Annotated in this window: 390 protein-coding genes, 4 tRNA genes, 7 pseudogenes and 1 riboswitch (2 of these 402 cut by a window edge); of the genes and pseudogenes, 206 read left to right on the forward strand and 195 right to left on the reverse strand. The window is 61.7% G+C overall.

What is annotated here, in order from left to right; genetic code table 11:
- Nucleotides 1–54: the 3' end of a 3-hydroxyacyl-CoA dehydrogenase gene (locus tag QMK47_RS02485; protein ID WP_320389762.1), read on the forward strand. Its footprint begins 1173 nt before the window's first position; 54 of the gene's 1227 nt are visible here — the last part of the coding sequence; its start codon lies beyond the left edge, outside the window; it ends in the stop codon at nt 52–54.
- A 45-nt stretch (nt 55–99) separates the two neighbouring features.
- The gene (locus QMK47_RS02490; RefSeq protein WP_214510978.1) at nt 100–519 is read left to right on the forward strand and encodes an acyl-CoA thioesterase; all 420 of its coding nucleotides are present in this window, start codon (nt 100–102) and stop codon (nt 517–519) included.
- Nucleotides 520–597: 78 nt separating this feature from the next.
- Here the strand turns inward: QMK47_RS02490 and QMK47_RS02495 are convergent, their stop codons facing one another.
- The 4 genes from QMK47_RS02495 to QMK47_RS02510 form a co-directional block, all read right to left on the reverse strand.
- A complete protein-coding gene (locus QMK47_RS02495; RefSeq protein ID WP_212798541.1) occupies nt 598–1077 on the reverse strand; it encodes a glycine zipper domain-containing protein in 480 nt (159 codons plus the stop codon).
- A gap of 338 nt (nt 1078–1415) precedes the next feature.
- On the reverse strand, nt 1416–3764 hold the full coding sequence (locus QMK47_RS02500) for an FdhF/YdeP family oxidoreductase (RefSeq protein WP_253470940.1): 2349 nt from the start codon (nt 3762–3764) through the stop codon (nt 1416–1418).
- The gene (gene fdhD / locus QMK47_RS02505) at nt 3761–4600 is read right to left on the reverse strand and encodes a formate dehydrogenase accessory sulfurtransferase FdhD (protein ID WP_253470942.1); all 840 of its coding nucleotides are present in this window, start codon (nt 4598–4600) and stop codon (nt 3761–3763) included. The genes QMK47_RS02500 and fdhD overlap by 4 nt, the downstream gene beginning before the upstream one ends.
- A 93-nt stretch (nt 4601–4693) precedes the next feature.
- The gene (locus tag QMK47_RS02510; RefSeq protein ID WP_003196722.1) at nt 4694–5581 is read right to left on the reverse strand and encodes a LysR family transcriptional regulator; all 888 of its coding nucleotides are present in this window, start codon (nt 5579–5581) and stop codon (nt 4694–4696) included.
- Nucleotides 5582–5714: 133 nt separating this feature from the next.
- Between QMK47_RS02510 and lysM the strand changes: the two genes are divergently transcribed.
- Complete coding sequence (lysM, locus tag QMK47_RS02515) at nt 5715–6155, forward strand: peptidoglycan-binding protein LysM (protein ID WP_253470944.1); 441 nt, start codon at nt 5715–5717, stop codon at nt 6153–6155.
- A gap of 586 nt (nt 6156–6741) precedes the next feature.
- Here the strand turns inward: lysM and yrfG are convergent.
- On the reverse strand, nt 6742–7404 hold the full coding sequence (yrfG, locus tag QMK47_RS02520) for a GMP/IMP nucleotidase (protein WP_214510974.1): 663 nt from the start codon (nt 7402–7404) through the stop codon (nt 6742–6744).
- A gap of 88 nt (nt 7405–7492) precedes the next feature.
- Here yrfG and nudE point away from each other — a divergent pair, with 88 nt between their 5' ends.
- Both nudE and cysQ read left to right on the forward strand, forming a co-directional pair.
- On the forward strand, nt 7493–8059 hold the full coding sequence (gene nudE / locus QMK47_RS02525) for an ADP compounds hydrolase NudE (protein ID WP_003196729.1): 567 nt from the start codon (nt 7493–7495) through the stop codon (nt 8057–8059).
- On the forward strand, nt 8056–8883 hold the full coding sequence (gene cysQ / locus QMK47_RS02530) for a 3'(2'),5'-bisphosphate nucleotidase CysQ (RefSeq protein ID WP_214510972.1): 828 nt from the start codon (nt 8056–8058) through the stop codon (nt 8881–8883). The genes nudE and cysQ overlap by 4 nt, the downstream gene beginning before the upstream one ends.
- 150 nt (nt 8884–9033) lie before the next feature.
- On the opposite strand, the gene QMK47_RS02535 is transcribed toward cysQ, so the two are convergent.
- The 7 genes from QMK47_RS02535 to rfbB all read right to left on the reverse strand — a co-directional run bounded on the left by QMK47_RS02535 (nt 9034) and on the right by rfbB (nt 16169).
- On the reverse strand, nt 9034–9489 hold the full coding sequence (locus tag QMK47_RS02535) for a thioesterase domain-containing protein (RefSeq protein WP_258690183.1): 456 nt from the start codon (nt 9487–9489) through the stop codon (nt 9034–9036).
- Nucleotides 9490–9526: 37 nt separating this feature from the next.
- The gene (locus QMK47_RS02540; protein WP_258690184.1) at nt 9527–10918 is read right to left on the reverse strand and encodes a sigma-54-dependent transcriptional regulator; all 1392 of its coding nucleotides are present in this window, start codon (nt 10916–10918) and stop codon (nt 9527–9529) included.
- Nucleotides 10915–12723, reverse strand: a complete 1809-nt coding sequence (locus QMK47_RS02545; RefSeq protein ID WP_072342767.1) for a sensor histidine kinase — start codon at nt 12721–12723, stop codon at nt 10915–10917. The genes QMK47_RS02540 and QMK47_RS02545 overlap by 4 nt, the downstream gene beginning before the upstream one ends.
- Before the next feature lie 71 nt (nt 12724–12794).
- On the reverse strand, nt 12795–13676 hold the full coding sequence (gene rfbD, locus QMK47_RS02550; RefSeq protein ID WP_320389763.1) for a dTDP-4-dehydrorhamnose reductase: 882 nt from the start codon (nt 13674–13676) through the stop codon (nt 12795–12797).
- The gene (rfbC, locus tag QMK47_RS02555; protein ID WP_253470954.1) at nt 13673–14218 is read right to left on the reverse strand and encodes a dTDP-4-dehydrorhamnose 3,5-epimerase; all 546 of its coding nucleotides are present in this window, start codon (nt 14216–14218) and stop codon (nt 13673–13675) included. The genes rfbD and rfbC overlap by 4 nt, the downstream gene beginning before the upstream one ends.
- Nucleotides 14215–15090, reverse strand: coding sequence for a glucose-1-phosphate thymidylyltransferase RfbA (gene rfbA / locus QMK47_RS02560; RefSeq protein ID WP_253470956.1), 876 nt, complete (start codon nt 15088–15090; stop codon nt 14215–14217). The genes rfbC and rfbA overlap by 4 nt, the downstream gene beginning before the upstream one ends.
- On the reverse strand, nt 15087–16169 hold the full coding sequence (rfbB, locus tag QMK47_RS02565) for a dTDP-glucose 4,6-dehydratase (RefSeq protein ID WP_253470958.1): 1083 nt from the start codon (nt 16167–16169) through the stop codon (nt 15087–15089). Before rfbB ends, rfbA begins: the two co-directional genes overlap by 4 nt.
- Before the next feature lie 209 nt (nt 16170–16378).
- Here rfbB and QMK47_RS02570 point away from each other — a divergent pair, with 209 nt between their 5' ends.
- The 5 genes from QMK47_RS02570 (at nt 16379) to QMK47_RS02590 (ending at nt 23606) form a co-directional block, all read left to right on the forward strand.
- On the forward strand, nt 16379–19291 hold the full coding sequence (locus QMK47_RS02570; RefSeq protein ID WP_320389764.1) for an aminotransferase: 2913 nt from the start codon (nt 16379–16381) through the stop codon (nt 19289–19291).
- A 254-nt stretch (nt 19292–19545) separates the two neighbouring features.
- Complete coding sequence (gene aguA / locus QMK47_RS02575; protein ID WP_320389765.1) at nt 19546–20652, forward strand: agmatine deiminase; 1107 nt, start codon at nt 19546–19548, stop codon at nt 20650–20652.
- A gap of 242 nt (nt 20653–20894) precedes the next feature.
- Entirely contained in the window at nt 20895–21095 is a 201-nt protein-coding gene (locus QMK47_RS02580; protein ID WP_053177657.1) for a hypothetical protein, read from the forward strand.
- Nucleotides 21096–21398: 303 nt separating this feature from the next.
- Nucleotides 21399–22070 (forward strand): DsbA family protein, encoded by a 672-nt coding sequence (locus tag QMK47_RS02585; protein WP_320389766.1) that lies wholly within the window; start codon nt 21399–21401, stop codon nt 22068–22070.
- 249 nt (nt 22071–22319) lie between these two features.
- On the forward strand, nt 22320–23606 hold the full coding sequence (locus QMK47_RS02590) for an OprD family porin (protein WP_320389767.1): 1287 nt from the start codon (nt 22320–22322) through the stop codon (nt 23604–23606).
- A 624-nt stretch (nt 23607–24230) separates the two neighbouring features.
- Here QMK47_RS02590 and QMK47_RS02595 read toward each other — a convergent pair.
- Entirely contained in the window at nt 24231–28904 is a 4674-nt protein-coding gene (locus QMK47_RS02595; RefSeq protein ID WP_320389768.1) for an RHS repeat-associated core domain-containing protein, read from the reverse strand.
- Complete coding sequence (locus QMK47_RS02600; RefSeq protein ID WP_320389769.1) at nt 28904–29650, reverse strand: DUF4123 domain-containing protein; 747 nt, start codon at nt 29648–29650, stop codon at nt 28904–28906. Before QMK47_RS02600 ends, QMK47_RS02595 begins: the two co-directional genes overlap by 1 nt.
- 535 nt (nt 29651–30185) lie before the next feature.
- Here QMK47_RS02600 and QMK47_RS02605 point away from each other — a divergent pair.
- The 4 genes from QMK47_RS02605 to QMK47_RS02620 are packed head-to-tail and all read left to right on the forward strand — an operon-like array spanning nt 30186 to nt 32389.
- Nucleotides 30186–30932 (forward strand): 2OG-Fe dioxygenase family protein, encoded by a 747-nt coding sequence (locus QMK47_RS02605; RefSeq protein ID WP_320389770.1) that lies wholly within the window; start codon nt 30186–30188, stop codon nt 30930–30932.
- Between the two features lie 13 nt (nt 30933–30945).
- On the forward strand, nt 30946–31383 hold the full coding sequence (locus QMK47_RS02610) for a GNAT family N-acetyltransferase (protein ID WP_320389771.1): 438 nt from the start codon (nt 30946–30948) through the stop codon (nt 31381–31383).
- Nucleotides 31380–32093, forward strand: a complete 714-nt coding sequence (locus QMK47_RS02615) for an AzlC family ABC transporter permease (protein ID WP_253470970.1) — start codon at nt 31380–31382, stop codon at nt 32091–32093. Before QMK47_RS02610 ends, QMK47_RS02615 begins: the two co-directional genes overlap by 4 nt.
- A complete protein-coding gene (locus QMK47_RS02620) occupies nt 32072–32389 on the forward strand; it encodes an AzlD domain-containing protein (RefSeq protein WP_214510959.1) in 318 nt (105 codons plus the stop codon). The genes QMK47_RS02615 and QMK47_RS02620 overlap by 22 nt, the downstream gene beginning before the upstream one ends.
- On the opposite strand, the gene QMK47_RS02625 is transcribed toward QMK47_RS02620, so the two are convergent.
- Complete coding sequence (locus tag QMK47_RS02625) at nt 32306–33232, reverse strand: LysR family transcriptional regulator (protein WP_214510958.1); 927 nt, start codon at nt 33230–33232, stop codon at nt 32306–32308. The genes QMK47_RS02620 and QMK47_RS02625 overlap by 84 nt on opposite strands.
- Nucleotides 33233–33940: 708 nt before the next feature.
- On the opposite strand from QMK47_RS02625, the gene QMK47_RS02630 reads away from it, so the two are divergent.
- The 3 genes from QMK47_RS02630 (at nt 33941) to QMK47_RS02640 (ending at nt 35427) form a co-directional block, all read left to right on the forward strand.
- Nucleotides 33941–34168, forward strand: coding sequence for a hypothetical protein (locus QMK47_RS02630; RefSeq protein WP_258690189.1), 228 nt, complete (start codon nt 33941–33943; stop codon nt 34166–34168).
- A 171-nt stretch (nt 34169–34339) separates the two neighbouring features.
- Nucleotides 34340–34750, forward strand: coding sequence for an MbcA/ParS/Xre antitoxin family protein (locus QMK47_RS02635; protein WP_003196771.1), 411 nt, complete (start codon nt 34340–34342; stop codon nt 34748–34750).
- Nucleotides 34750–35427, forward strand: a complete 678-nt coding sequence (locus QMK47_RS02640; RefSeq protein ID WP_253470972.1) for an RES family NAD+ phosphorylase — start codon at nt 34750–34752, stop codon at nt 35425–35427. Before QMK47_RS02635 ends, QMK47_RS02640 begins: the two co-directional genes overlap by 1 nt.
- Nucleotides 35428–35567: 140 nt before the next feature.
- On the opposite strand, the gene QMK47_RS02645 is transcribed toward QMK47_RS02640, so the two are convergent.
- Entirely contained in the window at nt 35568–37175 is a 1608-nt protein-coding gene (locus QMK47_RS02645) for a methyl-accepting chemotaxis protein (RefSeq protein WP_320389772.1), read from the reverse strand.
- A 265-nt stretch (nt 37176–37440) separates the two neighbouring features.
- Nucleotides 37441–37713 (reverse strand): annotated as a pseudogene (locus QMK47_RS02650) (DUF3077 domain-containing protein); the annotation flags it as partial.
- A 370-nt stretch (nt 37714–38083) separates the two neighbouring features.
- Between QMK47_RS02650 and QMK47_RS02655 the strand changes: the two are divergent.
- The gene (locus QMK47_RS02655; RefSeq protein WP_253470976.1) at nt 38084–38293 is read left to right on the forward strand and encodes a hypothetical protein; all 210 of its coding nucleotides are present in this window, start codon (nt 38084–38086) and stop codon (nt 38291–38293) included.
- Between the two features lie 386 nt (nt 38294–38679).
- On the opposite strand, the gene QMK47_RS02660 is transcribed toward QMK47_RS02655, so the two are convergent.
- The 8 genes from QMK47_RS02660 to QMK47_RS02695 form a co-directional block, all read right to left on the reverse strand.
- A tRNA-Thr gene (locus tag QMK47_RS02660) sits at nt 38680–38755 on the reverse strand.
- A gap of 75 nt (nt 38756–38830) precedes the next feature.
- Nucleotides 38831–39655 (reverse strand): FkbM family methyltransferase, encoded by an 825-nt coding sequence (locus QMK47_RS02665; RefSeq protein ID WP_320389773.1) that lies wholly within the window; start codon nt 39653–39655, stop codon nt 38831–38833.
- Nucleotides 39656–39986: 331 nt separating this feature from the next.
- Nucleotides 39987–41219 (reverse strand): SAM-dependent methyltransferase, encoded by a 1233-nt coding sequence (locus QMK47_RS02670; protein ID WP_258690197.1) that lies wholly within the window; start codon nt 41217–41219, stop codon nt 39987–39989.
- Nucleotides 41200–41889 carry an ABC transporter permease gene (locus QMK47_RS02675; RefSeq protein ID WP_253470988.1) on the reverse strand — a complete coding sequence of 230 codons (690 nt, stop codon included), beginning with the start codon at nt 41887–41889 and terminating at the stop codon, nt 41200–41202. Before QMK47_RS02675 ends, QMK47_RS02670 begins: the two co-directional genes overlap by 20 nt.
- Nucleotides 41886–42581 carry an ABC transporter permease gene (locus QMK47_RS02680; protein WP_109751966.1) on the reverse strand — a complete coding sequence of 232 codons (696 nt, stop codon included), beginning with the start codon at nt 42579–42581 and terminating at the stop codon, nt 41886–41888. The genes QMK47_RS02675 and QMK47_RS02680 overlap by 4 nt, the downstream gene beginning before the upstream one ends.
- 78 nt (nt 42582–42659) lie before the next feature.
- Nucleotides 42660–43415, reverse strand: coding sequence for an ABC transporter substrate-binding protein (locus tag QMK47_RS02685; protein WP_214510951.1), 756 nt, complete (start codon nt 43413–43415; stop codon nt 42660–42662).
- 13 nt (nt 43416–43428) lie between these two features.
- Entirely contained in the window at nt 43429–44202 is a 774-nt protein-coding gene (locus tag QMK47_RS02690; protein ID WP_253470989.1) for an ABC transporter ATP-binding protein, read from the reverse strand.
- 301 nt (nt 44203–44503) lie between these two features.
- A complete protein-coding gene (locus tag QMK47_RS02695; protein ID WP_320389774.1) occupies nt 44504–45004 on the reverse strand; it encodes a hypothetical protein in 501 nt (166 codons plus the stop codon).
- Nucleotides 45005–45398: 394 nt separating this feature from the next.
- On the opposite strand from QMK47_RS02695, the gene QMK47_RS02700 reads away from it, so the two are divergent.
- Entirely contained in the window at nt 45399–45848 is a 450-nt protein-coding gene (locus tag QMK47_RS02700; protein WP_253470993.1) for a carboxypeptidase regulatory-like domain-containing protein, read from the forward strand.
- A gap of 9 nt (nt 45849–45857) precedes the next feature.
- Here the strand turns inward: QMK47_RS02700 and QMK47_RS02705 are convergent, their stop codons facing one another.
- The 10 genes and pseudogenes from QMK47_RS02705 to panM form a co-directional block, all read right to left on the reverse strand.
- Nucleotides 45858–46304 carry a hypothetical protein gene (locus tag QMK47_RS02705; RefSeq protein WP_253470995.1) on the reverse strand — a complete coding sequence of 149 codons (447 nt, stop codon included), beginning with the start codon at nt 46302–46304 and terminating at the stop codon, nt 45858–45860.
- A 40-nt stretch (nt 46305–46344) separates the two neighbouring features.
- Nucleotides 46345–46487 (reverse strand): annotated as a pseudogene (locus QMK47_RS02710) (ATP-binding protein); the annotation flags it as partial.
- A gap of 7 nt (nt 46488–46494) precedes the next feature.
- Nucleotides 46495–47544, reverse strand: coding sequence for a PDDEXK nuclease domain-containing protein (locus tag QMK47_RS02715; protein ID WP_253470997.1), 1050 nt, complete (start codon nt 47542–47544; stop codon nt 46495–46497).
- A gap of 221 nt (nt 47545–47765) precedes the next feature.
- Nucleotides 47766–48173: a hypothetical protein gene (locus tag QMK47_RS02720; protein ID WP_014336090.1), complete on the reverse strand. Its 408-nt coding sequence runs from the start codon at nt 48171–48173 to the stop codon at nt 47766–47768.
- Between the two features lie 61 nt (nt 48174–48234).
- The gene (locus QMK47_RS02725) at nt 48235–48564 is read right to left on the reverse strand and encodes a DHCW motif cupin fold protein (RefSeq protein ID WP_253471000.1); all 330 of its coding nucleotides are present in this window, start codon (nt 48562–48564) and stop codon (nt 48235–48237) included.
- 116 nt (nt 48565–48680) lie between these two features.
- A tRNA-Phe gene (locus QMK47_RS02730) sits at nt 48681–48756 on the reverse strand.
- 102 nt (nt 48757–48858) lie between these two features.
- Entirely contained in the window at nt 48859–49131 is a 273-nt protein-coding gene (locus tag QMK47_RS02735; RefSeq protein WP_003196814.1) for an oxidative damage protection protein, read from the reverse strand.
- Nucleotides 49128–50195 (reverse strand): A/G-specific adenine glycosylase, encoded by a 1068-nt coding sequence (gene mutY / locus QMK47_RS02740; protein WP_003196816.1) that lies wholly within the window; start codon nt 50193–50195, stop codon nt 49128–49130. The genes QMK47_RS02735 and mutY overlap by 4 nt, the downstream gene beginning before the upstream one ends.
- On the reverse strand, nt 50192–52423 hold the full coding sequence (locus QMK47_RS02745) for an AsmA family protein (RefSeq protein ID WP_320389775.1): 2232 nt from the start codon (nt 52421–52423) through the stop codon (nt 50192–50194). Before QMK47_RS02745 ends, mutY begins: the two co-directional genes overlap by 4 nt.
- 184 nt (nt 52424–52607) lie before the next feature.
- Nucleotides 52608–53006 (reverse strand): aspartate 1-decarboxylase autocleavage activator PanM, encoded by a 399-nt coding sequence (panM, locus tag QMK47_RS02750; protein WP_253471003.1) that lies wholly within the window; start codon nt 53004–53006, stop codon nt 52608–52610.
- A 262-nt stretch (nt 53007–53268) separates the two neighbouring features.
- On the opposite strand from panM, the gene QMK47_RS02755 reads away from it, so the two are divergent.
- The 7 genes from QMK47_RS02755 to QMK47_RS02785 all read left to right on the forward strand — a co-directional run bounded on the left by QMK47_RS02755 (nt 53269) and on the right by QMK47_RS02785 (nt 59065).
- Nucleotides 53269–54930 (forward strand): OFA family MFS transporter, encoded by a 1662-nt coding sequence (locus QMK47_RS02755; protein ID WP_214510943.1) that lies wholly within the window; start codon nt 53269–53271, stop codon nt 54928–54930.
- 279 nt (nt 54931–55209) lie between these two features.
- Nucleotides 55210–55803 carry an imidazoleglycerol-phosphate dehydratase HisB gene (gene hisB, locus QMK47_RS02760; RefSeq protein WP_003186751.1) on the forward strand — a complete coding sequence of 198 codons (594 nt, stop codon included), beginning with the start codon at nt 55210–55212 and terminating at the stop codon, nt 55801–55803.
- Complete coding sequence (hisH, locus tag QMK47_RS02765) at nt 55803–56441, forward strand: imidazole glycerol phosphate synthase subunit HisH (protein ID WP_253471006.1); 639 nt, start codon at nt 55803–55805, stop codon at nt 56439–56441. Before hisB ends, hisH begins: the two co-directional genes overlap by 1 nt.
- Nucleotides 56441–56695 carry a DUF2164 domain-containing protein gene (locus QMK47_RS02770; protein WP_018606317.1) on the forward strand — a complete coding sequence of 85 codons (255 nt, stop codon included), beginning with the start codon at nt 56441–56443 and terminating at the stop codon, nt 56693–56695. The genes hisH and QMK47_RS02770 overlap by 1 nt, the downstream gene beginning before the upstream one ends.
- Before the next feature lie 42 nt (nt 56696–56737).
- A complete protein-coding gene (hisA, locus tag QMK47_RS02775; protein WP_003196828.1) occupies nt 56738–57475 on the forward strand; it encodes a 1-(5-phosphoribosyl)-5-[(5-phosphoribosylamino)methylideneamino]imidazole-4-carboxamide isomerase in 738 nt (245 codons plus the stop codon).
- Between the two features lie 9 nt (nt 57476–57484).
- Nucleotides 57485–58255: an imidazole glycerol phosphate synthase subunit HisF gene (gene hisF, locus QMK47_RS02780; RefSeq protein ID WP_003196830.1), complete on the forward strand. Its 771-nt coding sequence runs from the start codon at nt 57485–57487 to the stop codon at nt 58253–58255.
- Nucleotides 58256–58318: 63 nt separating this feature from the next.
- Entirely contained in the window at nt 58319–59065 is a 747-nt protein-coding gene (locus QMK47_RS02785) for a substrate-binding periplasmic protein (protein WP_253471009.1), read from the forward strand.
- A gap of 281 nt (nt 59066–59346) precedes the next feature.
- Here QMK47_RS02785 and QMK47_RS02790 read toward each other — a convergent pair whose 3' ends face one another.
- The 4 genes from QMK47_RS02790 to gpmI form a co-directional block, all read right to left on the reverse strand.
- A complete protein-coding gene (locus tag QMK47_RS02790) occupies nt 59347–60126 on the reverse strand; it encodes a divergent polysaccharide deacetylase family protein (RefSeq protein WP_320389776.1) in 780 nt (259 codons plus the stop codon).
- Between the two features lies 1 nt (nt 60127).
- Complete coding sequence (locus QMK47_RS02795) at nt 60128–61444, reverse strand: S41 family peptidase (protein WP_214510940.1); 1317 nt, start codon at nt 61442–61444, stop codon at nt 60128–60130.
- 32 nt (nt 61445–61476) lie between these two features.
- On the reverse strand, nt 61477–62769 hold the full coding sequence (locus QMK47_RS02800) for a murein hydrolase activator EnvC family protein (RefSeq protein ID WP_214510939.1): 1293 nt from the start codon (nt 62767–62769) through the stop codon (nt 61477–61479).
- Between the two features lie 227 nt (nt 62770–62996).
- Nucleotides 62997–64526: a 2,3-bisphosphoglycerate-independent phosphoglycerate mutase gene (gene gpmI, locus QMK47_RS02805; RefSeq protein WP_320389777.1), complete on the reverse strand. Its 1530-nt coding sequence runs from the start codon at nt 64524–64526 to the stop codon at nt 62997–62999.
- Nucleotides 64527–64678: 152 nt separating this feature from the next.
- Here gpmI and QMK47_RS02810 point away from each other — a divergent pair, with 152 nt between their 5' ends.
- Genes QMK47_RS02810 through secB form a run of 3 tightly spaced genes read left to right on the forward strand, consistent with a single transcriptional unit; the run spans nt 64679 to nt 65871 of the window.
- Nucleotides 64679–65092 carry a rhodanese-like domain-containing protein gene (locus tag QMK47_RS02810; protein ID WP_212798599.1) on the forward strand — a complete coding sequence of 138 codons (414 nt, stop codon included), beginning with the start codon at nt 64679–64681 and terminating at the stop codon, nt 65090–65092.
- Between the two features lies 1 nt (nt 65093).
- Entirely contained in the window at nt 65094–65348 is a 255-nt protein-coding gene (grxC, locus tag QMK47_RS02815; RefSeq protein ID WP_214510937.1) for a glutaredoxin 3, read from the forward strand.
- Nucleotides 65349–65388: 40 nt separating this feature from the next.
- Entirely contained in the window at nt 65389–65871 is a 483-nt protein-coding gene (gene secB / locus QMK47_RS02820; RefSeq protein WP_024618249.1) for a protein-export chaperone SecB, read from the forward strand.
- Nucleotides 65872–66042: 171 nt separating this feature from the next.
- Here secB and trmL read toward each other — a convergent pair whose 3' ends face one another.
- Complete coding sequence (gene trmL, locus QMK47_RS02825; RefSeq protein WP_003196848.1) at nt 66043–66498, reverse strand: tRNA (uridine(34)/cytosine(34)/5-carboxymethylaminomethyluridine(34)-2'-O)-methyltransferase TrmL; 456 nt, start codon at nt 66496–66498, stop codon at nt 66043–66045.
- On the opposite strand from trmL, the gene QMK47_RS02830 reads away from it, so the two are divergent.
- Complete coding sequence (locus QMK47_RS02830) at nt 66497–66937, forward strand: hypothetical protein (RefSeq protein ID WP_253471017.1); 441 nt, start codon at nt 66497–66499, stop codon at nt 66935–66937. The two genes, trmL and QMK47_RS02830, sit on opposite strands and share 2 nt — an antisense overlap.
- Nucleotides 66938–67435: 498 nt before the next feature.
- On the opposite strand, the gene ntrC is transcribed toward QMK47_RS02830, so the two are convergent.
- The 6 genes from ntrC to glnA form a co-directional block, all read right to left on the reverse strand.
- Nucleotides 67436–68872: a nitrogen regulation protein NR(I) gene (ntrC, locus tag QMK47_RS02835; protein ID WP_013692071.1), complete on the reverse strand. Its 1437-nt coding sequence runs from the start codon at nt 68870–68872 to the stop codon at nt 67436–67438.
- Complete coding sequence (gene glnL / locus QMK47_RS02840; RefSeq protein WP_053117539.1) at nt 68869–69954, reverse strand: nitrogen regulation protein NR(II); 1086 nt, start codon at nt 69952–69954, stop codon at nt 68869–68871. Before glnL ends, ntrC begins: the two co-directional genes overlap by 4 nt.
- A gap of 253 nt (nt 69955–70207) precedes the next feature.
- Nucleotides 70208–70831, reverse strand: coding sequence for a DUF4124 domain-containing protein (locus QMK47_RS02845; protein ID WP_253471021.1), 624 nt, complete (start codon nt 70829–70831; stop codon nt 70208–70210).
- Nucleotides 70828–71346 (reverse strand): DUF4124 domain-containing protein, encoded by a 519-nt coding sequence (locus QMK47_RS02850; RefSeq protein WP_320389778.1) that lies wholly within the window; start codon nt 71344–71346, stop codon nt 70828–70830. The genes QMK47_RS02845 and QMK47_RS02850 overlap by 4 nt, the downstream gene beginning before the upstream one ends.
- Before the next feature lie 322 nt (nt 71347–71668).
- The gene (locus QMK47_RS02855; RefSeq protein ID WP_253471026.1) at nt 71669–72232 is read right to left on the reverse strand and encodes a chorismate mutase; all 564 of its coding nucleotides are present in this window, start codon (nt 72230–72232) and stop codon (nt 71669–71671) included.
- Nucleotides 72233–72354: 122 nt separating this feature from the next.
- The gene (gene glnA, locus QMK47_RS02860) at nt 72355–73761 is read right to left on the reverse strand and encodes a glutamate--ammonia ligase (RefSeq protein ID WP_003186728.1); all 1407 of its coding nucleotides are present in this window, start codon (nt 73759–73761) and stop codon (nt 72355–72357) included.
- Between the two features lie 328 nt (nt 73762–74089).
- Here glnA and thiI point away from each other — a divergent pair, with 328 nt between their 5' ends.
- From thiI to QMK47_RS02880, 4 genes are all read left to right on the forward strand, one after another.
- A complete protein-coding gene (gene thiI / locus QMK47_RS02865; protein WP_320389779.1) occupies nt 74090–75544 on the forward strand; it encodes a tRNA uracil 4-sulfurtransferase ThiI in 1455 nt (484 codons plus the stop codon).
- 138 nt (nt 75545–75682) lie between these two features.
- Complete coding sequence (gene typA / locus QMK47_RS02870) at nt 75683–77503, forward strand: translational GTPase TypA (protein WP_003186725.1); 1821 nt, start codon at nt 75683–75685, stop codon at nt 77501–77503.
- Between the two features lie 174 nt (nt 77504–77677).
- A complete protein-coding gene (locus tag QMK47_RS02875; RefSeq protein ID WP_038858942.1) occupies nt 77678–77983 on the forward strand; it encodes a transposase in 306 nt (101 codons plus the stop codon).
- Nucleotides 77980–78816, forward strand: coding sequence for an IS3 family transposase (locus QMK47_RS02880; RefSeq protein ID WP_253470111.1), 837 nt, complete (start codon nt 77980–77982; stop codon nt 78814–78816). Before QMK47_RS02875 ends, QMK47_RS02880 begins: the two co-directional genes overlap by 4 nt.
- Before the next feature lie 137 nt (nt 78817–78953).
- Here the strand turns inward: QMK47_RS02880 and QMK47_RS02885 are convergent, their stop codons facing one another.
- Both QMK47_RS02885 and QMK47_RS02890 read right to left on the reverse strand, forming a co-directional pair.
- The gene (locus tag QMK47_RS02885) at nt 78954–79391 is read right to left on the reverse strand and encodes a YkgJ family cysteine cluster protein (protein WP_003196865.1); all 438 of its coding nucleotides are present in this window, start codon (nt 79389–79391) and stop codon (nt 78954–78956) included.
- Nucleotides 79392–79397: 6 nt separating this feature from the next.
- Nucleotides 79398–79538, reverse strand: a complete 141-nt coding sequence (locus QMK47_RS02890; RefSeq protein ID WP_155767778.1) for a hypothetical protein — start codon at nt 79536–79538, stop codon at nt 79398–79400.
- A gap of 106 nt (nt 79539–79644) precedes the next feature.
- Here QMK47_RS02890 and QMK47_RS02895 point away from each other — a divergent pair, with 106 nt between their 5' ends.
- The 5 genes from QMK47_RS02895 (at nt 79645) to QMK47_RS02915 (ending at nt 89255) form a co-directional block, all read left to right on the forward strand.
- Nucleotides 79645–82095 (forward strand): glycogen/starch/alpha-glucan phosphorylase, encoded by a 2451-nt coding sequence (locus QMK47_RS02895; RefSeq protein WP_214510932.1) that lies wholly within the window; start codon nt 79645–79647, stop codon nt 82093–82095.
- 318 nt (nt 82096–82413) lie between these two features.
- Complete coding sequence (locus QMK47_RS02900) at nt 82414–86052, forward strand: DUF2339 domain-containing protein (RefSeq protein ID WP_320389781.1); 3639 nt, start codon at nt 82414–82416, stop codon at nt 86050–86052.
- Entirely contained in the window at nt 86049–87425 is a 1377-nt protein-coding gene (locus tag QMK47_RS02905) for a DUF3999 domain-containing protein (protein ID WP_258690209.1), read from the forward strand. Before QMK47_RS02900 ends, QMK47_RS02905 begins: the two co-directional genes overlap by 4 nt.
- A 219-nt stretch (nt 87426–87644) precedes the next feature.
- Nucleotides 87645–88655 (forward strand): class 1 fructose-bisphosphatase, encoded by a 1011-nt coding sequence (locus tag QMK47_RS02910; RefSeq protein WP_018607993.1) that lies wholly within the window; start codon nt 87645–87647, stop codon nt 88653–88655.
- A 3-nt stretch (nt 88656–88658) separates the two neighbouring features.
- Nucleotides 88659–89255, forward strand: a complete 597-nt coding sequence (locus QMK47_RS02915) for a DUF924 family protein (RefSeq protein WP_253471036.1) — start codon at nt 88659–88661, stop codon at nt 89253–89255.
- A 111-nt stretch (nt 89256–89366) separates the two neighbouring features.
- Here QMK47_RS02915 and QMK47_RS02920 read toward each other — a convergent pair whose 3' ends face one another.
- Nucleotides 89367–91259, reverse strand: a complete 1893-nt coding sequence (locus QMK47_RS02920; protein WP_320389782.1) for a methyl-accepting chemotaxis protein — start codon at nt 91257–91259, stop codon at nt 89367–89369.
- 283 nt (nt 91260–91542) lie between these two features.
- Here QMK47_RS02920 and QMK47_RS02925 point away from each other — a divergent pair, with 283 nt between their 5' ends.
- Both QMK47_RS02925 and QMK47_RS02930 read left to right on the forward strand, forming a co-directional pair.
- Nucleotides 91543–91797 (forward strand): hypothetical protein, encoded by a 255-nt coding sequence (locus QMK47_RS02925; RefSeq protein ID WP_003196877.1) that lies wholly within the window; start codon nt 91543–91545, stop codon nt 91795–91797.
- Between the two features lie 31 nt (nt 91798–91828).
- The gene (locus QMK47_RS02930) at nt 91829–92398 is read left to right on the forward strand and encodes a lipocalin family protein (RefSeq protein WP_253471040.1); all 570 of its coding nucleotides are present in this window, start codon (nt 91829–91831) and stop codon (nt 92396–92398) included.
- Between the two features lie 120 nt (nt 92399–92518).
- Here the strand turns inward: QMK47_RS02930 and QMK47_RS02935 are convergent, their stop codons facing one another.
- Nucleotides 92519–93883, reverse strand: coding sequence for a formimidoylglutamate deiminase (locus tag QMK47_RS02935; protein ID WP_320389783.1), 1365 nt, complete (start codon nt 93881–93883; stop codon nt 92519–92521).
- Between the two features lie 143 nt (nt 93884–94026).
- Here QMK47_RS02935 and hutC point away from each other — a divergent pair, with 143 nt between their 5' ends.
- The 17 genes from hutC (at nt 94027) to mdoH (ending at nt 115897) form a co-directional block, all read left to right on the forward strand.
- Complete coding sequence (gene hutC, locus QMK47_RS02940) at nt 94027–94737, forward strand: histidine utilization repressor (protein WP_214511053.1); 711 nt, start codon at nt 94027–94029, stop codon at nt 94735–94737.
- A complete protein-coding gene (locus tag QMK47_RS02945; protein WP_253471044.1) occupies nt 94734–95303 on the forward strand; it encodes a HutD family protein in 570 nt (189 codons plus the stop codon). Before hutC ends, QMK47_RS02945 begins: the two co-directional genes overlap by 4 nt.
- Nucleotides 95304–95829: 526 nt before the next feature.
- Nucleotides 95830–97518 carry a urocanate hydratase gene (hutU, locus tag QMK47_RS02950; protein WP_092222286.1) on the forward strand — a complete coding sequence of 563 codons (1689 nt, stop codon included), beginning with the start codon at nt 95830–95832 and terminating at the stop codon, nt 97516–97518.
- Between the two features lie 148 nt (nt 97519–97666).
- Nucleotides 97667–99133 carry a cytosine permease gene (locus tag QMK47_RS02955; protein WP_320389784.1) on the forward strand — a complete coding sequence of 489 codons (1467 nt, stop codon included), beginning with the start codon at nt 97667–97669 and terminating at the stop codon, nt 99131–99133.
- A 70-nt stretch (nt 99134–99203) separates the two neighbouring features.
- Nucleotides 99204–100172, forward strand: a complete 969-nt coding sequence (locus QMK47_RS02960; RefSeq protein ID WP_003196892.1) for an ABC transporter substrate-binding protein — start codon at nt 99204–99206, stop codon at nt 100170–100172.
- Nucleotides 100173–100243: 71 nt separating this feature from the next.
- Nucleotides 100244–101095: an ABC transporter permease gene (locus QMK47_RS02965; protein ID WP_003186705.1), complete on the forward strand. Its 852-nt coding sequence runs from the start codon at nt 100244–100246 to the stop codon at nt 101093–101095.
- Entirely contained in the window at nt 101092–101922 is an 831-nt protein-coding gene (locus tag QMK47_RS02970) for a quaternary amine ABC transporter ATP-binding protein (protein ID WP_003196894.1), read from the forward strand. Before QMK47_RS02965 ends, QMK47_RS02970 begins: the two co-directional genes overlap by 4 nt.
- Before the next feature lie 175 nt (nt 101923–102097).
- The gene (gene hutH, locus QMK47_RS02975) at nt 102098–103621 is read left to right on the forward strand and encodes a histidine ammonia-lyase (protein WP_320390504.1); all 1524 of its coding nucleotides are present in this window, start codon (nt 102098–102100) and stop codon (nt 103619–103621) included.
- Nucleotides 103622–103750: 129 nt separating this feature from the next.
- Complete coding sequence (hutH, locus tag QMK47_RS02980) at nt 103751–105283, forward strand: histidine ammonia-lyase (RefSeq protein ID WP_253471048.1); 1533 nt, start codon at nt 103751–103753, stop codon at nt 105281–105283.
- A gap of 110 nt (nt 105284–105393) precedes the next feature.
- Complete coding sequence (gene hutI, locus QMK47_RS02985) at nt 105394–106596, forward strand: imidazolonepropionase (RefSeq protein ID WP_253471050.1); 1203 nt, start codon at nt 105394–105396, stop codon at nt 106594–106596.
- Between the two features lie 11 nt (nt 106597–106607).
- On the forward strand, nt 106608–107411 hold the full coding sequence (hutG, locus tag QMK47_RS02990) for an N-formylglutamate deformylase (protein WP_258690214.1): 804 nt from the start codon (nt 106608–106610) through the stop codon (nt 107409–107411).
- Between the two features lie 298 nt (nt 107412–107709).
- Nucleotides 107710–108657 carry a choline ABC transporter substrate-binding protein gene (locus QMK47_RS02995; RefSeq protein ID WP_320389785.1) on the forward strand — a complete coding sequence of 316 codons (948 nt, stop codon included), beginning with the start codon at nt 107710–107712 and terminating at the stop codon, nt 108655–108657.
- A 161-nt stretch (nt 108658–108818) separates the two neighbouring features.
- Complete coding sequence (locus QMK47_RS03000) at nt 108819–109733, forward strand: alpha/beta hydrolase (protein WP_258690216.1); 915 nt, start codon at nt 108819–108821, stop codon at nt 109731–109733.
- A gap of 105 nt (nt 109734–109838) precedes the next feature.
- Nucleotides 109839–110810, forward strand: a complete 972-nt coding sequence (gene pip, locus QMK47_RS03005) for a prolyl aminopeptidase (protein ID WP_003196909.1) — start codon at nt 109839–109841, stop codon at nt 110808–110810.
- Nucleotides 110807–111244: a D-aminoacyl-tRNA deacylase gene (gene dtd / locus QMK47_RS03010; protein WP_253471056.1), complete on the forward strand. Its 438-nt coding sequence runs from the start codon at nt 110807–110809 to the stop codon at nt 111242–111244. Before pip ends, dtd begins: the two co-directional genes overlap by 4 nt.
- Before the next feature lie 350 nt (nt 111245–111594).
- On the forward strand, nt 111595–113334 hold the full coding sequence (locus tag QMK47_RS03015) for a glucan biosynthesis protein G (RefSeq protein ID WP_301300303.1): 1740 nt from the start codon (nt 111595–111597) through the stop codon (nt 113332–113334).
- Nucleotides 113327–115897 carry a glucans biosynthesis glucosyltransferase MdoH gene (gene mdoH, locus QMK47_RS03020; protein WP_253471058.1) on the forward strand — a complete coding sequence of 857 codons (2571 nt, stop codon included), beginning with the start codon at nt 113327–113329 and terminating at the stop codon, nt 115895–115897. The genes QMK47_RS03015 and mdoH overlap by 8 nt, the downstream gene beginning before the upstream one ends.
- 132 nt (nt 115898–116029) lie before the next feature.
- Here the strand turns inward: mdoH and QMK47_RS03025 are convergent, their stop codons facing one another.
- From QMK47_RS03025 to ubiE, 16 genes and pseudogenes are all read right to left on the reverse strand, one after another.
- Nucleotides 116030–116371 (reverse strand): DUF6124 family protein, encoded by a 342-nt coding sequence (locus QMK47_RS03025; RefSeq protein ID WP_214510918.1) that lies wholly within the window; start codon nt 116369–116371, stop codon nt 116030–116032.
- 1244 nt (nt 116372–117615) lie between these two features.
- A complete protein-coding gene (locus QMK47_RS03030; protein ID WP_320390567.1) occupies nt 117616–117759 on the reverse strand; it encodes a hypothetical protein in 144 nt (47 codons plus the stop codon).
- Nucleotides 117760–117953: 194 nt separating this feature from the next.
- Nucleotides 117954–118826 (reverse strand): methyl-accepting chemotaxis protein, encoded by an 873-nt coding sequence (locus tag QMK47_RS28640; protein ID WP_408980852.1) that lies wholly within the window; start codon nt 118824–118826, stop codon nt 117954–117956.
- Nucleotides 118812–119858: pseudogene (locus tag QMK47_RS28645) on the reverse strand (methyl-accepting chemotaxis protein); the annotation flags it as partial. The pseudogene QMK47_RS28645 and the gene QMK47_RS28640, both read right to left, overlap by 15 nt.
- A gap of 149 nt (nt 119859–120007) precedes the next feature.
- Nucleotides 120008–120901, reverse strand: a complete 894-nt coding sequence (locus tag QMK47_RS28650) for a methyl-accepting chemotaxis protein (RefSeq protein ID WP_371916714.1) — start codon at nt 120899–120901, stop codon at nt 120008–120010.
- A gap of 9 nt (nt 120902–120910) precedes the next feature.
- A pseudogene (locus QMK47_RS28655) lies at nt 120911–121921 on the reverse strand (methyl-accepting chemotaxis protein); the annotation flags it as partial.
- 310 nt (nt 121922–122231) lie between these two features.
- Nucleotides 122232–124136: a methyl-accepting chemotaxis protein gene (locus tag QMK47_RS03045; protein ID WP_320389788.1), complete on the reverse strand. Its 1905-nt coding sequence runs from the start codon at nt 124134–124136 to the stop codon at nt 122232–122234.
- A 117-nt stretch (nt 124137–124253) separates the two neighbouring features.
- Nucleotides 124254–124961, reverse strand: coding sequence for a 16S rRNA (uracil(1498)-N(3))-methyltransferase (locus QMK47_RS03050; RefSeq protein ID WP_320389789.1), 708 nt, complete (start codon nt 124959–124961; stop codon nt 124254–124256).
- Nucleotides 124958–125755: a twin-arginine translocase subunit TatC gene (gene tatC / locus QMK47_RS03055; protein ID WP_253471069.1), complete on the reverse strand. Its 798-nt coding sequence runs from the start codon at nt 125753–125755 to the stop codon at nt 124958–124960. The genes QMK47_RS03050 and tatC overlap by 4 nt, the downstream gene beginning before the upstream one ends.
- On the reverse strand, nt 125752–126174 hold the full coding sequence (gene tatB / locus QMK47_RS03060) for a Sec-independent protein translocase protein TatB (RefSeq protein WP_253471071.1): 423 nt from the start codon (nt 126172–126174) through the stop codon (nt 125752–125754). The genes tatC and tatB overlap by 4 nt, the downstream gene beginning before the upstream one ends.
- Before the next feature lie 10 nt (nt 126175–126184).
- Nucleotides 126185–126472, reverse strand: coding sequence for a twin-arginine translocase TatA/TatE family subunit (locus QMK47_RS03065; RefSeq protein WP_072344995.1), 288 nt, complete (start codon nt 126470–126472; stop codon nt 126185–126187).
- 24 nt (nt 126473–126496) lie between these two features.
- Complete coding sequence (locus tag QMK47_RS03070) at nt 126497–126829, reverse strand: phosphoribosyl-ATP diphosphatase (RefSeq protein ID WP_003186671.1); 333 nt, start codon at nt 126827–126829, stop codon at nt 126497–126499.
- On the reverse strand, nt 126822–127220 hold the full coding sequence (gene hisI / locus QMK47_RS03075) for a phosphoribosyl-AMP cyclohydrolase (RefSeq protein WP_003196931.1): 399 nt from the start codon (nt 127218–127220) through the stop codon (nt 126822–126824). The genes QMK47_RS03070 and hisI overlap by 8 nt, the downstream gene beginning before the upstream one ends.
- Nucleotides 127221–127301: 81 nt before the next feature.
- Entirely contained in the window at nt 127302–128906 is a 1605-nt protein-coding gene (gene ubiB, locus QMK47_RS03080) for a ubiquinone biosynthesis regulatory protein kinase UbiB (protein ID WP_320389790.1), read from the reverse strand.
- Nucleotides 128903–129527, reverse strand: a pseudogene (locus QMK47_RS03085) (SCP2 domain-containing protein). The gene ubiB and the pseudogene QMK47_RS03085 overlap by 4 nt, the downstream one beginning before the upstream one ends.
- On the reverse strand, nt 129527–130297 hold the full coding sequence (ubiE, locus tag QMK47_RS03090) for a bifunctional demethylmenaquinone methyltransferase/2-methoxy-6-polyprenyl-1,4-benzoquinol methylase UbiE (protein WP_003196937.1): 771 nt from the start codon (nt 130295–130297) through the stop codon (nt 129527–129529). Before ubiE ends, QMK47_RS03085 begins: the two are co-directional and overlap by 1 nt.
- Before the next feature lie 155 nt (nt 130298–130452).
- On the opposite strand from ubiE, the gene QMK47_RS03095 reads away from it, so the two are divergent.
- The 3 genes from QMK47_RS03095 to QMK47_RS03105 all read left to right on the forward strand — a co-directional run bounded on the left by QMK47_RS03095 (nt 130453) and on the right by QMK47_RS03105 (nt 132321).
- A complete protein-coding gene (locus QMK47_RS03095; RefSeq protein WP_072397964.1) occupies nt 130453–130728 on the forward strand; it encodes a polyhydroxyalkanoic acid system family protein in 276 nt (91 codons plus the stop codon).
- 263 nt (nt 130729–130991) lie between these two features.
- Nucleotides 130992–131414, forward strand: coding sequence for a phasin family protein (locus QMK47_RS03100; RefSeq protein WP_003196940.1), 423 nt, complete (start codon nt 130992–130994; stop codon nt 131412–131414).
- Between the two features lie 10 nt (nt 131415–131424).
- On the forward strand, nt 131425–132321 hold the full coding sequence (locus QMK47_RS03105) for a phasin family protein (protein WP_253478372.1): 897 nt from the start codon (nt 131425–131427) through the stop codon (nt 132319–132321).
- A 206-nt stretch (nt 132322–132527) separates the two neighbouring features.
- On the opposite strand, the gene QMK47_RS03110 is transcribed toward QMK47_RS03105, so the two are convergent.
- The 10 genes from QMK47_RS03110 to QMK47_RS03155 form a co-directional block, all read right to left on the reverse strand.
- Nucleotides 132528–133148: a TetR/AcrR family transcriptional regulator gene (locus tag QMK47_RS03110; RefSeq protein ID WP_092146795.1), complete on the reverse strand. Its 621-nt coding sequence runs from the start codon at nt 133146–133148 to the stop codon at nt 132528–132530.
- 60 nt (nt 133149–133208) lie between these two features.
- Nucleotides 133209–134891: a class II poly(R)-hydroxyalkanoic acid synthase gene (phaC, locus tag QMK47_RS03115; protein WP_258690220.1), complete on the reverse strand. Its 1683-nt coding sequence runs from the start codon at nt 134889–134891 to the stop codon at nt 133209–133211.
- 112 nt (nt 134892–135003) lie between these two features.
- Complete coding sequence (gene phaZ / locus QMK47_RS03120; RefSeq protein ID WP_253471075.1) at nt 135004–135861, reverse strand: poly(3-hydroxyalkanoate) depolymerase; 858 nt, start codon at nt 135859–135861, stop codon at nt 135004–135006.
- Nucleotides 135862–136136: 275 nt separating this feature from the next.
- A complete protein-coding gene (gene phaC, locus QMK47_RS03125) occupies nt 136137–137816 on the reverse strand; it encodes a class II poly(R)-hydroxyalkanoic acid synthase (protein WP_214510907.1) in 1680 nt (559 codons plus the stop codon).
- A gap of 279 nt (nt 137817–138095) precedes the next feature.
- Nucleotides 138096–138473, reverse strand: a complete 378-nt coding sequence (locus QMK47_RS03130) for a gamma-butyrobetaine hydroxylase-like domain-containing protein (RefSeq protein ID WP_253471080.1) — start codon at nt 138471–138473, stop codon at nt 138096–138098.
- Nucleotides 138474–138641: 168 nt separating this feature from the next.
- On the reverse strand, nt 138642–139979 hold the full coding sequence (gene hslU / locus QMK47_RS03135; RefSeq protein WP_214510906.1) for an ATP-dependent protease ATPase subunit HslU: 1338 nt from the start codon (nt 139977–139979) through the stop codon (nt 138642–138644).
- A gap of 56 nt (nt 139980–140035) precedes the next feature.
- Complete coding sequence (gene hslV / locus QMK47_RS03140; protein ID WP_003196958.1) at nt 140036–140566, reverse strand: ATP-dependent protease subunit HslV; 531 nt, start codon at nt 140564–140566, stop codon at nt 140036–140038.
- Nucleotides 140567–140845: 279 nt separating this feature from the next.
- The gene (locus QMK47_RS03145; protein WP_253471082.1) at nt 140846–141541 is read right to left on the reverse strand and encodes an SPOR domain-containing protein; all 696 of its coding nucleotides are present in this window, start codon (nt 141539–141541) and stop codon (nt 140846–140848) included.
- A gap of 1 nt (nt 141542) precedes the next feature.
- Entirely contained in the window at nt 141543–143279 is a 1737-nt protein-coding gene (argS, locus tag QMK47_RS03150) for an arginine--tRNA ligase (RefSeq protein ID WP_253471084.1), read from the reverse strand.
- 210 nt (nt 143280–143489) lie between these two features.
- Nucleotides 143490–145709: a primosomal protein N' gene (locus QMK47_RS03155; RefSeq protein ID WP_253471086.1), complete on the reverse strand. Its 2220-nt coding sequence runs from the start codon at nt 145707–145709 to the stop codon at nt 143490–143492.
- Between the two features lie 289 nt (nt 145710–145998).
- Here QMK47_RS03155 and rpmE point away from each other — a divergent pair, with 289 nt between their 5' ends.
- The 3 genes from rpmE to QMK47_RS03170 all read left to right on the forward strand — a co-directional run bounded on the left by rpmE (nt 145999) and on the right by QMK47_RS03170 (nt 148501).
- A complete protein-coding gene (gene rpmE / locus QMK47_RS03160; protein ID WP_003196965.1) occupies nt 145999–146223 on the forward strand; it encodes a 50S ribosomal protein L31 in 225 nt (74 codons plus the stop codon).
- A gap of 41 nt (nt 146224–146264) precedes the next feature.
- Nucleotides 146265–147047 (forward strand): thermonuclease family protein, encoded by a 783-nt coding sequence (locus QMK47_RS03165; protein ID WP_320389792.1) that lies wholly within the window; start codon nt 146265–146267, stop codon nt 147045–147047.
- A gap of 185 nt (nt 147048–147232) precedes the next feature.
- Nucleotides 147233–148501: a malic enzyme-like NAD(P)-binding protein gene (locus tag QMK47_RS03170; RefSeq protein ID WP_258690224.1), complete on the forward strand. Its 1269-nt coding sequence runs from the start codon at nt 147233–147235 to the stop codon at nt 148499–148501.
- 546 nt (nt 148502–149047) lie between these two features.
- Here the strand turns inward: QMK47_RS03170 and QMK47_RS03175 are convergent.
- A complete protein-coding gene (locus QMK47_RS03175) occupies nt 149048–151492 on the reverse strand; it encodes a penicillin-binding protein 1A (protein ID WP_413817777.1) in 2445 nt (814 codons plus the stop codon).
- A gap of 207 nt (nt 151493–151699) precedes the next feature.
- Between QMK47_RS03175 and QMK47_RS03180 the strand changes: the two genes are divergently transcribed.
- The 24 genes from QMK47_RS03180 to gspM all read left to right on the forward strand — a co-directional run bounded on the left by QMK47_RS03180 (nt 151700) and on the right by gspM (nt 179312).
- Complete coding sequence (locus QMK47_RS03180; protein WP_214510899.1) at nt 151700–152764, forward strand: pilus assembly protein PilM; 1065 nt, start codon at nt 151700–151702, stop codon at nt 152762–152764.
- A complete protein-coding gene (locus tag QMK47_RS03185) occupies nt 152764–153330 on the forward strand; it encodes a PilN domain-containing protein (RefSeq protein WP_258690225.1) in 567 nt (188 codons plus the stop codon). The genes QMK47_RS03180 and QMK47_RS03185 overlap by 1 nt, the downstream gene beginning before the upstream one ends.
- Entirely contained in the window at nt 153327–153950 is a 624-nt protein-coding gene (gene pilO, locus QMK47_RS03190; protein WP_214510897.1) for a type 4a pilus biogenesis protein PilO, read from the forward strand. The genes QMK47_RS03185 and pilO overlap by 4 nt, the downstream gene beginning before the upstream one ends.
- On the forward strand, nt 153947–154474 hold the full coding sequence (locus QMK47_RS03195; RefSeq protein ID WP_253471097.1) for a pilus assembly protein PilP: 528 nt from the start codon (nt 153947–153949) through the stop codon (nt 154472–154474). The genes pilO and QMK47_RS03195 overlap by 4 nt, the downstream gene beginning before the upstream one ends.
- A gap of 13 nt (nt 154475–154487) precedes the next feature.
- Nucleotides 154488–156578 carry a type IV pilus secretin PilQ gene (gene pilQ / locus QMK47_RS03200; RefSeq protein ID WP_253471099.1) on the forward strand — a complete coding sequence of 697 codons (2091 nt, stop codon included), beginning with the start codon at nt 154488–154490 and terminating at the stop codon, nt 156576–156578.
- A gap of 4 nt (nt 156579–156582) precedes the next feature.
- Nucleotides 156583–157101, forward strand: a complete 519-nt coding sequence (gene aroK / locus QMK47_RS03205) for a shikimate kinase AroK (protein WP_024616288.1) — start codon at nt 156583–156585, stop codon at nt 157099–157101.
- A gap of 148 nt (nt 157102–157249) precedes the next feature.
- Nucleotides 157250–158350, forward strand: coding sequence for a 3-dehydroquinate synthase (aroB, locus tag QMK47_RS03210; protein WP_320389794.1), 1101 nt, complete (start codon nt 157250–157252; stop codon nt 158348–158350).
- A 9-nt stretch (nt 158351–158359) separates the two neighbouring features.
- A complete protein-coding gene (locus QMK47_RS03215; protein WP_253471102.1) occupies nt 158360–159940 on the forward strand; it encodes an AAA family ATPase in 1581 nt (526 codons plus the stop codon).
- A gap of 349 nt (nt 159941–160289) precedes the next feature.
- Nucleotides 160290–164738 (forward strand): glutamate synthase large subunit, encoded by a 4449-nt coding sequence (gene gltB, locus QMK47_RS03220; RefSeq protein WP_253471104.1) that lies wholly within the window; start codon nt 160290–160292, stop codon nt 164736–164738.
- A 33-nt stretch (nt 164739–164771) separates the two neighbouring features.
- Complete coding sequence (locus QMK47_RS03225; RefSeq protein ID WP_003196992.1) at nt 164772–166190, forward strand: FAD-dependent oxidoreductase; 1419 nt, start codon at nt 164772–164774, stop codon at nt 166188–166190.
- Between the two features lie 267 nt (nt 166191–166457).
- Nucleotides 166458–167525: a uroporphyrinogen decarboxylase gene (gene hemE, locus QMK47_RS03230; protein ID WP_018603491.1), complete on the forward strand. Its 1068-nt coding sequence runs from the start codon at nt 166458–166460 to the stop codon at nt 167523–167525.
- A 342-nt stretch (nt 167526–167867) separates the two neighbouring features.
- A complete protein-coding gene (gbpA, locus tag QMK47_RS03235) occupies nt 167868–169334 on the forward strand; it encodes an N-acetylglucosamine-binding protein GbpA (RefSeq protein ID WP_258690227.1) in 1467 nt (488 codons plus the stop codon).
- Between the two features lie 67 nt (nt 169335–169401).
- Nucleotides 169402–169944 (forward strand): cytochrome b, encoded by a 543-nt coding sequence (locus QMK47_RS03240; RefSeq protein WP_258690228.1) that lies wholly within the window; start codon nt 169402–169404, stop codon nt 169942–169944.
- Complete coding sequence (locus QMK47_RS03245; protein WP_253471110.1) at nt 169941–170468, forward strand: type II secretion system protein N; 528 nt, start codon at nt 169941–169943, stop codon at nt 170466–170468. The genes QMK47_RS03240 and QMK47_RS03245 overlap by 4 nt, the downstream gene beginning before the upstream one ends.
- Before the next feature lie 8 nt (nt 170469–170476).
- Nucleotides 170477–172405: a type II secretion system secretin GspD gene (gene gspD / locus QMK47_RS03250; protein WP_320389795.1), complete on the forward strand. Its 1929-nt coding sequence runs from the start codon at nt 170477–170479 to the stop codon at nt 172403–172405.
- Nucleotides 172402–173865: a type II secretion system ATPase GspE gene (gene gspE, locus QMK47_RS03255; RefSeq protein ID WP_320389796.1), complete on the forward strand. Its 1464-nt coding sequence runs from the start codon at nt 172402–172404 to the stop codon at nt 173863–173865. The genes gspD and gspE overlap by 4 nt, the downstream gene beginning before the upstream one ends.
- A 4-nt stretch (nt 173866–173869) precedes the next feature.
- A complete protein-coding gene (gene gspF / locus QMK47_RS03260) occupies nt 173870–175078 on the forward strand; it encodes a type II secretion system inner membrane protein GspF (RefSeq protein ID WP_320389797.1) in 1209 nt (402 codons plus the stop codon).
- Between the two features lie 3 nt (nt 175079–175081).
- A complete protein-coding gene (gene gspG, locus QMK47_RS03265; RefSeq protein ID WP_320389798.1) occupies nt 175082–175537 on the forward strand; it encodes a type II secretion system major pseudopilin GspG in 456 nt (151 codons plus the stop codon).
- 2 nt (nt 175538–175539) lie between these two features.
- On the forward strand, nt 175540–176007 hold the full coding sequence (gene gspH / locus QMK47_RS03270; protein ID WP_253471120.1) for a type II secretion system minor pseudopilin GspH: 468 nt from the start codon (nt 175540–175542) through the stop codon (nt 176005–176007).
- Nucleotides 176000–176386 carry a type II secretion system minor pseudopilin GspI gene (gene gspI, locus QMK47_RS03275; protein WP_320389799.1) on the forward strand — a complete coding sequence of 129 codons (387 nt, stop codon included), beginning with the start codon at nt 176000–176002 and terminating at the stop codon, nt 176384–176386. The genes gspH and gspI overlap by 8 nt, the downstream gene beginning before the upstream one ends.
- On the forward strand, nt 176379–176912 hold the full coding sequence (locus tag QMK47_RS03280) for a type II secretion system protein GspJ (protein WP_018603471.1): 534 nt from the start codon (nt 176379–176381) through the stop codon (nt 176910–176912). The genes gspI and QMK47_RS03280 overlap by 8 nt, the downstream gene beginning before the upstream one ends.
- Nucleotides 176909–177754 carry a type II secretion system protein GspK gene (locus QMK47_RS03285; RefSeq protein ID WP_258690234.1) on the forward strand — a complete coding sequence of 282 codons (846 nt, stop codon included), beginning with the start codon at nt 176909–176911 and terminating at the stop codon, nt 177752–177754. The genes QMK47_RS03280 and QMK47_RS03285 overlap by 4 nt, the downstream gene beginning before the upstream one ends.
- Nucleotides 177754–178857, forward strand: a complete 1104-nt coding sequence (gspL, locus tag QMK47_RS03290) for a type II secretion system protein GspL (RefSeq protein ID WP_320389800.1) — start codon at nt 177754–177756, stop codon at nt 178855–178857. The genes QMK47_RS03285 and gspL overlap by 1 nt, the downstream gene beginning before the upstream one ends.
- Nucleotides 178857–179312 carry a type II secretion system protein GspM gene (gene gspM, locus QMK47_RS03295; protein WP_320389801.1) on the forward strand — a complete coding sequence of 152 codons (456 nt, stop codon included), beginning with the start codon at nt 178857–178859 and terminating at the stop codon, nt 179310–179312. Before gspL ends, gspM begins: the two co-directional genes overlap by 1 nt.
- A 218-nt stretch (nt 179313–179530) precedes the next feature.
- On the opposite strand, the gene QMK47_RS03300 is transcribed toward gspM, so the two are convergent.
- Nucleotides 179531–180787: an MFS transporter gene (locus QMK47_RS03300; RefSeq protein ID WP_413817778.1), complete on the reverse strand. Its 1257-nt coding sequence runs from the start codon at nt 180785–180787 to the stop codon at nt 179531–179533.
- Between the two features lie 140 nt (nt 180788–180927).
- Here QMK47_RS03300 and QMK47_RS03305 point away from each other — a divergent pair, with 140 nt between their 5' ends.
- A complete protein-coding gene (locus QMK47_RS03305) occupies nt 180928–181818 on the forward strand; it encodes a LysR family transcriptional regulator (RefSeq protein ID WP_186651213.1) in 891 nt (296 codons plus the stop codon).
- 73 nt (nt 181819–181891) lie between these two features.
- Here QMK47_RS03305 and QMK47_RS03310 read toward each other — a convergent pair whose 3' ends face one another.
- The 3 genes from QMK47_RS03310 to QMK47_RS03320 all read right to left on the reverse strand — a co-directional run bounded on the left by QMK47_RS03310 (nt 181892) and on the right by QMK47_RS03320 (nt 184145).
- A complete protein-coding gene (locus QMK47_RS03310) occupies nt 181892–182728 on the reverse strand; it encodes an IS3 family transposase (RefSeq protein ID WP_253470111.1) in 837 nt (278 codons plus the stop codon).
- Entirely contained in the window at nt 182725–183030 is a 306-nt protein-coding gene (locus QMK47_RS03315) for a transposase (RefSeq protein ID WP_038858942.1), read from the reverse strand. The genes QMK47_RS03310 and QMK47_RS03315 overlap by 4 nt, the downstream gene beginning before the upstream one ends.
- Before the next feature lie 137 nt (nt 183031–183167).
- Nucleotides 183168–184145, reverse strand: coding sequence for an alpha/beta fold hydrolase (locus QMK47_RS03320; protein ID WP_253471128.1), 978 nt, complete (start codon nt 184143–184145; stop codon nt 183168–183170).
- Nucleotides 184146–184547: 402 nt separating this feature from the next.
- Between QMK47_RS03320 and QMK47_RS03325 the strand changes: the two genes are divergently transcribed.
- Nucleotides 184548–185069: a hypothetical protein gene (locus QMK47_RS03325; RefSeq protein ID WP_258690237.1), complete on the forward strand. Its 522-nt coding sequence runs from the start codon at nt 184548–184550 to the stop codon at nt 185067–185069.
- Nucleotides 185070–186096: 1027 nt separating this feature from the next.
- On the opposite strand, the gene QMK47_RS03330 is transcribed toward QMK47_RS03325, so the two are convergent.
- The 21 genes from QMK47_RS03330 to QMK47_RS03430 all read right to left on the reverse strand — a co-directional run bounded on the left by QMK47_RS03330 (nt 186097) and on the right by QMK47_RS03430 (nt 204750).
- On the reverse strand, nt 186097–186543 hold the full coding sequence (locus QMK47_RS03330; RefSeq protein WP_258690238.1) for an excinuclease: 447 nt from the start codon (nt 186541–186543) through the stop codon (nt 186097–186099).
- A 42-nt stretch (nt 186544–186585) separates the two neighbouring features.
- Complete coding sequence (locus tag QMK47_RS03335) at nt 186586–187812, reverse strand: beta-ketoacyl-ACP synthase (protein ID WP_253471132.1); 1227 nt, start codon at nt 187810–187812, stop codon at nt 186586–186588.
- On the reverse strand, nt 187812–188540 hold the full coding sequence (gene fabG, locus QMK47_RS03340) for a 3-oxoacyl-ACP reductase FabG (RefSeq protein ID WP_003197011.1): 729 nt from the start codon (nt 188538–188540) through the stop codon (nt 187812–187814). The genes QMK47_RS03335 and fabG overlap by 1 nt, the downstream gene beginning before the upstream one ends.
- Entirely contained in the window at nt 188537–189004 is a 468-nt protein-coding gene (locus QMK47_RS03345; RefSeq protein WP_253471134.1) for a hotdog family protein, read from the reverse strand. Before QMK47_RS03345 ends, fabG begins: the two co-directional genes overlap by 4 nt.
- Nucleotides 189001–190197, reverse strand: coding sequence for a beta-ketoacyl-[acyl-carrier-protein] synthase family protein (locus tag QMK47_RS03350; RefSeq protein ID WP_320389802.1), 1197 nt, complete (start codon nt 190195–190197; stop codon nt 189001–189003). The genes QMK47_RS03345 and QMK47_RS03350 overlap by 4 nt, the downstream gene beginning before the upstream one ends.
- Entirely contained in the window at nt 190194–190676 is a 483-nt protein-coding gene (locus QMK47_RS03355) for a DUF3261 domain-containing protein (RefSeq protein ID WP_320389803.1), read from the reverse strand. Before QMK47_RS03355 ends, QMK47_RS03350 begins: the two co-directional genes overlap by 4 nt.
- Complete coding sequence (locus QMK47_RS03360; RefSeq protein ID WP_253471140.1) at nt 190673–191401, reverse strand: class I SAM-dependent methyltransferase; 729 nt, start codon at nt 191399–191401, stop codon at nt 190673–190675. Before QMK47_RS03360 ends, QMK47_RS03355 begins: the two co-directional genes overlap by 4 nt.
- 10 nt (nt 191402–191411) lie before the next feature.
- Nucleotides 191412–192659: an NAD(P)/FAD-dependent oxidoreductase gene (locus QMK47_RS03365; protein WP_253471142.1), complete on the reverse strand. Its 1248-nt coding sequence runs from the start codon at nt 192657–192659 to the stop codon at nt 191412–191414.
- Nucleotides 192646–193803, reverse strand: a complete 1158-nt coding sequence (locus QMK47_RS03370) for a sodium:proton antiporter (protein ID WP_320389804.1) — start codon at nt 193801–193803, stop codon at nt 192646–192648. The genes QMK47_RS03365 and QMK47_RS03370 overlap by 14 nt, the downstream gene beginning before the upstream one ends.
- Nucleotides 193800–196139: an MMPL family transporter gene (locus tag QMK47_RS03375; protein WP_258690241.1), complete on the reverse strand. Its 2340-nt coding sequence runs from the start codon at nt 196137–196139 to the stop codon at nt 193800–193802. The genes QMK47_RS03370 and QMK47_RS03375 overlap by 4 nt, the downstream gene beginning before the upstream one ends.
- Nucleotides 196123–196716, reverse strand: a complete 594-nt coding sequence (locus QMK47_RS03380; RefSeq protein WP_063323271.1) for an outer membrane lipoprotein carrier protein LolA — start codon at nt 196714–196716, stop codon at nt 196123–196125. The genes QMK47_RS03375 and QMK47_RS03380 overlap by 17 nt, the downstream gene beginning before the upstream one ends.
- Nucleotides 196713–197138 carry an acyl-CoA thioesterase gene (locus QMK47_RS03385; protein WP_176688744.1) on the reverse strand — a complete coding sequence of 142 codons (426 nt, stop codon included), beginning with the start codon at nt 197136–197138 and terminating at the stop codon, nt 196713–196715. Before QMK47_RS03385 ends, QMK47_RS03380 begins: the two co-directional genes overlap by 4 nt.
- Nucleotides 197131–198675, reverse strand: coding sequence for an HAL/PAL/TAL family ammonia-lyase (locus tag QMK47_RS03390; RefSeq protein ID WP_253471148.1), 1545 nt, complete (start codon nt 198673–198675; stop codon nt 197131–197133). The genes QMK47_RS03385 and QMK47_RS03390 overlap by 8 nt, the downstream gene beginning before the upstream one ends.
- On the reverse strand, nt 198656–199600 hold the full coding sequence (locus QMK47_RS03395; RefSeq protein ID WP_253471150.1) for a glycosyl transferase: 945 nt from the start codon (nt 199598–199600) through the stop codon (nt 198656–198658). The genes QMK47_RS03390 and QMK47_RS03395 overlap by 20 nt, the downstream gene beginning before the upstream one ends.
- Nucleotides 199597–200331, reverse strand: a complete 735-nt coding sequence (locus QMK47_RS03400) for a glycosyltransferase family 2 protein (protein ID WP_253471152.1) — start codon at nt 200329–200331, stop codon at nt 199597–199599. Before QMK47_RS03400 ends, QMK47_RS03395 begins: the two co-directional genes overlap by 4 nt.
- 194 nt (nt 200332–200525) lie before the next feature.
- Nucleotides 200526–202205 (reverse strand): AMP-binding protein, encoded by a 1680-nt coding sequence (locus tag QMK47_RS03405; protein ID WP_258690243.1) that lies wholly within the window; start codon nt 202203–202205, stop codon nt 200526–200528.
- Nucleotides 202202–202747 (reverse strand): hypothetical protein, encoded by a 546-nt coding sequence (locus tag QMK47_RS03410; protein WP_253471156.1) that lies wholly within the window; start codon nt 202745–202747, stop codon nt 202202–202204. Before QMK47_RS03410 ends, QMK47_RS03405 begins: the two co-directional genes overlap by 4 nt.
- A complete protein-coding gene (locus tag QMK47_RS03415; RefSeq protein ID WP_214511519.1) occupies nt 202744–202998 on the reverse strand; it encodes an acyl carrier protein in 255 nt (84 codons plus the stop codon). The genes QMK47_RS03410 and QMK47_RS03415 overlap by 4 nt, the downstream gene beginning before the upstream one ends.
- Before the next feature lie 9 nt (nt 202999–203007).
- Nucleotides 203008–203265, reverse strand: coding sequence for a phosphopantetheine-binding protein (locus QMK47_RS03420; protein ID WP_014336216.1), 258 nt, complete (start codon nt 203263–203265; stop codon nt 203008–203010).
- Nucleotides 203246–204055 (reverse strand): lysophospholipid acyltransferase family protein, encoded by an 810-nt coding sequence (locus QMK47_RS03425; RefSeq protein WP_253471158.1) that lies wholly within the window; start codon nt 204053–204055, stop codon nt 203246–203248. Before QMK47_RS03425 ends, QMK47_RS03420 begins: the two co-directional genes overlap by 20 nt.
- The gene (locus QMK47_RS03430; RefSeq protein WP_013692103.1) at nt 204031–204750 is read right to left on the reverse strand and encodes a beta-ketoacyl synthase chain length factor; all 720 of its coding nucleotides are present in this window, start codon (nt 204748–204750) and stop codon (nt 204031–204033) included. The genes QMK47_RS03425 and QMK47_RS03430 overlap by 25 nt, the downstream gene beginning before the upstream one ends.
- A 359-nt stretch (nt 204751–205109) precedes the next feature.
- On the opposite strand from QMK47_RS03430, the gene QMK47_RS03435 reads away from it, so the two are divergent.
- Entirely contained in the window at nt 205110–205880 is a 771-nt protein-coding gene (locus QMK47_RS03435) for a ParA family protein (RefSeq protein ID WP_003197050.1), read from the forward strand.
- A gap of 136 nt (nt 205881–206016) precedes the next feature.
- Here QMK47_RS03435 and trxC read toward each other — a convergent pair whose 3' ends face one another.
- Nucleotides 206017–206439, reverse strand: coding sequence for a thioredoxin TrxC (trxC, locus tag QMK47_RS03440; RefSeq protein WP_253471160.1), 423 nt, complete (start codon nt 206437–206439; stop codon nt 206017–206019).
- Nucleotides 206440–206610: 171 nt separating this feature from the next.
- Nucleotides 206611–207237 carry an isochorismate family cysteine hydrolase YcaC gene (ycaC, locus tag QMK47_RS03445; RefSeq protein ID WP_014336221.1) on the reverse strand — a complete coding sequence of 209 codons (627 nt, stop codon included), beginning with the start codon at nt 207235–207237 and terminating at the stop codon, nt 206611–206613.
- A 205-nt stretch (nt 207238–207442) separates the two neighbouring features.
- On the opposite strand from ycaC, the gene QMK47_RS03450 reads away from it, so the two are divergent.
- The 3 genes from QMK47_RS03450 to QMK47_RS03460 all read left to right on the forward strand — a co-directional run bounded on the left by QMK47_RS03450 (nt 207443) and on the right by QMK47_RS03460 (nt 209241).
- Nucleotides 207443–208348 (forward strand): LysR family transcriptional regulator, encoded by a 906-nt coding sequence (locus QMK47_RS03450; RefSeq protein WP_214511537.1) that lies wholly within the window; start codon nt 207443–207445, stop codon nt 208346–208348.
- Nucleotides 208349–208553: 205 nt separating this feature from the next.
- Nucleotides 208554–208739 carry a nucleoid-structuring protein H-NS gene (locus QMK47_RS03455; RefSeq protein ID WP_258691293.1) on the forward strand — a complete coding sequence of 62 codons (186 nt, stop codon included), beginning with the start codon at nt 208554–208556 and terminating at the stop codon, nt 208737–208739.
- A 223-nt stretch (nt 208740–208962) separates the two neighbouring features.
- Nucleotides 208963–209241 carry a hypothetical protein gene (locus QMK47_RS03460; RefSeq protein WP_320389805.1) on the forward strand — a complete coding sequence of 93 codons (279 nt, stop codon included), beginning with the start codon at nt 208963–208965 and terminating at the stop codon, nt 209239–209241.
- A 315-nt stretch (nt 209242–209556) separates the two neighbouring features.
- Here the strand turns inward: QMK47_RS03460 and QMK47_RS03465 are convergent.
- The 5 genes and pseudogenes from QMK47_RS03465 to QMK47_RS03485 form a co-directional block, all read right to left on the reverse strand.
- Nucleotides 209557–209907: pseudogene (locus QMK47_RS03465) on the reverse strand (DUF6124 family protein).
- Between the two features lie 541 nt (nt 209908–210448).
- Complete coding sequence (gene selO / locus QMK47_RS03470; protein ID WP_258690244.1) at nt 210449–211912, reverse strand: protein adenylyltransferase SelO; 1464 nt, start codon at nt 211910–211912, stop codon at nt 210449–210451.
- 36 nt (nt 211913–211948) lie between these two features.
- Entirely contained in the window at nt 211949–215311 is a 3363-nt protein-coding gene (mscK, locus tag QMK47_RS03475; RefSeq protein ID WP_258690245.1) for a mechanosensitive channel MscK, read from the reverse strand.
- A 34-nt stretch (nt 215312–215345) separates the two neighbouring features.
- Entirely contained in the window at nt 215346–217088 is a 1743-nt protein-coding gene (locus tag QMK47_RS03480) for a potassium/proton antiporter (protein WP_253471166.1), read from the reverse strand.
- 204 nt (nt 217089–217292) lie between these two features.
- Nucleotides 217293–218918, reverse strand: a complete 1626-nt coding sequence (locus QMK47_RS03485; RefSeq protein ID WP_253471168.1) for a methyl-accepting chemotaxis protein — start codon at nt 218916–218918, stop codon at nt 217293–217295.
- A 260-nt stretch (nt 218919–219178) separates the two neighbouring features.
- Here QMK47_RS03485 and QMK47_RS03490 point away from each other — a divergent pair, with 260 nt between their 5' ends.
- Entirely contained in the window at nt 219179–219409 is a 231-nt protein-coding gene (locus QMK47_RS03490; RefSeq protein ID WP_253471171.1) for a hypothetical protein, read from the forward strand.
- Nucleotides 219406–219708, forward strand: a complete 303-nt coding sequence (locus QMK47_RS03495; RefSeq protein WP_003197073.1) for a cell division protein ZapA — start codon at nt 219406–219408, stop codon at nt 219706–219708. Before QMK47_RS03490 ends, QMK47_RS03495 begins: the two co-directional genes overlap by 4 nt.
- Before the next feature lie 206 nt (nt 219709–219914).
- Here QMK47_RS03495 and QMK47_RS03500 read toward each other — a convergent pair whose 3' ends face one another.
- Both QMK47_RS03500 and putA read right to left on the reverse strand, forming a co-directional pair.
- The gene (locus QMK47_RS03500) at nt 219915–221717 is read right to left on the reverse strand and encodes an acyl-CoA dehydrogenase (protein WP_320389806.1); all 1803 of its coding nucleotides are present in this window, start codon (nt 221715–221717) and stop codon (nt 219915–219917) included.
- A 207-nt stretch (nt 221718–221924) separates the two neighbouring features.
- Nucleotides 221925–225878 (reverse strand): trifunctional transcriptional regulator/proline dehydrogenase/L-glutamate gamma-semialdehyde dehydrogenase, encoded by a 3954-nt coding sequence (gene putA / locus QMK47_RS03505; protein WP_253471175.1) that lies wholly within the window; start codon nt 225876–225878, stop codon nt 221925–221927.
- A 463-nt stretch (nt 225879–226341) separates the two neighbouring features.
- On the opposite strand from putA, the gene putP reads away from it, so the two are divergent.
- The gene (gene putP / locus QMK47_RS03510) at nt 226342–227826 is read left to right on the forward strand and encodes a sodium/proline symporter PutP (RefSeq protein WP_253471177.1); all 1485 of its coding nucleotides are present in this window, start codon (nt 226342–226344) and stop codon (nt 227824–227826) included.
- 88 nt (nt 227827–227914) lie between these two features.
- On the opposite strand, the gene QMK47_RS03515 is transcribed toward putP, so the two are convergent.
- Nucleotides 227915–228409: a DUF2165 family protein gene (locus QMK47_RS03515; RefSeq protein WP_043042997.1), complete on the reverse strand. Its 495-nt coding sequence runs from the start codon at nt 228407–228409 to the stop codon at nt 227915–227917.
- A gap of 268 nt (nt 228410–228677) precedes the next feature.
- Between QMK47_RS03515 and QMK47_RS03520 the strand changes: the two genes are divergently transcribed.
- The 3 genes from QMK47_RS03520 to QMK47_RS03530 all read left to right on the forward strand — a co-directional run bounded on the left by QMK47_RS03520 (nt 228678) and on the right by QMK47_RS03530 (nt 232381).
- Nucleotides 228678–230732 (forward strand): type VI secretion system tip protein VgrG, encoded by a 2055-nt coding sequence (locus QMK47_RS03520; RefSeq protein ID WP_320389807.1) that lies wholly within the window; start codon nt 228678–228680, stop codon nt 230730–230732.
- Entirely contained in the window at nt 230729–231460 is a 732-nt protein-coding gene (locus tag QMK47_RS03525) for a DUF4123 domain-containing protein (protein WP_320389808.1), read from the forward strand. The genes QMK47_RS03520 and QMK47_RS03525 overlap by 4 nt, the downstream gene beginning before the upstream one ends.
- Before the next feature lie 81 nt (nt 231461–231541).
- A complete protein-coding gene (locus QMK47_RS03530) occupies nt 231542–232381 on the forward strand; it encodes a 23S rRNA (adenine(2030)-N(6))-methyltransferase RlmJ (protein ID WP_003197086.1) in 840 nt (279 codons plus the stop codon).
- 218 nt (nt 232382–232599) lie between these two features.
- On the opposite strand, the gene msrA is transcribed toward QMK47_RS03530, so the two are convergent.
- The 5 genes from msrA to aceE form a co-directional block, all read right to left on the reverse strand.
- On the reverse strand, nt 232600–233247 hold the full coding sequence (msrA, locus tag QMK47_RS03535) for a peptide-methionine (S)-S-oxide reductase MsrA (RefSeq protein WP_214511502.1): 648 nt from the start codon (nt 233245–233247) through the stop codon (nt 232600–232602).
- Nucleotides 233248–233332: 85 nt separating this feature from the next.
- A complete protein-coding gene (locus tag QMK47_RS03540; protein ID WP_320389809.1) occupies nt 233333–236026 on the reverse strand; it encodes a putative bifunctional diguanylate cyclase/phosphodiesterase in 2694 nt (897 codons plus the stop codon).
- A gap of 182 nt (nt 236027–236208) precedes the next feature.
- On the reverse strand, nt 236209–237600 hold the full coding sequence (locus tag QMK47_RS03545; RefSeq protein WP_253471185.1) for an alkaline phosphatase D family protein: 1392 nt from the start codon (nt 237598–237600) through the stop codon (nt 236209–236211).
- Between the two features lie 392 nt (nt 237601–237992).
- Complete coding sequence (aceF, locus tag QMK47_RS03550) at nt 237993–239633, reverse strand: dihydrolipoyllysine-residue acetyltransferase (protein WP_253471187.1); 1641 nt, start codon at nt 239631–239633, stop codon at nt 237993–237995.
- An 11-nt stretch (nt 239634–239644) separates the two neighbouring features.
- A complete protein-coding gene (gene aceE / locus QMK47_RS03555; RefSeq protein ID WP_053177864.1) occupies nt 239645–242290 on the reverse strand; it encodes a pyruvate dehydrogenase (acetyl-transferring), homodimeric type in 2646 nt (881 codons plus the stop codon).
- Nucleotides 242291–242672: 382 nt separating this feature from the next.
- Here aceE and glnE point away from each other — a divergent pair, with 382 nt between their 5' ends.
- The 15 genes from glnE (at nt 242673) to QMK47_RS03630 (ending at nt 262041) form a co-directional block, all read left to right on the forward strand.
- Nucleotides 242673–245624 carry a bifunctional [glutamate--ammonia ligase]-adenylyl-L-tyrosine phosphorylase/[glutamate--ammonia-ligase] adenylyltransferase gene (gene glnE, locus QMK47_RS03560; protein ID WP_320389810.1) on the forward strand — a complete coding sequence of 984 codons (2952 nt, stop codon included), beginning with the start codon at nt 242673–242675 and terminating at the stop codon, nt 245622–245624.
- A 750-nt stretch (nt 245625–246374) separates the two neighbouring features.
- Complete coding sequence (gene waaF / locus QMK47_RS03565; protein WP_003197099.1) at nt 246375–247409, forward strand: lipopolysaccharide heptosyltransferase II; 1035 nt, start codon at nt 246375–246377, stop codon at nt 247407–247409.
- A 1-nt stretch (nt 247410) separates the two neighbouring features.
- Nucleotides 247411–248469: a lipopolysaccharide heptosyltransferase I gene (gene waaC / locus QMK47_RS03570; protein ID WP_258690250.1), complete on the forward strand. Its 1059-nt coding sequence runs from the start codon at nt 247411–247413 to the stop codon at nt 248467–248469.
- A complete protein-coding gene (locus QMK47_RS03575) occupies nt 248469–249593 on the forward strand; it encodes a glycosyltransferase family 4 protein (RefSeq protein WP_320389811.1) in 1125 nt (374 codons plus the stop codon). The genes waaC and QMK47_RS03575 overlap by 1 nt, the downstream gene beginning before the upstream one ends.
- Entirely contained in the window at nt 249590–250396 is an 807-nt protein-coding gene (gene rfaP / locus QMK47_RS03580; RefSeq protein ID WP_320389812.1) for a lipopolysaccharide core heptose(I) kinase RfaP, read from the forward strand. Before QMK47_RS03575 ends, rfaP begins: the two co-directional genes overlap by 4 nt.
- On the forward strand, nt 250396–251130 hold the full coding sequence (locus QMK47_RS03585) for a lipopolysaccharide kinase InaA family protein (RefSeq protein ID WP_214511492.1): 735 nt from the start codon (nt 250396–250398) through the stop codon (nt 251128–251130). Before rfaP ends, QMK47_RS03585 begins: the two co-directional genes overlap by 1 nt.
- Nucleotides 251127–251879: a lipopolysaccharide kinase InaA family protein gene (locus tag QMK47_RS03590; RefSeq protein WP_320389813.1), complete on the forward strand. Its 753-nt coding sequence runs from the start codon at nt 251127–251129 to the stop codon at nt 251877–251879. The genes QMK47_RS03585 and QMK47_RS03590 overlap by 4 nt, the downstream gene beginning before the upstream one ends.
- Nucleotides 251879–253339: a lipopolysaccharide kinase InaA family protein gene (locus QMK47_RS03595; protein WP_258690253.1), complete on the forward strand. Its 1461-nt coding sequence runs from the start codon at nt 251879–251881 to the stop codon at nt 253337–253339. Before QMK47_RS03590 ends, QMK47_RS03595 begins: the two co-directional genes overlap by 1 nt.
- A gap of 512 nt (nt 253340–253851) precedes the next feature.
- On the forward strand, nt 253852–255609 hold the full coding sequence (locus QMK47_RS03600) for a carbamoyltransferase (RefSeq protein ID WP_003197115.1): 1758 nt from the start codon (nt 253852–253854) through the stop codon (nt 255607–255609).
- Complete coding sequence (locus QMK47_RS03605) at nt 255593–256723, forward strand: glycosyltransferase (RefSeq protein WP_253471199.1); 1131 nt, start codon at nt 255593–255595, stop codon at nt 256721–256723. Before QMK47_RS03600 ends, QMK47_RS03605 begins: the two co-directional genes overlap by 17 nt.
- Nucleotides 256724–257620: an antimicrobial resistance protein Mig-14 gene (locus QMK47_RS03610; RefSeq protein ID WP_320389814.1), complete on the forward strand. Its 897-nt coding sequence runs from the start codon at nt 256724–256726 to the stop codon at nt 257618–257620. It begins immediately after the preceding gene.
- Nucleotides 257621–257628: 8 nt separating this feature from the next.
- On the forward strand, nt 257629–259029 hold the full coding sequence (locus QMK47_RS03615; RefSeq protein ID WP_320390506.1) for a PIG-L deacetylase family protein: 1401 nt from the start codon (nt 257629–257631) through the stop codon (nt 259027–259029).
- 84 nt (nt 259030–259113) lie between these two features.
- Nucleotides 259114–260070, forward strand: a complete 957-nt coding sequence (locus tag QMK47_RS03620) for a glycosyltransferase (protein WP_214511487.1) — start codon at nt 259114–259116, stop codon at nt 260068–260070.
- A 55-nt stretch (nt 260071–260125) separates the two neighbouring features.
- Nucleotides 260126–260890 carry a glycosyltransferase family 2 protein gene (locus QMK47_RS03625; RefSeq protein ID WP_253471202.1) on the forward strand — a complete coding sequence of 255 codons (765 nt, stop codon included), beginning with the start codon at nt 260126–260128 and terminating at the stop codon, nt 260888–260890.
- A 47-nt stretch (nt 260891–260937) separates the two neighbouring features.
- Nucleotides 260938–262041 (forward strand): glycosyltransferase, encoded by a 1104-nt coding sequence (locus QMK47_RS03630; RefSeq protein WP_253471204.1) that lies wholly within the window; start codon nt 260938–260940, stop codon nt 262039–262041.
- Here QMK47_RS03630 and QMK47_RS03635 read toward each other — a convergent pair.
- The gene (locus QMK47_RS03635; RefSeq protein ID WP_253471206.1) at nt 262027–262632 is read right to left on the reverse strand and encodes a toluene tolerance protein; all 606 of its coding nucleotides are present in this window, start codon (nt 262630–262632) and stop codon (nt 262027–262029) included. The two genes, QMK47_RS03630 and QMK47_RS03635, sit on opposite strands and share 15 nt — an antisense overlap.
- Nucleotides 262633–262739: 107 nt before the next feature.
- Here QMK47_RS03635 and QMK47_RS03640 point away from each other — a divergent pair, with 107 nt between their 5' ends.
- From QMK47_RS03640 to hldE, 5 genes are all read left to right on the forward strand, one after another.
- Entirely contained in the window at nt 262740–263912 is a 1173-nt protein-coding gene (locus QMK47_RS03640) for an O-antigen ligase family protein (RefSeq protein ID WP_253471208.1), read from the forward strand.
- Between the two features lie 15 nt (nt 263913–263927).
- The gene (msbA, locus tag QMK47_RS03645; protein WP_253471210.1) at nt 263928–265733 is read left to right on the forward strand and encodes a lipid A export permease/ATP-binding protein MsbA; all 1806 of its coding nucleotides are present in this window, start codon (nt 263928–263930) and stop codon (nt 265731–265733) included.
- Between the two features lie 423 nt (nt 265734–266156).
- The gene (locus QMK47_RS03650; RefSeq protein ID WP_253471212.1) at nt 266157–266861 is read left to right on the forward strand and encodes a sulfotransferase family 2 domain-containing protein; all 705 of its coding nucleotides are present in this window, start codon (nt 266157–266159) and stop codon (nt 266859–266861) included.
- Nucleotides 266854–267462 (forward strand): adenylyl-sulfate kinase, encoded by a 609-nt coding sequence (gene cysC, locus QMK47_RS03655; protein ID WP_253471213.1) that lies wholly within the window; start codon nt 266854–266856, stop codon nt 267460–267462. Before QMK47_RS03650 ends, cysC begins: the two co-directional genes overlap by 8 nt.
- Nucleotides 267463–267561: 99 nt before the next feature.
- Nucleotides 267562–268983 (forward strand): bifunctional D-glycero-beta-D-manno-heptose-7-phosphate kinase/D-glycero-beta-D-manno-heptose 1-phosphate adenylyltransferase HldE, encoded by a 1422-nt coding sequence (gene hldE, locus QMK47_RS03660; protein ID WP_214511479.1) that lies wholly within the window; start codon nt 267562–267564, stop codon nt 268981–268983.
- A gap of 67 nt (nt 268984–269050) precedes the next feature.
- Here hldE and QMK47_RS03665 read toward each other — a convergent pair whose 3' ends face one another.
- From QMK47_RS03665 to QMK47_RS03680, 4 genes are all read right to left on the reverse strand, one after another.
- Complete coding sequence (locus QMK47_RS03665) at nt 269051–270016, reverse strand: metal ABC transporter ATPase (RefSeq protein ID WP_214511478.1); 966 nt, start codon at nt 270014–270016, stop codon at nt 269051–269053.
- Between the two features lie 34 nt (nt 270017–270050).
- Complete coding sequence (locus tag QMK47_RS03670) at nt 270051–270863, reverse strand: aldo/keto reductase (RefSeq protein WP_253471214.1); 813 nt, start codon at nt 270861–270863, stop codon at nt 270051–270053.
- Nucleotides 270860–272035 carry an NAD(P)/FAD-dependent oxidoreductase gene (locus QMK47_RS03675; protein ID WP_320389815.1) on the reverse strand — a complete coding sequence of 392 codons (1176 nt, stop codon included), beginning with the start codon at nt 272033–272035 and terminating at the stop codon, nt 270860–270862. Before QMK47_RS03675 ends, QMK47_RS03670 begins: the two co-directional genes overlap by 4 nt.
- 208 nt (nt 272036–272243) lie before the next feature.
- The gene (locus QMK47_RS03680) at nt 272244–272576 is read right to left on the reverse strand and encodes a DMT family transporter (RefSeq protein WP_003197153.1); all 333 of its coding nucleotides are present in this window, start codon (nt 272574–272576) and stop codon (nt 272244–272246) included.
- Nucleotides 272577–272679: 103 nt separating this feature from the next.
- On the opposite strand from QMK47_RS03680, the gene QMK47_RS03685 reads away from it, so the two are divergent.
- Together QMK47_RS03685 and waaA are read left to right on the forward strand one after the other, a co-directional pair.
- On the forward strand, nt 272680–273570 hold the full coding sequence (locus QMK47_RS03685) for a LysR family transcriptional regulator (protein WP_253471216.1): 891 nt from the start codon (nt 272680–272682) through the stop codon (nt 273568–273570).
- A gap of 22 nt (nt 273571–273592) precedes the next feature.
- Entirely contained in the window at nt 273593–274873 is a 1281-nt protein-coding gene (gene waaA, locus QMK47_RS03690; RefSeq protein WP_258690256.1) for a lipid IV(A) 3-deoxy-D-manno-octulosonic acid transferase, read from the forward strand.
- Nucleotides 274874–274980: 107 nt separating this feature from the next.
- Here waaA and QMK47_RS03695 read toward each other — a convergent pair whose 3' ends face one another.
- Nucleotides 274981–276420: a TolC family outer membrane protein gene (locus tag QMK47_RS03695; RefSeq protein WP_253471218.1), complete on the reverse strand. Its 1440-nt coding sequence runs from the start codon at nt 276418–276420 to the stop codon at nt 274981–274983.
- A gap of 157 nt (nt 276421–276577) precedes the next feature.
- Nucleotides 276578–276683: riboswitch (TPP riboswitch) on the forward strand.
- A 175-nt stretch (nt 276684–276858) separates the two neighbouring features.
- On the opposite strand from QMK47_RS03695, the gene thiC reads away from it, so the two are divergent.
- Together thiC and cytX are read left to right on the forward strand one after the other, a co-directional pair.
- Nucleotides 276859–278748 (forward strand): phosphomethylpyrimidine synthase ThiC, encoded by a 1890-nt coding sequence (thiC, locus tag QMK47_RS03700; RefSeq protein ID WP_057448676.1) that lies wholly within the window; start codon nt 276859–276861, stop codon nt 278746–278748.
- 170 nt (nt 278749–278918) lie between these two features.
- Entirely contained in the window at nt 278919–280211 is a 1293-nt protein-coding gene (gene cytX / locus QMK47_RS03705; RefSeq protein WP_320389816.1) for a putative hydroxymethylpyrimidine transporter CytX, read from the forward strand.
- On the opposite strand, the gene QMK47_RS03710 is transcribed toward cytX, so the two are convergent.
- Nucleotides 280180–280926, reverse strand: coding sequence for a DUF3298 domain-containing protein (locus QMK47_RS03710; RefSeq protein WP_253471221.1), 747 nt, complete (start codon nt 280924–280926; stop codon nt 280180–280182). The genes cytX and QMK47_RS03710 overlap by 32 nt on opposite strands.
- 214 nt (nt 280927–281140) lie before the next feature.
- On the opposite strand from QMK47_RS03710, the gene QMK47_RS03715 reads away from it, so the two are divergent.
- The 11 genes from QMK47_RS03715 to QMK47_RS03765 all read left to right on the forward strand — a co-directional run bounded on the left by QMK47_RS03715 (nt 281141) and on the right by QMK47_RS03765 (nt 293443).
- A complete protein-coding gene (locus QMK47_RS03715) occupies nt 281141–281758 on the forward strand; it encodes an NUDIX domain-containing protein (RefSeq protein ID WP_253471222.1) in 618 nt (205 codons plus the stop codon).
- The gene (locus QMK47_RS03720) at nt 281749–282201 is read left to right on the forward strand and encodes a DUF1249 domain-containing protein (protein ID WP_003186471.1); all 453 of its coding nucleotides are present in this window, start codon (nt 281749–281751) and stop codon (nt 282199–282201) included. Before QMK47_RS03715 ends, QMK47_RS03720 begins: the two co-directional genes overlap by 10 nt.
- 99 nt (nt 282202–282300) lie before the next feature.
- Nucleotides 282301–283116 carry a 3',5'-cyclic-AMP phosphodiesterase gene (gene cpdA / locus QMK47_RS03725; protein ID WP_258690258.1) on the forward strand — a complete coding sequence of 272 codons (816 nt, stop codon included), beginning with the start codon at nt 282301–282303 and terminating at the stop codon, nt 283114–283116.
- Between the two features lie 1479 nt (nt 283117–284595).
- Nucleotides 284596–284928: a DUF6124 family protein gene (locus tag QMK47_RS03730; protein WP_003205177.1), complete on the forward strand. Its 333-nt coding sequence runs from the start codon at nt 284596–284598 to the stop codon at nt 284926–284928.
- 746 nt (nt 284929–285674) lie between these two features.
- Nucleotides 285675–286283, forward strand: coding sequence for a YqiA/YcfP family alpha/beta fold hydrolase (locus QMK47_RS03735; RefSeq protein WP_320389817.1), 609 nt, complete (start codon nt 285675–285677; stop codon nt 286281–286283).
- Between the two features lie 41 nt (nt 286284–286324).
- Nucleotides 286325–288229, forward strand: coding sequence for a DNA topoisomerase IV subunit B (gene parE, locus QMK47_RS03740; protein ID WP_003197177.1), 1905 nt, complete (start codon nt 286325–286327; stop codon nt 288227–288229).
- Entirely contained in the window at nt 288229–289215 is a 987-nt protein-coding gene (locus QMK47_RS03745; protein WP_253471226.1) for an esterase-like activity of phytase family protein, read from the forward strand. The genes parE and QMK47_RS03745 overlap by 1 nt, the downstream gene beginning before the upstream one ends.
- On the forward strand, nt 289212–289730 hold the full coding sequence (locus QMK47_RS03750; RefSeq protein WP_253471227.1) for a TIGR02281 family clan AA aspartic protease: 519 nt from the start codon (nt 289212–289214) through the stop codon (nt 289728–289730). The genes QMK47_RS03745 and QMK47_RS03750 overlap by 4 nt, the downstream gene beginning before the upstream one ends.
- A gap of 10 nt (nt 289731–289740) precedes the next feature.
- A complete protein-coding gene (gene parC, locus QMK47_RS03755) occupies nt 289741–292005 on the forward strand; it encodes a DNA topoisomerase IV subunit A (protein ID WP_320389818.1) in 2265 nt (754 codons plus the stop codon).
- Nucleotides 292006–292184: 179 nt separating this feature from the next.
- Nucleotides 292185–292889, forward strand: a complete 705-nt coding sequence (locus tag QMK47_RS03760) for a membrane integrity-associated transporter subunit PqiC (protein ID WP_253471229.1) — start codon at nt 292185–292187, stop codon at nt 292887–292889.
- A gap of 146 nt (nt 292890–293035) precedes the next feature.
- Nucleotides 293036–293443 carry a DUF3224 domain-containing protein gene (locus tag QMK47_RS03765; RefSeq protein ID WP_253471231.1) on the forward strand — a complete coding sequence of 136 codons (408 nt, stop codon included), beginning with the start codon at nt 293036–293038 and terminating at the stop codon, nt 293441–293443.
- A gap of 193 nt (nt 293444–293636) precedes the next feature.
- Here the strand turns inward: QMK47_RS03765 and QMK47_RS03770 are convergent, their stop codons facing one another.
- Complete coding sequence (locus QMK47_RS03770; RefSeq protein WP_253471233.1) at nt 293637–295154, reverse strand: AhpA/YtjB family protein; 1518 nt, start codon at nt 295152–295154, stop codon at nt 293637–293639.
- Between the two features lie 133 nt (nt 295155–295287).
- Here QMK47_RS03770 and serB point away from each other — a divergent pair, with 133 nt between their 5' ends.
- Nucleotides 295288–296502 carry a phosphoserine phosphatase SerB gene (gene serB, locus QMK47_RS03775; RefSeq protein ID WP_003197189.1) on the forward strand — a complete coding sequence of 405 codons (1215 nt, stop codon included), beginning with the start codon at nt 295288–295290 and terminating at the stop codon, nt 296500–296502.
- Between the two features lie 159 nt (nt 296503–296661).
- Here the strand turns inward: serB and QMK47_RS03780 are convergent, their stop codons facing one another.
- From QMK47_RS03780 to QMK47_RS03795, 4 genes are all read right to left on the reverse strand, one after another.
- Complete coding sequence (locus tag QMK47_RS03780) at nt 296662–298422, reverse strand: molecular chaperone (RefSeq protein ID WP_253471234.1); 1761 nt, start codon at nt 298420–298422, stop codon at nt 296662–296664.
- Between the two features lie 178 nt (nt 298423–298600).
- Entirely contained in the window at nt 298601–299461 is an 861-nt protein-coding gene (asd, locus tag QMK47_RS03785) for an archaetidylserine decarboxylase (RefSeq protein WP_258690260.1), read from the reverse strand.
- A 19-nt stretch (nt 299462–299480) separates the two neighbouring features.
- Nucleotides 299481–300296, reverse strand: a complete 816-nt coding sequence (locus QMK47_RS03790; protein ID WP_253471236.1) for a rhodanese-like domain-containing protein — start codon at nt 300294–300296, stop codon at nt 299481–299483.
- 42 nt (nt 300297–300338) lie between these two features.
- Nucleotides 300339–301877 (reverse strand): HDOD domain-containing protein, encoded by a 1539-nt coding sequence (locus QMK47_RS03795; protein WP_253471237.1) that lies wholly within the window; start codon nt 301875–301877, stop codon nt 300339–300341.
- Nucleotides 301878–302043: 166 nt separating this feature from the next.
- Between QMK47_RS03795 and motA the strand changes: the two genes are divergently transcribed.
- Together motA and motB are read left to right on the forward strand one after the other, a co-directional pair.
- Nucleotides 302044–302895, forward strand: coding sequence for a flagellar motor stator protein MotA (motA, locus tag QMK47_RS03800; RefSeq protein ID WP_214511456.1), 852 nt, complete (start codon nt 302044–302046; stop codon nt 302893–302895).
- Between the two features lie 164 nt (nt 302896–303059).
- Complete coding sequence (gene motB, locus QMK47_RS03805) at nt 303060–304097, forward strand: flagellar motor protein MotB (protein ID WP_253471238.1); 1038 nt, start codon at nt 303060–303062, stop codon at nt 304095–304097.
- 179 nt (nt 304098–304276) lie between these two features.
- Here motB and rsgA read toward each other — a convergent pair whose 3' ends face one another.
- Nucleotides 304277–305308 (reverse strand): small ribosomal subunit biogenesis GTPase RsgA, encoded by a 1032-nt coding sequence (gene rsgA / locus QMK47_RS03810; protein ID WP_014336294.1) that lies wholly within the window; start codon nt 305306–305308, stop codon nt 304277–304279.
- 109 nt (nt 305309–305417) lie between these two features.
- Here rsgA and orn point away from each other — a divergent pair, with 109 nt between their 5' ends.
- Complete coding sequence (gene orn / locus QMK47_RS03815) at nt 305418–305960, forward strand: oligoribonuclease (RefSeq protein WP_258690261.1); 543 nt, start codon at nt 305418–305420, stop codon at nt 305958–305960.
- Between the two features lie 158 nt (nt 305961–306118).
- On the forward strand, nt 306119–306733 hold the full coding sequence (locus QMK47_RS03820; protein ID WP_253478387.1) for a trimeric intracellular cation channel family protein: 615 nt from the start codon (nt 306119–306121) through the stop codon (nt 306731–306733).
- Here QMK47_RS03820 and queG read toward each other — a convergent pair.
- Complete coding sequence (gene queG / locus QMK47_RS03825) at nt 306715–307794, reverse strand: tRNA epoxyqueuosine(34) reductase QueG (protein ID WP_320389819.1); 1080 nt, start codon at nt 307792–307794, stop codon at nt 306715–306717. The genes QMK47_RS03820 and queG overlap by 19 nt on opposite strands.
- 63 nt (nt 307795–307857) lie before the next feature.
- On the opposite strand from queG, the gene QMK47_RS03830 reads away from it, so the two are divergent.
- The 13 genes from QMK47_RS03830 (at nt 307858) to QMK47_RS03890 (ending at nt 323213) form a co-directional block, all read left to right on the forward strand.
- A complete protein-coding gene (locus QMK47_RS03830) occupies nt 307858–309357 on the forward strand; it encodes an NAD(P)H-hydrate dehydratase (RefSeq protein ID WP_258690262.1) in 1500 nt (499 codons plus the stop codon).
- Complete coding sequence (tsaE, locus tag QMK47_RS03835) at nt 309345–309812, forward strand: tRNA (adenosine(37)-N6)-threonylcarbamoyltransferase complex ATPase subunit type 1 TsaE (RefSeq protein ID WP_320389820.1); 468 nt, start codon at nt 309345–309347, stop codon at nt 309810–309812. Before QMK47_RS03830 ends, tsaE begins: the two co-directional genes overlap by 13 nt.
- Before the next feature lie 3 nt (nt 309813–309815).
- Nucleotides 309816–311246, forward strand: coding sequence for an N-acetylmuramoyl-L-alanine amidase (locus QMK47_RS03840; RefSeq protein WP_013692130.1), 1431 nt, complete (start codon nt 309816–309818; stop codon nt 311244–311246).
- The gene (gene mutL / locus QMK47_RS03845) at nt 311243–313156 is read left to right on the forward strand and encodes a DNA mismatch repair endonuclease MutL (RefSeq protein WP_214511452.1); all 1914 of its coding nucleotides are present in this window, start codon (nt 311243–311245) and stop codon (nt 313154–313156) included. The genes QMK47_RS03840 and mutL overlap by 4 nt, the downstream gene beginning before the upstream one ends.
- Complete coding sequence (gene miaA, locus QMK47_RS03850; protein ID WP_214511451.1) at nt 313156–314127, forward strand: tRNA (adenosine(37)-N6)-dimethylallyltransferase MiaA; 972 nt, start codon at nt 313156–313158, stop codon at nt 314125–314127. The genes mutL and miaA overlap by 1 nt, the downstream gene beginning before the upstream one ends.
- 91 nt (nt 314128–314218) lie before the next feature.
- Entirely contained in the window at nt 314219–314479 is a 261-nt protein-coding gene (hfq, locus tag QMK47_RS03855) for an RNA chaperone Hfq (RefSeq protein ID WP_003186419.1), read from the forward strand.
- A gap of 12 nt (nt 314480–314491) precedes the next feature.
- On the forward strand, nt 314492–315793 hold the full coding sequence (gene hflX / locus QMK47_RS03860; RefSeq protein WP_003197227.1) for a ribosome rescue GTPase HflX: 1302 nt from the start codon (nt 314492–314494) through the stop codon (nt 315791–315793).
- Nucleotides 315794–315878: 85 nt separating this feature from the next.
- Nucleotides 315879–317051: an FtsH protease activity modulator HflK gene (gene hflK, locus QMK47_RS03865; RefSeq protein WP_214511450.1), complete on the forward strand. Its 1173-nt coding sequence runs from the start codon at nt 315879–315881 to the stop codon at nt 317049–317051.
- The gene (hflC, locus tag QMK47_RS03870; RefSeq protein ID WP_253471242.1) at nt 317051–317920 is read left to right on the forward strand and encodes a protease modulator HflC; all 870 of its coding nucleotides are present in this window, start codon (nt 317051–317053) and stop codon (nt 317918–317920) included. Before hflK ends, hflC begins: the two co-directional genes overlap by 1 nt.
- Nucleotides 317921–318245: 325 nt before the next feature.
- Complete coding sequence (locus QMK47_RS03875; protein WP_253471244.1) at nt 318246–319433, forward strand: ATP phosphoribosyltransferase regulatory subunit; 1188 nt, start codon at nt 318246–318248, stop codon at nt 319431–319433.
- 54 nt (nt 319434–319487) lie between these two features.
- Nucleotides 319488–320780: an adenylosuccinate synthase gene (locus QMK47_RS03880; RefSeq protein WP_003186407.1), complete on the forward strand. Its 1293-nt coding sequence runs from the start codon at nt 319488–319490 to the stop codon at nt 320778–320780.
- Between the two features lie 151 nt (nt 320781–320931).
- Nucleotides 320932–322866 carry a methyl-accepting chemotaxis protein gene (locus tag QMK47_RS03885; RefSeq protein ID WP_253471246.1) on the forward strand — a complete coding sequence of 645 codons (1935 nt, stop codon included), beginning with the start codon at nt 320932–320934 and terminating at the stop codon, nt 322864–322866.
- Nucleotides 322867–323012: 146 nt separating this feature from the next.
- Entirely contained in the window at nt 323013–323213 is a 201-nt protein-coding gene (locus tag QMK47_RS03890; protein ID WP_320390569.1) for a nucleoid-structuring protein H-NS, read from the forward strand.
- A 441-nt stretch (nt 323214–323654) separates the two neighbouring features.
- On the opposite strand, the pseudogene QMK47_RS03895 reads toward QMK47_RS03890, so the two are convergent.
- The 3 genes and pseudogenes from QMK47_RS03895 to QMK47_RS03905 all read right to left on the reverse strand — a co-directional run.
- A pseudogene (locus tag QMK47_RS03895) lies at nt 323655–323923 on the reverse strand (iron ABC transporter permease); the annotation flags it as partial.
- Between the two features lie 47 nt (nt 323924–323970).
- Nucleotides 323971–324057 (reverse strand) — tRNA-Leu (locus QMK47_RS03900).
- Between the two features lie 176 nt (nt 324058–324233).
- Nucleotides 324234–324320 (reverse strand) — tRNA-Leu (locus QMK47_RS03905).
- A 226-nt stretch (nt 324321–324546) separates the two neighbouring features.
- Between QMK47_RS03905 and rnr the strand changes: the two genes are divergently transcribed.
- From rnr to QMK47_RS03975, 14 genes are all read left to right on the forward strand, one after another.
- Nucleotides 324547–327183: a ribonuclease R gene (gene rnr / locus QMK47_RS03910; RefSeq protein ID WP_258690263.1), complete on the forward strand. Its 2637-nt coding sequence runs from the start codon at nt 324547–324549 to the stop codon at nt 327181–327183.
- On the forward strand, nt 327180–327938 hold the full coding sequence (rlmB, locus tag QMK47_RS03915; protein WP_253471250.1) for a 23S rRNA (guanosine(2251)-2'-O)-methyltransferase RlmB: 759 nt from the start codon (nt 327180–327182) through the stop codon (nt 327936–327938). The genes rnr and rlmB overlap by 4 nt, the downstream gene beginning before the upstream one ends.
- Nucleotides 327939–328230: 292 nt before the next feature.
- On the forward strand, nt 328231–328659 hold the full coding sequence (gene rpsF, locus QMK47_RS03920) for a 30S ribosomal protein S6 (protein ID WP_003186395.1): 429 nt from the start codon (nt 328231–328233) through the stop codon (nt 328657–328659).
- Nucleotides 328660–328687: 28 nt separating this feature from the next.
- Complete coding sequence (gene rpsR / locus QMK47_RS03925) at nt 328688–328918, forward strand: 30S ribosomal protein S18 (RefSeq protein ID WP_002551829.1); 231 nt, start codon at nt 328688–328690, stop codon at nt 328916–328918.
- A 36-nt stretch (nt 328919–328954) separates the two neighbouring features.
- On the forward strand, nt 328955–329845 hold the full coding sequence (locus QMK47_RS03930; RefSeq protein ID WP_223470947.1) for a hypothetical protein: 891 nt from the start codon (nt 328955–328957) through the stop codon (nt 329843–329845).
- 18 nt (nt 329846–329863) lie between these two features.
- A complete protein-coding gene (gene rplI / locus QMK47_RS03935; RefSeq protein WP_003197251.1) occupies nt 329864–330310 on the forward strand; it encodes a 50S ribosomal protein L9 in 447 nt (148 codons plus the stop codon).
- A 117-nt stretch (nt 330311–330427) separates the two neighbouring features.
- Entirely contained in the window at nt 330428–331825 is a 1398-nt protein-coding gene (dnaB, locus tag QMK47_RS03940) for a replicative DNA helicase (protein ID WP_014336312.1), read from the forward strand.
- A gap of 249 nt (nt 331826–332074) precedes the next feature.
- Nucleotides 332075–334375, forward strand: a complete 2301-nt coding sequence (locus tag QMK47_RS03945; protein WP_024618454.1) for a YgiQ family radical SAM protein — start codon at nt 332075–332077, stop codon at nt 334373–334375.
- A 314-nt stretch (nt 334376–334689) separates the two neighbouring features.
- Nucleotides 334690–335610 (forward strand): NAD synthetase, encoded by a 921-nt coding sequence (locus tag QMK47_RS03950; RefSeq protein ID WP_253471254.1) that lies wholly within the window; start codon nt 334690–334692, stop codon nt 335608–335610.
- The gene (locus tag QMK47_RS03955) at nt 335611–336084 is read left to right on the forward strand and encodes a hypothetical protein (RefSeq protein WP_320389821.1); all 474 of its coding nucleotides are present in this window, start codon (nt 335611–335613) and stop codon (nt 336082–336084) included. It abuts the gene before it with no gap.
- Nucleotides 336085–336258: 174 nt separating this feature from the next.
- The gene (locus QMK47_RS03960; RefSeq protein ID WP_320389822.1) at nt 336259–339549 is read left to right on the forward strand and encodes a transglutaminase family protein; all 3291 of its coding nucleotides are present in this window, start codon (nt 336259–336261) and stop codon (nt 339547–339549) included.
- A gap of 237 nt (nt 339550–339786) precedes the next feature.
- Complete coding sequence (locus tag QMK47_RS03965; protein ID WP_320389823.1) at nt 339787–342273, forward strand: circularly permuted type 2 ATP-grasp protein; 2487 nt, start codon at nt 339787–339789, stop codon at nt 342271–342273.
- On the forward strand, nt 342273–343166 hold the full coding sequence (locus QMK47_RS03970) for a transglutaminase family protein (protein ID WP_253471262.1): 894 nt from the start codon (nt 342273–342275) through the stop codon (nt 343164–343166). Before QMK47_RS03965 ends, QMK47_RS03970 begins: the two co-directional genes overlap by 1 nt.
- A 148-nt stretch (nt 343167–343314) precedes the next feature.
- Nucleotides 343315–343452, forward strand: a complete 138-nt coding sequence (locus tag QMK47_RS03975) for a hypothetical protein (protein WP_250886245.1) — start codon at nt 343315–343317, stop codon at nt 343450–343452.
- 73 nt (nt 343453–343525) lie between these two features.
- On the opposite strand, the gene QMK47_RS03980 is transcribed toward QMK47_RS03975, so the two are convergent.
- Nucleotides 343526–343714 (reverse strand): hypothetical protein, encoded by a 189-nt coding sequence (locus tag QMK47_RS03980; protein ID WP_253471264.1) that lies wholly within the window; start codon nt 343712–343714, stop codon nt 343526–343528.
- Nucleotides 343715–343782: 68 nt separating this feature from the next.
- Nucleotides 343783–344370: a TIGR00730 family Rossman fold protein gene (locus tag QMK47_RS03985; RefSeq protein ID WP_018604315.1), complete on the reverse strand. Its 588-nt coding sequence runs from the start codon at nt 344368–344370 to the stop codon at nt 343783–343785.
- 342 nt (nt 344371–344712) lie between these two features.
- Here QMK47_RS03985 and azu point away from each other — a divergent pair, with 342 nt between their 5' ends.
- The gene (gene azu, locus QMK47_RS03990; RefSeq protein ID WP_320389824.1) at nt 344713–345159 is read left to right on the forward strand and encodes an azurin; all 447 of its coding nucleotides are present in this window, start codon (nt 344713–344715) and stop codon (nt 345157–345159) included.
- Between the two features lie 666 nt (nt 345160–345825).
- Here the strand turns inward: azu and QMK47_RS03995 are convergent.
- The 4 genes from QMK47_RS03995 to QMK47_RS04010 all read right to left on the reverse strand — a co-directional run bounded on the left by QMK47_RS03995 (nt 345826) and on the right by QMK47_RS04010 (nt 349232).
- Nucleotides 345826–345954 (reverse strand): hypothetical protein, encoded by a 129-nt coding sequence (locus QMK47_RS03995; RefSeq protein WP_320389825.1) that lies wholly within the window; start codon nt 345952–345954, stop codon nt 345826–345828.
- A gap of 197 nt (nt 345955–346151) precedes the next feature.
- Nucleotides 346152–346979, reverse strand: coding sequence for an ammonia-dependent NAD(+) synthetase (gene nadE, locus QMK47_RS04000; protein WP_046064346.1), 828 nt, complete (start codon nt 346977–346979; stop codon nt 346152–346154).
- Nucleotides 346980–346983: 4 nt separating this feature from the next.
- On the reverse strand, nt 346984–348210 hold the full coding sequence (gene pncB, locus QMK47_RS04005) for a nicotinate phosphoribosyltransferase (RefSeq protein ID WP_320389826.1): 1227 nt from the start codon (nt 348208–348210) through the stop codon (nt 346984–346986).
- A gap of 113 nt (nt 348211–348323) precedes the next feature.
- Nucleotides 348324–349232, reverse strand: a complete 909-nt coding sequence (locus tag QMK47_RS04010) for a LysR family transcriptional regulator (protein WP_253471270.1) — start codon at nt 349230–349232, stop codon at nt 348324–348326.
- 176 nt (nt 349233–349408) lie between these two features.
- On the opposite strand from QMK47_RS04010, the gene QMK47_RS04015 reads away from it, so the two are divergent.
- From QMK47_RS04015 to QMK47_RS04055, 8 genes are all read left to right on the forward strand, one after another.
- The gene (locus QMK47_RS04015; protein ID WP_253471272.1) at nt 349409–350899 is read left to right on the forward strand and encodes an aldehyde dehydrogenase family protein; all 1491 of its coding nucleotides are present in this window, start codon (nt 349409–349411) and stop codon (nt 350897–350899) included.
- Between the two features lie 156 nt (nt 350900–351055).
- Nucleotides 351056–352339 carry an NAD(P)/FAD-dependent oxidoreductase gene (locus QMK47_RS04020; RefSeq protein ID WP_253471274.1) on the forward strand — a complete coding sequence of 428 codons (1284 nt, stop codon included), beginning with the start codon at nt 351056–351058 and terminating at the stop codon, nt 352337–352339.
- Nucleotides 352340–352709: 370 nt separating this feature from the next.
- Nucleotides 352710–353846, forward strand: coding sequence for an ABC transporter substrate-binding protein (locus tag QMK47_RS04025; RefSeq protein WP_214511434.1), 1137 nt, complete (start codon nt 352710–352712; stop codon nt 353844–353846).
- Nucleotides 353847–354009: 163 nt separating this feature from the next.
- Nucleotides 354010–354924 carry an ABC transporter permease subunit gene (locus QMK47_RS04030; RefSeq protein WP_053181516.1) on the forward strand — a complete coding sequence of 305 codons (915 nt, stop codon included), beginning with the start codon at nt 354010–354012 and terminating at the stop codon, nt 354922–354924.
- A 2-nt stretch (nt 354925–354926) separates the two neighbouring features.
- Complete coding sequence (livM, locus tag QMK47_RS04035; protein ID WP_253471276.1) at nt 354927–356207, forward strand: high-affinity branched-chain amino acid ABC transporter permease LivM; 1281 nt, start codon at nt 354927–354929, stop codon at nt 356205–356207.
- Nucleotides 356204–357076 carry an ABC transporter ATP-binding protein gene (locus tag QMK47_RS04040; RefSeq protein ID WP_214511432.1) on the forward strand — a complete coding sequence of 291 codons (873 nt, stop codon included), beginning with the start codon at nt 356204–356206 and terminating at the stop codon, nt 357074–357076. Before livM ends, QMK47_RS04040 begins: the two co-directional genes overlap by 4 nt.
- On the forward strand, nt 357073–357789 hold the full coding sequence (locus QMK47_RS04045) for an ABC transporter ATP-binding protein (protein WP_053117959.1): 717 nt from the start codon (nt 357073–357075) through the stop codon (nt 357787–357789). The genes QMK47_RS04040 and QMK47_RS04045 overlap by 4 nt, the downstream gene beginning before the upstream one ends.
- A gap of 847 nt (nt 357790–358636) precedes the next feature.
- Nucleotides 358637–359401, forward strand: coding sequence for an SDR family oxidoreductase (locus QMK47_RS04055; RefSeq protein WP_014336332.1), 765 nt, complete (start codon nt 358637–358639; stop codon nt 359399–359401).
- A gap of 170 nt (nt 359402–359571) precedes the next feature.
- On the opposite strand, the gene QMK47_RS04060 is transcribed toward QMK47_RS04055, so the two are convergent.
- The 8 genes from QMK47_RS04060 to QMK47_RS04095 all read right to left on the reverse strand — a co-directional run bounded on the left by QMK47_RS04060 (nt 359572) and on the right by QMK47_RS04095 (nt 366170).
- Nucleotides 359572–360705 (reverse strand): AGE family epimerase/isomerase, encoded by a 1134-nt coding sequence (locus QMK47_RS04060; protein WP_258690270.1) that lies wholly within the window; start codon nt 360703–360705, stop codon nt 359572–359574.
- 421 nt (nt 360706–361126) lie between these two features.
- Complete coding sequence (locus QMK47_RS04065; RefSeq protein ID WP_253471282.1) at nt 361127–361699, reverse strand: HupE/UreJ family protein; 573 nt, start codon at nt 361697–361699, stop codon at nt 361127–361129.
- Nucleotides 361700–361730: 31 nt separating this feature from the next.
- On the reverse strand, nt 361731–362345 hold the full coding sequence (gene ureG / locus QMK47_RS04070) for an urease accessory protein UreG (RefSeq protein WP_003197309.1): 615 nt from the start codon (nt 362343–362345) through the stop codon (nt 361731–361733).
- A 9-nt stretch (nt 362346–362354) separates the two neighbouring features.
- Complete coding sequence (locus QMK47_RS04075) at nt 362355–363044, reverse strand: urease accessory protein UreF (RefSeq protein ID WP_258690271.1); 690 nt, start codon at nt 363042–363044, stop codon at nt 362355–362357.
- A complete protein-coding gene (gene ureE, locus QMK47_RS04080; RefSeq protein ID WP_320389827.1) occupies nt 363041–363541 on the reverse strand; it encodes an urease accessory protein UreE in 501 nt (166 codons plus the stop codon). Before ureE ends, QMK47_RS04075 begins: the two co-directional genes overlap by 4 nt.
- A 357-nt stretch (nt 363542–363898) precedes the next feature.
- Nucleotides 363899–364282, reverse strand: coding sequence for a DUF6124 family protein (locus tag QMK47_RS04085; RefSeq protein WP_320389828.1), 384 nt, complete (start codon nt 364280–364282; stop codon nt 363899–363901).
- 546 nt (nt 364283–364828) lie between these two features.
- Nucleotides 364829–365461 carry a TetR family transcriptional regulator gene (locus tag QMK47_RS04090; RefSeq protein WP_014336338.1) on the reverse strand — a complete coding sequence of 211 codons (633 nt, stop codon included), beginning with the start codon at nt 365459–365461 and terminating at the stop codon, nt 364829–364831.
- A gap of 157 nt (nt 365462–365618) precedes the next feature.
- Nucleotides 365619–366170 (reverse strand): hypothetical protein, encoded by a 552-nt coding sequence (locus QMK47_RS04095; RefSeq protein WP_258690272.1) that lies wholly within the window; start codon nt 366168–366170, stop codon nt 365619–365621.
- Nucleotides 366171–366547: 377 nt separating this feature from the next.
- Here QMK47_RS04095 and QMK47_RS04100 point away from each other — a divergent pair, with 377 nt between their 5' ends.
- Nucleotides 366548–368623: an AsmA family protein gene (locus QMK47_RS04100; protein ID WP_320389829.1), complete on the forward strand. Its 2076-nt coding sequence runs from the start codon at nt 366548–366550 to the stop codon at nt 368621–368623.
- Nucleotides 368624–368743: 120 nt separating this feature from the next.
- Here the strand turns inward: QMK47_RS04100 and QMK47_RS04105 are convergent, their stop codons facing one another.
- Together QMK47_RS04105 and QMK47_RS04110 are read right to left on the reverse strand one after the other, a co-directional pair.
- Nucleotides 368744–369274 carry a ferritin-like domain-containing protein gene (locus QMK47_RS04105; RefSeq protein ID WP_214511424.1) on the reverse strand — a complete coding sequence of 177 codons (531 nt, stop codon included), beginning with the start codon at nt 369272–369274 and terminating at the stop codon, nt 368744–368746.
- 228 nt (nt 369275–369502) lie between these two features.
- Nucleotides 369503–370423 (reverse strand): LysR substrate-binding domain-containing protein, encoded by a 921-nt coding sequence (locus tag QMK47_RS04110; protein ID WP_253471295.1) that lies wholly within the window; start codon nt 370421–370423, stop codon nt 369503–369505.
- A gap of 136 nt (nt 370424–370559) precedes the next feature.
- Here QMK47_RS04110 and QMK47_RS04115 point away from each other — a divergent pair, with 136 nt between their 5' ends.
- From QMK47_RS04115 to QMK47_RS04130, 4 genes are all read left to right on the forward strand, one after another.
- A complete protein-coding gene (locus QMK47_RS04115; RefSeq protein ID WP_253471296.1) occupies nt 370560–371198 on the forward strand; it encodes an FMN-dependent NADH-azoreductase in 639 nt (212 codons plus the stop codon).
- 116 nt (nt 371199–371314) lie between these two features.
- Complete coding sequence (locus QMK47_RS04120) at nt 371315–372205, forward strand: esterase/lipase family protein (RefSeq protein ID WP_258690274.1); 891 nt, start codon at nt 371315–371317, stop codon at nt 372203–372205.
- 203 nt (nt 372206–372408) lie between these two features.
- Nucleotides 372409–372696 (forward strand): PsiF family protein, encoded by a 288-nt coding sequence (locus QMK47_RS04125; protein WP_258690275.1) that lies wholly within the window; start codon nt 372409–372411, stop codon nt 372694–372696.
- 141 nt (nt 372697–372837) lie between these two features.
- Nucleotides 372838–373851, forward strand: coding sequence for an AI-2E family transporter (locus QMK47_RS04130; RefSeq protein WP_214511419.1), 1014 nt, complete (start codon nt 372838–372840; stop codon nt 373849–373851).
- Nucleotides 373852–373973: 122 nt separating this feature from the next.
- Here the strand turns inward: QMK47_RS04130 and QMK47_RS04135 are convergent, their stop codons facing one another.
- Entirely contained in the window at nt 373974–375248 is a 1275-nt protein-coding gene (locus QMK47_RS04135; RefSeq protein WP_253471302.1) for an Hsp70 family protein, read from the reverse strand.
- A 296-nt stretch (nt 375249–375544) separates the two neighbouring features.
- On the opposite strand from QMK47_RS04135, the gene QMK47_RS04140 reads away from it, so the two are divergent.
- The 3 genes from QMK47_RS04140 (at nt 375545) to QMK47_RS04150 (ending at nt 382102) form a co-directional block, all read left to right on the forward strand.
- Nucleotides 375545–376483, forward strand: coding sequence for a DnaJ C-terminal domain-containing protein (locus QMK47_RS04140; protein WP_320389830.1), 939 nt, complete (start codon nt 375545–375547; stop codon nt 376481–376483).
- A gap of 166 nt (nt 376484–376649) precedes the next feature.
- A complete protein-coding gene (locus QMK47_RS04145) occupies nt 376650–376949 on the forward strand; it encodes a chaperone modulator CbpM (protein WP_253471306.1) in 300 nt (99 codons plus the stop codon).
- Nucleotides 376950–377059: 110 nt separating this feature from the next.
- Complete coding sequence (locus QMK47_RS04150) at nt 377060–382102, forward strand: NEL-type E3 ubiquitin ligase domain-containing protein (RefSeq protein WP_320389831.1); 5043 nt, start codon at nt 377060–377062, stop codon at nt 382100–382102.
- Nucleotides 382103–382211: 109 nt separating this feature from the next.
- On the opposite strand, the gene ureC is transcribed toward QMK47_RS04150, so the two are convergent.
- The 24 genes from ureC to cbiE form a co-directional block, all read right to left on the reverse strand.
- Entirely contained in the window at nt 382212–383912 is a 1701-nt protein-coding gene (ureC, locus tag QMK47_RS04155; RefSeq protein ID WP_018611880.1) for an urease subunit alpha, read from the reverse strand.
- A gap of 123 nt (nt 383913–384035) precedes the next feature.
- The gene (locus QMK47_RS04160) at nt 384036–384344 is read right to left on the reverse strand and encodes an urease subunit beta (protein WP_046064368.1); all 309 of its coding nucleotides are present in this window, start codon (nt 384342–384344) and stop codon (nt 384036–384038) included.
- The gene (locus QMK47_RS04165) at nt 384341–384874 is read right to left on the reverse strand and encodes a GNAT family N-acetyltransferase (protein WP_018611882.1); all 534 of its coding nucleotides are present in this window, start codon (nt 384872–384874) and stop codon (nt 384341–384343) included. Before QMK47_RS04165 ends, QMK47_RS04160 begins: the two co-directional genes overlap by 4 nt.
- A 5-nt stretch (nt 384875–384879) precedes the next feature.
- Entirely contained in the window at nt 384880–385413 is a 534-nt protein-coding gene (locus QMK47_RS04170; protein ID WP_320389832.1) for an N-acetyltransferase family protein, read from the reverse strand.
- Nucleotides 385414–385422: 9 nt separating this feature from the next.
- Nucleotides 385423–385725 (reverse strand): urease subunit gamma, encoded by a 303-nt coding sequence (ureA, locus tag QMK47_RS04175; RefSeq protein WP_116834063.1) that lies wholly within the window; start codon nt 385723–385725, stop codon nt 385423–385425.
- A gap of 152 nt (nt 385726–385877) precedes the next feature.
- Nucleotides 385878–386720, reverse strand: a complete 843-nt coding sequence (locus tag QMK47_RS04180) for an urease accessory protein UreD (protein WP_253471312.1) — start codon at nt 386718–386720, stop codon at nt 385878–385880.
- Nucleotides 386721–386750: 30 nt separating this feature from the next.
- Complete coding sequence (gene urtE, locus QMK47_RS04185) at nt 386751–387449, reverse strand: urea ABC transporter ATP-binding subunit UrtE (RefSeq protein ID WP_253471314.1); 699 nt, start codon at nt 387447–387449, stop codon at nt 386751–386753.
- Nucleotides 387450–387635: 186 nt separating this feature from the next.
- Nucleotides 387636–388505, reverse strand: coding sequence for an urea ABC transporter ATP-binding protein UrtD (urtD, locus tag QMK47_RS04190; RefSeq protein ID WP_320389833.1), 870 nt, complete (start codon nt 388503–388505; stop codon nt 387636–387638).
- On the reverse strand, nt 388502–389581 hold the full coding sequence (gene urtC / locus QMK47_RS04195; protein ID WP_320389834.1) for an urea ABC transporter permease subunit UrtC: 1080 nt from the start codon (nt 389579–389581) through the stop codon (nt 388502–388504). The genes urtD and urtC overlap by 4 nt, the downstream gene beginning before the upstream one ends.
- Nucleotides 389581–391083: an urea ABC transporter permease subunit UrtB gene (gene urtB, locus QMK47_RS04200; RefSeq protein WP_320389835.1), complete on the reverse strand. Its 1503-nt coding sequence runs from the start codon at nt 391081–391083 to the stop codon at nt 389581–389583. The genes urtC and urtB overlap by 1 nt, the downstream gene beginning before the upstream one ends.
- Before the next feature lie 160 nt (nt 391084–391243).
- Nucleotides 391244–392509 (reverse strand): urea ABC transporter substrate-binding protein, encoded by a 1266-nt coding sequence (gene urtA / locus QMK47_RS04205; RefSeq protein WP_014336360.1) that lies wholly within the window; start codon nt 392507–392509, stop codon nt 391244–391246.
- Nucleotides 392510–392839: 330 nt separating this feature from the next.
- Nucleotides 392840–393850, reverse strand: coding sequence for a FecCD family ABC transporter permease (locus QMK47_RS04210; RefSeq protein ID WP_053161797.1), 1011 nt, complete (start codon nt 393848–393850; stop codon nt 392840–392842).
- The gene (locus QMK47_RS04215; RefSeq protein ID WP_320389836.1) at nt 393847–394794 is read right to left on the reverse strand and encodes an ABC transporter substrate-binding protein; all 948 of its coding nucleotides are present in this window, start codon (nt 394792–394794) and stop codon (nt 393847–393849) included. The genes QMK47_RS04210 and QMK47_RS04215 overlap by 4 nt, the downstream gene beginning before the upstream one ends.
- Complete coding sequence (locus QMK47_RS04220; protein ID WP_258690281.1) at nt 394791–395579, reverse strand: ABC transporter ATP-binding protein; 789 nt, start codon at nt 395577–395579, stop codon at nt 394791–394793. The genes QMK47_RS04215 and QMK47_RS04220 overlap by 4 nt, the downstream gene beginning before the upstream one ends.
- A 202-nt stretch (nt 395580–395781) precedes the next feature.
- Nucleotides 395782–397161, reverse strand: coding sequence for a PepSY-associated TM helix domain-containing protein (locus QMK47_RS04225; RefSeq protein ID WP_253471329.1), 1380 nt, complete (start codon nt 397159–397161; stop codon nt 395782–395784).
- A gap of 190 nt (nt 397162–397351) precedes the next feature.
- On the reverse strand, nt 397352–399478 hold the full coding sequence (locus QMK47_RS04230) for a TonB-dependent copper receptor (RefSeq protein ID WP_320389837.1): 2127 nt from the start codon (nt 399476–399478) through the stop codon (nt 397352–397354).
- A gap of 82 nt (nt 399479–399560) precedes the next feature.
- Nucleotides 399561–399950, reverse strand: a complete 390-nt coding sequence (locus QMK47_RS04235; protein ID WP_253478390.1) for a DUF2946 domain-containing protein — start codon at nt 399948–399950, stop codon at nt 399561–399563.
- Nucleotides 399951–400007: 57 nt separating this feature from the next.
- A complete protein-coding gene (locus QMK47_RS04240; RefSeq protein WP_018611909.1) occupies nt 400008–400487 on the reverse strand; it encodes a copper chaperone PCu(A)C in 480 nt (159 codons plus the stop codon).
- Nucleotides 400488–400534: 47 nt separating this feature from the next.
- The gene (locus tag QMK47_RS04245) at nt 400535–400933 is read right to left on the reverse strand and encodes a DUF2946 domain-containing protein (protein ID WP_253471333.1); all 399 of its coding nucleotides are present in this window, start codon (nt 400931–400933) and stop codon (nt 400535–400537) included.
- Between the two features lie 220 nt (nt 400934–401153).
- A complete protein-coding gene (locus tag QMK47_RS04250; protein ID WP_024617344.1) occupies nt 401154–401444 on the reverse strand; it encodes an addiction module antidote protein in 291 nt (96 codons plus the stop codon).
- A 3-nt stretch (nt 401445–401447) separates the two neighbouring features.
- Nucleotides 401448–401750 carry a type II toxin-antitoxin system RelE/ParE family toxin gene (locus QMK47_RS04255; protein WP_024617343.1) on the reverse strand — a complete coding sequence of 101 codons (303 nt, stop codon included), beginning with the start codon at nt 401748–401750 and terminating at the stop codon, nt 401448–401450.
- A gap of 192 nt (nt 401751–401942) precedes the next feature.
- Nucleotides 401943–402671 carry a cobalt-precorrin-6A reductase gene (locus tag QMK47_RS04260; RefSeq protein ID WP_258690284.1) on the reverse strand — a complete coding sequence of 243 codons (729 nt, stop codon included), beginning with the start codon at nt 402669–402671 and terminating at the stop codon, nt 401943–401945.
- Nucleotides 402668–403765: a cobalt-precorrin-5B (C(1))-methyltransferase gene (locus tag QMK47_RS04265; RefSeq protein ID WP_258690285.1), complete on the reverse strand. Its 1098-nt coding sequence runs from the start codon at nt 403763–403765 to the stop codon at nt 402668–402670. The genes QMK47_RS04260 and QMK47_RS04265 overlap by 4 nt, the downstream gene beginning before the upstream one ends.
- Complete coding sequence (gene cbiE / locus QMK47_RS04270) at nt 403758–404969, reverse strand: precorrin-6y C5,15-methyltransferase (decarboxylating) subunit CbiE (RefSeq protein ID WP_253471337.1); 1212 nt, start codon at nt 404967–404969, stop codon at nt 403758–403760. The genes QMK47_RS04265 and cbiE overlap by 8 nt, the downstream gene beginning before the upstream one ends.
- A 518-nt stretch (nt 404970–405487) precedes the next feature.
- On the opposite strand from cbiE, the gene cobG reads away from it, so the two are divergent.
- The 5 genes from cobG to QMK47_RS04295 all read left to right on the forward strand — a co-directional run bounded on the left by cobG (nt 405488) and on the right by QMK47_RS04295 (nt 417467).
- Nucleotides 405488–406837, forward strand: a complete 1350-nt coding sequence (cobG, locus tag QMK47_RS04275; RefSeq protein WP_320389838.1) for a precorrin-3B synthase — start codon at nt 405488–405490, stop codon at nt 406835–406837.
- Nucleotides 406830–407456, forward strand: a complete 627-nt coding sequence (locus QMK47_RS04280; protein ID WP_253471342.1) for a precorrin-8X methylmutase — start codon at nt 406830–406832, stop codon at nt 407454–407456. The genes cobG and QMK47_RS04280 overlap by 8 nt, the downstream gene beginning before the upstream one ends.
- Nucleotides 407456–408187: a precorrin-2 C(20)-methyltransferase gene (locus tag QMK47_RS04285; protein ID WP_053185496.1), complete on the forward strand. Its 732-nt coding sequence runs from the start codon at nt 407456–407458 to the stop codon at nt 408185–408187. Before QMK47_RS04280 ends, QMK47_RS04285 begins: the two co-directional genes overlap by 1 nt.
- A complete protein-coding gene (gene cobJ / locus QMK47_RS04290) occupies nt 408187–409887 on the forward strand; it encodes a precorrin-3B C(17)-methyltransferase (protein WP_258690286.1) in 1701 nt (566 codons plus the stop codon). Before QMK47_RS04285 ends, cobJ begins: the two co-directional genes overlap by 1 nt.
- 521 nt (nt 409888–410408) lie before the next feature.
- On the forward strand, nt 410409–417467 hold the full coding sequence (locus tag QMK47_RS04295; protein ID WP_320389839.1) for a TcdA/TcdB pore-forming domain-containing protein: 7059 nt from the start codon (nt 410409–410411) through the stop codon (nt 417465–417467).
- Nucleotides 417468–417479: 12 nt separating this feature from the next.
- Here the strand turns inward: QMK47_RS04295 and QMK47_RS04300 are convergent, their stop codons facing one another.
- Nucleotides 417480–418076 carry a MarC family protein gene (locus QMK47_RS04300; protein WP_003186248.1) on the reverse strand — a complete coding sequence of 199 codons (597 nt, stop codon included), beginning with the start codon at nt 418074–418076 and terminating at the stop codon, nt 417480–417482.
- A gap of 246 nt (nt 418077–418322) precedes the next feature.
- Here QMK47_RS04300 and QMK47_RS04305 point away from each other — a divergent pair, with 246 nt between their 5' ends.
- From QMK47_RS04305 to QMK47_RS04315, 3 genes are all read left to right on the forward strand, one after another.
- Nucleotides 418323–419099 carry a hypothetical protein gene (locus QMK47_RS04305; RefSeq protein ID WP_320389840.1) on the forward strand — a complete coding sequence of 259 codons (777 nt, stop codon included), beginning with the start codon at nt 418323–418325 and terminating at the stop codon, nt 419097–419099.
- A gap of 60 nt (nt 419100–419159) precedes the next feature.
- On the forward strand, nt 419160–419888 hold the full coding sequence (locus QMK47_RS04310) for a hypothetical protein (protein WP_320389841.1): 729 nt from the start codon (nt 419160–419162) through the stop codon (nt 419886–419888).
- Nucleotides 419889–419986: 98 nt separating this feature from the next.
- Complete coding sequence (locus QMK47_RS04315; protein WP_320390507.1) at nt 419987–420520, forward strand: hypothetical protein; 534 nt, start codon at nt 419987–419989, stop codon at nt 420518–420520.
- Nucleotides 420521–420549: 29 nt separating this feature from the next.
- Here QMK47_RS04315 and QMK47_RS04320 read toward each other — a convergent pair whose 3' ends face one another.
- The 7 genes from QMK47_RS04320 to prmA all read right to left on the reverse strand — a co-directional run bounded on the left by QMK47_RS04320 (nt 420550) and on the right by prmA (nt 430245).
- The gene (locus QMK47_RS04320) at nt 420550–423324 is read right to left on the reverse strand and encodes a hybrid sensor histidine kinase/response regulator (protein ID WP_253471352.1); all 2775 of its coding nucleotides are present in this window, start codon (nt 423322–423324) and stop codon (nt 420550–420552) included.
- Between the two features lie 99 nt (nt 423325–423423).
- Nucleotides 423424–424719, reverse strand: a complete 1296-nt coding sequence (gene purD / locus QMK47_RS04325) for a phosphoribosylamine--glycine ligase (RefSeq protein WP_253471354.1) — start codon at nt 424717–424719, stop codon at nt 423424–423426.
- A gap of 189 nt (nt 424720–424908) precedes the next feature.
- Nucleotides 424909–426516 (reverse strand): bifunctional phosphoribosylaminoimidazolecarboxamide formyltransferase/IMP cyclohydrolase, encoded by a 1608-nt coding sequence (gene purH / locus QMK47_RS04330; RefSeq protein ID WP_258690288.1) that lies wholly within the window; start codon nt 426514–426516, stop codon nt 424909–424911.
- 83 nt (nt 426517–426599) lie between these two features.
- Nucleotides 426600–426920, reverse strand: coding sequence for a DNA-binding transcriptional regulator Fis (fis, locus tag QMK47_RS04335; protein WP_003186237.1), 321 nt, complete (start codon nt 426918–426920; stop codon nt 426600–426602).
- A complete protein-coding gene (gene dusB, locus QMK47_RS04340) occupies nt 426917–427924 on the reverse strand; it encodes a tRNA dihydrouridine synthase DusB (protein ID WP_253471358.1) in 1008 nt (335 codons plus the stop codon). Before dusB ends, fis begins: the two co-directional genes overlap by 4 nt.
- Nucleotides 427925–428109: 185 nt before the next feature.
- Nucleotides 428110–429336: a DUF3426 domain-containing protein gene (locus QMK47_RS04345; protein WP_253471361.1), complete on the reverse strand. Its 1227-nt coding sequence runs from the start codon at nt 429334–429336 to the stop codon at nt 428110–428112.
- 30 nt (nt 429337–429366) lie between these two features.
- A complete protein-coding gene (gene prmA / locus QMK47_RS04350) occupies nt 429367–430245 on the reverse strand; it encodes a 50S ribosomal protein L11 methyltransferase (protein ID WP_013692161.1) in 879 nt (292 codons plus the stop codon).
- A 194-nt stretch (nt 430246–430439) separates the two neighbouring features.
- Between prmA and QMK47_RS04355 the strand changes: the two genes are divergently transcribed.
- Entirely contained in the window at nt 430440–434411 is a 3972-nt protein-coding gene (locus QMK47_RS04355) for a dermonecrotic toxin domain-containing protein (RefSeq protein ID WP_253471363.1), read from the forward strand.
- Between the two features lie 80 nt (nt 434412–434491).
- Here the strand turns inward: QMK47_RS04355 and accC are convergent, their stop codons facing one another.
- The 5 genes from accC to QMK47_RS04380 all read right to left on the reverse strand — a co-directional run bounded on the left by accC (nt 434492) and on the right by QMK47_RS04380 (nt 441034).
- Complete coding sequence (accC, locus tag QMK47_RS04360; protein WP_018605713.1) at nt 434492–435847, reverse strand: acetyl-CoA carboxylase biotin carboxylase subunit; 1356 nt, start codon at nt 435845–435847, stop codon at nt 434492–434494.
- A gap of 17 nt (nt 435848–435864) precedes the next feature.
- Nucleotides 435865–436329 (reverse strand): acetyl-CoA carboxylase biotin carboxyl carrier protein, encoded by a 465-nt coding sequence (accB, locus tag QMK47_RS04365; protein ID WP_018605714.1) that lies wholly within the window; start codon nt 436327–436329, stop codon nt 435865–435867.
- A gap of 47 nt (nt 436330–436376) precedes the next feature.
- Nucleotides 436377–436829 (reverse strand): type II 3-dehydroquinate dehydratase, encoded by a 453-nt coding sequence (aroQ, locus tag QMK47_RS04370; RefSeq protein ID WP_018605716.1) that lies wholly within the window; start codon nt 436827–436829, stop codon nt 436377–436379.
- A gap of 535 nt (nt 436830–437364) precedes the next feature.
- Nucleotides 437365–439311 carry a methyl-accepting chemotaxis protein gene (locus QMK47_RS04375; RefSeq protein ID WP_253471367.1) on the reverse strand — a complete coding sequence of 649 codons (1947 nt, stop codon included), beginning with the start codon at nt 439309–439311 and terminating at the stop codon, nt 437365–437367.
- Between the two features lie 52 nt (nt 439312–439363).
- The gene (locus tag QMK47_RS04380) at nt 439364–441034 is read right to left on the reverse strand and encodes a diguanylate cyclase (protein WP_253471369.1); all 1671 of its coding nucleotides are present in this window, start codon (nt 441032–441034) and stop codon (nt 439364–439366) included.
- 284 nt (nt 441035–441318) lie between these two features.
- Here QMK47_RS04380 and QMK47_RS04385 point away from each other — a divergent pair, with 284 nt between their 5' ends.
- From QMK47_RS04385 to QMK47_RS04410, 6 genes are all read left to right on the forward strand, one after another.
- Complete coding sequence (locus QMK47_RS04385) at nt 441319–442386, forward strand: DUF2333 family protein (RefSeq protein ID WP_003197431.1); 1068 nt, start codon at nt 441319–441321, stop codon at nt 442384–442386.
- A gap of 3 nt (nt 442387–442389) precedes the next feature.
- Nucleotides 442390–442947: an NUDIX hydrolase gene (locus QMK47_RS04390; RefSeq protein ID WP_024617882.1), complete on the forward strand. Its 558-nt coding sequence runs from the start codon at nt 442390–442392 to the stop codon at nt 442945–442947.
- Nucleotides 442948–443115: 168 nt separating this feature from the next.
- Nucleotides 443116–443487, forward strand: a complete 372-nt coding sequence (locus QMK47_RS04395; RefSeq protein ID WP_003197435.1) for a translation initiation factor Sui1 — start codon at nt 443116–443118, stop codon at nt 443485–443487.
- 211 nt (nt 443488–443698) lie between these two features.
- The gene (gene speA / locus QMK47_RS04400; protein WP_014336393.1) at nt 443699–445612 is read left to right on the forward strand and encodes an arginine decarboxylase; all 1914 of its coding nucleotides are present in this window, start codon (nt 443699–443701) and stop codon (nt 445610–445612) included.
- 398 nt (nt 445613–446010) lie between these two features.
- Nucleotides 446011–447318 (forward strand): type VI secretion system Vgr family protein, encoded by a 1308-nt coding sequence (locus tag QMK47_RS04405; protein ID WP_253471371.1) that lies wholly within the window; start codon nt 446011–446013, stop codon nt 447316–447318.
- Nucleotides 447315–448112 carry a DUF4123 domain-containing protein gene (locus QMK47_RS04410; protein WP_320389842.1) on the forward strand — a complete coding sequence of 266 codons (798 nt, stop codon included), beginning with the start codon at nt 447315–447317 and terminating at the stop codon, nt 448110–448112. Before QMK47_RS04405 ends, QMK47_RS04410 begins: the two co-directional genes overlap by 4 nt.
- Nucleotides 448113–448115: 3 nt before the next feature.
- Here QMK47_RS04410 and QMK47_RS04415 read toward each other — a convergent pair whose 3' ends face one another.
- Together QMK47_RS04415 and QMK47_RS04420 are read right to left on the reverse strand one after the other, a co-directional pair.
- The gene (locus QMK47_RS04415) at nt 448116–449465 is read right to left on the reverse strand and encodes an MATE family efflux transporter (RefSeq protein ID WP_320389843.1); all 1350 of its coding nucleotides are present in this window, start codon (nt 449463–449465) and stop codon (nt 448116–448118) included.
- 183 nt (nt 449466–449648) lie between these two features.
- The gene (locus QMK47_RS04420; RefSeq protein WP_018607618.1) at nt 449649–449942 is read right to left on the reverse strand and encodes a hypothetical protein; all 294 of its coding nucleotides are present in this window, start codon (nt 449940–449942) and stop codon (nt 449649–449651) included.
- A gap of 164 nt (nt 449943–450106) precedes the next feature.
- Between QMK47_RS04420 and QMK47_RS04425 the strand changes: the two genes are divergently transcribed.
- Genes QMK47_RS04425 through QMK47_RS04440 form a run of 4 tightly spaced genes read left to right on the forward strand, consistent with a single transcriptional unit; the run spans nt 450107 to nt 452366 of the window.
- Nucleotides 450107–450412: a MazG-like family protein gene (locus tag QMK47_RS04425; protein WP_003186192.1), complete on the forward strand. Its 306-nt coding sequence runs from the start codon at nt 450107–450109 to the stop codon at nt 450410–450412.
- A complete protein-coding gene (locus QMK47_RS04430) occupies nt 450409–451158 on the forward strand; it encodes a methyltransferase (RefSeq protein ID WP_253471379.1) in 750 nt (249 codons plus the stop codon). The genes QMK47_RS04425 and QMK47_RS04430 overlap by 4 nt, the downstream gene beginning before the upstream one ends.
- Nucleotides 451159–451170: 12 nt before the next feature.
- Nucleotides 451171–451788: a DUF4136 domain-containing protein gene (locus tag QMK47_RS04435; protein WP_320389844.1), complete on the forward strand. Its 618-nt coding sequence runs from the start codon at nt 451171–451173 to the stop codon at nt 451786–451788.
- A 20-nt stretch (nt 451789–451808) separates the two neighbouring features.
- The gene (locus QMK47_RS04440; protein ID WP_024617878.1) at nt 451809–452366 is read left to right on the forward strand and encodes a DUF4136 domain-containing protein; all 558 of its coding nucleotides are present in this window, start codon (nt 451809–451811) and stop codon (nt 452364–452366) included.
- 97 nt (nt 452367–452463) lie between these two features.
- Here QMK47_RS04440 and QMK47_RS04445 read toward each other — a convergent pair whose 3' ends face one another.
- Both QMK47_RS04445 and QMK47_RS04450 read right to left on the reverse strand, forming a co-directional pair.
- Nucleotides 452464–453318 carry a MaoC family dehydratase gene (locus QMK47_RS04445; protein WP_320389845.1) on the reverse strand — a complete coding sequence of 285 codons (855 nt, stop codon included), beginning with the start codon at nt 453316–453318 and terminating at the stop codon, nt 452464–452466.
- A gap of 2 nt (nt 453319–453320) precedes the next feature.
- Nucleotides 453321–454673, reverse strand: a complete 1353-nt coding sequence (locus tag QMK47_RS04450) for a 3-oxoacyl-ACP reductase (protein ID WP_320389846.1) — start codon at nt 454671–454673, stop codon at nt 453321–453323.
- A 266-nt stretch (nt 454674–454939) separates the two neighbouring features.
- Here QMK47_RS04450 and QMK47_RS04455 point away from each other — a divergent pair, with 266 nt between their 5' ends.
- Nucleotides 454940–456217 (forward strand): acetyl-CoA C-acetyltransferase, encoded by a 1278-nt coding sequence (locus QMK47_RS04455; protein WP_320389847.1) that lies wholly within the window; start codon nt 454940–454942, stop codon nt 456215–456217.
- Here the strand turns inward: QMK47_RS04455 and QMK47_RS04460 are convergent.
- Nucleotides 456204–457232 carry a bile acid:sodium symporter family protein gene (locus tag QMK47_RS04460; RefSeq protein ID WP_253471389.1) on the reverse strand — a complete coding sequence of 343 codons (1029 nt, stop codon included), beginning with the start codon at nt 457230–457232 and terminating at the stop codon, nt 456204–456206. The two genes, QMK47_RS04455 and QMK47_RS04460, sit on opposite strands and share 14 nt — an antisense overlap.
- Nucleotides 457233–457311: 79 nt before the next feature.
- Here QMK47_RS04460 and QMK47_RS04465 point away from each other — a divergent pair, with 79 nt between their 5' ends.
- The gene (locus QMK47_RS04465) at nt 457312–458103 is read left to right on the forward strand and encodes an AraC family transcriptional regulator (RefSeq protein WP_018607635.1); all 792 of its coding nucleotides are present in this window, start codon (nt 457312–457314) and stop codon (nt 458101–458103) included.
- A 239-nt stretch (nt 458104–458342) separates the two neighbouring features.
- Nucleotides 458343–459236, forward strand: coding sequence for a PA4780 family RIO1-like protein kinase (locus QMK47_RS04470; protein ID WP_018607638.1), 894 nt, complete (start codon nt 458343–458345; stop codon nt 459234–459236).
- A gap of 1097 nt (nt 459237–460333) precedes the next feature.
- Here the strand turns inward: QMK47_RS04470 and cueR are convergent.
- The gene (gene cueR / locus QMK47_RS04475) at nt 460334–460735 is read right to left on the reverse strand and encodes a Cu(I)-responsive transcriptional regulator (RefSeq protein WP_214512990.1); all 402 of its coding nucleotides are present in this window, start codon (nt 460733–460735) and stop codon (nt 460334–460336) included.
- A protein-coding gene (locus tag QMK47_RS04480; RefSeq protein ID WP_320389848.1) for a heavy metal translocating P-type ATPase crosses the window boundary here: on the reverse strand, nt 460732–461373 show its final stretch. Its footprint extends 1752 nt past the window's final position; 642 of the gene's 2394 nt are visible here — the last part of the coding sequence; its start codon lies off the right edge, out of view; it ends in the stop codon at nt 460732–460734. Before QMK47_RS04480 ends, cueR begins: the two co-directional genes overlap by 4 nt.

Raw genomic sequence — 461373 nt, forward strand, 5'->3', positions numbered from 1 at the left:
GCGCGCCTGATCGGCGATTTGGTCGCGCAGGGCAAGGGATTCGCGCAGGCCTGAGGCCGGGCCACGTCAATATCAGTGAACAACCGTAAAGGACACCTGATGCCCCAACGCAACGAATACCGACACTTGCAACCCATTACCACGCGCTGGCACGACAACGATGTCTACGGTCACATCAATAACGTCACCTATTACAGCTTTTTCGATAGCGCAGTGAATACCTACCTGATCGAAGTCGGTGGCCTGGATATCCATGACGGAGAGGTGGTGGGGTTCGTGGTGAGTTCAGCCTGTGACTACTTTGCCTCGATCGCCTTTCCTGACCGGATTGAAATCGGCCTGCGGGTCGGGAAGCTGGGCAGCAGTTCGGTGCAGTACGAGCTGGCGGTGTTCAAGGTTGGCGAGGAGGAGGCGTGCGCGGCGGGGCGTTTTGTTCACGTATTTGTGGACCGGGCGTCGAATCGACCGGTGGCGATTCCGGACCGCCTACGTGGGGCTTTGGAGCGGTTGGTGGTCTGAAACGAAAAATCGCAGCCTCCTGTCAGCGCTGGGCGCTGTCGGAGGCTGCGATCTTCAACGGCTAGTGACGATCAGCCGTTAGTCACGGTAGTAGCGATGATGTTTTTTGCGGTGCCCGTAGGCATGGCCGCGACCCGGGTGGCCATCACGGTAGTAGCGGCGATCACCACGGCGATCGTCATAGCGACGGTCATCGTCATCGTCCTTGCCCATGTAGTTACCCAGGGCACCGCCAGCGCCGCCGCCCGCTGCCGCACCGATCAGGCTGCCGGTGCTGCCGCCGACGCTACGGCCGACCACGTTGCCGCCGGCTGCGCCCAACGCGCCGCCGATCGCCGCTTCGCCGCGGCTGTGTTTGTCTGCGCCGACTGCACTACCGCCCGCACCGCCCAGCGCCGCGCCGATAGTGGAGCCGGTGTTGCCGCCCAGGGACTGGCCGACGACCGAACCCAAAACCCCGCCCAATGCGCCGCCCACACCTGCTTCGGCAGTACCACCGGCAGAAGCGATGCCACTGGCCAGGCTAAGGGACAACAAGAGAATGGAGGAGAACTTCATAGAGGAGCCTCAAAGGGATGACGGCGCGATCCTGAGGCTGGCTTCGCTTGGTTACAATAGAAATCCGACGAGTAACACGACTTGTGCACAGTTCTCTAAGTTATTGTTTTTCGGTGGGAACTTAAGGCAAATTGGTCGGTCTGTAGCTACTTCGGACAGGCCGTTTTCTATGGAAAACGGCCTTTTTTGTGGGCGTTCGAAAAATAGGATTGTGAGAGCAAAGCTGTGTGGGAGCAAAGCTTGCTCGCGACACAGGCGACTCTATTTCTGAAAGACCGCACTGCTTTCATCGCGGGCAAGCCTTGCTCCCACACAACCTAATCTACTCGCACGTTATATCAGGCCGACTTGGCCAGGATCAGTCCATTCTCGCTCGCCGCTTCCAGGCGGATCGCGACGAATTTCGACGTTGGGGTGTGGCTGCCATCGCCCGTGCTTTCCAGTGGCACCAGCGGGTTCACTTCAGGGTAATAGGCCGCAGCCTGCCCGGCAGGAATGTCGAATGCCAGCAGGGTAAAGCCCTTGACCCGCCGTTCGCGGCCGTCATCCCAGAGCGAGACGATGTCGGCTTTCTGCCCCGGCTTGAAGCCCAGGCGAATGATGTCCGCTTCGTTGGCAAACAACACGTCACGCTGACCCTTCACACCGCGATAGCGGTCATCGAGGCCATAGATGGTGGTGTTGTACTGATCGTGGGAGCGCATGGACTGCATGATCAGGTCGGGCAACTGGCCGGTGGCCCGGGTGCGTTCATGCACAAGATCGGTCGGCAACCGGTTGGGCTTGAAGTTGGCGCGACCCGACGGGGTGTTCCAGCGCCGTGAACCGGCGCTATTGCCGAGGTAGAACCCGCCAGGGTTCTTCAGCTTTTCGTTGAAGTCCTTGAAGCCAGGTACGGTGTCGGCGATCAGGTCGCGGATGCGACGGTAGTCGGCCACCAGCCAGTTCCAGTCCACCGGACGGCTACCCAGCGTGGCGGCGGCGATGCCGGCGATGATCCACGGTTCGGAGCGCATCTGGTTCGACAGCGGCTGCAGCTGGCCCATGGAGGCATGCACCATGCTGAAGGAGTCTTCCACGGTCACCGCTTGCGCACCTTCGGTTTGCAGATCGATGTCGGTGCGGCCCAGGCACGGCAGGATCAGCGCTTCCTTGCCGTGAGCCAGATGGCTGCGGTTGAGCTTGGTGCTGATCTGCACCGTCAGGTCGCAATTGGCCAAGGCCTGGAACGTTCGATGGCTGTCCGGTGTGGCTTGGGCGAAGTTGCCGCCCAGGGCAATGAACACCTTCGCCTGGCCGTCGGCCATGGCGTGGATCGCCTCGACCACGTTGTGGCCGTTTTCACGCGGTACCTTGAATTGGAAGCGCCGCTCCAGTGAATCGAGGAACGCCGCTGGCGGACGCTCGTTGATGCCCATGGTCCGGTCACCCTGGACGTTGCTGTGGCCGCGTACCGGGCACAGGCCTGCGCCTGGCCGGCCGATGTTGCCGCGCAGCATCATCACGTTGGCGATTTCCTGGATGGTCGCCACCGAATGGCGATGCTGGGTGATACCCATCGCCCAGCACATGATCACGTTCTCGCTTTTGGCGTACATGCGCGCCGCTTGCTCGATCTCGACCAGGGTCATGCCCGATTGCTCGACGATCTGTTCCCACGGCGTGTCGTCGACCGCCGCCAGGTAATCCAGCACGTTGGTGCTGTGCTCATTGAGGAAGGCGTGGTCGAACACCGCCGCAGCGCCGGTATTCTGCGCTTCGCGCTCCCACTGCAGCAGGAACTTCGCCATGCCGCGCAAGATCGCCATGTCGCCGCCCAGGGCTGGGCGGAAATAGGCGGTGTTGGTCGGCTTATTGCCGTTGGTGAGCATTTCGATCGGGTTCTGCGGATGCTGGAAGCGCTCCAGGCCACGCTCCTTGAGCGGGTTGATGCAGACCACTTGGGCGCCGCGTTTCACTGCCTCGCGCAGTGGTTCGAGCATCCGCGGATGGTTGGTACCGGGGTTCTGGCCCCAGACGAAAATCGCGTCGGCGTGTTCGAAATCGTCGAAGGTCACTGTGCCCTTGCCCACGCCCACGCTCTGGGACAACGCTACGCCGCTGGCCTCGTGGCACATGTTCGAGCAGTCGGGGAAGTTGTTGGTGCCATAGGCGCGCACGAATAGCTGATACAAGTAGGCCGCTTCGTTGCTGGCTCGGCCCGAGGTGTAGAACTCGGCCTGGTTCGGGCTGGACAGCCCTTGCAGGTGCTTGCCGATCAGGTCGAACGCCGCTTCCCAACTGACGGGTTTGTAGCGGTCGGTTTCGGCGTCGTAGCGCATGGGCTCGGTCAGGCGACCCTGGTACTCGAGCCAGTAGTCGCTCTGCTCCAGCAGCGAGCTCACGCTGTGCTTGGCGAAAAATGCACCATCGACGCGGCGCTTGGTGGCTTCCCAGTTCACGGCCTTGGCGCCGTTCTCGCAGAACTTGACCACGCCGCTTTCCGGCGAGTCACCCCAGGCACAGCCTGGGCAGTCAAAACCGCCATTCTGGTTGGTCTTGAGCATCATGCGGATGTTTTTCAGCGCATTGTCGCTGGTCAGCCAGGCCTGAGCGACGCTGATCAGCGCACCCCAGCCACCGGCTGGGCCCTTGTAGGGCTTGTAGCGCGGTACGGGTTTCTGGTCGGCTTGTTGATGATTGCTCACGCTTGTTTCTCCATCGCAGGGCTGTAGACCCGTGGCGCACTTTTTTGCGGCAGGTGGATGAGGTTGAGGTTGTGTTGGCGGGCCCACTGCACCGCCAGGCCCGTGGGCGACGACAGGCTGACCAGGGTCTGGATGCCGGCCCGCAGGACTTTCTGGATCAGTTCGAGGCTGCAACGGCTGGTGACGATCGCCACGCCGCCGGCCACCGGGATTTGCTGCCGGACCAGCGCGCCGATCAGTTTGTCGAGGGCGTTGTGCCGGCCAATGTCTTCGCGACCCAGCAGCAATTCGCCTTGGGCGTTCATGAACAACGCGGCGTGGACTGCGCCGCAGTATTGGCCCAGGGGCTGGAACTGGCTGATACGGTCACGCAGGCCATCGAGCCATTGGGCCGGTGGCAGCGCTGCGCCGGGCAGCACCTTGAGGTTGGGCAATGCCTGTTCCACTGCTTCCACGCCGCACAAGCCGCAGCCACTGGTGCCCGTCAATTGCCGGCGTTGCTGCTTGAGGTTCCAGAAGGCGCGGTTGGCGATGGTCACCTCGGCATGGTGCGCCGCACCGGTGCCGCTCAGTTGCAGGTCATAGATGTCCGATGCGTCTTCAATGATGCCGCTGCCGAGGCTGAAGCCGACGATGAAGTCTTCAAGGTCGGTGGGGGTGACCAGCATGACCGCCTGGCTGATGCCGTTATAGGCAATCGCCAGCGCCACTTCCTCGGCCAGCGCGGTGCTGTCCGATTGGGAGTGGTCCAGATTGCAGTAGCGATAGCTCTGGCTGGCGGCCGGCGCGGATGTTTCCATCGCTGGCGCTGGACTGACCGGAGGCTTGTCGTTCATAGGCATCACTGAAAGTAGGAATAGTGTTAAGACTAAATGCGGCAATCTGCCACGTCTAATCGCTATTACTGATCTCTCAATAGATGACGTCGATCAAGAAGTCGTCGATGATTTCTGGTAAAGGGCAAAACAGGCCTCTGCCAAGGCCGAACGTGGGGCGCCGCGCCGCATGATCAGGCCCAGCGGGACTAAGGTCTGCGCGCTTTCGATAGGCTGGATGCGCAAATCTTCGGTCAGCACATTCAGGCCGCTGTCCAAGGGCATCACCGCGCAACACAGTCCGCCGTGCACAGCTTGTAACAATTGGTGCACCGCGTCGGTTTGCAACAGCGGTTGAGGCGTGAGGCCCCGGCTGTGGAAGTTGTGGTCGATGGATTGGCGAAAATGCATGCCGCTGGTGAGCATGCCCAGGGGCAGTTCGATCAGCGCTTCCCAGCTCAGCGGTTGTTCGCCGAAAAAGAAAAAGCGCTGGTCGTAGAGCAGGCCCATGCGGGTGTGGCTGAAGGGCAGGGCTTCGAAGCGTTCGTTGTCCAGGCGTTCCAGGTAGGAAATACCCAGGTCGATACGGTTGTTCGCCAACTGTTCGAGGATGCGTTCGGAGCTCAGGGACGACAATTCGAAACGCAGGCTGGGGTGCTCGGCGTGCAAGCGCTGCATCATCGCCAGCGGGTCGAAGTCCGACAACGGCACCACGCCCAGGCGCAGCGTACCCACCAGGTTGCCACGACAGGCCGCCGCTTCGGCCTGCAGCCCGTCATAGGCCGCCAGCACCGTGCGCGCCCAGGCCAGTACCCGTTCCCCCGGCGCGGTAAAACCTTCAAAGCGCTGGCCGCGATTGACCAGTGGCAGGTCGAGTTCTTCTTCAAGGCTGCGCAGGCGCATCGACAGGGTCGGCTGGGTGATGTGGCAGCGTGCGGCGGCTTGGCCGAAGTGGCGGGTTTCGTCGAGCGCGATGAGAAATTTCAGCTGCTTGATGTCCATCTTCGCTCCAGGGCGCAGGAAGGTTCGGATTCTAGCGCTTGCGCGTGGCGGGGTCATTGGTCGGTTGGGAACCGGGTTCGTTTCGCCTGGTCTAGTCTTTGCGTCTGGACACTTAAATCAAGGAGCGTGTGCCATGAGTATCTTTAGCTTTGTGAAGGAAGCCGGTGAAAAGCTGATCGATCTGCTGACCCCCGGCAATGCCAATGCCGGCGAACAACTGAAAGCGCATATTGAAAAGGTCGGCCTGGGTAATCCGAATGTCCAGGCGACCATCGACGGCGACAAAGTCATCGTCACCGGTGAAGTCGCGAGCCAGGAAGAAAAGGAAAAGATCCTGTTGGCGGTGGGCAATATCGCCGGTGTCGGCAGTGTCGACGACCAGATCACGGTGACTGGCCCGGTAGCACAGGCGGCGCGTTTCGTGACCGTGAAGAAGGGCGACACACTCAGCGCCATCTCCAAGGCCGAGTACGGCGACGCGAACAAGTACAACAAGATCTTCGAGGCCAACAAGCCGATGCTGTCGCATCCGGACAAGATCTATCCGGGGCAGGTGTTGCGTATCCCCGAGTAACCTTCAGGCCTGTGGTGCCTTCATCGCGAGCAAGCTCGCTCCCACACTGGATCTGTGGCGAACAAAGATCCCCCTGTGGGAGCGAGCTTGCTCGCGATGGCGGCCTGATAGCTGGCTGGGATTTTGTTGATCGGGTACATATCCATTGCTGCGGTAACGGCCGCTTAGGGTTCCGCCCTTACGGCGGCTCACTTTTGAAGAGCGCAAAAGTAAGCAAAACGCTTTTGCCCCACCACTCGGTGCCTCGCTTAGGCTCGGCATGCCCTCACTCCGGCATTGCTCCGTGGGCCCGCCGCGAAGGGCCATCCATGGCCCAGCGCGGCTATCCCGGCATCCATGCCGGGATGCCCACTGCGCAATACCTGCGTTCGGCCAGCGTGGTTAACGGGGCGCCGAGATCAACGTCCACGCCGAGGCGGCCTAACAGCCGACCTGATTCTCCCGGTCGTACACCCATCAGCTCTGTTTGAGCAGGACCTGTGGGAGCGAGCTTGCTCGCGAGGCGGCCTGACAGCCGGCCTATTTCTCCGGCCGTGCCCCGATCCAACTGTGGGAGCGAGCTTGCTCGCGATGAATACCGCGCGGTTCAAAGCCCGGCAATCAAGTCCCGATAATCCCCCAACGCGTCAAACTCCCCTGTGTCCTTCGGCCCTTTGCGGCTATCCGGCTCGCTCACGGCCAGCAAGTGCGCCACGCCGAAGTCCCGGGCGCTGCGCAGCACCGGCAGGGTGTCGTCGATGAACAGGCTGCGGGCCGGGTCGAAATTCAAGTCGGCTTGCAGCGCGTCCCAGAATTGCGGGTTTTCCTTGGGGAAGCCGTAGTCGTGGGAGCTGATCAGGCGGTCGAAGTAAGGGGCCAGTTCGATGCGCTCCAGCTTCAGGGACAATGAATCGCGGTGGGCGTTGGTGATCATCACCACGCGCTTGCCGGCCCGCTGGATCGCTGCCAGGAAGGTATCGGCGTCCGGGCGCAAGGCGATCAGGTGCGCGGTTTCCAGCTTCAGTTCGCGTACCGGCAGTTTCAGCTCGGCGCTCCAGAAATCCAGGCAATACCATTGCAACTGGCCGGCGTTGCGCTCGAACAGCGGCTGCAGCTCCATCTCGGCCATCGCCCGGCTCACGCCATGCAGTTCGGCGTAGCGCTGGGGCAGGTGTTCGAGCCAGAAATGGTTGTCGTAATGCAGGTCCAGCAGGGTGCCGTCCATGTCCAGCAGAACCGTATCGATCTCATGCCAGGGCAGCAAAGCCATAAAACTTCTCCAGCGGTAATCGGATATCCGACACAAACAATCAGAATAGGCCGGGTATAGTAGCCCGCTATCGCCCAGGGAGCCGTTTATGCGCCAGAAACCCACCATACTCGATCGCCAGATCGTCGCTACCAGCCGCCTGTTTTGCGTGGAAGAACTGAAATTGCGGTTTTCCAACGGTGTTGAGCGCACCTATGAACGTCTGGCGAGCAAGGGGGCGGGCTATGGCGCGGTGATGATCGTGGCGATGCTCGATGCCGACCACGCTGTGTTGGTGGAAGAGTATTGCGGGGGTACCGACGCCTACGAACTGTCCCTGCCCAAGGGCTTGATCGAGCCAGGTGAAGATGTGCTGGCGGCGGCCGAACGGGAGCTCAAGGAAGAGGCCGGTTTCGGTGCGCGTCAGTTGGAACACCTGACCGAACTGTCGCTGTCCCCCGGCTACATGAGCCAGAAGATCCAGGTGGTGCTGGCAACCGATCTGTATGAAGAACGGCTGGAGGGTGACGAGCCCGAGCCGATGCGCGTGGACAAGGTCAACCTGCGTGAGCTGTCGGCCCTGGCACAGAACCCGCAGTTCACCGAGGGTCGGGCCTTGGCGGCGCTGTACCTGGCCCGTGACCTGCTGACCCAGCGTGGAGCGTTCCTGTCATGACTTTCCCTCATCCGTTGATGGCCCCTGTAGTCGAGCTGGCGCTCCAGGCCGGTGAAGCGATCCTGCCGTTCTGGCGCGCCAACGTGCAGGTCAACCACAAGGCCGACGAGTCGCCGGTGACCGCCGCAGACATGGCCGCTCATGATGTGATCGTGGCCGGGCTGATGGCGCTGGCCCCGGATATTCCGATCCTCTCCGAAGAAGACGCCGATATTGCCCAAAGCGTGCGCGCCGGCTGGCATCGCTGGTGGTTGGTAGACCCGCTGGATGGTACCAAGGAGTTCATTTCCGGCAGCGAGGAGTTCACCGTCAACATCGCGTTGGTGGAGCAGGGCCGTGTGGTGTTCGGCGTGGTATCGATGCCCACCAATGGACGCTTTTACGTCGGTGGCGCAGGGCTGGGTGCCTGGCGTGGCGACAAGGGCGGCGTACCTTTGCCTATCGCGGTTCGTGACGTCCTGGCCCCAGGTGAAGTTTTTACCGTGGTCGCCAGTCGTCGGCACACCAGCCCGGAGCAGGAACGCCTGCTGGATGGCTTGAGCGGGAGCCTGGGTGAGCTGCAACTGACCAGTATTGGCAGTTCGTTGAAGTTTTGCCTGGTGGCTGAAGGCGCGGCGGATTGTTATCCACGGCTGGCGCCGACCTCCCAGTGGGACACCGCTGCCGCCCAGGGTGTATTGGAAGGTGCGGGTGGCGAGGTGTTGGACTTGAGCGGCGAACCGTTCTGTTATCCACCGCGTGAGTCGCTGTTGAATACATCGTTCCTGGCGTTGCCGGCGAAAGCGGCGTGGCGTGCAAAACTGCTGGAGCTTGCTCGCTCTTAAGCTTGGCTCGATCCTTTGTGGCAAGGGGATTGTGGGAGCAAAGCTTGCTCGCGATACAGGCGCCTCGATCTCTGAAAGACCGCAGCGCATCCATCGCGGGCAAGCCTTGCTCCCACACAGCGATACCTCGCCACAGGGGTATGCAGTGTTTTAGCGGTGCAACACGTACTGCCCCTCGAACTGCACCGCCACGTCCTCGCTGCCGGTATTCATCACCCGCGTCTGCAACGCCAGCCGCGCCCGTCCGTAACGCCGGTAGGTGGCCAGGAAGCGCTTCCAGACCTTTTCCTCGGGGGCTTTGCAGACGACGGTCGCATCGCGGGTCACCGGCAGCGGATAACTGATTTGCCCTTCCTGAATCACGATATGCCCGTCTTCGATGCTTTCCTCGCGCAGGGCCAGGTGCAGCCAGCCCCAGCCGCCGAGCACCGCGCCGCAATACAGGCTGCCACCGAACATGGTGCTCTTGTGGTTGACGTTGGCTGCAAGCGGCAAGGACAGGCGCAGTTGTCGGGCCTGCCAATCGAGCACCTTGAGGCCCATGTCCCGGGTCAAGGGGATGTCGTGGTGCAGGATCGATTCCAGGTAACGACTGTCGCGGTTCATTGCGGGGCCTTTTGCTTGAACGGGAAATGACGATAACTCAATCGGACTCATCGGCCGAACCATGGCTGCTGTCGCCGAAGTGCAGCCCATGTTTGCGTAACTTGTCGTGCAAGGTCTTGCGTGGAATGCCCAAGGCTTCGGCCAGGCTGCGCACCGAGCTGTGGGGGCGGGCCAGTTCGGCGGCGATCAGGGTTTTCTCGAAGTTTTCCACCTGCTCGCTCAAGCCGCCACTGACCACTTCCACCGGTGCGCCGGGGCTGCCGTCGGGCGCGGCGTTATCCAGGGCCAGTTCCAGGCCCAGGGCAAAACGTTCGGCGGCGTTCTGCAGTTCCCGCACATTGCCCGGCCAACTGTGGCGCAGCAGCAGCGCCCGTTGTGCCGGTTGCAATTCATGGGACGGCAGCCCGTGGCGAGCGCTGGCTTCGTCGGCGAAATGCTGGAACAGCATCAGCGCATCTTCACCCCGTTCACGCAAGGGCGGTATGCGCAGCGGCGCGACGTTCAGGCGGTAATACAGGTCGGCGCGAAAACGCCCCTGGTCGGCGGCCTGGCGCAGGTCTTCCTTGGTGGCGGCGATCACGCGGATATCCAGCGGGATCTGTTGATTGCCCCCCAGCCGCTCCACTACGCGCTCTTGCAGCAGGCGCAGCAGCTTGACCTGGACATCCAGGCTCATGCTTTCGATTTCATCCAGGAACAGCGTACCGCCGTTGGCGAATTCGAATTTGCCGATACGACGCTTCTGCGCGCCGGTAAAAGCGCCGGGTTCGTGGCCGAACAGCTCGCTTTCCACCACCGACTCGGCCAGGGCCCCGGCGTTGATCGCCACGAAGGGGCCGTTGCGCCGGCCTGAAAGATCGTGCAATGCACGGGCGACCACTTCCTTGCCGGCTCCGGTTTCACCGAGGATCAGCACGTCGGCGCGGGTGGCGGCCAATGCACCGATCTGCTCGCGCAGGCGCAACATGGGTGTCGATTGGCCGACCAGGCGGGCGCTGAGTTCATGGCGATCGCTCAGGGCCAGGCGCAGGCTGCGGTTGTCCAGCACCAGCCGGCGCAAGGCCAGGGCGCGGCGTACGCTGTCGAGCAAATGATCGCTGGCGAAAGGTTTTTCCAGGAAGTCATAGGCTCCGGCGCGCATTGCCTGCACCGCCAGTGGCACGTCGCCGTGGCCGGTGATCAGCAGCACCGGCAGCTCTGAGTCCTGGGCGTGGAGTTCGCCCAGCAGTTCGAGACCATCCATGCCTGGCATGCGAATATCGCTGACCACCACGCCCGGCCAGTCACGGGGCAGTTGCGCGGCCACACCCTTGGCTTCGGCCAGCGGCAGGATTTTCAGGCCCGCCAGGTCGAGGGTCTGGCTCAGGGCCTGACGCAAATGGGGATCGTCGTCGATCAGCACCACCTCAATCCGGTTGTCGATGGTCATACACTTCGGTCCTCGGACGGTTGCAGGCTCACCCCGGGGGCTCCAGCGCGCAGTTTCAGGGTGATCAGGGCGCCGCCTTCCTTGTGGTTGGCGAACGACAGTTCGCCGCCAAAGGCGCGCATCAGGGTGTCGCAGATCGCCAGCCCCAGGCCAAGGCCCTGGGTGCGGGTCTTGGTGGTGTAGAAGGGTTCGCCGGCGCGGCCCAGGGCTTCCATGCAAAACCCCGGGCCGTTATCGCGGATGTACAGGTTGACGCCGGTTTCGGTGGCCTGGGCACTGAGCCAGAGTTTGCGCGGTGGGCCTTTCTCGGTGAGCGCATCGAGGGCGTTGGCCAGCAGGTTGCCGAGTACCTGGCGCAAGCGGGTTTCGCCGGCCTCCACCCACAGCGTGGCGGCCGGCAAGTCGCGGATCAGTTCCACTTCCATGCTGCGCCGGCGTTTGGCGAGCAGCGCCAGGGCGTCGTCCAGCGCCGGTTGCAGAGCGACGCTTTCCGGCGCATGTCGATCGCGGCGGGCGAAGGCGCGCAGGTGGGCGATGATCGAGGCCATGCGCCCGGTCAGTTCGCTGATCAGCTTGAGGTTGCCCCGGGCGTCTTCGGTGCGTTGGTGATCGAGCAAAATCTCGGCGTTTTCCGCGTAACTGCGAATCGCTGCCAGCGGTTGGTTGAGTTCGTGGCTGATACTCGCCGACATGGTGCCCAGGGCCGACAGCTTGCCGGCCTGTACCAGGTCATCCTGGGCACGGACCAACTCTTGCTGAGCCTGTTCGCGCTCCAGCACTTCCTGCTTCAACCGTCGGTTCAGTCCTTCCAGGTCGCTGGTGCGCTCGGCCACTCGGCCTTCCAATTCGTGACGGGCCTTGGCTTCGAAGGCGATTCGATCCAGGTAGTGGCGCCTGCGTTGCATCATCAGCCCGAGCAACAGCATCAAGACCAGCAAGGCCGCGCCACCGATGGCGACCACGGTGCGCACTGGACGATCAATCAACGTGCGCGGGGCGAGAATGCTTACGCTCCAGCCGGTTTCCTCGATGGACTGGGTCTGGGTCAGCCAGGCGTTGGCGTTCAGGTTCAGCGGCTTGGGCTCGCGGGTCGGATACGGCTGTACCGCGCTGATGGCCTCGCGCTCGGCGTCATTCAAAGGCCGGGTCGCGCGAAATCGCCATTCCTGTCGCGACGTGAGGATGACCACGCCGTTGTGGTCGGTCACCAGTAATTGTTCGGGAGTCTTGCCCCACAGGCTTTCGGTGTGGTCGAGGTCGACCTTGACCACCAGCACGCCGATGACTTTTTCGCGGTCGCGCACGGCGGCGGCAAAGAAATAACCGCGTTTGGCCGATGTCGTGCCGAGGCCGAAGAAGCGGCCCAGGTGTCCGGCCATGGCTTCGATGAAGTACGGCCGGAAGGCGAAATTGCGTCCGACGAAACTGTCGTGTTTGTCCCAGTTCGACGCGGCCAGGGTCTTGCCGGAAGGGTCCATCAGGTACATGACTTCGGCGCCGGTCTGGGCGCTGATGTTTTTCAGCAGCCGGTTGGCATTGCCTTGGGTCACGCCATCGTCCGGTGCCGACAAGGCGGCGCGCAAGGCCGGCAGGTCGCCGAGAATCTGTGGCAGCACCTCATAACGGTGCAGCGTGCCCAACAGGTTGGCGACGTAGAGGTCCAGGGTCTGGCGGTTCTGCCCGGCCAGCTCGCTGCGGTAATAACGTTCGGCCAGGTGTTCCAACGGCCACAGCAAGGGCGCCAGGCACAGCGCGAGCAAGGCCAGGCTGCGCCAACGGGGTCTGCGGGGAAGGGTGGAATTCATGAGCCTCGGACGCCTGTGGTGACAGGCGTATTATGCCTAGTTGCCTTGCAAATACTATTTGTAAGGCAGTACTAGGCTTGTCCGGCAAGGCACTGCTGCAACGCGCTTTGCCAGTCCGGTTGGCTCACTCCCCACTCCTTGAGCAGGCGCGTGCAATCCAGGCGGGAGTTAAGTGGCCGCGGGGCTGGAGTCGGATAGGCGCTGGATTCAATGGGCTCCAGCTGCGCACACGGTTTGTGCCGATCGAGCAGGTTTTCGCCGATGGCCTGGGCGAAACCGAACCAGGACGTCTCGCCCCGGGCTGTCAGGTGATAGGTGCCCCAGGCGCCGGGTTGGCCGGCCTGCCAGCGCTCGATCAATTTCGCGGTGCTGTCGGCAATGGTGCCGGCCCAGGTCGGTGCGCCGACCTGGTCGGCGACCACCCGCAGCTGCGGTTTTTCCTGTAACAGGCGTTGCATGGTCAACAGGAAGTTGCGGCCCTCGGTGGAGTACACCCAACTGGTGCGCAGAATCAGGTGCTGGCCACCAACCTGGCGGATGGCATTTTCGCCGGCCAGCTTGCTGCGTCCGTAGACACTCAGTGGGTTGGGCGTGTCGTCCTCGGTGTAGGGGGCAGGTTTGAGGCCATCGAAGACGTAGTCGGTGGAGTAATGAATCAGCGGGACGCCCAGCGCAACCGCTGCCTGGGCCAGGATGCCCGGCGCCGTGGCATTGATGGCGAACGCCCGCTCCGGTTCACTTTCGGCCTGATCGACGGCCGTGTGGGCGGCGGCATTGATGATCAGGCCGGGCTTGAGGGCTTCGATGGGGGCACGCAGGGAATCCGGTTGTGCCAGGTCGAGCTGGTCGCTGCCGCGTACAGTCAACTCGCCCAGGCCGCTCAGGCGCGATTGGAGCGCCCGGGAAACCTGGCCATTCTGGCCGATGATCAGGATACGCAAGGGGGCACTCATGGGAACAGGTCGGCCTCGTGCAGGGCTTTGCCATTCAGGTCCTTGGCCGAGAGGATCGGCGCGCCTTCGAACTCCCAATCGATGGCCAACTGCGGATCGTCCCAGCGAATGCAGCGCTCGGCCGAGGGTGCGTAGTAATCAGTGGTCTTGTAGAGGAAGTCCGCTGATTCGCTCAGTACGACGAAACCGTGGGCAAACCCTGGCGGAATCCATAGTTGTCGCGGAATCTGCGCCGAGAGACGCATGGCGGTCCATTGACCGAAGTTAGGAGAGCTGCGGCGGATATCTACTGCCACATCCAGCACCTCCCCCGCAGTGACCCGTACCAGTTTCCCTTGAGCTTGTTCGATTTGATAGTGCAGGCCACGCAGCACGCCCCTGGTCGAGCGTGAGTGGTTATCCTGGACGAACTGCAGGGTAGAGCCGGTCGCCTTGGCAAACGCTTGGGCATTGAAACTTTCGTAGAAAAATCCCCGGTCGTCGCCGAAGACCTTTGGTTCGATGATCAAGACTTCTGGCAAACGGGTGGGGATGACATTCATCGTGTTTCTCCGGCGATATTGAACAAGTACTGACCGTAGCCGGTCTTGCCAAAATACTGGGCGCGTTCAAGGACGTGTTCGCGGCTGACCCAACCTTGCTGGTAGGCAATTTCTTCCAGGCACGCCACTTTCAGGCCTTGGCGATGTTCGATGGTCTGCACGTATTGCGAGGCTTCCAGCAGGCTGTCGTGAGTGCCGGTGTCCAGCCAGGCGAAACCACGGCCGAAGCGCTCGACGTGCAGGTCGCCGCGTTGCAGGTAGACATTGTTTACGTCGGTGATTTCCAGTTCGCCGCGCTTGGACGGCTTGATGCCCTTGGCGATCTCGATCACGTCGTTATCGTAGAAATACAGGCCGGTCACCGCGTAGCTGGATTTGGGCGTGGTGGGTTTTTCTTCGATGGACATCGCCCGTCCTTCGGTATCGAAGTCGATCACGCCAAAACGCTCAGGGTCCTTGACCCAGTAGCCGAACACCGTCGCGCCACTCTGCCGGTTGACGGCGGTCTGCAATTGCTCGCCAAAATGCTGACCGTGGAAAATGTTGTCGCCCAGGATCAGGCACACCGAGTCGCTGCCAATGAATTGTTCGCCAATCAGGAACGCCTGGGCCAGGCCATCGGGGGTCGGCTGCTCGGCGTAGCTGAACTGCACGCCAAACTGATGACCGTCGCCCAAGAGGGCGCGGTATTGCGGCAGATCCTGCGGGGTGGAAATCACCAATATTTCCTTGATGCCGGCGAGCATCAGCACCGAGATCGGGTAATAAATCATCGGTTTGTCATAAACCGGCAAGAGTTGCTTGGAAACCCCAAGGGTGATCGGGTGCAAGCGTGTGCCGGAACCGCCGGCCAGAACAATGCCTTTCATCATGCCATTGCATCCTTGTTGTCGAGCGAGCCCAGGCGCTCGCCTTGATAGCTGCCGTCCTGGACACGTTGGCACCACAGCAGGTTTTCGAGGTACCACTGCACGGTCTTGCGCAGCCCGGTCTCAAAGGTTTCCCGTGGTGTCCAGCCCAGTTCCCGTTCGATCTTGCTGGCGTCGATGGCGTAGCGCAGGTCGTGGCCTGGGCGATCCTGGACGAAGCTGATCAGGTCGGCATAGTGCTCGACCCCTTCGGGCTTGCGTGGCGCCAGTTCTTCGAGCAGCGCGCAGATGCTGCGCACTACGTCGATGTTTTTCTGCTCGTTGTGCCCGCCAATGTTGTAAGTCTCGCCGACCATGCCTTCTGTGACGACCTTGAGCAGTGCACGGGCATGATCTTCGACAAACAGCCAGTCGCGCACTTGCTGGCCGTCGCCATAGACCGGCAACGGCTTGCCGGCCAGCGCGTTGAGAATCACCAGTGGTATGAGCTTCTCGGGGAAGTGAAACGGCCCGTAGTTATTGGAGCAGTTGGTCAACAGCACGGGCAAACCGTAGGTGCGCTGCCAGGCGCGGACCAGGTGGTCGGACGCTGCCTTGCTCGCCGAGTACGGTGAGCTTGGGGCATAGGCGGTGGTCTCGGTGAACAGGTCATCCACACCGTGCAGGTCGCCATACACTTCGTCGGTGGAAATGTGGTGGAATCGAAACGCGCTTTTCTGCGGCTCGGGCAGGGCCTGCCAATAGGCTCGAGTGGCTTCCAGCAGGCTGTAGGTGCCCACGATATTGGTCTGGATGAAGTCCGCCGGGCCATCAATGGAGCGGTCTACATGGGACTCGGCCGCCAGATGCATGATGGCGTCAGGCTTGAATCGCGCCAGCACTGCACTGACGGTAGATTGATCGACGATATCGGCCTGGACGAATTCGTAGCGGCTGTCGTGATCGATGCTGCTCAGCGATTCGAGATTGCCAGCATAGGTCAGCTTGTCGAGGTTCAGGACCTGGTGTCCGGTATCAAGAATCAAGTGCCGTATGAGCGCCGAGCCGATGAAGCCAGCACCGCCAGTGATGAGAATGCGCATCCAGTTAAGCCTTTTTCCATGGAACGACAAAGTATAGAAGCATAGCTTGTCGGCATGGCTGGGGCGGTGCAAGCGAATATCTCATGGATACATCCTCCCCACACAGCTTCCCAGGAGGGTTGTGCATATTTTTGAACAGGAGGGGTTGCTTATCCCCCGACTCAGTGGCGTGATAGTCATCCGAACAAAACCACCTCAGGGGTCGTTGTATGCCGCTCACTACGTTGGTTCACCGTGCCAGTTTGCCAAGCCCACAGATCAGCGCCGAGCAGGCGTTGGTGCTGTTGCGCTTGAATTACGGACTCAGCGGCGACCTGCGACCCCTTGGCAGCAACCAGGACCTCAATTACCGAGTCGACAGCGAGCGCGGGCGCTTTGTGTTGAAAATTTGCCACGGCGACTACGCTGTCCAGGAACTCCAGGCCCAACACGCTGCCCTCAAGCAGTTGGCCGGGCACGGCGCGGTGAAGGTGCCGCGGGTGATTACCGCCAGCAACGGCCAGGACCTGCTGACATTGGACGTCGACGGCCAAGCGGTCCATATGCGACTGCTGGAGTACATCGACGGCCAGTCCCTCACGCAGCTCAAACACCTGCCGCCTGAGTTGGTGACCGGCCTGGGCCGCCTGTGCGCGGAAATGGACCTGGCCCTGGCGACATTCGACCACCCAGGCCTGGATCGCACCCTGCAATGGGACGCGCGCCACGCTCCCGCCCTGGTCGATCATCTGTTGCCTGTCATCGACGACGATCAGCGGCGGCAACTGATCGCCGAGGTCGCGCAACAGGCCGAGCGGCGCTTGCAGCCGCTCAAGGCCAGCCTGCCGGTGCAGGCGATCCACATGGACATCACCGATGACAACGTGGTCTGGCAGCGCGATGCCCAGCGCCAATGGCAATTGCAGGGCGTCATCGATTTCGGCGACCTGATCCGCACCTGGCGCATCACCGACTTGTCGGTGACGTGTGCGGCCCTGCTGCACCACGCCGACGGCGATCCATTCTTCATCTTGCCGGCGATCAAGGCCTACCAGGCAGTCAACCCCTTGCAACGCGAAGAACTGTTGGCGCTGTGGCCACTGATCGTGGCACGCGCCGCGGTACTGGTGCTCAGCGGTGAGCAGCAGGTTTCCATTGACCCGGACAACCAATACAGCCGCGACAACCTGGCCCATGAGTGGGAGATTTTCCGGGTCGCGCACTCGGTGCCCTTCGAACTGATGGAAGCGGCGATTCTCACCGCCGTCGGCCACAGCCTGCCGCCCATCGCCAGCGAAGGCTTTGCGCCGCTGTTGCCGACCTTGGTGGGGCGTGAGTTCGCGCTGATTGACCTGGGTGTACTGAGCCCGCATTTCGAGGCCGGCAATTGGGAGCAACCGGGGATCGACCAGCGCTTGTTGAGCGAGGCCGCGGGCCTTCATGGCCTGGCCGCCAGCCGCTACGGGCAATACCGGTTATCCCGCACTCGGCCGGATAGCGCCGTCGAACCCGATACTTATCCACTGCACGTGGAGTTGAGCGTTCCTCGGGGGACGCCGCTCGAGTCCCCGTTCGCTGGGGTCGTGCACAAGACGGCCGACGGCCTGTTGCAGCTGGACAGCGCGCAGTTGAGCGTGCGGCTGTGGGGCGTGACGTCGCCGCTGCATTCCGGCGCGGCACTGGTCAAGGGGCAGGTGCTGGGCGAAGTGACGGGGTCGTTGCGGGTCCAGTTGTGTCGGGGCGCCCAGGTGGATCCACCACTGTTCTGCACACCTTCCAGGGCATTGGCCTGGCAGGCGCTATGCCCTTCGCCGGCGGTGCTGCTGGGGCTGGCTTGCGATGCCGAGTCGGAGATCGATCCCGAGGTGCTGCTGGCCCGTCGCGATGCGAGCTTTGCCCGTTCGCAGAAGCACTATTACGTGGATCCGCCGCGCATCGAGCGCGGCTGGCGCAATCACCTGATCGACATGCAGGGTCGCTCGTACCTGGACATGCTCAACAATGTCGCGGTGCTGGGCCATGGTCATCCACGCATGGCGGCAGTGGCTGCCCGGCAGTGGTCGCTGCTCAATACCAACTCGCGTTTCCACTATGCGGCGATCGCCGAATTTTCCGAACGCCTGCTGGCGTTGGCGCCGTCCAACATGGACCGGGTGTTCCTGGTCAACAGCGGCACCGAGGCCAACGACCTGGCGATCCGCCTGGCCTGGGCCTACAGCGGCGGGCGGGACATGCTCAGCGTATTGGAGGCCTATCACGGCTGGTCGGTGGCCGCCGATGCGGTCTCGACCTCCATCGCCGACAATCCCCAGGCGCTGAGCAGCCGCCCGGACTGGGTGCATCCGGTGACCGCACCGAACACCTATCGCGGCGAATTCCGTGGCCCCGACACTGCGCCGGACTACGTGCGCAGCGTCGAACACAACCTGGCGAAAATCGCTGAAAACAAGCGCCAGCTCGCTGGTTTCATCTGCGAACCGGTGTACGGCAACGCCGGTGGGATCGCGCTGCCGCCCGGTTACCTGAAGCAGGTCTACGCGATGGTGCGCGAGCGCGGTGGGGTCTGCATCGCCGACGAAGTACAGGTCGGTTACGGGCGCATGGGCGAGTTTTTCTGGGGCTTCGAAGAGCAAGGCGTGGTGCCGGACATCATCACCATGGCCAAGGGCATGGGCAACGGCCAGCCACTGGGTGCGGTCATTACCCGTCGAGAGATCGCCGAGGCGCTGGAAGCCGAGGGGTATTTCTTTTCGTCGGCCGGTGGCAGCCCGGTCAGCTGCCAGATCGGCATGGCGGTGCTGGATGTCATGGAAGAAGAGAACCTCTGGGAAAACGCCCGGGTGGTGGGTGGGCACTTCAAGGCCCGGCTGGTGGCCTTGATCGACCGCTATCCATTGGTCGGCGCGGTGCATGGCTCCGGGTTCTACCTGGGCGTGGAACTGATCCGCGACCGCGACACCCTGGAGCCGGCCACTGAAGAAACCACGGCGTTGTGCAACCGCCTGCGAGCGTTGGGGATCTTCATGCAACCGACCGGCGATTACCTGAACATCCTCAAGATCAAACCGCCGATGGTGACCACGCGCCAGAGCGTGGATTTCTTCGTCGATATGTTGGTGAAGGTCTTGGACGAGGGGCTGTAACTAATCTGGAACGCCAAGCTGTTCCCCGTGGGAGCGAGCTTGCTCGCGATGACGGTGTCCAAGCCAATATTGATTTGGCTGACCCACCGCTATCGTGAGCAAGCTCACTCCCACAGAGTTTCGCGCTAATTCTATAAAATCGATTTTTGTCGATGTTTGGCGCTATTTTTTGATGGGTGTTAGTTTTTCTGACTTTATTGGTCGATATTTATCGTTTATAAGGTTGCCACTGCCCATCGCCCAGGAGATGACCCATGACAACGTTGCACAGCACCCCCCGCGCGGATGGTTTCCACATGCCTGCCGAGTGGGCGACCCAGACCCAGGTCTGGATGATCTGGCCCGAGCGCCCGGACAACTGGCGCCTGGGCGGCAAGCCCGCGCAGGCCGCCCACGTAGCGGTCGCCAAGGCTATCGCCCGTTTTGAACCGGTGACCGTGGCGGTGTCTGCGGCCCAGTACGAAAATGCCCGGGCGCGTCTCGATGTGCCGAATATCCGCCTGGTGGAAATGTCCAGCGACGACGCCTGGGTTCGCGACACAGGGCCGACGTTCGTCATCAATGACAACGGCGAAGTGCGCGGTGTCGATTGGGATTTCAACGCCTGGGGCGGTTTCGACGGCGGCCTGTATGCACCGTGGAACCGTGATGCGCAAGTGGCCGACAAGATCCTTGAGATCGAGCGCAGCCCGCGTTATCGCACCGAAGGTTTTGTGCTCGAGGGCGGCTCGATCCATGTGGATGGTGAAGGCACCCTGATCACCACCGAAGAGTGCCTGCTCAACCGCAATCGCAACCCGCACTTGAGCCGTGAAGAGATCGAGGCAGTGCTCAGCGCGCAGTTGGCGGTGGACAAGATCATCTGGCTGCCGGACGGTCTGTTCAATGACGAAACCGACGGCCATGTGGATAACTTCTGCTGCTACGTGCGGCCAGGTGAAGTCCTGCTTGCCTGGACCGACGACCCGCAAGACCCGAACTACACCCGCTGCCATGCGGCGATGAAGGTGCTGCAAAACAGCACTGACGCCAAGGGACGCCCGTTCACAGTGCACAAAATGCCGATTCCGGGGCCGTTGTACGCCACCGAGGAAGAATGTGCCGGCGTCGATGCGGTGGAGGGGTCCCAAGAGCGCAACCCAACCGTGCGGCTGGCCGGTTCCTATGTGAATTTCCTGATCGTCAACGGTGGCATCATCGCCCCAAGTTTTGACGATCCGCTGGACGCGCCGGCCAGGGACATCCTGCAGAACCTGTTCCCGCAGCACGAAGTGGTTATGGTGCCAGGGCGCGAACTGTTACTGGGGGGCGGGAATATCCATTGCCTTACTCAACAGCAACCTGCACCGCGGGCAAAATGAGTGGCGATGTAACAGCTGGGTGATATCGACCGCGCCGGCTCTAGGTCGGCTGTTTTGGATCCATCCTTGCAAGCCCGCGGCCCGATTGGGTCGCGGGTTTTTTTGTGCCTGTTTATTGGCGTGGCGGATACATTGGCATAGCTCTTGTATCTGTGCTTTGGCAGTTCTGGGGAGAGAGCTGAGTTGTTTTGTCATGAACCTTGGATAAATTGGCCGCTCATCAACCAGGAGAGGGCGCTGGAATGAATATGATAAGCGAGCGCACATGCCATCCCTTGGCCGTTAATGGTGAGTCGCTTCAAGCCTTGGCGCAGTGGTTGAAATCCAACGGAACGCGTCAGATCAGAGAACCTGATCCGCGCCAGGTAATCGTTGAGCGTTACCCCGTTGGCCTGTTCAGCGAGGCGGAGCTGGAAGCGTTGTGGGATGTGATGCAAGGATAGAATTCGACGGATTGATAAAAAGCGCTGGCCGGGATGGCAGCGCTTTTTTTGTGTCCGCCGGACTTCAAATCCGCACAGAACCCTGTGGGAGCGAGCTTGCTCGCGATCGCGGTGGTTCAATAACACGGATGTCGACTGACACACTGCCATCGCGAGCAAGCTCGCTCCCACAGGGGGTAGTGTTCAAATTCAATGGGCATTCGACCGATCCACGAAACACACTGAAAACCGTTCCAGCGTTTTTCCGCAGCGCTCCAGAGACTACCCTGCTGCCATCCAATCCCCATGGTTAGCGGAGTCCCCATGACCACTCTTCATTATATCTACGACCCGCTGTGCGGCTGGTGCTACGGCGCCAAGCCGTTGGTGCAGGCCGCTCGAAGCGTATTGCCGGTGATTGCTCATGGCGGCGGCATGATGACCGGTGCCAATCGCCAGCAGGTTTCGCCGCAATTGCGCGATTACGTGATGCCCCACGACCGGCGCATCGCCGAATATTCCGGGCAACCGTTTGGCGAGGCCTATTTCGAAGGTTTGCTGCGTGACCACAGCGCCGTGTTCGATTCGGCGCCGCCGACCGCCGCCATCCTCGCTGCCGAACAGCTCGACGGCCACGGCCTGGAATTGCTCGGACGCCTGCAAACCGCACACTACGTCGAGGGCCGGCGTATCTCTGACGAAGCTGTCCTGCTGGAACTCGCTCAATCCATTGGCCTGCCAGCCCAGGCGTTCCTGGCGGCATTGCCTGCGGTTGACGTGCAGGGGCATATCAAGGCCAGTCGTACCTTGCTGGCTCAGGTCGGCGGCCAGGGTTTTCCGACCTTGGCCCTGGAGCAGGACGGCCAGTTCACGCTGATCGACATCGGCCCCTGGCTCGGCAAACCCGAGGCGTTCGCCCAATGGCTGATGCAAGCCTTGCCGGTTCAGGCCTCCACGTCATCAGCGGCCTGCGGTCTTGACGGTTGTTCGCGGTGAGCAGTTCGTAGACATTTTTTGCCTGATTACAGACGTTTCACGAAATTGACACACCGTTGAGGGCGCGACTAGGATTCGCCTACGCCTGTGGCTAACAACCATGACTCTTAAATAATAAAAAGGCCCGACACGATCACTCGTGGGCGGGCCTTTTCATTATTTCCAGGAGCAAGAGTTCGAAAAAGAGCGCAAAAGCGCCATTTCGGTTGCCCGCCACAGTGCGTATCAACCCGTACAAGGAAAATAAACATGTTGAACAAACGCATTAGTTTGATCGCACTGGGGATCTTGAGCACGACACACGCCATGGCCAACGACCAGGCGCAGTCCAAGGGGTTCGTTGAAGACAGCAGCTTGAAAGTGCTGTTGCGCAACGCTTATATCAACCGCGACTACAAAGATGGCAACGAAGACAAGGCCGAATGGGGCCAAGCGGCCATCGGTACCTTCTCGTCCGGCTTCACCCAGGGCACCGTGGGTGTCGGTGTGGATGCGTTCGGCCTGTACGCGCTGCGTCTGGACGGCGGCAAAGGCCGCAGCGGTGCGGGCGGCATCGACTTCTTCAAGCAAGGCGACAGCGGCAACGCGGCCGATGACCTGTCCAAGTTCGGGGCAGCGGTCAAGTTCCGCGTCTCCAACACCGTGCTGGCCTACGGCGACCAGATGCCGGCCCTGCCGGTGCTCAACTATGACAACTCGCGCCTGTTGCCGGAAAGCTACACCGGCACGTTGATCACCTCCAAGGAGATCAAGGGCCTGGAACTCAATGCCGGCCGCTTCACCGCTGAATCGCGCAAGAGCGCTGAAGGTCGTGACAGCGGTGGCCTGAAGTCGATCAACGTCTTGGGCGGCAGCTATCAGTTCACCGAGCAGTTCAAGGCTTCGCTCTACGCTTCGGATGTCGAAGACGTATTGAAGAAGCAATACGTGAACGCCAACTATGTGTTCCCGCTGGCCAAGGATCAGTCCCTGACCCTGGATTTCAACGGTTATCGCACCAAGCTGGACAACAGCTACGTTCGTGAAAACAACGTCACCGGCGATGACAACAAGATCTGGAGCCTGGCTGCCACCTTCGCCACGGGCCCGCACAGCTTCACGCTCGCCCATCAGCGCAGCACCGGCGACAGCAACCTGGGCTACGCCTACGGCGGCTATCAGCGCGGGCAGAATCGGGTGGGTGATGGCGGTAACACGATCTACCTGGCCAACTCCTACTGGTCCGACTTCAACGCTGAAGACGAACGCAGCTGGCAGTTGGGCTATGGCCTGGACTTCACCACCTTCGGCGTACCGGGCCTGACCTATAACGTCGCTTATGTGCGTGGCGATAACATCACCACGTCCACCAGCGAAGGCGGTACCGAGCGCGAGATCTTCAACCAGTTCAAGTACGTGGTCCAGAGCGGCCCGGCCAAGGACTTGAGCGTAAGGTTGCGCAGTTCCGTGCTGCGGGTGTCGCAGAAATCCAGCGAGTACAACGTCAGCGGTAATGAGCTGCGGGTGTTTGTGGATTATCCGATCAACGTCTTCTGATTGCTGAGTGGGTAAGTAACCCTTTAAAAAAACCTGAGCTTCGGCTCGGGTTTTTTACGGTTCAATACTTGCCCCCCCCCCCCACACACACCACCACCGAAAATAGTTGTTCGCTGTTTTGTTATTGGTGGGGTTTGTTGTGGTGAGCTGTATTTTACTGTATTTATTTTATGGGTTTTAGACTCTGGCGGGTGTCGCTTATTATTTGAGTTTATTTGGGTGGGGCTACTCTGAGTGATCATTGTGATAGGCATTTACGTTGGAAATAAATACGCTATTTGCGGTGCATTTTAATATGTTGTCTTTTAAGTTTTTTATACATATTTCGTGCTCTGTTGATTTTTTCTCAATCGTTATGCAGATAGGTCCGTAAAAACTAAACTTGCTAATTTCTATTGAGTTAATATGGTTTAGTAATAGGTCGAATTCAAATTCATTGCACCCATTTTTTATCCATTTTAGGGGGGCTTTGTCGTTTTCTAATGGGCTGTTTAATTTTAATGTTATTGAGTGGTCTTTTAAGATTGCATAAGAGATGTTGAGATTTTTCGGGGTGTAGTTATCCCCAAATATAGATGTCCATTTTTTGTTGTTTGCAATAAAGGCTGTCCACATGATTAGGCTTCACTCGAAAACGTAGTGCCCTGAGACACTTCTAAGGTGGAGTGTTTTGTTTCGATGTCCATTTCCTGTATCAGGATCATATTCTCTGACGTTAAAGTGTGGCTTGTGTGATGAGTGATCGCTTGGGTAGTCCTGATGACCCCAGGAATGCTCTTGGATTACGACCCGTTCATTGTCAATATTTTGGTAGTTATACTCTCGGGTGTAAACAATATTGCCCTCTGTATCCAACACGTTTTGCTTCCCTATGCCATTTTCACCAGCTTTGGTGAGTGGAACATGATTTACATCTATAGGGTCGGCTGTGGTAGGAATTTTTGCGTCGCGTTTTGCTTCTCGAAACGCAGCTCTCCGTGAGCCCATTACTTTATCGGTACGGGTCCATTTCTGCTGTCCTGGACACCCATTCAACCCCAACGGATCCACCCACCCCGTAGGGTTAGGCACATACTGGTAGGCGTTCAACCCACCCGCCAGCTTGATCGGATCCGGCGTCAAGTAGCGACCCGTTTCCGGATTGTAGTAGCGATGTCGGTTGTAGTGCAGTCCACTTTCAAGGTCATGGTATTGCCCCTGGAAACGCAGGGGTTGTTCCAGTTGCTCACCGCCGCCGTGCTCAAGCCCGGTGAGTTTGCCATAGCCGTTGTAGCGAGCTGACCAGACCACTTCGCCGCTGTAGTTGGTCAGGTCCTGCGGGGTGCCAAGGTGGTCGAGGTGGTAATAGAACGGCGTTGCCTTGAGGGGGCCTTCACCCTTGAGCAAGACGAGCGGGCGAAAGGTGCCGGGTTCGTAGAGGTAGCTGCGGTAGTGGTGGTCGCCGCTTTCGGCGACGACCCGGTCACCTTGCCAGATAAATTCAGTGGTTTGGCCGTCCACGGTTTTGCTGATGCGTCGGCCGAAGGCGTCGTAGCGGTAGGACGCTTCGCGCCCGTCCGGCGTGGTGACACCGATCAGGCGGTGCTGGCAGTCATAGCGGTATTCGCTGATGAGTTTTTGTCCGGTGCCGCGGCGTTCGCGGATCAGGTTGCCGAAGGCGTCGTAGTCGTAGTGACGATCACCCTCCATCAGCAGGCGATTGCCCTTGAGGGTGGTCGGGCCGGGGCGGTCCTGCATCATCAGGTTGCCGGCCGGGTCGTGACAGAAGTGTTCCGGTGGCTCGCTGTGGGAAAAGTCGATGCGAACCAGACGATCCAGCGGGTCGTACTGGTAATGGCGTCGGTTTCGGTTATCGGAAAGGGTTTTCAGGTTGCCGTTGGGGCTGTAGGCATAATCGCGCCAGAGCATTTGTTGCTGTTGGTTCTGCCACACCGTCTGGGCCTTGAGGCGGCCCTGTTCGTCGTACTCGTAGTCGCTGAGAAGTCGGCCTTGCCGGCGTTGCCGTTCGCGCCCACCGCGGAACCGATGCTCGGTCAGGCGTGTGCCGTTGAGGTCGATGGCTAACAACGCACCGCCCGCAGCGTGGTGATAGTCGAGCGTACTGCGGTCGGGAAGGCGACAGCGCTTCAACTGGCCGACAGCGTCGTACTCATAGCGCAGGGTGCCCCAGCCCTGGTGTTCAGTGGCGAGGCGATCCTGGTGGTCGTATTCGTAGGCCAGCGGCCAGTGGCCGTCATCGACGCTGACCAGGCGCCCGAGAGCGTCGTAGCGGTAATCAACCGTTTCGCCGTCCGGCAGTTTTTTGCGTAGCAAACGGCCGGCGGCATCGCGTTGATAGGCAGTGAGCCGCTGGCTGCCATCGGCGCCAAATTCGGTTTTTTCCAGTAGGTGCCCGTTGAGGTCGTAGGCGTAGGCGGTACGCTGGCCGTCGAAGCCGACTTCCTCGCGGACCAGGCCGTTGGGGTAGTAATCGAGGTGGTAGTGCTCGCCGCGTTCGTTTTCTATCTGGGTAAGCAGCAGGCGTGAGTTGTCGTAGTGGTAGCGCAACTGGCTACCATCGGGGTTGAGCCGTCGACTGACCAGGTGCAAGCCATTGGCGTATTCGTAGCGGGTTATACGCCCCAGTTCGTCCTGCTCGGCCGTGATCTTGCCGTAGGCGTTATAGCTCCAGGCGCGGGTCGCGCCGGTTGGCAAGGTGAGCTGGAGCAACCGGCCTACGGCATCCCATTGATATTGAGTGATGGCGCCGGTTTCGTCTTTGCGGCTGATCTGCCGGCCGAGCACGTCGTAGGTATATTGAAGACGGCTACCATCAGGCAGGCATTCTTCCAGCAACTGGCCCAGGCGATTCCAGCCCAATAAATGAAAACTTGCGTCGGGATAGGTTGTCCGCGTCAGACGACCTTGATCGCTGTAGTGGTAATAGGTGATGTTTCCATCGGGATCGATCTGCCGGGTGATATCGCCTTGTCGATTTCGGCGGTATTTCCAGCTGGCTTTGCCGCGATGGACATCGCTCACGAACCCGTTGATGTGCTCATAAGTCGTCGCTTCTTCTTCCGGCGGGATGACGGCTATCAGCAAGCCGTCTTCGTCGTAGCGGTATTGGGTCACGGCGCCCAGCGGGTCTTTTTCCGCGATCAACTGGCCTTTTTCGTTATAGGCCTTGCGATGTTTCGCACCGTCCGGATCGGTCTTGCTGACCAGCCGTGCTTTGTCGTCGTGGGTGTAGACCTCCTCGCTACCGTCAGCATTGATTACGGTGACGCTGCCCTTGTCGTCCCAGGCGTAACGGGCTTGCATTTGCGAGAAACTGGCCCAGTGATGAATGCAGCGCGCCAGTTTGCCTTCGTTCTCCCATTCCCAGAAAAAACTGGTGCCACCGGCTAGCTGTCGCTCCACGATGGCGTGCTGCTCGTTGTAGCGATAATGTTCGGTTTCCCCAGCGGCATTTTTAGCTTCAACCAGACGATGCTGGTCGTCATAGCCGTACGTAACCAGTGTCTGGACGGTGCTCCAGGCCTGTTCCAACGTGTCCGCCGGCCGGAACTGTTGGTAGTCGACGGCGATAATGTGTTTGCCGTGGTAGCGCAAAAGCAGGGCACGCCCCGCGCCGTTGTCCAAGCGCTTGATCTGCCCGAGGATGTCGCGGGCGATGTGCAGCCGATTACCGTAGCGGTCGCTGACGGTAGTCAACGTTGCGAATTCGCTGTTGAAGTGAAAGTGGTAGAAGGATGGACGCTCACCCGCCTGAGCCACAATCAGCTCGCAGGGGTCGTCACCTAGGTAAATGGCCGCCCGAGAGAGGCTGTTAGTGATTGTCGGGCGTTGCTGGCTGGGCAGCGGAAAGGGCGTCGAGCGATTTTCATGATCGGTCCAGATGACTTCATTGCCATTGATTTCGAGCCGATGGCTCAGCGCATGGCTCCAGCCGAAACCCAGTCCGCAGTCGATTTCTACCGCGCTGGTCCTGTATAAACGGGTCCACTCAAAGGGCAGCAGGCCATCAAGTTGGCCGTCGTTCAGCGTCAACAACTCTTCGCCGGTTACCATCGAGACCGGGCATTTGTCGGTGCAAGTACGTGCGGCGGGTTCCGTGCTCTTGCCGGTGGGTGTCGTCGCTTGCCTGGATGCGTCATCGCCAGTCTTGCCGCTGACCAGCCTGGCGTTCCTCTTGCCGTCGATACGTAACTCGACTTCACCCCTTTTCATAGGCGTTGCCGTTCCGCGCACCGCTACAGGGACGTATTTGGCGACATACGCCATGAAGCCATTGATGATGGCGAAAATGGATTCAACAAAACCAATCACGGCTTTGAGGATGATTTCGCCGTACTTCTTCAACCGTGCCGCGAGATAGATGATGCCGGTGCCTTCTGCGACAACCGTCAGGACGATCGCGATCACGATATCAATTGCAATCCCCATGATCGCGGCCGTGGTCATCTTCGCGGCGTCGCCGACCGTTTGCATCGGGGGCAAGCTCGCCAGCCAGATCAATGCACAACGCATCATCAGGAAGAGTGCGGCCTCGTCGCTGGCCAGCAGCATGGCCCTTTTCATGACGTCGGGCGTTTGCTTGGCCACATCGATGAGTCGATCTGCGCCTTCACCTAGCTGTTCGATGAATTTTCCCGGATCCTGCAGAATATCGAGCACCAGGCTGATGCCGTCCCACACGCCTTTGATGGCTTCCCAGCCGCCCTCAAGGATGCCGGTGCCGATCGCCAGGGCAGTGCCCGAAAGAGAAACGCTCGACCACTGCTGTCTATACCCCGTCGGGCCGTCCCACTTATTGCGCAGGAATTGCTCCAGCTCGCCTGTCAGCCCATCATAGGTGCTGAATAATTCGTCGATCTGATCCGGTGTCACCTCGCCGTGTACACGAATCTGGTAGTACTTGCCCGGAACACCCTCGGTCCAACTGGCCTTTCCGTGGGCATCCAGTTTGATAGTACTGATCTCACCGCTCTCTACGTCGACAATTTCGACGTCGATATCGCCGATCGGGATGTCATAGACCGACTCGAATTTGCTCTCGATCAGCAACGGCCCCTCCAGCGGACATCGAGCCACGTTCGAGAAAAAATCGCCGTCGGTTACGCTCACTGATTTTTGGCTATCACCGGCCTTGATGATGCGCTCCATGCCCATGAAGGAAGGCAGGTCGTTGTGTCGGCTGAAATCGTCGGCGCGCTGTGCGTACCAGGCATGGGTATGCTCCTGGTAGCGCCTCAAACTGTCTTTGAATTCCGTCAGCTCCTGGTCGATGAAGGCAATACGGTTTTTTGCGGACATCAACCTTGCTCCAGCATCAGGTCGTTCAGCAGCGTTTCATGAAGGTTGTCCGACGCGTTTGCGCGTCTTACGAAACGGGCGATCTTCAGCCTCAGGTTGCTCTCGGGCCAAGCGGTGTAGATGTCCAGCCGTTCTTCTTCCAGCCACTGCATCAGGCTGCCAATCAATGTGGACGGGTCTTGTTTCGCCAGACTATCGAGCAAGTCCTTCGGCACTTCCCACCACGGCCAATCCCTCACCGGCGACATTCTCCCAGGGCTGACTTCCAAGCACTGTCCGTTGATCAGGTACCGCTCGAACACCGGCAACATATTTCCAGCCGCGTCCCCAAGCCCTTCAAGGATCGGATGGATATGTCGTCCATCCCAAAATCGGAAAAATACGTTGCCTCCACCCGGCATCTTCACCTGGGTGAGGCTGCGCAGATGCTCCAGTACCTCGTTAGGTTCGCTGCGCGACACGGCCAGCCAGCCCCAGTCGAGGGCCTCGGTTTCAGCGATCCACGACAGGAACGCCGAGTTGGATTGAAGCTCGGTGACGTAAGGCATCACCGGCTGCCAAGTGGCGTAGGGGGTGTCGCTCCAGATCGGCATCAGCGAGTGGGTGGGGTCAGACATGCGAAGGCTTTTCAGCGCATCGGCATCGCTCGCCGCGCTGATGATCAAGTACAGGCGCTCGTGTTTCTGCAGCGGCTGTTGCGCCAGCCATACCTTGGGGCTGAGGGGAATGTGCGCCAGTGTTGCCATGGAGGCTCTCCTTGCCGAAAAAAGTGCGAGTGCCCGGGAGGTTGCCGTCCCGGTGAGTGCCGCACCTCTATCAAGGAGTGAGCCAGGTTTTTTGAACGTCCGTTACGGCGGGGTTTCTGAGCGGTTTTTGGACAACTTGGGACGGGCGCGTGGGACGTTTAGGCAAAAAAACGTGCAAGAAATACAACCATGCCGCACTAATTGTTGTGCACTTGACTGGAGGCTTCAAAGTTAGAGGCTTTCAGAGGGGGTGGTCGATAAGATTGCAATCAACCGCGTGCAAGTCTTGCCAGCTGATGTGTAGGAGGCACCGTGCCTGTTTGAAGTATCGTGATGCCCTCAGGGGAAAATGCCTTTTGGTTGTTAATGGCCAAAAAATCATCTTCAAAGGCCTGTTTCCCCGAGCAAAAGTCGTACTAATGCAACTTTGCCCGCCGTTTCAAGCTCCGCTTGAAATGCTTCAAATACTTTCTCATGGACGTAAATCCTGCACCTACTAGATTAGGCCGCTCAATGCAGCGGAGACCTATGAAAAATGATCGTTTTGAACAGGGAAGTGGGCGAAGCGCTAAGACGTGACAAATACGTCAACGTTCGCGGTGGGGACTTCAACCTCTACGGTCATTTCGGCGATTTTGTCCGGCTGACCAAAAGCTGGGAAAACATGGAGCCCGACAGTTACTACGGCCAGGCCGAGTCAGGCATGCGTTTTCGCCGCTACAGCGACTTCGAATACAACCCTACGACCCGCGCGCTCACGCAGCTCGAACACCGGGCCTACGTTCAGTCCAAGGCCAACAACAGTTATGTCGGCGGACTGGAGCGGCACTTTGAGGACTTCTCCAACGAAGTGATCAATTCGCCGGTGATGCGCAGCCTGATCGACACGGACTTCGAGGTCTACAAGAACGTCCTGCCACAGGAGCTGCACGATGAAATCTGGCAGTGCCAGATCCATCAGATCCGCATCGAGATCAAGCCGGGCAAACAGCTGGAAATCACCCCCGAAGGGATTCACTGCGACGGCTATCCGTTCAGCGGCGTGCACTTCTGGGGCCGTCAGAATGTGGCCGGTGCGGAAAGCCGCTTGTACAGCGCCCAGGAAGAACAGCTGGCGGCGACGACCTACGAGGACATCCTCGACACCACGTTCTTCCTTGATCGCGACATGCGCCATTACGTGACCCCGGCGCGCAACACCCATAGCCATGACATGGCGTATCGGCAGATCCTGGCCATTTCCTTCTCGCGGCCCGGGACCGCTTTCGACATTGTTCGCTGAACGGCTCGAACCCATGGACGACCCGACGCAGCAGGTCCTGTTGCGTCGGACCATGGTCCGGGACGCCGAGCGACTGGAGCGGTTCTTTCGCGCTTTCGACGAAGTGTCGTTCTGCGAATGGCAGGATGCCCGATTCTTGCGCGGTGTGTTGTTGCAGGACACCACCACCGCGTACCTGGCCATCGATGCGAGCGGTGACGTGGTGGGCGCGGTGATCGGCGGTATGCTCGGTACCCGTGGCACGATCAATCACTTGGCGGTCAACCCGCAGCATCGCACCAAAGGCCTGGGCCAGCGCCTGGTCGAAGCCGCGTCGGCTGACATGAAACGGGTCGGCGTGCTGCGCATGTTCCTTTTCGTCGACGATGCTAATCTGGCCGGCAAGCGCTTCTGGGCGGCCCAGGGCTTCTGTGAGCCCCGGGGTGAAACCACCTTCGAGAGGGATTTATGAACAAGACTTCCAGCCAGCCGCTGGCGGTCGAACCACAAGCCTCGCGTACCTTTGCTGAAGCCAGTCCGGTGGTAGCGGGTTATTTCACGGTTTCGTTTGTGTTCGGTCTGATGGCGGTCAACGCCGGGTTGCCCCTGTGGTTGCCGGTGGCGATGTGCCTGTTCGTTTATGCGGGCGCTGCGCAATTCGCCGCGCTGGCGTTGATTTCCAGCGGTGCGTCGCTGACCACCATCGTGCTTACCACGTTCCTGATCAATGCCCGGCACATGCTGATGTCGGTCTACATGGCCAAGGCCCTGCGTGCGCTGGGGCTCAGTCGTTTCGAGCGCTGGTGCTACGCGGCGGGGCTGACGGACGAGTCGTTTGCGTTCCACAGCGTCAAGCTCGGCAGCGGGGCGCCGGTGAGCGTGCGCTACCTGGTCGGCTTCAACCTGTTCTGCCACACATCCTGGGTGCTGGGTGGCTTGCTGGGCGCCATATGTGCGCAATACGCGGCGCACCTCATCAAATACCAGCTCGACTATGCCCTGACCGCGATGATGCTCTATGTGCTGGTTTCGTTGTGCAACACCCGCAACAAACTGATCGCAGCCCTGGCTGCTGTCGTCTGCATGGGCGGGCTGAGCCTGCTGGGCAGCTCGCCATTCAATGTCTTCATTGCCACGTTCGTTGGCTGCGGGGTGGGCGTATGCCTGACCAAACGTTCCTGATCCTGGTCGTGGTCCTGATGATGGCCGTGACCTTCCTGCCGCGCGCCCTGCCGTTGCAGATCAATACCGAACACTGGCCGCCCTTTATTGCCCGCGCCCTGGAATACCTGCCAGTGGCGATCGTCGCTGCCATCAGCCTGACGCCCTTGTTGATCAAGGATCAGCGGATACAACTCGACCGCCCTGAGTTTTATGCCGCGATTCCGACGCTGTTATGTGCGTATTTCAGCCGCAACCTGTTTCTCAGTGTGGCGGTGGGCACGGCGGCGTACATCGCGCTCGGTTCGTTCCTGTAGCGTCAGGTCCACCACATCGTGCAGTGCCTGGCCGGACAACTCCGGATTGTTCACCGCCAGGCGGACTTCAAGGAAGTCCTCGAAATCCGGGAAAATCGCCAGGCCGTTGCGCAACGCGGCTTCCCGGGACACCAGCCCCAAGCCATCGAGCTGTGTGATCAATGACAACGTCAGCGTCTCACTGCAGGAATACACCATGCGCTGGCTTGACCCGTATTCACCCAGACCGGCGTCGAGAAAGCGCAGGAAGCTGCGGGAGTACGGGCATTCTTCTGCCGGACGCACCTGAAACTTGTCACCGAGCAGGCCAAGGGAATCGTCAGCATCGCCACAATGGGCGCCGACGACCCGCACCTGCACATCGGGCATGGTGATGCTGGTAAAACCGCCCTGTTGCTGGCCGATCAGGATCGCCAGGTCAAAATCTTCATTCCTGAGTTTGCTCAGGTTCTCCATCGACTCGGCGTAGCTGAATTCCAGCTGATACTGGGGGAACACAGCGATCAACCGGTCGATCATTCGCCGGTTGAACTCCGCCGGCAGGGTGGTATTGAGCGCCACTCTGAGGGTGCGCTGTCGCGGGGTCTTGAGCGCCGCGACTTTCTCCTCCAACTGCCGGGTGGCAACCAGCACCTGATCCATGAAGGGGGTCAGTTCCGAGCCTTGGCTCGTCAACGTCAGGCCCTTGTTCGAGCGCCGGAACAACCGGAAACCGAACTGTTCCTCGACCTTGTTCAACTGCGCCGCCAACGCCTGCACCGTGAGGCACGAATGCTCGGCCGCTGCCGACAACGAGCCGGTCTGCACGATACGCATGAGGTTGCGTAGGGTTCTGCTATCCATGAGGTAATGCCCTCTGCTTAAGTGGGCTCGCTATTGTTGTGCACCTGGGCCGGGCCAGGCAGTGCATGCCGGCTATCATCATGCACCTTGCCACGATTGTCGCGATTTTGTGCCGAAAAACGCCGGGTGGCGATGGTTGGAGCTTATGCGGGATTTGGGGATTTTGCCGGTTTGGCGTGAATAGGCTTGTATCGTCCGTCTGGTTAACGCTTTGCCTGCAACCGTGTCAGAAATTTCCCAGGAAAGAAAAGACTCTGGCTGATATCCGTGTGTTGTTCGAACGGTTGAAATGTGGCGCTTACATTAGAGAAGCATCGCCACGTCTGGATCGGTTGGATAAAGGTAATTGCCGGCGTCTACGAAACATGCAAGTGGTTGCTGAAGGTCACTTGCATGAATCTTCCTGGGACGAAGGAGGTGTCTGGGCAAACAAGCTGGAAAGATCTTGGCTTGCCTGATATTCGAGATATTTCGGTTGCACCAACAGCCTCCCCAGTGCATGAGTTACCCGGTGCCGTTGACTTCGACAGTGCCCTGAAGCAGGTAGCCTTGGGTTTTGGGCTGCAGGAAGATATGGACGACCCATCAGAGTAGAAAACCCGCCAAATCTCCAAAGGGTTGCGCACCGTATCCACTGCAAATTCCGTGAAGGGTACGTACTCTGGAATTTCATGAATTGCGATAAGAAAGCACTCAACAAACACAGGCATGGCCATTTGGTTTATCAGCGATGCTTGGGCCCCCAAGAATGAAAAAAGCAGCCCAGGGGCTGCTTTTCTTGAAGAGTCGCTTGATATTGTGCTCCCTCAAGCAGGGGAGAAGAGGTCTCACCCGAGCGCTGATGTTCAGGTTATCAACGGGGTTCCTAACGCCGACTATCGCCACCTGAAGGCAGTCGGTTTCGCGCTCTTGAAGTCGATTTTCTGGTATGGCTAAGGTTTATGTCAATCCGTGCCGCGATCTTCTTCAAGTCAGAAATGTAACAGGGGAGAAGCCTGAAAAATTATCCACTCAGACTTGCTTGTTCGCTTGCGAATAAAAACTTAAAAATAATCCATATCTGTACTATCCTCTAAGCACCACCCCGCGACAAAGGAGCCCAAACCCATGGCGACTTCCTCCATCACGCTCAACGCACAGCAACAATTGGACTCCCCGGACGCGGGTCGAGTCGCGTTGAAGTTTTTCTTCAACCTCATGGCGCTCTGGGGCTGCAGCGTCGAGCAGCAGCGCACATTGCTGGGCAAGGTCGGAAACACGACCTTCTACAAATACAAACAATTGCCGGAAAACGTGAAGCTGCCTCGCGATACGCTCGAGCGCATTTCCTACCTCATGGGTATCCACAAGGCGCTGAGCATTATCTTCAGCAATAGCCGGGACCGTGCTTATCAATGGGTCAGCAGCCCGAACACCGCGGCACCGTTCAACGGCCAGTCGGCGCTGTCCTACATGCTGACCGGGCGGGTGGTGGACATCGCCGATGTGCGGCGATACCTCGACGGAGTGCGCGGTTAATGGTGCCACCACTGGCGGACCCGCAATGGAAACGGGCCTATCGGATCGTCAACAGCAGCTTCCCGCCGATTTCGCTGTTTGAAGACGTACTCGACCCCGAAGACCTGCCCACGGCCTACGCCCTGGAAGCGTTGACCAACGATCGGCTGATGGAACAAGCCGGCGTGCTCTCCCGGGTACGTCCCGAGGACCGCATTTCCGGGCCCGGCTCCTCACCGGTGATGGCGGCGTTTACCCACATCGGCAAAAGCAGCCGCTTCAGCGACGGCACATTCGGCGTCTACTACGCTGCCAGCAGCCAGGAAGCCGCCATTGCCGAGACCTGCTACCACCAGGCGCGATTTCTTGGCGCGACCAACGAGCCGGACCTGGAGTTGACCATGCGCACCTACGTCAACAAGGTCGTCAAACCTCTGCACGACATCCGCCACGACTACCCCCACCTCCACAACCCGGACCCTACCGCCTACGGCCCGTCCCAAGTGTTTGCCCGGCAGCTGCGTGAAACCCTGTCGTGGGGGCTGCTGTACAACAGCGTCCGCCTGCCCGGCCACGAATGCGTGGCCGCGTTTCGCCCACCGGCGGTTTCGATTCCGACGCAGGGCAAGCACATTCGGTATGTCTGGAATGCCCAGAAACGGGAGATTTCGTTTGTGTTTGAGGTGAGTCAGGTGTGAGCCAGGGCTTTTAGGGTGTTTTATGGCTGGGCAATAATTATTGCCCAGCCATAATGTTCAATAATTGGCGATTATTGAAAGCAGAGGCTGCTGTGCAGCCCAGCGGGAGCAAGCTCCCTCGCCACAAAAGCGCCGATTGATCAAATCTTGAACTGCTGCACCGAAGCCTGCATCGACCCCGCCGCATTGTTCAATTGATCCGCCGTTTGCGTCAGGGTGTGAATCGAACGGGTGTTCTCGCGGGACTGCTCGGCAATCGACTCCACCCGCTGGGCCATCTCATCGCTGGCCTTGGATTGCTCGGCAATGGTCTGGGAAATTTCCTCCACTACTTCGGCCGCATGCCGGGCGCCGGTGCGGATTTCGCTGATGGACACCCCGGCCTGCTGGGCCAGGTTGACGCCTTCGTCCACGCGGCTGACGCAAGCTTGCATGTTCGCCACCGCGTCCCGTGCGCTGGACTGGATGCGCTCGATCATCGCGGTGATTTCCTGAGTGGACTGCGTGGTGCGCGCCGCCAGGTTGCGCACCTCGTCGGCCACCACCGCAAAACCACGCCCCGCCTCACCGGCGCGGGCGGCTTCGATGGCGGCGTTGAGGGCCAGCAAGTTGGTCTGTTCGGCGATGCTCTTGATCACCTGGATGATCGAATGAATGTCTTCGGACGAAGCGTCCAGCGCGGTGATCTTGCTGGACGACTGGTTGACCACCTCGGCGATCCGGCTCATGCCCTCCACCACGCCGAGAATCACCTGGCCACCGCTGCTCGCCAAATGCTCGGACTGCGCGGAAATCGTCCGGGCGCTGTCGGCGTGCTGATGGATCTGGCTGATATTCGCCATCATCTGCTCCATGCTCGCCGCCATGCTGGTCGCGCTCTGGGCCTGCTGATCGGCGCTGGACACAATCTGCCGCGCCGTATCGCCCAGGTGCCGGGACGTGCCGTGCAACTCATCGCTCTGGCCGCGGATCGTGGCGATCATCTGCCGCAGATTGGTCTGCATCTGCTCGATCACACCTTGCAACTGACCCAGCTCATCCTTGCTCTTAGCCCCCATCGAGCGCTGCAGATCCCCTTCGGAAATCGCCTGGGTATTGAGGATGATCTTGTTCAGCGGCGTCAGCACTGCCTTGAGCAGGCTCCACGACAACAATGCCAGTGCCACACAAGTGGCCAACAAAGTAACGATCATCCAGTTTTGCGACGTTTGAATGCTGCTGTCCTGATGTTCGCGGGACGACTGCGCCTGGTTCTCGATCAACTCGCTCACTGCTTCGTTGCGTTCCTCCAGCGCTGAAAACGCCTTGTCGAACTCTGCGCGCAACGCATGGCCATCCTGGGAGCCACTCAGTGCCTTGCCGATTATTTGCTTGGCTTTGTCGATGTAGGTTTCGACCTGTGGTTTGAGCTCGCCAATCGCCTTGGCGACATCCCCTGGCAACTTGGCCTCGGCGTTTTCGGCGATAACCTTGCGCATCCGCTGCGTATGCTCATCGAACGCCTCCAGCACCTCCTTCGACCCCTGGGCATCCCCCGGCTTCACCAGCAGAGCGGCGAGCACATCGGCACGAATGGCGTCGTGCATCATGTCCGCTTCCATGTGCTTGCGCATGGCCGAAATACTGGTCTCGTTCTGCACCAGGGCCTCGGTCATGGAGTGATAACCCCACAACCCGATACCGCCGAGCAACAGCGCAAAAGAAAGACTGACCAACCCCGAGCCTATGATCTTGGTGCGGATCTTCATCGCTTACTGCTCCTGGAGCGGGGAATTCTGGGAAAGTGTAGTCGAGCGCCAGCCGAGCCTTGGGACAGGCCAGGCTCTTATTCGAGGCTATCGGCGGGGGAAATGATTAGATGAATATGCCGCAAATTGTTTGGGCCAGGGACAGGGTGAACCTGTGGCGAGGGAGCTTGCTCCCGCTGGGCTGCGAAGCAGCCCTTCTTTAACTGCCCCGGCAGACTAAACCCAATGCTGCCCCGCTCAGTGAGCAGCATTGCGCCAACGCCGGTTAAGCAGGATTACTCCCCGGCGCCTCCAGCACCTTCACCACATCATCGATGACGGCCTTGCTCATATCCTGTAGATAACACGACGCCCAGGCATATCGATCCGTGCTGCGAATCATCGCCGCGTCCTCGGCCAGGACCTTGGCGACGTGGAGCAGGTCGGAGGCGTGGGACAGGGCTTCGCCGATGGGGATGCCGCTGTTGACGCGGAATAGGGGGCGGTCGGAGTGGTAGCAGAAGGGGGTTAGGCCTGGGGTTTTGAGGTCTTTGGGTGAGAGCTGCCAAGTTCGTTCTCAGGCGAATGGGTGACAGCTGTGCGCAGGCTGAGAAACCGGAGATACAGGAACCCGGCAGACCCGAAGGTCTCCCACGCACAGCCGCCATTGCACGGAATGCGGACATAAAAAAACGCCGCAAAACGTGGTTCGGGCGCTGTAGCGCCTGCATCTTACTCGGGTTCTCAGGCCCGGTCGCTGAATTGGCAGCGACAGTTGGAGAGTAGCGGGCGATTGTGGAGGCTGCAATCGTGGCGCGATGCTGGCGGGTGAGGTTTAGGTAGTTTTATGGCTGGGCAATAATTCGCGTCGTGGCCAATGGCGTCGACTGTGCGACGCACGGGCACACAAGTGTTTGGAGGCGATTCCAATGGGTGATGAATACGAGCAGTTTCAACAGGATTTGCTCGAATCTGTGCTTCAAATGACAGCGGGAGAAAACATGCAGGTTGTGGTCAGTCAGAGCCAATTACCTTCCAAGGTGGTACTGATGAACGAGGATGATGTGGCCTTGATCCATAAGGCGCGAGAGCGGCTTGCTGCTCCACAGCGAGTTAAAGTTTCAATGGATGATCTATAGCCCCAGAGTTGGGTGGACGGGTAGAGATGGCGCAGCAGGAAGTAATCGTGAAACAGTGCTTGCTCATATCGTCACAAACGTTGAAAAGCAAGCAAGCCCGAAAACCTTCATCATTGAGGTTGTCATGACCAAAATATTTCTAAATCTGCCGCGAAGAAATGGGACGAATTTATTTTCCTGAGGCAAAGGATGCTGTTTGGTTGAGGTTGCTTCAGTCGTGGCGTTAAAAGAAAGGCTGCCCGTTGTCTGGGCTGAAAGATTGTCGGTGGGTTTGGCGGCCTCATCGCGAGCAAGCTCGCTCCCACAGGTTTTTCAGGGTGTGGAGGAAAAGTGAACACCCCAGAAACAACAAAGCCCTCGCATTTCTGCGAGGGCTTCGTTTTGTATGGTGCCGGCACCAGGAGTCGAACCCGGGACCTACTGATTACAAGTCAGTTGCTCTACCAACTGAGCTATACCGGCGTGTGGGCGACGATTATAGCGATTGGGTGCGTTCTGTAAACCCCTGAATTCTGACTATTTTTGCGCAGGTCCGGCTCAAGCGCGGTGCAGCAGGTTGCGCAGTTTGTTCAGGGCGCGCCAGGTGCGGCTGTTTTGCATGGCGTGGAGTTGGGCTTCGGCCTGTTCGGCGCGTTGCAGGGCGGCGCTGAGCTGTTGGTCTGCGTCGTCGATGGGGTGGCTGAATTTGTGGCCTTTGCAGAGTTGGAAGCCGTCGAGGTTGCACGGGGGGATGTCGAAGGCGGGTTTGAGGGCCAGGTGTTCTTCGGCGAGGTAGTAGGTGTTGATGCCGTCGAACAGGATGGATTGGTAGCCGGCATCAGTGATGAGGGTTTCCCAGGTTTGGTCGCGGGCCCACGGGGTTTCGACGAGGATGATCCAGGGGCGCCAGCGGCTTAAGTCCATGCCGCGCAGCACGGTTTCTTCGTGGCCTTCGACGTCGATTTTCAGGAAGTGGATGGGACGATCCTGGGCGTATTGCTCGCAGATGGAGGCCAGGGTGCGGGATTGGACGGTCTGGTTGCGCACGTCCATGCCGGCGTCGCGGTGTTGTTGGGCGACGCTGGCTTCCACCGTGGACAGGCCTGTGTCGGCGATGGTGTAGAAGGTCAGGCTCTCGGCGTTTTCGCCGGCCACGCATTGCAGGTTGGTGTCGTAGGGGCGTTGTTGGCAGAGGGCGTCGTAGTAGGCCGGCACCGGTTCGATGTTGATGCCGCGCCAGCCGCGGTCGTAAAAGGCGCGGGTGACCGAATCATCGGTCGGATGGTTGGCGCCGACGTCGAGGTAAAAGCCGTTTTCTACCGATTGAAGGGCGCGCCACAGGCGTATGTCTTCGAAGTTTTGTGCGTAGGAAATGAACGTCACGGCCAGTCCTTGAGTGTGTCGGCATTGTGTCAATCACGATACGTGGGGCTGTTGTATAGCACGGGCGCGGTGGACGCAATTACTGGCGCGGGGCAGCACTGAATTCGGCGGTTATGTCGTTTTGCTTAGACGCTTATGCACAACGGACAGGATGAGACGCAGGTTACTTCGCGATTTTGTGACCGCGGTCGCGTTTCGTCGCAAATGCCTGTTTTCATGGTTTTTTATCCATGTGAACAAAAAATGACCAATGCTCATTCGGTCAGGAAATCACGGTTTTCTTGAATTCGAGTTTATTTCATCAACAGAGTTATCCACAGGCTGTTTCGTCTCAGTAACGCTCTGCCAGCAACAGCAGATTGCGTGGCGTCAGTGGCGTTTCGCAGAAGGTGCCGAGGCGAACTTCGTAGCCCTTTTGCGTGAGGAAAAGCGCCCGATCCAGTACCAGCCAAAGCTCCAGCGGTCGCCGGAAAAGGCCTCGCAACAACTCCAGGTTGCGCACTTCGGCCAAGCGTTGATGGCCCGCTGCTTCCAAGGCAACCCAATCAGGCGTGCCGACTGTGGATAAGTCTTTCAGGGCCGCCAGATCGATGCAGTACTGGGCGAAGGATTTTTCCAACCAAACGGTAGGCAATGATGGCGTGGGCAAGTAGTCGTCGCACCCTCTGATTTGCCGTTGCAGCAAATCGAAGCCCAGGCGCCAGGCCATGGAGTGGTCCCGTTGTCTTCTGACGCGGGCGCCAGCAGTGACGGTTTCGGTCTGCGGCAGGCTGAGATCGTCGAGCGACAGCTGTAGGGCAGATCCCTTGGCGGCGTCGGACAGTGCCTGATAACGCTCGCTGCTGATGCGGTTGTAACAGCACGGCGCGATAGCCAGTTGTGCACAACCAACGGCGCTGGCGAGCTGCATCAAGCGTACATGCAGGTCGCCGCAGGCGTGCAAAGCTACGGGGGTGTGTTCGGGATGAAGTGCCTGGGTTGCGTCCGCCGCCAGCACGTCTTGTTGCAGGTGCGTGGCGGGCAGGTGATGGCGCAGGCTCAGTTGTTGGCCGCTGGCGACCAGTGCGGGGTCGTATTCCAGGCAGGTCAGTTGCTGCTCACCGTGCAGCAGGCGTCGACCGAGGTGGCCTTTGCCGGCGCACCAATCGAGCCAGTGAGTCGGCTGGGTGGTGAAGTGCAAGCGGCTGGCGAAGGCTTCGATCTGCTGCCATTTGCGTCCGGGCACGTCGACGTTGAGGCGATGGTTTGGTGCCTGGAGTGTGCTGGCCGGCAATTCTGCGATAACGCTCAATGCACGGGAGATAGCGACCAATTCCGGGAATGGCGCTGGCGCGTCTTCCATCAACCACGGCTGATGATGGTCGTTTTCCGCAGCTTCCAGCGAACGCTGGCGTAGCCATCGGGCCAATTCCGGGTGGGACGTTTCCCAAGGCAATTGCAGGTGGGTGAACGGACGCGGTTTCCACAGTGCCTGGTGCGCTGTGAGAAAAACGTCCAGCGCCGTGAAGCGGGCGAGCAGTGCCTCGCCCGTCAGAATGTCGCTGTCAGCGACCTTGGCAGGCATCGACGCGCAACCAGCGTTCCAGTTGCTTGAAACCTTGCACCAGGACGAAGGACATCAATAGGTAGAACATGCCGGCCGCGAAGAAGATCTCCACCGGCATATAGGTCCGGGCAATGATGGTGCGGGCCATGCCGGTGAGTTCCAGCAAGGTCACGGTACTCGCCAGGGCACTGGCCTTGAGCATCAGGATCACTTCGTTGCTGTAGGCCGGCAGGCCGATGCGTGCGGCGCGGGGCAGCATGATGTAGAGCAGCGCCTTGGGCCGCGACATGCCCAGGGCCCGTGCGGCTTCGATCTCGCCCTTTGGGATGGCCTGGATCGCGCCGCGCAGAATCTCGGCGATGTAGGCGGCGGTGTGCAGGGTCATGGTGGCCGTGGCGCACCAGAACGGATCCCGCAGGTACGGCCACATCGCGCTGCTGCGCACGGCATCGAATTGCGCCAGGCCGTAGTAGACCAAGAACAGTTGGACCAACAGCGGCGTGCCACGGAAAAAGAAGATGTAGGCATAGGGCAATGCCCGCACTTGCCACAGACGTGAAGAACGGGCGATGCCCAGCGGAATCGCCAGCAGCAGCCCGGCGATCACGGCGATGGCCACCAGCTCCAGGGTCAGTGTTGCGCCCTGGGCCAGCTTCGGCAGCCATTTGATGATGACGTCCCAGTTCATTGGGTGCTCCTGGTAAATCCACGGGCGGCGCGTCGTTCCAGCAGGTGCATGCCGATCATGGCGAACACCGTCAGCCCCAGGTACATGAAGGCTGCGACCATATAGAAGGTGAACGGTTGCTTGGACACGGTCACGCCGATTTGCGCATGGCGCATGATCTCTTCCAGGCCGATCACCGAGACCAGCGCGGTGTCCTTCATCAGGATCATGAACAGGTTGCCCAGGCCGGGCAGGGCAATGCGCCACATCTGCGGCATGATCAACCGGGTGAAGATCCGCCACTTCGACAGGCCCAGGGCGACGCCGGCCTCGCGATGGCCCTTGGGAATCGCCAGGATCGCGCCGCGAAACACTTCCGTGGCGTAGGCGCCAAAGCACAGGCCCAGGGCAATGACCCCGGCGGCGAAGGCGTTGAGGGCAAGGTCGGGATTGCCGAAGTACTCACCCAAGGCCCGCATCAGGTTAACGGTGCCGAAATAGATCAATAGCACCCAGAGCAATTCCGGGATGCCGCGAACCAGTGTTGAATAAGTGCCGCCCAGCCATTGCAGCGGCTTGTACGGCGAGGTCTTGGCCAAGGCGCCGAGCAGGCCGAGCACCAGTCCCAGGCAGAGGGCCGTGAGCGCCAGTTTGACGGTCATCAGCGCGCCGGCGGCAAGCGCCGGGCCGAATCCGTAGAGATCGATCATCATGGGTAAGAGTTCATATCGCGGCAGGCTTTGCTAAGGGCCGGCGCTGCCAGGGAACAGCGCCGGCCAGGCACGTCAGTATCAATAGATGCTGAACGGGAAGTACTTGTCGTTGATCTTTTTATAGGTGCCGTCGGCAATGATTTCCTTGAGGGCGGCGTTCAGCTTGTTGCGCAGTTCGTCGTTACCCTTGCGCACCGCCATGGCGATCTTGTCGCCTTCCACCACCGGGTCGCCCTTGAATTCGTAAGCACGGCCAGCGTCGGTTTTCAGCCAGTCGTAGTTCACGTATTTGTCCGCCAGGATCGCGTCGACGCGACCGGAGGTCAGGTCCAGGTAGGCGTTTTCCTGGGTGTCGTAGAGCTTGGCGGTGATATCGCTGCCCAGTTCGTCTTCCAGCCAGGTGCCGGCGAGGGTAGAGCGCTGTGCCCCGATGACCTTGCCCTTGAGAGACTCTTTATCGACTTTGAAATCGACGTTTTTCGGTGCGATGAATTGCAATTTGTTGGAGTAGTACGGGTCGGTGAAGTCCACGGCTTGCTTGCGCTCGTCATTGACCGACAGTGAAGAAATCAGGAAGTCGAACTTCTGGGCCAACAGGGCGGGAATGATGCCGTCCCAGTCTGAAGTGACCACTTCGCACTCGACTTTCATCTTGGCGCACAGGGCGTCGCCGATGTCTTTATCGAATCCTACGACCTGGCCGCTGGCGTCCTTGTTGTTGAACGGCGGATAGGCCGCTTCGATGCCCATCTTCAGCTTTTCCGCCGCCATGGCATTGGCCGAAAAGACCAGGCCGGCAACTGCGGCCAGGAGGAATTTCTTGTAGGTCTGCATCTGTACTGCTCCGTTAGCGGTTGCTGGACATGAATTGTTTGCAGCGCGCCGAAAGCGGGTTCTCGAAGACCTGCTGTGGCGATCCTTGCTCCTCGACCAGGCCTTGATGAAGAAACACGACTTCGCTGGAAACCTGACGGGCGAAGCCCATTTCATGGGTGACCAGCAGCATGGTGCGACCTTCTTCGGCCAGGGCGCGGATCACACTAAGTACTTCCTGAACCATTTCCGGGTCAAGGGCGGAGGTGGGTTCGTCGAACAAAATCACCTTGGGCTGCATCGCCAGTGTGCGGGCGATGGCGGCGCGTTGTTGCTGGCCGCCAGACAGTTCGGCCGGGTAGGCGTGGCGCTTGTCGGCGATACCGACCTTGGCCAGCAGGGCTTCGGCCACTTCGACGGCTTCGGCCTTGCTTTGGCCAAGCACCCGGCGCGGCGCTTCGATGATGTTATCGAGCACGCTCATGTGCGGCCAAAGGTTGAAGTTCTGGAAGACAAAACCGATCTCGCTGCGCAGGCGGTTGATCTGTTTGCCGTCGGCGGCCACCAGTTCACCGTTCTTTGCGGCCTTGAGCCTGAGCTCTTCGCCGGCCACCAGGATCTGTCCCTGGTTGGGGTTTTCCAGCAGGTTGATGCAGCGCAGGAATGTGGATTTGCCGGACCCGGAGGATCCGAGGATCGAGATCACATCGCCGTCGCGGGCGGTCAGCGAGACGCCTTTGAGCACCTCCAGCTGTCCGTAGCGTTTGTGCAGGTTGCGGATTTCAAGCGCGGGCGTGGCCTGGGCCATGTGCGGTCCTCATGGTATGTGCTCCCTTGCTGTTGGCTGCCTTCCTTGGCGAGGCGGCCAAGCTAGCATGCGTCCGAATGGCCGCCAACAGCGCTACGGGCGGTAAACCGGTGATGTGCGGCAGGTTGTCGCATCGGCACAGCAGTCTGTCGCGCCATCAACAACCGAACGGCCGTTTGAACCTGGTTTACCGGTAAAAAGTCCGGGGAGTCGCGTAAAAAAAGGCGCGATGGTGCCAGCTTTGGGCGGGGGTTGGAAGGGTTAACCGGATGAGCGTTGCGGCAATCAAAAGTCTGTTGGGTTATTCGGGAGCGTCCTCGAGATCCCACAGTATTTTGAGAACCTCTTTGAAGCTGGCTCGTGCAGTTTCGAAATCCGCCTGCACTTCAGGGCTGTGAAGCCAATGTTCCGCTGCTTCCTGATCGATATCGTCAGCCCATCTTCGGTAAGCGATCAGCGTATTTTCGGCTAGTCTTTGGGCTGCCATGGCTTCGCTTTCGGCATTTTCGCTATCCAGAAGCTCGGGCTGTTCATTCGTCATCGCAAGGAGTAATCCGAGCATCGTGACCATCATGTCGATGCGTCCCGTCTCTTCTTCGGCGTCTTGCATCTCATAAAACAGCGACAAGAAGTCTCTGGGAGGTTCTGCGAATTCGTCTTGCAAGGCATCCAGGAAGTACGGATCGTCGTACTCGGGAAGATCAAACGTGACGGCAGCAGGCTTTGTACGACTGACGCGCAGTTGCTTGGCTTTTGCTTTTGCACGCTTGGCGCGTTTTTGTTGCTTGTTCGCGGAGGCCATGGGTGTGGTTCCGTTATTCGTTGAAAAAAGTAGCCATGAAACCTGTGGGAGCGAGCTTGCTCGCGATAGCGGTAGAGAAGCCAACGCAGATGTGAAGTTGATGGCCTCATCGTGAGCAAGCTCACTCCCACAGGGGCTCGATGGAGCTTTTTTTAACTTCAAGCCACTGAAGTTACAACCCCGGCGTCGTCACAGTGGTCCAATCCTCGATGCGCAGTCCGGGGGTTGGCATCAAGGGTGAATTCGAGATGGAAGCATAGGATTAGTGAGAGATAGGTCCATAGATATACCGATCTCGTCCTATTCCTTAATTCCAATCGATCTAAACCACAATGCGCAACTGCGCTCTAAAAAGAACTCATGTGAGTTGTTTCCAGAACCTGGAGTCCTCGCCATGAAGCTCATTCATTACTTTGTATTGCCCTTCGTTGCCATCAGCGTCCTGCTGTTTCCCGTTGTGCTCAACGCCACCAACCTCGCGCCCATCGACAACACAGGTGTTCAGGTCCAGCCACTACAGCAGAACGGCATCACCTACCTGTCCGGCGGTATCGGCGAGGACGAAGCACGGGCCATTGGACAGGCCCAGGGTTACAACTTGCACATGACATTCTCGGTTGGTCCGGAAAACAAATACATCCCGGATGTGGAGGTCGTCATCCAGAAGGCGTCGGGGCAAACACTGCTGACGCTGACTGAGGCCGGGCCGCTGGTTTATGTGCAACTGCCGCCGGGCAAGTACAGCGTGGTGGCGACGCGCAATGGTGAGGCGCGGCGCGACACTGCTGAGGTAGGCAGTGGGGCCGCGCGCAACCTGGTGTTCCATTGGAACAGTGACGAATAGCCGACCGGTTTATTCGCTGGCGGGTTCTTCCAGGGTCTGGCGGTAACGGTCCAGCGCCTCGCTGAAGTCCTTGATGAACTCCGGTGTACTGAGCCAGCGCTGGGCGGTCTCGCGGTCCATTTCATCGACCCACATGCGGTAGTCCACCAGCATGTCGGCGGCCAGGTTGGTCGCCGCCATGCTTTCGTTTTCGGCGTTTTTCAGGTCGAGCAGGCCTGGGCGTTCGATGATCATCTCGCTCAGGGACGTGAGCAGCGTATCGAGCATTTCATTGCGGCTGACGGCCTCGGCGTCGCGCAGCTTGGCGAACAGTTCCAGCACGTAGACCGGCGGCTGGGCGGTGGCGTGGGCCGGGTCGCCATACATCGGGATCGATTTGCGCCCGGTCATGCGGATCTGCTTGGCTTTGTCTTTGGCGCGCTTGGCGCGTTTTTGCTGTTTGTTCAGTGAGGCCATTGGGCTTCGGTTTCCAATTCGTTAGGGGACGGTGCCCGGCTCAGTCGACTTTCGACACGGTAAAGCGGAATTCGCTGCCCGGCCTGGTTGGCTTTCGGCGTGCAGTTTACCGCCATGAGCCTGGACAATCCCCTTGAAAATGTACAACCCCAGCCCGGTGCCGTTCGGGTTGCGGTCGGCTTTCATTTCTTCAAGTCGCTGCGCCTGATCGCGCCTCCTCAAGTCGCGCCCGTTCGCGATCCAGCTCGTTGCGCAGCTCTTCCTCCGTGGGCAGCAGCAATTGGTATTGGCTGGCGAACAACTGTTCATTGCCCTGCAACACGGAATAACGCACCACCGAATCGTCTTTGCGCGCGCAGAGAATGATGCCGACGGTAGGTTTGTCATCGGGGCCGCGTTTCAGCTCGTCGTAGAGGCGCACATACATATCCATTTGCCCGATGTCCTGGTGGCTCAGTTCGCCGCGCTTGAGGTCGACGATCACAAAGCACTTGAGCAGGTAGTTGTAGAAGACCAGGTCGATGTAGAAGTCTTTGCTTTCGGTGCTGATGCGTTGTTGGCGCGCGACAAAGGCGAAACCTTTCCCCAGTTCCAGAAGGAAGCCTTGTAGCTGGTCGATCAAGGCCTGTTCAAGGTCGGTTTCCAGCAGCGTGCCGGTATTGGGCAGTCCTAGGAACTCAAGGACCACCGGATCCCTGACGATGTCCCTGGGACCGAAATCCAGCTTCTCAAGATTGGCGGCCGCTTCCTGCTCTACCGCAGGCTGGTCGCGGCTTGCCAGGAGACGTTCGTAATAGAACGTGCCGATCTGTCGTTCCAAGGCGCGGGTGGACCAGTTTTGAGTGACGGCTTCGTTCATGTACCAACGGCGTGCATTCGCATTTTCGACGCGTAGCAGCGTTCGATAGTGAGTCCAGCTCAATTCGTGACGCAGTGCGTCACAGATTGGAAACGCCTGATAAAAGAGACGCATGTAGCGCAAATTTGAAGCATCAAACCCTTTCCCAAACCGTGCCGTCAGCACTTTGGCCAGCGACGGCAGCAGCCGTGCCCCATAGGCCGCCCGCTCGGCGCCGCCCTGTTCGAACTCGATGATATGCCGGCCGATCTGCCAGCAGGTTTGTACCTGGAGCGTATCGACGGCACGCAGGACCTTCTGCCGTGCCTGGCGAATCAGCTCGCCGAGTTCGTTGATCAAGGGGGCGAGCTGTGGGTCGTCTTGAGGCAGCAGTGGCGTCATCGCAGTATCCAGCCATTGAGAGGGGGCAGACCGCAAGGATGCTTCAGGCGACGTTTCGATGATGCCGGACGGGGCTGATTGCTTGGGAGGAAAAATGGCTGATTGACGCAGGACGGGTATGACGCCGCCCCATGTTGGTTGACCTTGGCCTGTAGGAACTACTCCCGCAGCCTGTCAGTCACGGCGAAGCCCTTCGCCACAAAGCGCTTGGCGGGTGACAGTCAGACCTTACCTTGCGCCAGTGCCTGGGATGCAGCCACATAATCGGCCTGGAATTGCTTACTTTCTACCCAATCCAGCGCGGTCTGCTCATCCACACCGGTGGTCAAGCGGCGGTATTCGATCAATGCGGTAAAGATGAAGTCGGTCGCTTCTTCCTCACCTTCCTGCTCTAGCACCAACTCCAGCAGTGGATGCCCCAGGAAGGCGATGCACATGGCCTGCTGGCTGATCTTTTCGGCTGCGCCCATGAGTCGGAACATGTCCGATAGGTCCACGGTTTCCAGGTCGATGCGCTCGTCGTTCGGGTCGAGGAAATCGTTCGGCGCAGCAGCACGCTTAGTACGGTTCTGCTTGGCTTTCGCCTTGGCGCGCTGGCTGCGCTTCTGCTGTTTGTTCGCCGATGACATGGTCGGATTCCTGATGGATAAGGCCATCTATCCTACAGCTTCAACGCGCACGCTTCGAATCTCAATCCACTATGAAGAGCGTAGCCCCCGATGAAGTGGAGGAGCGATGGGGCTCTGCCTGGTCGGCGACCTGGTAGCTCATGCCGGGCTTGAGCAAGAATTGCCGGCCATCTTCGAGTTCAGTATTGAGCTCGCCCTTGAGGCAAAGCAGGATGTGGCCCTTGGTGCACCAATGGTCGGCCAGGTACCCCGGCGTATATTCCACCATCCGCACGCGAATGCTCCCAAACTGCTGGGTGCGCCAATACGCGGTTCCAGTGACACCTTTGTGTTCGGTGGGCTCGATGGTTGACCAATCGGTGGTGCCAAAAGGGATGCCGGTGATGTCCATGTCGACTCGTTTGCTGGAGGGGAGCGGACGAATGTAGCTGAGTCTCCAAGATGGAGGAAGGAAATCCCGGGCAATAAAAAACCCCGATCAATTTCTTGATCGGGGTTTTCGGTATTTGGTGCCCAGAGACGGAATCGAACCGCCGACACGGGGATTTTCAATCCCCTGCTCTACCGACTGAGCTATCTGGGCAACGGGGCGCATTAAACGGGTTTTTCAGGGGGGCGTCAAGCACGTTTTCAAAAAATATTTAATTATTACCGTCGCTTACGATCCGCCCCCACGCGGAACAGCTTATTCGGACGGCGGTACGTAGCCTTCGGCCTTGGCGTAATCCTCGCCGGAAAAGTACTTGTCCATCTCGCCCTGAAGGTATTTGCGATCTTCAGCGTTCATCATGTTCAGGCGTTTTTCATTGATCAGCAGGGTCTGGTGTTTCTGCCAGTCGGCCCAGGCCTTGGCCGAGACGTGATCGTAGATGTCCTGGCCCTTGGCACCCGGGAACGGTGCACGTTCCAGGCCTTCCAGTTCTTCTTTGTACTTGCGGCACATGATGGTGCGGGTCATTGCAACTCTCCTGCGTTCATTACGGCGGCCGCGCGTTCGAGCAAGGTTTTGACCGGGGCGGCAAGGCCCAGGCGCGGCGGGGTGGCGAGGTTATACCAGAGCCAGTCGGCCTCGGCCACGTGATGGCCGGTTTCCCGGACCCGGACCAGCCAGGGTTCGATCGCCAACTGGAAGTGGCTGAAGGTGTGCACCAGGCTTGGCATTTCTTGTTGGCTGCCCAATTCCAGCGAGTGTTGCAGGGCCAGATGCTGCAGATCGTCGAGGTCGTCGAGTTCCGGCAGGCTCCACAGACCGCCCCACAGCCCCGTGGAAGGGCGACGGTAAAGCAGGATCGCGCCCTCGTGGTTCGCCAGCATCGGCATCAAGGTGCGCTTCTTGGGCACTTCCTTGCGAGGCTTGGGAATCGGGTAGCGGGTTTCCAGGCCCAGCATGTGGGCCTCGCAGCCTTGCTTCAGCGGGCAGAGCAGGCAACTGGGCTTGCTGCGGGTACAGAGCGTGGCGCCCAGGTCCATCATCGCTTGGGTGTAGGCGTTGACGCGGTCCTGTGGCGTGAAGCGCTCGGCGGTGGCCCACAGCTGTTTCGCAACCTTGGGTTCGCCTGGGTAGCCTTCCTGGGCGGTGAAGCGCGCCAGTACCCGCTTGACGTTGCCATCGAGGATCGGCGCCCGCAGGCCCATGCTGATGCTGGCAATGGCGCCGGCGGTGGACAGGCCGATCCCCGGCAACTCGGTGAGTTTTTCCACGTCCCGGGGAAATTCGCCGCCGTACTGTTCTACGACGATTTTCGCGGTTTTCTGCAAGTTGCGCGCACGGGTGTAATAGCCCAGCCCGGTCCACAGATGCAGCACTTCGTCTTCCGGCGCGGCGGCCAGGGCTTGAACGGTGGGCAGCGAGGCCATGAACCGGTCGAAGTAGTTGAGCACGGTACTGACCTGGGTCTGCTGCAACATGATTTCCGAGACCCACACCCGATAGGGCGAGATGGCTTGTTGCCAGGGCAAATCGTGGCGCCCGTGGCGGTCGAACCAGTCCAGTACGGCGGTGGAAAACTGTTCGGCTCTCATCGCTTGAACAGCCCCTTGAGCGCATCTTTGAGTTCGGGGCTGACCTTGTCGCCCAGCTTCTCATCGATCTTGTCGCCGAGACGGTCGCCGGCCAGTTTCGCCGCGACCTTGCCCAGCCCATCGTTGTCCAGGCGGCAGGCCTTGGCGCCCAGTTCGAGCGGGCCGCGGCAGCGCAATGGCCATTCGATGTCGACGTAGCGCTCGTTGACCTGGCAGGCCGGGTCGGGCATATCGCTCTTGTCGCCTTCGACGATGATGCCGACGCGATAGTCCATGCCCAACACTCGCAGGTCGATGTCGCCGTTGCCGTTGGCGATCATGCCGGGGATGCGGACTTTCAGGTCCGGGTTGTTGGCGACGCCATTGTTGAAGGTCAGATTGCCGTTGAGTTGCTGGAACGGCGTGTCCTTGCCCCGGGGTTCGCCGCTGAGGGTCTTGCGATTGAGGGTGGCGATGCCTTTGCACAATTGCTGTTCGAGGTTGGCGTTGAGCAGCACGCCATCGTTGATGACGAACCCGGCGGTGCCGTTGAGGCTGTCGATCAGGGCTTTCTGGCTATTGCCGCTGGCGGTGATCGCGCTGTTGACGGTGACCAGGCCTGTGACCGGCGGATTCTTGCCTTGGCTTTCGATGATCTTCTCGGCAGGGACCCGATTGATGCGCGTTTGCAGGCTCAACTGTGGCGTGGGCTGGCGCACGTCCAGGGTGCCCTTGGTTTCGAAGTTGCCGCTGTACAGGTCGCCTCGCAGGTTCTCCAGGGTCAGCAGGCCGCCTCGGCCGGTGGCCTTGAGCGCAGCGTTCTGGATTGGCAGTTTATCGAGGGTCAGTTGCCCGAAGGTCAGGTCAGCATCGAGGTCCAGCTTGCTCAGGCGTTCCACTGGAAACAGTCGATCGTTACTCCAGGCGCCCTGGGTCGGGGCGCTTGGCAGCGGTGTACTGCCGGCACCGGCCATGGCGCTGGCTTCGGTGTTGCTGACTTCGGCCTCACGGGCCGCCTTGGAACTGTCGGCTTCGGCGGACTTTGGCGCCAGGTAGCGGTCGACGTTGAACGTGTCGGCCTTGAGCTGCGCGCGCAGGGATTGCTTGGCGAAGTCTTCCACGGCGATGCGACCGCTGAAGTTGCTGTCGTCCACTTTCAGGTTGATGTCGTTGAACTCGACACTCGTTGGCGTACCGGCAATGCGGCTGGACAGCTCGACCTTGCTCAGGCTGTCTTCGGCCATGGCGGGGAGTTTCTGGCCGACGCTGTCGACGAACTTCGCCAAGTCGAACTGGGCGATGGACACGCCGCCATTCAATTGCGGGGTCTTGTCGAGGTCGTTGACCTTCAGTTCACCCAGGGCTCGCAGTTGATTGAGCGACAGTTTGATGCCGGTCCATTCGGCGACGTTTGCGGCTTTGTCCAGGAACAATTGGCCTTGGGCGGCGAAGTTCAGGGTCTTGCCCTGCAAGGGGTCGCCAGTGGCTTCGCCGGACAGTTTCAGGTCTTCGAACTTGTAGCGCTTCAAGGCACGTTCGAAGCGCAGTTCCCCCGTCACTTCGGTGCGTACGCGTACGGCTGGCTGGTTACTGGACAGGAATGCGGTCAGGGTGACCGGAATGTTGGTGGAGTCGTGGACCGGGCCGGTGCTCAGTTGGATGCTCTCGGCCGTGAACAGCTTGCCGGTCTGCTCGTCGGTGTATTCGACCCGGGCGTTGTTCACGGTCAGGCTGTCGATATCCAGTCGGGTCGGCTGGGCAGGTTTTTCTGCCGGGGTGCTGACGGGCGGGGTCGGTTGTTCGGCCGGCACGGTGGCCGGCGCGTTCGCCGTCGACGCAGAGGCCGGCACCTTGCCGATGTCTTCCCAGTTGCCGTGCCCGTTCTTGTCACGATTGAGCCGCAGGTTCAGGCCTTCGACCCGCACATCGCTCATTTGTACTTCCCGGCGCAGCAGCGGTATCACCCGGACCGAAAGGCCGAGCATCTGCAGGTCAGCGAAAGGCTGGGTCGGACTGGCCAAGGTAGCGACGCTGGCGTCGTGCAACTCAAGGCCCAGCCACGGAAACAGGCTCCAGCCGATGTCGCCATTGAGGGTCAGCTCGATGTGGGCCTTGTCGCGGGCTATCTGGCGGATCTCTTCTTTGTAGTCGTTGGGATCGAACAGGTGGGTCAGGGCAAAGCCCAGGGCCACAATGATCAGCAACAGCCCGAGAAGTACCAGACCCAGGATTTTGCCGAACGCTTTCATGGGCGAATCCTTGTAGGTTGAGTTCAAAATTTAACCGGGAGTATAACGCTGTGGGTTGGTGGTGGTGCGTTGGGACCGCAAATCCACTGTGGGAGCGAGCTTGCTCGCGATAACGGTGTGACAGTCCATGAAGGTGTCGAGTGTGCGACCGCCATCGCGAGCAAGCTCGCTCCCACAGTGGTTTCTAATCCTGGACCAGCATCAGTCCCAGCTTGGCCGCCAGCGCCTGGGCTTGCAGATGCCCGGTCGGGGCCAACAAGTGCAGCTCGGCATCGTTTAGCGCGGCCATTCGTCGGGCTTCGCTCACCAGCCGTTCAGCCACGCCACGGCGACGGGTAACGTTTCGTACGCACAGGTGGGACAAGCGCCAGGCGTTCTGGTGCCGTTGCAGGCGTGCTGCACCGAGCAGTCGGTCATTGAAGCGTGCCGCGATCAGCGAGCCTTCCTCGAGGCATTGCTCGATCAGTTGCGTGGCATCGCTAAACGGTTCGAATAGCCAGGCCGGGGCATCCCGGTAGATTTTCTGCAGGTCCTGCTGGTCTTGGCAGGTGGCTTCGTTCAGGTGCTCGACGACGATGGGCATACAGATTCCTGAAAAATAAACGGTTCACGCCCTATAGAAAGTCAGCAATGGCGCGATAAGACAGATGAAACGAAAAAGGTGATATCACTTTGACTTTTCTGTAACGATCAAATGGTAACCTTTGCCCGTTCGCCCGTCTTTCTGCGGCGTAATGTCGCACTAATATGGAGCTTTACCAGAAAATACAGTCATGCCTGCGTGCAATGAAGGCTGACGGTGATGCGTGACTGGCGAACCATTCTAATAACTGGGGGATACACAAATGAGCACGAGCATCACGGCCGGCGGCGTCGCCGACCAGCCTGCGTTCCTCTCCAAGGAGCGCATCATCGCCAAGCCCGGTTTCAACCGGTGGCTGGTTCCGCCGGCCGCACTGGCTATTCACCTCTGCATCGGCATGGCCTACGGCTTCTCGGTGTTCTGGCTGCCACTGTCCAAAGCCTTGGGTATCACCAAGCCTGTGGCCTGTGCACCGGATATGAGCTTCATCTCGCAAGTCTTTTCGTCCCAATGCGACTGGCCGATCTCGATGCTCGGTTGGATCTACACCCTGTTCTTCATCTTCCTGGGTTGCTCGGCAGCCATCTGGGGCGGCTGGCTGGAACACGCCGGGCCACGCAAGGCCGGTGTTGTATCGGCGTTGTGCTGGTGCGGTGGCCTGGTGATTTCCGCGCTGGGTATCTATACCCACCAGATCTGGCTGATGTGGCTCGGTTCTGGCGTGATCGGCGGTATCGGCCTGGGGCTGGGCTATATCTCCCCGGTGTCGACCCTGATCAAGTGGTTCCCGGACAAGCGCGGCATGGCCACCGGCATGGCGATCATGGGGTTCGGCGGTGGTGCGATGGTCGGTGCTCCACTGGCTGCGGCGCTGATGAGCCATTTCGCTTCGCCAACCGGCGTGGGCGTATGGCAGAGCTTCCTGGTCATGGCCGCGATCTACTTCGTGTTCATGATCGGTGGCGCTCTGTCGTATCGCGTTCCGCCAACCGGCTGGAAGCCTGAAGGCTGGACCCCGGCACCGAAGAAAGCCGCGAACGCGATGATCACCCATCGCCACGTTCACGTGAACGTGGCCTGGAAAACCCCGCAGTTCCGTCTGGTATGGCTGGTGCTGTGCCTGAACGTATCCGCCGGTATCGGCATCCTGGGCATGGCTTCGCCACTGTTGCAGGAAGTGTTCGGCGGCAAGTTGCTCGGCAATGACCTGCCTTTCGGTCAACTGGATGCCGCGCAACTGGGCCAGATCGCAGCCATCGCGGCTGGTTTCACCGGTCTGCTGAGCCTGTTCAACATCGGCGGCCGGTTCTTCTGGGCATCCTTCTCGGATTACCTGGGTCGCAAAAACACCTATTTCGTGTTCTTCGCCCTGGGCTTTGCCCTGTACGCACTGATCCCGAACCTGGGTCACCTGGGCAGTGTCGCGCTGTTCGTGGCGGCGTTCTGCATCATCCTGTCGATGTACGGCGGCGGTTTCGCCACCGTGCCGGCCTACCTGGCGGACCTGTTCGGTACGCAAATGGTCGGCGCGATCCACGGTCGCCTGTTGACCGCATGGGCGGCGGCAGGCGTGCTGGGTCCGGTACTGGTGAACTACCTGCGTGAATATCAGCTGAGCATCGGCGTTGAACGTGCCGCGGCCTATGACATCACCTTGTATATCCTCGCCGGCCTGCTGGTGCTGGGCTTCCTGTGCAATCTGCTGGTCCGCCCGGTCGCCGACAAGTACTTCATGACCGACGCCGAACTGGCCGCCGAACAGGCGCTGGGCCATGACAAGGGCGCCGACAGCACCACTTCGCTGGAGTGGAAAGCCGCGCCGGGCACCAAGCCCCTGGCGATCGCCGCCTGGCTGGTGGTGGGCATTCCGTTGGCGTGGGGTGTGTGGGTGACCCTGCAGAAGACGGCGGTGTTGTTTCATTAAGACCGTTGCCCTGACCATCCGGTAGGGCAACCTTTGTGGGAGCGAGCTTGCTCGCGATGAGGGTGTGTCAGTCGACATCATGGTCGGCTGGCCCACCGCTATCGCGAGCGAGCTCGCTCCCACAGTCGTTTTGGGTGATGGCAAAGACTTGTATGGACATGTCTATCACCGACAGCCCGGGATTCAGCCCGTCAGTGATGTCACCTCTTGTGTTTCTGTTTGCCGCTCGCGCCCCTATAATGGCTGCCTTTTTCGCCCAATGATTTTGCGGAGCTGGTGATGGCCGAACGTAAGGCGTCTGTCGAGCGCGACACTCTGGAAACCCAGATCAAAGCCTCGATCAACCTGGATGGCACCGGAAAGGCCCGGTTTGATATCGGCGTGCCTTTTCTTGAGCACATGCTGGACCAGATCGCCCGTCACGGGCTGATCGACCTGGACATCGTCAGCAAGGGCGACCTGCATATCGACGACCACCACACGGTGGAAGACGTCGGTATCACCTTGGGCCAGGCCTTTACCAAAGCCATCGGCGACAAGAAGGGCATCCGTCGCTACGGCCATGCCTACGTGCCGCTCGATGAGGCGCTGTCGCGTGTGGTCATCGACTTCTCCGGCCGTCCGGGCCTGCAGATGCATGTGCCGTATACCCGTGCCACCGTCGGCGGCTTCGACGTTGACCTGTTCCAGGAATTCTTCCAGGGCTTCGTCAACCACGCCAACGTGACCTTGCACATCGACAACCTGCGCGGGCACAACACCCACCACCAGATCGAAACCGTGTTCAAGGCTTTCGGCCGTGCCCTGCGCATGGCTGTCGAGCTCGATGACCGCATGGCCGGCCAGATGCCTTCCACCAAGGGCGTCCTGTAATGCAGACGGTCGCGGTAATCGACTACGGCATGGGCAACCTGCACTCGGTGGCCAAGGCCCTCGAGCACGTGGGCGCTGGCAAGGTGCTGATCACCAGCGATGCCGACGTGATTCGCGAAGCTGACCGGGTGGTGTTCCCCGGCGTCGGTGCGATTCGCGATTGCATGGCCGAGATCCGTCGCCTGGGCTTCGACAAGCTGGTGCACGAAGTCAGCCAGGACCGTCCGTTCCTTGGCATCTGCGTGGGCATGCAAGCCTTGCTCGAGCGCAGCGAAGAGAACGACGGCGTCGATTGCATCTCCATGTTTCCAGGCCAGGTGAAGTTTTTCGGCAAGGGCCTGCATGAAGACGGCGAGCACCTGAAAGTCCCGCACATGGGCTGGAACGAAGTGAAGCAGACGGTGGATCACCCGCTGTGGCACAACATTCCGGACCTGGCGCGCTTCTACTTCGTGCACAGCTACTACATCGCCGCCGGCAATGCGCGGCAGGTGGTGGGTGGCGGTCACTATGGCGTCGATTTCGCCGCCGCCCTGGCCGATGGTTCGCGCTTCGCCGTGCAGTTCCACCCGGAGAAGAGCCATACCCATGGCCTGCAGCTGTTGCAGAACTTCGCCGCGTGGGACGGGCGCTGGTAATGGCCCGCAAGAAGCCGCCGATCCTCACCCTCACGCCCGAGCAGGAGAGTGAAGCGAACCGCAAGATCCAGCGGTTCATGGAGGACCGTTTCGAGCTGGACCTGGGTTCGTTCGAAGCGGCGGAAATTCTTGACCTGTTTACCCGCGAAATTGCTCCGCACTATTACAACAGGGCGATTTTCGATGTGCAGACGCACCTTAAAGAAAGGTTCGAAAGCATTGAAAGCGACTTGTGGGCGCTCGAGAAAAACTGATTTTCGAGCCAAGCTGAATATTCGTATTTGAAGGTTTGCCAGATGCTGATTATCCCCGCTATCGATCTCAAGGACGGCGCTTGCGTACGTCTGCGTCAGGGCCGCATGGAAGACTCCACGGTGTTTTCCGATGACCCGGTGAGCATGGCCGCCAAGTGGGTGGAGGGCGGCTGCCGTCGCCTGCATCTGGTCGATCTGAACGGCGCCTTCGAAGGGCAACCGGTCAATGGCGAAGTGGTCACGGCCATTGCCAAGCGCTACCCGAACCTGCCGATCCAGATCGGCGGCGGCATTCGCTCGCTGGAAACCATCGAACATTACGTCAAGGCCGGCGTGAGCTACGTGATCATCGGCACCAAGGCCGTGAAAGAGCCCGAGTTCGTTGCTGAAGCGTGCCGCGCCTTCCCGGGCAAGGTCATCGTTGGCCTGGACGCAAAAGACGGTTTCGTCGCCACCGACGGTTGGGCTGAAGTCAGTACCGTACAGGTGATCGACCTGGCCAAGCGTTTCGAAGCCGACGGCGTGTCTGCCATCGTCTACACCGACATCGCCAAAGACGGCATGATGCAGGGCTGCAATGTCCCGTTCACCGCCGCCCTGGCTGCCGCGACGAAGATCCCGGTCATTGCTTCCGGTGGCATCCACAACCTGGGTGACATCAAGGCACTGCTCGACGCCAAGGCGCCGGGCATCATCGGTGCGATCACCGGTCGCGCGATCTACGAAGGCACCCTGGATGTCGCCGAGGCCCAGGCCTTCTGCGATACCTATAAAGGCTGAGGACTCACCATGGCGCTGGCCAAACGCATCATCCCTTGCCTGGACGTGGACAACGGCCGGGTGGTCAAGGGTGTCAAGTTCGAGAACATCCGTGATGCCGGCGACCCGGTGGAAATCGCCCGTCGCTACGACGAACAGGGTGCGGACGAGATTACTTTCCTCGACATCACGGCCAGCGTCGATGGCCGCGATACCACGCTCCATACCGTCGAGCGCATGGCCAGCCAGGTGTTCATCCCGCTGACCGTGGGCGGTGGCGTGCGCACCGTGCAGGACATCCGCAACCTGCTCAATGCCGGTGCCGACAAGGTGTCGATCAACACCGCGGCGGTGTTCAACCCGGAGTTCGTCGGTGAGGCGGCCCAGCACTTCGGTTCGCAGTGCATCGTCGTGGCCATCGATGCGAAGAAGGTCTCCGGCCCGGGCGAAACCCCGCGCTGGGAAATCTTCACCCACGGTGGGCGCAAGCCTACGGGCCTGGACGCCGTCGAGTGGGCGAAGAAGATGGAAGGCCTGGGTGCCGGGGAAATCCTGCTGACCAGCATGGACCAGGACGGCATGAAGAATGGCTTCGACCTCGGCGTCACTCGCGCCATCAGCGATGCCCTGGGCATTCCGGTGATCGCTTCCGGCGGCGTCGGCAACCTGCAGCACCTGGCCGACGGCATCCTGGAAGGCCATGCCAGCGCGGTGCTGGCGGCGAGCATTTTCCACTTTGGCGAATACACCGTGCCGGAAGCCAAGGCCTACATGGCGCATCGCGGTATCTGCATTCGCTGATCGCTGGACACCATGGCGGGCCCAAGGCACTCTTGGGCACACCATGGATTGCGGTAGCCCGACATGCTCAAACGCCTCGTTCTTGCCTTTGCCGGTGCCACGCTGTTGCTCGCAGGCACCGTCCGCGCCGCTGATACATCGCTGGTGTTGCTGACGGAAAACTTCCCACCGTACAACATGGCCAAGAACGGCAAGAACTTCGCCCAGGACGAGAACATCCATGGCATTGCCGTGGACATCGTCCGCGAAGTCTTCAAGCGTGCCGATATCTCCTACAGCCTGACGCTGCGTTTCCCCTGGGAACGGATCTACAAACTCGCCCTGGAAAACCCTGGCTACGGTGTGTTTGTCATGGCGCGGTTGCCGGAGCGTGAAAAGCTTTTCAAATGGGTTGGCCCCATCGGTCCGGATGATTGGATCATGCTCGCCAAGGCCGACAGCAAGATCGCCCTAGGCTCGCTGGAGCAGGCGCGCCAATACAAGGTCGGAGCCTACAAGGGCGACGCGATTGCCGAGACATTGGCCAAGCAGGGGCTGAACCCGATTGTCGTGTTGCGCGATCAGGACAACGCCCGGAAATTGGTCAACGGTCAGATCGACCTGTGGGCCACTGGCGACCCTGCCGGGCGTTACCTGGCGCGTCAGGAAGGGGTGAACGATCTCAAGACCGTGCTGCGCTTCAACAGTGCCGAGCTGTACCTGGCCTTGAACAAAGACGTGCCTGACGACGTGGTTGCCCGGCTTCAAAAGGCCCTGGATGAACTGCGCAAGGAAGGCACGGTGGATGCGATTATGGCGCGGTATCTCTGAGCGCTGTGCAGGCTGTGCCGCCGCCATCGTCGGATCGCCGCCCGGAGCAAGCTCGCTCCCACAGGTATCCGGGCGTTCATGGATACTGCCCTCACCACAGATCAAAATGTGGGAGCGAGCCTGCTCGCGAATGCGGTGGATCAGCTTGCAGAGATGTTGAATGTGCAGCCTTCATCGCGAGCAGGCTCGCTCCCACAAGGGATCTGCTGTGAATACAAATCTTGTGCCCGATGCAGAACCACTGTGGGAGCGAGCTTGCTCGCGATGAAGGCGACGAGCCGCTACCGATAAACCCCATCCTTCCCATGCCCGCCCATCGCCCGATTGCTGCGCAGGCTGATCATCGACTTGATGTCGATCCAGTCGATGCCCTGGGCCTTGAGCTTGGGTAGCTCGCGTTCGAGCACTGCCAGGGTCTGTGGGTAGGGGTGGCCGATCATCACGGCCGAGCCTTGCCGGCGGGCCAGGTCAATGGCGGTCTGGAGCTGGTGGGCGATGGCCCCTTCGGTGCGCTCGTCGTCCAGGAACACGTCCCGCGACACGCTGGCGAGGCCGATCTTCTGCGCCTCGGCGGCGGCGACGGTCTGGGCGCTGGTGCGGCTGTCGACGAAGAACTTGTGTCGCTGCTGCAAGTTCGCCATCAGCCACGCCATGGCCTGGGGCTGGGCGGTCATGCGGCTGCCCATGTGGTTGTTGATCCCGCTGGTATAAGGCACGGCAGCGAACGCGGCGTCGAGGCGCTTGCCCAGTTCTTCGATGGGCAGCTCCGGATGCCAGGCGAACGGCCCGGTGGCCGGGTCCATGGGCATGTGCAGCATGACCAGTTTGCCGGCGCGATGGGCTTCGCGGGCGAATTCGGCGGCGTGGGGTGTGTCAGGCATGATCGCGGTGGTGACCGGGCCGGGGAGGGCCAGTACCCGGCGATCCCGGGGCAGGTTTTGCCCCAGGTCGTCGATGATCAGGCTCAGGTAGGCCTTGTGCGGCGAAGAGGGCGTGGCGGGCGCCGCGTTAACGGCTCCCGCCAGCAGGCACAGCAGGACGAAGGTGAAACGCAGGCCCATCTCAGCGGCCGGACGTGATGTTCAACCCTTTGAGCAGGCTCAGGGCCTGGGCCAACTGGTAGTCGTCATCCTGCGGCATTGGCTTGGCCTTGCCGCCTGAACCGGTCGGTTTGTCGGCGCCGCCGTTGCCATTGCCCAGGTGACCTTGCAGGTCGGCTTCCTTGAAGTATTCGCTGTCCTGCTCGTTGGTGATCTTGGCCTTGCGCACCTCGATGTCCGGGACGATGCCCTGGGCCTGGATCGAGCGACCATTGGGCGTGAAGTACAGCGCGGTGGTGATTTTCAGGGCGCGGTCGTTGTTCAGTGGCAAGACGGTCTGCACCGAGCCCTTGCCGAAACTGGTGGTGCCCATGACCACACCGCGCTTCTGGTCCTGCAGGGCGCCGGCGACGATCTCCGATGCCGAGGCGCTGCCGCCGTTGATCAGCACTACCAATGGCACGGCTTCGCTCAGGTCGTTGCCGGTGGCCGAGAAGCGCAGCTCGGAATTGGCGATGCGGCCCTTGGTGTAGACGATCAGGCCCTTGGTAATGAAGTGATCCACCACTTCCACTGCCGATTGCAGCACGCCACCGGGGTTGTTGCGCAGGTCCAGGACCAGGCCGTTGAGCTTCTTGCCGTTGTCCTTGCGCATCTTGGCCAGGGCCTTGGCGACTTCTTCGCCGGTCTTGACCTGGAATTGGGTGATGCGGATGTAACCGTAGCCTGACTCCAGCAGTTGGCTCTTCACACTCTTGACCTGGATGACCGCTCGCGTGAGGGTCACGTCGAACGGCGTGCCACCGTCGCGCACCAGGGTCAGGGTGATCTTCTGGCCGATCTTGCCGCGCATCTTGTCCACGGCTTCGGTCATGCTCTGGCCGCGCGTCGGCTGGCCATTGATCTTGACGATGAAGTCGCCGGCCTGGATGCCGGCCTTGGAAGCAGGGGTGTCGTCGATCGGCGAAACCACTTTGACGAAACCGTCTTCGCTGCCGACCTCGATGCCCAGGCCGCCGAATTCGCCGCTGGTGCTTTCCTGCAGTTCGGCAAAGTCGTCCGGCCCCAGGTAGGCCGAGTGTGGGTCTAGGTTGCTGAGCATGCCTTTGATGGCGTTCTCCAGCAGTACTTTGTCGTCTACCGGTTCGACATAGGCGGCCTTGATCCGGTCCATGACCTCGGCAAAGGTGCGCAGTTCGTCCAGCGGCAGCGGGGCCTTGGTGGTCGCGGCTGTGGCGGCGGGTGCCGACGGGGCCGGTTCGGCGGCGAAAGCCAGGGGCGCACCGATCACCAGGGCGATCGTCAGGGCCAGCGAGGTAAGGCGGGACAAATGCAGCATGTCGAACGAACTCCTTAATAGGATGGGCGCGCTTATCCTTGCGCACGGCACCATTGGGCCGGGTCACTGGGGCGACCCTGCTGACGAATAGCGAAATACAGCGCTGGCGTATCCTGTCCGCCACTGTTGCCGACCGTGGAGATGGACTCACCGGCCTTGACCACATCCCCCGCGGACTTGAGCAGGGTCTGGTTGTGGCCGTACAGGCTCAAATAACCGTTGCCGTGATCCAGGATCACCAGCAGGCCGGCGCCGCGCAACCAGTCGGCGAAGACCACGCGCCCGCCATGCACGGCATGCACCTGGCTGCCAGCGGAGGCGCTGATCATCACGCCGTCCCACTTGGTGCGGGTGTCGTCGCCGCGGGTTTCACCGAAGCGCGCAAGCAGTCGACCATTGACCGGCCATGGAAGTTTGCCCCGCGCCGAAGCAAAAGCACCGCCGAAGGTTTCGCCATCACTGGAAACCAGTGCACCGGGGCTTGATTTCACCGGCTTGCGCGGCGCGTCGCCGGCGTCCGCGTCGGCCTGGGCTTCACGCAAACGCTTTTTTTCGGCTTCCTGCTGGGCGATCAGCGCTTTCTGGCGCGCTTCTTCTGCCTCTCGGGCCTGGCGGGCGAGGGTTTCTTCGATGGTTTTCAACACATTGGCCAGTTCGGCCTGGTCCTGCTCGCGGGCCTTGAGCTTGCTGTCGCGAGCCTTCACATCGTCATTGAGCTTGGCCAGGGCCACCTGGCGCTCCTTGCGAACCTTATCGAGTTCTTCGCGCTGGGTGTCGAGGCTGCTTTTCTGCACCAGCAACTGGGCTTGCTGCAGTTCGATATCTTTTTCGACGTTGGCCAGTTGGCGCAGGGTTTCGTTGAAGCTCTTGAGCTGTTCCAGGCGTGCCTGGCTCAGGTAGTCGTAATAAGTCAGGGTGCGGGCGAATTTCTCGGGGTTCTGCTGGTTTAGCAGCAGCTTGAGGTATTCCTGGCGACCGTTCTGGTAGGCGGCCCGAGCCTGGATGGCGATCAGCTTTTGCTGTTCAGTGCGCGCGCTCTGGAGTTTTTTTTTCTCTCCATCGAGTCGTTGCAGCTCGGATTCGCTTTTCTTCAGCTCTTTTTGCAGCGCGTCGACCTGTTTCTCCAGATTGCCCATCTCGGTCTCGGTGCCGCGCAGGTCTTTCTGCACGCTGGATTTCTCTTCCTGCAACTTGCCCAGCAGCTTTTTCAGCTCGGCAATGTCCTGGCGCGTGGCTTCCAACTGTTGTTGGGTTTGCGCGCGCTCGTCGGCAAAGGCCGGTTGGAGCAGGCAGGTCAGAGCGAGGGCTATCAGGACGCGAAGCATAGAGGCGGGCGACACCAGGGAAAGGGACGGCCTAGTATGCCCGCCCCACGCTGCAAAAAAAACGCCCATTTGGGGCTGTGTGATAACTGGCCCAAAAAACACCCAAAACCAATGTGGGAGCGAGCTTGCTCGCGATGGCGGTGTATCAGTCAACATCAAGGGTGGCTGATCCGGCGCTATCGCGAGCAAGCTCGCTCCCACAGGGTTTGCGGTGATTGATGGATCAATCAGACCAGGATCGACGTCCCGGTCATCTCCGCCGGTTTCTCCATGCCCAGCAGCATCAGCATGGTCGGTGCCACGTCAGCCAGCACGCCACCGTCGCGGACCTTGAAATCACGCTTGCCGACATAGATGAACGGCACCGGCTCGGTGGTGTGGGCGGTGTGGGCCTGGCCGGTGGATTCGTCGGACATCTGCTCGACGTTGCCGTGGTCGGCCGTGATCAGTGCTTCGCCGTCGACCTTTTCCAGGGCTTCGACGATGCGGCCAACGCAGGTGTCCAGGCATTCCACGGCCTTGACCGCTGCGTCGAACACGCCGCTGTGGCCCACCATGTCGCCGTTGGCGTAGTTGACCACGATCACGTCGTAACGCTGGTTTTCAATAGCCTCGACGATGCGGTCGGTCACTTCCGGCGCGCTCATTTCCGGTTGCAGGTCGTAGGTGGCGACTTTTGGCGAGGGGATCAGGATGCGTTCTTCGCCCGGGAAGGGTTCTTCACGGCCGCCGGAGAAAAAGAACGTCACGTGGGCGTACTTTTCGGTCTCGGCGATGCGCAGTTGGGTCTTGCCGTTCTTCGCCAGGTAGTCGCCCAGCACGTTTTCCAGGCTGCCGGCGGCGAAGGCCGATGGCGCAGGAATGCTGGCGGCGTATTGGGTCAGCATCACGAAACCGGCCAGTTTTGGCTGGCGAGCGCGTTCGAACGCCTTGAAGTCGTCTTCGACAAACACGCGGGTCAGTTCGCGAGCGCGGTCGGCGCGGAAGTTCATGAACACCACGGCGTCGCCGTCTTCAACCTTGACCGGCTCGCCAATGGTGGTGGCCTTGACGAATTCGTCGCTTTCGCCGCGCTCGTAGGCGGCCTGCAGGCCTTCCTGGGCGGTGGCGGCGTTGAATTCGCCGTTGCCGTCGACGATCAGGTTGTAGGCCTGGGACACGCGGTCCCAACGGTTGTCACGGTCCATGGCGTAATAGCGGCCAATGAGGCTGGCGATGCGTCCCTTGCCGAGTGCCTGGAACGCTGCGTCCAGCAGTTCGATCGACGATGTGGCGCTTTTCGGCGGGGTGTCGCGGCCATCGAGGAACGCGTGCAGGTAGATCTGCTCGGCACCGCGCTTGAAGGCCAGTTCGGCCATGGCAATCAGGTGGTCCTGATGGCTGTGCACGCCACCGTCGGACAGCAGGCCCATGAAGTGCACGGCCTTGCCGGCGGCCACGGCTTTATCCACGGCGGCGCAGAGGGTCGGGTTTTCGAAGAACTCGCCGTCGCGGATCGATTTGGTTACGCGGGTGAAATCCTGATACACCACTCGGCCTGCGCCGAGGTTCATGTGGCCGACTTCGGAGTTGCCCATCTGCCCGTCGGGCAGGCCGACGTCCATGCCGCTGCCGGAGATCAGGCCGTTGGGCACGGTGGCCCACAAACGGTCCAGCACAGGCTTGTTGGCCGAATACACGGCGTTGGATTCGTGGCTGTCACTGTGACCGAAGCCGTCGAGAATCATCAGGACCAAAGGTTTAGGCGTGGTAGTCATGGAATCCACTCGTGGCAGGTTAAAAGAAGACGATGGAAAAGGGACGGGCAGTTTAAAGGTAAGTTCCGACGGCGTCACCGCCGGGCGGGGTTTGGCCGGCCTTGTGTGCTGTGTATACTGGCCGACATTTTAACGCCCTGGAACCTCCTTCGATGGTTGCTCACCTGATTGAATTTGCCACTACCCACTACATTCTCGTCGGTATCTTCGTCGTACTGCTGGCGTTGCTGGTAGCCCATACGATGCAGGGTGGCGGTCGCAGCCTCAGTACTGCCGAGCTGACGGCGCTGGTCAACAAGGATGCCGGCGTGGTGGTGGACATCCGCCCGAGCAAGGATTACGCCGCCGGCCACATTGTCGGGGCGGTGAATATTCCCCAGGACAAACTGATCGCCCGTATCGGCGAGCTGGAAAAACACAAGGCCAAGACACTGATCCTGGTAGATGCCCAAGGCCAGCACGCCGGCACCCACGCCCGCGAGCTGATGAAATCCGGTTTCACCGCCGCCAAGCTGTCCGGTGGTGTTGCGAGCTGGAAAGCCGACAATCTGCCCCTGGTGAAGTGAAATGTCCCACGTCGTTGTCTATTCCAGCGATTACTGCCCCTATTGTTCCCGAGCCAAGTTCCTGCTCCAGAACAAAGGTGTGGCCTTCGAAGAGATCAAGGTCGACGGCAAGCCGCAACTGCGCGCCCAAATGGCCCAGAAGGCCGGGCGCACGTCCGTGCCGCAGATCTGGATCGGCAGCACCCACGTAGGCGGTTGCGATGATCTGTTCGCCCTGGAGCGCGCCGGCAAGCTCGACGCACTGCTCAACGCCTGAATTTCCCACTGAAAGAACCTGAAAGTAAGAAGGATCTGCGATGACTGACCAACAGAACACAGCTGCCAGCGAAGAAGAAGCCGCACCGCAATTCTCCTTGCAGCGCATTTATGTACGTGACCTGTCCTTCGAAGCCCCGAAAAGCCCGGCGATCTTTCGCCAGCAGTGGGAGCCGAGCGTAGGCCTGGACCTGAACACTCGCCAGAAAGCCCTGGAAGACGACTTCCACGAAGTGGTGCTGACCCTGTCGGTTACCGTGAAGAATGGTGACGAAGTGGCGTTCATCGCCGAAGTGCAACAGGCCGGGATCTTCCTGATCAAGAACCTGGATGCCGCTTCGATGAGCCACACCCTCGGTGCATTCTGCCCGAACATCCTGTTCCCTTACGCCCGCGAAACCCTGGACAGCCTGGTGACCCGCGGTTCGTTCCCGGCCCTGATGCTGGCTCCGGTGAACTTCGATGCCCTGTATGCGCAAGAACTGCAGCGCATGCAGCAAGAAGGCGGCGCGACCGTTCAGTAAGCGGCGCTGCCAGTCCGGCACAAAACCTGTGGGAGCGAGCCCTGTGGGAGCCGAGCTTGCTCGCGATGAACGATGACGCGGTTTTGCAGTTGAACCGTGTCGACCTCATCGCGAGCAAGCTCGGCTCCCACAGGCTCGCTCCCACAGGTGTTTCTGGCTGACAGGCAAGGCTCAGGCGAAGCCGTTCTGCCGCCACGCCTCATAAACCGCCACCGCCACGGTATTGGACAGGTTCAGGCTGCGGCAGCCTTCGCGCATCGGCAGGCGCAGGCGCTGGTCGGCGGGCAGGGCGTCCAGCACCTCGGCCGGCAGGCCACGGCTTTCCGGACCGAACAGGAACGCATCACCGGCGACGAAGCTGGCGTCATGGAATGGCCGCGAACCCTTGGTGGTAAAAGCGAACAGGCGCGGATGCCCGAGGCTTTCCAGACAGCTGGCAAGGTCGGCGTGACGCTGCAAGGTGGCATACTCGTGGTAGTCGAGACCGGCACGGCGCAGGCGCTTGTCGTCCATGTCGAAGCCCAACGGTTCGATCAAATGCAGGTGGCAGCCGCTGTTGGCGCACAGCCTGATGACATTGCCGGTATTCGGCGGAATTTCCGGTTGAAAAAGGATGACGTGAAACATGCACGGCTCCGCAGATGAAGATGAGCAGCATTCTACGCTGCAAACCGACCGACGTTCGAAGCTAATGCCTCGGGTGATGGGCTCGTTGGCGATCTTCGGCATGATGGTCGGATTGATGATCGGACGCCTGACCACGCCCGAACCGAGCGTGCTGCAGCAGGTCGAGGTGATTGACGGTGGGGTGGTGGCCTGGTTCAACACCGAACCCAAGCTGCACGGGGAAGTCGTCGACGGCTCGGTGGCGCTGTTGTTCGAAGCAGAAGGGCGATCGCAGAACGGCCAGTTAAAGCTCAACGGCAAGGACGTGAACTGGCGGGTGCGGTTGAGTGACAAGGGGTTGCTACTGACGCTGGTGGCGGCGCGTCCGTTGCGCGGGGCGTGGACCGCCAGCGAGGTCGATGACCGCTGGCGGCTGGAGGTCCGTCTCCAGGAGCAATAAAAGAGGGAATCCCCGGCCTGCCTGTACCAAGGTCCCCAAAACGGGAGGGCTTACCGCGAAGGTCCAGCCCTGGTGTAAAGAAGGGAAACCTTGACCTGCCTGTATCAAGGCCCCCAAAACAGTGGGCTCGATGAGCCCGGTATAAAATGGGGAATCCCCGGCCTGCCTGTACCAAGGTCCCCGAAACTGGGTAGTGATCTAGCTATTGCAGGGGGCGTGCCAGTTTTAAATGGCTTGTCACAAAAAAACTGCTGGTGATGCGAAAAGCCCCGTATTCCGGGGCTTTTGTTTTTATTTGTGCGGTTTTTTTCGAACTGGGTCGATGGGTTTTGGCTCGTTGTGCATGCGCAATTGCGGTTCGCAGTGCATTGAAGCGGTGCACACAGTCCTTTAAAAAGCATCGCGAGCAAGCTCGCTCCCACAGAAGTTTGCGTTCCCCTGTGGGAGCGAGCTTGCTCGCGATTGGCCTTCAAATTCAGCGAAGGGGTTAAAGGCCGATCAGCCCTCATCCCCGTCATCATCATCCCCACCGTCGACCTTCATCCCCAATTCCTTGATCTTGCGGGTCAAGGTATTGCGGCCCCAACCCAGCAGCACGGCGGCGTCGCGGCGGCGGCCAGCGGTGTGCTTGAGGGCGGTCTCGATCATGATCCGCTCGAAACTCGGCACCGCGCTGTCCAGCAGGCTCGACTGGCCACGGGACAGGGCCTGGTCGGCCCACTGGCGCAGGGCTTGTTCCCAGTTGGTCACCGGAGCCGAATCCTGCGGCAGGCTCAACAGTTCCGGCGGCAGGTCGCTGATGTGCACTTCGCGACCCGAAGCCATCACCGTGATCCAGCGGCAGGTGTTCTCCAGCTGACGCACGTTGCCCGGCCACGGCAGGTTCTTGAGGTATTCCTCGGTTTCGCTCTTGAGCAGCTTAGGCTCGACCGCCAACTCCTGGGCCGCGCGGCTGAGGAAGTGCCGGGCCAGGGTCGGGATGTCTTCGCGACGATCCGCCAGGCGCGGGATATGAATGCGGATCACGTTCAGGCGGTGGAACAAGTCCTCACGGAATTTGCCGGCGTGAACCAGGGTTTCCAGGTTCTGGTGGGTCGCGGCGATGATGCGCACGTCCACCTTGACTGGCGTATGCCCGCCCACCCGATAGAACTCGCCATCGGCCAGTACGCGCAGCAAGCGGGTCTGGGTGTCCGCCGGCATGTCGCCGATTTCATCGAGGAACAACGTGCCGCCGTCGGCTTGCTCGAAACGCCCGCGCCGCAGGTTGGCCGCGCCGGTGAACGCACCTTTTTCGTGGCCGAACAACTCGGACTCCATCAAGTCCTTGGGAATCGCGGCCATGTTCAGCGCGATGAACGGCGATGCCGCCCGTGGACTGTGACGGTGCAGGGCGTGGGCCACCAGTTCTTTACCGGTGCCCGACTCGCCGTTGATCAGCACGGTGATGTTGGAGTGGCTCAGGCGCCCGATGGCGCGAAACACTTCCTGCATCGCCGGCGCTTCACCGATGATTTCCGGGGTGCGAGCCAGGGCCGGTACCTCTTCCATGCCCTGTTGTTCCTGGGCATGTTGATTGGCGCGCTTGACCAGCGACACGGCTTCATCGACGTCGAATGGCTTGGGCAGGTATTCGAAAGCGCCACCCTGGTAGGACGCCACGGCGCTGTCCAGGTCGGAATGGGCGGTCATGATGATCACCGGCAGCCGCGGATGCTGTTCGCGAATCCGCGCCAGCAGGTCCAGGCCGCTGGCGCCAGGCATGCGGATGTCGGAGATGATGACGTCCGGTTGCTGACGCGCCAGGCGACTCATCACCCCATCGGCGCTGTCGAAGCTCTGGGTGGTCATGCCTTCCTGTTGCAAGGCTTTTTCCAGGACCCAACGGATAGAACGGTCGTCATCGACGATCCACACGGTTTCACTACGGCTCATGTCGATGTGGCTCCTTGTTCCAGTGGCAGGAAGATCGAGAAGGTGGTGTGGCCGGGGTGGCTTTCACACTCGATCAAGCCCTGATGCTGACTGATGATGTTCTGGGTAATGGCCAGGCCCAGCCCGGTACCGTCCGGACGGCCGCTGACCATGGGAAAAAAGATGGTTTCCTGCAGCTCGGCAGGGATGCCCGGGCCGTTGTCGATGATTTCGATCTTGGTCACCAGGCGATGACGCACATGGCCGATAGTGAACTGGCGCATGGCGCGGGTACGCAGGCTGATGCGGCCCAGGCGCAGCTCGTTCTGGCTGCTGATGGCTTGCATCGCGTTGCGCACGATGTTCAACACGGCCTGGATCATCTGCTCGCGATCGATCAAGACATCGGGAATGCTCGGGTCATAGTCGCGCACCAACGTGATGCAACCCTGGCTTTCGGCTTCCACCAGGCTGCTGACCCGCTCCAGCACCTCATGCACGTTGCACATCGCCAGCGATGGCAGCTTGTTCGAGCCGAGCATGCGGTCCACCAGGTTCCGCAGGCGGTCGGCTTCCTCGATGATGACGTTGGTGTAGTCCTTGAGGCTTTCTTCCGGCAGTTCGCGGGCGAGCAATTGCGCCGCGCCACGAATCCCGCCGAGGGGGTTCTTGATCTCGTGGGCCAGGCCGCGCACCAGCATCTTGCTGGTTTCCTGCTTGGACAATTGCGCTTCTTCCTTGGTGATACGCAGCAAGCGATCACGCGGGTGGACTTCCAGCAACAGCAGGGTGGCGCCGTTGTTCAGGATCGGCGTAACCGCGTAGTCCACGGTCAGGGTCTGGCCGGTCAGCGCGGTGAGCATCGCTTCGCGCTTGGTGAACGGATGGGCCTGTTCCACCGCCTGGCGCAAGGAGTTGAGCGCTTCGGCGGATTCGGTGAACAACTCGCTGATGAACTGCCCGTGGCTGCGCTGGCCACTGACAGCCAGGAGCATCTCTGCCGCCGGGTTCATGTACTCGAGGCGCAGTTCGGCGTCGAGCAGGATGGTCGCGGTGGTGAGGTTGTCGAGCAGCAAGCGGTGTAGTGCGTCGCTAATGGTCATCAGGACCTCTTTTGGAGCGTAGCAACTCGGGACCGGTCCCAAATTGCGCGCGCGATTAATGCGCTGTTACAAGGAAAATGCAAAAACCAAACCAAGGCTCCGAAAAGAAGCGTTTAGAGCCTCAAAAAGGTGTTTTTCGCCCGGTTGCGTGGCATTCAGCCAGCTTTTACGGGTACTTTCGAACCAAAATGGGTTTGGGATCTGAGTAGTGGGCAATGGAGCGCACCAATATAGTGCGCAGCCCTGAGTGATGTTAGAAGAACGGCAGGATGCTGCTTTTTTCTTCTTCAGGCTTTTCGGCGAGGGGGCACTCGGGGCGTTGACCGTAATCGGCCGTGACGCAGGGTTTGATGCGGCGCTTTTGCGCCAGGGACATGCGTTGCATATGGAAGGGCTGGTTGGCGGTGCGTTCGACGATGCGGTCCTGCTCATCGAGGATTTCTACTGCCAGTTGATGGGTGCCTCGATCGATGTTGCTCAGGGCAAACACCGGGCTCGGCCCCGGCGCGCCTGTTGGCTGGCCGTCGAGCAGCAGGCGATAGCGGTGGCCTTTTTTCAGGCCGGGTTCGCTGGTGACGCTGACGATCAGTTCGCCTGCGGTGCTGCGTATCGTCGCCTCCGGCTCGGGTATCAACAGTCGGAGCATTTCGTAATGAAACAGGGGCTCGGGCCGGGCTTCGGCCGTGGGCGTCGAGGTTGTGCCCGGGGGCGGCGTCGGCATCCGGTTGCCGGGTGGCAGCTGGACTTTCTTCGCATTGCCGGGGCGCGGCTGATCGGTGAAGACGCGATTACCCTGGGCATCGATGTAGGTGTAGACCTGCGCCATCCCTGGCAGCGCCGCCAGCGCCAGGCTAAGCGCGAGCAGCCAGCGGATCATGGCTGGTGCACTCGTTGCACGGTGAACGTGACGGTTTCGCTTTGTTGCACGAGGGTGTCCCCGTCGATGACTTGAACCGCCAGGCTGTGCTCGCCCCGATCGATGTTCACCAATTGCAGGCGCGGCACATTGGACGGCTGGCCGTAGGGTTGGCCGTCCAGCAACAGCCGGAACAGATGCGGGCTCTGCAAGCGCGGTTGCGCCCGGACGCCAATGGTGAAGGTGCCATTGTTGGCGCGCAGGGCCTCGTCGGTGGGGATGTCCGTCAGTTCCAATATTTCGTAGGCATTGCGCGGCTCGTCGCTGTTGGCGGGGGCTGGCGGTGTGTCCGGGCTGGCCGGGGATTGGCGTTCGATGCTGTTGAGCGGCGGCAGCTCCACCGTCTGGGCCGGCACGCCTTGGGGCGGCTGGTTGCTATAGGCGGTGTTGCCGTCGGCGTCGGTGTACTTGTAGATCTGCGCGGCGGCAGGCAGTGCCAACAGCAACAACAGGAGGATTGAAAAACCACGACCCATGGAAAATCGACCGAAAACGAAAAGTGATGGGTTGCAGCATAGGTCAGGGAGGGTGATTGACCCAAGTTGTTGCACATAACCCCTGTGGGAGCGAGCTTGCTCGCGAAAGCGGTGTGTCAGTCGCTGAGATGTTGGCTGTGCCGGCCCCTTCGCGAGCAAGCCCGCTCCCACAGGGGATCGGCTGTGAACACAAATCTTGTGCCCGATGCAGAACGCTGTGGGAGCGAGCCTGCTCGCGATAGCGGGATGTCAGTCGCTGAGATGTTGGCTGTGCCGGCCTCATCGCGAGCAGGCTCGCTCCCACAGGGGAAGGGGTGTTGTCTCAGGATTTTGTGGGGATACACAGCTCTCCGGTCGCTCGGATCAGGGCGAGGCGGTGCACCGGGTGCTGCTTGTTGTGGTGGGTGGCTCGGGCCAGCCATTGCGGGCACTGCGGGTCGGTGCGGTAGGGGGCGAAGTCGGCCAGTTGTTGCAGCAGGCGTTTTTGCAGGCGGTCGAGTTGCGGGCGGATCTGTCCCACCAGGTCCGGGCGCGGGAGGTCCGGGGCCTTGCCTTCCAGGGCCCAGTCGGACAGGTTGATGTACTGCACCATTTTGTTGGCCTCTATCTGGGCGGCGAAAAACGCTTCCACGGTTTCGCCACTCAGCTTGTAGGCCGGTGCCTGGGCAACGGCGGCGGCAATGACTTCACGCTCGCGCTGACGGTCTTCTACCGGTTTATGGCTGTCCCATTTGCTCAACGCCACTTGATCGCCAAGGGCCAGGCGTTCGCCAATGGCGTTAAGCAGCGGGGTCAGGGCCTCGGGGGCGTGAGTCGAGGCGGCTTCGGCGGTTGTGGCCAGCAGCGCGGCAGACAGGGCAAGGCAGAGCTTGAAACGCAAAGTCATGGGCAGTCTCGTCTTCTAAGGGGGAACGACGAGGCATCATGCACGTAACCTGCGCCCATAAAAAAGGCCTCCCGAAGGAGGCCTTTCTTTATTGCACGCCGTGCGTGGCGGCGCTTACTGGATTAGCAGCTGTAGTACAGCTCATATTCCAGTGGGTGTACGAAGGTGCGAACCTTGATTTCTTCTTCGCTTTTCAGTGCGATGTAAGCGTCGATGAAGTCATCGCTGAATACGCCGCCCTTGGTCAGGAAGGCACGGCCCTTGTCCAGCTCTTCCAGGGCTTCTTTCAAGCTGCCACACACCTGTGGGATTTCCTTGGCCTCTTCAGGCGGCAGGTCATACAGGTTTTTGTCAGCGGCATCGCCAGGGTGGATCTTGTTCTGGATACCGTCCAGGCCGGCCATCATCAGTGCAGCGAAGGCCAGGTACGGGTTGGCAGCCGGATCCGGGAAGCGCGCTTCGATACGGCGGGCTTTAGGGCTGTTCACGTAAGGAATACGGATCGAGGCGGAACGGTTGCGAGCCGAGTAGGCCAGCATGACCGGGGCTTCGAAGCCAGGTACCAGACGCTTGTAGGAGTTGGTCGACGGGTTGGTGAAGCCGTTCAGGGCCTTACCGTGCTTGATGATGCCGCCGATGAAGTACAGGGCGGTGTCCGACAGGCCGGCATAGCCTTCGCCTGCGAAGGTGTTCTTGCCGTCTTTGGAGATCGACATGTGAACGTGCATGCCCGAACCGTTGTCGCCGTACAGTGGCTTCGGCATGAAGGTCGCGGTGCGGCCGTAGGCGTCGGCAACGTTGTGGACGCAGTACTTCAGGGTCTGGACTTCGTCAGCCTTCTTGACCAGCGTGTTGAACTTCACGCCGATTTCGTTCTGGCCGGCAGTTGCCACTTCGTGGTGGTGAACTTCGACGGTCTGGCCCATTTCTTCCAGTGCGTTGCACATGGAGGTACGGATTTCGTGGTCGTGGTCGAACGGTGGAACCGGGAAGTAGCCGCCTTTGACGCCTGGACGGTGGCCTTTGTTGCCGCCTTCCACGTCCTGGTCGGACATCCACGAACCTTGTTCGGAGAAGATCTTGAACATGGAGCCGGAGATATCGGACTTGAATTTGACTTCGTCGAAAATGAAGAACTCAGGCTCAGGGCCGAAGAAAGCGGTGTCGCCGATACCGGTGGACTTCAGGTATTCCTCGGCGCGGTGGGCGATGGCGCGTGGGTCGCGGTCATAGCCTTGCATGGTCGAAGGTTCGATGATGTCGCAGACCAGGATCAGGGTCGGCTCTTCGGTGAACGGGTCCAGGACGGCAGTTTCGTCGTCCGGCATCAGGATCATGTCGGAGGCTTCGATGCCTTTCCAGCCGGAGATGGAGGAACCGTCGAACATTTTGCCGATTTCAAAGAATTCGTCGTCCAGCGCATCACGGGCCGGCATGGTCACGTGATGTTGAGTACCTTTGGTGTCAGTGAAGCGCAGATCAATCCACTTGACGTCATGATCTTTGATGAGTTGAACCGACTTCGACATATGTCCTCCGGGTGGCTTCGGGCGGGTAGTGGAGTGCCCTTAGATATGGGTGATGCCGGCGCGAATACTCTGCCATGGCAACCTGCCTCACAAGGGAGCAAATTGCATGCCAGTGCCCCACCATGGGTTTTTTGCACCAAATCCACGCTTTTAATGGCGTAAATCAAAGATTGTCAGACAATAACGCACTGCAATGTGGCGCCGTCAATCAATAATGACCCGTTTTGGTGCGTGTAAAACCATCTGCACATAAACTGGTTAAACCTTGAGCAATTTCCGCTATAATCCGCGCCCCCCTTTTTCGGCTGGCCGTTCGCGCGCTGTTTTCATGAAACTAATCGTAAAAGTCTTTCCCGAGATCACCATCAAGAGCCGCCCGGTACGGATGCGTTTCATCCGCCAGTTGGCCAAGAACATCCGTGCCGTGCTCCGAGACCTGGACCCGGCCGCGGTGGTGAATGGCGTGTGGGACAACCTCGAGCTGGAAACCCGTGTCAGCGAACCCAAGGTCCTGAAGGAAATGACCGAGCGCCTGAGCTGCATGCCGGGCATCGCGCATTTCCTGCAAGTCGATGAATACCCACTGGGGGATTTCGACGACATCCTCGCCAAGTGCATGCTCCATTATGGTGATGCCCTGGCCGGCAAGATTTTTTCGGTGCGCTGCAAGCGTGCCGGCAAGCACCCGTTCAGTTCGATGGATGTGGAGAAGTACGTCGGCAGCCAGTTGCGCCGACAGTGCGGCGCGGCCGGTATTTCGCTGAAAGACCCGCAGATCGAAGTGCGCATCGAAATTCGCGACCAGCGGCTGTTCGTGATCCACAGCCAGCACAACAGCATCGGCGGTTACCCGCTGGGTTCGCTGGAGCAGACCCTGGTGCTGATGTCCGGCGGTTTCGACTCCACGGTGGCCGCCTACCAGATCATGCGTCGCGGGTTGATGAGCCATTTCTGCTTCTTCAACCTCGGCGGGCGTGCCCATGAACTGGGCGTGATGGAAGTGGCGCACTTCATCTGGAAGAAGTACGGCAGCTCCCAACGCGTGTTATTTGTGAGTGTGCCGTTCGAAGAAGTCTTGGGCGAGATTCTCGGCAAAGTCGATAACAGTCATATGGGCGTCATTTTGAAGCGTATGATGTTGCGCGCCGCTTCACGAATTGCCGACCGCCTGCAAATCGATGCGCTGGTGACCGGCGAGGCGATCTCCCAGGTGTCGAGCCAGACGCTGCCGAACCTGTCGGTGATCGACTGCGTGACCGAGAAGCTGGTCTTGCGGCCGCTGATTGCCAGCCACAAGCAGGACATCATCGACCAGGCCAATGAAATCGGCACCGCCGAGTTTGCCCGGCACATGCCGGAGTACTGCGGCGTCATCTCGGTCAATCCGAAGACGGCGGCCAAGCGCGGGCGGGTGGAACACGAAGAGAAAGAATTCGACATGGCGGTGCTCGAGCGTGCGCTCGAAAACGCCAGGCTGGTGCCAATCGATCGAGTCATCGATGAGTTGGGCCAGGACATTCAGATTGAAGAAGTCGGCGAAGCGCTGGCCGGTCAGATCATCATCGACATCCGTCACCCGGACGACGCTGAAGACGACCCGCTGAGCATCGCCGGCATCGAGGTAAAAACGATGCCGTTCTATGCAGTGAACGCGCGTTTCAAGGAACTGGACCCTACTCGCCAGTACCTGCTCTATTGCGACAAAGGCGTGATGAGTCGCCTGCATGCCCACCATTTGCTCAGTGAGGGGCATGCCAATGTGCGCGTTTATCGACCGAGCTAAGTGCCCGGGGCTGTTTGCCTGTGGCCTGCGTCACCGGCCCCCCGACGCCGCCGACAGGCTGTAACGGCCTTGTCGGACTCAACGTAAATCGCTGCCACGACCTGTCAGCACACCGAATCCTCTGATCGAGATACACAAGTGATCGAAAATCTACGCAACATCGCCATCATTGCTCACGTTGACCATGGTAAAACCACCCTGGTAGACAAACTCTTGCGTCAATCCGGCACCCTGGAGCGCAACGAGCTCAACGACGAGCGCGTGATGGACTCCAACGACCAGGAAAAAGAGCGCGGTATTACCATCCTGGCGAAAAACACCGCCATCAACTGGAATGGCTACCACATCAACATCGTGGACACCCCGGGCCACGCCGACTTCGGTGGTGAAGTAGAGCGCGTGATGTCGATGGTCGACTCCGTGCTGCTGCTGGTTGACGCTCAAGACGGTCCTATGCCGCAAACCCGTTTCGTGACCAAGAAGGCTTTCGAAGCCGGCCTGCGTCCGATCGTGGTCATCAACAAGGTTGACCGTCCAGGCGCGCGTCCGGACTGGGTCCTGGACCAGATCTTCGACCTGTTCGACAACCTGGGTGCCACCGAAGAACAGCTGGACTTCAAAGTCGTCTACGCCTCGGCCCTGAACGGCATTGCCGGTCTGGACCACACCGCCATGGCTGAAGACATGACCCCGCTGTACCAGTCGATCGTCGACGACGTACCAGCGCCGAAAGTCGACCGTGACGGTCCGTTCCAGATGCAGATCTCGGCACTGGACTACAACAGCTTCCTGGGTGTTATCGGTGTTGGCCGTATCGCCCGTGGTCGCATCAAGCCGAACACCCCGGTGGTTGCCATCGACGCCGACGGCAAGAAGCGCAACGGTCGTATCCTCAAGCTGATGGGTCACCACGGCCTGCACCGCATCGACGTTGAAGAAGCAGCTGCCGGCGACATCGTCTGCATCAGCGGCTTCGAGCAACTGTTCATCTCCGACACCCTGTGCGACCCACTGAATGTCGAAGCGATGAAGCCGTTGACCGTCGACGAGCCAACCGTTTCCATGACCTTCCAGGTCAACGACTCGCCATTCTGCGGTAAAGAAGGCAAGTTCGTGACCAGCCGTAACATCAAGGAACGCCTGGACAAAGAGCTGCTCTACAACGTGGCACTGCGCGTTGAAGAAGGCGACTCGGCCGACAAGTTCAAGGTCTCCGGCCGTGGTGAGCTGCACCTCTCGGTACTGATCGAAACCATGCGTCGCGAAGGCTTCGAAATGGGCGTGGGCCGTCCTGAAGTAATCATCCGCATGGTTGATGGCGTCAAGCACGAACCGTACGAAAACGTGACCATCGACCTGCCGGAAGAATCCCAGGGCGCGATCATGGAGCAAATGGGCCTGCGTAAAGGCGACCTGACCAACATGGTTCCGGATGGCAAGGGCCGTGTGCGCCTTGAGTACAACATCCCGGCTCGTGGCCTGATCGGTTTCCGTAACGAGTTCCTGACCCTGACCTCCGGTGGCGGCATCCTGACTTCGATCTTCGATCGTTACGACGTGATGAAGTCCGGCGACATGTCCGGCCGTCAGAACGGTGTCCTGGTATCGGTTGCGACCGGCAAGGCACTGACCTACTCGCTGGAAACCCTGCAAGCGCGCGGCAAGCTGTTCGTCGAGCACGGCCAGGATATCTACGAAGGTCAAATCGTCGGCCTGAACAGCCGCGACAACGACTTGGGCGTGAACCCAACCAAAGGCAAGAAGCTCGACAACATGCGTGCTTCGGGCAAGGACGAAACCATCGCCCTGGTTCCGCCGGTCAAGTTCACCCTGGAGCAAGCTCTGGAGTTCGTGCAGGAAGACGAGCTGTGTGAAGTCACTCCTAAGTCCATCCGTCTTCGCAAGAAGATCCTGGGCGAAAGCGAGCGTACCCGCGCTGCCAAGAAAAGCGGCAACTGAGTTTCGACTTAGTTAGCAGCTAAAAAAAACGCCCCTGATTGTGAAATCAGGGGCGTTTTTTTATGCCTGGAGTTTGTGTGGCGGCTGTCAGGCCCTATCGCGAGCAAGCTGAACTGGCCTAATAATTCCGGACACCTCTTAAGGGCGATATGATTTCGCCAATTTGGAGGTTCCATGAAAGAAAGAAGAGTCTTTTCCCGCGAGTTCAAACATCGTGCGGCCAGCATGGTGATTGATGACAACTGTTCAGTACAGGAAGTCTGCGCGTCGCTGGACATCAGTGCTACCGCGTTACGACGGTGGGTGGACCAGGTTCGCAAGGAACAAAAAGGTCAGCCAGTTCAAGGCACCAAGGCCATTACTGAGGATCAACGGCAGATTCAGGATCTGAAAGCCAAGATCAAACGCATGGAAATGGAAGCCGAAATCTTAAAAAAGGCTACCGCTCTCTTGATGTCGGATCCCGATCGTTTTCGATGATCGCGGAGCTAAGAGAGTCATTCCCGACCGCCATCCTGTGTCGCGTTTTCGATGTGAAGCGCAGCAGCTTTTACGAATGGCTACAGCGGCTCTCGCGGCCTAAGATCGAGCGCGAAGAACTCAAGGGGAAGGTGGTTGAACTGCACAGCGAAAGCCGGGAAGCCATGGGGTCCAGAACGATCAGCAAGCATCTGAAGGCCCAAAACATAGCGGTCGGCAGAAGCCTTGTTAGAACACTGATGAGGGAAGCCAACATTGTCAGTAAACAACGCCAGCCTCACCCATTCAGGTCCAAAGGAGTTGAAGCATTTGTCGCACCCAATCTGCTCAAGCGTAATTTCAAGCCGACCGTGGTCAATCAGGTCTGGTGTGGCGACGTTACAAGCTTGATGGTGGGTAAACGCTGGGTTCATCTGGCCATCGTTATCGACTTGTTTGCTCGCCGGGTCATTGGTTGGGCATTTTCGCTGGTCAATGACGCCAACCTGGTCAGCAAGGCGTTACGCATGGCGATAGAGCTTCGAACATGCCCACCTGGATTGATGTTTCATTCGGATCAGGGCTGTCAGTACACCAGCCGCAAGTTTCAAGAAGAGTTGATGCGCAATGGCATTTTGCAAAGCATGAGTCATCGCGGGCAGTGCTGGGACAATGCTCCAACAGAACGTTTTTTCGGCACCCTGAAGTCAGAATGGGTCCCTCGCAACGGTTACAGCACGAGCGAGGAAGCACAAACCGATATGGTGCGCTTCTTCATGTACTACAACCGCACCAGGCTCCACAGCTACAACGACTACCTATCGCCAATAGCCATGGAGCAAAAAGCAGCATAAACACCGTAACTGGTGTCCGGATTTACTTGACCAGTTCAAGCTCGCTCCCACAGTGGATCTTCAGTGGATACAGATTTGTGTGGGAGCGAGCTTGCTCGCGATAACGGAGGTTCAGACACAGCTGAACCATCAGTCGATCAAAATTTGTCCAACGTCCGCGGATTACGCTCGCGCTCCACTTCCTTGGGCTTGTAGGCACAATACCCCGGCCGTGGCCCGACCCGCGGATGGTTGCGGCAGGTGTCCGGGCGTTTCTCGTAAATGGTGCACAACCGGCTTTTGCGGTCCAGATAAAGGCAATCGTTGTTGCTCATGCGCTGGAGCGTGAAGATCTCGGACTTCTGGTTGTAACGCTCGACGATCCCTTCCTTTTGCAGGCGCTTGGCGATGTTCTTCGGCGGGTCGCCCAGTTCGAACTCGTCGACGATACCGATGCGGATCAGGTCCTTGATCTTGACCTCCACCGGCAGCGTGCAGCAGCTCGACACGCAGGAACCGCACATCGGGGCGGAGTACTTGGCCCAGGTATCGAGTCGGTCGATCTCCGCGGCGGCGATCAGGTTGGGCTTCATCATCACGGTTTACCAGCATGCATCAGGGCGCGCGATCATACCGGGACTGGTGAAATTTTGAACGACCATCCGCCAGTTTTTTTTCATCCCGGCCAAACCCGCCCGGATCGGCACGGCCCCTGCATTCATTCGACCATCCGGCAATTCCATGGCGACGATTCTCCGAGACTCGGGGAAATCCACCGAACCAAGAGCCTATGCCGTCTGTCAGACCGTCTAGGCTCAGACAATTCCATGCTCGTTCGAGGTCTTATCAATGACTCAAGAACCACTTGTTCGCGAAGCCGAAGTTGCCGCATTTCGCGACGCAGTGTTGACCAAACTCACTTATGCCGTTGGCAAGGACCCGGATCATGCGTTTGATCACGATTGGTTCGAAGCCATCGCCCTCGCCGCCCGCGACCACATGGTCGATCACTGGATGGACCACACGCGACAGATCTACCGCAAGGGCCAGAAGCGCGTCTATTACCTCTCCCTGGAATTCCTCATCGGTCGTTTGCTCTACGACAGCCTGAGCAACCTCGGTCTGCTGGACACGGCGCGCGAGGCGCTGACCGAGCTGGGCGTGGACCTGGAGCGCATTCGTCTGCTCGAGCCGGATGCGGCGTTGGGCAACGGTGGTCTTGGCCGCTTGGCCGCGTGTTTCATGGAAAGCATGTCGACCCTGGGTATTGCCGGCCATGGCTACGGCATCCGTTATGAACACGGCCTGTTTCGCCAGGCGATCGTCGACGGCTGGCAGCAGGAGCAGACCGAGCATTGGCTGGATTTCGGCAACCCTTGGGAGTTCGAGCGGCCGGAGGTGGTCTACCCGATCGGCTTTGGCGGTAGCGTCGAGACCGTAACCGATGAGGCGGGTAAAACCCGCCAAGTCTGGTCCCCGGCCGAAACCGTGCGGGCCATTGCCTATGACACGCCGGTAGTAGGCTGGCGCGGTGCCAGCGTCAATACCCTGCGCCTGTGGCGCGCCCGAGCCGTGGAAGACCTGCACCTGGAACGCTTCAACGCCGGCGACCACTTGGGCGCGGTAGCCGAAGTGGCCCGAGCCGAAAGTATTTCCCGCGTGCTGTACCCGGCCGACAGCACCGAGGCTGGCCAGGAACTGCGCCTGCGCCAGGAATACTTCTTCGTGGCCGCCTCGCTGCAAGACCTGCTGCGCCGTCATCGCAACATGCACACCTCGGTGCTGACCCTGGGCGACCACGCGGCGATCCAGCTCAACGACACTCACCCATCCATTGCCGTGGCCGAGCTGATGCGGCAACTGGTGGACGTCTACGACGTGGCGTGGGACGCGGCCTGGCAGATCACCCAGGACACACTGTCCTACACCAACCACACGTTGCTGCCCGAAGCCCTGGAAACCTGGCCGGTGGGGCTGATGGAGCGCATGTTGCCCCGGCACATGCAGATCATCTACCTGATCAACGCCCAGCACATCGATTCGCTGCGAGCCAAGGGCGTGCACGATTTCGATGTGCTGCGTTCGGTTTCGCTGATCGAAGAGGACAACGGTCGCCGGGTGCGCATGGGCAACCTGGCATTCCTCGGTTCCCACAGCGTCAACGGCGTGTCCGGGTTGCATACCCAACTGATGCGCAGCACGGTGTTTTCCGAGCTGCACAAGCTCTATCCGGATCGGATCAACAACAAGACCAACGGCATCACCTTCCGCCGCTGGTTGTTCCAGGCCAACGCCGAATTGACCTCGATGATGGTCGACGCCCTCGGCCCGAGCGTGCTCGACAACCCCGAGGAGCGCTTGATCGAATTGGAGCCGTTTGCCGACAAGCCAGCGTTTCGCAAACTGTTCGCCGAGCAGCGCTTGCACAGCAAGAAGGCCCTGGCTTATCTGATCCACGAGCGCCTGGGCATCGCCGTGAACCCGGCGGCGATGTTCGACGTGCAGGTCAAGCGGATCCACGAGTACAAGCGCCAGTTGCTCAACCTGATGCACACCGTGGCGCTGTACCAGGCGATCCGCGCCGAGCCGGAGGTGGACTGGGTACCGCGGGTGAAGATCTTCGCCGGCAAGGCCGCCGCCAGTTATCACCAGGCCAAGCTGATCATCAAGCTGACCAACGACATCGCCCGGGTGGTGAACAACGACCCGACCGTGCGTGGTTTGCTCAAAGTGGTGTTCCTGCCCAACTACAACGTCAGCCTGGCCGAAAGCATCATTCCGGCGGCGGACCTGTCGGAGCAGATCTCCACGGCCGGTTTCGAAGCGTCGGGCACCAGCAACATGAAGTTCGGCCTCAACGGCGCACTGACCATCGGCACCATGGACGGCGCCAACGTGGAGATGCATGAGCGCGTCGGCGGTGAGCACATGTTCATCTTCGGCCTGACCGCCGAGCAGGTGGAGGCCCGCAAGCAAAACGGCGAGTTCAGCGCCGCGCCGGACATCGCCGCGTCCCATCGGCTCAACGACGTGTTGCAGGCGATTCGCGGCGGCGTGTTCTCGCCGGATGATCCGATGCGCTACGCCGGGCTCGTGGACTCGTTGGTGGACTACGACCGCTTCCTGGTCTGCGCCGACTTCGACTCGTACTGGAACGCCCAGGCCAAGGTCGAAGAGCGTTGGCACGACTCCAAGCAATGGTGGCGTTCGGCGGTGCTCAACACCGCGCGCATGGGCTGGTTCTCTTCGGACCGGACCATCCGCGAGTATGCCACCGACATCTGGAAAGCCCTGGAGTAGCATTTGCTGTAAGAAATGTGAGCGAAGCCCAACGGCGGTTGGGCTTCGTCGATATACTAGGCGCCAGTTTCGCCGGGCTATGTGGCCGGGCTCAGCACTGGAAGTGCCAACAATCCAATGTGGGAGCGAGCTGTGTGGGAGCAAAGCTTGCCCGCGATGAAAACGCCGCGGTCTCTTGAGGACCGCAGCGCCTGGATCGCGAGCAAGCCTTGCTCCCACACAGCTCGCTCCCACAGGGTTTGGGGGTTTCCACTAGGCTGATCCAGGCACCGCATCACCCCGGTTACGCCCGCAACGGGCCGCTTAGGGATATCGACCATGCAATGGATCTTGACGCTGTTGGGCCTGGCACTCGGCTGGGTGGTGGACGAGTCGTTCGCCGATGCGCTGATAGGCGCCTTGGTGGGGCTTGGCATCGCCCAGTCGTTTCGATTGGGGCGCCTGGGTATCCAGGCGGCCAAGCAACAGATCTTGTTGCAGGAGGCCCAGCAGAGCTTACTCACGTTGGAGGCACGCCTGGCAGTGTTCGAGCGCGGGGCCGTTGCCGCGTCGAGTGAGCCTGCGCCAGCGCCCGAGGTTGTCGTGCCCCAGGCCGCGAAGCCCGAAGCGCGCACCGAGCCAGGGCTGGTCTGGGAGTTGCCGCCAGATCTCGAGCCCGTTCCCACGATGGCCTCCCAAGCCAGCCAGCCGTTGCCCGATGACGTTTGGAAAACCGCGCCGACCACGACCAGTCGGCATGCCGACCGCGACTTCGCGCCGCTGCCCCTGGAACCGATGCCCCTGGAACCGAGGGTTTCGAAACCCGCGGCCCCTCGCGGCCCGAATCTGTTCGACCGCGCCGTGATTGGCGCGCGCAACTGGCTGTTCGGTGGCAACACGGTGCTGCGGGTCGGCGTGGTGCTGTTGTTCCTCGGCCTGGCGTTTTTGCTGCGCTACGCCACTGAAGGCATGGTGGTGCCGATCGAGTTGCGTTACGCCGGCGTCGCGGCCAGTGCGTTGGGCCTGTTGGGCCTGGGCTGGTGGTTGCGCCAACGCAACAGCAACTATGCGCTTATGCTCCAGGGCACCGGGATCGCGGTGCTGTACCTGACGGTGTTCGCGGCCATGCGCCTGCATCCGTTGCTCGATTCCAAGGCGGCCTTGGGCTTGCTGGTCGCGGTGACGGTGTTCTCGGCAATCCTGGCGATTACCCAGAACGCCCTGGGCCTGGCTGCGGCTGCGGCGCTGGGCGGGTTTGCCGCGCCGATCCTGACCTCCACCGGCAGTGGCAACCACGTCGCGCTGTTCAGCTATTTCATCCTGCTCAACGCCGGCATCCTTGCGATTGCCTGGTTCAAGGCCTGGCGCCTGCTCAACCTGATCGGTTTTGTCGGCACCTTCGGCATCGGTTTCGCCTGGGGCATGCGTTCCTACACACCGGAACTGCTCTGGAGCACCGAACCTTTCCTGATTCTGTTCTTCCTCATCTACCTGGCGATTGGCTTGCTGTTCACCCGGCGCAAGTTGCTGGAAATGAGCGATGCTCCCGAAGACGCCAGCCGCGATGCGCTGTTGCACTGGTCGGCGCGCAAGGGCGATTACGTGGACGGCACCATGCTGTTCGGCCCGCCGCTGGTGGGCTTCGGCTTGCAGTTCGCATTGGTGCAGCATTTCGAGTTCGCCGCTGCGTTCAGCGCCCTGGCCCTGGGCATGATCTACATGGGCCTGGCGCGGGTATTGATGGGCGGTCGCGCCCTGCTGCTGGCGGAAACCTGCCTTGCCCTGGGGGTGATTTTTGCCAGCCTGGCGATCCCTTTGGGGCTCGACGCCCGCTGGACCGCAGCGGCGTGGGCCGTGGAGGGCGCGGGGATCTTCTGGCTGGGCCTGCGCCAGCAGCGCCCATTCGCCCGGGCTTTTGCCTTGTTGCTGCAGTTGGGCTCGGCACTGGCGTTCGTCAGCGAATTGCGTATCGGCGACGGCAGCCTGCTCGATGGGTCTGCGCTGGGCGCGTTGATGCTCGGCGGCGCCTTGCTGTTCACCTTCTACCAACTGCACAAGGCTGAGCCCGGACACAGCGCCAATTGGGAGCGCCAAGGCCTGCCGGTGCTGGCTGTGCTGGGGTTGAGTTTCCTCTATCTGCTGGCACCACTGTTCTTCTTCACCCACGGCACCGCCATCGCCTGGGCCCTGGCTGGATTGGCAACGCTGTTTGTTGGCCTGCGCCTGCAGTCGCGCAGCTTCCTGTTCAGCGCATTTGGGGTGCAATTGCTGGGCGGCGCGCTGTTCCTGCTGCGCTTGCAAGGCGCCGAGGGGGATTCGGCGGCGGTGTTCAGCGCGGGCTGGAGCGGTTTGCTCAGTGCCTCGCTGATCGGCCTGGCGTTGATTGGCGGCATGTTGCTGGCGGCACGTGACGACATGGTGCGCAACGATGTCCGGTTGCTGCGCGGCTTGTCGGTGGTGTTGCTGGCGGGGTTGGTGCTGATCAACCTTGCGGTGCTGTTCGTCCTGCCGTGGCAAACGGCGAGCGGTGTGTGGGCGGCCAGCGGCCTGTTGATCATCTGGCTGAGCCTGTACCTGAAACAGCGCGTGAGTTTTGTCTTCGGCCTGCTGCTGCAACTGCTGGGCGGTGCGGCGTTCCTGACCGCGGGGCCGGCGCTGTTGGGGCCGCTCAACGCCGAGGATCTGCGACCGCTGGCCCATAGCGGCTTCTGGACGCCGCTGGTGCTGGGGCTGGCAGCCCTGGTGGGCGCATGGCGCCTGCAACGGGCGCACGCGGCGCGGGAACTCGAGGCCTTGAGCTTGCAGCGCTTGTCCGAGTTGCTGCTGATCTGGGGCGCCGGTTGGTGGGCGCTGGCGTGGGTCAGCGAAGTCTTGCGCTTTGCCCCGGCGAACCTGCAAGGCAGCTGGCTGCTGCTGGTCGCGGCGATCAGCGTGGCGGTGTGGACGGTCTTGGCGCAGCGGCTGAAATGGCCGGCGCTGGGGCTGCTGTGCACCTTGCTGATTCCGGCGGCGGGCTGCGTGCTGGTGGCAACGGGGCACAGCCACTATCACCCGGCCGCGAATTTCGGCTGGCTGGCCTGGCTGGCGGTATTTGCCGTGCATTTCCTTTCTCTCAAGCGCCTGGCGCCGATGCTGCCGGCCCCGGCGCGCAGTACGGCCCACGTGCTCGGTTGCTGGTTGCTGATGGCGGTGTTGATGCTGGAGTTGCGTTACGGCCTGCTGTTGCTGTCCGAGCAGTACAACGCCTGGCGCTGGCTGGCCTGGGCGATCCTGCCAGGCCTGTACCTGGTGCTGATGGCCACGCCGCGTACCTTGCCGTGGCCGGTATCGGCCCAACCGCGCGAGTACCGTGTCTACGCAGCGGCGCCGATGGCGCTATTGATGCTCGGTTGGTTCTGGCTGACCAACACCTTCAGCGATGGCAACTCAGAGCCACTGCCTTATGTGCCGTTGCTCAATCCCTTGGAGCTGGGCCTGCTGTTCGCCTTGTTCGGCATCTATGTGTGGGCCCGTAACGCCGTGGAGCAATCGACGAACCGTTGGAATCGCGTCGGGCGCATCGCCCAGTTGATCGCCGGTGTGTCGTTGTTCGCGTTCTTCACCGCCCTGGTGATGCGCACTGCCCACCAGTGGATGGATGTCCCGTACGAGCTGGACGCGCTGCTCGAGTCGATGTTCGTGCAGGCCGGGTTGTCCATTGTCTGGACCCTGATCGCCCTGGGGCTGATGATCGGTGGGCATGTGCGCCACCGTCGTGAAGTGTGGCTGATCGGTGCGGCGTTGATCGCCGTGGTCGTGGCCAAGCTGTTCTTTGTCGAATTGAGTAACCGTGGCGGTCTGGCGCGGATTGTTTCGTTTATCGGTGTAGGCGTGTTGCTGCTGGTAGTGGGCTATTTTGCGCCGCTGCCGCCCAAGCGCCCGGAGACGGTCGCGCAGGATGAGCCGCCTATGCCTGTCAGTGAGGGAGTGTCATCTTGAGTCGCAAGTTGAGTCGAATCGGGCTGGGTGTGGTGGGGTTATGGACGGCATTGTCGGCCGTAGCCCAGGAGCAACCGGCGGATTTCTCCCATCAGGTGCCGTTGGCCTTGAGCGGCGAGGGGCCGTGGTATCGCCTGCCGTTGCCGCTGGACGTGCAGTTGCAGGCGCGCCAGACCGACCTGAGCGATCTGCGGGTCTTCAACGCGGCCGGCCAGGCCCAGGCCTATGCCCTGGTGCGTGAGTCGGCCCAGAGCCGGGAAAACCGCACCCTCACCGACGTGAAGTGGTTCCCGCTGTACAACGCCGCCGATGACGATGAGCGCGCGCCGAGTGTGCGGGTGCAATCGAACGCCAACGGTACCTTGGTGGAAGTCCAACCCTCCAGCCGGCTCGAAGCAGGGGAGGAGGAGTTGCGTGGCTGGTTGTTGGATGCCAGCGCGCTCAAGGCGCCGTTGCAGCAGTTGGTGCTCGACTGGACCAGTGAGCGCGACGGTTTCCAGCGGTTCACCATCGAAGCCAGTGACGACTTGCAACACTGGCAGTCGTGGGGCGAAGGCCAGGTGGCGCGCTTGACCTTTGCCGATGAGCGGGTCGAGCAGCATGAAGTGAGCTTGCCGGGGCAATCGGCGCGTTACCTGCGATTGTTGTGGGATTCGCCGTCCTCCGCGCCGATCCTGACTTCGGCCCAGCTGCAAAGCGCCAGTCGCGAAAGCCTGCCGTTGCCGTTGGCATGGTCGCAGCCATTGGCCGGCAGCACCACGAAGGCCGGTGAATACACCTGGCAGTTGCCCATGGGGCTGAACATCGAGCAGGTGCAGGTCGAGCTGAGCCAGGCCAACAGCCTGGCGCCGGTGACCCTGGCCGGTCGCCGTGAAAGCAGCCATCCGTGGCAACCGCTGGGCAGTGGCTTGCTCTATCGCCTGACCCAGAACGGCCAGGATGTGCTGCAAAACCAATTGCAACTGTCCGGCCAGACCGTGCAGCAATTGAAATTGACCGTGGACGAGCGTGGCGGCGGCCTGGGTAGCGAAGCCCCGGCCCTGCGCTTTGCCGTGCGTCCGACCCAGGTGGTGTTCCTGGCGCGCGGCGAAGGGCCCTACAGCCTGGCCCTGGGCAGCGCAACTGTGAAAGCGGCCAGCTTGCCCTTGACCACGCTGGTGCCCGATTACAAGCCGTCACGGCTGGCGACGCTGGGTACGGCGACCGTGAACGGCGCAGCCACGTCGACCCCGGCTGCGGCCACGGTAACCACGCCTGCGACGGTCGAGACCAACTGGAAGAAAATCGGCTTGTGGGCGGTGCTGCTGCTCAGCGTGCTGTTCCTCGCGGCGATGGCGTTCAGCCTGTTGCGCAAGCCGCCGGTCAAGAGTTGAGGTGATTCATCGCGAGCAAGCTCGCTCCCACAATAGAACAACTCGGTCAACTGTGGGAGCGAGCTTGCTCGCGATGGCGCCCTCTCAACCAACAGAATTACCCAAGCGAGCCCCACCCCGTGAACTCAATCCTCCATATCCCGTCTCATAGGAGGAATTAAGTCCCGACTCGCGCTAAACTGCGCTGGTTTTTCCGTCCCCTATTCTTCGGAGCCGTCCATGTCCCGCGTTACCTTGAGTCGCTATTTGATTGAGCAGACCCGCAGCAACAACACCCCTGCCGATCTGCGCTTTTTGATCGAAGTGGTGGCGCGTGCGTGCAAGGAAATCAGCCACGCCGTCTCCAAAGGCGCGCTGGGTGGTGTCCTGGGCAGCATGGGCACTGAAAACGTGCAGGGCGAAGTGCAGAAGAAGCTCGACGTGCTGTCCAACGAAATCCTGCTCGAAGCCAACGAATGGGGCGGTCACCTGGCCGGCATGGCGTCCGAGGAAATGGACAATGCCTACCAGATCCCGGGCAAATACCCCAAGGGTGCCTACCTGCTGGTGTTTGACCCACTGGACGGTTCGTCGAACATCGACATCAACGCGCCGGTTGGCACCATCTTCTCGGTACTGCGTTGCCCGAATGAATACCTGAGCCAGAACGAAGCCTTGAATGAAAAGGCCTTCCTGCAGCCAGGCACCGAGCAGGTCGCCGCCGGCTATGCCATCTACGGCCCTCAGACCATGCTGGTGCTGACCCTGGGCGACGGCGTCAAGGGCTTCACCCTGGACCGCGAAATGGGCAGCTTCGTACTGACCCACGAAGACATCACCATTCCTGAAACCACCCAGGAATTCGCCATCAACATGTCCAACCAGCGTCACTGGGAAGCCCCGGTAAAACGCTACGTTGAAGAGTTGCTGGCGGGCGAAGAAGGCCCGCTGAAAAAGAACTACAACATGCGCTGGGTCGCCGCGATGGTTGCCGATGTGCACCGTATCCTGACCCGTGGCGGTCTGTTCATGTACCCGCGCGACAGCCGTGAGCCGTCCAAGCCGGGCAAACTGCGCCTGATGTACGAAGCCAACCCGATGTCGTTCCTGGTGGAACAGGCGGGCGGCGCTTCCACCGACGGCCACCAGCGTATCCTCGATATCAAGCCTGAAGGCCTGCACCAGCGCGTGGCCGTGTTCCTTGGCTCGAAAGAAGAAGTGGCGCGCGCCACGGCCTACCACAAGGAATAAATCATGGCCGAGCCCTGGCAGCCGTTGCTCGATTGGTGGTTTGGTTCAGCCAAGACACCGGACGAGATATCGGCTGACAGAGGCAAGCTGTGGTTCGGCAAACGCCATGATCGCCAGGCCAACGAGCGCTTTGGCGATCAGGTCGAGCTGGCACTGGCCGGCGAATTGACCGACTGGGCGCAACGCCCGGAAGGCTGGCTGGCCCTGGTGCTGCTACTCGACCAACTCCCGCGAATGATCTTTCGCGACACCCCTAAGGCCTTCTCCGGTGACCTGCGTGCCCAAGCGCTGGTGGCCCAGGGCATGGCAGCGGATTTCGACCGGCAACTCAAACCGATCCAACGCGTATTCATCTACCTCGTGCTCGAACACTGCGAAAACCTCGCGGTGCAGAACGAGGCCGTGTCGCGGTTTATCGACCTGGTGCGAGACCAGCCGGAGGCGCAGCGGGCAGTGTTTGAAGACAACCTGGATTATGCTGAACGGCATCAGAAGATCATTGCCCGGTTTGGCCGCTTTCCCCATCGCAATGCGGTGTTGGGGCGCGAGTCCACGGCTGATGAACTGGAGTTTTTGAGCAGGCCTGGGTCCAGGTTCTGATTTTGCTGTGAGGCTGATGCCGCTATCGCGAGCAAGCTCGCTCCCACAGGACTTTCAGCGAATGGAAATCCAGTGTGGGAGCGAGCTTGCTCGCGATGGGGCCCTTCCGGACTAGATCCGGAAGCTACCCACCAACTGCTTCAACCGTGCCGCCTGCTGCTCCAGGTCGGCACAGGCCCGCAAGGTGGCTTGCAGGTTTTCCACGCCTTCCTGGTTCAGGGTGTTGATCTCGGTGATGTCGACGTTGATTGACTCCACCACGGCGGTCTGTTCTTCGGTGGCGGTCGCCACGGACTGGTTCATGCCGTCGATTTCACCAATACGCTGGGTCACGCTGCCCAGGCGTTCGCCGGCCTGGTTGGCGATGCCGACGCTGCTTTCGCTCTGGCGCTGGCTGTCGGTCATGGTCAGTACCGCTTCCCGGGCGCCAACTTGCAGTTCTTCGATCATCTTCTGCACTTGCTGCGCCGAATCCTGGGTGCGGTGGGCCAGGTTGCGCACTTCATCGGCCACCACGGCGAAGCCGCGTCCGGCTTCACCGGCACGGGCCGCTTCGATGGCGGCGTTGAGGGCGAGCAGGTTGGTCTGCTGGGAAATGCTGGTGATCACCTCAAGAATCTGGCCGATGTTCACGGTGTTGCTGTTCAAGGTTTCGATGTTGCCGCACGAATCGCTGATCTTGGCCGACAACTGCTGCATGGCCGCGATGGTTTTATCCACCACTTGTTGGCCATCTTCAGCCAGGCTGCGCGCATCGCTGGAATGTTGCGAGGCGAGGGCGGCGTTCTGGGCGATTTCCTGGGCGGCGGCACCGAGCTGGTTGATGGCCGCGGCCACGCTGCTGGTGCGCGAAGCCTGCTGGTCGGAGTTGAACATCGACGAGTTGGACGCGCTGACCACGCGCAGGGCGACTTCGTTGACCTGGCCGGTGGCCGAGGCCACTTCACGGATCGAGGTATGAATGCGCTCGACAAAGCGGTTGAACGAAGTCCCCAGCGCGCCGAATTCGTCCTGGCCGTGGATGACCAGGCGCCGGGTCAGGTCGCCTTCGCCTTCGGCGATGTCATGCATGGCGCGGCCCATGGTCAGCAGCGGTTGCATCAGCACGCGGATCAACATGCCGAGCAGGGCGATGATGAACACCACGGCGATGACCATGGCGATCAGCGCCGACGTACGGAACTCACTGAGCATCGCCAGCGCGGTGTCCTTGTCGAGCACCAGTGCCACGTACCAGTCGGCTCCTGGCACGCCGTTGACGTGGGTGAAGGAGATGAATTGGGTCTTGCCGTCGAGATCGACTTCTTTCACGCCCGGGCTGATTTGAGGCGCGCCGTTAGGGTAGGCCTCGGCCAGGGTCTTGAGCACGCGCTTGCTGTCCGGATGGATCAGGATCTTGCCGTCGGCACTGACGATGAACGCGTGGCCGTGGCCGCCGAAGTTCAGCGAGTTGATGATGGCACTGACGCTGGACAGGTCGATGTCCGCGCCGGCCACGCCGATCATCTGGTTCTGGTGCTGCACTGGGGTGGCGACGGTGATCACCAGCTTGCCCGACGAGGCGGCGATGTAGGGTTCGGTGACGATGGTTTGCTGTGCGCTGTTGGCGGCCTTGTACCAGCCGCGGGCGCGCGGGTCGTAATCGGCGGCGCGATTGCCGGCTGGTACCGAGAACATCACGCCGTCGGTGCCACCAAAATAACTGAGCTGGAAATTGCTGGTGTAGGCCGGCAGGCCCACGGTGCGCTTGAGGCTGTCGGCACTGCTGCCGTCCACGGCAATCTGCTGGGCCAGCGATTGCAGCAACTGGATGCGGCCGTCGACCCACGTCTGGATGTTGCGGCTGGTCAGGCTGCCGAGCTCCTGCATGGAGGTTTCGGTGCTGGCGTTCAAGCTCTGGCGTTGACGATAGTCGTTGAACAGGATGAAACAGGCGAATGCGACGGCCACCACGAGGGCGGCAGCCAACAGGATTTTATGGCTGAATTTCATGTTTCTGGTCATTAATAACACTACCGCGGAGGGACGGGTCAGGACTGGATGTCAATTTGCCATAACGCAGTAGTTTGCGCTGTTTCTTTTTATCGGCGCGCCAGACCATCCCATCAGCCGGTAGCGGTTCAATTCCGACGAAATGCACGACGCCGTCACAAAGTAGGTGTTTCATCGATGAAACACCTGCCCAGGCCCAATAAATACCGGGGGCGTCGGGGAACCAGATAGGGGTTTTCTCTTCTAAGCTTCTGGTTGGCACCTGCCAGCCCCCTTCCGTTCCAGGAGTTACACCATGTCGCTGCGATCTATCGCCTTGTTGTTTGTGTGTGTCGTATTGACTGCATGCAGCAAGGTCAACCAGGAAAACTACTCGAAGCTGTCGGCTGGCATGCCCAAGTCCGAAGTCGAAACGTTACTGGGGAAACCGACCGATTGTTCGGGCGCGCTCGGCATGTCCAGCTGTACCTGGGGCGACCAGAAAAGCTTTATCAGCGTGCAGTACGCCGGTGACAAAGTGTTGATGTTTTCCGGCCAAGGCCTGAAGTAAACCGGGGCCACGTGCCCGCGGGAGAAAAATAATGATGCGGTTAGTTTTTGTGCTTTTGGCTGGCCTGATTTTGGCTGGCTGTGCCACTTCTGGCGAAGATCCGCTGTCACCCAAGACGGTCAACAGCGTCAATCTCAAGCGCTACCAAGGGACCTGGTATGAGTTGGCCCGCCTGCCCATGTATTTCCAGCGCAATTGCGCGCAATCGGAAGCTCACTACACCCTCAAGCCAGACGGCAGTGTGGGAGTGCTCAATCGCTGCCTGACCTCGGACTGGCAGTGGGAAGAAGCCAGGGGCACCGCCACGCCGCAGGTGCCGGGCAAGACCGACAAGCTCTGGGTCGAGTTCGATAACTGGTTTTCGCGGATCGTGCCGGGCGTGGCGAAAGGGCAATACTGGGTGTTGTACGTCAGCGATGACTACAAGACCGCCATCGTCGGCGACCCAAGCCGTCGCTACATGTGGCTGCTGTCCCGTACGCCGACCGTCAATAGCGTCGTGCGCGAGGAGCTGCTGAGCAAGGCACGCCAGCAGGGTTACGACACCACACGCCTGATCTGGCGCGCGTCGGATCGACAGATGGCCAAAACCTCGGACTAACTGCCACCCGAAAGCCAATGTGGGAGCGAGCTTGCTCGCGATAGCGGACTTTCAGTCAACCTGTAGGTTGAAGGTAATGGCCCTATCGCGAGCAAGCTCGCTCCCACAGGGTTGATTGGGTCAGCCCAGAAGGTCGCGCAGGACCTGGGTAAACGCCCGGGCGCTTTGCTCTTCGCCCGCATGCCGCCCATCGCGCACCACCCACCGGCCGCCGACCATCACATCGCGTACCTGGCGATCGCCGCCGGCAAACAGCCAGCGATTGAGGATCCCGTCGCCCTGGGCCGTGGCCAGATATGGGTCGCTGCCATCGAGCACCAGCCAGTCGGCGCGCTTGCCGATTTCGAGGGCGCCGATCGGTTGCCCCAGGGCCTGGGCACCGCCTTCCAGCGCCGCATCGAACAAGGTGCGGCCGACCATCGGCTGATCCGTTCGATACAAGCGGTTGCGCCGTTGATCCCGCAGGCGCTGGCCATATTCCAGCCAACGCAATTCTTCGACCACGCTCAATGACACATGGCTGTCAGAGCCGATCCCCAGGCGCCCGCCCTCGGCGAGGAAATCCACGGCCGGGAAAATCCCGTCCCCCAGGTTGGCTTCGGTGGTCAGGCACAGGCCGGCAATCGCCCGGCTCCTGGCCATGAGGCTGATTTCCTGGGCGTTGGCGTGGGTAGCGTGGACCAGGCACCAGCGCTGGTCGACTTCGGTGTTTTCGTACAGCCATTGCAGCGGACGGGCGCCGCTCCAGCTCAGACAGTCGTCGACTTCCTTCTGCTGCTCGGCAATGTGAATGTGCACCGGGCACTCGCGGTCACTGGCGGCCAGCACATCCTGGATCTGCTCGGGCGTCACGGCACGCAGCGAGTGGAAGCACAGACCCACCGCCTGGGACGGCAGCCCGGCCAGGATCGGCTGCAAGCGCGACTGAAGCTTCAAGTAGTTTTCGGTGCTGTTGATGAACCGGCGTTGCCCGTCGTTGGGGGCCTGGCCGCCAAAACCGGAGTGGCTGTAAAGCACCGGCAGCAGCGTCAGGCCGATGCCAGCAGCGCTGGCGGCGTGGCTGATGCGCAGGGCCAGCTCCGCCGGGTCGGCGTAGGGCGCGCCATCGGTGTCGTGGTGCACATAGTGGAATTCGGCGACCGAGGTGTAGCCGGCCTTGAGCATTTCGATGTACAGCTGGCGGGCAATGATACCGAGTTGGTCGGGGCTGATTTTTCCGACGAGGCGGTACATCAAGTCGCGCCAGGTCCAGAAACTGTCGTTGGGATTGCCCGCCACTTCCGCCAGCCCGGCCATGGCCCGTTGGAAGGCATGGGAGTGCAGGTTCGGCATACCCGGCAACAGCGGACCGCCCAGCCGTTCGGCGCCGTCTGCGTGGGAGCCGGCCTGGATATGGGTCAGGACGCCTTCGGCATCGACCTCAAGACGTACGTCATGGGCCCATCCACTAGGCAGCAGCGCGCGTTCGGCAAAGAAGGCGGACATGGTTCAACCTCATCGTGCGTAATTTGTATATACATATACAGACGTTTGCCTGGCCGGTAAACTCCGGCAAGCTAGCATTCTTATCCGCAGAACAAGGAACCGCCGTGTCGACTCCGCCTGCCAAACCGCCGCTGGCCGCAAACATGGGTGACAGTCCAGCCCCCCTGTACGCCCGCGTCAAACAGATGATCACCCAGCAGATCGACAGTGGAAACTGGCCGCCGCATTACCGCGTGCCGTCGGAAAGCGAACTGGTCAGCCAACTGGGCTTCAGTCGCATGACCATCAACCGTGCGCTGCGGGAAATGACCGCCGACGGCCTGTTGGTGCGCATGCAGGGTGTCGGCACCTTCGTGGCCGAGCCCAAGAGCCAGTCCGCGTTGTTCGAAGTGCATAACATCGCCGACGAAATTGCCTCCCGTGGTCATCGGCACACTTGCAAGGTCATCACCCTGGAAGAAGAGGCGGCCGGTTCCGAGCGGGCCCTGGCCCTGGATATGCGCGAAGGCCAGAAAGTGTTCCATTCGCTGATCGTGCATTTCGAGAACGACATCCCCGTGCAAATCGAGGACCGCTTCGTCAACGCACTGGTGGCGCCTGAATACCTCAAGCAGGACTTCACCGTGCAAACGCCCTACGCCTATCTCAACCAGGTCGCGCCGCTGACCGAAGGCGAGCATGTGGTCGAGGCGATCCTGGCCGAGCCGAGCGAATGCAAGTTGCTGCAGATCGAAAAGGGCGAGCCGTGCCTGTTGATCCGCCGTCGTACCTGGTCCGGACGCCAGCCGGTGACCGCCGCACGCCTGATCCATCCGGGTTCCCGTCACAGTCTGGAAGGGCGCTTTCATAAATGAGCCATTTGAAGGTTTTACGTGCGGCAGACTACCCGCGCATGCCGTGGAAAAACGGTGGCGGCAGCACTGAGGAAATCACTCGCGATGCCGGCGCCGGCCTGGAAGGTTTCGGCTGGCGCCTGTCGATTGCCGACATCGGTGAGTCGGGCGGTTTCTCCACCTTCGCCGGTTACGAGCGGGTCATCAGTGTCTTGCAAGGGAGCGGCATGACACTGAACGTCGATGGCCAAGTCACGCGGGCTTTGCATCCGCTGGACCCTTTTACGTTCAGCGGCGAGAGCCATGTGTTTTGCACACTGCTGGGCGGACCGATTCGCGACTTCAACCTGATCTACGCGCCGCAACGTTACCGTGCGCGGTTGCAGTGGTTGGGCGGCCAGCAGCGGTTTTTCAGTGACGCGCAAACGGTGCTGGTGTTCAGTGCCGCTCCGGGACTGGCTATCAAGATCGGTGAGTCCGCTGTGGACCTGGGCCTCTACGACTGTTTGCAACTGAGCGGTAACAGCGGGTTGGTGGATGTCTCCACTCACGGTCAATGCTGCGTGATTGAGCTGACGGCCCACTAAGCCGCCCTGCAAAAGAGCTTTTGTGGCGAGGGAGCATGCTCCCGCTGGGCCTGTAGGAGCTGTGTAGGAGCTGTCGAGTGCAACGAGGCTGCGATCTTTCCAAAGACACTTGAATCCCAAGCGAAAGATCAAAAGATCGCAGGCTTCGCCAGCTCCTACAAAAGCCCAGCGGGAGCAAGCTCCCTCGCCACAAAAAGCGCGCTCATTGTTCCCTACCCGCGCACCAACTTGTTACCGAACGCCCCAACGTGGCGCAATACCACGCTTCTGTGCCCCTCCGATTTCCCCCTCGAAAACCCTCTTCAAAAATTTCATACAGCTCAGCAGCCCATAAATCACAAGGCTTTCAGCCAATTCCCCAACCGTTCCTGAACATCGCCTTCAACAAGTTGGCCGCTTGATTGCATATGCTTGTACATACAAGTAAAGACGTATGCGTATGAGTCACCGATATTCAACGCAACGTTCGCTAAATCGCTGCCCACTGCCCGGGCTGGTCTGGATTGATCGCTGAGGAGTTTTTGCTGTGACCGACGCTACCCGCAAACCTGAAAAATACCGTGACGTTGAAATCCGTGCCCCTCGCGGTAACACGCTGACCGCCAAGAGCTGGCTGACTGAAGCGCCGCTGCGCATGTTGATGAACAACCTCGACCCGGAAGTGGCCGAGAACCCCAAGGAACTGGTGGTCTACGGTGGCATTGGCCGCGCGGCGCGCAACTGGGAGTGCTACGACAAGATCGTCGAAAGCCTGACCAACCTGAATGACGACGAAACCCTGCTGGTGCAATCCGGCAAGCCGGTGGGCGTGTTCAAGACCCACAGCAACGCCCCTCGCGTACTGATCGCCAACTCCAACCTGGTGCCGCACTGGGCCAGTTGGGAGCACTTCAACGAACTCGACGCCAAGGGCCTGGCCATGTACGGCCAGATGACCGCCGGCAGCTGGATCTACATCGGCAGCCAGGGCATCGTGCAAGGCACTTATGAAACCTTCGTCGAGGCCGGTCGCCAGCACTACGACTCCAACCTCAAGGGCCGTTGGGTCCTGACCGCCGGCCTGGGCGGCATGGGCGGTGCGCAACCCTTGGCCGCGACCCTGGCCGGTGCGTGCTCGCTGAACATCGAGTGCCAGCAGGTGAGCATCGATTTCCGCCTGAAAACCCGCTATGTCGACGAGCAAGCCACCGACCTCGACGACGCCCTGGCGCGCATCGAGAAATACACCGCCGAAGGCAAGGCGATTTCCATCGCGCTGTGTGGGAACGCTGCCGAAATCCTGCCGGAAATGGTCCGTCGTGGTGTGCGCCCGGACATGGTCACCGACCAGACCAGCGCCCACGACCCACTCAATGGCTACCTGCCGGCCGGCTGGACCTGGGACGAGTACCGTGCCCGCGCCAAGACCGAACCCGCCGCTGTGGTGAAGGCCGCCAAGCAATCGATGGCCGTCCACGTCAAAGCCATGCTGGCCTTCCAGAAAATGGGCGTGCCGACCTTCGACTACGGCAACAACATCCGCCAGATGGCCCAGGAAGAGGGCGTCGAAAATGCCTTCGACTTCCCAGGCTTCGTACCGGCCTATATCCGTCCGCTGTTCTGCCGCGGTATCGGCCCGTTCCGCTGGGCCGCGCTGTCCGGTGATCCGCAGGACATCTACAAGACCGACGCCAAGGTCAAGGAACTGATTCCTGACGACGCTCACCTGCACAACTGGTTGGACATGGCCCGCGAGCGCATCAGCTTCCAGGGCTTGCCGGCACGTATCTGCTGGGTTGGCCTGGGCCAGCGCGCCAAGCTGGGCCTGGCCTTCAACGAGATGGTCCGTAGCGGCGAATTGTCGGCGCCGATCGTCATCGGTCGCGATCACCTCGACTCCGGTTCCGTGGCCAGCCCCAACCGTGAAACCGAATCCATGCAGGACGGTTCCGATGCGGTCTCCGACTGGCCGTTGCTCAACGCCTTGCTCAACACCGCCAGCGGCGCGACCTGGGTGTCGCTGCACCACGGTGGCGGCGTCGGCATGGGCTTCTCCCAGCACTCGGGCATGGTGATCGTCTGCGACGGCACCGACGAAGCGGCCGAGCGCATTGCCCGCGTGCTGCACAACGATCCGGCGACTGGCGTGATGCGTCATGCCGATGCCGGTTACCAGATCGCCATTGATTGCGCCAAGGAACAGGGGCTGAACCTGCCGATGATTACCGGCAAATAATCCCGGATCCCTTGTGGGAGCGAGCTTGCTCGCGATAGCGGTGGATCAGTACCGGTTCCGTCTACTGACACGCCCTCATCGCGAGCAAGCTCGCTCCCACAGGGGCGCGGCGCAATTGAATTGCAGAACAATCCACAGAGGTTGAACCATGGCTGTCACCAGCACACGTGCAAGCAGCAAGCCGTTGATCGAGAAACGTTCGATCGACTACATCCCGGAAACTGAGAGACACGGCCGATTGTTGAGCCAGTTCACCCTCTGGATGGGGGCCAACCTGCAAATCACTGCAATTGTCACCGGTGCATTGGCGGTGGTGCTTGGCGGTGATGTGTTCTGGTCGTTGATCGGTTTGCTGATCGGCCAACTGCTCGGCGGTGGCGTCATGGCGTTGCATGCCGCGCAAGGGCCCAAGCTGGGCCTGCCGCAGATGATCTCCAGCCGGGTGCAGTTTGGTGTGTATGGCGCGGCCATCCCGATCGTGCTGGTGTGCCTGATGTACCTGGGTTTCACCGCAACGGGAACAGTGCTTTCCGGCCAGGCGCTGGGCCAGTTGTTTGGCGTCAGCGACAGTGTCGGCATCCTCATTTTCGCCAGTGTCATCGTGCTGGTCACGGTGCTCGGTTATCGGGTGATTCACTTCATTGGCCGTGTCGCCAGCATCATTGGTGTGATCGCCTTTGTTTACCTGTTCGCTCGGCTGATGAGTCAGACGGACGTTGGCGCACTCCTGCAAATCCGCCATTTCAGCTGGAGCAGTTTCCTGCTTGCGGTGTCGCTCGCGGCATCCTGGCAGATCGCCTTCGGCCCCTACGTGGCGGACTATTCGCGTTACCTGCCGAGCAAGACCTCTTCGGTGAAAACCTTTTTTGCCGCAGGCGCCGGTTCAGTCATCGGCGCACAGGTGGCGATGATCCTCGGCGTGTTTGCCGCGGCCTCGGCCAATGGGCAGTTCGCGGGTCATGAAGTGGCCTACATCGTGGGCCTGGGGGGGACCGGCGCCACCGCTGCGCTGCTGTATTTCAGCATCGCATTCGGCAAGGTCACCATCTCCACGCTGAACTCCTACGGCAGCTTCATGTGCATCGCGACCATCATCAGCGGTTTTCGTGGTCACCTGAACGTAACGCGCCTGCAGCGCCTGGTCTTCGTGCTGGTCATCGTCGGCGCTGCGACGCTGATCGCGCTGCTCGGCCAGCACTCGTTCCTCGGTGCGTTCAAGTCTTTCATCCTGTTCTTGCTGGCGTTCTTTACGCCTTGGAGCGCGATCAACCTGGTGGACTACTACTGCATCACTCGCGAGCGCTATGACGTGCCGGCACTGGCCGACCCGAACGGTCGCTACGGTCGTTGGAACGCCCTCGGCCTCAGCGTGTATGTCTTCGGTGTCCTGGTTCAACTGCCGTTTATCGCTACCAAGTTCTATACCGGTCCGCTGGTGGCGGCCATGGGCGGTGTGGATATTTCCTGGATCATCGGTCTGGTGGTTCCGGCGGCGCTGTATTACGTCGTCGCCAAGAAGTGGCACAGCGCTGTACCCGATCAATTGATCCTGCCGCTCGAGCGGGACACGGTTGACGCACAACCGAGCAGGGCGGGCCGCATCCAAGCGGTCTGATGGGACGTTGACAGGGCTGGATGCCTCTTGACTGCCGTAAGCCAATCCAACTGATTAGGAGCGTCACATAATGAAGTCGAACAAGACCCTGCTGACCACATTGCTTTCCATGGGCCTGCTGGCCAGCGCCGGCGCCACACAAGCGGCGGGTTGGTGCGAGTCGGGCAAACCGGTGAAGTTCGCCGGCCTGAACTGGGAAAGCGCCATGCTGCTGACCGACGTCCTGCAAGTGGTGCTGGAAAAAGGCTACGACTGCAAGACCGACAGCCTGCCAGGCAACTCCATCACCATGGAGAATGCCCTGAGCAGCAACGACATCCAGGTGTTTGCCGAAGAGTGGGTCGGCCGCAGTGAAGTCTGGAACAAGGCCGAGAAGGCCGGCAAGGTAGTCGGCGTCGGTGCCCCGGTCGTGGGCGCCATCGAAGGCTGGTACGTGCCGCGCTACGTGGTTGAAGGCGACGCCAAGCGCAAACTCGAAGCCAAGGCGCCAGGCCTGAAGAACATCGCTGACCTGGGCCAGTACGCCGCCGTGTTCAAGGACCCGGAAGAGCCGTCCAAGGGCCGTTTCTACAACTGCCCGGCCGGTTGGACCTGCGAGCTGGACAACAGCGAAATGCTGAAAAGCTATGGCCTGGAAAAAACCTACACCAACTTCCGCCCAGGCACCGGCCCAGCGCTGGATGCCGCGGTGCTGTCGAGCTACAAGCGTGGCGAGCCGATCCTGTTCTACTACTGGTCGCCAACGCCGCTGATGGGCCAGGTGGACCTGGTGAAACTGGAAGAAAAACCGGGCGTGGATAAAAGCGTGAGCATCAAGGTCGGCCTGTCCAAGACCTTCCACGACGAGGCACCTGAATTGGTGACGGTGCTGGAAAAGGTCAACCTGCCGATCGATATCCTGAACCAGAACCTCGGGCGCATGGCCAAGGAACGAATCGAGTCGCCGAAACTGGCGAAGATCTTCCTGAAGGAACATCCTGAAGTCTGGCACGCCTGGGTAAGCGAAGACGCTGCCAAGAAAATCGACGCGGCTCTGTAGGTCGAATACTTCCCGGCCAACCGTAGGGCTGGCCGGGACGTTCACCGCATCCACTTGATCGAGAGTCTCTTATGTTTCCCGAAAGCTTTACCTTCTCCATCGCCGACTGGGTCAACGGTTGGGTCGACGCCCTGGTGACCAACTATGGCGATGTGTTCCGGCAGATCTCCGACACCCTGCTGTGGGCCATCGTCAACCTCGAAGGCCTGCTGCGCATGGCGCCCTGGTGGCTGATGCTTGCCATCGTCGGCGGCATTGCCTGGCACGCCACCCGCAAGGTCGTCGCCACGGCGGTGATCGTCGGCCTGTTGTTCCTGGTGGGTGCGGTGGGCCTGTGGGACAAACTGATGCAGACCCTCGCCCTGATGCTGGTGGCGACGCTGATCTCGGTGTTGATCGGCATTCCGCTGGGCATTCTCTCGGCACGCAGCAATCGCCTGCGTTCGGTGCTGATGCCGCTGCTGGACATCATGCAGACCATGCCGAGCTTCGTGTACCTGATTCCGGTGTTGATGCTGTTTGGCCTGGGCAAGGTCCCGGCGATTTTCGCCACGGTGATCTACGCCGCGCCGCCGCTGATTCGCCTGACCGACCTGGGCATCCGCCAGGTGGACGGCGAAGTGATGGAAGCCATCAACGCCTTTGGCGCCAACCGCTGGCAACAGCTGTTCGGCGTGCAACTGCCCCTGGCCCTGCCGAGCATCATGGCCGGGATCAACCAGACCACCATGATGGCCCTGTCGATGGTGGTCATCGCCTCGATGATCGGCGCCCGTGGCCTGGGTGAAGACGTGCTGGTGGGCATCCAGACCCTCAACGTCGGACGCGGCCTGGAAGCCGGGCTGGCGATCGTGATTCTCGCCGTGGTCATCGACCGCATTACCCAGGCCTATGGTCGTCCTCGGCACGAGGTGAGCAAATGAGCAACGCAGCCATCAGCAAGATCGAAGTCAAGAATGTCTTCAAGATTTTCGGCAATCGCTCCAAGGAAGCCCTGGAGCTGATCCGCCAGAACAAGACCAAGGACCAGGTGCTGGCCGAAACCGGTTGCGTGGTCGGCGTGAACGACCTGTCGCTGAGTATCGGCACTGGCGAGATCTTCGTGATCATGGGCCTGTCCGGTTCCGGCAAGTCCACGTTGGTGCGCCATTTCAACCGGCTGATCGACCCTACCAGCGGCGCGATCCTGGTGGACGGCGAAGACATCCTGCAACTGGACATGGACGCCCTGCGCGAATTTCGCCGGCACAAGATCAGCATGGTGTTCCAGAGCTTCGGCCTGCTGCCCCACAAGAGCGTGCTGGACAACGTCGCCTATGGCTTGAAAGTGCGCGGCGAGAGCAAGCAGGTGTGCGCCGAGCGGGCGTTGCACTGGATCGATACCGTGGGCCTGAAGGGCTATGAGAACAAATACCCGCACCAGCTCTCCGGCGGCATGCGCCAGCGCGTCGGCCTGGCCCGGGCCTTGGCGGCGGATACCGACATCATCCTGATGGACGAAGCCTTCAGCGCCCTCGACCCGCTGATCCGCGCGGAAATGCAGGACCAGTTGCTGGAGCTGCAAAAGACCCTGCACAAGACCATCGTCTTCATCACCCACGACCTCGACGAGGCCGTGCGCATTGGCAACCGCATCGCGATTCTCAAGGACGGCAAGCTGATCCAGGTCGGCACGCCGCGCGAGATCCTGCACTCGCCGGCGGATGAGTATGTCGATCGGTTTGTGCAACGGCGGGCGGCGGTGGTTTGAGGGATTTGTGGTGGTCGGCGCGCTTTTGTGGCGAGGGAGCTTGCTCCCGCTCGGGCGCGCAGCGGCCGCTTCTTTTGGGCCTGCTGCGCAGTCCAGCGGGAGCAAGCTCCCTCGCCACAAAGGCTATGCCTTAAGCCAGATGTGATGCTGAAATGAATTTTTCATGAGGTTGAAGATGTCCCAGGCTGAAAAAATTGTAATCACCGGCGCTCCGTTGCGTTGGCAGGACGTCGTCGCCGTCGCGCGCTTTGGTGCTGTGCTCGAGTTATCGACTGAGACGTGGGCGCGGATCGACAATGCCCAGGCCATCGTCCAGCGCATCGTCGCAACCGGCGAGCGCGCCTATGGCGTCAACACCGGCCTGGGGGCCTTGTGCAATGTTTCGCTCGAGGACGAACAACTCAGCCAACTGTCGCGCAACACCTTGCTCAGCCATGCCTGTGGCGTCGGTGCGCCGCTTTCCGATGAACAGACCCGGGCGATTATCTGCGCCGCCATTCACAACTACAGCCAGGGCAAGTCCGGCATCCATCGCCGGGTGGTCGAAGCGCTGCTGGCGCTGCTCAATCGCGGCATCACACCGCAAGTGCCGTCCCAGGGTTCGGTGGGTTACCTGACCCACATGGCCCACATCGGCATCGCGCTGCTGGGCGTCGGCCAGGTCAGCTATCACGGGCAAATAGTCCCGGCGCAACAGGCCCTGGCCGCAGAGGGTTTGCAACCGGTGCAACTGGGTGCCAAGGACGGCTTGTGCCTGGTCAACGGCACACCGTGCATGACCGGTCTGAGCTGCCTGGCCCTGGCCGATGCGACGCGGTTGGTGCAATGGGCCGACGTCATCGGCGCGATGAGTTTCGAGGCACTGCGCGGGCAGATTGCCGCGTTCGATGCCGACGTCATTGCACTCAAGCCGCACCCGGGCATGCAGAAGGTCGGGAGCAATTTGCGGGCGTTGCTCGACGGCAGCGAAGTCATCGCCGCGAGCCTGGGCATTCGCACCCAGGACGCCTTGAGTATCCGCTCGATTCCCCAGGTGCACGGCGCGGCTCGCGACCAGTTGGCCCACGCCCGGCAACAGATCGAAACCGAACTCAACGCAGTGACCGATAATCCGCTGCTGCTGGGGACGCCGGAGAACTTCCGGGTCATGTCCCAGGCCAATCCCCACGGCCAGTCAGTCGCCTTGGCGGCGGATCTGCTGGCGATTGCCATGGCTGAGATCGGCTCCATCGCCGAGCGTCGCCTCGACCGCTTGATCAACCCCCACGTCAGCGGTCTGCCGGCCTTCCTGGTGGCCAACCCCGGGGTGAACTCGGGGATGATGATCGTGCAATACGTCGCCGCGTCGTTGTGCGCGGAGAACAAGCAACTGGCGCAACCGGCGGTGCTCGATAATTTCGTCACCTCCGGGTTGCAGGAAGACCATTTGAGCATGGGCACCAACGCCGCCCTGAAGCTGCACCGGGCGCTGGAAAACTGCACGCAGATACTCGCCATCGAATACCTGCTGGCGGCCCAGGCCTTTGAGTTTCTCAAGGCTCAGCGCTTCGGCGCCGGCACCGACATCGCCTGGAAACTGTTGCGCGAGCGCGTGCCGGCCTACGACCAGGATCGCTGGCTGGCGCCGGACATCGCCAGTGCCGCCGGCCTGCTTAAAGACCCGAGCGTGCTGCACAGCGTATTACCGAATTTGAATTGATCAAAAAAGCGCCAGCGTGCCAAGGCACCTATTGCCCATAAAGCATCGCCCAAAAGGCGAAGGTGACGGATAACGGAACATTCCGGAGCGACTGGCGGGTAAAAACAAAACTCTCAAAAGGAGCAATACATGACTGCCTTAAACCTGATTCCCGGCCAATTGAGCCTGGCTCAATTGCGTGACATCTATCAGCAACCCGTGATCTTGAGCCTCGACGCCAGCGCGTCGGCGCAGATCGAGGCCAGTGTCGCCTGCGTTGAACAGATCCTTGCCGAGAACCGCACCGCCTACGGCATCAACACCGGTTTCGGCCTGCTGGCCTCGACCCGCATCGCCAGCGAAGACCTGGAAAACCTGCAGCGCTCCCTGGTGCTGTCCCATGCCGCCGGCGTGGGCGAGCCGATCAGCGATGCGCTGGTGCGGCTGGTCATGGTGCTCAAGGTCAACAGCCTGAGCCGCGGTTTTTCCGGCATCCGTCGGCAGGTGATCGATGCGCTGATTGCGCTGATCAATGCCGAGGTCTACCCGCACATTCCGCTCAAGGGTTCGGTCGGTGCGTCCGGTGACCTGGCGCCGCTGGCCCACATGTCCCTGGTGCTGCTGGGCGAAGGCAAGGCCCGCTACAAGGGCGAATGGCTGCCGGCCGTCGACGCGCTGAAAGTGGCTGGCCTCGCGCCGCTGACCCTGGCCGCCAAGGAAGGCCTGGCGCTGCTCAACGGCACCCAGGTGTCCACCGCGTTTGCCCTGCGTGGCCTGTTCGAAGGCGAAGACCTGTTTGCCGGTGCCCTGGCCCTGGGCGGCCTCACGGTGGAAGCGGTGCTCGGCTCGCGTTCGCCATTCGATGCACGCATCCATGCCGCCCGTGGCCAGAAAGGCCAGATCGACGCCGCCGCTGCCTACCGCGATCTGCTGGGCGAGCGCAGCGAAGTTTCCGATTCGCACCAGAACTGCGACAAGGTTCAGGACCCGTACTCCCTGCGCTGCCAACCGCAAGTGATGGGCGCCTGCCTGACCCAGTTCCGCCAGGCCGCCGAGGTGCTGGTGATCGAGGCCAACGCGGTGTCGGATAACCCGCTGGTGTTCGCCGCCGAGGGCGACGTCATTTCCGGTGGCAACTTCCACGCCGAACCGGTGGCGATGGCGGCCGACAACATGGCCTTGGCGATTGCCGAAATCGGCTCCCTGAGCGAGCGCCGCATTTCGTTGATGATGGACAAGCACATGTCGCAACTGCCGCCGTTCCTTGTCGCCAATGGCGGGGTGAACTCCGGCTTCATGATCGCCCAGGTCACCGCGGCGGCCCTGGCCAGTGAAAACAAGGCGCTGTCCCATCCCCATTCGGTGGACAGTCTGCCGACCTCGGCCAACCAGGAAGACCACGTCTCCATGGCCCCGGCCGCTGGCAAGCGTCTGTGGGAAATGGCCGAGAACACCCGTGGGATCCTCGCGGTGGAATGGCTCGCGGCTTGCCAGGGGCTGGACCTGCGCGGCGGTTTGAAGACCTCCACGAAGTTGGAACGGGCGCGGGGGCTGTTGCGTGCGCAAGTGCCGTTTTACGAGAAGGATCGCTTCTTTGCGCCGGACATCAATGCGGCCAGTGAATTGCTGGCGAGCCGGTGCCTGAACGAGCTGGTCACGGCGCAGTTGTTGCCGAGCCTGTAAGGGCCTCATCGCGAGCAAGCTCGTTCCCACAGGGGATTTTGGGTACACCTTGATCCCTGTGGGAGCGAGCTTGCTCGCGATTCGATTTTGAATGCGACGAGGAAACCGGGATGAAAACCCTCTGGCAAAACTGCCACGCCGCCACCATGGCCCAGGGCGTCTACTCGATCATCGAAGACGCCGCCATCGTTACCCAGGGCGAGCACATCCAATGGATCGGCCCGCGTGCCGAATTGCCGACGGGTGACTACCCGGCGGTCAACGACCTCAAGGGGGCCTGGGTCACGCCGGGGCTGATCGACTGTCACACCCACGCGGTATTTGGCGGCAACCGCAGCGGTGAGTTCGAGCAGCGCCTGCAAGGCGTCAGCTACGCCGAGATCGCCGCCGCCGGTGGCGGCATCGCCAGCACCGTGCGCGCCACCCGCGCCGCCAGTGAAGACGAGCTGTTCGCCAGCGCCGCCAAACGCCTGGCAAGCCTGATGCGCGACGGTGTGACCACGGTGGAAATCAAATCCGGCTACGGCCTGGACCTGGCCAGCGAGCGCAAGATCCTGCGGGTCATCCGCCGCCTTGGCGCCGAGTTGCCGGTCAGCGTGCGCAGCACCTGCCTGGCGGCCCACGCCTTGCCGCCGGAATACAAGGATCGCGCCGACGATTACATCGAGCACATCTGCACCGAGATGCTTCCGGCCCTGGCAGCCGAAGGACTGGTGGATGCGGTGGATGCCTTTTGCGAATACCTGGCGTTTTCCCCGGCGCAGGTCGAGCGGGTGTTTATCACCGCGCAACAACTGGGGCTGCCAGTGAAGCTGCACGCCGAGCAACTGTCATCCCTGCACGGTTCAAGCCTGGCGGCACGTTACCAGGCGCTGTCGGCCGATCACCTGGAATTCATGACCGAGGACGATGCCAAGGCCATGGCCGAATCCGGCACCGTGGCGGTGCTGTTGCCGGGCGCGTTTTATTTCCTGCGCGAAACCCAACTGCCGCCCATGGAGGCCCTGCGCAAGCACGGTGTGAAAATCGCCGTGGCCAGCGACCTCAACCCTGGCACCTCGCCGGCGCTGTCGCTGCGCCTGATGTTGAACATGGCCTGCACCTGTTTCCGGATGACCCCGGAAGAAGCCCTGGCGGGGGCGACGATTCATGCCGCCCAGGCCTTGGGCATGGCTGAGACCCACGGTTCGCTGGAAGTCGGTAAAGTCGCCGACTTTGTCGCCTGGCACATCGACCGCCCGGCCGACCTGGCGTACTGGCTCGGTGGCGATCTGGAAAAGTGCGTCGTGCGTCACGGCGTGGAAATCGATTGAGGAGAACGGTTGTGGAGAAGGTCCTGAATTTCAAGCAAGGGCGCGTGCCGCTGTTGATCAGCATGCCCCACGCCGGCCTGCGCCTGACCCCGGCGGTACAGGCCGGGTTGATCCCCGAGGCCCAAAGCCTGCCAGACACCGACTGGCACATCCCAAGGCTCTACGAATTTGCCGCCGAGCTGGGCGCCAGCACCCTGGCCGCCGAGTACTCGCGGTTCGTCGTCGACCTCAACCGTCCCTCCGATGACAAGCCGATGTACGTCGGCGCCACCACCGGTTTGTACCCGGCGACGCTGTTCGATGGCGTGCCGTTGTTTCGCGAAGGGCTGGAGCCATCGGCCGAGGAGCGGGCGACGTATCTGCAACAGGTCTGGATGCCTTACCACCAGGCGCTGCGGCAGGAACTGGCGCGGCTCAAGGCCGAGTTCGGCTATGCGTTGCTGTTCGATGCCCATTCGATCCGTTCGGTGATCCCACACCTGTTCGACGGCAAGTTGCCGGACTTCAACCTCGGCACCTTCAACGGTGCCAGTTGCGACCCGACCCTGGCCGGCCAGCTCGAAGCCATCTGCGCTCGCCACGGTGAATTCACCCACGTGCTCAACGGGCGGTTCAAGGGCGGACACATCACCCGGCACTACGGCAACCCGGCCGAAGACATCCACGCGGTGCAACTGGAACTGTGCCAGAGCACCTACATGGAAGAGTTCGAACCGTTCAACTACCGCGCTGACCTGGCGGCGCCGACTCAGGTGGTGCTCAAGGAACTGCTGGAAGGCTTCCTGGCGTGGGGGCAGCAGGCTTACAAGAAATAAACACCTACCAATACTCCTGTAGCGAGGGGACTTATCTGTGGGAGCAAAGCTTGCTCGCGATACAGGCGCCGCTGTTTCAGAGAGACCGCGTTGTTTTCATCGCGGGCAAGCCTTGCTCCCACAGAATCCCCTTGCCACAGGTTTGTTTTTGTCCTTGAGTCTCGGGAGCAACTGTCGCCACCGTGCAAAACCGAGTCGCCACAGTTCATCTTCAGCCCCTCGGCGCTGCGTAATGTTTTGGGCACGGTGCAGCAAGACACCGACCTACAATAATCCGCTGCCGCACGAGACCTTCCCGATGAAAAGACTGTTCAAGCGCTGTCTGTCGATCCTCTGCGGTACCACCCTCTTGAGCGCCGGGGCGATGGCCGCCGAGCCTGCGTCGTGCCAGACCGTGCGCATGGGCGTGGTCAACTGGACCGACGTGATCGCCACCAGCGGCATGGCCGATGTGTTGCTCACCGGGCTGGGCTACGACAGCAAGCAGACCAGCGCCGTGCAGCAGATCATCTTCGCCGGCATCCGCGACAAGCGTCTCGACATTTTCCTGGGCTACTGGAAGCCGGCGATGGACAAGAACATCGCGCCATTCCTGGCGGCCAACCAAGTGAAGGTATTGGACACGCCAAGTCTGGCCGACGCCCAGGCCACCCTGGCTGTTCCAGACTACGTGGCGGCGGCGGGGCTCAAGACCTTTGCCGACATCGCCCGGTTCAAGGACCAGCTCGGTGGCAAGATCTACGGGATCGAGCCGGGCAGCGGGGCCAACACCACCATCAAGACCCTGATTGAAACCAACCACTTTGGCCTGAAGGACTTCAAGCTGATCGAATCCGGTGAAGCGGGCATGCTGGCCGCGGTGCAGCGGGCGGTGAATCGCAAGGAGTTCGTGGTCTTCGTCGGCTGGACCCCGCACCCGATGAACATCAACATGAACATCACCTACCTGACCGGCAGTGAAGATGTCTATGGCCCGAACGAAGGCGCCGCAACGGTCTCCACCGTGACTGCGCCGGACTACGCCCAGCGCTGCCCGAACGTGAACCGGTTGTTGGAAAACCTCACCTTCACCGCCGCCCAGGAGAGTCAGTTGATGGTGCCGATCATGGAACGCAAGACGCCCCAGGACGTCGCCCGGCAATGGTTGCGCGATCATCCCGAGGATTTGCAGAAGTGGCTGGCCGCAGTCACGAGCTTCGACGGCAAGGATGGCGTGGCGACGGTGCAGGCCAGTCTCAAGAATTGACCTGCTTGGCTGTGGCGGGGTGATTTATCTGTGGTGGAGTGATTTATCTGTGGGAGCAAGGCTTGCCCGCGATAGCGATGTGTCAGTCGACATAACGATTGGATGTACCACTGCCATCGCGGGCAAGCCTTGCTCCCACATTTCAATAGGTGGTGTTCTTCATGGCCTCATATCCACTCTCAGAGCAGATGTCAGCCTTCATCGACAAAACCCTGAGCTTCACCAGCCCGGACGACAGCCTCGCCGGTTCGCGCCAGGCCTACAGCCAAATGTGCCGGGCGTTCACCCCGGCATGCCCGCCAACACTGGCCATCGAGGATTTCGAGCTGGCCGCTGTGGCTGTGCGCGCCTATCACCCACGGGGTGCCGCGCCACCCGTCGGCTGGCCGTGCATCCTCTATCTCCACGGTGGTGGCTGGGTGGTGGGGGACCTGGACTCCCATGATTTCATCTGCCTGGAGCTGGCGGCTGCCCTTGGTGCGCTGGTGGTGGCGGTGGATTATCGGCTGGCGCCAGAGCATCCGTTTCCAGCCGGGTTGGACGATTGCCTCGCCGTGTGGCGTCATCTGGCAGCCGCGCCCTTTGCCATCGACCCGCGTCGTCGGCTGGTGGTCGGTGACAGTGCCGGCGGTAATCTCGCCGCTGCGTTATGCCTGGCCTTGCGCGATGCCGGGCAAGCGTTGCCCCGGGCCCAGGTGCTGATCTATCCGGCGCTCGGTGGCCCGGCAACGCTACCCTCGCGCCACGAATGTGCCGATGCGCCGCTGTTGAGCAGCAACGATCTGGACAGTTATCACACCCTCTACCTGAACGGCGCTCAACCGTCCCCTCTCGCCATGCCGTTGCTCGCCGATCACCTGAGCGGCTTGCCGCCGGCGTTGATCGCCGTGGCGCAATGGGACCCTCTGCGCGACGATGGCATCCTTTATAGCGAGCGGCTGAACGCCGCAGGCGTAGCGTCTGTGTTGTACATGGGCGAAGGGTTGGTCCACGGTTGCCTGCGCGGTCGGGGGCAGGTGCCGGAGGTCGATCGGATGTATCGCACGCTGCTGGCGTACCTGGCTGACATGCTTTGACTGCGCAGGGGACATGCTCATTAAGGTAATTCGGGTTTATGATGCCGTACGGCAGACTAAATAGACGTCCCCACAGGGATGACTCGACCCCTTACGGAGCGCGCAATGCAGACTTTGTACCCGCAGATCAAACCCCATGCCCGGCACGATCTGGCTGTCGATGACACCCACACGCTCTATGTCGATGAAAGCGGTTCCCCGGAAGGCCTGCCGGTGGTGTTCATTCACGGCGGCCCGGGTGCTGGCTGCGATGCACAGAGCCGCCGCTACTTCGATCCGAACCTGTACCGCATCGTTACTTTCGACCAGCGCGGCTGCGGTCGGTCCACCCCCCATGCCAGCCTTGAGAACAACACCACCTGGGATCTGGTCGAAGACCTGGAGCGCATCCGCAAGCACCTGGGCATCGAGAAGTGGGTGCTGTTTGGCGGTTCCTGGGGCTCGACCCTGGCCCTGGCCTATGCCCAGACTCATCCCGAGCGCGTACACGGCCTGATCCTGCGTGGGATCTTTCTCTGCCGGCCGCAGGAAATCGAATGGTTCTACCAGGCCGGCGCCAGTCGCCTGTTCCCCGACTACTGGCAGGACTACATCGCACCGATCCCGTTGGACGAGCGCGACGACCTGCTCAGCGCTTTCCACAAGCGCCTGACCGGTAACGACCAGATCGCCCAGATGCACGCGGCCAAGGCCTGGTCCACCTGGGAAGGTCGCACCGCGACCCTGCGTCCGAACCCGCTGGTGGTCGATCGCTTCTCCGAGCCGCAGCGGGCGCTGTCGATCGCCCGGATCGAATGCCACTACTTCACCAACAACGCTTTCCTCGAACCCAACCAGTTGATTCGCGACATGGGCAAGATCGCCCATTTGCCGGGCGTCATCGTGCATGGCCGCTACGACGTCATCTGCCCGCTGGACAATGCCTGGGAGCTGCATCAGAACTGGCCCAACAGCGAACTGCAGGTGATTCGCGACGCGGGTCACGCCGCTTCGGAGCCGGGGATCACCGACGCACTGGTTCGCGCCGCTGCGCAAATGGCCCGGCGCCTGCTCGACCTGCCGCCTGAAGAAGCATGAAGGGGCTGTTGCAACGAGTTCGCGGAGCGCGGGTCGAAGTATCAGGCGAGATCGTCGGCGCCGTGGATCAGGGCTTGCTGGTGTTGGTGGCCGTCGAGCCCGGGGATACTCGGGCCAGCGCCGACAAACTCCTGCATAAGCTGCTTAACTATCGAGTATTCAGCGACGCCGACGGCAAGATGAACCTGTCCCTGGCGGACGTCGGTGGTGGGTTGCTGCTGGTGTCGCAGTTCACCTTGGCGGCCGACACCAAAAGTGGTTTGCGCCCGGGTTTTTCGACAGCCGCACCTCCGGCCCTGGGAGAAGAGTTGTTCAACTATTTGCTCACCCAGGCAAAACAGGTGCATGGCACTGTGGCATCAGGTAGATTCGGCGCCGACATGCAGGTGCATTTGGTCAATGATGGTCCGGTAACGTTCCTGTTACAGGTCTGAAAGCGTTTGAAACATCTTTTCGGGCCTGTTTCGAGGCAAAACTGGGAGTTTTCTCGATAAATACTTTGCTACCCCTGATGCGTTGTCACGCGGGCTACTAGATAATCGCGCGCTACGGGGGATCAGCGTTCGCTGGTCCATTTGACTTAGGTAGAGACTTGTCCTGGACCGTTTGGGGAATCATTTTGTCCCATCGGAGTCGGAACAATGCTCGCCAACTTGGCAAGAGTGGTCCGCAGGAACGGTTTTTCAATGCCGTTACCGTGCAGATACTTTATCTGGCCGTTGGTTTTTTGATCAGTTTTCGGCGAGGGTTGCTCGTGATTGTTAGTCCCTGTAATGCACCAAAAATGACTGCCAAACGGTTTAGAAACGCCCTGGTAGCGGGCTCGGCCCTGCTGTGCCTGTTCGGCGCGGGCCAACTGTGGGCATTCAGCCTGGATGATGTATCGGCGAAGGCTCAAGAACTGGCTGGGCAAAAATACGAAGCCCCGCGCAGTAATCTGCCGAACGAATTCCGCGAAATGAAATTCGCTGACTATCAAAAAATCCGTTTCCGTACCGAAAAAGCCGAATGGGCCGACCAGAAGACACCGTTCAGGCTGTCCTTCTATCACCAGGGTATGCATTTCGACACGCCGGTGAAGATCAACGAAATCACCGCGACCACCGTCGAAGAGATCAAGTACGACCCGTCGCGCTTTGACTTCGACGATGTGAAATTCGATCCCAAGGCCACCGAACAGCTGGGTTACGCGGGTTTTCGCGTGTTGTACCCGATCAACAAGGCTGACAAGCAGGACGAGATCATGACCATGCTGGGCGCGAGTTATTTCCGCGTCATCGGCAAGGGCCAGACCTACGGTCTGTCCGCCCGCGGCATGGCCATCGACACCGCGTTGCCATCGGGTGAAGAATTCCCGCGCTTTCGCGAGTTCTGGATCCAACGTCCGAAGCCGACCGACAAGCACCTGGTGATCTTTGCCCTGCTGGATTCGCCACGCGCCACTGGCGCTTATCGCCTGACCTTGCGTCCGGGCACCGACACCGTGGTCGACGTGAAGTCGCGCATGTTCCTGCGTGACCGCGTGACCAAGCTGGGCGTGGCCCCATTGACCAGCATGTACCTGTTCGGCGCCAACCAACCGTCCAAAGTGCTGAACTACCGTCGCGAACTGCACGATTCCAGTGGCCTGTCGATCCATGCCGGTAACGGCGAGTGGATCTGGCGCCCGCTGAACAACCCGAAACACCTGGCCGTGAGCAACTTCTCGGTAGAAAACCCGCGTGGTTTCGGCCTGTTGCAACGGGGGCGTGACTTCAGCCATTACGAAGACCTGGACGACCGCTACGACAAGCGTCCAAGTGCCTGGATCGAACCGAAAGGCGATTGGGGCAAGGGCTCCGTCGACCTGGTAGAAATTCCGACCGCCGATGAAACCAACGACAATATCGTTGCCTTCTGGAGCCCGGAAAAGCTGCCTGAGCCAGGCCAGCCGCTGGACTTCAGCTACCGCCTGCACTGGACTCTCGACGAATCCAGCCTGCACTCGCCGGACAGCGCCTGGGTCCAGCAGACCTTGCGCTCCACCGGTGACGTGAAACAGTCCAACCTGATTCGTCAGCCGGACGGCAGCGTGGCCTACCTGGTGGACTTCGAAGGTCCGTCCCTGCAAGCCCTGCCGGAAGACGCCGATGTGCGTAGCCAGGTGAGCGTCGGCGAAAACGGCGAGATCGTCGAGAATAGCGTGCGCTACAACCCTGAAACCAAGGGCTGGCGCTTGACCCTGCGGTTGAAGATCAAGGATTCGAAACAGGCCACCGAAATGCGTGCGGCGCTGGTCCGTCCATTGACGCCTGTAGAAGCCCCGGCCACCGCGCACTCCGTGACCACGACCCTGGCCAAGGCCGACAAAGTCGCTCGCCAGCAGACCGAAAAAGAACTCGCGAGCGAAAAAGCGAAAGACGAAGCCAAGGCCGTCAAGGCGGCAGACGCCGCTGTTGAACCGACCCCAACCCAGCAGGAATCGGAACCGACTGAACAAGTCTTGACCGAGACCTGGAGCAATCAGTTGCCAGCCGATGAGTAATACTTCAGTACAGCCAGAGACGCTCAGCGAGTACCTGGCCCATTTGCCCATGACCGACGAGCAGCGCGCCGAGCTGGCGGGCTGCAAGTCCTTCAGCGAATTGCACGAACGCCTGTCGTCATCGACCTTCGACGAGCCCGCCGAGGCGGCGCAAGCCTCGGTGGGCCGCCGGCTGACCCTGAACACTGCCGAGGAGCTCGAGGACGCCGAAATGCTGGGGCTCGACGCCAGCGGCCGGGTATGCCTGAAAGCCACGCCGCCGATTCGTCGGACCAAGGTCGTGCCGGAGCCGTGGCGCACCAATATCCTGGTGCGTGGCTGGCGGCGCCTGACCGGTCGTACCAACCCGCCGAAGCCGCCCAAGGATGAGCGCGTGCTGCCACATGCACGCTGGCGTACCGTGGGCTCGACCCGTCGCTACATCCTGCTGATCTTGATGCTCGGCCAGACTATCGTCGCCGGCTGGTACATGAAAGGCATCATGCCGTACCAGGGCTGGTCGTTCGTGGACCTGGAAGAAGTCCTGCACCAACCGCTGTTGCAGACCGCCACGCAAGTACTGCCGTATGCGCTGCAAACCAGCATCCTGATTCTGTTCGGGATCCTGTTCTGCTGGGTCTCGGCGGGTTTCTGGACGGCGCTGATGGGCTTTCTCGAATTGCTCACCGGTCACGACAAGTACCGCATCTCCGGTGCCAGCGCCGGCAACGAGCCGATTCCCAAGGACGCCCGCACCGCGCTGGTGATGCCGATCTGCAACGAAGATGTGCCGCGGGTATTCGCCGGTTTGCGCGCAACCTTCGAGTCGGTGGCCGCCACCGGTGACCTGGATCGTTTCGACTTCTTCGTGCTCAGCGACAGTAACGAAACCGATATCTGCGTGGCCGAACAACAGGCCTGGCTGGACGTCTGCCGTGAAGCCGGGGGCTTCGGCAAGATCTTCTATCGTCGCCGTCGCCGTCGCGTGAAGCGCAAGAGCGGCAACCTCGACGACTTCTGCCGTCGTTGGGGCAGCGACTACAAGTACATGGTCGTGCTCGACGCCGACAGCGTCATGAGCGGTACGTGCCTGACCAGCCTGGTGCGCCTGATGGAAGCCACGCCGGACGCCGGCATCATCCAGACCGCGCCACGTGCCTCGGGCATGGACACGCTGTATGCGCGCATGCAGCAGTTCGCCACCCGGGTGTACGGTCCGCTGTTCACCGCCGGCCTGCACTTCTGGCAGTTGGGTGAATCCCACTACTGGGGCCACAACGCGATCATTCGCATGAAGCCGTTCATCGAGCACTGCGCCTTGGCGCCGCTGCCCGGTAAAGGCGCGTTCGCCGGTGCCATCCTGTCCCACGACTTCGTCGAAGCGGCGCTGATGCGCCGTGCCGGCTGGGGCGTGTGGATTGCCTATGACCTGCCGGGCAGCTACGAAGAGCTGCCGCCGAACCTGCTGGACGAACTCAAGCGTGACCGTCGCTGGTGCCACGGCAACCTGATGAACTTCCGGCTGTTCCTGGTCAAGGGCATGCACCCGGTGCACCGTGCGGTGTTCCTGACCGGCGTGATGTCCTACCTGTCGGCGCCGCTGTGGTTCTTCTTCCTGGTGCTGTCCACTGCGTTGTTGGCGGTGAACACGCTGATGGAGCCGCAGTACTTCCTTGAACCGCGTCAGCTCTATCCGTTGTGGCCACAATGGCACCCGGAAAAAGCCATCGCCCTGTTCTCGACCACCATCGTGCTGCTGTTCCTGCCCAAGTTGCTGAGTATCGTGCTGATCTGGGCCAAGGGTGCGAAGGAGTTCGGTGGCAAGTTCAAGGTGACGCTGTCGATGCTCCTGGAGATGCTGTTCTCCATGCTGCTGGCGCCGGTGCGGATGATTTTCCACACCCGTTTCGTGCTCGCCGCATTCCTGGGCTGGGCTGCAACCTGGAACTCGCCACAACGTGACGACGACTCCACGCCATGGAGCGAAGCGGTCAAGCGCCACGGCCCGCAAACCTTGCTGGGCTTCTTCTGGGCCTTGCTGGTGATCTGGCTGAACCCGAGCTTCCTGTGGTGGCTGGTGCCGATTGTCGGTTCGTTGATGCTGTCGATTCCGGTATCGGTGATTTCCAGCCGCGTGGGCCTGGGCTTGAAGTCCCGTGATGAAAGCCTGTTCCTGATCCCTGAGGAATACGCGCCGCCACAGGAACTGCTGTCGACGGACCAGTACACCCATGAAAACCGTTGGCATGCGCTCAAAGACGGTTTCATCCGGGCGGTGGTCGATCCGCAACAGAACGCCTTGGCGTATGCGTTGGCAACCTCGCGTCACGGCAAGGCCGAGCCGATCGAATGGCTGCGGGTCGAACGTGTTCGTCACGCCTTGAAGGCCGGCCCGGCCGGTCTCAGCAACGCCGAGCGACTGGCTCTGCTGAGCGACCCGGTGGCCTTGTCCCGCCTGCATGAGCAGGTCTGGAGCGAGGGTCATCCCGAGTGGCTGGCGGCGTGGCGCGAATCGATCAACGCTGATCCTCATGCACCGTTGTTACCGCTTCAGCCGTTGAGCGCACAGCCTCAAGTGGCCTGATACGCAAAAAGCCCCGCTTCTGAAAGGAAGCGGGGCTTTTTGTTAAGCGTACTTTCTATCTGCGGATCGCCTTTGTGGCGAGGGAGCTTGCTCCCGCTGGATGGCGCAGCCGCCCCCGATTTTGTGGTGCGGTCAGTGTTGTGGATTGATGGTATCCAACATCCGGTTTGCCAATAACCTACTCAGTTCGATCAGTTGCTGAATGCCGAAGGCAACATGGCGTCGCGAGCCTTTCAGGTCGAACGCAAGGTCGCTGACCATGGCATCGGCTGAGGCCAGGTTTTCGCTGAGGTTGGCCAACAGGCTTTCAGTGTCGATACCGTCGACGACGGTGAAGAGCTGGCCCGGCGGCTGTTTTTCTTCGGGTTTGGGTTGTTTGGGCTTCAGGTAGTAATCGAGTGCGCGGTCGGTGGCTTCCTGGAGTTTCTTGGGGTCGGTTTCTGGTTCTGGTGGGTTGGGTGTGACCTTGTGCATGGTTGACGCTCCTAGGGTAATGGAGCCGCCAGATATCGCTGCTAAACGAGAAGGGTGGCGACTGTACGCGGGTTAGCAGACCGGGACCCTAGAACCCGGCAGACCCGAAGGTCTCCCACGCACAACCGCCATGACATAGATGTGCAGGCGCTGAAGCCTGCTCACGAATGTGGAGAGCGTACGTCTAGGATTGTCCAGGCTGCTAAACCCGATCGCTGAACTGACAGCGACCTGCAAACGTTAGAGCCCAGGGCCAAGGCGCACAAGCCGGCGGATTCTGGCGTAGTTGTAGGCAATGGCGCAAGGCTGTGTAGCCTTGGGATGACGGATTGTGGGAGGCAGGTATTTTTGTATGTATATCCGTTATTTAGGTGACGGCTGCTGACGGTTCCGCTCTTACAGCGGCTCACTTTTGAGAAGCCCGGGAGCCGGCCCAGTCAAAAGTAAGCAAAACGCTTTTGCCCCACCACTCGGTGCCTCGCTAGGGCTCGGCATGCCCTCACTCCGGCATTGCTCCGTGGGCCCGCCGCGAAGGGCCATCCATGGCCCAGCGCGGCTACCTCGGCATCCATGCCGAGGTGCCCACTGCGCAATACCTGCGTTCGGCCATCGTGGTTAACGGGGCGCCGAGATCAACGTCCTTTCCGAGGCGGCCTAGTAGCCGACCTGGTTCTGGGTGGAACCGCGTTTCCCCTGTGGGAGCGAGCCTGCTCGCGAAGGCGGCCTAGTAGCCGAGCTGGTTCTTGATGGGGACCGCGTTTCCTCTGTGGGAGCGAGCTTGCTCGCGAAGGGGCCAGCAAGCCCAGCATCCATGTGGCTGAAGCACCGCCATCGCGAGCAAGCTCGCTCCCACATTTCGATCTTCAGTGAACACAAAATTTATATCCAACACAGAACTCCTGTGGGAGCGAGCTTGCTCGCGAAGAGGCCGGCAATCCCAGCATCCATGTGGCTGAAGCGCCGCCATCGCGAGCAAGCTCGCTCCCACAGCATTTACCGTTGAACAATCTGTGGCGTGATGGCTGGGAAGCTTTTGTGGCGAGGGAGCTTGCTCCCGCTTGAGTGCGCAGCGCTCATCGCTTTTTTGGGGCCGCTGCGCGCCCCAGCGGGAGCAATCTCTGGCCACAGGACCGTGCCGTTCCCAAAACCCTTGTGGATATCCAACATCACCGCAAACTGACTGAGCTTTCGCGAGCAAGCCCGTTCCCACAGGAGAAACGCGGTCTCACCCAGAGCCAGGTCGGCTACCAGGCCGCCTCGTGGTGGACGTTGATCTCGGGCGCCCCGTTAACCACGATGGCCGAACGCAGGCATTGATCCGTGGGCACCTCGGCATGGATGCCGAGGTAGCCGCGCTGGGCCATGGATGGCCCTTCGCGGCGGCCCACGGAGCAATGCCTTCGTTCAGGCATGCCGAGCCTAAGCGAGGCACCGAGTGGTGGGGCAAAAGCGTTTTGCTTACTTTTGACTGGGCCGGCTCCCGGGCTTCTCAAAAGTGAGCCGCCGTCAGGGCGGAACCCTAAACAGCCATTACCAAAAAAACGGATATACACACAAATCTAAGTGAGCCAGCCGCAAGGCATCAAACCCGAAACCGCCCCACCAACGTCTGCAAATGCCCCCCCAACCGCGCCAACTCAGCGCTCGAAGCGGCAGTCTCCTCACTGGACGACGCCGTCTGCTCCGACACATCACGCACATTCAGCACACTACGATTAATCTCCTCGGCCACCGCACTCTGCTGTTCAGCCGCCGCGGCGATCTGCTGGTTCATCGCCTGGATCGCCGAGACGGTACGGGTGATGTTTTCCAGCGACCCACCGGCACGGCGGGTCAGCTCGACGCTGCTGTCGGTCAGGTTGCGGCTGTTGTCCAGGGTCGCCGCGACCTGCTCAGTGCCTGATTGCAGCCCAAGGATCAGCTCTTCGATTTCTTCGGTGGACTTCTGGGTACGCTGGGCCAGGCTGCGAACCTCGTCGGCGACCACCGCAAACCCACGCCCGGCTTCACCGGCCCGGGCTGCCTCGATGGCGGCGTTGAGGGCCAGCAGGTTGGTTTGCTGGGCGACGGACTTGATCACATCCAGCACGCTGCCGATCTTGTCGCTTTCTCGCTTCAGCTCGCCCATGGCGGTAGTGGAATTACCCACTTCGAGTGCCAGGCGCTCGATCTGGGCAATCGCTTCGCCGACGACTTTATCGCCTTCGCGTGCCTGGGCATCGGCGGCTGCGGCCGCTTCGGAGGCCTCTTCGGCATTGCTGGCCACTTCCTGCACTGTGGCGGTCATTTCGTGCATGGCGGTGGCGACCTGGTCGGTTTCCACTTTCTGGCTGTTGACTCCGGCGCTGGTCTGTTCGGTAACGGCCGACAGTTGTTCGGCGGCGCTGGCGATTTGCGTGACGCCTTCGCTGATGCCGCCGATCAATTGCCGCAGGCCCACGGTCATGTTCTGCATGGCGCGCTGTAACTGGCCCAGTTCGTCGCGGCGCTCGGAAGTGAGGTTGTGGGTCAGGTCGCCGGCAGCCACGCGTTCGGCGATCTTGAGGGTCTGGCCCAGAGGGCCGACGATCTGCCGGGTGATGACCAGGGCGGCGATGACACCGAACAACAGAGCCAGTACGGCAGCCGAGACCAGGAAGGTCTTGGCCTCGGCGGCATCATGGTCGCGCACGGCGGTCTGGGAGACGGTCAGCTTTTGGCTGGCGTCGATCAATACGTCACCTTGATCTGCCATGCGCTTGAGTGCCGCGGCGTTGTCGATCTGGGAGTCGCGGAACTGGCTGACGGCTGTGCGATAGGCATTGATCGAGTCGCTGGCCTGTTGCAGGTTGGCGGCATGTTCTTCGGGCAATTGCTCTGGCAAGCGTGCGAGCAGTTTGAGGACATTGTCGACGGCCTCGAGGGCTGGTTGCTGGGCCTCGCTCTTGCCGCTGTAGGTGTAGCCGCGAACTTGATAGCGCGCTTGCTGGACCGCCTTGCTCAGGGTCACAACACTGTTGAACTGGGCAACGCTGTCGTCTTGCAGCAATGACTTCTCTACTTCAGCGACGCGAGCCACGGCATTGTCTGCACTGGCACCGAGCTTGCTGCGGGCATCTTCTCGGCTGGCGGTAGCGCGGGTCATCTCGGCGAAGGCTTTTTTGTACTCGGCCACGGCGGCCAATTGTTTATCGATCAGTGCGACATCGGCCGGTTGCTCGATCAGTTGGCGGGCGGTTTTCAGCCCGGCGTCGAGTTTGCCAATCAGGTCGTTGACTTGCTGGGGGCCGTTCTCGCCCCGCGAGGTGTCGTAGTTCATGCGTGCCAGGCGCAAGTCCTTGGTCAAATCGTTCAGGCTGGCAATGAACCCCAGCTTGTCGCCACGGCTGATGACGTTACCCAGGCCGGTCCAGCCCGTGAAGGCGATTATCACGGTCAGGAACAGCACCAGGCCGAAGCCGAAACCGAGTTTGCGATTAACGCCTACATTACCTAGCCATCGGAACATGCTGTTACTCCCTGCAGCGCTGAGTTTATGTGCTGGGAGCTATATCGACCGGTTGGAAGGGATCTGTAGAGAATAGATGTCACAGTAGTGGCCGCTTCGCGCCCCAGCGCGAGCAATCCCTGGCCACGGGTTTTATACCTGCCCTCTGGTTAGACCTTGAAGCGACCTACCAGCGTCTGCAAATGAACCCCCAACCGTGCCAGTTCGGCGCTGGAGGCGGCGGTTTCTTCGCTGGAGGAAGCGGTTTGTTCGGAGACATCGCGAACGTTCACGACGCTGCGGTTGATCTCTTCGGCCACGGCGCTCTGCTGCTCTGCGGCGGCGGCGATCTGTTGGTTCATCGACTGGATCGCCGAGACCGTGCGGGTGATGTTTTCCAGTGAGCCACCGGCACGGCGGGTCAGTTCGACGCTGCTGTCGGTCAGGTTGCGGCTGTTGTCCAGGGTGGTCGCGACCTGTTCGGTGCCCGATTGCAGACCAAGGATCAGTTCTTCGATTTCTTCGGTGGACTTCTGGGTGCGCTGGGCCAGGCTGCGCACCTCGTCGGCCACCACCGCGAAACCACGTCCGGCTTCACCGGCCCGGGCCGCTTCGATGGCGGCGTTGAGGGCCAGCAGGTTGGTTTGCTGGGCGACAGACTTGATCACGTCCAGCACGCTGCCGATCTTGTCACTCTCGCGCTTGAGATGGCCCATGGCTTCGGTGGAATTGCCCACTTCCTTGGACAGGCGTTCGATCTGGGCGATGGCTTCGCCGACCACTTTTTCGCCTTCGCGAGCTTGCTGGTCAGCGGCTACTGCCGCTTCGGAGGCTTCCTCGGCATTGCGCGCCACTTCCTGCACGGTGGCGGTCATTTCATGCATGGCGGTGGCAACCTGGTCGGTTTCCACTTTCTGGCTGTTGACCCCGGCGCTGGTCTGCTCGGTAACGGCCGAGAGCTGTTCGGCGGCGCTGGCGATTTGCGTGACGCCGTCGCTGATACCCCCGATCAGTTGCCGCAGGCTGATGACCATTCGCTGCAGGCTGCCTTGTAGTTGACCCATGTCGTCGCGGCGAGTGACCACCAGGTTATGGCTCAAGTCGCCGGAGGCGACACGTTCGACGGCCACCAGGGTCTGTTGCAGTGGCGCGACGATCTGCCGGGTAATGATCCATGCGGCCAGCAGGCCAAACGCTAATGCCAGGATGGTGACGATGATCAGCGTTTCTTTCGCTTGAGCCGTTTCCTGGTCGCGTTTCTCGATCTGCGAAGTCGTCAATTGATTATCCAGGCCGTTCAAGCGGGTGTCTTGGTCGGCCATTTTCTTGAGGGCCGAGGCGCTGGCGACCTGTGAGTCGCGGAACTGGCTGACGGCAGCGCGATAAGCCTTCATCGATTCAGAGGCTTGTTGCAGGTTGGTGGCGTGTTCCGGCAGTTTGCCCGTCAGGCTTTCAAGGTTTTTCAACACGCTATCGATGGCATCCAGAGCCGGTTGCTCGGCATCGGCCTTGCCGCTGTAGGTGTAGCCGCGAACTTGGTAGCGGGCTTGCTGGAGCAGTCTGCTCAGCTCAACCACACTGTCGAATTGCGCCACACTGTCGCCTTGGCGCAAGGCATTTTCGACCTCTTTCACCTTGGCTACGGCATTGTCGGCGTTGGCGCCCAGCTTGGAGCGGGCCGATTCGCGGTTCTGCGTCGCCTGGGTCAGGTCGGCAAAGGCGCGTTTGTACTCATCGAGGATAGCCAGCTGCTGATTGAGCAACTCCTGGTCTGCCGGACGTACAAACCGTTTGAGGGCCGCTTGTATGTTTTCTTGAAGCTTGCCCACGAATTCATTGACCGCTGCTGGCCCTTGTTCGCCGCGCCGCATCTCATAGTCGAGACTGGCGACTCGCAAATCCTTGGCCAACTCATTGAGGCTGGCGATGGACGCCTGTTTATCTGCGCGGCTGATCACGCTGCTCAGGCTGTTCCAGCCCGCGAACGTGCTCAGGACGGTCATGAGCAGCACCAGGCCAAAACCGAAACCCAGTTTGCGATTGACACTTACGTTTCCCAGCTTTTCGGTTAGCCAACTGAACATGCTGATACTCCTGGAACCTTTTATTAGGTCTTATGAAAAGAGTATCGACCATGTGATGGGGATCTGTAGAAAATAGATGCGCTGGGATTTTTTGTGGCGAGGAAGCTTGCTCCCGCTGGGTGCGTCTTGTAGGAGCTGTGTAGGAGCTGTGTAGGAGCTGTCGAGTGCAACGAGGCTGCGATCTTTCCCCAGGCACTTGAATCTCGAGCGAAAGATCAAGATCAAAAGATCGTCCGAACGCGGCCCGAGCCTTCGCCAGCTCCTACAGGAGCAAGCTCCCTCGCCACAGGTTTTATGCCTGCCCTTTTGATCAGACTTTGAAGCGTCCCACCAGTGTCTGCAAATGCCCCCCCAGCCGGGCCAGTTCGGCGCTGGAGGCGGCGGTTTCCTCACTGGAGGAGGCGGTTTGTTCGGAGACATCGCGAACATTCACGACGCTGCGGTTGATCTCTTCGGCCACGGCGCTCTGCTGCTCGGCCGCAGCGGCGATCTGCTGGTTCATCGACTGGATCGCCGAGACCGTGCGGGTGATGTTTTCCAGTGAGCCACCGGCACGGCGGGTCAGTTCGACGCTGCTGTCGGTCAGGTTGCGGCTGTTGTCCAGGGTGGTCGCGACCTGTTCGGTGCCCGATTGCAGGTTGCCGATCAGTGCTTCGATTTCTTCGGTGGATTTCTGGGTACGCTGGGCCAGGCCACGAACCTCGTCGGCCACGACGGCGAAACCACGCCCGGCTTCACCGGCCCGGGCTGCCTCGATGGCCGCGTTGAGGGCCAGCAGGTTGGTTTGCTGGGCCACGGACTTGATCACGTCCAGCACGCTGCCGATCTTGTCACTCTCGCGCTTGAGATGGCCCATGGCTTCGGTGGAATTGCCCATTTCCTTGGACAGGCGTTCGATTTGGGCGATGGCTTCACCCACGACTTTTTCGCCTTCGCGAGCCTGCTGGTCGGCGGCGACCGTCGCTTCGCAGGCCTCCTCGGCATTACGTGCCACTTCCTGCACCGTGGCGGTCATTTCGTGCATGGCGGTGGCGACCTGGTCGGTTTCCTCTTTCTGTTTGTTGACCCCGGCGCTGGTCTGCTCGGTGACGGCCGAGAGCTGTTCAGCGGCACTGGCGATTTGCGTGACACTGTCGCTGATGCCGCCGATCAATTGCCGCAGGCCCACGGTCATGCTTTGCATGGCGCGCTGTAGCTGGCCCAATTCGTCGCGGCGCTCGGAGGTGAGGTTGTGGGTCAAGTCGCCAGCGGCCACGTATTCGGCAACCTTGAGAGTCTGGTCCAGCGGGTCGACGATCTGCCGGGTGATCGCCAGGGCCGCGATCAAACCGAGCAGAAGGGCCAGTGCGGCGGCCAATCCCAGGATAGTCTCGGCCTGGGCAGCTTCCTGATTGCGCACGGTCGTCTGGGACACTGTGAGATTTCTGCTGGCCTCGCGTAGCACGACCCCCAGGTCGGACATGCGCTTGATGGCGGCAGCGTTTGCGGTCTGGGCGTCACGGAACTGGCTGACGGTTGCACGATAGGTCTTGAACGATTCGCCGGCCTGGTGCAGCTTGGCGGCGTGTTCTTCTGGCAGTTGGGCCGCAATCCTGTCGAGAATTTTCAAAGCGTTATCGATGGCATCCTGCGCGGGTTGCTCGGCGTCGGCCTGGCCACTGTAGGTGTAGCCGCGAACCTGATAACGGGCCTGCTGGATGGCCTTGCCCAAGGTCACCACACTGTTGAATTGTGTCACGCTATCGCCTTGCAATAGGGCGCTTTCAATGTCGGAGACACGGGTCACGGCGTTATCGGCGCTGGCGCCCAATTTGCTGCGGGCATCCTCACGACTGGCGGTGGCGCGGATCAAATCGGCGACGGCAGTCCTGTACTCGGCGACGGCCGCCAGTTGCTTGTCGATGATCGCCACGTCGGCCGGTTGCTCGATCGATTGGCGCGCGGTCCGTAGCCCGGGCTCCAATTTACCGAGGAGATCGTTGAGGTCACCTGGGCCTTTTTCGCCGCGGGTCGCGTCGTAATCCATGCGCGCGGAACGCAGGTCCTTGGTCACGTCATTCAGGCTGGCGATGAGCCCCAGCGTGTCGCCGTGGGCAATCACCTTACGCAGGCCGGTCCAGCCGGTGAAGGCGATCATTACTGTCAAGAAGAGTACCAAGCCGAAACCAAAGCCGAGTTTGCGATTGACGCCTACGTTACCTAGCCATCGGAACATGCTGATACTCCCTTGAAGGGCGGAACTGCCTTTCATAGTAGCTGTATCGACAGATTGTGGGAGGAACTGGAGAAATGAGCTAAATGAGCTTGGAACGCGGTGGCAAGCGACAGAGGATCAGAACAGTCGTGCGAGCAGCGCTGTAACCGCGGTCTCGACCCGCAGGATCCGCTCGCCCAGTTGCACCGGTTGCAGGCCGGCCTTGGCCAACAGGTCGATCTCGTAGGGAATCCAGCCGCCTTCCGGGCCGATGGCCAGTGTCACCGGTTCTGTCAGCGCACGAGGGCAGGGCGGGTAGTTGCCGGGGTGACCGACCAGGCCCAAGGTGCCGTCGGTCATGGCCGGCAGGCGGTCTTCGACGAAGGGCTTGAAGCGTTTTTCGATGACGATTTCCGGCAGCACGCTGTCCCGGGCTTGTTCCAGGCCCAGGATCAGTTGCTCGCGGATGGCCTCGGGCTCGAGGAACGGCGTCTGCCAAAAGCTCTTTTCCACGCGATAACTGTTGACCAGCACCACGCGCGGCACGCCCATGGTGGCGACGGTCTGGAACACCCGCCGAAGCATTTTCGGCCGCGGCAGGGCCAGCACCAGCGTCAGCGGCAACTTGGCCGGTGGAGGCTGGTCGAGGGTCACTTGCAGTTCGGCCTCGCGGGCTTCCAGGCGCAGCACCTGGGCGGTGCCCATCAGCCCGCCGATGCGTCCGACGCGCAGGCTGTCACCGACGGCGCTGCGATGGACTTCCTGCATGTGGGTCAACCGGCGATCGCTCAGGATTACGCGGTCGGGCCCGATGAAGTCGGCCTCTTCGAGCAGCAGCAGGTTCACGCTTGGGTCGCTGGCGGCTGGTCGTTGTGGTCATCGACCGGTTGTTCCTCGGGCTCTTCTTCCCGACGCTTGCGCACCAGGCCACCGAACAGGATGCCGATCTCGAACAGCAGCCACATAGGCACCGCGAGCAGGGTCTGGGAGAAGATGTCCGGCGGGGTCAGGATCATGCCGACCACGAAGCAGCCGATGACCACGTAGGGGCGGATTTTCTTCAAATAGGCCACGTCGACCACGCCAATCCACACCAGCAGCACCACGGCCACCGGGATTTCGAACGCCACGCCGAAGGCGAAGAACAGCGTCATGACGAAATCCAGGTAGCTGCTGATGTCGGTCATCATTTCCACGCCCGCCGGGGTGGCGGCGGCGAAGAACTTGAAGATCAGCGGGAACACCAGGTAATAGGCGAAGGCCATGCCGGTGTAGAACAGCAGGATGCTGGACACCAGCAGCGGCACGGCGATGCGTTTTTCATGCTTGTACAGGCCCGGCGCAATGAAGCCCCAGATCTGGTGCAGGATCACCGGGATCGCCAGGAACAGCGAGACCATCATCGTCAGCTTCAGCGGCGTCAGGAACGGCGACGACACGTCGGTGGCGATCATTGTCGCCCCTACCGGCAGGTACTGGCGCAGCGGCGTGGAGACGAAGGTGTAGATCTGCTGGGTGAAGGAAAACAGCCCGGCGAAGATGATGAAAACCGCCGCGACGCAACGCAGCAGGCGGGTGCGCAACTCGGTGAGGTGCGATACCAGCGGCATCGGCTGGTCGTTTTCAGGGATATCGCTCATGGGGCTCGCGGCGGCAAAGTAGGGTCGTTAGGCGCAGGGACAGCAGGAGGTGCTGTATCCGCTGCCGTCGGTGTCACTGGCGCCGGTTCAGCCACCGGCCCCGCACCATCCACCGGCGCCTGGGGCGCAATCGTCGGTTCGGCCACGGGCTGAACCGGCGTCGGTTCCTGTTGGGTCGGCGTGAAGATTTTCCGCGCTTCCTGCTCCAGGGACAGAATATGTTCGTTGTGAAGTTGCCGACGGATGTCGTCGGCACCGATTTCACGTTCAACTTCCTGTTTGATCGCATTGAAGCTGCGCTTCAGGCGGCCGATCCACAGACCGGCGGTGCGCGCAGCACCCGGCAGGCGCTCGGGGCCCAGCACCAGCAGGGCGACGAGGCCGACGAGCAGCAGTTCAGTGAAGCTGATCCCAAACATTAGTCAGTGCTCACGAGTCTTTGCGGACGGGCTCTTCGACTTTCTGTGCCTGCACGTCGATGGTGTGCGGCGCATTTACAGGCTGGCTGGCCTGGGGGTGTACCGGTTGGGTCGGCTGCGCCGGTTGGCCAGCCGCCGCCGACGGGTCGGCCGGTTTTTCGTCGTCGTTCATGGCCTTGCGAAAGCCCTTGATCGACTCGCCGACATCGGTGCCGAGGTTTTTCAGTTTCTTGGTACCGAACACCAGCACCACGACGACCAGGATGACGATCCAGTGTTTCCAGTCAAAAATACCCATGGAGCTATTCCTCTCAAAAGTTGATCAGGCGGACGGGCGCGAGGCTTTCTCGACGTGCCCGGACAGACCGAAGCGACGGTCCAGTTCATCCAGTACGGCCTGCGGATGCTGCCCCAGTTGGGCCAGCATGACCAGGCTGTGGAACCACAGGTCGGCGGTCTCATAGATCACGTCGCTGCAATCGCCACTGATGGCGGCGTCCTTGGCGGCGATGATGGTCTCGACCGACTCTTCGCCGACTTTCTCCAGAATCTTGTTCAAGCCCTTGTGGTACAGGCTGGCGACATAGGAACTGTCGGCCGCGGCGCCCTTGCGCTCTTCCAGCACCTGGGCCAGGCGGGTCAGGGTGTCACTCATGGGTATGTCCTGAATAAATGGCGTGCGGGTCCTTGAGCACCGGGTCGACGGTTTTCCAGTCGCCGTTCTCGAAGACGCGATAGAAGCAGCTTTGACGGCCGGTGTGGCAGGCAATCTCACCGACTTGCTCGACCATCAGGATGATGACGTCGCCGTCGCAGTCCAGGCGCATCTCATGCAGGTGCTGCACGTGCCCGGACTCTTCACCTTTGCGCCACAGCTTGCCGCGGGAACGTGACCAATAGATGGCACGGTTCTCGGCGGCGGTCAGGGCCAGCGCTTCGCGGTTCATCCAGGCCATCATCAATACGCGCCCGGTCTTGTGGTCCTGGGCGATGGCCGGCACCAGGCCGTCAGCGTCCCATTTGATCTCGTCCTGCCAGTTTTTCATCTTTGACTCCGACCATGGACCACGCACCTGACGTCGGCGGGCCCAGCGTTGAAACAGTGTGCCAGCGCGAACCGGTGCTGGCTATCGGCGAACGACCAGATACAAACCAACGATCACCATGATTCCGGCGGGCCAATGGCCCAATTCGCTCAACGGTCCACCAGCCGCCAGCATTGCGCCACCTCCCAGGTGAGCCGCGCCCAGCAGGCGCAACAGCCAGTCGTCCTTGCGTCGGTGCCACGGGGGCGCCGGGTCGTGTGCGTGGGGCTGTGACATGCGTTCGAGCAGGTCGCGGGTCATGTTGGCCAGGTGCGGGAGCTGCTCGAACTGGCTTTGCACGTTGCCCAGCAAGGTCTTGGGGCTGACGCGCTCGCGCATCCAGCGTTCGAGGAACGGCTGGGCGGTGTTCCACAGGTCGAGGTCCGGGTACAACTGACGGCCGAGGCCTTCGATGTTCAGCAGGGTTTTCTGCAACAGCACCAACTGTGGCTGGACTTCCATGTTGAAGCGTCGCGCGGTCTGGAACAGGCGCATCAGTACCTGACCGAAGGAAATATCTTTTAACGGTTTTTCGAAGATCGGTTCGCACACGGTACGGATCGCCGCTTCGAATTCGTTGAGCTTGGTCTCGGCCGGCACCCAGCCCGAATCGATGTGCAGCTGGGCGACGCGACGGTAGTCACGCTTGAAGAAGGCAAACAGGTTGCGCGCCAGGTAGTCCTGGTCTTCCGGGGTCAGGCTGCCGACGATGCCGCAGTCGATGGCAATGTACTGCGGGCTCCACGGCTGCACCGTGCTGACGAAGATGTTGCCCGGGTGCATGTCGGCGTGGAAGAAGCTGTCGCGAAACACCTGTGTGAAGAAGATTTCCACGCCGCGTTCGGCGAGCATCTTCATGTCGGTGCGCTGGTCGGCCAGGGTCGCCAGGTCGGTGACCTGGATGCCGTAGATGCGCTCCATCACCAATACTTTCGGCCGGCACCAGTCCCAGTAGACTTGCGGCACATAGAGCAGCGGCGAGCCTTCGAAGTTGCGACGCAGCTGGCTGGCGTTGGCCGCCTCGCGCAGCAGGTCGAGTTCGTCGTAAATGGTTTTTTCGTAGTCCTGGACCACGTCCACCGGGTGCAGCAGGCGGGCATCGGCTGACAACCGCTCGGCGGCGCGGGCGAGGATGAACAGCCACGCGAGGTCCTGGGCAATGATCGGCTTGAGGCCCGGGCGGATGACCTTGACCACTACTTCTTCACCGCTCTTGAGTTGCGCGGCGTGAACCTGGGCCACGGAGGCCGAGGCCAGGGGCTCGACGTCGAAACGGCTGAAGACTTCGCTGATCTTCTTGCCCAGTTGTTCCTCGATCAGCGCCACCGACACCTTGGAGTCGAACGGCGGCACGCGGTCTTGCAGGCGCATCAGTTCATCGGCGATGTCTTCGGGCAACAGGTCGCGACGGGTCGAAAGTATCTGCCCGAACTTGATGAAAATCGGCCCCAGGTCCTGCAGCGCCAGGCGCAAGCGCGCACCGCGACTCAGGTCCAGCGTTCGCCGGGGAAACCAGCGCCACGGCAGCACGAAGCGCAGGGCCAGGAGAAACCAGGGCAGCGGCAGGGCGAACAGCAGGTCATCGAGGCGGTAGCGGATCACGACGCGCTGGATGCGCAACAAACGGCGGACGGCAAGCAGCTTCATGCGTTATCGCTTGGTTTCAAGGGATCGGGAAAGGCGCTCGAAACGCGCCTCGAGACGTTCCAGGTCAAGTTTGATCTGGTCCAGTTCATTAAAACGGGCTTGTGCTTCGCGTTGGCCTACGAGGGTACGCGATTCTTCGGCCAGGTATTCACTCAGATTCTGCCCCAGGCTGGCGAACCCCTGCCGATACCAGCGGCTGCGGCTGCGCAGATGGCCGCTGAGCAGTTGGGTCGCCACCGGACCGATCCAGCGAGACACTTCGTATTCCCAGTCCAGTTCCAGGTCCTGGAGAATCGCCGCCAGCTCCAGCAGTACGCCGCTGTCGCCGTCGAGCTCCACGTCGGGGCGGTGCAGCACCGCGGTCTTGTCCTTGCCCAGGGCCAGGTTCAGCAGGCTCGACGCCGGGGCGCGCAGCGTGCAGTCGGCTTCGGCCTCCCAGTGCGCAGCGAGCAGCAGGCCTTCGTCGCTGGGCAGGATGAACAACTGCAACGCCGGGCTGCGGCAGTCCACGGCGATCACCTTGCCGCTCAAGTGCGCCAGGCGCGCGAGCGCCGTGCTGTCCAGGCGCAGCACCCGGTTGAGGCCGAGTTCGACGCTGGCGAGCAGGCCGGTGAGCAGCATCAGGGCTTGATGCCGCGGTGCAGGGCGACGATGCCTGCGGTCATGTTGTGGTAGGTCACGCGGTCGAAACCGGCCTCGACCATCATCGACTTCAGGGTTTCCTGGTTCGGGTGCATGCGGATCGATTCGGCCAGGTAGCGATAGCTTTCCGAGTCGTTGGTGATCAGCTTGCCCATCAGCGGCATGAAGGCGAACGAGTAGGCGTCATAGGCCTTGGACATCAGCGCGTTGGTCGGCTTGGAGAACTCCAGCACCAGCAGGCGGCCACCGGGCTTGAGCACGCGCAGCATCGAGCGCAGGGCATCTTCCTTGTGGGTGACGTTGCGCAGGCCGAAGGCGATGGTCACGCAGTCGAAATGGTTGTCGGGGAACGGCAGCTTTTCAGCGTCGGCCTGGACGAACTCGACGTTGCCGGCCACACCCAGGTCCAGCAGGCGGTCGCGACCGACCTTGAGCATGGATTCGTTGATGTCGGCCAGGACCACCTGGCCGGTCGGCCCGACGATGTGGGAAAACTTCTTCGTCAGGTCGCCCGTGCCGCCGGCGATGTCCAGTACGCGATTGCCGCTGCGCACGCCCGACAGTTCGATCGCGAAACGCTTCCACAGGCGGTGCATGCCGCCCGAGAGCAGGTCGTTCATCAAGTCATACTTGGCGGCTACGGAGTGGAAAACCTCAGCGACTTTTTCCGCTTTCTGGCTTTCCGGCACGTTCTTGAAGCCGAAGTGAGTGGTGGGTTCGGCATCGCTGCCTTTGCGCTGATCAGTCATATCGCGGTCACCAAAAAAGAATGCGGGACATTCTAATCCCGGTGGAGGGCTTTGTCTTGGCAAGGCTGAAGGTAAGATGGGCTACCGCCGGGACGTTTTGACGCAGCCAGGGTCTGAAACGTTCAGGCAAGTCCCGATAAAACAGGAGTCACCCGATGGCCCGTATAACTGTTGAGCGTGCCCATGGCCTGGGCAAGGAAGCGGCGCGAGAGAAGGCCGACAAGCTGGCGCAGAAGTTGTCCGACAGCTATGGCCTGGAGCCGCAGTGGGAGGGCGACACCCTGAAACTCAAGCGTTCCGGGGTCAAGGGCGAAGTGCATGTGGGCGAGGACTCGATCCGCGTCGACGTGGAGCTGGGCATGTTGATGTCGGCCATGAGCGGCACGATCAAGAGCGAAATCGAAAAGGCACTGGATAAGGCGTTGGCCTGATTGATCGAAAGGAGGATGCAGCACTCAAGTTCACCACCAATCCTCCTGTGGGAGCGAGCTTGCTCGCGATGGCATTGGTTCAGTCACATCAAAGTTGGCTGACACTCCGCCATCGCGAGCAAGCTCGCTCCCACAGGGGAAGTCATCACCCTCAGGTTTTGTGTCAGTTGTTAGGGTGCCCTTTCTAATTATTGTCACTACTTTGTGCCTGAGCCCGACCGTGTGCGGGCAGTTCCTCAAACCATTTTCGAGTGAGGTGCACCATGGCCAAAGTTATTCTGAAGAAAAAAACCGACGTTGAATCTTCCACGCTCAGCGACGTGAAAACGTACGCGCGCAAGATCTGGCTGGCGGGCCTGGGCGCCTACACGAAGGTCGGCCAGGAAGGCAGCGAGTACTTTCAGGAGTTGGTAAAGGCTGGCGAAGTTATTGAAACCAAAGGCAAAAAGAAAATTGCCGGAAAACTTGAAGCGGCCAACAGTGAATTGATTGAAGCCAAGAGCGACGTCAATACTTTCAAGGCCCGGGTTGAAGTACAACTCGATAAAGTCGAGAAGGTATTTGATGCCCGTGTTGCAAGTGCCTTGAATCGTATCGGCATTCCGTCTAAACATGACGTTGAGACACTCTCTGCTAAGCTCGATGAGCTGACAGCATTGCTCGAACGTGTCGCGCGTAAACATTAAGGAGAACGGGATGGCTGGCAAAAAAATCACAGAAAAAGAGGGCAGCTCGTGGGCCGGGAAGATTGAAAAGTATTCCCGCAAAATCTGGCTTGCTGGTTTAGGCGTGTACTCGAAGATCGACACTGACGGCAGCAAGCTCTTCGAGTCCCTGGTTAAGGACGGCGAAAAGGCCGAAAAACTCACCAAGACGGCAGTCGGCAAACAAGTCGATGCCGCCAAGGACTCTGCCGAGTCCGCCAAGTCGCGAATCGGCGGCGTGAAGGATCGTGCACTGGGCAAATGGGACGAACTGGAAGGGGCTTTCGACAAGCGCCTGAACAGTGCGATCTCGCGCCTGGGTGTGCCGAGCCGTAATGAAGTCAAGGCACTGCACAGCAAGGTCGACACCCTGACCAAGCAGATCGAAAAACTCACCGGCGCCAAAGTCGCACCCGTGGCGACCAAGACTGCGGCGGCCAAGCCGGCCGCTAAAACGGCGGCCAAGCCATTGGTCAAGGCTGCGGCAAAACCCGCCGCCAAACCTGCGGCGAAAGCAGCGGCCAAACCTGCGGCTAAAACTGCTGCGGCCAAGCCTGCTGCCAAGGCGGCGGCCAAACCGGTAGCGGCCAAACCTGCGGCCAAAGCGGCAGCCAAGCCTGCGGCCAAACCCGCGGCTAAAACGGCAGCGGCCAAACCGGCAGCGAAACCCGCCGCCAAGCCTGCGGCAAAAGCGGCGGCCAAACCTGCTGCGGCGAAAAAACCGGCCGTGAAAAAACCGGCCGCGCCGAAAGCCGCTGCACCGAAGGCGCCGACCGCGGCCGCCAAACCAGCGACCCCAACGAGCACGGCGAACTCCGCCGCCGCTCCGACGCCGGTCGCGACGCCAACTCCAGCGCCGGCTCCATCGACGCCTACCACCCAGTCCTGATTCTGCGGGACATGCAAAAACGCCCGGCCTGTGAAGGTCGGGCGTTTTTGTTTGTATGCAGGTCAACCTGTGGGAGCGAGCTTTGTGGGAGCAAGGCTTGCCCGCGATGAAAACGCCGCGGTCTCTTGAGGACCGCAGCGCCTGGATCGCGAGCAAGCTTTGCTCCCACAAGCTCGCTCCCACAATGGATCTGCCACTGTCGGTGGTTAGTCGTGTTCTTCCAGGTAGCGCAACGCCAGTTGCTCAGTCGCCACCTTCGTCGCGGGCGGCAGGTGCGGGGCCACCAGCATCATGATCTGGTAGACCACCAGCCGAACCTCGCCTTCGCGGTCGAGGATCCGCTGGTAGTCCAGGGAGAACAGCAAGGTCATGGTGATCTGCTCCACCAGCTGCCCCAGGGCCTGGGTATCGCTGATCAGCAATCCCTGGGCCTTGAGCTGCGCCAGCAGTGAGGCAAGGGTGCGCTTCAGGGCATTGAGCAATTGGCGGATACCCTTGGCCAGCTTCGGCAGGCGCCCGGCCAGGTTCGACAGGTCTTGGAACAGAAACCGGTACTGGGCCAGGCGCTCGACGATCAAGTGCAGGAACAGCCAGTAGTCTTCCGGCGCCAACTGCACGTCCGCCGGAGGGTCCAGCAGCGGCGCCAGTTCGCCCTGGAATCGCTCGAACAGCCCGAGGATCAGCGGTTCCTTGCCATGAAAGTGGTAGTAGAGGTTGCCCGGGCTGATGCCCATTTCGTTGGCAACTTCCATGGTGGAGACGTTCGGTTCGCCCTTTTCGTTGAACAATTGCAGGGCACATTCAAGGATGCGGTCGCGGGTTTTCATCCGGTCTTCTTAATGATCAAGTCATGCCACGGCCAATCGCCTGGCCGTGGGGTAAGGCCTTCAGCGCACGCGAACATAGGTGCCGGGAGCCGCGTCCAGAGGCGGGTAGTTCGCATTGCCCAAGGTCATCTGGGTTTCGTGCTGGGCACCGGAACGCTCCTGGATCCAGCCCAGCCATTGGGTCCACCAACTGCCTTCGACGTGCTTGGCGTCGTAGTACCAGGCCCGTGGGTCGCTGCTCAATTTTGCGCTTTCGATGAAGTTGGCCTTGGGGTTGCCCGGCGGGTTGAGGATGCTCTGGACATGGCCGCTGTTGGAAAGCACGAAGCGTTTTTCGCCACCGAGCAACAGGGTCGAGCGATACACCGCGTCCCACGGCGTGATGTGGTCATTGATGCCGCCCACACTGAAGCTGTCCACCGTCACTTTCTGCAGGTCGATGGGCGTGCCGCACACTTCCAGGCCGCCGGGATGGGTCAGTGGGTTGTGCTTGAAGAAGTCCAGCAGGTCGCCGTGGTAAGCCGCCGGCAGGCGGGTGCAGTCGTTGTTCCAATAGAGGATGTCGAAGGCCGGTGGCTCCTTGCCCAGCAGGTAGTTGTTGATGAAGTAAGTCCAGATCAGATCGTTGGGGCGCATCCAGGCGAACACCCGGGCCAGGTCGCGGCCATCGAGGATGCCTTTCTGGTAGGAGCGACGCTTGGCGGCTTCGAGGGTCTGTTCGTCGATGAACAACGTGGCCTGGCTGTCGATCTGGCTGTCCAGCAGGCTCACCAGGTACGTGGCACTGGCGACCCGGCGTAGCTGGCGCTTGGCTTGCAGGTGGCCCTGCAGGGCGGCGATGGTCAGGCCCCCGGCGCAGGCGCCCATCAGGTTGACCTCGCGGGCGCCGGTGATCGCCCGGCAGACGTTCATGGCCTCTTCCACGGCCTCGACATAGCTGGACAGGCCCCATTCACGGTGGCGTACGTCGGGGTTGCGCCAACTGATGATGAAGACCTGCAAACCGTTTTTCAGGGCGTACTGGACGAAGCTGTTGGAAGGGCTCAGGTCGAAAATGTAGAACTTGTTGATCTGCGGCGGCACGATCAGCAACGGCTTGGCGTATTGCTTTTCGCTCATGGACCGGTACTGGATCAGCTCGAGCAATTCGTTGCGAAACACCACCGCGCCGGGAGTGGTCGCCAGGGTCTTGCCGACTTCAAAGGCATGGGGCGTGGTTTGTCGCGGCAACCCGTCGTTGTGCAGCAGGTCATCCACCAGATGGCTGAGGCCTCGAACCAGGCTGGTGCCGCCGGAGTTGAACAGCTCCTTGACCGCCAGCGGGTTGAGCAAGGTGTTGGACGGCGAAACGGCGTCGTTGAGCAGGGCGAAGGCGAAGTGGGCGCGGGCGCGGTCATCCTGGCTCATGGTGCTGTCGTCGATCCAGCTCGTCACCTGTTTCTGCCAACTCAGGTAGGCCTGCAGGCTGCGGCGGTAGAACGGATTGAGCTGCCAGGTGGGGTCGGCGAAACGCTGGTCGTTGGGGTTGGTGGGATGCAGGGTCTCGCCCAGCAGCACTCGGCCCAGTTGACCGCCCAGCTTCAACGCATGCCGGGCACTGTGCACCGGGTTGCGCAAGCCGTGTACGGCAACGCTACGCAAGGTGGACAGCAGGTCCCTGCCACGCAGGCCGGTGACCGCACTTTGTGCGTTGATGAAGCTGGCAGGGGCGGGCATGGAACCCTTCGCCGGTTTGTCGCGCATGAGTCAACTCCTTCGTCATCAGGCTAAAAACAAACACACCGAACCAGACAACATAGTCGCTGTTTCGGGTCGCTGCGCGGTCCGGCGTCCTGCCAGGCGCTAATGGGCGGTTTCAGCCGCCGCCCAGCGGCGAGGGATGCGGATGCATCACTGCACGCTGACGTTCTTCCTCGAGGAATTTCATGATGATCGGCGCCACCGCCTCGGCCCGGGTGATCAGGAATAGATGGCCATCATCGATGATGTGCAATTGGGCGTTGGGAATGCGCCAGGCCAGCATGCGCATGTTGATCAGCGGGATCAGCGGGTCGTCGTCGCCGGCCAGCACCAGGGTCGGCTGGTGGATCTTGTGCAGCCAGTGGATGCTGGTCCAGCCCAGGCCGGCGAACAGTTGCCAGTAATAACCGAGCTTGCCCGCCGAACGAACCTTGGCCGCATGGCTGGCTGCCAGGCTCGGGTCGCGGCGGAACGAACCGCCGTAGATCAGCGGGGCGATACGCATCACATGGGACGGTTGAATGTAGCGCCGGGGGCTGGCCATCATCCACAGCACCTTCGGTTTGCCCGGCACCATCACCGCCCCGGCCGCAGTGGCCGCCAGCACCAGCTTCTTGCAGCGCTCGGGGTAGTCATAGGCGAACTGCTGGGCCAGGGCGCCTCCCCAGGACACGCCGATCACATTGACCTGTCCGTAGTCCAGGTAATCGAGCATTCGCGCGGTGAGTTTGGCCAGGCCAGGAAAGCGATACGGCCGGTTGGGCGTCGATGAGCCGCCGACACCGGGTACGTCAAAGGCGATGACTTCCAGGTCCGGGTCCAGGGCCTGGATGAACGGGAACACCAGCTCGAGGTTGGCGCCGATGCCGTTGAAAATCAGCAGCGGCGTCAAGTGAGGCTTGCCGGGACGTACCGCGGTGCGCAAGGTCTGGCCATCCAGATCGACGGTACGGAAGATGTACGGTTGCGGCATGCTTCAAGCCCTGTGGGTTGGGTCGCTGTCTTTCATTTTTCCCCCGATCCCCTGTGGGAGCGAGCTTGCTCGTGATTGCGGTGTGTCAGCCTACATTGCTGTTGGATGTGCCGCCGTCATCGTCGGATCGCCGCCCGGAGCAAGCTCGCTCCCACATTGGATCCGCTGTGAACATGAGTTTCATGTTCGCCAGCGGTGTGGGCCTTGCATTCAGTGTCGGCTGGCGGGATGTATTCGTGAGCAAGCCCACTCCCGCGCCAGACGAGTTGCATCCATTACCGCTCATGCACATAAGTGCCGGGCGCCGCTTCACCGGCCGGGTGGGTCTTGTTGCCCAGCACGGTCGGGGCTTTTTTCAGTTTGCCCGAGCGCTCGGCCTGCCAGGCCTGCCAATGCAACCACCAGGAGTCGGTGTGCTTGGTTGAATTCTCCTGCCAGTCCTCGGCCTTGGCCGGCATGTCATCACTGGTCATGTAGCGCGACTTGGGGTTGCCTGGCGGGTTGAGGATGCTCTGGATATGGCCGCTGCTCGACAGCACGAACTCCACCTTGCCGCCAAACAGCTGTGCCGACTTGTAGCAGGATTTCCACGGCGTGATGTGGTCGTTGGTGCCGGCCAGGGAGAAGATGTCGGCGGTGACCTGCTTGAGGTCGATGGGCGTGCCGCACACTTCCAGTGCATTGGGACGGATCAGTGGATTGTTCTTGAACATTTCGATGAGGTCGCCGTGGAACGCCGCCGGCAGCCTCGTGGTGTCGTTGTTCCAGAACAGGATGTCGAACACGGGCGGCTCGTTGCCCAACAGGTAATTGTTGACCCAGTAGTTCCAGATCAAGTCGTTGGGGCGCATCCAGGCGAACACCTTGGCCATGTCGCGACCTTCGAGTACACCGGCCTGGTAGGAATGGCGCTTGGCCGCTTCCAGGGTCTGTTCGTCGACGAACAACGCCACGTCGGTGTCCAGGGTGGTGTCGAGCACGCTGACCAGCAGGGTCAGGGCATTGACCTTTTTCTCGCCGAGGGCGGCGTAATGGCCCAGCAGCGCGGTGCAGGTGATACCGCCCGAGCAGGCGCCGAGCATGTTCACGTCCTTGCTGCCGGTGATGGCCGTGACCACGTCCACCGCTTCCTTGAGCGCCTCGATGTAGGTCGACAGGCCCCACTCGCGCTGTTCCTTGGTGGGGTTGCGCCAACTGACGATGAAGGTCTGCACGTTGCTGCGCAGGCAGAAGCGCGCCAGGCTCTTGTCCGGGCTCAGGTCGAATACATAGAACTTGTTGATCTGTGGCGGTACCACCAGCAGCGGTCGCTCGTGGACCTGCTCGGTGATGGGCCGGTACTGGATCAGCTCCAGCACGTCGTTGCGAAATACCACGGCGCCTTCGGTCACGCCCAGGCTCTTGCCGACCTCGAACGCGCCCATGTTGACCTGGCTCGGCATCCCGCCGTTGTGCACCAGGTCCTTGGCCAGGTGGGACAGGCCATCGAGCAGGCTCTTGCCGCCGGTTTCGAAGAAGCGCTTGACTGCTGCCGGGTTGGCCGCCGAGTTGGTCGGGGCCATGGCTTCGGTCATCAGGTTGATCACGAAATGCCCGCGGCTGATGTCCGCGGGCGAGAGGTTGCTGTCGTCGATCCAGGCGTGCAGCTCCTTGCGCCACGCCAGGTAGGTTTGCAGGTAGCGTTTGTAGAGTGGGTTCTGGCTCCACGCCGGGTCAGCGAAGCGACGGTCGTCGCCGGCCGGTTGCAGTTCGGATTTGCCGAACAGGACATTCTTGAGTTCGACGCCGAAATGGGCGACGTGCTTGACGCTGTGCAGCGGTTGTTTGATGGCCTGGGTCAGCACCATGCGGGCAGAGGCCAGCAGATCTTTTCTGCGCAAGCCGACGACGGGATTCAACCCCAGGGTATTTTCCGAGGCTTGATACTTCAGGTCATCGTTGTTCTTGTTGCTCATCTACGACGCTCCATTGTCCTTCAGACGAGTACCCGGATCGTGTGCCGCAAGCTACACAGCCGATACCAGGTACGCTGCTCGGGTGACCGTTAATTCCGCATCGAGGGCCAATGAGGAAACGTATGCCAGGAACTCGTCGGTTCCTTTGCAGGGAACTTGCCAGCTCCATTGGTTACCCGAGTTTAATTTTTTTCGCAAGCAGGCCAGTCATTGACGTTGCCGCGCGGGCATTCAAGCAGATGAGTCTAGAAAATTCGCCCTAAAGCGCCAGCCCTTGAGTTAGAGCATCAGCTTGACGACGGATTCGTCCGGGTCGCGGGTTTTTCCGGCGGCCTTGAGTTCGCCAAGATAATCGTTCCACAAGTCTTCCTGACGCACCGCCAACTGATAGAGATAGTCCCACGTGAACAGTCCGCTGTCGTGGCCGTCGTCGAAGGTCAGTTTCAGTGCGTATTGGCCGGCCGGTTCGACCTTGGTCAGGGCAACGTTGAGCTTGCCGTATTGCAGGATGGGTTTGCCGTGGCCCTGGACCTCGGCGGAAGGCGAGTGCACCCGCAGGAATTCGGCGGGCAGGTGATACTCCTCGTCCGGCGCATATTTGAGCGTCAGGGTCCTGGAGGCTTTGTGCAGGTTGATGGCGGTGGGGAGTTTGGTCATGGCCTGTGATCCGTCTCTGAAGGGAGCCTTGATCTGCAAAAACGACACGGTCCATGTGGGAGCGAGCTTGCTCGCGATAGCGGTCCGACAGTCAGCACATGGGTTGAATGTTATGCCGCCATCGCGAGCAAGCTCGCTCCCACAGGTCCCGGGAAACCTGTCAGTGGGTTACAGGATATACCGCGACAGGTCTTCGTTCTGCGCCAGCTCACCCAGGTGGCTGTTGACGTACTCGGCGTCGATGAGGATCGGCGCTTCGTTGTGGGCGCTCGCCAGGTCGCCGGCGCTGAACGAAACTTCCTCGAGCAGGCGTTCGAGCAGCGTGTGCAGGCGACGGGCACCGATGTTCTCGGTCTTCTCGTTGACCTGCCAGGCGATCTGGGCCAGGCGCTTGATGCCTTCTGGCGTGAACTCGATGTTCAGGCCTTCGGTCTTGAGCAGCGCGCAATACTGTTCGGTCAGGGACGCGTGGGGCTCGCTGAGGATGCGTTCGAAGTCTTCCGGCGTCAGCGCCTTGAGCTCGACACGGATCGGCAGGCGACCCTGCAGCTCCGGCACCAGGTCGCTCGGCTTGCTCAGGTGGAACGCGCCGGAAGCGATGAACAGGATGTGGTCGGTCTTGACCATGCCCAGCTTGGTGTTGACCGTGCAGCCTTCGATCAGCGGCAGCAGGTCGCGTTGTACACCTTCGCGGGACACATCAGCACCGCCGACATTGCCGCGCTTGGCGACCTTGTCGATTTCGTCGATGAACACGATGCCATGCTGTTCGACCGCCTCCAGCGCCTTGGCCTTCAACTCTTCTTCGTTGACCAGGCGGCCGGCTTCCTCATCGCGCACCAGTTTCAGCGCTTCCTTGACCTTGAGCTTGCGGTTTTTCTTCTTGCCCTTGCCCATGTTGGCAAACAGGCTCTGCAACTGGTTGGTCATCTCTTCCATGCCGGGCGGCGCGGAAATATCGACGCCGGCCATTTCGGCGACTTCGATCTCGATTTCCTTGTCGTCCAGCTGGCCTTCGCGCAGGCGCTTGCGGAACAGTTGGCGGGTGTTGGAATCCTGGGTCGCGGCGGTGTCGGCGTTGAAGCCCATGCGCGCCGGTGGCAGCAGGGCGTCGAGGATGCGCTCTTCGGCGGCGTCTTCGGCGCGGTGGCGGACCTTGGTGATTTCCTGTTCGCGCAGCAGCTTGATGGCGGCATCGGCCAGGTCACGGATGATTGACTCGACGTCGCGACCGACATAGCCGACTTCGGTGAACTTGGTGGCTTCGACCTTGATGAACGGCGCGTTGGCGAGTTTGGCCAGGCGACGGGCGATTTCGGTTTTACCGACACCGGTCGGGCCGATCATCAGGATGTTCTTGGGGGTCACTTCGACGCGCAGTTCTTCGGGCAGTTGCATCCGGCGCCAGCGGTTACGCAGGGCGATGGCGACGGCGCGCTTGGCATCGTCCTGGCCGATGATATGGCGGTTGAGTTCGTGGACGATTTCGCGGGGAGTCATGGACATAATAATGGGTGGTCCTCAAGCAAGAATGGGCCGTGGCGTGGTTCGCCTGGACAGGCTTATTCCGCGAGGTCCTGCTCCTCAATGGTCTGGGTGTGGTTGGTGAAGACACAGATGTCGCCGGCAATGCCCAAGGCAGTCTCGACGATCTCACGAGCCGACAGGTCGGTTTTTTTCAGCAGGGCGCTGGCCGCAGCCTGGGCGTAGGCACCGCCGGAACCCATGGCGATCAGGCCGTCTTCGGGCTCAACGACGTCGCCGTTGCCGGTGATGATCAGGGAGGCATCCTTGTTGGCGACCGCGAGCATGGCTTCGAGGCGGCTCAGGGAACGGTCGGTGCGCCATTCCTTGGCCAGCTCCACGGCGGCACGGACCAAGTGGCCCTGGTGTTTCTCAAGCTGGCCTTCGAAACGTTCGAACAAGGTGAAGGCGTCGGCAGTGGCCCCGGCGAAACCGGCGATGACTTCGCCGTGATACAGGCGGCGGACTTTCTTCGCGTTGCCTTTCATCACGGTGTTGCCCAGTGAAACCTGGCCGTCGCCGCCCATGACGACTTTGCCATGACGGCGGACTGAAACGATGGTGGTCAAGGGAGAGTCTCCACGCAGCGGGGCGAAAATGCCCGGATGGAACTCATATGGGGGTGGCGCGGGGTTTTTCAACTGCGGGGGACGAGTGGTGCGAGTCACGTAGGAGCTGTCGAGTGCAACGAGGCTGCGATCTTTCCCCAGACCATTGAGTCTCAAGCGAAAGATCAAGATCAAGATCAAAAGATCGCAGCCTCGCTCCGCTCGACAGCTCCTACAGGCCCAGCGGGAGCAAGCTCCCTCGCCACGAAAGCCCCGCAGCCACAGATGCCTTCGTTAGAATCAGCGGCTCTGGCGTTGTTGTAACAACAGATTGCTGAAGCCGCTGCCAGCCAGTTGCTTCTGCGCCTTGGTCAGTTCTTCACGGTTGCTAAAAGGCCCGACCAATACCCGGTACCAGGTTTCGTCCTTCACGGTGCCGGACTCCACCGCCACGGACTGGCCCAGCAGAATGATCTGCGCCCGGACCTTGTCGGCGTCGGCTTCCTTGCGGAACGAACCGGCCTGGAGGAAGAACTTCGTCACCGGCGCGGCTTTCTGCACCGGTGGGGCCGGTGGCGGCGTGATGCCGGCCAGGGCCGCCTGGGCGCGAGCGGTGTCGATCTTCGCCGCTTCGGCTGGGGTCACCGGTGTGGTGGGCACTTGCGGCGTCGGCAGGGTTTTCTCCGGCACGGCATCGGGCGGCACGATGACTTCCGATTCCGGCAGCAAGGTGTAGAAGTCGTACTTCGGCTTCACCGGTTGCGTCGGGCTCGGCGGGGTCTTGTTGGCCTCGGCGATGCGCGTGGCTTTCTGCTGCTCTTGGCGGACGCGCTTGACGTCATCGCCCTGGCCCGGATCCAGCTTCATCAGAAACACAATGAAAGCGCCGACGGTCAGGCCGATGGCCATCCACAACCAGCCCGGAATCGGTTTTTTGGCCGGAGGCTGGTAACGACTGGCGCCGCGTTTGGGTGCAGGTTTTTTCTTGGCGGCCAACTTACATGCGCTCCAGGGTTTCCAGGCCCAGCAGTTCCAGGCCTTGCTTGAGCGTGCGCCCGGTCAGCGCGGCGAGGCGCAGGCGGCTCTGCATTTGCTCTGGGGTTTGCGCGTTGAGGATCGGGCAGTTCTCGTAGAAGCTGGAGAACAGGCCGGCGACATCGTACAGGTAGGCGCACAGGGTGTGCGGCGTGCCCTTGTCGGCGACGTTGTTCAACACTTCACCGAACTGCGCCAGCTTCGCCGCCAGCTCCTGTTCGTGAGGGGCCTGGAGCACAATCTGGCCGTCCACTTCATTGAAGTTTTTGCCGAGCTTGCGGAACACCCCCGCCACGCGGGTGTAGGCGTACAGCAGGTACGGCGCGGTGTTGCCTTCGAAGTTGAGCATCAGGTCGAAGTTGAAGCTGTAGTCGCTGGTGCGGTGCTTGGACAGGTCGGCGTATTTCACCGCGTCGATGCCCACGACCTTGGCGATCTTGCGCAGTTCGTCTTCGGCCAGCTCGGGGTTCTTGCCCTTGACCAGGGTGTAGGCGCGGTCCTGGGCTTCGGTCAGCAGGTCGATCAGCTTCACCGTGCCGCCGTCGCGAGTCTTGAACGGGCGGCCATCGGCGCCGTTCATGGTGCCGAAGCCCATGTGCTCCATCTCCATCGGATGGGTCACGAAACCGGCCAGGCGTGCGACTTCGAACACTTGCTGGAAGTGCAGGGCCTGGCGCTGGTCGACGAAGTACAGCACCCGATCGGCCTTGAGCACGCTGTTACGGTAGCGCACGGCTGCCAGGTCGGTGGTGGCGTAGAGGTAGCCACCGTCGGCCTTGACGATGATCACCGGCAGCGGCTCGCCATCGGCGGTCTTGAACTGGTCGAGGAACACGCACTGGGCGCCGTTGCTTTCCACCAGCATGCCCTTGGCCTTGAGGTCGTTGACCACGTTGATCAGGTCGTCGTTGTAGGCGCTTTCGCCCATCACGTCGGCCATGGTCAATTTGACGTTCAGCAACTCGTAGATTTTCTGGCAGTGGGACAGGGAGATGTCCTTGAACTTGCTCCACAGCGCCAGGCACTCGGCATCGCCGGCCTGCAGCTTGACCACCAGGCCCCGGGCACGGTCGGCGAACTCGGGCGACTCGTCGAAGCGTTGCTTGGCGGCGCGGTAGAAGTTCTCCAGGTCCGACAGTTCGTCGCTGGTAATGGGATTTTCCTGCAGGTAGGCCATCAGCATGCCGAACTGGGTGCCCCAGTCGCCCACGTGGTTCTGGCGGATCACGGTGTCGCCGAGAAACTCCAGGACCCGGGCCACGCCGTCGCCGATGATGGTCGAGCGCAGGTGGCCGACGTGCATTTCCTTGGCCAGGTTGGGGGCCGAGAGGTCGACCACGGTGCGCTGCAACGGGCCGGCCTTGCGCACGCCAATGCGCTCGTCAGCCAGGGCCGCGTCAAGGCGCGAAGCCAGGGCCTGGGTGTTCTGGAAGAAATTGATGAACCCGGGGCCGGCAATGTCGGCCTTGCTGACGTTCTCGTCGGCCGGCAGGGCATTGATGATTTTCTCCGCCAGGTCCCGTGGCTTCATGCCAGCCGGCTTGGCGAGCATCATCGCGATGTTGCTGGCGAAGTCGCCGTGGGTCTTGTCGCGGGTGTTTTCGACCTGAATCGCCGGCGACAGGCCTTCTGGCAGCACACCTTCAGTGACGAGTTGGGCGATGGCTTGCTGGATGAGCTGGCGAATGGTGTCTTTCATGGTCTTCTCTTTCAACCGCAGGCGCGGCGGCGCTTCGATGCGCTGGTGGAAAAACTGGGCATTATCCGTGGCGAAGGCGGGCTTGCCAACTGTAGCGGGTCGGTTGGGGATGTGTGGTGACTATTCGAGCGTCATCGCGAGCAGGCTCGCTCCCACATTGGAATGCGATTCCCTGTGGGAGCGAGCCTGCTCGCGATGACGATGTCTGAATCAATACAAATCCACCGGATCCACATCCAGCGACCAGCGCACCGCCCGCCCGCTAGGCATTTGTTCCAGCACCAGCAGCCAGGCGCTCAGCAGTCGATGCAGCGGTGCCCGGGCATTGGCCTGTAATAGAAGCTGCGCGCGATAGCGCCCGGCCCGCCGTTCCATCGGCGCCGGCACCGGCCCCAAGAGTTCGATGCCGGCGAGGTTCTGCTCCGCCAGCAAGCGTTCTGCCTCGCTGCAGGCCTCATCGAGAAAGCCTTCGGCCTGCCCCGGCTTGTGGGCTTCGGCCCGCAACAGCGCCAGGTGGGCAAAAGGCGGCAGGCCGGCGCTGCGGCGTTCGCTCAAGGCCTGTTCGGCGAAGGCGAAATAACCTTGCTCGGTCAGTTGGATCAACAGCGGATGATCGGCCAGGTGGGTCTGGATGATCACTTTACCCGGCTCCTCGGCCCGCCCGGCCCGGCCGGCGACCTGGACGATCAACTGCGCCATGCGCTCGCTGGCGCGGAAATCACCGGAAAACAGTCCGCCATCGGCGTCGAGGATCGATACCAGCGTGACCCGCGGAAAGTGGTGCCCCTTGGCGAGCATCTGCGTGCCCACCAGAATGCACGGCTGGCCCTTCTGGATCGTGGCGAACAACTGGTTCATCGCGTCTTTGCGCGAGGTGCTGTCGCGATCCACCCGCAGTACCGGGTAATCGGGGAACAGGATGCCCAGTCGTTCTTCGGCACGCTCGGTGCCGGCGCCGACCGGGCGCAAGTCCACTTTGCCGCACTGCGGGCAATGCCTTGGCACGCGCTCGACGTGGCCGCAGTGGTGGCAACGCAACTCGCCATGGCGTTGATGCACGGTCATCCGCGCATCGCAGCGCTCACAGCCAGACATCCAGCCGCAGTCGTGGCACAACAGCGTCGGGGCAAACCCGCGGCGATTGAGGAACACCAGGACCTGTTGCCCGGCAGCCAGGGTCTGGCCGATGGCTTGCTGCATCGGCCCGGAAATACCGCTGTCCAGCGGGCGACTTTTCACGTCCAGGCGCAGGAAGCGCGGTTGCTTGGCGCCGCCGGCCCGCTCGTTGAGGCGCAGCAGGCCGTAGCGGCCGGTGTAGGCGTTGTGCAGGCTTTCCAGCGATGGCGTGGCCGAGCCGAGGACGATCGGGATGTTTTCCTGGCGGGCGCGCACCAGCGCCAGGTCGCGGGCGTGGTAGCGCAGGCCTTCTTGCTGTTTATAAGAGCCGTCGTGTTCTTCGTCGATGATGATCAGGCCAGGGTTCTTCATCGGTGTGAACAGGGCCGAACGGGTGCCGATGATGATATCGGCCTCGCCGTCACGGGCGGCGAGCCAGGCCTCCAGGCGTTCGCGGTCGTTGACCGCCGAGTGCACCAGGGCGATCCGGGCGTTGAAGCGTTGTTCGAAGCGCGCCAGGGTTTGCGGGCCGAGGTTGATTTCCGGAATCAGTACCAGCGCCTGCTTGCCGGCCTCCAGGGTCTGGCGGATCAGTTGCAGGTAGACCTCGGTCTTGCCGCTGCCGGTGACACCTGCCAGTAGAAAGGCGTGATAACTGTCGAAACCTGCGCGAATCGCTTCGCAAGCGGCCCGCTGTTCGGCGTTGAGCGGCAGTTCCGGCTGGGCCAGCCAATGTTCATGGCGGGCGCCGGGGGCGTGCCTGCGTACTTCCACCTGGACCAGGTCCTTGGCCAGCAACAGGTCGAGGCTGTCCTTGCTGAGCATCAGTTTGCTCAACAATTGATGCGCCACGCCGTGGGGATGTTGGGCCAGGGTCGCCAAGGCCTCACGCTGGCGCGGGGCGCGGGCGATGCGTGGATCGCCCAGCGAGGCGCCGGGCGCCACCGACCAGAACCGCTCCTGGCGCGCCTCGGCCGGTTCGCCCTGGCGCAGCAGCACCGGCAGCGCCCAACTCAGGGTGTCGCCGAGGCTGTGCTGGTAATACTGGGACGTCCACAGGCACAACTTGAACAGCGCGGCGGGCAGTGGTGGCGTGGCATCGAGCAGGGCCAGGGCTGGTTTGAGCTTGTCGACCGGGACCTCGCTGTGGTCGGTGACCTCCACCAGGATGCCGATCATCTCCCGCCGGCCGAACGGCACCCGCAGGCGCATGCCCGGCTGCAACTGGGCGCGCAGGACCCCGGCCGGGGCGCGGTAGTCGAACAGGCGGCGCAGGGGCGAAGGCAAGGCGAGGCGCAGGATGGCGTCGGGCACGCGGGGGATCTCGATAGGCGGACAAGTTCGCAAGGCTGGGCACGATTCAATGTGGGAGCGAGCTTGCTCGCGATGGCTGCGGCACAGCCAGTATCACTGCAACTGACCCACCGCTTTCGCGAGCAAGCTCGCTCCCGCAGGGATTGTGCTTGAGGTCGCGAGCCTAGCAGACGGTTGGTACAAGTCATAGCTTGCGTGATTGATGTTGTCTGGTAGAATCCGCGGCCTAATTACGTGCGGTATTCAACAATAGTGTTGGATGGCGGCACGCTAGCCTGAGGAAAACAGCATGAAAACCGATATCCATCCGGAATACCCAGTAATTGCCGTAACCTGCAGCTGCGGCAACAAGTTCGAAACGCGTTCGACCTACGGCAAAGCCCTGGCGATCGACGTTTGCAACGAATGCCACCCGTTCTACACCGGCAAGCAAAAGACTCTGGATACCGGCGGCCGTGTTCAGAAGTTCGCCGATCGTTTCGGTGCTTTCGGCAAAGTTACTCCAAAAGCCTGAGGCTGATCATTTTGGATGGTCGTCTCGACCGCTCCAGACTGATGAAAAAGGCGCCCCTTGTGGGCGCCTTTTTTGTGTCTGCGATTTGGCTCGGTGGTGCCCAGGCGTCTTGTCCGTCGCCGGGCAACCTGCCCCAGGTGGCGGTGCAGCGGGTGGTGGATGGCGACACCTTGTACTTGGAGGATGGCCGACGCATTCGGATGATTGGGCTCAACAGTCCTGAGCTGGGCAAGCGAGGCCGCGCCGACGAACCGTTCGCCGTGGCGGCGCGTCAGCGACTCGAAGCCCTGGTAGCCGCCAGCGATGGACGGGTGGGCGTGTTGCCTGGCAAGGATGAGCGGGATGATTACGGCCGCACGCTGGCCCATGTCTACAACGCCCAGGGCGAGAACCTCGAGGAACGGTTGATTGCCGAGGGGCTGGGGTTTCTGGTGGCGGTCGCGCCGAACGTCGACCTGGTCAGTTGCCAGCAAATGGCCGAACGTCATGCGCGGCAAGCCGGATCCGGTCTCTGGAAAAAATCGCCCGTCGTGCGAGCGGAGCAAATCAATGCGCCCGGTTTTGTGCTGACGAGCGGACGTGTCGAAAACGTCCAGCGCAATCGCGGGGGCATCTGGATTGAATTGCAGGGGTCGGTTGTCTTGCACATTGCGCCCGGCGTGCAAAGACGCTTCGACGCCTCGGCCCTGAAGCGGCTAAAGGGCCGAAAAATCGAGGCCCGTGGCTGGGTCGTCGATCGCGCCCGACGCGGCGGCCACAAGGCTGGGCAGGCGCGATGGATGTTGCCGCTGACCGATCCTGCCATGCTGCAAGCGGTTTTGTAAGAAAAGAATTGTAGACATTTTACAGGACGATTGTATGCATATGGCCCTTGTGTTTCGCGGCTCTTGGTCCAAAGTCGTAGGGTAGGGCGCTTGACAGCAGTGACTGGTCAGTCTTGTGGGGACTTTGCGAGGCGCGTATCCTCGGCGGTCCGTCTGTCCAACACAGTAAAAAGCGGAATGCCCACATGTCTGATCTGAAAACTGCCGCTCTCGAATATCACGCTAATCCTCGTCCAGGGAAGCTGAGTGTCGAGCTCACCAAGGCCACCGCTACTGCTCGCGACTTGTCGCTGGCCTACAGCCCCGGCGTAGCCGAACCAGTCCGCGAAATCGCTCGCGACCCTGAACTGGCCTACAAATACACCGGTAAAGGCAACCTGGTTGCAGTCATTTCCGATGGCACCGCGATTCTCGGCCTGGGTAACCTCGGCCCATTGGCTTCCAAGCCAGTCATGGAAGGCAAGGGCGTGCTGTTCAAGCGCTTCGCCGGTATCGACGTATTCGACATCGAAGTCGACTCCGAGAGCCCGCAAGCCTTCATCGACACCGTCAAGCGCATCTCCATCACCTTCGGTGGCATCAACCTGGAAGACATCAAGGCACCTGAGTGCTTCGAGATCGAGCGCGCCCTGATCGAACAGTGCGACATTCCAGTATTCCACGATGACCAGCATGGCACCGCGATCGTTACTGCGGCTGGCATGATCAACGCCCTGGAAATCGCCGGCAAGACCCTGCCGCAAGCCAAGATCGTCTGCCTCGGCGCCGGCGCTGCGGCCATCTCCTGCATGAAGTTGCTGGTGAGCATGGGCGCCAATATCGAAAACATCTTCATGGTCGACCGTACCGGTGTGATCCACTCCGGCCGTGACGACCTGAACCAGTACAAGGCTGTGTTCGCCCACGCGACCGAGAAGCGCTCCCTGGCGGACGCGCTGGACGGTGCCGACGTGTTCGTTGGCCTGTCCGGTCCGAACCTGCTGAGCGCGGAAAACCTGCTGCGCATGGCGCCGAACCCAATCGTGTTCGCGTGCTCGAACCCGGACCCGGAAATCGCCCCGGAACTGGCTCACGCAACTCGTAACGACGTGATCATGGCCACCGGCCGTTCGGACTACCCGAACCAGGTCAACAACGTACTGGGCTTCCCGTTCATCTTCCGCGGTGCCCTGGACGTTCGCGCCAAGCGCATCAACGAAGAAATGAAAGTCGCGGCCGCCAATGCCCTGCGCGAACTGGCCAAGCTGCCAGTGCCTCAGGAAGTGTGCGACGCCTACGGCGGCATCAAGCTGGAATTCGGTCGTGAGTACATCATCCCGAAACCAATGGACGCCCGCCTGATCACCCTGATCTCCGACGCCGTGGCCAAGGCCGCCATCGAGACTGGCGTGGCCACCCTGCCGTATCCGAAGAACTACCCGCTCAAGAGCGTGGATGATGTGTTCAACGGCTAAGCCGTTGTAGCGCTTCAACAAAAAGCCCCGGCTCCTGTGAGTCGGGGCTTTTTGTTGCTTGCGGTTTCGTGTAGCCGCCGCAAGTCCCCTGTGGGAGCGAGCTTGCTCGCGATTGCAGTCTGGCATTCAACATCGATGCAGGCTGACCTGCCGCCATCGCGAGCAAGCTCGGCTCCCACATTTGGTCGGTGATGGACTTTGATTGTGGCCACCGCAAATCCCTGTGGGAGCGAGCTTGCTCGCGATTGCAGTCTGGCATTCAACATCGATGCAAGCTGACCCGCCGCCATCGCGAGCAAGCTCGGCTCCCACATTTGATCGGTGATGGACTTTGATTGTGGCCACCGCAAATCCCTGTGGGAGCGAGCTTGCTCGCGATTGCAGTCTGGCATTCAACATCGATGCTAGCTGACCTGCCGCCATCGCGAGCAAGCTCGGCTCCCACATTTGATCGGTGGTGGGCTTTGATTGTGGCTCCTACAGAATGTTGCGGCCCAAAAAAGCCCCGCGCTTCTTTCGAAGGCGGGGCTTTTGGGTGGTGCCCGGTCAGAACAGATCGATCGGCGCCGCTTCGTCCGCAGGCAATGGGCTGCCCGGTGCGACGCCGTTGCCCAGTTCGTTGGCTGACGGAGGGGTGTCTTCGCTCTTGAACAGTTCGAAGTACGCACCCGGGGTGCCCGGTGTGGCGGCGCGGCCACTGACTGGATCGACCCGCAGGCTGAGGATGCCTTCTGGCTCCGGCTGGATGTGAGGCGGTTTGTCCTTGAGGGCGGCGCCCATGTAGCTCATCCAGATCGGCAACGCCACGGTGCCGCCGAACTCACGGCGACCCAAGCTTTCGGGTTGGTCGAAACCGGTCCAGACGGTGGTCACGTAATCGGCGTTGTAGCCCGAGAACCAGGCGTCCTTGGATTCGTTGGTGGTACCGGTCTTGCCCGCCAGGTCGGTGCGGCCCAGGGCCAGGGCGCGACGGCCGGTGCCGAGCTTGATCACGTCCTGCAGCATGCTGTTGAGGATGTAGGTGGTACGGCCATCGACAATGCGTTCCGCGATGGCGGGCGCCTGGGGCAGGCCTGGGGCCGTGGTGGCTTCGCCCGGTGTCGCATTGACCGTAAACGTCTCGGTGGACGGTGCGGCGACGCCATTGCTGGCCTGCTCACCCGTTGGGACGCGTGGCGGGTTGGCGACGAACAGCGTATCGCCGTTGCGGCTTTCGATCTTGTCGATGATGTACGGGGTGATCTTGTACCCGCCGTTGGCGAATGTACTCCAGCCGGTGGCGATTTCCATCGGCGTCAAGGTCGCGGTGCCCAGGGCCAGGGACAGGTTGCGCGGCAGATCCTGCTTGTTGAAGCCGAACTTGCTGATGTAGTCGATGGTGCGGTCCACGCCCAATGCCTGCAGCAGGCGGATCGAGACCAGGTTGCGGGATTTGTACAGCGCCTCGCGCAAACGAATCGGGCCGAGGAACGTATTGGTGTCGTTCTTCGGTCGCCAGACCTTGTCCAGGTATTCATCGACGAACACGATCGGTGCGTCGTTCACCAGGCTGGCGGCGGTGTAGCCGTTATCCAGGGCGGCGCTGTAGACGAATGGCTTGAAGCTCGAGCCCGGCTGGCGCTTGGCCTGCAACGCGCGGTTGTAGTTGCTTTGCTCGAAGGCGAAGCCACCGACCAACGAACGGATGGCACCGTCCTGCGGGTCGAGGGACACCAGGGCGCCCTGGGCGGCCGGGATCTGGCTGAACTTGAGAGTGTTGTCCGCCTGGCGCTGGACGCGGATCAGGTCGCCGACCTGGGCAACGTCGGACGATTGCCGTGGGTTGGCGCCCATGCTGTTGGTGTTGAGGAACGGCCGGGCCCACTTCATGGTGTCCCAGGCCACGTGTTCTTCCTGCTCGCCGTTACGGGTCAGCACCTTGATGCCGTCCTTGTCCACCGACGTGACAATCGCCGGCTCCAGGCTGCTGATGGTGCGCTGCTTGGTCAGCTCCAGGGCCCAGGCTTCCTTGGTCTTGCCTGGCAGGCGCGATTCAGGGCCACGGTAGCCGTGGCGCTGGTCGTAGGTCATCAAGCCTTCGTGCAGCGCGGTGTTGGCCATTTCCTGCAAGTTGCTCGGCACCGTGGTGGTCACGCGGAAGCCTTCGGTGTAAGCGTCGCTGCCATAGCGCCCAACCATCTCGGCACGGGCCATCTCGGCGATATACGGGGCATTCACTTCCGGGGTCGGTACGTGATAGCTGGCGTTCAGCGGTTCATTGATCGCGGCGGTATAGTCGGCTTCGCTGATCTTGCCGAGCTTGTACATACGCCCCAGGATCCAGTCGCGACGTTCCTTGCTGCGTGCCGGGTTGGCCAGCGGGTTGAAGCGCGAGGGTGCCTTGGGCAGGCCGGCAATCATCGCCATCTGTGCCAGGCTCACGTCGCGGATCGACTTGCCGTAATACACCTGCGCCGCCGCCTCGATGCCGTAGGCGCGGTTGCCCAGGTAAATCTTGTTCACGTACAGCTCGAGGATTTCATCCTTGGTCAGTTGCCGCTCGATTTGCAGGGCCAGGAGGATCTCGGTGGTCTTGCGCGAGAAGCTGCGCTCGCTGGTCAGGAAGAAGTTCTTGGCCACCTGCATGGTGATGGTGCTGCCGCCGGACTGGATGTGCCCGCTCTTGACCAACTGGCTGGCGGCGCGCATCAGGCTGCCCGGGTCGACGCCGTAGTGATTGGCGAAGTTATCGTCTTCAGCACTTAGTAACGCATTGATGAAATTGGGGGGAATGTCGGCGAAACGGATCGGCGTGCGGCGCATTTCGCCAAATTCGGCGATCAACTTGTTGTCGCTGCTGTACACCCGCAAAGGAATCTGCAACTGAATACTTCTCAGCGCCTCCACGGACGGCAATCCCGGACTAAGGTAAAGAAAGGCACCGCTCAGGCCCAAGAGCAGTCCGCAGAAAACGGCGACGATGGACCATCCGAAAAATTTCAGCAGACGAATCAAGGCTTTTGGATATCCAGGCAAAGAATGAAAAAGGCGCCAGGTGCAGGGATGGACCCGTGCTTGCAACAAAGCGAAAAAAACGCTGGGCATTATAAGCATTTTTTTTCGTCGGGAATGCCATCCGGACGTCCGTCGGACCGGTGTAATTGAACGCAATGCATATTAGAGAGTCCGTAACTCACGGATAGTCATAGGGAATTGGTAGTGCTACGACTCTTCAATAAAAAAGCCCATGCGCTTCTGGGGATCGACATCAGTTCGACGTCGGTGAAGCTGCTGGAGTTGAGCCGCCAGGGTGATCGATACCGCGTCGAGTCCTACGCGGTCGAACCGTTGCCAGCCAACGCCGTGGTCGAGAAGAACATCGCCGAGCTCGAAGGGGTGGGGCAGGCGTTGTCGCGCCTGTTGGCCAAGGCCAGGACGCCCTTGCGTAGCGTGGCAGTGGCCGTGGCGGGTTCGGCGGTGATCACCAAGACCATCGAGATGGACGCCGGGCTGTCCGACGATGACATGGAAAACCAGCTCAAGATCGAGGCCGATCAATACATCCCCTATCCCCTGGATGAGGTGGCCATTGATTTCGAAGTGATAGGTGTTTCGCCACGCAGTGCCGAGCGCGTCGAAGTGCTGCTGGCGGCGTGCCGCAAGGAAAACGTCGAGGTCCGCGAGGCCGCGTTGGCGCTCGCCGGGCTGACGGCCCGGGTGGTCGATGTGGAGGCTTATGCGCTGGAGCGTGCTTTCGGCCTGCTCGCCACCCAACTGGCTGCCTCCCAGGAACGGCTGACTGTGGCGGTTGTAGACATCGGCGCCACCATGACCACCCTCAGCGTGCTGCACAACGGGCGCATCATCTATACCCGCGAACAATTGTTCGGCGGTCGCCAACTGACCGAGGAAATTCAGCGCCGCTATGGTCTGACACCCGAGCAGGCCGGCCTGGCAAAGAAGCAGGGTGGCCTGCCGGACGATTATCTCAGTGAGGTGCTGCAACCTTTTCGCGAGGCCCTGGTACAGCAGGTCTCGCGGTCCTTGCAGTTCTTCTTCGCCTCGGGCCAGTACAGTGCGGTGGATCACATTCTGCTGGCCGGGGGCTCGGCTTCTGTCGCCGGCCTGGATCGGCTGATCGAGCAGCGCCTGGGCACGCCGACCCAGGTGGCCAACCCGTTTACCAACATGGCCCTGAGCAGCAAGGTCAATGCCGGCGCCCTGGCCGGTGATGCGCCGGCACTGATGATTGCCTGTGGGCTGGCCCTCAGGAGTTTCGACTGATGGCGCGGATCAACCTGCTTCCCTGGCGCGAAGAGCTGCGTGAAGAACGGCGTAAACGCTTTTTGCTGGCCTTGGTGGGGGCGCTGGTCGGTGCGGTTGGCATGGTCCTGGTCGCGGCCCGGTACTTCGACAGCGCCATCGACCATCAGGTCGCTCGCAATAGCCATCTCTCCGAGCAGATCGCCGTGCTGGACGAACGCATCAAGCAGATCAGCGAATTGAAGGCCCGTCGCCAGCAATTGTTGGAGCGCATGCGCATCATCCAGGACTTGCAAGGCAACCGGCCGGTCAGCGGGCGCATCTTCGACCAATTGGTGCGAACCCTGCCGGACGGGGTGTATTTCACTGAGGTGAAGATGGAAGACGGGACGCTCTCGATCAAGGGGGCCGCGGAATCGAACAACCGGGTCTCGGACCTGATGCGCAACCTGGACTCGTCGGACCTGTTCGACACGCCCAGCCTGACGGAGGTCAAGGCCACCACCGCTGGGCAGCTCGACCAGGCCAACGTCTTCCAGCTGACGGTTCGCCAGACTCGCCCGGCCGATGCGGAGGACGCCCAATGAAGCCTGGGGAGTGGCTCGACGCACTGCGCAAGATCGATCTCAGTGACCTGGACACCAACAACATCGGTTCCTGGCCCGCGCCGATCAAGTGGCTGGCGGGTGTCCTGCTGGTGGTCCTGGTGCTGGGGCTGGGCTATAACTTTGCCTTGAGTGACCTGGAGAACCAGTTGCAGCAGGTGCGCGAGGAAGAAAACACCCTCAAGGCGCAATTCGCGGGCAAGGCCCACATGGCCGCGAACCTGGAGCGCTACACCGAGCAGATGAAGCAGATGGAAACGTCTTTTGGTGTGCTGTTGCGGCAATTGCCCAGCGATACCGAAGTGCCGGGCCTGCTGGAGGACATTACTCGCACCGGCCTGGGCAGCGGCCTGGAGTTCGAGGAAATCAAGCTGCTACCGGAGGTCACCCAGCCGTTCTACATCGAGTTGCCGATCCAGATCACCGTGACCGGCGGCTACCACGACCTGGCGACGTTCGTCAGTGGGGTGGCGGGGCTGCCCCGGATTGTCACGCTGCATGATTTCGAGATCGCACCGATGGAGCCCGAGGCCGGCGCGAAGCTGCGAATGAGCATCCAGGCCAAGACCTACCGGTACAACGAGCAGGAGGCGCAACCATGAGGCCGGTGTGGCGCATCTGCCTGCTGGCAGGCCTGGTCGCGCTGGCGGGCTGCGGTAACGACAATGGTTTCAGCGACCTGGACGCCTACATGAACGAAGTGCGCCTGCGGCCACCCGGCAAGATCGAGCCGACGCCGACGTTCAGGCCCTACGAAACCTTTACCTACAGTGCCGCCAACCTGCGCAGCCCGTTTTCCCGGCAGGTCCGCGTGGACCAGGCTGAACGGCAGCGGGGCTCGCGCAATGTCCGGCCCGACCCGAACCGGGTCAAACAGTACCTGGAAGGCTTCAACATCGAGCAGTTTGAAATGGTCGGTACGATCTCCAACGCCAGTGGCTCCTTCGCGCTCCTGCGGGGCGCGGGCGGGGTGCATCGGCTCAAGGTCGGTGACTATCTGGGGCGCAACGACGGGCGGATCGTCAACATCAGTGCCACCCAGGTCGATGTGGTCGAAATCGTTCCCGATGGCGAGGGTGCCTGGCTGGAGCGACCACGGACCATTCCTTTGAAAGAGCATTCATAGTGGAACTCGAACAATGAACAGGTTTTTTTCAGCCCTCGGTATTTCGCTATGGATAGCGCTGTTGTCGCCGATGGTTCTCGGGGCAAGCCTGAAGACGTTGGATGTGGCGGCGTTGCCGGGGGACCGTGTCGAGTTGAAGCTCTCCTTCGACGGGCCGCCGCCGCCGCCCCGGGGCTACACCACCGAACAACCGGCGCGGATTGCGCTGGACCTGCCGGGCGTGACCAATCAACTTTCCAGCAAGCGCCGCGACCTGGGCGGGGGCAATGCACGCAGCGCCACGGTGGTCGAGGCTGGGGATCGTACTCGGTTGATCATCGGCCTTACCCAGCTGGCGCCGTATGACACCCGGATCGAAGGTAACAACCTGTTCGTGGTGGTTGGCAAGGGCGTCGCCCCGAAGACCGTCGCCCCGAAGAACTCCACCACCCAGCCCCCGCGCCCGGCGGTTGCCAGCGCTGCGCCTGCGAGGGCCAGTGCGCCGGCGGGCAAGGCGATCCGAGGAGTGGATTTCCAGCGCGGGACCCAGGGCGAAGGCAACGTCGTGATCGACCTGTCTGATCCGTCCATCGCCCCGGATATCCAGGAGCGCGAAGGCAAGATCATCCTCAATTTCGCCAGGACCCAGTTGCCTGAGCCGCTGCGCGTGCGCCTGGACGTCAAGGACTTCGCCACCCCGGTGCAATTCGTCAATGCCAGCGCCGGCAGCGACCGGGCGACCATCAGCATCGAACCCAGCGGGACCTTCGACTACTCGACCTACCAGACCGATAACAAGCTCACTGTCAGCGTCCGGCCCATGACCGTCGACGACCTGCAAAAACGCAACGCCGACCGCGCGGCCTACAGTGGCGAGAAGCTCTCGCTCAACTTCCAGGACATCGAGGTGCGTTCGGTCCTGCAGCTGATTGCCGATTTTACCAACCTGAACCTCGTGGCCAGCGACACGGTGCAGGGTGGCATCACCTTGCGGTTGCAGAATGTGCCCTGGGACCAGGCGCTCGACCTGGTGCTCAAGACCAAGGGGTTGGACAAGCGCAAGGTCGGCAATGTGCTGTTGGTGGCTCCGGCCGATGAAATTGCCGCGCGTGAACGCCAGGAGCTGGAGTCGCAGAAGCAGATTGCCGACCTGGCGCCGCTGCGGCGTGAGCTGTTGCAGGTCAACTATGCGAAGGCGGCGGACATCGCCAAGTTGTTCCAGTCGGTGACCAGTGCCGAGGCCAAAGCCGATGAGCGCGGCTCGATCACGGTCGATGAGCGAACCAACAACATCATTGCCTACCAGACCCAGGACCGCCTCGACGAACTGCGCCGGATCGTGGCGCAACTGGATATTCCGGTGCGCCAGGTGATGATCGAAGCGCGGATTGTCGAAGCCAACGTCGACTACGACAAAAGCCTGGGCGTGCGCTGGGGTGGTTCGGTACAGAACCAGGGCAACTGGAATTCCTCCGGGGTCACCAACGGCACTTCCACCACCATCGGCACCCCGGGCAGTACCGGCACCAACCAACCGTTCGTCGACATGGGCACCTCGGGCAACACCTCGGGCATCGGCATCGCGTTCATCACCGACAACGTATTGTTGGACCTTGAGCTGACGGCCATGGAGAAAACCGGCAACGGCGAAATCGTCTCCCAGCCCAAGGTGGTGACGTCCGACAAGGAGACGGCAAAGATCCTCAAGGGCACGGAAATTCCTTATCAGGAAGCCAGCTCCAGTGGCGCCACCTCGGTGTCGTTCAAGGAGGCTTCGCTGTCGCTGGAGGTGACCCCGCAGATCACCCCGGACAACCGGATCATCATGGAGGTCAAGGTCACCAAGGATGAGCCGGACTACCTGAACAAGGTGAATGATGTGCCGCCGATCAAGAAAAACGAAGTCAATGCCAAGGTCCTGGTCAATGACGGCGAGACCATTGTGATTGGTGGGGTTTTCTCAAATACTCAGAGCAAGGTTGTAGATAAGGTGCCATTTCTTGGCGATGTGCCGTATCTTGGCCGCCTTTTCCGGCGTGATGTGGTTTCGGAGAAAAAATCCGAGCTGCTGGTGTTCCTCACTCCGCGTATCATGAATAACCAGGCGATTGCTGTGAGTCGTTGATTCTGTGCGAAATTTGATTCTTGTTGGGCCGATGGGTGCTGGAAAAAGCACCATCGGCCGTTTGCTGGCCAAAGAGCTGCGCCTGCCGTTCAAAGATTCCGACAAGGAAATTGAATTGCGCACGGGCGCCAATATCCCATGGATTTTCGACAAGGAAGGCGAACCGGGCTTTCGTGACCGTGAGCAGGCGATGATCGCCGAGCTGTGCGCGTTCGATGGCGTGGTGCTCGCCACCGGTGGCGGCGCGGTGATGCGCGAAGCCAATCGTCGGGCGCTGCATGCTGGGGGACGAGTGGTCTATCTGCATGCTTCTGTCGAGCAGCAGGTGGGGCGCACTGCTCGGGATCGCAACCGCCCGCTGTTGCGCACCGCCGACCCGGCCAAGACCCTGCGCGACCTCCTGGCGCTGCGTGATCCGCTGTATCGGGAGATCGCCGACCTGGTGGTGGAAACCGACGAGCGGCCGCCGCGGATGGTGGTGCTGGACATTCTCGATCGCCTTCAGCAACTGCCTCCCCGTTAATGCGCTTGGCGAAATGCGCTATCCTCGACGTCCCGTCATGGCCCGCCTGGGGCGTGGCGGATGGCCATTAACTGGCGTCAGAACAAGCTCCGTGGACTTTCGTTAATTGCAGGCAGGACGCCTGATTCCATCTTCACTGTGGGGACACATGCAGACACTTAAGGTCGACCTGGGCGAGCGCAGCTACCCGATTCATATTGGCGAAGGCTTGCTGGACCAGCCCGAACTGCTGGCGCCGCATATCGCCGGGCGGCAAGTGGCGATCATTTCCAATGAAACCGTTGCGCCCCTGTATCTGGAACGCCTGACCCGCAGCCTGTCGGCCTTCTCGGTCATTTCCGTGGTATTGCCCGACGGCGAAGCCTTCAAGACCTGGGAAACCCTGCAACTTATTTTCGACGGCCTGCTGACTGCGCGCCACGATCGTCGCACCACGGTGGTTGCCTTGGGTGGCGGTGTGATCGGCGACATGGCCGGTTTTGCTGCCGCCTGCTATCAACGCGGCGTCGATTTCATCCAGATCCCCACCACGCTGCTGTCGCAGGTCGACTCGTCGGTGGGCGGCAAGACCGGGATCAACCATCCGCTGGGCAAGAACATGGTCGGCGCGTTCTATCAGCCCAACGTGGTGCTGATCGACACCGCCACCCTCAATACCTTGCCGGCCCGCGAACTGTCTGCGGGGCTGGCGGAAGTCATCAAGTACGGGCTGATCTGCGACGAGCCGTTCCTGGGCTGGCTCGAGGATAACGTCGACCGCCTGCGCGCACTCGATCAAGCAGCCCTGACCTACGCCATCGAACGCTCCTGTGCCGCCAAGGCTGCCGTGGTCGGTGCCGATGAGCGTGAGTCGGGGGTGCGCGCCACCCTCAATCTGGGTCACACCTTTGGCCATGCCATCGAAACCCACATGGGCTATGGTGTCTGGCTGCACGGTGAAGCGGTTGCGGCCGGTACGGTCATGGCCCTGGAGATGTCTGCGCGCCTGGCCTGGATCAGCGAACAGGAGCGTGATCGCGGTATTCGTCTGTTCCAGCGCGCCGGGCTGCCGGTGGTTCCGCCCGAGGAAATGAGCGAGGCGGATTTTCTTGAACACATGGCAATCGACAAAAAAGTGATCGACGGTCGTCTGCGTCTGGTGCTGCTGCGCCACATGGGCGAAGCGGTGGTGACCGACGATTATCCGAAAGAAGTTCTACAGGCCACGCTGGGAGCGGACTACCGCGCCCTGGCTCAGCTTAAAGGTTAATAAGATCCGATGACTAGTTTGCATGCCGACGAGGCTTTCCTCGGCCATTTCCAATTGAGTCATGACCCTTTCGCACCGCGGGTCCCGGGCTTCAAGTTCTTTCCTGCACAGCGCAAGCCGGTGCTGGGCCAGTTGCATCACCTGGCGCGCTACAGTCAATTGCTGCTGGTGGTCACCGGTCCCCAGGGCAGCGGCAAGACCTTGCTGCGCCAGGCGCTGGTGGCCAGCACCAACAAGCAGTCCGTGCAAAGCGTGGTGGTGTCGGCCCGTGGCGCCGGCGATGCAGCCGGTATATTGCGTCAGGTGGCCCAGGCGCTGAACGTCGCGCAGGCCGAAGTCGGTGCAATTCTCGATCAGATCGTGCAACTGGCGCTGACCGGGCAGGAAGTCTATCTGCTGGTGGACGATGCCGAGCAACTCGACGAGTCGGCCCTCGAGGCCCTGCTGGCCTTGGCGGCCGGGGCGCCGGAGGGTCGCCCTCATGTGTTCCTGTTCGGTGAGTCGTCGCTGATCGCTGATCTGGACCAATTGAACCTTGAGGAAGAGCGCTTCCACGTCATCGAGCTGGCGCCCTACACCGAGGAAGAAACGCGCGAATACCTGGCCCAGCGTCTTGAGGGTGCGGGCCGGGGTATCGAACTTTTCACCGCCGATCAGATCTCTGAGATTCACGAAAGCGCCGACGGTTGGCCTGGCAACATCAACCAGGTCGCCCGCGATGCTCTGATCGAAGTCATGATTGCCAGCCGCTCAGCGGTGAAGCGTCCAAGTATGGGGTTCAACATGCCGAAGAAACACGTATTGGCTATTTCCGCCGTCGTCGTGGTCGCGGTTGCCGCCGCCTGGCTGATGCCGGGTCGCACCAAGGCACCCACCACGGGTGCCCCTGCCAACGAACAGGCGCAACTGCCTCTCGGCCAAGGGACGCCGCAACCCAACGGTGGTGCGCCGGCAGTGGAATTCGCCGGCAACACCCAGCCGATGCCACTGCCGCTGGTCGGCCAGTCGCAACCGGTCATGCGCGGTCCTCTGGCTGAAGCGGCCGGTGGCATCACCGAAGGCGACGACGGCGCTGCGCCACCGGTCGATGACAGCAGCGACGTGCCGCCGACCGTGACCACCACCGCACCGCCTGTGGGCGTGCCGGCCGGTCCTGCCCCGACACCTGCCCCGGCTGCCAAGCCGACTCCGGCGCCGACCCAGCTGGCCACTGCCAAGCCTGCCCCGGTTCCAGCGCCTGCCACCAAGCCGGCGGCGCCAGCACCCGCAGCCAAGCCTGCTGCTGCCCCGGCCAAGGCCACGGGCGGTAGCTGGTACGCTGGCCAGGCACCGGGCAACTACGTAGTGCAGATCCTCGGCACCAGCTCCGAAGCCGCGGCACAGAGCTTCGTCAAGGAGCAGGGCGGCGAGTACCGCTATTTCAAGAAAGTCCTCAACGGCAAGCCGCTGTATGTCATCACCTACGGCAGCTTTGCCAACCGTGATGCAGCCGTTTCCGCCATCAAGGCCTTGCCAGCGAAGGTTCAGGCTGGTAAACCTTGGCCTCGCACTGTCGCCAGCGTCCAACAGGAACTGGCAGCAACTCGCTGAAGATTCGGCGGCCTTACCCAGGCCGCCTCTCCCGGCAACCTCAAAATTTCCGCAGGGGCGGGCGACCTTTCAGGCCGCGCGCCTTGTGGTGTCTGCGTCACAGTAGTGTTTGAGTCGTAGCGGTCGAACCCAAAAAAGTTTTGACTAGCACAGCATATAGCTTTAAACCTTTCATAAATGCGACATGGATTTGCGACAGTTCGTCGTCAAATTTGTGAGCCTCTGTGTCGGTGTGTACAATGACCTCCCTTTTGCCCCCGCAAAGCTGGCGTACGTTCGGCGCGGTATGCAACTGGTTGAATTGAAAAGAATTTGCCTCGATTAGAGGCAGCCTGGTGAGAAAGTGTCTATGAAAGCAGGTCTGTACCAACCAGATGAATTCAAGGATAACTGCGGTTTCGGCCTGATAGCTCATATGCAGGGCGAGCCCAGCCACACCCTTTTGCAAACGGCCATTGAGGCCCTGACCTGCATGACCCACCGTGGTGGGATCAACGCCGACGGCAAGACCGGCGACGGTTGTGGCTTGCTGATTCAAAAACCCGACGAGTTCCTGCGTGCCATAGCCCAGGAAACGTTTGGCGTGACCCTGCCCAAGCAGTACGCCGTGGGCATGGTGTTCTTCAATCAGGACCCGGTGAAGGCGCAAGCGGCTCGCGAGAACATGAATCGCGAGATCCTGGCCGCTGGCCTGCAACTGGTCGGCTGGCGCAAAGTGCCGATCGACACCAGTGTCCTCGGCCGCCTGGCGCTCGAGCGCCTGCCGCAGATCGAACAGGTGTTCATCGCTGGCGAAGGCCTGAGCGACCAGGACATGTCGATCAAGCTGTTCAGCTCCCGTCGTCGTTCGTCCGTGGCCAATGCCGCCGACACCGATCACTACATCTGCAGCTTTTCCCACAAGACCATTATCTACAAAGGCCTGATGATGCCGGCGGACCTCACCGCCTTCTATCCGGACCTGAGCGACGAGCGCCTGAAAACCGCGATCTGCGTGTTCCACCAGCGCTTCTCCACCAACACCCTGCCGAAATGGCCGCTGGCCCAGCCATTCCGCTTCCTCGCCCACAACGGCGAGATCAACACCATCACCGGCAACCGCAACTGGGCCGTGGCCCGTCGCACCAAGTTCGCCAACGACCTGATGCCCGACCTCGAAGAACTCGGCCCGCTGGTCAACCGCGTGGGCTCGGACTCCTCGAGCATGGACAACATGCTGGAACTGATGGTGACCGGTGGTATCGACCTGTTCCGTGGCGTGCGCATGCTCGTGCCGCCGGCGTGGCAGAACGTCGAGACCATGGACCCGGACCTGCGCGCCTTCTACGAATACAACTCCATGCACATGGAGCCGTGGGATGGCCCGGCCGGCATCGTCATGACCGACGGTCGCTACGCCGTATGCCTGCTGGACCGTAACGGCCTGCGTCCGGCGCGTTGGGTCACCACCACCAACGGGTTCATCACCCTGGCGTCGGAAATCGGCGTCTGGAACTATCAGCCTGAAGACGTCATCGCCAAGGGCCGCGTAGGCCCGGGCCAGATCTTTGCCGTGGACACCGAGACCGGCCAGATCCTCGACACCGACGCCATCGACAACCGCCTCAAGTCCCGTCATCCGTACAAGCAATGGCTGCGCAAGAATGCCCTGCGCATCCAGGCGACCATGGAAGACAACGACCACGGCTCGGCGTTCTACGACGTCGACCAGCTCAAGCAGTACATGAAGATGTACCAGGTGACGTTCGAAGAGCGTGACCAGGTGCTGCGTCCGCTGGGCGAGCAAGGCTACGAAGCGGTCGGCTCCATGGGTGACGACACGCCGATGGCCGTGCTATCGCAGCGCGTGCGCACGCCGTACGACTATTTCCGCCAGCAGTTCGCCCAGGTGACCAACCCACCGATCGACCCGCTGCGCGAAGCGATCGTGATGTCCCTGGAAATCTGCCTCGGTGCCGAGCGCAACATTTTCCAGGAGTCGCCGGAACACGCCTCGCGGGTGATCCTCAGCTCGCCGGTCATTTCCCCGGCCAAGTGGCGCTCGTTGACCAACCTCGATCGCCCGGGCTTTGCGCGCCAGGTCATCGACCTGAACTACGACGAAAGCGTCGGCCTGGAAGCGGCGATCCGCAACGTTGCCGATCAGGCTGAAGAAGCCGCGCGCGCCGGTCGTACCCAGATCGTGCTGAGCGACCGTCATATCGCGCCGGGCAAGCTGCCGATCCACGCCTCGCTGGCCACCGGCGCGGTGCACCATCGCCTGACCGAAAAAGGCCTGCGCTGCGACTCCAACATCCTGGTAGAGACCGCCACCGCCCGCGATCCGCATCACTTCGCGGTGCTGATCGGTTTCGGTGCCTCGGCGGTGTATCCGTTCCTGGCCTATGAAGTGCTGGGCGACCTCATCCGTACCGGTGAAGTGCTGGGCGACCTCTATGAGGTGTTCAAGAACTACCGCAAGGGCATCACCAAGGGCCTGCTCAAGATCCTGTCGAAGATGGGTATCTCGACCATCGCCTCGTACCGTGGCGCGCAACTGTTCGAGGCCATCGGCCTGTCCGAAGAAGTCTGCGAGCTGAGCTTCCGTGGCGTGCCGAGCCGCATCAAAGGTGCGCGTTTCGTCGACATCGAAGCCGAACAGAAAGCCCTGGCGGCCGAAGCCTGGAGCCCGCGCAAGCCGATCCAGCAGGGCGGTTTGCTGAAGTTCGTCCATGGTGGCGAATACCACGCCTACAACCCGGACGTGGTCAGCACCTTGCAAGCCGCCGTGCAGCAGGGCGACTACAGCAAGTTCAAGGAATACACCTCGTTGGTGGACAACCGTCCGGTGTCGATGATCCGCGACCTGCTCAAGGTCAAGACCCTCGACACGCCGCTGGACATCAGTGAAATAGAGCCGCTGGAATCGGTGCTCAAGCGCTTCGATTCGGCGGGTATTTCCCTGGGCGCCTTGTCCCCGGAAGCCCACGAAGCCCTGGCCGAAGCCATGAACCGCCTCGGTGCGCGTTCCAACTCCGGTGAAGGCGGCGAAGACCCGGCGCGCTACGGCACCATCAAGAGCTCGAAAATCAAGCAGGTGGCGACCGGCCGCTTCGGTGTGACGCCGGAATACCTGGTCAACGCTGAAGTGCTGCAGATCAAGGTTGCCCAGGGCGCCAAGCCCGGCGAAGGCGGCCAGCTGCCCGGCGGCAAAGTCAACGGCCTGATCGCCAAGCTGCGCTACGCGGTACCCGGCGTGACCCTGATCTCGCCGCCACCGCACCACGACATCTACTCGATCGAAGACTTGTCGCAACTGATCTTCGACCTCAAGCAGGTGAACCCGAAGGCGCTGGTCTCGGTGAAACTGGTGGCGGAAGCCGGCGTTGGCACCATCGCGGCGGGCGTGGCCAAGGCCTATGCCGATCTGATCACCATCTCCGGCTACGACGGCGGCACCGGCGCATCGCCGCTGACCTCGATCAAGTACGCGGGTGCGCCGTGGGAACTGGGCCTGGCCGAAACCCACCAGACCCTGCGCGGCAACGATTTGCGCGGCAAGGTCCGGGTGCAGACCGACGGTGGCCTGAAAACCGGCCTGGACGTGATCAAGGCTGCCATCCTCGGCGCCGAGAGCTTCGGCTTCGGTACCGCGCCGATGATCGCCCTGGGCTGCAAATACCTGCGCATCTGCCACTTGAACAACTGCGCCACCGGCGTGGCGACCCAGAACGACAAGCTGCGCAAGGACCACTACATCGGTACCGTCGACATGGTGGTGAATTTCTTCACCTACGTGGCCGAAGAGACCCGTGAGTGGCTGGCGAAGCTGGGCGTACGCTCGCTTGAAGAGCTGATCGGCCGTACCGATCTGCTGGAAGTGATCGAAGGCCAGACCGCCAAGCAGCATCACCTGGACCTGACCCCATTGCTGGGCAGCGATTACATTCCGGCAGACAAGCCACAGTTCTGCCAGGTCGAGCGCAACCCGCCATTCGACAAGGGTGAGCTGGCCGAGAAGATGGTCGACATGGCCGCTGCGGCGATCAACGACCTGAGCGGTGCCGAGTTCGACCTGGATATCTGCAACTGCGACCGTTCCATCGGCGCACGGATCTCCGGCGAAATCGCGCGCAAGCACGGCAACCAGGGCATGGCCAAGGCGCCGGTCACCTTCCGCTTCAAGGGCACCGCAGGCCAGAGCTTCGGCGTCTGGAACGCCGGCGGCCTGAACATGTACCTGGAAGGCGATGCCAACGACTACGTGGGCAAGGGCATGACCGGCGGCAAGCTGGTCATCGTTCCGCCCAAGGGCAGCGTCTACAAGACCCAGGACAGTGCCATTATCGGCAACACCTGCCTCTACGGCGCCACGGGCGGCAAGCTGTTCGCCGCCGGCACCGCGGGCGAGCGTTTTGCCGTGCGTAACTCCGGGGCCCACACTGTGGTGGAAGGCACCGGCGATCACTGCTGTGAGTACATGACCGGTGGTTTTGTCTGCGTGCTGGGCAAGACCGGTTATAACTTCGGCTCAGGCATGACCGGCGGTTTCGCCTACGTGCTCGACCAGGACAACACCTTCGTTGACCGGGTCAACCACGAACTGGTGGAAATCCAGCGGATCAGCGGCGAGGCGATGGAAGCCTATCGCAGCCACCTGCAAAACGTGCTGAACGAGTACGTCGCGGAAACCGACAGCGAGTGGGGTCGTGAACTCGCCGAGAACCTCGATGACTACTTGCGCCGTTTCTGGCTGGTCAAGCCCAAGGCTGCCAACCTGAAATCGTTGCTTTCCAGCACTCGTGCCAACCCGCAGTGATATGCGCCTGAAGAGTTTGATGAGGTTTTAACAATGGCTGAACGTCTGAATAACGACTTCCAGTTCATCGATGTCGGGCGCAAGGATCCGAAGAAGAAACTGTTGCGTCAACGCAAGAAAGAGTTCGTGGAAATCTACGAGCCTTTCAAACCCCAGCAGTCGGCCGACCAGGCCCACCGCTGCCTGGGCTGCGGTAACCCGTATTGCGAATGGAAGTGCCCGGTGCACAACTTCATTCCCAACTGGCTGAAACTGGTGGCCGAGGGCAACATCCTCCAGGCCGCCGAGCTGTCCCACCAGACCAACACCCTGCCGGAAGTCTGTGGCCGGGTGTGCCCGCAGGATCGCCTGTGCGAAGGTGCGTGCACCCTCAACGACGGTTTTGGCGCGGTGACCATCGGTTCGGTGGAGAAGTACATCACCGACACCGCGTTCGCCATGGGCTGGCGTCCGGACATGTCCAAGGTCAAGCCGACCGGCAAGCGCGTGGCGATCATTGGTGCCGGCCCGGCGGGCCTGGGCTGTGCCGACGTGCTGGTGCGTGGTGGCGTGACCCCGGTGGTGTTCGACAAGAACCCGGAAATCGGCGGTCTGCTGACCTTCGGCATCCCCGAGTTCAAGCTGGAAAAGACGGTGCTGAGCAATCGTCGCGAAGTCTTCACCGGCATGGGCATCGAGTTCCGCCTGAACACCGAGGTAGGCAAGGACGTGACCATGGAGCAACTGCTCGAAGAATACGATGCGGTATTCATGGGCATGGGCACCTACACCTACATGAAGGGCGGCTTTGCCGGTGAGGACCTGCCAGGCGTCTACGACGCACTCGACTTCCTGATCGCCAACGTCAACCGCAACCTGGGCTTTGAAAAGTCGCCGGAAGATTTCGTCGACATGAAAGGCAAGAAGGTTGTGGTGCTCGGCGGTGGCGACACGGCGATGGACTGCAACCGTACATCGATTCGCCAGGGCGCCAAGTCGGTGACCTGTGCCTACCGTCGTGACGAAGCCAACATGCCCGGTTCGCGCAAAGAGGTGAAGAACGCCAAGGAAGAAGGCGTGAAGTTCCTCTACAACCGCCAGCCGATCGCCATTGTCGGTGAAGACAAGGTCGAGGGCGTGAAAGTGGTCGAGACCCGTCTCGGCGAACCGGACGCCCGCGGTCGTCGCAGCCCCGAGCCGATCCCCGGTTCCGAAGAGATCATCCCGGCCGACGCCGTGGTCATCGCCTTTGGCTTCCGCCCGAGCCCGGCGCCGTGGTTCGAGCAGTTCAGCATCCAGACCGACAGCCAGGGCCGCGTCGTGGCACCGGAACAGGGCCAGTACAAACACCAGACCAGCAACCCGAAGATCTTCGCCGGTGGCGACATGGTCCGCGGTTCCGACCTGGTGGTGACGGCGATCTTCGAAGGCCGCAATGCGGCGGAAGGGATCCTGGATTACCTGCAAGTCTGACCAGGCGACACAACCCCCTGTGGGAGCGAGCTTTGTGGGAGCAAAGCTTGCTCGCGATCCAGACGCCTCGGTCCTCAAGAGACCGCGGTGTTTTCATCGCGGGCAAGCCTTGCTCCCACAAAAAAAGCTCCCACAGGTGTTTTGTGGTGTTGCGAAAGTTGTGCTGCCCCGCGACAAATTGCCCCGATAGATAAAAGGCACGGCTCTTGCCGTGCCTTTTGCGTCGCGCTCTGAGAAAATGCCCGCACTTTTTTTCCGGATGCCGACATGACTGCCCTGAAGAACGACCGTTTCCTTCGCGCCCTGCTCAAGCAACCCGTGGACGTCACCCCCGTATGGATGATGCGCCAGGCCGGTCGCTACCTGCCGGAATACCGTGCCAGCCGCGCCAAGGCCGGTGACTTCATGAGCCTGTGCATGAACCCACAGTTCGCCTGCGAAGTGACGATGCAGCCGCTGGATCGGTATCCGCAGCTGGACGCGGCCATCCTGTTCTCCGACATCCTGACCATTCCCGATGCCATGGGCCAAGGCCTGTACTTCGAGACCGGCGAAGGCCCGCGCTTCAAGAAAGTCATCAGCACCCTGGCCGACATCGAGGCCCTGCCGATTCCCGATCCACAGAAAGACCTGGGCTACGTCATGGACGCGGTCAGCACCATTCGCCGCGAGCTCAATGGTCGTGTGCCGCTGATCGGTTTCTCTGGCAGCCCATGGACCCTGGCCACCTACATGGTCGAAGGCGGCTCGTCGAAGGACTTTCGCAAGACCAAGGCAATGCTCTACGACAACCCGCAGGCCATGCACCTGTTGCTGGACAAACTGGCCCAGTCGGTCACGTCCTACCTCAACGGCCAGATCCTGGCCGGTGCGCAAGCGGTACAGATCTTCGACACCTGGGGCGGCAACCTGTCGGCGGCGGCGTACCAGGAATTCTCCCTGGCCTACATGCGCAAGATCGTCAGCGGCCTGATCCGCGAGCACGAGGGACGCAAAGTCCCGGTGATCCTGTTCACCAAGAACGGCGGCCTGTGGCTGGAAAGCATCGCCGATGTCGGCGCCGACGCCCTGGGCCTGGATTGGACCTGCGACATCGGCAACGCTCGTGAGCGCGTCGGTCACAAGGTCGCCCTGCAAGGCAACATGGACCCGACCGTGCTCTACGCCAAGCCTGAAGCCATTCGTGCTGAAGTTGGGCGCATCCTGGCCAGCTACGGCAGTGGCAGCGGCCATGTGTTCAACCTCGGCCATGGCATCACCCCGGAAGTCGACCCAGAACACGCCGGCGCCTTCCTGCGGGCGGTGCATGAGTTGTCGGCGCAATATCACGTCTGATTGCGGCCCCTGTCACCCAGCCTGTCCGGACCTGTGCCGGACAGGCTTTTTTATGCGCGCTTGTTTAACGATCCGACCTAAAGCAGCCAATTGCTTCTTTTGGGTGTGTTTGTTTGTCTTTGGTTGATAGTTATTTCTGTTCGTAAGATGTTTCTCTAGTTATGTAGGGGAAATCGATTCAGAGATCATTCCTTCTATGTTGAGAGATTTATCCTACATAGGGAGTGTTCGACTTTCTATAAGGTTCCGGTCACTTGCAAGGGTGTGCGCTGAGCGTTCTGGCGCACCTTTCAAGAGGACGGTGATCCCGTCTTTCATTTTGATGACTAGTCTGGAACTTATATGAAGAATAACTTCAACAAGAGCAATCTATTAACGGGGTGTGCGTCCTCATTAGTTCTGCTGTCGGCCATGGCGGCATCCCAAGGCGCGCTTGCCCACGGTTTCGTCGAAGTACCGCCTTCCCGTGCGTTGTTGTGCCAGCAAGGCGTCAACCAAAACTGCGGCGGCGCGCAATACGAGCCACAGAGTACCGGTGAAACCTTCAAGGGTTTCCCTAATGGTGTAGGCGGTGCGCCGCTGCAGGGTCCTATCGACGGCAAAATCGCCAGCGGCGGCATTGCCCGGTTTTCTGCACTTGATGCGCAGTCGGCCACACGCTGGCACCTGACTGAAATCAGGGACCGCAACTTTGCCTTTCAATGGCAATACTCCGCCGCGCACCCTGCGACCAAACACGAATACTTCATTACCCGCGATGGGTGGAATCCAAACGAAGCGCTCAAGCGTGCCTCGTTCGATAGCGCGCCGTTCTGTACGGTGGACGGCGGTAATCAAGTCCCGGTCGGTGGTGCCAAGCACAACTGCGTCATTCCCGACAGCAAGTCGGGCCATCACGTCATCCTGGCGGTCTGGACGGTTGGTGATACCGACAATGCATTCTACGCCCCGGCGGATGTGAACATTCTCGCCGAAGCCGCATTGCCGGGCGGCTGGCAGTCGGTGGGCAGCATTGCGCCATCGACCCCATTGCTGGTGGGTGACAAGGTCAAGGCCCGGGCGTTCTCCGCGACCGGTGAAAGTGCCGAATACAGCGTAGAAATCAGCATCGACAACGCCGAGGAAGGCAAGCCTGAGAACTGGTCGTTCAAACTGGCCGAAGCCATCAACAAGGCCCATACATTGATTCGTGCAGGTGTTCGTGACGAGGAGGGCAATATCACGCCGGTCAATGGCGCCAACAGCCTGTACGCCCAGGACGAAAGCGGCGTGAAGCGCTATGAAGTGCAACTGGACATGAAGGAAGACGCTGGCGCCAGCATGGAGATTTCTTCCCTGCAGCCAGAATACGTACTCGACAAAGGTCGGGTCAGCATGGCCTTCACCGCGCAGACGAACCGCAGGATGAACCTCGAAGCCACGCTGTTCGATGAGAAGAACAAGCAGGTCGGTGTCGTTAGTCAGACCGTGGGTGAAGGCAGCACCGGCCTGAACCTGGACGTGCGCAGCGCCCCAGGCGCCCATACCCTGACGCTGGTGGGGACCACCGAAGACGGCCGCACCACGCGCCAGGACACCCAAGCGGTCACCCTGGCCGGTGAAGGCGCAGGCATCGAGTACGACTTCGTCTTCCCAGAAGGCATCACCGACTACACCGCCGGTACGAAAGTGCTGCAACCCAAGACTGACGAAGTCTTCGAGTGCAAGCCGTTCCCGGCGTCCGGCTTCTGCAAGCAGTACAGCCCGACAGCGAACGGTTTCGAGCCGGGAGTCGGTGCGTCCTGGCAGAGCGCCTGGGACAAGCTGTAAGTCCTGACAGGCATGGCCCCAGGCGATCCGCACGGGTTGCCTGGGGCCTTCATACGAGCGCGTAGTGATGTCTATCAATTACTCCAGGCGACGGGTGCTGCTGCACTGGGTGTCGGCGGCCATTATCTTATGGGCGTTGGTGTCCGGTTTTTATGTGGCGTTCAACCCGGTGTCAGCTTCAACCCAACAGTGGGTCGGCTCACTCAATGTGTCGCTGACCACGCTGTTCATTCCATTTTTCGTGTGGCGGGCCTGCCTGTTTTTCGGCGCGCTGGAAGCCCGTGGAACCGCGTCTTCATTTACACAGTGGCTAGCCCTGGCGGTACACACGCTGATCTACCTGGTCATTGGCATCGTGCTGGTGACTGGTGTGCTGATGATGAAAAACGCCATCAGTATCTTCGGCATTGTTCACATCCCCCAGCCACTGGGCGATCCGGCACTGATCGAACTCGCCAACACTCTCCACACCTTGTCTTGTGCGGGGCTTTCGGTGCTGGTCGCGCTGCATCTGTGCGCTGTGCTCTGGCATGAGTTTTCCGGACGCCGGGTGGTACGGCGAATGTCCTTCGCCAAGCCTGCGGGCACGATCCAGAGCGCACAACGGTGAGCCTGTCTTTTCGGGTCGGCAGCCGTCTGCCGAAGCTGCTGCTGGTGCTCCTGCCGCTGCTGTACGGGATCTTCCTGGCCGGGCAAGAGTGGCGCTTTCGCCAGGCATTGGGCCGTGATGTGCCCGTGCTGACCAACCCACCGGTGGCTCCTGTTCGCGACCTGCCCAACGTCCAAGCCGTGGCCACGGTGCTAGGCCTGGCACCTGAAGGTGCCCACGCCCCGAGCGCCGAACCGATTACGTTGCAAGCCAGCTTTGTCGCCGACCAAGGCTTGTCCCGGGCATTGCTCGCGGACGCTGCCGGCCCGCGCATTTATCAGGTGGGTGAGCGCTTGCCCGGTGGCAGCGTGCTGCGCCGGGTCGAGGCCAGCCATGTGACGTTGTGGCGCAACGGACGTGAAGAACGGTTGGCCCTGCAACACGCGGTCAAGCCCTTGCTACGCCGGTTGGAGCTCGAAGACGGGCGCCATGCCGCGCTGCATTCCTCGCAATACCTACGCCCGGTGGCCGGGCAATCAGAGTGATCGAATTCATGAACAGCTTTATCCGGGGCGGTGTTTCGCGCGTCCTGTTCTGCCTGGCCGTGTCCTGCCCAGTGGCGTTCTCCGGTTCGCTGCAGGCCGAGGAGACCCAATGGCAACTGGCGATGAACAATGCGGAACTGCGCGACGTGGTCGAGGAGTTCTCGGCGATCCTGGGCAAGACCGTGGTGCTTGATCCGCGGGTGTCCGGGCGCATTACGGTGATGTCCCGCCAGGCGCTGGACCGCGAAGGCGTGCGTCGGTTGTTTTATTCGGTACTCGATGCACACAACTTCACTGTGATCGACGAGGGCGAGCGGATCCTGATCACCCCGGTCAGCGAGGCCAAGACGCGCGCTGGAATCACTGATGCGAAGAGCACCACACCGTCGCAGTTCGTCACCCGGGTCATCGATCTGCAATCGAGCATTGCCGCCGACATCGCCGGGCTGGTCCGGCCCTTGGTATCGGCCAATGGTTACGTCGGCCCTTCGGTATCGTCCAACGCGCTGGTGGTCACCGACACGGCTGCCAATGCCCAGCGCATTGCCGACGTGGTTCGGCAGTTGGACTCAGGGCGCAACCGCAATCATGTGGTGGTGCGGTTGCGGCATGCCCAGGCCGGGGATATCGCACCGTTGATGGAAGCCTCCGGTGGCAAGCGCGAGGGCGATATGGCGGGCCTGGTGATCGCCGATGCCCGCAGCAATCGCCTGGTGGTCATCGGCGCACCGGCGGTGCGTCAGCGCTTGGTCGACCTGGCTCGGACCCTCGACGTCCCTGCCGTCGTATCCCAGGACAACGCCCGGGTCATCCGTCTGCGCCATAGCGATGCCAAGCAATTGGCCGAGGTGCTGGAAGGCGTCGGGCAGGATAAAAAAACCACGCCGACCCTGGCCGGCCAGCGGGACATTGCCGCCACCCGCCCGTTCATGATCAAGGCCGATGAAAGCCAGAATGCCCTGGTGCTGATCGCCGATCCGGCCCAGGTCCGCACCATCGAAAACATCGTCCGTGAACTCGATCAACCTCGGGCCCAGGTGCTTATCCACGCGGCCATCGTGGAGGTTTCCGGGGACATTACCGAAGCCTTGGGCGTGCAGTGGGGCCTCGACAGAGGCAGCGCGACCGGGTTCATCAACTTCCCGGGAACCGACATCCCGATCATCGGCAACCTGAACCTCAGCGAACTTGATAAAGGACCGGAAGGCGCGATCCTGCGGCTGGGCGGCGACCGCTTCAGTGCGCTGATCTCGGCGTTGGCGAGCAATACCCACAGCAACCTGCTGTCCACACCCAGCCTGCTGACCCTGGATAACCAGGAGGCGGAAATCATCGTGGGCCAGAACGTCCCGTTCAAGACCGGCTCCTACGCCACCAGCGGTAACGGTGCGGACAATCCGTTCACCACCGTCGAACGCAAGGACGTCGGCATCAGCCTCAAGGTCAAGCCGTACATCAACGATGGCTCGACCTTGCGCCTTGAGGTCGAGCAGGAAGTCTCGGACATCGCGCCGTCGGTCTCCGGTGTGGACTCCTCGGACCTGATCACCAACAAGCGGGCCTTGAAGAGCACGATCCTGGCGGACGATGGCGAGATCATCGTGATCGGCGGCCTGATCCGCGACAGTGTCCGTACCCAGCAAAGCGGTGTGCCGTTGCTGCGCAGTATTCCGTACCTGGGCGCGCTGTTTCGCTGGAACCGCGACACCCAGACCAAAAGCAACCTGATGGTATTCCTGCGCCCGACCATCGTGCGCAGCAACGAAGACCTCGCCGAGGTGAGCCGCCAGCGTTATGACGCGCTCCGGGACCTGAGCAAGCCGGGCTCGCGGAAAAACAATTCGCTGCTGCTGCCGCGGGACGCTCGCCAGTTGTTCGAATCCTCCCCGCAAGCGCCGTCTGCCGACCCGCGCCCACAGCGCTCCGGTGAACTGTGAGCGAGCCGTTGCCCTTTGGTTTCGCCAGGCGCCTGGGCGTGCTGCTGGAAGGCGAGGGGCCGACCTTGAGCCTGGTCATGCGCCGCGATACACCCTTGACCGCCGTGGCCGAAGTGCAACGTCTGTGCGGTCGGGATTTACCTATCCAGGTACTGGAGCCGGCGGCGTTCGCCGCGCGCCTGGCCTGCGTCTATCGCCAGGGCCAGAGCGCCGCCGAACAGGTCGCCCAAGGCCTGGACGAGGAACTGGACCTGCTCAGCCTCGCCGACCAGATGCCGCAGACCACCGACCTGCTGGAGCAGCAGGGCGATGCGCCGATCATCCGGCTGATCAATGCCTTGCTCAGCGAGGCCGTCCGCGAACACGCGTCGGACGTGCACCTGGAAACGTTCGAACAGTACCTGTCGGTGCGCATGCGCATCGACGGTCAGTTGCAGGAAATGCTCCGTCCGCGTCGGGAACTGGCGAGTCTGCTGGTGTCGCGAATCAAGGTCATGGCGCGCCTGGACATCGCCGAGAAACGCGTGCCCCAGGACGGCCGAATGGCCTTGCGCCTGGCCGGGCACGAAGTCGATGTGCGGGTCTCGACGCTGCCTTCGGCCCATGGCGAGCGCGTGGTGCTGCGCCTGCTCGACAAGCAGGCCGGGCGCTTGGAGCTACAGCGCCTGGGCCTGCCCGACGACACCCTGGCCGGCCTGCGCCAGTTGCTTGGCAAGCCCCACGGCATCGTGTTGGTCACCGGGCCCACGGGGTCGGGGAAAACCACCAGCCTGTACGCGGCGTTGAGCAGCATCAACGACCAGAGCCGCAACATCCTCACCGTCGAAGATCCGATCGAATATCACCTGCCGGGCATCGGCCAGATGCCGGTCAACCCGAAAGTCGACATGACCTTCGCCCGTGGTTTGCGGGCCATTTTGCGCCAGGACCCAGACGTGGTGATGGTCGGCGAAATACGTGATCGCGACACCGCCGAAATCGCCGTCCAGGCGTCGCTGACCGGGCACCTGGTGCTCTCGACCCTGCACACCAACACTGCCGTCGGCGCGGTCACGCGGCTGGTGGACATGGGCGTGGATGCCTATCTGCTGGCGTCGTCCCTGGCCGGCGTCGTCGCCCAGCGCTTATTGCGCAGCCTGTGCCCGTCCTGCAAGACGCCTTATGTGGCCGACGCCGCTACGTGTCGGCGTCTGGGCCTCGACGCCGATGCCGCGCCCCGATTGTTCAAGGCCCAGGGCTGCGAGCACTGCCAGAAGGGTTATCGCGGACGCTTCGGCATCTATGAGCTGGTGAATGTCAGCGCCGCCCTGTCGCAGTTGATTCATCAGGGCGCCACCGAGCAGGCGCTGGCCGCCGAGGCGCGCAAGACCTCCCGCAGCCTGTTTCAGGACGGCCGCCAGCGGGTGCTGCAAGGTCTGACCAGCGTCGACGAACTGCTGCGCATCACCCAGGAGGATTAGCACCGTGCCGACCTTCGACTATCGGGCCGAAGACGCCCAGGGCCGCCGCTGCAAGGGTCGTGTGGAAGCCGACAGCCCGCGCCATGCTCGCCAGTTGCTGCGCGAGCGCGGCTTGCTGCCCAGCGAACTGGCTGAAGCCAAGGAACCGCGAACCCTGGGCGGGCGGCATGCCGGAACGCGTTTGAGCCCGGCAGATCTGGCGTTGCTGACATTGCAGCTGTCCACCTTGATCCAGGCCGGCCTGCCCCTCGAAGAGTCCCTGGGAGCGGTGGCGCAACAGAGCCAGAAACGCCGCGTCGCCCACCTGCTGGCGGCGGTGCGCAGCCGGGTGATGGAAGGCCATGCGTTGGCGACGGCACTTAGGGCCTTTCCCCAGGCGTTCCCCGAGCTGTTCTGCGCCACGGTCGCGGCGGGCGAGCAATCCGGGCACCTGGGGCAAGTGTTGGAGCAGCTGGCGAGCTACACCCAGGCGCGCCAGGCCTCGCGCCAGCGTATTCAGCTGGCGTTGGTGTACCCGCTGATCCTGATGCTGGCCTGTGTCGCGATTGTTGGTTTCCTGTTGGGCTACGTGGTACCGGATGTGGTGAAGATTTTCATCGACAGCGGCCAGCCGTTGCCCTGGCTGACCCAGGCGTTGATCGCCGTGAGCGATGGCTTGCGCCGCTATGGCTTGCTGCTGCTCGGTGCGCTGGCCGGGCTGCTCGGGCTGTGGCGTTGGAGCCTGCGCCAACCGGCGTGGCGCCTGCGCTGGCACCGTGTGTTGCTGCGGCTGCCGGTGTTGAGCGAAGTGCTGCGGGCGATGGAGGCGGCCCGATTCGCCAGCACCCTGGCGATCCTGAGCAAAAGCGCCGTGCCTCTAGTGGATGCCTTGCACATCGCCGCGCAGGTGATCGGCAACCTGACGATCCGCGCCCGCATGGCCGACGTCGCCCGTTCGGTCCGCGAAGGCGGGACCCTGACCCGCGGCCTGGAGCAGGGCGGCGATATCCCGCCGCTGATGCTGCACATGATCGCCAGCGGCGAACGGGCCGGCGAGCTCGACAGCATGCTGGCCCGGGCCGCCGAACAACAGGAAGCCAGCCTCGCGGCGCGTATCGCGCTGGTGGTGAGCCTGTTCGAACCGGCCATGTTGGTGTTGATGGGCGGCGTCGTGCTGCTGATCGTCATGGCCATCCTCCTACCGATCCTGAGCCTCAACCAATTGGTGAATTAACCGATGAAATTTCAAAGCAAACGACCTGCACGCCCTCAACGCGGCTTCACCCTGATCGAAATCATGGTGGTGGTGGTCATCATTGGCGTGCTGGGCGCCATCGTGGTGCCGCAGTTCATGAGCCGACCCGATCAAGCCAAGGCTACGGCCGCCCGCACCGATATCCAGGCGATCGCCACGGCCCTGGAAATGTACCGCCTCGACAACTTCCAGTACCCATCGACCCAACAAGGCCTGGAGGCGTTGAGCAAACGCCCGTCCGGTACGCCCGCAGCCAGGAACTGGAACCCCCAGGGATATCTGAAAAGCCTGCCGGTCGATCCCTGGGGTACGCCCTACCAGTACCTCAATCCTGGGCATAAGTCCCTCAACGGTGGCTATGACCTTTATTCGCTGGGCGCCGATGGCGTGTCGGGCGGCGAAGGCATGGCGGCTGACATCGGCAATTGGGCCGAGTGAACATGGGTCGTCATTGCCGGGGCTTCACCTTGCTGGAACTGATGGTTGTCATCGTGCTGATCGGGGTACTGGCGGGCATGGTCAGCTTCGCCACGGGGTCGAGCCCGACACGTGAGGCTCGGCAGCAAGCCCAAGATTTCGTGCGTGTGGTCCAGCAGTTGCGCGAGCGGGCGGTATTGGATGGGCAGGAATACGGTGTGCGCGTGCAGCCTCTTGGTTACCAGGCCTTGCGCCTTGAGGCCCAGGGCTGGACGGCGGTGTCGGCGTTGCATCGATTGCCTGAGGGGCTGACGCTCGGGTTGGAGCAGGACGGTCATGTCCTCAGGCTCGATGATGTTCAAGGTCCACCGCAGTTGCTGATGCTCAGCAGCGACGAGATCAGCCCCTTCAGGCTGCTCATCAAAGTCGCCGGGCAGACGATTTCCCGGGTGTCGAGCGATGGCCTGGCGGAGCCGCTGATCGATGACTGACGCTCGCAGGCCGGCTGCCAGTTGCCGGGGCTTCACGCTGTTGGAAGTCGTGATCGCCCTGGCGATTTTCGCGACGCTGGCGGCGGCCGTGCTCTCGGCCAGTCAGTTCGTGCTCAAGCAAAGCGCCGGGCTCGAGGAGCGTCTGTTCGGCGCCTGGCTGGCGGACAATCAGTTGAACGAACTGCGCCTGCAAGCCGCTACGCCACCAGGGCAACAGCGGCTGAGCCGGCACCTGGATCGTCGCGACTGGCTCTTGCAACAACGTATCGCCCCGGCCGCTGATGGGCGCTTGCTGCAGGTCGAGATTCAGGTCAGCCGTGTCGACAGCGCGACGGTCGTGCACCGCACCACCGGATGGATCCGCAGCCGTGATGAATAAGCAGTCGGGGTTCACCTTGTTGGAGCTGGTCATCGCCATCGGCATTTTTGCCTTGCTCGGCCTGGCCAGTTGGCGGCTGTTCGACGGCGTCGTGCGCACCCAGCAGGGGACCGGTCAGCATGAGCGCGACATCCGGGCCTTGCAGCGTGCCGTCGGTGTGATCGAGCGGGATGTGTGGCAGGCGGTTGCCGGCTCGGTCGTGCTCGCGCCGGGGCGTTTGCAACTGCAGCGCAGCCATTGGCGCAATCCGCTGGACCAGCCGCGCAGCGAACGGCAGACGGTGAGCTATCGACTCGAGGGTGCCGCGTTGTGGCGCGACGGTGTCGGCGAAGGCACGTCCCTTGTGCAGCAGCAGAAGCTGCTCGACGACGTACACGGCCTGAGCTGGCGTGTGTTCGACCCGCAGCGGGGCTGGCACAGCGAAACCGCGGGCGACATTGCGCCGCTGGCGTTGGAGTTGATCGTGTCGGCGGGGCGTTTCGAACAGGTCCGTCGGGTGTTGCTGTTGCCGGGGGCGTTGCCATGAGCCGACAACGCGGTGTGGCGCTGATCAGCGTGCTGCTGGTGCTGAGCCTGGCCTTGCTGCTGGTCGGTGGCCTGTTGCGCAGTCATCGCCTGTTGTTGCACAGCAGTGCGCAGCAACTGCAACAGGTCCAGTTGCGGCAATTGGGATTGGCAGGGGAGGACTGGGCGCGGGTGGTGTTGGAAAACAGTGGGATAACGCCGTCCGGGCCTGTTGACCTGAGCCAGGATTGGGCCCGGCTCGGGCCCGTCTTGGAAGTTGACGGCGCCGAGCTGCACATCGATATCGAGGATTTGTCCGGGCGCCTGAATCTCAACGCGCTGCTGGCCTTGGGTCAAATCGATCAGGTCACCCTCGGCCGCTGGACTCGCTTGCTGGCCTTGCTGGATCTGCCGCCGCTGTCGTTGCCCCAAGTCGGGCCGGTGCAGGAGCTGAGTCAACTGCGTCTGTTGCCGGGCATCGATGGCCAGACACTGCGGCGCCTGGAACCGTGGGTGGTGTTGCTGCCCAAGGACGCGCGGCTGAATATCAATACCGCACCGCTGCTATTGCTGATGACCCTGGACGGCATGGAGGGCGGGCCGGCCAACGTGTTGGTCAACCAGCGTCGCCACGCGCCCTACGCCAGCGTGCAGGCGTTTACCAACGACCCGGTGTTGTCCGGGCTGGGCCTCAACAGCCACGGTCTGGGGGTGGGCAGTCGCTGGTTCCGGATCACCGTGAGTGTGACCCACGCCGACAGTCGTCTACGCCTGGCCTCGGATATCGAACGTGATTCCGTTAGCGGGCGCTGGACTGTTCGTCAGCGTCGTTTCCTACCCTTGAGCACCAGCGAGCTTCCCTGATGAAAACCTGGCTTTACCTGACGGCCGAAGGCCTGGGCGCGCCTTGCGCCAACTGGCCATGCTGCGTGTGGTCGTCCACCGGCGAGCGTCGTCGCCTGCCGTTGCACGAGGCGGCAGGCGACTTGAGCGGACGGCCCGTCGATGTGCTGTTGCCAATGGAAATGTGCAGCTGGTTGCGCAGCGATCCATGGCCCTCTCGACGCCAGCCCCGGCCTCAGGCCCTGGCATTCGCCATCGAAGAACAACTGAGTGAAAACCTGGAGGCGCTGCACATCAGCATCGGCCCGCGCGACCGTCAGCACCGCTATCCGATGATGGTGACGGAGCGGACCCGGTTCCGGGCGCTGCTGGCGTTGCTGGCGGCACAAGGCATTGAGGTGCGTGCGGTGCATGTCGATGCCGATCTGCTTGCCGATGAGCAGGCGTTTGGCGTGCGCTGGTTCGGGCGCTGGCTCTTGGGCGCAGGGCTGTCGGCGCGGATGTCGTTGTCGGCCCGAGGCTTGGCGACGCTCAAGCCTGGCCTGCCCGAAGACATCCACTGGCTGGACGAGGAACGTGATCGCCAGGGCATCGATGAGTGGTTGTTGAGCGCTGGCGGACAGCCCATCGACCTGTTGCAGGGCGAGTTTCGTCGGCGCCGCCAACCGCTGCCATGGCGCGGCGCTTCGGCGGCTGTGCTGGGCGCGTTGGTGCTCACCTGGGCCTTCAGTGAAGCCCGCCTACGTTTTCTTGAAAACGAAACCCGGCTTCTCTATGCCCAAAGCGAACAGCGATTCAGGTCGTTGTATCCCGGGCAGGAGCGGATCGTCGACCTGACGGCGCAGTTCCAGGCATTGCAGAGTCGTCGTGGACAACGTCAGGACACCCAGGTCGCGCGTCTGGCTCGTCTGACCGAGCAGGTCATTGGCGCCAGCAGCGTCGAGGTGCAGCGCATCGATTTTCGTGAAGGCGAGGGTTGGAAGATCCAACTGACGGCCAACAGCTTCGTCGAACTTGAGCAACTGCGTGAGCGCGGGCAGCAGAACGGATTGCCCGTCACCCTGGGCAGCGCGAGCAAACAGAACAATCGCGTGCAGGCCATTCTCACGCTGGAGAACAGTTGATGAACGTCAAGGGATGGCTGGCTTTGAAACAGGCCTGGGGGAGAACATCGCGCCGTGAGCAAGGACTGTTGCTGGGACTTGCCGGGTTGGTGCTGGTGGCGCTGGCCTATACCGCGATTTGGCAACCGACTCGGCAACGGCTGGAGGTTGCTGAACGACAGCATCGCCAACAGGCCGAACTGAGTGCCCGGATCCAGCGCGCCGAACCCACCCGGGAGGCGACTGCCGCCACGCGGCCCTTGTCGGTGCGCGTCAACGAGGATGCGACAGCGGCGGGGTTGGACATAGCGCAAATGGAGGTCGACGGCGATTCGTTGCGACTCGCCGTCAGTGGCGAGGCCAATTCGTTGCTTCGTTGGCTGGATCAACAAGAGCGGGAGGGTGCCGTGCTGCAATCGCTCACTCTGGAAGCTGAGAATGGCTTGCTGGGTGCGCGGGTGGTGTTGCGTCAATGACGGGTTGAAGACGTAGCAATTTTGACCAGGAGTATGAGGTTTTGTGGCGAGGGAGCTTGCTCCCGCTGGGTGGCGCAGCCGCCCCAAAACCAGACGCCGCGGTGCAACAGGTGAACCCCGCCAACCAGTTTGCGACTGCTGCGCAGCCGAGCGGGAGCAAGCTCCCTCGCCACAAAGTGTTCGCTCTGTCCCGGGGTTGGAGAGGGCTCTCGTGATGGCTAAACCTGCACATTCCCCGGCAGCAACGGCAATTTCGCCAGCTTCACCGCCACCCACAATGCGATCACCAGCAAACCACCGATGAACAGGCCGACACCATTCCACCCCCCCAGGTGCCAGGCCACGCCGCCCGCCGTACCCGCAACGCTGGATCCGGCGTAATAGCTGAACAGGTAAAGTGACGAAGCCTGGCCCTTGGCCTTGAGGGCGCGGCGGCCGATCCAGCTGCTGGCGACCGAGTGGGCGCCGAAGAAACCGAAGGTGAACACCAGCATGCCCAGCACGACTAGCCACAGCGGCGTGGTCATGGTCAACGCGAGGCCGGCCAGCATCAGCGCAATGGTTGCCCAGAGCATTTTGCGCCGGCCGAGTCTGTCCGCCAGTGCACCGACTTTTGCCGAGCTGTAGATGCCCGACAGGTACACCACCGACAGCAACCCGACAAAGGCCTGGTCCAAGTGATAAGGCTCGGCCAGCAGGCGGTAGCCGATGTAGTTGAACAGCGTCACGAATGCGCCCATCAACACGAAGGCTTCAAGAAACAGCAGCGGCAGGCCGGCGTCGCGAAAGTGCATGGTGAAGCCGTCCAGCAGGCTACGCGGGTGCAACGAACGGGGACGGAAGTTGCGTGACTCGGGCAGGATTCTCCAGAACACCGCCGCCGCGATCAGCGCCAGGCCGCCAATCACCAGCATAGCCGTGTGCCAGCTGACAAAATCGATCAAGACCCCGGTGATCAGGCGTCCGCACATGCCGCCGATGGCGTTGCCGGCGATGTACAGCCCCATCGCCAGGCCGATGTGCTTGGGATGGATTTCTTCGCTCAAATACGTCATCGCAACGGCTGCCAACCCGCTCAACGACAGCCCCACCAAGGCACGCAGCAGCAATACACCCTGCCAGGTCGGCATCATGGCGCTGGCAATCGTGCACACCGAGGCGGCGAACAGCGCCGCGACCATCACCGGCTTGCGCCCGATGCGGTCGGAAATCGGGCCGGTGATCAACAGGCCGATGGCGAGCAGGCCGGTCGCCACCGACAGGATCAGGCTGCTCTGCGCCGCGTTGATGGAAAACTCCCGGGACAACAGCGGCATCATCGGTTGCACGCAATACAGCAGGGCAAAGGTCGCAAAGCCACCACTGAACAGCGCCAGCACCGTGCGCATGAACATCGGCGTGCCCTTCTCGATGTAGATGTCCTTGAGTTCGGCGACGACATCATCCTGCACACGCGGTGGGATTTCATGGGCCAGTGGAGCGACAGCAGTTTTCACGGTGGACCTCGCAAGGGCACGATCAGGCAGGCAATGAAAAAAGCATATAGCCGGCTAATGTTTCTATCCAATATATTGTTCGACCTGTTTAAGACGTTTAACGACCTATTGGATGGCCCATGGAACTGCGTCACCTGCGTTACTTCATCGCCGTTGCCGAAGAACTGCATTTCGGCCGTGCCGCGCTGGCCTTGGGCATCTCCCAGCCGCCCTTGAGCCAGCAGATCCAGGCGCTGGAGCAGGAGATTGGCGCGCGGCTGTTCGAACGCACCAATCGTCGGGTCGAATTGAGCGAGGCCGGCCGGTTGTTCCTTGAAGAGGCGCGACGGGTATTGGTCCAGGTCGACAAAGCCGCCGACGTCGCCCGCCGTGCCCAACTGGGGGAATTGGGCGAACTGAAGATCGGCTTCACCTCCTCGGCGCCGTTCAATTCCACCATCCCCCAGGCGATTTTTTCATTCCGGCAACGCTTCCCGGCGGTGCACCTGAACCTGCGGGAAATGAGCAGTACCCAAGTGGCCGACGCACTGGTGGACGAAGAGATCGAGGTGGGCATCATGCGACCGTTGCCGTTGCCTGACTCCCTGGCGGAAATCGAGCTCAGCCGCGAACCGCTGGTAGCCGTGCTCAGTGCCAAGCACCCCCTGGCCCAAGGCAATGAAGACGGCCTGTTCCTCTCGGCCTTGGCCCAGGAGCCGTTCGTGTTCTTCCCCCGCAGCTACGGCAGCGGCCTCTACGCCCAACTCCTGAACCTGGCCCGCGACGCCGGCTTCAGCCCGCACTTCGCCCAGGAAGCCGGCGAAGCCATGACCATCATCGGCTTGGTGGCGGCGGGGCTGGGTGTCTCGGTATTGCCAGCGTCTTACCAGCGCATGCGTATCGATGGGGTGGTCTATCGACCGCTGCTCGATCCAGCGGCGGTGTCGGCGGTGTGGCTGGTACAGCGCAAGGACCAGCGTTCGCCGATGGCGAAGGCGTTTGTGGCGTTGTTGACTGGCAATACCGAGTAGCGGGTTAAGTGGGAAAACGCCTGTGGGAGCGAGCTTGAACTGGTCAAGTAAATCCGGACACCAGTTACGGTGTTTATGCTGCTTTTTGCTCCATGGCTATTGGCGATAGGTAGTCGTTGTAGCTGTGGAGCCTGGTGCGGTTGTAGTACATGAAGAAGCGCACCATATCGGTTTGTGCTTCCTCGCTCGTGCTGTAACCGTTGCGAGGGACCCATTCTGACTTCAGGGTGCCGAAAAAACGTTCTGTTGGAGCATTGTCCCAGCACTGCCCGCGATGACTCATGCTTTGCAAAATGCCATTGCGCATCAACTCTTCTTGAAACTTGCGGCTGGTGTACTGACAGCCCTGATCCGAATGAAACATCAATCCAGGTGGGCATGTTCGAAGCTCTATCGCCATGCGTAACGCCTTGCTGACCAGGTTGGCGTCATTGACCAGCGAAAATGCCCAACCAATGACCCGGCGAGCAAACAAGTCGATCACGATGGCCAGATGAACCCAGCGTTTACCCACCATCAAGCTTGTAACGTCGCCACACCAGACCTGATTGACCACGGTCGGCTTGAAATTACGCTTGAGCAGATTGGGTGCGACAAATGCTTCAACTCCTTTGGACCTGAATGGATGAGGCTGGCGTTGTTTACTGACAATGTTGGCTTCCCTCATCAGTGTTCTAACAAGGCTTCTGCCGACCGCTATGTTTTGGGCCTTCAGATGCTTGCTGATCGTTCTGGACCCCATGGCTTCCCGGCTTTCGCTGTGCAGTTCAACCACCTTCCCCTTGAGTTCTTCGCGCTCGATCTTAGGCCGCGAGAGCCGCTGTAGCCATTCGTAAAAGCTGCTGCGCTTCACATCGAAAACGCGACACAGGATGGCGGTCGGGAATGACTCTCTTAGCTCCGCGATCATCGAAAACGATCGGGATCCGACATCAAGAGAGCGGTAGCCTTTTTTAAGATTTCGGCTTCCATTTCCATGCGTTTGATCTTGGCTTTCAGATCCTGAATCTGCCGTTGATCCTCAGTAATGGCCTTGGTGCCTTGAACTGGCTGACCTTTTTGTTCCTTGCGAACCTGGTCCACCCACCGTCGTAACGCGGTAGCACTGATGTCCAGCGACGCGCAGACTTCCTGTACTGAACAGTTGTCATCAATCACCATGCTGGCCGCACGATGTTTGAACTCGCGGGAAAAGACTCTTCTTTCTTTCATGGAACCTCCAAATTGGCGAAATCATATCGCCCTTAAGAGGTGTCCGGAATTATTAGGCCAGTTCAGCTTGCTCCCTCGCCACAGGTTTTGGGTTGCCTGGGCTGCCGCCCACAGCGATTGCGCTTAACTGACTTGGGTCATTGAGTGATTGTTAAAAACGCCAAAATCGCTTCGCGAGTCGCCTGTGTTTGTTCCTCCAGCACCCAATGCCCGGTATCTACCAATATCAATGAGTGCGGTTGCGTCGCAATGTACAAGGCCTGTTCGGCCAAGGTCTTTCCTCTCGAGTGGTCCCCGCCGATGGTGAGCAGTGGAGCAGTCAATTTGTTTTTGGAAAATTCCAGGTTGTCATGCGCATCCTGTTCTACCCAGGTTGAATAGAGCTTGAAGGCCGCTTCCATGCGTCCAGGCCGGGAGTAGTCGTGCACCAGCGCCTGTCGCACCGTGTTACTGACTTTAGCGTTGCGCGCGAGTACGAAGTCATCGAAGAACATGTCCAGGTAGGTTTTCTCTTGTCCTTCAATCAGGGTGAGGGCCGCTTTACCAAAGAAGTGAAAATGCCATTTGCTGGTTATGCCGGTTGCAGCATTCCCGTTGTAGGCAGCTTCCCATCCGGGAATGCCCGGAATAAATCCGTCCATCAACACAATGCGCCCGGTTTCCGCCGGATAAAGCGCTCCGTAGGCGTAGGCAATGATCAAGCCGATGTCATGGCCAATGATATCGACCTGCTTGATGTTCAAGAGCGTGACCAGTTCGTGCAGATCATGGGCCATGCTTTTTTTGTCGTAGCCACCGACTGAAATATCCGTTTCGCCAGCGCCGCGGTAATCAGGAACGATGGGTGTATAACCGGCACGCACCAATGCGCCCATCAACGGCTCCCAGCTACGCCAACTGCCCGGAAACCCATGCACCAGCAAAATTGGGCGTTCACCATCACCGCCCATGAGGTAGTGAAGGCGAATACCGTTCACGCATGCATAGGCATGTGTAAATGTCGCGCCGTCGACAACGACGCTGTCTTGTTCCGTAGAAGGTGATGTGGCGGGGTGTTTGCGAGATATGGCTGTGCGGCCCGACCAGGCTATTGTGCTCATCAATTTTTTATCCATGTTTGGAGCCAAATTAATTTTATGGGCTGCGAATCACAGCTCATGAGGTCGAACGGTTTGATCGAACGTCGACGTCTGGAAGACTGAAGCTATCCCGAGCACTTTCGCTACTGTCAGAGTTGACAGTTCCGACAACAGGGAAAAAGTGCTGCTTCGATTGAGGACCGTAGAAGAAGGGCGGGTGGTGGGCGTTGCATCAGGCTCCTTTGGGCTGTAGGAAAACGCGCATTTCTGGTTACGACACTTCCTATTCGTTCCAGATACCACTCCGCTGGGGTTGCGACTCGCCAGCGCTGCAACGTCTTATTCATCATTCCGAATCGTCCGGCTCAGTGCTCCTTCCCAGCGGCAAGGGACGCAGCCTGAAGCCCATGAATAAGGCCCCTGGAAATGCACTCATCTTTGGATGCGCCCTACACCAACGAAATCTCCCATGAAGCTCTTCGTCATTTGGATGACTTGTACTTGGAGCCACGCCAACTGGAGGGTTACGGCGAAGAAGTCGCGGCATTCATGAGTCGACAAAAAGCCTTCGTCGAAGCTCATCCGCCAATTGCCATCTACCGAGTGGCCACCGAGGGCAGCCAGACGCGTGACGGCGGAACGATCCAGCAAGTGTCATCGTCGTTGACGTTCACCTTGGACAATGGCTGGAAAGTACGCGCCGCGCAGAAAGGCGATGAGGTGGTGTACGCCGATGGCAGCACGGCACGGATCATCACTGGCGCAGGGAAAAACAATAGCAACATTGCATTGGTGGGCAGTCGCCTGAGCAATGGCGATGAGATCATTAATACGCTTCAGAGGCGTTTCATGATTATCGTGCGGGAGGGGGTGCCGATGGCGGAGGATTTTTTGCCTGGGCTTAGGTTGGCGGAGGTTCATCGCCTGCACTCGAATGCGATGAAGGAGAACATCCAATGAACGAGGGTTACTTCATTGGTCAGGGCGACAAGACCACTTGCGGTGGGAAAGTGCTGGATGGCGACGGCAAGGTGAACATGTTTGACCTGTAGCATGCCCGCGAAGGTGACCGCGTCTCTTGTGGGCAGGACGGGAACACCTATCAGATCAGGGGCGGTATCGGGCACATGGTCAGCCATGGCAGGCATATGGCCGGCACCCTGGATAGCCGCAGTACCTGCCCCTGCAACGCGCGACTGATCCCCTCGGTATTCTGGGGCACCTACAAAAATGCCGACCCCGCACCGCAAGCCAGCCGAGCCGCTCAACTGGCTTAACGACCCTGTGGGAGCCGAGCTTGCTCGCGATGACGGCGGCACAGCCAGCATCATCGGCGCTGACCCACCGCTATCGCGAGCAGGCTCGCTCCCACAGTGGATCTTTGGTGTTTGCAATATCTGGGTACACCACCCAACCCTGTGGGAGCTGAGCTTGCTCGCGATGACGGCGGCACAGCCAACATCACCGGCACTGACCCACCGCTATCGCGAGCAAGCTCGCTCCCACAGTGGATCGTTGGTGTTTGTAATATCTGGGTACACCACCCAACCCTGTGGGAGCCGAGCTTGCTCGCGATGACGGCGGCACAGCCAACATCACCGGCGCTGACCCACCGCTATCGCGAGCAGGCTCGCTCCCACAATGGATCTTTGGTGTTTGCAATATCTGGGTACACCATCAAGCCCTGTGGGAGCTGAGCTTGCTCGCGATGACGGCGGCACAGCCAACATCATCGGCGCTGACCCACCGCTATCGCGAGCAAGCTCGCTCCCACAGTGGATCTTTGGTGTTTGCAATATCTGGGTACACCATCAAGCCCAGTGGGAGCTGAGCTTGCTCGCGATGGCATCGCCTGGGTCTATCCGCTAGACCGAGGTGTTTGCATCGCGGGCAAGCCTTGCTCCCACAAGCTCAGCTCCCACATGAGGGTGTTTGATGGCCTGGCATTAGTCGTCAGGCATCTCTAATGGCTCAACAGGCGCTTTTTTTATTGCACCTTCGCCAAATCCCCTTTCAACGCAACACCCGCCATGATCGCGCCGGCGTGGCATTCGTAGGTGGTGGAGTCCTTGCGTTCGTTGCTCTTGTAGAAGCTGACGATGTTGGTGACGGCGTTGGCGCCGGCGTTCTTGGCGGCCTGGTGCAGGCTGATCAGGGCTGATTGCAGGACCCATTCGCAGGCTACTTCATCGGATTTGTTGAAGGCGTTGGTTTTCTTGTTGGTCACCGCGCCAGGGCTGACCACGGTGACGTTGCCGGCTGGTTTGTTGCCGGCCAGGTAGAACTTCACGCTGCCGTCGATTTTGCCGGTGCGGATGGCTTCGGCGACGACTTTGTCGAACGGCAGGAACAGCGCGGTATCACGGGCCTGGCTGAGGCTTGGCAGGGTGCTGAGCAACAGGGCGGCGGTCACAGCGATTTTTTTCAACGACATCATGGTCTCCTTGACGAGGGGCAGCAGGGTTTTGAATCCGATTCAGTGCCAGCGGCGGAAAATCAGCGAGGTGTTGACCCCACCAAAGGCGAAGTTGTTGTTCATCACGTATTCGTTGCTCATCGACCTGAACTCGTTACGCAGGTAATCGAGCTTGCCACATTGGGGATCAACCTGATCGAGGTTGAAGGTGTGCACGTAGAGGTCGCGGTTCATCATTTCGATGCTGAACCAGGACTCCAGCGCCCCGCAGGCACCCAGGGTGTGGCCGAGGAAACTCTTCTGTGAGCTGATGGGCATGTGTTCGCCGAACAGGCTGCTGGTGGCCAGGGTTTCGGCAATGTCGCCCTGTTCGGTGGCGGTGCCGTGGCCGTTGACGTATCCGATGGCCGAAGGTTCGAGGCCGGCATCTTCCAGGGCCAGTTCCATGGCCCGGCGCATGGTGAGCAGTTCGGGGCGGGTGGCGTGCTGGCCGTCGGCGTTGCTGCCAAAGCCGACGATCTCGGCATGGATCCGTGCGCCACGGGCCAGGGCGTGTTCCAGTTCTTCAAGCACGAGCATGCCGGCGCCTTCACCGATCACCAAACCGTCGCGGTCCTTGTCGTAGGGGCGCGGGCTGGTTTGCGGTGCTTCGTTTTTCAGGCTGGTGGCGTAGAGCGCATCGAAGACCATCGCTTCGGTCGGGCACAGCTCTTCGGCGCCACCGGCGAGCATCAACGGCAGGCGCCCGAACTTGATGGCCTCGTAGGCATAGCCGATGCCATGGCTGCCGCTGGTGCAGGCACTGGAGGTGGGGATCAGGCGCCCGGTCAGGCCGAAGAAGATGCTGATATTGGCCGCCGTGGTGTGGGGCATCATCCGCACGTAGGAGTTGGCGTTCAGCCCTTCGGCCACGCTGTTGAGCAGCATGTTGCCAAAGGCCTTGATCTCGTCGGTGCTGCCGGTGGACGAACCGCAGGACACGCCCATGCGCCCGTCCTTGATCGACTCGTCGCCCAGCAGGCCGGCGTCGGTCAGGGCCCGTTCCGCCGACGCGACCGCCAGGCGCGAAACCCGGCCCATGCTGCGCAGTTGCTTGCGGGTCCAGTGGGCCGGGACCTGGAAGTCGTCGATGGGCCCGGCCAGGCGGGTGTTCAGTTCGGTGAAACGGTCCCACTCATCCATGCGCCGGATGCCGCTGCGGTTGGCGGCGAAGTTGGCGGCGATGGTCTCCCAGTCGCTGCCTATGGAGGTGATACCGGCCATGCCGGTGACGACGACGCGCTTCATCAGCACAAGCCTCCGTTGACGGCCAAGACCTGCCGGGTGATGTAGCCGGCTTCGGCGGACATCAGGAAATTCACCGCACCCGCCACTTCTTCCGGGGTGCCCATGCGCTGGGCGGGGATCATCTTCATCAGTTCTTCCACGGGTACGTTTTCATCGAGCATGGCGGTGTCGATCAGGCCTGGCGCGACGCAATTGACGGTGATCTTGCGCTTGCCCAGCTCGATTGCCAACGCCTTGGCCGCGCCGATCAAACCGGCCTTCGAGGCGCTGTAGTTGACCTGGCCGCGATTGCCGATCAGTCCGGAAACCGAGGTGATGCAGACGATCCGTCCAGCGGCGCGACGACGGATCATCGGCATCATCACCGGATGCAGCACGTTGTAGAAACCGTCGAGGTTGGTGCGCATCACCACATCCCAGTCGTCTTCGCTCAGGGCCGGGAAGGCACCGTCGCGGGTCAGGCCGGCGTTGAGCACCACGCCGTAATAGGCGCCGTGGGTTTCGACATCGGCTTCGAGAATGGCCTTGCACGCGGCACGGTCGGCCACGTCGAATTGCAGCACCCGGGCGTTGCGGCCCAGGGCCTGGATTTGCGCCTGGACCGTCTCGGCCTCGGCGCGGCCGCTGCGGCAGTGCAGCACGATGTCGTGCCCGGCCTGGGCCAGGCGCAGGGCGATGGCGCGGCCGATGCCACGGCTGGAGCCGGTGACCAGTACGGATTCAGTCATGACGGGTTTCCTGTTGCGGACGGTTCATGAAGGTAATGGGCGGCCTGGGGCGGACGGAATACGTTGAGCCGGGCCGTGGCATGGATGCCGGGGGCGTGGATGTGGCATTCGAACACGCCCATGCCGTTGTCGTCTTCCAGGGAGCGCACGCCATGGATGGTCAGTTCGGTGCCGGCGGGAAAACACTCGACGTTGCATTCGAACTTGCGGGTGCCGAGCAAAAAGCCCAGGGCCACGGCATCACCCCGTTGGCGTGCATGGCAACCGGCAAAGGCGGCGACGCTTTGGGCCATCAGCTCGATGCCGACCCAAGCCGGCAGCGCGCCATCGTCGCGGTTGAACAAACCGCCGGGCTTGACGGTGACATGGGTATGGATCTGTTCGTCATCGAACGACAGGATCCGGTCGATGAGGATCATGTCGCCGGCATGGGGCAGCAGTTCGGCGAGCGGCCAGTCAATCATGGGGCGTCTCCGATAATCAGGCTGGCGTTGTTGCCGCCGAAGGCAAATGAATTGCTCATCAGGCGGCGCGGGGTGGCCGGGTTCAGGCGGGTGGTGGCGGTGACCCAGTCCAGCGCCGGCAGCGCCGGATCGGCCTGGCCGTCCCAGACATGCGGCGGCAGGGCCAGGGCAGTGTTTTCTGCGCTCAGGGCCAGCCAGCAGAACGCCGCTTCCAGTGCCCCAGCCGCGCCGAGGGTATGGCCGGTCATGGGCTTGGTGGACGAGCAGGGCACGCCCGCCGGAAACAGCCCGGCCACCGCTTGGCTTTCCATGGCGTCATTGTGTTGCGTGGCGGTGCCGTGCAGGTTCAGGTAGTCGATCTGGCTGGCCTCGAGGCCGGCGCAACGCAGGGCCTTTTCCATGGCCTGGCGAGCGCCGCGACCACTGGGTTCAGGTGCGGAAATATGGTGGGCATCGGAACTGGCACCGTCGCCGAGCAAGGCAATCGGTGTCCCGTCGCCTGGCGTCTTGGTCATGAGGAACAGCACGGCTGCTTCGCCAATGTTGATGCCGCTGCGGTTCACCGAAAACGGATTGCAGCGTTCGTTCGACACCGCTTCCAGTGCGGAAAAACCGTTGAGGGTCAGTTTGCACAGGCTGTCCACGCCACCGCACAGCACGGCATCGCACAGGCCCAGGTCGAGCAGGCGCCGGGCGCTCATCAAGGCGCGGGCGCTGGAGGTGCAGGCCGTGGAAATCACGTAGGACGGGCCGCTCAGGCCGAGCCAGTCGGAAAGAAAGTTGGCCGGCGCGCTGAGTTCCTGTTGCTGGTAGTCGTAGCCGTCGGGGAAGTGTTGCTCGCGCAGGTAATGGGCAATGCCCTGGCTGGCCTCATCGATCCCCGAAGTGCTGGTGCCCAACACGATGCCGATGCGGGCGCGACCGTAGGTCTGGATGGCCTGGTCGATCTCGGCGCGAATCTGCAGCCCGGCTTCCAGCAGCAGTTGATTGTTGCGGCTGCGGTGCGCCAACAGGGTTGGGGGGATGGGAGCGAGTTCACCCGGCACCGCGGCAACCGGCAACGTACGTTCGGCGACCCAGCCGTCCTTGATACGCACGCCCGAGCAGTCGCCGGCAAACAGGTTGCGCGCGACGCTGTGCTTGTCGCGGCCCAGGGCACAGATCACCCCGAGGGCATTCAAATAGGCGGTCATGGGGCGTTCTCGGTCAACGGTGTGATGCGGTAGCGGGGGCCTTGGGGCAGGCTCATTTCAAAGTCCAGCGGCTGCGTATAGCGCACCTGCCAGCGACTATCGAGGGTCCGTTGCGACGCCTGTTGCCGGGCGGCCGGGTAGTTGTCGGGCAGTTCGGCTTCGGGGGTCAGGGCGAACAACAGCGCGGCGAACAATTCCCGGGCCTCGGCATTGGGCGGCAGCAGGCCGTCAGCCTGCCACTGGCCCGCGACCAGGCGCTGGCGGGCCACGGGAATGCCCAGCGGGTCCATCATCGACCAACGGATGCCGGCGTCTTCGCGCTGGATCACCAGCAGCCAGTCCTGGCGTTGGCCGGCCATTGTCCGCTCGATGTGCAGTTGCATCGGCAAGGCCAGGGTTGGCGTGCGCTCGGGCAGCGGCGCATGGCTGGCGCAGGCACTGAGCAGCAACAGGCCGCCGATAAGCAGGGCACGAATCATCCGATGGCCCCTTCGACGGGCTTGCGAGCCACCACATTGACCAGGGTTTCCTCTCGCTCGCCGAACGGTTTGGCACGGCGCAGGCCAAAACGCTCCAGCAAGCCGAAGTCCTTGGCGCGGCTCCACCACAGGTACGGGTAGGAGACGTTGCGGGCTTCGAACTGGAAACCCTGCCCACGGATCATCTCCAGATACTGCGCGGCACTTTTCTGCACGTGCATGGGATGACGGAACAGCCAGCGGATCACCCAGGTATCGATGTAGGCCTCGGTGGATTCGGCGAACATCAGGTAACCACCGGGCTTGAGGACGCGGTAGAACTCGGCGAGGGCTTTTTCCTGCTCCACCAGGTGATGGAAGGTCTGGTGGCAGAACAGCAGGTCGACGCTGGCATCGGGCACCGCCAAGGTCGCGCAGTCGCTGCCGATCAGTTCCACGGCCATGTCCTGGCGCGTGGCTTCCTCCCGGCTCAGGTCCAGGCTGTGGGGGTCGGCATCCACCCCGATCAGGCGTTGTGGCGCGAACACCTGGCGCAGGTACTGGAATGATTTGCCCTGGCCGCAGCCAGCGTCGAGCAGCACCGGGTTGGCCGGCGGCGCGGTGCTGAACAGACTGCGCAGGTCGTTGATCGCCACGCGCAACACATGGTGCTGCCAGGTGTGGCTGCGCAGGAACCAGAAACCGAAGCGGGTTTCTTCGACGTAGTCGTCGCTCAGGTAGCTCATGGTTGCTGACTCATGACGTCGGGCTCGCGCAGATTTCCGAGAGCATGCGCAGGCGCCGCTTGGGTTCGCTGACAAACGGGTTGCGCTGATCCCAGGCGTAGCCGGCCAGGATCGAGCTGATCATGCGGCGGATGTCGTCCGAGCCTTCGGTGTAGAAAATCACGTCCTGGAAGGTGCCGGCGTACCAGCCCTCGACATAGCAGCGGAAGGTGTCGACGCCGCGCTTGAGCGGCTCGGCAAACTCGCTTTGCCAATCCACGCTTTCACCTTGCAACTGACGGTGGAGCACGTCGGCGGCCATGCTCGCCGAACGCATGGCAATGGTCACGCCGGAAGAGAACACCGGGTCGAGGAATTCCGCGGCGTTGCCCAGCAGGGCGAAGCCTGGGCCGTGCAGGGTCTTGACGTTGGCCGAGTAGCCGCCGATGGTCCGCGCCGGGGTGTCCCACACGGCGTTCTGCAGCACGCCGGCCAGGCTTTGGGTTTCATCGATGAAACCGCGCAGGCAGGCATCGAGATCGTCGGTGCGGCCGGCGAAATGTTCCGCCGCCGCGACCACGCCCACCGAGCAGCGCCCGCCGCTGAACGGAATGGTCCAGAACCACACGTCGCGTTTGCTCGGGTGGGTGGTGATCAGAATCTTTTCTCGATCGAACGCCGGGGCGTCGATGCGATCCTCGATGTGCGTGAACACCGCCTGGCGCACCGGGAAATTCGACGGGGCTTCAAGGTCCAGCAGGCGCGGCAGGACTCGGCCATAGCCGCTGGCATCGAGCACGAAGTCGGCCTCGACACAGTACTCGCTGCCATCTTCGCGCTGCACGCCCAGTTGTGGTTTGGCGAGGCTGAAGTCGGCGCGGGTGATCGCCTGGCCGTAGCGGATTTCCACGCCTTGCAAGGCGGCCTGGTCGGCCAGCAACTTGTCGAAGTCGGCGCGTTGTACCTGGAAGGTCGTGGGCTTGCCGTTGCTGAAGGTATCGCCGAAATCGAAGGCGCTGTAGCGCTCGCCCCAGGCAAAGGCGGCGCCGTTCTTGCGCTGGAACCCGGCGGCATTCACCGCGTCGAGCATGCCGGCTTCTTCGACGAAATCCAGGCAATGGGACAACAGGCTCTCACCGATGGAGAACCGGGGGAAATGCTGGCGCTCGATGACCAGCACATCGTGGCCCTTGCGCTTGAGCAGCGCGGCGGCGATGGCGCCGGAAGGGCCTGCGCCGATGATGACGACCTGTCGATGTTCCATTTCAACTGTTGGCACTGGAGCTCCTGGCCGGGACGGCAATCGAGGGAATACGGTGGAAACCGGTCACGGCCGGCAGCAATGTGGCGATCAGCCCCATCAGCATCAGCGTGAAATACAACGCGGGGCTGATGAGCTGTTGTTGCAAGAGCAGATTGAGGAAGACGATTTCACTCAAGCCGCGAATGTTCAGCAGGATACTTTCGCGCCAGCGACTGGCGCCTGCGAATGACGCGGCGGCCCAACCCAGGCCCAGCCAGTTGCCCAGCAGTTTGCTGGCAATGGGCAACAGCAGCAACGCAGTCAATTGCACCCAGTCGAGGCTGCTCATGGCGCTGTGGACGTCGATCTGCACAATGCCGAACGTGAGGATCAGCGGGATCGCCAGGTACGTCTGCAAGCCCTGCATCCAGGCGATATTGAGCGGCAGCCGCAAGGGCACTTTGAGCGCGGCCATGCACAGCAGATAACCAATGCCGACGATCAGTGCATTGAGCCGATAGTGCTCGGCCACCACCAGCAGGGCAAAAAACACACCGCTGTACAGCAACGGTTGGCGCAGGCCAACCAGGCGCAACAGCAGCGGCACGCAGGCGCCGGCCAACGGCAACAGCAGGCTGCCCAGGTGGAGACTGCCCTGGGCCAGGCCGAACAGGCTCCAGCAGGCCAGGTCGATCAGGATCGCCGTTTGCACCAGTCGCCGAGTGGCGGCGGGTGGGTAATCGATGTGACGCAGGTACAGGTACAGCACCGGGATCGCCGTGATCGCAAACAGCAGTCCCACCGCCAGGGAGCTGATCCAGGGCTGGGGCGGCAGCAGCCAGAACGCTGTCGCCAGGCCGCAGGCGAACGGAACGGCGAAGCTTGGCAGGGCGATTTTCACGCTCTGGCGGTCCAGGCGCAGGTCGATCACGTCGCTGAGGATGTGCCCCAGCAACAGCGCGAACGCGAGGCTGTAGAGGTTCTTCAGCCACACCGGCGACACCAGTTGCGCGCCGCTGAGCTGCCAGCCCGGCTCGATCCAGAAATACATCAGCAGCGGCAGGCCGAAGGTCGCCAGCAACAACTGGCTGACAATCGGGATCAACCCGACGCGAGCACCCAGGCGTGTGGCGACTGCGAACAGCCCCAGGGCCATGAGCCAGAACAGCAGGGGCATCATTGGGCGGGCTCCGCGACCGTCGCCGCGTGGGCTTGATGTCCGGCCCACGGCGCCAACAGGAAGCTGAAGGCCAGCCCCAGGCTCACCGCCAGGCCGAAGTTACTCACCGCCGGTGTGCTGGACAGCGCCAGCAGGCCGAACGACAGCCAGGTGGTGACCGCCGCCAGGAACGTGCCCAGCAGGCTCACGGCCGCGCCGCCGATCTGCTCGCGCATCAGGATCGCGTAGTCGACGCCGATGGCCGTCACCAGCAACAGGCCGAACAGGCTGAACAAGGTCAGTGGCTGCCCCAGCCAGCCGAGACTCGCCAGGCTGCACAGTGCGGCCAGCAACGGCAATGCCACGATGCGCAAGGCGCCGCCGACGCCAAACGGCCAGATCAGCACCAGCACAATCAGCACGCAGGAGGCCAGTTTCAACTCGGCGGCGCTGACCTGCGTGGCGGCGAAGACTTGGTTGAGGTCGCCCAGGCGATCCACCAGTTGTACGCCTGGCAGATCCACCGCCTGTACCCGCAGCAGCGTCGCATCATTCAAACCTTGCAAGCTGACCACCGCTGCGACGCCTTGCGCTGTTGATCCGAGCCAGAGTGTGCGATACGGCTCGGACAACGGACCGACCAGCGCGGCGTCAATGTCGGTCACTGGCAGGGCCTGTAGTTGCGCCAGCTCTGCTTGCAGCGCAGCGACCGGGACGCCCAGGTCCAGCAGTGGTTGCCAGAAGGCTGGCAAGCGGGCCAGGGCCTCACGCACTTTCTGTTGTTCGGCGGGCGGGCTGACCAGTTGGTTCAGCGACAGGTAGCCCTGGAGCTTTTCCAGGCCGATCAACTGATCCAGCCGCTCGTTGAGGGCGGTCTGGCGCTCCAGCAGTTGGGACTGATCGTCGGCGCGGATCAGGAAGAACTGGCTGGTGGGCTGGAAACCGGTGATGCGCGCGATGTCGCGGGCTTCGTCGGTAAGGTGCTGGGGCGTGCCGATCCACTGGCGGATATCGTTTTTCGTGGTCAGGTGCCAGAGCCCACCCGCGCAGAACGTCAGCAACAACATCAGCAGGGCCGGCGTGCGTACCCGTTTCAGCAGGGCTTCGCGGGCGTTGAGCAGGTATTGGCAGACCTGGAGCGGCCATTGGGCGGGACGCAACTCTGCGCCCTTGAGCAGCGCCGGTAGCAGGCAGACGGCGCTCAGGTAGGCACCGACCAGCCCAGCGGCGGAAAATATCGCGATCTGGGTCAGGGCCGGGAAGGGCGTCCAGGCCAGCGCCAGGTAGCCGATGCAGGTGGTCACAAGGCTCAGGCTCAGCCCTGGCAGGGTCAGGCGCAAGGCCGGCCAGCTGCGCCATGGCTTCAGGCTCCAGCTCTTGGACAGGTAGTGCAACGGGTAATCCACGGCCACGCCAATCAGGCTGGAACCCAGGACGAGGGTCATGACATGCATGCGGCCAAACAAGGCCACGCAGGCCACCGCGCCAAACAGCACGCCCACCAGCACCGGCACGAACGCCAGCCATACGCGCAGGCGCCGGAAGGCCAGCAACAGCAGCAGCAAGATGCCGACGGTCGCGCCACCGCCGACCCAGGTAATTTCCCGCGACGCCTGTTGCTGGCCGCTGGCGGCGTACAGCAGGCCGCTGGCCGCCAGCAGTTGACCTTGGGCCTGGCTCGCCTGGTCGCGGCTGCGTTGCAGCAGCTCGGCCACTTGCAGCGGCAGGTTCATGTCGAAGGCGTTGCCCTGGGCGCGGGCCCGCAGCATCACCCAGCTTTTACCGTCGGCATCGGCGACCAGTGCACCGCTGCCGATGTCGAACTTTATCGCGCCGCGTTGTGGCTGGCTGTTCTGGATGCGCCCGGTCAGGCCCAGCCAGTCGTCCTGGTTCGGCACCAGGCTGAAGCCGCTGAACGGGTCGAACAGGGCCTGCACCCGTTGTTGGATGTACGCCTGGGGCTGCTCGATCAATTGCTGCCGGTCCGCCGCCGAGAGCATCGCCAGCCGCCCGTTGAGCAATTGCGCGCGCAGCGCCGGCAAGTCGGCCTGCAACGTCCACTGCACCTTGTCGAACAGACCGCTGGCCTGCCATTGCTCGCCGAGGGTTTGCGCCAGGGCGATGGCCTGCTGGCGATCGGTGTGACCGACCAGCACCAGCACCTCGCGATTGAGCGGCTCCTGCATGCGTTGTTCGGCGACGAGCTCCAGGGCATCGGGCGACGTGCCCGGCACCAGCTCCATGAGATTGGCCGACAGCGGCGCGCCATTGCGCCATTGCCAACCGGCGAGCGCGAGCACTGCCAGCAGCAGGATCAGGAACAGCCGGGGCAGCATCCGTTCACTCGGCAAAATCATGTTGCTCCGCTTCGCTCAAGGGTTGTGCGCTGTTGCTGTCCTGCATGCGCAGCACGGTACTGTCGCCTTGGGTTTCCAGCAGTTCGATGCGCTGCACCAGTTCGCCGCCGTCGATGTTGATCTGGTTGAAAACCTGTTTGAGCAGCACCGAGCGCGGGGTCAGGGTGAGCTTCCATTGTTGCGGCTCGCCCGACAGGCTCAGTTCGAAATCCCGTTGCAGGCCTGTGCTGTCGCCCTGCAATACCGCCAGGAACAAGCGGTTCTGTTCGGCGCCGGCGCTCTTGTTCGGCAGCATCTGCCAGGCGTTGCCATCCCGTCGGGCGATGCCCTGGGCGGTGATGCGGTAATCCTGTTGCAGCGGGGTTTGCAGCAGCCACAGCAGCCCGTGGTTTTTCGCCAGCACGAAGCGTCCCTTGCTGGTGAGGGGCTGGGGCAGGGCGCGCAGGTGTTTTTCCTGGATGAACTGCCCGTGGATCACCTCCGGGCGGGCCAGTTGGTCGCTCAACTGTTGCAAGTCGAACGCCTGGGCCAGGGGCGCCAGGCAGCACAGCAACAGCCAGACTGACAGGCGCTTCATGGCAGTTTCCTTTCCACGGCTTGAACAAAGACCCGGGGCGAGGCCAGCAGCATTTCGCGACTGGCGAGGTCCACGGCCACTTGCACCGAACTGGCACGGGTCAAGCGCTCGCCCGTGGTTGCGTCGCTGATCAGGTAATTGATCTTCAGCCGGTTTTCCCACTCCACCAGGCTCGCGCGCACGGTCAGGGCCTGGCCGAACACGGCGCTGCGCACGTAGCGCAGTTGCAGGTCGATGATCGGCCATGCGTGGCCGGATTCGAGCATGTCGTTGTAGTTGTGGCCGATCAGATCGAGCAAGGCGCAGCGGGCCACTTCCAGATATTTGACGTAGTGGCCGTGCCAGACCACGTTCATCGAATCGACATCGAAAAATGGCACCACGATCTGCGTGTCGACGTGCAAAACACCTTGGTTACGCATGCAGCCTCCAATGTTGGTCGGCGATGCGTTGCAGGCACAGGCGCAGTTCGCCTTCCAGGGCGCGGTCCTCGATCACCGGCGGGAAATCCTCGGCCAGTTGCTCGTGCATGGCGGCCAGGGCCGGCGGCAGTGGGCGGGCGTCTTCGGCACGGCTGCGCAGCCACACGCCCTGATTGGCGGCCAGCAAGGTGGCGGCGGCGACTTGTTCGGTCAGCTCCAGTACGCGGATCGCATCGCGGGCGGCGATGGTGCCCATGCTCACCTTGTCCTGGTTGTGGCACTCGGTGGAGCGCGAGAACACGCTGGCCGGCATGGTGTTTTTCAGGGCTTCGGCGGTCCAGGCACTGGTGCCGATCTGCACGGCCTTGAAACCATGGTTGAGCATCGCCCGCTCGGCGCTGGCGCCGGACAGGTTGCTTGGCAGGCCATGGTTGTAGCGCTCGTCCACCAGCAGCGCGAGCTGGCGATCCAGCAAGTCGGCGACGTTGGCCACCAGGTTCTTCAGGCTGTCCATGGCGAAGGCGATATGCCCGCCGTAGAAATGCCCACCGTGCAGCACGCGCTCGGCTTCGGCGTCGATGATCGGGTTGTCGTTGGCACTGTTGAGTTCGGTTTCGATGAACGCGCGCAGCCAGCCCAGGCTGTCGGCCAATACCCCAAGCACATGGGGCGCGCAGCGCAGGGAATAGCGATCCTGGAGGCGATGCAGCGGCGCGGTTGGGGCGTCGATCGCCAGGTCCTTGCGCAGCCACGCGGCGACTTGCATCTGCCCCGGGTGCGGCTTGGCGGCGAACAGGCGTTCGTCGAAGTGTTCCGGGTTGCCCTGCAGGGCGACGACGTTCAGCGCGGTGATGCGCGTCGCCAGTTGCAGCAGGTAGTCGGCGCGGGCGAAGGCCAGGCAGGCCAGGCCGGTCATCACGGCGGTGCCGTTCATCAGCGCCAGGGCCTCCTTGGGCCGCAGCACCAGCGGAGTCCAGCCCAGTTCGCGGTGCACATCAGCGGCCAATCGTTGTTCGCCGCGGAACATCACTTCCCGTTCGCCGGACAGCGTGGCGGCGACGTAGGACAGCGGCGTCAGGTCGCCACTGGCGCCCACCGAGCCTTCTTCCGGAATCAGCGGCAGGATGTCGTGTTCGAGAAAGGCCTGGAGGCGTTCCAGCAGTTCCACCCGCACCCCGGACACGCCGTGGCACAGCGACTGCAGACGCGCCGCCAGCACCGCACGGGTGGCCTGGGCGTCGAGCAGCTTGCCCAGGCCGCAGCCATGGAACGTGTACAGGTGACGCGGCAGGGCCTCGACGTGGTGCAACGGCACGGCCACCACGCAGGAGTCGCCGTAACCGGTGGTCACGCCGTAGATAACGCCTTCCTTGTCCAGCAAGGAATCGAGGAATTGCGCACCCTTGGCGATGCGCTGGCGGAACGCCGGGTCATCCTGCAACTGCGTCGGTGCCTGACGGTTGGCCAGGGCCAGCACATCTTCGATGCGCAAGGGGCGTTCGCCGAAGGTTACCGGCTCAAGAGTGGGCATCGTCATCGGTCTTCCAGAAAGGGTAAAAGTTGAACCACTGTTGGGGGCCCTGGAGGCAGTACTGCGCCAGGCGCTCGGCGTAGCGGCCAGCCCAGTGGGCGATCACTTGCTCGCGGTCGTTGCGTTTCCACACCACGGCATCGGCGAAGGGTTCGAGGGTGATGCGATAGCGCCCCTCGTGCTTGAGGCACATCAGCAGGTTGACTGGGCATTTCAGCAGGCCGGCCAGCAGCCAGGGGCCTTGGGGGAATGCGGCCGCAAGCCCCATGAAGTCCACGGTCACGCTGCGTCCGCCGTGCAGCGGTACGCGGTCGCCGGCAATCGCCAGCCACTCGCCGCGCTCCAGGCGCTCGCTCAACTGCAACATGATCACCGGGTTCAGCTCGCTGACCTGGATCAGCCGCAGGTGCGTGGCACCGGCTTCGCCCAGCAAGCGATTGAACTGCTCGGCGTGCTTGGTGTGCACCAGCACGTTCATGGTGACTTTCTCACCCAGCTCGGCCAGGGCCCGGCACATTTCCAGGTTGCCCAGGTGAGCGCCCACCAGCATTTGCCCGCGGGTGTCTCGCAAGTGATTGCGCAGCAGCGCCTTATCGACGATTTCGATCTGGTCGATGCTCAGCTTGCCGTTCCAGACGTCGAGTTTGTCCAGCAGGGAGTCGGCAAACGCCATGAATTGGCCGAACACCCGCCAGCGGGTTGGGCGCAGCTCGGGACGTGCGCTCCAGTCGGCCAGGCGTTGCTGATATTGCCAGGCCGCCTGGCGGGCACTGCGGCCGAAAATGAAGAAGTACAGGACGATGCCGTACAGCACCGGGGTCAGCAAGCGCCGGCCGAGCACCTTGGCGGCGACTGCGGTGAGTTTCATCAGCCAGAAACTGCCGCGCTCCTGGCGGTCGGCCCAATGTTGCTTGTCTTCCTGAAGGCTCATGCCCGCCACCGTCGCCAGAGAATCAGGGGGAAACGCACGAGCATGCCGAAGAATAGCCGGGTGTGCATGCTGGAAATCAGCACGTTGTCGTGGAACAGGCGAAAGTGCGAGACCCCGTCCAGGGGGTAATGCACCCGGGTGTGCAACCAGTGCATTGGCTGATTGCGCCAGGCCAGGCGCACGAGGATGTCCGAATCGAAATCCATGCGCTTGCCGATATTGGCCGAGTCGATCAGCGCCAGGGTCGGTGCCAGGGGATAGACCCGAAAGCCGCACATGGAATCGCGGATTTGCAGGGACAGGCTGTTGATCCAGACCATCACGTGGGTCAGGTAGCGCGCGTACAGACGACCTTTCGGCACACTGGCGTCGTAGCGCGGATAACCACAGATCACCGCGTCCGGGTGGGCACGGGATTGTTCGATGAAGGCTTTCACGTCGCCAAGATCGTGCTGCCCGTCGGCGTCCACCTGCAAGGCGTGGCTGAAACCCAGGCGCGAAGCCTCGCGCAGGCCAGTCATCACCGCGCCGCCCTTGCCCTGGTTGACCGCCAGCCTGACCAGATGAACCCGCTCGCCCTCGGCCAGTCGATCGAGCACGGCGGCACACGCCGGGTTGCTGGCGTCATCCACCAGCACGCAGGGCAGTCCGTTGGCGAGCAACGCCTGGACCACCGCCGAGATGGCGGTTTCGTGGTTGTAGACCGGAATGACGGCGCAGGGGTTATGCATGTTTTCTGCCCTCCACAAATCCATTGTGGCGAGGGAGCTTGCTCCCGCCGTAGGAGCTGCCGGAGGCTGCGATCTTTTGATCTTTCGCTTTGGACTCAATTGCTAGGGACAAGATCGCAGCCTCGTTGCACTCGACAGCTCCTATGCAGCCCAGCGGGAGCAAGCTCCCTCGCCACAGTGATCTGTGCAGATGTCTAGGCATTGTTTTCCCCCAACACAATCCGCCCACTGGAGCAGGCCGCCGTGTCATTGCGGTAGGCGAAGTACAGCTTGCCGCGCTCGCGGTCGAAGCGCAGGTGCAGTTGGATTTCATCGCCGGGGCGCACCAGTTGCTGGAACTTGAGCACTTCCATGCCGACGAACCGGGGCGGCAGGTCCAGCAATTGCCGGCCCAGGCTCAAGGCCCAATCGACCTGCACCACGCCCGGCAGTACCGGCGCGGTGGGGAAGTGGCCGCTGAAGTACACCAGGTCTGGCGGCACCACCAGTTGCAGGCTCCACTCACCGTCGGTTTCGACGTGTTCCAACACTTCGGGAGCCTTGGGCCGTGGCGCCATAAGTAGCGCCTCGACCTCGGCCTGGGGCAGCTTGCCCTGGGCGTTGAGCGGCAACTGCCGCAGCCAGCGCCAGCGCCGTGGCAGGGCGAGGGTTTCGCAATGTTCGCTCAGGTGCCGACGCAGGCCCTCGGTAACGGCGCGCCGGCCCTGGTTGCGCAAGGCACGCAGGCCCGCGTCGCTCAGCACCAGCAGCGCGCCGAGGGAGGCACGATTCTCCTGCACCACCCCCAGCCGCGCTTCGCTGACCCAGTCGTGGGCCACCAGCGCTTGTTCGAGCATCGGCAGGGAGATGCGTTTTTCTTCGAGCTTGACGATACGGTCCAGTCGCCCGAGGAGCTCAAAGCGCCCATCTTCGGCGATTCGTGCCGCGTCGGCGGTGTGTTCCACATGCCCGGCCGGCAGATAGGGCGAAGCGATCAGCAAGGCGCCGTCGCTGTCCTGGCTCAGCTCGACGTCGGCAAAGGGTTGCCACAATCCGCCATCCTGGCGCCAGGCAATGCCGCCGGTTTCCGAACTGCCGAAAATTTCCGTCGGCCATTGCCCCAGGCGCTGCTGCAAGCTTTGCGCAGCTTCGGGGGGCAAGGCGCCGCCAGAGGAGAACACCCGGCGCACGCAGCTCAAGGCCGGCCAATCGAGGTTATCGCCCATGCGCTTGAGCAGCGCCGGGCTGGCGACCCAGGCGAAGGCCGGTTGCTCGCGGCTGGCACGTTGCAGGTCTTCCGGGAAGGCCAATTGCCGACGCACGAACGCACGCCCTGCGCACAGCGGCCACAGCACCCGGAACAGCAACCCGTAGATGTGCTGGGTCGCAACGCTGCCGATCATGCAGGCCGGGCCCAGGTCGGCGCCCCACAGGTGTTCCAGGGCCTGGACCTCGTTGCTTAACTGGCGCAGGGTTTTCTCGATGCGTTTGGGCTCGCCGCTGGAGCCGGAGGTGCACAGGCTCAGCCAGCAGTGATCGAGGTCCAGTTCGGCGGCGTCCATCGGCGCTTGTTGCAGGTCGCCGGGATGCGTATCGCCGGGCTGATCGGTCAGCCACAGGTCCACGTCCGCCGCCCAGCGCTGGCGTGTCTGCGCTTGCAGGTCGGCGGGAAGCAGGACCCGGACTCCGGCGCGCCAGGCCCCGAGCAGGGCGACGGCCAGGTCGGCGGCATCTTCCAGGTGCACCGCCACATGCCGCACGCCCCGGGCTTGCAGGCCGGCCGCCAGGCGCAACGCCGCGTCCCGCAGTTGCGAGTGATTCAGCGCCGGATCGACCGCAACGGTGCGTTCCGGTTGAGTCTTGAGCAGCATCTGCTCAAGTGTTATCCAATTCATGGGCGGCCTCTTACCCGTTGTCGTATGAGCCATTCAATGGCAAACAGCAGCCCCATCAATCCGTAGGAAATCAGGCCGGTGTACAACATCCACCAGCTCAGCGGCGCCCAGAGGGTCAGGGCGGCGGCGAGCAAACCGTTACATAGGAAAAACACACTCCAGGCCACCGTGACCTGGCGCGTATACACCACCGCCTTGGCCGGCAACTGCGGTTCGCGCAGGCGGGCCAGGCGTTCGACCATCGGCGGGCCGTATTTCAGGCTCAGCACGAACAGCCCGAGCATGAACACGCTGATCAGCACCGGGTACCAGCGCAGCAGGAGCGGGCTGTCGAACAGCGCGAGCAATATGCAAAACACGATTGCCGTGGCCGCCATCCAGCGGCTGCCGGCCCCACCTTTGCCAAGCAACGCCCGGGCCAGCCACAGGCTGCCCAGCAGCAGCCCGAACTGCCACGGGGCAAAGTGCTCCATGCCGAAATACACCGCAAAGGGGTAGAGCAGGCCCGCCAGCAGCAGGCCGAGGCCAATCAGCCGGGTCATGCGGCCGGTTGGACCAGTCGATAAACCGCCTCGACCACGTCATTGACGGTGCGCACCGACTTGAATTCTTCGGCGGCGATTTTCTTGCCGGTCTGACGCTTGATATGGTCGATCAGGTCGACCGCATCGATGCTGTCGATTTCCAGGTCCTGGTACAGGTTCGATTCCAGCGTCACAGACTCAGGGTCCAGCTCGAAAAGCTCGACCAGAGCATCGCGCAGGGTGTGGAAAATATCGTCACGAGTTTGCATGATCCGGTCTCAGGGGCGTTTTGCAGTGACGAAGGCCGCAAGGCTTGCCACATTGCTGAAATGGTTACGGGTGTCCTTGGCGTCGGCATCTATCTTGATGCCGTACTCCTTCTGGATCGCCAGGCCTAGCTCCAGGGCATCCACCGAGTCCAGGCCCAGGCCTTCGCCGAACAGAGTCTGGTGGTCGCCAATGTCGTCGATGCCGATGTCTTCCAGGCCGAGGGCGTCGATGATCAGCTGTTTGATGTCACGGTGCAGATCGCTCATCTTCGGCGAGCTCCTTGATGTAATAGTGATGCAAAAAATCGTTGAGCCTGCGCGAAGCCTGGGGAGGCGGGCCGAGCGCGGCGAACGCCTGTGGGTCTATATCGGCCCCGACATGAAAACTGAAGTGCACACGGCGTTGGGGGATGCGATACCAGGGTTCAGCCTTGGTCAGGGTCGTGGGGCAGACCTTGATCGTGACGGGTGTGAGGATTTTCGCACCCCGCAGGGCGATGGCCGCCGCCCCCCGATGAAAGGCCGGCACCTGGCCTGGCTGGGTGCGCGTCCCTTCGGGGAAGACGATCAACGTCTGGCCCTCTTGCAAGGCGTCGCTGGCGGCATCGAGCATGTCCATGCTGCCGTCGTTGCTGATGTATTGGGTCGAATGCAGTGGGCCCCGGGTAAAGGGGTTGTCCCAGAGGCTTTGCTTGACCACGCAGTTGGCGTCGCGCACCAGCCCGATCAGGAACACCACGTCGATCAGCGACGGGTGGTTGGCAATGATCATCTGCCCGGGGCGGCCGAGTCGTTCGGCGCCATCGATCTGATAGGTGAGCACGCCGGTACGGGCCATGAACCGAATAAAGAACCAGAACAACCGCCCGACCGTGCGGCGCGCCCTTTGGCGGTGGGCCTGGGCATCGCCGGGCCACCAGGCCAGCAACGGGAACACCAGCAAACGCAGGCACAGCCCGCCCAGCCCGAACAGGACGAAGCTTGCGGCGGTCGCGATCAGGCGCCAGTAATAGGCGTCGCGATGTTTACCCGTCACCGGTTGCGTTGCCAGGTCCATACACGATTCTTCCAGGCATGTTGGCAGGTGGTTTTGTCGTCCAGCAGCGTACGCAATAGATCCAGGGCATGGGGCCAGTCGCTGCCAGGCGATTGGCCGGCCTGCGCGCACAGATCCAATTGCCAGTCATCGCCCGGGGTCAGCAGCAGGCCCATGGCATAGGGAAACGGCACGTCATCGACCCATGGTGCATAGACTTGCGGAGGTTGCTCTTCGGTGATCACCAGCAGCACCGCAGGCGATCCTTCGTTCAACAGCGCGACGGCCTCCAGCACGCCGTGTTCCAACCCGTCGCCGGTAGCGGCCAGGGCGGTCATTTCGCTGGTTTCGCCGCGCATGATCGACCACAGGCCAATCACCGCGTTGTGCACCGACAGGCTGAATTGGGTCGGCGACAAGGGCTGGTCGGCTGCCAGGTCCTTGAGAATCTCAAAAGTGCGCGGGGTTTCGCCGTGGCGGGAAATAAAGACCAACGGTAGGTCCGGCCGGCCCTCGGCCAACGGCCAGCCAACACTGAAGGCCATCCGCGCCAGGCGGCTGAGGCGCCGGCGCTGCATGGCCGGCAGGAACGAAACGTCAGGGGCGGCATCGCTGGCCGGCAATACGACCGGCTGTCGGCTCCATGCCTGCCAATCGTCCACGCTTTCGAGCCCAGGGGCCCATGCGCGCCATTGGGCGATATTGAAATTGATCACAAACTTCACCCCACCCCTGCGGGCTTTTATTGTCACGGTTCAGTGGTTTGACCCGCGTCCAACCCTGCATGGCCTTGCGACCCAAGTGGCGCGCATTATCCCGGTGCGATTGGCTTGTAGCAAATACTGGTTACATTTTGCCCAGCGAAATGTACGAGTTGGTCCGCTCAAGGCCAGGCTTTGACCATTGTCGCGATCATCATGAGCCTGTCTGTCGGTTGTTTCTGTCACGGTCTGGGCGAATTGACGCCTGAATCGTTGGAAAAGCCACTGTTGCTGTAGTCCATCTACGCAGAAGGTAGCTAAGCGGTGTCGCTGCCTACTACACTCGGGAATCTTTGATACACGGAGGTTTTGACATGCGGCGTGTGGTGTTCAATCAGAAAGGTGGCGTGGGCAAGTCCAGCATCGCCTGCAATCTGGCGGCAGTCAGCGCCAGCGAGGGCTATCGCACGCTGTTGGTAGACCTGGATGCCCAGGCCAACTCCACTCAATACCTGACTGGCTTGACCGGCGATGACATTCCCATGGGCATTGCCGATTTCTTCAAGCAAACCCTGTCGTCCGGGCCGTTCTCGAAAAAGAACAAGGTGGATATCTACGAAACGCCGTTCGACAACCTGCACGTAATCACCGCCACGGCGGAACTGACGGATCTGCAGCCCAAGCTTGAGGCCAAGCACAAGATCAACAAGCTGCGCAAACTGCTGGAAGAGCTGGAGGAAGATTACGACCGGATTTACCTGGACACCCCGCCAGCACTGAATTTCTATGCGGTTTCAGCATTGATCGCCGCCGATCGGGTGCTGATCCCCTTCGACTGCGACAGCTTCTCCAGACAGGCGTTGTATGGACTGCTGGCGGAAATCGAAGAGCTCAAGGACGACCATAACGAAGGCCTGGAAGTCGAAGGCATCGTGGTCAACCAGTTTCAGGCCCGGGCCAGCCTGCCACAGCAGATTCTCGACGAACTGATCGCCGAAGGGCTGCCGGTATTGCCGGTGTACCTGAGCAGTTCGGTGCGCATGCGCGAATCCCACCAGGCCAGCCTGCCGCTGATCCACCTCGACCCACGGCACAAGCTGACCCTGCAGTTCATGGAGCTGCATAGCCTGCTGGAAAGCGCCTGAATCTGACCTGTGCAAAACCAATGTGGGAGCAACTGTGTGGGAGCAGGGCTTGCCCGCGATGAAAACGCCGCGGTCTCTTGAGGACGGCGGCGTCTGTATCGCGAGCAAGCTTTGCTCCCACAGTTATCTCATGGCTTCAAATCCCCTCGCTGCGCAACCAAGCCATCAACTGCGGCAACGGCAGCGCCCCACTCTGGCGCGCCACTTCCCGGCCGTTCTTGAACAGGATCAGGCTAGGAATCGAGCGGATCCCCAACTGCGCCGATAATTGCTGGTTGGCCTCGCTGTCGAGCTTGGCCAACCGGCATTTGCCCGCCAGTTGCGCGGCGGCTTGTTCGAACACGGGCGCGAAGGACTTGCACGGCCCACACCAATCGGCCCATACATCCACCAGCAATGGCAGGTCGCCTTTGATCTGGCTGGCGTAGTCGCCTTGCTTGAGTTCGAACGGCTTGCTCAATAACACCTGGGCCTTGCAGCGCCCGCACTTGGGCTGGTCGCCCAGGCGTTCGGCGGGTATGCGATTGAGCCCGTTGCAATGGGGGCAGGGGATCAGCATCAGGTCAGTCTCCAGAAAATCATTGGCACAGATTGAACACTATATAGAAACCACCACAAAAACCTGTGGGAGCGAGCTTGCTCGCGATGGCGGTGGACCAGTCAATGCTGCATCGACTGTCATGTCGCTATCGCGAGCGAGCTCGCTCCCACAGGGGTTACGCGTTGCTGATTATTTGGCGTTGGTCAGCGTGTTGTAGCTGGTCATCAGGTTGCGGTAGTCCGGGATGTGGTTGGAGAACAAGGTCGCCAGCCCTTCCACGTCGTTGCGCCAGTCGCGGTGCAGTTCACAAGCCAGGCCGAACCAGGTCATCAGCTGCGCGCCGGAGGACGACATGCGGTCCCAGGCCGATTGACGGGTCAGCTCGTTGAACGTGCCGGACGCATCGGTGACTACGAACACTTCGAAGCCTTCGGCCAGGGCCGACAGTGCCGGGAAGGCCACGCAGACTTCAGTCACCACACCAGCGATGATCAGTTGCTTCTTGCCGGTGGCCTTGATCGCCTTGACGAAATCTTCGTTGTCCCAGGCATTGATCTGGCCAGGGCGAGCGATGTACGGCGCGTCCGGGAACAGGCTCTTGAGCTCGGGCATCAAGGGGCCGTTGGGGCCGGTTTCGAAGCTGGTTGTGAGGATGGTCGGCAGTTGGAAGTACTTCGCCAGGTCAGCCAGGGCCAGCACGTTGTTCTTGAAGCGGTCCGGGTCGATGTCGCGTACCAGGGACAGCAGGCCGGCTTGGTGGTCCACCAGCAGGACGGCGGCGTTATCTTTGTCGAGACGGTTGTAGGAAGTGGTCATGGCGTAGCCCTCATTAAGTTTTGGTTGCCGAAGGTTTCGGCGTGGTTAAGGTTTTTAATGTCGGTGTTGCGATTATTCGGTGACTCATCTGGCCGAAGCGCCGGTTTGAATCCGTGTTGCGTTTCGATGGGTGTAGATTAAAACTGGCACCTTTGATGCGCTAGACTGCAAAAATCCGCCTTAGCGTTCTATTTGGAGAACGATCATCGAAGACCTCAACACGCTTTACTACTTCACCCAGGTGGTCGAGCACCGCGGTTTCGCCGCTGCGGGCCGAGCGCTGGACATGCCAAAGTCCAAGCTCAGCCGGCGTATCGCCCAGTTGGAAGATCGGCTCGGGGTACGCTTGCTCCATCGCACCAGTCGCCACTGCACGTTGACGGAGATCGGCCAGGCCTATTACCAGCGTTGCCTGGCGATGCGGGTCGAGGCCGAGAGCGCGGCAGAGGTGATCGAGCGCAACCGTTCCGAGCCCCAGGGGCTGGTGCGCATCAGTTGCCCGACGGCGCTGCTCAACAGTTGGGTCGGGCCGATGCTGACCCGCTACATGCTCAAGTACCCGCGGGTGGAGTTGTTCATCGAGAGCACCAACCGCCGGGTGGACCTGATCCATGAAGGGTTCGATATCGCCTTGCGGGTACGCTTTCCGCCGCTGGAAAACACCGACATGGTCATGAAAGTGCTGAGCAACAGCACCCAGTGCCTGGTGGGCAGCCCGGCGTTCCTGGAGCGCTTGTCTTCCCCGGCTTCCCCGGCAGACCTCAACGGCTTGCCCAGCGTGCACTGGGGGGCGGCGCAGCGTGAATACCAGTGGGAGTTGTTCGGCCCGGACGGCACCCGCGCACTGATCCGCCATGAACCGCGCATGGTCACCGACGATCTGCTGGCCCTGCGTCACGCCGTGTTGGCCGGCATTGGCATCGCCCACCTGCCCACCGTGGTGGTGCGCGAAGACATAGCGGCCGGCCGGCTGGTGGAACTGGTGCCGGGCTGGACGCCCAAGTGCGGGATCGTCCATGCGATCTTTGCTTCACGACGCGGGTTGCTGCCGTCGGTGCGTACGCTGATTGACTTTCTGGCCGAGGAATTCAGCCAGAGTGATATGGCGTAGCGTGGAGGCCGCTATGCCAGCGTATTCCCTTGTGTGGGTTTGCTTGGGATGGTGGCCTGATAGTTGGTCGGGGTTTTTGACTGGGTACATATCCATTGTTGCGGTAACGGCGGCTTATGGTTCCGCTCTTACAGCGGGTCACTTTCGAAAAGCCCGGAAGCCGGCCCAGTCGAAAGTAACCAAAGCGCTTCTGCCCCACCACTCGGTGCCTCGCTTAGGCTCGGCATGCCCTCACTCCGGCATTGCTCCGTGGGCCCGCCGCGAAGGGCCATCCATGGCCCAGCGCGGCTATCCCGGCATCCATGCCGGGATGCCCACTGCGCAATGCCTGCGTTCGGCCATCGTGGTTAACGGGGCGCCCGAGATCAACGTCCACCGCGAGGCGGCCTAGTAGCCGACCTGGCTCTCCCGGTCGTACACCCGTCAGATCTGTTTGAGCTGGACCTGTGGGAGCAAAGCTTGCTCGCGAGGCGGCCTGATAGCCGGCCTGGCTCTCCCCCAATCCCATTGTGGGGCTTGCACTCAAGGCTGCCATTCATCAGGTGCATCGCACTGAAAAGGTGTCGCGACCTCATAAAAAAACCACGTACCTGTTTGCAATCCCAGGAGGTCCCATGAGCCATCCTCAAGACCCAGCCACTCCCCAGGCAGTGGACAACCCCAACGACGACGGCTTCGTCCTCGGCACCGCCGGCCGCGATGAAGACCCCAACGCCGCCCCGTCCTACGCCATCGACCGCCGTCACGACCGGGATGAACTGACCCCTGAAGACGCCCGCGGCATGCCCGGCTATCCCGAGAAAAAACCAGAGGCCAAACCCAAGGAGAAGGGGGGTGGAGAGGCAGAGCCGGGAATCGAGACGCCTGAGCAGGGGAACGATAAGGTTGGATGAGCAAGCGGCGATGAATTCAAGCTCGCCATCGCGAGCAAGCTCGCTCCCACATGGGGCTGTGTGATCGCGATATTTGCGACAACAGCCCGCCCCTGTGGGAGCTAGCTTGCTCGCGATGACTGTCGTTCAGGCAACCTGAATCCGTGGCGAGGGAGCTTGCTCCCGCTCGGTTCTGTAGGAGCTGCCGAAGGCTGCGATCTTTTGATCTTTCGCTTTAGACTCAAGTGTCTGGGGAAAGATCGCAGCCTCGTTGCACTCGACAGCTCCTACAACGCAGCCCAGCGGGAGCAAGCTCCCTCGCCACAGGGGGATGCGCTATGTCGACTGGCGGGGTTCGACGTTGTCCAGTGCCCGGTTCGCCAGTAAAACGCTTAGTTCGATCAATTACTGAATGCCCAGGGCGACTTGTCGCCTGGAGCCTTTCAGATCGAATGCCAGGTCACTGATCATGGCGTTGGCCGAGGCCAGGTTTTCGCTGAGGTTGGCGAGCAGGGTTTCGGTGTCGATGCCATTGACGACGCTGAACAGTTGGCCTGGATCGGCCTCGGGTTTGCTGGGTTTTGGGTTGAGGTAGTAGTCGAGGACGCGGTCAGCCGTTTCGTCGAATTCTTTTGAGTTTGGGTGGGCTGGATCGGTATCGGGTGGGTTGGGGGTTGCTTTGAACATGGTGAATCTCCGTGATTGGTTGAGCCACCACGACCTATCGCTAAACAAGTAAAGGTGACGGCTGTACGCAGGTTAGCGATCCGGGTCACAGAAACCCCGGGTAGACCAGAAGGTCTCCCACGCACAGCCACCATTAAGCGAGTTGCAGACATAAAAGACTGCAATCGAGACTGGGCATTGTTGCGTCTGTGTTGAGTCGGATCGCTAAACCCGATCGCTGATTTTCAGCGACGGGGAAACGATAAAACCCGACCCCAAGGCGCACAAGCCGGCGGATTCTGGCGTAGTTGTAGGCAATGGCGCAAGGCGGCGTAGCCTGCTCCTGAATGGTCCTACATCGAAATAAACGCGCTGATGCTCACGGGGCTTCAGCATTGGGCTCAGAGGCTGTGATGAGCTGAAGATCGCCATCGCGAGCAAGCTCGCTCCCACATTGGGAGCTGTGTGACTGCGATATGTGCGGCAACACCCAACCCCTGTGGGAGCGAGCTTGCTCGCGATGACTTTCGCCCAGACAACCCTGAACCCGTGGCGAAGGAGATTACGACGAGCAACTGATCTCCAGATGCTTGCCCCACTCCGGCGGACGTAGCGCGTAGCTGTCCATGCCCGGTTGTTCCTCGAACGGCTTGCTCAGCACCGTGTGCAGGCGGCGGACTTCTTCGTAGTCGCCGGATTCGGCGGCGTCGATGGCTTTCTGCGCCAGGTAGTTGCGCAGCACATACAGTGGGTTCACCGCGTGCATGCGGGCGCGGCGTTGGTCTTGATCGACAGCGCCGTCGCGGTTGACGCGGGCGATGTAAAGCTCGCCCCAGGCATCGAAACCCTTGAGGTCGACGAAGTCATCGCGCAGGGTGGCGACGGCCTGCTCGGGGGCTTGGTCGCCCAGGCGGCGGAAGAACAGGCTGTAGTCGACGCCGCTGTTCTGCATCAATTGCAGCAGGCGTTCCAGCAGCTTCTGGTCATCTTCCTCGGCGCTGGTCAGGCCGAGGCGGCGGCGCATCAGGTCCAGGTAGTGGGCCTGGTACAGCGGCAAGTACAAGCCGAGGGTCTCACGCAGGGCTTCGACACTGATGAACGGCGTCAGGGCCTGGGCCAGCGCGCTGAGGTTCCACTGGCCGATGGGCACCTGGTTGCTGAAGGAGTAACGGCCCTGGTCATCGGAGTGGTTGCAGATGAAGTTGGCGTCGAAGTCGTCGAGGAAGGCGAACGGCCCGAAGTCGAAGGTGATGCCCAGGATCGACATGTTGTCGGTGTTCATCACACCGTGGCAGAAACCGTAGGCCTGCCATTTGGCAATCAGCTCGGCGTTGCGCTCGACGATTTCGCGGAACATCGCCAGGTACGGTTCCGGCTGCTCACGGCACTCGGCAAAGTGCAGGTTCAACACGTGCTCGGCGAGGGCCGCATGCAGCTCGGGTTTCTTGGTGTAGTAGAAATATTCGAAATGCCCGAAGCGCACGTGGCTGGGCGCCAGGCGCAGCACCATGGCGGCGCGCTCCTGCTTTTCGCGCCACACCGGGGTGTCGGAGCCGATCACGCACAAGGCGCGGGTGGTGGGGATGCCCAGGGCGTGCAGGGCTTCGGAGGCGAGGAATTCGCGGATCGAGGAGCGCAGCACCGCGCGCCCGTCGCCCATCCGTGAGAACGGCGTCTGGCCGGCGCCCTTGAGATGCAGGTCCCAGTGCTCGCCGGCCTCGTTGTACACCTCGCCCAGCAGCAGCCCGCGGCCGTCGCCCAATTGCGGGTTGTAGTGACCGAACTGATGCCCGGAATACACCATCGCCCGGGGCTCGGTTTCGGCCCACAGCTTGTGGCCGCCAAAGATCTCGGCAAACAGCGGTGCCTGGGCTTGCGCCGGGTCCAGGTCCAGCAGCGCCATGGCGGCCGGGCTGGCGACGACCAGTCGCGGATTGTCGATGGGCTCGGGCAGCACGTGGGTCGATAAACCGTCGCCCAGGCGGGCGAAGCGGTTATCGAAGGTCAAGGTTTCCAGCGTTTTCATGGCCGTCTCCGGCGCGCCGCCTTCAGGCAGCACGCATCAGTCGAGTGTGTCTTGCGGCGGCTCTGGCACCGGTTTGATGCTGGCTACGGTCGAGGGTACGGGGCCGAGGGTTTTGTGCTCGGGCTCGGCGGGCACCAACTTGTACTCCTGGCCCTGAAGGTTCTTCAGATAGATTTCCATCTGCCGGAAGGAGATGTTGATGTGCTCCTTCTTGAACTCACGGTTGATGAACCGGTTGATCTCGTCCAGTACCGGGTTGCGGTCACCAAGGTCGCGTACGTGCATGCGCAGCTCATGGTCCAGGGTGCTTTCACCGAAGTTGAGGAAGTACACGATCGGTTCCGGTTCCTTCAGCACACGTGGATTCTCGCGGGCGGCCTTGAGCAGCAGTTCACGCACCCGGTCCAGGTCCGAACCGTAGTCCACGCCCAGCTTCAGGGTCACCCGGGTGACGGTGTCGGTCAGCGACCAGTTGATCAGTTGCCCGGTGATGAAGGTCTTGTTCGGGACGATGATGTCCTTGCGGTCGAAGTCGGTGATGGTGGTCGCCCGAATGCGGATCTTGCTGACCGTGCCCGACAGGTTGCCGATGGTGATGGTGTCGCCGATGCGCACCGGACGCTCGAACAGGATCATGATGCCGGAGATGAAGTTGGCGAAGATCTCCTGCATGCCGAAGCCCAGGCCCACCGACAGCGCGGCCACCAGCCATTGCAGTTTGTCCCAGCTCACGCCCAGGGTGGACAGGGTGGTGACGAAACCGACGCCGGCGATCACATAGGACAGCAGCGTGGTGGTGGCATAGGCACTGCCCTGGGCCAGGTTCAGTTTCGACAGCACGAACACTTCCAGCAGGCCCGGGAGGTTGCGCGCCAGGGCGAAGGTGATGCCGATGATGATCAGCGCCCCGAGCATGTCGCCAATGCTGATGGGCACCATGCTCATGTTGGCGCCAGTGCCGCTGGTGTATTCGTAGAGGGTGATGTTGTCCAGGTACGAGAACACGCTGATCAGGTCCGACCAGACCCAGTACAGCGCGGCGATGAAACCGCCCAGCAGCGCCAGGCGAATCAGGCGCAGGGACTGCTCGTTGACCTTCTCGATATCCAGGGTCGGTTCCTCGACCACCGCTTCGCCGTCGCCGGCTTCCTTGGCGGCCTGGCGCTTGGCCAGGGCACGCTGGTAGGCCAGGCGCCGCGCCGCGACCGACAGGCCGCGGACGAAGGTGGCTTCGATCACCAGCCAGAACATCAGCAGGTACAGGGTGTTGATCAACCGGTCGCTGAGCTTCAGCGCGGTGTAGTAGTAGCCGAAGCACACCGCGACGAACAGCGCGATCGGCAGGGCGGTGAACAGCACCCCGACCGCCTTGCGGAACAGCGAAGTGTTCTTGTGTGTCGGGCTGCTCAGCAGCAAGCGGCTGAGCAACCACGCCATCAACGCGTAGCAGGTCAGCACCACCGGCATGCCCAGCACGTCGTCGGCCAGGGCCGAGGGTTGCAGTTCGGCGACGGCCACCACGGCAACCAGCGCCAGCACCACCAGCCCGAGGCGACGGATCCAGCCCTGGAGGAATTCGACCTGGGGTTTCTCCCAGCGGAAATGCAATTCGGCCACGCCGCCGGGGGCCAGCACTCGATAGGCTGTGTAGAACACTAGCCAGGCTTGGCCGATCTGCAGCAGCGCCGCGCCGAGGTTGGCGTTCTGGCCGCGAGCGTCGATCTGCAGGGCGTAGCCGCACAGGGCCAGCGCCAACGCCAACGGCATCGCCAGGAGGATATTGATCAGGATCGCCTGGGGCGTGTGCCATTGGCTGTCGCGCTTGAAGTGGCCAACGTCCTGGTGAACCTTGTTCAGTCGGGCATAGAGACTCTTGCGCCGCCACAGCAGCGCGCCGATCAGCAGTGCCAGGGGCAGGAACAGCAACGGCCGTTGGGTCAGGCCATCAGCCAGCTCACTTAGGCTCGAAGCCCAGGGCAGTGAGTCGACCTGTTTCTCCAGGCGCATCGGCACGCCGCGCATCCAGTCGAAATCCAGCGGTTTGTTGCTGGGGATCCAGAACATCTGTTCTTCAAGGGTCGCCCGCAGGTTCTGGGCGGTGCTGAGCAGTTGTTTCTGGTTGAGTTGCAGGGTGATGGATTCGTTGAGCACTGCGCTCAATTCGCGGTTCAGGCGTTCCAGCAGGTCGACGCGGGTCAGTGCCAGTTCCAGCAAGGTCTTGCGCAGTTGCGGTGTGGCTTGCTCCGACGGCTGGGAGGCCAGCAGGCTGTCGACATAGGCGCTGGGATTGTTCAGCAGCTCGCGCTGTTGGCTGACTTCGAACTGGTACAGGCGGATGTCGGCGATCTGGTCGGCCAGGTTCTGGTCCATCTTCAGGCGCGGCAGGGTCTGGCGTTGCTTGTAGAGGATCTTGGAGAGCAGCAGGCTGCCCTTGAGCACGCTGATCTGCTCGTCCAGGGCGGCGTCGGTCTGGGTGACACTGTCCAACAATTGCTTGGTCTGCAGGTTCTGCTGGGTGACCTCATTGAGGCGGTCGGTGCTCTTGAGCAGGTAGTCGGAGAGCTTCAGGTTGGCCGTGCTTTCGGTCGCCAGCAGGCTGCTGCCACCGGCCTTCTGGGCTTCGATGGATTGCTGGGTCACCGTCTCCTGGGACTGGGCCAGGCGCTTCTGGTTGATCAGGTTTTGCAGGTCCTGGATTTCCTGCTCCATGCGGGCGATTTTTTCCATCAGCAAATCGTGCTGGCTGTTGCCCAGGTCCTGCAGTTGGCTGTTGCCGGCCAGCTCCTGGCGACGCAGTGGAATCAGCGCATTGAGCGCCGCCAGCTCGGCGTTGAGCTGGTCGCGCTGCTCGGCGCTCAGGGTTTTGCCAGCGTCCCTGCCGGCCTTGAGGGTGGCGTTGATCTGTTGGATGCGGCTCTGGCTGTTGGAAATTTCCGCCTGGGCCCGCTCGGGGCGGGTCTGGGCGGTAATGACCAGACTGTTGGCGTCGGCCAGGGCTTTTTGCAGGTCACCCTGCTGGGTGGAGCGATCCGTGAGCATTTGCTCGAGCTGGGGAATCGGCAGGTTGGCGTAGCGTTGCGCCACCGGCACCGCCGTGGTGCCCTTGAGCCGCGCCAGTTCGCGCTGGTTCTCGATGTTCTGCTTGGGCGCAGTGGCCAGTTGCTGTTTGAGCGCCTGCAGCTTCTGCTCGTAGTCGGCCTTGTTGCTGAGCAGGGTCAGCGTGTTCTGCAAGATCGCCTGCAGGGCTTTCTGCTCGGCTTCCGGCAGTTTGCGGTCGGCGATCTTGTCCAGGCTGGACTGCACTGAAGCGCTGGCGGGAAGGTCAGCGGCTTGCAGTGTGCAGACGGAGAGACTCAGGCCCAGCAGGGCGATGGCGAAAAAGGAGCGCAGGGTAGGCATAAAGACCGGTCGAGCAAGTGAGAGTGGGAGCAGTTTAGAGGAACAAGCCGGGACCCGGGCGACTTCCTTCGGGGAATCTGACGCCCACTTTGGCGATCTTGTTCCCGTCCATGACCGCGACGGTCCACAGGGTGTTGTTCCAATCCACCTGGTCGCCGACCACCGGCGCGCCACCGACTTTCTGGGCAATGAAGCGGCCCAGGGACATGTCGGGATCGATGCCGTCCAGTTTCAGTCCGTACAGCGCCGCAACCGCTGCCAGCTGGGCGTCTCCTTCGAGTACGAAGTCGCCGAAGAAACGCAGATCCAGGCCCCGTTGCGGCGCTTGGCTGAACAGTTTTCCAAGGGCCGGCAAGTCGTGTTCATGGCCGATAACACACAGCAAATCATTGACTTCCAGCACGGTACTACCCGACGGATGGAGCAGTTGCTGGCCACGAAACAGGGCGGCGATGCGTGTGCCTTCGGGCATTTTCAGGTCCCGCAGGGGCGAGCCGATGCACCATTTTTCCGCGCCCAGGCGATAGATGAACAACTCCCACTCGCTGGTGACGTGGACTTCCAGCGCCGCCCGGGAAATCGGCAGCGGCTCGGGCGGGACGGTCACGTGCAGCAACTTGGCGACCCACGGCAGGCTGGTGCCCTGCACCAACAGCGAGACCAGCACGATAAAGAACGCCAGGTTGAAATAGAGCTGGGCGTGAGGCAGGCCGGCCATCAACGGGAACACCGCGAGGATGATCGGCACCGCGCCGCGCAGGCCGACCCAGGAGATAAACGCTTTTTCACGACCGTGGAATGCCTTGAATGGCAGCAGGCCGACCACGACCGACAGCGGACGTGCAAACAGAATCATCCACAACGCCAGGCCCAGGGCGGGCAGGGCGATGGGCAGCAGGTCGTGGGGCGTGACCAGCAACCCCAACACCAGGAACATGCCGATCTGTGCCAGCCAGGCCATGCCATCGAGCATATGCAGGATGCCGTGGCGACTGCGCACCGGGCGGTTGCCGATCACCAGGCCGCACAGATACACCGCGAGGAAGCCGCTGCCGTGCAGGGCGTTGGTCAAGGCGAATACCGCCAGGCCGCCGCTGATGACCAGGATCGGGTAAAGGCCGTTGGCCAGGTTGATGCGATTGACCAGTTGCAACATCAGCCAGCCACCGCCCAGGCCAAGCACCGCGCCGATACCAAACTCGCGTATCAGATGCCCCAGCAGGCTCCAATGCAGGCCGGTTTCGCCACTGGCGAGCATGCCGATCAGGGTCACGGTCAGGAACACTGCCATGGGGTCGTTGCTGCCGGACTCGATCTCGAGGGTGGCGCTGACCCGTTCGTTCAGGCCCTTGCCGCCCAGCAGCGAGAACACCGCCGCGGCATCGGTGGAACCGACAATGGCGCCGATCAGCAGGCCCTGGATCAGGTTCAGGTTGAACAGCCACGCCGCCGCCAGGCCGGTCAGACCGGTGGTGATCAATACACCGACCGTGGCCAGCGACAACGCCGGCCACAGTGCGACGCGAAAGCTCGACACCCGCGTGCGCAAACCACCGTCCAACAGGATGACCGCCAATGCGAGGTTACCAACCAGATAAGCCGTGGCGTAGTTATCGAAAAGAATACCGGCGCCGTCGACACCGGCCACCATGCCCACGGCCAGGATGATCACCAGGATCGGGATGCCCAGGCGGGACGAAAGAGAACTCACCAGGATGCTCGCACCTACCAGCAACGCGCCGATCAAGAACAGGCTGTTGATGGTCGTCGCAGTCAAAGGCGTTACTCCGGGAAAACTGGGGGACGGGCGCAGATTGACCATGCAGTCTGCGTGCCAGCGATTCTAACCTGTTGAAATGTGATGCTGTCAAAAAAGGTTGGAATGGATGGAGCTGATCGTTCCCACGCTCCGCGTGGGGATGCCTCGACGGACGCTCCGCTCGTTCCCACGCAGAGCGTGGGAACGAGCGGCGGTGAGACGTTAAAGGCTGAACCGCCCAACCATGCTGTTGAGGTCCACGGCCAGGCGCGACAGTTCGGCACTGGCGGCGCTGGTCTGGTTGGCGCCGGTGGCCGATTGCACCGACAGGTCGCGGATGTTCACCAGGTTGCGGTCCACTTCACGGGCCACTTGGGCCTGCTCTTCGGCGGCGCTGGCGATCACCAGGTTGCGTTCGTTGATCTCGACGATGGCGGTGTTGATCGTGTCCAGGGACATGCCGGCGCCGCGGGCGATGTTCAGCGTCGACTCCGCGCGTTCGGTGCTGTTGCGCATCGAATCCACAGCGTGTTCGGTGCCGCTCTGGATGCTGCCGATCATGCGTTCGATCTCGCTGGTCGACTGTTGGGTGCGGTGGGCCAGGGCGCGGACTTCGTCGGCGACCACGGCAAAACCACGACCGGCCTCACCGGCACGGGCGGCTTCGATGGCGGCGTTCAACGCCAGCAGGTTGGTCTGGTCGGCCAGGCCGCGGATCACGTCCAGCACCTTGCCGATGTCGCGGGACTCATTGGCCAGGTTGCCGATCAACGTGGCAGTGCTTTGCACATCGGCGCTCATGCGTTCGATGGCGCTGACGGTTTCCTGTACCAGATCACGGCCGTCACCTGCGGAGGTGGTGGCGTTTTTCGACGCTTCGGAGGTGCTCACCGCATTGCGCGCGACCTCTTCCACGGCGCTGGTCATCTCGTTGACCGCGGTGGCGGCCTGCTCGATTTCGTTGTTCTGCTGGGTCAGGCCACGGGCACTTTCGTCGGTGACACTGTTGAGTTCTTCGGCCGCGGAGGCCAGTTGCGTGGCCGAGCCGGAGATCCGCTGCAAGGTGTCGCGCAGTTTGTCCTGCATGGTCGACATTGCCCGCAGCAGGCGACCGGCTTCGTCGCTGCCATCGACGGCAATCGGACGGGTCAGGTTGCCCTTGGCGATTTCCTCGGCGGCGTCCAGGGCGTTAGCAATCGGCTTGGTAATGCTGTTGGTCAGCAGCCAGGCGAACAGCAGGGTCAGGCCGGTGGCGATGACCAGCAGTGTGACAACCCAATTGAAGGCGGTTGAATATTGTTGCGCCGCGCCCTGGTTGAGGGTCTCGGCTTGCTGGTTGTTGATGTCTATCAGGCGGTCGAGCACAGCGTTGATCGCATCGGAGTTGCTTAACACCTTGGTGTTGATCAGCGTCCGCAGTTCATCAACCTGATTGTTGCGCGACAGGCTTTTCATCTGATCTTCGAGCTGGCGGTACTGCCCCAGCAATTGCCCATACTGGTCGTAGGCGGCCCGTTCTTCCGGGGCGCTGATAAGCTTTTCATAGGCGGCCTGGGCCGCGCGGATCTGCTGGTTGCGCTGCTCGAACAGGTCCAGTGTTTTCTGCTGGAGGTCCGATTCGCGGTTGACCAGCAAGCGATAGGACAGCACGCGCAGGCGCAGGGTCAGTTGGGTGAACTCGTTCAGGGCCTTGATGCTGGGTACGCTGTTCTGGGCGATGCTTTCGCCCGAATCACGGATTTTGCTCATCTGGGTCAGGGCAAACACCCCGAGGGCGAGCATCAGGGCGCCGATCAGGGCAAACCCAAGGAATGCTCGAGGCGCGATGTTCATATTACGTAGAGACATGGAAAGTACCGGAAGTAGCCGCGTCCGTGCGGGGCTGAAACTGCTGTGCCCTGACTTATCGGTCATACGACTAAAGTCTTGAGAGCGACGCGTGCTTTTGTTCGCAGGGCATCACGTGCGATGCGACGAAGGGTAGGAACCAGATTCCCGAATCGCAGTCTCTAAAACTCGCCGGAAACGCACCGCCGCCCCGTAAACCGTGGCATTGATGGTGACTTTTCTTTATCGTACGCGCCCCTTGAAAACGCCTGGAAATCAATATGTTGGAAACATCCCTCAGCCAGCTCGAGCAACTGGTCAACGACCTGGTGCAACAGAACCGTCACCTCACCGGCCTGAACGAAACCCTGGGCGCGGAACTTGCCAAGGCCAAGGATGAAAACGAAAGCCTGCAACTGAGCCTGATGGAGCAGGAAGAACTGCACGGCGCTACCGCCGCCCGCATCCAGGCCCTGATCGAGCGCGCCAGCGCCGGGCCTGTCAGCGCATGAAGCACGGCGCCGATGGGGTGACAGTCATCTCGATCCTGGGAGAAGACTATTCAATCAAAGCGCCGGCCGGGCAGGAACAGGCCCTGTTGGACGCCGCTTCGATGCTCAAGGCCGCACTGGCCGACACGAAAAGGAAATACCCGACGCTGATCGGTGATCGCCTGCTGGTGCTGGCGGCCATGAACCTGTGTTCGCAGCAGATGGAAATGCAGAAGCAACATCAAGCGGAACTCGACCGTTACCAAGAGCAAGTCAGCGCCACGGTCGATGTGATTGCCAAGACGATCCAGCAGGCCTGAAACCGCCAGCAAGGGTTGACTGTGGGAGCGAGCTTGCTCGCGAAGGCGTCAGCACAGTTACCCGTGTGTTGGCTGAAACACCGCTATCGCGAGCAAGCTCGCTCCCACAGTGGATTGGTGGTGAACGCAGATTTCGCGTCCACGTGGCCCCCCTGTGGGAGCGAGCTTGCTCGCGATTGGACGTCAGCCGCACCACAAACGCGGGCTCAGAACCACTCATCCCGCATCCCCAGGCACGTATCATCCCGCGCCTCGAGAATCGCCAGCTCATGATGACAACCCGGCACTTCCCAAGTCAGGAAGTAGCGCGCCGCTTGCAGCTTGCCTTTATAGAAATCGCTGTCTGCGGCATTGCCCTTGGCCAGGCCTTCTTCGGCACGAATCGCCTGTTCCAGCCAGCGCCAACCGATCACCATGTGCCCAAACACCTTCAGGTACAGCGCCGAGTTGGCGAGGCTGGTGTTGACCTTGCCTTGGCCCAGGTCCGTCAGCAGGCCGAGGGTGACTGTTTGCAGGCGCGCCACCAGCGCTTCCAGCGGCTGGCGCAACGGCGTCAGTGAAGCGTGCGCCTGGGCGCGTTCGGTGGTGTCGGCCACCAGCCGGATCAATTGCTTGAGCCCGGCACCGCCGTTCTGCGCCAGTTTGCGCCCCAGCAGGTCCAGGGACTGGATGCCGTGGGTGCCTTCATGGATCGGGTTCAGGCGGTTGTCGCGGTAATACTGCTCTACCGGGTATTCGCGGGTGTAGCCGTGGCCCCCCAGAATCTGGATCGCCAGCTCGTTGGCCTTCAGGCAGAACTCAGAGGGCCAGGATTTGACGATCGGGGTCAGCAGGTCCAGCAACTCATGGGCGCGCCGACGTTCGGCTTCGCTGTCCAGGGTGGTGGTGTCGTCGAACAAGCGCGCCGCGTACAGGCCCAGGTCAAACGACCCTTCGACGTAGGCCTTCTGGGTCAGCAGCATGCGGCGCACGTCGGCGTGCTGGATGATCGCCACGGGGGCGGTGGTCGGGTCCTTGCTGTCGGGCACCCGGCCCTGCGGGCGTTCGCGGGCGTATTCCAGGGAATACAGGTAGCCGGCGTAACCCAGCATCACCGCGCCCATGCCGACGCCGATCCGCGCCTCGTTCATCATCTGGAACATGTAGCTCAGGCCGTGGTGCGGTTTGCCTACGAGGTAACCGACACATTCGCCGTTGTCGCCGAAGTTCAGCGCGGTGGAGGTAGTGCCGCGCCAGCCCATCTTGTGGAATAGCCCGGCCAACAGCACGTCGTTACGCTGGCCGAGGCTGCCGTCGTCGTTGACCAGGAACTTGGGCACGATAAACAGCGAAATGCCTTTCACGCCCGGCGGCGCGTCCGGCAGTTTCGCCAGGACCATGTGCACGATGTTTTCCGACAACGGATGATCACCGCCGGAAATGAAGATCTTGTTGCCTTTGAGTCGATAGGTGCCGTCGGATGCAGGCTCCGCGCGCGTACGAATATCCGACAGCGAAGAGCCTGCATGGGGCTCGGTCAGGGCCATGGTGCCGAAGAAACGACCGTCGATCATCGGTTGCAGGAAGCGTTGCTTCTGCTCCTCGCTGCCGAAACTCTCGATCAGGTTCGCCGCACCCATGGTCAGGAACGGATAAGAGGTCGAAGCGGCGTTGGCCGACTGGAAGTGCGCGAAGCAGGCCTGGGACAGCAACGTCGGCAGTTGCATGCCGCCTGCCTCGAAGCTGCGTGCGGCGTTGAGAAACCCCGCCTCGAGGAAGGCGTCCACCGCCGGTTTTACCTCGGGAATCAGAATCGCCTCGCCGTTCTCGTAGCGCGGTTCGTTTTCATCATTCTTGCGGTTGTGGGGTGCGAAAAATTTCTCGGCGATGCTGCGGGCCGTACCGATGGCAGCGTCGAAGGTTTCGCGATTGTGCTCGGCAAACCGCTCGCGCTGGGTCAGACCCTCGGCATCGAGGACTTCATACAGCTCGAAAGCCAGATTGCGGGAACTGAGCAGCGTCTCGGACATGGCGGCTTACCTTTTTTTGGGATGGGCCGAGTCTAGGCGTGCTGATAAAGGCTGAACAGGATGATTGATGATAGTGATGCAGAGGTGAGGGCGACACTAATCCCAATGTGGGAGCGAGCTCTGTGGGATCAGGCTTTGTGGGAGCAAGGCTCTCACACAGGGATTGGATTGCCAGGCACCCGTTGCAGGTGCCTGGTCTACAGCGGTTTAGCCGATAGTCATCAAGCTGGCGTTACCACCCGCCGCCGCGGTGTTGACGCTCAAGGCCCGCTCGATCACCAGGCGCTCCAGCGCCACGCTGGTTTCGCCCTGGGACAGGCCATGGACCCCGACGATGGCGCCGGCGCGCTTGGCTACCTGTTGGCAAACGCCGCGCAGTTGATCCGAATCGCCGTGGTGCAGGACCGCGTCGAACAGCACCTCGTCCTTGGTCCAGTCGGCCACCCGCTGGATGCGTGCCTGCAGGTCTTTCGGCAAGCGTGCAAACAACGCCTTGCTGGTGTCGGTTTCCGGCCACACGGCCGAGCCGCCCACGGCCAGTACGGCCGCCAGTTGCGTCAGCAGGTCGCCCTCCACGTCGGCCAGGCACAACACGTGCTCGCGCGGCAGGATGGCGTAGCTGTTGCGCTCGCCGGTCGGGCCGGTCAGGGTCCGGGTAATACCGCTTTGCGACTGGGCTGCGAATTGCACGCACACGGCACTCAGTTCGGCGAGCTTCTGGCTGTCGGCCCAGGCTTGCAGCGCGGCCAGCGGTTTACCCATGGCCTCGCGCAAACGCAGGTCCGGCGCCACCAGGGCATCGCCACGGACGAAGGATTGCTGGATCGCATCGGTAGGACGTGTCGACAGCAGGCGGTACAGGTACAGCGGACCACCGGCCTTGGGACCGGTCCCCGACAGGCCTTCGCCGCCAAACGGCTGCACGCCGACCACAGCACCGACAATGTTGCGGTTCACGTAGACGTTGCCCGCATGCACGTTGTCGATGACCTTGGCGATGGTCTCGTCGATGCGCGTGTGCACGCCCAGGGTCAGGCCGTAGCCGGAAGCGTTGATCTGGTTGATCAACTGATCCAGTTCCTTGCGCTTGTAGCGGACCACGTGCAACACCGGGCCGAAGATCTCGCGCTGCAGTTCGTCGAAGCTTTCCAGTTCGATCAGGGTTGGCATGACAAAGGTGCCGCGCTTGCACTCGTCGCTGTCGGCGATTGCCATCTGGTACACGGTGCGACCTTTGTCGCGCATGGCCTGGATGTGTTTCTCGATGCCGGCCTTGGCTTCGGCGTCGATCACCGGGCCGATGTCCACGGACAGGCGCTCGGGGTTGCCGAGGCGCGATTCGGCCATGGCGCCCTTGAGCATTTCGATGACACGGTCGGCGGAATCTTCCTGCAGGCACAGGACCCGCAGGGCCGAGCAACGCTGGCCGGCACTGTCGAAGGCCGACGACACCACGTCGATGACTACTTGTTCGGTCAGCGCCGAGGAATCGACGATCATGGCGTTCTGGCCGCCGGTTTCGGCGATCAGCGGGATCGGCCGGCCCTGGTTGTCCAGGCGACCGGCGATGTTGCGTTGCAGCAGGCGAGCGACTTCGGTGGAGCCGGTGAACATCACGCCTTTGACCCGCTCGTCACCCACCAGGCGGGCGCCGACGGTTTCGCCGCGCCCCGGCAGCAGTTGCAGCACGCCTTCCGGAATGCCGGCTTCGAGCATCAGGCGCACAGCCTGGGCAGCCACCAATGGCGTCTGCTCGGCGGGCTTGGCCAATACCGGGTTGCCGGCGGCCAGGGCAGCGGCGACCTGGCCGCTGAAAATCGCCAGCGGGAAGTTCCACGGGCTGATGCAGACCACCGGACCCAGTGGGCGGTGGGCATCGTTGGTGAAATCGTTGCGCGCCTGTACCGCGTAGTAGCGCAGGAAGTCCACGGCCTCACGCACTTCAGCGATGGCGTTGGCGAAGGTCTTGCCGGCTTCGCGGGCCAACAGGCCCATCAGCGGCTGGATCTCGCCTTCCATCAGGTCGGCGGCACGTTCGAGGATCGCGGCGCGCTCGGCTGGCGGCGTGGCTTGCCAGATCGGTGCGGCGTTGAGGGCGCACTGGATGGCGTTGTCGACGTCGACGACCGTGGCTTCCTGTACATGACCAACCACGTCGCGGTGATCGGACGGGTTCAGTACCGGGGCCGGGGCTTCTTCGCTGGCGGCACAGCCGAGCATCGGCACGGCTGTCCAATCGTTATGGGCAGTGGCAAGCAGGGCGCAGGACAGCGACGCCAAACGATGTTCGTTGGCCAGGTCGATGCCGCTGGAGTTGGCGCGGTCGCTGCCATACAGGTCGCGCGGCAGTGGGATGCGCGGGTGCGGCAGGCCGAAACCGCCTTCCAGCGTCGCCATCTGCTCGATGCTGGCCACTGGATCGGCCACCAGCTCCTGAATCGAGATGGACTGGTCGGCGATACGGTTGACGAACGAAGTGTTCGCGCCGTTTTCCAGCAGGCGACGTACCAGGTACGCCAGCAGTGTCTCGTGGGTGCCGACCGGAGCGTACACACGGCACGGACGGTTCAGCTTGCCTTCGGAAACCTTGCCTACAACCTGTTCGTACAGCGGTTCACCCATGCCATGTAGGCACTGGAATTCGTACTGGCCCGGGTAATAATTCTGACCGGCGATGTGGTAGATGGCTGCCAGGGTATGGGCGTTGTGCGTGGCGAACTGCGGGTAGATGACTTCCGGCACCGACAGCAGCTTGCGGGCGCAAGCGATGTAGGACACGTCGGTGTACACCTTGCGGGTATAGACCGGATAGCCTTCCAGGCCTTCGACTTGGGCGCGCTTGATTTCGCTGTCCCAGTACGCGCCTTTTACCAGGCGAATCATCAACCGGTGGCGGCTACGGCGTGCCAGGTCGATGACGTAGTCGATCACGTACGGGCAACGCTTCTGGTAGGCCTGGATCACGAAGCCGATGCCGTTCCAGCCGGTCAGTTGCGGCTCGAAGCACAGGCGCTCCAGCAGATCCAGCGACAGTTCGAGGCGGTCGGCCTCTTCGGCGTCGATGTTCAGGCCGATGTCGTATTGCTTGGCCAGCAGGGTCAGCGACAGCAGGCGTGGGTACAGCTCGTCCATGACGCGCTCGTACTGGGCGCGACTGTAACGTGGGTGCAGGGCGGACAGCTTGATGGAAATGCCTGGGCCTTCATAAATCCCACGGCCATGGGACGCTTTGCCGATCGAATGAATGGCTTGTTCGTACGAGGCCAGGTACTTCTGCGCATCATGTTCGGTGAGTGCGGCTTCACCCAGCATGTCGTAGGAATAGCGGAAGCCTTTGGCTTCGAACTTGCTGGCGTTGGCCAGGGCCTCGGCGATGGTTTCGCCGGTGACGAACTGCTCGCCCATCAGGCGCATGGCCATGTCGACGCCCTTGCGGATCATCGGCTCGCCGCTCTTGCCGATGATGCGGCTCAGGGAAGAGGTCAGGCCCGCTTCGTTATGGGTAGCGACCAGCTTGCCGGTCAGCAGCAGGCCCCACGTGGCGGCGTTGACGAACAGCGACGGGCTGTTGCCCAAGTGTGGCTGCCAGTTGCCGGTGCTGATCTTGTCGCGGATCAGCGCGTCACGGGTGCCTTTGTCCGGGATGCGCAGCAGCGCCTCGGCCAGGCACATCAGTGCTACGCCTTCCTGGGACGACAGGGAAAATTCCTGCAGCAAACCCTGAACGATACCGGCACGGCCGCCGGCACTTTTCTGGTTGCGCAGTTTTTCAGCAATCGAAGCAGCCAGTTTGTTGGTGGCTTCGGCCATTTGTGCCGGCAGGCGGGCCTGCTCGATCAGCATCGGCACCACTTCCGGCTCTGGGCGACGGTAAGCGGCCGTGATGGAGGCGCGCAGGACCGATTGCGGCAGGATGCTCTCGGCAAATTCGAGGAAGCATTGGTGAGCATGGTCGACCTGCACATCGCCAGCATCGTCGCTGTCGGTGCGAGGTGAGCCGTTCAGCTCGGTCAGGGTTGCACCACCCTCGAGTTTTTCCAGGTAATTGAAAATTGCCTGCTTGATCAGCCAGTGCGGCGTGCGATCAATCGAGGTTGCGGCCGCCTTGAGGCGTTCGCGGGTCGGGTCGTCGAGTTTGACCCCAAGGGTGGTGGTAGCCATATTTTTATCCTCATGTTTACCACGTATCGCGTGGCATCAGCTGGCGGCAAGATTAGCTGCGCGATGATTGAGGTGCAACCGGGTGCAACCCTTTTTTTCTCGAAATGACAGGCAGCTCATCCGGAAGCAAATATTGCCCGGTTGATCCTGCACTGGCTTAGTGCTTTGGCTTCTAGCTGGGTGCTGGGAACTGCACTAAAAGGGAGCAAAAAACACAGATTTGGCGATAAAATCGATCAGGTGCAACTTATTCGAACGAAACTGGTTGCACCTTATTTGATTTGTTGAATAGCATTCGCGGCCAAGGTGCAACCGGTTCAAAAGCCGAGGGGCATCGGCTGATGGCTTTCCTGGGGAAACATCAGTCATAAATTCGCGGGACTGTAAATCGTCGCTACAACGTCTGTGTTGTCGACGCTTTAAACTGCCACCGCTACATAAAAACAAAGCCAGGGCGTAACTCATGAGTGTTAGTAATCCCACCTTGATCACTTTCGTGATCTATATCGCAGCCATGGTCCTGATCGGTCTGATGGCTTACCGCTCCACCAATAACCTTTCCGATTACATCCTGGGCGGTCGTAGCCTGGGCAGCGTCGTGACGGCACTGTCTGCCGGCGCTTCCGACATGAGCGGCTGGTTGTTGATGGGTTTGCCTGGTGCGATCTACATGTCCGGCCTGTCGGAAAGCTGGATCGCCATCGGCCTGATCGCCGGTGCCTACCTGAACTGGTTGTTCGTGGCCGGTCGCCTGCGGGTACAGACCGAGCACAACGGTGACGCACTGACGCTGCCGGACTACTTCTCCAGCCGTTTCGAAGACAAGAGCGGTGTGCTGCGGATCATCTCTGCGGTGGTGATCCTGGTGTTCTTCACCATCTATTGCGCTTCCGGCATCGTTGCCGGCGCCCGTCTGTTCGAAAGCACCTTCGGCATGTCCTACGAGACGGCGCTATGGGCCGGTGCTGCGGCGACCATCGCCTACACCTTCGTCGGTGGTTTCCTGGCCGTGAGCTGGACCGACACCGTACAAGCCACCCTGATGATCTTTGCGCTGATCCTCACGCCGATCATCGTGCTGCTGGCTACCGGTGGTGTGGACACCACGTTCCTGGCTATCGAAGCAAAAGATCCTACGTCGTTCGACATGCTGAAAAACACCACCTTCATCGGCATCATCTCGCTGATGGGCTGGGGCCTGGGCTACTTCGGCCAACCGCACATCCTGGCGCGCTTCATGGCGGCGGATTCGGTCAAGTCGATCGCCAAGGCTCGTCGCATTTCCATGACTTGGATGATCCTCTGCCTGGGCGGCACCGTGGCCGTGGGCTTCTTCGGTATCGCTTACTTCTCGGCGCACCCTGACGTGGCCGGTCCCGTGACCGAGAACCCTGAGCGGGTGTTCATCGAGCTGGCGAAAATACTGTTCAACCCATGGGTTGCCGGTGTGTTGCTGTCGGCCATCCTGGCGGCGGTGATGAGTACCCTGAGCTGCCAGTTGCTGGTGTGCTCCAGTGCCCTGACCGAAGACTTCTACAAAACCTTCCTGCGCAAGGGCGCTTCCCAGCTGGAACTGGTCTGGGTCGGCCGCGCCATGGTGCTGCTGGTGGCCTTGGTCGCCATCGCCCTGGCCGCCAACCCGGAAAACCGTGTACTGGGCCTGGTGAGCTACGCCTGGGCCGGTTTTGGTGCCGCCTTCGGCCCGGTTGTCCTGATCTCCGTGATCTGGAAGAACATGACCCGCAATGGCGCGCTCGCCGGCATCCTGGTGGGTGCGATCACCGTGATCGTCTGGAAGCATTTCGCGTTGCTGGGGCTGTACGAAATCATCCCAGGCTTCATCTTCGCCAGCCTGGCTATCTACCTGGTCAGCAAGGCGGGCTCGCCTACCGCCGGTATGCTGCAGCGCTTCGACGCGGCGGAAAAAGATTTTCGCCTGAACCAGTAAGGCCTTCGGCGGGGCCTTGATGGCTCGCAGGACGACTTGCATAAAAACGGCCCGTCTCCAATGGAGGCGGGCCGTTTTTTCATGGGGCTCAGTCCGGATTGGCGTCAGGTTGGTTGAGAAAGATCAACACCCCCAAAATCGCCATATAGAACCTGAACGCAGCGTCCTGGCCATTCCAGATTTCTGATTGCCACATCAGGAACCACTCGCCACCGACCACCATGAAACCAAAGAACCAGACGAAGAAACCCACCGTCAGGCCGGCAACGGCCCAGCGCTTGGCACGGGCGAAAACCGCGGCCTCGGCTTGGCGTGCCAGCCACAGTTCCAGTGCGCCGTAGCCCAGCAACCCTGCCGTCATCGCTTCGCCGAGAATAATCAGCCAATAGGCCCCGTGCCACATCCACGGTTGATCGATGGCCCGATACCGGGCGGCGTTGTCGGGAAAGGTGGTATCCATACTCAGTACGTGATGGACGAAATTGAAGTTGGAGCTGTAGTCCGTGATGTTATTGAACACCGTCAGGAAGGCGAATGCGGCGAGCGCCAGGGTCATTGCGATCTTTGCGTAACGTGTCGTCATGCCGTGCATCCTTTGCTTTTTTTGCGACCAGCACACGTTATCACGGCTGTTACGGCGCCGAGATCCGCCGTGTTGCAGGAAACGGCTGATTCATTCGTGGGATGGTTGCGGTTGGCCGCGATGCCACGAATGTCTATCGGAAAATGCATCACGTCTTGCCGCTTTTAGCTCATTGGCTGTAAGGCAAATCTGTTTTTCCTGACCTCCAATCCACTCCCCCTATCGCTCGTGCAGAATCGCCCGCCTCCACTCAGCAGAGGCACATTGGATGTTCCCGCCTGCCAACCAACCACGTTTCACGCTGACGCTCGACAGCGGGCCGAATGAACTCAAGGTGCTTGAGTTCAAGGGCAAGGAAGCCATCAGCCAGCCCTATCGCTTTGACCTGGAACTGGTCAGCGAGCGGTCTGACCTGGCGCTGGAAGAGCTCCTGCATCGCCAGGCATTTCTGGGGTTCGATGATTGGGACCGTGGCATACACGGTCAGGTCTATAGCGTGGCCCAGGGGGATTCGGGCAAACGCCTGACCCGTTATCAGATCAGCCTGGTGCCCCGCCTGGCCTACTTGCGCCATCGCATCAACCAGCGAGTTTTCCAGCACCTGAACGTGCCCGATATCGTTGCCCGGGTGTTGAAGGATCACGGGATCCTGGCGGATGCCTGCCAGTTCACGCTGGGCGGGCAATACCCCGAGCGCGAGTATTGTGTGCAGTATGGCGAAAGCGACCTGGCCTTCATCGAGCGGATCTGCGCCGAAGTCGGCATCCATTATCACTTCAGGCACCGCCCTGACGGTCATCTGCTGGTATTCGGTGACGACCAGACGGTGTTTCACCGCCTGCCTGAGTCGACGCTATACCTGCCGGACAGCGGCATGGCCGCCGACGAGCCGGCCATCAAGCGCCTGGCAGTGCGGCTCCAGACCCGTACCACTGCCGTGACGTTGCGCGACTACGACTTCCGCAGGCCCGGTTTGTTACTGCAAACCCAACTCGACAATCGACAGCGCCCTGTGCTCGAGGACTATCACTATCCCGGTGGTTTCTGCGCCCGTGACGACGGCAAGCATCTGACCCGACGCGCCCTTGAGCGCCACGGCGCCGACCACTGCGTGGCAGAAGGCGGCAGCAATGAAAGCGCCCTGGTCAGCGGACATTTCATGCGCATCAAGGAGCATCCCCGGGAACCGTGGAATGATCTCTGGCTCCTGACGCAGATCGACCATCATGGCCGTCAACCGCAGGTGCTGGAAGAAACAGCCGCCGGCCCGGATGAGTTCCAGGGCTACAAAAATACCTTTCTTGCCACGCCATGGGACGTGTTCTTTCGGCCACCTTTGGATCACGAAAAGCCCCGCGCCCATGGTTATCAGTCGGCGGTGGTGACCGGGCCGGTGGACAGCGAGATCCATTGCGATGAGTTCGGACGGGTCAAAGTGCAACTGGTCTGGGATCGCGACGGTCAATGCGACGAGCATTCCAGCTGCTGGCTGCGCGTGGCCTCTGGTTGGGCTCACGATCGCTATGGCGCAGTGATGATCCCCCGGGTCGGGATGGAAGTCCTGGTGGGGTTCATCGATGGCGACGTGGACAAGCCGTTGGTCGTCGGGTGTCTGCCCAACGGCGCCAACCCGGTGCCGCTGGACCTGCCTGCGGACAAGACCCGCAGCGTGTGGCGCAGCCAGAGCAGCCCCGGCGGGGCAGGCTACAACGAATTGCGCATCGAGGATCGCAAGGGCGCCGAGGAGATCTACCTGCGGGCCCAGCGCAACTGGACCCAGCATGTGCTGCATGACCAGCGGGTGCAGGTCGATCACGAGCGCAGCATCGTTGTCGCCGGTGCGGCACGGCACGAGCTCAAGGCCGATGAGCAGCGCCTTACCCACGGTCAACGCCGGACAGAAGTGCGGCAGGACGATCATCTGCTGGTGAGCGGCGAGCGGCATATTCGTGTCACCAGCCAGGTCCTGAATGCCAGCCAGCAGTTTCATGTCAGCGCCGGCCAGCAGGTAGTCTTGGACGGGGGCGCGAGCGTGACCCTTCAGGCCGGCGGCCATTGGATCAACATCGGTGCCGGGGGGATTTCCAGCAGCGTACCCCTCGAGGTCGGTGGGGCGCCGATGGCGGTCATGAGCGCGGCATCCGGCTCTCCAGGCAGCGCCGAGAAGCTGGTCGCTGCGGCGGCGCCCGCGCTTTCCCTTGCGCAGATCCTCAGTTTCCAAGGTTCGGCGCCGTTCTGCGAGGAGTGCGAGCGTTGCAGGAGTGGCGCTTGTGCAGTGCCGCCGGTCGTTCACAAATCTATCGATGTCCGGGGGCGTCCATGAACAGCGATCAATCTCCCCGCGCCTGGCTTGAGGACCACCCCTTGCAGGCCTCCGAGCAACTTTTCGCCATTTTCAGCAATGCCAGTAGCGCCGGGGCGTTGTCGGCCTGGAGGCGCTCGATGAACTCGGTCGCCAGCCCGATCTGGGCCGACACGCCGTACGCCGAGTGGGAAGCGGTCATGCCCTATGTAGGGCTGGTCAGCGCAGACAGTGGGTTTGTTGATTGGATAGCCGCCACCGACTCCCTCGATTGGGGTTGGCTGGCGGTTTCGTGCGTGAGCCAGGAAATCCTTGTCGAACACTTGCGCGGGCTCACGCAGGTGCTGTTGCCCGGTGGCAAGCCGGTCTTCCTGCGTTTTTGGGATGGGCGCTTCATGCGGCCGATCCTGCAATCGACGGCGGTGGAGGCCGGGCAAGTCTTGCCGGTCATCAAGCGCTGTCTGATCAATGGGCAATCCCTTGAGGTCGTGGGAAATGCCCAGCGGCCGGCCCAGGCTTTTCCCTGGTGGCAAGTGCCCGTCGCACTGTTGGACGCAATGACCGAGGGCCCGACGGACTGTCTGCTGGACAACGTGCTCACTTGGCTGGGTGAAGAGCATCCGCATGTGTTCGAGCGGGTCGACGGCAGCGTCCTGCGCTGCAAGATTGCCCACTTTCTTGAGCGATCGGAGCCGACTGAGGCGCAAAAGGCGCCATTGCAGGCGTATTTGCTGCGAGAGCTGGTCTGATGGTGGCCTGTCCGCCGGGCTGCGAACCCCTGACGTCCGACGCGCTTCGAGGTAAACTCGTCGCCCTTCGCAGGAGCCGCCATGAATTATCGCCACGCCTTCCACGCCGGCAATCACGCCGATGTATTCAAACACCTGACCTTGACCCGCCTCATTGCCTTGATGTCGCGCAAGGAGCAGCCCTTCGCCTACCTCGATACCCACGCGGGCATCGGGTTGTACGACTTGCAGGGTGACCAGGCCAACCGTACCGGTGAGTACCTGGAAGGCATTGCGCGGTTGTGGGGCGAGAGCGATCTGCCGCCGCTGACCGCCGATTACATGAAGGTGCTGCACGAGATGAACCCGGACGGGCAGTTGCGCTACTACCCGGGCTCGCCGGAGTTGGCGCGGCGCCTGACCCGTTCGCAGGACCGTGTGCTGCTCAATGAGAAACACCCTGAAGACGGCGTGTTGCTCAAGGACAACATGAAAGGCGACCGTCGCGTGGCGGTCCACCTGGGTGAGGGTTGGCATGTGCCGCGGGCGCTGCTGCCGGTGGCAGAGAAGCGTGCCCTGATGCTGATCGATCCGCCCTTCGAACAGCTGGACGAGATGCAGCGCTGCGCCGCCTCCCTCAAGGAAGCCATTGGCCGGATGCGCCAGACGGTGGCCGCGATCTGGTACCCGGTTAAGGACCAGCGGATGTTGCGCCGCTTCTACCAGGACCTGGCCGGCACGGGCGCGCCGAAGCTGTTGCGGGTGGAGCTGCTGGTGCATCCACTGGCGACGCCCAACAGCCTGAACGGCTCCGGCCTGGCGATTGCCAATCCGCCGTGGGGGCTGGAGGAAGAGTTGCGTGAACTGCTGCCGTGGCTGTCGAAAAAGCTGGGGCAGACCCAGGGTGGGTGGCAGATGGATTGGTTGATCGCTGAAAGCTGAGTTTTGCTGGCGTCTGGAAGGGCGCTATCGCGAGCAAGCTCGCTCCCACATGGGATGTGAGGTGTTCACAGAACTGCAATTGACACAAATCCCTGTGGGAGCTGAGCTTGCTCGCGATGACGGTGGTTCAGCTGCATCGACGCTGAATGTGCCGCCGCGTCGCGGGCAAGCCTTGCTCCCACAAGCTCAGCTTCCACACTGGGTCTGGGGTTTAAAAGTCAGATCGGGCAGGTCACGCCCGTACCGCCAATCCCGCAATAGCCTTCAGGATTTTTCGCCAGGTACTGCTGGTGGTAAGCCTCGGCGAAGTAGACCGTCGGTGCTTCTTCGATTTCGGTCGTGATGGTGCCTTTGCCTGCCTTGGTCAACTCGGCCTGGAATACTTGCTCGCTGTGTTTGGCCGCCGCCAGTTGAGCCGGGTTGGTGGCATAGATCACCGAGCGGTACTGGGTGCCGATGTCATTCCCCTGGCGCATGCCCTGGGTCGGGTTGTGCAGTTCCCAGAACATTTTCAGAAGCTGCTCGTAGCTGACTTTGGCCGGCTCATAGACCACCAGTACCACTTCACTGTGGCCGGTCAGACCCGAACAGACTTCTTCATACGTCGGGTTCGGCGTGAAGCCGCCGGCGTAACCCACCGCTGTACTGACCACGCCTTCGCGCTGCCAGAACTTGCGCTCCGCGCCCCAGAAGCAGCCGAGGCCGAAGATCGCGAAATCCACGTCCATGGCAAACGGGCCGAGCAGGGGCGCGTCGTGGACGAAGTGTTTTTCCGGCACGGTCATCGGCGTTTCACGGCCAGGCAGGGCTTGTTCTTGAGTAGGGAGCACGTTTTTGTTCACCAGGATTTCCGAGCGCAAGACCATTTATCAGTCCTCTCAGTCAGATTGAGTTGAGCGAAATAGACCGTCAGTGTGCCTCAGAAAAGCCGCAGCAAGCTATACGCAGCTGTCAGACCAGAGGCCCGCGCGGGTAGCGCTTGAGCTTTTCGACCAGCTCGGCGCCGGGGATTGGCCGGTCGAACAGGTAGCCCTGGCCGACGTCGCAGCGGTGGCGCCGCAGAAACGCCAGTTGCTGGGCGGTTTCGATGCCTTCGGCCACGACCTTGAGTTTCAGGTTGTGGGCCATGGCGATCACCGCCGAGGTGATTTCCATGTCGTCCTGGTTGTCCGGGATTTCGTGGATGAAGCTGCGATCGATCTTGATGATGTCGATCGGGAATTTCTTCAGGTAGCTCAAGGACGAATAACCGGTGCCGAAGTCGTCCATGGCCAGGGTCAGCCCCAGGCGCTTGAGCTGGTCGAGCTGCAAGTGGGTGTCTTCGGTGGCTTCCAGCAACAGGCCTTCGGTCAGCTCCAGTTCCAGCAGCCGGGCCGGCAGTTGTTCCTCCTTGAGGATGCTGGCGATGGAGGCGACCAGGTCCGGGTCGGAAAACTGCTTGGGTGACAGATTGATCGCCACTTGCAGGTTACCCAGGCCGGCTGCGGTCAGCTGTTTGCTCATGCGGCAAGCCTGGCGGGCGATCCATTTGCCGATGGGAATGATCAGGCCGGTTTCTTCGGCCACGCTGATGAACTGGTCCGGGCGGATCATGCCCTTTTCCGGATGGTTCCAGCGCAGCAGCGCTTCCATGCCCAGCAGGCGGCCGCTGCGCAGGCACAACTTGGGCTGGTAGAACACGTCCAGTTCGTTCTGGGTCAAGGCGCGACGCAGGTTGTTTTCCACGAACAGCTTGTAGCTGGCCTCGGCATTCAGTGCTTCGGTGAACACCTGGACCTGGTGCTTACCGTTGGCCTTGGCCTTGTGCAGGGCGAGGCCGGCGTTGCGCATCAGGGTCTGTGGATCGCGGCCGTGCAGCGGCGCGCAGGCCAGGCCCACGGAGCCGGTCACGCTGATCAACTGGTTATCGACGAACATGGGTTTGTCGAGGGTCATCAGCAACTGGCTGGCGATCTGTTGCCCGGCCTCCAGGCTCGTGTCGTCCAGCAGGACCGCGAATTCGTTACTGGCAAATCGCGCCAGGCTGCCGCTGGGGCTCAAGCTGTTGCGCAGGCGCCGGGCCAGGCTGATCAGCAGTTTGTCACCGGTCTGGTGGCCGAGGCTGTCGTTGATGCGCTTGAAGTTGTCGATGTCCACCAGCAGCAGGCTGATGGGCGAATCACTGTCTCGGGCGAAGCGTTCATCGAGGTTGCGAATGAACGCCGGACGGTTGCCCAGGTTAGTCAGGTTGTCGGTGTACGCCAGGCGCTCGATGCGCTGCTGGGCCAGCTTGGTCTGGGTGATGTCTTCGTAGATGCCGATGTAATGGGTCAGCTCACGGTTGTCGCCGTAGACCTTGGAAATCGACAACTGGCCCCAGTAGGGCTCCAGGTTCTTGCGCCGACTCTTGAACTCACCCTGCCAACTGTTGCTCTGGGCCAGCGCCGAGGGTGCGTCGAACAGCAGTTCGCTGAGGTTCTCCAGGGCCGGCAGTTCCGAGAGGCGTTGGCCGTGGACTTCTTCGGTGGTGTACTGGGTGATCGCGGTGAAGCTCGGGTTGACGTACTCCACCACGCCGTCGCAATTGACCAGCAGGAACGCGTTGGCGCTCTGCTCCACGGCGCGCTGGAACAAGTGCAGGGCGCTGGTGGCGATGCGTCGATTATGGTTGTTGATGACCTGGGCGAACTGGTCCGCGAGCTCGCCGGCAAAGGCGATTTCATCCGACTGCCAGGCGCGGGTGGCGCCTACTTGCTCCAGGCACAGCACGCCCACCACCTGGCCGTCGATACGCACGCTGGCGTCGAGAATGGCATTGACGTCACGGGCGCGCAGGCTCTCGGCCATTTCCCGGGTGCGCGGGTCGCGTATCGCATTGTGGGCGTCAATGGCGCGGCTGGTCTGCAGCGCTTCCATGTAGTCGGGAAAGTCGTTGGCGTCGATCACCGCCGGCAGGAAATAATCCTGGGACGCGCGGTTGTAGGCGGAAATCGGAACCAGTTTGCCATCGTCCAGATTCCAGAGGCTGGCGCAGTCGATCTGGTAGATGTCGCAGGCGCTGCGGGTGATCAGTTCGGCGGCTTCGAGCAGGGAGTTGTTGGCGCTGTAGCGTTGACGGGTCAGCAGCAGGATCAAGTCCTGTTGGGCGCGTACCCGGTCCAGGTGCTGGAGTTGCTCTTGCTGGGCGCGCTGGTTCAGTTCCAGGGCGATCTGCAGGCGTGAATTCTGGGTTTCCAGGTCCAGGGCCGGCACGGAGGGTTCGCCTTGCAGCAAATCGTCCACCGCCAGCAGGTAACCGCGCAGCAGATGACGATTGTGTTGCTTATAGGCCTCACCCGTCTCCAGCACATTCATCGGACCCTTGGCGGTGTGGAGCGTGTAGCGAATCTGGTAATGCGTGGCCTGGGCCAATTGTTGCTGGATGGCGTCGTGCAACTGGTAGCGTGCTTCGGGCTCCATCAAGCTGGCGTAAGGCGCACTGACCAGCGAGCACAGCTCTACCGCCGGCAGGCCGAAGTATCGCTCGCAGTTGGGATCGAGGAACAACAGCGCCCAGCTTGCTTCATTCAGCCGTTCGAAACGCAGCATACCGAGCCGCGAGGGCACCGGTAACTGCGTCACTACCTCGGCCGCCATACGGCTGGCGGCATCGGGTTGGCTTTTCATGGGGAAACTCGCTTCGAAAATGCTGATCGCGCCGGGCTGACGCCCTCGTTATTACGGATTGGCGCAAGGTTGCATCATTGCGGCACTGGCTGACAAGAGAGATGAAGGCCAAGTGCTATAAACCCTTTATCGGCCGACAAGAGGATTTCTCCAGTCGCCGACCGATCAGAGGGCAAGGAAGATCATTGCAGTGGGATATCGACCGCCTGCAAGGGGTTGCCGTCCCGGTCGTGGAAGGTGACTTGAAGGCTCTGGGCCGTGACATGCAGGCAGGCGAAGTTGTCCTGGCTCACCACTTTGCTGGTCAGTTCATAGTGGTACTGACCGCTTTTGGTGCGGGCCATGGGGCTGTGGAAAATAAAATCCGAGGCTTTTGCAAAAGGCAGCAATTTACTGTTGTAGAACGGTGAGGAAACGACGGTATTGACCTCGAAATCAGAATCCGCGCTGTGACGCAGGCGGCTGGTCATGGAGCCGTGGACATCGCCCGAGACGAAAATCACGTTTTTGATCCGATGGCGGCGTATGGTTTCCAGCAGGCGCAGGCGTTGTTCCGGGAAGGCCTGCCAGGCGTCGCCGTCATCGTGCCTGCTGTCAGGGAAGAACATGACGCTGGTCACGACGAGTTTGACCCGGGCGGGGCTGTCGATGAGCCATTGGAGCAGGGACTGTTCCTGTTCCTCGTCGAGAATGCGCCGATCGTGCGCCGACAGGTTGCGTTGCGTCCGACTGTCGGTGACGAACCATTGGATATCGCCGTGGGTGAAGGTGTACCAGTAGCGGGTTAACGACTTGTGTAATGTTCCGTCGCTCGACAGTTCATGGGCGGGCCCGTGGCTGGCCTGATAAAGCCCATAAGCGCCCATGGCATTGGCGTATAGAACATCGTCGTTGACGGTTTTCCTGGCGGGCCAGTTGTCTTCGATCTCATGGTCGTCAAGGATCATGTAGGTAGGGGTGCCAGACATCAGTTTGCGGATATGTGGCTGGCTAAATACCGATCGGTATCTGAAAAGGATGTTCTGATAGGTTCGGTCCGGTCCGATGACATTCAGGTCATCCAGATAAACCTGATCGCCGGTCATCAATACCGCGCTGATCGGTGGGTCGGCCTGCGCCACGATGCGGTTGATACCGGCAAAGGTGCGGTCCCCAAGCCCCGGTAGCAATGGGGTGCCGGCGGCGATTCGCAAGTAGCGACAAGAGCCCACGATGTAAGCGCGTGGCGCATCGGTTTTGCTGGCCGGCGTGCGTAGGCAGTAGGTGTTCCTGGGCCATTGCAGCGGCAGTTCCTGGACGGTTTCCACGGTATGGGTCGGGCTCAGGGGGCTGAACCAGCCGGCCTGGTACTCGTAGGCGGTGTCGGGTTGAAGGCCTTTCAACACGATGACATCGGACATGTCGCGGTAGGCCTTCAATTGGACAAAGTGCCCTTTCGACCAGCGTGTATCGCCTTGGCGCCGGTGGCGAATACCGGCGAATACCCGGTTGTTGCCGCGATCGCCCCGCAGGAATATCCGGGCGTGGTCCGTTGTCGTGTGGCCGACAATGGGGCCAACGGTAGGTTTGAACATATTCGAATCCATTCGAAGTTTCAGTAGTGGGGGCAAGCATCAAGTTGCCATGAGGCTCTGATGCTAAAGCTCGATGCGGGATAAATATTGATCGAGGAGAGGGCGCAAGTTGTGGGTAATGACTAACAGGGGGCGTAGTCATTTCAAACTTGCGGGGTAGGAAAGTTGCCGCGCCGCCTGACCTTCCGTCATCGCGAGCAAGCTCGCTCCCACAAAGGACTTGTGCTGCTCCTGTGGGAGCGAGCTTGCTCGCGATGAGGCCGGCACATCCAGCATCCAGGCTGGAATTCCAGGCAAAAAAAGCCCCGCCAAACGGGCGGGGTTGAGGTACGAGCGTGGCGCTCGGAAAACAGTGCTCCGAATGGCCCTCCGCAAGGGAGGGCCGCCCGGTGTTACAGCAGGATGGTGCGGATGTCGCCCAACAGGTCGCTCAGACGCTTGGTGAAGCGTGCAGCGGCGGCGCCGTTGATCACACGGTGATCGTAGGACAGCGACAGTGGCAGCATCAGCTTCGGCTGGAAGGCTTTACCGTCCCAGACAGGCTGGATGGTGGCCTTGGAAACACCCAGGATCGCCACTTCCGGCGCGTTGACGATCGGCGTGAAGCCGGTGCCGCCAATGTGGCCGAGACTGGAAATGGTGAAGCAGGCGCCTTGCATGTCGTCGGCGGTGAGCTTCTTGTTCCGGGCTTTTTCGGCCAGGGCAGCGGCTTCGGCAGCCAGTTGCAGCAGGCTCTTCTGGTCGACGTTGCGGATGACCGGTACCAGCAGGCCTTCCGGGGTGTCGACGGCAAAGCCGATGTGCACGTATTTCTTGCGGATCACAGCCTTGCCGCTTGGGGCCAGGGAGGCGTTGAAGTCCGGCAGTTCCTTGAGCAGGTGCGCACAGGCCTTGAGCAGCAGCGGCAGTACGGTCAGCTTCACGCCGGCCTTTTCCGCCACGGCTTTCTGCGCGACGCGGAAGGCTTCCAGCTCGGTGATATCAGCCTGGTCGAACTGAGTCACGTGCGGGATGTTCAGCCAGCTGCGGTGCAGGCTCGACGCGCCGATCTGCATCAGGCGAGTCATGGCCACTTCTTCGGTTTCGCCGAAGCGGCTGAAGTCCACCGCCGGAATCGGCGGGATACCCGCGCCGCCGGTGGCGCCTTCGGCCGGTGCGTTCTTGGCCTTCTGCATCATGGCCTTGACGTAGGCTTGCACGTCTTCTTTCAGCACACGACCGTGAGGGCCGCTTGGGCCGACGGCGGACAGCTCGACACCGAATTCACGAGCCAGCTGACGCACCGCAGGGCCGGCGTGCACCTTGGCACCGCTTGGCGCAGGCGCGGCGGCAACCGGAGCAGCCTCGGCCTTGGCGGCTGGCGCGGCAGCCGGAGCCGGAGCCGGAGCGGCTTCAGCTTTGGCGGCAGGCGCAGCGGCTTGGGCTGGCGCGGCAGGTGCGGCGGCACCGGCTACTTTCAGCTTGAGGATGAAATCGCCTGTGCCCACTTCATCTTCCAGCTTGACCGCGATGCTTTCCACCACGCCGGCAGCCGGCGATGGGATTTCCATGCTGGCCTTGTCGGATTCCAGGGTGATCAGCGACTGGTCGGCTTCGACGGTGTCGCCCACCTTGACCAGCACTTCGATGATCTTGGCCTTGCCCGACGAGCCGATGTCCGGGACATGAATGTCCTGGACCGTGGCAGCGGCAGGCGCTGCAGCCGGAGCTGGAGCTGCCGCAGCAGCCGGTGCAGCGGCAGGTTTTTCAGCCGCCGCCGGTGCAGCAGTCGGAGCAGCCGCTTCAGGTGCCGCAGCGGCGCCTTCGACTTCCAGCTCCAGCAGTTCGTCGCCTTCTTTCAGGCGGTCGCCCAGCTTCACTTTCAGGCTCTTGATGACACCGGCCTTCGGCGCAGGCACTTCCATGCTGGCCTTGTCCGATTCAAGCGTCAGGATGCTCTGGTCGGCTTCGATACGGTCGCCGACCTTCACAAACAGTTCAATTACTTCACCTTCACCGCTGCCGATGTCAGGTACGCGAATGAGTTCGCTCACGAAAATTCTCCTCAGCAGTCCAGTGGGTTGCGTTTTTCTGGATCGATGCCGAACTTGACGATGGCCTCGGCCACCACCTTGGGTTCGATATCGCCACGGTCAGCCAGGGCTTCCAGGGCTGCCAACACAACGAACTTACGGTCGACTTCGAAGAAGTGACGCAGTTTCTTGCGGCTGTCGCTACGGCCGAAACCGTCGGTGCCCAGCACTTTGAATTCCTTGGAAGGAACCCACTGGCGGATCTGCTCGGCGAACAGCTTCATGTAGTCGGTAGAGGCGATGACCGGACCTTTGCGGCCGTTCAGGCATTCTTCGACGTAGCTCAGCTTTGGCTTCTGGCCAGGGTGCAGGCGGTTGCTGCGTTCTACGGCCAGGCCGTCGCGACGCAGTTCGTTGAAGCTGGTGACACTCCAGACGTCGGCACCGACGTTGAATTCTTCACGCAGGATCTTCGCTGCCTCACGCACTTCGCGCAGGATGGTGCCGGAGCCCATCAACTGGACGTGGTGCGCCGCTTCGCGGGTGTCTTCTTCGAGCAGGTACATGCCCTTGATGATGCCTTCCGGGGCGCCGGCCGGCATGGCTGGCTGCTGGTAGGACTCGTTCATCACGGTGATGTAGTAGAAGACGTCCTGTTGCTCTTCGGTCATCTTCTTCATGCCGTCCTGGATGATCACCGCCAGCTCGTAGCCGTAGGTTGGATCAAAGGTGCGGCAGTTCGGGATGGTGGCAGCCAGGATGTGGCTGTGACCGTCTTCGTGTTGCAGGCCTTCGCCGTTCAGTGTGGTCCGGCCAGCGGTGCCGCCGATCAGGAAGCCACGGGTGCGGCTGTCGCCAGCGGCCCAGGCCAGGTCACCGATACGCTGGAAGCCGAACATCGAGTAGAAGATGTAGAACGGCAGCATCGGCTGGTTGTGGCTGGAGTACGAAGTGCCGGCAGCGATGAAGGAGCTCATGGCACCTGCTTCGTTGATGCCTTCTTCGAGGATCTGGCCCTTCTTGTCTTCCTTGTAGAACATCACCTGGTCTTTATCGACTGGCTCGTAGAGCTGGCCGACGGAGGAGTAGATGCCCAACTGACGGAACATGCCTTCCATACCGAAGGTACGGGCTTCGTCCGGAATGATCGGGACGATGCGCGGGCCGATTTCCTTGTCCTTGACCAGTTGCGCGAGGATCCGCACGAAGGCCATGGTGGTGGAGATTTCACGGTCGCCCGAGCCGTCGAGGATAGCCTTGAGGGTATCCAGCGATGGGGTCGGCACGCTGAAGCTTTGCGCGCGGCGCTGCGGCACGAAACCGCCCAGTGCAGTGCGGCGCTCGCTCAGGTAGCGGGCTTCGGCGCTGTTTGGCTCTGGCTTGAAGAACGGCAGGTTCTCCAGCTCGTCGTCTTTGACCGGAATGTCGAAGCGATCACGGAACAACTTCAAGCTGTCGACATCGACTTTCTTGGTGTTGTGCGCAGTGTTCTTCGCTTCGCCGGCACCGGTGCCATAACCCTTGATGGTCTTGGCCAGGATGACGGTAGGTTGTTCTTTGTGGTTGACCGCTTCGTGGTACGCCGCGTAGACCTTGTACGGGTCGTGGCCGCCACGGTTGAGTTTCCAGATCTCGTCGTCGGACAGGTCTGCAACCATTGCCTTGAGTTCAGGCGTGTTGAAGAAGTGTTCACGCACGAACGCGCCGTCTTTGGCTTTGTAGTTCTGGTACTCGCCGTCGATGACTTCGTCCATGCGACGTTGCAGGATACCGTCGACGTCCTTGGCCAGCAGTGGGTCCCAGAAACGGCCCCAGATGACTTTGGTCACGTTCCACTGGGCACCGCGGAATACGCCTTCGAGCTCCTGGATGATCTTGCCGTTGCCGCGAACCGGGCCGTCGAGGCGCTGCAGGTTGCAGTTGATGACGAAGATCAGGTTGTCGAGCTTCTCGCGGCCGGCCAGGGAGATCGCACCGAGGGATTCCGGCTCGTCGCACTCGCCATCGCCCAGGAAGCACCAGACTTTCTGCTTGCCTTCCGGGATGAAGCCACGGGCTTCCAGGTACTTCATGAAACGTGCCTGGTAGATCGCCTGGATCGGGCCCAGGCCCATGGATACAGTCGGGAACTGCCAGAAGTCGGGCATCAGCCAAGGGTGCGGGTAGGACGACAGGCCCTGACCGTCCACTTCCTGGCGGAAGTTGTTCATCTGCTCTTCGGTGATGCGGCCTTCCATGAACGCACGGGCGTAGACGCCTGGGGAGGTGTGGCCCTGGAAGTAGATCAGGTCACCGCCATGTTCGTCGGTCGGGGCCTGGAAGAAGTAGTTGAAGCCGATGTCGTACAGGGTTGCGCTGGAGGCGAAGCTGGAGATGTGACCGCCCAGGTCAGAATCTTTCAGGTTCGTACGCATCACCATGGCCATCGCGTTCCAGCGTACCAACGAGCGAATGCGGCGTTCCATGAACAGGTCGCCAGGCATGCGTGCTTCGTGGGTGACGGGGATTGTGTTGCGGTACGGCGTGGTGATGGCGTAAGGCAGTTGCGAACCGCTGCGGGTTGCGAGTTCGCCCATACGGGTCATCAGATAATGAGCACGGTCTTCGCCTTCTTTGTCGAGAACCGATTCCAGGGCGTCCAGCCATTCCTGGGTTTCGACGGGATCGAGGTCTTGCATGGCTTGCTCCAGGGCGGAAAGGCTACCAGAATCGGTTGCCTGAGTTTGCGACTGGCCTTGTGGGCAGACGATATAAATTCTTGGATTGCCGAAGGTTGTTTCGGCGGCGTGTAGTTTTACTACAAATCGTCGGCCGTTTCAGCCTTTCGAATGTATAGACGAGTAGTAAAACTACACATGAGCGGCTTATGGCCCCTCGTTTCGTTGTGAGAATAATCGTTACTGTTGGTCTTTAGCCAACTCGAACAGGTAAAAACTTGATGCCGGCTGCCAATAAAATCAGATTTTCAGCTATTTATCATCTTTGTTCGACAGTCGATCAGGTAGTGTCTTCTGAAAAAACACTACATCCAGCCTCTCCCGCGCCGATCAAGGATAGACCATGAGCCTGCCCTCGCTTGCCCCAATACCGCAAACGGTACCGGCCATTCTCCAGTCATTGGTCAGTCGTGCCGAGCAGTCGTTCCGTGCGGTGGTCGCCTTGTTCGACGACGACCACGGGCTGTCGGCCTGGACCCCGCAGCGTTGGGGGGCGTTCAACCGTATTGCCGCCGCCAGCGACTTTTTCATCGAGCAGAGTGTCCGCGACCCGGTGATGCTGCTGGAGCTGGTGCGCAGCGGCGAGCTGGACCGCAGCCTGGCGCCCGGTGAAATGTGCGCGCAGATCGGTGCCGCCGTGCAGGCCGCCGAGACTGAAGAAGAGCTGGGCCGCGTCCTGCGCCGCCAGCGCACCCGCCAGCAGGTACGGATCATCTGGCGCGACCTGACCCGCCAGGCCGACCTGGTCCAGACCTGCCGCGACCTCTCGGACATGGCCGACACCTGCATCGACCAGGCCTATCAATGGTTGTACCAGCGCCTCAGCCAGCAATTCGGCGTACCCACCGGACGACGCAGCGGCGAGCCGCAGCAGATGGTCATCCTGGGCATGGGCAAGCTGGGTGCCGTGGAGCTGAACCTGTCGTCGGACATCGACCTGATCTTCGCCTACCCCGAGGGTGGCGAAACCGTGGGCGTCAAGCGACCGCTGGATAACCAGGAATTTTTCATCCGTGTCGGCCAGCGCTTGATCAAGGCCCTGGATCCGATGACCGTCGACGGTTTTGTCTTCCGCGTTGACATGCGCCTGCGCCCCTACGGCTCGGCCGGGGCGCTGGTGCTGAGCTTCAATGCCCTGGAGCAGTATTACCAGGACCAGGGCCGCGACTGGGAACGCTACGCCATGATCAAGGCGCGCGTGGTGGCGGGCGACCAGGTGGCGGGCGCGCAATTGCTCGACATGCTGCGCCCGTTCGTCTATCGCCGTTACCTGGATTTTTCCGCCATCGAAGCGCTGCGCACCATGAAGCAGTTGATCCAGCAGGAGGTGCGGCGCAAGGGCATGGCCGACAACATCAAGCTGGGCTCGGGCGGCATTCGTGAGGTGGAGTTCATTGCCCAGGCGTTCCAACTGATCCACGGCGGTCGCGACCTGAGCTTGCAGCAGCGTCCGCTGCTCAAGGTGTTGGGGACCCTGGAAGGCCAGGGCTATCTGCCGGCCAAGGTGATCGACGAGCTGCGCCAAGGCTACGAATTCCTGCGTTATACCGAACATGCGATCCAGGCCATCGCTGACCGCCAGACCCAGATGTTGCCGGACAACCCGCAGGACCAGGCGCGCATTGCGTTCATGCTGGGTTTTGCCGACTGGTCGGCCTTTCACGAGCAATTGATGTACTGGCGCGGGCGTGTGGCCTGGCATTTCGGCCAGGTCATCGCCGACCCGGACGAAGAGGCGGGTGGCGAAAGCGAAGTGGTGGTGGGCGGCGAATGGTTGCCGTTGTGGGAAGACAGCCAGGATGAAGAGGCGGCGTGTCGTCAGTTGGAGGAGGGCGGCTTCGTCGACGCACCCAAAGCCCTCAAGGCCTTGGCCGCCCTGCGCGGCAGCCCGCAACTGCGCGCCATGCAGCGCCTGGGGCGCGAGCGTCTGGATGCCTTTATTCCACGCCTGCTGGCCCAGGCCGTGGAGCATGCCGATCCGGACCTGGTGCTGGAGCGGGTGCTGCCCTTGGTCGAGGCCGTGGCCCGCCGTTCGGCCTACCTGGTGCTGTTGACGGAAAACCCCGGCGCCCTGCGTCGTTTGCTGACGTTGTGCGCAGCGAGCCCGTGGATTGCTGAACAAATCACCCGTTTCCCCTTGCTGCTCGATGAGTTGCTCAATGAGGGCCGGCTGTTCAAGCCGCCCTTGGCGCCGGAGTTGGCGGCGGAGTTGCGTGAGCGCCTGACGCGCATCCCCGAGGATGACCTTGAGCAACAAATGGAGGCGCTGCGGCATTTCAAGCTGGCGCACCGCCTGCGGGTGGCCGCCTCGGAAATCTCCGGCAGCCTGCCGCTGATGAAAGTCAGCGATTACCTGACCTGGCTGGCCGAGGCGATTCTCGAACAAGTGCTGGCCCTGGCCTGGCGCCAGACGGCCGCCAAGCACGGCGTGCCATTGCGCACCGATGGCAGCCTGTGCGATCCGGGCTTCATTATTGTCGGTTATGGGAAAGTCGGCGGCCTGGAATTGGGGCATGGTTCCGACCTGGACCTGGTGTTCATCCACGATGGCGACCCGCACGCGGAAACCGACGGCCCCAAACCCATCGACGGTGCGCAGTTCTTCACCCGGCTGGGCCAGCGGATCATTCACCTGCTGACTGCCCAGACCAACTCCGGGCAGCTGTATGAAGTGGATATGCGCCTGCGGCCATCCGGGGCGTCGGGGTTGCTGGTCAGTTCACTCGGGGCTTTTGCCCGTTACCAGGAGAGCGAAGCCTGGACCTGGGAGCATCAGGCGTTGGTGCGGGCGCGGGTGCTGGTGGGCAGCCAGGACGTGGGCCAGGCGTTCGAGAAGGTCCGCGTCCAGGTGTTGGGACGCAAGCGTGACTTGCCGACGCTGCGCCAGGAGGTCAGCGAGATGCGCGCCAAGATGCGCGACAACCTTGGCAGCAAGGCCACTGCCGCCGGGACCGCGCCGAATGCCTTCGAGGCCACGGCGCCCTTCGACCTCAAGCAGGATGCCGGAGGTATCGTCGATATTGAATTTATGGTGCAATACGCGGCCCTGGCGTGGTCCGAGGAACATCCGTCGCTGGTGCGCTACACCGATAACATCCGCATTCTGGACGGGTTGCAGGAGGTCGGGCTGATGCCGGCCGAAGATGCCACGCTGTTGCGCGAAGCCTACAAAGCCTACCGCTCCGCCGCTCACCGCCAGGCCTTGCAGAAAGATGCCGGGGTGATCGCAGGCGACCAGTTCGTGGATGAACGCCAGCAGGTACTGCGGATCTGGCGGGAGCTGGGCCTGAGCTGAAGATTTAAATGTGGGAGCGAGCTTGCTCGCGATGACGGAGTGTCAGGCAGCATTGATGTTGGATGTGCCGGCCTCATCGCGAGCAAGCTCGCTCCCACAGTGGATTGGCGGTGCTGCACGGTAGTTGAAACCTATGCAGGACCCTTGTGGGAGCGAGCTTGCTCGCGATAGCGGAGTGTCAGGCGACATTGATGTTGGATGTGCCGGCCTCATCGCGAGCAAGCCCGCTCCCACAGTGAATTTGTGGTGTTGCACGGTACTTGAAACCTATGCAGAACCCCTGTGGGAGCGAGCTTGCTCGCGATGGCGGAGTGTCAGGCAACATTGATGTTGGATGTGCCGACCTCTTCGCGAGCAAGCCCGCTCCCACAGTGAATTTGTGGTGTTGCACGGTACTTGAAACCTATGCAGAACCCCTGTGGGAGCGAGCCTGCTCGCGATGGCGGAGTGTCAGGCAACATTGATGTTGGATGTGCCGACCTCTTCGCGAGCAAGCCTGCTCCCACAGTGGATTTGTGGTGTTGCACGGTACTTGAAACCTATGCAGAAACCCTGTGGGAGCGAGCTTGCTCGCGATGGCGGAGTGTCAGGCGACATTGATGTTGGATGTGCCGGCCTCTTCGCGAGCAAGCCCGCTCCCACAGGAGATGGGTGGTGTGTTGTAGATTAGGGCAACAGGCAACGACCTAAGCCACAGTGATTCTCGAGGCGGGGAGGCGTAGGCCTCCCCGTATCGTTTTTGGAAAGCACATGAATATTCTGATCGTTGGGCCCAGCTGGGTCGGTGACATGGTGATGGCGCAGACACTGTTCCAGTGTCTGAAGCAGCGTCATCCGCAGTGCGAAATCGACGTCCTGGCCCCAGAGTGGAGCCGGCCGATCCTTGAGCGCATGCCAGAGGTACGCAAGGCCTTGAGCTTCCCGCTCGGCCACGGCGTGCTGGAGTTGGCGACCCGTCGGCGCATTGGCAAATCCCTGGCCGGTCAGTACGACCAGGCGATCCTGTTGCCCAATTCGTTGAAATCGGCACTGGTGCCGTTCTTCGCCGGCATCCCCAAGCGCACCGGCTGGCGTGGCGAGTTTCGCTACGGCCTGCTCAACGACGTGCGCACGCTGGACAAAGAGCGTTATCCGCTGATGATCGAGCGCTTCATGGCCCTGGCCTACGAGCCTGGGACCGAGTTGCCCAAGCCGTATCCACGACCGAGCCTGCAGATCGACCCGGTCACCCGCGAAGCGGCGCTGGCCAAGTTCGGCCTGAGCCTGGACCGTCCGGTATTGGCCCTGTGTCCGGGGGCCGAGTTCGGTGAGTCCAAGCGCTGGCCGGCCGAGCATTACGCCCAGGTTGCCGAGGCGAAGATTCGCGAAGGCTGGCAGGTCTGGCTGTTCGGCTCGAAAAAAGATCATCCGGTGGGTGAAGACATCCGCTCGCGGTTGATCCCGGGGCTTCGGGAAGAGTCGGTGAACCTCAGTGGCGACACCTCTCTGGCCGAGGCCATCGACCTGCTGTCCTGCGCCGATTCGGTGGTCTCCAACGACTCCGGCCTGATGCACGTGGCTGCGGCCCTGAACCGCCCATTGGTGGCGGTCTACGGTTCCACCTCGCCGGGCTTTACGCCACCGCTGGCCGACAAGGTCGAAGTCGTGCGCCTGGGTATCGAATGCAGTCCGTGCTTCGACCGCACCTGTCGCTTCGGTCATTACAATTGCCTGCGCCAGCTCATGCCGTCGTCGGTGAACGAGGCCCTGGAGCGTCTGCAGGGCACACCCGTGGAGGTTCGGTAACTTGCGGGTATTGCTGATCAAGACCTCTTCGCTGGGGGATGTGGTCCACACCCTGCCGGCGCTGACCGACGCGGCGCGGGCGATTCCTGGCGTCAAGTTCGATTGGGTGGTGGAAGAAGGCTTCGCCGAAATCCCCACCTGGCACCCGGCCGTGGGCAAAGTCATTCCGGTAGCGATCCGTCGCTGGCGCAAGAACCTCTGGCAAACCATCAAGAGTGGCGAATGGCGACGCTTCAAGCAGAGCGTGCGCGCCGAAAAGTACGACCTGGTCATCGACGCCCAAGGCCTGCTGAAAAGCGCCTGGCTGACCCGCTACGTCAAGGCCCCGGTGGCCGGCCTGGATAAAAATTCGGCGCGAGAGCCCCTGGCGGCGCGCTTTTATTCCCGGCGCCTGGCGGTGGCTCGCGGTCAGCATGCGGTCGAGCGCGTACGACAGCTATTTGCCCTGGCGCTGGGTTATGACTTGCCGCAGACCCAGGGCAGCTATGGTCTCGACATCGACCGATTGGTGGAATTGCCACGCCCCTATCCCTATGTGGTGTTCCTGCACGGCACGACCTGGGAGTCCAAGCACTGGCCCGAACTCTACTGGCGCCAGCTCACCGAGCGCATGGGGCAGTTCGGCGTAGTGGTCAAATTGCCGTGGGGCAACCCGGCCGAGAAGGCCCGGGCCGAACGCATCGCCAGCGGGCTGCGCAACGCCTTGGTGCTGCCGAAGCTGAACCTCGGCGGGATGGGCAAGGTGCTTGCCGGTGCCCAGGCCTGTGTGGCCGTGGACACCGGTCTCGGTCATCTGGCCGCGGCCCTGGACGTACCGACCATTTCGCTGCTCGGCCCGACCAATCCGGTGCTGACCGGCGCCTACGGCAAGGGCCAGATTCACCTCGCCAGTGATTTCCCTTGCGCGCCGTGCATGCAGAAACACTGCACTTACCCGCCGACCGCCGAAGATGCCCGGCGGTTTGATCTGAAACGCGAGCAGCCCCTGTGCTTCACGCGTCTGAACCCCGAGCGTGTTGCCAGCCACCTGAGCACGTTATTGGCTGAGGAGCCGCGCTGATGCAATTGGCTTTTGTCCTTTATAAGTACTTCCCCTTCGGTGGCCTGCAGCGTGACTTCATGCGCATCGCCCTGGAGTGCCAGCGACGCGGTCACCAGATCCGCGTCTACACGCTGATCTGGGAGGGTGACGTGCCGCCCGGCTTCGAAGTGCTGGTAGCGCCGGTCAAGGCGCTGTTCAACCATCGCCGCAACGAGAAGCTCAGTGCCTGGATGGAGGCCGACCTGGCCAAGCGCCCGGTGGACCGTTTGATCGGCTTCAACAAAATGCCCGGCCTGGACGTGTACTACGCCGCCGACGGCTGCTTCGAAGACAAGGCGCAGAACCTGCGCAATTCGCTGTACCGGCGCTGGGGCCGCTACCGGCATTTCGCCGAGTACGAGCGGGCCGTGTTCGCCAAGGACGCCAAGACCGACGTGCTGATGATTTCCGAAGTCCAGCAGCCACTGTTCATCAAACACTACGGCACGCCGCTTGAGCGCTTTCACCTGCTGCCGCCGGGCATCGCCCAGGACCGCCGTCGGCCCGCCGATGCCGACGAGATCCGCGCGGCGTTCCGGGCCGAATTCGAACTGGCCGATGACGACCTGCTGCTGGTGCAGATCGGTTCCGGGTTCAAGACCAAGGGCGTGGATCGCAGCCTCAAGGCCCTGGCCGCGCTGCCCGCCGAACTGCGAAAACGCACCCGGCTGTTTGTAATCGGCCAGGACGACCCCAAGGTATTCCAACTGCAGAGCGCCGCACTGGGGCTCGGTGACAATGTGCGGTTCCTCAAGGGGCGCAGCGACATCCCGCGTTTCCTGCTGGGTGCCGACCTGTTGATCCATCCGGCGTACAACGAGAACACCGGCACCGTTCTGCTCGAGGCGCTGGTGGCCGGGTTGCCGGTGCTGGTCAGCGCGGTGTGTGGGTACGCCCATTACATCGCCGAGGCCGACAGTGGCCTGGTGCTGGACGAGCCGTTCGAGCAAGCACAGCTCACCGAGTACCTGGGTCGCATGTTGAACGATGCCGATGCCCGGGCGGCCTGGAGCCGCAACGGTCTGGCCTTCGCCGAGACGGCCGACCTCTACAGCATGCCGCAGCACGCGGCCGATGTGATTTTGGCGGAGCACGCACAATGAAGTTGATGCTGGCCGAACCGTTCAAGAGCCTTTGGGCCGGGCGCGATGCGTTCGCCGAAGTCGAGGCGCTCAAGGGCGAGGTCTATCGCGAACTGGAAGCCCGGCGCACCTTGCGCACGGAGGTGGACGGTCGTGGTTTTTTCGTGAAGATCCACCGCGGCATCGGTTGGGGCGAGATCTTCAAGAACCTGTTCACCGCCAAGTTGCCGGTACTCGGCGCAGGGCAGGAATGGAAAGCGATCCAGCGTTTGCAGGAAGTCGGCGTGCCGACCATGACCGCTGTCGCGTACGGCGAGAAGGGTAGCAACCCGGCAGACCAGCACTCGTTCATCGTCACCCAAGAGCTGGCGCCGACCGTCAGCCTCGAAGACTTCAGCATCGACTGGGTCAAGCAGCCGCCGCAACCGGCACTCAAGCGTGCCCTGATCGCCGAAGTGGCGCGCATGACCGGCATGATGCACCGCGCCGGGGTCAACCATCGCGACTGCTACATCTGCCACTTCCTGCTGCACACCGACAAGTCGGTGACACCTGCCGATTTCAAGCTTTCGGTGATCGACCTGCACCGTGCCCAGACCCGTCCAGCCATTACCACTCGCTGGCGCAACAAGGACCTGGCGGCGCTGTATTTCTCGGCGCTGGACATCGGCCTGACCCGGCGCGACAAACTGCGTTTCCTCAAGGGCTATTTCCAGCAGCCACTGCGCCGGATCCTCGTCGAAGAAGCGTCGTTGCTGGCCTGGCTCGAAGGCAAGGCCAACAAGCTGTATGCCCGCAAGCAGCGATACGGGGACGCGCTCTGATGTCAGGTTGGAAACTGGAACCGGCCTACGCCGATCTGGCGCAGGATTTCGGCAGCCTCGAGGCAGTGTTCGCGTTGCAAGGGGAGCGTTTGACCCGTGATCCGTTGTCAGAGGTGATCCGGGTGCAGCGCAACGGCGTGAATTACTACGTCAAGCGCTATGTCGGAGCCGGCAAAGGCTTGCGGCGTTACCTGGGCAAGCCGCGGGTCAAGTCCGAATGGCAGAACCTCAAGCGCTTCGCCAAATGGGGCATTCCCACCGCCGAAGTCGTGGGCTGGGGCTTGGAGCGAAGCGGTGCGACCTATGCCCGTGGCGCGATGATCACCCGCGAACTGCCGCAAACCGAAGACCTCTCGGCTCTGGCCGAGCGTCGCGATCCGAGGCTGGCCGACCGCGCCTGGGTCGAAGGCGTGAGCCGGCAACTGGCCGGTTACACACGGACCATGCACGAGCAGCGCTTCACCCATAATGATCTGAAATGGCGCAACCTGCTGGTCGATGACCAGGCGAAACTGTTCCTGATCGACTGCCCGAACGGCGACTTCTGGCGCGGTTTCTGGCTCAAGTACCGTATCACCAAGGATTTGGCATGCCTGGACAAAGTGGCCAAGTATCACTTGTCGGCCACGCAGCGCTTGCGGTTTTACCTGCAATACCGCCAGCGCGACCGGCTCGATGCGTGCGACAAGAAACGCATCCGTCACGTGGTGAGATTTTTCGAGGGGCGTGAATGACTGATTTTCTGGCCGCTGAAGACCGGGCGTTGTTGCAACGTCATGGCCTGGACAGCTTCGAGGCCTTGTGGGCACGGCAACTGGATGCGGTGGACGAACCCAATACCGCGGGTGACGGCTGGAGCAGTGTGTTCCGGCTGGACCTGGAGGGGCAGGGTTATTACCTCAAGCGCCAGAGCAATTACCTGACCCGGACCTTGTCCCACCCGTTTGGCGAGCCAAGTTTCTCCCGGGAGTTTCGCAACATCAGCCGTTATCGCCAGCTGGGCATTCCGGCCCTGCAAGCGGTGTTCTATGGTCAGCGCAAGGTGAACGGTGAGGTGCGGGCGATCCTGCTGACTCGTGCCCTGGACGGCTGGGATGACCTGGATTCACTGGTGCAGCGCTGGTCGAGCCTGACGGCGGCGCAGCGCACCACCATCCTCAATGCCTGTGGTTTGCTGGCGCGGCGCCTGCACGGCATGCATCAGGTGCACGGTTGCTTCTATCCAAAACACATCTTCCTGCAAGCCAGCGCCGACGGCTATCAGGCGCAATTGATCGACCTGGAAAAGACCCGGCCGCTATTGTTCGGCCTGCGTGATCGGGTCAAGGACCTGGAGCCTTTGCTGCGTCGCGCCTCTGTCTGGAGTGAGGCCGATGTGCGCCAGTTACTGTCCAGTTATCTGGACCAGCCGCTCGACAGTGGACTGGTCGACCGCTGGATGATCCGTCTGGACGCTCGGCGCAGCCACAAGGAAGCCCGTTGATGCATCTGTCCGAATTGAAAAATGCCGGCCGCAGCCCCAGCCTGCCCCTGAGCCTGGAACTGGCCGATGCCGCCGGCCCGGCTACGTTGCAACTGCTTTCGCTGTTGCGGGTGTTGCCGGGGCAACGTTACGTCGGCGCGGGCGTCTGGCGTGGCCGGCCGGTATTGGCCAAATTATTGGTGGGCAGCAAGGCCGCCCGGCATTTCCAGCGGGAACTGCAAGGCGTGCGCCTGCTGGCGGAGCAGGGGTTGACCACGCCGTTGTTGCTGGCCGATGGCCTGAAAGAGGGGGAAGGTGGTTGGCTGTTGTTCGAATTGCTCGAAGGCGCCGAGAGCCTGGGGGATGCCTGGAAACAGGTCGAACACCTGCCATTGCTGGCCGACGAACAGGCGGCGGTGCTGGCCGAAGCCCTGGGCGCTATCGCGCAATTGCACGGCAAAGGCCTGTGGCAGGAAGACCTGCACCTGGACAATCTGCTGCGTCACGACGGCAAGCTCTACTTGATCGACGGCGCCGGCATCCGCGCTGAAACTCCAGGCCAACCGTTGTCGCGGCAGAAAGTCCTGGAGAACCTGGGAGTGTTTTTCGCCCAGCTTCCCAAAGCCCTCCAGCCGTTCAATGAAGAGCTGTTGGTGCATTACCTGCTGGGCAACGCCGAACACGCGCTGCCCATGGAAGCGTTGCAAAAACAGATCGACAAGGTGCAAGCCTGGCGCCTGAAGGATTTCCTCGCGAAAGTCGGGCGCGAGTGCAGCCTGTTCAGCGTGCAACGCGGGGCGTTTGGCCTGCGGGCGATCCGCCGCGATGAAGAAGCGGCCATGACACCGGTGCTGGAGCAGGCCGATGCATTGCTCGACCAGGGCCACCTGTACAAGACCGGCGGCGCGGCCAGTGTCGGCAAAGTCGAGGTGAATGGTCGTACCTTGGTGATCAAGCGCTACAACATCAAGAACTTCGCCCATTGGCTCAAGCGCTTCTGGCGTCCGAGTCGCGCCTGGCATTCCTGGCGCGAAGGCCATCGCCTGGCCTTTCTCGGCATCGCCACGCCCAAGCCCCTGGCGCTGCTGGAAAAGCGTTTCCTGTGGCTGCGCCGCGGCGCTTACCTGGTCACCGAACACCTGGCGGGGCCGGACATCATCGAGCGCTTCGGCCCTTACGTGGAGAGCGGTGAAGCCCCCGAGACGGAATTGCTGGCGCTGGATCGTTTGTTCGCCGACCTCATCCGCGAGCGCATCAGCCATGGCGACTTCAAGGGCCACAACCTGTTCTGGCAGCACGACCGCTGGGCGCTGATCGACCTCGACTCCATGTGCCAACACCGCACCCACGCCAGCTTCGCCCCGGCCTACGCCCGGGATCGCGCGCGGTTCATGCGCAATTGGCCGCAGGACAGTGCGTTGTATCGGGTGATTGATCTGCGGGTGCCCAAGGGCGTCGATAGCGCGCCATCTGTCTTGTAACCGGTCACCGTGGCGAGGGAGCAAGCTCCCTCGCCACGGACCGTGTACACCCTTTAGACCGGACGTGAAACGCACCGCTGCTATCGCGAGCAAGCTCGCTCCCACAGGTTTTTGTATCGTCTGCAAACATTGTGAGCATCCGCAAAACCATGTGGGAGCGAGCTTGCTCGCGATAGCGGTGGTTCAGCTACAGGGATGCTGACCGCACTACGGGGAGGAAGGTTTGGGGGGGATCTGCGCTCCAGAAAGCGAAAAGCCCCGATGAAACTCACCGAGGCTTAGACGCCGACCGGGATCTCCCAGTCCATTTGCACGAAGCCTATGTTGGTGGCCATGGACTGTCAATGAACGCCCGAGCGGCAAAACCCACAAGCCCGCCACTCACCGCTAGAGGCTTAAGGCCGCTTTTAAGCTATAATCCCGCCCTTTAGCTGCCCCGTGCCCTGGGCGCGCGGCACATCAATTTTTCGAGGCGCTTGTCGCCCGTATGCAGACATAAGAGGCTAGACCCTGTGGCATTGACGATTCTTGGCCTGTCCGGCGCCCTTAGCCATGATCCTTCCGCTGCGCTGTACATTGACGGCAAGCTGATCGCGGCGGCCGAGGAAGAGCGCTTCGTACGCGATAAACATGCAAAGAACCGCATGCCCTACGAGTCGGCGAAGTTCTGCCTGGAGCAGGCCGGCATCAAGCCTTCCGACGTCGATGTAGTGGCGATCCCCTTCGCCCCGATCAGCCTGTTCGGCGAGGCGCGCTGGCACTACGCCAAGCGCTACTGGTACGCCCCGGACCGGGCCCTCGACGCGATCCTGATGGGCAACCGTCGCTACAAACGCTATCGCCGCAAGATCGTCTGGTGCCTGGAGCAACTGGGCTTCGATCCGAAAAAGATCAAGATCGAGCCGGTCGAGCATCACCTGGCCCACGCCTCAAGCGCTTACCACTGCTCGGGCTTCCAGGAGAAAACCGCAATCCTGGGCATCGACGGCAAGGGCGAATACGCCACGACCTTCTTTGGCTACGGCGAAAACGGCAAGATCCACAAGATCAAGGAATTCTTCGACCCGGACTCCCTGGGCGGCCTGTACGGCGCGATCACCGAGTTCCTGGGCTTTGAAATGCTCGACGGTGAGTTCAAGGTCATGGGCATGGCGCCCTACGGCGATGCCACCAAGTACGATTTCTCGCGCCTGGCTTCTTTTGAAAACGGCGAGCTGGTGATCAACACCGACTACGCCAACGTGATCGGCCTGCGTCGTTATAAAGAGAAGGGCAAGGGCTTCTACTTCTCGCCGAAGCTGATCGAATGGCTCGGCCCGAAACGTGAAGGCGACATCGCCGACGAGCCGTACATTCACTACGCGGCGAGCATGCAAGCGCTGTTCGAGAAGCTCGCGCTGCAAATGATCGACCACTACCTGGGCGACGTGCTCAAGGAAACCGGCAAGCTGGCCTTCGCTGGTGGCTGCGCGTTGAACGTCAAGCTGAACCAGAAAATCATCGCCCGTGACGACGTCAAGGAGCTGTTCGTGCAACCGGCTTCCGGCGACGCCGGTACGGCCGTGGGTGCGGCGGCTTATGTGTCCCACGCTCGTGGCGTGCCAGTAGAGAAGATGGAACACGTCTACCTCGGCCCGGCCTACAGCAACGAAGATGTGATCGCTGCATGCGCCCGTCATCCGAGCAAGCCTGCGTGGCGCAAGATCGACAACACCCCCGAGCGCATCGCCAAGATCATGGTCGACGGCAACCCGGTGGCCTGGTTCCAGGGGCGCATGGAGTTTGGTCCGCGTGCCTTGGGCGGTCGTTCGATCATCGGTTGCCCAAGCGCCAGCGGCGTGGCCGATCGCATCAACGAACAGATCAAGTTCCGCGAGCGCTGGAGGCCTTTCTGCCCGTCGATGCTCGACACCGTAGCGCCGCAGATGATCAAGGTTGACCACCCGGCGCCATTCATGACCTTCACCTTCGAAGTGGCCGAAGAATGGAAAACCCGCGTGCCGGAAGTCGTCCATGAAGACGGCACGTCCCGGGCCCAGGTGCTCAAGCGCGAATACAACCCGCGCTACTACGACATGATGAAGGCCCTGGAAGTCCTGACCGGCAATGGCGTGTCGCTGAATACCTCGCTCAACCGTCGTGGCGAACCGATGATCTGCTCGCCGACCGACGCGCTGAACATGTTCTTCGGTTCCGACCTGCAGTACCTGATCATGGAAGACATCCTGGTGGTCAAAGACGGCGTGGACGCTTATGACACGCTCGGCTGAGCGACATGTGCTGCAGTTCTGCCACGGTTATGACGGGCCGTTCCTGGACTGCGCCCGTCAGTACGCCAGCCTGTTCACGGGCACTGGCTATCGCGTGACCACGGTGTTTCTCACCGGGGCGGCGGATGCACAAGTCGCCGCCGCTTGTGCCTCGGACGAGGTGCTGTTCATGGAGTACAGCTCCAGTGCCATTCGTGGCCTGAAGCTGGGTGCCATCGGCGATCTGCGCAAGATTGCCGCCTCACGCAATTTCAGTTTCTGCATTGCCCATCGCTTCAAGCCGATCTACATCGCCCTGCTCGGTACCCGCTTGCCGGTGATCGGCGTGCATCATGCCTTCGGTGACTACCAACGGCGTACCCGCCGGCTGTTCGCCCAGGTTTTTCGTAAACGCCTGAGTCTGCTCGGGGTTTCCGATGCGGTGCGTGACGACATGCGCCGCTGCCTGCCGAAGTGGCCGGCCACGCGGATCCAGACGCTCTACAACCGTATCGACCTCAATGCCACGCAGGCCAGCCTGGTCTCCCGCGAGGAGGCACGACAGACCCTGGGGCTGGATGCGCAGGCCTGGATTGTCGGTAATGTCGGTCGCCTGCACCCGGACAAGGACCAGGCCACGCTGCTGCGCGGCTTTGCTGCGGCGCTGAAGTATTTGCCGGCCAACAGTCAGCTGGCGATTCTTGGCAAGGGCCGCCTGGAGCAGGACCTCCGGGCATTGGCGCTGGAATTGGGCATCGCCGATCGCGTGCTGTTGCTCGGCCAGGTGCCCGAGGCGCGCCGTTATTTCCGCGCGTTCGATGTGTTTGCCCTGAGTTCCGACCATGAGCCGTTCGGCATGGTGCTGCTCGAAGCCATGGCCGCCGGTGTACCGTTGCTGGCCACGGCCTGCGGGGGGGCCAAGGAAGTGGTCGAAGGTGTGGGCATCCTGTTTCCGCTGGGCGACGCCGAGCACATGGCCCAGGGGCTGCAACACCTGGCGGCCATGGACGATCTGCAGCGTCGCCAATGCGCCGAGCTGATGCTCGACCGCTTGCGCGAGCGCTTCTCGGATCGCGCCGTACGCGAGGCATTCTGGCGTTTGCCCCAAGTCACCGAACTGGCGCCGAGGGCCTGAATGTTCAATCGATTCCAAGGCTGGCGTGAGCGCGGCTGGACAGCCGTAGACGCGTCGATTTATGCCCAGGCCTGGCAGCGTTTTGGTGGCAGTGTGGCGACCCATCCCCTGGTGGTCGAGCGCCTGGCGGCCCTGGCCGGGATTCCCGTGCGTTATCTGGCGTTCGAGCAGAACGGTGAACTCAAGGCGGCCATACCCACTTGGGGCCGCGACCTGGCGTTGTCCAAGGACGTGCTCAAGCGCAGCGGCAAGAAGGGCTTGTTCGACCTGGGCAATGCCGAACTGATCCTGCCGGCGGCGCCCGATGCACAAGCGCCGTTGCGTCATCTCGGGCGTTACCTGTCGGCCCTCAACGAGGGGCGCTTCAGTGGCTTGAAGTTGCAGCAGGAGCAACTGGCCATGGCTCGCACGCCGGAAGAACTGTCCAAGAAGTTTCGCTACAACCAGCGCCGTGAGCTGCGCTTGCTGGAAGAGGCGGGCGGGGTGGTACGGCCGGTCGGCGAGTTTTCCAGCGCCGAGCTGGCCTCGATCTACTGCGACCTGTTCCTGCGGCGCTGGGGCTTTGCGGCCACCGGTGCCGAGCGCATGGGCGAGGTGATCGAGTTGCTGCGCGAATGGCTGATCGGTTCGGTGATCTTCCTCAACGATGCGCCGATTGCCATCCAATTGGTGTATCGCGTCGAAGCGCCCGAATGGATCAGCGTCGAGTACATCAACGGTGGTGTCGACCCACAGACTCGCGAATTCAGCCCCGGCAGCGTGTTGAGCTTTCTCAACACCCAAAGCGCCTGGGAACATGCCCGTGCCGCCGGCAAGCCGTTGCGTTTTTCGTTCGGCCGAGCGGACCGGGAATACAAGGACCGTTGGTGCAACCCCGTGCCGGTGTTTACCGTATGAACCCACCGATCAGTCGCAAGCAACAGTTGCTCAAGCGCCACCGTCGCAACAAGCGCGTGGGACTGCTGCTCGCCCTCATCGCGCTGGTCTTGCTGGGGGTGGCGGTGGCCTGGTGGTTGCCCCTGGTGCTGGCGGTGCTGGGTTGGATCGCCCATGAGGCGTGGTTCGCCGATCATCTGTTCTATTCGCCGAGGGATGATTACCAGTACAGCTTCCCGCCGTTCACCCAGCAACCCAAGGTGCACCTCAATGCCGGGCGGCTGCGGCTGGACGAAGGCGTGATTCTGGACGATGGCGCGACGCTGATTCTCGCGTTGCGGGTCAAGAGCACCTGGCTGGGGCGCTTCATCGACCCGGTTGTCGAATTGTTGGGCGGCGAACGGGACCTGCAAACTTTCGAGCGCGGGGTCAACGGCCTGCGCTATCTCAATCTCAGCGAGCAGGGCCCGGCATTGTCCCGAGGCGAGCTGCGCCTGCGCGGGCGCCATTGCCGTTTGCTGGGCGAGCCGACGCTATGGTCCTTCACGCCGCCGCAAGTGCAGCACCAGCGGGTGATGGTCATCGCTCCCCATGCCGACGATGCGGAGCTGGCCGCCTACGGCTTGTACAGCCAGGCTGACGAAGCCTGGATCGTCACGCTGACCGCCGGTGAAATCGAAGCCGAACATTATCGACAGATGGGCTTGGATCGCGTTGAAGCGGCGCGGCTCAAGGGCCGTTTGCGCGCCTGGGACAGCATCGCCGTACCGCGTTGGGCCGGGGTGCCTGAAGCGCATTGTGTGCAGTTGGGTTACTTCTGCCTGCAACTGGCGGCCATGCAAGCGGCGCCGAGCCACCCCCAAGGTTCTCGCGAGGCTGACCTGAGCGATACCCGGCTGTTCCGTCAGTTGAACCCGTTCCTGCTGCCTGGCGATGCCGACGGCGCGCCGACCTGGAACAACCTGTTGGCGGACCTGCGCGAACTGCTGCTCAAGGCGCGCCCCGAGGTCATTGTGTTGCCGCATCCGACCCTTGATCCGCACCCGGACCATCTCTGCGCCCATCATGCTGTCCTGCAAGCCCTCGAAGGCCTGGAGTGGCAGCCGACCACGCTGTTGGGCTACGCCAATCATTTGCACGACAACGACCGTTGGCCCATGGGGAATACGGGCACGGGCATTGCGTTGCCGCCGTATTTCGATCCGGCCCTGCCAATGCATCCTGTCAGCCTGCCGCTGGCAGTGCCTGGACAGCGTGACAAGGCCATGGCGCTGGGCATGATGCACGATCTGCAACCGCGCGCGCCGTTCAAGCGTCGCCTGCGCCGTGGCCTCCAGCGCCTGCTGGCCGGGCGCGCCGGCTCGGCGTATGGCGAGAACGAATTTTTTCGCAAGGCTGTACGTCGCCATGAATTGTTCTGGCGGCTGTAAAGGCCCAAGGCGGGGCGTCTTTGCGCTGCGGCGCAAAAAGGCCCCCGGTTATTTATCAAGTCGTTCGGTGCCGCAAGGAAGACGATGAAAGTTCTATTTCTGGTGCAGAAAGAACAGCGGGCCATTCTGGACCGGCTCTACGAAGGCGTGGCCGCTCATTGCGAGTGCGACTTGCGCTGGCTCGACAGCAAGGAACAACGCAACCTGCGGGGATATTTCCGCCGCCATGTGGACGTCTCGCGTTATGACCGGATCGTATTTTTCCTGCGCTTCAAGCAGGAGATCCGCCAGGCCGGCTTCATCCGCACGATCCCCAACCTGGTGATCCTCGAGCACGATGCCTACCAGAATTACATTCCGTGCAAATACACCGGCAAGTTCAGTGCGCATTACCGTCGCCTGCCGTGGGTGCGGGTGATCAGTTCCGGCTTCATGGTGACCGAACGTCTGCGTGGCGAAGGTTTCGATGCGGTTTTCGTGCCCAAGGGCTACGATCAGTCGTTATTGCAGGATCAGGGCCGTGAGCGGGACATCGAGTTGGCCTTCGTTGGTAGCACCAACAGTGTTGCCTACAGCGGTCGCAAGGCGCTGCTGGATGAGCTGGGACGCGTTGAGCCGCTGGTCGTGACCCGGACCAAGTCCGGCGAAGAGTATTGCGAGACCCTCAACCGTATCCGCTTTTTCGTCAGTGCCGACGTGGGCATGGGCGAATTCATGATCAAGAATTTCGAGGCCATGGCCTGCGGTTGTGTGCTGCTGGCGTTCGATCAGGGCGTCGACGAGGCGCGTGCGTTGGGGTTGCAGGACATGCACAACGTGGTGTTGTACCGTGACATTGCGCAGCTCCAGGAAAAGCTTTCCCGGTTGCGCGCCGACCCCGAGCTGGCGCGCAGTGTGGCGCGCAACGGCCAGGAGCTGGCGCTGGAGCAGTTCAGTTTCGCGCGCATCGGGCAGAAGATTGTTGAAGCACTGGAGCCGCCCTTGCGGCCTCGGGCTCCGCTGAGTTTGCTGGAGACATTGCGCCTGAGGCTGGGCGTTTGACACGAACCGTTCAGTCATCCGATTCAGGGGTGGCGTTTGACTAGATGGTATTGCAGTGCAGTTTTCCGACGAGAGTGATATTACCCTTGTGGTAACCAGTTGCGGCCGGTGCGATCTGCTCAAGCGGACCCTGGAGAGCTTCGACCGCTTCAATACCGCGCCGATTCGTGAAGTCTTCATTACCGAAGATGCCGGTGACGAAGGTGTACATGCCGCCATCCCCGCTCACTGGAAGGACCGCACGAGGGTCTTCGTCAATCGGCCGAAGCTGGGGCAACTGGCCTCGATCGATCTGGCGTACGAGCATGTCAAGACGCCTTATGTCTTTCACTGCGAGGATGACTGGGAGTTCTATCGCCCGGCCTTCGTCGAGGATTCGCGCACGATCCTGGAGCTGCGGCCGGATATTCTCCAAGTGTGGTTGCGCAACTATGTCTACGACTTGTGCGTACATAGCCCCTACATTCACTTGGGCGAACGTGAAGTCGTTGGTGGCGTGCCCTGTTATCCATTGATTTCAGACAAGCCCGAATGGCAAAGCTTCTCGCTCAACCCAGGCCTGCGACGGTTGAAGGAGTATGGCCTCTGCGCACCCTTTGCCAGTTTCGGTGGCGAAAAGGCTCTGTCTATGCGCTATGCCCAGCTGAACTTGACGGCGGTTACGCTCGAAGGAGATGCTATTTTGCACACCGGATTCGGGGTTCATGTGGAAGTGCCCGTGGAGCGCCGGCGCAAGGAGCGCCGCAAGCGCCGCGAGCACGTCAAGTTGTCCTTGGTTTTCTTGCTCGGAGTCTGCATCGGCTGGCTTATCAGCTATTAATCCCGCCAAGCACGGATCCTGGTCCGCGATAAAAGGTTTGCTGCTCGATGAGCGTTATCAATGTCATGTGGGCGGGCGGTTCGCCGTTCGCTTCGGTACACAAGGTCCATAATCAGATCCTCTCGCGGATGGAGCCTGCGATGCCTGTCAAGACGTGGCTCTTGCAGGGGGCGGCGGCTGCCTGTCGGGTGGATGTCGGGGCGGCGCTTGAGTGGAATATGACCTCGGCCCAGCTCAAGGGACGACATGTCTGGCGCCTGCTCAAGCCCTTGATGCACAGCCGTTTCCGCCAGGAATTTCTCGACAGCGATGCTCGTGTGGTGTTGCTTGATGGCGTTGGCGTGGCGCGTACCTTGTTGCCGGTCCTCAAGGATCTGCCGCAAATCCGCGTGGTGGTGATTTTCCATGGTGCGACACGGCTCAATCCCGCGGGCCGTGAACTGTTGCGTGGCTTCCCTGCCTCACGCCTGACCCTGGCCGCGGTCTCCGAAACCCTCGCGATGTCGCTCCAGGACGAGTTGGGCATCCAGGTGACTGCGCTGCGTAGCGCGTTCGATCCGGCGGCCTTCCAGTCTGCACTGCTGTCTCGCGAAGAGGCGCGTGCCCGGCTGGGGTTGCCTGGCGCAGGGGGGCGGGTATTTGGCGCCGTAGGACGGCTGGTGGACAACAAGGGGTTCGCCAGTCTGCTGGAGGCGTTTGGCCGGGCGGCGGCCAACCATCCCGATTGGCGCCTGGTGATTGTCGGTGAAGGGCCTCGGCGCGAGACGCTGCAAGCGCGAATCGCCCAGCCGGATCTGGTCGACAAGGTCTTGCTGACAGGGCATCTGGAAGATGTCGCGACGCTCTACAGGGCGTTTGATTGGGTGCTGATCCCGTCCTTGGACGAGGGCCTTGGGCTGATCCTCCAGGAGGCTGTCCTGGCTGGTGTCCCGGTGCTTGCCAGCGAACTTGCGGTCTTTCGTGAGCAGTTGGGCGACACCGGCTGGTACGCGCCGCTCAATGACGAAGAGGGCTGGAGCGAGGCGATCAGGCGGGCGGCACAGACTCCGGCCAGCGCGGTCGCGGCGGTCCAGTATCAGGCGCTGGCACCTGACGAGGCCTGGTCGAGTTTCAGCCAGACCGCCCGGCAGTTGATCTCAGGCAGCCAATAGGGCACTTTCCAATGCCTGCATTGGAAAGCTCCCGTTCAGGTTCTCCCGGGCAATATAACGAGCGAAATGTTGCAAGTTTCGGCGCGCCAGGTAGCGTGGCAGCGGCGAGCGCAGGAAGCGCATGTCTGCCACATCAATCAGTCCCAGTTTGTTTTCCGGCGTGACGACGATGTTGCCCAGGTGCAGCGAGCGGAAATAAATACCGCTGGCGTGCAGGCTGCGGATCAACTCGACCAGCGCAGGAAGGGTATGCTGCCAGCTGAAATTTTCCTGATTCGATAATTGACGCAGGGTTTTTCCCGGGAGAGGCCGATACAGTACCGCGGTCATGCCGGGTTTTTGCAATTTGTAGAAGGCCAGCACTTCGAGGGTCGGTACACCGAGCTTCTGCAGGCGGGCTGCATTATTGATGAATCGCGTTGAATAGGGCCTTAGAAGGGCCGAAGAAAAAAAACGCTTGCGGCGAAACAGCTTGAGGATATTGCCATCCTGTAGCAGATAGACTTTTGGGCCGTAGCTGTCGGCCTCCAGAATGCTGGCGCCTTCAATCAATTGATTCAAAGCGGCTTGGGGAAGCCGTGAGGATTGCATCGTAGGGAAACCTTGTTGAAAGAACCGGTGCCGTGGCGGGCCATGATGCCCAAAAGTTTTTGTTTTCACCATGCCGGCTTGGTTGGTAGACCGTTTAGGAGCGATAGATGCAGGCGACACGTTGGGCGCAGGGCTGGATGGCCTTTGGCTTGTTATGGTTTTTGCTGGCGATAGCCCTGGCACCGACCAACAAAATCTATCAGCAAGGGTTGGTTGCATTCGTCTGGTTGCCGGTAATCGTCTTCGCCTGGCCCGCCCGCCATCGGCTGGTGGAGTTGTGGCGCGCCCAAAGGGTGATCTACACGGCATTGCTGGCGTTGATGCTCTGGGCGTTGGTCACATTGTTGTGGGCCGAGGTGGCAGAGCCTGTCCGTGAAGCCAAGCGACTGCTCTACATCCTGGCGTTCCTGGTGTTTTTTCCGATTTTTGCCAACGGCCAGCCCGAGCGTGTGATTCGTATCATGCAATGGGGTGGCCTGGGGCTCGCGCTGACGGCCTTGATGGCCATCGTCCATTTCTACGGGTACACGAACCATCGCTGGGATGCTCGCCTGGAAGGGCTGGGGGAATTGTCCCATCCGATCCTCGGCGGCTACGTGATCGGATTGGCGGCTATCTGGTTGCTGCACTGGGTGCCACGTCATATCGGGCTGCAAGTGCTTTGGGCGGTAGCCCTGGGCGTGTTGGCCGTCTTCGTGGTCGCGAGCCAGAGCCGCGGCGCTGCACTGGCCTTGCTGCTTAGCGTACTGGCCATGCCAATTTACTGTCGGGACCAGCGTGCCCGGATTATCGCCGCTACGGCCCTGGTGCTGGCGATGCTGACCTTCTGGCTGCTCGAGCCATTGGTCATGGCGCGCGGTGCTTCCTATCGCCCCGAGATTTTCATGTCGAGCCTGCACATGATTGCCGAGCGCCCGTGGGGCGGTCTTGGCTTGGCGGCCGACTACCGGATTACCAGTCACGGCATCAAGTTTGATCATGCCCACAATCTGTTCAGCCACGTCACCATCCAACTCGGGCTGCCAGGGTTGTTGTTGTGGTGCATCGTCTGGTTCACCGTGTTGCGCGAAGCCTGGCGCGCCCGGGAAAGCCTGTTGGGGCGGGGTGTGCTTGGTATGTGGGTGTTTTCGTTCCTGGCGATGCAGTTCGACGCTGCGAGCCTGACCGGAACCCCCCGCGCCGAATGGTTCATTACCTGGTTGCCGATTGGCCTGGCCGGCGTTTTGACCTGGGCGCGGGCCAATTCCGGTGGCTGTGATAAAATTCCGCGTTCTTCCTAACCAGTGAGCCCGACGATGAGTGACGCACCGCCCAAAGCGGAACAGGATTCCAGCCTGAAGATCTATTTTCGGTTGCTGGGATACGTCAAACCCTACGCGGGCATTTTCCTGCTGAGTATCGTGGGTTTCGTGATATTTGCTTCGACCCAGCCCATGTTGGCCGGGATTCTCAAATATTTCGTCGACGGCTTGAGCAACCCCGATGCGGTGCTCTTTCCCAACGTGCCGTATCTCAAGGACTTGAAACTGCTGATGGCAGTGCCGCTGCTGATCGTCCTGATCGCGGCCTGGCAGGGCCTGGGGTCGTTCCTGGGCAACTATTACCTGGCCAAGGTTTCCCTGGGGCTGGTGCACGACCTGCGGGTCGAGTTGTTCAAGAAATTGCTGGTGCTGCCCAATCGCTATTTCGACACCCACAATTCCGGGCACCTGATCTCCCGGATCACCTTCAACGTGACCATGGTCACCGGTGCCGCGACCGATGCCATCAAGGTGGTGATCCGCGAAGGTCTCTCCGTGGTCTTCCTCTTTGCCTACCTTGTATGGATGAACTGGAAGCTGACCCTGGTGATGTTGGCGATCCTGCCGCTGATCGCGGTCATGGTCAGCAGCACCAGCAAGAAATTCCGCAAGCAGAGCAAAAAGATCCAGGTGGCCATGGGCGACGTGACCCACGTTGCTTCCGAGACCATCCAGGGTTACCGCGTGGTGCGCAGCTTCGGCGGCGAGGCCTACGAAGAGCAGCGCTTTACCAACGCCAGCCAGGGCAATACCGACAAGCAATTGCGCATGACTCGCACCGGCGCGGTCTATACGCCAATGCTGCAACTGGTGATCTACACCGCCATGGCGGCCCTGATGTTCCTGGTGCTGTTCCTGCGTGGCGACGCGACGGCGGGTGACCTGGTGGCCTACATCACGGCCGCGGGTTTGCTGCCCAAGCCGATTCGGCAGCTCTCGGAAGTCAGCTCCACCATCCAGAAAGGCGTGGCCGGTGCCGAGAGCATCTTCGAGCAACTGGATGTCGAGCCGGAGGTCGACAGGGGTACGGTCGAGCAGGAGCGGGTCAGCGGTCGTCTCGATGTGCGCAACCTGAGCTTTACCTACCCCGGCGCTGATCGCGAGGTGCTCAAGGACATCAGCTTCACCGCGGCACCCGGGCAGATGATTGCACTGGTGGGCCGTTCGGGCAGCGGCAAGTCGACCCTGGCGAGCCTTATTCCGCGCTTCTATCACCATGAGCTCGGCCAGATCCTGCTCGACGACGTGGAAATCGAAGACTACCGCCTGCGCAACCTGCGTCGTCATGTCGCCCAGGTGACCCAGCATGTCACGCTGTTCAATGACACGGTGGCCAACAATATCGCCTACGGCGACCTGGCCGGTGCGCCACGGGCGGATATTGAAAAGGCGGCCCGGGATGCCTATGCCATGGACTTCATTGAGCAGTTGCCCAATGGCCTGGACACCGAGGTGGGTGAAAACGGCGTGCTGCTGTCCGGCGGCCAGCGCCAGCGCCTGGCCATTGCAAGGGCGTTGTTGAAGAACGCGCCGCTGCTGATCCTCGACGAGGCCACTTCGGCGCTGGACACCGAGTCCGAACGGCATATCCAGGCCGCGCTGGACCAGGTCATGAAAGGCCGTACGACCCTGGTCATCGCGCATCGTCTGTCAACCATCGAAAAAGCCGACATGATCCTGGTAATGGACCAGGGCCGTATCGTCGAACGGGGTACCCATGGCGAGCTCCTGGCGCAGAATGGCTACTACTCGCGTCTTCATGCCATGGGACTGGACGCCCCTGCCCAGAATATCGCCTGAGTTCGGATCCCTGGCTGGGATAGCGGCTTCGATCAACTGTGGGGGCGAGCTTGCTCCGGGCGGCGTTCCGACGATAGCGGCGTGCCTGGGCCGGTGATCTTGAATGTGCCGGTGCCATCGCGAGCAAGCTCGCTCCCACAGGTCCGGCGTCGGACACAGATGTTGTGCGCGCCTCAGTGCCAATGTGGGAGCGAGCTTGCTCCGGGCGGCGTTCCGACGATAGCGGTGTGTCTGGGGCGGTGATGTTGAATGTGCCATGCCATCGCGAGCAGGCTTGCTCCCACAGGTTTGTATCGGAATCCTTACCTGCCTTGACCAACCCACAATAAATCTGCGACCCGTGACTGCTAAGGTCTGGCCACAGGATTTTCCTGGACCAACTTCAGTCATCGAGGGGGCCATCCCTCTCGCGCGTGGACGTGCATGCTGCAACGCTATCTGTGGAAGTTACTGCCCAAATCGCAGCGCTCCTTTCTGTTGGGGCGCCTGTCGGTTGTCGATCGGCAGGTCGTGAACAAATCGATGTCGGCCAATTGCCGTTTCCCCGAAGCTTTCGCCCAGCGCGGCTGCCTGTTCATCCATGTGCCCAAATGCGCCGGTAGCAGTATTTGCGTGGGGCTTTTCGATGGCTACACCCCGGGCCACCTGCCGTTGTATTGGTACGAAGAGCAGTTCGCGCAGCAGTACGCCGCCAGTTTCAAGTTTGCCTTTGTTCGTGATCCGCTGGAACGTGCATATTCGGCCTATGCTTTCCTGCGGGGCAACACGTTGGGGCCGCGCGATCATGCGGCTCAGAAACTGGTCGGCCAATACCGCGACTTCGATGATTTCGTCGCGCGCTGGCTGCACCCGGAGAACATCACCCGGCAATTGCATTTCGCTGCCCAGACAGATTTCCTCACCGATTCCCTCGGCCACCTGGCGATGGACTTCATCGGTTATCAGGAATACCTGGGCAGGGACTATCAGCGGGTGTGCGAGCATCTGGGACTGGCTGCGACGTTGCCCCATGTGAACCGCACCCGGCAGCGCGCTGCGGTGCCGGTAAGGGAAATTTGCTCGGTACGGACCCGTCGGCTGGTACGGCGGGTGTACCAACGTGACTACGAGATGCTTGGTTATGAATGAAACGTCAAAGGTATCGATGCAACAGGTGCAGATTCGTCCTTTTGCCCAGGCGCTCACGCCCGAGGATCGGGCCGCCATCAAAGCCCAGCGCCCCCGCTGCATCTGGCTGACAGGGCTGTCGGGGGCGGGCAAGTCGACGCTGGCCAATGCCCTGGAAGTGCAGCTCAACCAGATGGGCCTGCACACGGCCCTGCTCGATGGCGACAACCTGCGCCAGGGGTTGTGCCGGGGCCTGGGCATGGATGCCGAGGCCCGCAAGGAAAATATCCGCCGCATTGCCGAGGTGGCGCGCTTGATGGTCGATGCCGGCCTGATCGTCATCGTTGCGGCCATCTCACCGTTTCGCGCTGACCGGGAAGCGGCCCGACATCTGTTCCCCGAGGGCACCTTCGTGGAGGTTTATGTGAGTACCCCTTTTGACGTCTGTGCCCAGCGTGATCCAAAGGGGTTGTACCGCGAGGCCCGTGCCGGGCGGATCAAGAACTTCACCGGGCTCGACAGTCCCTACGAGGCGCCGCTTGCGCCGGACTGTGAGATCAACACCAGCGAGGTGGAGCTGGCCCAGGCTTGTGCGCGACTATCGGCGTTGCTGCAAATCTGATCGAGTCCCCATCCTGGCTTCGCGTTGCTGCCATGGACAAGCCTTCGCCAACCCTGTGCTAATATCGCGGCCCTGTTCATTTTGTATGTGGGATGCTCCATGAAGTTGTCCATGCCGCGATTCGATCAAGCCCCTGTATTGGTGGTCGGCGATGTCATGCTCGACCGCTATTGGCATGGCGGTACCTCACGGATTTCCCCTGAGGCGCCGGTACCGGTGGTCAAGGTCGAGCACATCGAGGATCGCCCCGGTGGTGCCGCCAACGTTGCCCTGAACATCGCCGCCCTCGGCGCGCCGGCTTCCCTGGTGGGCGTGACCGGCGACGACGAGGCTGCCGACAGCCTGACCAACAGCCTCAAGGGCGCGGGCGTACGTGCGATATTCCAACGCATTGCGCACCAGCCGACCATCGTCAAGCTGCGGGTCATGAGCCGTCACCAACAACTGCTGCGCATCGACTTCGAAGAACCTTTCGCCACCGATCCGCTGGCCCTCGGTGCCGAGGTCGACAACCTGCTCGAAGGCATCAAGGTCCTGGTGTTGTCGGACTACGGCAAAGGCGCGTTGAAAAACCACCAGGCGCTGATCCAGGCCGCGCGTGCCCGTGGCATTCCGGTCCTGGCCGATCCCAAGGGCAAGGATTTTTCCATTTACCGTGGCGCCAGCCTGATCACGCCGAACCTCAGCGAATTCGAAACCATCGTCGGCGGTTGCGTCGATGAACACGAACTGGTGAGCAAAGGCGCGCAGCTGATGCAAGACCTCGACCTTGGCGCCTTGCTGGTGACCCGTGGCGAGCATGGCATGACCCTGCTGCGCCCCGATCACCCGGCGTTGCACCTGCCGGCCCGTGCCCGGGAAGTGTTCGACGTGACGGGTGCCGGCGACACCGTGATTTCCACCCTGGCCGCGGCGATCGCTGCCGGCGAGGAATTGCCCCATGCGGTCGCCCTGGCGAACCTGGCGGCAGGCATTGTCGTCGGCAAGCTTGGCACGGCAGCCATCAGCGCCCCCGAGCTGCGCCGCGCCATTCAGCGCGAGGAAGGCTCCGAGAGAGGCGTTCTGGGCCTGGAGCAACTGCTGTTGGCCGTTGACGACGCCCGTGCCCACAACGAACGAATCGTCTTCACCAACGGCTGCTTCGACATTCTGCACGCGGGCCATGTGACCTACCTCGAGCAGGCCAGGGCGCAAGGTGACCGCCTGATCGTCGCGGTCAATGACGATGCGTCCGTGAGCCGTCTCAAAGGGCCTGGTCGTCCGATCAACAGCGTCGACCGGCGCATGGCGGTCCTGGCCGGCCTGGGTGCGGTGGACTGGGTGATCAGCTTCAGCGAGGGTACGCCGGAAAACCTGCTGCGCCAGGTCAAGCCGGATGTGCTGGTCAAGGGCGGGGACTACGGGATCGACCAGGTCGTGGGTGCGGACATCGTCACCGCCTACGGCGGCACCGTGAAGGTGTTGGGGCTGGTGGAAAACAGCTCGACGACGGCGATTGTGGAAAAAATTCGCAACAACTGATGTTGTGGGAGCGAGCAAGCTCGCTCCCACAGGGGGCCGTTGTCCAGCTAGAAAAGGGGCATCAGTCCTAACGAGCCGCCTTGCGCGGCACGATCTTCTTGAGCAATTGCCGGGCCTTGCCCTTGAGTCGGGTCAGGCCTGACTCCTTGCCCGGTGGCGTCAGCCCTTGTTGGCGCAGCCAGTCCTTCCAGCGAATCCGCTCGTCTCGCACCAGCCAGCCGTCCTGCTTGGCAAAGCTCTCCGCCAGGTACAGCCCACGGGTGCTGGCCGGGTACAGCTGGTCCTTTTTCAAGGTATACAGCTCGGGCATGGGTTGGCCGTCCTGTAGCGGCATCAGGTACAGGTCCGGCCGCTTGCGGTCCAGGCGCGCGACCAACTGGTCGCCTTCCAGACGCTCATCGACGTGAAACAGGCTCAGGGACTTGGCTTCCTTGGGCACATCCAAACGCAAGTCATAGATCAGTTGCAGCGATGCCGTCGGCAGGTGCACGTAGGCCCGTGGTCGCTCGATCAGTTGCAGGTTGGCGCTGCGCACCGGGCGGGCCGAGCCCGACAGGGGAGTCAGCCGAAACGGCAAGGCTTCGCGGTAATGCAGGGCGGTGGCGTAGGGGGCCGGCAGCCAGGTGTCGTTGAAACGCCCGCCAAGCCAGCCTTCCGGGGTTTCCAGCAGGCATTCTTCGGCAATTTCGCTGATGGCGGTAAGCAGTGGCAGGTTCAACTCGTGGGCCGGGACGTAGCCGGAAATCAGCTTGAGCACCACATCGCCGCGATCCTGCCGGCGCTGGCGCACCAGTACCCAATAGTCGCGGTTCTGCCAATGCAGGGTCAGGCGCACAGAAACGCCCAGGTTTGCCAACTCCAGGGAAAAGCGCTCGGCATCGGCCACGGCTACCGGGCGGCGGCGCTGCAAGGTCTGGGCGAAATTCAGCGGCATCCCGACGCTCTGGTAAGTCAGGCCTTCGGGTGTCGCTTCGACGAACAGGGGCAGGGTCTTGAAGTTGCTGGGATTCTTTCTGATGAGCGTACGCGGCATGTCGGCTCCTTCCTTAAGGCCGCGTAGGGCGGCGTCAGTTTTTACGCAGGACCTGGGCTACGGTCGCGACGTTATGGGCGAGGTGCAGCGGATTGATGGTGCCGACAATAGCACTGGCGACCCCAGGATGCTCAAACAACAGTTCGAAGCTGGCGCGAACCGGGTCTACCCCGGGGCTCAGGCAGACGTGGCCGCTGGCCAGGGCCTTTTTCACCAGGATCGCCTTGCCGTGTTCGTTGGCGTAGTCAATGACAGCCTTTTCGTTTCGTTCGTTCAGATTGTAGGTGACCATCGCACAATCGCCTTGTTCCAAGGCTTTCAAGCCACCGTCGACGGTCTTGCCGGAAAAACCGAAGCCGCCGATCTTGCCCTCGCGCTTGAGCGCCGCCAGGGTCGGGTAGACCTCGCTGTCGTTGAGGATCGCCAGGTCGTTGCCATCCGAATGTACCAGGACCAGGTCGATATAGTCGGTTTCCAGGCGCTTGAGGCTGCGTTCCACCGAGAACCGGGTATGGGCGGCGCTGAAGTCGTGGCGTGACTGGCCGTCGCTGAACTCTTCGCCGACCTTGCTGACAATCACCCAGTCCTGGCGTTGGCCGCGCAGCAGCGGGCCGAGGCGCTCTTCGCTGCGGCCATAGGCCGGCGCGGTGTCGATCAGGTTGATACCCAGGTCGCGCGCCAGTTTGAGCAACATGCGCGCTTCGTCGTCATCGGGGATCTGAAAGCCGTTGGGGTATTTGACGCCTTGGTCGCGACCGAGCTTGACGGTACCCAGGCCCAGGGGGGAGACCCGCGGGCCGTCATGGCCCAGGGGGCGATAGAGGTCATGCAGGGTCGGTTGGCTCATGGCAGCAATTGCTCCCAGGCAGGGACGCCCATCGGCGGCTTCGGCAGGTCCGGCAGTGGGGCCGGGTGGCTTGGCTGGATGCCATCGCGTTGCAGGGCGTTGACCACCCGATCGGCGAAGTCCGGGGCCAGGGCCAGTTTGGTCGGCCAGCCCACCAGCAAGCGATCCTGTTCGGCGAGGAAGGCGTTATCCGGGCGGGTCAGGCCCGACTGCAACGGTTCGGCGCGGTCAACCCGCAGCGTGGCCCATTGCGCGGTGCTCAGGTCAATCCAAGGCAACAATTGGCCGAGTTCTTTCTGGGCGGCGGCGATCTGCGCGGCAGGCTCGCGGGTCACGCCATCACCTTCGGCCAGATCGCCACCCACGTACCAGACCCATTGGCCATCGGCCGCCGGATGAGTGGTCACGGTGACGCGCGGCTTCGGTCCGCCGCCCAGGCAATGGGCGTAGAGCGGCTTGAGGCTGGGGCCCTTGACCAGGACCATGTGCAACGGTCGGCGCTGCATGGCTGGTTGGTCCAGGCCCAAGGCGTTGAGCAGGTCGGCGGTGCCGCCCCCGGCGCTGAGGACAATACGCTGGGCGCGAATCTCGCGGCCATCGACCTTGAGTCCGATCAGCTCGCCCCCTTCGCGCAGCGGTTCGATGTGCTGCCCGGCCAGCAAGCTGTCGCCGGCCAGTTCCGCCAGGCGCGCGATCACGCTCGGCACGTCCACCACCAGCTCGGCCAGGCGATAGACCTTGCCCTTGAAGCGCTTGTCTTGCAGGGCCGGCGGCAACTGGTCGCCCTTGACCTGGTCGACCCGCCCTCGCACGGCCTTGCTGGCAAAGAAACTGGTGAGGTTGCCGGCCAGGGTGCCGGGGGACCAGAGGTAATGGGCATCGGACAGCATGCGCACGCCGGACAGGTCCAGCTCACCTTCACCTTTCAGGGCTTCGCGCCAGCGACGCGGCATGTCGGCGATGGCTTCCGAGGCACCGCTCAGGGCGCCATGCAAGGCGTACTTGGCGCCGCCATGGATGATGCCCTGGGATTTGACGCTCTGCCCGCCGCCGAGGCTGGCGCTTTCCACCAGCACGGTCGAAAAACCCTGGCGACGCAGGCGTGCATTCAGCCAGAGGCCGGCGACGCCTGCGCCGACAATCAGAATGTCGGTGGAAATAACGGATGGCATGAGCGACCTCAGTGTTCAAGACGAGGGCGCAGTATACAGACTCAATGCAGAGGGAATTTGTTGGCGGTCAACCTGTGGGAGCAAAGCTTGCTCGCGATACGGGCGCCTCGGTTCCAGAGAGGCCGCGTCGTTTTCATCGCGGGCAAGCCTTGCTCCCACAGACTTCCCCTTGCCGAACATGTGTTTTCAGTCCTTTTAATCCGTGTTTTCAGTGGCCTGCAGTCTTGGAAAAGAGTTGGATCACGACAACCCCAAGCACAATCAACGCCATCCCCAGCATCGCCGGCACGTCCAGTTTCTGCCCATAAATGAACAACGCCGCGACACTGACCATGACGATCCCCAGCCCGGCCCAGACCGCATAAGCCACGCCCACCGGTACGGTGCGCACCACCAGCGTCAGCATCCAGAACGCGGTGCCGTAGCCGACGATGACCAGCAGCAAAGGCAGAGGCGTGCTCAGGCCCTTGATCGCTTTCATCGAAACGGTGGCGATGACTTCGGCACAGATGGCGATGGCCAGGTAGTAGTAGGCGTTCATGGGCGGTTCCTCTTCGACGGTTGCGTCTTTCGATGGGGCCATTCTAGAGATGGGTCAGATGCGGTAAAGTCATTACCTATCTGGAATCAAGATAGGTTGAGCCATGAACGTGCAGTGGAACCTGGAGCAACTGCGGCTGTTTGTCGGGGTCGCCGAGAAACGTTCGTTTTCGGCTGTGGCCCGGGATCAGCGCAAGGCCCAATCGGCCATCAGCAGTGCAATTGCGTTGTTGGAGACGGATTTGGGTGTGAGCTTGTTCGAGCGCAGCAGCGGCCGTCAGCCCAGGCTCACCGACGCGGGCGAAGCCCTGCTCGAAGAGGCCCGGGAAGTGCTGCGCCAGTGCGAGCGCCTCAATGGCCGGGCCCTGGCCCTGATGCGCGGGCAGGAAGCGTCGCTGCGCCTGGCCCAGGACGAAGCCATGCCCTATCAACCGGTCATCGACAGCCTGGCGGCCCTGGCCGAGCAATTTCCCACCCTCGAAGTGCAACTGGCCAGCGCCGCCCAAGGCGAGGTGGCGCGCAAACTGGTGGAGCGCCGCGCCGACCTCGGCTTGCTGTTCTATCACGACCAGATCCCCGAGGCGCTGGAGCGCCGGGTGCTGGGCAGCGTCGAGATGGTGACGGTGTGCGGCAGGGGCCATCCACTGGCGAACCATGATTATGTGACCTGCCGGGAAATGGCCCGGCACCGCCAGTTGTTGATGGCCACCCAGTCCAGTGTCTATCCCGGCAGTGAACAGGCCAGCCCGCAGGTCTGGCGGGCCGACAGTTTCTATGTGTTGGCCGAATGGCTGAGGAGTGGCCTGGGCTGGGCCTGGTTGCCTCGGCATGTGGTGCAGTACCCGGCCTACCTGGGCGACATGGTCGAGCTCAGCAGCGAATGGACCCCGCCGGCCCTGGTGGTGGAACTGGTCTGGCGCCGCGATGAACCCCTGGGCCCGGCCGCGCGTTGGCTGGCGGAACGTTTTGCCGTGCAGTTGCAGGCGATTGGCTGAAAAACCGATAAACTCCGCCGCCATGAACAGAACTCTCTATAGCGCGTTGTTTTACCTGGGGCTGCCACTGGTAGCGATTCGGCTGTGGTTACGGGCCCGCAAGGCGCCGGCTTATGCCCGGCGCATTGGCGAGCGGTTCTCCTGGGGGTTGCCGGTCATGGCGCCGGGGGGCATCTGGGTCCACGCGGTGTCGGTGGGCGAGAGCATCGCCGCCGCGCCAATGATCCGCGCCTTGCTGCAACGTTATCCACAGCTGCCGATCACCGTCACGTGCATGACGCCCACCGGTTCGGAGCGGATCCAGGCGTTGTTCGCCAACGAGCCGCGCATCCAGCATTGCTATTTGCCTTACGACTTGCCTTGCGCCGCCAAGCGTTTTCTCGACCGGGTCCGGCCGTCCCTGGCGGTGATCATGGAAACCGAGCTGTGGCCCAACCACATTCACCAATGCGCCAGGCGCGGCATTCCCGTGGCCCTGGCCAACGCACGGCTCTCGGAGCGTTCGGCGCGGGGCTATGGGCGTTTTCCCAAGCTCACCCGGCCGATGCTCGCCGAGATGAGCCTGTTCGCCGTGCAGACCGAAGCCGAAGCCGAGCGTTTTCGCCAGTTGGGCGCGCGGGCGGAAACCGTCGAAGTCACCGGCTCCATCAAGTTCGACCTGACCATCGCCCCGCAACTGCTCGAAGACGCCAGCGCCTTGCGTCGTCAGTGGCAGGCAACCGAGCGCCCGGTGTGGATCGCCGCCAGTACCCATGAAGGTGAGGACGAAGTGGTGCTGGCCGCCCACTGTCGCTTGCTAGACAGTTATCCCGATGCGTTGCTGATCCTGGTGCCGCGTCATCCTGAGCGTTTCGATTCAGTACACCAGTTGTGCGAAAGCGAAGGCTTTGCCACGGCCCGGCGCTCCAGCGCACAACCGGTCACCGCCCAGACGTCGGTGTTGCTCGGCGATACCATGGGTGAACTGCTGTTTCTCTACGCGTTGGCCGACAGCGCGTTCGTCGGTGGTAGCCTGGTGCCCAACGGTGGACACAACCTGCTCGAGCCGGCGGCGCTGGCGAAACCGGTGCTCAGCGGGCCGCATTTGTTCAACTTCCTCGAAATCGCCGCGCAACTGCGCGCTGCCGGTGCGCTGGCGGAAGTGGACGATGCCGAAAGCCTGGCCCTGGCAGTGCAGCGCCTGTTCGAACTGCCCCGCGATGCCCAGCGCATGGCCGAGGCGGGGCTTGCGGTGATGCGCACCAACCAGGGCGCGTTGCAGCGCTTGCTGGATGGGTTGGGGCGGTTGCTAGCCGGAGGCTAATCGCTGGCCTGGCCCGTAGGAGCTGCCGAAGGCTGCGATCTTTTGATCTTTCGCTTGGGATTCAAGTGTCTGGGAAAAGATCGCAGCCTCGTTGCACTCGACAGCTCCTACTGCGCCGGCCGTGAGCGCAATTGCGCCGCTGCCGCCTGGGCCAGGTCCGGCGGCAGGAAGTCGCGGTCCGGGTTGTAGTCGGGCTTGAGGTAGCGCGACAAGTCCTGCAGATCCGCCGGGCTCAACGTCCCGGCCGCCTGCTTGAGACGCAGGTTGTCGAGGATGTAGTCGTAGCGGGCGTTGTTGTAGTTGCGCACCGAGGTGTACAGCTGGCGCTGGGCGTCGAGCACATCGACGATGTTGCGGGTGCCCACCTGGTAACCGATTTCCGTGGCCTCCACCGCGCTCTGGTTGGAGATGATCGACTGACGCCGGGCCTGGACCTGCTCCACGTCGGTGTTCACTGCGCGGTGCAGGTTGCGGGTGTTTTCCACCACCTGCCGGCGCAGGGCTTCGCGTTGCTGCTCGGTCTGGGTGAGTTGCGAGTAGGATTCGCGCACCTGGGAGCTGGTCAGCCCGCCACTGAAAATCGGAATGTTCAGTTGCAAGGCCAGCGTGCGCTGATCGACGTCGCCGCTGTAGGTGCGACCAAAGGCGTTCGGATTGCTGAAACCCAGGGCGTCGTTGTCGCCTTTTTCGTATTTCGCCACGGCGTCCAGGGTCGGCGCGTGACCGGCCTTGCGTTGGCGTAAAGTGTCTTCGGCGGCATCGACGGCGTAGTTGCTGGCCAGCAGGTTGAGGTTCTGCTTGGCGGCGGTGTCGACCCAGGCCTTGGCGTCGTTCGGCGTCGGCGGCAGGATCGGCAGGGTGTGGACGATGCCCTGGAGCGAGTTGTACTGGCGGTTGGTCAGGGTGATCAACGCCTCGAAGGCATCGTCGACCTGGCGCTGGGCGAGGATCCGGTTGGCCCGTGCGGTGTCGTAGCTGGCCTGGGATTGCAGCACATCGGTCTTGTCCGACAAGCCTACGTCAAAACGTTCGTTGGACTGGTCGAGTTGGCGCTTGAACGCGGCTTCCTCGGCTTTGGTCGAGGCGAGGTTGTCCTGGCTGCGCAGCACGTTGAAGTAACTCTCGGCGCTTTGCAGGATCATGTTCTGCTCGGTAGCCGACAGTTGCAGCGAGGCCTGTTCATTCACCGACTTGGCGGCCTGGAACTGGAACCAGCGATCGGCACGGAACAAGGGCTGGGACAGCGTGGCCTGGTAGGAGCGGGCGCTGCGGTTGGCGACCGCGGAAGGCTGGTCGATGTCGGTGCGCACATTGGCGACTTCCGCACCGCCGGACAGGTTCGGCAACAACCCGGCGCGAGCCTGGGGCACCACTTCCTTCTGGGCGCCATACTGGGCGCGGGCAGCGGCCAGGTCGGCGTTGTTGTCCACCGCTTCCTGATACACGCTCACCAGATCGGTTTTGTTGGTCAAGGGCGCTTCGGCGGCCCATGCCATTGCGTTGGACGCACAAGACACGGCCAAGGCCAGTGAAAGTTTGCGCAGCATGAGGCTATCCCTAGTTCACAATGAGAGTGCGCTTAAGTGGCGCGCGGCGTAGCGAGTGTAGTTGCGCCTGGGCACGGCAACAATCCTGTATATGCGCCATTCATCACGCCTTTTGCCCTGGCGATGGCGTTCTCTCGTGGTTGTGTCTAGACTGGCCGGGTTCTTGTCGGGGTGCCTTGCTATGAGGCTGAGATCGAATAATTTCGGATCCCGTTGAACCTGATCAGGTTAGCGCCTGCGTAGGGAACAAGATTTCTCGTCACCCGGCGAGTCCTCTTGTGCTTCGTCCGGGATGTTGTTCGACCATCGATTTTCGATTTTCGAGCATGCTCGAGCAGCAAGCACAGCGTCCGCATTTTCGTGCAGGGACGCGTCCATTCGTTACAGGTTCGCTCCGACAAAAATCCACTGCCTGGATGTGTGTCTGGAGAGCCCGTGATGACGACAAAATCAAAAAACGCGACCAACCTAAGTGAATCGGCCCAGGTCGATCAGCAATCGGTTCAGCCCTTTACCCGCTCGCAAAAAATCTATGTCCAGGGCAGCCGCCCGGATATCCGCGTGCCCATGCGCGAAATCAGCCTCGACGTGACCCCCACCGACTTCGGCGGCGAAATCAACGCGCCGGTTGTGGTGTACGACACCTCGGGCCCCTACACCGACCCGAACGTGATCATCGACGTGCGCAAAGGCCTGGCCGACGTGCGCTCTTCGTGGATCGAAGCCCGTGGCGACACCGAGCGTCTTGCCGGCCTGAGCTCCAACTTCGGCCAGGAACGCCTGGCTGATCCCGAGCTGACCAAGCTGCGTTTCGCCCACGTGAACAACCCGCGTCGCGCCAAGCCGGGTGCCAACGTCAGCCAGATGCACTACGCGCGCAAAGGCATCATCACCGCCGAGATGGAATACGTCGCCATCCGCGAAAACATGAAGCTGGAAGTCGCCCGCGCCGCTGGCCTGCTGGACCAGCAGCACGCCGGCCACAGCTTCGGCGCCAGCGTGCCGAAAGTCATCACCCCGGAATTCGTGCGTGACGAAATCGCCCGTGGTCGCGCGATCATCCCGGCCAACATCAACCACACCGAACTGGAACCGATGATCATCGGCCGTAACTTCCTGGTGAAGATCAACGGCAACATCGGCAACAGTGCGCTGGGTTCGTCCATCGAAGAAGAAGTGGCGAAGCTGACCTGGGGCATCCGCTGGGGTTCGGACACGGTCATGGACCTGTCCACCGGCAAGCACATCCATGAAACCCGTGAGTGGATCATCCGCAACTCGCCAGTGCCGATTGGCACCGTGCCGATCTACCAGGCCCTGGAAAAAGTCGGCGGCGTGGCTGAAGACCTGACCTGGGAGCTGTTCCGCGACACGCTGATCGAACAGGCCGAGCAGGGCGTCGACTACTTCACCATCCACGCCGGCGTGTTGCTGCGCTATGTGCCGATGACCGCCAAGCGCGTCACCGGTATCGTCAGCCGTGGCGGTTCGATCATGGCCAAGTGGTGCCTGGCGCACCACAAAGAGAACTTCCTCTACACCCACTTCGAAGACATCTGCGAAATCATGAAGGCCTACGACGTCAGCTTCTCGCTGGGTGATGGCCTGCGTCCGGGCTCGATTGCCGACGCCAACGACGAAGCGCAGTTCGGTGAGCTGGAAACCCTCGGCGAGCTGACCAAGATCGCCTGGAAGCACGATGTGCAATGCATGATCGAAGGCCCCGGCCACGTGCCGATGCAACTGATCAAAGAGAACATGGACAAGCAGCTCGAGTGCTGCGACGAGGCGCCGTTCTACACCCTCGGCCCACTGACCACCGACATCGCGCCGGGCTACGACCACATCACCTCCGGCATCGGTGCGGCGATGATCGGCTGGTTCGGTTGCGCCATGCTCTGCTACGTCACGCCGAAGGAACACCTCGGCTTGCCGAACAAGGATGACGTGAAGACCGGGATCATCACCTACAAGATCGCCGCGCACGCAGCCGACCTTGCCAAGGGCCACCCGGGCGCGCAGATCCGCGACAACGCCTTGAGCAAGGCGCGTTTCGAGTTCCGCTGGGAAGACCAGTTCAACCTCGGCCTGGACCCGGATACCGCCCGCTCGTACCACGACGAAACCCTGCCGAAGGACTCGGCCAAGGTGGCGCATTTCTGCTCGATGTGCGGGCCGAAATTCTGCTCGATGAAAATCACCCAGGAAGTGCGCGAGTACGCGGCCAACCAACGCATCGAGGCGGTGGATGTCGATGTCGCCCAGGGCCTGGCGGAGCAGGCTGAGCGGTTCAAGAAGGAAGGTAGTCAGCTTTACAAGAAAGTCTGATTTGAGCTGAAGGGGGCGGTGTTTTCACTGCCCTCATCGCGAGCAAGCTCGCTCCCACAGTGGGTTTCTGTTGTTCACAAGATTTGTGTACGCAGCAGGCCCCCTGTGGGAGCGAGCTTGCTCGCGATAGCGGCCAAAAAAAAAACAAATATCCCTCTGAGATAACTCCCTTGAACATCCAACCCAGCACCTACTCCCCAGACACCGCCGTCCCCCTGGACAAACGCGTCTTCGGCGCTCGCGATCTGTTTTCCCTGTGGTTCTCCCTGGGCATCGGCCTGATGGTCTTGCAGGTCGGCGCCTTGCTCGCGCCGGGCCTGGGCTTGAGTGGCTCGTTGCTGGCGATTTTCCTCGGCACGCTGGTGGGCGTCCTGCTGCTGGCGGCCGTCGGGGTGATCGGCAGCGACACCGGCCTGTCGGCCATGGCCGCCCTCAAGCTCAGTCTCGGCGGCAAGGGCGCGAGCGTGCCGGCGGTGTTGAACCTGCTGCAGCTGATTGGCTGGGGCTCGTTCGAAATCATCGTCATGCGTGATGCCGCCAGCCTGCTCGGTGCCCGGGCCTTCAGCGAAGGCAGCCTGGGCGCCAACCCTCTGCTGTGGACGCTGTTCTTCGGTGCCCTGGCGACCCTGCTCGCGGTCAGCGGGCCGTTGACGTTCGTGCGCAAGGTCCTGCGCAAGTGGGGCATCTGGTTGCTGCTGGCGGCGTGTATCTGGCTGACCTGGAACCTGTTCGCCAAGGCTGATCTGGTTGCGCTGTGGGCCCAGGCGGGCGACGGCTCGATGCCGCTGGCGGTGGGCTTTGATATCGCCATTGCGATGCCGCTGTCGTGGTTGCCGCTGATCGCCGACTACTCGCGTTTCGGCAAACGCGCCAAGAATGTCTTCGGCGGTACTGCCGTGGGGTTCTTCATCGGTAACGTCTGGCTGATGAGCCTGGGCGTGGCCTACACCCTGGCGTTCGCGCCGAGCGGTGAAGTCAACGCGTTGCTGCTGGCCCTGGCTGGCGCCGGGTTGGGCATTCCGCTGCTGCTGATTCTGCTGGATGAGTCGGAAAACGCCTTCGCCGACATTCACTCGGCGGCGGTGTCGACGGGCATGCTGTCGGGGCTGAAGGTCGAGCACTTGGCCTTGGCGATTGGCGTCATCTGCACCTTGATCGCCTGCTTCGCGCCGTTGGCGCAATACCAGAACTTCCTGTTGCTGATCGGCTCGGTGTTCGCACCGCTGTTCGGCGTGGTGCTGGTGGACCACTTCATCCTGCGCAAACGCAGCAGCCAAGTGGTATCAGCCGCGTTGCGCTGGCCGGCCCTGTTGGCCTGGTTGGGCGGGGTGAGCACTTATCACTTGCTGGCCAACTTCTATCCGGACATCGGCGCAACCCTGCCGTCGCTGATTCTGGCAGGGTTGCTGCAACTGTTGCTGGGTCGGGCTTTCAGCTACGGCCGGGGAACAGCTCGGGCTTGAGGATGCCATTGAGGCGTGGGTAAGCGATCTTCAATTCGATGTGGCCCAAGGCGTATGGCGCGATGGTGCTTACTTCGTACTTGAGGATCACCCCGCCGTAGGTCAGCGCCACGTGTGGGGTTTTCTGGAAGGACCACTGTTTCAGGAACTCGGGTTCCTGATCCAGCTTGGTGCTGATCAGCCAACTGTTGTGGGCGACCTGGGCAGCTTTCCAGAATGCTTCTTCCTGGCCCGGTAGCAGCATGTCCGACAAGGTCAGCACCTTGTGTTCCTGGCGCGAATAGTTGATGAAGCCGCGGCCCGGCGTGCCGTGGGCGCCGCCGGTGTCCAGGTAGCTGGACAATTCGATGATCACCAGGCCGTCATGTTGCTCACGTACCTTGGCCTGCAAATAGCTGCTGTTGCGGGGCGCGGCGTTGCGCAGGAACTGCTCGCGATAGGCGGCAAGCGTCGGCGCCGCCGGGGCGTCCGGGGCGGTGCGGGTCATTTGCAGCAGGCGTTTTTCGACGATGCCGTCCAGGGCCGGCTCGGAGGGAAAGTGCAGGGTATCGATGTTCACCAACGGGCAGTCGGCACTGGCGCAACCTTGTTGCAGTTGTTCCGACGCGTCGCGGGTGGTTTCCAGCGGTGCGCGGTAATTGGGTTGGAACAGGCTTTGGCAAGCGCCCAGGGTCAGGGCAATGGCGGCCACGGAGGCAGTTTTGAAAAGCGACATGGGCGTCCTTCATGAAACAGGGAAAGGCGAAAAGTTACCCGCTTCGACTGCCAGCAGGACAATCAGTTCGCCACTAAGCTCATTAGAGTTCTTTCACCTTCTGCCGTCCATCCCGATGAGTGGAAAGGGGCTGCATCAAAGGGTACGGGCGCGTTAGGATGGCGCGAAGCCGAGGTTGGAACCTCGTATTGATCCATTGCACACGAGGATTGTCATGACCGATTTCGCCAACGCCGCACCGAGCACCGTGGACATCGTCAAGCGCGAGAGCTGCTTCCAGGGTTTCTACAAACTCGACCGTGTGCACTTGCGTCACGAATTGTTTGCCGGTGGCATGAGCCGCGAAATCAGCCGTGAATTGTTCGTGCGCCATGACGCGGTGTGCGTGTTGCCCTACGACCCGCAGCGCGATGAAGTGGTGTTGATCGAGCAGTTTCGCGTCGGTGCCATGGACAAGGGCGCCAACCCTTGGCTGGTGGAATTGGTGGCCGGCCTGATCGACAAGGACGAACAACCGGAAGAAGTTGCTCATCGTGAAGCGCAGGAGGAAGCTGGGCTTGCCTTCGCTGCGCTTTGGCCGATGACCAAATATTTTCCATCGCCGGGCGGCAGCGATGAATTCGTGCATTTGTACCTGGGGCGTTGCGACAGCGTGGGGGCCGGTGGCCTGCATGGCTTGGAGGAAGAAGCCGAAGACATTCGTGTGAAGGTCTGGGCTTTCGAAGATGCCTTGCAAGCCGTGCGCGACGGGCGTATCTGCAACGCGGCCAGCATCATTGCCTTGCAATGGCTGGCCTTGAATCGCGATGAAGTGAGGGGGCTATGGTCCTGAACAAGCTGCGCGATCGCTATCGCGTCGATCTGGTGGGGTTGCAGGCCGCCTGCGAGGCCAACTACGCTCGCCTGATGCGCTTGTTGCCGGACATGCGCAACGATCCGGCGCCGCGGCGTATCGCCGTGACCCACGGCGACCAGATGCTGGGTGTGTTGGCGCTGGAAGTGCTGCAGACCTGCCCCTACACCACCACGCTGCAAGTGCGCCAGGAGCACAGCCTGCCCTGGCTGCCGGTGCCGCAGCTGGAGGTCCAGGTCTATCACGATGCGCGCATGGCCGAAGTCGTCAGCGCCGAACATGCACGACGCTTTCGCGGCATCTATCCTTACCCCAATGCGTCAATGCACCAGCCGGATGAAAAAGCCCAGTTGAACCTGTTCCTGGGCGAGTGGCTGAGTCATTGCCTGGCGCTGGGCCATGAGTTCGAAGTCGTTCGGTAGTTGTGAACCGGTTCCGGTTCGCGGGTTTCCTCTTTCGATCATCCCCCAGCATAATTGCGGCTTCATGCAACGGCGTGACTGCGCCTGGGAGAGAGCGATTTGCCGAGCGTATCCAGCTTGACCACTGCCGATGCGGCGTTGCTGGTCCAACTGTCTGACAGCCATTTGTTCGCCGAGGCCGATGCCTCGTTGCTGGGCATGAATACCCGTGACAGTTTGCGGGCGGTCATTGACTTGGTGCTCAAGCAGCAGCCGGACATTGACCTGATGCTTGCCACGGGGGATTTGTCCCAGGACGGCACGTTGGAATCCTACGCGGCGTTTCGGCAATTGACTGCGCGAATCGATGCGCCGGCGCGGTGGATTCCGGGTAACCATGATGAGCCGCAGGTGATGCTCAAGGCGACGGTCAAGAGTGCGTTGCTCGATCCGGTGGTGGACATTGGCAACTGGCGCGTGACGATGCTGGACTCCGCGGTGCCTGGTTCGGTGCCGGGTTTTTTGGCCGAGGAGCAGTTGATTCTGTTGGCCAATGCCTTGAGCGAGGCGCCGGAGCGGCATCACTTGGTGTGCCTGCATCATCATCCGGTGTCGATTGGGTGTGCGTGGATGGAGCCGATTGGGTTGCGTAATCCTGAGGCGCTGTTTGCGGTGTTGGATCGGTTTCCTCAGGTTCGGGCGGTGTTGTGGGGGCATGTGCATCAGGAGGTTGACCGGGTGCGCGAGGGGGTTCGTTTATTGGCTTCGCCTTCGACCTGTATTCAGTTTGAGCCGGGGAGTGAGGATTTTGCGGTGGGCTCGCAGGCGCCGGGGTATCGGTGGTTGCGGCTTTTGCCGGATGGGCGGTTGGAGACGGGGGTCGAGCGGGTGGTTGGGTTTGCGTTTACCCCCGACTATGGCTCCAACGGGTACTGAGGACGAGGCGGCCTGACAGCCGGCCTGTCTCTCCCGGTTGTACATCTTTCAGATCTGTGGGAGCAAAGCTTGCTCGCGATGGCGGCCTGACTGAGTACATATCCATTGCTGCGGTAACGGCCGCTTAGGGTTCCGCCCTGACGGCGGGTCACTTTTGAAAAGCGCAAAAGTAACCAAAACGCTCCTGCCCCACCACTCGGCACCTCGCTAAGGCTCGGTGTGCCCTCACTCCGGCATTGCTCCGTGGGCCCGCCGCGAAGGGCCATCCATGGCCCAGCGCGGCTAACCCGGCATCCATGCCGGGATGCCCACTGCGCAATGCCTGCGTTCGGCCATCGTGGTTAACGGGGCGCCCGAGATCAACGTCCACGCCGAGGCGGCCTAGTAGCCGACCTGGCTCTTCCGGTCGTACACCCATCAGACTTGTTTGAGCAGGACCTGTGGGAGCAAAGCTTGCTCGCGAGGCGCGCCTGATAGCCGACCTAGCTCTTCCGGTCGTACTCCTATCCCATTGTGGGAGCGAGCCTGCTCGCGATGGCGGTCTGATTGAGTACATATCCATTGCTGCGGTAACGACGGCTTAGGGTTCCGCTCTTACAGCGGCTCACTTTTGAGAAGCGCAAAAGTAAGCAAAACGCTCAGTGCCCCACCACTGGGTGCCTGCTTTAGTCTCTCGGTTCTCCCCCTCCGGCGTGGGCCCGCCGCGAAGGGCCATCCATGGCCCAGCGCGGCTATCCCGGCATCCATGCCGGGATGCCCACTCCACAACGCCTGCGTTCGGCCATCGTGGTTAACGGGGCGTCCGAGATCAACGTCCACGCCGAGGCGGCCTAACAGCCGACCTGGCTCTCCCGGTCGTACACCCATCAGACTTGTTTGAGCAGGACCTGTGGGAGCAAAGCTTGCTCGCGAGGCGGCCTGATAGCCGACCTAGCTCTTCCGGTCGTACTCCTATCCCATTGTGGGAGCGAGCCTGCTCGCGAAGACGGCGGCACATTCAGCATTGATGCAAGCAGACCCACCGCTATCGCGAGCAAGCTCGGCTCCCACAGGGATCGGCGGTGGACACGGATCTTATAAACGACCCAAAACCTGTGTGGGAGCGAGCTTGCTCGCGATGGCGGCCTGACAGCCGACCAGGATTGTGGGAATGGTCGGACAATCCTCCGGGCTGCAGCAGATTTTTCCGACGAGCTCTGGCGGTTGCCGGGTGGGAAGGGCTGTCGCTAGTCTTTTCCCGTCGCTGCAAATTCAGCGGCCGGGCCTGGAAACCCGATGAGTACGAAGGCAGATCAGCGAGTCACGTGAGATACTGCGGCGCTTTGAGCGTTCAGTGCTGCGTTATGGCGGCTGTGCGCGGGAGACTTTCAAGTCTGCCGGGTTTCCTTCGACCTTGGTTTCCAGCCCGCGCATAGCTGCCACCCTCTCGCCTGGAAACGGGAGATGGCGGTTCCACTACGCAAACGAAGGATACGCATCATGTTCAAAGCCACACCCAATCCCCCCGAAACCGATCCCCAAGAACTCGATGAAGCCGCCAAGCGAGCCATCGACCATTATCTTGACCCCAAACCTCAAGCCAAAAAGAAAAAGCCCTCAGGTCAACTGTTCACCGTCGTGGACGGCGTCGACACCGAAAGCCTGCTGGCCAACCTCAGCGAAACCCTGGCCTCAGCCGATGCCATGGTCAGCGACCTTGCCTTCGACCTGAAAGGCTCGCGACGCCATGTTGCCCTTGGCATTCAGCAACTGATCGAGCTGGGCGCTTTATTGGCGAATCGGATGCTGGACAACGTCAATACACAACCCTGACCACACCGCGCGCAGAAGCGAGCAAGATCGCTCCCACAATGGGATCTGAGTGCGACCGGGAGAGCCAGGTCGGCTGTCAGGCCGCCTCGCGAGCAAGCTTTGCTCCCACAGGTCCTGCTCAAACAAGTCTGACGGGTGTACGACCGGGAGAGCCAGGTCGGCTACTAGGCCGCCTCGCGGTGGACGTTGATCTCGGACGCCCCGTTAACCACGCTGGCCGAACGCAGGCATTGTGGAGTGGGCAACCCGGCATGGATGCCGGGTTAGCCGCGCTGGGCCATGGATGGCCCTTCGCGGCGGGCCCACGGAGCAATGCCGGAGTGAGGGCATGCCGAGCCTAGGCGAGGCACCAAGTGGTGGGGCAGGAGCGTTTTGCTTACTTTTGCGCTTCTCAAAAGTGAGCCGCCGTCAGGGCGGAACCCTAAGCCGTCGTTACCGCAGAAATGGATATGTACTCAATCAGACCGCCATCGCGAGCAAGCTCGCTCCCACAATGGGATAGGAGTACGACTGGGAGAACCAGGCCGGCTGTCAGGCCGTCATCGCGAGCAGGCTCGCTCCCACAGTTTGATCGAAGTACAACCGGGAGAAACAGGTCGGCTACAAGGCCGCCTCGCGAGCAAGCTTTGCTCCCACAGGTGTTGTGAACGACGGGTCATAGGAGGCAACAACACGGTCAAATCCCCCCCAACCACCGCAATCTCCCTGTAAACTCCGGCTTTTGCCCAACACCCAGGGAGTCGGCAATGTCGGGTTCGATCCTTTATATCCATGGCCTCAACAGCGCCCCGGCGTCGACCAAGGCCAGCCAGTTGACGCAAGTGATGACGCGCCTGGGCCTGAGCGACCAGTTACAGGTGCCCGCCTTGCATCACCACCCCCGCCAGGCCATCGGTCAGTTGGAACAGGCGATTACAGAACTGGGGCGCCCGCTGCTGGTCGGCAGCTCGCTCGGCGGCTACTATGCGACTCACTTGGCCGAGCGCCACGGCCTCAAGGCCCTGTTGATCAACCCTGCCGTCAGCCCGCATCGGCTGTTCGACGGCTACCTGGGCACGCAGAAGAATTTGTACACCGACGAAACCTGGGAATTGACCCGCGACCACGTCACGGCCCTGGCCGAACTGCAAGTACCGGCGCCCCGGGATCCGCAGCGGTTTCAGGTATGGTTGCAAACCGGTGACGAAACGCTGGATTATCGCCACGCCCAGCAGTATTACCGCGCCTGTGCCTTGCGCATCCAGGCCGGCGGCGACCACAGTTTCCAAGGGTTTGCCCAGCAGTTGCCGGCGCTGTTGAGTTTTGCCGGCATTGGCGCCGATTTGTACCAGGCGATCGACTTCACGTCGCTGTGAGCCCATCGCCCCTTTTCATTGAACACTGACGACGAGACCCCATGGCCACTCCCAGCGCTAGCTCTTATAACGCAGACGCCATCGAAGTCCTCTCGGGCCTCGACCCGGTGCGCAAGCGCCCCGGCATGTACACCGACACCAGTCGGCCGAACCACCTCGCCCAGGAAGTCATCGACAACAGTGTCGACGAAGCCTTGGCCGGGCACGCTCGTTCGGTGCAGGTCATCCTGCACGCCGATCACTCGCTGGAAGTCAGCGATGATGGCCGCGGCATGCCGGTGGACATTCACCCCGAAGAGGGTGTGTCGGGCGTCGAGCTGATCCTCACCAAGCTCCACGCCGGCGGCAAGTTTTCCAACAAGAACTACCAGTTCTCCGGCGGTCTGCACGGGGTGGGTATTTCCGTGGTCAACGCCTTGTCGACCCAGGTGCGGGTGCGGGTCAAGCGTGACGGCAACGAATACCAGATGACCTTCGCCGACGGCTACAAGGCCACCGAGCTGGAAGTGGTCGGCACCGTCGGCAAGCGCAATACCGGGACCAGCGTGTATTTCGCCCCGGATCCGAAGTATTTCGATTCACCGAAGTTTTCCGTCAGCCGCCTCAAGCACGTGCTCAAGGCCAAGGCCGTGTTGTGCCCGGGGTTGCTGGTCAGTTTCGAGGACAAGGCCACCGGCGAGAAAGTCGAATGGCATTACGAAGACGGCCTGCGTTCTTACCTGGTGGACGCGGTCAACGATTTCGAGCGCCTGCCCAACGAGCCGTTCTGCGGCAGCCTGGCCGGTAACAAGGAAGCCGTGGACTGGGCGCTGTTGTGGCTGCCCGAAGGCGGCGAAAGCGTCCAGGAAAGCTACGTCAACCTGATCCCCACGGCCCAGGGCGGTACCCACGTCAACGGCTTGCGCCAGGGTTTGCTCGACGCGATGCGCGAATTCTGCGAGTTCCGCAACCTGTTGCCCCGTGGCGTGAAGCTGGCGCCGGAAGACGTCTGGGAACGCATCGCCTTCGTACTGTCGATGAAAATGCAGGAACCGCAATTCTCCGGCCAGACCAAGGAGCGCCTGTCGTCCCGCGAAGCGGCGGCGTTTGTCTCCGGGGTGGTCAAGGACGCGTTCAGCCTGTGGCTCAACGCCAACCCGGAAACCGGTTTGGCGCTGGCAGAGCTGGCGATCAACAACGCCGGCCGTCGTCTCAAGGCCAGCAAGAAAGTCGAGCGCAAGCGCATCACCCAGGGGCCGGCATTGCCGGGCAAGCTCGCCGATTGCGCCGGGCAGGACCCGATGCGTTCCGAGCTGTTCCTGGTGGAAGGTGACTCCGCCGGTGGCTCGGCCAAGCAGGCGCGGGACAAGGAGTTCCAGGCGATCCTGCCGCTGCGGGGCAAGATCCTCAACACCTGGGAAGTGGACGGCAGCGAAGTGCTGGCCAGCCAGGAAGTGCACAACATCGCCGTGGCCATCGGTGTCGATCCAGGCGCCGCCGACATGAGCCAGCTGCGCTACGGCAAGATCTGCATCCTCGCCGACGCCGACTCCGACGGCCTGCACATCGCCACGTTGCTCTGCGCCTTGTTCGTCCAGCATTTCCGCCCGCTGGTGGACGCCGGTCACGTCTATGTGGCGATGCCGCCCCTGTACCGCATCGACCTGGGCAAGGAAATCTACTACGCCCTGGACGAAGCCGAGCGCGACGGCATTCTGGATCGCCTGGTGGCCGAGAAGAAGCGCGGCAAGCCGCAGGTCACTCGATTCAAAGGCCTGGGCGAGATGAACCCGCCGCAACTGCGTGAAACCACCATGGACCCGAACACCCGCCGTCTGGTGCAGTTGACCCTGGATGATTTCGAAGCGACCTCGGAAATGATGGACATGCTGCTGGCGAAAAAACGTGCCGGCGATCGCAAGTCCTGGCTCGAATCCAAAGGGGACCTGGCCGAGGTGCTGGCCTGATGCGCAACGGTTTCGCCCTGGCGTTGTTGCTGTGGGCGGGGGTTGTGGTCGCAGGGCCTGCACCGGAACTGAAGTTGCTGTCCGAGCATGCTGTCGATGGCATGCGCGGCGGCAATCTGTCGGGGCTGGCGCTGTGCGGCAGCGAAATGTGGACGGTATCCGATCGCGACGATGACCGGATCTACCGCCTCAAGCCCGTCGATGCGCCGGTCTGGCAAGCCGAAGTGGTTGAAATCGAGGTGCCCGAGGTACCGGACAGTGGTTTGCCCTGGGGCTTGAAGTCCCGAACCTGGGCAGCGTCGTTCCTGCGCGGTGGCGAGCTGGATTTCGAAGGCATCAGCTGCGACAGCGCTGGCAATCGCTATGTGGTCAGCGAGTCCCAAGCCGCCGTGTTGCAGGTACCGCCTGCGGGGCCGGCGTCCTGGTTGAAAATCGCACCAACAATGATCCGCCAGGCCCGCGCCAGTGGCATGTTGCTGCATTTCAATGCGTTGTTCGAAGGCTTGGCGGTCAACCCGGCCGGTGACCAACTGTGGTTGGCGGCCGAGCGTGAGCGTCGCGGTCTTTTGTTGGTCAAGCGCCAGCAAACGGTGTGGGACTGCGAGGGTAATTGCGTGCTGCTGAGCGAAGCGGGGCTGGAGATGCAGCCGGCGCAGTTCCCCAAGGCCAAGGCGGTTTCGCGGGACTTCGCTGATCTGTCATTGTTCAATGGCAAGCTGTTTACCCTGGAACGCAACGCCTTTCAGATCTGTCGGCGTGACCCGCAGACCGCCCAAGTGGAGCGGTGCTGGTCGTTCGCCGCCGAGGCATTGCAGGACAGTCGACGTTATTCCCAGGATTATGGGCTGGCCGAAGCGCTGGTCGTGGACGCCGAGGGCGCCTGGATCGGCCTGGACAACAACGACGGTGCCCGCGCCGACGGGGAAACGCGACCGATCATCTGGCGCTTCGCCGCGCCGGACGGTGGCTGGGGCGCCTCGCCATGAGTCAGCCGCCGGGCAAGCGTGCTGGCCGGGTGTTGATGATATTGGCCTGGTGCGCGGCGCTGTTCCTGGCAACGCGGTTTTTTGCCCAATGGGAACAGCGCGAGCAAAACCCCAATGCCCAGGTGTATTCGCAAAAAGGCGAAGGGTTTATCGAGGTGAAGTTGGTCGGCAATAGGCAGGGGCATTTCGTCGCCAGCGGCCAGATCAACGGCCAACCGGTGGATTTCATGCTCGACACGGGCGCCACCGACGTGGCGATTCCGGTGGAGTTGGCCGAGCGCCTCAAGCTGGAAAAAGGTTTCGGCGTGACATTGAGTACCGCCAACGGTTTGAGCGAGGGCTATCGCACCCGCATCGACCGGCTGCAATTGGGTGACATCGTATTGCGCGATGTCCGTGCCCTGGTGGCGCCAGGCCTGGGTGGCACGCAAGTGCTGCTGGGCATGAGCGCCCTGAACAAACTTGAATTTACCCAGCGCGACGGCACCATGCTGCTGCGCCAGACAACGAACTGATGAGGCCCGCATGAGCGACATTCTTGCAGACAGCTTAGACGGCGTAGAACGCCGATCGCTGGCTGACTTCACCGAAAATGCCTACCTCAATTACTCCATGTACGTGATCATGGACCGCGCCTTGCCGCACATCGGCGACGGTTTGAAGCCGGTTCAGCGGCGGATCATCTATGCCATGAGTGAGCTGGGGCTGGATGCGGATTCCAAGCACAAGAAATCGGCGCGTACCGTCGGTGACGTGCTCGGTAAGTTCCACCCCCACGGCGACTCGGCCTGCTATGAAGCCATGGTGCTGATGGCCCAGCCATTCAGCTATCGCTACACGCTGGTGGACGGGCAGGGCAACTGGGGTGCGCCGGACGATCCCAAGTCCTTCGCGGCCATGCGTTACACCGAGGCGCGGTTGTCGCGCTATTCCGAAGTGCTGCTCAGCGAGCTGGGCCAGGGCACCGCGGACTGGGGGCCGAACTTCGACGGCACTCTCGACGAACCCCTGGTTTTGCCGGCACGTTTGCCGAATATCCTTCTCAATGGCACCACCGGCATCGCCGTGGGCATGGCTACCGACGTGCCGCCCCACAACCTGCGGGAAGTGGCCACGGCGTGCGTGCGCTTGCTGGACGAGCCGAAAGCCACGGTGGAACAGCTCTGCGAACACATCCAGGGCCCGGACTATCCGACCGAAGCGGAAGTCATCACGCCGCGCGCCGACCTGCTGAAAATCTACGAGACCGGCCGCGGTTCGGTGCGCATGCGCGCCGTGTACCACATCGAAGACGGCGACATCATTGTCACGGCGCTGCCGCATCAGGTTTCCGGGGCCAAGGTCCTGGAACAAATTGCCGCGATGATGCAGGCAAAACCGTCGAAAGCGCCGCAAGTGGCTGACTTGCGCGACGAATCCGACCACGAAAACCCGTGCCGCATCGTGATCATCCCGGTCAACAGCCGAGTCGACCACGACGCGCTGATGCAGCACCTGTTCGCCAGCACCGACCTGGAGTCCAGCTACCGGGTCAACATCAACATCATCGGCCTGGACGGCAAGCCGCAGTTGAAGAACCTGCGGGCATTGCTGGTGGAGTGGCTGGAGTTCCGGGTCAAGACCGTGCGCCGGCGCCTGCAATTCCGCCTGGACAAGGTCGAGCGTCGCCTGCACCTGTTGGACGGTTTGCTGATTGCCTACCTCAACCTGGATGAAGTGATCCACATCATCCGCACCGAGGAGCACCCCAAGGCCAGCCTGATCGCCCGTTTTGCCCTGAGTGAAATCCAGGCCGACTACATCCTTGACACCCGCCTGCGGCAGTTGGCGCGGTTGGAAGAGATGAAGCTGCGCGCCGAACAGGATGAACTGCTCAAGGAGCAGGCCAAGCTGCAAGCCCTGCTGGGCAGCGAAGCCAAGCTCAAGAAGCTGGTGCGCACCGAACTGCTCAAGGACGCCGAGACCTACGGCGACGACCGTCGCTCGCCAATCGTCGAGCGTGCCGAAGCCAAGGCGCTGACCGAACACTATCTGTTGCCGAACGAGAAAGTCACCGTCGTGCTGTCAGAAAAAGGTTGGGTACGCTCCGCCAAAGGTCATGATATTGACGCGACGGGGCTTTCCTACAAGGCCGGGGACGGCTTCAAGGCCTTGGCGGCCGGGCGTTCCAACCAGTTTGCGGTGTTCGTCGACTCCACCGGGCGCAGCTATTCGGTGCCAGCCCACACCCTGCCGTCGGCTCGTGGCCAGGGCGAACCGCTGACCGGTCGTTTAACGCCGCCGCCGGGTGCAACTTTTGAATGCGTGCTGATGCCAGATGATGATGGACTGTACGTAATTGCATCGGACGCGGGTTACGGGTTCGTGGTCAAGGGTGAGGATCTGCAAGCCAAGAACAAGGCGGGCAAGGCGTTGTTGAGCCTGCCGAACAACGCCAAGGTGATTGCGCCACGGCCGGTGGCTGATCGGGAGAACAACTGGCTGGCCTCGGTCACCACTGAAGGCCGGTTACTGGTGTTCAAGATCAGCGACCTGCCACAGCTGGGTAAAGGCAAGGGCAACAAGATTATTGGTATTTCCGGCGAACGGGTCGCCAGCCGTGAGGAATATGTCACGGATATTGCAGTGTTGCCGGAAGGCGCCACGCTTGTGCTGCAGGCAGGCAAGCGCACGCTTTCGTTGAAAGCGGACGATCTTGAGCATTACAAGGGTGAACGTGGTCGGCGCGGCAACAAGCTTCCAAGGGGGTTTCAGCGAGTCGATGCGCTGCTCGTCGAAAACCTCAATTAGGCGTAGTAGAGGGCTCGGTCTGCGATTAAATGCCGCAGATCGATACTTTCGCGCTGGAGTCGGCGCGCATATTCACGGATGATAGGCCCTTTCAAGCGCCGGCGTGGCCGAGCGTTCTTCATAATGACCGAGTATTTTTTCACTGTGGTAAGCCTTGTGGCTGCCACCTGGACGGAACGATGACTGCTCTGCGCCTCCCTATTTTGTGGCTCGCCGGCCTGCTTGGCCTGGCGGGCTGCAGCATGAACCAGCCGGTGTCGCTGTACCAACTGGACAGCGGAACCCCGGCCCAGCCTGCGCAAAGCACAGGCATGGCAGTATTGCTGGGGCCGGTCCTGATCGCCGACTACCTGCAACGTGAAACCTTATTGCAACGCCAACCGGACGGCAGCCTGCAGGCCGCCACTGACGGTCGTTGGGCTGGCAGCCTGTCTTCTGACATCGATCAGTTGCTGTTGCGCCAGGTCGCCGGGCATCTGGACAGCCAGCGCGTAGTGCTGGCACCCGCGACCCAAGGTTTCACCCCGGATGTACAGGTGCTGCTGTCGATTACCCGCCTGGATTCGGGTAAAGCCCAGCCGGCAGTGCTCGATGCCCAATGGCGATTGATCGACCGTCGTGGCAAGGTGCGTGAGAACCGCATCGTTCATCTGCAAGAGCAGCATGCCGGCACCACGGCGGCACAGGTCCAGGCCCAGGGCGTGCTCCTGCAACGCCTGGCCGAACAGTTGTCCGTGTCGCTCAAGCCCCTGGCCAACCAGCCACCTATTGCAGAAGTCCCACGCAAGGCCGCTCCCGCCCCGGCCAAACCGGTGGAAAAGGACAAGGACAAGATCCCCATGGCCTTGCCGATTCGTACGGACATGGAAGTGTTCAGGTTCTGACGCCAGGACTGGATTACAAGACAAAGCCCGCATTAAGTGCGGGCTTTGTCGTTTCCTGGGTTCTTATTCCTGGGGGATGTCAGGCAAGATGAGGGCCCGGCGCATCAGACCTCCCGCCAATAACGACAAGGACGAGTTAAATTCCCATGAAAACAACTGCCAGTTGCACATTTCAGATCAGCAGCTGGGACGAGAAGCCGTCTCAAATTCTTGAAAACGCTCCAAAGCTCTCGCATGCCAACATCACGCAGTCCTATTCCGGCGCTATCGAGGGCACCAGTAGCGTCGAATACCTGATGTCCTATAGCGCTGACGGCACAGCGTGCTTTGTGGGTTTTGAGCGGGTTTGTGCGGTGGTGGCAGGTAAGCGCGGAACCTTTGTTGCCCGGCATTCGGGGTCGTTTTCCGAAGGCAAGGCGCGCAGTACGTGGAGTGTCGTAGAGGGCGCCGGTACTGGGGATCTGGTCAATTTGAGTGGGACTGGCAGCTACGTGGCTGGCCATGGTGGGCCGGCACAAGTGTCATTTGAGTATTCGTTTGAGCCTGAGAGCTGAAGTGTGTGGGGTGGACGCGACTCTGTAGTCTGGTTTTTCGCTGTCTGTCCTGACGCCATCGCGAGCAAGCTCGCTCCCACATTGGGCCTGTGGGTGTGGGAGCGAGCTTGCTCGCGATGACGGCGCTGAAGGCAACAAAAAAGCCCGCAGATAATCACTCATCTGCGGGCTTCGTCATTTCAAGTCCTGAGACTCAGGCCTGGCGTTCGTGCATCCGCGCCAACTGCCGCTCCAGCATCGATGGATAAGGCTCCATCAAGCGTTCCACGCAGCACGCGCCTTCGGGGCTGGCGATGGGGCGGATACGGGCGCGCTGGCGGATCAGGGCGTCGTCGTTGATCTTGCGCTCCACCAGCAGCAGGTTGCGGCTGTGTTGCGACAGCGCCAGGGCGTCCTGGGCGGTTTCGGTCAGCAACAGGTCGATCTGGCTCAGGCCAAACAAGCCATCGCCCAGGGTCAGGCCCAATTGCAGTTGCAGGGTGATGCCGCTGTCGGCGACTTCGATCTGCAACTGGTGGCCCAAGGCGCGCAGCAACTCACCGCAGCAAATGGCGTTGGTCAGGTAGTCGTCACCGCTGTCTTCGGTGTGGAACAGCATCAGCGTGCTGCCATCGTTCAGGGTGTGCAGTTCGCCCTGATAGAGCGATGCGGCCTGGTCGAGGCAGTCGCGGTAGCGCTCGAGCAATTCCTTCAGGCGCGCCTGGGGCAAGCGGCGCAGTTGCTCCTGGGCGCCCAGTTGCACGGCCAGTACGGCGCTGTGCTGGGGCAGGTTCGAGGCGACGGGCCTGGCGACCGGTTGAGGGGCTCCATCGACTGATTCGTCCCGCAGGTCGGCGAACGCGTCGTCGTCTTCCTCGTCCTCTACCGTGCGTACCACGTGGCGTGGAGCCGGTTTGGAAGCAGGCATTGGCTGGCTTTCATCGAAGCCCGGGTCGCGCAGGTTACGCACTTCGAAGCCCGGCTCGGCATCGTCGTCGTCCACGTAGTCGATGTCTTCAGGTTCCGGCACGGGCTCAGGCTCCGGCGCGAAGCTGGCGTGCAGTTGCCGGGCCAGATCGCCGATTTCGTCCTGGCGCTGGGTGGCCGGCGTGTGTTCGTCGATGTCCCGCAGCCAGACGCGCAATTGCAACAGCGGCGTAGAGATGTGTCGCCCCAGGCGCAGGCTCAAGGCCAGTGCCAGTGCCAGCAGGATCGCGCTGAGGATACCCATGCTTTGCAGGCTGATGGTCATCGGTTGCTGGAACTGGTCCATGTCCAGGCTGATGCGCAGCTGCCCGGCGGTCACGTCCTGGAAGGTGATCTTGCTCTGGTACATGCCGCCGGACTCGCCCAGCAGGCCCGGCTTGGGACGCTGGCCGGCCTCGGCGAGGATGCGGTTGTCCACGCTGTAGATGGCGGCGTGGGCCACCAGCTTGTTCTTGGTCAGGTTGTTGAGCAGCACGTTGAGGCTGAGGATGTCGTTGGACACCAGCAGCTCGGTGGCGGACGTGGCGGTCTGGGTGGTCAGGCTTTCACCCAGGGCATCGGCCTGCTCGTGCATCGCCTGCTTGAATTGCAAACCCATCACGCAGGCATAGATAACCAGGGCCAGGGCGACCAGGATCACGTTATGGCTGGCAATGCGCAATGCAATCGGCACACGACGGTGACGCAGTGCACGGAAGATCAGCAGGAAGAAGTTGTCGGTTTTGACTGGCGTGGGCCGGTTCACTGAGCTCGGCTCTTTGTCCGTGAAATTGACGCGCAGTATAGCGACAGCCCCATGACCGGCAAAGCACTGGCGGTGCCCGATGGTCACTGAATGTGGGTAGAATGCGTTTTTTTTCCACCTGCGGGGGTGCGCCTTGCGCGAAATCGTCCTGATAAACATCACTGGCAGCGACCGTCCGGGTCTGACTGCGGCCATTACCGGCGTTCTGGCCCAGGGTGGTGTGAACATTCTCGACATCGGTCAGGCGGTGATCCACGACACGCTGTCGTTCGGTATTCTGGTTGAAATTCCGGACGCCGAACAAGGCAAGTCGGTGCTCAAGGACATCCTGTTCACCGCCTACAAGCTCGACCAACAGGTGCGCTTCACCCCGGTGTCCGAGGACGATTACCGGCATTGGGTGGCCGGCCAGGGCAAGAAGCGCCACATCGTTACTTTGTTGACCCGCAAGGTTACCGCCGAGCAGTTGCAGCGTGTCAGTTCGATCACCGCCAAATATGACCTGAACATCGACCACATCGACCGATTGTCCGGGCGCATGCCGCTGGATACCCCGGACGACAAGGGCAAGGGCTGCATCGAGTTTTCGGTGCGCGGCGAGCCGGCCGATCCCCAGGCGTTGCGTGCCGAGTTCCTCAGCGTGGCCCAGGAACTGAACGTCGACATCGCCTTCCAGGAAGATTCGCTGTTCCGCCGTAACCGCCGCCTGGCGGTGTTCGACATGGACTCGACGCTGATCGAAGCCGAAGTCATCGACGAACTGGCCAAGGCGGCCGGCGTGGGCGACAAGGTCTCGGCCATCACCGAGCGAGCCATGGCTGGCGAATTGGATTTCCGTGCCAGCTTCAAGGAGCGCCTGGCGCTGCTCAAGGGGCTGGACGTCAGCGTGCTGGACTCCATTGGCGCTTCCCTGCGCCTGACCGAAGGCGCCGAGACGCTGTTCGCCGAACTCAAGCGCCTGGGCTACAAGACCGCCATCCTGTCCGGCGGCTTCACCTATTTCGCCAAGCAGCTGCAGGCCAAGCTCGGCATCGACTACGTGTTCGCCAACGAACTGGAAGTGGTGGATGGCAAGGTGACCGGCGTGGCCGTCGAGCCGATCGTCGATGCCCAGCGCAAGGCGGACCTGCTGCGTGAACTGGCTGAAAAAGAAGGCCTGCGCCTGGAGCAGACCATCGCCGTGGGTGACGGTGCCAACGACTTGCCGATGCTGGCGATAGCGGGCCTGGGCGTGGCGTTCCGCGCCAAGCCACTGGTCAAGCAGTCGGCCAGGCAGGCGATTTCCACCCTGGGACTGGATGGGGTGTTGTACCTGTTGGGCTTCAGGGATCGTGACGGGCAGCTCTAAGTAACACGCCGGTTTTGGAGTGCATGCTTTTGTGGCGAGGGAGCTTGCTCCCGCTGGCCTGTGTAGGAGCTGCCGAAGGCTGCGATCTTTTGATCTTGATCTTCGCTTGAGACTCAATTGGTCTTGGAAAGATCGCAGCCTCGCTTCGCTCGGCAGCTCCTACAGCGACTTCCACAACGAATCAAAATTCCCTTCTTGCTCGCTACCATCCCCGTTGGCGGTCGAGTCTTCCGGGTGATAAGCAAACTGGTTGAAACTGTGGGTGCTGGTCACTCGGCGGTCCAGGCCGGCGCGGCGTTCCTGGCCGTTGGTATTGATCAACACGTGTTGGCCTTCCTCGAAGGGCAGGCGTGGGGCGATCATGGTCGGGGGCAGGTCAATGGCACTGATCTCGGGAAGCAACAGCCCGCGCAGATAGTGACCGTGCTCATTTTTTTCCCGGACCAGTTGCAGCCCGCAAGGCTGGGCGTGCGGTGCGACCAGCTCGATGCCCATTTGCATGGCCCCGTTGCGCACTTGCCGGATCCAGCGCACCACGGCAACGCTCCAGGCTTGGTCGCTGGTGTCCCGGATGCCGATCATTTCCCCGGCTTGCAGTTGTTCCGGCACTTCCTTGGGCCAGCCGAGGCAATAGCCGCCAGGGCTGTGGTTGATGATCGGCAGGTCGTAGGTGGGGAAGTGATGCTGGTTGTCGGAGCTGGTGCCATCGTCATCGGCCGGGTTGACCGGGTACTCGATTTCTTCGTAGGGCAGCAGGTCGCTGTCGCCGGCGGGGGCGGCGTCGAAGGCTTGGCCCCAGGTGTCGTTTGTCTTGCTCGGCGAGGCTTCGAAGCGGGCCTTGCGGGTGGTGGGGCTTTTCAGTATTTCGTTGAAAGAGCGCTCGCCGCCGAGGTAGTAGTGCAGCGCACTCATGCCCACGCACAGCGTCAGCGTGCCGTTGCCCTCGGTGCGCTGGAAACTGCGTTCGGCTGCTTCGCCCCAGGCTGCATGCAGGTGATGCAGGGTGTCGATGCTCATGCCACTTGGTACTGGCAGACTTTGCTCGGCAGGTTGTTCCAGGTGAGTGGCGATTACGCGCACCAGGGGCTGTGGATCGAACCCCTGCAAGGTCGGCTGCTGTTCGGCGCGGAACTTGGAACGGTAGCGTGGCCCGACATCCAGCTCCGGAGCGACCGCGAACAGGCTGGTAGCGCTGGTGGCGGGGTCCAGCTTGACCCACTGGCTCCAGGATTCGAGCACTTCGGTCAGCCGTCCGATTTGGCTCTGGCGCAGCTGATTGCTGCGTGAGGCGCCCAGCAACAGGGCGACGACATAGGTTTGCTCGGTGTTCAATTGATGAACCTGGCAGGCCAGTTCGTCACTCACGCTCAGGTGCTGCAACCGGTGCTGGCAGGCGATCCGGTATAGCTGATGCAAATCGAGCCACAGCCCCTCAGGCACTGGGCTGTACAGCTGACTGGCACGCAACAGCGGGCCGTTGAGGGCGTGCGTCGCCCGTTGCAGCGCGGTGCTCAGCAGGCGGGCCCGGTCCTTGGTGTATTTCGACGCAATACGCGCCACGATCTGTTTGTAGCCCATCGCCAGCTGGGTTTGCAGGGCCTGGCACAGGTTGACGATCTTGCGCGACCGCTCATCCAGCACGATGGCCTGTTGCAGGAAGTGCCGCTCCAGGTGCTTGCAGACGTAATACACCTCGGGCCGCAGCAGCTCGAGCAGTTGCAGGCGATTGTCGCTGGGCGTGAGCAGTTGGTTGAGTTCGCCAAGTGCTTGGTACAAAAGGCGGGCTGTTTCGCCGATGTTGGCCTTGGGCAGGTTGGCGATCCAGCGCTTGAGGTCCCGGGGCGTAGCATCGCAGAACGACAGGCGTGATTGTGTCGGGGTCAGGACGCGCAATAGCTGGAGAGGGCTGGTCTCATTCATGCCGTGTACGGGCTCCGGCGGGAAATAAACGTGTTGTTTCCTACTCTAGCAGCTGTAGCCGAAAGAAGTGCTCTGTCTCTGCGGGATACTCTGTGGGAGCGAGCTTGCTCGCGATGACGATGGATCAGTCACATCGCTATCGCGAGCAAGCTCGCTCCCACAGGGGGTGATTCTTTACTCAGGCTTTCGGCAGCGCCAGGCCTTGGCCCATCTGCACCGGCGAACCGGCCACCAGGCCTTCGGCCCAGTTCACCTGGTCCGGCCCAAACAGCACGATGGCCGTCGAACCCAGCTTGAAGCGCCCCAGTTCGGCGCCTTTTTCCAGATGAATCGGCGCGCGGGCGGCTTCGTCATAACGGAAGGTTTTCAGCTCGCGCTTGGGCGGCGTCACCAGCCCGGCCCAGACGGTTTCGATGGACGCCACGATCATCGCGCCCACCAGCACCACGGCCATCGGCCCGCGTTCGGTGTCGAAAATGCACGCCACGCGCTCGTTGCGGGCGAACAGCTCCGGAACGTTTTCGGCGGTGGTCTGGTTGACCGAGAAAATCCGTCCAGGAATGTAGACCATCTCCCGCAGGGTACCGGCCAGTGGCATGTGCACGCGGTGGTAGTCCTTGGGGGACAGGTAGATGGTGGCGAAATCGCCGCCCATGAACGGCGCCGCGTTGGCCGCATCACCGCCCAGCAGTTCCAGCACGCTGAAGCTGTGGCCCTTGGCCTGGAAGACCCGGCCGTGCTCGATCGGGCCGAGCTGGCTGACGGCACCGTCGGCGGGGCTGAGGATCGCGCCCGGGGTGTCGTCCAGCGGGCGTGCGCCGTCTTTCAGGGCGCGGGTGAAGAAGGCGTTGAAGTGCTCGTAGGCAGTCAGGTCTTCTACCAGTGCCTGGGACATGTCCACTTGATAGCGCTTGGCAAACCACGCGGTGAAGGCGTTCTTGAACCAGCGCACGCGGCATTCGGCAATGCAGCCGGCCAGCCGCGAGAGCAGGTGGTGTGGCAGCAGGTATTGAGTGAGGATGAACAAACGGTTTTTCATTAACTGTCCTTAAGAACCTTTAAAGCTCGATGGGGGTGTCGGGGTGGTTGCCCCATTCGCCCCAGGAACCGGCATAGCCTTTGACCCTTGGATAACCGAGCGCCTTGGCCACCAGGTAGGTGAAGCCGGAGCGGTGGTGAGTCTGGCAGTGGGTGATGATTTCTTTGTCAGGCGTGATGCCCAATTGTTCGAGGATTTGCGGCATGTCCTTGCGGATGCGCAGGTTGCGCGCCTGGTCCATGCCGGCAGTCCATTCGAAATTGACCGCGCCGGGAATGTGCCCGCCTCGGGCTGCGACGACTTTCTCGCCGGAATATTCCAGCGGGCCGCGAGCGTCCCAGATTGCCAGGTCGGCTGCGCCGAGGCGGCTTTGCAGGTACTCGCGGGTGGCGGTGGGGGCTTCGTGCAGTGTCAGGCTGACCGGGCCTGCGACGGGCGCAGGCACTTCGACGGACACCGGCAGGCCTTCGTCCAGCCACGACAGCAAGCCGCCGTCGAGGTAGTGGTAGTTCGAGTGGCCGATCACGTCCAGCAGCCAGATAAACCGCCCGGCCCAGCCGCCGCCTTCATCGTCATAGACCACGTAGACCGCATCCGGGTTGTGCCCGAGCTCACCGAACAGGGCTTCGAGGTCGGCCTTGGCCGGCAGCAGGCCCGGCGCCGGCGGTTGGCCGAGCTGGGTACGCTTGGGGTCGACGAAGCGTGCGCCAGGGATATGGCCGATGCTGTAGCGGGCGGCGCTGGTCAGGTCCACCAGAATCAGTTCGCGGGCGTCGAGGCGCGGCAGCAGCTCGCTCGGCTCGATCACCAGCGGCAAGCCAGAGAAGTCAGGCATGTGAGGTCTCCAGGGGCGCAAAGGGAAAAGATTGTAGCAAGTTCAGCGGCCGCGGTTGGTAAAGGTATGCAGGGCCCTTTCGATGCATTGCACGGTTTTGCCGAAGGCTTGCACGGTCACATCCGAGAACGGCCCGCCGCCCTGGTCCACCACCACCAGCATGATCACCCGGCCATTGCAGGTCAGCGAGCGCAGCAGCAGGTGCTCCCCGCGGAACAGGCTGCGTAGGCCCGGTGGCAGCAGCGCCGAAAACTGCGCGTTGTTGTCCGGGTTCAGGCGAACCTGGGCCTGCTGGGCCAGCAACCGTTGCACTATTTTGCTCTGGCTGATGGTAAAGCTCATGGCCGCGGCTTCTTTGGGCAGGCCGGCGGTCTGGTGTACGCGCACGCTGGTCTGGTTGCGGTCGGCCATCAGGATCATCACCCGGCGCATGCCACAGGCCACCAAGACGTCCCGTGCCGAGGTGGTCAGGTGCATGGCATTGCTGAAGGGGCTCGGTTCCACCAGCAGCGCGGAGCATTGCTTGCGCCACTGGCTCAGGTCCTCGGCGCTGGGTGTGGGGGCGGGCAGCAAACCGGGGTGGATGCGACGGCTGCCCCAGGGCCAGAGCAACGCCACGGCCGGATGCCAGAGGTCTGGCATGGCGTCATGACGGGCGCTGGTGACGGCTTGTTGGTGCAGCTGTTGCTGGACCTCATCCATCGGCATCTGCAGGTACAAACTGGTGAGGTATTGCCAGCGGGCACTGTGGGGGCCATCCCAGGCCTGTTGCGCCGAAAGTGCCAGGCCGTTGGCCAGCAACACGGTGTTGGCCGGTTGATTGAGCCAGCGCCGCAGGGTTGGGTCGTCGTCCAGGCGATTCTGCTGGCGCAGCGGGTGCTCGCTGTCCCGGGCGATGCGCAGAACCTGCACCAGCTCGCGGCGTTCGTTGAGCAGCAGGCGATAACCTTGCATCACCCAGATCGGCAGGCGCCAGGTCTCCACCAGCGCCAGGCAGATTTTCAGCAGGCTGACGCCGAACAATTCGCGCTCTACCTTGCGCGCGGGCTCGCGTTTGTGGACGACCCGCAATTCCCACTCCCCCAGTAACCGCGGGTGAGTCAAGGCCAGTGGCCAGAGCGGTGAGAGAAACAGCAGGCTGCCCCAGTGAATGTCCTGCCACAGCCGCGCCAGGCGGCTGGCAAAAAAGCCATTGGCCTGTTGCGTGGCGTGTTGGCTGATCAATTGCAGCTGGCGCAAGGCGATGGGGATTTCGAGCCCCGGCAACGACGGCAGGCGAGCGAGCAGTTCTTCGGTACGCTTGAGGCCGAGGCGGTTGATGGCCACTTCGAGATTTTCCGCAGGTTCTGCAAGGCTGCCATGGGTGTGATGATTGGCCTCGCGGATGACGCTGAGGGCCAGGGCGGGGCTGTCCTGCATCAGTTCGGCGATGTCACGTAACGAGCGGCGGCTGTCGGCAATGGCCTTGCAGACCAGGTCATGGCTGGCCTGGGGCACCGGCAGATGCACGCCATCGAGCAGCTTCACCCAGCCTTCGAGGGTGGTCGGTCGTGGCGTTGGAACCTTCGTGTCGTTAGTCATGGCTGGACGTGATCATCGTATGAATTCTCTACGCCCGGAACGGGGCAAATTGGCTTTTCGCCAGAACAGCCTATAGTCTGGCGCAGTTTTGCCGATAAGTAGAAGAAGAGATTTTTCAGCTTCCGAATATGACCTTGAACCCGACTTAAATAAGTACTTTCTATCTATGGCTAAAATTATCGGCATCATCGTCGTGTTCGCGAGCGTGCTCGGCGGATACGTGCTTTCCCATGGCAAGATTGCCGCCCTGATCCAACCTTTCGAGGTCATGATCATCGGTGGCGCGGCCCTCGGTGCATTCCTGCAGGCCAACCCCGGCTACATGACGATGCACGTGCTCAAGAAATCCCTGGGCATGTTCAGTTCGCGCTTCAGCCACACCTTCTACCTTGAAGTGCTGGGCCTGATCTACGAAATCCTCAACAAGAGCCGCCGTGAAGGCATGATGGCGATCGAAGGCGATATCGAAGACGCTGCCGCCAGCCCGATTTTCGCCAAGTACCCTGCGGTACTCAAGGACGCTCGCATGACGGCGTTCATCTGTGATTACCTGCGCATCATGTCGTCCGGCAACATGGCACCCCATGAGCTCGAAGGCCTCTTCGACATGGAGCTGTACAGCCTCAAGGAAGACCTGGAACATCCATCCCACGCGGTCACCGGCGTCGCCGACGCCATGCCTGGCTTCGGTATCGTCGCGGCGGTATTGGGCATCGTGGTGACCATGGCGTCCCTGGGCGACGGCGACCAGAAATCCATCGGCTTGCACGTTGGTGCGGCACTGGTGGGTACCTTCTTCGGTATTTTGGCCGCGTACGGTTTCTTTGGTCCGTTGGCCACTTCCCTGGCCCATGACGCCAAGGAAGAGCTCAACGTCTACGAAGCCATCAAGGCTTCCCTGGTGGCCTCGGCCTCAGGCATGCCGCCATCGCTGGCGGTGGAGTTCGGTCGCAAGGTCCTCTACCCGGCGCACCGTCCAAGCTTCGCCGAGCTGGAACAAGCGGTTCGCGGTCGTTAGTGCTTTGCTTTGCAAATACGTTCCTTTTTTGGCGAGTGACTGTTGCTGCCAGACAAGGCGCCGCGACGAGTCATAGCCCGCTATGGCGAGGAGCGGCAACGTCGTATGGCAGCAACAGGCACCGTCAAAATGGAACAGTATTTGTGAAGCAGAGCACCTAGGTCATGGAAAATAACCAGCCGATTATCATCAAGCGCGTCAAGCGCATCGCCGCGGGGCATCACGGGGGCGCCTGGAAAATCGCCTTCGCCGACTTCGCGACGGCGATGATGGCGTTCTTCCTGGTGCTGTGGCTGCTGTCCACCGCGACGCCGGAACAGAAGATCGCCATCGCCGGTTACTTCAAGGACCCGGTGGGTTTTACTGAAAGCGGCACGCCGTACATCATCGACCTGGGCGGCTCACCGACCCTGGCGCCGGATACGACCCTCAACCCCGAAGTCAAATCCCAGCCCCAGCCCGACAAGGTGACGACGGACACCGAGCAGGTCGAAGGCATGGCCGAGCAGATCGAGCGCGAACGCCTGGAATTGTTGCTGCAGGAATTGCAGAACAAGGTCGAAGAGAACCCGCAACTGCAGAAATTCAAAGACCAGATCCTGTTCGAAATCACGCCGAACGGCTTGCGCATCCAGATCATGGACGCCGAGAACCGGCCGATGTTCGACTCTGGCAGCGCGCGCCTGAAGCCTTATTTCGAAGACATCCTGTTGGCCATGGCCGACACCATCAAGGCGGTGCCGAACAAGATCAGCATCAGCGGCCATACCGATGCCAAGCCCTTCATTGGCAAAGGCGATTTCGGTAACTGGGAGCTGTCCGCCAACCGCGCCAACGCGGCCCGTCGCGCCCTGGTGGCTGGCAGTTATCCGGATGAGCAGGTGGCGCGGGTGGTCGGTTATGCCTCCTCGGCGCTGTTCGACCGCAAGGACCCGTTCAACCCGGTCAACCGGCGTATCGATATCGTGGTGTTGACCAAGAAGGCCCAGCAGGCCATCGAAGGTTCGCAAACCGATGACCCGGCGCCGGATCCGGCCCAGGGCGAGGGCGCGCCGGGTGAAGTGCCGGCCACGCCTGGGGCTGCGGTTGATCCAAGCGCCTTGCCGGCGGACCAGCAACCCGTGCCGGCCCACGAACTGCGCGAACGGCTGAACCTGTTCGACGACGCCGCGCCAAAACCGGCCACGCCGCCGGCGCAGTGACCCAATAAAAAAGCCGACATCATTGTCGGCTTTTTTGTGGGCCACTGTTCACTTGAGGCTTGCTTGCCTTTGTGGCGAGGGAGCTTGCTCCCGCTGGGCTGTGAAGCAGCCCCATCCAAGGTGAGTGTTTCGCACTCAAGCGGGAGCAAGCTCCCTCGCCACAAAGGCGTCCGGCCAACTCAGTAACTGCTTTCCGGCAAGCTGGCGATGATCGAGCGGTAGCTGTTCATCCGTTGCTGATGCACCCGACCTTCTTCCAGGGCCTTGAGCAGCGCGCAACCGGGTTCGCGGTCGTGCTTGCAGTCACGGAAGCGGCAGGTGCCGATCAGCTCGTTGAACTCAATGAACCCGGCCTCCACATCGGCCCGGCTGACGTGGCCCAGGCCGAACTCGCGGATGCCCGGTGAGTCGATCAATTCACCGCCACCGGGGAAGTGGAACAGCCGCGCGGTGGTGGTGGTGTGGGTGCCCTGGCCGGACAGCTCGGACAAAGGCCCGACGCGTGTCTCGACTTCCGGCAGCAGGCTGTTGACCAGCGATGACTTGCCGACGCCGGACTGGCCGACGAACACGCTGATGCGCCCGTCCAGTTGCTGTTGCAATTGCTCCATGCCGTTGCCGTGATGGGCCGAGACTTCCAGCACCGGGTAACCCAAATCCCGATAGACCGACAGCAGGGCGTTCAGCGCCGGGGCGTTGTGCTCGTCGATCAGGTCGAATTTGTTGAGCAGCAACAACGGACGGATGCCCGCGTGTTCGGCGGCCACCAGATAACGGTCGATCAGGTTGGCGTGGGGTTCGGGCAGCGGGGCGAACACGATGACGATCATGTCGACGTTGGCGGCCACGGGCTTGAGCTGGCCCCGGCTGTCCGGACGGCACAGTTCGGTGTGGCGCGGCAATTGCGCGACGATCACGCCGATGCCCTGGTTGCCGGCACGCCAGACGACCTGGTCGCCCGTCACCAGCGCCGGCAGATTGGCGCGCAAGTGGCAGCGGAACACCTGGCCGGCCAGTTCGCCTTCCCGGGCCTCGACCTCGACCTGCACGCCGAAGTGGGCAATGACCAGGCCGGTCTGTTCAGGGCCCAGGTCACCACCCTCCAGGGCTTCGACAGCACTGGATTCGCGTTTGGCGGCGCGGGCGGCGCGCTCGCCCTGGATCTTTTCGATGCGCCAGTTCTGACGACGATTGAGTTGGCGTTTGGCCATGGGTGTTCCGTATGAAGAAATGCAGCGAATAGGGTAAAACGGCCGCGAGTTTAGCACGCCCAAGGGGCGGCCTAGGCTAAACTGCGTGGCTACGCCGAGGAGCTTCCCTATGCAAAACCCGCAGAACCTGATCTGGATCGACCTGGAAATGACCGGTCTGAACCCAGACACCGACGTCATCATCGAAATGGCCACCATCGTCACCGACAGCGACCTCAACACCCTGGCCGAAGGCCCGGTGATCGCGATCCATCACAGCGACGAGATCCTGGCCGGCATGGACGAGTGGAACACTCGCCAGCACGGCGGCTCGGGCCTGACCCAGCGGGTGCGCGAGAGCAAGATCAGCATGGCCGAGGCCGAAGCCCAGACCCTCGCCTTCCTGGAACAGTGGGTGCCCAAGGGCAAGTCGCCGATCTGCGGCAACAGCATCTGCCAGGACCGTCGCTTCCTGTACACCCACATGAAAGCCCTGGAAAGCTACTTCCATTACCGCAACCTGGACGTCTCCACCCTCAAGGAACTGGCCGCCCGCTGGGCGCCAGAAGTACGCGACAGCTTCCAGAAGGGCGGCAGCCACCTGGCCTTGGACGACATCCGCGAGTCCATTGCCGAGTTGCAGCATTACCGTAAGCACTTCATCAAGTTCTGATTGAAGCGCACGGCGTTCTTGTGGCGAGGGAGCTTGCTCCCTCGCCACAGGGGGGCGTTTGAACCTGGTGGCATGGCGCTCAGGCAGAGACGTTGGCGCGCCCTCTTTTGGTGCCTGCCCGAAATGGCTAGACTGCGCGCCTTTTCGTAAGGACCGCCATCATGTTGCTGATGCTTTATCTGATCGCCATCACCGCTGAAGCCATGACCGGCGCCTTGTCTGCCGGGCGTCGGGGCATGGACTGGTTCGGCGTGGTGCTGATCGCCTGTGTCACGGCGCTGGGTGGCGGCTCGGTGCGTGATGTGCTGCTCGGTCATTACCCGCTCACGTGGGTCAAACACCCCGAATACCTGGTGCTGACCACTACCGCAGCGATGTTGACGGTGTTCCTGGCGCGCTGGATGCGCCATTTGCGTTCATTGTTCCTGGTGCTCGACGCCGCGGGGCTGGTGGCGTTCACCCTGATCGGCTGCATGACGGCCCTGGAAATGGGCCATGGCATGCTGGTGGCTTCGGTCAGCGGGGTGATCACTGGGGTGTTCGGCGGTATTCTGCGGGACATCTTCTGCAACGATATTCCGCTGATCTTCCGTCGGGAGCTCTACGCCAGCGTTTCGTTTGCCGCGGCGTGGTGCTATCTGCTGTGCGTCTTCCTGCAGCTGCCGAGTGAGCAGGCGATCCTCATTACCTTGTTCGGTGGTTTCCTGCTGCGGCTCCTGGCGATTCGTTTTCACTGGGAAATGCCGAAGTTCGTCTACAACGACGAGGTTTGACGCTCGGCATGTTGCCGCAACGCCCACTCCACGTGCTCGCGCACCAGCTCCGACGGGTAGTCGCGTCGCGCCTCCAGCGCTTGCAGCACGGGAATCGTTGACGGCGCATTACCCAGGCCCACTGCCAGGTTGCGCAGCCAACGCTCGTAACCGGCGCGGCGCAGCGGCGAGCCTTCGGTGCTGCTGAGAAATTTGTCCTCGTCCCACATGAACAGCTCGGCCAGCCCGGCATTGTCCAGGTTGTGCCGTGGCTTGAAGTCGCTTTCCCCGGACGACCGGGCGAAGCGGTTCCATGGACAGACGATCTGGCAGTCATCGCAGCCGAACACCCGGTTGCCGATCAACGGCCGCAGTTCCTCAGGGATGGCGCTTTTCAGTTCGATGGTCAGGTAGGAAATGCAGCGGCGAGCATCGAGCACGTAGGGCCCGACGAAGGCATTCGTAGGACATATGTCCAGGCACGCGGTGCATTTTCCGCAATGTTCGCTGGCATGGGGCGGGTCCACCGGCAGCGGCAGGTCGACAAACAGCTCGCTCAGGAAGAAATAGCTGCCGGCCTTGCGGTTCAACACCAGGGTGTTTTTACCGATCCAGCCCAGGCCGGCCTGTTCAGCGATGGCTTTTTCCAGGACTGGAGCACTGTCGACGAAGGCGCGATAACCGAAGGGGCCGATCACCGCCTGAATTTTTTCTGCCAGTTGCTGCACACGTTTACGGATCAATTTGTGGTAATCGCGGCCCAATGCATAACGCGAGACGTAGGCTTTCTCCGGTTGGCCGAGCATCTGCGCCATGTGCGTGTCGCCCGACAGGTAGTCCATGCGCAGGGAAACCACCCGTAGCGTACCCGGCACCAGTTCCTCGGGGTGCGAGCGTTTACTGCCGTGGGCGCCCATGTAGTCCATTTCGCCGTGGTACCCGGCATCGAGCCAGCGTTGCAGGTGCTGCTCATGCTCGGCAAGGTCCAGGCCGCTGATGCCGACCTGCTGGAAGCCCAGCTCGCGGCCCCACTCCTTGATGGATTGGGCGAGGGCGGGGAGGTCTGTGGGAATGGCAGGCATGAGGCGAGAGAAACCAGAGCTGAGATGCGTATAATTCTGCCAGACATCGGAGCCCGAAGACGCATGCCGCACACTAAAGATGATTTTCCCGACGCGCTGTACAGCGCCGCGCAGGTCCGGGCCCTCGACGCACAACTGATCGCGGCCGGCACCGCCGGTTTCGAATTGATGCAGCGCGCCGCCCGCGCCACCTGGCGAGCGATCGTCCGGCGCTGGCCTGACGCCCATGAGCTGACGGTGCTGGCCGGGCATGGCAACAACGCTGGCGATGGCTACCTGGTCGCGACCCTGGCCCGGCGCGCCGGCTGGTCGGTGCGGGTACTGACAGTGGGCGAGCCCCGGCGCTTGCAGGGCGACGCCGCCAATGCCCACGCCGAGGCGGTGGCGGTGGGCGTGCCGATGGAGCCGTGGTCGGATGAGGTCGAGTTGCGCGGCGTGTTGCTGGATGCGCTGCTCGGCACGGGCTTGAGTGGTGATGTGCGCGAGCCTTATGTGCGGGCTATCGATACGATCAACGTCAGCGGTCTGCCGGTCGCGGCGGTGGATATCCCCTCGGGCTTGTGCGCCGATACCGGCCGGGTGCTGGGCACGGCGGTGGTGGCCGACCTCACCGTGACCTTTATTGGCTTGAAGCTGGGCCTGTTTACCGGCGAAGCGGCGGACCGGGTCGGTGAACTGGTGTTCAATGACCTGCACGCCGATCCAGATATTGTTGACGCGGCACCGGCCAGTGCCCGATTGCTCTCACCCCATAATCTGCCACGTCTGACGCCTCGCGCCGCCACGTCCCACAAAGGCAAGTTCGGTCAGGTGCTGTTGATCGGTGGCGACCGGGGCTTTGGCGGCGCTATCCAGATGAGCGCCGAAAGCGCCCTGCGCTGCGGTGCGGGGATGGTTTCGATGGCGACCCGCAGCGAGCACGTAGCCGCCGCGCTGACGCGTTTGCCGGAAGTGATGGTGCAAGGCACCCATTCGGCGAACCAATTGATGGGCTTGCTCCAGCAGGCCAGCGTGCTGGTGGTCGGGCCGGGCTTGGGCCAGGCCGCGTGGGGGCGCAGCCTGTTGTCGGCGGCGGCCAATGCGCCGCTGCCGCAAGTGTGGGATGCGGATGCGTTGAACTTGTTGAGCAGCGGCGAGGTTCGCCTGCCTGAACAGTGTGTCATCACCCCGCACCCGGGCGAGGCGGCGCGGTTGTTGGAGTTATCCACAGCCCAGGTGCAGGCCGACCGTCCGGCGGCGGCCCATGCATTGAGCCAGAAATACACCGCCACGGTGATCCTCAAGGGCGCCGGCAGCCTGATTGCCAGCCCGGACGGTCGCCTGGCGGTTTGCAGCCAGGGCCATCCGGCCATGGCCACGGCAGGCCTGGGGGATGTGCTGGCCGGTGTGGTCGGCGCCTTGCTGGCCCAGGGCATGGAGGGGTTCGAGGCCGCCTGCCTGGCGGTCTGGCTGCATGCCAATGCCGGTGCCCAGGCCGGTCGCTCGGGTCGTGGGGTGGCGGCCACCGATCTGATTCCGGTCATTCGTCAGTTGTTGGAGGAGCATTCACCGTGTCTGAAGTAACCCTGTACGTGGCGGACGAACAAGCCATGACACAATTTGGCGCCCGCATCGCGCAGATCACCGCCGGCCACGGCCTGATTTTTCTCGAAGGCGACCTCGGTGCGGGGAAAACCACCCTGTCCCGTGGCATCATTCGCGGCCTCGGGCACGTCGGCTCCGTCAAGAGCCCTACGTTCACCCTGGTCGAGCCCTACGAGATCGGCGACATTCGCGCCTTCCATTTCGACCTGTATCGACTGGTGGATCCTGAGGAGCTGGAATTTCTCGGTATTCGCGATTATTTCGAAGATGACGCCTTGTGCCTGATCGAATGGCCCCAGATGGGTGCAGGCTTTTTGCCAAAGCCCGACCTGACCATTACCATTGGCGCGCAGAACGGCGGGCGTTCGCTGAAACTGACGCCGCAAGGCTCGCGTGGCGAGTCGTGGTGTGCCGCTTTGGCATTGGAAAACTAATTGATGATGGGGTTTGGTATGCGCTTTCGCGCGGTGGTTGCTGTCGTAGGACTGTTGCTTACGGCACTGGCCGTCGATGCTGTGGCTGAGACAAAGGTCAACAGCGTTCGCCTCTGGCGGGCGCCGGACAACACACGGCTGGTGTTCGACCTGACGGGCCCGGTGCAGCACAGCGTATTCACCCTGACCGCCCCGGATCGCCTGGTGATCGACATCAACGGTGCGTCCCTGGGCGCGCCATTGAACGTGGCGACGGCCAACACGCCGATTACCGCGATGCGTTCGGCCCAGCGTACGCCGACCGACCTGCGGGTGGTCATCGACCTGAAAAAAGCCGTGACCCCGAAAAGCTTCACCCTGGCCCCGAATGCCCAATACGGCAACCGGCTGGTGGTGGACCTGTTCGACAACCCGGCCGATGCGGCGCCACCTCCGCCGCCGCCGACCAATGTAGCCACGGTGCCAGCGGTGCCGGTGACCCCGACCGAACCTGCGCTCAAGCTGCCACCGGCCCCGGCTGGCAAGCGCGACATCATCGTGGTGATCGACGCCGGTCATGGCGGCGAAGACCCAGGCGCCTCGGGCTCGCGCGGGCAGCGTGAAAAAGACGTGGTGCTGTCCATCGCCCGCGAATTGCAGCGCCAGGTCAACGGCATGAAAGGCTTCCGCGCCGAACTGACCCGTACCGGCGACTACTTCATTCCCTTGCGTGGGCGTACCGAGATCGCCCGCAAGAAAGGCGCCGACCTGTTCGTCTCCATCCACGCCGACGCCGCGCCTTCGGCGGCTGCGTTCGGGGCCTCGGTGTTTGCCCTGTCCGACCGCGGTGCCACGTCCGAGACCGCCCGTTGGCTGGCCGACAGCGAAAACCGTTCCGACCTGATCGGCGGTGCCGGCAACGTCAGCCTCGATGACAAGGACCGGATGCTCGCCGGTGTATTGCTCGATTTGTCGATGACGGCCTCGTTGACCTCCAGCCTGAACGTCGGCCAGAAAGTCCTGAGCAACATCGGTCGCGTCACGCCGCTGCACAAGCAGCGCGTCGAGCAGGCCGGGTTCATGGTACTCAAGTCGCCGGATATCCCGTCGATCCTGGTGGAAACCGGCTTCATCTCCAACGCCAACGAAGCGTCCAAGCTGTCGTCTTCCAACCACCAGCAGGCGCTGGCCCGTTCCATCAGCAGCGGCGTGCGGCAGTTCTTCCAGCAGAACCCACCGCCAGGCACCTATATTGCCTGGCTGCGCGACTCCGGCAAGATCGCCCAAGGTCCGCGGGATCATCGGGTCAGCCCCGGCGAAACCCTGGCGATGATCGCCGTGCGTTACCAGGTGTCGCCCGCGACCTTGCGCAGCGCCAACAACCTCAAGAGCGACGAGCTCAAGATCGGCCAGACCCTGACCATTCCCGGTAATGACGTGGCGGTCCAGCAATGAGTGATGAAGTGATCGGCAGCAACGCTCGCATCGAACTGCTCAGCCCCCGGCTGGCGAACCAGATCGCCGCCGGTGAAGTGGTCGAGCGCCCGGCGTCGGTCATCAAGGAACTGCTGGAAAACAGCCTTGATTCCGGGGCCAAGCGCATCGACGTGGATGTCGAGCAGGGCGGCGTCAAGCTGCTGCGGGTCCGCGATGACGGTGGTGGTATTTCTTCCGACGACCTGCCGCTGGCCCTGGCGCGTCACGCCACCAGCAAGATCCGCGACCTGGAAGACCTCGAGCGGGTCATGAGCCTGGGGTTTCGGGGCGAGGCGCTGGCATCCATCAGTTCGGTGTCGCGCCTGACCCTTACCTCCCGCACCCGCGACGCCGAGCAGGCCTGGCAGGTCGAGACCGAGGGCCGGGACATGGCCTCCCGCGTGCAGCCTGCGGCCCATCCGGTGGGCACCTCGGTGGAAGTGCGCGACTTGTTCTTCAACACCCCGGCCCGGCGCAAGTTCCTCAAGGCCGAGAAGACTGAATTCGATCATCTGCAAGAAGTCATCAAGCGCCTGGCCCTGGCACGCTTTGATGTGGCGTTCCATTTGCGCCACAACGGCAAGACCATCCTCAGCCTGCACGAGGCCCACGATGATGCGGCCCGCGCCCGCCGTGTCGGCGCAGTGTGCGGCGCAGGTTTCCTGGAGCAGGCCTTGCCCATCGAGGTGGAGCGCAATGGCCTGCACCTGTGGGGTTGGGTCGGGTTGCCGACCTTTTCCCGCAGCCAGGCGGACTTGCAGTATTTCTACGTGAACGGCCGGGCGGTGCGCGACAAACTGGTGGCCCACGCGGTGCGCCAGGCTTATCGCGATGTGCTGTTCAATGGCCGGCATCCGACCTTCGTGCTGTTTTTCGAAGTCGATCCGGCCGTGGTCGACGTCAACGTGCACCCGACCAAGCATGAGGTGCGTTTCCGTGACGGGCGCATGGTCCACGATTTCCTCTACGGCACCCTGCACCGCGCCTTGGGCGATGTGCGTCCGGAAGATCAACTGGCGGCACCGGCGGCGGTAGGCGGCATGGTTCGGCCAACGGGGTTGGACGCTGGCGAATTCGGGCCGCAGGGCGAAATGCGCCTGGCGGCCAATGCACTGCTGGAGCAGCCCCAGCCTCAGCCGAGCTACAACACCGCCGGGAGCGGTGCCGGCAGCGGCTATCAATATCAATACACTCCGCGCCCGCAATCCAACGTGCCGGCAGCCGAGGCCCAGGCGGCCTATCGCGAGTTCTTCAAGCCCTTGCCGGACGCCGGAGCGGCGGCGATGCCCGACGGCCAAGGCGATATCCCGCCGCTGGGCTATGCCCTGGCGCAACTCAAAGGCATTTATATCCTCTCGGAAAATGCCCAGGGCCTGGTCCTGGTGGACATGCACGCCGCCCATGAGCGGATCATGTACGAGCGGCTGAAAATCGCCATGGCCAGCGAAGGCTTGAGCGGCCAGCCGCTGTTGGTGCCCGAATCCCTGGCCGTCAGCCAGCGCGAAGCCGATTGCGCCGAAGAGCATGTGGCCTGGTTCCAGCGCCTGGGCTTCGAACTGCAGCGCCTGGGCCCGGAAACCCTGGCGATCCGTCAGATCCCGGCCTTGTTGAAGCAGGCCGAGGCCAATCGCCTGGTCAGCGACGTGCTGGCGGACTTGATGGAATACGGCACCAGCGACCGCATCCAGGCGCACCTGAACGAATTGCTCGGCACCATGGCCTGCCACGGCGCGATCCGCGCCAACCGGCGCCTGGCCCTGCCGGAAATGAACGGCCTGCTGCGGGACATGGAAAACACCGAGCGCAGCGGTCAATGCAACCATGGCCGGCCGACCTGGACCCAATTGGGCCTGGACGACCTGGACAAACTGTTCCTGCGCGGTCGTTGATGAGCCAGTTGCCACCCGCGATTTTCCTGATGGGGCCGACCGCCGCCGGCAAGACCGACCTGGCCATCGAGTTGACCAAGGTCCTGCCCTGCGAGTTGATCAGCGTCGATTCGGCCCTGGTCTACCGGGGCATGGACATCGGCACCGCCAAGCCGTCGAAACAACTGCTGGCCGAATTTCCCCATCGCCTGATCGACATCCTCGACCCGGCCGAGGCTTATTCGGCGGCCGATTTCCGGCGTGACGCGCTCCAGGCCATGGCCGAGATCACCGCGCGGGGCAAGATCCCGCTGCTGGTGGGCGGCACAATGCTGTATTACAAGGCCTTGGTCGATGGGTTGGCGGACATGCCGGCAGCCGATCCCGAGGTGCGTGCGCAGATTGAAGAAGAGGCCGCGCGCCTTGGCTGGCAAGCCCTGCACGAGCAATTGGCGATCATCGATCCGGAATCGGCGGCGCGTATTCACCCCAATGACCCGCAGCGGCTCAGTCGGGCCCTGGAGGTTTATCGGGTCAGCGGCCAGAGCATGACGGCCCTGCGCCAGCGACAATCTGCGCAAAGTACTGAAGCAGCCGCTTCGGGACTGCAACAATTGCCCTATACTGTCGCGAATCTGGCCATCGCTCCGGCGAACCGGCAAGTGCTGCATCGGCGAATTGAACAAAGATTCACATTAATGTTGGAACAGGGGTTCATAGACGAGGTCGTAGCCCTGCGTGAGCGAAGTGACCTGCATGCCGGGTTGCCGTCTATACGTGCGGTAGGTTATCGACAAGTCTGGGATTACCTGGACGGCAAGCTGACGTCAGCCGAGATGCAGGAGCGTGGGATCATTGCCACGCGCCAATTGGCGAAACGCCAGTTCACCTGGCTGCGCAGCTGGACTGACTTGCATTGGCTCGACAGTCTCGATTGCGACAATCTGCCACGCGCCTTGAAATACCTTGGGACCATCTCCATATTGAGCTGAGTCCTTGCAATTGCCGTCTATCCTTGGGGGTGTGACGGCCCAAGCCATCTGATTCCGATTTTTATTATTGATCCTTAAAGGAGTGCGGCACATGTCAAAAGGGCATTCGCTACAAGACCCTTACTTGAACACTTTACGTAAAGAGAAAGTTGGGGTGTCCATCTATCTGGTCAACGGGATCAAACTGCAAGGCACGATCGAGTCTTTCGACCAGTTCGTCATCCTTCTGAAAAACACCGTCAGCCAAATGGTCTACAAGCACGCGATCTCGACAGTCGTGCCAGTTCGTCCGATTCGTCTGCCTAGCGCAACCGAATCCGAAGGCGGTGACGCTGAACCGGGTAACGCCTGATAGGAGCCTCCTTTGTTCTTTGAGCGCCACGGTGGTGGTGAACGGGCCATTCTCGTTCACTTGGATGGACAGGACCCTGAGGCGCGCGAAGATCCGCAGGAGTTTCAGGAATTGGCACTTTCGGCCGGCGCCGAGACCGTCGCGTTTTTCAACGTGCCGCGTCATCGGCCAACCGCCAAGTTCCTGATCGGCAGTGGCAAGGTCGAGGAGTTGCGCGACCTGGTCAAGGCCGAACAGGTCGATCTGGTGATTTTCAATCACATCCTCACGCCCAGTCAGGAGCGTAACCTCGAACGTGTCTTCGAGTGTCGCGTGATCGACCGTACGGGGCTGATTCTCGATATTTTCGCCCAGCGCGCCCGCACCCATGAAGGCAAGCTCCAGGTCGAACTGGCCCAGCTTGAGCACATGAGTACGCGGCTGGTTCGCGGCTGGACTCACCTTGAGCGGCAGAAGGGCGGTATCGGCCTGCGCGGCCCGGGTGAAACCCAGTTGGAAACCGACCGGCGCCTGTTGCGGGTGCGCCTGCGCCAGATCAAGGGGCGGTTGGAAAAGGTCCGCAGCCAGCGCGAGCAGTCGCGACGCGGCCGCAAGCGTGCGGATATCCCGACGGTTTCACTGGTGGGTTATACCAACGCCGGCAAATCGACCCTGTTCAATAACGTCACCCAATCCGACGTCTACGCCGCCGACCAATTGTTCGCCACGCTCGACCCGACCCTGCGTCGGCTCGACCTGGACGACCTCGGGCCGATCGTGCTGGCCGACACCGTGGGCTTCATCCGTCACCTGCCGCATAAACTGGTCGAGGCTTTCCGGGCTACGCTCGAAGAGTCGAGCAACTCCGACCTGCTGCTGCACGTGATCGATGCCGCCGAGCCGGACCGGATGCTGCAGATCGAGCAGGTGATGGTGGTGCTGGGCGAGATCGGAGCCCAGGACTTGCCGATCCTCGAGGTATACAACAAACTCGATTTGCTCGAAGGCGTGGAGCCGCAGATCCAGCGCGATGCCGACGGCAAGCCGCAACGGGTCTGGCTGTCGGCCCGTGATGGCACCGGCCTGGACCTGCTCAAGCAGGCTGTGGCCGAGCTGTTGGGCAACGATCTGTTTGTGGGCACCCTGAAGTTGCCGCAACGTTTCGCCCGGCTGCGAGCCCAGTTCTTTGAGCTGGGGGCCGTGCAAAAAGAAGAACACGACGACGAAGGCGTCTGCCTGCTGGCGGTTCGCCTGCCTCGGGCGGAGCTCAATCGGCTGGTCAGCCGCGAAGGGCTGCAACCGATGGAATTCATCGAGCAACACACTTTGCAATAAAAGCCTGAGAAAGCTGTGTCAGGCATTCTGTAGCATTGGTCGGCGCGCCGTGGGTGCGTCTTTGCTTTATCAGATGGAGAGCGCTATGGCTTGGAATGAGCCGGGTGGCAACTCGAATAATCAGGATCCTTGGGGTGGCAAGCGTCGTAACAACGGCGACCGCAAGGGGCCGCCGGATCTCGACGAGGCCTTCCGAAAGCTGCAGGAAAGCCTGAACGGTTTGTTCGGTGGTGGTAAAAAACGCGGTGACGAGGGTGGCGGTCGTCCGGGCAAGGGCGGCGGTTTCGGCCTGCTCGGCATCGGTCTGGTCGTGCTGGCGGCTGTCTGGCTGTACAGCGCGGTCTATGTCGTGGACGAGCAGGAGCAGGCCGTGGTGCTGCGCTTCGGCAAGTACTACGAGACGGTTGGGCCGGGCCTGAATATCTATTTCCCGCCGATCGACCAGAAGTACCTGGAAAACGTCACGCGTGAGCGGGCGTACACCAAGCAGGGCCAGATGCTGACCGAAGACGAGAACATCGTCGAAGTGCCGCTGACCGTGCAATACAAGATCACCAACCTGCAGGACTTCGTGCTGAACGTCGACCAGCCGGAAACCAGCCTGCAGCACGCGACCGAAAGTGCCTTGCGCCATGTGGTGGGTTCCACCGCCATGGACCAGGTGCTGACCGAAGGTCGTGAACTGATGGCCAGCGAAATCAAGGAGCGCCTGCAGCGGTTCCTCGACACCTATCGCACCGGTATCACCGTCACCCAGGTCAACGTCCAGAGCGCGGCAGCCCCGCGTGAGGTCCAGGAGGCCTTCGACGACGTGATCCGTGCCCGTGAAGACGAGCAGCGTTCGCGCAACCAGGCCGAAACCTATGCCAACGGCGTTGTACCGGAAGCCCGTGGTCAGGCCCAGCGCATCATCGAGGATGCCAACGGTTACCGTGACGAAGTGGTCTCCCGCGCCAAGGGTGAGGCCGATCGCTTCACCAAGCTGGTGGCTGAATATCGCAAGGCTCCAGAAGTCACCCGTGAGCGTCTGTACCTGGACACCATGCAGGAAGTCTTCAGCAACACCAGCAAGGTCCTCGTGACCGGCAACAAGAACGGCCAGAGCAATCTGCTGTACCTGCCGCTGGACAAGATGGTCGAGAGCGGGCGCAACACCAGCACGCCGGCGACCAGTTCGGCGGCCGCCAGCAATGAAACCAATGCTCGTGCGGCGGCGGACCTGCAGCAACAGCAAGCACGTACCAGGGAGAGTCGCTGATGAGCAATAAATCGCTGATCGCCCTTATTGTCGGTGTCGTCGTGGCGATCGCTGCCTGGAACTGCTTCTACATCGTGGCTCAGACCGAGCGCGCGGTGTTGCTGCAATTCGGTCGCGTGGTTCAGCCTGATGTCCAGCCGGGTCTGCATGTGAAGGTGCCGTACGTCAACAAGGTGCGCAAGTTCGACGGCCGCCTGATGACGCTGGATGCGCCGACGCAACGCTTCCTGACGCTGGAAAAGAAAGCCGTGATGGTGGATGCCTATGCCAAGTGGCGCGTGAAGGATGCCGAGCGCTTCTACACCGCGACCTCGGGCCTGAAGCAGATCGCCGACGAGCGTCTGTCCCGTCGTCTGGAATCGGGCCTGCGTGACCAGTTCGGTAAGCGCACGCTGCATGAAGTGGTGTCCGGTGAGCGTGATGCGCTCATGGCCGACATCACCCGTTCGCTGAACACGATGGCGGAAAAAGAGCTGGGTATCGAAGTGGTCGATGTCCGGGTCAAGGCCATCGACCTGCCGAAGGAAGTGAACCGCAGCGTGTTCGAGCGGATGAGCACCGAGCGTGAGCGTGAAGCCCGCGAGCACCGCGCCAAGGGTAACGAGCTGGCCGAGGGCATTCGTGCCGACGCCGATCGTCAACGCCGTGTGTTGCTGGCCGAAGCCTATCGTGAATCGGAAGAGGTCCGTGGTGATGGTGATGCCCAGTCCGCTGCGATCTACTCCAAGGCTTATGGTCAGGATCAGGAGTTCTACGCGTTCTACCGTAGCCTGCGTGCCTACCGTGAAAGCTTCGCGAACAAATCCGACGTCATGGTCCTGGACCCAAGCAGTGACTTCTTCCGCTACCTGGAAAAGGCCAAGCCTTGATGCGACGTTGACCTGAGGCACTCCGCCCGGCGGCTAAAGCGTCGGGCGGGGTGATCCTTTGGGAAAACGTGTGTATGATGCGGCAGCCGGGAAATTCCCGGCTTTTTTGCGTCTGCACGTTCGATTGCGGTTCACAGGTGCAGGCGTCGGGTTGAACGACTCGACAGGTTTTTCGAGGGAAGTGCTGGGCGAGGCCGATTGCGGGCCATTCGTCACGTCGCTCTTGCGCGCTTTTCGCCCAGGATGCGCGCCTGGCGCAGGCATTTTCTGCTTCACTCAAGGCCAGCCCGAAAGCTGGCCGCCCGGACCATAGGGGAATGGCGTAATGGCAACGGTAGACCGCTGGCTGCTGCCAGATGGCATCGAAGAAGTACTGCCACCGGAAGCTGCGCGTATCGAAGTAGCGCGTCGGCAGGTGTTGGATCTGTTCCAGAGTTGGGGTTACGAGTTCGTCGTTACCCCGCATATCGAGTACCTGGAATCCCTGCTCACCGGCGCGGGCCAGGACCTGGACCTGCGCACCTTCAAGGTTATCGACCCGCAGTCGGGCCGGCAGATGGGCTTTCGTGCCGACATCACGCCGCAAGTGGCGCGCATCGACGCCCACACCCTGCGCCGTGAAGGTCCGAGCCGCCTGTGCTACGCCGGCAGTGTGCTGCATGCCCAGCCGCGTGCCTTGTCGTCTTCGCGCAGCCCGATCCAGCTGGGCGCCGAGTTGTATGGCGACGCCAGCCCGAGCAGCGACGTAGAAGTCATCAGCCTGATGTTGGCCATGCTGCAACTGGCTGACGTGCCGGATGTCCATATGGATCTGGGGCATGTCGGCATCTATCGCGGCCTGGCCCGTGCGGCCGGTTTGTCCGGCGAAGTGGAGCAACAGCTGTTCGATGCCCTGCAACGCAAGGCCATCGACGAAGTCATCAGCCTGACCGAGGGCCTGCCGGCCGATCTGTCGGAGATGCTGCGGGCGCTGGTGGGCCTGTGTGGCGGACGTGAAGTATTGGCCGCTGCCCGTGAACGCCTGGCTCACGCGCCGGCGCCTGTGTTGGCGGCGCTGGACGACTTGTTGGCGATTGCCGAGCGTCTGTCGGTGCGTTTCCCCGAGTTGCCGCTGTATTTCGACCTGGGTGAATTGCGCGGTTATCACTACCACACGGGTGTCGTCTTTGCCGTGTTCGTCCCGGGCGTGGGCCAATCCATCGCCCAGGGCGGCCGTTATGACGACATCGGTGCCGACTTTGGTCGTGCTCGTCCGGCGACCGGTTTCTCTACCGATTTGAAAACCCTGGTGACCCTGGGGCGTGCTGAAGTCGAGCTACCGTCTGGCGGTATCTGGATGCCTGACAGTACGGATGCGGCACTCTGGCAAGCAGTCTGCCAGTTGCGCAGTGAGGGTCAGCGTGTCGTCCAGGCTTTGCCTGGGCAACCTTTGGCCGCCGCCCGTGAAGCGGACTGCGACCGGCAATTGATTCAGCAGAACGGGCTTTGGCAAGTATTGCCGCTGGCTTCTTGAGTTTTCCTGCCGGCTGCGGCCGGCACCAAGTTTGCGCGAATGAGGACAAGTGTTATGGGTAAGAATGTCGTAGTCCTGGGCACCCAGTGGGGTGATGAGGGCAAAGGCAAGATCGTTGATCTGCTGACCGAACATGCTGCCGCCGTAGTGCGCTACCAGGGTGGCCACAACGCAGGTCACACCTTGGTGATCGACGGTGAAAAAACCGTCCTGCACCTGATTCCGTCGGGCGTGCTGCGCGAAGGCGTCCAGTGCCTGATCGGCAACGGTGTGGTGGTTGCTCCCGACGCCTTGCTGCGGGAAATCATCAAGCTGGAAGAAAAAGGCGTACCGGTGCGCGAGCGCCTGCGTATCAGCCCGTCCTGCCCGCTGATCCTGTCCTATCACGTCGCGCTGGACCAGGCCCGTGAAAAGGCCCGTGGCGAGCTGAAGATCGGCACCACCGGTCGCGGTATCGGCCCGGCCTACGAAGATAAAGTTGCCCGTCGTGGCCTGCGCATCGGTGACCTGTTCCACCGTGAGCGTTTCGCCGCCAAGCTGGGCGAGTTGCTGGACTACCACAACTTTGTCCTGGTCAATTACTACAAAGAGCCGGCCATCGACTTCCAGAAAACCCTGGACGAGTGCATGGAGTACGCCGAGCTGCTCAAGCCGATGATGCTCGACGTCACTGCCGAGCTGCACGAGCTGCGTCGCGCTGGCAAGGACATCATGTTCGAAGGTGCCCAGGGTTCGCTGCTGGACATCGACCACGGGACCTACCCGTACGTCACCAGCTCCAACACCACCGCCGGCGGCATCGCCACGGGTTCGGGCTTCGGTCCGATGTACCTGGACTACATCCTGGGTATCACCAAGGCTTACACCACTCGCGTGGGTTCGGGTCCGTTCCCGACTGAGCTGTTCGACGACGTCGGTGCCTTCCTGGCCAAGCGCGGCCACGAATTCGGCGCTACCACCGGTCGTGCCCGTCGTTGCGGTTGGTTCGATGCCGTCATCCTGCGTCGCGCCATCGACGTCAACAGCATCTCGGGCCTGTGCCTGACCAAGTTGGACGTGCTGGACGGCCTGGAAACCATCAACATCTGCGTGGGCTACAAGAACCAGGACGGCGCCGTCATCGACGCACCGACCGACGCCGACAGCTACATCGGCCTGGAGCCGGTGTACGAGCAGATGCCAGGCTGGACCGAATCGACCGTGGGCGCCAAGACCCTGGAAGAGCTGCCAGTGGCGGCCCGCAACTACATCAAGCGTGTCGAAGAGTTGGTCGGTGCGCCGATCGACATTATTTCGACGGGGCCGGACCGCAACGAAACCATCGTTCTGCGTCACCCATTTGCCTGATAAGTCGTTGATGTAAAAAACAAAGGCCCCTCGTTTGGGGCCTTTGTCGTATCTGCCTGCCGAACGGCACGACCTTTGCTATGCATCGTTAACAATAAGTGCTTCTTTGAAGTGCCATCAATTTAATGGCGTTTAGTAGAGGGATTCCCCTGTGTCGGCCGTTCTCTCACTGTTACAAAGCCGTCTACTGCGGCCTGTTTTCGTTACCCTGGGTATCGCCCTTTTGGTGCAGGTGCTCGTGGCCGTCGCGCTGACCCGAAGCACGGTCACCGCGCTGGAGGCCGAGCTAGGGGCCCGGCTGGGGGGTGATAGTCAGAAATTATCTGGCGAGCTGGAGCAGGCCGGGCGCGAGGTCACCTCAAGCCTGGACAGTTTGTCTGCCAGCACTCGTCAGCGCCTCACCGCCGGTTTATCGACGCGCCTGAAGGACGAGCAGGCGCAGTTGCGCACGACACTCGAGAAATCGCTCAAGGATTCCGCCAACGATATGGCGCAACTCCTGGCCTCGGTCGCGCCCCGCGCCATGTGGGACAGCGACATACCGACCCTTTCCGAATTCGCCCGCCGGGCCCAGCGCAACCCTAATGTGTTGTTCGTTATTTATGACGACGCCAGTGGTGAGCACCTGACTCGCTACCTGAACCGGGAAAACCCGATCAACAAGGCGCTGCTGGAAAAAGGCAAGGGCGAGCGGGCGTTGGACAAAGTGCTGGATGCGGCGAAGAGCGACCCCTCGGTGTATTACCTCGAAGCCTCGATCAGCCCCAACGGCGTAGAGATTGGTAAAGTATTGATGGGCGTTTCCACGGCTTCAGTTGAAGCTGACCTGAAGGCGTTGGACCAGCGCTTCTCGGCCTTGATCGCCAGCAGCGACCAGTTGGTCGGTGACAGCCTCAAGGGGGCGGCGGCCGACAGTGCCACCGCCATGCGCGGTCGTCTGGAATCGGCCCAGGCCACCGCCACGCAGATGCAGACCAATACCTCTAGCACCGTGCAGGAAGCTGCCGGCACATTGCGCTGGCGCATTGGCCTGGGCCTGGCGCTGGTGGGCTTCGGCGTGCTGGTGCTGCTGGCCGTGGTGCTGGGGCGTCGGGTGGTCAATCGCTTGAAGTTGCTTATTGCGGCCATGAACGACCTGGCGGCAGGCGAGGGTGACCTGACCAAGCGCGTGCAAATCAACAGCAAGGACGAAATCGGCGACATGGCGTCAGCGGTCAATCGCTTTGTGGATAAGTTGCAACCCATCGTGCGCGAGGCGGGCGATGTGGCCCAGCGTACCGGTGTGGAAATCGGTGCGATGACTTTGCGTAACTCCGGTGCCGATGCGGCGGCCGGGATGCAGCGTGATGAGGTGGCCGAGAGCCTGCGTGCGCTGTCGCAAATGGCGGATGAGGCTCAATCGGAAAGCCAGGCGATGCAGGCGGCTTTGCGGCAGGTCGTGGAGATCCGTCAGGCCACCGATGAAAACACCCGCACTTCGGCCAAGGTCAGTGGCTTGATCGAGGCGTTGGCCGGGCAGGTAGACACTGGGGCGAAAGTGATCGAGCGGCTGGCGCAGCAGAGCGAGCAGATCGAAGTGGTGCTGACGGTGATTCACGGCATCGCCGAGCAGACCAACTTGTTGGCCTTGAACGCGGCCATCGAGGCGGCGCGGGCCGGGGAAACCGGGCGCGGGTTTGCGGTGGTGGCGGATGAGGTGCGGGCCCTGGCGAGCAAGACCCAAAGCTCAACGGGCGATATCCAGGCGCATATCGTGGCCTTGCAGCAGGGCGCTCGCGAGGCGGTGGCCGCTATCGGCCAGGCCGGGCGCCAGGCCAGCGAAGGCCTGTTGGTGCTGCGAGACAGCGCGCGGTTGCAGCAGTCGGTGCAGGCGTCCGTAGAGCAGGTGCATGCGGCCATCGGCCTGGCGACTCAGGCCGCGGCTCATCAGGCCCAGGGCGCGCAAGCGGTGCGCGGGCGGGTGGAAACCATCCATGCCCAGGCCGAGAAGGCGGCCCAGGCCGTGGTCGAGACCACGGCCAGCGGCAAGGTGCTCGATGGTCTGGCGGCGCAGTTGAAGGCGAGTTTGGGGCAGTTCCGGGCCTGATCGGGTGATGGGTACCTCTGTGGGAGCGAGCTTGCTCGCGATGGCGGCTTGACTGAGTACATATCCATTGCTGTGGTAACGGCCGCTTATGGTTCCGCTCTTACAGCGGGTCACTTTTGAGAAGCGCAAAAGTAACCAAAACGCTCATGCCCCACCACTCGGTGCCTCGCCTAGGCTCGGCATGCCCGAACGAAGGCATCGCTCCGTGGGCCCGCCGCGAAGGGCCATCCATGGCCCAGCGCGGCTATCCCGGCATCCATGCCGGGATACCCACTGCGCAATACCTGCGTTCGGCCATCGTGGTTAACGGGGCGCCCGAGATCAACGTCCACCGCGAGGCGGCCTAGTAGCCGACCTGGCTCTCACGGTCGTACACCCATCAGACTTGTTTGAGCAGGTCCTGTGGGAGCAAAGCTTGCTCGCGAGGCGGCCTGACAGCCGACCTGGCTCTCATGGTCGTATATGTATGTGGGAGCAAAGCTTGCTCGCGAGGCGCCCTGATAGCCGACCTGATTCTCCGGTCATGCCCCGATCCAATTGTGGGAGCGGGCCTGCCCGCGAAGGCGGCCTAACAGCCAACCTGGTTCTCCCAGTCGTACACCACATCAGATCTGTGGGAGCAAAGCTTGCTCGCGAGGCGCCCTGATAGCCGACCTGGCTCTCCAGTCATACTCCGATCCAATTGTGGGAGCGGGCCTGCCCGCGAAGGCGGCCTAACAGCCAACCAGTCTCTCCGGCCGTGCCCCGATCCAATTGTGGGAGCGAGCTTGCTCGCGATGGCGGTCTCGGCGGCTCAGGTACATCCGCGTCGTCAGCAAATAAACCGGCAACCCCGATACCAGAATCAACAGCGCCGCATAAGGCGCGGCCGCGAACTCCACATTCGAGGTATGGGCCCAAACAGCGTTGCCAGCGTATTGAGCCCGGTCTGGCTCGGCAGCGGGGTGGTCAGTTCCTCCATTGCATCCAGGAACACCAGCGCGTAGGCGGGCGCCACAGCAAGCTCCCTCGCCACAGGGGGGGCAATTTTAGGTGTGCAGAAACGCAAAAACCCGCTTTCGCGGGTTTCTGTGAGATTCAAGGCCGTAACCTTGAAGCTTGAATTGGTGCCCAGAAGAAGACTCGAACTTCCACGACCTTGCGGTCACCAGCACCTGAAGCTGGCGTGTCTACCAATTTCACCATCTGGGCAGCATCTTCAGCGTTGCCGCTGTTGATGTGGCGCACTATACGGAGCGCATTTTGATCTGTAAACCCCTGTTTTTGTTTTAGTAATTGCCAAACGCAATTGCAGGGGGCAAAAATGCAAAAACCCGCTTTCGCGGGTTTTTGTTGAGCTTGCAGGTCATCGACCTGTTGCTCGAAATTGGTGCCCAGAAGAAGACTCGAACTTCCACGACCTTGCGGTCACCAGCACCTGAAGCTGGCGTGTCTACCAATTTCACCATCTGGGCAATATCGACATCGTGTGTACGTCGTCGATGGCGCGCACTATACGGAGCGTCTTTTTAACTGTAAACCCCTCCTGAGAAAAAAACCGCTAAATTTCACGAGCGGTGCTTTTCCGGGCTTCCAAGGCAGGCCAAATGGCTTTAGAAAAGCGATCGGATGCTTGAAATTTCCCGTTTCATTAAGCCTATGCCAAACTAACCCGCATATAGACAAGGTGAAAACTCTCTAATGGCCGATTGGCAGTCCCTCGATCCCGAGGCCGCTCGTGAAGCGGAAAAATATGAAAACCCTATTCCTAGCCGCGAACTGATCCTGGCGCATCTCGCCGATCGGGGTTCGCCTGCTAGCCGCGAGCAGTTGGTCGAAGAGTTCGGTCTGACCACCGAGGACCAACTCGAAGCCCTGCGCCGCCGTCTGCGCGCCATGGAGCGCGACGCTCAACTGATCTACACCCGGCGTGGCACCTACGCGCCGGTGGACAAACTCGACCTGATCCTGGGCCGCATCGCCGGTCACCGTGACGGCTTCGGTTTCCTGATCCCGGACGACGGCAGCGACGACCTGTTCATGAGCCCGGGGCAAATGCGCCTGGTGTTCGATGGTGATCGGGCCCTGGCCCGCGTGTCTGGCCTGGACCGTCGTGGTCGCCGTGAAGGCGTGATCGTCGAAGTGGTGTCCCGTGCCCACGAGTCCATCGTCGGCCGTTACTTCGAAGAAGGCGGTATCGGTTTTGTTGTGCCGGATAACCCGAAGGTCCAGCAGGAAGTGCTGATTACCCCGGGCCGTAATGGCGCCGCCAAGGTGGGTCAGTTCGTCGAGGTGAAAATCACCCACTGGCCAACTGCGCGCTTCCAGCCACAGGGCGATATCGTTGAAGTGGTCGGCAACTACATGGCGCCGGGCATGGAGATCGACGTCGCGCTGCGTACCTACGACATTCCCCACGTCTGGCCCGAGGCTGTGCTCAAGGAAGCCGCCAAGCTCAAGCCGGAAGTTGAAGAGAAAGATAAAGAAAAACGCATCGACCTGCGCCATCTGCCGTTCGTCACCATCGACGGTGAAGACGCTCGCGACTTCGACGATGCGGTCTACTGCGAAGCCAAGCCTGGCAAGCTGCGCCTGTTCTCCGGCGGCTGGAAGTTGTTCGTCGCGATTGCTGACGTGTCCAGCTACGTGAAGATCGGTTCGGCCCTGGATAACGAAGCCCAGGTGCGCGGCAACTCCGTGTATTTCCCTGAGCGCGTGATCCCGATGCTGCCTGAGCAGTTGTCCAACGGGCTGTGCTCACTGAACCCGAAAGTCGACCGTTTGGCCATGGTGTGCGAGATGACCATCTCCAAAACCGGCGAAATGACCGACTACCAGTTCTACGAAGCGGTGATCCACTCCCAGGCGCGCCTGACCTACAACAAGGTCAGCACCATCCTGGAAACGCCGAAGACCAGTGAAGCCAAGGCCCTGCGCACCGAATACGCCGGCGTGGTGCCGCACCTCAAGCAGCTGTACTCGCTGTACAAGGTGTTGCTGGGTGCCCGTCACGTGCGTGGCGCGATCGATTTCGAGACCCAGGAAACCCGGATTGTCTTCGGTTCCGAGCGCAAGATCGCCGCAATCACCCCGACGACCCGTAACGATGCGCACAAGCTGATCGAAGAGTGCATGCTGGCGGCGAACGTGGCCACCGCGGAATTCCTCAAGAAGCACGAGATTCCTGCGTTGTACCGCGTGCACGACGGTCCGCCGCCGGAGCGTCTGGAAAAACTGCGTGCCTTCCTCGGCGAGCTCGGTCTGTCCCTGCACAAAGGCAAGGACGGCCCGACGCCGAAGGACTACCAGGCACTGCTGGCCAGCATCAAGGACCGTCCGGATTACCATGTGATCCAGACCGTGATGCTGCGCTCCCTGAGCCAGGCGGTGTACAGCGCCGACAACCAGGGCCACTTTGGTCTGAACTACGAGGCGTACACCCACTTCACCTCGCCGATTCGCCGTTACCCGGACCTGCTCACGCACCGCGCGATCCGCAGCGTGATCCATTCCAAGCAGAACACCCCGCACGTCAAGCGCGCCGGTGCCATGACCATTCCGAAGGCACGGATCTATCCGTACGACGAAGCGGCCCTGGAACAGTTGGGCGAGCAGTGCTCCATGAGCGAGCGGCGCGCCGACGAAGCCACTCGTGACGTGGTGAACTGGCTCAAGTGCGAGTTCATGAAAGACCGCGTGGGCGAGTCGTTCCCAGGCGTGATCACTGCAGTGACAGGCTTTGGTTTGTTTGTCGAACTGACCGACATCTACGTCGAGGGCTTGGTGCACGTCACCGCCTTGCCGGGTGATTACTACCACTTCGATCCTGTGCACCACCGCCTGGCGGGCGAGCGCACCGGTCGCAGCTTCCGTCTGGGCGACACCGTGGAAGTGCAGGTCATGCGCGTCGACCTCGATGAGCGCAAGATCGACTTCGGAATGTCTGACAAGCCCGCCGAAGCACCGACTGGCCGCAAAAAACGTGGCAACGAAACCGCAGCGCCTGCGACCAAAGGCAGAGGTAAAGGTGCTCCTGCCAAGACCGCAGAGCCTGAGCCAGCCAAGGCCGGTCGCCGTTCGTCTGCCAAGGACAAGGCTCCCGAAGCCTACCGTCCCAGCGACGCAGCGGCGAAAAACGCCGAGCTGCGCAAGAGCCGCGAGTTGAAGCAGCAGTTGCTCAACGAAGCCAAGAGCGGTGGTAAAGCGGCGTCTGGGGGAAAGTCCCACGGGGCGGAAAAGCCGTCGAGCAAGCCAAGTAAACACCGTAAAGGCCCGCCAAAAGCGGGTTCGGCCCCCGCGAAAAGCGGTGGGTCGCGCAAACCTAAGGCCAAGTCATGAGTCTGGAAAAAATCTACGGCGTGCATGCCGTAGAAGCACTGCTGCGTCACCACCCTAAGCGTGTCAAGCAAGTGTGGTTGGCAGAAGGTCGCAGCGAGCCGCGCGTGCAGGCGCTGGTCGAACTGGCCACCCAAAACAAGGTTGCCATTGGCCAGGCCGAGCGTCGTGAAATGGACGTGTGGGTCGAAGGCGTTCACCAAGGTGTGGTTGCGGACGTAAGCCCGAGCCAGGTCTGGGGCGAGGCGATGCTCGACGAGCTGCTCGATCGCACCGAAGGCGCGCCCTTGCTGCTGGTGCTGGACGGCGTGACCGACCCGCATAACCTCGGCGCTTGCCTGCGTTCGGCGGATGCGGCCGGTGCGTTGGCGGTCATCGTGCCTAAAGACAAGTCGGCAACCTTGACGCCGGCTGTGCGTAAGGTCGCCTGCGGCGCGGCGGAAGTGATTCCGCTGGTGGCGGTGACCAACCTGGCGCGTACCCTGGAAAAACTCCAGCAGCGCGGCTTGTGGGTGGTCGGCACGGCGGGTGAGGCCGAGGTCAGCATTTATGACCAGGACCTGACGGGCCCGACGATCCTGATCATGGGTGCCGAAGGCAAGGGCATGCGCCGCCTGACCCGCGAGCACTGCGATTACCTGGTCAAGCTGCCGATGGCCGGCAGCGTCAGCAGCCTCAACGTTTCGGTCGCGACCGGCGTGTGTCTGTTCGAAGCGCTGCGCCAGCGCAGCGTCAAGCCTTCCGCCAAAAAGTCCTGAGCCATGTGGGAGCGAGCTTGCTCGCGATGACGGTGTATCAGTGCCAGAAATGTCGACTGGCACGCCGCTATCGCGAGCAAGCTCGCTCCCACAGTGTTTTGTGCAGGGCAAGGATCGGTGATTGTTCAAATAATCGCCAATTGCCTTGCACCTCCCTCGGCCCTTCTCTACAATTGCGCCCCTTGCTGTGATGGCAGGCACTCATGTGTCTAGCGTCCACAAGTCCATAAGTGTCATTCACTCCTTGTCTGACCGTTTTTGAGCGGCAGGCTACAACCCGTAAGGAGCATTCATGCGTCATTACGAAATCATCTTTTTGGTCCACCCGGATCAAAGCGAGCAAGTCGGCGGCATGGTTGAGCGTTACACCAAGCTGATCGAAGAAGACGGCGGCAAAATCCACCGTCTGGAAGATTGGGGCCGTCGTCAACTGGCCTACGCAATCAACAATGTTCACAAGGCTCACTACGTGATGCTGAACGTTGAGTGCACTGGCAAGGCCCTGGCCGAGCTGGAAGACAACTTCCGCTACAACGATGCAGTGATCCGTAACCTGGTCATCCGTCGCGAAGAAGCCGTCACCGGCCAATCCGAGATGCTCAAGGCTGAAGAAAACCGCAGTGAGCGCCGTGAGCGTCGCGACCGTCCTGAGCACTCTGACAGCGCCGATGGCGATGACAGCGATAGCGACAGCGACAACAGCGATAACGCTGACGAGTAATCCACGGACCTTTTAAGGAGCCAATCACATGGCACGTTTCTTCCGTCGTCGTAAATTCTGCCGCTTCACCGCTGAAGACGTGAAAGAGATCGATTACAAAGATCTCAACACTCTGAAAGCCTACGTATCCGAGACCGGCAAAATCGTTCCAAGCCGTATCACCGGTACCAAAGCTCGTTATCAGCGTCAGCTGGCCACCGCTATCAAGCGCGCCCGCTTCCTGGCCCTGCTGGCCTACACCGACAGCCACGGCCGCTGAGACCGGGCAGTCGACGAGTAGTAAGGGATTGAATGCATGCGCGCCTTAGCTGACTTCATCATGCGGGGACGTGTGCAGGCCACGTTGGTTGTGGCCGGATCCGCGGCATTGCCGCTGTTGTTCTGGTTGAGTGCCGCCGCTGGGTGCCTTGTGCTCCTGCGGCGCGGTTCGGACGCCTTGAGCGTCCTGGGTATCGGGTTATTGTCAGCGTTGGTGAGCTGGTATTTCCTGAAGGACCCGACAACACTCCTGGTGTTGCTCGGGGCTGGTGGCCTGGCGTTGGTTCTGCGCGCCGGCCATACCTGGAACCGCGTGCTGCTGTGCAGCGTGGCCGTGGGGTTGTTGTGTGCGGTGAGCCTGGGAACTGTCTTCAGTTCCTTCATCGAATCACTGGCGCAGACGTTCGAAGACGTCCTACCGCTGGCGATGGGTGGGGTCTACGAGACATTCTCGGCAGACCAGAAGGCGCTTTTCACCGCTATGAGCGCTCCGCTGCTGATCATTTCGATAGCGTTGTCGTCGCAGATCTTTAGCGTGCTGTGCCTGATTCTTGGGCGCTATTGGCAGGCGTCGTTGTATAACCCCGGTGGTTTCGGTCGCGAATTTCGCGCTATCCGATTCCCCAAAAGCGTGGCGCTGTCACTGCTGGCCGTCATGTGTGTGGCTCCGTTTTTCGGGCTGCATGCACTGATCCTGTCGCCGCTGTGCAGTGTACCGCTGGTCTTCGCCGGCCTGGCCCTGATTCATGGGCTGGTGGCGCAGAAACGACTGGCCACGTTCTGGCTGGTGGGGATGTACGTGACGTTGTTGCCTTTCATGCACTTGCTCGGTCCGTTGCTCGTGGTCATGGCCATCGTCGACAGCCTGATTGATTTTCGCGGTCGTATGGCGCCGAAAGACGCCGACAACGCGAACGGTGAAGGTTAAAAGTTAGAGGATTTTCACATGCAACTGATCCTTCTGGAAAAAGTCACCAACCTGGGCAACCTGGGTGACAAAGTAAACGTTAAGGCCGGTTACGGTCGTAACTACCTGCTGCCTTACGGCAAAGCCACCGCTGCGACCGCTGCCAACCTGGCTGCGTTCGAAGAGCGTCGTGCTGAGCTGGAAAAAGCTGCTGCAGACCGTAAAACCTCGGCTGAAAGCCGTGCTGCCCAACTGGCCGAGCTGGAAGTGACCATCACTGCCACCGCTGGCGACGAAGGCAAGCTGTTCGGTTCGATCGGTACTCACGACATCGCTGACGCACTGACCGCCTCCGGCGTTGAAGTTGCGAAAAGCGAAGTTCGTCTGCCGAACGGCACCATCCGCAACGTAGGCGAATTCGACGTAGCCGTGCACCTGCACGCCGAAGTTGAAGCCACCGTACGCGTTGTCGTGGTAGCAGCTTAAGCAACACCTGTCGGCTGGCACCCTCGGGTGCTTGCCGGTAACATCGGGCACGATCCTGTTTACAGGTCGTGCCCTTTGTCTTTCTGCAATTCCTGATTTTCATAACCAGAAGTGGCCATGAACGAAATCACCGCTCCCGAGCAATACGATCTGCAAACCGCTGCCCTGAAGGTGCCTCCGCATTCCATCGAGGCCGAACAGGCCGTGCTCGGTGGTCTGATGCTGGACAACAACGCCTGGGAACGCGTGCTCGATCAAGTCTCCGATGGCGATTTCTACCGGCATGACCACCGGCTGATTTTCCGTGCGATCGCCAAGCTGGCCGATCAGAACATGCCGATCGACGTCGTGACCCTGGCCGAGCAATTGGACAAGGAAGGGCAGACGTCTCAGGTCGGTGGCCTCGGTTACCTGGGCGAACTGGCGAAAAACACGCCGTCGGTCGCCAACATCAAGGCTTACGCGCAGATCGTGCGCGAGCGGGCGACCTTGCGCCAATTGATCGGCATCAGCACCGAAATTGCCGACAGCGCCTTCAACCCGGAAGGCCGCACCGCCGCCGAGATCCTCGACGAAGCCGAACGGCAGATCTTCCAGATCGCCGAGGCCCGACCGAAAACCGGCGGCCCGGTCAGTGTCAACGACCTGTTGACCAAGGCGATCGACCGTATCGACACCTTGTTCAATACTGACAACGCCATTACCGGCCTGTCCACCGGCTACACCGACCTCGACGAGAAGACCAGCGGCCTGCAGCCGTCCGACCTGATTATCGTCGCCGGCCGTCCGTCCATGGGGAAAACCACCTTTGCGATGAACCTGGTGGAAAACGCCGTGCTGCGCAGCGAAAAGGCGGTCCTGGTGTACTCCCTCGAGATGCCAGGCGAATCGCTGATCATGCGTATGCTCTCGTCCCTGGGGCGTATCGACCAGACCAAGGTTCGTTCCGGCCAACTGGAAGACGACGACTGGCCGCGCCTCACCTCGGCGGTCAACCTGCTCAACGACCGCAAGCTGTTCATCGACGATACGGCTGGTATCAGCCCATCGGAAATGCGCGCCCGGACCCGCCGTCTGGTGCGTGAGCACGGTGAGGTCGGGTTGATCATGATCGACTACCTGCAACTGATGCAGATCCCCGGTTCCAGCGGCGACAACCGGACCAACGAGATTTCCGAAATCTCCCGTTCCCTCAAGGCCCTGGCCAAGGAATTCAACTGCCCGGTGGTGGCTCTTTCCCAGTTGAACCGTTCCCTGGAACAGCGCCCCAACAAGCGTCCGGTGAACTCCGACTTGCGGGAATCCGGAGCGATCGAGCAGGACGCCGACGTCATCATGTTCGTGTACCGCGACGAGGTGTATCACCCCGAGACGGAGCACAAGGGCATCGCCGAAATCATCATCGGCAAGCAGCGGAACGGCCCGATCGGCTTTATCCGCCTGGCGTTCATCGGCAAGTACACCCGGTTCGAGAACCTGGCGCCGGGTAGCTACAATTTTGATGACGACGAATAACCTGTTCAGCATCTCTTGAGGCAACCCCTTTCCAGGAGGTTGTATTTTTCCTGTGGGAGCGAGCTTGCTCGCGATAGCGGTGTAACTGTCAGAACATGTGTTGAATGTGCAGACCTCTTCGCGAGCAAGCTCGCTCCCACATTGGGTTTGCGGTGTGCGACCAATTTCCGACCATAGCCGTCGGAATTGGTTATTTTTTGTGCTATATTCCGCGCCCGCGATTTTTCATCTTTTATACCGGTTATCGACATGCAAGCAGCCAAGCCGTTATTTGACTATCCCAAGTACTGGGCCGAGTGTTTCGGCCCGGCGCCGTTCCTGCCCATGAGCAGGGAGGAGATGGATCAGCTCGGCTGGGATTCGTGCGACATCATCATCGTGACCGGTGATGCCTACGTCGATCACCCGTCGTTCGGCATGGCGATCATTGGCCGTTTGCTGGAAGCCCAGGGCTTTCGCGTCGGGATCATTGCCCAGCCGAACTGGCAGTCCAAAGACGACTTCATGAAGCTTGGCGAGCCCAACCTGTTTTTCGGTGTCGCGGCCGGTAACATGGACTCGATGATCAACCGCTACACCGCCGACAAGAAAATTCGCTCCGATGACGCCTACACCCCGGGCGGCATGGCGGGTAAACGGCCGGACCGTGCGAGCCTGGTCTACAGCCAGCGCTGCAAGGAAGCCTACAAACATGTGCCGATCGTGCTGGGTGGTATCGAAGCGTCGCTGCGCCGTATCGCTCACTACGATTACTGGCAGGACCGTGTCCGCAACTCGATCCTGATCGACGCCTGCGCCGACATCCTGCTCTACGGCAATGCCGAGCGGGCGATTGTCGAAGTCGCCCAGCGCCTGTCCTACGGCCACAAGATCGAAGACATCACCGACGTGCGCGGCACGGCCTTCATCCGTCGTGATACGCCGAAAGACTGGTACGAAGTCGACTCCACGCGCATCGACCGTCCGGGCAAGATCGACAAGATCATCAACCCGTATGTGAACACCCAGGACACGCAAGCCTGCGCCATCGAGCAGGAGAAGGGGCCGGTCGAGGACCCGAGCGAAGCCAAGGTCGTGCAGATCCTGGCGAGCCCGAAAATGACCCGCGACAAGACCGTGATTCGCCTGCCGTCGGTGGAAAAGGTTCGTGGCGACGCGGTGCTCTACGCCCACGCCAACCGCGTGCTTCACCTGGAAACCAATCCAGGCAATGCCCGCGCCCTGGTGCAGAAGCACGGCGAAGTCGACGTCTGGTTCAACCCGCCGCCCATTCCGATGACCACCGAAGAAATGGACTACGTGTTTGGCATGCCTTACGCACGCGTCCCCCATCCGGCGTACGGCAAGGAGAAGATCCCGGCCTACGAGATGATCCGTTTCTCGGTGAACATCATGCGTGGCTGCTTTGGCGGCTGCACGTTCTGCTCGATCACCGAGCACGAAGGCCGGATCATCCAGAACCGTTCCGAAGAGTCGATCATTCGCGAGATCGAGGAGATCCGCGACAAGGTCCCGGGTTTCACCGGGGTCATTTCCGACCTCGGCGGCCCGACCGCGAACATGTATCGCATTGCCTGCAAGAGCCCGGAAATCGAATCCGCGTGCCGCAAGCCGTCGTGCGTGTTCCCCGGCATCTGCCCGAACCTGAACACCGACCATTCTTCGCTGATCCAGCTGTACCGCAGCGCCCGGGCCTTGCCTGGGGTGAAGAAGATCCTGATTGCCTCTGGCCTGCGTTACGACCTGGCGGTCGAGTCGCCGGAATACGTCAAGGAGCTGGTGACCCACCACGTCGGCGGTTACCTGAAGATCGCTCCGGAGCATACCGAGGAAGGCCCGCTCAACCAGATGATGAAGCCGGGCATCGGCAGCTATGACAAATTCAAGCGGATGTTCGAGAAGTACACCAAGGAAGCCGGGAAAGAGCAGTACCTGATTCCGTACTTCATCGCCGCCCACCCGGGCACCACCGATGAAGACATGATGAACCTGGCGCTGTGGCTCAAGGGCAACGGCTTCCGCGCCGACCAGGTGCAGGCGTTCTATCCGTCGCCAATGGCTACGGCCACGGCGATGTACCACTCGGGCAAGAACCCGCTGCGCAAGGTCACCTACAAGAGCGACGCGGTGACCATCGTCAAGAGCGAGGAGCAGCGCCGCCTGCACAAGGCCTTCCTGCGTTATCACGACCCCAAGGGCTGGCCGATGCTGCGCGAAGCGCTGACCCGCATGGGCCGCGCCGACCTGATCGGGCCGGGCAAGAACCAATTGATTCCGTTGCACCAGCCGGCCACCGACAGCTACCAGAGCGCCCGTCGCAAGAACTCGACGCCAGCCGGCAGCCACAAGGTGGGCAAGGAAACCACCAAGATCCTGACCCAGCACACCGGCCTGCCGCCGCGTGCCAGCGATGGTGGCAACGCATGGGACAAGCGCGAGCAAGCCAAGGCCGCGGCATTCGCCCGCAACCAGCAGGCCGCCAAGGAACGCAAGGACGCCGCCAAGGGCAAAGGCCCGAAACCGGCGCGCAAGCCTGTCGTGCCGCGCTGATCGCCTAGCCACCTCGTAAAACGCCAGCCTAAGTGCTGGCGTTTTGCTTTCTAGCGGCGATGCTGGCCGTTTGTTATCGTGGCGCCCGCCAATTCCCGTCAATAGGCACAACAACGCCGGACACATCGCTCATGTGGCGAGGGAGCTTGCTCCCGCTCGGCGGCGAAGCCGTCGTAAACCGGCTGGCACGGTCTGTCTGGGAAAACTGCATGGGTTTGTTTGGGGCTGCTTCGCAGCCCAGCGGGAGCAAGCTCCCTCGCCACAGGGTTCAATGTGGATAAAGTCTCACCCTCCGATTCTCAAGGACGATTCATATGAGCACTCCGTTACCCGGCATCGGCATGGACAACAGCATCTCCCAGTTGATGGCCCGTCGCCGTATCGAAAGCCAACTCAACCTGCCGCGCCTGTTTGCTGCCATTGACGCCGATCCGGGCATTGTCGGTGCGGGCGTGGTGTACATCGATGCTGAGTTCAACGTAGTGGTCCTGCGCGAATTCAAGCCGATTTGCAGCATCAAGCCCAAGCGAATCATTTTGCACGAGGCGCAGAAGTACATCGCTCCGGCGCAATTTGCCCAACAGGTGCAAGACAATCCTCGGCAATCGCGCCTGGTCGGAGAGGCGATCAATACCACCTTGTCCTGCGCTGGCGCGGTATTGGGTTGGATTGTCGTGCTCAGTGGGTCGGTTGCGGTTCCCTTCAGCGCCGGGGCCAGTACCGTGGTCGTGGCCCTGGGCTATACCGCTGCGGCCGCCAGTACGGTGCAGTGTTTTGCCGGCGGTATCCGTACGGCAGCAGAAGTGGTCAATCCGCAATTCAACGACAAGCTGGACAGTGAGGAGTGGTACCAATATGCCTCGATCGGTCTGGATGCGGCCTCTCTGTTGGGCGTAGGGGCTTCCACCTTGACCACCATAAAACTGGTAAAGGTGGCCAAGGCCACTACCGGTAAAAGTCTGCGTGAAGTCTTACGTGGGCTGAATCGCCAGGAACGGTCGAAGTTGACCAAAGAGTTGCTGAGCATCAACGATCCCCGGTTGACGCCGAAGATGCTCAAGCTCAAGCAACTGGCCGGCGAACTGCCCAAGCGCTTCACTCCGACCCAGCTGCAGCACGCTACGGTCACCCAGATCAAGGACTCCCTGGGCGCGGCAATTGGCTTCACCGGCAGCAGCTTGTCGGGCAATGTCAAAACCATCGCCGTTGGCTTGTATGAAGAGCTGGAGGAGTAGATGGACGATCTCAGCCTTCCGCGTTTTCTGGCGCGTTATTTCCCGACATTCATGGGCGGCATTTTCGCGGCGCTATTCTCATTGGCCTGTGCTATTCCCTTGGTCTCGGCGTCCTATTTCGCCGGGGCCTCACTCGACGAGCAAGTCACCTGGTCGATGCTGGGGGGCATGGCGGTCACCATGGTCGTGGTGCACTGCAATTTCATGGTGGTGCGCGGCAGGCCTCAATGGGTATGGGGTTTGGTCGGGGTGCTGGTGTTATGCCTGCTGGCCGTACTACCGACCATCGAGGATCGTCCGCATAAGGTCATCTATGCGTTGGCCTTGCTGTTTCCGCTATTGGGTTTGCTGTTGCTCAACAGCAAGCGCCATCGCGAGATGCGCAGCAAGCTCGTCGAGATTCGTCGGCAGCGCGAATCGCTAAAGGCAGCGCTGAAGGAGGTCCCGAAGAAGGCCTCACGCCCGCGTCGCTGATTCGACTCGCGCTGCCGGCGCCGCATTTATGTGCATTGCTTTGCAGATGAATTCGGGCAGCGCGCGTTTTTAGTGCTCTACTGCCTTGAGTAGATAAAGAAAGTGTCCGACCTGCCTGCATGGCATAAGTCTTGCGCCGCTTTCGATAACGCCCAGGCTCGCAGGAGGCACGTCGTGTCGATCCATGTCGCATTGCATCACGTCACGCATTACCGCTACGACCGCGCCGTCGAACTCGGCCCGCAGATCGTTCGCCTGCGCCCGGCGGCCCATAGCCGCACGCGCATTCTTTCCTATGCGCTGAAGGTTTCGCCTGAGCAGCACTTCATCAACTGGCAGCAAGACCCCCAGGGCAACTACCTGGCGCGGCTGGTGTTTCCCGAGAAAACCCGGGAGATGCGGATCGAAGTCGATCTGCTGGCGGAAATGGCAGTGTTCAATCCGTTCGACTTCTTCCTCGAGCCCTACGCCGAAAAGATTCCGTTCGCCTACGCGGCCGACGAGCGCAAGGAGTTGGCGCCTTATCTGGAAACCCTGCCGCTGACGCCGAAATTCCAGTCCTATCTGGACGGCATCGACCGCACGCCGTTGCCAGCGGTGGATTTTCTGGTGGCGCTCAACCAGCGCCTGAGCGAAGACATCAACTACCTGATTCGCATGGAGCCGGGCGTGCAGACCCCGGAGCATACCCTCGAGCATGCGTCCGGCTCTTGCCGCGACTCGGCCTGGTTGTTGGTGCAGCTGTTGCGCAACCTTGGCTTGGCCGCGCGTTTCGTTTCCGGTTACCTGATCCAGTTGACCGCCGATGTGAAAAGCCTCGATGGCCCGTCCGGCACCGACGTGGACTTCACCGACCTGCATGCCTGGTGCGAGGTCTACCTGCCCGGTGCCGGCTGGATCGGCCTGGATGCGACGTCCGGGTTGTTCGCCGGTGAAGGCCACATCCCGTTGGCGTGCAGTCCCGATCCGTCCTCGGCGGCCCCGATCAGCGGCTTGGTGGAGCCTTGCGAGTGTGAGTTCAGCCACGAAATGTCCGTCGAGCGGGTCTGGGAAGCGCCGCGGGTGACCAAGCCTTACACCGACGCACAGTGGCTGGCGATCCAGGCGCTGGGGCGCCAGATCGATGCCGACCTGTTGGAGGGCGACGTGCGCCTGACCATGGGTGGCGAACCGACCTTTGTCTCCATCGATGACCCGGACGGTGCCGAGTGGAACACCGCGGCGCTCGGGCCGGACAAGCGCCGGCTCTCCGCCGAGCTGTTCCAGCGCATGCGCAATCACTATGCGCCCAAGGGGCTGGTGCATTTCGGCCAGGGCAAGTGGTACCCCGGCGAGCAATTGCCGCGCTGGTCGCTCAACTGCTATTGGCGGCGCGACGGGGTGCCGATCTGGCACAACAGCGCGTTGATCGCCGATGAGCAGGAGGACTATGGCGCCGATGGCGAACTGGCCGGGCGTTTCCTGGCGAGCGTTGCCGAGCGTTTGAAAATTCCTGCGCGGTTCGTGTTTCCGGCCTACGAAGACAACTTCTATTACCTCTGGCGCGAAGGTGCATTGCCTTCGAATGTCACGGCCGAGGACCCACGCCTGGAGGACGCCCTGGAGCGTGCACGGTTGCGCAAGGTCTTCAACCAGGGCCTGGACAAGGTCATTGGCCAGGTCCTGCCGCTGGCCCGCACCGCCAAGGGCGATCAATGGCAAAGCGGTCGCTGGTACCTGCGTGACAGTCACTGCCGCCTGGTGCCGGGGGATTCGCCCCTGGGCTATCGCTTGCCACTGGCGTCCCAGCCTTGGGTGACGGCGGCCGAGTACCCGTTCATCCACCCCACCGACCCGAACCAGGACTTGCCCGAGCTGCCCGGCACCGAGCAACTGGCGCGTCACGGCGAGCCGGCGGCCGAGCAGGAGCGTGTCCCGGAGATCGACAAATCCGCCGACTGGCTGACCCGCACCGCCTTCTGTGCCGAGGCTCGCGATGGCCGGCTGTACCTGTTCATGCCGCCACTGGAGCGGGTCGAGGATTACCTGGAACTGGTCAGCGCCATCGAGGCGACGGCTGAGGAGCTGCACTGTCCGGTGCTGTTGGAGGGCTACGAGCCGCCGAGCGACCCGCGCCTGGGCAATTTCCGCATCACCCCCGACCCGGGTGTGATCGAGGTCAACGTACAACCCTCGGCGACCTGGGATGAGTTGGTCGAGCGCACTGAATTTTTATACGAAGAGGCGCGACAGACCCGACTGACCACCGAGAAATTCATGATCGATGGCCGGCACACGGGCACCGGCGGTGGTAACCATTTCGTACTGGGTGGCGCGACACCGGCTGACTCACCGTTTCTGCGGCGTCCCGACCTGCTGCGCAGCCTGATCAGTTACTGGCATAACCACCCGTCGTTGTCCTACCTGTTTTCCGGATTGTTCATCGGCCCGACCTCCCAGGCGCCTCGCGTGGACGAGGCGCGCAACGACGCGTTGTACGAACTGGAAATCGCTTTCGCGCAAATGCCACAGCCCGGCGAGGAATGCCCTCCGTGGTTGGTCGATCGCCTGTTGCGCAACCTGTTGATCGACGTGACCGGCAATACGCACCGTGCCGAATTCTGCGTCGACAAGCTCTATTCACCGGACGGCGCCACCGGGCGTCTCGGCCTGTTGGAGTTGCGTGCTTTCGAGATGCCACCCCACGCCCGCATGAGCCTGGCCCAGCAATTACTGCTGCGGGCGCTGGTGGCGCGGTTCTGGCGTGAGCCTTATGCACCGGCGAAACTGGCGCGCTGGGGAACCGAGCTGCATGACCGCTTCCTGTTGCCGCACTTTATCGAGCAGGATTTTGCCGACGTCATCCATGAGCTGAACGCAGCCGGCTACCCGCTGCGGGCCGAGTGGTTCGCCGCGCACCTGGAGTTCCGCTTCCCCAAGGTGGGCGATTACGCGGTCAGCGGTATCGAGCTGCAATTGCGCCAAGCCCTCGAGCCTTGGCATGTGCTGGGGGAAGAGGGCGCGGTGGGCGGCACCGTGCGTTATGTGGACTCCTCCCTGGAGCGCTTGCAGGTCAAGCTCAGCGGCCTGGCGCCGCAACGCTACCTGCTGACCTGCAATGGCGTGCCGGTGCCGTTGCAACCCACCGGTCGGGTCGGTGAGTTCGTCGCCGGGGTGCGTTTCCGCGCCTGGCAACCGGCCAACTGCCTGCAACCGACCATTCCGGTGCATGCGCCGCTGGTCTTCGACTTGCTCGACACCTGGATGCAACGTTCCGTGGGCGGCTGCCAGTATCACGTGGCCCATCCGGGCGGGCGCAACTACGACAGCCTGCCGGTGAATGCCAACGAGGCCGAAAGCCGGCGGATGGCGCGTTTCTTCCGTATCGGACACACGCCTGGGAAACTTCCGATACCCAGCCTGGCCATGGATGACGAGTTTCCGCTCACGCTCGATCTGCGACGCTTTCCAGGGGCTTCAATGTAGGAGCTGTGTAGGAGCTGTCGAGTGCAACGAGGCTGCGATCTTTCCCCTGCCAATTGAGTCTGGAGTGAAAGATGAAAGATGAAAGATCAAGATCAAGATCAAGATCAAGATCAAAAGATCGCAGCCTCCGGCAGCTCCCACAGGGCACGACCCAGCGTCTGGTCACACTCTTCCACCTATCCGGGCGTCATGCGCTTGCGCTAGTCTCACCTTTTATTGCCGTCTGCCGAGCTTTCCATGCCTGACCTGCTTGACCGTTACCCGCTGACGACGGGCACCTATCACGAACTGTTGGACGACAACGGTGCGGTGCGTCCGCACTGGCGGCGGTTGTTCGATCAGTTGCAGCGCAGCACGCCGGCTCACCTGATCCAGCGTCAGGCGCTGCTGGCTCGGCAGATCCAGGAAAACGGTGTCACCTATAACGTCTACGCCGATCCGAAGGGCGCCGACCGGCCGTGGGAGCTGGACCTGCTGCCCCACGTGATCGACCCGCAGGAATGGAAACATCTGTCGGCCGGGATCGCCCAGCGTGCGCGGCTGCTCAATGCGGTTCTGGCCGACCTGTATGGGCCACAGCGGCTGATCAGCGAAGGGCTGTTGCCGGCAGAGTTGGTGTTCGGGCACAACAATTTCCTTTGGCCCTGCCAGGGCATCGCGCCGCCGGACGGCAGCTTCCTGCACTTGTATGCGGTGGATCTGGCGCGCACCCCCGATGGCCGTTGGTGGGTCACGGCGGATCGGACCCAGGCGCCTTCGGGGGCCGGTTATGCGCTGGAAAATCGCATGATCGTTTCCCGCGCGTTCCCCGAGCTGTATCGCGACTTGAGGGTGCGACACCTGTCCGGGTTCTTCCGCACCTTGCAGGAAACCCTGGCACGCCAGGCACCCAGTGACGGTGAGTCGCCACTGGTGGTGCTGTTGACGCCGGGGCGGTTCAACGAAAGTTATTTCGAGCATCTTTATCTGGCGCGCCAGCTTGGCTATCCGCTGGTGGAGGGGGGCGACCTGACCGTGCGCGACGCCACGGTCTACCTCAAGACCCTCAGCGGCCTGCGCCGGGTCCACGCCATCATGCGCCGGCTCGACGACGATTTCTGCGACCCCCTGGAGCTGCGCACCGATTCAGCCCTCGGCGTGCCGGGACTGCTGGAAGCGGTGCGGCAGGGCCGGGTGCTGGTGGCCAATGCCCTGGGCAGCGGCGTGCTGGAGTCACCGGGCCTGTTGGGGTTCCTACCGAAGATCAACCAGTATCTGTTCGGCGAGGAATTGATACTGCCGTCCATCGCCACCTGGTGGTGCGGTGAGCCGCCGGTGCTGGCCCAGGCCCTGGAAAAGCTGCCGCAGCTGTTGATCAAGCCGGCGTTTCCTTCCCAAAGCTTCACCCCGGTGTTCGGCCGGGACCTGAACGAGGCGCAGCGCGGCCAACTGGCGGCGCGCATGCAGGCTCGGCCCTATGCCTATGTCGCCCAGGAGTTGGCGCAACTGTCCCAGGCCCCGGTCTGGCAGGCCGAAGGCGGGCACATCCAGCCTCGGGCCATCGGCATGCGTGTGTATGCCGTGTCCGGGAAGGATGATTATCGGGTGCTGTCGGGTGGCCTGACCCGCGTGGCCGCCGAGGCCGACGCCGAGGTGGTGTCGATGCAGCGCGGCGGCGCCAGCAAGGACACTTGGGTGTTGGGCGAGCAGGCGCCCGGTGGAGAACAATGGACGGCCCAGCGAACCGTAGGCGTCCACGACCTGGTTCGACGCGATCCGTACCTGCCTTCGCGGGTGGTGGAAAACCTGTTCTGGTTCGGCCGTTACTGCGAACGCTGCGACGACAGCGCGCGGTTGCTGCGGATCATGCTGGGGCGTTATGTCGATGGCGATGACCCGCAGGCCCTGCAGTCGGCGGTGTCCCTGGGCGAAAGCCTGATGCTGCTGCCTGAGGAGGGCGAGCTGCACGAGCGTTTGCTGGCGGCGCTGTTGGGGGACGACTGGTCGTTCAGCCTGCGCTCCAACCTGCAGCGCTTGCAGTGGGCGGCGTCGCAGGTTCGCGGCAAGCTGTCCCGGGAGAACTGGCAGGCGCTGGTGGAGTTGCAACGCGAAGCGATGGAGCTGGAAACCGAGGAGCCGGATTTCGGTGAGTTGCTGGATTTCCTCAATCGGCTAGTGATGTCCCTGGCGGCGTTGTCCGGATTTGCCTTGGACGACATGACCCGCGACGAGGGCTGGCGCTTCTTGATGATTGGCCGGCGCCTGGAACGCTTGCAGTTCCTCAGCAGCAGCCTGGCGGCGTTTTTGCGTAGCGATGCGGTGTTCGACCAGGCTGGGCTTGAGTGGTTGCTGGAACTGGGCAACAGCAGCATCACCTACCGTTCGCGCTACCTGGCGGTGGCGCAACTGATCCCGGTGCTGGACCTGTTGGTGCTGGACGAACAGAACCCCCACGCGGTGCTTTTCCAGTTAAAGCTGGTGGCCCGCACGCTCAAACGCCTGAACGACGATTTTGGCGCACCGAAGGAAACGGCCTTGCCAGAATTGGTGACGCGTCTTTCTCGCTTTGACTTGCGTTGCCTGGAAAATCCCCTGTTTGGTGAGGCCAGCCTGCGCGCAGCACTTGATGGGCTGGCCGAACTGTTGCAGGAAGTGGCCGATGTCGGTGGCCAGGTGTCCGATCGCCTGGCCTTGCGTCATTTCGCCCACGTCGATGACGTCAGCCAACGCACGGTGTCCGTCTGATGAGCGCTCGTTACCAGATCCTCCACGACACCCATTACCACTACGACAGCCCGGTGTCCCTGGCCCAGCAGCTTGCCCATCTGTGGCCGCGCGCCTGTGACTGGCAGCGTTGCACCGAACAGCAGTTGCTGATCAGTCCGGAGCCGACGACTCGTCGCGATGAGCTGGACGTGTTCGGCAACCCGCTGACCCGCCTGGCCTTCGAACGCCCCCACGACGAGCTGCTGGTCAATGCTCGCCTGAGCGTCGAGGTGCTGTCTCGCCCCGCGCTGGACTTCAACCTGTCCCCGGCCTGGGAGTCGACCCGCAACGCGCTGACCTACAGCGGCCGGCCCCTGGCGGCGCCATTGCTGGAAGCGTGCCGTTTTCGTTTCGAGTCACCGTATGTGCACCTCAAGCGCAGCTTCGTCGAGTTTTCCGAAAGCTGCTTCCCGCCGGGGCGACCCTTGATGGTGGGCGTGCGGGCGCTGATGGAAAAGATTTTCGAGGAGTTCACCTTCGATGCCGAGGCGACCCAGGTGGCCACGCCGCTGGTGGAGGTGCTGGAGCGGCGGCGGGGCGTGTGCCAGGACTTCGCCCACTTGATGCTGGCCTGCGTGCGCTCGCGCGGGCTGGCGGCGCGTTACGTCAGCGGCTACCTGCTGACCCAGCCGCCACCCGGCCAACCCCGGCTGATTGGCGCCGATGCGTCCCATGCCTGGGTCTCGGTGTATTGCCCGGTGGTGGGTTGGGTGGACTTCGACCCGACCAACAACGTCCAGCCGGCCCTGGAACACATCACCCTGGCCTGGGGCCGGGATTTTTCCGATGTGTCGCCGTTGCGGGGGGTGATCCTGGGGGGCGGCAATCATGATCCCGAGGTGCGGGTGACGGTGATGCCGCTGGAGTCATGAGCGCTGTGTGGAAAATGTGGGAGCGAGCCTGTGGGAGCCGAGCTTGCTCGCGATGAACGATGACGCGGTTTTGCAGTTGAACCGTGTCGCCCTCATCGCGAGCAAGCTCGGCTCCCACAGGGTACGGCTCCCACAGGTTGTGTGTCATATGGATGAGTTGCTGGGCGGTTTCGTGCCGATGATCAGCCATGAGCACAAGCAGATCGGGTTGTTCGAGCCGGACCAATTGCCGGTGAACCTGCCCGCGGGTTATCGCCAGTCGATTATCAAGGCGCTGGGATTGTGAGGGCCGGCAGCGAGGCTGCCGGCCCTGGACACAGAACCGGGGGGCCGGATCGGATCATCGGGCCCTGGGGGTATCAGGCGTCGGGCGCCTGATCTTTCGGTGCATCAACATCATCTTCTGCCGCCACTTCGCCTTCGGTATCCGGGCTCAGTGCGGTTTCTTCTTCAGCTGTGGCTTTCTTGCGCTGCAGCTTTTCCTCTTTCTTCTGCTCCTTGGCCAAGTCTCTTTGACGTTTGGCGAAGGAATAATTGGGTTTGGCCATGGGCGATCCTCTGGGGTCGAAGGTGAGGTTGAGCGGCGCATATTCTGCCCTGTATCGGGGCCGAGCCGTTAGCTGGGTTTTTGCTCGGCCCACTTTGGCTGCACTGACGGTTGCCATTCGTCCAGCGCATCGAGCAGGTTCTGCGCTGATTCGCTCACTTGCAGCATGTCACGATGGGGCGCGCGGACGAAGCCTTCGCCGACGATATGATCGAGAAAAGCGGTGAGCTTGCTGTAGAAGCCGTTCACTTCCAGCAGCCCCAGCGGTTTGCCGTGGTAGCCGAGCTGGCCCCAGGTCCAGACCTCGAACAACTCCTCCAGCGTGCCGAGGCCGCCGGGCAGGGCGATGAAGGCATCGCTGAGTTCGGCCATGCGTGCCTTGCGGGCGTGCATGCCGTCCACCACTTCCAGGCGGGTCAGGCCGCTGTGGCCGATTTCCTTGTCCTTGAGGCTTTGCGGGATGATGCCGATGACCTCGCCGCCGGCCGCCAGGGCCGCGTCAGCAACGATCCCCATCAGGCCGACGGCACCGCCGCCGTAGACCAGGGTCAATTTTCGTTCCGCCAATGCCCGGCCCAGGGCCTGCGCGGCTTCACGATACGCTGGATCGGTGCCGGTGCTGGCGCCGCAAAATACACAAACAGACGCGATGGACATGCTTTACTCCATGATCAGTAACCGACCCAGAGTAAAGCCTGGCCTTGGTAGCGCAAAGCGATTAAACCTCGCGTTGGGGTTTTTCGTAGGTGCCACTGGCGCCGCAGGCGTAGGCGGCGAGCAAGCTGCATAACAGGCTGTTGACGTTCATGATGGGCGCTCCCGAGAGGTGGTGAGGCTGATCATAGAGCGGTGTCCTCCCTCTGGCTGGTTGATTGTGTCCATCAGGCTGATAGCCTTAAGTTGTATACAATCTTTGATTCAGGTCATAGGAACTTGTCTGAAATTCAGGCAGTCTTCCCCTTTGACGGATTTTTGTTAACCATGCCTTGGAGATTCACGATGTTTGCCAAACTTGTTGCAGTATCCCTGTTGACGCTGGCCAGCAGCCAACTGATGGCAGCGGAGTGCAAGACCACCATCGACTCGACCGACCAGATGTCCTTCAACACCAAGGCCATCGAGATCGACAAGAGCTGCAAGACGTTCACCGTTGAGCTGACGCATTCGGGCAGCTTGCCGAAAAACGTCATGGGCCATAACTGGGTGCTGAGCAAAGAGGCTGACATGCAGTCGATCGCCACCGATGGCGTGGGCGCTGGCATCGACAAGAACTACCTGAAAGAAGGTGATACTCGCATCATCGCCCACACCAAGGTCATTGGCGCCGGGGAAAAAGACTCGGTGACCTTCGACGTGTCTAAACTGGCTGCCGGTGAGGCATACGGTTTCTTCTGCTCGTTCCCGGGCCACATCTCGATGATGAAAGGCACCGTTACCCTGAAGTAATCAGCTTCAGGCACAAAAAAGCGGCACTTCTTTCAGAAATGGGAAGTGCCGTTTTTTTTGGGTTTTTTTCGGTGTCTGGTTGTTTTGGTGTGTATATCCGTTATTTAGGTAACGGCTACTTATGGTTCCGCTCTTACAGCGGGTCACTTTCGAAAGCGCGAAAGTAACCAAAGCGCTTTTGCCCCACCACTCGGTGCCTCGCCTAGGCTCGGCATGCCTGAACGAAGGCATTGCTCCGTGGGCCGCCGCGAAGGGCCATCCATGGCCCAGCGCGGCTAACCCGGCATCCATGCCGGGTTGCCCACTGCGCAATACCTTCGTTCAGCCATCGTGGTTAACGGGGCGCCCGAGATCAACGTCCTCCACGAGGCGGCCTAGTAGCCGACCTGGCTCTTGCGGTCGTACACCCATTAGATCTGTGGGAGCAAAGCTTGCTCGCGATGACGGTGTCCCAGTCAATGAAGATGTTGGATGTGCCGGCCTCTTCGCGAGCAGGCTCGCTCCCACAGGGGGCTCTGGATGCACATAAATATTGTGTCTACGGAAGATCCAGTGTGGGAGCGAGCTTGCTCGCGATAGCGGTGGCTCAGCCACACAGATGCCGGCATGAGCCCCGCTCTTGCTCTTGCTCTTGCTCTTGTTTTGGATCTTGATCTGGACGCCCCGTTAAACCACGCTGGCCGAACGCAGGCATTGCGCAGTGGGCATCCCGGCATGGATGCCGGGATAGCCGCGCTGGGCCATGGATGGCCCTTCGCGGCGGGCCCACGGAGCAATGCCTTCGTTCGGGCACACCGAGCCTAAGCGAGGTGCCGAGTGGTGGGGCAAAGCGTTTTTGGTTACTTTTGGCGCTCTTCCAAAAGTGACCCGCTGTAAGAGCGGAACCGCCAGCAGCCGTTACCGCAACAACGGATATACACACCAAACCTCAACATCAATGCAAGCTGACACACCGCTATCGCGAGCAAGCCCGCTCCCACAGGAATTACCCGTTACGGGGCATAAGGCATCACCCGCTTGTGCTCAGTCTTGCGATAGGTCTCGCAAATGATCCTGAACGCCTCGTCCCGCACAGGCTCGCCGTGCAGGAACGCATCGATCTCGGCATAGGTCACACCGTGGGAGGCTTCGTCCGGCTTGCCTGGGGACAGGTCCTCAAGGTCGGCGGTGGGGATTTTTTCCACCAGCGACTCCGGCGCGCCAAAGTCACGGGCGATGGCCCGGACCTGGTTTTTCACCAAGCCACTCAACGGCGCCAGGTCGCAGGCGCCATCACCGAACTTGGTGAAGAAACCCATCACCGCTTCGGCGGCATGGTCGGTACCGATCACCAGGCCGTGCTCGGTGCCCGCGATGGTGTATTGCGCCACCATGCGCATCCGCGCCTTGGTATTGCCCAGCACGAAATCCCGGGATACCGCTGCCTTGCCTTCGAACGCCGCGACTTGATCGGCCAAGGCCTTGACCGCAGGACCGATGTTGACGGTATGGCGCTCGTCCGGGTCGATGAAGTCCACGCAGGCTTGCGCTTCATGTTCGTCGAACTGGGTTTCGTACGGCAGGCGCACGGCGATGAACTTGTAGGCGGCGTTACCGGTTTTCTCCCGCAGTTCGCGCATGGCACGTTGGGCCAGCAGCCCGGCGGTCAACGAATCGACGCCACCGCTGATGCCCAGCACGAGGGACTTGAGGCCGGAGTTGACCAGGCAATCCTGGATAAAGCCCACCCGTCGGGCGATTTCGGCCTTGAGGGCGGCGTCATCGGCGAACGGCGGCTGGACCTTGAGCTGTTCAGCAATCTCACGCTGTACGGCTTGCATGAATTCACTCCTTGCTTGATGTGTCAGAAAGGGCGGCAGGTACTTGGAAAACATGTCGCATGTAGGCGACGAAATTCGGGTCTTTGCAGTGGGTCTTGCCGGGCTCGTCTGAAATCTTGGCCACGGGTTGCCCGTCACAGCTGATCATTTTAAGCACGATGCTCATCGGCTCTACACCTGGAATGTCACACGTCAGGTTGGTGCCAATACCGAAGCTGACATTAATGCGACCACGCAATGCCCGAAAAATCTCCAGGCATTTGGGCAATGTCAGGCTATCGGAGAACACCAGGGTCTTGCTCATCGGGTCGATGCCGAGCTTGTGGTAGTGGGCAATGGCTTTTTCGGCCCAGATCACCGGGTCGCCCGAGTCATGGCGCAAACCGTCGAACAGCTTGGCGAAGAACAGATCGAAATCCTTGAGGAAGGCGTCCATGGTGATGCAATCGGTCAGGGCGATCCCCAGCAGGCCTCGGTACTCGCGCACCCAGCAATCGAGGGCAGCGATCTGGCTGTCGATCAGCCGCGGGCCCAGTTGCTGGTGGGCCATGATCCACTCGTGGGCCATGGTGCCCAGGGGCTTCATGTCCAGTTCCCGGGACAGGTGCACGTTACTGGTGCCGACGAAACGCCCCGGAAAATCATGCTTGAGCACGTTGACCACTTCTTCCTGGACACGGAAGGAAAACCGACGACGGGTGCCGAAGTCCGCGACTTGCAGTTCGGACAGTTCTTCGGAGCTGGCGTTGGCGCTCAGCCAGTCGAACTTGCGATAAAGCTGTTCCCGCGTCTGTTCCAGCACGATTTCACGATAGCGATAACGATTGCGCACCTCGCTGACGATGGCCAGCAGCGGCACTTCGAACAGAATGACGTGCAGCCACGGCCCGCGCAGGCGGATGAACAGCTCGCCGTTTTCGATACCGGTGTGCACGTAGCGCAGGTTGAAGCGAAACAGGCCCAGGAAGCGCAGGAAGTCCGGCTTCAGAAAGCTGATGCGCTCCAGGAAACCCAACTGGTCGGCGCTCAGGCTCAACTCGGCCAGGCGCTCGATCTGAAAGCGGATCTCCGCCAGGTACGGGCGCAGGTCTTCGCTATTGCGGCAGCGAAATTCCCATTCGACTTCGACGTTGGGGTAGTTGTGCAACACCGCCTGCATCATCGTCAGTTTGTAGAAGTCGGTGTCGAGCAGGTTCTGCACGATACGATCGGCAAATACGCTCTCGCTCATAGGGTTCTCCAGACAGGCCGCAGCCGTGGGCAGCGAGGTTCGGCGGTTTGTAGTGAAAGGGCTAGTGGCGCATAACCGTGGTGGGTATTGCCAGTGTTTTGTGTTGGCTGCCGCTATTGCGGTGCATCCGGGTTGTCGATCTGCTCCAGCATCCACTCCACGAAAAGCCGCACCTTGGGCACTTCCGCCGAATGTTCCGGATAGGCCAGGTAATAGGCGTTGGTGCTGGGCATCGCGTGTTGCCAGGGGATGACCAGTTTGCCGTCGGCCAGTTCTTCTTCCACCAGAAACCGCGGCAGCAGGGCGACGCCGCAGCCGACCTGGGCTGCGCGGATGCACATGTAGAACGTTTCGAAACGCGGCCCGTGGTAGCTATGTTCGGTGTGGTAGCCCTGGTGGTCGAACCAGTCGTGCCAGGCCTGGGGCCGCGAGGCGTTTTGCAGCAGCACCAGCTCGGCCAGTTGGGTCGGGTCGGTGAAGGGCTGGTCAGGCAGGCTGCCGGGCGCGCAGACCGGTACCAGTTCTTCGCCAAACAGCTTCAGGGATTCGGTGCCAGGTCGCGAGCCTTGGCCGAAATAGAACGCCAGGTCGCTGCGCCCTTGCAGCAAGTCGTCGGCCTCCTGCTCGCTGCACAGGTCCAGGTGAATCTTCGGATGCCGCAATCGCCAACCCTTCAAGCGTGGGACCAACCAGCGAGCGCCGAAGGTCGGAGGCGTGGAAACGCGCAGGACTTCGGTGTCGCCGCCGTAGGAGCGCAGGTAATGGGTAGACATTTCCACCTGCGTGAGGATTTTTCGCACTTCCCCCAGGTACAAATCACCGGCAGGCGTCAGCTGCAAGCGTCGGCGCACGCGCCGGAACAGCAAGTGCTGCAGCAACTCCTCCAGTTGCGCGACTTGTTTGCTGACGGCGCTCTGGGTCAGGTTCAGCTCTTCGGCGGCACGGGTGAAGCTCAGGTGGCGGGTCACCGCTTCGAAGCATTGCAGCGCCGTGATCGACGGCAAATAGCGTTTATTGAGCATATGAGGCCTTATTTCTTGTGGCTCTGCTTATCCGGTCATGGCCAGCATGAATAAACGGAATGATATCTCGCTTAAAGGTCGTTTGTTGGCAAGTCTCGAGCCAGCTACAACTACAGGTCTGATCAGTCGCATTCGTCCGGCTGCCACTCATTTGTCTTTCGTGTGAGGAAATTTCCATGGTTGCTGCATTGCTTGATCGCTTGGGCGTCGACTCGGCCCTGTACCAGAACGGCACACAACCGGTGCATTCGCCCATTGATGGCAGCCGGATCGGCGCTGTGAACTGGGAAGGCGCGGCTGAAGTCGAGCAGCAGGTCAGCCGTGCCGAACACGCCTTCGACCTGTGGCGCCAGGTGCCGGCGCCGCGTCGCGGCGAGCTGGTGCGTCAATTTGGCGACCTGTTGCGTGAATACAAGGCCGACCTTGGCGAACTGGTGTCGTGGGAAGCCGGCAAGATCACCCAGGAAGGCCTGGGTGAAGTGCAAGAGATGATCGACATCTGCGACTTCGCCGTCGGCCTGTCCCGCCAGCTGTACGGCCTGACCATCGCCTCCGAGCGTCCGGGCCACCACATGCGTGAGTCCTGGCATCCGCTGGGCGTGGTCGGAGTGATCAGTGCCTTCAATTTCCCGGTGGCGGTCTGGGCCTGGAACACCACGCTGGCCCTGGTGTGCGGCAACGCGGTGATCTGGAAACCGTCGGAAAAGACCCCGCTCACCGCCCTGGCGTGCCAGGCGTTGTTCGAGCGCGTGCTGAAGAATTTCAGCGACGCTCCCCCATACCTCAGCCAGGTGATCATCGGCGGTCGCGATGCCGGTGAAGCGCTGGTGGATGACCCGCGTGTGGCGTTGATCAGCGCCACGGGCAGCACCCGCATGGGCCGTGAAGTGGCACCGAAAGTCGCCGCGCGTTTCGCCCGCAGCATTCTGGAACTGGGCGGCAACAACGCCATGATCCTGGCACCGAGCGCCGACCTGGACATGGCCGTACGCGCCATCCTGTTCAGCGCCGTCGGCACCGCCGGCCAGCGTTGCACCACCCTGCGCCGGCTGATTGCCCATGAATCGGTGAAGGAAGAAATCGTCACCCGCCTCAAGGCCGCCTATTCGAAAGTGCGGATCGGCCATCCGCTGGAAGGCAACCTGGTCGGGCCGCTGATCGACAAGCACAGCTTCGACAACATGCAGGATGCGCTGGAGCAGGCCTTGAGCGAAGGCGGGCGCGTGTTTGGGGGCAAGCGCCAGCTTGAAGACCAGTTCCCGAATGCCTATTACGTCTCGCCGGCCATCGTCGAGATGCCCGAGCAGAGCGATGTGGTGCGCCACGAAACCTTCGCGCCGATTCTGTACGTGGTCGGCTACAAGGACTTTGCCGAGGCCTTGCAGCTGAACAATTCCGTGCCCCAGGGCCTGTCGTCCTGCATCTTCACCACCGACGTGCGTGAAGCCGAGCAATTCATGTCGGCCGTGGGCAGCGACTGCGGCATCGCCAACGTCAACATTGGCCCGAGCGGTGCCGAGATCGGCGGCGCATTCGGTGGCGAAAAAGAAACCGGCGGCGGTCGCGAATCCGGCTCCGACGCCTGGCGCGGCTACATGCGCCGCCAGACCAACACCGTGAACTACTCGCTGGAGTTGCCGTTGGCGCAGGGGATTACCTTCGACTGAGGTCGAGTCAACGGAAATCCCCTGTGGGAGCGAGCTTGCTCGCGATAGCGTCGAATCAGCCGACATCAATATCGGTAGATAAACCGCCATCGCGAGCAAGCTCGCTCCCACAAATGAAATGGTGTGGTGGTTGGGTTTCTTTTTCGGAGTCTGGCAATGCCGTTACGCGAAGAGTGTCTGTGGGAAAAACTGACGCCGCAAAGGCCTGAAAACAGCGCGCTCACCGGCGAAGTCACGGCCGACGTCTGCGTGATCGGCGCGGGCTTTACCGGGCTGTCGGCGGCGGTGCATTTGCTCGAACAAGGCAAGCGCGTGGTTGTGCTGGAAGCTCATCGGGCCGGGCATGGTGGATCGGGGCGTAACGTCGGGTTGGTCAATGCCGGCCTGTGGATCCCTCCGGATGACATCGAGGCCGGATTCGGCGAGGCGGTGGGCAGCCAGCTCAACCGCATGCTGGGGGCTGCGCCGGCCCTGGTGTTCAGCCTCATCGATAAATACAACATCGATTGCCAACTGCGCCGCGAAGGCACCCTGCACATGGCCCATAACGCCCGGGGCGAGGCCGACCTGCGCAGTCGCGAAGCGCAATGGAAGCGCCGCGGTGCCCCGGTGGAATTACTCACCGGCCAGGCCTGTGTCGATGCCACCGGCACGTCGAAAATCGCCGCGGCGCTGCTCGACCGTCGCGCCGGCACGCTCAATCCGATGGCCTATACCAGCGGGTTGGCCAAGGCGGCCATCGACCTTGGCGGCCAGTTATTCGACCACTCGCCGGTGACGCGCCTGGAACGCCAAGGCCAGCGCTGGTCGGTGCAGACTGCCCAGGGTTCGGTGCTGGCCGAGCAGGTGGTGATCGCCTCCAACGCCTACACCGAGGGCGACTGGACCGAACTGCGGCGCAATTTCTTCCCCGGTTATTACTATCAGGTCGCCTCGGTCCCGCTGACCGACGAGGCCGCCCGACGCATTCTGCCGGGCGGGCAGGGCTCATGGGATACCCGCCAGGTGTTGAGCAGCATCCGCCGGGACAAGGACGGCCGTTTGCTGCTGGGCAGCCTGGGCAACGGCAACCGCAAGCCGACCTGGTTCCTCAAGGCTTGGGCCGACCGGGTGCAGCAGCACTATTTTCCTTACCTCAAGTCGGTGGAATGGGAGTGCACCTGGACCGGTTGTATTGCCTTTACCCCCGATCACTTGATGCGCCTGTTCGAACCGGCTCCCGGGTTGGTGGCCGTTACCGGCTACAACGGCCGGGGCGTGACCACCGGCACGGTGGTCGGCAAGGCGTTCGCCGATTACCTGTGTCACGGTAATGCCCAGGCCCTGCCGATCCCGTTCGCACCCATGCAGCCACTGGCTGGGGTGGGGTTACGCAGTTGCCTGTATGAGGCGGGTTTCTCGCTGTATCACGCGGGCCAGTGCCTGCGGATCGTCATTTGAGTGTTGAAAATTGTTGCTGGAACCCGCGTTTTCCGGCGTAGCGTCTAGCCTGTTATGGTGCGGGTTGTAGCAATCGCGCACCGACAGTGTGCAGTTCGGTGACGTGGGTTGTTACACAGTGGTTGCACGCCGTTTCGCGCGATGGTTGCAATGATGGCTCATGGAGGGTTTCACCCATTTAAATAAAAGGTTGCACCTTGCGCGGTTTAGACGGTTGCACGCCCCATGAAAAAGGGCCCGAAACAGTCGAAATAACAATAAAACAGCGACTTTTTTCAGAATAAAAAACCGATGGCACGGCACTTGCTCTGAGCTTCTCAGTGAAATGAAGTCGCAGTGCCAACTAAAAAAAACCTTGGAGCACCACCTCATGTCCCAGACGTTTTACAAGAAAGGTTTCCTGGCCCTCGCAGTGGCAACTGCGCTGGGTGTTTCTGCGTTTGCTCAAGCTGATGTGAAATTTGGTGTGGCGGGGCCGATGACCGGCGCCAACGCTGCATTTGGCGAGCAGTACATGAAGGGTGCCCAGGCGGCAGCCGATGCCATCAACAAGGCAGGTGGCGTCAACGGTGAGAAGATCGTACTGGTCGCTGGCGACGACGCCTGCGAACCCAAACAGGCCGTGGCCGTGGCCAACCGCCTGGTTGACCAGGACAAGGTGATCGGCGTGGTCGGGCACTTCTGCTCGTCCAACACCATCCCAGCCTCGGAGGTCTACGACGAAGCCGGCATCATCGCCATTACCCCGGGCTCCACCAACCCGGCAGTCACCGAGCGCGGCTTGGGCGCGATGTTCCGCATGTGCGGTCGTGACGACCAACAAGGCATCGTGGCGGGCGACTACATCGTCGACGTGCTCAAGGGCAAGAAAGTGGCTGTGCTGCACGACAAGGACACCTACGGCCAAGGCCTGGCGGATGCCACCAAGGCACAACTGGCCAAGCGTGGCGTGAACGCGGTGCTGTACGAAGGCCTGACCCGCGGCGAGAAAGACTTCAGTGCCGTGGTGACCAAGATCCGTTCGGCCGGTGCCGACGTGGTTTATTTCGGTGGCCTGCACCCGGAAGCCGGTCCGCTGGTTCGCCAGTTGCGTGAGCAAGGGCTCAAGGACGTGAAGTTCATGTCCGACGATGGCATCGTCACCGACGAACTGGTCACCACCGCTGGCGGCGCGCAATACGTCGATGGTGTGTACATGACCTTCGGCGCCGACCCGCGCCTGCTGCCAGACAGCAAGGCCGTGGTTGAAGAGTTCCGCAAGAACGGCACCGAGCCTGAAGGCTACACCCTGTACGCCTACGCTTCGGTCCAGGCCCTGGCCGCCGGTTTCAATGGCGCCAAGTCCAATAAGGGCGAAGACGCGGCCAAGTGGCTCAAGGCCAACTCGGTCCAGACCGTAATGGGCAAGAAGGAATGGGACACCAAGGGTGACTTGAAAGTCTCCGACTACGTGGTTTACCAGTGGGACAAGGACGGCAAATACCACCAGTTGGAAAAACAGAAGTAAGGGCTGAAGCGACCGTTTACGTCTCCTTGAGAGCCGGGCAAGCCCTGGTTTCCAAGGCCACGTCGACGGTCCTGCCTGACACTGCTCCGACGTAAATCTGTATTTTCCTTAGAAGAACCGCACACCCCTGGGTGTGCAGGTTCTCACTGCGTGAGATTGCGTTATGGATGGTATTTTCCTGCAGCAACTGATCAATGGCCTGACCCTCGGGTCGGTCTATGGTCTGATCGCCATCGGCTACACAATGGTCTACGGCATCATCGGCATGATCAACTTCGCCCACGGCGAGGTTTACATGATTTCCGCTTACCTCGCGGCAATCAGTCTGGCTCTGCTGGCTTACTTCGGTATTGAATCCTTTCCGCTTATGATTCTCGGCACCCTCGTGTTCACGGTCGTGGTCACCGGGGTATATGGCTGGGTCATCGAACGCGTCGCCTACAAACCCCTGCGCAACTCGACCCGCCTGGCACCGCTGATCAGTGCCATCGGCATCTCGCTGATCCTGCAGAACTACGCACAGATCAGCCAGGGCGCCCGCCAACAGGGTGTCCCGACACTGCTCGAAGGCGCCATGCGCGTCGACATCGGCAGCGGTTTCGTCCAGCTCACCTACACCAAGATTTTCATTCTGATTGCCGCGTTCGCCGGGATGGCCTTGCTGACCTACATCATCAAGTACACCAAGCTCGGACGCATGTGCCGCGCCACCCAGCAAGACCGCAAGATGGCGTCGATCCTGGGGATCAACACCGACCGGGTGATTTCCTACGTGTTCATCATCGGTGCGGCCATGGCGGCCCTGGCCGGCGTGCTGATCACCATGAACTACGGCACGTTCGACTTCTATGCCGGCTTCATCATCGGCATCAAGGCGTTCACCGCGGCGGTACTCGGCGGCATTGGCTCCCTGCCTGGGGCGATGCTCGGCGGGATCATCCTCGGCATTTCCGAGTCGCTGTTCTCCGGTCTGATCAACTCTGACTACAAAGACGTGTTCAGTTTCTCGCTGCTGGTGCTGATTCTGATTTTCCGTCCCCAAGGCCTGCTGGGTCGCCCACTCGTGGCGAAGGTATAAGTATGTCTGCTGCCAATAAACCGCTTGATATCAAAAAGAGCGTCATCGACGCGATCCTGGCCGGCCTGATCTCGCTGATCGTGTTCGGGCCGATCGTCGGCGTGGTGCTCGACGGCTACAGCTTCAACCTGCAACCGGCCCGCGTCGGCTGGCTGGTGGCGATCGTGATGATCGGGCGCTTTGCCTTGAGCCTGTTCCTGCAAACCCCCAAGGGGCTGAAGATTCTCCAGGGGTTCGAGAGCACCGGCTCCGGTGTGCATGTGCTGCCGCCCGACTACAAGTCGCGCCTGCGCTGGATCATCCCGGCGTTGATCGTGATTGCCATCGTGTTTCCGTTCTTCGCCAACAAATACGTACTCACGGTGGTCATCCTCGGGCTGATCTATGTGCTGTTGGGCCTGGGCCTGAACATCGTGGTCGGCCTGGCGGGGTTGCTCGACCTGGGTTACGTGGCGTTCTACGCCATCGGTGCCTATGGCCTGGCGCTGGGCTATCAATACCTGGGGCTGGGGTTCTGGACGGTACTGCCACTGGCGGCCATCGCGGCGGCGATGGCGGGGTGCATATTGGGTTTCCCGGTGTTGCGAATGCACGGTGACTACCTGGCCATCGTGACTCTGGGTTTTGGCGAGATCATTCGCTTGATACTCAACAACTGGCTGTCGTTCACCGGCGGGCCGAATGGCATGCCCGTGCCGTCGCCTACCTTTTTCGGCCTGGAGTTTGGTCGAAGAGCGAAAGATGGCGGGGTGCCCTTCCATGAGTTCTTCGGTATCGATTACAACCCGAACCTGAAATTCCTGTTCATCTACATCGTGCTGTTCATCGTTGTACTGCTGGTGCTCTATATCAAGCATCGCCTGACCCGCATGCCAGTCGGGCGTGCCTGGGAAGCCTTGCGCGAGGATGAAATCGCCTGCCGCTCCATGGGCCTGAACCATGTGCTGGTCAAGCTCTCGGCCTTCACCATTGGCGCCTCCACGGCGGGCCTGGCAGGGGTGTTCTTTGCCAGTTACCAGGGCTTCGTCAACCCGTCTTCGTTCACCTTCTTCGAGTCGGCGCTGATCCTGGCCATCGTGGTGCTGGGCGGCATGGGCTCGACGGTCGGCGTGGTGATTGCCGCGTTCGTGCTCACCGTGGCGCCGGAGCTGCTGCGCAGCTTCTCTGAATACCGGGTGTTGCTGTTCGGCGTATTGATGGTGTTGATGATGATCTGGCGTCCACGCGGCCTGATCCGTATCAGCCGTACCGGGGTGACGCCGCGCAAGGGGGTAGCGCCATGAGCGAAGTCGTACTCAAAGTTGAAAACCTGATGATGCAGTTCGGTGGCATCAGGGCCCTCAGCGATGTCAGCCTGCAAGTCAAACGCAACTCGATCTTTGCCCTGATCGGCCCCAATGGTGCGGGCAAGACCACGGTGTTCAACTGCCTGACCGGTTTCTACAAGGCTTCGGGCGGGAAGATCGAGCTCAACGTGCGTGGCGAGCAAACCAACGTCATCAAGCTGTTGGGCGAGGCGTTTCGCCCGACTGATTTCGTGTCGCCGAAAGCCTTCGCCAGCCGGCTGTACTACAAGATGTTCGGCGGCACTCACCTGGTGAACCGCGCCGGTCTGGCGCGCACCTTCCAGAACATTCGCCTGTTCAAGGAAATGTCGGTGCTGGAAAACCTGCTGGTGGCCCAGCACATGTGGGTCAACCGCAGCATGGTGGCGGGCATCCTCAACACCAAGGGCTACCGCAAGGCCGAAAGCGACGCCTTGGACCATGCCTTCTATTGGCTGGAAGTAGTGGACCTGGTGGATTGCGCCAACCGCCTGGCGGGCGAGCTTTCCTATGGTCAGCAACGGCGCCTGGAAATCGCCCGGGCCATGTGCACGCGCCCGCAGATCATCTGCCTCGACGAACCGGCCGCCGGCCTCAACCCTCAGGAAACCGAAGCGCTGAGTGCGATGATCCGGCTGCTGCGCGACGAGCATGATCTGACCGTGGTGCTGATCGAACACGACATGGGCATGGTAATGAGCATTTCCGACCACATCGTGGTGCTGGACCACGGCAACGTGATCGCCGAGGGCGGTCCCGAGGCGATTCGCAACGATCCGAAGGTGATCGCGGCCTACCTGGGTGCCGATGAAGAGGAACTGGTATGAGTGGACCTATCCTCGAGCTCAAGGAGCTGGACGTGTTCTACGGGCCGATCCAGGCCCTGAAAAAAGTCTCGATGCACATTGGCGAAGGTGAAACGGTGAGCCTGATCGGCTCCAACGGTGCCGGCAAGTCCACGTTGCTGATGTCGATCTTCGGCCAGCCGCGTGCAGCAGGCGGGCAGATCATCTACCAGGGTGTGGACATCACCCACAAGTCGTCGCACTACATTGCCTCCAACGGCATCGCGCAGTCGCCGGAAGGGCGGCGGGTATTCCCGGACATGACCGTCGAGGAGAACCTGCTGATGGGCACCATTCCCATCGGTGACAAGTACGCCAGCGAAGACATGCAGCGCATGTTCGAGCTGTTTCCACGGCTCAAGGAGCGCCGCAACCAGCGGGCCATGACCATGTCCGGGGGCGAGCAGCAAATGCTCGCCATCGCCCGGGCATTGATGAGCCGGCCAAAGTTGTTGCTGCTTGATGAGCCGAGCCTGGGGCTGGCGCCAATCGTGGTGAAACAGATCTTCGCCACCTTGCGTGAGCTGGCGTCCACCGGGATGACCATCTTCCTGGTGGAACAGAACGCCAACCACGCCCTCAAGCTCTCGGACCGGGCCTATGTGATGGTCAACGGCGAAATCCGCCTGACCGGCACGGGCAAGGAGCTGCTTGCCAACGAGGAGGTGCGCAACGCGTACCTGGGCGGGCATTGAGGCGGCGGTTGCAATGAAAAAAACCGGCGAGTGATCGCCGGTTTTTTTATCTCTCCAAAACACCACCAACCCTGTGGGAGCGAGCTTGCTCGCGAAAGCGGTGGGTCAGTCGACACGCCATGTGTCTGATACACCGCCTTCGCGAGCAAGCTCGCTCCCACAGGTTTTTTATGCGTTTTTGCAATTGTGGACAACAATCCTGAGCCCCTGCGAAACCGCGACATAAAGTCGCCGCAAACAGTTGTTTTGTCACGGTTTTGACTTGTCCCCGTTTGCTGTGGAGCTGGCTGTGGGTAACGTGGGAGTAGCTGGCTGCAAGCCTTTGAATACGTGGCTTGCAGGGCTGTGATCGTTTTTTGATCAGGCGTTTTTAGTCAAGCGGGAGTGGCTGTTGTCAACACTTTTATGCACGCTGCAATGGGCTCGAAAGTCGATGGACAAGGCTGTGGATAAGTCTGTGGTTAAACTCTGGAAAGACTGCGCTGAGCACCGTCGTCACTGGCTTGGAGCCATCGCCCATCTCGCATTGGCTTATAGCAGATAACTTGCGCTGCACAACCTCACTTGCAGGGTCAAGCGAAAAAATTTTCCAAATACCCCGCAAAGCCTTATGCACAGCGGCTTGCGGGTTTTGCACTTGCCCCCGATTACTGTGGACGTGCCTGTGGATAAGGTGCGGGCAACCGGCTGCGGCCCTTGTTTGACAAGGCCTGGCGTTGATTGGTTGTTTTATGAGCAGTCGTTGGGCAAAAGCCGTGTGCAAGCCTTGCCCCTACCGTGCCAGGGCGGGCATGCTGTGGGCCGATTTCCATTTAATGGCTGTTGAAGTTCAAACAAGGAGAACACGATGTCTGACACCCTGTTTATTACCGGCGCGACGTCCGGTTTTGGTGAAGCCTGTGCCCGTCGTTTTGCCGAGGCCGGTTGGAAACTGGTGCTGACCGGTCGTCGTGAAGAACGCCTCAATGCCCTCTGTGCCGAGCTGTCGAAGCAGACTGAAGTCCATGGCCTGGTATTGGATGTGCGTGATCGCAAGGCCATGGAAGAGGCCATCGCCAACCTGCCGCCATCCTTCGCCAAGTTGCGCGGGCTGATCAACAACGCCGGCCTGGCCCTGGGCGTCGACCCGGCACCCAAGTGCGACCTCGATGACTGGGACACCATGGTCGACACCAATGTGAAAGGGCTGCTCTACAGCACTCGCCTGCTGTTGCCGCGCCTGATCGCCCACGGCCGTGGGGCCGGGATCGTCAACCTGGGCTCCATCGCCGGCAACTACCCGTACCCGGGCAGCCACGTGTATGGCGCGAGCAAGGCGTTCGTCAAACAGTTCTCCCTGAACCTGCGTTGCGACCTGCAAGGCACGGGCGTGCGGGTGAGCAATATTGAGCCGGGCCTGTGCGAGAGCGAGTTTTCCCTGGTGCGCTTCGGTGGCGACCAGGAGCGCTACAACGCGACCTATGCCGGCGCCGAGCCGATCCAGCCACAGGACATCGCCGATACGATTTTCTGGGTGCTCAATGCGCCAGCGCACATCAACATCAACAGCCTGGAGCTGATGCCGGTGAGCCAGACCTGGGCCGGTTTCGCCATTGAGCGCAACAAGGCGTAGGGAATGGTGTGTGGATGAGCTTTTGTGGCGAGGGAGCTTGCTCCCGCTGGGCCGCGCTGTAGGAGCTGCCGAAGGCTGCGATCTTTTGATCTTGGAAAGATCGCAGCCTCGCTTCGCTCGACAGCTCCTACAGGCCGAGCGGGAGCAAGCTCCCTCGCCACAAAGGTGCGTTACGCCAGATAATCGGCCAGCCCGCGATAGCAGGTCAGCAGGTGATACGGCGTAGTGGACGGCATGTCCCGGCGGCTGACGATGCCGTCGGCGTCCAGGCATTCGTTCCAGCCCTTGGCATGCAGGAAATGTTGCTGCAGCGCCTGCAATTGACGCAGCAGCAGCCCCTGGTTGCCCGGGCGCAAGGTGAGTGCCCGCAAGTATTCCGCCTGGGCCCAGATGCGTTGGGTGGCATCGCGTGGGCCTGCCTGGGATCCCAAGGCCAGCATTGCACACACCGCGCCGGAGTCCGGCGCGACGCCGCGTTGTTCGGTATGGCCGAGGCTGTGCGCCAGGGCTGTGTGCAACTTGCCGTTACGCAACAAGGGCGATGAGGCCAGCAAGTAATACCATTCGAACTGGTGCCCCGGTTCGAACCAGTTATCCACAGCCTTGAGCGGCTTCTCCATCATCACGCGTTGCTGCGGCTCGATGAACTGCTTGGACATCCCGTCGCAAAGGCTCAGCAGCGCCTGGCGGACGTTGGCGTCTTCGCGGACCGACAGGGTGGCGAGGAACGCTTCGGCCAGGTGCATCAAGGGGTTTTGCAACGGGCCGGATCCGGTCGTTGACCAGTCGCGCTTGAGGCTGGCTTCGTAGAGGCCGTCTGCGTTGGCAAAGCGCCGGGCAATGACCTCCAGGCTCGCGTTGAGCACCGATTCCACCAGCGGTTCGCGGACCTTGCCCCAGTAATGGGCGCAGGCGAACAGGATAAAGGCGTGGGTGTAGAGGTCTTTGCCGGTGTCCAGCGGCGCGCCTTGCGGGTCGATGCTGTAGAACCAGCCGCCGTGTTCGGCATCGTGGAAATGACGCTGCAGCGAGCGAAACAGTGCACTGGCCCGTTCCTCGGCCTGGGGCACTTCGCCGATCAGGCTGGCGAACACATACAACTGCCGCGCACAGGCCATGGCGCGGTAGCGCTGGGGTGGCAGCGGCGCATGTTCGGCATCCAGGGATTCATAGGGCAACGCCAGTTCGGCATTCCAGCCCGGGCCTTGCCACATCGGCACGATCACGTCGTGAAAATGCTGACGCACCGTTGCGAACAGGGCGGTCAATTCAGGCTGGGGAGCGGGGCGGGAAGCATGAGGCATTGGCGGACGTCGTCACGGCTGGGGGCGATTGCGCGACATGGTAGCAGAGTGACCGACTCCAGAGAGATGGCACCTGCAAGTCCGTCATCGCGAGCAAGCTCGCTCCCACAGGGGCCGGTGTGCACCGATCAAAGTGTGGATGCAGGCTGGCTCCCACAGGGGCTGGTGTACACCGATCAAAGTGTGGATGCAGGCTGGCTCCCACAGGGGATGGTGTACACCGATCAAAGTGTGGATGCAGGCTGGCTCCCACAGGGGCTGGTGTACACCGATCAAAGTGTGGATGCAGGCTGGCTCCCACAGGGGCCGGTGTACACCGATCAAAGTGTGGATGCAGGCTGGCTCCCACAAGGGCTGGTGTATCCGATCAAACTGTGGGAGCGAGCTTGCTCGCGATAGCGGCCCGGCAGGCGCTAAAAAGTCAACCCGCCAGCAACCAAACCCCAGCCGCCGCCGAAGCCGCCCCGGCCAATCGGACCAACGGCGCCGCCGCTCGCGGCAACACCCGCACCAGGGCAAACCCGGCGCCATGCAACGCCGCCGTCGCTGCGACGAATCCTGCCGCATAGGCCCATGGGCTCGACATGTCCGGCAGTTCCAAGCCATGGGCTACGCCATGGAACAGCGCAAACAGTGCCGTCGCACCGACTGCCAGGCTCAATGGCGGACGCACCGCCAATGCCACCGCCAGGCCGAGGGCGAGCACCGAGGCGGCGATCCCGCTTTCCAGCGCCGGCAGGTCCAGGCCTTCAAAGCCCAGCAGGCCGCCGAGCAGCATCGTACCGACGAAGGTGCAAGGCAGCGCCCAGCGCGCGGCGCCTTGTTGTTGCGCGGCCCACAAGCCGACAGCCAGCATTGCCAGCAAGTGGTCGAGCCCGCCGATGGGGTGGCCGAGGCCGGCGATCAGGCCATTGTCGCCATGGCCTGGGTGGGCGAAGGCCAGGGCCGGGGTCAGCAGCAGGGCGAGGGCGCCGAGGAGGCGTTTGAAGGTCATGGATAAGCTTCCTTGTGGTCAGTCGGAAAGATCAGGCGGCGGTCAGCAGACCCTGGCGCTCGATGAAGGCGATGATGTCGTCCAGGCCCTGGCCGGTCTTCTGGTTGCTGAACACGAAGGGCTTGCCGTTGCGCATCCGCCGGGTGTCGCTGTCCATCATTTCCAGGGACGCACCCACCAGCGGTGCCAGGTCGATTTTATTGATCACCAGCAGGTCGGATTTGCAGATGCCCGGCCCGCCCTTGCGCGGCAGCTTGTCACCGGCCGAGACGTCGATCACATAGATGGTCAGGTCCGACAATTCCGGGCTGAAGGTCGCCGACAGGTTATCGCCGCCCGATTCCACCAGGATCAGGTCCAGGCCCGGGAAGCGCCGGTTCAACTGGTCCACCGCCTCCAGGTTGATCGACGCGTCTTCGCGAATCGCCGTGTGCGGGCAGCCGCCGGTTTCCACTCCGATGATCCGCTCCGGCGCCAAGGCCTCGTTGCGCACCAGGAAGTCGGCGTCTTCGCGGGTGTAGATGTCGTTGGTGACCACTGCCAGGTTGTAGCGTTCACGTAGAGCCAGGCACAGGGCCAGGGTCAGGGCGGTCTTGCCGGAACCTACCGGGCCGCCGATACCGACGCGCAGAGGTTGTGTATTCATGAGTGTCTCCTAGGAACGGAACAGACGGCTGTACTGGCGCTCATGGGCCATGCACGCCAGGGACAGGCCAAAGGCGGCGCTGCCGTAATGGTTGGGGGCGATGTTCGAGGTGTCGTGCTGGGCCTGTTGCAGCAGCGGCAGCAGTTCGCTGGTCAGGCACTGGGCGGCTTGCTGGCCCAGGGGCAGGGTTTTCATCAGCACCGCCAGTTGGTTTTCCAGCCAGCTCCACAGCCAGGCGGCGAGGGCGTCCTGGGGGGCGATATGCCAGGCGCGCGCCGCCAGGGCCCAGCACAAGGCCAGGTGCGGCTCGCTGCGTTGTTGGAGACTGAGCTGTTCAAGAAAGCCGCGCGCGGCACCGTCGAGTTCCGGCAGGCCGGCGAGCAGTTGCTGCAACGAGTAGCCCATCTGCCGGCTTTCCTGATACAGCTCACGGGTTTCCCGGCTGGCGCGGTGTTCTTCGCAATGCAGCAGCAGGGCGTCCCAATCGTCAGCGGCGGCTGCGCTGCAGTGCGCCAGCAGCAAAGGCGCTTCGAAACGCGCCAGGTTCAGCAGCAGTTGATCGCTGATCCAGCGCCGGGCGTCGTCGCAATTCTTGACCAGGCCGTTGTCCACTGCCATCTCCAGCCCCTGGGAATAGCTGTAGCCGCCAATCGGCAACTGCGGGCTGGCCAGACGCAGCAGCGCCCAGGCCGGGTTCATGTGCGCACGCCAAACTGATGCAGGCGCGGCGCGTAGTTGAAATCTTCGTCGCCGTGCCGGGAGTGATGGTGACCGCCGCCATAGGCGCCGTGTTCCGGCTGGAACGGGGCTTCGATGGGTTCGGCGCGGGCGCCCAGTTGCTCGAGCATCGCCTTGAGCACGTAATCGTCCAGCAGGCGCAACCAGCCATCGCCTACTTGCAAGGCGACATGGCGATTGCCCAGGTGATAGGCGGCGCGGGTCAGTTCAAACGCGTTGGCGCAGGTGACATGCAGCAATTGTTCGGCGCGGGCGCAAACGCGCACGATGCGCCCGTCTTCAGCTTGCAGGCATTCGCCGTCGTACAGCGGCGGTTGGCCTCGTTCCAGGAACAACCCCACGTCTTCACCCCCGGCACTGAAACAGCGCAGGCGGCTTTTGCTACGGGCGTCAAAGGTCAGGTGCAGCTCAGCGTCCCAGCGCGGTTGAGTGTCGATTCTGCGGTGAATCACCAGCATCGGAGTGCTTCCAGCAATGAACAGTGCTGTGTTTAGAGCAAGGGGCTTGCCAACCGAAAGAGGTGTAGGAAATAGCTGGGATGGCGTTTCAGGGTGGGGCGGATAGCGTGCCATGTTGGTGCGTATCGAGATGCTGCGCACCATTTTGCGGCTGGCACAAAAAAGAACCTGTGGGAGCGAGCTTGCTCGCGATAGCGGTGGATCAGCCACTATCAATGCCACTGACAGACCGCTATCGCGAGCAAGCTCGCTCCCACAGTGGATTGGCGTTGAACTTGAGATTCGGTTCTACACACAACCCTGTGGGAGCGAGCCTGCTCGCGATAGCGTCGGTTCAGCCTGCATCAATGCAACGCTCTACACCTTGGCACCAGGCGCCGCCATCTCCTTGGTTTCCAGATGATCCAACGCCCGCTCAACCAACAATTGCACCCCATCGGCCATCCGGCTGATGGCCAGGGCGACGCAGCGGCGTGAGTCGTCCACGTCGTCAGCCAGGTCGGCGGCGATGGTGCTGATGGAGAGCAGGTCTTCGGAGGCGTTGGCAAGCAGGGTTTCGGTGTCGATGTGGGGGGGCACGATGAAGAGCTGGTTTTTGTCAGGTTCGGGCGGTGAGGCGGGCTTGGGCTTGAGGTAGTAATCGAGGGCGCGGGTGGCGGCGTCATCGAGCTTCTTTTCTTCCTGCGCTTGGACGCGGGACTTGTGGCTGTTTGGCGGGGGATTCGGAGTTGCTTTGAACATAATGAAAATCCTGGAAGTGGAGCCGGCACCCTCCGATTGCACGTCGAAAAATGGGTGGCAGCTGTACGTAGGTGTGCAAGACCGGTCCAGGAACCCGGCAGACCCGAAGATCTCCCACGCGCAGCCGCCATAATAATCAGCGAGCATAGAAAAATGCTCGGCGAATAGCCATAACGAATACGCTCCTAGATCGGACTTGCACGTCCGTATCACCGTTTTTTGCGATGACGAACAAAGGTTAGCGGCGCTCGAGAGCGCTGCCTAGTTCATGAACAGCCCGGCGTGTTGAAGGAAATGTCCGAGGGTTTGGCGGGGAAAAGCACCAAAAGATCGCAGCCGTCGGCAGGTCCTACAGAAATTGCCTAGCGGCTGCCGAAAGCTGCGATTTTTTGATTTGAATGTTTGATGGAGAGATGCACCTTTTCTTACATCACAGAGCATCCGTCGCGTGGTTTTTCGGGAGGTGGTGTGTCAGGTGAGCAATCAAGGAGCTCAGACGCCGCCATCGCGAGCAAGCTCGCTCCCACAGAGAGCGCATGCTGACAGTTATTCGGTGCTGCCCAACCCTTGCCAATGCTTGAGGCCAATGAAGATGAACCGCAGTTGCTGGGTAATCTTCGCCTGGGGCGTGAGGTGTTCGGGGAGGGCTTGGGCGGGTGGGTCGATGATGTCCGGCAGGGTGGCGAACACGCTCTTGACGATGAGGTCGGCCATCACGCCCAGGGCGGCCAGGTCCAGGTGCTGCAGCTTGGGCATCAAGGCCAGGTCGGCTGCCAGGTCCGAGCTGATGTCTTCGCGCAGTTGGGCGATGGCCTGGCGCACCGGCAGGGAGCCGCCGTATTGCTCGCGGGCCAGGAACAGGAACTGCGATCGGTTGGCTTGCACCACATCGAGAAAGATCCGCACCGACGCGTCGATAATGCCGCCCATGACGAATTCGTTGTGGCGTACCAGGCGGATGGTTTCGCGAAAGGTCTGGCCGACTTCGCTGACCAGTGCCAGGCCCAGTTGGTCCATGTCGTCAAAGTGCCGGTAGAACCCGGTGGGCACGATGCCGGCTGTCCGGGCGACTTCCCGCAGGCTCAGGCTGCCGAACCCCCGGCCGCACTCCATCAAATGGCGGGCTGCGTCCATCAGGGCAATTCGGGTCTGTTGTTTCTGTTCGGCGCGGGGCAGCATCGCAAGGCTGGCTTCTGATTCACGGGAGCGACGCACTCTAGCAAATCGGCTTTGCCGACGTCGAACGGTAGAGAGGGATCAGGCGGGGAAAACGAAGGGTTTGAAAAGTTAAAAGCCCGATTGGAGGAATCGGGCTTTTTTCTGGGCCACCATGGGCTCAGCTCACTGCACTGTTGCGTTCGATCACACGGTCACCACCGTCAGCTGCCAGGGTCTGGCCTTGTGGAGTGCGCTCGGTGCCGTCAGCTGCCAGGGTCTGGCCTTGTGGAGTGCGCTCGGTGCCGTCGGCTGCCAGGGTCTGGCCTTGTGGAGTGCGCTCGGTACCGTCAGCTGCCAGGGTCTGGCCTTGTGGAGTGCGCTCGGTGCCGTCAGCTGCCAGGGTCTGGCCTTGTGGAGTGCGCTCGGTGCCGTCAGCTGCCAGGGTCTGGCCTTGTGGAGTGCGCTCGGTGCCGTCAGCTGCCAGGGTCTGGCCTTGTGGAGTGCGCTCGGTACCGTCGGCTGCCAGGGTCTGGCCTTGTGGGGTGCGCTCGGAACCACCCTCGACCAAGCCTTTTTCTTCGAGGCGATCACGACCACCTTCAGCAACAGTCTGGCTGTAGACAGAATGGCTGTCCTTTACCTGTGGCGTGGCTTGTTCTGAGGCTGGCAGGGCGAAAGCCGTGGAGGCCAGCAGTGAAAGGGACAGGCTCATCAGTAATTGGCGTTTCATGGTCGTTGCTCCTTGGGAGGGCGATAAAGTGGGTACGAGGGCAATGCTACTCTCGATAAGTCGATATAAAAGTTCATAAAGACAATGGTAATAATCAACGGAATTGATTGTTCTGGGCGAAGGCTCTAGAACGGGCGTTTCCGAGGTGTGGTTTTGCACCGAGGTGGGTATTTTGTACCCATCGCTGCCTCGCAAATGTGCGGACGCGGTAACAGTTTGTTGTCTGATCGGTCAGGAATATTGCATTTTTTTGTGCCGTTCATCGGCACCTGTGGGCTGCTTTATCAGTCCAACCCTTCATAACGAACCGACTGCAGGGTCGTGTTCCCAGCGGCGTCGCGGTTGCGAACGCTGACTTGTCATCAGGAGCCTTGTGCATGACGCGCACCTCGAAAATCCTCACCTGGAGCTTTGCCAGCCTTGTTGTCCTGCTGGCCGTGCTGGTCCTGGTCATCGCCTTCTTCGACTGGAACCGCATCAAGCCCACGCTCAATGCCAAGGTTTCCGAGGAGTTGCATCGCCCCTTTGCCATCAACGGCAATTTGGCGGTTGCCTGGCAGCGTGAGCCGGAGGAAGGGGGCTGGCGAGCCTGGATGCCGTGGCCCCATGTGGTGGCCGAGGACTTGAGCCTGGGCAACCCGGATTGGTCGAAAAACCCGCAAATGGTCACGCTGAAACGTGTTGAGTTGCGCGTATCGCCCTTGGCCCTGCTGGCCCGGCGGGTGGCGATTCCGCGCATCGACTTGACGGAGCCCGACGCCAACCTGCAACGCCTGGCTGACGGGCGCGCCAACTGGACCTTCCAATTCGATCCGAAAGAGCCGGACGCCGAGCCGTCCAGCTGGGTGGTGGACATCGGCGCCATCGGCTTCGACAAGGGCCACGTGACCCTTGACGACCAGACGCTCAAGACCCGGCTCGATCTGTTGATCGACCCGTTGGGCAAACCCATCCCGTTCAGCGATATCGTCGGTGACAAAGCTGCCAAAAAGGCCCAGGACCAGGGCGCGACGCCGCAGGACTACGCGTTCGCCTTCAAGGTCAACGGGCAGTATCACGGGCAAAACCTGGCCGGCTCCGGCAAGGTTGGTGGTTTGCTGGCCTTGCAGGATGCGTCACGACCCTTTCCGCTCCAGGCCCAGGCGAAGATCGCCGAGACCCGCGTCGAACTGGCCGGCACCCTCACCGACCCGATGAATCTCGGGGCCCTGGACTTGCGCCTGAAGCTGGCCGGCAAAAGCCTGGCTCATCTCTACCCGCTGACCGGCGTGACCCTGCCGGATTCGCCGCCTTATGCCACCGATGGCCACTTGATTGCCAAGCTGCATGAGCCGGGTGGGGCGCTGTTTCGCTATGAGGCGTTCAACGGCAAGATCGGCGATAGCGATATCCATGGCGACCTGGCTTATGTCGCCAGTCAGCCCCGGCCGAAACTCAGTGGCGCGCTGGTCTCCAACCAACTGCTGTTCAGCGACCTGGCGCCGCTGATCGGTGCTGACTCCAATACCGAGCAAAAGGCCCGTGGCGGCGCCAGCAAGCAGCCAGCCGACAAGGTCTTGCCCGTGGAAGAGTTTCGCACCGAGCGTTGGAGCATGATGGACGCTGATGTGGAGTTCACCGGCAAGCGCATTGTCCATAGCGAGCAGTTGCCATTCACCGACCTGTATACCCATCTGGTGCTCAACGATGGGCAGTTGAGCCTCGAGCCCCTGCGCTTTGGCGTGGCCGGTGGGCGCCTCGATGCGCAGATCCGCCTCAACGGCCATGCCCAGCCCCTTGAAGGCCAGGCGAAATTGACGGCGCGTGGCTTCAAACTCAAGCAGCTGTTCCCGGGTTTTGAGCCGATGAAAACCAGCTTCGGCGAACTGAATGGCGATGCCGACATCACCGGGCGCGGCAATTCGGTGGCGACGTTGCTGGGCACCTCCAATGGCACGTTGAAAATGCTCATCAACGATGGCGCCATCAGTCGTGAGCTGATGGAGTTGGCGGGGCTGAACGTCGGCAACTACGTGGTGGGGAAAATCTTTGGCGACAAGGAAGTGAAGATCAACTGCGCGGCGGCGGACTTCGACATCAAGACCGGCCTGGCCACCACGCGCCTGTTCGTGTTCGACACCGAGAACGCGATCATCTACATCGACGGCACGGCGAACATGGCGAATGAACAGCTGGACCTGACCGTTACCCCCGAGTCCAAGGGCTGGCGCCTGATTTCCCTGCGCTCGCCGTTGTACGTCCGGGGCCCGTTCGCCAAGCCCGCCGCCGGGGTCAAGGCGGTGCCGCTGATGCTGCGCGGCGCCGGGATGGTGGCGTTGGGTGTGATCGCCGCGCCGGCGGCGGGGTTGCTGGCGCTGGTGGCGCCTAGCGGCGGTGAGCCGAACCAGTGCGCGCCGCTGCTGGAGCAGATGAAGGCGGGCAAGGCGCCGGTGACGGTCAAGCCCACCCGATAAGCCAGGCTTGCGGTGAGGCGACGGGCCTCATCGCGAGCAAGCTCGCTCCCACATTTTGACCGCATTCTTCCAGAAAGAATGCGGTCCCCTGTGGGAGCGAGCTTGCTCGCGATGGCGGTATTAGAGATCGGCCAGAATGTCGGCCATGTCATCGGCATGCTCTTCTTCCTGGGCCAGGATGTCTTCGAAGATGCGCCGGGTGGTCGGGTCTTTTTCGCCAATGTACTGGATGATTTCCCGATAGCTGTCGATGGCGATCCGTTCGGCCACCAGGTCCTCGTACACCATTTCCTTGAGGGTGTTGCCCGCTACGTACTGGGCGTGGGAATTGCGGGTCAACAGGTCGGGGTTGAACTCCGGCTCGCCGCCCAGCTGCACGATGCGCTCGGCGAGTTTGTCGGCGTGTTCGGCTTCCTGGTTCGCGTGCTCGAGGAATTCGCTGGCCGCCACGCTGGCCTTGAGGCCGGTGGCCATGAAGTAGTGGCGCTTGTAGCGCAGCACGCAGACCAGTTCGGTGGCCAGCGATTCGTTGAGCAGGCGGATGACTTCCTGCCGATCGGCACCGTAGCCTTCGGTCACTGCACCGTTCTGCACGTTCTGCCGTGCCCGTTCGCGCAGGGTGGTTACATCGGATAAGTGCATGTCGCTCATCTCGTTCTCCTGGAGGCTGATCCGGTTGAGGCGTCACGCTCTGATGGCGCGATCACTTCTTAAGGTGGGAGTGATGAGCGAGGCAAAAAGTTTTATGAAATAACCCCGTGTAGGAGCTGCCGAGTGCAACGAGGCTGCGATCTTGCCCCAGACCATTGAGTCATGAGCGAACGCCGAAAGAGCAAAATCAAAAGATCGTCCGAACGCGGCCCGAGCCTTCGGCAGCTCCTACGCCTGCGACATAGCAAACACTGGGGGAAACCCCGACAGCCGTGCTTCCTCCCCTAGCCACTGGAAGAATGCCCGCACCGGCGGATGGCGTTCGCGGCCCGGGACGCACAGGGCGCTGTAGCCGGCGCCATTGACCTGGACGTCCGGGCGATAGCCCACCAGCAAGCCGCTGGCGATGCTTTCGGAAGCCAGGATATTGCTCGCCAGCACCAGGCCCTGCCCGGCAATCGCCGCTTGCAAGGCGTAATGCTCCTCGTCGTACTCGCGCATGCACGGCTGCCGGGTGAGCCAGGTTTCCCCGGCCTGGGTGCACCAGGCATCCCAACCGTGGGCGTACAGCTTGGAGTTGTGCCAATGCACGCTGATCAGCGTCGGGACCTGCCGTGTCGCCAGGGCCACCTGTTCAGGCGAGCCATAGACCCCGAAGCTTTCATCGAACAGGCACATGCCGTACAGGTTCGGGTAGGCGTCCAGGCTGTAGCGCACCACCAGGTCGACGCTGGCGTCCTGGTGCAGGTCGATCACTTCGCAGTGGGTGTCCAGGCGCACGTTGATGTTCGGGTGACGTGCATAAAAACGCCCGAGGCGAGGCACCAGCCACAGGGCGGCAAACGCTGCGGTGGTGGACAGGGTCAGGTGGCTGGTGCTGCGTTGCGGGCGCAGGGTGTCGACGCTTTGCGCTACCTCCAGCAACGCCCCGTGCAGGCTGTGGAACAAGCGTTGCCCGCCCTCGGTGAGGCGCACCTGGCGTGGCAGGCGTTCGAACAGTGCCAGCCCCAGCCAGCTCTCCAGGGATCGAATCTGATGGGAGACCGCCGTAGGCGTCACCGACAGCTCCGCCGCGGCCGCCTTGAAACTGAGCAGTCGCGCGGCTGCCTCGAAGGCGCGCAGGGCGTTGAGCGGCAGGTTGGCGAACATCCTAATTCTCCTGAAATGCGATGGATGAAATTAACTCATCCAGATGAACTTGCGCTCATTTGTCTGGAAGCAACGCCAGACTTCAAGCTGCAAGGCACAAGCAATGTTTATTGTAGCCGCATAAAAGGAGATTCAGATGAGCAAGATTCTTGTGGTGCATGGCAGCCCCCGTGGCGAGCGTTCTCATTCCCGGCGCCTGGCCGAGGCCTTTGTTTCGGCGTGGCAGGTCGCCCATCCACAATCCCAATTGACCCGTCGCGAAGTTGGACGGACGGTGATTGCGCCGGTCAACGAAGCGTTCATCGCCGCAGCGTTCTATCCTGAGCCCCAGGCTCGACCGTTGATCATGCAAGCGGACCTGGCCCTGAGCGATACCTTGGTCGAGGAGTTGCAAGCCCATGACCGACTGGTGATCTCCGCGCCCATGCACAACTTCAGCGTGCCCAGCGGCGTGAAGGCCTGGATCGACCAGATCGTGCGCATCGGGCTGACGTTCAACCACAGCCTGGATAATGGCGTGTCGCACTACGAGCCGCTGTTGCTGGGCAAGAAAGCCCTGATCGTGACCAGTCGCGGCGATTTCGGTTTCGGGCCTGGCGGCCCGTTGGAGAGCATGAACCACGCCGACACGCTGTTGCGCACCGTCCTGGGGTTTATCGGCATCACCGATGTGACGGTGGTGGCGGCGGAAGGCGAAGAATCGGCCGAGCGCAGCTTTGCGTTGTCCTGCGCCGAGGCCGAGGAGCGTTTGCTGGCCCTGGCACGGTCCTTCTGAGAGGGGCTGCTGCACAGCCCAACGGGAGCAAGCTCTGGCCACGGATTCATCTGGGTGTCATAGACTGGTCATCATCGATACCGATGCTGATCGCTCTTGATCACAAGGATGTCGCCATGTCGCAACGCTGCGCCACTCGTTATCCGCTGGTACTGGTCCCGGGCATGCTCGGGTTCATCCGCCTGGTGTTGTATCCGTACTGGTATGGGATCGTCTCGGCGTTGCGTCGCGGCGGGGCCGTGGTCGTGGCAGTGAAGGTTTCGCCGCTGCATTCTTCCGAGGTGCGCGGCGAGCAATTGCTGGCGCGGATCGAGGAGGTACTGCGGCAAACCGGTGCGCAGAAAGTCAACCTGATCGGCCACAGCCAGGGCAGCCTCACCGCCCGCTATGCGGCCGCCAAACGCCCGGACCTGGTGGCGTCGGTCACCTCGGTGGCCGGCACCAACCACGGCTCCGAACTGGCGGATTACTTGCAAGCCCATTACCCCGCCGACAGTGCCAAGGGGCGCGTGCTCAGTGCCGTGCTGCGCCTGATCAGCGCCCTGATGAGCCTGCTGGAAACCGGCTATCGCGGGCCGAAGCTGCCGGTGGATATTCACGCCTCCCATGCCTCCCTGACCACCGCCGGGGTGGCGCTGTTCAATCAACGTTATCCACAGGGCCTGCCGGCAACCTGGGGCGGGAATGGACCGGAAGAGGTCAATGGCGTGCGTTATTACTCGTGGTCCGGCACCTTGCAGCCGGGCAAGACCGACAAAGGGCGCAACCTGTTCGACGGCACTAACCGCAGCTGCCGTTTATTTGCGCGTACGTTTGTGAGGGAAGCGGGGCAATGCGACGGCATGGTCGGACGCTACAGCTCGCACCTGGGCACGGTCATCGGCGATGACTATCCGCTGGACCACTTCGATGTCGTCAACCAATCGCTGGGACTGGTGGGCAAGGGGGCCGAGCCGATCCGGTTGTTTGTCGAGCATGCCGAGCGGTTGAAGGCTGCCGGGGTGTAGCCCGTTAGGAGGACCGCATTATCGTTCATCGCGAGCAAGCTCGCTCCCACAGTGGATTGGTGTTGCTAGGTCCATTGTGGGAGCGAGCTTGCTCGCGAAAGCGGTAGATCAGGCCCAGAGAATCTACCTGGTGAAGGTGTAACAGGCTTTGTCTACACTGCACCTCATCGCCACACCCTCGTGTGGCAGCCAGGAGAAACATCATGAAGATGCTGCGTGTCCCTCTGTTGATGATTGGTTTGCTACTGTGTTCCCAGGGCTTCGCCGCGACGGCGCAGCAGACCAAGATGACCACCTGCAACGCCGACGCCACCGCCAAGACGCTCAAGGGCGACGAGCGCAAGGCGTTCATGAGCACCTGTCTCAAGGCTACCGCTGCACCGAGCACCCCGCAGGAACGTATGAAAACCTGCAACGCCACCGCCACCACCCAGGCGTTGAAGGGCGATGCCCGCAAAGCGTTCATGAGTGATTGCCTGAAGAAGAAATAAGCGTTGAACCCATGGGGCCGGCACAGCCACCGCAAAAAAAACCCTGAACTGCGACTAAGGTCGGCCGATACAATCCCTAGTGCTGCCAGTGGAAGGCTGGCAGACTGCCGATCCTTTCACGCCGTTTTGTCCTGAGGCTGTATGCCAACGTTTTCTCAGCGTCATGTGTTGTTGGTGATCAGTTGGGTGATCATTTTTGGTGGGCTGTTGCTGGTGCTGCCGCTGCGCCTGTTGCCGAGCCTGCTGGCCGGGCTGCTGGTGTTCGAACTGGTCAACATGCTCACCCCGCAGTTGCAGCGACTGATCGAAGGCCGCCGTGCCCGTTGGTTGGCGGTGGCGTTGCTGGGCACGCTGGTGGTCAGTGTGCTGACGCTGATCTTCGCCGGCGCCATCAGTTTCCTGTTGCATGAAGCGGAAAATCCAGGCGCGTCCCTGGACAAGTTCATGACCGTGGTCGACCGTGCCCGCGGGCAATTGCCGCCGTTCATCGACGCTTACCTGCCGGCCAGCGCCGCCGAGTTCCGGGTGGCGATCGGTGACTGGGTGAGCAAGCACCTGAGCGACCTGCAACTGGTGGGCAAGGACGCGGCCCACATGTTCGTGACGTTGCTCATCGGCATGGTGCTGGGGGCCATCGTTGCCCTGCAGCGCATCCCCGACCTGACCAAGCGCAAGCCCCTGGCCGCGGCGCTGTTCGATCGCCTGAACCTGCTGGTCAAGGCGTTTCGCAACATCGTCTTCGCCCAGATCAAGATTTCCTTGCTCAACACCTTCTTCACCGGGATTTTCCTGGCGGTGGTGCTGCCGCTGTTCGGCATCAAGCTACCGCTGACCAAGACCCTGATCGTGATGACGTTCCTGTTGGGGCTGCTGCCGGTCATTGGCAACCTGATGTCCAACACGCTGATCACCATTGTCGGCCTGTCGATATCGATCTGGGTGGCGGTGGCGGCGCTGGGCTACCTGATCCTGATCCACAAGCTCGAGTACTTCCTCAATGCCCGCATCGTCGGCGGGCAGATCAGCGCCAAGTCCTGGGAGTTGCTCATGGCGATGCTGGTATTCGAAGCCGCATTCGGCCTGCCGGGGGTGGTGGCGGGGCCGATTTATTATGCGTATCTCAAGAGTGAGTTGAAGCAGGTGGGGATGGTCTGATCGGGCAGTTGTATTGCCTGGTCTACCGCTTTCGCGAGCAAGCTCGCTCCCACAGTTAACCGAGTGAATGCGGTCAACTGTGGGAGCGAGCTTGCTCGCGATTCAGACGCCTCGGTCTGGGATCAGACCTGGCTCCCATACCGCTTCATCGCCTCGATCGCCAACCCGCTGCCGATACTGCCGAAGATATTGCCTTCCACATGTCGCGCCTGGGGCAGCATCGCCGAGACGCTGTTGCGCAGCGCCGGGATGCCGCTGGAACCGCCGGTGAAGAACACCGTGTCGACCTGATCGACCCGCACGTTGGCATCGTTGAGCAACTGCGTGACGCTGCCGCGTACCCGCTCCAGCAAGCCGTCGATGGCCGACTCGAACAAGGCCCGGCTCAGGTCCACGCTCAGGCCCGGCTCGATCCGGTCCAGGAGCAAATGGCGCTGGTCGGCGTGGGTCAGCTCGATCTTGGTTTCTTCCACTTCCATCGCCAGCCAGTGCCCGGCGCGCTGTTCGATCAGCTTGAACAGCCGGTCGATGCCGCCGGTGTCTTCGATGTCGTAGCGCATGCTGCCCAGGGCGAGGGTGGATTTTTGCGAGTACACCGCGTTGATGGTGTGCCAGGTCGCCAGGTTCATGTGGTGACTGGTGGGCATGTAGGCGCCACTCTTCATGCGGCTGCCGTAGCCGAACAGCGGCATCAGGCCGGCCAGCGAGAGTTGCTTGTCGAAATCGGTCCCGCCGATGTGCACGCCACCGGTGGCGAGGATGTCGTCGTGGCGGTTGTCGTGGGTGCGGCGCTCGGGGGACAGGCGCACCAGGGAGAAGTCCGAAGTACCGCCGCCGATGTCGACGATCAGCACCAGCTCTTCTTTCTCGATGGTCGATTCATAGTCGAATGCCGCTGCGATAGGTTCGTACTGGAACGAAACCTCCTTGAAACCGATGGCGCGGGCGACGTCCACCAACGTGTTTTCCGCTTCCTGGTCGGCCATTTCATCGTCGTCGACGAAAAACACCGGGCGACCCAGCACCACTTCTTCGAATTCCCGACCGGCGGTGGCTTCGGCGCGTTTCTTCAACTGGCCGATGAACAGCCCCAGCAGATCCTTGAACGGCATGGCCGTGCCCAACACGCTGGTGTCGTGCTTGATCAGCTTGGAGCCCAGCAGGCTCTTGAGCGAGCGCATCAGCCGGCCTTCGTAGCCTTCCAGGTATTCGTGCAGGGCCAGGCGGCCATACACCGGGCGACGTTCCTCGAGATTGAAAAAAACCACCGAAGGCAGGGTGATCTTGTCGTCCTCCAGCGCGATCAACGTTTCCATGCCGGGGCGCAGCCAGCCGACAGTGGAGTTGGACGTGCCAAAGTCGATGCCGCAGGCACGGGCCGGGGATGCGTTTTTCATGTCTTTCGGGTTCCAGTTGAAAAAACGGCCGCGCAGTGTATGTCAGTGCGGCGCGGATTCGAAGGCCGGTTATCTGCTAATTCGCAAACACCGGCCTTGAAAGACAGGCTTATACCCCCAAACTTGCTGGCATGGGCCTGGTAGCACAGGGCGGGTACAAGAACCGCCACCGGCTGCCGATAAACTTCTGACGCACCGTCCGGTCACAAACCTTGAGATTGGTCAAACTCCGGGGCTTGTACCACGAGCATGCTGTGCATGGCGGTGCTATATCGATAACGGATGGTGATCCTTCAATGGACTTCAAAGATTATTACAAGATCCTGGGTGTCGAGCCGACGGCTGACGACGCCACGATCAAGGCTGCCTATCGCAAACTGGCGCGCAAGTACCACCCGGATGTAAGCAAGGAAAAGGACGCCGAGACCAAGTTCAAGGACGTCTCCGAAGCCTATGAAGCGCTGAAAAGCGCCGACAAGCGCGCCGAATACGACGACCTGCGCCGCTACGGCCAGCACGGCCAGCCGTTCCAGGGCCCGCCGGGTTGGCAGAGCCGTGGTGGTTTTGGCGGCCAGGACACCGGCGACTTCTCGGACTTCTTCAGTTCTATTTTTGGTAATCGCGGGCCGGGTTTCGGTGGCGGACAGTCAGGTCGCAGCGCCGGCCGTCGAGGGCAAGACGTGGAAATGGAATTACCGATCTTCCTGGAAGAGACCCTGTCGAGCGAGTCGAAGAAGGTCACCTTCCAGGTGCCGCAGTACAACGCGGCCGGCCAGCACGTGAGCAACACCAGCAAAAGCCTGAACGTGAAGATTCCACTGGGCGTGACCGACGGCGAACGCATCCGCCTCAAGGGCCAGGGTGCGCCAGGTATCGGTGGCGGCGCCAATGGCGATTTGTACCTGACCATTCGCTTCGCGCCACACCCCAAGTTCGACGTCGAAGGCCAGGACCTGATCATCACCTTGCCCCTGGCACCGTGGGAACTGGCGCTGGGCACCGAAGTGGCGGTGCCGACCCTCACCGGCAAGATCAACCTCAAGGTTCCGGCCGGCAGCCAGAACGGCCAGCGCATGCGCGCCAAGGGCCACGGCCTGCGCAACAAGGCCGGCGAGCGCGGCTACCTGTTCGTGCAGCTCAAGGCCGTGATGCCCAAGGCCAGCGACGAGGCGGTCAAGGCGTTGTGGGCGGAACTGGCGAAGAAAGCCGCGTTCGATCCGCGGGAGAACTTCTGAACACGGCCGGTCTTTGAACATCGTCCGTAGGAGCTGACGAGTGGAACGAGGCTGCGATCTTTTGATCTTTCGCTCTAGACTCAATGGGTAGTGGAAAGATCGCAGCCTCGTTCCACTCGTCAGCTCCTACGCTCCTACACAGTTACAGCATTGGGAGAAGCAGACCATGAGTAACCCGATCATTGAACTGAACCTGAGGGAGTTCTGCGAGGCCGCCGCGTTGGCGGATGTCCATGTCATCGAAATCGTCGAACATGGGATCCTCGAGCCCGAAGGCACGGTGCCGACAGACTGGCGCTTCACCGATTACGAACTGCTCCTGGCCAAGCGTGCCGCGAAGCTGCGACACGACCTGGACCTGGAATGGGAAGGCGTCGCCCTGGCGCTGGACCTGCTGGAAGAAGTCCAGCAACTGCGGGCCGAGAACCGTCGGCTGCGTCAGCAACTGGGGCGTTGGGTGGAATGAATGGTGCGGGTCAGGACGACATTCGGATCGAAAGAGCGATAGATAGTTACCGCACTCACCGCTGAAAGGCTGGTTAGGCTCGGGTTTTCCACCATCAAGGATGACCCGATATGCCAGAACCGATTCTTGCCCCCGTGCGCCCCGAAGGCCGCGGCCTGCACTTGGACCTGCTCAAGGCCCGTATTCCCGGCTGGTACAGCGGCGCTATCATGCAGCGTCAGCAGGAGTTGAGCGACCATGAGCTGGAACTTCCAGACTGGTACGTGAAGACTTCCCACGAAACCAGGACCAGCCTCAAGCACAGTCACTCCCGCTACCGCGAAACCCTGAACCAGATCGACAATGTGCTGGGCAACATCCAGGACATCCGCGCCTTTGCCGAGCCGCTGCTTACCCAGGCGATCCAGACTGAATTCAAGCAAACACTGAACGTCAACCAGGTGTATTTCGTCCGCAAGTACGGGCTCAAGATGCGCGATGATTTTTTCGGCGCGCTCGTCCTCGATAACGAGGGCAGTCATTTCGATCGCTACGAATACCGCGGCACTTCGCTGCTGGAGGCCGCGCTGGCCAATTTCGAGCCCGACGAAGAGAACAAACCCGGCTGCACCGACTGCAGCCTCGTTACCACGGTGCGTCCGTTTTATGGTGGCGAGGTTATTCCTTCTATCAACGCCTTTCGCGCCGGGGAGTTGCCGATCGTGCCCGAGGCCTTTGCCAGGCTGTGCCGCAAACTGGACCTGGGACGCCGGTATCAAGAACACATCAACGCCATCGTACGGCCGATCAACCACGAGGTACGCCGCCAGTTGGATCGCCAACTGCGCGACCATCACAAAGAGGGATTGGCGTTGTGTGTCGAGGTGGCCAGGGCCAAGGGCGACATCAGCGTGGCCGTCTACCGAATGTTGCAGCAAGTGGTCAGCGACCAACGTGCGATCTTGCTTGATGGCCGGGCGGTGACGTTCACCTCATTGAGCATTTTCGGTATCGAGCTGGTTGGTCCAGTGCTGATCGGCCCCGACCGTGAAAGCAGTCGCCGGGCGGAGCGGGTCGTGGCCTATATGCCGGGCGATCCCGAACAGCCTCTCAAGGAATATGCCTCCAGCGCTGAATTCATGGTCGATCTTCGGCGGCGCCTGCACGGTATCGCTTACCGGCGATTCTTCAGTCGTTTTGTGCCGTTGCGTCAGCAAGGCGCTTTTTTCGAGCGGTTCAACCACCTCTATCAATCTTCCACAGAGGCAGATGATCAGGTCGATTTCCCTCTCAAATCGCCGTTGCGGAATCTGCCCATGGCAACGGCAGCCTTTCCCGAACCTTTATGGGAATCGCTGCGTCTCAGGCAAATCCAGAAGATCCAGCTCAATGCCCGCGCAGTGGCGGTGCCCACCGGTGACGAAGACAAAAAAGCCCGTCTGGCGCGTCTGGACAGTTACCTGGATGCCGTGATCGATGTCTTCAACCTGGCAGCGTTCGTGGTGCCAGGGCTTGGGCCGCTGATGCTGACGGTAGGCGCCGTGCAGATGTTCAACGAAGCGTTCGAGGGCATCGAAGCGTTCGAGCGCGGGGAGACCAGGGAAATGTGGGCGCACTTCTCAAGCGTGGCCCTCAACACGGCATTCGTCGCCACCGGCGCGGCGGTGTTGCCGCACATTCAATGGTCGAGCACGGTGGATCAGTTGGAGCCGGTCCAACTGGCCAACGGTGAATCACACCTCTGGCGCCCCGACCTGACGCCTTATCAGAGTGTGCGGGAACCACCCGCGACCTCGGTTCCGGATGCTCAAGGGCTGTACCGGGTCGATGGCCGGGACGTTGTGCCGCTGGACGGCCAGCATTACGAGGTGCAACAGGATCCGACGACCCGGCGCTATCGCATTCGTCACCCTTCCCGGGGGCCGGACGCTTATCAGCCCGGGCTGACGGACAACGGCAGAGGTGCCTGGAGCCATGAACTGGAACAGCCGCGAAGCTGGGAGGGGGCGACGTTGATGCGCCGACTCGGCCGTTGCGTCAAGGATTTCAGTGACGCTGATCTGGAGCAGATCCGCACGGCCAGTGGTACGAGCGAGGAGGTGCTGCGGCGGCTGCATGTCGAGGGCGAGCCGATGCCTGCTTTGCTGGCCGACACGATCAAGCGCTTCGACCTGTGCCGACAAGTCGACCGTTTCATTGAGCAACTGCAAAGCGAAGACCCGCTGCGGTATGAAGCAGCCGATCCGATGACCCAGCTGCATCTACTCGCTGGCTACGGTCCTTGGCCAAAGGGGCTGAGATTGACGGTGGTCGACGGCTCGGGCAAGACGCTTTGGGAATATGCTCGTCCATCGGAAGGGGGCGCCCCGTTTCGAGATGTCATCATCCCCGAGGGGAAAGTCCGCACGCCTTCGGTGCTGAAGAATCTGATCCAGGCGGTGGATGCTGCGGGGGGCGACCTGTTGGTCGGTACGACCCCGGCGATTGCGAAAACGAATATGGACGCTCGGGTCCGGCAGTTGCGCAAAAAACTCGTCGCCGTGGTGGCGCGCGAAAAGGTGCAACTGTTCAACGATCATTACGCCAAAGGTGACGTGTCGAGCGACCCGCGTGCAACGCTGATCAAATCCCGTTTCCCCTCGGTTCCGGCGGCGGCAATCGACCAGATAGTAGCGTTTGCCAGCCCGACCGAGCATCAGCAGATGGCCGCTTGGGACTTCACGGATGCCACCCAGACCAAACCCATCCCACTGCGCATCGCCGAGGAGCTGCGTGACTACCAGCGAGCGCTGCGTTTGAACCGGGCATACGAAGGTTTACACCGTGAAACGCTGGCCACGGCTGACACGCCTCGGTTGGCGTTGGCGACCTTGAAAACCTTGCCCGGTTGGAGTGATACGGTGCGCATCGAGCTGCGCGAAGATGACGTTTCAGGCGTTGTGATCGAGAGTATCGGGCCACAAGACCCGACGCAGACCAAGATCGTGGTCAAGGACGATGATCGTTACAAGGCCTTTGACGACAAAGGCAATGACCTGAGCCACTGGGGGAGTCTCTACGATGCCTTGCAACATGCCCTCCCGGATGCCGAGCGTCAGGCCATGGGCCGGCCTTCGATGCATCAGGGCAATCTCTTGCAAGCGGCTATTGGTGCAACACCATTAGACCAAGTCGCGCTGGCGCAGCTCTTGAAAATGCCACCGCTCAAACCCTCCTTCAAGTCGCCGATGCGCCTGGCTTCGGGCAAGGTTGGCTATCCCATGAGTGGGGTACGGGACCGGCTGGGCCTGGGCCGGTCGCGGGAACGTCGGGTGCTGGACTTGTACCCGGACTATACGAGCGAGCAAGTCCAGAGCCTGCTGCGGTCCTTGGGTGATGAAGCCGTTCCGGAACTCAAGCGGCGTAAAATCGAGTTGGATACGCTGCGCCGGGAGCTGGATCACTGGGCCAGCCTCCCCCTGATGCTGGATGTGGGTAATGACCGTATCCGGCGGGTGCCGCCAGCGGTCAGGCAAGGGGTGGCTGAGCGCATCAAACGGTGCTGGAGGCGCCAGACGCCGGTCGTTACGGCGGTGGATGGCAGCAGGGTCGGGTATGAGCTTGATTTGAGTGGGCAGGACGTAGGAACGTTGCCGGGCCTGTCGGCCGACTTTAGCCATGTGGCCTCGCTAAAGCTTCGAGACATGAGGTTGTCGGAATCCTCCTGCGACAGATTCCTCACGGGCTTCTCCTCGCTTCGCTGGTTGGACATGTCCAGCAACAGGTTGACCGATATTCCTGCATCGCTGGGGTTGATGAATGGTTTGACCAGGCTGCAGTTGCGGTCGAATCAAATCAGGTTGACACCCCGCGGCATTCAGATCCTGGAGGGGCGTGCCAGTCTGAAAATTCTCAACCTGGATCATAATTCGCTGGGCCGGTTACCGGACTTCAGCCCTCTGACCAACCTGCGCGGATTGAGTCTGAGGGACACTGGAATTGACACCTGGCCTACCGGTTTGCGCGATCAGCCGCTGGAACAGATTGATTTACGCAACAACCAACTGACCGATGTGCCGGCTGATCTGACTTCCCCGCCAGCCGAGCGTGCTCATGCCACGGCACGTGTCAATGGCGTGACCCTGATCCAAGGTAATCCGTTGAGCGAGGCGACCCAGCAGCGCTTGCGTGATTACTGGACGAACCTTTTCCCATTGCATCCCGAATGGGTGGCCTTGCGTTTGCACGGTGCGTTTGAGCCTGCCCCGGCGCAAAGGCTGTCGAATGTGGATCTGTGGTTGCGAGACCTGCCCACGGAGCAATTGCAGGACAAAAAGGCGTTGTGGCAAAGCCTGAAGGCTGAAGCCCAATCCAGGGAGTTTTTTCAGCTGTTGAACCGATTGGCCGGCTCCTACCAGGAAGTGGAAAATTATCCGGACCTCCAGGCGCGTGTCTGGCAGATGCTTGAAGCGATCAGGGATTGCACCGAGTTGCGGCGTGAACTGTTCGACCTGGCTGGCGCGCCGGCGTGTGAGGATCGCGCCGCGTTGTCCTTCAGCTACCTGGAAATCAAATTGATGATCCACAACGCCAAGGCCCTGACGGTGGGAGAACAGGAGGCTGTGGCGCTGATCCGGCTGGCCAAGGGGCTGTTTCGCCTCGACGAAGTGGAGCGCATTGCCCTGCAAGATATCCAGCAGCGGCGTGACACGATCAATGCCCGCCGGGATCTCACCACCGCGCAGAAGAACCGGCTCATCAGGCAGATCGAAGAAGTAGAGGTGCGCCTGGCCTACCGGGTCGGTCTCAAGGATCGACTGGAACTGCCCGGACAGCCCAAGGGTGGGCGATTTATCCAGGTGGCCGGCGTTACGGCAGAGATGCTCAATGCGGCGGCAGCCGCGATCATCGCGCTGGATGATTCACCGAAGCAATTGCAGTCGCTGGTTGGCCGGGACTTTTGGATCGATTACGTGAAGCAAAACCGCGCGAGCCTTTTCCAGGCGATGAATGATGCTCTCATCGCCGATCAGCTTGAGCTGGATGAGGCGAAAGCGGCCGGAACCCTGGAGGAGCCCGACTATGTCAGCCAATCCGAGGCACTGGGCTTGCAACACAAGGTCAAGGAAGCGGAGCTGATCCAGTTATTGACCGAAGAGGAGCTGGAGGCGCTGGTGGAAAGCACGGACCTATAAGACGACCCCGAAAAAATGTGGGAGCGAGCTTGCTCGCGATGGCGGCGGCACATTCAACACGTATGCAAGCTGAACCATCGCTATCGCGAGCAAGCTCGCTCCCACAGGATCAAAACAGGAAATAGCGCTGCGCCATCGGCAGCACTTCGGCCGGCTCGCACCACAGCAATACGCCGTCGGCCTTGACCTGGTAGGTCTGTGGGTCAACGTCGATGCTCGGTAGGTAATCGTTGTGGATCAGGTCGGTTTTCTGTACATCGCGGCAGCCTTTGACCACGGCGATTTTCTTCTTCAGCCCAAGCTGTTCCGGCAACCCGGCCTCGGCGGCGGCCTGGCTGATGAAGGTCAGGCTGGTGGCATGCCGCGAGCCGCCAAAGCTGGCGAACATCGGTCGGTAGTGCACTGGTTGCGGCGTCGGGATCGAGGCGTTGGCGTCGCCCATCAGGCTGGCGGCAATCGCCCCGCCCTTGAGGATCAACGTCGGCTTGACGCCGAAGAACGCTGGGCGCCACAGCACCAGGTCGGCCCACTTGCCCACTTCGATGGAGCCCACTTCATGGCTGATGCCGTGGGTGATCGCCGGGTTGATGGTGTACTTGGCGATGTAGCGCTTGATGCGGAAGTTGTCGTTGCCTTCGCCGTCGCCGGGCAGGGCGCCGCGTTGTTTCTTCATCTTGTCGGCGGTCTGCCAGGTGCGCGTGATGACTTCGCCGACGCGGCCCATGGCCTGGCTGTCGGAGCTGATCATCGAGAAGGCACCGAGGTCATGGAGAATGTCTTCGGCGGCGATGGTCTCGCGGCGGATGCGGCTTTCGGCGAAGGCCACGTCTTCGGCAATGCTCGGGTCCAGGTGATGGCAGACCATCAGCATGTCCAGGTGTTCGTCGATGGTGTTGCGGGTGAACGGCCGGGTCGGGTTGGTGGAGCTGGGCAGCACGTTGGCGAAGCCGCAGGCCTTGATGATGTCCGGCGCATGACCGCCACCGGCACCTTCGGTGTGGTAGGTGTGGATGGTGCGGCCCTTGAAGGCGGCGAGGGTGGTTTCGACGAAGCCCGATTCGTTGAGGGTGTCGGTGTGGATCGCTACCTGCACGTCGTACTGGTCGGCCACGCTCAAGCAGTTGTCGATGGCGGCCGGGGTGGTGCCCCAGTCTTCGTGCAGCTTCAGTCCGATGGCGCCGGCCTTGACCTGTTCGATCAACGGCTCCGGCAGGCTGGCGTTGCCCTTGCCGGTGAAACCGATGTTCATCGCGAAGGCATCGGCGGCCTGGAGCATGCGCGCAAGGTGCCATGGGCCGGAGGTACAGGTGGTGGCGTTGGTCCCGGTGGCGGGACCGGTGCCGCCACCGATCATGGTGGTGACGCCGCTCATCAGCGCTTCTTCGATCTGCTGGGGGCAGATGAAATGGATGTGGGTGTCGATGCCGCCGGCGGTGAGGATCATGCCTTCGCCGGCGATCACTTCGGTGCTGGCGCCGATGGCGATGGTCACGTCGGGCTGGATGTCCGGGTTGCCGGCCTTGCCGATGGCCGCGATGCGGCCGTCCTTGAGGCCGACATCGGCCTTGACGATGCCCCAGTGGTCGATGATCAGCGCGTTGGTGATCAAGGTGTCGACGACCTCGGCGGCCAGCAGCTGGCTTTGGCCCATGCCGTCGCGAATCACCTTGCCGCCGCCGAATTTCACTTCTTCGCCGTAGGTGGTGAAGTCCTTTTCCACTTCGATCCACAACTCGGTGTCGGCCAGGCGGACCTTGTCACCGACGGTGGGGCCGAACATGTCGGCGTAGGCTTGTCTCGAAATCTTCATGTGCTTTCCTGATCGTTCCCACGCTCTGCGTGGGAATGCCGCCATGGACGCTCTGCGTCCGCTTGTGTGACGCGGAGCGTCACGGGATGCATTCCCACGCAGAGCGTGGGAACGAGCTGACGCTTAGTCCAATTCGCCCATGACCCGCCCGGCAAACCCGAACACCCGGCGATGCCCGGCCAGGTCCACCAGTTCCACCTCGCGGCTCTGGCCAGGTTCGAAGCGCACTGCGGTGCCGGCCGGGATGTTCAAGCGCATGCCGCGGCTGGCGGCGCGGTCGAAGGTCAGGGCGTCGTTGGTTTCGAAAAAGTGATAGTGCGAACCGACCTGGATCGGCCGGTCGCCGCTGTTGGCGACGTTCAGCGTGAGCGTGCGGCGACCGACGTTGAGTTCGATGTCGCCAGGCTGGACCTGGTATTGCCCTGGAATCATTGCGGTTGCCCCAAAGTCTTGTAGTAAATGGTGGTCGCGGTATACGTCCCGTCCGGGCTCTGGCAGTAGTCGGGCAGCTCGCCGACGCGGGTGTAGCCCATGGCCCGGTAGAACGCCTCGGCCTCGGAGCCGGCCTGGGTGTCGAGGTACAGCAGGCCGCGCTTGTGCTGGCGGGCGCCGAGTTCCAGGGCACTCATCAATTGCTGGCCCAGGCCACGGCGGCGGGCCTCGCCGCGCACCAGCAGCTTCTGCACTTCGGCGCGGTTGAGGCCGTTGGGCTTCTGGCACAGGGCAAGCTGGACGCTGGCCTGCACCTGTTCATCCTTGACCACCACCCACAGCAGCAGGTGGCCCTGGTTGAGGCTGGCCTGGACCTCGTCGAAATAGGCGCGGGCCTGGTCGGCATCGAGATCGGCCAGGAACCCCACGCTGGCGCCGTATCCGACGGCGTCGAGCAACAGATCGATCAGGCCCTGGCGATAATGCGCAAAGCTTTCAGCGTGGACACGACGTAACTGGGCGGGGTTCATAGGCATCACTCCTTGTCGAAGACGGGCGGTTGCGCCCCGGGATTGAGGACCAACTGCATGAAAGTCAGATCCAGCCAGCGGCCGAACTTGGTACCCACCTGGGGCATCTGCCCGGTGGTGACGAAACCTGCGCGCTCGTGCAGGCGAATCGAGGCGGTATTGCCGCTCTCGATGGCGGCGACCATCACGTGTTTGCCGCAGGCCCTGGCGCGCTCGATCAATGCGCTCATCAACAACGGGCCGAGGCCATTGCCGCGCTGGTCGCGGCGGACGTAGACCGAATGCTCCACGGTGTGCCGGAAACCGTCGAAAGGCCGCCAGTCGCCGAATGAAGCGTAGCCGAGCACGTTCTCCTCGGCGTCGACCATCACCAGCACCGGATAGCCTTGGGATTGTCGGGCGCTGAACCACGCCTGGCGATTGCCCAGGTCCACGGCCTGTTCGTTCCAGATCGCGGTGGTGTTCAGTACCGCGTCGTTGTAGATATCGCGGATCGCTGGCAGGTCCGCCAGTTGGGCGTCACGCACGCGGTAAGTCATGGCGTGGCCTCAGGCGATGGGTTGGTGGACGGTGACCAGTTTGGTGCCGTCGGGAAACGTCGCCTCGACCTGGATCTCGGGGATCATTTCCGGAATGCCTTCCATCACCTGCTCGCGGCTCAGCAGCGTGGTGCCGTAGTGCATCAGCTCGGCGACGGTCTGGCCGTCACGGGCGCCTTCGAGCAGGGCCGCGGAAATGTAGGCCATGGCCTCCGGGTAGTTGAGCCTCAGGCCACGGGCCAACCGTCGTTCGGCGACGAGGCCGGCGGTGAAGATCAGCAGCTTGTCTTTTTCGCGTGGGGTCAGGTCCATGTGCAATCCATAAGGGCAGATAAAAAATTTTCGCTGTAAACCCATTCCACTGTGGGAGCGAGCTTGCTCGCGATAGCAATCGAACATTCAACATAGCCGTTGGCTGATACACCGCTATCGCGAGCAAGCTCGCTCCCACAGGAAAAGCAGATTCATGTGCTCCAGATTCGGGGTGGCACGGCCTCTCTGCCAAGCAATGCAGGCCTGAGTAAACGCCACAACTCAATCAACCACCCCCGCGCCAGCAACGCCTCGCTCGCCAGGCAGCGGGCCACGACCAGGCCGGGTAATTGGGTCAGGTCGCCGCGCACGGCATGGCCCAGGGATCGGCAGTGTTCCAGCAATTCGCTGTCGATCTCGCCGGTCACCAGCAACGTGGCGAACACCGGATCGCCGCCCAGCCCGATGGGTGAGTCGAGCAACCCATCACCGCCCACAATGCGCTGGCGCTCGTGCCACAGCAACTGGCCGTCGCGGCGAATGTCCAGCCGTGATTGAAAGTGCCCCAGGTCAAACCGCTCGCCGCTGGCCGGTCGGCCGAGGGCAACCATGTCCCAGTAGAACAGGCGCCCGTCGCCCTGCAAGTCGATGCTCGTGCTGAGTTCGGCCTGGGCCGCGCTGAAGACGATGGTTTCCTGGGGCAGCCATTCCAGGGTCGCGCCGGGGGCCACGCTCAGGGTCAACTGCTGGTACGCAGGGCCGGCGGCGCGATACCACTTGGCCGCGCCCGGGCTGGTCAACTGCGCCCAGGCGCCCGGGCCGACGTGGGCCGAGATGTCCAGGCGGTCACCGCCGGCAATCCCGCCGGGCGGGTGGACGATGATGTGCTGGCACACTTCGGGGCCCTCGGCGTACAAGTGCTTCTGCACCCGCAGCGGACCTTTGTGGCGGCGCTGTACCGGACGTGTGCAGTCGCCGAATCGGGCATAACCCAAGTCCAGCTCGGCGTGCCAGCTGGGGGTGAACAGGGCTGATGACGAAACAGGTAGATTCATGATTTTCTAATGATCGTCGGGACGCTAAGGCTAGATCGTAACCAGCCCGCGCACACCCTCGGTTTCCATATTTTCTCCACGGCCCTGCTGCACGATCTCGCCCCGGGACATCACCAGGTACTGATCGGCCAGCTCGGCGGCGAAGTCGTAGAACTGCTCCACCAGCAAAATCGCCATGTCGCCCCGGGCCGCCAGTTTCTTGATCACCACGCCGATCTCCTTGATCACCGAGGGCTGGATGCCTTCGGTGGGCTCGTCGAGAATCAGCAGGCGCGGACGGCTGGCCAGGGCCCGGCCAATGGCGAGCTGCTGTTGCTGGCCGCCGGACAGGTCACCGCCACGACGCTGTTTCATTTGCAGCAGCACCGGGAACAATTCGTAGATGAATGCCGGCACTTCCTTGGCTTCGGAGCCGGGAAAGCGCGACAGGCCCATCAGCAGGTTTTCTTCCACCGTCAGCCGCCCGAAAATCTCCCGGCCCTGGGGCACGTAGGCGATGCCGGCATGCACCCGTTGGTGTGGCTTGAACGTAGTGATGGCTTTGCCTTCCCAATTCACCGCACCTTCCTTGGCCGGCAACAGGCCCATCAGGCATTTGAGCAGGGTGGTCTTGCCTACGCCGTTGCGCCCCAGCAGGCAGGTCACCTCGCCGACCTTGGCGTCGAACGACAGGCCCCGCAGGATGTGGCTACCGCCGTAGTACTGGTGCAGTTTGTCGACTTGCAGCATGTCTTGAATTCCCCTCAAATCCCCTGTGGGAGCAATAGCTTTCTGTAGAAGCAATACCTTTCTGTGGGAGCAAAGCTTGCTCGCGATGAACGATAACGCGGTCCTTCCGATGGACCGAGGCGCTGCTATCGCGAGGAAGCTTTGCTCCCACAGGCTCGCTCCCACAGGGGAACAGTGTTTGCAGGTCTAGCGACCGAGATACACCTCGATCACCCGCTCATTTTCCTGCACCTGTTCCAGCGACCCTTCGGCCAGCACGCTGCCCTGGTGCAGCACGGTGACGTGGTCGGCGATCGCGCCGACGAAGCCCATGTCGTGCTCCACCACCATCAGCGAATGCTTGCCCGCCAAGGACTTGAACAGCTCGGCGGTGAACTCGGTCTCGGCGTCGGTCATGCCCGCCACCGGTTCGTCGAGCAGCAGCAATTGCGGGTCTTGCACCAGCAGCATGCCAATCTCCAGGAACTGCTTCTGCCCGTGGGACAGCAACCCGGCGGCGCGGTTGACCGAGGTGGTGAGGCGGATGGTCTCGAGCACTTCGCTGATGCGATCGTGCTGCTCGCCAGTGAGTTTCGCCCGCAGGCTGGCCCACACCGATTTGTCGGTCTTGAGCGCCAGCTCCAGGTTTTCGAACACGCTCAACGCTTCGAACACCGTGGGTTTCTGGAACTTGCGACCGATGCCGGCCTGGGCGATCGCCACTTCGCTCATGCTGGTCAGGTCCAGGGTTTCGCCGAACCAGGCCTTGCCATGGCTGGGGCAGGTCTTGCCGGTGATCACGTCCATCAGCGTGGTCTTGCCGGCGCCGTTGGGGCCGATGATGCAGCGCAACTCGCCGACGCCGATGTACAGGTTCAAATCGTTCAAGGCCTTGAAACCGTCGAAACTGACGCTGATGTCTTCCAGGGTCAGGATGGTGCCGTGGCGGGTGTTCAGGCCCACGCCGGCCGCTTGGCCGAGGCCGATGGCGTCGCGGCTGCTGCCAGCGTCCTGGTTGGGTTCCGGCGGGAAGAAGGCGGGTTCGAGCATGAATTCGGCACTCGCTGTGATTCTCATTGTTCACCTCTTTTCTTCAGCAGACCGATCACGCCCTTGGGCAGATACAGGGTCACGACGATGAACAGCGCACCGAGGAAAAATAGCCAGTACTCAGGAAACGCCACGGTGAACCAGCTCATCATGCCGTTGACTACGCCGGCACCCAGCAGCGGTCCGATCAGCGTGCCGCGCCCGCCAAGGGCGACCCACACGGCGGCCTCGATGGAGTTGGTCGGCGACATTTCGCTGGGGTTGATGATGCCCACCTGCGGCACGTACAACGCCCCGGCCAGGCCGCACAACACCGCGCTCAACACCCAGACGAACAGCTTGAAACCACGGGGATCGTAACCGCAGAACATCAGGCGGTTTTCCGCGTCGCGCAGGGCCGTCAGCACCCGGCCGAACTTGCTGCGGGCCAGGCGCCAGCCGATGAACAGGCTCGCCACCAGCAATAACACCGTGGCGAAAAACAGCACCGCACGGGTGCCCGGCTCGGTGATGCCAAAGCCCAGGATCGAGCGGAAATTGGTGAAGCCGTTGTTGCCGCCAAACCCGGTTTCGTTGCGGAAAAACAACAGCATCCCGGCGAAGGTCAGGGCCTGGGTCATGATCGAGAAATACACGCCCTTGATCCGCGAACGGAAGGCGAAGAAACCGAACACCAACGCCAGCAAACCCGGCGCCAGCACCACCAGGCACATGGCCCAGAGGAAACTGTCGGTGCCGGCCCAGTACCAGGGCAGCTCGGTCCACGACAAGAAGGTCATGAACGCCGGCAAGCCATCGCCAGCGGCCTGGCGCATCAGGTACATGCCCATGGCGTAGCCGCCCAGGGCGAAGAACAGGCCGTGGCCCAGGGAGAGCAAGCCGGCGTAGCCCCAGACCAGGTCGAGGGCCAGGGCGACGATGGCGTAGCAGAGAATCTTGCCCACCAGGGTCAGGGTATACGCCGAGACGTGCAGCGGATTGTCCGCCGCCAACAGTGACAGTAGCGGCAGGCTCAACAGCACGGCCAGGATCAACATGCCGACGACGAGGGTAATTTTGGGACCGGCCTTTTGCGTGGCCGTGAGCATCAGGGGCTGGTTCATCAGTCGATTACCCGTCCTTTGAGCGCGAAGAGGCCTTGCGGACGCTTCTGAATGAACAGAATGATCAGCGCGAGGATCAGGATCTTGCCGAGCACGGCGCCGATCTGCGGTTCGAGGATCTTGTTGGCGATGCCCAGGCCGAACGCGGCGAACACGCTACCGGCCAACTGGCCGACGCCGCCGAGCACCACCACCAGGAACGAGTCGATGATGTAGCTCTGGCCCAGGTCCGGGCCGACGTTACCGATCTGGCTCAGGGCCACGCCGCCCAACCCGGCGATGCCCGAGCCGAGGCCGAAGGCGAGCATGTCCACCCGCCCGGTGGGCACGCCGCAGCAGGCGGCCATGTTGCGGTTCTGCGTCACCGCGCGGACGTTAAGGCCCAGGCGCGTCTTGTTCAGCAACAGCCAGGTCAGCACCACCACGAACAAGGCAAAGGCGATGATCACGATGCGGTTGTATGGCAGCACCAGATTCGGCAACACCTGAATGCCGCCTGAGAGCCAGGCCGGGTTGGCGACTTCGACGTTCTGCGCGCCGAACACCAGGCGCACCAGTTGGATCAGCATCAGGCTGATGCCCCAGGTGGCGAGCAGGGTTTCCAGCGGCCGCCCGTAGAGGTGGCGAATCACCGTGCGCTCCAGGGCCATGCCGATCGCGGCGGTAATGAAAAAGGCCACCGGCAGGGCGATCAGCGGATAGAACTCGATGGCGTTCGGGGCGAAGCGCTGGAACAGCATCTGCACCACATAAGTGGAGTAGGCACCCAGCATCAGCATCTCGCCGTGGGCCATGTTGATCACCCCCAGCAGGCCGAAGGTGATGGCCAGGCCGAGGGCGGCGAGCAGCAGGATCGAACCCAGGGACATGCCGCTGAAGGCTTGGCCCAGCAACTCGCCCACCAGGAGTTTGCGTTTGACCTGGCTGAGGCTGGTTTCGGCAGCGGTGCGCACACTGGCATCGCTTTCGACGCCGGGCTCAAGCAAACCTTCCAGGCGTGTGCGGGCCAATGGATCGCCGGTTTCCCCCAGCAGGCGGACGGCGGCCAGGCGTACGCCCGGGTTGGCGTCTACCAGTTGCAGGTTCGCCAGGGCCAGGCTCAGGGCGGCGTGTACATCTTCGTCCTGCTCGCCGGCCAGTTGCCGGTCGAGAAACGCCAGTTGCGCCGGGCGGGCACTTTTTTGCAGTTGCTGCGCCGCGCCAAGGCGTACGCGGGCATCGACGGCGAGCAATTGATGGCTGGCGAGGGCGGTTTCGATCAGCCCGCGCAAGCGGTTGTTCAAGCGCAGGGTCTTGGGTTGGCCGTCGACGGTCAACTGGCCCTGTTGCAGGGCGTTGATCAGTTCGACGCGTTCCGGCTCCGGCTGCGCGGCCCAGGTCTCCAGGAGCTTGGCCTGCTGGGTCGGGTTGGCGGCGACGAAGTCTTCGGCGTCACCGGCGTGGGCCTCCAGTGGCAACAGCAGCACCAGGGCGAGGATGAGGCGGTAAAGGGCGGTGGGCATATGCTAGGCCTTGCGCGGTGCTTTTTTGTGGGAGCGAGCTTGCTCGCGATAGCGGTGTGTCAGTCACATGTCTTCTGGCTGATCCGCCGCTATCGCGAGCAAGCTCGCTCCCACAGGGGTTGTGTGTCGACCCGGGGATTGGGGGCCGACACCCATGGGCTCAGTTGCTCTTCACCGCATAGTCAGGCTTCTTGTCGTTGCCGGCGATGAACGGGCTCCACGGTTGCGCGCGGATCGGGCCTTCGGTCTGCCATACCACGTTGAACTGACCGTCGGCCTGGATCTCGCCGATCATCACTGGCTTGTGCAGGTGATGGTTGGTCTTGTCCATGGTCAGGGTGTAGCCCGATGGTGCGGCGAAGGTCTGGCCGGCCAGGGCTTCGCGGACTTTGTCGACGTCGGTGGACTTGGCTTTTTCCACGGCTTGCGCCCACATGTGGATGCCGACGTAGGTGGCTTCCATCGGGTCGTTGGTCACGGCTTTGTCGGCGCCTGGCAGGTTCTTGGCCTTGGCGTAGGCTTTCCAGGAATCGACGAATTTCTTGTTCGCCGGATTCTCCACGGATTCGAAGTAGTTCCACGCCGCCAGGTTACCCACCAACGGTTTGGTGTCGATGCCGCGCAGTTCCTCTTCGCCCACCGAGAACGCCACGACCGGTACGTCGGTGGCTTTCAGGCCCTGGTTCGCCAGTTCTTTATAGAACGGCACGTTGGAGTCGCCGTTGACCGTGGAGATAACCGCGGTCTTGCCGCCAGCCGAGAACTTCTTGATGTTGGCCACGATGGTCTGGTAATCGCTGTGGCCGAACGGGGTGTAGACCTCTTCGATGTCCTTGTCCGCCACCCCTTTGGAGTGCAGGAACGAGCGCAGGATCTTGTTGGTGGTGCGCGGGTAGACGTAGTCGGTGCCCAGCAGGAAATAACGCTTGGCGCTGCCGCCTTCTTCGCTCATCAGGTATTCCACCGCCGGAATCGCCTGCTGGTTCGGCGCGGCGCCGGTGTAGAACACGTTTGGCGACATCTCTTCACCTTCGTATTGCACCGGGTAGAACAGCAGCCCATTGAGTTCTTCGAACACGGGCAACACGGATTTACGCGACACCGACGTCCAGCAGCCGAACACCACGGCGACCTTGTCCTGGGTCAGCAACTGACGGCCCTTTTCGGCGAACAGCGGCCAGTTCGACGCCGGGTCCACGACCACCGCTTCAAGCTTCTTGCCGTTCACACCACCCTTGGCGTTGATCTCATCAATGGTCATCAACGCCATGTCCTTGAGGGACGTCTCGGAGATCGCCATGGTGCCGGACAGCGAATGCAGGATGCCGACCTTGATGGTCTCGGCGGCCTGGACGGTCCAGGCCATGCCCATCGCGGCAATGCTTGCCGAGAGTGTAAAAGCCTTGATCAAGCTACGACGCTTCATTGTGCGATCTCCGTGGACTTATGAATTTTTTTTGAGGGCAGATGCAAACGCTGAAAGCGCTTTTGCAAGGGGTGTGCCCGGTTGGGGGAAGGCTTTGAAATGCGGGGTTGGCGTGGGACGTGTTCGAGCGGTTGCACCATGAGTGAACGCAATGCGGGGGCTGGTGCGAGGAGGTGCGCCACATTGGGGCGAGGGAATTGCGATGCCCCTGTGGGAGCGAGCTTGCTCGCGATAGCGGTGTGTCAGTCACCTCTAATTCGACTGATCCATCGCCATCGCGAGCAAGCTCGCTCCCACAGGTGATTTTTGTGATTCAGGAAAAGACGCCGCTCAGCGACGTCGCATCAGGCCAATGAAAAACAGCCCGCCGATAGCGGCTGTCGCGACCCCAATCGGCAAGTCTTCCGGCGCGATCAACGTCCGTGCCGCCACGTCCACCCACACCAGGAACAGGCTGCCAAGCAGCACGCAGGCCGGCAGCAACCGACGATGCTCGGCGCCCACCAGGCGCCGGGCGATGTGCGGCACCATCAGCCCGACAAAACCAATCGAGCCGCTGATGGACACCAGCACGCCGGTCATCAGCGAGGCGATCAAGAAGATCCACAACCGCACCTTCGCCGCGTTCAGGCCCAGGGTCACTGCGGTCTGTTCGCCGGCCATCAGCGCGTTCAGCGGGCGGGCCATGCCCAGCAGCAACACCAGTCCCAGCACCACACTGGCCGCCGGCACCGCCAGCAGTTCCCAGCGGGCCAGGCCCAGGCCGCCGAGCATCCAGAACATCACCGCCGAACTGGCGCGATGGTCACCGAGGAACAACAACAGGTTGGCCGCCGCCATCATCACGAAGGACACCGCCACGCCGCACAACAACAGGCGATCACTTTCCAGACGACCCTGACGGGCAGCGATGGTCAGCACCAGCAGCATGCTCAGCAGCGCACCGATGAACGCCGCCAGCGGCAGGGTCAGCAGGCCGACAATCTCGCCGACATGCAGCACCACGATCACCGCTCCCAGGGTCGCGCCAGAAGTGACGCCCAGCAGGTGCGGGTCCGCCAGCGGGTTGCGCGTGACGGCTTGCAGCACCGCACCGATCAACGCCAGCCCGGCGCCGACCAAGGCACCGAGCAGCAGCCGCGGGACGCGGATCAGCCAGACGATATGCTCCTGGCCGGGCGTCCAATGCACGTCACCCACTCCGAAGGCCTTGTTCAGCAGGATGTCCCAGACCACGGCCACTGGCACCCGCGCCGGCCCGAAACCCAAGGACACCACGCACGATACCAGCAGCAGTGCGCCGAGGACCATCAGCAGGGCGCCGTAGCGACGACCGTTCATTGGCCGTGAAAACCCCGCGCCAGGGTTTGCACCGCCAGCACGTTATCGATGCCCGGCGTGGCCTGCACGTAGGGAATCACAATGAAGCGCCGTTGCTGGATCGCCTCCACCGATTGCAGGGCCGGGTTGTTCATCAGGAATTGCTGTTTCTGCTCGGCGCTGACTTCGCCGTAGTCGACGATCACGATGACCTGCGGGTTGCGCTCGACCACGTTCTCCCAGTTCACCCGGGTCCAACTGGTTTCCACGTCATCGAGGATGTTGCGCCCACCGGCCGCGTCGATCAGGGCCTGGGGCATGCCCAGGCGCCCGGAGGTCATGGCGCGGTCTTCGCCGCTGTCGTACAGGAACACACGCGGTTGCTGGGCGGGCAGGTGCTTGCGCACTTCGGCCACCTGGGCCTGCATCGTGGCGATCAACGCGTTGGCGCGATCCTGCACGTCGAAGATCTTGCCGAGGTTGCGCAGGTCGTTGTAGGTGTCCTCCAGGGAGGCCGCCGGACGTTTCATCACGAATGCGCAGGACTCGGTCAACTCGTAGACATTGATGCCCAGCGGTTGCAGGGTCTGTGGGGTCAGGTCGCCGCCCACGCGCATGCCGTAGTCCCAGCCGGCGAAGAAAAAATCGACGTTGGCATTGAGCAAAGTTTCCACCGATGGGTATTTGGCGGCCAGTTCCGGCAGGCCATCAAGGATCCTGGCCATCTCGGGCGTCACCGATTTCCAGCCGCTGATGCCGCTGTAGCCGACCATGCGCGGCTTGAGGCCCAGGGTGAGCATCATCTGGGTCATGTTGATGTCATGGCTGACCGCGTGCCGAGGTGCCTCGTTGAACACCACCTGGCGATTGCAGCTTTGTATCGTCAACGGGTAGTGGGTGGCTTCGGCCAGGGCGTGGGCGCTGCCTAGCAGCAAGGGCAGCAACAGCAGGGAACGCAAAGTCATGGTTGGGTTATCCAGGTGATTCGTGGGTAGCTGGACAGCGGGTGTTCATCCACCAGGGCTTCGATGCCGAACACCTCGCGCAACAGCTCGACGGTGAGGACGTCCTTGGGCGTGCCGCTGGCGACGATGCGCCCGTGTTCGATCACGTACAGGCGGTCGCAGAAGGCGGCGGCCAGGTTCAGGTCGTGGAGGCTGGCGAGGGTGCCGATGCCCAGGCCCTTGATCAGTTGCAGCAATTGCAATTGATAGTGGGGGTCGAGGTGGTTGGTCGGCTCGTCGAGGATCAACAACTGCGGTTGCTGGGCCAGGGCCCGGGCAAGGATCACCCGTTGCTTCTCTCCGCCCGAGAGGGTGGCGAATGCATGATCGCCAAAGCCTGCAAGCCCGGCCGCTTCCAGTGCCTGGAGCACTAGCCGACGATCGTCGTGATTGTCGCCGTCGAACAGACCTTTGTGGGGCGTGCGGCCCATGGCGACCACTTCTTCCACCGTCAGGCCGAAGGCGTCGGGAAACTCTTGCAGGACCACGGCGATGCGTTGGGCGCACCAGCGCGAGGACTGTTTCCAGACGTTGTGATGATCGAGTTTCACCTCGCCATGTTCCGGCCGGCTGAAGCGATAGGCGCAGCGCAACAGGCTGGTCTTGCCACTGCCGTTGGGCCCGATCAACCCGACAAACTCCCCGGCCGCCACCTGCAACGTCACGTCACGCAGCTGGAACTGGTGATGACAGTGGCCATGGCCCAGGGGCGTCCAGGCGAGGTGGGAGAGGGTTAGGGAGGTCATGCATTTACTCAAGTTATTGGATCGGCCCCCCAATCCCTTGTGGGAGCGAGCTTGCTCGCGATAGCGGTGTGTCAGCCGATAGAGATGTGACTGACCGACTGCAATCGCGAGCAAGCTCGCTCCCACAAGGGATGGTGTTCACCGTTTGAAAGGTGGGCGCGATTGTAGAGGTTTCGCGCCGCCTTCCGTTAACGCACTGTCTTCAGTTTGAAGATGAGGCAATCTCAGGCTGGCGATTGAAGCGGGTGACGAGGCGATCCAGCAACCACACCACCACCAGCGACGCCCCCACCAACGGAAACACCACCGCCAGGGCCAGCATGATGAACACCCCGGTCTTCCAGGTCGGCAGGTCGTGACGCAGCGGCGGTACGCCGAACTTGCCCTCTGGCCGGCGTTTCCACCAGAGCACCACACCACTCACGGCGCTGAGCAGGATCATCAGGCAAATCAGCAGCACGATGATCTGGTTCAGCGGGCCGAACATCTTGCCTTCGTGCAGCATCACCCCGGTTTCGGTGGCGCGGGCCACGACGCCGTAGTGCTCCCAGCGCACATCGGCCAGGACCTTGCCGGTGTATTGGTCCACGTGCAGGGTGGCATCGTTGCGCGGGTCGTCGGCAAACACGGCGACGGTGAACACGCCAGTGGACGTGGTCGGCAGGGTGATGCTGTAGCCGGGCGTGACCTGGCGTTCAGTGGCGATGTCCTGCACCGCTTGCAGGCTGACAGTTGGGGCGGCGGGGCCTTCGTGCATGCCGCCGTGGCCCATGTGCTCGGCATGGTCGCCGGACATCGGCATTGGCGTGTTTTCCACCGCCCACGGCACGGTCTGGCGATGGGCGTTGTTGAGGCTGCCGGCCTCGACGTCGGACTTGGGCACGTCATTCCACATCGCCGCCGGGAAGCGGTTCCAGAGGTTGGCGTATTGCTTGCCCCAGAAGCCGGTCCAGGTCATGCCGCTGAGCAGCATCACCAGCAGCAATGCTGCGCCCCAGAAACCGACGACCACGTGCAGGTCACGCCAGAACAGCCGACCGCGCGCGCTCCAGCGCGGCCACAGCACGCCGGCTGACGATTGCCCGCGCGGCCACCACAGGTACAGTCCGGAGACCACCAGCACCACGCCCCAGCCGGCGGCCATTTCCACCAGCCGGTCACCGACCGTGCCGATCAGCAACTCGCCGTGGATGGCCCGGGCCATGGCTTGCAGGTTGTTCTTCGCATCCTGCTCACCGAGGACATCGCCGTGATACGGGTCGATGAACACATTCAGTTCCCGGCCCTTGTCGATCACCACGAATTGCGCGCTGCGCTCGGCGTTGACCGGTGGCAGGTACTGTTTGACCTGGCCTTGGGGGTAGGCCTGGTGGATCTGCTTGAGCAGGTCGTCCGCCGCCAGGGTGTGATGCCCGGCCGGCACGTTCAACAGGCTGCCGTACATCAGTGGATCGAGTTGCGGCTTGAACAGGTAAATGATCCCGGTCAGGGCCAGCATCACCATGAAGGGCGCCACGAACAGCCCGGCATAAAAATGCCAGCGCCAGGCCAGGTTGTAGAAATTGGGTTTCGGTTGGCTCATCAGAAAGCGCTCCGCAGGGCAAATTGGGTTGTTATGTTGTGCGGTCAGTCAAGGTGGAAACGAACCACTGTGGGAGCGAGCTTGCTCGCGATAGCGGTGGTTCAGCGGCATTGATGTCGACTGACACAACGCCATCGCGAGCAAGCTCGCTCCCACAGTGGTGTCCTTGCTGACAGATCTCCGGTGCTGGTTAGAAACTCATATCCACCTTGGTCCAGAGCGTGCGCCCCGGTTCGTTGATGGCCTGGGGATCGCTCGCCGGGTAGCCGAACCCGGCGTTGCCGGCCAGGTTCAAGTGCTCGGCGTAGGCTTTGCCGAACAGGTTGTCGACGCCGCTGCTGACCTTCCAGTGCTGGTTGATGCGGTAGGCGCCGTTGAGTGAGAACACGCCGAAGCCCGAACTCTTGCCGTAGTCCTTGCCGACCACATTGCCCTTGTTCTCGTCGACCCGGTGCTGCGCCGCCACCACCCGCCACAGGGCGCCGGCGCTCCAGCGGTCTTCGCTGTAGGTCAGGCCCAGGCGCGCGTCCAGCGGCGGCATTTGCGCCAGGGCGCTGTCGTCGCTGCTGTTCTTGCCCCAGGCATAGGCCAGGGTGGCGTCGGCTTTCCAGCGCTCGGTCAGCTTGTAGGCCGCACCCAATTCAGCGCCCATGATCCGCGCATCGATGTTCTCGGCCCGGGAGGTGGTGCCCATCATCCCGGGGGTGTAGTCGAACAGGATGTAGTCGCGCACCTGGCCGATATAACCCGACGCCCAGGCTTCGAGGGTTTCGGTCTTGTACTGCAGGCCGAAGTCGAGCTGGGTGGTTTTCTCCGGCTTGATCGCGTCGAAGGCATTCAGCGAGCCGCTGGGGCCGACATTCGCCGAGAACAGCTCCCAGTAGTCCGGGAAGCGTTGCGCGTGACCCACACCGGCATAAAGGGTGGTGGGGCTGTCATCCAGGTCGTGTTCGTAGCGGACGAAACCGCTGGGCAGCGTGTCGGCACGGGTGTCATCGGCGGTGGGGTTGGGTCGGGCCGACATGCCGGAACCGATACTCTGGCGGTAGTCCTTGGCCGAGGCACGGTCGAGCCGGGCGCCGGTGATCACCCTGTCGCGGTCGGCGGCGTACCAGGTCAGCTCGCCGAACACGCCGTAATTGTGGAAGTCGGCGTCCTTGGTGTACGGCAGGTCCTTGTAGGTGTCCACACCCATGCTGCTGCGTTGGCGATGCTCGTTGGTCTGGGCGTCGAGGCCGCTGATCAACTGTACATCGGCCCAGCGCCAGGTGGCCTTGATGCGGGCGCCGAGGGTGCGGCGGTCGACGTTGGAGGCCATGGGCCCAGCCATCATCCCGGTGCCGGACGGCGTGCGCAGCGTGTAGTTGTCCATCACGTGGTCGGCGTAGTTGTAGTAGACCTGGGCCTCGACCTTGTCCAGCACCTCGCCAATGTTCGAGCGCTCGAAACGCAGTCCGAGGCTTTCGCGCTTGAACTGCGAGCCGTCCATGCCACGCCCGGCGTAGCGCGCTTCACCGTCGCCCTTGCCGGCGGTCAATTCCAGCAGGGTATCGGCGTCCGGCGTCCAGCCGAGGGTGACGTCGCCATTCCACTTGTCATAGCGCGACGGCACGCTGTCGTTGTTGCCATCGCGGTAATCGTCCGAATGCGCGGTATTGCCGATCACCCGTACATACCCCAGCGGCCCACCGGCGGCGGCATCCACCACTTTGTCGAAACGGCCGTTGGAGCCTGCCAGAACACTGGCGTTGACCCGAGTGCCCAGCTCGCCGAACTGTTCCGGCTCGCGCTCGAACAGCACGGTCCCGGCCGAGGCACCGGGGCCCCAGAGCACGGTTTGCGGCCCTTTGATAACCGTGAGCTTGTCGTAGGTTTCCGGCGATATGTAGGACGTCGGCGCGTCCATCCGGCCTGGGCAAGCACCCAACAGCATGCTGCCGTTGGTGAGGATGTTCAGCCGTGAGCCGAACATGCCGCGCAACACCGGGTCGCCATTGGTGCCACCGTTGCGTACCAGGGCGAAGCCGGGGATGGTCTTGAGGTAGTCGCCGCCGTCACTGGCCGGCACCGGTTGACGCGGGTCCTTGGGATTGGTGACGACGGTCAGGGGCGAGCTGGGGGCGATGGCGGTGATGACCGTCGGGCTCAGTTCTTCGACCTGCTTGTCGTGATGCTCGTGCTCATCGGCAAGTACGAGTGGGGTGAGCAGCAGGCCGCACAGGGCGGCGATGGTTTGGCGTAAACGAACTCGTGGCTCGTTCAGGGGGCAGCGAACCTGGGCAGAGCCCAACGCGGTGCCAGCAGAAAACCTGGACATGATGATTCCATCGAACAAACGTAGACGACACGGTCGGGCAGCTTGGGACTGTCTTGTACGACCGAGTGAGGTAAGTGTCGGCTTACGCGTCGAGGGGCGGTGCGCGGGTGCGGGCACCCGGGAAGAACGCAGGCCGGGCATGGCCCAGGCGTGGGGAAGGGCTGGTGTGGGGGGTGGTGTGTGGCGTGTCGAAAACGGCGAAGGTGTGACCGCCAGGCAGTGCGGGGCAATTGAACAGCAGGCTGCAATAGCCGCATTTTTCCCAAAGCGCATGATGCTCGCTCTGGGGCGGGCAGTGTTCGGCTGCCGGCGCTTCGTGCGCCGACATGTCCATGCCCATCTCCATGTTCATGTCCATGGACACAGGCATGGACATACGCTGACCCATCGGCATCGACTGGGAAATCAGCGGGCCGATAAAGATCATCAGCATGGCGAACAGGCTGATCCAGCTGCCGCGTGTCAGGCTCATGGGCTGACGGCGGGGCATGGACTGCCTGGCGCGAAGAGGTTGCACGGGCGGCTACGACTACTGGGCGTGCATGTGCGTCTTGGTGCCGTCGGGTGCTTTTTTCTGCACCGCGACGTCGACCGTGACATCCCCGGCTTTTTCAAAATGCAGGGTCATGGCAAAGCGTTTGCCATCGCTGAGCAGGCTGCGGTCCTTCAGGTCCAGCAGCATCACGTGATACGCCATCGGCGCGAAGGTGACGGTCGCACCGGGGGCGATATCGACGACGGGCACCGGCTGCATTTTCATCAGGTCGTTTTGCATCACATGCTCATGGAGCTCGGCCTTGCCGGCAATCGGCGAGTCGACGCTGAGCAGCTTGTCGGCGGTCGTGCCGCCGTTGTGAATCACGAAATACGCGGCCACGGTCGGCGCATTGGGCGGCAACTCCTGGGACCACGGATGGGCGATCTCAAGTTCGCCCACCTTGTACTGGTGAGCTTGGGCGAAGCCGACGGGAAGCAATAGGGCAGCCAGCAGGATAAGTCTGTTCAACATGGCAATTCTCCGGAACGATTCAGGGGCGCAGTTTGATGCGGGAAGAATCAGGCCAGAGGCGAAGCGCGAGGGTTGAGGCTGGGCCATTGCTGGCGTGGCGTGGGGCTGTCGAGCGTCGAGTGGACGGCACTGCGATGGGCCAGCTGTGCATCCAGGTACAACTGCGGGACATGCCCGGCGAGCGCCACCAACGGCGCTGAGCCTGAGCAGCACCAGCAATGCTGCATCGTCGAGTGATTGTCTTTCTGCGGTGTGTCTTGTTCGAGTTTGCCCAGGGAAATCGCCAGCATCTTTGTGCCGCTGGAGGAACAGAAACTGCCCCACAGCACTTGCTCGGCTGGCGAATTGGCGGTTGCACCGCCACTGTTGGAAAGCGGCATGGCAAGCATGTTGAACAGCACTGCGAAGCAGGCGATCCAGGCAAATGCAAGCCGTTGTCGGGACATGGGGCAATCCGCTCGATGGGCGATCAGGTGGCGGTATTTAGCCTGATCGGGGTTGAGAAGTAAAAAGGCCACGTGCGGTGTAGGGTCGCAGGGTTGGTGTTAACAGTAGCAACAGATCTTCGAGTGAGTGCTTTTGTGGCGAGGGAGCAAGTTCCCTCGTCGTGTGTTTTTGATCAATCGGTATTCAATCACTCCAATACAGGAGGGAAGGGAACCTCTGTCAAATGGCCGTCGCATGTAACCTCAAGCCCAAAGCTTTCATGACTTTCATGATAGTTGTGAACTCCGGATTGCCCGTACTTCCCAGTGCTTTGTAAAGACTCTCTCGCCCCAGGCCTGCATCACGAGCAATCTGCGTCATGCCCTTTGCCCTGGCAATATCGTTAAGAGCTGCTCGAACCAGTACGCCGTCACCCGCATCCTCTTCAAAACAGGCATCCAGATAAGCGGCCATTTCCTCAGGCGTCTTGAGGTAAGTGGCTGCATCGAAACGTGTGAATTCTTCAGTCATGATTCACTCCTCATTACCCATGGTTTGCGCCATTTGAACAGCGCGTGCGATATCCCGTTTCTGAGTCGATTTGTCACCTCCCACAAGCAGCAAATAAAGCACGGAGCCTTGACGGGAGAAGTACACTCTGTAGCCCGGACCCGAGTGAATACGCATCTCATACACTGCGTTACCCACCGGTTCGCAATCACCAAAATTTCCATGCTCTGCCGATCGGAGCCTGGCAATGATGCGAGCTTTCCCAGCAATGTCCTTCAACCCGTTAAGCCAGCTTGAGAATACTCGGGACTGTTCAAATTCGATCATTCGGATCGTATTCCTTGGGATACACATTGGCAAGCAGCACTTTCCTCGGCACGAGACGGGTCGCTCATGCTTAATGACTGCCAGGTGCTGCGATGGGTATTAAGGAGCGGAACTATAGAATTGAACGTCTTGGACGAAACAGCCGGCTTCGTCTTGAAAACTTGTCAGAAATGTCGCGCGAATGTGCTGAATTCAGAACCCGTTTTGTACGGATAAAGCGTCCAGCATTTCATTGATCTCTCCAAACTCCCGATCCACCCCCATCAACGCCGGCCGCTTCAACACCAACACCGGCACCCCTCGCTCCCGCGCCACCTCCAGCTTCGGCTCGGTAGCCGTGCTGCCGCTGTTCTTGCTGACCAGCACATCGATCCGCCGCCGTTCGAACAGCTCACGCTCGTCCTCGATGTGAAACGGCCCACGGGCTCCAATCACTTCGCAGCGCTCATTGCCGGGGTAAACGTCCAGGGCCCGCAGGGTCCAGAATTGCTCTGGCGGAATTTCATGCAGATGTTGCAGCGGCTCACGACCGAGGGTGAACAGGGGGCGGTGGAAGGGTTGCAGGGCTTGGATCAGCTCGGCCCAGTCGGCCACTTCGCGCCAGTCATCGCCGGCTTGGGGTTGCCAGGCCGGGCGGCGCAGGGCCCAGCAGGGGATGGCGCAGGCGCGGGCGGCGTGGGCGGCGTTGTGGCTGATCTGGGCGGCGTAGGGGTGGGTGGCGTCCAGCAGCAGGTCGATGCCCTCGGCGCGGATGAACTGTGCCAACCCTTCGGCGCCGCCGTAGCCGCCGACGCGCACCTGGCAGGTCAGGTCGGTGGGGACGCGGCCGATGCCGGCCAGGCTGTAGATGTGCTGGGGGCCGAGGGTACGGGCGATGGCCAGGGCTTCGGTGACGCCTCCCAGCAGCAGGATACGTTTCATTTCAAAACTCCCGCGTGGCCGACGATCCCGCCTTGGCGGTCGATGGCGAAAACCTCGACCTGGACCTGGGCCGGCACCACGCTGCGGGCGAAGGCCCACGCGTGCTCGCACACCGCATCGCCGAGGGCGATGCCGGCGGCGCTGGCCATCGCCAGGGCCTGTTGGCTGGTGTTGGCCGCGCGGATGCCTTGCTGCAACGCCTCATCGGCACCGATGGCGGCGGCCCATTCGGCGAGTTGCGGCAGGTCGATGCTCGAATGGCGGCTGTGCAGGTCCATGTGGCCGGCGGCGAGTTTGCTGATTTTGCCAAAGCCGCCGCAGAGGCTGAGCTTTTCCACCGGCACCTGGCGCACATGCTTGAGCACGGCACCGACAAAGTCGCCCATTTCGATCAGGGCGATTTCCGGCAGGTTGTAGACCCGGCGCATGGTGTCTTCGCTGGCGTTGCCGGTGCAGGCGGCGATGTGCAGATAGCCGTTGGTTTTTGCCACGTCGATACCCTGGTGGATCGAGGCAATGTAGGCCGCGCAGGAAAACGGCCGGACGATGCCACTGGTGCCGAGGATCGACAGGCCGCCAAGAATCCCCAGGCGCGGATTCATGGTTTTCAGCGCCAGGGCTTCGCCGCCCTCGACATTGACCGTGACTTCGAAGCCGCCGGCATAACCGCTTTCCTCGGCCAGCCGACCCAGGTGGTCGTTGATCATTTTGCGCGGCACCGGGTTGATCGCCGGTTCACCGACGTTCAGCACCAACCCCGGTCGCGTCACCGTGCCGACGCCGCGACCCGCGACGAAACGTACGCCGGGCTCGGCGATCAAGCGCACCTGGGAAAACAACAGGGCGCCGTGGGTCACGTCCGGGTCGTCGCCCGCGTCCTTGATAGTCCCGGCTTCGGCGCCTTGTTCGGTCAGCCGGCAGAACTCCAGGCGCATCTGCACCTGCTTGCCCTTGGGCAGTACGATTTCCACGGCATCGGCTTCGGTGCCGCGCAGCAGTAATCGAGCGGCCGCCAGGCTGGTGGCCGTGGCGCAACTGCCGGTGGTCAGGCCGCTGCGCAAGGGGGCGGGTTGTTCGGCGGTTTCGTCACGCATCGAGAGGTTTGACCAGGTCGAGCAAGGTGATCGGCAAGGCCTGGCGCCAGGTGTCGAATTCGCCCAACGGCTGGGCCTGGGCGATGTGGATGCGGGTCAGTTCACCGCCGTGACGTTCGCGCCAGTGCATCAGGGCCGTTTCGCTTTGCAGGGTCACGGCGTTGGCGACCAGCCGGCCGCCGGGCTTGAGTTGGGCCCAGCAGGCGTCGAGCACGCCTTCGCGGGTGACGCCGCCGCCGATGAACACCGCGTCCGGCCGCTCCAGGTTCTCCAGCGCCTGGGGGGCTTTGCCGCGAATCAGTTGCAGGCCAGGCACGCCGAGGGTGTCGCGGTTGCGTTCGATCAAGCCTTGGCGGCCTTCGTCGGCTTCGATGGCCAGGGCCCGGCAACTGGGGTGGGCGCGCATCCATTCGATGCCGATGGAGCCGCTGCCGGCGCCGACATCCCAGAGCAACTCGCCGGGGGTCGGGGCGAGGCGGGCGAGGGTGATGGCGCGCACGTCGCGTTTGGTCAACTGGCCGTCATGCTCGAAGGCGGTGTCCGGCAAACCGGCCAGGCGTGACAGGCGCGGTGTCGACGGTTCGGCCCGGCATTCGATGGCGATCAGGTTCAGGTCGGCGACGGTGTCATCGGACCATTGCGCGGCGCAACCGTCGATCCGTCGTTCCGACGCACCGCCCAGATGCTCCAGCACGGTCATGGTGCTCGGGCCGAAGCCGCGCTCGCGTAGTAGCGTTGCCACGGCGGCGGGGCTGTGGCGGTCGTTGCTCAGCAGCAACAGCCTGACACCTGTGGATAAGTGAATATTGAGCGCCGCCAGGGGCCGCGCCACCAACGACAGCGTGACCACCTCTTGCAACGGCCAGCCCATGCGCGCCGCGGCCAGCGAGCAGGAGGAGGGCGCGGGGATGACCAGCATCTGATCACTCGGCACCTGTTTCGCCAGGCTGGCGCCCACGCCGTAGAACATCGGATCGCCGCTGGCCAGCACGCACACCGGTTCACCCTGCCGAGCGAGCAGCGGTTCCAGGGAAAACGGGCTGGGCCACCGCTCCCGTTGGCCACGGATGCACAGCGGCAGCAGATCCAACTGACGCTGCGCGCCAACGATACGCGAGGCACCGAGCAGCGCGCGGCGAGCAACCTTGCCCAGGCCCTTGAAGCCCTCTTCGCCGATGCCCACTACGGTCAGCCAGGGTGTCATCTCTGTTCCTCGAATAGATCTGTTTGATCGGCGGGTCTGTTTCCCCACGAACCGGGCCGCCATCATACCGTGCCCCGGCGGATCAGGCGCCTGGCGCAACACCATCACCGCCAGACCGCTATCGCGAGCAAGCTCGCTCCCACAATTTTGATTGAGTGTGTTCACAAAACCGGGTCCGCCACCAATCCTCTGTGGGAGCGAGCCTGCTCGCGATGGCGGCGGTCCATTCAACATCATCTTTCCAGACAGACCGCTATCGCGAGCAGGCTCGCTCCCACAGTTTTGATTGAGGGTGTTCACAAAACCGGGTCCGCCACCAATCCTCTGTGGGAGCGAGCTTGCTCGCGATGGCGGCGGTCCATTCAACATCATCTTTCCAGACAGACCGCTATCGCGAGCAGGCTCGCTCCCCAGTTTGGAATGGGGACGTTCGGAAATTGTGTGTCCGCCGTCAGCAATCCGACCGGCAAGCTTTTCATGACCCCCGGCAAAGCAGGCATAATGGCGGTCCTTCGCCGATGCGGCGTTTCTTATTTGTCGGTTTTCCCTTGAACGAACGTCCATCCTCCAACGTCGTACGCCCCTCCGGTTGCCCGGGGTTGCTGCGTGTCGTCCAGGCGCTGGACGGTGGGATCTGTCGGATCAAGCTCGATGGCGGTGCCATCCAGGCGGATCAGGCCGAAGTCGTGGCGTCGGTGGCCGAGCGGTTCGCCGCTGGCGTGATCGAGGCGACTAACCGGGCCAACCTGCAAATTCGCGGGATCGGTCCTGGGCACGACGCGCTGATCCAGCCATTGCTGGCCGCCGGGCTTGGTCCGCGCAAGGCGGCCGGCGATGACGTGCGCAACCTGATGCTCAGCCCTTCGGCCGGGATCGACCGGCAGATGCTGTTCGACACCCGCCCGTTGGCGGCGCAGATCCTCTTCACCCTGCAAACCCATGAACGCTTCCCCGAGTTGTCGGCCAAGTTCGCCGTGCAACTGGACGGTGGCGAAGCGTTGGCGATGCTCGAACATCACCACGACCTGTGGTTGTCGGCCCTGGTCCGTGATGGCGAGCCTTGGCTGGCCTTCGGCTTGGCCGGTTGCCCATTGGATAAACCGGCGGGCAGGGTGCCCCTGGCCCAGGGGCATGCCTTGGTGGTGGCGGTGCTGGAACTGTTCCTCGACCTGGCGCGCCCGGACCAGATCCGCATGCGTCACTTGTTGGCTGAACTCCCCAGTGATGAATTCATGAGCCGATTGGCCCGCCGCGTGCCGCTGCAAACTTGCCTGGATTGGCAACGGGACGGGGCCAGCGACGGACTGCACATCGGCGTTCATCCCCAGCACGACGACCGGGTCTACGTCGGCGCGGCGGCGCCCCTTGGCCGACTCGACGCCGGCATGCTGCGGGAGGCGGCGCAATTGGCGCGGGAGAAGGGCGACGCAAGCCTTCGTTTCACCCCTTGGCAAAGCCTGCTGCTGCCCAACGTGCGCCGCGGGGACGCCGACGAAGTGCTGGCGCGGCTTGAGGGGTTGGGCCTGTTGGTTTCGGTCGATCAGCCCCTGGCACAACTCATCGCCTGCACCGGCTCCAGTGGCTGCAGTAAAGCCCTGGCCGACACCAAGGCCGACGCTCGCCAACTGGCCGAGCTGCTGCAACGCCAGGGCCAGACCCTGAAAGTCCATCTGTCGGGCTGCCCGCGTTCCTGCGCGGCGGCCCATATCGCGCCCGCCACCTTGCTGGCGGTCGCCCCCGGTCGTTATGACCTGTATTTTCGCGATGCCACGCTGCCGGGTTTCGGCGCGTTGCAGGCACACAATCTGACTATTGAAGCGCTCGGCCACTGGCTCGACGCTCGCCCCCGGAGCCCCCTTGATGCTTGATTACATCCGCGACGGTCAGGAGATCTATCGCAACTCCTTCGCGATCATCCGCGCCGAAGCCAACCTGGCGCGCATTCCGGCCGACCTGGAAAAACTCGCGGTACGGGTGATCCATGCCTGCGGCATGGTCGAGGCCATCGATGGCTTGCAGTTTTCCGAGGGCGCGGGCACGGCCGGGCGCCAGGCGCTGGCCGCCGGTGCGCCGATCCTGTGTGATGCGCGGATGGTCTCCGAAGGCGTGACCCGGGCTCGTCTGCCGGCCAACAATCAGGTGATCTGCACCTTGCGCGACGAGGGTGTGCCGGCATTGGCCCTGGAGCTGGGCAACACCCGTTCGGCGGCGGCGCTGGAGCTGTGGCGCCCGTACCTGGAAGGCAGCGTCGTGGTCATCGGCAATGCGCCGACCGCGCTGTTCTACCTGTTGGAAATGCTCGATGCCGGCGCGCCGAAACCGGCACTGATCCTCGGTTTCCCGGTGGGCTTCGTCGGCGCCGCCGAGTCCAAGGCGATGCTGGCGGCCAACAGCCGCGGCGTGCCGTTCGTGATCATGCAAGGCCGCCTGGGCGGTAGCGCCATGGCCGCCGCCGCCGTCAACGCCCTCGCTACGGAGATTGAATGATGCAGCAGCCTGGACGTCTGATCGGCCTCGGCGTGGGCCCCGGTGACCCGGAACTGATTACGGTCAAGGCCCTGCGCCTGCTGCGCGAATCGCCGGTGGTGGCGTACTTCGTCGCCAAGGGCAAGAAGGGCAACGCCTTTGGCATCATCGAGGCCCATTTGCAGGACGCGCAGACCTTGCTGCCGCTGGTCTACCCGGTCACCACCGAAGCGCTGCCGGCGCCGCTGTCCTATGAACAGGTGATCGCCGACTTCTACGACACCGCCGCCGAGCAGTTGGCCGTGCACCTGGATGCCGGTCGCGACGTGGCCGTGATCTGTGAGGGCGATCCGTTTTTCTACGGCTCCTACATGTACCTGCACGATCGCCTGGCCGAGCGCTATGAAGCCCAAGTCATTCCCGGCGTGTGCTCGATGCTGGGCGGGGCCTCGGTGCTCGGTGCGCCGCTGGTCTATCGCAACCAGAGCCTGTCGGTGCTCTCCGGCGTCTTGCCCCACGACGATCTCAAGCGTCGCCTGGCCGACGCCGATGCGGCGGTGATCATGAAGCTGGGGCGCAATTTTCCCAAGGTTCGCCAAGTGCTTCAGGAATTGGGTATGGACGGACGGGCGCTGTATGTTGAGCGGGCGACCATGGCCAACCAGAAAATCGTGCCGTTGGATGACGTCGAGCCGATGTCTTCGCCGTACTTCTCGCTGATCATTGTCCCGGGCGAACGGTGGCAGGGTTGATGACTTCTACCGCGCCGGCCATCGTCATCCTCGGCCCGGGCAGCCTCGCAACGGCCCGGCGGATCCAGCAACGCTATCCTGAAGCCGTGATCCACGGCCTGGCCGCAAGGGTCGAGGGCGCGGATCGCCAATACCTCGAGTTCGGCGCGACGTTGCGTGAGCTCTACCAACAGAACATACCGATCATCGCCCTGTGCGCGGCCGGCATTGTCATCCGCACCCTGGTGCCGCTGTTGCTGGAAAAAGGCGTCGAGCCGCCGGTGCTGGCGGTGGCCGAGGATGGCAGCGCCGTGGTGCCGCTGCTGGGCGGCCTGGGCGGGGTCAATGTCATGGCCCGGGAGATCGCGGCAACGCTGCAAGTGGCGCCGGCGATTACCACCAGCGGCGAATTGCGTTTTGGCACCTGCCTGCTCAATCCGCCAAGCGGCTACAGCCTCGGCGACCTGGAGCAGGGCAAGCGCTTCGTCTCCGACCTGTTGGCCGGTGAGCCGGTGCGCATCGAAGGCGCGGCGCCATGGCTGGATCAGGCGCAGTTGCCGCAAGACCCGCAAGCCCGACGCACGATCCACGTCGGCCATGCCGAGCGTGAGGCGAGCGCCCATGAACTGCTGATTTATCCGCGCAGTGTCGCGGTGGTGGTGAGCGCCGAGGTGGCTGATCTGCCGGGCGCCATTCGTGCCGCTTTGCAGCAAGCCAACGTGGCGCTTCCGAGCCTGGCGTGCCTGGTGGCGGCGCAGACGCTGATGGCCAGCACGGCCTTGCGTGAAGCGGCGCTGGAACTCGGGGTGGCGCTGCGCTTTGTGGCGATGACCGGCGATGCCGCCACCTTGGCGCGCAGTTCGATGCCGGCGGCGAACATCCTTTCGGCGACGGACAACCTGGCCATTGCCATTGCTGCGCAGCCCTTGGATGTGGCCCAAATCGGTCGTCCACGCGGACGCCTGGCGGTGATCGGCCTGGGGCCGGGCGCGGCCGAACTGATGGTGCCGGCGGTGAAGGCCGAACTGACGCGGGCCACCGATGTGCTCGGCTACGAAACCTATGTGCGCATGGCCGGCCCGTTTCGCGACGATCAAGTGCTGCATTGCACCGACAATCGCGAAGAAATGCAGCGCGCCCGACACGCCTTCGAATTGGCCGCCCAAGGCCGTTCGGTGATCGTGGTGTCGTCCGGCGACCCGGGTGTATTCGCCATGGCGGCGGCGGTGCTTGAAGCGTTGCACGAATCCAGCGACCCAGCCTGGCACCAGGTTGACCTGGAAATCCTGCCCGGTGTGTCCGCCTCCCTCGCCACCGCCGCCCAGGCCGGTGCGCCGTTGGGGCATGACTTCTGCGTGATGTCGCTGTCGGACAATCTCAAGCCTTGGTCGATCATCGAAAAACGCCTGGACCTGGCGGCCGAAGCCGATCTGGCGTTGGCTTTCTACAACCCGATTTCCCGTGCGCGACCGTGGCAATTGGGGCGCGCGCTGGAGATCGTCGCCCAGCACCGCACCCCGGAGACGCCGGTGGTGTTGGGGCGTGACATCGGTCGTCCGGGCCAGACCCTGCGTGTCACCACGTTGGGGCAACTCACGGCCGAGCAGGTGGATATGCGCACCATGGTCCTGATCGGCTCCTCCACCACCTGCGTGTTCCCGCGCGCATCCGGCGGGAACTGGGTGTACACGCCGCGCTGGTATGGGGCTAAACCGGCCTGAACCGCGACACTGTTCTGTGGTGGGGGGCGTTACTGTGGCGAGGGAGCTTGCTCCCGCTGGGCTCTGTAGGAGCTGGCGAAGCCTGCGATCTTTTGATTTTGATCTTTTGCTCTCGACTCAATTGTCAGTGGAAAGATCGCAGCCTCGTTGCACTCGTCAGCTCCTACGGCGCAACCCAGCGGGAGCAAGCTCCCTCGCCACAAAAGAGAAACATCGCCCCCAGGACCGTGTATTCGATTCTTTCGCTTTAGTTGTCGTCCGTATAAATAAAAGAGCACGTTGCAGTCTTGATCCTTCTTTGAAATGCATTGAAAGCCTTCCCATTTGAGTTGTTGGTTTTCAAGCGTTAGTTTGCGTGCCTGATAAGTTGTCGGTGTGCGCTTGTCAGTGCTTGGCAAACGCTTTAGATGTCGCCAGGTTGCAAAATATTAAATTGAATAAATAGGTCGCCAGAACACGTGCTGGCGACGGCGTTGTTATAGGCCTGTTTTTTAATGGAACAGGCCAAGGAGTGTCTTTTTATGCAGGAAGCAAACATCAAGACAGGCGACAGTGCGCTCGGCTTCATCAGCCTTTTCAAACTGGCCGACCTCGAACGGGCACTGTTGCCCTACAAGAACAATGAGCACTACGACGTGGTCATCCGTTATTACTTTGCCTGTATCGGCATGCCGGATTCCCACAGGCTGCTCGAGCCACTGGGGCTCTTGAAGCAGACGCTGGCCAGGCTGGTGGGCGCGCGCAGGGTCAAGCGCAGCCAGGAGACACATATCTCTGGCCCTGCCAGGGCGGGGATAGACCTGCCGCAGATATACGACAAAGTCGAACAGCATGAAGCGCGCCTGCAGTTCAGTGCCGAGCAGATGAAAAAATTGCCCGCGGAGGTGCCCAGGACGTTGCACTTCGTCTGGCTCGGCGGTGGCCTTGGCGACATTCAGCGCGATTACCTCAATGTATGGCGACAGGTGTTGGCCCGGCAGGGTTATACCTTGAATTTTTGGTATGACAGCGATGCACTGCTGGCCTGGCAAACCAATAAGCTTATTGTCGAGGCCGCCAAGGCCAATGTTTTTTTACACGACGTAGATGTGCGTATTAGTGAAATCGAGTTGGGGGCACTGTACAACGAACATGCCCTGGTTCTGAAACAACAGATGCAGGCCCATATCAATACCGCGGTAACGAATGGCGGATCCGCCGATGAGGCCCGGATCGATTTACTGACCCGCGCCTACGGTCAGGATACGCAAGTGCTGCGCCAACAGTTGGAACGCAATCGGCGCAGTGTCCTGGACATGGACGGCTTCAAGTTGCGCGATCTTGCCGCCGGCGCAGTTTCGCTGCAATTGCAGGAGGTCTATGACCGGCAGATGCGCTTGCTCGGCAATATGGCGGCAGCCTCGGATGTGGTACGCGCTGAAGTCCTGTTTGCCGAAGGTGGCAGTTATACCGATATCGACCACCTTCCGCCGTTATCGGCCACCCTGGGCGGCGTCGACATCAGCGGGTTTGGCCAGGATGCCCGCCTGGGCACCCTGCAATTGCTGCTGAACGAGAACCCCGGATGGATGCCGAGCCGCCAGGCCTCCTCCCGTTATCGCGTGCATATTCCTGCCGAGCATCTGCCGGCACTGCAAGCGTACGCGCGAAGCCGGCCAAGCTTGAGCGAGGTCTTCGAGCTGCCGACGGAGCGGTTGGCCCGACCTTTCGCGCTGCGGGCCTTGAGCATGGAAATGTCGTTATCCAATGCCTTCCTGATGGCCCATCCGGGCGCTGAGATGCTTGAAAGCGTGATCGATCGTCTGCGCGCCAATCACGAGTTGATTGAAGCGTCGGTACAACTGGCCGCCCAGCGCGATGTGACATTGAGCGACGTTGCCGGGATGTTGGCTCTGGTGGAAGAAGTCTTCGAAAAAACCAATGGACCGCTGAGCCGCCTGCCGATGGGCGAAGTGCTCAGGGCGATCGCGCGAATATCGGGAGTAGCGACCCACTTCGGCGACGGCATTCGCTTCGAGAGCGAAGGCACCGTCCATCTGACGGGCCCCGGCGCCATGCGCGACGGCATGGCCGACTATGCGAACACACACTTGAGCGCGGAAGTTGCCAGCACGTTACACAAGGAGGCGGGCATTGCCCCCCACCTGACGGTCAATGGCGCCACAGAAGAAGAGCAGGATCACTCCTGGAAAGAAAATGGCAACCAACCCGAAAAATGGGTCAGCGACGAGCAGGCACGCTGGCGTGAAGGTCAGTACCGTACGCGCTACAGCGGCGATATCGCCCAGTTGCTCAAGCATTCGACTGTTGAGTTCCAGCAGGGCTGGCCGCTGATCGAAGGCCGCGCCGTGCTGCTGACCGATGTGCTGGAGCGTTTGGTCGAGGGGCTCGGTGAGCCGTTCATCGAGGCGATGAGCCGGGGACACGATGGTGAGATTCGCTTCGACAAGCCGCTGCCCTTGAGCTTCGATGATCGCCAGCGTATCCGGCACCAGCCTGCCGATGCACTGGTTCCGGTGTTCCTGAGCGATGCAAAGATGCAAAGCCTGGGGATCGATGACGTACTGGGCGAGATTGCCAGCGGCTTGCGGCGCGTCATTGAGGCCAGCCCTGTGCAAAGGTTGTCGCTGGGCGTGCTGCTCGGCTTGGAGACTCTGGATAACCCGCATTTCAACGCGGCTACCAGCGCGCTGGAGAACCTGGCCAACAGCGTTGCCGAACAGGCTGTGGCCGGCCGTTACGCAGTCATCGAGCGGCAATTGTTCAAGCGCAAGGCGCCAGGGTTCATGAACGGCCTGGCGAGCGATTTGGCGGATGTGCCGCTGTCGTCCGACAGCGCGCTGGAGCTGAAGAAAACCGCTTTGAAACAGGCGCGGACGCTGTTCCAGTGGGGGCGTCATGTCGCACGGATCCAGAAGGTGGCAACCCTTGAGCATCGCCTCCAAGTGGTCGAACGCTCCGGGCAGGTGCTGGACGGATTCGGCCACACCGGTGTGCAAATGGTCCCCCAGGATTTGCTGCTCAACGGCGATGGCGAGGCGATTGGTGGGCGCTGCTATCCCTTGGCGTTGGTGATGAGTGCAGCGCTTGCCCAGGGTGACGTCGCCTCCGGGCACTTGCGCGAGCGTTTCTTCCTGGCGGTGCTCGAACCCGGGCAAGCCGACTCCCAGGCCTTTGTGCAAAGCCTGGAAGCTCTGCGGGACGTGTCGCTGGGCGAGGTGGGTACGCGGCTTGGCCAGGCGAGCCTGGACCAGGTCACTGCCGCACTCGAAAGACACGTCGCGCCCCGTACGCTGATGCTCAACTCGGACAACCATTCGATGCTGGTGGCCAAGACCGCCAGCGGAGAACGCGCCAGCTATCATTTTTTCGACCCCAACTTTGGCCTGTGCAAATTTGATCATGTGGACGGGCTGCAACGTGCGCTGGAACACTTTTTCCAGACCGAGGGCATGGCCCGCTATTACGTCGCCTATGGTTCTGAAACTCGACCGCAATTTGATCTGATCGACCTGCACAGCGCAAAGATCTCGACCTTGGAACTGTCTGACGGTTTCACGGTGGAGCACCTGCTCAAGCCTGATCCCTTGCCAGGAAAACCGGCGCTTGAGATTCGCCAGCGCTTGAACAGGGCCTATGGAAAATCCCTGGTCGACAACTCGCACCTGGGCAGCAGTTTGCTGGCGCTGGACAGCCACTGGTGGGGCCAGCAGATCGCCCAGGCAACAGTCGATTTGCAGGACTTGCATGGTTCGGCGACGCCGCTGGTGCCCTTGTTCGAAACGCTGGAAATCACCCCCGAGGGCAAATACCGGGTGAGCCTGATCGACCCCGCGCAACCGCAACAGTCGGTTCAGGTGCTCAGCGACGATCAGCGCCTGTTGCGGATCAAGAACTGGCTGTCGGAACAGTTTTCGACCCTGGCCCGCCAACCTGTGCAGAGCGGTGGCGTCCTGGATCCGACCGAGGCCGGCAGTGTCCATACCCTCAACGCCGGTTTCACCATCCAGGCCTTGATGAACGCCTTGCGCGGGCGGGAAGGGGATGACCGAACCTTGACCACTGCCGTGCGCTTGCATGCCTACGTCAACTACGCGCAGCTGGTGCACGGCAATGTCGTGGATGTGGCGGGGCTGGTGCAGTTGGTCCGCACTGCCCTGGCGGAAGAACGGCTCATTGCCCGCACGTGTGCGCCGGTCGTTGGCCAGGCGCTGGGGCATGCGGCCAACGAGGGCGTCGGCGCGGTGTTGGGGCTGGCCAATGTCGGCTTCGATATCTACCAGTTGAAGACTGCGCAAAACGACATCGAAAAAGCGCAATTCGGTACCCAGCTGACATTCGACTCTGCCAGCCTGGCCTTGACGGCGGGCGGTGTCGGGGCGGGGTTGGCCGGGGCATCGACCGCTGCGGCGGTGCTCGGTGGTGCGGGCGTGATTCTGGGTGGGGTGGCGGTAGGGGTCGCCGCCCTGGCCCAGGGATTTGCCACCATCGCTCGCGAGGCACGGCAAGTCGGTCAGTTTTTCGACGACCTGGAACAGGCCTATCGTGGTGACGCCTACCGCTACGATCACACGCTGGCCGCGTGGGTGGCACGTCCGTCACTGCTGATTAAAAGCATCGATCTGAACGACGGAACGTTGCAGCTCGACAGTCCAAGGCTGTATCCCTTGCATGATCATTTCGGTGTGCCGGGTTTCGATCCCGATGACGCGCGGGCCATCGATATTCGCCGGGAGCTGGGGCTACCCAGGCAGATCGGATTCACCCCGCCCGGCGGACAACCCATCGTGCTGCCCTGCACGCCGCTAACCACTTACGGCTATGAATACAAGGCGCTGCCCTTTGCTCGCTTGCGCCATGATCGCGGCTTCGACACGGCCCGGCGGCTGGAGAAGAGGCAAGCGGACGGCACCTGGCTGTTCTTGTTCTCGTTCTATTCGTTTCCGTCCGACTACATTCTCAATCGCCTGAACCCGGTGTATGGCGAAACGGTCATCCGGGTGAACCTGGATGCGCTGGAGCGGACGCTGGTGATTCCCGTGCTGCCAGACGCCTGGCACGGAAAGTTGTCCTATCGGCTCAGGGGCGCGGGTGCGCGCTGTACCGTGACGCTCAATCCCGGGGTTGATATCAGCCTTGTCGCACCGAACCAGATGTATTGCCGCTGGGTATTGCAGGCAACCTGGGCCAATGAAAGCGATATCCGAGTCGAGCCTTCCGGCGAGCTGTACATCGGCTCCGTCCATGTCAGGCGTTCCGGCGACCGGCAGGAAGTGCTGATCCGCACGGCCAACCAGTTGTTCAGCGTCACCCAGGGTAAACAGCAACTGGACCTGGTCGAGCAGACGGCGCCCGAGGGGCTTGATGAGCAGGCGTTGCTTGACCACTACAAGGACCTGGTGCGGGAGCATCGATTGGCGCTGCCGTATACGCCGGTCCAGCGTTTCCTGATCCCGTTCGAGGAGCCCGGGCAACCGCGCTACACCACCGCCTGGTATGACGCCCACGAAGACCGCTTCCTCTACATTCGCGACGACCTGGAAGTGCTCGGTGAGCCGCAGTTGTCGGTGGTCCTGGGGGGGGCTGCGTATTTCTACGACCCCGAGCAATTGCAGATATGGCAAACGGATTGCGCCACGGGCCTACTCAAGCGCCGTTACCTGTTGCTCATCCAGGACGGCCAAAGCACCATTCGCAGCGTCGAGGCGGATGCTCAGGGCGTGATTCATGTGGTGCAGGAATACCTCTTCGAGAATAAAACCACCCGGCAATACCGCTACCTGATTCATGACGGGCAATTGCTGTTGAGTTCCGTCACTTACGACACCGCGCCGCAACTGCAGGCGCTGCTGTTGACCAGCGATAGCCTGCCCGAGTGGTCGTCCGTACTGGGCGACTTTTTGCGGTTGCCCCCCGGGCCTTCGAATAACGGGGCGCCGACCGTCGATTGGCAGCCGGCTTCGTACGTTTCGATCTGCTGGACGATTGCGCCCGATTCCCGAGACATGGCGTGGGTTCGCAGCAGCGATCGACGCCTGATCCTTGCGCAACCCGCCAGGCCTCATCCCCGTGGCTGGGATGACTCGATCAAGAACCTGGACGGGTTGCTGCTATTGCCGATGGCCGACGACAGCGATGTGTTCTTCGTGTACCAACGAGTCATCTCCAACCAGACGCTCTGCCGACTGCGACGCAGCGTGTACGACGGTAGAGCGCTGTGGACCCAGCAATGGGTGCAGCCTGAGGGGCTCAAACAGATCCTGGCCGTCGACGGAGGCTATGTGGCGCTCGATGAAAACGGACGGTTCTTCAACCTGGCCGCACAAGGACCGTTGCAGTTTGCCGGCGTGAGTGAGCACTGGCTCAAGGGCCGTGCCCAGTGGTGGCAGGCGCTGGAGCCGTTGGCCAAGCGCTATCCGGACAAGGATTTCGCCATTGCCGGCCTGCGCAATGCCGCCGGTGACGGCAACCTGTGTGCCTGGTACGTGAAGCACCGGTTGCTGCTGTGCGATCCAGGGCTCGACAAGGAAGTTCGCGTGCTTGGCGTGACGCCCGACAATCAGTCGGTCTGGCTGTTCGAGCGATCGAGCGGTGAAGTCGTGAGCCAGGCATTCTTCGACCCACTGCAACTGGATCAGGCATTTGGCACCGGCGCGCTACTGTTGCCAGGCGCCAGTCTGCCGGCTTATCGGCGCGAGTGGGCGGGCTGGCGCTTCGCCGACGTCACGCCCGAAGGTAGCGGATTGCGCGGGACAAGCGTGGACGGCGTGTCGCTGGCGCTGGGTCATCAGGAAACGGCGACCGTCATCGGGGTCAACCACGCCTGGGTGCTCGCCCAAGGTGAGCACTTGATCGAAGCCCTCCAGCGGTTGCTGGACGCGGTGCAACATGCGGAGTTCGTGTCGGTGGAGTCCGAACCTGGAAGCCTGCAATGGTACGACGTGCAAAGTGCCCGGCTGCTGCGGGTCACCGGCAGGAACCTACCCAGGGACTTTACTTTGCTGGGCACGCAAGCGCAGGTGAACGTGCTGTTGCACGAGCATCAGGATGGGCGGGTGCTGATCTATCCGGACAAACGCAGCATCGGACCGTTCGATTACGTCCGGCGCAACGTGCAGGTGCTGGTGGTCGAGGGGGAGAAGGTCGGCCGCGATCTCTTGCCGCTGATTCCCGACGAGGTCAATCGGTTGATCCTGCGCATGGGGCAAGGCGCGGTGACTTGCCATTTGACAAGGGCAGTGTGGCTGAAGCTGGAGTCGGTCATTGTCGACTGTCGACATGCCCTGAATGAACCACCTGCCACGGCAAGCACGTTGGTCTGGGCTTTCGATGAGCCTGGAAAACTCGTGTTCGAAATTGTCCAGGCGCATCTGGTCATTGTCGATCCGGACAGTGAACGCTGCTTGATCTTGCGTGACGTGTGCTCCACCGATCCGGCCTTGCGCGGTGAGATATGCCTGGGCTTCAACGCCGCGCAATCTCGCCCGGTGTCGACGTTCGTGGCGCGGTTAAAGGACCTGGGGGCGACTGGCAGTGCAACCCTGCAGGAGCTGCTGGCGACAACACCGGTAGCAGAATAAACCGTCCTCCTTTTACGGCACCAGGTAGCCCTTCACCCCGGTAAAAATGATCTGCGCCGCCAAGGCGCAGACAAACAGCCCCATCAGGCGGCTGACGATCTGCAAGCCCTGGTCGCCGAGGATTCGTTCGATACGGCTGGACAGGTAGAGCACGACGCCGACGGTGAAGCTCGCCAGGGCGATGCTGATGATGGCCATGAGTTTGTCGTCCCAGTGCGGCTGGCTCACGCCCATTACCAGCAGGGCACCGATGGTGCCGGGGCCGACGGTCAATGGAATGGTCAGCGGGACGATGGTCACGTCCTGCTGCACGTTGTCGGTCTGCACGGCCGACTTGCCCTGGGCCATGCCCAGTGCCGAAATGAACAGCACACTGCCGGCGCCGATACGGAAGGCATCCACGGTGATGCCGAACACGCTGAAAATCACCCGTCCGAACAAATACAGCAACACGCTGGAGACCAGCGTCGCGGTCGCGACCTTCCAGGCCAGGCGGCGTTGTTCCTTGCGCGAATAGCCGCGAGTCAGCCCGATAAAACACGACAGCACGAAGAAGGGGCTATAGAGCACCAGCATCTTGAGGTACACGCTGAATAGCACGTGGAGCATGGTTCAGACTCATTGCGAAAGACATCGCTGGAGTCTATCAGCCTCTGAATCGACTGTCGGCATTTGATTGGATGTAATGGCGGGGCGTTTTTTATTCGAAGGGTTGTTTTGAGTTTGTTTTATTAATGTTGCTGGGTTGACTTTTATTTTGAAGTTACAAGTCAGGTGTTGTTGTGCCTGATTGAGTTGGTTAGTGTGGGGTCGCAGGTCATGGAGTGACTTGCTTTATAACTTAAGGAGTAACTTATGAGTTTTGAAGTGTGTGATAGCAGTGTGGCCGCCTGTGTGGCGCGCCTGGAAAGTTATGATATTTATCCCGATGTCAGTCCCCGCTCGTTGTATTCGGGTGATATCGAGCCCCCTGCGAAGGGATCGGTTGTCGGTGAAGGCATCCTGGCCTTCGCCGGTGGTCTTTCTCCCCAGCATCAAGAAGACGCGCAGCATGCTTTTCTCTTTGCTTCCCTGGTCGCCAACAGGCAATACCCTCTCGAATCCCAAGGACGAGAGTGGTACTACAAGTTTGTTGAAGTCATGACGAATGCCGGTTGGGTCGCTACCCAGCGGTTCTATGATGACCTGAGCATTACCGGTAACACCGTGCGGATGGACAAACTGGTGTTGGACATCCTCGCGTCCGTAGTGTCGGGTATTGCCCTTGGAAGCGCGGCTTCGGCGTTGCTGCTGAAGGTCGCTGACAGTGCGATTACTGCCTTGCAGAAGAAAGAAAAGACGCTGACTCTTTTTGAACGAAACTTGCTGGAGCATGGGGTGGGCGGAATGGCGGCCGGTACCTGTGTCGAGATTGATGGTGAAGTCAGCATGTTGCTTGGCACCGTGCGCTTTATCCGGCGCAACAGCGCGACCCAGGTCCTGTTTGCAGATTGGAGCAGTCGCGAAGTGAAGTTGTATAAAGGTGAGTCGGTTTTCAGGAAAGTTCCGAGTATTGTCGAGCGCACCCGGGGCATCATTATTGGCAGGTTGGGTAATCATGCCGTAAGCAAGATCGAAGAATACGAAATCTAAGCTTCATTTCAATAAGGCAGCCGGAGGGTCGGTTGCCTTTTTTTCAAAAGGAATAAAAGCATGGACAAGGCATATTCGGTTTTTGTTAACGCGGCGGCGATTGTTTTAGTTCCCTCCATTGTGCGGGACGCGGCAATTGACGACCTGATGAACTCGGTCTTGCTCGCGCAATTGGTGGCTAACAAAAATCTGCAACGCCTACCAAGCGCTGATTGGTACGGTAGTTATATGGACGTCCTGGGTGTCGCCTGGATATCAGGTGCCAAGCGGCGAAAGGACCTGCTACCGAAACAAGAAGGGACCAGCTCGCCATTGGAGTGGGTTGCAGCAATACCCTTGGACGATCGTCCGGATCAGCAACAGCAGATCATGGCGGTGTTGGACCGTGTCGCAGCGTTACCCGGCTCGCTGCCAGCGCTGAGTATCCTGCGCAAGCATATGCAAAAACACAACGAACCTGATCCGCCGCAGAGCCCTTCATCGTCCAGCCCCGTGCGCTTGTTGGTGATCGTGGCGCACAGCCCTGTTTCGATGGCAGGTGTCTATTTGCAATTCGACACAGTGAAAGTGATCGAGGCCAATCCTTGGAGGCAGTGCTTTGCTGGCAAAGACATCGACGGCTGTGTGACGGCACGTTATTTCCGCGTGCAACTGAGCGAAACATTGTTCGCCCCTGCCCGTGAGGTTATCGCCCGTAAGGTTGCGGCTGTCGTCGGCGACACCATTGCCGATATCACCAAGGCTATCGATGATGCAGGTGTTCTTCCTGCCGAAGAGGTCTGCAGATGAGGGGGCCGATTCCATCTGCCGCAGTCGTTGGCGGCAGTGTCGTTTCGTTCGCTGCCGGTCTACCTGATTCCCATCGGGAAGATGTGTACTTGAGCACGATGTATGCGCAACGGGCCACCTGGGCGGCCTATCGCGACGGGTTGTCTGGTCACTGGTTCGACTATTACTGCAATCAGCTCAGATTCCTGGGCTGGGACGTACCGCGCCCGCAGACGCTGCCGGCCATTGAAGGTCCGATGGGGGTGGGAGCGACACAACATATCGAGGCTCGTCTTGGCGAAGCTTTTCACGCCCCGGCCAGTGGTGCGTTGGTGGCATTGGAGAGCAATCCCAAAGCGCTAGAGCTGTTCGAATCAACCAGCCTGTCGCGCGACACAGGCATTTTCCAGATGATTCCCTGCGTGCCGAACGGCATCCATCGAATTGCAATGGGCGTCTATCACTGCCAGTTCCAGCTGCGTCGACAGACGTCTCGATTCTTGTTCATCGAGCGCGGCGACTGGGTGCGCAACAGTGTCGAGCGAATGACCTTCATCAACTTCAATACGCTGTACTACGCCACCTTCAGGGAAAAGGTAAAACGTTCGGTGATGTCCCAAGCGTCCACCTACCTCAGCGCCCTGGAACTCTGAGGCGTGCTCTCCCGCAGGCTTGGCTCGGTTCAATAAGTCGATGCAGTCGGTTTTTGCTGATCGCGCTGGGCCACCCAGTGTTCGATCAGCTCACGCAGCTGCGACAGCTCCACCGGCTTGGCCATGTGGCCGTCCATCCCGGCCTGGCGGGCGCGTTCCTTGTGCTCGGCCAGGATGTGCGCGGTGAGCGCCACCACGGGAGTGCGGGTCCGCTGGTTGCCCATTTCCCAGGCGCGCAATTGCTGGGTGGCGGAAAACCCGTCGAGGATCGGCATTTCGCAGTCCATCAGGACCAGGTCGTAACGCTGCTCCTTCATGGCCTTGAGGGCTTCTTCGCCGTTGCTGGCGGTGTCGGGTTGCAGGTTGAGCTTGCCGAGCATGCCACGGATGACCTTGGTGGAAATGCTGTTGTCCTCGGCCACCAGGATGCGGAAATCGCTCGGCACCTTTACCGGTAGGGGAGGGCCGGCGTTCACCTGCACATTCGTCGCCTGGCCCCGGTTGCGCTGGTTCAGCTCGTCCGCCAGGGTGGTCTTGAGGGTATAGCCGGCCACCGGTTTGGCGAGGATGCGCTTGACCCCGCTGTTGCGTGCCACGATCTTGCTCGGCGCGTTGCTGATACCGGTGAGCATGATCAACAGGATGTCGTGGTTCAGGCTCGGGTCTTCCTTGATCTTGGCCGCCAGTTGCATACCGGTCATGCCTGGCATGTTCTGATCCAGCAACACCACGTCGAAATAATCGCGCAGGTGCGCCTTGGTGCGCAGCAGCGCCAGGGCTTCCTTGCCCGATGGCACGGCGCTGACGTTCAGGCCCCAGGCGCTGCACTGTTGCACCAGTACTTTGCGGCAGGTGTCGTTGTCGTCGACGATCAATACCCGCGCCCCTTGCAGCGGGCCATCGAGGTCGGAAGTCGGATGTTCGAGGCGATCCGGGTCCAGCGGCAGGGTCAGCCACAAGGTACTGCCCTGGTTGCTGCCGCTTTTGATGCCGAATTCCCCGTGCATCAGGATGATCAACTGACGGGCGATGACCAGGCCCAGGTTGCCCCCCAGGCGCGTGGCCGACAGGAAGTTCTTGCTGTGCAGTTCGGCGTGCATCAGCGTGTCGCGCTCTTCGGCGTCCATCGGCGTCCCGCTGTCCTGCACGGCGATGCGCAGGCGCGGCTGATTGCTGCGCTCGTCGAGGGCGACGACGATCAGCACTTCGCCCTCGTCGGTTTTCTTCAGGGCGTTTTCCAGCAGGCTCAGCAGCGCCTGGCGCAGCCGCGTCGGGTCACCGCTGATCACTCGCGGTACCTGGGGCTGGATGAAACTGATCAGCTCGACATTCTGCTGTTCGGCCTTGGCACGGAAGATACTCAGGCAATCCTCGATCAGTGCATTGAGGTCGAACTGCACGTCGTCCAGTTCGATCTGCCCGGATTCGAGCCGGGAGATGTCGAGGATCTCGTTGATCAGGGTCAGCAGCTCATTGCCGGCGCTGTGGATCGTCTGCACGTAGTCGCGTTGCTTGACCGACAACGGCGTACCCAGCAGCAGCTCGGTCATGCCCAGCACGCCGTTCATCGGGGTGCGGATCTCGTGGCTGATCTTGGCCAGGAACTCGGCCTTGGCATTGATCTCGGCATTGCTCGCCGCCAGGTCGCGGCTGATGCTGAACCGGCTTTCGTTGATCGAGCGCTGGCGCTCGCCCAGGGCGACACTCATCAACAGGCCGCTGATGCAGATGAAGATCAGCAGGGTGATGATCAAGCCCTGGGGAGCAACCTCCGTGAGCCCTTGCAGTGCCGGAAGGATAATCAGCGTGCCCAGGTTGAAGACCACCATGGCCGCGACGAACAGCCGGGCCGGGCGGTAGCCCTTTTGCCAGTGCCAGGCGCTGACGAGCAGCATGCTCAGGCCGGCCAGGGCCACGAGGGCGTAGGTCATGATATTGAGCGGCAGCGTGTTGACGAACAACAGCAACAGGCTGCACAGCATGACGAGCACGATGTCCCCCAGCAGCAGCCGATTCAACGGGTGCGGCCCCAGGGGTGCGAAGAAACGGTAGGCGAACATCAAGCCGCAGGGCGCAGTCAGCAACAAGGCCAGGTAGGCTCCGGGCGTCTGGACGGCTGGCCAGTCGGGCAGCCAGGGTCCGGCCAGATTCAGCAACAGCGCCAGGCTGAGCATCAGCAGTCCTTCACAGGCTGCCAGCCACAGGCAACTGCGTGAACGGGTGTAGGCATAGCGGGTGAGGTTGTGCAGCACCAGCATGGCGATGCAGCCGAACAGCAACCCATAGATCAGTGTCTGGTTCTGATCGGCCGCGGCCATGACTGCCGATTGCAAGGTGATGTAGGGGCGCAGTTCATGGCGCGAGGACAGTCGCAGGTAGACGTCCAGCGATTTGTCGCTGCGCGGCAAGGGCAGCATGAAATCGCTGCTGGGTACCGCAGGTTCGGTGTGCGGCGTGGCATTGCCGCTGACTTGCTGGTCAACCAGGGCGTCGCCGTCCAGCACGTAGAGGTTCAGGCGCGACAGGTCGGGCGCGAAGATGCGCAGGATCTGTTCATGCCGGTCGGGGGCCAGGCGGAAACGCAACCACAATGCCCCGCCGGGCTCGGCGGCCTTGAGGCGGTCCAGGTCGATGGGGCTGAATTGATTGGTGTAGCGGGCAGAACGGATGTCGCTCAGCGTCAGGTCGCCCTGTTCGTCGAGCAATACCGCCCAGCCACTGCCTGGCGCGGCCTGGGCCGGGAGCATGCAGAGCAGCGTCAGCAAGGTGACGGTAAGGCCTATGGCAATCCTGAGCCAGCGCACGGCGAAATCCCTTCGTAGGTTGATGCCAGATTATAACTATGCGCGGCGCCGGAACAGTCAGGCAAGGGCCGCAGACCCTTGCCTGGCTGAATGGCTGGGTTATTCCAGATTTTCGCCACGCTCGCGGGCAATGGCGCGGTAGCCAATGTCCTTGCGGTAGAAGCAACCTTCCCAGTCGATCTCGGCGGCAAGCTTGTAGGCCTGCTGCTGAGCTTCGTCGACACTGGCGCCCATGGCGGTGGCGCAAAGCACACGACCGCCGGCGGTGACCACTTGCCCATCCTTCAACGCCGTGCCTGCATGGAAGACCTTGCCTTCCAGGCGAGCCGCGGCCTCCAGGCCCTGGATCGCGCTACCCTTGGCGTAGTCGCCCGGGTAACCGCCAGCCGCCAATACGACACCGACGCTTGGACGCGGATCCCACTGGGCTTCGACCTTGTCCAGTGCCTGGGCCAGTGCGGCCTCGACCAGCAGGACCAGGCTCGACTGCAGGCGCAGCATCACCGGCTGGGTCTCAGGATCGCCGAAACGGCAGTTGAATTCGATGACTTTTGGGTTACCAGCCTTGTCGATCATCAGGCCAGCATAGAGGAAACCGGTGTAGACATTGCCTTCTTCGGCCATGCCGCGCACCGTTGGCCAGATCACCAGGTCCATGACGCGCTGGTGTACTTGGGCGGTCACCACCGGGGCCGGGGAGTAGGCACCCATGCCGCCGGTGTTCGGGCCGCTGTCGCCGTCACCGACACGCTTGTGGTCCTGGCTGGTGGCCATTGGCAGGACGTTCTTGCCATCGACCATGACGATGAAGCTGGCTTCCTCGCCGTCGAGGAACTCTTCGATCACCACGCGGGAACCGGCGTCACCGAAGGCATTGCCGGCGAGCATGTCGCGCACGGCGTCTTCGGCTTCGGCCAGGGTCATGGCAACGATCACGCCTTTACCGGCAGCGAGGCCGTCGGCCTTGATCACGATCGGTGCGCCTTTCTCGCGCAGGTACGCCAGGGCCGGTTCGATTTCGGTGAAGTTCTGGTAGTCGGCGGTCGGGATCTTGTGACGCGCCAGGAAATCCTTGGTGAACGCTTTCGAGCCTTCCAACTGCGCGGCACCGGCAGTCGGGCCGAAGCAGTCCAGGCCACGGGCGCGGAACAGATCGACCACACCGGCGACCAGCGGCACTTCCGGGCCGACGATGGTCAGCGAGACGTTCTTCTCGGCGAAGTCGGCCAGTTGTTCCAGGGCCAGCACGTCGATGGCGACGTTTTCGCATTTGGCTTCGATGGCGGTGCCGGCATTGCCCGGTGCCACGAAAACCTTCTGCACGCGTGGATCCTGAGCCACTTTCCAGGCCAGGGCGTGTTCGCGGCCACCGCTGCCAATGATCAAAACATTCATTTCAAAAACCTCGGATGACGCTGATTCTGTTGAGCATCGCAGAGATGCTTTTCTGTGGGAGCTGGGCTTGTGTGGGAGCAAGGCTTGCCCGCGATAGCATCACCTCGGTTTGCCTGATGGACCGAGTTGCCTGCATCGCGGGCAAGCCTTGCTCCCACACCCACCCAGCTCCCACAGTGGGTCGGTGTATCAGTGACGGAAGTGGCGCATGCCGGTGAATACCATGGCGATGCCGGCTTCGTCGGCGGCAGCAATCACTTCAGCGTCACGCATCGAACCACCCGGCTGGATCACGGCGGTGATGCCGACCTTGGCCGCGTTGTCGATGCCGTCGCGGAACGGGAAGAACGCATCGGAAGCCATGACCGCGCCTTGTACCTGCAAGCCGGCGTGTTCAGCCTTGATGGCGGCGATGCGGGCCGAGTTCACGCGGCTCATCTGGCCGGCGCCGACACCGATGGTCTGGCGGTTCTTGGCGTAGACGATGGCGTTGGATTTTACGTACTTGGCGACTTTCCAGGCGAAGATCAGGTCGTTGATTTCCTGCTCGCTCGGGGCGCGCTTGGTCACGACCTTGAGGTCTTCGCTGCCGATCATGCCGATGTCGCGGCTCTGGACCAGCAGCCCGCCATTGACGCGCTTGTAGTCCCAGGCCGGCACACGGTCGGCCGACCATTGGCCGCAGGCCAGCAGGCGCACGTTGGCCTTGGCGGCAACGATGGCGCGGGCTTCTTCAGTGACCGAAGGGGCGATGATCACTTCGACGAACTGACGCTCGACGATGGCCTTGGCGGTCTCGGCGTCCAGCTCACGGTTGAAGGCGATGATGCCGCCGAAGGCCGATTCGGTGTCGGTGGCGTAGGCCAGTTCGTAGGCCTGGCGGATGCCGCCCTCGGCGTCCGGGCTCACCGCCACGCCGCACGGGTTGGCGTGCTTGACGATCACGCAGGCGGGCTTGACGAAGCTTTTCACGCATTCCAGCGCGGCGTCGGTGTCGGCCACGTTGTTGAACGACAGTTCCTTGCCTTGCAGCTGGGTGGCGGTGGCAATGCCGACTTCGGCAGGCTTGGCTTCCACGTAGAACGCCGCGCTCTGGTGCGGGTTCTCGCCGTAGCGCATTTCCTGGGCCTTGACGAACTGGGTGTTGAAGGTGCGCGGGAATTCGCTGCGGCCTTCGGTCGACAGGGTTTCAGCAGCCTGGTTCACAGTGCCCATGTAGTTGGCGATCATGCCGTCATAGGCGGCAGTGTGTTCGAAGGCCTTGAGCATCAGGTCGAAACGCTGGGCGTAGGTCAGGCCTCCGGCCTTGAGGTTTTCCAGCACGCTGGCGTAGTCGCTGGCGTTGACCACGATGGCCACGTCCTTGTGGTTCTTGGCCGCTGAGCGGACCATGGTCGGGCCGCCGATGTCGATGTTCTCGATGGCGGTCGGCAGGTCGCAGCCGGGCTTGTTGATGGTGGCTTCGAACGGGTAGAGGTTGACCGCTACCAGGTCGATCGGCTTGATGCCGTGTTCGTTCATGATGGCGTCGTCGATGCCGCGACGGCCCAGGATCCCGCCGTGGATTTTCGGGTGCAGGGTCTTGACCCGACCGTCCATCATTTCTGCAAAACCGGTGTAGTCCGCGACTTCCACTGCGGCGACGCCGTTGTCCTGCAGCAGCTTGAAGGTCCCGCCGGTGGAGAGAATCTCGACGCCCAGCTGTTGCAGCTCGCGGGCGAATTCGAGGATCCCGGTCTTGTCGGAGACGCTGATCAAGGCGCGGCGGATCGGCAGGCGGGTGGTCTGGTCGGTCATTTCAATTTCCATCAAAAGCAAGGGAAGTCAGCAAAAAAGGCGACCGTTTTTTACGCGGGCGCCTTTCTGGTTTGATTGAATGCTTACAGCAGATCGTACTGCTTGAGTTTCTTGCGCAGGGTGCCGCGGTTCAGGCCCAGCAGCTCACTGGCCTTGGTCTGGTTACCCTTGACGTAGTTCATCACGCTTTCGAGCAGCGGCGCCTCGACTTCGGAAAGCACCAGGTTGTACACATCCGTGACGGCAGCGCCCTCAAGGTGGGCGAAATAATTGTGCAGCGCCTTCTCGACACTCCCGCGAAGGGTCTGGCCTTCTTCGCTGGGCGTATTGAGGTGCTGTTTCAAATTCACGTTGTCGCTCACGGGTGTTGTTCCACTCACTAAAGTCTCGGTCATCATCGTCATGCGGCCACCCCTTCGTCCCCTGTCAGGCTCTTGTAACGCTCAGCGAAGAACGCCTGAACGTCGGCGCATTGTGCTTGTGTACCATCCAAACGATTGAAACGGGCGCGAAACTCCCTGGCGCCCGGCAGGGTTGCGAGATACCAGCCCACATGCTTGCGAGCGATGCGTACACCCATGACTTCTCCGTAGAAGGCATGTAGCGCGGCCAGATGCTCTAGCAGAATACGTTCCACCTCGGACAACTGCGGCGCCGCGAGCTTTTCGCCCGTGCGCAGGAAGTGTTCGATCTCACGAAAAATCCATGGCCGCCCCTGGGCGGCCCGGCCGATCAACAGGCCATCGGCACCGGTCGCGTCGAGCACGTACCGGGCCTTCTCGGGCGAATCGATGTCGCCATTGGCAAACACCGGAATCGACACCGCCTGCTTGATCGCGGCGATGGTGTCGTACTCGGCCTCGCCGGTGTACAGGTCGGCACGGGTGCGGCCGTGGACCGCCAGCGCCGTGATGCCCGCCTGTTCGGCGATCTTCGCCACTACCAGGCCATTCTTGTTCTCCCGGTCCCAGCCGGTGCGGATCTTCAGGGTCACCGGCACATCGACCGCGGCGACGACCGCCTGCAGGATCTCGGTGACCAGTGCTTCATCTTTCAACAGTGCCGAGCCTGCGGCCTTGTTGCAGACCTTCTTTGCCGGGCAACCCATGTTGATATCGATGATCTGCGCCCCCAGCTCGACGTTCGCCCGGGCCGCCTCCGCCAGCATCTGCGCGTCGCCACCGGCGATCTGTACCGAGCGGGGCTCGGGATCACCTTCGTGGATCATGCGCAGACGCGATTTGCGGGTGTTCCACAAACTCATGTCGCTGGTGACCATTTCCGAAACCACCAATCCTGCACCCAGTCGTTTGCACAACTGACGAAAGGGCTGGTCGGTGACCCCCGCCATAGGGGCGAGAATCAGGCCGTTCTGCAATGTATATGGGCCGATGCGTACCGCCGACATAGGACTTCCCTGAAGTGGGGCCGGATCATGAGACTTCGAAAAAGGGTTGGCATGATACCCGCTCTCGATGACTGGATAAAGATCGAATTGGATAAAATCTGAACAGCTATTTTGTTATCGCCAGCGGTTTGGTCTGGGTAGGGTCAGTCAGAAAGCTGCCGTCAATTGGCCGACCCTGGCCGGCTTCATTCGGGGGAATGGAAGCTCAGACTGTAGTTAACCGCCTTGGGGCCAGGGTCCAGGATATCCAGCGCGATGTGAATGGGCGTCTGGGGCGGCATTTCGCCGCGGTCCTCGAGGTCGCCACCCAGGTATTCGCCGGGCTTGAAGCGACGGCTGGCGATCAGGTGTCCGTTGAGGTCGGCAAAGCGCAGTTCCAGCAACGGAAAAGGTTGGGAGAAGGGCGCACGGTTGTAGATGATCGCGTCCACCACCAGGGCACCGCTGAACTCCGGATGGCTGCGCACCACCAGGTTGCTGCTCTTGATCTTGGCGATGTCGACCTTGGACGGTACTTCGCAGCCGATGGTCGGACAGATTTGCAGGAACCACGGCCGGTACTGGTCCTGGCGGGCCAGCTCTTCGAAATGGTAGGCGATGTACTGGCCGCCCAGGGCCGCGCTGGCGAGCAGTATCAGCAGGCCCCACAACAAGCGTCGGCCCCAGGGCGAGCGGCGTTTGCGCCAGTCCAGTTGCAACGGGTCGTCGTCCAGGTCGTGGAGGGCTTCGGCGCGTATTCCCGGCTCCTGGCGTTCCCGTGACTTGCGCAGTGGCACCGGTGGCTCGGGTTCGTCGTCGTGGTCGTCGGTGGCGGACAGGCGTTCGAGGTGTTCCTCGGGCTCGTCGTCCGGCGCGAGGCGGAGCGGGGCGACCGGTTCGTCGTCCGGCTCCAGCGGTTCGAGGGCCAGGGACAGGGACGGCTCGGTACGCGGTGGCCGCACCGGTTCGTGGGGTTCGAACGGTTCGAAGGGGGTATCGAGGACGGTTTCGGCGCGTTCGCTCAGGGTTTCGCTGTACAGGCTGTCATCCCAGGCTTGCTGTTCGCTGGAGAGCGAGTCGCGTTGCGCGCTCAGGTTGTCTTCCCGGCGCCGGCCGGTATTTCCGGGCGCGCGATTGTCGCGCCGCTCCAGGCGCGCCAGTTCCTTGTCCAGGTCATCCAGATCCAGCTCGGCGGCGCTCCATTGTTTCTGGCTGATCGCCCGGGGCGGGGCTTCGACGGCAGGTTTGGTGGGCGGCGCGACGGCAGGTGCCGCTTGCTTGGCAGTGCGTTGTTCCAGCAACTGTCGTGCGGCATTGAACACCTGCAGGCACGAGCCGCAACGAACCACCCCGCGGGCCACGCTCAATTGAGCATGGCTGACGCGAAAACGGGTATGGCAATGCGGGCACTGGGTGACGAAGCTGTCAGTCATGCGGCAATCCGGTGGATACAGGCGGTCATTCTAGCGCCGACGTCCGGTGATGCGCACCCAGCCATCGCGATTGGCGATCGGGTCCAGGTCAAAGTCCGCGGCATAAGCGGCGGCGACTTCTTCACCCTGTTCGGCCAAGATGCCCGACAGCGCCAGGCGTCCGCCCGGCTTGACCAGGCTCGACAGTTGCGGCGCCAGGGACACCAGCGGGCCGGCGAGGATGTTGGCCACCAGCACGTCGGCCTGGACCTGTGGCAAGTCCTGCGGCAAGTACAGCGGGAACAGGGCTTCGGCAATGTTGTTGCGCCCGGCGTTGTCGCGGGAGGCTTCCAGGGCCTGGACGTCGATGTCGGTGCCGACTGCTTCCCTGGCACCCAGCAGGAGTGCGGCAATCGCCAGGATCCCCGAGCCGCAGCCGAAGTCGAGTACGTTGCAGCCCTTCAGGTCCTGGCCGTCAAGCCATTCCAGGCACAGTGCGGTGGTCGGGTGGGTGCCGGTGCCGAACGCCAGGCCCGGGTCCAGCAGCAGGTTGACTGCGTCAGGCTCTGGCGCGGCATGCCAGCTTGGGACGATCCACAGGCGCTGGCCGAAACGCATTGGCTGGAAATTGTCCATCCAGCTGCGTTCCCAGTCCTGGTCCTCGATCACTTCGCTGTGATGCTCGGGCAGCGGGCTGCCGGTCAGGAGCTCGAGATGGGCCAGTACGCTGGCCGCCTCGGTACCGCCTTCGAACAGGGCCAGCAGGTGGGTGTGGGACCACAGCGGGGTGGTGTTGAGCTCCGGCTCGAAGATCGGCTGGTCTTCGGCGTCCATGAAGGTTACCGATACGGCGCCTACTTCAAGAAACGCGTCTTCGTAGGTTTCGGCTTGTTCCGGGCTGATGGCCAGACGTACTTGCAGCCAAGGCATGGCGGGCACCTTTGGAAAAAAATCTACAGGGGGCAGCGCAGGGCTGCAAAGGCGCGCAGTGTACGCCAGGTCGCCGCCAAAGTGGATAAGCGAGTCTCGTGCCGTCCGGGTGGGTGTTTCGATATATATATGTATGCCATGGGCGTATCGCCGGGCGGATAAGGTGCCGGTCCACACAGCAGGGAGGAATGTGTATGGACATCACTGCCGAACGGCACAGCAACATGGCGCGCACGGGGCCGGTCTCTTCCCCGCAGGTGGCGACTGCACAAATGACCCTGGAGAAATTGACGCGTTGGCAGGTGGCTATCGACGCGCGACTGCAAACCCAGATGAGCTTGCTGGAGGTGCTGGAAGAGTACCTGCTGGTCGAGCTGCGCACCCATTATCACCAAGGCAACATCGATCCACACTTCATTGGCACCCTGCTCGACACGGTGTTGCAGCGCATGATCGACCAGGCGCCTGTGGTTTATGACGAAGAGCAGGATTTGCCCTACCGTTGGCCCGAGGGGGTGGACCTGGGATTTGCCCCCGAGCGCCGCGAGTGCGTTGCCCAGGCGGTGGAAAGTGCGGCGCTGAGGTTTGTCAGTCACTACAAGGATTATCTGCGACGGCATTGGCGAATGGCGTCGCAGGATGCCTCGCTCGAAGCGTTGCTCAGGCAAAAACTCGATGAGCATGGGGTTGCGGTCGACGGGCTTTTCCAGCCTGACCATCTGGCCGGCCTGGACGTCGATGAATTGCGAGAACAGATCGAAGAGCTTCAGGACGCCTGGCGCCAGGCGAGTCGCTTGACCGCGTTGGCAACAACCCGCGAGCGGCGGGATCTTGGAGCGCTCGCGCGATTGCAATTGCCGCATTGGCTGCGGGGCTTGAGCAATCCGGATCGTGAACGGCTGCGGGCGCTTGAAAACCAGGCCGCGCTGGCGCAGGTACAAGTCGATGAACTGGTCGATGACCTGGTTTCGCTGCGGGCCTTCGCTCGGCAATTGGCCAGGGACTATGCCAGGGATGAATTGGACATGCTGGTCGAACCCGACAGCATTCGCGTGCAGTTACAGTGGCGAACGGTGATGGGCCAGCCGGTGCACACCTACAACCTGAGTGAGTTGGTGGCGGCAGGCCCGGTACGGCCGGACGCAGTGTCGGTGTTCCTGGTGGAAAATGGCGGCATGCTGCGTAACCAGTCCCTTTCGCCAGCCTTCATTGGCCGATTGCTGGCGAACGTCGATGCGCCTGCCGGGTACCTGCAAGCGCTGGCCGACCGATACGAACGGGCTGACCTGAAAGAGGCCATGTTCGATTGGTTTTTGGCGCGCCTGCAGCACAGTGCGTTTATCGCGCGTTGTGCGGGCCAGTTGTCGGCGACCGGCCATGACGCTCTCCATGCCCTATGGGAGAGTGACGTCGCGACGCCAGCCGCCAGCGTGTGGCGTGTCGCCGGCCTGGTGCTTCCCAATGGCCTGAAGTGTGCCGATCTTCTTCTGTTCTACCGCGAAGACCTGGGCGACGACGTCAGCGGCTTGCTGCTGTATGCCCCCGGCAAACCCGATGGCCAGGAATGGGTCGAATTGACCTCGCTTCGGGCGCTGAGCGGGGAGGTCGGTGCCTGGACCCAAAACGAAGCCGGTCGCGAGTATCTGCTGCAGCAACTCTCTGCGACCGATCATGGGCGGGCCCGGGAATACTTTGCTGGCGTGGCGGAAAAACCAGCCTCGTGGGACCTGGGCAAAGACCTCAGGGGGGCGGTCAGCGGTTTCAGGGCCGGTCTTCAGAACGCGGTCTTGACCGGCCTGGCCAATAACCTGACGCAAGTGGAACTGAACGAGTCGCCTCGCTGGTACTCGGCGTTGCCGCTTGAGTCCCGGCGCAACATCAGCGGCTTGAACCAGGAGTTTCTGGTTCAGCGGCAGGTGTTCGATGACCAACTGGTCGACTATGAAGTCTTCATCGACTTCGCCAAGCGCACCTTCGCCCATTTGATTGCGCCGTACCTGCGTAGCAAGGGCGTGCTTGAAGCGGTCGATCCGGCCACTGTGCTCATCGACTACAGCCCAGGGCTGGCAGCCGAGAAAAAAACCGCCAGCCTCTTGGACCTTGCCATTTTTGGATACGAGCACAACTCGGATATCGACGACCCCGCAAGAGGCGTGCGTTCTTCTGTCGGGCAGGATTTGAAGCAGGTTCGCAGCGCCGAACTGGCGTCGCACATCCGCGTGGCTTACCTGGGGGAACGATATGCCAAGCACATCCGCGCCAGCTTTCTCGATGCCAAGGACCCTGAGTATTCGAAACGCCGCGAGGCTTACCGCTACATGCTGTTGGCCCGGATGGATCGCGACCTGCGTGTGGCCCACGGCAAGTCGATGTTGAACACCGACGAATTCCAGTGGCTCACCCGGCAAGTCACGCTGCTGAGCGATGGGAGGCCTGTGAACAGCGCCACGCACCCCGGCGCTGCCGTGGCGCGCGAAGGCGTGATCAAGTTGACCGTCGGCGGTCACGTCGTGCAAGGGGTCTACGTTTTCACCTACTTCGACCCTAAGGTTTTTTACTGGTTGTACACACCCGACGCCCCGGACGGGATCCTGTTTCGCAAGTACCTGGACTTCTCCGGGAGCATCGCCGCGCAACTGCATCATTACCTACTGGAGCGGGTCGCACTGAGCGCGCGTGCCGCTGCAGGACGTTCGCTGGTGGCTCTGGCGAACGGGAGCACGCGCGTCGATACAGTGCGCGAATTCAATCGGGTCATGGACATCAGTGCTGAGTTCGATGCCTGCATCGAGCGCGCTGTCACCGATGTGGAGGACATCACCACAAGTCGTGCCGAAATGATCAGGGATCAGGTGTTCAAGGGCCTGATCTTCGCGGCGGCTCCTGTGTGCATGGTCTACCCCCCGTTTGCCTTGTTGCTGGACATTGGCTTGGTGGCGGTCAGCGCCGGGCAGGCGGTCGAGGCGCATGGGCAGGGCGACACGGAAGGCGCGCTTGGCCACTGGCTGGCCGCGACCTGGGGGACGCTGTTCGCCACGCTCGGTGCCGCAAGCATGGCCACGCTGCTAGGGCGCGCGGCCAGGAACCTGAAGCTTGCGGTGAAACCGCTGTCGTTGTCCGCTCAACGCTTGAGGCGCGCGACATCGGGCATCGCCAAAGAGGCTGGGCCGGTGATCCCGCCCATACGCCTGAAGCCGCAGCAGGCGGTCAGCAGAACACCGGAGCACTTGCAGCCGGTGACCGAGGAGGGGATTTTTTTTGGCGCCTATCGCAGCCCGTCCAGCGCAACGCAACCGCGAGGCGCTCACTACATCCAGAGCAAGGGCCGGTACTACCAGGTGATGGAGGATCCCTACTTTGGCGGGTTATGCCTGGTGGATGCCAGGCGTCCCGGCGCGTTGTACAAGCTGCCCATCCGCAGGCTGGCGAATGGCAAATGGACCCATAACAAGGTTGGCTTGAGAGGCGGCAACGACCATGTGCGCAACCTCGGGCGAGTGGGGGAGCTGCGGGAGGCGTTTCCCGGGCATGTCTTCCCGGACGTGACGAGGGGGGCGTTGCAGGGCGAAGCCGTGGTGGCGAGGTTCAGCGAGGCGGCGGACAATTATCTGTTCTCGCTGAATGCGCAAACGTGCGTGATCGCTTCGTTGTACAACCCGACCACCAAGGTCGGGGCGGTCATTCATTTTGATCACAACATCCGCACGCTGATCGAGCGCAGTGTTCGCGATGTGACGCGGCGCCTGGGGGGATCGCCCAAGGACATTCGTGCCACGCTGGTGGGTGGGGACTGGCTGACGGGGGCCGACATTGGCGAGCCGGTCCGGTTGGTGATGAGGCGCCAGGGTCTGCAGCCCACCTGGGATCACTGGTCGTATTCTTCCTGCTTTGGGAATAACTATGGTGTTGCGCTGGATCTGCGCAGTGGTGTCACCTCAGTGTTCAAGACCTCGCAGAGTCAAGTCGAGCGCTATTACATACCGGTACTGGCGAGGGCGAAGCAGGGCTCTGATCCGGTATCGATACGTGCGCGCGGGTTCATGACGCGCTTGCGCAGCGAACCGTTGGTGGCCAATGCCAACGGTGCCGTTCGCACCCATCAGGGCCGGCCGGCGACTGCGGCGCAACTGGCCTTGCAGGAATTCTCTACGGTGATGCTGAGCTGATGCCGTTGCCTGCATCGTGAACGACAGGCAAAAAAAGACCCCGGCCAATGGACCGGGGTCTTTTTACATCACTTGAAGCATCAGTGCTGGTTGCCCAGCTTGTGTTCCAGGTAATGGATGTTGACGCCGCCTTTGCAGAAGCCTTCGTCACGTACGAGGTCGCGGTGCAGCGGGATGTTGGTCTTGATCCCGTCTACCACGATTTCGTCCAGCGCATTGCGCATGCGCGCCATGGCTTCATCACGGGTCGCCCCGTAGGTGATCAGCTTGCCGATCAACGAATCGTAGTTCGGCGGAACGGCATAACCGCTGTACAGGTGCGAATCGACGCGAACGCCATTGCCGCCCGGGGCATGGAAATGCTTGACCGTGCCTGGGCTTGGCATGAAGGTTTTCGGGTCTTCGGCGTTGATCCGGCATTCCAGCGAGTGACCGCGGATGACCACGTCATCCTGGGTGAACGACAGCTTGTTGCCGGCGGCGATGCTGAGCATCTCCTTGACGATGTCGATACCGGTGACCATTTCCGAAACCGGGTGCTCCACCTGAACACGGGTGTTCATTTCGATGAAGTAGAAACGACCGTTCTCGTACAGGAACTCGAAGGTACCGGCGCCGCGATAGCCGATGTCGATGCAGGCCTTGACGCAACGCGCCAGGACTTCCTCGCGAGCCTGCTCGTCGATGCCCGGTGCCGGCGCTTCTTCGAGGACTTTCTGGTGACGACGTTGCAGCGAGCAATCGCGGTCGCCCAGATGGATCGCATGGCCCTGGCCGTCGGACAGCACCTGGACTTCGACGTGACGTGGGTTGGTCAGGAATTTTTCCAGGTAGACCATCGGGTTGCCAAACGCCGCGCCAGCTTCGGAGCGGGTCAGTTTCGCCGAGGAAATCAGGTCTTCTTCCTTGTGTACCACGCGCATGCCGCGACCACCGCCGCCGCCAGCGGCCTTGATGATCACCGGATAACCAACTTCGCGACCGATGCGCAAAGCGGTTTCTTCGTCTTCAGGCAGCGGGCCGTCGGAACCCGGAACGGTCGGCACACCGGCCGCGATCATGGCGTGCTTGGCCGAGACCTTGTCGCCCATCAGGCGGATGGTGTCGGCTTTCGGGCCAATGAAGGCAAAACCGGAATTTTCGACCTGTTCGGCGAAGTCGGCGTTTTCCGCCAGGAAGCCGTAGCCAGGGTGAATGGCGGTGGCGCCGGTCACTTCGGCAGCGGCGATGATCGCCGGGATGTGCAGGTAGGAGTGCGCAGCCGACGCCGGACCGATGCAGACGGATTCGTCCGCCAGGCCCAGGTGCATCAGTTCTTTGTCGGCCTTGGAGTAAACGGCGACGGTCTTGATGCCCATCTCTTTGCAGGCACGCAGAATCCGCAGGGCGATCTCACCGCGGTTAGCGATCAGAACTTTTTCCAACTTCGCAGTCATCAAAGGCTCTCCGCGGTTCAAACGATGGTGAACAGCGGTTGGTCGTACTCAACCGGCTGGCCGTCTTCGACGAGGATGGATTCGATCACACCGCTGGTTTCAGCTTCGATGTGGTTCATCATCTTCATGGCTTCGACGATGCACAGGGTGTCGCCTTTCTTCACGGTCTGGCCGACTTCAACGAAGGACGGCGAGGATGGCGAAGACTTGCGATAGAACGTGCCCACCATTGGCGAACGGGCGACAGTGCCGTTGAGCACTGGCGCAGCCGGTGCGGCTGGCGCTGCTGCGGCAACCGGCGCTGCTGCTGGAGCAGGCGCGGCGGCTGGAGCATGCATCGGTGCCGGTGCATAGAACTGCTGGGCCGGGGTCTTGCTGTGGCGGCTGATGCGTACGGACTCTTCGCCTTCCTTGATCTCAAGCTCGTCGATGCCGGACTCTTCCAGCAATTCGATCAATTTCTTAACTTTACGGATATCCATGAATCATCAACTCCCAAGGGTCGGTCAGGGGCGCTTAACGCTTGTTTTCAAGCTGTTGCCTGTTTTTCAAGCTGCTCTAGGGCGGCCTCCAAGGCCAGCCGGTAACCGCTGGCGCCAAGGCCGCAGATCACTCCCACTGCTACATCCGAGAAGTAGGAGTGATGGCGGAAAGGTTCGCGTTTGTGCACGTTGGACAAATGCACTTCGATGAATGGGATGCTCACCGCCAGCAGCGCGTCACGTAATGCGACGCTTGTGTGTGTAAAAGCTGCTGGATTGATCAAAATGAAGTCCACGCCTTCGCCACGCGCGGCATGGATACGGTCGATCAATTCATATTCGGCGTTGCTTTGCAGATAGAGCAAATGATGGCCGGCGTTGCGGGCCCGCTGCTCCAGGTCCTGGTTGATCTGCGCCAGTGTCACGGCGCCGTAGACGCCCGGTTCACGGGTGCCCAGCAGGTTCAGGTTGGGTCCGTGCAGGACCAATAGGGTCGCCATCTGCTGTTCCTTGTTATCTGTGAGCAGGTATCAGAACCTGGCGACTATGCCGCAAAGCCTTTGTGACTGTCCAGTTCTCTGCAATAGCCAGCACGATGACCGATGTTTGCGCGAAATTTGTGACCCGGGTCCCTGATCCAGTCATACGGTTGGAGCCGAACCCCTGTGGGAGCGAGCTTGCTCGCGAAGACGGCGGTACATTCAACATCGATGCAAGCTGACCCAGCGCTATCGCGAGCAAGCTCGCTCCCACAGGGATTTGTGGTGAACACACAATTTATGCCTACTGAATATCCAGTGTGGGAGCGAGCCTGCTCGCGATGGCGGCGGTACATTCAACATCGATGCAAGCTGACCCGGCGCTTTCGCGAGCAAGCTCGCTCCCACAGGGAATCTGCGGTGAACATCAGTTCCCGAGTCCCCCCGAATCAATGCGGGAGCGAGCCTGCTCGCGATGGCGGCGGTACATTCAACATCGATGCAAGCTGACCCGGCGCTTTCGCGAGCAAGCTCGCTCCCACACTGGATCTGAGGTCTAAACCCGAAACGCCTGTACTGCCGTATGCAACCGCCCGCCGAGGACCAACAGGTTGTCGCCTTGTTCGCGCCCCTGGCCGATGCGCAGCAGGTTGTCGCCGCCCAGTTGGTGAATCCGCTCGCTGTGATCGCGGATTTCGCTGACGGCGCCGCTTTGTTGGGCGGTGACGTCGGCAATGCGTACCGCCGTGTCGGCGATGGTCTGGATGGCGCCGACGATCTCATCCAGCGCGCCGTCGGCCGCTTGCGCCTGGTTGGCGGTGGCTTCGGCGTGTTCGACCTGGGCGCGCATGCCGTCCACCGATTGGCGTGCGGCCTGTTGCAGACGGGCGATCAGCGTCTGGATTTCGGCGGTGGCGCCGGCCGTGCGTTGGGCCAGGGAGCGGACTTCCTCGGCCACCACCGCGAATCCCCGGCCCATTTCCCCGGCGCGCGCGGCTTCGATGGCGGCGTTGAGGGCCAGCAGATTGGTCTGGTCGGCAATCGAGCGAATCACCGTCAGCACACCACCGATGGTGGCCGACTCCTCGGCCAGTTGCTCGATCATCTGCGCGTTGCCTTGTACTTCTCCCACCAGCGCATGCAGGCCTGTGAGGCTCAGGCCGATGACTTTCTGCCCTTGTTCCACCGCATGCCCGGCGCTGCGGCTGGCGTCTGCGGCCTGGCTGGCATCGCCGGCCACTTGCTGGATCGTCGCTTCCAGTTCGCTGAGGGAGTCGCGGATCAGCGCCGTATCGTCGGCCTGATCCTCCGCACCACTGTGCAGCTCGCCGCTCAGTTCGGCCAGGGTCCGGCTGCTACCCGCGACCTGTTCGGCGTTCACCCGAATGGTGCCCACCAGGTCCACCAGGTAAGCGCGCAGACGATTGAGCGAAGCCTCGATGTCTTGCAATTCGCGGTTACTGGCGCCTACGTGGATATCACGGCTGAAGTCGCCCTCGGCCCAAGTCGACAGGGCTGGCGCCAGGTGCGTCAAGGTGCGCGCCAGGCGCCGCTGCAAGGTGTCGATGAGCAGCGCGATCAGCAGGATCAGGCCAATCATCACCCCCTGGATCAAGCGAACCTCTCCCTGGATCTGCCCATGCTGGGCCCGTACCGCCGGCTCCATGGCATCGATTGCCTGTTGCACATCGGCGATTTTCAGGTGCGTGGCGCTGCTCAGTTCGGTGCGTTTCTGGATCAGTTCACGGGTGCGGGCCAATTCTGCCGGGTAACGACCGAGCAGGCTGTTGAGTTCGCGCTTGAGGGCGATGCCAGCGTCTTCGGCGGCGGTTTTTTCCTGGGTTTCCAAACCCATCAGCGCGGCGAAATCATCGCTGCCTGATTCGCTGCTGGCGGTGACGCCCAGCAGTGGCAGGCTGTCGAGGCGTTCGGCCTCGACACGGATGCTCGCCAGTTCCCGCTCGACGTCGGCGGCCAACTCGCTGCGGCCACTGCTGACCAGTTTGTCCCGTGTGAGGGATAAGCGGCCCAGGTGCTGCGACGCGGCAAACAGCGCGGGCAAGTAGGCCGGGGCGCCATTGGCGTATTGGGCCAGTTGGTCGAGGCTGGCGCTCAGTTCACGCTCGGCCTGCAGCAGCAAGGCCTGCGGATCGCCGGCCAGTTTACCGGCGGCCAGCAGATCGGTCTTGCTGAAGCCATCGAGGTTCGACAGGCTCGGGCGCAGGGGCTTGGCCAGTGTCGGGGGGAATTGATCGAGGTCTTTTTGCAGGGTCTCCAGGGCCTGGGTGGCAGCACTCAGGCGCAAGGCGTCGCCGCTGGCCAGGTAGTCCTCGATGTTGCGCGCCACTTCGCCCTGGAACTGCCGCGACAATCCCAGGTAGCGCTCCATCAGCAGATAGGGTCGCTCCAGGGCAATTTGCGACCACCACAGCGTGGCCCCAAGGCCCAGGCACACGGCAACTAAAAGAAGGGTGTTGAGATTGGTCAGCAGCTTCAGGCGCATCAAGGGTCTACCAGGGGCAGAATCGTAAGTGCCTGAAGTTATTGCGTTTGCGTTACAAGTTTATGACCGAATCGGTCGATTCCGATGAAAAGGTGGCACTTTGCTTTGATTGGCGGGCGCTCTGCACCCGGTTGCGCCCGGCATGCTTGGCGCGGTACAGCGCTTCGTCCGCCTGGCTGGCCATCATCAGGCTGTCGAAATCATGGCTCATTTCCACCACGCCGGCGCTGAAGGTGCACCACAAATCATGGGGCTGGGCCGGGTAGTGGATTTCGGCAAAGCGTTGGCGAATCTCATCCAGCACCTTGCAGGCGGCGTCGATGTCGGTGTCGGGCATGACGATGGCGAACTCTTCGCCACCGTAACGGCCGATGAAGTCGGTCTTGCGCAGGCGCTGCTTGAGAAACAGCGCCAGGCTCTTGATCACGCGGTCGCCCATGGGGTGGCCGTGGCTGTCATTGACCCGTTTGAAATGGTCGATGTCGAGCATGGCAAAGCTCAGGGGCTTGCCTTCGCGGCGAGCGCGGAAGCTGCAATCCTCGAGCAGTTGCAGGATATGGGTGTGGTTGTACAGGCCGGTGAGGCTGTCGCGCACCATCCGCGCCTTGAGGTTGCGCGCCCGGGCGGCACGGTTGCGCACCGTGGTGATCAGGTGCCGGGGCTTGATCGGTTTGGTCAGGAAGTCGTCGCCGCCTTCGCTCATGGCATCGAGTTGCTTGTCCAGGTCGTCTTCGGCGGACAGGTAGATGATCGGCACGCTGACGTAGCGGTCATTGTGGCGTATCACCTTGGCCAGTTCCGTGCCGGTGCAGGCCGGCATGTACATGTCGAGGATGATCAGGTCGGGCTGGAAGTCCGCCAGCTCGGCCATGGCCTGGATCGGCTCGATCAGCGTGCGGGTGATGATGCCGGCGCTGTTGAGCAGGCGTTCGGTATGCATGGCCTGGGCGCGGGAGTCATCGATGATCAGTACTTTGTACGGATCGTACTGGGCGACGCAGGTCAGCACTTCGATCTTTTCCAGCAGGCTCGAGGCTTCGAGGGTGCCGGTGAGAAATTCCTGCCCACCGGCGCGCACCGCGGCCAGGCGTGTCGGCGTGTCGGTTTCCAACAAACTGAAGAACAACAGCGGCAGCGGTTGCTCCAGGCCTTCCTGGGCTTCGGCGGCCAGTTTCAGGCCGGCGCCGGGGCCGCTGAAATCCACATCCATGACAATCGCCGCCGGCAGGCGCTCGACCATCGAGGCGCGGAACGCTGCGACGCTGTCCAGCGCCTGGGCGCTGAGGCCGAAGAACTCCAACTGCTTGGCCAGGCGCTCGGCGCGGTCATGGTCCTGCAGCAACACGTAGATGGGTTTGCGCAGCGGCGGCAGGAAGGTGTGTTCGAGTTGGTCGCCATGGCGCAGGCCGGTACGAGACAAGCGCTGCATCAAGCGGTTGATTTCGGTGATCAGGTGGCTGCTCAGGCGCCCACGATTGGCGTCCACCGCTTGCAGCGATTGGCTGATGCCTTGGGCCAACTGGGAGTGCTCGGGCTGTTCGAAGCGCTCGGCAAAGCGCAGCAGGCGCAGGTTGGCTTCGCTGAGCTCCGACAGGTCGGTGCTTGACCACTCACTGCGTTGCAGGCGCTGCCAAATCTCCAGGATCTGACGAGCCTGATGAATTACCCGCTGGGCAAAGTGGTGCTTGAGGCGCTCACGGCTGGGGTCTTCTGGCTCGGTCATATCCTGACTACTAGTTAGGGTGCATGCTGAGATCGACTGGTGGCTCTATGCTAGCACCTCTTTTCCTCTGGATGAGTGTCATACGTCAATATTCTGTCCAGTCGCGAAATTCAGTTTGTGACTGACCAGTCTCGTAGGCCGATGGCAGCGCTTCCTTTATAGTGCTGTTCGATTGCCCTGTCGCGCCCGGCATGATTGGCGCCGCATTATCGCGTTTCAAATCAGGCACGATGGCGTAGGGTTGTGGTCGAACCGAGAACTCAAGTGATTGAAGGGATATCACCATGCTGGACTGGAAAAACCGCGCGGGCAGCGCGCCTGAACGTGCCGCCGAGCCGAAATCGGACACCCGCAGCTACCTGGGTGGGCTTTTTTTCAGCCGCGCACTGGCGACGCTGATCGGCCTTTACCTGCTGGTGACCATTGCCGTCGGCTGGTATTGGAGCCAGGAGCCCGCGCTGTTCCCTGTGCAGCAGAACGCCCAGGCCGCGGCCGAGAAAGATGGCCGGCAGATGGTGGTGGGCTACACCACGGTCGAAACGCTCAAGACGGTGGCCGGGACCCTGCTGAGCAAGCCGGGTGGCTACATCTCCAACGACCGCTTCCCGCCGGGCCTGTGGATGGACAACATGCCGAGCTGGGAATACGGCGTGCTGGTGCAGGTCCGCGACCTGAGCCGTGCGCTGCGCAAGGACTTCGCCCGTTCCCAGTCGCAGTCCGCCGAGGACGCCGACCTGGCCAAGGCCGAGCCGCGCTTCAACTTCGACAACCGCAGTTGGGTGCTGCCCTCCAGCGAATCTGAGTACCAGGAAGGTATCAATTCCCTGAGCCGCTACCAGGCGCGCCTGTCCGACCCAAGCCAGAAGAGCGCACTGTTCTACGCCCGCGCCGACAACCTGAACAACTGGCTGGGGGATGTCGGCACTCGCCTGGGTTCGTTGTCCCAGCGCCTGTCGGCCAGCGTTGGCCGGGTCAAGCTCAACACCTCGCTGAAAACCGAAGTCCCGGCCCCGGGCCAGGTGCCGCAGGTGGACGAAGAGGTGGTCGAGACCCCGTGGCTGCAAATCGATAACGTGTTCTATGAGGCCCGTGGCCAGGCGTGGGCGTTGTCGCACCTGCTGCGCGCCATCGAAGTGGACTTCGCCGATGTCCTGGCGAAAAAGAACGCTACGGTCAGCGTGCGGCAGATCATTCGTGAACTGGAAGCGTCCCAGGAACCGGTCTGGAGCCCGATGATCCTCAACGGCAGCGGCTTCGGTGTATTGGCGAACCACTCGCTGGTCATGGCCAACTACATTTCTCGAGCCAACGCAGCGGTCATCGACTTGCGACAACTGCTGAACCAGGGTTGATTCATGAGCGAAAGCCCCCGGGAGGTCGCTCATCGAGTGGCCTCGGATGCCGAGCTGATTGCGTGGGTCGATGAGCACGACAACCTGCTCGGCAGCCTGGTGCGTTCAGAGCTGCGTGAGCGTGGCCTGATCGGACGCGGGACCTACATCATGCTGTTCAATTCGTCCGGTGAGCTGTGTGTTCATCGGCGCACCCTGAGCAAGGCCATCTACCCGGGTTTCTGGGACGTGGCGGCGGGCGGCATGGTGCAGGCCGATGAGACCTACGCCGAATCGGCAGCCCGTGAGTTGGCGGAAGAGCTGGGCGTGAGCGGCGTTGAACTGACCGCCCACGACCATTTTTATTTCGAAGACCCTGGCAGTCGCCTGTGGTGCTCGGCGTTCTCGGCGGTGTGGGACGGCCCGTTGGTCCTGCAGCCCGAAGAAGTCCTCGAAGCGCGTTTTCTGCCCCTCGAGCAGGTGCTCGATGAAATCCAGCGAAAGCCTTACTGCCCGGACTCCCTGGCGGCGCTTGAACGCTATTTGCGGGTCCATGGCGGCAGCGTCGCAAAGAAGCTATAAATTGGCGCTGATTGGCCCTTAGCAAGTCGGCTTTTTGCCGTTACACTGCGCGACTTTTCAAGCTGTACCGTGTCTGCGGTCCAGTAGCGCTGCCCCTGCCTGAGTGGGGTTTCGCGGTCGAGGCATGTTCCCCCTCGACCAGTCTTTGTCCTCCCAAGAGGATTGCCGGTGGCCAAAAAAGCCGCATCCTTCGCCGCCCTGGGCGGCTTGGTATTTTCTACCGACGCCGGTCGTCATTGTCCTGATTGCCGTCAGCCGGTGGATGCCTGCATCTGCAAACAGACCGCCATCCCTGCCGGTGACGGCATTGCGCGCGTGCGCCGTGAAAGCAAAGGTCGCGGCGGCAAGACGGTGACCACGATCACTGGCGTGCCGTTGGCCGAAGACGCGCTCAAGGAACTGGCTACCACGTTGAAGAAACGCTGTGGCACCGGTGGCGCGTTGAAAGACGGCATCATCGAGATCCAGGGCGATCACGTCGAGCTGCTGCTGGCGGAACTGGTCAAGCACGGTTTCAAGGCAAAGAAATCCGGCGGCTAGCAGCCTCTGTGAAAACCACCCTCGGCTTGACCCGCACCCCACGTTCGAGGTCGCCCGCATGGTTTTCACAGAGCCTGTTCTGAACGGGTTTCTAAACTCATCGCTGGGAGCAGGGTCTACCTTGCTAACAGGCAATTCGTCATTTTCACTCTCTAGACTGCCCCAGCCTCCGACCGGATGGTGCATTTTGACTTCTTTATAGGGGACTTCGATGTCCGTACGACGCACACGCAAAGACGATGGCAGCCAATGGACAGTTGCGGACAGCCGCAGTGTTTACGGGATTCGCCATTGGGGGGCCGGGTATTTCGCGATCAATGAAGCCGGTCGCGTCGAAGTCCGTCCGAACGGTCCCGACAGCTCGCCCATCGACCTGTTCGAGCAAGTCGACCAGTTGCGCCAGAGCGGCCTGTCGCTGCCCTTGCTGGTGCGCTTCCCCGATATCCTGCAAGACCGTGTGCGCCAGCTCACCGGCGCCTTCGACAGCAACATCGCGCGCCTGGAATACCAGAGCAAGTACACCGCGCTCTATCCGATCAAGGTCAACCAGCAGGAAGCGGTGATCGAGAACATCATCGCCACCCAGAACGTCTCCATCGGCCTGGAAGCCGGTTCCAAGCCAGAGCTGCTGGCAGTCCTGGCCCTGGCGCCGAAGGGCGGGACCATCGTCTGCAACGGCTACAAGGACCGCGAATTCATCCGCCTGGCGCTGATGGGCCAGAAGCTCGGTCACAACGTCTTCATCGTCATCGAGAAAGAGTCCGAAGTCGGCCTGGTGATCGAAGAGGCCGCAACGCTCAAGGTCAAGCCGCAGGTCGGCTTGCGCGTGCGCCTGTCATCCCTGGCGTCGAGCAAGTGGGCCGATACCGGTGGCGAGAAGTCCAAGTTCGGCTTGTCGGCCGCGCAACTGCTGTCGGTGGTCGAGCGTTTCCGCGCTGCCGGCCTGGACCAGGGCATTCGCCTGCTGCACTTCCACATGGGTTCGCAGATCGCCAACCTGGCGGACTACCAGCACGGCTTCAAGGAAGCGATCCGTTACTACGGCGAGCTGCGCAACCTCGGCCTGCCGGTGGATCACATCGACGTCGGCGGTGGCCTGGGCGTGGACTACGACGGCACGCACTCGCGCAATGCCAGTTCGATCAACTACGACATGGACGATTACGCCGGTGTCGTGGTCGGCATGCTCAAGGAGTTCTGCGATGCCCAGAGCCTGCCGCATCCGAACATCTTCTCCGAAAGCGGCCGCTCGCTGACCGCTCACCACGCCATGCTGGTGGTGCAGGTGACCGACGTCGAGAAACACAACGACGACGTGCCGGTGATCGACAACAAGCAGGAACTGCCGGAAACCGTGCAATGGCTGGTTGACCTGTTGGGCCCGACCGATATCGAGATGGTCACCGAGACTTACTGGCGCGCCACCCACTACATGAGCGATGTGGCGACCCAATATGCCGACGGCAAGCTGACCCTGGCCGAAAAAGCCTTGGCCGAGCAGTGCTACTTCGCGGTGTGCCGTCGCCTGCACAACTCGTTGAAGGCGCGCCAGCGCTCGCACCGCCAGGTGCTGGATGAGCTCAACGACAAGTTGGCCGACAAATACATCTGCAACTTCTCGGTGTTCCAGAGCCTGCCGGATACCTGGGCCATCGGCCAGGTGTTGCCGATCCTGCCGCTGCATCGCCTGGACGAAGAGCCGCTGCGCCGCGCCGTGCTGCAAGACCTGACCTGCGACTCCGACGGCAAGATCAAGCAGTACGTCGACGAGCAGAGCATCGAGACCAGCCTGCCGGTTCACGCTCTCAAGCCGGATGAAGACTATCTGCTGGGCATCTTCCTGGTGGGCGCCTACCAGGAAATCCTCGGTGACATGCACAACCTGTTTGGTGACACCGACTCGGTGAACATCTACCAGAACGCCGATGGCAGCGTGTACCACGCCGGTATCGAAACCCACGACACCATCGAGGACATGTTGCGCTACGTGCACTTGTCGCCGGAGGAGTTGATGACTCACTACCGCGACAAGTGCGCCAGCGCCCGTATCAGCGCCGCCGAACGTACCCAGTTCCTCGATGCCTTGCGCCTGGGGCTGACGCGTTCGTCCTATCTGTCTTCTTGATAGAGCCCCTTTGGCGGGAGATGCTCCCTTAAGGTTGGCGTGATTCATTGTGGCGAGGGAGCTTGCTCCCGCTTGAGTGCGAAGCACTCATCAAAAGGGGGCTGCTGCGCAGCCCAGCGGGGATAAATCCCCTCGCCACAGGGTTACATCAGCTCTACCTCTTGGCTGATCGGTACCGCCCTCCGGGGCTGTCAGAAAATGCACCGCGCGCCGCGGGTTTTTTCGGACAGTCCTGGAGGGCGTTTTTGTTTGTGCCGTTGTTATTTCTGCACGTCGGTGCATTTAACCGGCGATGTCCTTATTTCGTGTAGTCCCTTTCCTAACTTGTACTTGGCCCCTCTACTCGGCCATGGCTCTCGGCGAGAATCCCCGACCGCCCCTCCTGTAGAGAAACGCCGATGTCCGATCCAGCCAGCGCGCCAGCCTTTCGTCTGGAGATAGCCGGTCTGCCCGAGCCTGTTGACGTCGTGACCTTCACGGGTAGCGAAGCGATCAGCGAACCTTTCGTCTATGAAGCGCAGCTGTCGTTGCGCGACGCGAACCTGGACCTGGCGGGCCTGTTGTACCGCAGCGTCTGGTTGAGTTTCGGGGCCCCGGGCCGGGGCATTCATGGTCAGCTTCATGAATTGGTCCAACACCGTCATGGCGCTGGCTGCCGGGTGCGTATCGGGCCGAAGCTGGCCTGCCTGGCGCAGCGTTTCAGCCAGCGAGTCTTCAGCGCCCGCTCGGTGCCGCAGATCATTCGCCAGGTGCTCAAGGCCCATGGCATCAGTGGCCGCAGCCTGTGCCTGGATTTGGGTGGCGATTATCCACTGCAGGATTTCTGTACCCAGTATCGAGAGTCGGACCTGCAGTTCCTGCAGCGCGTATGCGCCCAGGCGGGTATCCACTTTCATTTCGAACACACCCGGGACGGGCATTGCCTGGTGTTCGCTGATAATCCGCACAGTTTTCCCCCTGCCGGTAAGGCGGTCTACGCGGACGACGAGCCGATTGCCGCGGTGCGGTTCTTCAGTGTGCGAACCGATGTGTCGGGGGAGCAGGTCGCCCAGGGCCGCAGCGACTTGATGAACCTGCACGGTGGTCAGGTGTTGATGCTGACGGCCCATCCGTTTGCCGACTGGAACCGGCGCTGGCTGCTGACGAAGGTCGAGCACCGCGCAGAGGCGGGGGTGTACGGCAATCATTTCAAGGCCATTCCCCGGGGCGTGCTGTTCGTGCCGGACGAGGTCCCGGTAAAACCGCGCATGGTGAGCCGGCAACGTGGCTGGGTCGTGGCGGTGGACGAGCCGTCGGAGCTGGGAGTGGGGCGCGTGGCGGTGCAGTTTGACTGGCTCTACCAGGGCGAAGGTTCCAGCCCCAGTCATTGCTGGCTGCCTTTGGCACCCGAACTGGCCCCGGGCGTGGCGGGTGCCTTGAGTGACGGTACCGAGGTGCTGGTGAGCTTTATCGAAGGCGATCCGGATCAGCCGATGATCAGTGCATTTCTGGATGCGCCTGCCTCGGTAGAGGTTGTGGATGGGTCATCCACAGGCGAAACGCGTGGGCCGTCGGTTGCCGATCCGCTCCTGTTGTCTGCAATCCGGGATGCCGAGCCGCTGGTCTTGTTGTGCTTGCTGCCCGAAGGCGGGCCTTTCAGCCCCTGCGCCCAGCCACTGTGCACCTGCCGTATGCTCATGCGGCGCGGCGCGGGTGTTGCTCGATGAATGCCGCGGCCTTGTCTGGATCAACGCCGCAATGGCTGTTGCTCGACGTACCGAGTGCGCCTGGCGCTGCGCGGCTTGTGCACGCGCAGTTCGCCAAGGCCCGGTGCTTTGCCTTGTTTGAAAACACCGAGCTGCATGGGCTGCGAGAGCACGGTCCGCTGCTGGTGGATCTGCGCCACTCGCCTGCGTTGGTCAGCCTCTGTCACCTGGACCCACGTTCCTGGCCGGGGCTGTTGTTGGTCAGTCCATCGCCCGCTGCGCAATTGCTGGCGCATCTGCGGCGCATGCTGACGGTGACCCTGGGTCTGCATCACAAAGCCTTGTTGAGCTATTACAACCCGCACATCGCCAGCTATTTCTTCGACGGTTGCGACCCTCAAGAACTCAGTTGCTGGCTGGGCCCGATCAGTTTGTTGCGCTGGTTTGGTGGCACCTGGGCCGACCGGGCGATCGGCAGCCAGGGTTGGCAACAACTGTCCAACCCGGGGCTGCCGGTGGCGGCGCTGGAGAAAGAGCACGGCCTCAGCGACCGCCAGCAGGACCAGTTGCAACGATGCCTGCTGGAGCGTCACGCCTGGCAATGGTCCCGCTCCACCGGATGTAATTACCAGCGGCTCTGGGGGGATTTGCAGCAGGGCCTGGCGCTGGGGTTTACCGAGCGGGCGGTGCTCGATGACTGGCTGTGGCTGCGCCTGCAACACCCCGATGCCCGGCCAGTGCCTGGCCTGGTGGGTGGTTCGCAGCGCGAGCGGCTCGAGCATCTGCGCCGGCGCTGGCAGGGCAGCCAGGATTGAAGGTTAGTGGGCTGATGCGCCGAGCCAGCGGTCGTGCCGCTGCAAGTGCCAGGCAAAAGCACCGAGGGTCAGGCTGCGCAGGGCCATGAACAGCAGGAAGGTGATCCACAGCCCATGGTTGCCCAACCCTTGCAGCGCCCAGGCGATTGGCAGCACCAGCAGCAGGGTCAGCAGCATGCCGTTGCGCATTTCCCGGGCACGGGTGGCACCGATGAACAGCCCGTCGAGCAAGTAACTCCAGACCGCAATCAGTGGCAAGGCGGCCAGGTAAGGCAGGTAGTGATAAGCGGTGGCGCGCACGTCGGGAATGTCGGTCTGCATGTCGATGAACAGGTGGCCGGCGAGCAGGAACAGCAGTGCAAAACCCAGGCTTGCAATCAACGACCAGCCGCACGCCACCACCAGCGAGCGACGCAGCGCCAGGCGGTCGCGGGCGCCAATGGCATGGCCGCACAGCGCTTCGACGGCATGGGCCAGGCCGTCCAGGGCATGGGCTGTCAGCAACAGGCCGTTGAGGAGCAGGGCGTTGGCCGCCACGGTCGCATCCCCCAGGCGTGCGCCTTGCACGGTGATCAGGAAAAACACCGCTTGCAGCGCCAGGCTGCGGATGAAAATGTCCCGGTTCACCGCCAGCAGCGGGCGCCAACTGTGCCACAGCCCCAGGGCGGCCCAGGCGATCTGCCCGGGCCAGGCGCGCAGTGTGTTGCGGGCCAGGGCCAGGCCGACCAGCGCGCCGGTCCATTCGGCAATGACCGACGCCCGGGCCGATCCGGTCACGCCCCAGTCCAGGCCGATCACGAACCACAGGTTCAGGGCGATGTTGACCAGGTTGGTCACCAGCAGGATCGCCAGCGGGGCCCGGGCATTCTGGGCACCGAGGAACCAGCCAACCAACGCATAGCTGGCCAGCGCCGCCGGCAAGCCGAAGAGCCGGGTGTGGAAGAAGTCTCGGGTCAACTGGTTGAGCTCGGCGGACGGCTGCATGAAGTGCAACGCCACGTCGCTCAATGGCACGCCGACGGCACCGAGCAGTACCGCCAACCCCATCGCCAACAACAGCCCTTGCAGCAACACTTGTCGCAACGCCGCCCCATCGCCACGCCCGGCAGCCTGGGCGGAGAACCCGGTGGTGCCCATGCGCAGGAAACCCATGGCCCACGCCAGCACCGTATACAAACTCGCTCCGACCGCCACGGCGCCCAGTTGATGAGCATGGGGCAAATGGCCGATGACGGTGCTGTCCACCAAGGCCACCAGCGGTACGGAAATGTTCGAGAGAATCATTGGCGCAGCCAGCGCCCAGACCCGGCGATGGGTAAGGCGGTCGCGCCAGTCGGTGGTCAGGTTGGACATGCGGGCTCCTTGATGGAGCGCGATTGTAGCGGGTTCTCGCCTGATCGTTCCCACGCCGGAGCGTGGGAAACGAGCAAAATCTGTGGGAGCAAGGCTTGCCCGCGATGAAGATGACGCGGTCTTTCAGGGAACCGAGGCGCCTGTATCGCGAGCAAGCTTTGCTCCCACCCAGTGCTCTGAGCCCTAGTGAATGATCCAACTCAACAACCACAACCCCAGCACCAGCCAGATGATGCCCATGACGATCGAGGCCCGCATGAACGCGCGGATGGCCGAGTAGAGCAGCATCAGCCCGAGGATCAGCGCGATGATGCTGATGATCGAGGTGTCCATGCCCAGGGTGCGTGACAGCCCATCGACAAAATTGCCGCCGGCATTGGCCAGGGTGTTGAAGAGACCGCTGAGCAGGTCGACGATGAAACGGATCACCGAACCGAGCGCCTGGCCGAGCCATTCGAAAAAGCTTTCTGCCTGCATATGTGCATCCTGATGGGAGGGGATCTGAGCTGAGCCGTTGGCTCCTGATTGTAGGAGCTGTGGCGGCCGAGTTGGTTCGATTATGGGGCAAACCGTCGCTTCGTACCGAGACTCTTGCCTTCCCTGGTCATCCCCCTGAAGCTATGCGCATTCAGGAGAACCCGATGAACCTTGTTGAACTGACCGAACGCCTGCATGCCATTCGTGACCGTAACGACTGGCGGCAATTCCACAGCCCGAAAAACCTCGCCATGGCCGCCAGTGTGGAAATGGCCGAACTGGTGGAGATTTTCCAATGGCTGACCGAGGACCAGTCGCGCCAGTTGCCGGCGGACAAACTGGCCCACGCCGGGCAGGAGGTCGGTGACATCGTGTTGTACCTGTTGCTGCTTTGCAGCGAACTGGGCCTGGACATGGACGCTGTGGTGCGCAGCAAGCTGGCCGACAGCGAACGGCGGTTCGGCCAATGAGCGACCGTCATTTCGATCAGCTCGCCACGCGTTTTGCCGAAAAAATCTACGGTGGGGCCAAGGGTGCGATCCGCCTGGCGGTGCTTCAGGCCGATCTGCTGGAGACCTTGCCACAGCGTCCGTTGCGTGTGCTGGACATCGGCGCCGGCCTGGGCCACATGTCGTTGTGGCTGGCCGAGCGGGGCCATCAGGTGACCCTGGCCGAGCCGGCCGAGCCCATGCTCGAAGGCGCCCGCCAGCGTTTTGCCGAGGCGGGCCAGAGCGCCACGTTCATCCAGGCACCTTGGCAGGACCTGCTCGGCCAGCTCACCGAGCCGTACGACCTGGTGTTGTGTCACGCGGTGCTGGAATGGCTGGCCGAACCTCACGCGATCCTGCCGGTGCTGCATCAACTCACGGTCCCGGGCGGTTGGTTGTCCCTGGCGTTCTACAACCGCGACGCGCTGGTTTATCGCAACCTGCTCAAGGGGCATTTTCGCAAGTTGCGCAAAAATGACATGGCCGGCGAAAAACAGAGCCTGACGCCGCAACAACCCCTTGATCCGCGAGAATTGGCGGCGCAACTTGAAGACCTGTGGCAGGTCGAAAACCAGAGTGGCGTGCGGGTTTTCCATGACTACATGCCGGTGGAGTTCCAGGGCCGCGTGGAGCTTGCGCAGCTGCTGGAAATGGAACTGGCCCACCGTCGCCATCCGGCGTTTGCCGGGTTGGGACGTTATCTGCACTGGATCTGCCGTCCAGTGTGACCGGAGAGCGAAATGAAAGGTCGTTCAGGGTTGTTGATGCTGTGCCTGGGACTGGCGGCCTGCCAGGGCAGCAACCCCTATGTCGCCACGTCCAATCCGCTGCCGCCGGCGCCGCCCGAGGCCGCCACGGTGTTCGACCGCAGCGCTTACCCTGCGCCGCCCCGTGACTATGGGCGCTATCGCAGTTGGACCTGGCGCGACGGGCGCCTGCCGTCGGGTTCCGCCTGGGCGGATTCGGCCCAGGTGGCCGAAGCGGTGAGCAATGCCCTGGACCAGCGTGGCCTGCGCCCGCTGCATGACAACCGGCCCGCCGACCTGTTCGTCAGCGCCGACCTGCGTCTGGAAACCCGCGTGCGCCAGGTCCGGGACGACTATGATGCCGGTTACTACGGCGGCTATAACCGTTATGACCGCTATGGTCCGGGTTATGGCATGTACCATCCGGTGCCGATGGTGCGCACGTACCAGGAGCAGGTCGTGGTGGTGCGGGTGGATCTGTTCGATGCCCGCACGGGGCAACCGGTGTGGAGCGCCAGCGCCGAGACCGGCCAGCGGGGCAGCCAGAGCGAACGCACCGATGCCATTCGTGCGGCGGTGGAAAAAGCCATGTCGGCGTATCCTCCAAGTTGATTACGCAACGGAGAAAAACCATGTTTCGCCGTCTTGCTCTACTGGCCTTCACCCTGTTGCTGGGCGCTTGTGCCTCTAACCAGGTCAACCATGACTTCGACACCAGCCGCGATTTCGCGGCGTATCGCAGTTGGAGCTGGAAAGACCCGGCGCTGCAATATCGCCCCGATGACCCTCGCATCAAGAGCGACCTGACCGAACAGCGGATCCGCCAGGCGGTGGCCGATCAACTCGACCAGCGCGGCCTGCGTCCGGCGGCGAGTGGGCACGGCGATGTGCTGGTGCAGGCCTATCTGATCGTCGAGGACCGCCAGCAGCAGGTCACCACCAACTACGGCGGCGGTGGTTGGGGCGGCCCTTGGAATGGCTATTGGGGCGGGCCGATGTACAACGAAACCCGCAACATCAGCTACAAGGTCGCCACCGTGCAAATCGACCTGCTCGATGGCAAGGACGGCAAGCTGGTGTGGCGTGGCAGTGACGAACAACTGCTCAGCAACTCGCCCAACCCGACTGACCGCAACACGGCCGTGCGCGAGACGGTGGGACGGATCCTGTCCAACTACCCGCCGCGTTGACCGCAGCGCATTCAAGATGGATGCGAGCTGACCCACCGCCATCGCGAGCAAGCTCGCTCCCACAGGGATGGGTGTGGAGACCATCCCATCATTCTGCTCAGGCCACCGGCCGCCACTCTCCTACCATATGCTCCAAACCCCCAGCCCCCATCAGTTGCAGTTGCCCGCTGGACCCCGCCGCACTCGCCAGCAGTGTCACCTCACTGGGCAGGCGCACCGGTTTCTTGAAGGTCACATCGATCTCGATGTTGGCCTCGGGCAGGTGGTCATCCAGCGCCGCCAGGGTCCGGGCCTTGTTCCACAGGCCATGGGCGATGGCGGTGGGGAAGCCGAACAACCGGGCACTGATACCACTCAGGTGAATCGGGTTGTAGTCGCCGGACACTTTGGCGTATTGCCGACCGATGTCCGCCGGTGCGGTCCAGTGCGCGACTTCAATCAAGGGCAGGCTGGCCTGCGGTGAATCCTCCACAAGTGTCCCGTCGAGCTGGACACCTTTGCAAAGCATCTGGCTCTGGGCCTCCCATAGCGGCCCCAACTGATCATCGAGGCGGGTCACCAGGTCGAATACCGCGCCCTTGGGGTGGGCTTGCAGATTTTCGACATGGACGCTGGCCCGCACCTGGGCAACCCCGCCCATAGGCCGCAATACGCGGATGCGATTGCTCAAGTGGATCAGCCCCAACAGCGGAAATGGAAAACTCCGCGCGGTGAGCAATTGCATTTGCAGGGCAAACGCCAAGACGTGGGGATAGGTCGGCGGCAGCAGTCCGTTATCGATGAAACCGCAGACTTTGCGATAGGCCGCCAGGCGTTGCGGGTCGACCTGAAGCACTTGACGCAGGCCTTCCTCGGGCAAGGTCGTTCCGGTGACCTTGCGCCGTGTTGCCGCTTTCCAGTAAAGCCCGGACATGGAGGGCTGGCTGCTGACTTCATGCCATTGGATCGTCATGGTCACGCTCCCAGAAGGCTTTGCCCGCATACCCGCAGGGCCTGACCGGTCACGGCACCCGTGCCTGGTTGTGCGAGCCAGGCCACGGCTTCGGCGACATCCTGGGGCAGGCCGCCCTGGCCCAGGGAGCTCATGCGTCGCCCGGCTTCGCGCAAGGCGAAGGGGATGTCGGCGGTCATGCGGGTTTCAATGAAGCCCGGCGCCACGGCGTTGATGCTGATGCCGCGTGGCTGCAGTAGCGGCGCCCAGGCCTGGGCCAGGCCGATCAGCCCGGCCTTGCTCGCCGCATAGTTGGTCTGCCCACGATTGCCGGCAATGCCGCTGATGGACGCCAGCAGAACCACCCGACCATTGTCGCGCAGGGTGCCGCTGTCGAGCAGGGCATTGGTCAGCACTTGCGGGGCATTGAGGTTGACGGCCAGCACCGCGTCCCAGAACTCCGGGGTCATGTTGGCGAGGGTCTTGTCCCGGGTGATGCCGGCGTTGTGGACCACGATGTCGACGCCGTCGGGAAGGTGTTCGATCAACTGGGTGGCGGCGTCTTCGGCGCAGATATCCAGCGTGACGCTGCGTCCGCTCAGGCGTGCCGCCAGGGCGTCGAGGTCGGTCTTGGCTTGCGGGACATCCAGCAGGATCACGTCGGCGCCATCGCGGGCCAGGGTTTCGGCGATGGAGGCGCCGATCCCGCGGGCGGCGCCAGTGACCAGCGCCTTGAGCCCCGTGAGCGGTCGGGTCCAGTCCTGGACCTGGGTATCACAGGCGTTGAGACGAATGACCTGCCCGGAGATGAAGGCGCTCTTGGGCGACAGGAAAAACCGCAGTGCACCTTCCAACTGGGCTTCGGCGCCGTCGCCGACGTACAACAGTTGCAGCGTCCCGCCGTGGCGCAGCTCTTTGGCCAGGGAACGGCTGAAACCCTCCAGCGCTCGCTGGGCACTGGCGGCGAACGGGTCGGCAAGACTTTCCGGCGCGCGACCGAGGATGACGACATGGGCGCTGTGGTCGAGGTTTTTCATCAGCGGCTGGAAAAATTCCCGCAGCTGCTTGAGCTGGTCGGCCTGCACCAAATGGCTGGCGTCGTACACCACCGCCTTGATTTTCGGGCCATGGCCGGGGATCCACTCGGTGGCCAGGGTCGGCTCGCCGCCGTAGATGAAGATGGTGTCGGTCAGGCGCTTGGCAAACGTGCCGATCTGTTCGGTCAACGGCCCACCGCCCAGCAGCAGTGCGCCTTCGATCGGCCGCAGGCGCCCGGCCTGCCAGCGTTCCAGGCGCACCGGCGATGGCAGGCCGAGGGACCCGACCATGCGCCGGCCAATGGGCGAGTTGGCAAAGTCGATATAACGGTCAGACATGGAACACACTCCGGCTGATGAGGTTCCAAGTGTGGACCATGATTGGCAATCAGTCGTTCGATTGGCGAGATAAAGCCTAAGCTTGAGCGGGAGCGCTTTTTCCAGGGCACCGAATCCCTGTGGGAGCGAGCTTGCTCGCGATGCAGGCACTGCGGTTTTTCAGGGAGATCGCGTCATCGTTCATCGCGAGCAAGCTCGCTCCCACATGGGGTCGGTTGGGTTTCACAAGGTGATGGGCACATTCAGACCTACACAGGGAGTTCTTCATGACACAACTACGCCGCGTCGCGATCATCGGTGGTAACCGCATTCCGTTCGCCCGCTCCAACGGGGCCTATGCCACCGCCAGCAACAAGGCGATGTTGACGGCTGCCCTCGAGGGGCTGATCGAACGCTACAACCTGCATGGCCTGCACATTGGCGAGGTGGCTGCCGGTGCGGTGCTCAAGCACTCCCGGGATATGAACATGACCCGCGAATGCGTGCTCGGCTCGCGGCTGTCACCGATGACGCCGGCCTATGACGTACAACAGGCCTGTGGCACCGGGCTGGAAACGGTGCTGCTGGTGGCCAACAAGATTGCCCTGGGCCAGATCGACAGCGGCATTGCCGGCGGCGTCGACACCACCTCGGATGCGCCGATCGCGGTCAATGAAGGGTTGCGCAGGATTCTGCTGCAAGCCAATCGCGCCAAGACCACCGCCGACAAGATCAAGACCTTCCTGCAACTGCGTCCCCAGCACCTCGTCCCCGATCTGCCGCGCATCAACGAACCGCGCACCGGCCTGAACATGGGCGAGCATTGCGAATTGATGGCCCAGACCTGGCAGATCCCCCGGGAGGCGCAAGACCAGTTGGCCCTGGAAAGCCATCAGAAAATGGCCGCGTCCTATGCCGAAGGTTGGCAGAACGATTTGATGACATCGTTTCTTGGCCTGACCCGGGACAACAACCTGCGCCCGGACCTGACCCCGGAAAAACTCGCTTCCCTCAAGCCAGCCTTCGAAAAAAGCGCGAAGGGCACGATGACCGCGGGTAATTCCACGCCACTGACCGATGGCGCTTCGTTGGTGCTGCTGGGCAGCGAAGAGTGGGCCAAGGCCCGAGGCCTGCCGATCCTGGCGTACCTGCGCGACGGCGAAACGGCGGCGGTGGACTTCGTCAATGGCGCCGAAGGGCTGTTGATGGCCCCGGTCTACGCCGTGCCGCGATTGCTGGCGCGCAACGGCTTGACCTTGCAGGACTTTGATTACTACGAGATCCATGAAGCGTTCGCCGCCCAGGTATTGTGCACACTGAAGGCCTGGGAAGACCCGGACTACTGCAAGACCCGCCTGGGCCTCGACGCGCCGCTAGGGTCCATCGACCGCAGTCGGTTGAACGTCAAGGGCAGTTCCCTGGCCGCCGGGCACCCGTTTGCCGCCACGGGCGGGCGCATTGTCGCCAACCTCGCCAAGTTGCTTGATGCCGCCGGGCGAGGTCGCGGCTTGATCTCCATCTGCGCCGCCGCGGGCCAGGGCGTGACGGCGATTATCGAGCGTTGAGGACGGCGCCGTCCTGGCGGGACGCCAGTTCCCGGTGATGGCTGGCGTAGCGCTCGGCGAGGATCGAGCAGACGATCAACTGCAGCGGGTGATAGATCATAATCGGCAGCAGGATCAGCCCCAGGCCGGGATGATTGCCAAAAATCAATGCGGCCATGGGCACCCCGGCGGCGAGGGATTTCTTGCTGGCACAGAACACCGCGGCGACTTCATCGGCGCTACTGAATTGCAGGGCGCGGGCAGTGCGGGTGGTCGCCCACAAGATGATCGCCAACAGTACGGCACTGCCAAGCACTGCGCTCAATAGCACGCCGTGGCCTTGCTGTTGCCAGATGCCGGACACCATCGAGTTGCAGAACGCCGCGTAGACCAGCAGCAGGATCACCAGCTTGTCGATGATGCTGGTGTAGCGCTTGTACCTGCCGAAAAAGCCAGCCAACCAACGCCGCAGGAACTGCCCCAGCACCAGTGGCAGCAGCAACATCATGCACAGGTCGAGCAAGGTTGACCCCAGGTCGATGCCACCGGCGCCGCTGCCGACCACGAAACTGACCAGCAGCGGTGTCAGGAAAATCCCCAGTACGCTGGACAGGCTCGCGTTGAGAATCGCCGCCGGCACGTTACCGCCGGCACTGCCGGTCAGCGCCACCGAGGAAGAAATGGTCGAGGGCAGGGCGCACAGGTAGAAGAACCCCAGCATCAGCAGCGCTGGCACGTGGCTGCCGACGAGCCAGTGGCTGATCAGCCAGATCAACGGAAACACGCCAAAGGTGAAACCCTGCACCATCACGTGCAGGCGGATGTTCTTCAAACCGTGGCGGATCTGTTCGCCGGACAGGTTGACCCCGTGCAGGAAGAACACCACGAAGATGCCGATGTTGACCACCCATTCGGCATGCATGGCGCCGCCCGTGGCACCAAAGGTTGGAAAGAAGTACGCCAACAGCGTGGCGAGCAACATGCCGCACAGGAACCAGTCGGTCACCATGCGTTTGAGGTGTCTGAGGATATGCATAGGGCACCGCAAGTTGTAAGAAAAGTCGACTTAGCCTAACGTCGTCCCTACCAGTCGTCTTGCGACATAAGGCCAATCAATGCCGCCTAACGGACACCAACAGCTCGAACGCCGCATCCCCGACCTGGCGCAATTGCCGAGGCCGCTGTACGCCCGTGTCGAAAGTTTGAGCGCCGGTTCCTGGACGCAAGCCCATCGTCATGACTGGGTGCAGTTTTCCTACGCCATCAGCGGCGTCCTCGGCGTACACACCGCAGCGGGTAGTTTCTTTGCCCCGCCACAACGGGGCATCTGGATCCCGGCCGACCTGGAACACCATGTGGTGACCTCCACCCGAGCGGAAATGCGCAGCTTGTATGTGCATCGCCACGCCTGCCCCTGGGCCGATGAGCGCTGTCGGGTGCTGGAAGTCACGCCTCTGGCCCGTGAGTTGATCAAGGTGTTCTGTCAGCTTCCGGTCGATTACCCGCAAGGCGACACTCAGGAGCAACGGTTGGTGCAGGTGTTGCTGGACCAGTTGGCGACTTTGCCGGAGGTGGGGTTCTCCCTGCCGCTGCCGCGACATGCCCGTCTGCTGGGGCTATGTAACGAGTTGATCGAACAGCCTGAGCAGAACGTCACCTTGCACGCCTGGGCGGAGCGCCTGGGCACGTCGGAAAAAACCTTGATGCGCCTGTTCCAGCGCGAGACCGGCCTGAGCTTTCGCGCCTGGCGCCAGCGCATGCGCTTGTTGTCATCCCTGGGCTCGCTGGAGCAGGGCGACAGCGTCACCAGTGCCGCGTTGTCCTGCGGTTATGATTCAACGTCCGCGTTCATTGCGGCGTTCAAGGGGATGTTCGGGTTTACGCCGGGGGAGTTGTTCAAGCATTGAGTTGTCGCACTTCCTACAGCCGACGGTAGACATGGCTGTCAGCTCTTGTCGCAAATGCCTGGGCATTCAGTTACCAATGCCAGGTTCGGTCTCGGCTATGATTCGGCTCGGTCGATTGATCCGGCACATTGTGTGCATCACAGGTTCATAGGTCGGCAACCCCTCCCCGTGGAGGAAGGATTGCCGTATAACGACTGTCATTCGCGTGTTTGGTAATAAAGGACCCACAATAAAAGCTGATGAAGACTCCAAAACGCATTGAACCCCTGATCGAGGACGGTCTGGTCGACGAGGTGCTGCGCCCACTCATGAGTGGTAAAGAAGCAGCTGTTTATGTGGTGCGCTGCGGTAACGAGCTACGTTGCGCGAAGGTCTACAAGGAGGCGAATAAGCGAAGTTTTCGTCAGGCGGCCGAATATCAGGAAGGCCGCAAGGTCCGCAACAGCCGTCAGGCCCGGGCCATGGCCAAGGGCTCGAAGTTCGGGCGCAAGGAAACCGAGGACGCCTGGCAGAATGCCGAAGTAGCGGCGCTGTTCCGCTTGGCTAGCGCGGGTGTGCGCGTGCCCAAGCCGTACGACTTCCTTGAAGGCGTGCTGCTGATGGAACTGGTGGCCGACGAGTACGGCGATGCAGCGCCGCGTCTGAACGATGTGGTGCTGGAGCCGGACCAGGCCCGTGAATATCACGCCTATCTGATTTCCCAGATCGTGCTGATGTTGTGTACCGGTCTGGTGCACGGCGACCTGTCGGAGTTCAACGTCCTGCTCACGCCGACCGGGCCGGTGATCATCGACCTGCCGCAGGCCGTGGATGCTGCGGGTAACAATCATGCCTTCAGCATGCTGGAGCGGGACGTGGGCAACATGGCGTCCTACTTCGGTCGGTTTGCCCCGGAGCTCAAGCGCACCAAGTACGCGAAGGAAATGTGGGCGCTGTACGAAGCCGGCACCTTGCACCCGGCCAGCATGCTGACCGGCGAGTTCGACGAGCCGGAAGAACTGGCGGATGTCGGAGGGATCATGCGCGAGATCGAGGCCGCGCGCCTGGACGAGGAACGCCGCCAGGCCGTACGCGCCGCCGACGATGCCCCGCCCGGCAAGACCGAAGAACCACCGCCGCCGTGGATGCAATGATCGGTTGAACAGAAACCCGGCCAATGGCCGTAATGCTGCTCAACTTAGAAAAAACGGCGCTTCTTTCAGAAATGGAAAGGCGCCGTTTTTTTTGGTTGGTGTGTATATCCATTTTTGTGGTAACGGCGGCTTATGGTTCCGCTCTTACAGCGGGTCACTTTCGAAAAGCGCGAAAGTAACCAAAGCGCTTTTGCCCCACCACTCGGTGCCTCGCCTAGGCTCGGCATCCATGCCGAGGTGCCCACTGCGCAACACCTTCGTTCAGCCATCGTGGTTAACGGGGCGCCCGAGATCAACGTCCACCGCGAGGCGGCCTGATAGCCGACCTGGTTCTTGATGGGGACTGCGTTTCTCCTGTGGGAGCGAGCTTGCTCGCGAAGGCGATGTGTCAGTTTGCGGTGATGTTGTATGTGCCTGCCTCATCGCGAGCAAGCTCGCTCCCACAGGGGGCTAGGTTCACATGAAGTTTGTACTTCGCTGAAGATCCAATGTGGGAGCGAGCTTGCTCGCGATAGCGGTGGCTCAGCCACATAGATGCCGGCATGTGCCCTGCTCTTGCTCTTGCTCTTGCTCTTGCTCTTGCTCTTGCTCTTGCTCTTGCTTTGGATCTTGATCTGAACGCCCCGTTAAACCACGCTGGCCGAACGCAGGCATTGTGGAGTGGGCATCCCGGCATGGATGCCGGGATAGCCGCGCTGGGCCATGGATGGTCCTTCGCGGCGGCCCACGGAGCAATGCCGGAGTGAGGGCACACCGAGCCTAGGCGAGGTGCCGAGTGGTGGGGCAAAGCGCTTTTGGTTACTTTTGGCGCTCTTCCAAAAGTGACCCGCCGTAAGGGCGGAACCCTAAGCCGCCGTTACCGCAGAAATGGATATACACCCTTACCCCAATGGGTCGAAACTGAAGATCCACAGCCTTAAGTGAACAGCATTAGGCCCTGGCCGGTTTTTTTGTGGGCACTCCAAAATCTCATACCCACCGCAGCCCCCCGTGGGAGCGAGCTTGCTCGCGATAGCGGTGGGTCAGCTTGCATTGATGTTGAATCTACAGCCGTCATCGCGAGCAAGCTCGCTCCCACAAGGGATTGGCGGTGGGCATCAATTCTGGCAACACCCCGACGCCAGTTCCTTGAGAATCGGGCAATCCGGGCGGTGGTCGCCGTGGCAGTGTTCCACCAGGTCCTGGAGGGTGTCGCGAAGCTCGGCCAGTTCTCGGATTTTCTGGTTCAGTTCTTCGATGTGCTGGCGGGCGAGGGCCTTGACGTCGGCGCTGGCGCGTTCGCGGTCTTGCCAGAGGGTCAGCAGTTTGCCGACCTCTTCCAGGGAAAACCCCAAATCGCGAGAGCGCTTGATAAAGGCCAGGGTGTGCAGGTCATCGGCGCCGTAGATCCGATAGCCGCTGTCGGTACGATGGGCGGCCTTGAGCAGGCCGATGGATTCGTAATAGCGGATCATCTTCGCGCTCAGGCCGCTCTGGCGGGCCGCTTGGCCGATGTTCATCGCTTGTCCTCCAGCTGCTTGGGTGTCCAGAACTTCAACAATAATGCATTGCTTACCACGCTGACGCTCGACAGCGCCATGGCCGCGCCGGCCAGCACCGGGTTGAGAAACCCGAAAGCCGCCAGGGGGATGCCGATCAAGTTATAGACGAACGCCCAGAACAGGTTCTGGCGGATCTTGGCGTAGGTCTTGCGGCTGATGTCCAGCGCCGCCGGCACCAGTCGCGGATCGCCGCGCATGAGGGTGATGCCCGCGGCATGCATCGCCACGTCGGTGCCGCCGCCCATGGCAATGCCGATGTCGGCGGCGGCCAGGGCTGGAGCGTCGTTGATGCCGTCACCCACCATCGCCACCACCGAATGGCCCTTCAACTGTTGGACGATGGCGGATTTGTCCGCTGGCAAAACCTCGGCATGGACATTGGATATCCCCAGCGCCTGGGCCACGACCCGGGCGCTGCCTTGATTGTCGCCGGTGAGCAAGTGGCTGGCGATGTGCTGTTCATTCAAGGCCTGTACCGCGGCGAGGGCACCGGGCTTGAGCGTGTCACCGAAGGCGAACAGGCCCAGCACCCGAGGCGTCGCGCCTTGTTCGATCAGCCAGGACAATGTGCGGCCTTCGGTCTCCCAGGCCTGTGC

It is taken from the genome of Pseudomonas sp. P9_35 (assembly GCF_034008205.1).
GTDB classification, from domain to species: Bacteria; Pseudomonadota; Gammaproteobacteria; order Pseudomonadales; family Pseudomonadaceae; genus Aquipseudomonas; species Aquipseudomonas kilonensis.

Bases quoted from the DNA above. Each gene is read 5' to 3' on its own strand.
- QMK47_RS02490 (WP_214510978.1), top strand. From the start codon at position 100: ATGCCCCAACGCAACGAATACCGACACTTGCAACCCATTACCACGCGC.
- QMK47_RS02495 (WP_212798541.1), bottom strand. From the start codon at position 1,077: ATGAAGTTCTCCTCCATTCTCTTGTTGTCCCTTAGCCTGGCCAGTGGC.
- fdhD (WP_253470942.1), bottom strand. From the start codon at position 4,600: ATGAACGACAAGCCTCCGGTCAGTCCAGCGCCAGCGATGGAAACATCC.
- QMK47_RS02510 (WP_003196722.1), bottom strand. From the start codon at position 5,581: ATGGACATCAAGCAGCTGAAATTTCTCATCGCGCTCGACGAAACCCGC.
- lysM (WP_253470944.1), top strand. From the start codon at position 5,715: ATGAGTATCTTTAGCTTTGTGAAGGAAGCCGGTGAAAAGCTGATCGAT.
- yrfG (WP_214510974.1), bottom strand. From the start codon at position 7,404: ATGGCTTTGCTGCCCTGGCATGAGATCGATACGGTTCTGCTGGACATG.
- nudE (WP_003196729.1), top strand. From the start codon at position 7,493: ATGCGCCAGAAACCCACCATACTCGATCGCCAGATCGTCGCTACCAGC.
- cysQ (WP_214510972.1), top strand. From the start codon at position 8,056: ATGACTTTCCCTCATCCGTTGATGGCCCCTGTAGTCGAGCTGGCGCTC.
- QMK47_RS02535 (WP_258690183.1), bottom strand. From the start codon at position 9,489: ATGAACCGCGACAGTCGTTACCTGGAATCGATCCTGCACCACGACATC.
- QMK47_RS02540 (WP_258690184.1), bottom strand. From the start codon at position 10,918: ATGACCATCGACAACCGGATTGAGGTGGTGCTGATCGACGACGATCCC.
- QMK47_RS02545 (WP_072342767.1), bottom strand. From the start codon at position 12,723: ATGAATTCCACCCTTCCCCGCAGACCCCGTTGGCGCAGCCTGGCCTTG.
- rfbD (WP_320389763.1), bottom strand. From the start codon at position 13,676: ATGAGTGCCCCCTTGCGTATCCTGATCATCGGCCAGAATGGCCAGGTT.
- rfbC (WP_253470954.1), bottom strand. From the start codon at position 14,218: ATGAATGTCATCCCCACCCGTTTGCCAGAAGTCTTGATCATCGAACCA.
- rfbA (WP_253470956.1), bottom strand. From the start codon at position 15,090: ATGATGAAAGGCATTGTTCTGGCCGGCGGTTCCGGCACACGCTTGCAC.
- rfbB (WP_253470958.1), bottom strand. From the start codon at position 16,169: ATGCGCATTCTCATCACTGGCGGTGCTGGCTTCATCGGCTCGGCGCTC.
- QMK47_RS02570 (WP_320389764.1), top strand. From the start codon at position 16,379: ATGCCGCTCACTACGTTGGTTCACCGTGCCAGTTTGCCAAGCCCACAG.
- aguA (WP_320389765.1), top strand. From the start codon at position 19,546: ATGACAACGTTGCACAGCACCCCCCGCGCGGATGGTTTCCACATGCCT.
- QMK47_RS02580 (WP_053177657.1), top strand. From the start codon at position 20,895: ATGAATATGATAAGCGAGCGCACATGCCATCCCTTGGCCGTTAATGGT.
- QMK47_RS02585 (WP_320389766.1), top strand. From the start codon at position 21,399: ATGACCACTCTTCATTATATCTACGACCCGCTGTGCGGCTGGTGCTAC.
- QMK47_RS02590 (WP_320389767.1), top strand. From the start codon at position 22,320: ATGTTGAACAAACGCATTAGTTTGATCGCACTGGGGATCTTGAGCACG.
- QMK47_RS02595 (WP_320389768.1), bottom strand. From the start codon at position 28,904: ATGTCCGCAAAAAACCGTATTGCCTTCATCGACCAGGAGCTGACGGAA.
- QMK47_RS02600 (WP_320389769.1), bottom strand. From the start codon at position 29,650: ATGGCAACACTGGCGCACATTCCCCTCAGCCCCAAGGTATGGCTGGCG.
- QMK47_RS02605 (WP_320389770.1), top strand. From the start codon at position 30,186: ATGATCGTTTTGAACAGGGAAGTGGGCGAAGCGCTAAGACGTGACAAA.
- QMK47_RS02610 (WP_320389771.1), top strand. From the start codon at position 30,946: ATGGACGACCCGACGCAGCAGGTCCTGTTGCGTCGGACCATGGTCCGG.
- QMK47_RS02615 (WP_253470970.1), top strand. From the start codon at position 31,380: ATGAACAAGACTTCCAGCCAGCCGCTGGCGGTCGAACCACAAGCCTCG.
- QMK47_RS02620 (WP_214510959.1), top strand. From the start codon at position 32,072: ATGCCTGACCAAACGTTCCTGATCCTGGTCGTGGTCCTGATGATGGCC.
- QMK47_RS02625 (WP_214510958.1), bottom strand. From the start codon at position 33,232: ATGGATAGCAGAACCCTACGCAACCTCATGCGTATCGTGCAGACCGGC.
- QMK47_RS02630 (WP_258690189.1), top strand. From the start codon at position 33,941: ATGGCCATTTGGTTTATCAGCGATGCTTGGGCCCCCAAGAATGAAAAA.
- QMK47_RS02635 (WP_003196771.1), top strand. From the start codon at position 34,340: ATGGCGACTTCCTCCATCACGCTCAACGCACAGCAACAATTGGACTCC.
- QMK47_RS02640 (WP_253470972.1), top strand. From the start codon at position 34,750: ATGGTGCCACCACTGGCGGACCCGCAATGGAAACGGGCCTATCGGATC.
- QMK47_RS02645 (WP_320389772.1), bottom strand. From the start codon at position 37,175: ATGAAGATCCGCACCAAGATCATAGGCTCGGGGTTGGTCAGTCTTTCT.
- QMK47_RS02655 (WP_253470976.1), top strand. From the start codon at position 38,084: ATGGGTGATGAATACGAGCAGTTTCAACAGGATTTGCTCGAATCTGTG.
- QMK47_RS02670 (WP_258690197.1), bottom strand. From the start codon at position 41,219: ATGCCTGCCAAGGTCGCTGACAGCGACATTCTGACGGGCGAGGCACTG.
- QMK47_RS02675 (WP_253470988.1), bottom strand. From the start codon at position 41,889: ATGAACTGGGACGTCATCATCAAATGGCTGCCGAAGCTGGCCCAGGGC.
- QMK47_RS02680 (WP_109751966.1), bottom strand. From the start codon at position 42,581: ATGATGATCGATCTCTACGGATTCGGCCCGGCGCTTGCCGCCGGCGCG.
- QMK47_RS02685 (WP_214510951.1), bottom strand. From the start codon at position 43,415: ATGCAGACCTACAAGAAATTCCTCCTGGCCGCAGTTGCCGGCCTGGTC.
- QMK47_RS02690 (WP_253470989.1), bottom strand. From the start codon at position 44,202: ATGGCCCAGGCCACGCCCGCGCTTGAAATCCGCAACCTGCACAAACGC.
- QMK47_RS02695 (WP_320389774.1), bottom strand. From the start codon at position 45,004: ATGGCCTCCGCGAACAAGCAACAAAAACGCGCCAAGCGTGCAAAAGCA.
- QMK47_RS02700 (WP_253470993.1), top strand. From the start codon at position 45,399: ATGAAGCTCATTCATTACTTTGTATTGCCCTTCGTTGCCATCAGCGTC.
- QMK47_RS02705 (WP_253470995.1), bottom strand. From the start codon at position 46,304: ATGGCCTCACTGAACAAACAGCAAAAACGCGCCAAGCGCGCCAAAGAC.
- QMK47_RS02715 (WP_253470997.1), bottom strand. From the start codon at position 47,544: ATGACGCCACTGCTGCCTCAAGACGACCCACAGCTCGCCCCCTTGATC.
- QMK47_RS02720 (WP_014336090.1), bottom strand. From the start codon at position 48,173: ATGTCATCGGCGAACAAACAGCAGAAGCGCAGCCAGCGCGCCAAGGCG.
- QMK47_RS02725 (WP_253471000.1), bottom strand. From the start codon at position 48,564: ATGGACATCACCGGCATCCCTTTTGGCACCACCGATTGGTCAACCATC.
- QMK47_RS02735 (WP_003196814.1), bottom strand. From the start codon at position 49,131: ATGACCCGCACCATCATGTGCCGCAAGTACAAAGAAGAACTGGAAGGC.
- mutY (WP_003196816.1), bottom strand. From the start codon at position 50,195: ATGAGAGCCGAACAGTTTTCCACCGCCGTACTGGACTGGTTCGACCGC.
- QMK47_RS02745 (WP_320389775.1), bottom strand. From the start codon at position 52,423: ATGAAAGCGTTCGGCAAAATCCTGGGTCTGGTACTTCTCGGGCTGTTG.
- panM (WP_253471003.1), bottom strand. From the start codon at position 53,006: ATGCCCATCGTCGTCGAGCACCTGAACGAAGCCACCTGCCAAGACCAG.
- QMK47_RS02755 (WP_214510943.1), top strand. From the start codon at position 53,269: ATGAGCACGAGCATCACGGCCGGCGGCGTCGCCGACCAGCCTGCGTTC.
- hisB (WP_003186751.1), top strand. From the start codon at position 55,210: ATGGCCGAACGTAAGGCGTCTGTCGAGCGCGACACTCTGGAAACCCAG.
- hisH (WP_253471006.1), top strand. From the start codon at position 55,803: ATGCAGACGGTCGCGGTAATCGACTACGGCATGGGCAACCTGCACTCG.
- QMK47_RS02770 (WP_018606317.1), top strand. From the start codon at position 56,441: ATGGCCCGCAAGAAGCCGCCGATCCTCACCCTCACGCCCGAGCAGGAG.
- hisA (WP_003196828.1), top strand. From the start codon at position 56,738: ATGCTGATTATCCCCGCTATCGATCTCAAGGACGGCGCTTGCGTACGT.
- hisF (WP_003196830.1), top strand. From the start codon at position 57,485: ATGGCGCTGGCCAAACGCATCATCCCTTGCCTGGACGTGGACAACGGC.
- QMK47_RS02785 (WP_253471009.1), top strand. From the start codon at position 58,319: ATGCTCAAACGCCTCGTTCTTGCCTTTGCCGGTGCCACGCTGTTGCTC.
- QMK47_RS02790 (WP_320389776.1), bottom strand. From the start codon at position 60,126: ATGGGCCTGCGTTTCACCTTCGTCCTGCTGTGCCTGCTGGCGGGAGCC.
- QMK47_RS02795 (WP_214510940.1), bottom strand. From the start codon at position 61,444: ATGCTGCATTTGTCCCGCCTTACCTCGCTGGCCCTGACGATCGCCCTG.
- QMK47_RS02800 (WP_214510939.1), bottom strand. From the start codon at position 62,769: ATGCTTCGCGTCCTGATAGCCCTCGCTCTGACCTGCCTGCTCCAACCG.
- gpmI (WP_320389777.1), bottom strand. From the start codon at position 64,526: ATGACTACCACGCCTAAACCTTTGGTCCTGATGATTCTCGACGGCTTC.
- QMK47_RS02810 (WP_212798599.1), top strand. From the start codon at position 64,679: ATGGTTGCTCACCTGATTGAATTTGCCACTACCCACTACATTCTCGTC.
- grxC (WP_214510937.1), top strand. From the start codon at position 65,094: ATGTCCCACGTCGTTGTCTATTCCAGCGATTACTGCCCCTATTGTTCC.
- secB (WP_024618249.1), top strand. From the start codon at position 65,389: ATGACTGACCAACAGAACACAGCTGCCAGCGAAGAAGAAGCCGCACCG.
- QMK47_RS02830 (WP_253471017.1), top strand. From the start codon at position 66,497: ATGCACGGCTCCGCAGATGAAGATGAGCAGCATTCTACGCTGCAAACC.
- trmL (WP_003196848.1), bottom strand. From the start codon at position 66,498: ATGTTTCACGTCATCCTTTTTCAACCGGAAATTCCGCCGAATACCGGC.
- ntrC (WP_013692071.1), bottom strand. From the start codon at position 68,872: ATGAGCCGTAGTGAAACCGTGTGGATCGTCGATGACGACCGTTCTATC.
- glnL (WP_053117539.1), bottom strand. From the start codon at position 69,954: ATGACCATTAGCGACGCACTACACCGCTTGCTGCTCGACAACCTCACC.
- QMK47_RS02845 (WP_253471021.1), bottom strand. From the start codon at position 70,831: ATGATCCGCTGGCTGCTCGCGCTTAGCCTGGCGCTGGCGGCGCTGCCA.
- QMK47_RS02850 (WP_320389778.1), bottom strand. From the start codon at position 71,346: ATGGGTCGTGGTTTTTCAATCCTCCTGTTGTTGCTGTTGGCACTGCCT.
- QMK47_RS02855 (WP_253471026.1), bottom strand. From the start codon at position 72,232: ATGACTTTGCGTTTCAAGCTCTGCCTTGCCCTGTCTGCCGCGCTGCTG.
- glnA (WP_003186728.1), bottom strand. From the start codon at position 73,761: ATGTCGAAGTCGGTTCAACTCATCAAAGATCATGACGTCAAGTGGATT.
- thiI (WP_320389779.1), top strand. From the start codon at position 74,090: ATGAAACTAATCGTAAAAGTCTTTCCCGAGATCACCATCAAGAGCCGC.
- QMK47_RS02875 (WP_038858942.1), top strand. From the start codon at position 77,678: ATGAAAGAAAGAAGAGTCTTTTCCCGCGAGTTCAAACATCGTGCGGCC.
- QMK47_RS02880 (WP_253470111.1), top strand. From the start codon at position 77,980: ATGATCGCGGAGCTAAGAGAGTCATTCCCGACCGCCATCCTGTGTCGC.
- QMK47_RS02885 (WP_003196865.1), bottom strand. From the start codon at position 79,391: ATGATGAAGCCCAACCTGATCGCCGCCGCGGAGATCGACCGACTCGAT.
- QMK47_RS02890 (WP_155767778.1), bottom strand. From the start codon at position 79,538: ATGGAATTGCCGGATGGTCGAATGAATGCAGGGGCCGTGCCGATCCGG.
- QMK47_RS02895 (WP_214510932.1), top strand. From the start codon at position 79,645: ATGACTCAAGAACCACTTGTTCGCGAAGCCGAAGTTGCCGCATTTCGC.
- QMK47_RS02900 (WP_320389781.1), top strand. From the start codon at position 82,414: ATGCAATGGATCTTGACGCTGTTGGGCCTGGCACTCGGCTGGGTGGTG.
- QMK47_RS02910 (WP_018607993.1), top strand. From the start codon at position 87,645: ATGTCCCGCGTTACCTTGAGTCGCTATTTGATTGAGCAGACCCGCAGC.
- QMK47_RS02915 (WP_253471036.1), top strand. From the start codon at position 88,659: ATGGCCGAGCCCTGGCAGCCGTTGCTCGATTGGTGGTTTGGTTCAGCC.
- QMK47_RS02920 (WP_320389782.1), bottom strand. From the start codon at position 91,259: ATGACCAGAAACATGAAATTCAGCCATAAAATCCTGTTGGCTGCCGCC.
- QMK47_RS02925 (WP_003196877.1), top strand. From the start codon at position 91,543: ATGTCGCTGCGATCTATCGCCTTGTTGTTTGTGTGTGTCGTATTGACT.
- QMK47_RS02930 (WP_253471040.1), top strand. From the start codon at position 91,829: ATGATGCGGTTAGTTTTTGTGCTTTTGGCTGGCCTGATTTTGGCTGGC.
- QMK47_RS02935 (WP_320389783.1), bottom strand. From the start codon at position 93,883: ATGTCCGCCTTCTTTGCCGAACGCGCGCTGCTGCCTAGTGGATGGGCC.
- hutC (WP_214511053.1), top strand. From the start codon at position 94,027: ATGGGTGACAGTCCAGCCCCCCTGTACGCCCGCGTCAAACAGATGATC.
- QMK47_RS02945 (WP_253471044.1), top strand. From the start codon at position 94,734: ATGAGCCATTTGAAGGTTTTACGTGCGGCAGACTACCCGCGCATGCCG.
- QMK47_RS02955 (WP_320389784.1), top strand. From the start codon at position 97,667: ATGGCTGTCACCAGCACACGTGCAAGCAGCAAGCCGTTGATCGAGAAA.
- QMK47_RS02960 (WP_003196892.1), top strand. From the start codon at position 99,204: ATGAAGTCGAACAAGACCCTGCTGACCACATTGCTTTCCATGGGCCTG.
- QMK47_RS02965 (WP_003186705.1), top strand. From the start codon at position 100,244: ATGTTTCCCGAAAGCTTTACCTTCTCCATCGCCGACTGGGTCAACGGT.
- QMK47_RS02970 (WP_003196894.1), top strand. From the start codon at position 101,092: ATGAGCAACGCAGCCATCAGCAAGATCGAAGTCAAGAATGTCTTCAAG.
- hutH (WP_320390504.1), top strand. From the start codon at position 102,098: ATGTCCCAGGCTGAAAAAATTGTAATCACCGGCGCTCCGTTGCGTTGG.
- hutH (WP_253471048.1), top strand. From the start codon at position 103,751: ATGACTGCCTTAAACCTGATTCCCGGCCAATTGAGCCTGGCTCAATTG.
- hutI (WP_253471050.1), top strand. From the start codon at position 105,394: ATGAAAACCCTCTGGCAAAACTGCCACGCCGCCACCATGGCCCAGGGC.
- QMK47_RS02995 (WP_320389785.1), top strand. From the start codon at position 107,710: ATGAAAAGACTGTTCAAGCGCTGTCTGTCGATCCTCTGCGGTACCACC.
- QMK47_RS03000 (WP_258690216.1), top strand. From the start codon at position 108,819: ATGGCCTCATATCCACTCTCAGAGCAGATGTCAGCCTTCATCGACAAA.
- pip (WP_003196909.1), top strand. From the start codon at position 109,839: ATGCAGACTTTGTACCCGCAGATCAAACCCCATGCCCGGCACGATCTG.
- dtd (WP_253471056.1), top strand. From the start codon at position 110,807: ATGAAGGGGCTGTTGCAACGAGTTCGCGGAGCGCGGGTCGAAGTATCA.
- QMK47_RS03015 (WP_301300303.1), top strand. From the start codon at position 111,595: ATGACTGCCAAACGGTTTAGAAACGCCCTGGTAGCGGGCTCGGCCCTG.
- mdoH (WP_253471058.1), top strand. From the start codon at position 113,327: ATGAGTAATACTTCAGTACAGCCAGAGACGCTCAGCGAGTACCTGGCC.
- QMK47_RS03025 (WP_214510918.1), bottom strand. From the start codon at position 116,371: ATGCACAAGGTCACACCCAACCCACCAGAACCAGAAACCGACCCCAAG.
- QMK47_RS28640 (WP_408980852.1), bottom strand. From the start codon at position 118,826: ATGCAGAACATGACCGTGGGCCTGCGGCAATTGATCGGCGGCATCAGC.
- QMK47_RS28650 (WP_371916714.1), bottom strand. From the start codon at position 120,901: ATGGGTCAACTACAAGGCAGCCTGCAGCGAATGGTCATCAGCCTGCGG.
- QMK47_RS03045 (WP_320389788.1), bottom strand. From the start codon at position 124,136: ATGTTCCGATGGCTAGGTAACGTAGGCGTCAATCGCAAACTCGGCTTT.
- tatC (WP_253471069.1), bottom strand. From the start codon at position 125,755: ATGAGCGATATCCCTGAAAACGACCAGCCGATGCCGCTGGTATCGCAC.
- tatB (WP_253471071.1), bottom strand. From the start codon at position 126,174: ATGTTTGGGATCAGCTTCACTGAACTGCTGCTCGTCGGCCTCGTCGCC.
- QMK47_RS03065 (WP_072344995.1), bottom strand. From the start codon at position 126,472: ATGGGTATTTTTGACTGGAAACACTGGATCGTCATCCTGGTCGTCGTG.
- QMK47_RS03070 (WP_003186671.1), bottom strand. From the start codon at position 126,829: ATGAGTGACACCCTGACCCGCCTGGCCCAGGTGCTGGAAGAGCGCAAG.
- hisI (WP_003196931.1), bottom strand. From the start codon at position 127,220: ATGAAAAACTGGCAGGACGAGATCAAATGGGACGCTGACGGCCTGGTG.
- ubiB (WP_320389790.1), bottom strand. From the start codon at position 128,906: ATGAAGCTGCTTGCCGTCCGCCGTTTGTTGCGCATCCAGCGCGTCGTG.
- ubiE (WP_003196937.1), bottom strand. From the start codon at position 130,297: ATGACTGATCAGCGCAAAGGCAGCGATGCCGAACCCACCACTCACTTC.
- QMK47_RS03095 (WP_072397964.1), top strand. From the start codon at position 130,453: ATGGCCCGTATAACTGTTGAGCGTGCCCATGGCCTGGGCAAGGAAGCG.
- QMK47_RS03100 (WP_003196940.1), top strand. From the start codon at position 130,992: ATGGCCAAAGTTATTCTGAAGAAAAAAACCGACGTTGAATCTTCCACG.
- QMK47_RS03105 (WP_253478372.1), top strand. From the start codon at position 131,425: ATGGCTGGCAAAAAAATCACAGAAAAAGAGGGCAGCTCGTGGGCCGGG.
- QMK47_RS03110 (WP_092146795.1), bottom strand. From the start codon at position 133,148: ATGAAAACCCGCGACCGCATCCTTGAATGTGCCCTGCAATTGTTCAAC.
- phaC (WP_258690220.1), bottom strand. From the start codon at position 134,891: ATGCGCGACAAACCGGCGAAGGGTTCCATGCCCGCCCCTGCCAGCTTC.
- phaZ (WP_253471075.1), bottom strand. From the start codon at position 135,861: ATGCCGCAACCGTACATCTTCCGTACCGTCGATCTGGATGGCCAGACC.
- phaC (WP_214510907.1), bottom strand. From the start codon at position 137,816: ATGAGCAACAAGAACAACGATGACCTGAAGTATCAAGCCTCGGAAAAT.
- QMK47_RS03130 (WP_253471080.1), bottom strand. From the start codon at position 138,473: ATGACCAAACTCCCCACCGCCATCAACCTGCACAAAGCCTCCAGGACC.
- hslU (WP_214510906.1), bottom strand. From the start codon at position 139,979: ATGTCCATGACTCCCCGCGAAATCGTCCACGAACTCAACCGCCATATC.
- argS (WP_253471084.1), bottom strand. From the start codon at position 143,279: ATGAAAGACACCATTCGCCAGCTCATCCAGCAAGCCATCGCCCAACTC.
- rpmE (WP_003196965.1), top strand. From the start codon at position 145,999: ATGAAAACCGATATCCATCCGGAATACCCAGTAATTGCCGTAACCTGC.
- QMK47_RS03165 (WP_320389792.1), top strand. From the start codon at position 146,265: ATGAAAAAGGCGCCCCTTGTGGGCGCCTTTTTTGTGTCTGCGATTTGG.
- QMK47_RS03170 (WP_258690224.1), top strand. From the start codon at position 147,233: ATGTCTGATCTGAAAACTGCCGCTCTCGAATATCACGCTAATCCTCGT.
- QMK47_RS03185 (WP_258690225.1), top strand. From the start codon at position 152,764: ATGGCGCGGATCAACCTGCTTCCCTGGCGCGAAGAGCTGCGTGAAGAA.
- pilO (WP_214510897.1), top strand. From the start codon at position 153,327: ATGAAGCCTGGGGAGTGGCTCGACGCACTGCGCAAGATCGATCTCAGT.
- QMK47_RS03195 (WP_253471097.1), top strand. From the start codon at position 153,947: ATGAGGCCGGTGTGGCGCATCTGCCTGCTGGCAGGCCTGGTCGCGCTG.
- pilQ (WP_253471099.1), top strand. From the start codon at position 154,488: ATGAACAGGTTTTTTTCAGCCCTCGGTATTTCGCTATGGATAGCGCTG.
- aroB (WP_320389794.1), top strand. From the start codon at position 157,250: ATGCAGACACTTAAGGTCGACCTGGGCGAGCGCAGCTACCCGATTCAT.
- QMK47_RS03215 (WP_253471102.1), top strand. From the start codon at position 158,360: ATGACTAGTTTGCATGCCGACGAGGCTTTCCTCGGCCATTTCCAATTG.
- gltB (WP_253471104.1), top strand. From the start codon at position 160,290: ATGAAAGCAGGTCTGTACCAACCAGATGAATTCAAGGATAACTGCGGT.
- QMK47_RS03225 (WP_003196992.1), top strand. From the start codon at position 164,772: ATGGCTGAACGTCTGAATAACGACTTCCAGTTCATCGATGTCGGGCGC.
- hemE (WP_018603491.1), top strand. From the start codon at position 166,458: ATGACTGCCCTGAAGAACGACCGTTTCCTTCGCGCCCTGCTCAAGCAA.
- gbpA (WP_258690227.1), top strand. From the start codon at position 167,868: ATGAAGAATAACTTCAACAAGAGCAATCTATTAACGGGGTGTGCGTCC.
- QMK47_RS03240 (WP_258690228.1), top strand. From the start codon at position 169,402: ATGTCTATCAATTACTCCAGGCGACGGGTGCTGCTGCACTGGGTGTCG.
- gspD (WP_320389795.1), top strand. From the start codon at position 170,477: ATGAACAGCTTTATCCGGGGCGGTGTTTCGCGCGTCCTGTTCTGCCTG.
- gspG (WP_320389798.1), top strand. From the start codon at position 175,082: ATGAAATTTCAAAGCAAACGACCTGCACGCCCTCAACGCGGCTTCACC.
- gspH (WP_253471120.1), top strand. From the start codon at position 175,540: ATGGGTCGTCATTGCCGGGGCTTCACCTTGCTGGAACTGATGGTTGTC.
- gspI (WP_320389799.1), top strand. From the start codon at position 176,000: ATGACTGACGCTCGCAGGCCGGCTGCCAGTTGCCGGGGCTTCACGCTG.
- QMK47_RS03280 (WP_018603471.1), top strand. From the start codon at position 176,379: ATGAATAAGCAGTCGGGGTTCACCTTGTTGGAGCTGGTCATCGCCATC.
- QMK47_RS03285 (WP_258690234.1), top strand. From the start codon at position 176,909: ATGAGCCGACAACGCGGTGTGGCGCTGATCAGCGTGCTGCTGGTGCTG.
- gspL (WP_320389800.1), top strand. From the start codon at position 177,754: ATGAAAACCTGGCTTTACCTGACGGCCGAAGGCCTGGGCGCGCCTTGC.
- gspM (WP_320389801.1), top strand. From the start codon at position 178,857: ATGAACGTCAAGGGATGGCTGGCTTTGAAACAGGCCTGGGGGAGAACA.
- QMK47_RS03305 (WP_186651213.1), top strand. From the start codon at position 180,928: ATGGAACTGCGTCACCTGCGTTACTTCATCGCCGTTGCCGAAGAACTG.
- QMK47_RS03310 (WP_253470111.1), bottom strand. From the start codon at position 182,728: ATGATCGCGGAGCTAAGAGAGTCATTCCCGACCGCCATCCTGTGTCGC.
- QMK47_RS03315 (WP_038858942.1), bottom strand. From the start codon at position 183,030: ATGAAAGAAAGAAGAGTCTTTTCCCGCGAGTTCAAACATCGTGCGGCC.
- QMK47_RS03320 (WP_253471128.1), bottom strand. From the start codon at position 184,145: ATGGATAAAAAATTGATGAGCACAATAGCCTGGTCGGGCCGCACAGCC.
- QMK47_RS03330 (WP_258690238.1), bottom strand. From the start codon at position 186,543: ATGTCGTTGAAAAAAATCGCTGTGACCGCCGCCCTGTTGCTCAGCACC.
- QMK47_RS03335 (WP_253471132.1), bottom strand. From the start codon at position 187,812: ATGAAGCGCGTCGTCGTCACCGGCATGGCCGGTATCACCTCCATAGGC.
- fabG (WP_003197011.1), bottom strand. From the start codon at position 188,540: ATGACTGAATCCGTACTGGTCACCGGCTCCAGCCGTGGCATCGGCCGC.
- QMK47_RS03345 (WP_253471134.1), bottom strand. From the start codon at position 189,004: ATGATTGACTGGCCGCTCGCCGAACTGCTGCCCCATGCCGGCGACATG.
- QMK47_RS03350 (WP_320389802.1), bottom strand. From the start codon at position 190,197: ATGACCGCCTATTTGAATGCCCTCGGGGTGATCTGTGCCCTGGGCCGC.
- QMK47_RS03355 (WP_320389803.1), bottom strand. From the start codon at position 190,676: ATGATTCGTGCCCTGCTTATCGGCGGCCTGTTGCTGCTCAGTGCCTGC.
- QMK47_RS03360 (WP_253471140.1), bottom strand. From the start codon at position 191,401: ATGAGCTACCTGAGCGACGACTACGTCGAAGAAACCCGCTTCGGTTTC.
- QMK47_RS03370 (WP_320389804.1), bottom strand. From the start codon at position 193,803: ATGATGCCCCTGCTGTTCTGGCTCATGGCCCTGGGGCTGTTCGCAGTC.
- QMK47_RS03375 (WP_258690241.1), bottom strand. From the start codon at position 196,139: ATGATTTTGCCGAGTGAACGGATGCTGCCCCGGCTGTTCCTGATCCTG.
- QMK47_RS03380 (WP_063323271.1), bottom strand. From the start codon at position 196,716: ATGAAGCGCCTGTCAGTCTGGCTGTTGCTGTGCTGCCTGGCGCCCCTG.
- QMK47_RS03385 (WP_176688744.1), bottom strand. From the start codon at position 197,138: ATGCGTAACCAAGGTGTTTTGCACGTCGACACGCAGATCGTGGTGCCA.
- QMK47_RS03390 (WP_253471148.1), bottom strand. From the start codon at position 198,675: ATGACGATGCCCACTCTTGAGCCGGTAACCTTCGGCGAACGCCCCTTG.
- QMK47_RS03395 (WP_253471150.1), bottom strand. From the start codon at position 199,600: ATGAGCCTTCAGGAAGACAAGCAACATTGGGCCGACCGCCAGGAGCGC.
- QMK47_RS03400 (WP_253471152.1), bottom strand. From the start codon at position 200,331: ATGCATAACCCCTGCGCCGTCATTCCGGTCTACAACCACGAAACCGCC.
- QMK47_RS03405 (WP_258690243.1), bottom strand. From the start codon at position 202,205: ATGAATTGGATAACACTTGAGCAGATGCTGCTCAAGACTCAACCGGAA.
- QMK47_RS03410 (WP_253471156.1), bottom strand. From the start codon at position 202,747: ATGACCCGGCTGATTGGCCTCGGCCTGCTGCTGGCGGGCCTGCTCTAC.
- QMK47_RS03415 (WP_214511519.1), bottom strand. From the start codon at position 202,998: ATGCAAACTCGTGACGATATTTTCCACACCCTGCGCGATGCTCTGGTC.
- QMK47_RS03420 (WP_014336216.1), bottom strand. From the start codon at position 203,265: ATGAGCGATCTGCACCGTGACATCAAACAGCTGATCATCGACGCCCTC.
- QMK47_RS03425 (WP_253471158.1), bottom strand. From the start codon at position 204,055: ATGGACCTGGCAACGCAACCGGTGACGGGTAAACATCGCGACGCCTAT.
- QMK47_RS03435 (WP_003197050.1), top strand. From the start codon at position 205,110: ATGCGGCGTGTGGTGTTCAATCAGAAAGGTGGCGTGGGCAAGTCCAGC.
- trxC (WP_253471160.1), bottom strand. From the start codon at position 206,439: ATGCTGATCCCCTGCCCCCATTGCAACGGGCTCAATCGCATACCCGCC.
- ycaC (WP_014336221.1), bottom strand. From the start codon at position 207,237: ATGACCACTTCCTACAACCGTCTCGACAAAGATAACGCCGCCGTCCTG.
- QMK47_RS03460 (WP_320389805.1), top strand. From the start codon at position 208,963: ATGAGCCATCCTCAAGACCCAGCCACTCCCCAGGCAGTGGACAACCCC.
- selO (WP_258690244.1), bottom strand. From the start codon at position 211,912: ATGAAAACGCTGGAAACCTTGACCTTCGATAACCGCTTCGCCCGCCTG.
- mscK (WP_258690245.1), bottom strand. From the start codon at position 215,311: ATGCCTACCCTGCGCTCCTTTTTCGCCATCGCCCTGCTGGGCCTGAGT.
- QMK47_RS03485 (WP_253471168.1), bottom strand. From the start codon at position 218,918: ATGTCTCTACGTAATATGAACATCGCGCCTCGAGCATTCCTTGGGTTT.
- QMK47_RS03490 (WP_253471171.1), top strand. From the start codon at position 219,179: ATGTTGGAAACATCCCTCAGCCAGCTCGAGCAACTGGTCAACGACCTG.
- QMK47_RS03495 (WP_003197073.1), top strand. From the start codon at position 219,406: ATGAAGCACGGCGCCGATGGGGTGACAGTCATCTCGATCCTGGGAGAA.
- QMK47_RS03500 (WP_320389806.1), bottom strand. From the start codon at position 221,717: ATGTCCGAGACGCTGCTCAGTTCCCGCAATCTGGCTTTCGAGCTGTAT.
- putA (WP_253471175.1), bottom strand. From the start codon at position 225,878: ATGGCTACCACCACCCTTGGGGTCAAACTCGACGACCCGACCCGCGAA.
- putP (WP_253471177.1), top strand. From the start codon at position 226,342: ATGAGTGTTAGTAATCCCACCTTGATCACTTTCGTGATCTATATCGCA.
- QMK47_RS03515 (WP_043042997.1), bottom strand. From the start codon at position 228,409: ATGACGACACGTTACGCAAAGATCGCAATGACCCTGGCGCTCGCCGCA.
- QMK47_RS03520 (WP_320389807.1), top strand. From the start codon at position 228,678: ATGTTCCCGCCTGCCAACCAACCACGTTTCACGCTGACGCTCGACAGC.
- QMK47_RS03525 (WP_320389808.1), top strand. From the start codon at position 230,729: ATGAACAGCGATCAATCTCCCCGCGCCTGGCTTGAGGACCACCCCTTG.
- QMK47_RS03530 (WP_003197086.1), top strand. From the start codon at position 231,542: ATGAATTATCGCCACGCCTTCCACGCCGGCAATCACGCCGATGTATTC.
- msrA (WP_214511502.1), bottom strand. From the start codon at position 233,247: ATGGTCTTGCGCTCGGAAATCCTGGTGAACAAAAACGTGCTCCCTACT.
- QMK47_RS03540 (WP_320389809.1), bottom strand. From the start codon at position 236,026: ATGAAAAGCCAACCCGATGCCGCCAGCCGTATGGCGGCCGAGGTAGTG.
- QMK47_RS03545 (WP_253471185.1), bottom strand. From the start codon at position 237,600: ATGTTCAAACCTACCGTTGGCCCCATTGTCGGCCACACGACAACGGAC.
- aceE (WP_053177864.1), bottom strand. From the start codon at position 242,290: ATGCAAGACCTCGATCCCGTCGAAACCCAGGAATGGCTGGACGCCCTG.
- glnE (WP_320389810.1), top strand. From the start codon at position 242,673: ATGAGCCTGCCCTCGCTTGCCCCAATACCGCAAACGGTACCGGCCATT.
- waaF (WP_003197099.1), top strand. From the start codon at position 246,375: ATGAATATTCTGATCGTTGGGCCCAGCTGGGTCGGTGACATGGTGATG.
- QMK47_RS03575 (WP_320389811.1), top strand. From the start codon at position 248,469: ATGCAATTGGCTTTTGTCCTTTATAAGTACTTCCCCTTCGGTGGCCTG.
- rfaP (WP_320389812.1), top strand. From the start codon at position 249,590: ATGAAGTTGATGCTGGCCGAACCGTTCAAGAGCCTTTGGGCCGGGCGC.
- QMK47_RS03585 (WP_214511492.1), top strand. From the start codon at position 250,396: ATGTCAGGTTGGAAACTGGAACCGGCCTACGCCGATCTGGCGCAGGAT.
- QMK47_RS03590 (WP_320389813.1), top strand. From the start codon at position 251,127: ATGACTGATTTTCTGGCCGCTGAAGACCGGGCGTTGTTGCAACGTCAT.
- QMK47_RS03595 (WP_258690253.1), top strand. From the start codon at position 251,879: ATGCATCTGTCCGAATTGAAAAATGCCGGCCGCAGCCCCAGCCTGCCC.
- QMK47_RS03605 (WP_253471199.1), top strand. From the start codon at position 255,593: ATGACACGCTCGGCTGAGCGACATGTGCTGCAGTTCTGCCACGGTTAT.
- QMK47_RS03610 (WP_320389814.1), top strand. From the start codon at position 256,724: ATGTTCAATCGATTCCAAGGCTGGCGTGAGCGCGGCTGGACAGCCGTA.
- QMK47_RS03620 (WP_214511487.1), top strand. From the start codon at position 259,114: ATGAAAGTTCTATTTCTGGTGCAGAAAGAACAGCGGGCCATTCTGGAC.
- QMK47_RS03630 (WP_253471204.1), top strand. From the start codon at position 260,938: ATGAGCGTTATCAATGTCATGTGGGCGGGCGGTTCGCCGTTCGCTTCG.
- QMK47_RS03635 (WP_253471206.1), bottom strand. From the start codon at position 262,632: ATGCAATCCTCACGGCTTCCCCAAGCCGCTTTGAATCAATTGATTGAA.
- QMK47_RS03640 (WP_253471208.1), top strand. From the start codon at position 262,740: ATGCAGGCGACACGTTGGGCGCAGGGCTGGATGGCCTTTGGCTTGTTA.
- msbA (WP_253471210.1), top strand. From the start codon at position 263,928: ATGAGTGACGCACCGCCCAAAGCGGAACAGGATTCCAGCCTGAAGATC.
- QMK47_RS03650 (WP_253471212.1), top strand. From the start codon at position 266,157: ATGCTGCAACGCTATCTGTGGAAGTTACTGCCCAAATCGCAGCGCTCC.
- cysC (WP_253471213.1), top strand. From the start codon at position 266,854: ATGAATGAAACGTCAAAGGTATCGATGCAACAGGTGCAGATTCGTCCT.
- hldE (WP_214511479.1), top strand. From the start codon at position 267,562: ATGAAGTTGTCCATGCCGCGATTCGATCAAGCCCCTGTATTGGTGGTC.
- QMK47_RS03665 (WP_214511478.1), bottom strand. From the start codon at position 270,016: ATGCCGCGTACGCTCATCAGAAAGAATCCCAGCAACTTCAAGACCCTG.
- QMK47_RS03670 (WP_253471214.1), bottom strand. From the start codon at position 270,863: ATGAGCCAACCGACCCTGCATGACCTCTATCGCCCCCTGGGCCATGAC.
- QMK47_RS03675 (WP_320389815.1), bottom strand. From the start codon at position 272,035: ATGCCATCCGTTATTTCCACCGACATTCTGATTGTCGGCGCAGGCGTC.
- QMK47_RS03680 (WP_003197153.1), bottom strand. From the start codon at position 272,576: ATGAACGCCTACTACTACCTGGCCATCGCCATCTGTGCCGAAGTCATC.
- QMK47_RS03685 (WP_253471216.1), top strand. From the start codon at position 272,680: ATGAACGTGCAGTGGAACCTGGAGCAACTGCGGCTGTTTGTCGGGGTC.
- waaA (WP_258690256.1), top strand. From the start codon at position 273,593: ATGAACAGAACTCTCTATAGCGCGTTGTTTTACCTGGGGCTGCCACTG.
- QMK47_RS03695 (WP_253471218.1), bottom strand. From the start codon at position 276,420: ATGCTGCGCAAACTTTCACTGGCCTTGGCCGTGTCTTGTGCGTCCAAC.
- thiC (WP_057448676.1), top strand. From the start codon at position 276,859: ATGACGACAAAATCAAAAAACGCGACCAACCTAAGTGAATCGGCCCAG.
- QMK47_RS03710 (WP_253471221.1), bottom strand. From the start codon at position 280,926: ATGTCGCTTTTCAAAACTGCCTCCGTGGCCGCCATTGCCCTGACCCTG.
- QMK47_RS03715 (WP_253471222.1), top strand. From the start codon at position 281,141: ATGACCGATTTCGCCAACGCCGCACCGAGCACCGTGGACATCGTCAAG.
- QMK47_RS03720 (WP_003186471.1), top strand. From the start codon at position 281,749: ATGGTCCTGAACAAGCTGCGCGATCGCTATCGCGTCGATCTGGTGGGG.
- QMK47_RS03730 (WP_003205177.1), top strand. From the start codon at position 284,596: ATGTTCAAAGCCACACCCAATCCCCCCGAAACCGATCCCCAAGAACTC.
- QMK47_RS03735 (WP_320389817.1), top strand. From the start codon at position 285,675: ATGTCGGGTTCGATCCTTTATATCCATGGCCTCAACAGCGCCCCGGCG.
- parE (WP_003197177.1), top strand. From the start codon at position 286,325: ATGGCCACTCCCAGCGCTAGCTCTTATAACGCAGACGCCATCGAAGTC.
- QMK47_RS03745 (WP_253471226.1), top strand. From the start codon at position 288,229: ATGCGCAACGGTTTCGCCCTGGCGTTGTTGCTGTGGGCGGGGGTTGTG.
- QMK47_RS03750 (WP_253471227.1), top strand. From the start codon at position 289,212: ATGAGTCAGCCGCCGGGCAAGCGTGCTGGCCGGGTGTTGATGATATTG.
- parC (WP_320389818.1), top strand. From the start codon at position 289,741: ATGAGCGACATTCTTGCAGACAGCTTAGACGGCGTAGAACGCCGATCG.
- QMK47_RS03760 (WP_253471229.1), top strand. From the start codon at position 292,185: ATGACTGCTCTGCGCCTCCCTATTTTGTGGCTCGCCGGCCTGCTTGGC.
- QMK47_RS03765 (WP_253471231.1), top strand. From the start codon at position 293,036: ATGAAAACAACTGCCAGTTGCACATTTCAGATCAGCAGCTGGGACGAG.
- QMK47_RS03780 (WP_253471234.1), bottom strand. From the start codon at position 298,422: ATGAATGAGACCAGCCCTCTCCAGCTATTGCGCGTCCTGACCCCGACA.
- asd (WP_258690260.1), bottom strand. From the start codon at position 299,461: ATGAAAAACCGTTTGTTCATCCTCACTCAATACCTGCTGCCACACCAC.
- QMK47_RS03790 (WP_253471236.1), bottom strand. From the start codon at position 300,296: ATGCCTGACTTCTCTGGCTTGCCGCTGGTGATCGAGCCGAGCGAGCTG.
- QMK47_RS03795 (WP_253471237.1), bottom strand. From the start codon at position 301,877: ATGACTAACGACACGAAGGTTCCAACGCCACGACCGACCACCCTCGAA.
- motA (WP_214511456.1), top strand. From the start codon at position 302,044: ATGGCTAAAATTATCGGCATCATCGTCGTGTTCGCGAGCGTGCTCGGC.
- motB (WP_253471238.1), top strand. From the start codon at position 303,060: ATGGAAAATAACCAGCCGATTATCATCAAGCGCGTCAAGCGCATCGCC.
- rsgA (WP_014336294.1), bottom strand. From the start codon at position 305,308: ATGGCCAAACGCCAACTCAATCGTCGTCAGAACTGGCGCATCGAAAAG.
- orn (WP_258690261.1), top strand. From the start codon at position 305,418: ATGCAAAACCCGCAGAACCTGATCTGGATCGACCTGGAAATGACCGGT.
- queG (WP_320389819.1), bottom strand. From the start codon at position 307,794: ATGCCTGCCATTCCCACAGACCTCCCCGCCCTCGCCCAATCCATCAAG.
- QMK47_RS03830 (WP_258690262.1), top strand. From the start codon at position 307,858: ATGCCGCACACTAAAGATGATTTTCCCGACGCGCTGTACAGCGCCGCG.
- QMK47_RS03840 (WP_013692130.1), top strand. From the start codon at position 309,816: ATGATGGGGTTTGGTATGCGCTTTCGCGCGGTGGTTGCTGTCGTAGGA.
- mutL (WP_214511452.1), top strand. From the start codon at position 311,243: ATGAGTGATGAAGTGATCGGCAGCAACGCTCGCATCGAACTGCTCAGC.
- miaA (WP_214511451.1), top strand. From the start codon at position 313,156: ATGAGCCAGTTGCCACCCGCGATTTTCCTGATGGGGCCGACCGCCGCC.
- hfq (WP_003186419.1), top strand. From the start codon at position 314,219: ATGTCAAAAGGGCATTCGCTACAAGACCCTTACTTGAACACTTTACGT.
- hflK (WP_214511450.1), top strand. From the start codon at position 315,879: ATGGCTTGGAATGAGCCGGGTGGCAACTCGAATAATCAGGATCCTTGG.
- hflC (WP_253471242.1), top strand. From the start codon at position 317,051: ATGAGCAATAAATCGCTGATCGCCCTTATTGTCGGTGTCGTCGTGGCG.
- QMK47_RS03875 (WP_253471244.1), top strand. From the start codon at position 318,246: ATGGCAACGGTAGACCGCTGGCTGCTGCCAGATGGCATCGAAGAAGTA.
- QMK47_RS03880 (WP_003186407.1), top strand. From the start codon at position 319,488: ATGGGTAAGAATGTCGTAGTCCTGGGCACCCAGTGGGGTGATGAGGGC.
- QMK47_RS03890 (WP_320390569.1), top strand. From the start codon at position 323,013: ATGCCCCACCACTCGGTGCCTCGCCTAGGCTCGGCATGCCCGAACGAA.
- rnr (WP_258690263.1), top strand. From the start codon at position 324,547: ATGGCCGATTGGCAGTCCCTCGATCCCGAGGCCGCTCGTGAAGCGGAA.
- rlmB (WP_253471250.1), top strand. From the start codon at position 327,180: ATGAGTCTGGAAAAAATCTACGGCGTGCATGCCGTAGAAGCACTGCTG.
- rpsF (WP_003186395.1), top strand. From the start codon at position 328,231: ATGCGTCATTACGAAATCATCTTTTTGGTCCACCCGGATCAAAGCGAG.
- rpsR (WP_002551829.1), top strand. From the start codon at position 328,688: ATGGCACGTTTCTTCCGTCGTCGTAAATTCTGCCGCTTCACCGCTGAA.
- QMK47_RS03930 (WP_223470947.1), top strand. From the start codon at position 328,955: ATGCGCGCCTTAGCTGACTTCATCATGCGGGGACGTGTGCAGGCCACG.
- rplI (WP_003197251.1), top strand. From the start codon at position 329,864: ATGCAACTGATCCTTCTGGAAAAAGTCACCAACCTGGGCAACCTGGGT.
- dnaB (WP_014336312.1), top strand. From the start codon at position 330,428: ATGAACGAAATCACCGCTCCCGAGCAATACGATCTGCAAACCGCTGCC.
- QMK47_RS03945 (WP_024618454.1), top strand. From the start codon at position 332,075: ATGCAAGCAGCCAAGCCGTTATTTGACTATCCCAAGTACTGGGCCGAG.
- QMK47_RS03950 (WP_253471254.1), top strand. From the start codon at position 334,690: ATGAGCACTCCGTTACCCGGCATCGGCATGGACAACAGCATCTCCCAG.
- QMK47_RS03955 (WP_320389821.1), top strand. From the start codon at position 335,611: ATGGACGATCTCAGCCTTCCGCGTTTTCTGGCGCGTTATTTCCCGACA.
- QMK47_RS03965 (WP_320389823.1), top strand. From the start codon at position 339,787: ATGCCTGACCTGCTTGACCGTTACCCGCTGACGACGGGCACCTATCAC.
- QMK47_RS03970 (WP_253471262.1), top strand. From the start codon at position 342,273: ATGAGCGCTCGTTACCAGATCCTCCACGACACCCATTACCACTACGAC.
- QMK47_RS03975 (WP_250886245.1), top strand. From the start codon at position 343,315: ATGGATGAGTTGCTGGGCGGTTTCGTGCCGATGATCAGCCATGAGCAC.
- QMK47_RS03980 (WP_253471264.1), bottom strand. From the start codon at position 343,714: ATGGCCAAACCCAATTATTCCTTCGCCAAACGTCAAAGAGACTTGGCC.
- QMK47_RS03985 (WP_018604315.1), bottom strand. From the start codon at position 344,370: ATGTCCATCGCGTCTGTTTGTGTATTTTGCGGCGCCAGCACCGGCACC.
- azu (WP_320389824.1), top strand. From the start codon at position 344,713: ATGTTTGCCAAACTTGTTGCAGTATCCCTGTTGACGCTGGCCAGCAGC.
- nadE (WP_046064346.1), bottom strand. From the start codon at position 346,979: ATGCAAGCCGTACAGCGTGAGATTGCTGAACAGCTCAAGGTCCAGCCG.
- pncB (WP_320389826.1), bottom strand. From the start codon at position 348,210: ATGAGCGAGAGCGTATTTGCCGATCGTATCGTGCAGAACCTGCTCGAC.
- QMK47_RS04010 (WP_253471270.1), bottom strand. From the start codon at position 349,232: ATGCTCAATAAACGCTATTTGCCGTCGATCACGGCGCTGCAATGCTTC.
- QMK47_RS04015 (WP_253471272.1), top strand. From the start codon at position 349,409: ATGGTTGCTGCATTGCTTGATCGCTTGGGCGTCGACTCGGCCCTGTAC.
- QMK47_RS04020 (WP_253471274.1), top strand. From the start codon at position 351,056: ATGCCGTTACGCGAAGAGTGTCTGTGGGAAAAACTGACGCCGCAAAGG.
- QMK47_RS04025 (WP_214511434.1), top strand. From the start codon at position 352,710: ATGTCCCAGACGTTTTACAAGAAAGGTTTCCTGGCCCTCGCAGTGGCA.
- QMK47_RS04030 (WP_053181516.1), top strand. From the start codon at position 354,010: ATGGATGGTATTTTCCTGCAGCAACTGATCAATGGCCTGACCCTCGGG.
- livM (WP_253471276.1), top strand. From the start codon at position 354,927: ATGTCTGCTGCCAATAAACCGCTTGATATCAAAAAGAGCGTCATCGAC.
- QMK47_RS04040 (WP_214511432.1), top strand. From the start codon at position 356,204: ATGAGCGAAGTCGTACTCAAAGTTGAAAACCTGATGATGCAGTTCGGT.
- QMK47_RS04045 (WP_053117959.1), top strand. From the start codon at position 357,073: ATGAGTGGACCTATCCTCGAGCTCAAGGAGCTGGACGTGTTCTACGGG.
- QMK47_RS04055 (WP_014336332.1), top strand. From the start codon at position 358,637: ATGTCTGACACCCTGTTTATTACCGGCGCGACGTCCGGTTTTGGTGAA.
- QMK47_RS04060 (WP_258690270.1), bottom strand. From the start codon at position 360,705: ATGCCTCATGCTTCCCGCCCCGCTCCCCAGCCTGAATTGACCGCCCTG.
- QMK47_RS04065 (WP_253471282.1), bottom strand. From the start codon at position 361,699: ATGACCTTCAAACGCCTCCTCGGCGCCCTCGCCCTGCTGCTGACCCCG.
- ureG (WP_003197309.1), bottom strand. From the start codon at position 362,345: ATGAATACACAACCTCTGCGCGTCGGTATCGGCGGCCCGGTAGGTTCC.
- QMK47_RS04075 (WP_258690271.1), bottom strand. From the start codon at position 363,044: ATGAACCCGGCCTGGGCGCTGCTGCGTCTGGCCAGCCCGCAGTTGCCG.
- ureE (WP_320389827.1), bottom strand. From the start codon at position 363,541: ATGCTGGTGATTCACCGCAGAATCGACACTCAACCGCGCTGGGACGCT.
- QMK47_RS04085 (WP_320389828.1), bottom strand. From the start codon at position 364,282: ATGTTCAAAGCAACTCCGAATCCCCCGCCAAACAGCCACAAGTCCCGC.
- QMK47_RS04090 (WP_014336338.1), bottom strand. From the start codon at position 365,461: ATGCTGCCCCGCGCCGAACAGAAACAACAGACCCGAATTGCCCTGATG.
- QMK47_RS04095 (WP_258690272.1), bottom strand. From the start codon at position 366,170: ATGAAACGCCAATTACTGATGAGCCTGTCCCTTTCACTGCTGGCCTCC.
- QMK47_RS04100 (WP_320389829.1), top strand. From the start codon at position 366,548: ATGACGCGCACCTCGAAAATCCTCACCTGGAGCTTTGCCAGCCTTGTT.
- QMK47_RS04105 (WP_214511424.1), bottom strand. From the start codon at position 369,274: ATGAGCGACATGCACTTATCCGATGTAACCACCCTGCGCGAACGGGCA.
- QMK47_RS04110 (WP_253471295.1), bottom strand. From the start codon at position 370,423: ATGTTCGCCAACCTGCCGCTCAACGCCCTGCGCGCCTTCGAGGCAGCC.
- QMK47_RS04115 (WP_253471296.1), top strand. From the start codon at position 370,560: ATGAGCAAGATTCTTGTGGTGCATGGCAGCCCCCGTGGCGAGCGTTCT.
- QMK47_RS04120 (WP_258690274.1), top strand. From the start codon at position 371,315: ATGTCGCAACGCTGCGCCACTCGTTATCCGCTGGTACTGGTCCCGGGC.
- QMK47_RS04125 (WP_258690275.1), top strand. From the start codon at position 372,409: ATGAAGATGCTGCGTGTCCCTCTGTTGATGATTGGTTTGCTACTGTGT.
- QMK47_RS04130 (WP_214511419.1), top strand. From the start codon at position 372,838: ATGCCAACGTTTTCTCAGCGTCATGTGTTGTTGGTGATCAGTTGGGTG.
- QMK47_RS04135 (WP_253471302.1), bottom strand. From the start codon at position 375,248: ATGAAAAACGCATCCCCGGCCCGTGCCTGCGGCATCGACTTTGGCACG.
- QMK47_RS04140 (WP_320389830.1), top strand. From the start codon at position 375,545: ATGGACTTCAAAGATTATTACAAGATCCTGGGTGTCGAGCCGACGGCT.
- QMK47_RS04145 (WP_253471306.1), top strand. From the start codon at position 376,650: ATGAGTAACCCGATCATTGAACTGAACCTGAGGGAGTTCTGCGAGGCC.
- QMK47_RS04150 (WP_320389831.1), top strand. From the start codon at position 377,060: ATGCCAGAACCGATTCTTGCCCCCGTGCGCCCCGAAGGCCGCGGCCTG.
- ureC (WP_018611880.1), bottom strand. From the start codon at position 383,912: ATGAAGATTTCGAGACAAGCCTACGCCGACATGTTCGGCCCCACCGTC.
- QMK47_RS04160 (WP_046064368.1), bottom strand. From the start codon at position 384,344: ATGATTCCAGGGCAATACCAGGTCCAGCCTGGCGACATCGAACTCAAC.
- QMK47_RS04165 (WP_018611882.1), bottom strand. From the start codon at position 384,874: ATGAACCCCGCCCAGTTACGTCGTGTCCACGCTGAAAGCTTTGCGCAT.
- QMK47_RS04170 (WP_320389832.1), bottom strand. From the start codon at position 385,413: ATGACTTACCGCGTGCGTGACGCCCAACTGGCGGACCTGCCAGCGATC.
- ureA (WP_116834063.1), bottom strand. From the start codon at position 385,725: ATGGACCTGACCCCACGCGAAAAAGACAAGCTGCTGATCTTCACCGCC.
- QMK47_RS04180 (WP_253471312.1), bottom strand. From the start codon at position 386,720: ATGAATCTACCTGTTTCGTCATCAGCCCTGTTCACCCCCAGCTGGCAC.
- urtE (WP_253471314.1), bottom strand. From the start codon at position 387,449: ATGCTGCAAGTCGACAAACTGCACCAGTACTACGGCGGTAGCCACATC.
- urtD (WP_320389833.1), bottom strand. From the start codon at position 388,505: ATGAGAATCACAGCGAGTGCCGAATTCATGCTCGAACCCGCCTTCTTC.
- urtC (WP_320389834.1), bottom strand. From the start codon at position 389,581: ATGAACCAGCCCCTGATGCTCACGGCCACGCAAAAGGCCGGTCCCAAA.
- urtB (WP_320389835.1), bottom strand. From the start codon at position 391,083: ATGCCCACCGCCCTTTACCGCCTCATCCTCGCCCTGGTGCTGCTGTTG.
- urtA (WP_014336360.1), bottom strand. From the start codon at position 392,509: ATGAAGCGTCGTAGCTTGATCAAGGCTTTTACACTCTCGGCAAGCATT.
- QMK47_RS04210 (WP_053161797.1), bottom strand. From the start codon at position 393,850: ATGAACGGTCGTCGCTACGGCGCCCTGCTGATGGTCCTCGGCGCACTG.
- QMK47_RS04215 (WP_320389836.1), bottom strand. From the start codon at position 394,794: ATGACTTTGCGTTCCCTGCTGTTGCTGCCCTTGCTGCTAGGCAGCGCC.
- QMK47_RS04220 (WP_258690281.1), bottom strand. From the start codon at position 395,579: ATGACCTCCCTAACCCTCTCCCACCTCGCCTGGACGCCCCTGGGCCAT.
- QMK47_RS04225 (WP_253471329.1), bottom strand. From the start codon at position 397,161: ATGAGCCAACCGAAACCCAATTTCTACAACCTGGCCTGGCGCTGGCAT.
- QMK47_RS04230 (WP_320389837.1), bottom strand. From the start codon at position 399,478: ATGTCCAGGTTTTCTGCTGGCACCGCGTTGGGCTCTGCCCAGGTTCGC.
- QMK47_RS04235 (WP_253478390.1), bottom strand. From the start codon at position 399,950: ATGAGCCTGACACGCGGCAGCTGGATCAGCCTGTTCGCCATGCTGATG.
- QMK47_RS04240 (WP_018611909.1), bottom strand. From the start codon at position 400,487: ATGTTGAACAGACTTATCCTGCTGGCTGCCCTATTGCTTCCCGTCGGC.
- QMK47_RS04245 (WP_253471333.1), bottom strand. From the start codon at position 400,933: ATGTCCCGACAACGGCTTGCATTTGCCTGGATCGCCTGCTTCGCAGTG.
- QMK47_RS04250 (WP_024617344.1), bottom strand. From the start codon at position 401,444: ATGACTGAAGAATTCACACGTTTCGATGCAGCCACTTACCTCAAGACG.
- QMK47_RS04255 (WP_024617343.1), bottom strand. From the start codon at position 401,750: ATGATCGAATTTGAACAGTCCCGAGTATTCTCAAGCTGGCTTAACGGG.
- QMK47_RS04260 (WP_258690284.1), bottom strand. From the start codon at position 402,671: ATGAAACGTATCCTGCTGCTGGGAGGCGTCACCGAAGCCCTGGCCATC.
- QMK47_RS04265 (WP_258690285.1), bottom strand. From the start codon at position 403,765: ATGCGTGACGAAACCGCCGAACAACCCGCCCCCTTGCGCAGCGGCCTG.
- cbiE (WP_253471337.1), bottom strand. From the start codon at position 404,969: ATGACACCCTGGCTGACCGTAGTGGGCATCGGCGAAGAGGGCTTCAAG.
- cobG (WP_320389838.1), top strand. From the start codon at position 405,488: ATGCGGCGTTTCTTATTTGTCGGTTTTCCCTTGAACGAACGTCCATCC.
- QMK47_RS04280 (WP_253471342.1), top strand. From the start codon at position 406,830: ATGCTTGATTACATCCGCGACGGTCAGGAGATCTATCGCAACTCCTTC.
- QMK47_RS04285 (WP_053185496.1), top strand. From the start codon at position 407,456: ATGCAGCAGCCTGGACGTCTGATCGGCCTCGGCGTGGGCCCCGGTGAC.
- cobJ (WP_258690286.1), top strand. From the start codon at position 408,187: ATGACTTCTACCGCGCCGGCCATCGTCATCCTCGGCCCGGGCAGCCTC.
- QMK47_RS04295 (WP_320389839.1), top strand. From the start codon at position 410,409: ATGCAGGAAGCAAACATCAAGACAGGCGACAGTGCGCTCGGCTTCATC.
- QMK47_RS04300 (WP_003186248.1), bottom strand. From the start codon at position 418,076: ATGCTCCACGTGCTATTCAGCGTGTACCTCAAGATGCTGGTGCTCTAT.
- QMK47_RS04305 (WP_320389840.1), top strand. From the start codon at position 418,323: ATGAGTTTTGAAGTGTGTGATAGCAGTGTGGCCGCCTGTGTGGCGCGC.
- QMK47_RS04310 (WP_320389841.1), top strand. From the start codon at position 419,160: ATGGACAAGGCATATTCGGTTTTTGTTAACGCGGCGGCGATTGTTTTA.
- QMK47_RS04315 (WP_320390507.1), top strand. From the start codon at position 419,987: ATGTATGCGCAACGGGCCACCTGGGCGGCCTATCGCGACGGGTTGTCT.
- purD (WP_253471354.1), bottom strand. From the start codon at position 424,719: ATGAATGTTTTGATCATTGGCAGCGGTGGCCGCGAACACGCCCTGGCC.
- purH (WP_258690288.1), bottom strand. From the start codon at position 426,516: ATGACCGACCAGACCACCCGCCTGCCGATCCGCCGCGCCTTGATCAGC.
- fis (WP_003186237.1), bottom strand. From the start codon at position 426,920: ATGACGATGATGACCGAGACTTTAGTGAGTGGAACAACACCCGTGAGC.
- dusB (WP_253471358.1), bottom strand. From the start codon at position 427,924: ATGTCGGCGGTACGCATCGGCCCATATACATTGCAGAACGGCCTGATT.
- QMK47_RS04345 (WP_253471361.1), bottom strand. From the start codon at position 429,336: ATGACTGACAGCTTCGTCACCCAGTGCCCGCATTGCCATACCCGTTTT.
- prmA (WP_013692161.1), bottom strand. From the start codon at position 430,245: ATGCCTTGGCTGCAAGTACGTCTGGCCATCAGCCCGGAACAAGCCGAA.
- QMK47_RS04355 (WP_253471363.1), top strand. From the start codon at position 430,440: ATGGACATCACTGCCGAACGGCACAGCAACATGGCGCGCACGGGGCCG.
- accC (WP_018605713.1), bottom strand. From the start codon at position 435,847: ATGACTGCGAAGTTGGAAAAAGTTCTGATCGCTAACCGCGGTGAGATC.
- accB (WP_018605714.1), bottom strand. From the start codon at position 436,329: ATGGATATCCGTAAAGTTAAGAAATTGATCGAATTGCTGGAAGAGTCC.
- aroQ (WP_018605716.1), bottom strand. From the start codon at position 436,829: ATGGCGACCCTATTGGTCCTGCACGGACCCAACCTGAACCTGCTGGGC.
- QMK47_RS04375 (WP_253471367.1), bottom strand. From the start codon at position 439,311: ATGCGCCTGAAGCTGCTGACCAATCTCAACACCCTTCTTTTAGTTGCC.
- QMK47_RS04380 (WP_253471369.1), bottom strand. From the start codon at position 441,034: ATGACCGAGCCAGAAGACCCCAGCCGTGAGCGCCTCAAGCACCACTTT.
- QMK47_RS04385 (WP_003197431.1), top strand. From the start codon at position 441,319: ATGCTGGACTGGAAAAACCGCGCGGGCAGCGCGCCTGAACGTGCCGCC.
- QMK47_RS04390 (WP_024617882.1), top strand. From the start codon at position 442,390: ATGAGCGAAAGCCCCCGGGAGGTCGCTCATCGAGTGGCCTCGGATGCC.
- speA (WP_014336393.1), top strand. From the start codon at position 443,699: ATGTCCGTACGACGCACACGCAAAGACGATGGCAGCCAATGGACAGTT.
- QMK47_RS04405 (WP_253471371.1), top strand. From the start codon at position 446,011: ATGTCCGATCCAGCCAGCGCGCCAGCCTTTCGTCTGGAGATAGCCGGT.
- QMK47_RS04410 (WP_320389842.1), top strand. From the start codon at position 447,315: ATGAATGCCGCGGCCTTGTCTGGATCAACGCCGCAATGGCTGTTGCTC.
- QMK47_RS04415 (WP_320389843.1), bottom strand. From the start codon at position 449,465: ATGTCCAACCTGACCACCGACTGGCGCGACCGCCTTACCCATCGCCGG.
- QMK47_RS04420 (WP_018607618.1), bottom strand. From the start codon at position 449,942: ATGCAGGCAGAAAGCTTTTTCGAATGGCTCGGCCAGGCGCTCGGTTCG.
- QMK47_RS04425 (WP_003186192.1), top strand. From the start codon at position 450,107: ATGAACCTTGTTGAACTGACCGAACGCCTGCATGCCATTCGTGACCGT.
- QMK47_RS04430 (WP_253471379.1), top strand. From the start codon at position 450,409: ATGAGCGACCGTCATTTCGATCAGCTCGCCACGCGTTTTGCCGAAAAA.
- QMK47_RS04435 (WP_320389844.1), top strand. From the start codon at position 451,171: ATGAAAGGTCGTTCAGGGTTGTTGATGCTGTGCCTGGGACTGGCGGCC.
- QMK47_RS04440 (WP_024617878.1), top strand. From the start codon at position 451,809: ATGTTTCGCCGTCTTGCTCTACTGGCCTTCACCCTGTTGCTGGGCGCT.
- QMK47_RS04445 (WP_320389845.1), bottom strand. From the start codon at position 453,318: ATGACGATCCAATGGCATGAAGTCAGCAGCCAGCCCTCCATGTCCGGG.
- QMK47_RS04450 (WP_320389846.1), bottom strand. From the start codon at position 454,673: ATGTCTGACCGTTATATCGACTTTGCCAACTCGCCCATTGGCCGGCGC.
- QMK47_RS04455 (WP_320389847.1), top strand. From the start codon at position 454,940: ATGACACAACTACGCCGCGTCGCGATCATCGGTGGTAACCGCATTCCG.
- QMK47_RS04460 (WP_253471389.1), bottom strand. From the start codon at position 457,232: ATGCATATCCTCAGACACCTCAAACGCATGGTGACCGACTGGTTCCTG.
- QMK47_RS04465 (WP_018607635.1), top strand. From the start codon at position 457,312: ATGCCGCCTAACGGACACCAACAGCTCGAACGCCGCATCCCCGACCTG.
- QMK47_RS04470 (WP_018607638.1), top strand. From the start codon at position 458,343: ATGAAGACTCCAAAACGCATTGAACCCCTGATCGAGGACGGTCTGGTC.
- cueR (WP_214512990.1), bottom strand. From the start codon at position 460,735: ATGAACATCGGCCAAGCGGCCCGCCAGAGCGGCCTGAGCGCGAAGATG.